Here is a 449,360-nt window from a genome sequence, read left to right on the forward strand (position 1 = left end):
GCCCAGTTGACGGCCTGCTCCCAGTGCAGGCGCAGCGCCGACGCGGCCGCGCCGCCCGAGCCGCCGAGCGGAAAGCTGCCGAAGCCGATGGACGCGGTGACGCGCAGGGGCCCCTCGCCGGTCTCGATGGGCGTGCCGCCAATGCTGACCAGGATGCGCTCGGCCATCAGCGCGAGGTCGTCGCCGGGGGTCTCGGGCGCGAAAACGAGGAACTCCTCACCCCCCCAGCGCACGACGAGGTCGCTGTCGCGCACGGCCGCGCGGATGCGCTGACTGACCTCCACGATGACGGCGTCGCCCGCCGCGTGGCCATGCCAGTCGTTGACGTTCTTGAAGTGATCGATGTCGATCATCATCAGCGCACCGCGGAAGCCCTCCTCCTGCGACTCGCGGGACCGCTGGTCCATGACGGCCAGGAAGTGGCGGCGGTTGGACAGGTCGGTCAGCGGGTCGCGCTCGCTTTGCGCGCGCAGCAGGCGCTGGTTGGCCGTCAGGCGCGTCTGCGCGCGGCGCATGCGCATCAGCGTCACGCCCGCCAGCGCCAGCGACAGCAGCAGCAGCGCGCCGACGGCGATGCCGACCTGCTGCGCGAGCTGCTGGTTGGCGATCTGCTGGTCCTTGAGCTGGCCGTCGCGGGCCAGCAGGTCCAGGTCGCGCTGGCGGGCGGCGCTGTCGTACTTGCGGCCCAGCTGCTCCAGCGCGGCGGCGCGGTTGCGTTCGTTGGCCTGCGCGTTCAGGTCGCGCTCGCCGTGCAGCGCCGCCAGCGCCTCCTTGAACTGGCCCGCCTCGGCCCAGGTCTCGCCCAGCTCGCGCAGCTCGCGCGCACGGGGCACCAGGTCGGTCGGTTCATAGCCGAACTCGTCGGCCTTGGCGAGTTCCTGGCGGGCCTGTTCGAACTGGCGCAGCTTGATGTAGGCGACCGCCAGGTTGTGGTGAAGGATGCGCTCATAGATGCGGTCCCCGAAACGCTGCAGCAGCGGCATCGCGCGCTGGCCCATGGCCAGGGCCTCTTTCAGCAGGCCCAGATGCATGTAGGCATCGACAAGGTTGGCACGCAGCTGCGCAGCCAGGTGCGGCGCGTCGGCCTGCTCGGCGAGCAGCAGCGCGGCATCCAGCGCAGCGCGCGAGGCGGGGATGTCGTGCGCGCGGCGCTCGACGATGGCCTCGAAGTTGCGCACGCGGGCACCGGCCACGGGATCACCCGGCGCCTCGCGCTCGGCCGCCTGCAGTTCGGCGCGTGCGGCGTCCATGCGGTCCTGCGCCTGCAGCACCGCGGCCAGTGCGCCCCGCGTCAGCGCCGCGAGATGCCGGTCACCGCCGGCGCGCACCAAGGCCAACGCGCGCCGTGCGCTGGCCTCGGCGCTGACGAAGGTGCCCTGCGCGGACTGCTCGCGCTGCAGCAGGCGCAGCGCGTCCCAGGCATTGCGGAAATCGCAGCCCAGCTCGCGCACGGCCCGGTCCTCGTCGCCGGCCGGGCAGCGCCTGTCGAAACCGCTCAGCGCCCGGGCGGCCAGCGCGCCAGGGGATTTGCCGGCGCGCTCCAGCGCCAGCGCACGCAGCAGCCAGCTGCGGTCGCTGCCGTCCTCGCGGCCCATCAGCTGCACGGCCACGGCGTCGGCTGCCTCGACCTGGCCTGCGGCCAGCAGCACGCGGCCGCGCGCCATCAGCCAGGCCGCCTCGCGCGGCTGGCCGGGCCCGGCATGCGCCGGCCAGCGCCGGCGCAGCTCGGCCAGCATCGCATCGGGATCGTCGAAGGCGCGGCGCGTGATGTTGGCGAGCACCGTGTCCTCGGCCACCGGGTCGGGCACCGGGTCGGGCGCGGCACGCCCGCCCGCCGCGGCCAGCGCCAGCACGAGAAGGGCGGCCATGCGCTTCATGCCGCGTCCTCCCGGCCGGCGGCGTCCGCGGCCCCTGCGCGCGCCGGGCCGCTCAGCACCTGCAGGCCGACGAGGCCTTCGCCCCACGCGGCCTCCAGCCGCGCCGTCAGCTGGGCCGCGGCCAGGGCATCCGCGGCGTCGATGCGCTCCACGCCGTAGGCCTTGTTGCGGCCATGGGCCTTGGCGAGGTACATGACGGTGTCGACGAGGTCGATGGCCCGCTCCCACGACAGCCGCAGCCCGTGCGGCGGGACGGGCAGGCTGACGAAGCCGATGGACGCCGTGACGGGCACGGTGCGGCCCTCGTGCCCCATGGGCTGGGCGCCGATGAGGTCGAGCAGGCGCTGCGCGAGCTGCGGCGCAAACGCGCCCTCGCGGGTGCGCGCGACGATCAGGAACTCCTCGCCGCCCCAGCGCACGATGAGGTCGTCGTCGCGCACCGCCTCGCGCAGCCTGCGCGCGATCTCGATGAGGACGGCATCCCCGGCCGCGTGGCCAAAACTGTCGTTGATGCGCTTGAAGTGGTCGATGTCGATCAGGAAGACGCTGGCCGCGAGCCCATCGCTGCCCGACAGCGCCTTGATCGCGGCCTGGAAATGGCGGCGGTTGGCCAGGCCCGTGAGCGGGTCGGTCTCGCTCTGGCGCTTCAGCGACGCGTTGCTGTGCGCGAGCTGCTCGTTGGTGCGGCGCACGCGGCGGAAGGCCTGGTACAGCAGCCCCAGCGACACGAGCACGCAGCCGCCCAGTGCCGCCCACAGCATCAGCGCCAGGTTGCGCTGGTGGACCTGCTCGGCCTTCAGCGCGTTGTCGCGGTTCAGCAGCTCGATGTCGCGCGCGCGCTGCTCGGCGTCCTGGCGCTCCTGCGCTTCCAGCAGCACCTTGCGCGTCTCGTCGCGCAGCACGCGGTCGATCATGCGGCGGTGCTCGCGGTAGGCGGCCACGGCGCCGGGCAGGTCACCGAACTTCTCCAGGTAGGCGGCCAGCTCCTGCCACCCGGAGGCGGCATAGGACAGCGCGCCCTGCTGCTCGTCCAGCATGATGCCGGCGCGCACGTCCTCGCGGCCCTCGGCGACGCGGCCCAGCGCGATCTTGGCCAGGCCGATGTTGGTGCGCGCCAGGCTCTCGGCGCTGGTGTTGCGCGTCGCCCGTGCGAGCGGCAGCGCCTGCTCCGCCAGTTCGAGGGCACGCGACGGGTGCCCCTGGCGCAGGTGGTAGTCGGCGAAGTTGCCCAGGCCCAGCGCCCGCACCGAGTCGGCGCCGGCGCGCGTGGCCTGCTCCAGCGCCTCGGAGTTGGCCTGCAGCATGATGCTGCTGTCGCTGTCGTCGGCATGCACGATGCCGCGCATGGTGTGGACGCGGTTCAGCGTCATCGGATCGGGGTCCTTCTGCGCCTCGACCAGGGCCTGCGCGACGAGCTGGCGGGCACGGGCCGGCGTGTCGGCCCGCGCGGACGTGAACGCCAGATCCGTCAGCGCCAGCGCGGCGCGCCAGGGCTGGCCCATCTGCTCGGCCAGGCGCAAGGCCGCGTGGCCATGCGTCAGTGCCGCATCGAGCTCGCCGGCGTCGCTGGTGATGGAGGCGAGCTGGTGGTAGTAGCGCCAGCGGAACACCGGCCCCGCGGCGTTGAGCTGGGCGGCGTCGATGGCCGTCAGCAGCTTGCGCGCCTCGCGCAGGTCGCCATGCGCGCGCAGGTACTCGGCGCTGACGCTGGCGGCCGCGACCGCGGCGGCGGCACGCCCGTCGCCAGCCGGCCAGTCGCGCAGCTGCTGGGTGATGCTGTCGCTGAGGGCGCGGTCCCGCGCGAGTGCCGCGAGCAGCCCGCGCAGCGCGAGCACCTCAAGCTGGCCGGGGCTGTGAGGGGCCAGCGCCGCGCCGCGTGCACGCAGCTCCCTCTCCAGCTGGTCGGGCCTGGCGCGCTGGGCGCGCTCGATGCGGTCGAGGTCGCGCGCCAGCGCTTCATCCAGCGGCGCGGACGCGGACGCCGCGGCCGCAGGCACCCCCTGGCCGCCCCCCTCGCGCGAGCATGCGCCCAGCAGCGCCAGCGCAATGAGCGCGGCGCACAGGGCGGAGCGGGAAGGCAGGGCAGGCGGCATCGGGGCAGCGGGCGCGGGGCGGTGCGTCCCCACGCACCGGATTTCAGCGCGGTTCAGCATGCCTTTCGCGTCAGCCTGCGCCAAGACCGTTCAGATTGCACGGGAGCAGTTCCCGTTTCAACGGCCCTGGTAGCCGCGCGGCACGGCGCCCAACAGGCGACGCGTGTACTCCTGCTGCGGCGCGGCGATGAGCTCGCGCGTGCCGGCCTGCTCGACGACGTCGCCGTTCTGCATGACCAGCACTTCGTCGGAGATGAACTTGACGACGGCCAGGTCGTGGCTGATGAAGATGTAGCTCAGGCCGAACTCGTCCTGCAGGTCACGCAACAGGTTCAGCACCTGCGCCTGCACCGACACGTCCAGCGCCGACACGGCCTCGTCCAGCACCAGCACCTCGGGCTGCAGCGTCAGGCAGCGCGCGATGGCGATGCGCTGGCGCTGGCCGCCGGAGAACTCGTGCGGATACTTGCCCATCGCGGTCTCGTCCAGGCCCACCTTCTGCAGCAGCGCGACGGCACGCGCCTCGCGGTCGGCGGTGCCCGTGCCGATGCCGTGGATCTCCATCGGCTCGCGCAGCGTCTGGCCGATGGTGAAGCGCGGGTTCAGCGACGCGTAGGGGTTCTGGAACACGACCTGGATGCGGCGGCGCATCTTCTGCCAGTCCGGGCCGCTCATCTTCAGCAGGTCCTGGCCCTCGAACAGCACCTGGCCACCGGTCGGTTCGTGCAGGCGCAGCAGCGTCAGGCCCATCGTCGTCTTGCCCGAGCCGGACTCGCCGACCACGCCCAGCGTGTGGCCCTTGCGCAGCTTGAAGCTCACGTCCTTGACCGCTTTGAACTCGCGCTTGCCGAACAGGCCGTCCTTCAGCCAGAAGCTCTTGCGCAGTCCGGTCACTTCCAGCAGCACCGGCGCGCCCGGGTCCTTGGCCGCGGCCTCGTTGGCCGAGGCGCGGCCGGCGATGTGGTCGTCGATGACCATCAGCCGCGCCGGGTTCTCGGTCAGCGACGGCCGGCAGGCCAGCAGCGCCTTGGTGTAGGCATCCTGGGGGTCGTTGAAGATCTGCGCCACCGGCGCGCTCTCGCGCACCTGGCCATGGCGCATGACGACGACATGATCGGAGATTTCGCCCACCACGCCCAGGTCGTGCGAGATGAACAGCAGGCTCATGCGGTGCGACTCCTTGAGCCGCGCCATCAGCTCCATGACCTGGCGCTGGATGGTCACGTCCAGCGCCGTCGTCGGCTCGTCGGCGATCAGCAGCTTCGGGCTGCAGGCCAGCGCCACGGCGATCATCACGCGCTGCTGCTGGCCGCCGGACATCTCGTGCGGGTAGGCCTTCAGCCGCCGCTTCGGCTCGGGGATGCCCACCTCGTTGAGCAGCTCCTCCGCGCGCACCAGCGCCTGGCGGCGGCTCATTCCCATGTGCTTCATCAGCGGCTCGCAGATCTGCGTGGCCACGTCGAAGACCGGGTTCAGCGAACTCATCGGGTCCTGGAACACGCAGGCGATGTCCTTGCCGCGGATGGCCTGCAACTCGCGCAGCGGCGCCTGCAGCAGGTCGCGGCCCTGGAACAGGATGCGGCCTTCGCGCTCGGCGTTGCTGGGCAGCAGGTTGAGCACGGACATCGCCGTGACGCTCTTGCCCGAGCCGGATTCGCCCACGAGGGCGACCGTGCTGTTCTCCGGCACGTCGAAGCTGACGCCCTTGACGGCGAGCTGGCGCTGCATGTGGCCGCCCGCCTTGCCCATGCGGAAGGCGACTTTGAGGTCTTGAATACTGAGAAGCATGGTCACTCCAGCCCGCGCAGCTTGGGGTCCAGCGCGTCGCGCAGCGCATCGGTGAACAGCGCGAACGCGGTGACGAAGATGGCCATCAGCGCCGTCACGGCGGCGAGCTGCCACCAGTAGCCGAGGATCATCTCGTTCTGCGCCTCGGCCAGCATCGTGCCCCAGGAGACCTGGTCCACGCCCACGCCCAGGCCCAGGTAGCTCAGGATGACCTCGCTCTTGATGAAGCTCACCACGTGCAGCGACAGCTGCACCAGCGCCACGTGCGACACGTTGGGCAGGATGTGCTTGAACATGCGCGACCACTGCGACGCGCCGATGGCCTCGGCCGAGCGCACGTACTCGCGGCTGCGGTGCTTCATGAACTCGGCGCGGATCAGGCGGTAGATGCCCGTCCAGCCGGTCAGCGCGAGGATGAGCACCACCGACGTGATGCCGCGGCTGAAGATGGCCGCGAACGCGAAGATCAGCAGGATGCTGGGGATGGCCGTGAAGACGTTGTAGACCCACTCCAGGAAGTCACCCAGCTTGCCGCCGAAGAAGCCCGACAGGGCGCCCAGCACGGTGCCGATCAGCGTCGCCACGACGGCCGCCGCCAGGCCCACGAAGATGGAGACCTCGGCGCCTTTGATGACCTTGGCCAGCACGTCGCGGCCCAGGCGGTCGCCGCCCAGCGGCAGCGTCTCGGCGCGCGGCGCCTCGTCGGTCTTGAAGGCCTTGGCGCGCTCGGCCCACTCGGCATAGCGGGGCGCCAGCGGGTCGATGTCGGACAGGTCCACGTTCGGGCCCTTGGGCACGGCGATGGTGCCGGTGTCCTCGGGCGGCTGCGGGCCCAGCAGCGTCGGCGGCGCGTTGGGCACGCCGACCTCCTGCTGCCAGTTCGCCGCGATGCGGTCGGTGGCGGCCAGCAGCACGAGGACGAGGAACAGGCCGACGATGGCCATGCAGGCCATGCCGACGCGGTCGGTCTTCAGGCGGCGCCACGAGGCCGCCCAGACACCGCCGGAGGAATTCGACACGGCGCTCATTTGAGGACCACCCGGGGATCGACGAGCTTGTAGAGCACATCGACGAGGAGGTTGAAGCTCATCGTCAGCGCCGCGAGGTAGATGGCGAAGGCCTGCAGGACCGGATAGTCGCCGCGGTTCACCGCCAGCAGCAGCTCGCGGCCCAGACCCGGGATGGAGAAGAACACCTCGATCAGGAAGCTGCCCACCAGCACGCCCGGCAGCAGCACCGACACGTTGGTCAGGATGGGGATCATCGCGTTGCGCAGCACGTGGCGCAGCAGCACGGTGCGCTCCGTCATGCCCTTGGCACGCGCGGTGCGCACATAGTCGTGGCCGATCTCGTCGAGGAAGAAGCTGCGGTACAGGCGGATCTGCGGCGCCAGCGACACCGCCACAGCCACCAGCACCGGCAGCGGCGCATAGGTGGTGAGGTTGGTCCAGTGGTTGCCGGTCCAGCCCTGCACCGGGAACCAGCCGAGGCGGAACGCGAAGATGTACTGCGCCAGGATGACGTAGACCAGCAGCGAGATGGACACGGCCACCGTCGAGACCACCATCACCGCGCGGTCCGTCAGGCTGCCGCGCACGGTGGCGACGGCCAGCGCGAACGGGATGGCCAGCGCCACTTCCAGCACCAGGATGGGCAGCGTCACCGTCAGCGTGGCCGGCAGGCGCGTCGCGAACAGGTGGGCGACCGACTCGTTCGTCGCCCAGCTCTTGCCCCAGTCGAAGGTGACGATCTGCTTGACGAAGATCCAGAGCTGCTCCCAGACCGGCTTGTTCAGGCCGAGCTGGTCGCGGATGGACTCGATCTGCTCAGGGCTCGCGTTCAGGCCACCGAGGATGATGGCCGGATCACTGCCGAAGTACTTGAAAAGGAAGAACACCAGCAGCACGACGCCGAGCAATGTCGGAATCATTTGCCACAGGCGCCGTATCAGATAGGCCGCCACAACGACACTCCAGCCAGATGTACAGGCATAGGCCTGTACCGGCCCTCGCCAAAAACCACCAGCCCCGCCGCAAGAGCGGGGCTGGCACGGGTCGGGGCCGGAGTCTATGCGAGCACCGCATCCCAGCGGACTGCCGGTTTCACTAGACTCGGCGACTTTTCAGAACCTGCCGCGTCGTTGCCATGAAGTTCTCCACCCTGCTGACCACCCTGCTGCTGGCCTGCGCCGCGGTGGGCGCCCATGCCGCCGACAAGGTCGTGCGTTACGCCTTCCGCGTCGCCGAGACGGGGTTCGATCCAGTTCAGGTCACCGACAAGTACTCCAAGGACGTGGCCGCCTGCATCTTCGATGCGCCGCTGGAATACGACCTCGGCACGCGGCCCTTCAAGCTGCGGCCGGCCACCGCCGCGGCGATGCCCGAGATCAGCGCCGATTTCAAGAGCATCACCTTCCGCATCAAGCCCGGCATCTACTTCGCCGACGACCCCGCCTTCAAGGGCAAGAAGCGCGAACTGGTCGCGCAGGACTACGTCTACTCCATCAAGCGCCACTACGACCCGCGCTGGAAGAGCGGCAACCTCTACCTGCTGGAGAACGCCAAGGTGCTGGGCCTGTCGGAGCTGCGCAAGGAGCTGATGGCGGCGAAGAAGCCGTTCGACTACGACCGCGAGGTCGAAGGCCTGCGGGCGCTGGACAAGTACACCTTCCAGATCAAGCTGGGCCTGGGCGACCCGCGCTTCGTGCAGAACTTCAGCGACGCCGGCACCTTCGGCGCGGTGGCGCGCGAAGTGGTCGAGTTCTACGGCGACAAGATCATGGAACACCCGGTGGGCACCAACGCCTTCCGGCTGGCCGAATGGCGGCGCAGCTCCAAGATCGTGCTGGCGCGCAACCCCAACTTCCGCGACATGGTCTACGCCGAGGTGGCGCCGCCGGGCGCCGACGAGCGGCTGAAGGCCGAGGTCGCCGCGCTACAGGGCAAGAAGCTGCCGCTGGTGGACCGCGTCGAGATCAGCATCATCGAAGAGAACCAGCCGCGCTGGCTGGCCTTCGTGCGCGGCGAGTTCGACGTCATCGAGGAGGTGCCGCCCGACTTCGCCGGCGAGGCCATGCCGCGCGGCCAGCTCGCGCCCAACCTGGCCAAGCAGGGCATCCACATGCAGCGCTACCCGCGCGTGGACGTGGCGGTCAGCTACTTCAACATGGAAGACCCGGTCGTGGGCGGCTACACGCCGGACAAGATCGCGCTGCGCCGCGCGATCAACCTGGCCGTGGACCTGGACAAGGAGATCCGCCTCGTGCGCCGCGGCCAGGCCGTGAAGAGCCAGGGTCCCATCCCGCCCATTGCCTTCGGCGGCTCGACCGAGTTCAAGACCGAGATGAGCGAGTTCGACCCGGCCAAGGCCAAGGCGCTGCTGGACCTGTACGGCTACGTCGACAAGAACGGCGACGGCTGGCGCGACCTGCCCGACGGCAGCCCGCTCGTGATCGAGTACGCCACGCAGCCCGACGCCCAGAGCCGCCAGCTCGTCGAGCAGTGGCAGAAGAACATGGACGCCATCGGCATCCGCATCAAGTTCAAGATCGCCAAGTGGCCGGAGAACCTGAAGGCCTCCAATGCGGCCAAGCTGCAGATGTGGGGCGTGGGCTGGATCGGCTCGACGCCGGACGGCGACACTTTCCTGGCGATGGGCTCCAACAAGTCCAAGGGCGCCGCCAACAAGCCGCGCTTCGACCTGCCGGCCTTCGAGGCGCTGTACGACAAGCAGAAGGCCCTGCCCGACGGCCCCGAGCGCCATGCCGTCATGCAGGAAGCCCAGCGCATGCTGGTGGCCTACGCGCCCTACAAGTTCCACGTGCACCGCATCTGGACCGACATGGCCCAGCCCTGGGTCAAGGGCTACAGCCGCAACCTGTTCGTGCGCGACGTCTGGAAGTACGTGGACGTCGACACCGCCGAAGTGCCCAAGCCATGACTGCCCGCCCCGTGATGAAACACCTGCTCGCCGCGCTCGCCGTCTGCACAGTCCTGCTGTCGCCCGCAGGCGCCACAGACACGCCGCAGGCAGCGCCCGTGAAGACCTTGCGGTATGCCCTTAAGGTCGCGGAGACGGGGTTCGACCCCGTGCGCATCTCGGACCTGTATTCGCGCTCGCTGACGGCGCACATGTTCGAGAGCCCCTACACCTACGACCCGCTGGCACGACCCACGAAGATCGTGCCGCTGGTGGCTGCGGGCGAGCCCGAAATCAGCGCCGACTTCAAGACGTTCACCGTGCGCATCAAGCCCGGCATCTACTTCGCGGACGACCCGGCGTTCAAGGGCAGGAAGCGCGAGCTCACCGCGCAGGACTTCGTCTACAGCATCAAGCGCTTCGCCGACCCGGCCACCAATGCGCAGAACTGGGCCGGCTATGAGGATGCCGGCCTCGTGGGCCTGGCCGAGTTGCGCGAGCAGGTGCTCAAGAGCAAGCGCCCGTTCCCCTACGACACCGACGTGGCCGGCCTGCTCGCGCTGGACCGCTACACGCTGCAGCTGAAGACGAACGAGCCGCGCCCGCGGCTGGTCGAGAGCATCCTGACCGGCAACGACCTGTACGGCGCCGTCGCCCGCGAGGTGGTCGAGTTCTATGGCGACCGGATCATGGAGCATCCGGTGGGCACCGGGCCTTTCATGTTGAAGGCCTGGCGGCGCAGCTCGCAGATGGTGTTCGAGCGCAACCCCGGCTACCGCGAGCGCCACTACGAGGCCGAGCCTGCGCCCGACGATGCCGAAGGCCAGGCCATCCTGGCCCGGCTCAAGGGGCGCAGCCTGCCGATGGTCGACCGCGTCGTCGTGGACGTCATCGTCGAGAACCAGCCGCGCTGGCTGGCCTTCCTGAACAACGAGCACGACTTCATCGAGCGCATGCCCGAGGAGTTCATCACTCAGGCCGCACCGGGTGGCCACCTGGCCCCCAACCTCGCCAAGCGCGGCATGCAGGCGGTATTCACGCTGGCACCCGACGTGACGCTGACCTGCTTCAACATGGAAGACCCGGTCGTGGGCGGCTACACGCCCGACAAGGTCGCGCTGCGCCGCGCGCTGTCGCTCGCCTATGACGTGAAGAAGGAGATCCAGCTCGCCCGCCGGGGCCAGGCCGTGCCCGCGCAGGCGCCGGCAATGCCCGGCACGTCCAGCTATGACCCCGACTTCAAGAGCGAGATGAGCGAACACGACCCGGCGCGCGCCAAGGCGTTGCTGGACATGTACGGCTATGTCGACAAGGACGGCGACGGCTGGCGCGACCTGCCCGACGGCCGCCCGCTCGTGCTGGTGCGCAACACGCAGTCCGATTCGCTGAGCCGCGCCATCGACGAGCTGTGGGACAAGGCGCTGCGCGCCATCGGCATCAAGCTGCAGCTGAAGGTGCAGCAGTGGCCCGAGAACCTGAAGGCCGCGCAGGCGGGCAACTACCAGATGTGGCCGGTGGGCTCGTCAGCCTCGCAGCCCGATGGCGCCGGCCTGCTGCAGTACTACTTCGGCCCGGCCGCCGGCACCTACAACCTGCCACGCTTCAAGAACGCCCGGCTGGACGACATCTACAGGCACGTGCAGTCCATTCCCGACGGTCCCGAACGCCAGGCGCTCTTCCGTGAAGCCAAGCGCATCGCCGTCGCCTACATGCCCTACAAGGTGCACAACCACCGCATCATCACGGACATCCAGCAGCCGTGGATGTCGGGCTTCCGACGGCCGCTGTTCTCGCAGGACTTCTGGCAGTACGTGGACATCGATCCGGGCAAGCAGCCTGTCCGCTGAAAACCGCGCCGGCGTCCCGCGGAATCGACAGACTGTCGCAAGCGGCTGGCAGGCACGCGCCGTGCCGCTAGGCTTGCCAACATCAACACCGAAAGGAGCCCCAGATGAACGACGCCGAAGAACTCCACAAGCTCGCCGACCTGCATGCCCGCGGCGTGCTCAACGACGAGGAATTCGCCAAGGCCAAGGCCCGCCTGCTGAACGGCGGCACGGCCCCGTTCTCCAGCGCGTCGCCGGGCGCTGCGCCCGGCCCCAACGTCAACGCCGTCAACGGCCTGCGCCGCGCGCGCATGGACCGCTGGATCGGCGGCGTCTGCGGCGGCATCGCCCGCGCCACGGGGCTGGACTCCTGGGTCTGGCGCCTGATCTTCACGGTGCTGTTCCTGGCCTTCGGCAGCGGTATCTTCCTGTACATCCTGCTGTGGATCTTCGTCCCTGAGGAATAGCCCACCCCCTACGGCCTGACGGCCGCCCCCTTCAAGGGGGCACTCCCAGCCGCCCGGCAAAGCCGGATCGGCGGGAGTCGCTGGAGGGGTCGGCCCTGAGGGCCTTCGCCTAATTCACCGGTATGCTGGACTGAAAAGCCAGGAGACACCCGATGAAGCAGCTCGCCGGCCTGGACGCCAGCTTCCTCTATCTCGAAACGCCGCAGATGCCGATGCATGTCGGCGCGCTGCACCTGCTGGAGCTGCCCGCCGGCTACGACGGCGATTACGCCGAGGACCTGCGCGAGCACATGCATGCGCGCATGCCGCTGCTGCCCGCGCTGCGGCGCAAGCTGGTGGCGATGCCGCTGGGGCTGTCCAACCCGGGCTGGGTGGATGCCGAGCCCGACCTGGACGAGCACATCGTCGAGATCGCACTGCCGAACGTGAACGGTCAAGGCAGCGGCATGGCGGAACTGGAGGCGCAGGTCGGCGCGCTGCACCCCGTGCTGCTGGACCGCAGCAGGCCGCTGTGGAAGTTCCACGTCTTCACCGGCCTGGAGCCCGGCCCCGACGGCCAGGTGCGCGTCGCCCTGTACACGCAGCTGCACCATGCCGCGGTGGATGGCCAGGCGGCCGTGGCGCTGGCCCAGGTCATCCTCGACCTGAGCCCGGAGCCGCGCGCCATCGACACGCTCGCCGCGCGCAACCGCAAGCGCGGCCAGATCGGCACCATGGGCATGCTGCGTGCGGCGATGTCGCAGCAATGGAAGCAGACCGTCAAGCTGGCCCGCTCGCTGCCCAGCGCGGCCGGCATCCTGGGCAACATGGCCGTGGGCTACGCGGGCGGCGCGGCGGCCGGCGCGTCCATCGACAAACTGCGCGCGCTGCTGGCCGGCGTCGCCGCGCAGACCACGGCCGTCGTGCGCGGCAAGACGGCCGTGTCCAGCCTCGGCCCCGCGCCACGCACGCGCTTCAACGTCAGCCTGTCCGACACGCGCGCGTTCTCCGGCGTCACGCTGCCGCTGGCCGAGCTGAACCGCACGCGCCGCCGCCACCACGCCAGCCTCAACGACGCGGTGCTGTTCGTCATCGGCGGCGCGCTGCGGCGCTTCCTGACCAAGCACGGCCCGCTGCCGCGCAAGAGCCTGATCGCCGCGGTGCCCGTGTCCACGCGCGCAGCGGGCGACACCACGTCCAACAACCAGGCCACGATGACCTTCATGAGCCTGGGCACGCACCTGGCCGACCCGGCCGAGCGGCTGGCCCACGTGATGGCCTCCAGCAAGGCCATGAAGGCGCAGATGTCCCAGCTCAAGAGCCTGATGCCGACCGACTTTCCCAGCCTGGGCATCCCCTGGCTGATGCAGGCCGGCGCCATGCTCTACGGCCGCGCCAAGGTGGCCGAGAAGCTGCCGGTGGTGGCCAACGTCGTCATCTCCAACGTGCCGGGCCCGAACGTGCCGCTGTACCTGGCCGGCGCGCAGATGCTGACCAACTACCCCACGTCCATCGCCGTGCACGGCCTGGCGCTGAACGTGACCGTGCAGACCTACAACCAGTCGCTGGACATCGGCCTGATGGCCTGCGGCGAAGCCATGCCCGAGACGGCCGAATTCGCCGCCTATGTGGAGGCAGCCTTCATGGAGCTGCAGGCGCTGCCGGTGGCCGAGGCGGCGCCCGAGCCAGCGCCTGCCGTGAAGAAGGCGGCAGCCAGGAAAGCCCCGGCCGGCAAGACGGCCGCAAAGACGACCGCCAAGAAGGCCACCAAGAAGACAGCGGTAAAAAAGGCTGTCGCCCCGGCGACGCCCAAGCCCCGGGCAAGCACGGCCCGCAAGAAGGCGGCGGCTGGCTAACAATGGTCGGGCCCCGCCCGACCCTGCCCTCGCATGCCCGCCACCCGCTCGCCGCGCTTCTCGCGCTGGCAACAGACCTCCTCCACGGCCCACCCCGACGGGTCCGACCTGCGCGCGCCCAATGCCTGGCTGCTGATGCTCGAGGGCCGCGCGCCCTGGGAGTACGCCGCGCTGCTGGCCACGATGCCGTGGCTGAAGCGGCTGCAGAAGCTGCCCCACGGCGACGGCCATCCCGTCCTCGTCTTCCCGGGCCTGGGCGCCCATGACGTGACGACGGCGCCACTGCGCGCGCTGCTCGACTCACTGGGCTACGCCACCCAGCCCTGGGGCCAGGGCTTCAACCTCGGCCCGCGCGCCGGCGTGCTGGAGCAGTGCAAGGCCGACCTGATCGAGCTGCACCGCCGCCACGGCCGCAAGGTCAGCCTGCTGGGCTGGAGCCTGGGCGGCATCTACGCCCGCGAGCTGGCCAAGGAATGCCCGGACCTCGCGCGCTGCGTCGTCACGCTGGGCACGCCCTTCACCGGCCACCCGCGCGCGACCAACGCCTGGCGCTTCTTCGAGATGGTCAGCGGCCACGCGGCCAACGACCCGGCGCTGATGGCGCAAATCCGCCAGGCGCCACCGGTGCCGACGACGTCCATCTATTCCAAGACCGACGGCGTCGTCGCCTGGCGCTGCAGCATCAACGAGCCGGGACCGCTGACCGAGAACATCGAGGTGCAGGCCAGCCACATCGGCCTGGGCGTGAACCCCGTGGCGCTGTATGCGCTGGCGGACCGGCTGGCGCAGCCGGAAGGCGAATGGACGCCGTTCGATGCCAAGGGGGCGAGGCGGTGGTTCTACAAGACGTCGGAACAGGCCTGACCTCGCCTCGCCCACCGTGCCCTGGACCTTCGCCCACCCGGCGGCCATCCTGCCGCTGAGGTCGCTCTGCCCCCGCTGGCTGTCCCTGCCGGCGCTGATCATCGGCTCGCTGGCGCCCGACATGAGCTATTACGTCGGCATGCACGCCCGCTGGTCAGCGTTCTGCCACACGGCGCTGGGCGTCGTCACGGTCTGCCTGCCGGTCAGCCTGCTGCTGTTCGCGTTGCTGCAACGTTTTGCACGGCCCCTGACGGTGCTGCTGCCGGTGCCGCACCGCGAGATCGCGCGCGAACAGCTCCACCCGCTGGCTCGGGCGGCGTGGCAGGGCCTGGTGGTCGTGGTCGCCTCCATCCTGCTGGGCGCCACCAGCCATGTCGTGTGGGACGCCTTCACGCACGCGGGCCGCTGGGGCGCGTCACTTCTGCCGCTGTTGGACAGGCCCCTGTTCGTCGCGCTCGACCGGGAGTTCCAGCTCTTCAACCTGCTGCAGCACCTGAGCACCGCGGTGGGCGTGGCCGCCATCGCGACGGTGTACTGCCGGGCCCTGCGTGCCCGGTGCGGCGCCACCGCGTCACCGCAGGACACGCGCCGCCGCCAGCTGCTGCTGGCCTTGTTCACCAGCGCCGCCGCCGCAGGGGCCACGGCGGCCTGGGTGCTCACGCCGCCCGCGCAGTCAGCCTATGTCTCGCACCTCATCGTGCACACCGTCGTCTGGAGCACCAGTTGCCTGGCGCTGCTGTTCGTCCTCGCCAGCCTGGCCTGGTGGCGGCGCCACGGCGACGCCTGAGACCCCTCGCCACGCCGCCGCCGCATCTCGCGGTAAGGTATCGCCCTCAACCGGATCCCGAACATGAATCACCACACCCTCGCCGCCGACGACAAGGCCGCCAAGAAAGAAGCCCCCGAGAAGCAGGAAGAGCAACTGCTGTTCAAGGGCCGGTACGTCATGATCTTCGGCGAGATCGACGACAAGGTCGCCCAGGCCACCTGCCGCCGCCTGCTGGCGCTGAGCCAGGAGTCCGACGCGCCGATCACGCTGCTGATCTCGTCGCCCGGTGGCCATGTGGAAAGCGGCGACGCCATCCACGACATGATCCGTTTCGTGCGCGCCCCGGTCACGGTGGTGGGCACGGGCTGGGTCGCCAGCGCCGGCACGCACATCTACCTGGCCGTGCCCAAGGAGCGCCGCGTGGCGCTGCCCAACACGCGCTTCATGATCCACCAGCCGGCCGGCGGCGCCGGCGGCCAGGCCAGCGACATCGCCATCCAGGCCAAGGAAATCATCCGCACCCGCGAGCGCATCGCCGCCGTCATCGCCCGCGAGACCGGCCAGCCGCTGGAGCGCGTGCGCATCGACATCGAGCGCGACTTCTGGATGAGCACCGACGAGGCCATCGCCTACGGCCTGGTCTCACGCGTCATCGAGCACCAGGTGGACCTGGGCTGACGCCAATGTCGAGGCCCACACGCTCGCTTCGCTCACTGCCCGCCTCAGGGGCACCAGCGCCCCTGGGGCGGGCCGGCGCGCGCTGATGCAGCTCAGCGCCAACGGCATCCGCATCGAAGTCGAGGTCCACGGCCCGGACAGCGGCGAGCCGCTGCTGATGATCATGGGCCTGGGCATGCAGCTCGTCGCCTGGCCCGACGGGCTGGTCGATGAGCTGGTGGCCCGCGGCTTTCGCGTCATCCGCTTCGACAACCGCGACGTGGGCCTGTCGCAGCCCTTCGACGAGTTGGGCATGCCCAACATCCCGCTGGCGGCGCTGCTGCACACGCTGCGCCTGCCGGTGAAGGCGCCCTACCAGCTCGCCGACCTGGCGCGCGACGCCGTCGGCGTGCTGGACGCGCTGGGCATCGACCAGGCCCATGTCTGCGGCGCCTCCATGGGCGGCATGATCGCCCAGCACCTGGGCTTCTCCCACGGCCAGCGGCTGAAGAGCCTGACGCTGATGATGACCAGCAGCGGCGACCGCGGCCTGCCCAAGGAGAGCCTGAAGGTGCGCCGCGCGATGCTGTCGCGCCCGGCGCGGGCCAGCACGCCCGAGCAGAAGCTGGAGAACGTGCTGGACCATTACGTGAAGCTCTACGGCGTCATCGGCAGCCCCGGCTACCCGCCCGAGCCCGCCAGCCTGCGCGAGCGCATCGCGCGCGGCGTGAAGCGGTCGTTTCGCCCGCAGGCCGTGGCCCGCCAGCTGGTGGCCATCGCGGCGGACAGCCACCGCGCGGACCGGCTGCCGCGCATCACCGCGCCGACGCTGGTCATCCATGGCCAGGACGACCCGCTGATCCCGGTCGCGGCGGCGCACGACCTGGCCCGGCGCATCCCCGGCGCGACGCTGGAGATCATCCCCGGCTGGGGACACGACCTGCCCGAACCGCTGTTTGCGCGGCTGGCGACCGCCATCGCCGCCAACGCCGCGCGCGCCTGAGCCCGGTCGTCAGGCGGCGCCGCCCGCCGTGCCGCCCTGGCCGAGCTGTTCGACCGCCTGGTACTCCTTGACCGCTGCGCCCGCCTCGGCGCTGCTGGCACTGCGCGCGGTCTCGGCCGCCTTCTCGGCAGCCAGCTTGGCGTCGTAAGCCGCCTGTTCCTGCGGTGTCACCGTGCCGTCCTCGTCCGTGTCGGCCGGCTCGTAGGTCTTGGTGGCCCCGCTGAGGCTGCCCGTGGAGCCACCGGCGGTCGAACCGCTGGCGGACGCGCCGCCGCCGGCCTGCCGGGCCTGCTGGGCCCCCTGGGCCGAGATGGTGACGACGGCGGCCTGCGCCTCGGCGGCGGGCTGGCTCTGGGCCTGCGCTGCGGCCGTCGCCGCGGCGTCGGCCCGCTCGGCGGCCCCGCTGTTGTCGGACCCGGAACTGGCCGACGCGGGAATGTTGACGGCATTGATCATGCTCAGCTCCAAAGTGACCCCCTGTATTTCGGCCGAAGCGCCGACAGCTTGAACCGGCTTGAAGCGGCCACCTGTCGCCATGGGCATCAGCGCGTCGCGCCGCCCCCGGCGCCGGCCCGTGCTTCGGCCTTGATCTCGACGGCCGTGCGTTGCCTGTCCTCGCCCTCGACGGTCAGCGTCAGCGGCACGGTATCGCCGGCCTTGATGGGCGCCTTCAACCCCATCAGCATGACGTGGTAGCTGCCGGGCTTGAGCGCCACGGCCTGGCCGGCGGGCAGCGGCAGCGCCTCGACGGCGCGCATCTTCATGACGCCGTCTTCCATCTTCATTTCATGGATTTCCACCATGCTGGCGAGCGGCGAGCTGGCCGCGACGACCTTGACCGGCCTGGCGGCCGTGAGCTGCATGAAGGCGCCCGTGGCCTTCTGCGGCGCGACGGTGGCGCGCACCCAGGCGTCGTCGACCTTCACGGCGGGGGTCTGGGCCTGGGCGGCGACAGCAGCGAACAGGGCGGAGGCGATCAGCAGATGGCGCATGGTGGATGACGACAACGAGAAAGACTGCATTGTGCGCAGTCCCGATACTGCCTGCATGAGCACGCCTCCTGCACCGGTCGGCTTCTGGGCCGCGCTGCGCTTCTGGGCACGGCTGGGCTGCATCAGCTTCGGCGGCCCGGCCGGGCAGATCGCGCTGCTGCACGCCGAACTCGTGGAGCGAAAGCGCTGGATCAGCGAGCGCCGGTTCCTGCACGCGCTGAACTATTGCATGCTGCTGCCCGGCCCCGAGGCCCAGCAGCTCGCCACCTACCTGGGCTGGCTGATGCACCGCACGGCGGGGGGCATCGCCGCCGGCGTGCTGTTCGTGCTGCCGTCGCTGGCGCTGTTGATCGCGCTGAGCTGGCTCTACATGGCCCACGGCCAGCAGCCGCTGATCGCCGGCCTGTTCGACGGGCTCAAGCCCGCCGTGCTGGCGCTGGTCATCCAGGCGGCGCACCGCCTGGGCGGGCGCGTGCTGACCACGCCGCTGCGCTGGGCGCTGGCGGGCGGCGCGCTGGTGGCCGTCGCGGGCGTCGGCCTGCCCTTCCCGCTCGTCGTGCTGGCGGCCGGGCTCATCGGGCACCTGGCGGCCGCGCGACAGGCGCCGGCCCCTGCGCCGCCGGCCGCGCACGGCAGCCCCGCCTGGATCGACGACGACACGCCCTCGCCGCCGCACGCCCGCTTCTCGCGCGCCCGGCTGGCGCGCCTGCTCGGGGTTGGCGCACTGCTGTTTGCGCTGCCCTACGCCGCCCTCTGGGCCTGGGGCGGGCCGGTGCTGACCGCCATGGCCGGCTTCTTCACGCGCGCGGCGCTGGTGACCTTCGGCGGCGCCTACGCGGTGCTGCCCTATGTGTTCCAGGGGGCCGTCGAGCAGCACGGCTGGCTGACGGCCGCGCAGATGATGGACGGCCTGGCGCTGGGCGAGACGACGCCCGGCCCGTTGATCATGGTGGTCGCGTTCGTGGGCTTCGCCGGCGGCTGGTCGCAGGCGGTGCTGGGGCCTGGCCTGCTGCCCGTGGGCGGCGCGCTGGCCGCCGTCGTCGCCACCTGGTTCACCTTCCTGCCGTCCTTCCTGTTCATCCTGATCGGCGGGCCACTGGTGGAGCGCACCCAGCACATGCCCCGCCTGGCCGGCGCGCTGTCGGCCATCACGGCTGCGGCGGTGGGCGTCATCCTCAGCCTGGCGCTGGCCTTCGCCACGCAGTTGCTGTGGGCGCACGGGCGCGTCCAGTGGGCGCCCGCGCTGCTGGCCGCGGCCGCCACCGTCGCGCTGCTGCGCTTCAGGGTGGGGCTTTTGCCGCTGCTGGCGGCCTGCGGTGCGCTGGGCATCGCGGCGCGCCTGATCGGGGCTTGACGGGAGCTGTCCACGTGTACTATCGTACTAGTACACATTGTCAGCCTCCATGGAAGCCGCCCACTTCGTCCACATCAACACCGGTTCGCCCGAGCCGATCTACCGCCAGCTCATCGAGCAGGTGCGTCGGCGCGTCGCGGCCGGACAGCTGAAGGCGGGCGACGAGATCCCGTCGGTGCGCGAACTGGCCCAGGCGCTGGCCGTGCACCCGATGACCATCTCCAAGGCCTATTCCATGCTGGAGATGGAAGGCGTGCTGGAGCGCCGCCGCGGCCTGTCCATGGTCGTCGCGGCGCAGCACCACCGCGCCCAGTCCGCCGCATCGCGCATCGAGCTGCTGCGCCCCACGCTGCGCCAGGCCGCCGACGAAGCGCGCCAGTTGCAACTGCCCAAGGCCGAGGTCCTCGGCCTCTTCGATCAACTGCTGGACGAGAGCGCCCCATGAGCCCGCACTTCCCCCACACCGAGACGCCCAGCGCCGCCCTGTCGGGTGTCAGCCTGGCCTACCCGCACGGCCCCGATGTGCTGCGCCAGCTCGACTGGAAGCTGCTGCCCGGCCAGGTCGTCGGCCTGCTGGGCCGCAACGGCGCCGGCAAGACCACGCTGCTGGAGACGCTGCTGGGCCTGCGCGAGCCGCAGGCGGGCCAGGTGCAGCTCTTCGGCCAGGATGCCGCACGGCTGGATGACGCGACGCGCGCCCGCATCGGCTACGTGCCGCAGGCCAACGACCTGTTCGAGAGCTTCACGCCCGCGCAGCTGCTGGCCTATTTCCGCAGCTTCTACCCACGCTGGAACGAAGCGCGCGTGGAGGGGCTGATGTCGCGCTGGGACATTGCCCGCGACAAGCCCATCCGCAAGCTCTCCGGCGGCCAGAAGCAGCGCCTGTCCATCATCCGCGCACTGGCCCACGAGCCCGACCTGCTGGTGCTGGACGAACCCGTCGCCAGCCTGGACCCGGTCGGCCGGCGCGACTTCCTGCGCGAGCTGGTGGAGCAGGTGCTGGACCGCGGCACGACGGTGGTGTTCTCCACGCACATCCTGTCGGACCTGGAGCGCGTGGCGTTCAACCTCGCCTTCCTCAGCGAAGGCCGCATCGCGCTGCAGGCACCGCTGGACGAACTGCTGGAGCAGGTGCGCGCGTTCACCGGCAGCGTCACCGAGCTGGCCGGGCTGTTCGCGCGGCTGGGCGCGCAGCCGCTCAAGCGCACGCCGCTGGACGCCGGCCGCGAGCGCGTGCTGGCCCGCCTGCCCGCCGGCGTGGCCGCGCCGCAGGACGCGCAGGCTGTGAACCTGGAAGACCTGTTCGCGGAGCTGACCTGATGAACGCCGCCACGTCCGGCCAGATGCTGCTGGCGTTCTGGCGCCAGCGCGACCGCGAGCACCCCTGGGGCCGGCGCTGCCTGATCGCGCTGGCGCTCGCCGGCCTGGGCCTGAGCCTGTACTTCACCCCTGGCGCGCGGCCGGCCTTGCTGGCCGGCGCGGCCGTGCTGGTGCTGGCGTCGCTGTGGACGGCCATCGCCGGCAGCCTGCTGCTGCAGAACCATCCGCATGTCGCGCGCTTCGTGCCCGGCCATGTGCGCCAGATGCGCGAACTCGCGCTGGCCAGCTGGGCCGTGTTGTCCCTGGCCTGCGCGGGCCTGCTGTGGCAGTTCGTCCCGCTGATGCCGTCGCCCCAGGCCCTGCTGCTGCTGAGCGCCGCGTCCCTGGCCTTCATGGCGTGGGCGGCGCGCGCCTGGACGCTGTGGCTGATCGTTTCCTTCGCGCCGGTGATCGTCTTCGGCACCGGCCTGGGCCGTCGCCTGGCGCCGCTGTGGACGGCCGCGCGCGACCTGTGGGCGGCCCAGACGCTGCCCGTCCTCGCGTTGGGCCTGCTGGCGCTGGCCTGGTCCATCGCGCGCCTGTTCGGCAACGGCGACGCCGCGCACCGCGTCGTGTACGAGCGCTGCGCCCGCATGCGCCGCGCGTCCAACGAGGCCATGACCGGCAAGCAGTCCGGCGCGGGCGCCTTCGGCCGGCCGGGCACCTGGCTGGCGCGGCCATTCGAGGCCGCCGCCGCCGCGTGGCTGCGCCATGTGCTGGCGCACGCCGCGCCGGGCACCCGCAGCGTGCTCAGCCGCGCCGAGATCGTGCTGCACGGCCAGCAGCACTGGGTGCGCCAGACGCTGGGCGCGCTGACGGCACTGGCGCTGGCGGCGGCGGGCTTCGTTATCGCCCTGGCGATCGTCGGCCCGGGCCTGCAGGACCACTGGACCCGCGGCGCCTACGGCATGGCCATCGGCCTGGCCAGCATGGGCTTCAATCCCAGCTTCGCGCTGCCCAACATGCTGTGGCACAGCCGCCGCGAGCAGGCGCTGCTGCGGCTGCTGCCCGGCATGCCGCAAGGCCAGGCCCTGAACCGTGCGGTCGCGGGGCTGCAGCTGCGCCATGCCCTCATCGACTGGGCGGTGACGACTGCCGCGCTCGGCCTGCTGGCCTGGGCCGCAGGCGACCTCGCGCTGCTGTGCCTGGCCTTCGGCGCGCTGCCGCTGAGCACCGGCTGGCTGCTGCGCCGCCCGGCGCTGATGAAGGCGCCCACGTCATGGACCGCCGTGGTGCCGGTGTTCGCCTTCCTGCTGATGGCCGGCGGCCTGTACGTGCTGCACCAGAAGCTGGGCACGCCGCTGGTCGTGCTGGCCGGCGCCAGCCTCGCCCTGAGCGCGGCGCTGGGCGTGTGGCGCTGGCGCGTGCTGATGGCCGCACCGGTGGCGCTGCCGACGGGACGCCTGGCCTGACGGGCCCGGCAGCGTCAAGGCCATCGCCGGGCTCGCAACACGGCGCGGTGGCTATTCGGCGCGCCATCGGCGATGCTGGCACCCTTGCCCATGCCTGCACCGCTGCCGATGACCCCACACGCGCCCGACCAGCCCGCCACCCCCACCCGCCATGGCCTGGCCGGGCTGACGCTGGGCGCCATCGGCGTCGTCTACGGCGACATCGGCACCAGCCCGCTGTACACGGTCAAGGAGATCTTCACGCCGGCCACCGGCGTGCCGCTGACGGCCGATGCGCTGATCGGCGCGATCTCGGCCATCGTCTGGGCGCTGATGCTGGTGGTCACGCTGAAGTACGTCGTGCTCATCCTGCGCGCCGACAACCGCGGCGAGGGCGGCGGCCTGGCCCTCACGGCGCTGGCCACGCAGGCCGTGAAGCAACGGCCGGGGCTGCGGCGCTTCCTGCTGCTGATGGGCGTGTTCGGCGCGACGCTGTTCTACGGCGACAGCGTCATCACGCCGGCCGTCTCCGTCATGGGCGCCATCGAGGGGCTGGAGATCGTCAGCCCGCAGCTCGAACGCTATGTGCTGCCGCTGTCCATCGTCGTGATCGTGCTGCTCTTCATCGTGCAGAAGCACGGTACCCACGTCGTGGGCCGCGTGTTCGGGCCGGTCATCCTGTTGTGGTTCCTGGTGCTGGCCGTCACCGGCGTGATGCAGATCGCGCAGCAGCCGGCCATCCTGGCCGCGCTGAACCCGCTGCGCGCCATCGAGTTCCTGTCCGGCCGCGGCTGGCAGGTCTTCGCCGTCGTCGGCGCCATCGTGCTGGCGCTGACCGGCGCCGAGGCGCTGTACGCCGACATGGGGCACTTCGGCGCCCGGCCCATCCGCCTCGCCTGGACGGGCGTCGTCTTCCCGGCGCTGGCGCTGAACTACCTGGGCCAGGGCGCGCTGCTGATCGGCGACCCCGCCGCCATCGACAACCCCTTCTACCGCCTCTTCCCCGCCGCGCTGGTGCTGCCCGCCGTCGTGCTGGCCGCCATGGCCGCGGTCATCGCCTCGCAGGCGGTCATCTCGGGTGCCTACTCGATGACCAAGCAGGCCATCCAGCTGGGCTTCCTGCCGCGCATGCAGGTGCGCAACACGTCGGCGTCCGAGGCCGGGCAGATCTACATCGCCGGCGTGAACTGGGCGCTGCTCGCCGGCGTGCTGGGCGCGGTGCTGCTGTTCCGCAGCTCGTCGGCGCTGGCCGGTGCCTACGGCATCGCCGTCACGCTGACGATGATGATCACGACGGTGCTGACCTTCTTCGTCATCCGCAACGGCTGGCGGCTGCCCGCGCCGCTGGCCTGGGGCGCGACGCTGTTCTTCCTGGCGCTGGATGCGCTGCTGGTGGCCGGCTGCGCGATCAAGATCGTCGATGGCGGCTGGTTCCCGCTGGTGCTGGGCGGCCTGCTGTTCGTGCTGATGAGCACCTGGGCGCGTGGCCGCAAGGCGCTGCAGCAGCACCTGGCCGCGGAAGGCCTGGAGCTGCTGCCGTTCGTCGAGTCGCTGCACGCCTTCGGCGATGCCGAGCGTCCGCGCGTGGCGCGCACGGCCATCTACCCCGTGGCCAACGCCGGTCTCGTGCCGCCCGCGCTGCTGCACAACCTCAAGCACTACCAGGTGCTGCACGAGCGCAACGTCGTGCTGACGGTGAGCTTCTGCGAGCGGCCCTACGTGCCCGAACAGGAGCGCCTGGCGCTGGAAGTGCTGGCACCGGGCTTCTGGCGGCTGACGCTGACCTACGGCTTCATGGACCAGCCCGACGTGCCCGCCGCGCTGGCGCTGTGCGGGCCCCGCGGCCTGCACACCGAGCCGGCCGAGACCAGCTACTTCCTCAGCCGCGAGACGCTGGTGCCGCGCGCCGGCATGACGCACTGGCGCGAGGCGCTGTTCGCGGCGATGAGCCGCAACGCCGGCAGCGTGGCGGACTACTTCCGCCTGCCCGGCAATGCGGTCGTGGAGCTGGGCACCAAGGTCCAGCTGTAGGCGGGCCGGGTCACTGCGGGATCTCGGGTTCGGCCAGCTGCGCCAGCAGCATCAGCGACTCCTGCCAGCCCATGGTGCAGGCCTGCACGGGGATGACGGCCGGGATGCCTTCCTGCGTGATGCGCAGCTCGGTGCCGCAGAACACGGCCTTCAGCTCGACGGTGGTGGTCATCTCGCCCGGCAGTTTGGGGTCGTCGAACGCGGCGGTGTAGCGCAGCTTCTGGCCCGGCACCAGCTCCAGGTAGCGCCCGCCGAAGCTGTGGCCGTTGCCGGTGGTCAGGTTGGTGAACGACATCTTGTAGCCGCCGCCGACCTTGACGTCCGCCTCGTGCACGGTGCCGTAGAAGCCATGCGGCGGCAGCCACTTGGCGAAGGCGGCGGGCGTCGTGAAGGCGCGGTAGATGCGGTCGGGCGGGCAGCGCAGCACGCGATGCAGCGTGACGGTGTGGGTCATGGTGGTGTCCTGGGTGGTGCAGAGGATGACCCTCTGCCATGACGACGAACGGCGTTCGCCCGGATCGACAGCGCCGGCCCGGGCGCTGCCCGGACACGGCCCGGCTTCACAGCGGCAGCTCGGTGAAATACCTGCCGCCGTGGAAGATCAGCGGCTGCGCGCCCGCGCGCGCGGTGCAGCGCTCCACCTCGCCGACGAAGATGACGTGGTCGCCCTCTTCGTACTGGCTGCGGTTGGCGCATTCGAAGCTGGCCACGGCCCCGTCCAGCACCGGCGCACCGCCCGCGCCCTCGCGCCAGGGCACGCCGGCGAAGCGGTCGATGTCGCGCGTGGCGAAACGCTGGGCCAGCAGCACCTGGTCGGCCGCGAGGATGTTGACCGCGTAATGCGTGCCGCGCGCGAACACCGGCATGGAGCCGGCGCGGCGCGCGAGGCTCCACAGCACCAGCGGCGGGTCCAGCGACACCGAGTTGAAGGAATTGGCCGTCAGCCCGACGAGGCTGCCGTCGGCGTCGCGCACGGTGATGATGGTCACGCCGGTGGCGAACATGCCAAGGGCGGCGCGGAATTGCTGGCTGTCCATGGCGAGCGATTGTCACCACTCCCGGCACCGCACAATGACGGCATGGATGCCGACGACTTCATCGTTCACAGCGACCTGCGCTTCACCCACCCGCCCACGCGCCGGTTCGGCGACTGCGCCGATTGCGCCGCCGGCCGCTGCGCCCCGCCGCGCCAGCGCGGCCGGCGCCTGTTCACCGGCCTGCTGGGCGCGGGGGGCGCCGCCGCCTTCCTGCCCGCCTGGGCGCGCGAGGGCGTGGATGTCGGCCCCAAGAGCAAGTTCGCCGGCCTCGTGTCCGCGGAGCAGCTGGAACAGGCCGGCGGCCAGCAGTACGCGCAGATGATGGCCCAGGCCGGCCAGCAGCGCGCGCTCGCGCCGGCCGAGCAGCCGCAGCTGCAGCGGCTGCGCTACATCGCCCAGCGCATCATCCCGTTCAGCTATGAATGGAACGACCGCGCGCGGCAATGGAAGTGGGAGGTCAACCTGCTCGGCAGCCCGGAGCTGAACGCCTTCTGCATGCCGGGCGGCAAGATCGCCTTCTTCTACGGCATCCTCGAAAAGCTCAAGCTCGAGGACGACGAGGTGGCGGCCATCATGGGCCACGAGGTGGCGCACGCGCTGCGCGAGCACGCCCGCGAGCGCGTCGGCAAATCGGCCGTCACGAACGGCATCGTCGAGCTGGGATCGGCGCTGTTCGGCCTGGGCAACCTGGGCCGCGGCCTGGCCAACATGGGCGCGCAACTGGCGAGCCTGCGCTTCAGCCGCGACGACGAAACCGAGGCCGACCTCGTGGGCATTGAGCTCTCAGCCCGCGCCGGCTACGACCCGGCCGCCGCCGTGCGGCTGTGGGAAAAGATGATGACCGCGAACAAGGGCGCGCCGCCGCCGTGGCTGTCCACCCACCCGGCCAGCACGACGCGCATCCGCGACATCCAGGCCAACCTGCCCAAGGTGGCCGGCCTCTACGCCCGCGCGCGCAAGCCAGACCAGCGCTTCCCGACGGCGCCGCCGCTCAAGACCGCGCCCAGGCCGCCGTCCGGCGGCTGACGCGGCACCGCCCCGTCACCAGCGGGCGGGCAGGCTCTTCATGCGCTGGTATTCACCGGCGCCGACGCGTCGCAGGTAGCCGCCCAGCTCCAGGTCCTTGACCAGCTTGGACACCATTTCGCGCGAGCAGCCCAGCCGCCGGGCCATGCCCTGGTGGGTCAGCTCCAGGTGGCGGCCGTCGCCGGTCGATTCCTCCACGAGGTTCTTCAGCCGACCGTAGACGTCGTTCAGCGCCAGCTGCTTGGTGGACAGCGTGGCGGCGCGCGCGCGGCGGATCACCTTGGTCAGCAGCTCGAAGGCGAACTCCGGGTGCGCGCTGATGTGCGTCAGCAGGCTGGCGCGCGTGACCATGACGAGGCGGCTGCCCACCTCGGTGATGACGCTGGCCGAACGCGGGCCACCGTCCAGGCTCATCTCGCCGACGTACTCGCCGGGGCCGTAGACGCCGTAGGTGATCTCGCGCCCCCGCACGTCGCTGCTGTAGGCCCGCAGCGAGCCGGACAGGATCAGGTAGATGTTGTCGCCGATCGAGCCTTCCTCGATCAGCACGACGCCACGGCGGTAGCTGCGCACCATGCCGCGCGCGGCCAGCAGCCGCAGCGACGGCGGCAGCGCCATGAATTCGTTGTCGAGGGTATCGTCAGCCATCCGGACCGCGCCACGGGCATGAGGCCCGGAGCGCGCCGAATGTTAGTTCACCAGCTTGGCCGGCCGCAGCGACGACACGAGCGGCGGCAACAGCGCGAGCTGGCGCATCAGCTCGCCGATGCTGTCGGCGCCGCTCTTGGCGCGGATGCTCTGGATCTGGCTGCGCACCGTCGAGATGGCCACGCCCTGGCGCTGCGCGACCTCGGCCGGCTTCACGCCGCTGGACAGCGCCTTCAACACCTCGGTCTCGGCCGGCGTGAGCTGGTAGCGCAACGCGAACCACTGCGCCGCCAGGTCGCCGCAGAGCTGGCGCCGCTCCAGGATCAGCAGCACGGCAGCCTGGCTGACGTCGCGGTTCAGCGGCACGACCACGACGTTGGCGCGGCCGCATTCGGAGCGGTCGTCACCCAGCCTCAGCAGGCAGCGCCGGCCACTCGCCTCGGCGCCTTCCAGCGCATCGGCCAGCGGCACCGCGTCGGTCAGCAAGCGGGCACGCAGGTGCTGGCCCACGAGTTCCAGCGGATGGTTGTTGTCCAGCGACACGCGGGCCGCCAGATTGGTGTGCAGCACGCGGCCCGTGCCGTTGAGCATGACGACGCCGTGGTCCAGCTCCTCCAGCACCAGGCCCATCCACTGGCTGGACAACGAGGCGGCCGAGCGCCGCTCTCGGGGACGGCCGCCGGGGACTTGGCCAGGCTGAACGAACTCGGGCATCCACATCGCAGCACTCCTCGGTCCACGGATTGCAGACCATCCTCAAAGCGTAGGAGAGCACGTCCAGGCCGGGGCGTAAATGTTGCGGGATGTGTTTGTGAAGGAATTACAGCGGCGTGTCATTCACGCGCCATCTGCGACATAGGGATTGTGTCGACGCTCATGTCCGAGGGTGCTTTCCGGGCCGTGTCCGGGAATGAACACGGTGTCGTCGCCCATGGGCCACAGCCGCTCGCGGATGGCGGCGATCAGCTGCGCATGGTTGCCGCCCGGGAAATCGGTGCGGCCGATGCCGCCGGCAAACAGCACGTCGCCCACGAAGGCGCGCCGGGCCGTTGCCGAGTGGAAGACGACATGCCCCGGCGTGTGCCCGGGGCAGTGGCGCACCGTGAGCGTCTGCTGGCCGACCTGCACGGTGTCGCCGTCGGCCAGCCAGCGGTCGGGCTTGAAGCCCTCGGACGGCGGGAAACCGAACATGGCACTCTGCTGCGCCATCCCGTCGATCCAGAACTGGTCGCCCGGATGCGGCCCGATGATGGGCAGCCCCTGCTCGCGCGCGAGCTGGCCGGCGCCGCCCGCATGGTCGATGTGGGCATGCGTCAGCCAGATGGCCTGCAGGTTCAGCCCGCGCTCGCGCACGGCGGTGAGCAGCCGCGGCAATTCGCCACCGGGGTCGACGACCACCGCGTCATGCGTGACATCGCACCAGACGAGCGAGCAGTTCTGCTGGAAGGGGGTGACCGGGAGGGTGAGGTACTGCAGGGGCATCGACGACAGGGATCAAAAAACAACGGGACGCCCCGCCAGGAGCGCACTGAAGTATGGACGCTGGCACTGACCTGGAGATCGCGCCCGGAACGAAGTGCGTCTGCCGTTAGAGTTCGCGCCGCTACACGCCAACGCGCTCGCGAGGATCACAACATCGGGAGCGATTCCCCCATCCACTTGCCTTCGCGCTTCATGTCCACTCACCGCCAAGTCATTGCCTGCGTCTTGCCCGGACAGCAAGCCGTGGACCTGGCCGAACGGGCGCTGGCGAAGGCGCAGGCGCTGGACGCGAAATGCACGTTGCTGGTGTTGAGCCGAGGCACCGCAGACGCCCAGGCCCATGCCGAGGTGCTGGCAGCGGCACGCAAGAGCGGCGCAGAAGCGCACTGCATGCCGCTCGCACAGGCCACGCCCACCACCATGCTCGACGCACTGCGGCCCTGGCTGAGCGCGGCGCAACGGCCCGTGCTGATGCTGCAGCGGCAGCCGGACGGCCTCTTCGGCGCCGGCACGCCGTCCGCGCGGCTCGCCGCTCGCTGCGCGGACAGCCTTCCCCATGTGCGCGTCCAGCTCGTGCCCGCGGCCCCCCGCCACCGGCACCTGCGCTGGCCGAATGCGCTGCGCGCCGACTGGCTGGACGCCTGGTGGCCCACGCTGCAGATCCTGCTGGCCTGCACGCTGGCCGGCGAGCTGATGAAGGGCTATTTCGAGCCTGCCAACACCCTCATGATCTACATGGCCGGCACGACCCTGGTGGGCTTTCGCGCCGGCATGCGCCAGGCCGTCGCCTTCGTGCTGGGCAGCGTGGTGCTGTACGACCTGATCTTCCTGCCGCCCTACTGGACCCTCATCAAGCTGGGGCCGCAGTACTACTTCACCTTCGGCGTGATGCTGGCCGTGGGCTGCCTGATCAGCCGGCTGGCCTCCAACGTCCGCATGCAGACGCTGGAGCTGGAGGCCCGCGCGCGGCGCGCGCAGGCGCGCAACGACCTGTCCTACGACCTGGTGCGCGCCTCGACCGTGGAGCACGTGCAGGCCGCGCTGCGGTCTGCCGTCGATGGCAGCCTGGAGGGGGCGGCCGAGCTGCTGCTGCCCGGGCCCGATGGCCGGCTGCAGGCGGTCGACGCGCCACAGCCGCAGTTCGCCGACCGAGACACCGCCGCGCGCGTGCTGGCCACGGGGCAGCACATCACGGTCGGCTCCTGCCCCGTGCTGCTGCACCTGGCGTTGCCGGGCAGCGGCCCGCCGCTGGGCGTGCTGGTGGTCAAGCTGGACGCGCCGCTGTGCGAGGAGGCGCGGGACGCCGAGCTGCTGCGCGCGTTCGCCGACAAGGTGGCCGTCGTGCTGCAGCGCCTGCGGCTGGAAGCGCTGAGTGCCCGCTCCGCGCTGGAAGCCGAGAGCGAGCGCGTGCGCAACACGCTGCTGGCCGCGATCTCGCATGACTTCCGCAGCCCGATGACGACCATCGTCGGCTCCGTCAGCAGCCTGCTGGAGCAGCACGATGCGCTCCCGCCGACGCTGCGCGAGCGGCTGTTGCGCGGCGTGCTCAGCGAGGCGCGCCGCGTGCATTCGCTGATGAGCAACCTGCTGGACCTGACGCGCATCGAGGGCGGCGCCGTGCGGCTGAACCCGGAATGGTGCCCGGTGGACGAGCTTTTCGCCGCTTCGCTGGCCGCCCAGGGGGCTACGCTCGGCGAGCACCGGGTGAGCACCACATGCGACCCGGACGCGCTGCTGTGGTGCGACCCGCGACTGATGGAACAACTGCTCAACAACGTGCTGGAGAACGCCGCCCGACATGCGCCCGCGGGATCGCAGATCCGCGTCCGCTTCGAAGCCGGGGAGGCCGCGGCCCGGGTGGTCGTGCAGGACGACGGACCGGGTTTCCCGCCCGGCCGGGAGCAGGACATGATGAAGAAGTTCATGCGCGGCTCGCGGCAGGCCGGCCACGGCACCGGGCTGGGCCTGGCCATCTGCGCGGCCATTGCCAGGCTGCACGCCGGCGAGCTGGAGCTGAGCAACCAGGGCGGCGCCCAGGTCGCGCTGTGGCTGCCCCAGCCGGCCTGCGCACCCGTCACCGACGACAGCACGCTTTGAGCCGCGAGCCCTGCACGGCCCTGGTGGTCGAGGACGACCCGCAGATCCGGCACATGCTGGTCAGCGCACTGACTGCGGGCGGCTACCAGGTCCACGAGGCGGACTGCGCGGCCCAGGGCGAGACGCTGGCGGGCAATCGCCGCATCGACGTGTTCCTCATCGACCTCGGCCTGCCCGATGGCGACGGGCTGGAGCTGATCCGGCGCCTGCGCGGCTGGACCCAGCGGCCCATCCTCGTGCTGTCCGGACGCACGCAGGAAAGCGAGAAGGTCGACGCGCTGGATGGCGGCGCCGACGACTACCTGATCAAGCCCTTCGGCGTGGCCGAGCTGCACGCCCGGCTGCGGGTGGCGCTGCGGCATGCCGCGCAGACCTCGCATGCCGGCCGGACCTCGCTGCGCCTGGGCCCCGTCGCCATCGACCTGGACGGCAAGACCGTGACTCGCAGCGGCGAGCTCGTGCGCCTGACCGGCACGCAGTGGCGGCTGCTTGCCCTGCTGGCCAAGCACGCCAACCGTGTCGTGACGACACGCCAGCTGCTGCACGAGGTCTGGGGGCCCAACCAGTCGGACCATGCCCATTACTTGCGCGTGTATGTCCACCAGCTGCGGCGCAAGCTGGAACCTGACGCCAACCCGCCGACACGGCTGTTAACTGAAACTGGCGTCGGATACCGTCTAGTTGTAGACGACTAGAGTTTTTACGCTCACTTTACGCAACTGGCGCTATGGTGTGATATTGCCGTTCGCCGGGCCCCTGAGAGGGTTCGCGTACCGCGGGCGACCTGCCGGGCAGGCGGCATGAGCCGCCATGTCCGTGCTGATTGACGAGGAACAAGCAAGACCGGGACCCGGTCTGGCAGCCTCTCGAGCGGCGGTTGGGTGCCCGGTATGGGACGGCCCCCTCCGGCGCGGCGTGTGCGCCGGCTTCGTTCGCTTGTCATCTCCGCCGTCGGCGGACATGGCATGTCGCTTCGGCTTTCAGCATTGCGCAAATTCACAGAAAACGGGACGTCATGGCGGGAGACAAGCCTCAGACGCCGGCCCTGCGCCGGCTGGCACGCCCACGTCATCTGGCCGGCCACGCCATGCCCGCCTTGAGGGCGTGGCCATGACGTCTGGCTATCGGCATACCGTGCTGGTCATCGAGGACGAGCAGCGCATCCGTGAGCTGCTCGTCACGACGCTGGCCGCCGAGGGCTTCGCGGTGCACGAGGCCGGCTCCGCGGGCGAAGGCCTGGCCATCGCCATGACACGGCGCATCGACCTCTACCTGGTCGACCTCGGCCTGCCCGACCTGGACGGCCAGCAACTGATCCGCCGCCTGCGCGCGGCCACGCAGCGCCCCATCCTCGTGCTGTCCGCACGCGCCAGCGAGAACGACAAGGTCTCGGCGCTGGACATGGGCGCCGACGACTACCTCGTCAAGCCCTTCAGCGTGCCGGAGCTGCACGCGCGGCTGCGGGTCGCCCTGCGCCGCGCGGCACGCACCGACACCGGGCGGCAGCACCTGCAGATCGGCGAGGTGCGGGTGGACCTGGAAAGCATGACGGTGATGCGAGGCGACGTGCCGGTCCGGCTGACCGCGACGCAATGGCGGCTGCTGACGGTGCTGGCCAGGTCGGCCAACCGCGTCGTCACCTCGCAAGCGCTGCTGCGCGAGGTCTGGGGCCCCGGCCAGCTCGAGCACGGCCACTACCTGCGCATCTACATGCGCCAGCTGCGCCAGAAGCTGGAGGCCGATGCGACCCAGCCGCGCTACCTGCTGACCGAGCCCGGCCTGGGCTACCGGCTCGTCGTCGACCCCTGACGCGCCTGCCGCGGGCGCCACGGCGCACCGCACCGCCCGGCCGCGGCTGTCAGCGGAACCACACAGTTTGCGTTCATCCGGCGCGCTGCACGCTGCAGAACGTGAACCACGTCGCGCACGGGGCGCCTCGTGCAGGCGGTGGCCTGCAATTTTGATACGGCGTTAACGCCCCCCTGGATAGCCTGATTGGCATGTGCTCATCCATGGCAAGCCCGTACTTTCCCGCCCGCCAAAGCGACGCCGCGCGATGCGCGGCCCGCGTGAGGCCTGCGCGGTCCGTGCCGGCCCCCTGGCACGCATGACCCCCTGCTCCTCGCGCACCGGCACGGCACCCGTGCCGGCGCCGCGAGCTGCCCGATGAACCGCCTGACTGCCCACCGGTCCCGATGACGACACCGACCTCTCTCAGCGCCGCCCTGCGGCGCGCGGCACCCGCCGAGCGGCACGCGGCGCTCGGCCTGCTGGCCGGCACCGCGCTGGCCACCGCGGCGGTCTGCGCCGTGCCGGCGCTGCCCCGGCCCGCCACCTTCGCGCTGGCCGCCGTGCTGCTGGCCGGCGGCCTGTGGCTGCTGCGGGCCTGGCTGGTCGCCCTGCGCGAGCGGCAGGCCGAGATCAAGCGCTACGTCGACAGCCACCGCGAGTTCAGCGCGACGCTCGCACCCGTCTGGTCGCGCCAGATCGCGATGTCGCGCAGCCAGATGGAGGCGGCCATCACCGAGCTCAGCCTGCGCTTCGGCGGCATCGTCGACAAGCTCGGGCAGACGCTGTCGATCAGCGAGTCCAGCCTGCGGCCCGCGGCCGGCGGCGGCAGTGGCGGCACCCTCCCGGCCGTGTTCGCGCAATGCGAGCAGCGGCTCGTCCGCCTCGTCGAGGCCATCGAGGACGCCATGCAGGGCAAGGCGGCGCTCGCGGCGCAGATCGGTGAGCTGACCACGCTGGCCGCCGAGCTGCAGGGCATGGCCGCCCAGGTCGCGCAGATCGCCGCGCAGACCAACCTGCTGGCCATCAACGCCGCCATCGAGGCAGCGCACGCCGGCGACTCGGGCCGCGGCTTCGCCGTGCTGGCGCAGGAGGTGCGCAAGCTGTCGGCGCTGTCGGGCGACACCGGCGCGCGCATCGCGGCGACCGTGTCCCGCGTCACCGAAGGCATCGCCGCGACGCAATCCGCCTCCGAGGCGTCGCGTCACGACGACCAGGCGGCGACCCAGCAGTCGCGCACCGCCATCGCCGCCGTGCTCGACGAGCTGCGCGGCCTGACCGACGCCATGGCGGCATCCACCCGCCAGCTGCAGCAGGAGAGCACGGGCATCCATGGCGAGGTGTCCGAGGCGCTGGTGCAGCTGCAGTTCCAGGACCGCGTCAACCAGATCCTGACGCACGTGCAGCAGAGCATCGAGCAGCTGCCCGGGCAGATGGCCGCCACGAGCGACGACTACGAGACGCATGGCCAGCTGGCACCGGTCAGCGCCACCGCGATGGTCGACGAACTCGAGCGCAGCTACGCGATGGCCGAAGAGCGCCACCCCTCCCCGGCGCCCGCGGGCGCCGTCGGCGGCAAGGCGCAGGCGGACCGTCCGTCCGAGAGCGAAATCACCTTCTTCTGAGGAACGACATGGCCAAGACCATCCTTGTCGTCGATGACTCCGCATCCCTGCGGCAGGTCGTCGGCATTGCCCTGCGGGGCGCCGGGTACGACGTCATCGAGGCCTGCGACGGGCAGGACGCGCTGAACAAGCTCACGGGCCAGAAGGTCCACCTGATGATCAGCGACGTGAACATGCCGAACATGGACGGCATCAGCTTCGTCAAGGCCGTCAAGCAGCGCCCCGCCTACCGCTTCACGCCCGTCGTCATGCTGACGACGGAGTCGCAGGAGTCCAAGAAGGCCGAAGGCCAGGCGGCCGGTGCCAAGGCCTGGGTCGTCAAGCCCTTCCGGCCCGAGCAGATGCTGGTCGTCGTGCAGAAGCTGGTGCTGCCATGAGCGGCACGCCGCCGCTGAGCATCGTCGGCGAGCTGACGATCTACCGGGCCCTGGAACTCAAGCCGCTGATCGTGGACGAGGTCCGGCAGCGCGCCGCGCCCTGCATCGACCTGTCCGCGGTCGAAGAGATCGACACCGCCGGCCTGCAGCTGCTGCTGCTGGCGCAGCGCGAGGCGCAGGCCCGCGGCGTGGCGCTGCGGCTGCTGAGCCCGAGCGCGGCCGTGCGCGATGCGCTCGAACTGCTGTGGCTCAGCCCGCGCCTGGAGGCCGAGCCTCAACCCGGAGCCCCGTCATGAACATCGAGCAGGCATTGCAGACCTTCATCGCCGAGAGCCATGAGCTGCTCGACGACATGGAAGCCGCCCTGCTGTCCGTCGGCCACGCCAGCCCGGACGAACGCAGCGAGTCGGTCAACGCGATCTTCCGCGCCGCCCACACCATCAAGGGCTCGGCCGGCCTGTTCGGCCTGGACCACGTGGTGGCCTTCACCCACGTCGCGGAGAGCGCTCTCGATGAAATCCGCGCCGACCGGCTCGCCCTGGACGAGGCGCTGATCGCGCTGCTGCTGAGCTGCGCCGACCACATGCGGGCGCTGGTGGACGCGATCGCGTCCGGCCGCACCGACCCGCAGCCCGGGCTGCAGGACGAGGGCGAGCCGCTGCTGCAGGCGCTGCGCACGCGGCTGGGCCTGGAGGCCGCACAGGCCGGCGCCGTGGCACTGCCGGGCGCCGCGGTGCCGGCCGGGCCGGGCTGCTGGCACCTGTCCGTGCGCTTCGGGCCCAGCGTGCTGCGCAACGGCATGGACCCGATGTCCTTCATCCGCTACCTCGGCACGCTGGGCCGCATCGTGCGCCTCATCACGCTGCCGGACCGGCTGCCCGCCGCCGCGGAGATGGACCCCGAGTGCTGCTACCTGGGCTTCGAGATCGCGCTGGAAACGTCGGTCGACAAGGCGGCCATCGAGAACGTCTTCGAGTTCGTGCTGGACGACTGCGAGCTGCGCATCCTGCCGCCCGCGTCGCGCATCGACGAGTACGTGAACCTGATCCGCGCGCTGCCGGAGGAGCCGTTCCGGCTCGGCGAGATCCTGGCGGGCTGCGGCAGCGTGACCCATCACGAGATCCGCCAGGCGCTGCAGGCCCAGGACCGCAGCCGCGCCACTGATGTGGCGCCGCGCCGGCTGGGCGACCTGCTGGTGGAGCAGGGCGGCATCCAGCCGGCGGTCGTCGAGGCCGCGCTGAACCAGCAGCGCAAGGCGCGCGACGTGCCGGCGCGCGACCGGCAGTCCGTCCGCGTCGACGCCGACAAGCTCGACGGCCTCATCGACCTCATCGGCGAACTCATCATCGCCCAGGCCAGTGCCAGCCTGGCATCGCGGCGCACGGCCGATGCCGAGCTGCACGAGGCCCATTCCACGCTGGGTGCGCTCGTGCAGGCCGTGCGCGACAGCGCGCTGCAGCTGCGCATGGTCAAGATCGGCGCCACCTTCGCGCGCTTCCAGCGCGTCGTGCACGACGTGTCGCGCGAGATCGGCAAGCAGATCGACCTCGTCATCAGCGGCGAGGACACCGAGCTGGACAAGACCGTCGTGGAGCGCATCGGCGACCCGCTCACGCACCTGGTGCGCAACGCGATGGACCATGGCATCGAGGTGGCCGAGGTGCGCGCCGCGCGCGGCAAGCCGGCACTCGGCAGCATCCGCCTGAACGCGTACCACGATGCCGGCAGCGTGGTCATCGAGGTGGCAGACGACGGCGGCGGCCTGGACCGCGAGCGCATCCTCGCCAAGGCCGTCGAACGCGGCCTGGTCGAGCCCGGGCGCACGCTGTCGGACAGCGAGGTCTTCGGCCTGATCTTCGAGCCCGGCTTCTCCACCGCCGAGCAGATCACCAACCTGTCGGGCCGCGGCGTCGGCATGGATGTCGTCAAGCGCAACATCGCCGAGCTGCGCGGCGACGTGTCCGTGGCGAGCCGGCCCGGCGCGGGCACCACCGTCACCGTGCGCCTGCCGCTGACGCTGGCCATCATCGACGGCTTCCAGGTCGAGGTCGGCCGCACCGTCTTCGTCGTGCCGCTGGAGGCCGTCGAGGAGTGCATCGAGTACCGCGGCGCCGGTGCCGACTGGATCGAACTGCGCGGCCAGGTGCTGCCGCTGATCCAGCTGCGCCAGCTGTTCGAGATCGACGGCCCCGCCGCGGCGCGGCAGAACATCGTCGTGCTGCGCCAGGGCCGCGACCGGCTGGGCCTGGTCGTCGACACGCTGCTCGGCGAGGCCCAGACCGTCATCAAGCCGCTGTCCCGCGTCTTCTCCCAGGCCAAGGGCATCAGCGGTTCCAGCATCCGCGGCAACGGGGACGTCGTCCTCATCCTCGACGTCCCGGCCCTGGTCCAGCAGGCCTGCCGGCGTCCCATCCCCACCGATTCCGTCGTCGCCTGAGGCGGCACCCACATCTCCCAGGAGCTACACATGTTCTCTAACCTCAAGATCGGCGTGCGTCTGATCGCAGGCTTCCTGCTGGTGGCCTCCATCAGCATCGTCGTCGGCATGATCGGGCTGCGCAACGCGGGCCAGATCAACGACCTCGCGACCAACATGTACGAACGCGAGCTGATCGGGCTGTCGACGATCAAGGAAGCCAACATCGAGCTGATCTACATCGGCCGTGCCCGCGCCAACTACCTGCTGTCGACGTCGCAGGACGAACGCGCCCGCCACCTGGCCGCGATCCAGAAGTCCAGCGCCGCGGTCAAGGACTACATGGCCAAGGCCCGGCCGCTGTTCGTCAGCGACCGCGCCAAGGAGATCTTCGCGAGCTTCGACCGCCAGTGGGAAAACTACCTGGCCGAGATGCAGCGCGTGCTGACGCTGGCGGCGGCGCAGAAGCTGCAGGAGCGCGACGAGGCCCTCAGCCAGGGCCTGGCCAGCGTGCGCGAGAAGGCCAATGCGATGGACGACATGCTGTCGGAGCTGACCAAACAGAAGGAAGAGCGCGCCAGCAAGGCCAACGACGAGAGCGACCGGCTCTACGCCGAGAGCCGCCAGCTGCTGATCCTCATCCTCATCGGCGGCGTGGTGCTGGGCGCCGCGCTGGGCTGGTTCATCAGCCGCAGCGTCAGCCGGCCCATCGGCCGGGCCGTCGAAGTGGCCAACCGGCTCGCCGAGGGCGACATGACGGTCGTCATCGAGAGCACCTCGCGCGACGAGGTCGGCCAGCTGCTGAACGCGATGCAGCACATGACGCAGCGCCTGACCCAGGTGGTGGCCGAAGTGAACGCCGGCGCCGAAGCGCTGGCCGGCGCCTCCGAGGAGGTCAGCGCCACGGCGCAGTCGCTGGCCCAGGCGGCCAGCGAGCAGGCCGCAGGCGTGGAGGAGACCAGCGCGTCGCTGGAGCAGATGACCGCGTCGATCGCGCAGAACACCGAGAACGCCAAGGTCACCGACGGCATGGCGTCGCAGGCGTCCAGCCAGGCCAACGAAGGGGGCGAGGCGGTCAAGTCGACCGTCGCCGCGATGAAGCAGATCGCCAGCAAGATCAACATCATCGACGACATCGCCTACCAGACCAACCTGCTGGCGCTGAACGCGGCCATCGAGGCCGCCCGTGCCGGCGAGCATGGCAAGGGCTTCGCGGTCGTGGCGGCCGAGGTGCGCAAGCTCGCGGAGCGCAGCCAGGTCGCGGCGCAGGAGATCGGCGAGGTGGCCTCCAGCAGCGTGGAGCTGGCCGAGCGCGCCGGCCGCCTGCTCGACGAGATGGTGCCCAGCATCCGCAAGACCTCGGACCTGGTGCAGGAGATCACGGCCGCCAGCGAGGAGCAGTCCTCGGGCGTCGGCCAGATCAACGCGGCCGTGAGCCAGTTGAGCCAGACCACGCAGCAGAACGCCAGCAGCTCCGAGGAGCTGGCCGCGACGGCCGAGGAGATGAGTTCTCAGGCCGAGCAGCTGCAGCAGGCCATGAGCTTCTTCAAGCTGGGCATGTCGCAGGGCGGCAAGGCCCCGGCACGTGCCAGCCATGGCGCGGCCCGCGCCGCCGGCAGGCCCGCCGCGCCGCGCCGCGCCAAGCTCACCCGCAATGCGGCCTTGGCCACGACGGCCGACGACGACGACCTGGGCATCGACGAGTCCCAGTTCGCGCGCTTCTGAGGAGGTGCCATGAGCCTGTCCCTCAGCGCGCCCGCCGGGCTGCCGTCCCAGTACCTGACGTTCAACCTGGCCGGCGAGACGTTCGCGATCGGCATCCTGTCGATCAAGGAGATCATCCAGTTCCGCGGCCTGACGGAGGTGCCGATGATGCCGCGCAGCGTGCGCGGCGTGATCAACCTGCGCGGCGCGGTGGTGCCCGTCGTCGACCTGGCGATGCGCTTCGGCAAGCCGGCCAGCCTGGCCGGGCGGCGCAGCTGCATCGTCATCGTCGAAGTGGCGGACGGCTCGGACAGCCCGGTGCTGGGCGTCATGGTGGACGCCGTCAGCGAGGTCGTCGACATCCCGCCCGAAGACATCGAGGACGCCCCCAGCTTCGGGGCCTCGATCCGGCGCGAGTTCATCGCCGGCATCGGCAAGCTGCGCGGCAAGTTCGTCGTGCTGCTGGAGGTGTCGCGTGCGCTGTCGCTGGATGAACTGTCAGCGCTGGCCCACCCCGCCCAGGAAGCGCTGCAGGATGCCGCCTGAGCACGGCCCGCCATGATGGTGACGATTTCCGACGCCGAGTTCACGCGATTCCGCGACTTCATCTACGAGACCGCCGGCATCACGCTGTCGGCCTCCAAGAAGGCCCTCGTCAGCGGGCGCCTGTCCAAGCGCCTGGCTGCCCACGGCTGCGAGAGCTTCGCGGCCTACCTGGACCTGATCCTGGGCGGCAAGGTGCCCGGCGAGATGCAGGTCGCCGTGGACCTGCTGACCACCAACGAAACCTACTTCTTCCGCGAGCCCAAGCACTTCGAGCTGCTGCGCAAGTTCGCCGCGCAGGCCGCCGAGGCGCGCCGGCCGCTGCGCGTGTGGAGCGCGGCCTGCTCCAGCGGCGAAGAGGTCTACAGCATCGCCATGGTGCTGGACGACGTCATCGGCGCGCAGGGCTGGGAGGTCATGGGGTCGGACATCAGCACCCGCGTGCTCAAGCGCGCGCGCACCGGCCACTACCCGCTGGAGCGCACCCGGCATGTGCCGGCGGACTACCTGCGCCGCTACTGCCTGCGCGGCTTCGGCGACCACGACGGCTCGCTGCTGATCCAGCGGCCGTTGCGCGACCGCGTGCAGTTCTGCCACCTGAACCTGATGGAGTCGCTGCCCAAGGCCGGCAGCTACGACCTGATCTTCCTGCGCAACGTGATGATCTATTTCAACGGCGACACCAAGCGCCAGGTGGTGTCGCGGGTGCTCAGCGTGCTCAAGCCCGGCGGGCACCTGCTGATCGGCCATTCGGAGAACCTCAACGGCATCAACGACGAGGTCGTGGCCGTGGCGCCCTCGGTCTACCGCAAGCCCGGGGGCCGGCCGTGAAACGCCGCCTCGTCCACCTGGCGCCGGGCGAGCATTTCGTCGGCGACGCGCGCCACCGTGTGCGCACGCTGCTCGGGTCCTGCGTCTCGATCACGCTGTGGCATCCGGCTTCGCGGGTGGGCGCGATGTCGCATTTCCTGCTGGCCGACCGGCCCGACCCCGCGCCGGGCCGCCGCCGGCCGTCGCTGGATGCGCGCTACGGCACCGAGGCGCTGATGCTGATGCTGCAGGACCTGGAGCGCCTGGGCATCACGCCGCGCGACTGCGAGGCCAAGGTCTTCGGCGGCGCGCACATGTTCCCGGACTGGGCGCGCCAGATGCCGCACCAGGTCGGCCAGCGCAACGGCCACGCGGCGCTGATGCTGCTGGGCGAACTCGGCATCGAGCTGGTGTCCAGCTGCCTGTACGGCTACGGGCACCGGGTCATCGTCTTCGACATCGCATCCGGCGACGTCTGGGCCCGCCAGACCGAACTCGATGCCACGCGGGCAAGCCGGGGGACGACAACCCGGCCCGCACCACTGGAGGAAGCATGAAAGGGAGTCTGCGAGGCCGCGTCAACGCGGTGCTGATCGTCGAGGACAGCGGGGTGCAGCGCGCCCACCTGGCCGCCCTGCTGGACGTGCTGGGCGTGGCCTGCGTGCACCAGGCATCCAACGGTGCCGAGGCGCTGGCGCTGCTGGACACGCTGCATGAGATGCCCGACGCCATGGTCATCGACCTGCACATGCCGGTCATGGACGGCGTGGAGCTGATCCAGCACTTGCAGGCGCGCGCGCTGAAGATCCCGGTCGTCGTCGCATCCACACGCGAGTCCACCCTGGTCACCGCGGTGCTGGAGATGGCGCGCGCGCACGGCCTGCCGGTGTCGCGCGCGGCGCGCAAGCCGCTGACGCTGGAGGTGCTCAGCACCGCGCTGGCCGGCTGCCTGCAGGCGCCCGCCCCCCGCGGCGCGCCGGGCCGGCACCCGCTCGCCAGCGTGGCGCCGTCGCGGCTGGCGCTGGCCATCGAGCGCGGCGCCATCCAGCCCCACTTCCAGCCCAAGATCGACGTGCGCAGCGGCCTGATCCGCGGCGTCGAGGCGCTGGCCCGCTGGACCGACGACATCGACGGCCCGGTGGCACCGGACCGCTTCATCCCGGTGGCGGAGGCCGAGGGCCTGATCCACGCGCTGACGCTGTCCATCCTCAGGCAGGCCACGGCCCGCGTGGCGCAGTGGCAGGCCCGCGGGCTGACGCTGTCGGTCGCGGTCAACCTGTCGCCCAAGCTGCTCGACTCCAGCAGCCTCGTCGGCGAGATCGGCGCCCTCATGCGCGAGGCCGGGCTGCGCCCCGAGCAGCTGGTGCTGGAGGTCACCGAGAGCGCGCTGATCAGCTGCGAAGGCCTGTCCCTGGGCACGCTCGCGCGGCTGCGCATGGCGGGCTACGGCCTGTCCATCGACGACTACGGCACCGGCTTCTCGTCCATGCAGCAGCTCGCGCGCGCGCCCTTCAGCGAGCTGAAGATCGACCGCAGCTTCGTGAACGGCGCGCATGCCAACCCGCAACTGCGCGTCATGCTGCAGTCGTCCATCGAGATGGCCTCCCGGCTGGGGCTGACCACCGTGGCCGAAGGCGTCGAGACGCTGGAGGACTGGGCCTGGCTGCACCGCTACGGCTGCGACATCTGCCAGGGCTGGCTGATCGGCCGCGCGCTCCCCGGCGATGACCTGCCGGCCTGGCTGCGCGACCACCAGACCCGCCTGCCCGTGCTGCGCGCCGCGCAAGCTCCCCGCCCTCCCGAAGGGCCACAACCGACTCCCTCATGAAAACCATTCGAACCCTCGTCGTCGACGACTCGGCCGTCGTGCGCCAGGTCGTGAGCGGCCTGCTCGAGCGCGCGCCGGGCATCGAGGTCATTGCCGCCTGCGCCGACCCGCTGCTCGCGCGCGAGCGCATGCGGCTGAGCTGGCCCGACGTCATCGTGCTGGACGTGGAGATGCCGCGCATGGACGGCATCACCTTCCTGCGCCAGATCATGGAGGAGCGGCCGACGCCCGTCGTCATCTGCTCCACGCTCACCGAGCAAGGCGCGCGCACCACCATCGAGGCGATGGCGGCAGGCGCCGTGGCCATCGTCACCAAGCCCAAGATCGGCCTGAAGGACTTCCTGCTCGAGTCGGGCGATGAACTGGTGGCCGCCGTGCGGGCCGCGGCGCGTGCCAACGTGCGCCACCTGGCCGCCCGCGCGGCCGGGCCGCAGCAGGTGGCGCAGAAGCTCAACGCCGACGCCATCCTGCCCGCCGGCTCGCCGACGGCGATGGTCAAGACCACCGAGCGCATCGTCGCGATCGGCACGTCCACCGGCGGCACGCAGGCGCTCGAACAGGTGCTGACCGGGCTGCCCCGGGTGTGCCCGGGCATCGTCATCGTCCAGCACATGCCGGAGAAGTTCACCGCGGCCTTCGCGGCGCGGCTGGACAGCCTGTCCGAGATCACCGTCAAGGAGGCGGCCAGCGGCGACCGCGTCATGCCCGGCCGTGCGCTGATCGCGCCGGGCGGGCGGCACCTGCTGCTCAAGCGCAGCGGTGCGCAGTACCACGTCGATGTCGTGGACGGGCCCCTCGTCAACCGCCACCGGCCGTCCGTGGACGTGCTCTTCCGCTCGGTGGCCCGCAGCGCCGGCGCGAACGCGCTGGGCATCATCATGACCGGCATGGGCGACGACGGCGCGGCGGGGCTGCTGGAGATGCGCCAGGCCGGCGCGCACACGCTGGCGCAGGACGAGGCCTCCTGCGTCGTCTTCGGCATGCCCAAGGAGGCCGTCAAGCGTGGCGCGGTGATGCGCCAGGTGCCGCTGGGGCAGATCGGCGCCGAGATTTCGGCGCTGCGCCGCTAGCGGCGGACTTCAGCGAACGGCGCCGCCCGCCACGGCACTCGCCACCGGCGCCTGGGCCGATGGCAGGTTGACAGCGGCGCCCTCGTTGACGGCCACCACCTGCCCGGCCTGCGGCAGCGCCAGGCGGTTGTCCACGGCGCGCACGCCCTGGGGCGCGCTGGCCAGCACGCTGGCGCGCTCCTTGGCCGCGGCGTCCGGGGCCGGGCCTTCCAGGCGCACGACGCCATTGGACGTTTCCACGGTGATGCGCGAGGCGCGCAGCGCCGGGTCGACGGCGAGTGCGGCCTTGACCTTCACGCTGATGCCGGCATCGCTGAGGGCCGTGTTGACGCCAGCGACGGCGCCCTGCGAGGCATCGGCCACCACGGTGCCCGACTCGGCCAGCGTCTGGCCGGCCTCGCTGCCCACGGCACGCACGTTCGCCACGGTGTCGTCGAGCTGCGTGCCCACGCTGCGCGGGTCCTGCAGGCTCATGACGGCCACCACGGCGATCACCGCACCCAGGCCGAGCGCCAGCAGCCACGCGCCGACGCTGGAGCGCCTGCGCTCGACGACCACCGTGGTCGTTTCCTCGGCGCGCGGCGGCGCGCCGTAGGCCGGCAGGTATTTGTGCCAGCGGCTGGTGCCGGGGTTGCCTGCAGATCTCATGGCGGTCTCCTGGTCGGCGCAGCAGGTGCTGCGGTGCCGTCAGTCTGGCCGGCCGGCGGGCCGCCGCTCGTCAGCGGCGGCAGGTGCGCGCTGTAGGACAGGTGCCGGCGCGCCTCAGAGCAGCGGCTCCACCAGGCGCGCGAAGCCTTCGAGCATGCGCTGGCCCAGGCCGCGCCTGTCCCACTGCGCGGGGTCGATGCGCTGCGAGGCGGCCACGTCGCGGGCGAACAGCGCCTGCATCTCCTGGCCGAAGTCGTCGCCCAGCACGATGACGTCCATCTCCTGGTTGCCGACGATGCTGCGCCAGTCGAGGTTGCTCGAACCGACGCTGGAGAACACCCCGTCGATCACCGCGGTCTTGGCATGCATGACCGTCTGCGGCATCTCGTGGATCTGCACGCCGGCCTTCAGCATCTGCGCATAGCGCGAGCGCGCGGCATGCAGCACCAGCGCCACGTCGCTCTGCCCCGGCAGCACCAGCGCGACCTGCACGCCGCGCTGCGCCGCGTCGCACAGCGCCTGCACCAGGTCGGGCCCCGGGGCGAAGTAGGCCATCGTCAGCTGCACGCTGCGCTGCGCGGCGTCGATGGCACGCAGCAGCGCGGTGTAGGTCGGGTTGACGCCGTTGTCCGGCTTGCCGGCGACCAGCTTCACGACACGTTGGCCGGGCTCTTTCACACGCGGCGCCGGGTCAGGCGCCAGCTGGCCACTGCAACCCTGCTCCGCCCAGGACTCGCGGAACTGCGTCACCAACGCGGCGACGACCGGGCCGCGCAGCTCCACCTGCGTGTCGCGCCAGCCCTTGTCGGCGGCGGCGTCGCTGGGGGCGGCGCGCTTGCTGCGCCCGCTGCCGAACGACCCCTTGGCGTAGACGTTGCTGAGGTTGATGCCACCGGTGAAGGCCACGTCGCTGTCGGCGGCCAGCATCTTGCGATGGCTGCGTTCCAGCACGCCCCAGTGGCCGGGGCGCTCCAGCGGGTTCAGCGGGTTGAAGGCGCACACGGACACGCCGCCGTCGCGCAGGCGGTCGAAGAACGCGGCGTCGGTGCCGAACGAGCCGATGCTGTCGTACATCAGCGCCACCTGCACGCCCTGTGCCGCCTTGCTCAGCAGCAACTCGCCGACCTCGGCGGCCACGCCTTCGCCCTCGACGATGTAGAACTGCACCAGCAGGCGCTGCTTCGCCGCGCTGATGGCGGCCTTCATCGCCGCGAACGTGGCCGGGCCGTCCACCAGCAGCCGCGCCTGGTTGCCGCGCCACAGCTGCGCCTCGCCATCGGCCGCCAGCACGCCCAGGTGGCGCTGGAACAGCGCGCCGTTGCCCTCGTCGCTCACGCGCGCCAGCGCCTGGGCCTGCGCGGCCGCGCTCACGGGACCATCGCGGCCCTGCATCGTCACCTGTGCCGCCGTCTGGCGCGGCGGCAGCGGCCGCACCTGCGCATCGCGCTCGGGCAGCGAGCTGCACGCCACGCTCGCCAGCATCAGCAGCGCCACCCCTGTCCGCGACAGCCCGGCACGCAGCCGGCCGCGAGATTGATCCATGAAGTCCCCCCGTCGATGCGGCACCCCGGCAAACGACGTGCCCGCATCGCCTCAGCGGCGCTGGATGCCGAGCAGCAGCGCCAGGCCCGGCACGCGCCGCAGGCCGACGTAGGCGATGCCGCAGCTCGCGAAGGTCAGCGCGACCAGCAGCACGGCTTCCAGCCCCCAGGGCAGGGCCAGCGGCTTGAGCGCCTGGGTCAGCAGCACGATGACGCTCTGGTGCAGGATGTAGAAGCAGAACACCGCCGCGCTGGCCTGGCGCAGCCGCGGCGACTCGCGCGGGAAGGCGCGCTGCGCCCAGCCGCAGGCCGCGACGATGGCCCACCCGCTCATGCCGGCCCACAGCACGCGCTGCGCCACCAGTACCGACGTGGGCGGCGGCGTGTCGGCGTAATGCGTGAAGTAGGCGATCAGCAGCGCCCAGCCGGCCAGCGCCGCCGCGAGCGCGGCCCAGCGCAGCTTCAGCGCCGCGGGCCACAGCGCCTCGGCCAGCGGCGTGCGGCTCAGCCAGCCCAGCGCGAACAGCCAGCCGTACTGCAGGTGGTTGTAGAGGTCATGCACGAAGTTGTGCGTGCTCGGGTGATGCGGGAACACGAGGATTCGCGCCAGCACCAGCGGCACCGCCGGCAACAGCAGCCACGCCCACACCGGCAGGTGCACGGCGCGCGGCTTGAAGCGCAGCGCGGCCGACAGCAGCACGCCCAGCGCCGCGTACAGCCACAGGTAGGGCAGGAACCACAGGTGGTTCCATGTGGGTACCGTCATGCAGTCGTTGCCGCGGCAGTACTTGCCGCCGTGCAGGTAGGCCTGCCAGAAGTCCAGGTAGCCGCCGTCGCCCGGCAACTGCGCCGGCACCTTGGTCAGCACCTCGAAGTAGGCCTGCGGCGTGACGATGACCGCCATGCCGAACAGCAGCGGCAGCAGCAGGCGCAGCGAGCGGTCCTTCAGCGCGCCGAGCGCGCCGCGCTTGGCGGCCAGCCCCTGGCAGGCCGCGCCGGCGATGAGGAACAGCAGCCCCAGCCGCCACGGCGCGGTGAGCAGCATGAAGGGCTCCAGCGCGCTGCTGGCCGCCGGGCTCTTCACGTGCCAGTCCCAGGTCACGTAGTACATGCCCACGTGGTACGGGATCAGCAGCGCGAAGGCGGCGACGCGCAGGCCGTCGAGGAAAGGCAGGCGTTGTGCGGTCATGGCCACCAGCGTCGCGGGCCGCGGCCCGGCGCGCGAGCACGGCGGGGCGAACCGCGTGGCTCAGGGGGCCAGTTGATCGAGCGTGCCGCGGTAGCCGCGCGACACGCGCAGCTTCTCGCCGCCGGTCAGCGTCAGCAGCGCCTCGCCACTGCCCAGGCGCTCGATGCGCACGACGTGCGCCGGGTTGACCGCATGGCTGCGGTGCACGCGCAGGAAGCGCGCCGCCCAGCCGGGGCGCGCGAGCGCGTCGGCCAGCGTGGCGCGCTCCAGCAGGCTGCGCGCCGGCAGGTGGAGCTCAACGTAGTTGTCCGCGGCGCCGATCCATTGCACGTCGGCCAGCGCCACGCGCTCGCCCTCCACCCAGTGCAGGCCCACCGGCGCGGCCGGCCGCGCGAGCTGCTCGCGCACGCGCCCGAGCGCGGCGGCCAGGCGCTCGGCCGTGTAGGGCTTGAGGAGGTAGTCCAGCGCGGCCAGTTCGAAGGCCTGCAGCGCATGCTCGGCATGGGCGGTGGAGAACACCACGCAGCGCACGCCCACCTCGCGCAGCGCGGCGGCCAGCTGCACGCCGCTGCCGCCGGGCATCTCGATGTCCAGCAGCGCCAGGTCCGGCGGCGCCGCCAGCGTGGCCACCAGCGCCAGCGCCGCGGGCGCGTCGGGCGCTTCCAGCAGTTCGGCCACGTCGGCCTCGGCGGCCAGCAGGCGGCGCAGCTTGGCGCGCGCGGCGGGTTCGTCGTCGACGATCAGCACGCGCATGGCAGCTCCACGCGCAGCGTCATGCCGCCCCCGTCCGGCCCGAAGGCCAGCGTCGCTGCGTCGCCGTAGCGGCCTTGCAGCCGCTCGCGCAGGTTGCGCAGGCCCAGGCCACCGTCGGGATCGGGCGCGGCCTCGGGCACGGCCGTGTCACCGTGGTTGCTGACGACGAGCCGCAGCCGATCACCGACCCGCTCGGCACGCACGCTCACCGTCACACGGCCGCGGTGCCGCGCGACATCGTGCTTGACGGCGTTCTCCACCGGGGCCAGCAGCAGCAGCGCCGGCAGCCGGCATTCACGCGCCGCGGCGTCGGCGTCGATCTGCACGACCAGGCGCTCGGGCCCGAAGCGGGCCTGCATCAGTTCGAGGAAGGGCTGCACCAGCGCCAGCTCCTCGTGCACCGTGTGCTCAACGCGCTGCTGGGCGGCCAGCGTCTGGCGCAGCAGGTCGGCCAGCCGGCACAGCAGCCGGTCGGCGCGCGCCACGTCCTCGTACATGACCGAGCTGATCAGGTTCAGCGTGTTGAACAGGAAGTGCGGCTGCACCTGGTCGGCCAGCCGCGCCAGGCGGGCCTCGGCCAGTTCGCGGCGGGCGCGGTCCAGCTCCTGTGCGCCCTGCGCGGCGGCGCGCGCCATCCAGATGCCGCGCGAGATCAGGCAGAAGCTGATGTAGGTCACCGCGTCCTTGCCGCCCTCGAACACCAGCAGCGTGGGCAGGTCGTCGGGCCGGTAGCCGACACCGACGAGGCCGTACACGAGCAGGCGCAGGCCGAACATGCCGCCGATGTGGGCGAGGCTGAAGGCCGGCAGGGCCAGCGCGTGCGCGGCGAGCTGGCGCGGCCAGGGCCGGCCACGCAGCGCACCGACGAGGGCGTGCAGGCCCAGCGCCAGCACGCCGATGACGGCCACGGAGCTGAACTCCCACAGGAACGGCTCCCACGGCCGCGTGCCGCCGCCCAGGCGGTAGGCCTCCAGGGACGACGCGCTCAGCAGCAGGGCGACGACGGCCAGCAGCGCCAGGTAGGGCAGGCGCCAGCGGCGCAGCAGGATGGACATGCCGCGAGGTTAGCCCGCCCGCCGCGCGCGGCGGACGCGGCTCGCCCCGCGCGCCGTGCCGTTGGCCCCGTCAGCGGCCGGCGCGCGGCTTGGCGTCGCCGGCGCCGTGCTCGCCGCCCTTCACCAGGGCGCCGCGGCGGTCCGCGTCCAGGCCCGGGGTGGCCCGCAGGTCGGTGTCGACCTGGCCTTGCTGCAAGTCCTTCGCGGCGCGGCGCACCTGCGCATCCGGCTTGGGGTTGGTGTCGGCGGTCTGCGGGTCGCGTTCGTGCGGCAACGCCGGCCCCTGGGGCACGGCGGCACCGCGTGGCGTGGTGTGCTGGGTCATGGCGGTCGTCCTGGGGTGGCTAGACCCCGACTGTGCGCAACGGCCCGAGCGCGCGGCATCGTCCGGGCCGCCTTCGGGGTGTCGGCGGGCACCGACAGCGAACGGCGCGGCGTGCTGTCCTACAACGCGCACCGCCCGCGTCCGGGCTGCGAAGTCGCCGTTGCCGCAGAGCATCTGTCCATCCTGACGTTTTGCTGCCCTGCCCGTGTCCCAGGCCCTGCCCGCTGCACTGACTCCCCCTGCCGACGGCGACCACGCCGGCACGGGGTCGAGCGCGCGCTGGGAGGGCGAAGGCGCCCAGTGGCGCCTCGTGCTGGCCGGGGACTGGCACGAAGCCGGCGCGCAGATGCCGCCCCCGCCCGCCGGGCTGACGGTGGCGCAGGGCACGCGCGTGACCTTCGACAGCGCGGCCGTGTCGCACTGGCAGCCGTCGTTCGCGGCGGCGCTGTGGCAGGCGCTCGCGCCGCTGGCGCGCGGCGGCGTGGCCCTGGATCTGGCCGGCCTGCCGCGCGGCCTGCGTCCGCTGCTGGAACTGAGCCTGCCGCCCGCGGACGGCGCGCCGCAGAAGCGGCCGGCCGCCGACGCGGACGACGCGCGGCCGGACCCGGAGTGGCGCAAGACGCTGGTGTTCGTCGGCGACCTGCTGGGCGCGCTGGGCCGGCTGGTGCGCGGGCGCAGCGCCATGCGCCTGTCCGACCTGATGTGGCAGATCGAGCAGACCGGCCCGCGCAGCCTGCCCATCGTGCTGCTGGTCAGCTCGCTGGTGGCGCTCATCGTCGCGTACATGGGCGCGGAGCAACTCAAGCGCTTCGGCGCGCAGAGCTTCATCGCCTACCTGGTGACCATCGGCGTGGTGCGCGAGATCTCGGCGCTGGTGGTGGGCATCGTGCTGGCCGGCCGCGTGGGGGCGGCGTTCGCAGCGCAGATCGGCAGCATGCGCGCGGGCGAGGAGATCGACGCGCTGACGACGCTGGGCGTGGACCCGGTCGAGCACCTGGTGCTGCCGCGCATGCTGGCGCTGCTCATCACCGGGCCGCTGCTGACCCTGTGCGCCGGCGTGGCCGGCCTGGGCGTGGGATGGGGCGTGGCCGTGATGCTGTACGACGTGCCGGCGACGGCCTACCTGTCGACCACGCGCGAGGCGCTGGAGATGGGCGACCTGGCCATCGGCCTGTTCAAGGGCAGCGTGTACGCGATGCTCGTGGCGATGGCCGGCTGCCGGCAAGGCCTGAACGCCGGGCGCAGCGCGCAGGCCGTGGGCGAGGCGACGACGGCGGCTGTCGTGCAGGCCATCGTCTGGATGGTGGTCGCCGCGTCGACGCTGACCGTCATCTTCCAGCGCCTGGGCTGGTGATGGCTGCAGCACCGGGCACCGACAAGCACGTGCTGATGCGCGTCGAGAACCTGAGCCTGCATGCCGGCGGCCGCGAACTGCAGCATGGCCTGACGTTCGACGTGCTGGCCGGCGAGGTGCTGGCGATCGTGGGCGCCAGCGGCTGCGGCAAGAGCACGCTGCTGCGCCACATGATCGGCCTGCAGAAGCCGCAGACGGGCCACGTGACGTGGACGGCCGGCGGCGCGAACCGCGACGTGCACGGCGACGACCCGCCGCACCGCGAGATCGGCGTGGCCTTCCAGGCCGGCGCGCTGTGGAGCAGCATGACCGTGGGCGAGAACGTGATGCTGCCGCTGGAGCTGTACACCGCGCTGGACGCGCCCCGGCGCGAGCAGCTGGCACGCTTCAAGCTGGCCCTGGCCGGGCTGAACGATCCGGCCACCTTCGACGCCGAGCCCGCCGCGCTGTCGGGCGGCATGCGCAAGCGCGCGGCCATCGCCCGCGCGCTGGTGCTGGACCCGCCGCTGCTGTGCCTGGACGAGCCGTCCGCCGGCCTGGACCCGCTGACGTCGGCGCGGCTGGACGACCTGATCGTGCGCCTGAAGCGCGACCTGGGCACCGGCATCGTGCTGGTCACGCACGAGCTGGACAGCCTGTTCGCCGTGGCCGACCGCGTGCTGTTCCTGGACGTCCAGGCCCACACCGCCACGGCGCTCGGCCCGCCCGACGAACTGCGCGACAGCGGCCCGGCGCCGGTGCGCGAGTTCCTGACCCGCGGCAAGTACCAGAGCCACGACACCGAACATCCACAGCCAAAGGAACCCGCATGAAGCGCCGCCGCGCCAGCCCTTTCCTGATCGGCGCCTTCGTCGTCGGCGCCGCCGCGGTGCTGGCCATCGCGCTCATCGCGCTGCCGGGCAACCACTGGTTCAAGAAGCCCCAGCGCGTCGTCATGTTCTTCACCGGCTCGGTCTACGGGCTGCAGAAGGGCGCGCCGGTGGTGTTCCGCGGCGTGCACGTGGGCGACGTGACGGAGATCCGCGTGTACTACGACCGCAAGACCGACGGCTATGCCATCCCGGTCGTCGCCGACCTGGACACCGACGCCATCCGCGACCTGGACGGTCGCCGCAACCATGGCGACATCGGCCACGCGCTGCCCACGCTGATCGAGCGCGGGCTGACCGCGCAGCTCGGCACGCAGAGCCTGGTGACCGGCCAGCTCTACGTGGACCTGGACCTGCGCCCCAAGCAGAGCGGCGCATTGCACGGCGGCTACAAGGAAGACGCCACCGAGATCCCGACCACGTCCACCGTCTTCCAGGCGCTGAAGAACCAGCTCGACGGCATCGACCTGCGCAAGATCCTCGACGACCTGAGCCAGATCGCCGGCGCCGCGCATGCGTTCGCCACCGGGCCGGAACTCAAGCAGGGGCTGAAGGACTTTGCCGCGACCGCCGCCCATGCCCGCAAGCTGGCCGAGCAGCTGGACCGCCGCGCCGCGCCGCTGAGTGACAGCGCGATGCGCGCGCTGGCCAGCGTGGACCGCGCCGGCAGCCGCGTGTCGGAGGCGGCGTCCAGCGTGGGCCGCGGCGCCGACCGCGCCAGCGAGCTGCTGGACCCGAACGGCGCCGTCGTGAAGGACTTGCAGCGCGCGCTGGACGAGTTGCGCCGCGCCAGCGCCTCGCTGCGCGAGACGGCCGACAGCGACGGCCCGCTGCTGCAGCAGACCGAACGCACGATGCGCGACCTGTCGTCGGCCGCGCGTGCGCTGCGGCAGCTGTCCAATTCGCTGGACGCCCAGCCCGACGCGCTGCTGCGCGGCCGCAAGCCCGATCCCAACCCCACCGGGGAGCCTGCACGATGACGACGATCCCAGCCCTGGCCACGCCTGCCCGCCTGCGCCGCCGCGACGGCCTGCACCTGCTGCTGGCGGCGCTGGCCTTGCCCCTCGTGGGCTGCGCGACGCGCGACACGCCGCCGCGCCGCCTGTACGGCCTCACCGGCGCGCCCACGCTGCCGCCCGACGCCAGGCCCGGCCAGGACGGCCGCGCGTGGGTGCTGAGCCCGCAGGTGGCGATGCCCGAGCTGCTGGACCGTGACGAGATCCTCGTCGCCGAGCGCAGCGCCGGCCTGCGGCCGTGGCCCGAGGCGCGCTGGGCCGAGCCGCTGCGCGACGCGCTGCCGCGCGTGCTGACGGAAGACCTGGCGCGGCTGCGCCAGCCCTACCCGGTCACGCTCGGCACGGCACCGGCCAACGGCATCGAGTCGCTGCGGCTGACGGTGCAGGTGGACGAATGGCTGGCGCGCAGCGCTGGCGCGGGCCTGCAGCTGACGCTGCGCGCGCGCTGGCGCTGGGCGCCGCTGCACGCACCGGCGAACACCGCCCTGCCGGCGGCGGGCAGCACGGCGCTGACGGTGGACTGCGCCGCGCAGGCGGATGCGCTGGCCGATGCGCACCGGCGCAGCCTGACACTGCTGGCCGCGCGCATCGTTGCAGCTTCCTGACCCGCGCTTGGCGGCTTGTCCGACGCGGGCCGCCGGTCACCGCCGACCGCGCCACCGCCGTGGCGGCGCGACCATGACTCCCTCGATCAAACTTCAGTGAGGCCTGTCATGTTCAAGTACATCGTTGCCTGGTTGCTCGGCGTTCCGGCCCTGGTGCTGGTCGTCATCTACTTCTTCTTCCACTGACCGAGCCAGCCCGCCCCGCCCTCGCTCAGGGCGCCGTCAACCGGGCCGCGAAGGCCTTGTGGACGGCCAGCAGGGCGGTGGCGCGGTTGGTCTGCACCTGGATCAGCGCATCCTGCGCCGCGAGCCGGTCCTGCTCTGCGGTGAGCAGTGAATAGAAGTCGGCCACGCCGGCTTCATAGCGCCTCAAGGCCAGTTCGCGGGCGCGGGCGGTGGCTTCGGCCGCGGCGGCCTGCGACACGGCCTGCAGCTCGGTTTCGCGCAAGGTCGACAGGCTGCCCTGGGCATCCTGCAAGGCCACGAGTTGCGCCTGCTCGGCACTGGCAACCGCGGCATCGAACCCCGCTCGCGCGGCGGTTTCTTCGGCCTTGCGCGCGCCGAAGTCCAGGAAGTTCCAGTTCAACGCTGCGCCCAGGCTGTGGACCTGCGTGGCGCTCTTGAACAGGTCGCCGGCACGCGCAGCGCTCCAGCCGATCTGGCCGGTCAGGCCCAGCGTGGGCCAGCGCGCGGCCCACGCCACCTGCGCGCGGGCGGCGGCGGCCTGGGCGCGCACGGCGGCGGCCTTCACGTCCGGCCGCTGGGCGAGCAGGCCGGCCGGGTCGGGCAGCGTGCCGAGGCTGACGAGGCGCGGCTCGGGCATGGCGGGCAGCGGGTCGGTGTCGGCCTTGTCGCAGTCGGCCGGCGGCTGGCCGCGCAGCGTGTCCAGCTGCAGCCGCGTCAGGCAGGCGGCGTTGCGCAGCGCGGGCACGCTGGCCGAGGTCTGCGCGACGAGGGCTTCGGCGCGCGCCTGGTCGAGCGCAGTGCCACGGCCGACGCCGACGCGGGCCTTCACGAGGTCCAGCAGCTGGTTCTGCACCACCAGCGTGTCCTTGGCCAGCGCCAGGCGGTGGCCCAGGCCGATGAGCTGGGCCTGCAGGTTCAGCGCGGCGCCGGCCAGGCTGAGCTGGGCGGCGTCGCGGTCGAGCGCGGCGCCCTGGGCGTCATAGCCGGCGGCCTGCGCGTTGGCCGACAGCCGGCCCCACAGGTCCAGCTCCCACTGCGCCGTGGCGTTGACGCCGTAGGCATTGAAGTTGTTGAACTGGCCCAGGTCGTTGGCGGCGCGCTGGCGGCTGGCGCTGGCGCCCACGCCCACGCTGGGCAGGCGCTGCGCACCGGCGGCGTCGGCCAGCGCCTCGGCCTGGCGCAGCCGTGCGGCGGCGGCGCGCAGGTCGCGGTTGCTGGCCAGCACGTCGTCGACGACACGCTGCAGCTGCGCGCTGTCGGCGAATGCACGCGTCATCGTCGCGGCGGTGCCGCTGGCCTCGGCGGGAACGGCGGGCTGCTGCGCGAACTGGGCCGGTGCCAGGTTGGCCGGGCTGGACGACAGGCCCGGCGCGGCACAGCCGACGAGCAGGGCCGCGGCCGCGAGAGGTGTGAGGCGGCTCAGCATGTCAATGGCCCTCCTTCTTGGTCGGTGGAGCATCGTCATCGATGCCCGGGTGGAAGGCGTGGGCGGAGGCCTCGATCTCGGCCTTCAGCGCGGCGGCACGCGCGCGGCGCCGCTCGGTGCCCTTGCGCAGCAGCGCGTAGAACACCGGCGTCAGGAAGATGCCGAAGAGCGTCACGCCCAGCATGCCGGCGAACACGGCGATGCCCATCGCGCGGCGCATCTCGCTGCCGGCACCGCTGCCGGCGATCAGCGGGATGACGCCGGCGCAGAAGGCGATGGACGTCATCAGGATGGGACGCAGCCGCAGGCGGCAGGCCTCGATGACGGCGTCCGTCACGGACTTGCCGTGCTCCTCCAGCTCCTTGGCGAACTCGACGATCAGGATGGCGTTCTTGCACGCCAGCCCGACGAGCACGACGAGCGCCACCTGCGTGAAGACGTTCAAGTCCCCGGCCTGCCCGAACGGCGGGAAGTGCGACAGCCACACGCCGAAGAGCGCGGACAGGATGCACATCGGCACGATCAGGATGATGGCCAGCGGCAGGCTCCAGCTCTCGTACTGCGCGGCCAGCACCAGCACCACCAGCAGCACCGAGAAGCCCAGCACCGCAGCCAGCGTCGGGATCTCCACGCCCACCACCGGCAGCGTGACGTTGCGCGTCAGGCGGTCCTGGTAGCTGAGGTCGGTCCACTCGTAGCTCATGCCGCGCGGCAGGCTCTTGAGCAGCCGCTCGATCTCGCCCTCGGCCTGGCCGCTGGAGAACCCGGGCTTGGGCGCGCCGTTGATGTCGGCCGACGGGAAGCCGTTGTAGCGCGTGACGCGCGTGGGGCCGAAGGTGGGCTCCACGGTCATCAGCGCGCCCAGCGGCACCATCTCGCCGGCACCGTTGCGGGTCTTGAACTGGACCACGTCGTCCGCCTTGGCGCGGAAGGGCGCGTCGGCCTGGACGATGACCTGGTAGGTCTTGCCGAACTTGGTGAAGTCGTTGACGTACAGCGAGCCGAGGTTGATCTGCAGCGTGTCGTAGATGTCCGCCAGGCCCACGCCCATCTGCTTGGCCTTGGTGCGGTCCACGTTGGCGAACAGCTGCGGCACGTTGATGTCGTAATTGGAGTACGGCGTGCCGATGCTCGTGTTGGGGTTGCCGTAGACCTGGCCCAGCGTGCCCCAGACGGCCGCGTACAGCGCCTGCTCGCCCTGGCTGCCGCGGTCCTGCACCTGCACCTTGAAACCGCCGGACACGCCCAGGCCGTCCACCGGCGGCGGCGGCACGACGAACATGCGCGCGCCCTGGATCTGCTGGATGGCGCCGTTGACGCTGCCGAGGATGGCTTCCTTGGACTTGTCGTGCGAGGTGCGCTTGTCGAAGCCCTCCAGGCCGAAGAACACGATGCCTTCGTTGGGCGACGCGGAGAAGCCGGCGACCGACAGGCCCGGGAACGCGACCGCGTCGACGATGCCCGGCGTCTTCAGCGCGATCTCGCTCATCTTGCGGATGACTTCTTCCGTGCGGTCCAGGCTGGAGCCGGCGGGCAGCTGCGCGATGCCGATCAGGTACTGCTTGTCCGGTGCGGGCACGAAGCCGCTGGGGATGCGCGAGAACAGCAGCACCGTGGCGCCCAGCAGCAGCGCGTAAACGACGAGTGCCGCGCCCTTGCGGCGCAGGATGCCGGTGACGCCGCGGCCATAGGCCTCGGAGCGGCGGTGGAAGAACCGGTTGAACCAGTGGAAGAAGCGGCCGAACACGCGCTCCATGCCGCGCATCAGCGCGTCCTTGGGTGCGTCATGCGGGCGCAGCAGGATGGCGGCGAGCGCCGGCGAGAGCGTCAGCGAGTTGAACGCGGAGATGACCGTGCTGATGGCGATGGTCGCGGCGAACTGCTTGTAGAACTGGCCGGTCAGGCCCGGCACCAGCGTCAGCGGGATGAACACCGCGCACAGCACCAGCGCGATGGCGATGATGGGCCCGGAGACCTCCTGCATCGCCTTGATCGTGGCGGCCCGCGGCGTCAGGCCGTCCTGGATGTTGCGCTCGACGTTCTCGACCACCACGATGGCGTCGTCCACGACGATGCCGATGGCCAGCACCAGGCCGAACAGCGTCAGCGTGTTGATGGAGAAGCCCAGCAGCAGCAGCATCGCGAAGGTGCCGACGATGGACACCGGCACGGCGACCAGCGGGATGATGGACGCGCGCCAGGTCTGCAGGAAGATGATGACCACCAGCACCACCAGCGCGACGGCCTCGAACAGCGTGTGCACGACCTTCTCGATGGAGGTCTGCACGAAGCGCGTGGGGTCATAGACGATCTCGTAGTCCACGCCCTTGGGGAAGTTGGGCTTGAGCCGCTCCATCGTCTTGCGCACGTTGTCCGAGATGGCCAGCGCGTTGGAGCCGGGCGCCTGGAAGATGGCGATGGCCGCGGCTTCCTTGTTGTTCAGCAGGCTGCGCAGCGCGTAGGTGTTGGCGCTGATCTCGACGCGGCCCACGTCCTTGACGCGCACCATCGCGCCGGTCTTGGGCTCGGCGCGGATGATGATGTTGCCGAACTCCTCCTCGGTGGCCAGGCGCCCCTGCGCATTGACGGAGAGCTGGAATTCCGTGCCCTTGGGCGACGGCGAGGCGCCGACCACGCCGGCCGCGACCTGCGTGTTCTGCTCGCGGATGGCGCCGATGACGTCGGACGACGTCATGTTGCGGCTGCTGAGCTTCTGCGGGTCCAGCCAGATGCGCATGGCGTAGTCGCCCGCACCGAAGGCCAGCACCGAGCCCATGCCGGGCACGCGCAGCAGGTCGTCACGCACGTTGAGCGTGCCGTAGTTGCGCAGGTACAGCGCGTCGCGCGAGTTGTCCGGGCTGACCAGGTGGACCACCATGGTCAGGTTGGGCGCGGACTTCTCGGTCGTCACGCCGATGGTGCGCACGATGTCAGGCAGGCGCGGCAGCGCGCGGTTGACGCGGTTCTGCACCGCGGTCTCGGCGGCCTCGGGGTGGGTGCCGACCTTGAACGTGACGGTCAGCGTCATGCCGCCGTCGCCGGTGGCCTGGCTCTCGAAGTACAGGACGTTTTCGAGGCCGTTGATCTGCTCTTCCAGCGGCGCGGCGACCGTCTCGGAGATCACGCGCGGGTTGGCACCGGGGTACTGGGCGCGCACGACGACCTGCGGCGGCGCGACCTCGGGGTATTCCGAAATCGGCAGCAGCGGGATGGCCAGCGCGCCGATCAGGAAGATGAACAGCGACAACACGGTCGCGAAGCGCGGCCGGTCGATGAAGAAGCGTGAGATGTCCATGGGCTACCGCCTTGGGATTACTTCGAGGCGGCGGAAGCCGGGGCAGCGGCCGGGGCAGGCGCGGCACCCGGCGGGCCTTGCGGCGGCGCGGGGATGGGCATGCCCTTGTCGTCGACCTTGAGCACCTGCGGCGTGACCGGCGCGCCGGGGAAGGCACGCAGCAGGCCGTCGACGATGACCATCTCGCCGGCCTTGACGCCGTCCACCACCCGCATGCCGTCGATCAGCGCGCCCGGCGTCACCGGGCGGGGCTGCACGATGTTGTTGGGGCCGACGATGAGGACGATCTTGCGCGTCTGGTCCGTCGTGATCGCCCGGTCGGGCACGACGACGCCCGGGTAGCTGCTGCCGCCGCCCAGCTTCACGCGGGCGTACAGGCCCGGCGTGAACTGGCCGTTCTTGTTGTCGAACACGGCGCGCGCGCGGATGGACGCGGTGGCGGGGTTCAGCCGGTTGTCGACGAAGTCCAGCTTGCCGGTGTGCGGGTAGCCCTGCTCGTTGGACAGGCCCATCTGCACGACGGTGGAGACCGGCTTGGCCGAGCGCATGTACTTCAGGAAGGTGGCTTCGCTGGCGTCGAAGTAGGCGTAGACCTTGTCGCTGGAGACCACGGTGGTCAGCACGGCGTCGCCCACGCCGACGAGGTTGCCCGGCGTCACGTTGGCGCGCGACGTGCGGCCGCTGACCGGCGACGTCACGTTGGCATAGTCGATGTTGAGCCTGGACTGCGCCGCCGCCGCCTCGGCCGCCTTCAGGTTGGCCTCGGCCGCGCGCTGAGCGGCGCGCAACTGGTCGATCTCCTGGCCGCTGATGGCGTTGATGGACACCAGCTTCTCGGCCCGGGCCAGCTCGGCCCGGGTCAGGTCGACCTGCGTCTTCGCCGCGGCACTCTGGGCCTCGGCGCGGGCCACGTCGGCCTTGAACCCGCGCGCGTCGATGGTGAACAGCGGGTCGCCCTTGCGCACGAGCTGGCCTTCCTTGAAGCGCACGGCCTCCACGGTGCCGGCCACGCGGGAACGCACGTCGACGGTGTCGGGCGCCTCCAGGCGCGCGGTGAATTCGTCGAACTCCTGCACTTCGCACTGCGTGGCCGGGGCCACCGACACCGGCGGCGGGCCGCCGTGCCCGGCGGCGCCATCTGGCTTCTGGCCGCAGGCGGCCAACAGCATCGCAACGAGGGGGATCAGGGGCAGCGCCAGGCTCTTCTTTGTCATATGGGGCTCCGAATGCAAGCCGGCGACTGTAATCAGATCACCGCGACGCTGACTACCGCGCATCTGAAAGCCCTGCGTGATGCTGACATCTCTTGTCAACAGCGTCGGCTTGTGAACAAAAAAGCCGCCCGAAGGCGGCTTTTGGCGTGAAACCGAGTTTCAGTTCGGCTCAGTGCACGCCATGCATCTTCTTCTTCATCCAGGGCGTCAGCAGCATCAGCACGACGCCGGCACCGATGGGGATGGCGGTGAAGATCAGGAAGAAGACCGACATCGAGTAGTGCGTGGAGATGTCGTCGATGTAGGCACCGGTCGAGCCGGCCAGCTTGTTGGCGATGGCCGTGTTCAGGAACCAGACGCCGAACATCAGGCCCAGCAGGCGCGCAGGCGCCAGCTTGGAGATGTAGCTCAGGCCCACCGGCGACAGGCACAGCTCGCCCATGGTGTGCAGCAGGTAGGCCACGCACAGGAAGACCATGCTGACCTGCGCCGTCTTGGCACCCTGCGGGATGCCGGACGAGCCGTACGACAGCGCCGCGAAGCCCAGGCCCAGCAGGATGAGGCCGACCGCGAACTTCACGGGGCCGGCCGGATTCCAGTGCCGCTCCCACATCTTGGAGAACATCGGCGCCAGGATGACGAGGAAGAACGAGTTCAGCACGCCGAACCAGCTCGCGGGCACCTCGGACTGGTCGAGCGCGAATTCGCGCGCCAGCATCCAGATCACCAGCCCCCAGATGATCGCGAACGCCAGCGCCAGCAGGCCGTTGGCCAGCGCGAAGCGGCTGCCGGTGCTGCGGTTGAGCTTCCACAGCAGCCAGGTCAGGATCAGCGCGGGCAGCACCGTCATCAGCGAGTTGGCAATCTTGAAGATGAAGCCGCTGGTGCCGACCAGCGAGCGGTCGGTGTAGTCGGCCGCGAAGATGGTCATGGAGCCGCCAGCCTGCTCGAACGCGAACCAGAAAAAGATCGTGAAGAACGAGAACACGAAGATGGCCTTCAGCCGGTCCGCCACGACATGCGCCGGCGTCTCGTCGGCCGCGGCGGCTGCGGCCACCTTGGCGCGGTCCTCGGCCTTGGGCGGGCGGCCGATGTCGCCGAAGATGGCCTGGCTGAAATAGAACTGCAGCGCGCCCAGGATCATGAACAGGCCGGCCAAGCCGAAGCCCAGGTGCCAGGACACCTTCTCGCCGATGTAGCCGCACAGCAGGATGCCGAAGAAGGCCCCCGCGTTCACGCCCATGTAGAACAGCGTGTAGCCGCCGTCACGGGCGTTGTCTTCCTTGGGGCCGTAGAGCTGGCCGACGATGGCCGACACGTTGGGCTTGAACAGACCCGTGCCCAGCACGACGAGGCCCAGGCCGATGAAGAAGCTCGGCACCGTGTTCAGGAACATCGAGATGTGGCCCGCCGCGATGACGAAGCCGCCGATGACGACGGCGCGGCGCGTGCCCAGGTAGCGGTCGGCCAGGTAGCCGCCCAGCACCGGCAGCAGGTAGGCCAGGCCGGTATACCAGCCGTACAGCGACGTGGCGTCGGCCCGGCTCCAGCCCCAGCCGCCCTTGGCGACCTCGGTGATGAGGAACAGCACCAGCAGGCCGCGCATGCCGTAGTAGGAGAAGCGCTCCCACATCTCGGTGAAGAAGAGCACGAAGAGCTGGTTGGGCTGGCCGAGGATGGCGGCGCGGCCTGTCGCAGCCGGGTGGGCCGCGGGTGTGGGGGTAGTCACGTCTATCGTTCCAGGTGAAACCGGGGGTCCGGGGAGGCGGGCGGTGGCCCGCCGCGGAAGGGCGGGATTGTCCGGCCCGGCACGCGGTTTCCACGGCGGCCCGACCCCGGGATTGCCCTGATGCAACTGCCCGCTCACGGGCGCGCGGCGGCCTCGCGCGCGCGGTCAGGGCCTGCTGGCGCGGGCGTGGCCGGTGGCCGACGCGAGCACGGTTTCGCGCTCGGGCAGGATGTAGACCAGGCTCTTGCTGCCACCCAGCGTGGGCAGCACGACCTGGTCGAAGAAGGCCGGGTCCACGACGACGCAGCCCAGCGTGATACGGCGATCCGGCAGATGGGTTGACGCCAGCCGCTCGGGCCGCTGCTGGCTGGCCGGCGCCGGGCGCAGGCGGTGGATAGCCAGGTTGGCTTCGTAATCGATCCAGACGATGCGCTCGCCGGTCAGGTTGCGCCCGGGCTGGGCCTCGAAGCGGCCGGCCGGCGTCACGCGCTCGTCGCGGCTCAGCGCGTCGGGCGCCTTGCCCTTGGCGCTTGCCGGCTCCTGGTCGCCGGGGGTCAGGCCCAGCAGCGCGGGCGCACGGCCCACGAGGCGCCCTTCGGCGTCATAGATCGCCAGCGTGGCCTGGCGCTTGTCCACGACGGCGAACGGGCGGCCATCGCGGCTGTCGTTCGCATCGGGCCGCGTCGCCACTTCCGGGCTGCCGCCCTGTGCTGTCGCGATGGCGCTCCATGCGGCCAACGCGCCCCACAAGCCCCGCACCCCGGGCCTGGCCCGGCTCGCCCAACTTCTGCCCACTCGCTGCCCCGTTCAACCGCGGCGGCGCACCCGCGCGCCGACCCTGGGGGCAGTCTAGGAAAGGGGCGCTGTAACAGACAGCCGAAAACTTCACGGTCCGGCGTTGTTACGCGGGGCCGTCGAGGCCTGGGCCAGCCGGGTGGATGCGGCGGCGGGGAAGAACGCCGCCAGCGGGCTGCTCTCGGGCAGCACATACACCACGGCGCGGCCACCGCGGAACTGCGGCCAGACGGTCTGCTCGAAGAACGCCACCGGCACGTTGATGCAGCCCCAGCTGATGCGGTTGTCGGCGGCCGTCGGCGTGGCCAGGCGTTCGAGCCGGCGTTCCTTGGGGTTGGTCGCGCGCACGCGGTGCATGGACACCGCGGCGTCGTAGTCGACCCAGACGACGTCTTCGTTCAGCGCATTGCGGCCCACCTGGGAGACGAAGCGGCCGGCGGGCGTGGTGCGCTCCTGGGGCTTGATGTCGGCGATGGCCTTCTGGCCGATGCCGGCCACCGTGTGGTCGCCGGCGGCGTAGCCCAGAAGCACGGGGCTGGTGCCCAGCATCCGGCCGGTGGGCGCGAATACATAGACCTGGGCGCGGCGCTTGTCGACGATGGCGAAGGGCAGCACGCCGTTGTCCGCCTCGCGCACGGCCCAGGCGGCGACTTTGCTCACATCCTCGGGCGCGCGGACATCGCCGAAGTCCAGGCGCCGCTCCAGCGGCAGGGGCGCCGTGACCACGGCTGCCGGCACCATGGCGGCGACCGGCCGGGGCGGCGCAGCCGGCGGGGTCGGGCTGCGCCAGAACCTGGTGCCCAGCACAGGCATGAGGACGACCAACGCCACGGCACCAATGACGGCGCCCTGGCGCAGGCCGGCGAGGATGTCGCGCCACCGGCGGGTGGCGTCGACATCACGAGGCACTCCGGGGTCCACGCTCATGGATGACGGAGAGGGGTTGCCGCGATCAGTTGCGGTCGGCGCGGGGAGCCGGCTCGCTCGCTGCGTCATAGGACGGCGCGGACGACGGCATCGTCGAGCTGTCCTGCGCAGGCGGGGTGGCCTGCATCTGGGCCGGGTCCTGCGCAGGCAGCGGTGCCGTCGGGTCGGCCGGCGGCTGGCTGCGCGTCGGGTCCGCGGGCTGCTGCTGGGCGGTGGTGTCGTTCAGCGGCATCGCCGTCGGATCGGCCGGGGCCTGATCGGTGGCCTGCGTCATCGTCGACGGCTGCTGCACGGGCGGCGTGTCTTCGGATTGGGCAACGGCCAGGCCGATGCCGCTCACGAGGAAGACGGCAGTCACGGCACTGGTCACGGTCTTGAGATGGGACATGGTGGATTCCTTTCAATGCGTTGGCCGGCTGGCCGGGGGGCGGAAGCAGTGTTTTGAACCGCTGGAATCCACTCTAGGACCGCGGCCGCGCATCACGCGTCGGCACCCGGCCCAACCCGCTGTAGGAACGCCCCCACGCCATGAACGACTGGTTACGCCACGCCGTGTTCGGCGACACCGGTCACCTCAGTAGTACAGGAAACCCAGCGCTTCCTTCAGCCGGTCCACCGTGCTGCTGCTGCGATCCCAGCGCTCCATGGCCACGTCGCCCTGGCGGAACTCGCGGAACAGCTCGTTGGGCTGCAGCTGGTTCATGATCGCGTCGACGTTGGGCGGCACGTTGGCGCCGAAGCCGAAGCGCTCGCGCAGCGCCGCCATGCGCCCGGGCATGGTCTCGCTGGCCGCGCCCGGGTCTTGCGACACCTGCACAGGCGAGCGCGGCGTGACCAGCACCAGCACCGAGCGGCGCACGTCGTTGGTCTTCTTGTTCGAGAACAGGTACTGCACGACCGGCACCTCCTGCAGCCCGGGCACGCCGTCGCGCGTCGTGTTGGAGGACTTCTCGCTCAGGCCGCTGAGGATCAGCGTGTCGCCCAGGTTCATGACGACGTTGGCGTTGGCCGTCGTCTCGCCGATCTCGATCTGGTAGGCCGCCTTGGGGTTGTTCACCGTCGCGTCCAGCGACGTGCGCTGCGCCTCGACCTTGAGCTGCACGCGGCCGCGCGACAGGAAGACGGGCGTGACGGCGAGCTTGATGCCGAACTTCTTGTCCAGCGGCACGACGGTGGTGCCGCCCTGCGTGCTCGTGGACACCAGGCCGGCGCTCAGGTTGGTGCCCGAGAAGAACTCGGACGGCTGGCCCTCGATGGCCGCCAGCGTGGGCCGCGCCAGCACTTCGTTGACCGCGCTGTTGGCGTTGGCGATGTTCAGCGAATAGGACAGCGCGGGAATGGTCACGGCGCGGGTGATGGCGGTCGTGGCGGTCGGGTCGGCGGCAGCACCCGCCAGGTTCCAGGTGTTGACGCGCGAATAGGCGGCCAGGTTGCCGGCCACCGAGCCCAGCTGCAGCGACAGCGCGCTGAGCAGGTTCACGCCCTTGGACGTGGATGCCAGTTCCTGCGTGGACAGCAGCACGACGTCCACCAGCAGCATGCGCGGACCGTCGCCGCCGGGCTCGGCTTGGACCGTGGCCGTGGCCGCGGGCGCAGCCGCTGCCGGCACAGCACCTGCCGCCGCCGCAGGCGCGGCCTGGGACGCCGCAGGGGTGGGCCGGGGCATCGGCGGCAGCGTGAACGCCTGTGCCAGCACCTGCGGCCGCCCGTCGGGCGAGACGCTGGAGAAGGTCGCCGGCTGCGCGGTCGCCGCGGCGGTGGCCTGGCGGCTGTAGAACGCCTTCCACTGGTCCAGCCGGCGCTCGGCACGCTTGACGTCAGGTCCGTCGCCATCGAGCCTGGCCAGCGTCAGCCGCATGCGGTCGGCCTGCGCAAAGTTGGCGCAAGAGGCGTAGACCGCGATGCTGGAGCGCACGAAGCTGCGCGGCAGGGTCTCGGGCGATTTCTGGAACTGGTCGGCCATCATGCAGGCCGTGCGCGCGTCGCCGGTGAGGTAGGACGTCACCATCAGGCCGAACATCGACGTGCGGCTGTCGGGCGTCAGCAGCAGCACGTTGGTGAACTCGGCCTTGGCGCGGTCGAACTGCTGCAGGTCCACATGGGCCAGGCCCAGGAATTCCTGCGCGATCCAGTTGCCCGGGTCCAGCCGCAGCGCCTGCTGGTAGCCCTCGATGGCCATCTCGGTCTTCTGCGTGTCGCCCTGGCGGGCCTGCAGGTGGTAGACGAAGCCGTTGAGCAGGTGCAGGTAGGAATTGCGCGCGTCCAGTTGCAGCGCCTCGTTGACGGCCTGCTGCGCCCTGGGCAGCGCCATGCGCTTGATGTGGCCGACGGCCTCGGTCACCTTGGCGAGCATGTCGGAGTCGCGCACGTCGCCGGGCACCAGCGCGACCTTGTCGACCAGTTCGGCAAAGGACGGCTCCAGCGCCGCCGAGGCGGGCAGCGCAAGGCTGAGCGCGGCAGCCAGCGCCAGCGAGGTTCGGGCAAAACGGTTCATGGAGGCAGTCTCATGTCGGCTGCTCAGCGCAGCCCGGTGGACGGGAAGTAGAGCCGGTCGATGCTGCTGCCGGCACGGCCGTAGACGCAGCCCAGCTTCTCGCCGGGCGGCAGCGTGAACGACGTCGCGTTGGCGTCGTTGCCGCCATAGGGGCCGAAGACGCGCCCCTGGCTGGTGGTGAACGTCACCTGGTTGACCCGGTCGCCGGCACGGAAATCCACCCGCGTGATGGCTTCGCCGGGGTTCAGCGCGATATCGGCCCACTTGTCCGTCTTGGACGCGCCCTGGCGCGTGGCCCAGCGCCCGGCATAGCGGAACTGCACGGCGTTGACCTCCTTGCCGTAGCCCACGCGGAAGCCATCGACATACTGGCCCGGGCTGCAGACGTCGCCATCGCTCCACAGGCCACCGCCGTCACCACCGCCGCTGGCCACGGTGCCGGCGAGCGTGCCGTTGAACGGCGTGTCCGGAGCGCCGTTGCGGCCCTCGTCCTCGCCGTAGTTGCTCCAGTGCTCCATCGCGTCGGGGAAGTTGTCCCGGCCGAACGCGGCCACCAGGTCGGGGTAGCGGTTCAGGTAGTCGCGCACGCTGAAGTCCTCGCTGCCCTGGCGGCCCTGGTCGAGGCCAGTGTCCAGCCAGTGCTGCAGCGCACATGGCAGGTTGCGCCCGGGGCACAGCGCCTGGACGTCGGCGTAGCGGTTCCAGTAGTACGCCGCCGAGAACATCAGGCTGCCCTGGCGGCCTTCGTTGAAGCCGTACTCGCGCCAGTGCGTGGCCAGATCCACCTTGGCCGCCACGACGTCGGGGGCGTTGTCGTAGTAGTCATCCCAGTCGAACACGGAGGCGGCGAACTTCGGGTCCGGCCCCTTGTGGTGCTTTTTCTTCTTGCCGATGCGCTTGAACGCGTTGCCGGCGTCGTTGAAGGCGGACATGGCCGCGTTGGACGTCTTGCTGGCCGCGTCGCGGGCGCCGTTCTTGGCGGTGGTGTAGGCCTGGTTGGTGCCGTTGCGAATCTTGTTGAGCTGCTGCGTCGCGGCGTGCGCCGTGTAGCCGCCGAGGTTCTTGTACTCGCCGGCGATCTTGTTGAGCGCCTTCTCCAGGTCTGCGCCGACGCAGCCGGCGATGGACGACGGGTCGACGTTGACGCCGCCCTGCGCGTCGAACACCTTGGCCAGGTCGGTGCTGGGTTCGAGCTTGAGCGTGGCCTTGATCTCGAACGGGTTCACGCAATTGGCCGGCACGTCGATGTGCAGCTTCTCGCCGTCCAGGATCACCTCGACGGTCTGGCCGCCGAAGTTGCCCTTCAGGCGGATGCGCTGCGTGTCCTTGTCGATGTCCGCCGAGGCGACGACCTTCTCGATCGTCACCCTGCCCAGGGGGCCAAGCTTGACGTAGAGCTGTTCCATGGCCTTGGCGTGCATGCCGGAGGCGCCGGCGCTGGCGTCCAGCGAGCCCATCTTGGCGCCGACGACGGTCACGTCGCCACCCAGGTGGACGAAGGGACCGCCATCCGCGAGCGGGCCGTACAGCGTGACGTTGAAGGCCTTCGCGTCTGTGGGGAACGGCTTGGTCGCGTCGCCGAACTTGTACTCGGGCGCCGGATGCGGGTTGCGCAGCTGGATCATGGTCAGCGGGTACTCGACCGTCTTCAGCATGGACTTGAACTGGTCGATGTTCTTCACGAAGCCGCCGCCGTACCGGGCCAGGCGCGGGTCGGGCACGGACATGGCGATCATCATGTTGGTCGCGTCGGCCAGCGTGTAAGACGCGGGCGTGGCCATGACGAAGCTGAAATCCAGCAGGTCCATCGCGCCCTCGGGCGAGAGCGGCGTCTGGAACTGCAGCAGCGTCTTCTTGGTGGTGCCGGCGAAGACGGCGTTGCCCTTGTAGCCGAACACCAGTTCGTTGTCGATGAAGAGGGTCGTGTCGGTCAGCGTGGCGCGCGGCATCGGCAGGTTGATGGCCGAACCGGGGCCGAACTGGAACTCGACGTAGGCACCGGGCTTGAGCGCGTCGGCGGAGGCCTTCTTGAACGTGTCGCCGTGGTGCAGCGCCGTCCCCAGGCCGGCACCGGTGCCGGCGGCGCTGGTCAGGTCCAGCGGGATGGGCACGGACACGCCGGTGCGCATCGTCAGGTTGTCGACGTCGACATTCATCGACTGCAACTGCATGCGCAGCAGCCCGGCCAGGCTGGCCCGGGCCGCGAGCTGCACGCCGGCAGCGAACTCCAGGTTGGGCACGCCGAAGTAGCTCTTCTTGACGACGGCCTGCAGGTCCGCCGGCATCTTGGTCGTGTCGAGCACGTAGTCGGACGTGGAGATGGAGATGATGGGCTGCTGCAGCGACGTGCCGCCCAGCACCTTCTGCACCTTGGCCTTCAGCAGCGTGGGCATCGCCATCTTCTGGTCGAGGACGAGCATGAAGGTCTCTTGCAGCTTGCCGTCGGTGAAGTAGTAGAGCTGCAGCTCACCGGACTTGGTCATGTAGCAGCCGCTGAGGGCGCCACCGCATGAGGTCTTCTTCAGCGCCGGCACCAGCGCATGGACCTGGTCCTTGACGCCGTCGATGGGCAGCGCGCCGAGCATCTTCTTCAGCGGGTCGCTGATCTGGGGGATGTCGCTGGCATGGGCAGGCACCTGCAGCGCCACGGCGCCCAGTGCCCACAGCGTCAGGTTCAGCAGCGTCTTCGTGAAAGTCATCGGCATCCGTTCCGGTCGGGGTGCGCGGCCACGGAAGTGGCGCGTCACCGCTGGCGAGTCGGGGCGAATGTAGGCGCGTGTAACGGCCTGTTAACGCAGAAAAGCGGGGCCTGTCGCCGGCATCCGGCAGGATTCAACGAATGCGCGGGCAGGCATGGGGTCAGGTCTGATGCGCCCCTGCAACAGGGCCGCGCTCAGAGCTTGAAGTCGTAGTCGATGGTCAGCGGCGCGTGGTCGCTGAACAGCTCGCCGGTGTAGATGGACTCGGCCCTGGCCAGCGCGGCGATGCCGGGTGTGGCCAGGTGGTAGTCGAGCCGCCAGCCGACGTTGTTGGCGCGCGCGTTGCCGCGGTTGCTCCACCAGGTGTACTGCTCGGCCCGCTGGTTCAGCGTGCGGAACACGTCCACCAGGCCGCCGCCTTCAGCGCCGGCGTCGAAGAGTTGCGTCAACCACGCGCGCTCCTCGGGCAGGAAGCCGCTGTTCTTCTGGTTGCTGCGCCAGTTCTTCAGGTCGATGGGCTGGTGGGCGATGTTGACGTCGGCCACGAGGATGAACTCGCGCTCGGCCTTGAGCGCCCGCAGGTGCGGCTGCAGCGCAGCCAGGAAACGGTACTTCACCGCCTGGCGCTCCTCGCCGCTGGTGCCGCTGGGGAAGTACACGCTGATGAGGCTCAACTTGCGGCCGGGCTTGTCGAAGCGCTTCTCGATCCAGCGCCCCTCCAGGTCGAACTCGCCGATGCCCAGCCCCGTGACGAGGTCGCTGGGCTCTTCCTTCGTGTACAGGCCCACGCCGGAGTAGCCCTTCTTCTGGGCGTAATGGAAGTGGCCGTTGAGCTTGTCGCAACTGCGGAACTTGTCCTCGACGACATCGGCCTGGGCCTTGAGCTCCTGCACGCCGACCGCGTCGGCCTGCTGCTGGTCGAGCCAGTTGAAGAAACCCTTGCTGGCGGCGGAACGCACGCCGTTGAGATTGGCGGTGATGAAGCGCATCGGAGTCGAGAGGAGGGAGGGCAATACCCAGTATCGCAGTGCAGCAAAAGCACAACACCCGGCCGCGCTTTCATCATGAAACCGTCATGTGATCCTTAGTATTTCAGCGGCTTCACAGAGGCGCCATGAACGCCCAGCCCGTCTCCCGTCGCCCCCTCCGATGTCCCGCAACCCGAGGTTCCCCATGCCCAAGCACCGTATTTCTCCCACGCTGCTGGCCGGCGCGCTGGCCGCGGCCTTTCCGCTGCACGCCGCGTTGGCGCAGGCTGCCCCCGCGCCCGAGGCCAAGAAGGATGTCAGCCAGCTGGAGGCCGTCATCGTCACCGGCAGCCGCCGCGCGGAGAACCTCAAGGAGGTGCCGCTGTCGATCTCGGCCATCAAGCCCGAGGACCTGGACACCTACAACGCCAGCGGCCAGGACATCCGCGCGCTGTCCGGCAAGGTGCCCAGCCTGAACATCGAATCCGACTACGGGCGCACCTTCCCGCGCTTTTACGTGCGCGGCCTGGGCAACACCGACTTCGACATGAACGCGTCGCAGCCGGTCGGGCTGGTGTACGACGACGTGGTGCAGGAAAGCATCGCGCTCAAGGGCTTCCCGGTGTTCGACATGGAGCAGGTCGAACTGCTGCGCGGCCCGCAGGGGACGCTGTTCGGCCGCAACTCACCGGCCGGCGTCATGAAGTTCGACTCGGTCAAGCCGGGCAAGCGCCTGGAGGGCTATGCCAACTTCGGCTATGGCCGCTGGAACGCCGCCAACCTGGAGGCGGCCGTCAACGTGCCGCTCAGCGACGACTGGCAGATGCGCGTCGCCGGCCTCGTGCAGCGCCAGGACAACCGGGTGCACAACCCCATCGCGGCGACGGCCGGCGCCACGTCCGACCTCGAAGGCTTCAACGACAAGGCGCTGCGCCTGCAGGCTGCCTACAAGAACGGCAACTTCTCGGGCCTCTTCAAGGTCCAGGCGCGCGACTACAAGGGCACGGCCACGACCTTCCGCGCCAACATCATCAAGCGCGGCACGAACGACCTCGTCGACGGCTATGACGACAGCTACTACCCCACGGACGGCTACAACTCGCAGACGCTGAAGTCCAGCGAGGTCAGCGCGCGCCTGCGCTGGGACTTCGACGGCGTGTCGCTGTACTCCATCACCGCGCACGACCGCGCCAAGTTCTACAGCCGCGGCGACGTGGACGGCGGCTTCGGCAGCCGTTTCGGCGGCATCCCCGACGGCCCGAGCTATCCCGGGCAGCCGGCGCTGATCCCGTTCGATTCGCAGACCGCCGACGGCATCCCCTACCTGCGCCAGACGACGCAGGAGTTCCGCCTGCAGTCCAACACCGGCGACCCGCTGCAGTGGATCGCGGGCCTGTACTACTTCAACGAGAAGCTGCAGGTGGACAGCTTCAACTTCGACAGCTTCGCGGCCGGCGACCCGCAGAACGGCTACGCCGTGCAGCACCAGGAGGCCACCTCCTGGGCCGCGTTCGGCAACGTGAAGTACGCCGTCACGCCGGACCTCAAGCTGACCGCGGGGCTGCGCTACACCGACGACAAGAAGGACTTCGACGCCCAGCGCACGCAGCATCCCACGCTGCCCAACATCGCGCTGGTGACGGCCCACCCCAAGTCCACCAACTGGAGTTGGGACCTGGGCGCCAACTACAGCCTGGACAAGGCCACCAGCGTCTACACGCGCGTCGCCACCGGCTATCGCGCGCCCAGCATCCAGGGCCGCATCCTGTTCTTCGACGCGTCCGCCGTGCCGGCCGGCACGTCGCCGATCTCCATCGCCAACTCCGAAAAGGTGCTGTCGGCCGAAGTCGGCTTCAAGTCCGACCTGCTGGACAACACCGCCCGCATCAGCGGCTCGCTGTTCAAGTACCGCGTGAAGGGCATGCAGCTGACGGCCGGCTCGGGCTCCATCAACCAGAACCGCCTCGTCAACGCCGCCAAGGCGGAGGGCCAGGGCTTCGAGCTGGACGCGCAGGCCATCATCGCCCGCGACTGGCGCACGACGCTGGGCGTGTCGTACAACGACACCAAGATCAAGGACCCCAACCTGTTCGTCGCGCCCTGCGGCAACGCCAACTTCCAGTTCCTGCAGGCCAACACCGGCTGCACGGTGACCGACCCGGCCGGTCCGAACGGCACCGTCAGCATCAACGGCAACCCGCTGCCCCGCGCGCCGAAATGGGTGTGGAACTGGACGCTGAAGTACAGCACCGAGCTGGCGGGCGGCGAGCTGACCGTGCTGACCGACTGGGCCTACAAGGACAAATACAACATGTTCCTGTACGAGGCCAAGGAGTACACGGCCAAGTCGGCGCTGGAAGGCGGCCTGCGCGTCGGCTACGGCTGGGCCAATGGCAAGTACGAGGTGGCCGCCTATTCGCGCAACATCACCAACCACCGCCAGGTCGTCGCGGCCATCGACTTCGACAACCTGACCGGCATCGTCAACGAGCCGCGCACCTACGGCGTGCAGTTCAAGGCGGCGTTCTGATGCCTCGTTAGGCTCCCCGCCCGCAGGCCCACACCTGCGCATCGGTGAAAACCACCTGCGGCCCGCCCCCTTTTGGGAGCCGGGCCGCTTTTCATGCCCCCTAGAATCTTCGTCATATGTCCGCCACGCCCGCCGATCCACTCGCCCAGTCCTTCGTCGCGTTCGCCGTTGAGGTGGGCGTGCTGCGATTCGGCGAGTTCAAGACCAAGGCCGGCCGGCTCAGCCCCTACTTCTTCAATGCCGGCCTGTTCGACGACGGCGACAAGCTGGTGCGTCTGGCCGGCTTCTACGCGGATCGGCTGCTCGCGTCGGGCCTCCCGTTCGACATGATCTTCGGCCCCGCCTACAAGGGCATCACGCTGGCCGCGGCCGTCTCGATGGAGCTGGCGCGTCGTGGCCGCAATCTGCCGTTCGCCTACAACCGCAAGGAAGCCAAGGACCACGGCGAAGGCGGCACGCTGGTGGGCGCGCCGGTGAAGGGTCGCGTGCTCATCATCGACGACGTCATCTCCGCCGGCACCTCGGTGCGCGAATCCATCCAGATGATCGAGGCCGCGGGCGCCACGCCCTGTGGCGTCGCCATCGCGCTGGACCGCCAGGAGAAGGCGGCCGAGGGCGGCGTGGACAGCCCGCTGTCCGCCGTGCAGCAGGTGCAGCAGCGCTATCACCTGCCGGTCGTCGCCATCGCCGGCCTTGCCGACCTGCTGGCCTTCCTGGACGGCGCGCCCGAGCTCGCCGCGCACCGCCCGGCCGTGCTGGCCTACCGCGAACGCTACGGGGTCTGATGCGCCAGCTGCTCTTCTGCGCCGGCCTGATGCTGGCTTCCACCGCCTGGGCCCAGGACAGTGCGCCCGGCAAAGGCATCTACACCTGCACGACGCCGGACGGCCGCCGGCTCACCAGCGACCGGCCGATTGCGGAATGCACGTCGCGCGAGCAGCGTGTGCTCAACCCCGATGGCTCGCATCGCACGACGCTGCCGCCGTTCCTCAGCCCCGAGGAACGCGCCGCCAAGGAGCTGGCGGACCGCCGCGCCGCGGCCGACCGCCTCGCCCAGCAGGACGCCATCCGCCGCGACCGCACGCTGGTTCAGCGCTACCCCAACGAGGCCGCGCACCAGCGCGCGCGCAACGCCGCGCTGGACGACTCCAGCAAGGCCACGCGGTTGTCCGAGCACCGCATCAAGGACCTGACCGCCGAACGCAAGCCGCTGGCCGACGAGGCGGAGTTCTACAAGGGCCGGCCGCTGCCGGGCAAGCTCAAGCAGGCGCTGGACGCCAACGACGCCAGCATCGAGGCGCAGCAGCAGCTCATCGAGAACCAGAAGTCGGAAAGCGTGCGCATCAACGCGCGCTTCGACGCCGAACTGGCGCGGCTGAAGAAACTGTGGGCCGGCGCCACGCCGGGCTCGCTGCCGCCGCTGGGCGAGCTGCCCGTGACAGCACCGGCCACCACGCCCAAGCGCTGAACGCAGCGCAAGCCCCCGGGCCCGCCAGCCCTGCTCAGCCGAGCTTCTTCTTCAGCAGTTCGTTCACCAGCGCCGGGTTGGCCTTGCCCTTGGTCGCCTTCATCGCCTGGCCGACCAGCGCGTTGAACGCCTTGTCCTTGCCGGCCCGGTATTCCTCGACCGACTTCGGGTTGGCGGCCAGCACCTCGTCGAGGATGGCCTCGATGGCGCCGGTGTCGCTGACCTGCTTCAGGCCCTTGGACTCGATGACGGAATCCACGTCGGTCGCCTCGCCGGTCCAAAGTAGCGAAAACACCTCGCGCATGCCATTGGCGCTAATCACACCAGCGATTTGGCGGCTCATGAGCGTCGCCAGAATGCCCGTTTCAACGGGCACATCTTCAGCGCTCTTACCGTCTCGGTTCAGATTGGCTGCCACCAATTGGTTGACCATGACAGAAGCAGCTCGGCCGTAGTACCCAGCACCGTCAAAGGCATAGGCATCTGCCCACTTGGCCGGGTTGATCGACTGCAAGCCGGCCACGAGTCGCTCGAAGTAGCTTGCCTTTGCGAGTGAGCCGGTCAAGAGCAAGGCATCAGCTGTCGAAAGGCCGTACGCCGTCTCAAAGCGCTTGGCCATCACGGCCGGCAGCTCGGGCATCTCGCCCTTCACGCGCTCCACCCATTCCGGCGCGATGACCAGCGGCGGCAGGTCGGGGTCGGGGAAGTAGCGGTAGTCGGCCGAGTCCTCCTTGCTGCGCATCGCGCGGGTCTCGCCGGTGTCCGGGTTGTAGAGGACCGTCGCCTGTTGGATCTTGCGGCCGTCCTCGATCTCGTCGATCTGCCAGTTCACCTCGTAGTTCACCGCATCAACGAGGAAGCGGAAGCTGTTGAGGTTCTTGATCTCGCGGCGCGTGCCGAAGGGCTCGCCGGGCTTGCGCACGGACACGTTGACGTCGCAGCGGAACGAGCCCTCCTGCATGTTGCCGTCGCAGATGCCCAGCCACATGACCAGCGCGTGCAGCGTCTTGGCGTACTCGGCGGCTTCAGCGCCCGAGCGCATGTCCGGCTCGGAGACGATCTCCAGCAGCGGCGTGCCGGCGCGGTTCAGGTCGATGCCCGACTGGCCCTGATAGTCCTCGTGCAGGCTCTTGCCCGCATCCTCTTCCAGGTGGGCACGGGTCAGGTTGACTTTGTGCTTCACGTCGCCGACGAAGAATTCGACCGCCCCCCCCTGCACCACCGGGATCTCGAACTGGCTGATCTGGTAGCCCTTGGGCAGGTCCGGATAGAAGTAGTTCTTGCGGGCGAAGATGGACAGCGGCGCGACCTTGGCGCCGACCGCCAGGCCGAAGCGGATCGCGCGCTCCACAGCCGCGCGGTTCAGGACCGGCAGCGTGCCGGGCAGGGCCAGGTCCACCGGCGAGGCCTGCGTGTTGGGCGCGGCGCCGAAGGCGGTGGAGCTGCCGCTGAAGATCTTGCTCTGCGTGGAGAGCTGGACGTGGTTTTCGAGGCCGATGACGACCTCATAACCGCGGATGAGCTTGGATGTAGACATGTTCAGAGACTCCGCAGAGCCGCCTCAAGGAGGCTCGCAGCCCCTCGGGGGGCAGCGAACAAAGTGAGCGTGAGGGCCATCAATATCCCGAGGGCGCGGCGAGGTGCCAGTCGGTGGCTTGCTGGAGGGCGTGCGCGGCGTGCAGCAACTGGCCTTCCTTGAAGTAGTTGCCGATCAGCTGCAGGCCCACCGGCATGCCGCCTTCGCCACTGCCCACCGGCACGCTCATGCCGGGCAGGCCGGCGAGCGACCCGGGCAGCGTGAAGATGTCGGCAAGATAGGCCTGCGTCGGGTCGTCGGCGCCGGTGCCGGCCTTCCAGGCCACCGTCGGCGCCACGGGGCCGGCGATGAGGTCGCATTGGGCGAAGCACTGTTGGAAGTCGTCCGCGATCATGCGGCGCAGCTTCTGCGCCTGCAGGTAGTAGGCGTCGTAGTAGCCGTGCGACAGCACGTAAGTGCCGATCATGATGCGGCGCTTGACCTCGGCGCCGAAGCCTTCGGCGCGCGTCTTCTTGTACATATCCAGAAGATCGTCGTACTTGGCTGCGCGATGGCCGAACTTGACGCCGTCGAAGCGACTCAGGTTGGAGCTCGCCTCGGCCGGCGCAATGATGTAGTACACGGGAATCGCCAGCTCGGTGCGCGGCAGGCTGACGTCCACCAGCGTGGCGCCCAGCTTCTCCAGTTCGGCCAGGCCCGCACGGACCGCCGCGTTCACGTCGGCGGACAGGCCGGCCGGGAAGAACTCCTTCGGCAGGCCGATGCGCAGCCCCGCCAGCGGCTTGGCCGCGGTGGCGCCGTCGCGCCCGGCCAGCATCTGCGCGTGGAAGTCCTGCGGCGGCTGCTCGACGCTGGTGGCGTCGCGCGTGTCGAAGCCGCTCATGGCGGACAGCAGCAGCGCGCAGTCCTCGGCGGAGCGGGCCATCGGGCCGGCCTGGTCCAGGCTGGAGGCGAAGGCGATCATCCCGTAGCGCGAGCACACGCCGTAGGTCGGCTTGATGCCGGTGATGCCGGTGAAGCTGGCCGGCTGGCGGATGGAGCCGCCGGTGTCGGTGCCGGTGACGCCGGGCACCAGGCGCGCCGCCACCGCGACGGCCGAGCCGCCCGACGAGCCACCGGGCACGCGGCTCACGTCCCAGGGGTTGTGAGCGGGAAAGTAGGCGCTGTTCTCGTTGGCCGAGCCCATCGCGAACTCGTCGCAGTTGAGCTTGCCCAGCGACACCGTGCCGGCTGCGTTCAGCTTGGCGACCACGGTCGCGTCGAACGGGCTGCGGTAGCCGGCCAGGATCTTGGAGCCGGCCGTGGTGGGCATGTCGGCCGTGACGTAGATGTCCTTGTGCGCCATCGGTACGCCGGTCAGCGGGCCGGCACTGCCGGCAGCGAGCAGCGCATCGGCCGCGTCGGCACGCGCGAGCGCGCCGTCGGTGTCGACGTGCAGGAAGGCACCCAGGCTGGCGTGGGCGTTGATGCGGCTCAGCAGGCCTTGCGTCGCTTCGCGGCTGGAGACGGCGCGACTCTTCAGGGCGGCGGCCAGCTCGGCCACGCCCATGTCGTGAACGGGCTTCATTCGATGACCTTGGGAACGAGGAAGAGGCCGTCCTCGACGGCCGGGGCGCTGCGCTGGTTCAGCTCGCGCTGGTTGCTCTCGGTGACGACGTCGTCGCGCAGGCGCAGGCGCACCTGCTGGATGGCCGACAGCGGCGTGTACAGCGGCTCGACGCCAGCGGTGTCCACGGCGCTCATCTGGTCCACGATCTTGAAGAAGCCGTTGAGCTGGCCGAGCAGTGCGGCGGACTCGGCCGGCTGCAACTCCAGCCGCGCGAGGTTGGCGATGCGGCTCACGTCTTCGGGGGCGAGGCTCATGGGTGCGTTTTCAGGTGTAAGGATTGAGCCGAAAACCTAGTCTTCAAGGGCTCAAAACGGGGGTGTTCGGTTATTATCGCCGCCCATCTTCATGGCCTTCGGGGCTGCCCCTTCGGCGACGCGATTCGTCGCCGATCCGGGCGGCCTCGCTGCTTCATAGCCCCCCGATTTTCGAGCCGCGCCCCGCCGGCGAGGCTCCTTTTGCGCCCACCATGTTCGCCTCCCTGCGCCGCTATTTCTCGACCGACCTCGCCATCGACCTCGGCACCGCCAACACCCTGATCTACGTGCGCGGCAAGGGCATCGTCCTCGACGAGCCCTCGGTGGTCTCCATCCGCCACGAGGGCGGCCCCAACGGCAAGAAGACCATCCAGGCCGTCGGCCGCGAGGCCAAGGCCATGCTGGGCAAGGTGCCCGGCAACATCGAGGCCATCCGCCCGATGAAAGACGGCGTCATCGCCGACTTCACGGTCACCGAGCAGATGCTCAAGCAGTTCATCAAGATGGTCCACGACTCGAAGACGTTCAAGCCGTCGCCGAGGATCATCATCTGCGTGCCCTGCGGCTCCACCCAGGTCGAGCGCCGCGCCATCCGCGAGAGCGCGCTGGGCGCGGGGGCTTCCGAGGTCTACCTGATCGAGGAACCCATGGCCGCCGCGATCGGCGCCGGCCTGCCGGTGGCCGAGGCCTCGGGCTCCATGGTGGTCGACATCGGCGGCGGCACGACGGAAGTCGGCGTCATCTCGCTGGGCGGCATGGTCTACAAGGGCTCGGTGCGCGTCGGCGGCGACAAGTTCGACGAAGCCATCATCAACTACATCCGCCGCAACTACGGCATGCTGATCGGCGAGCCGACGGCCGAGTCGATCAAGAAGAACATCGGCAGCGCCTTCCCGGGCTCCGAGGTCAAGGAGATGGAGGTCAAGGGCCGCAACCTCTCCGAAGGCGTGCCGCGCAGCTTCACGATCTCGTCCAACGAGATCCTGGAAGCGCTGACCGACCCGCTGAACCAGATCGTCTCGGCCGTGAAGAACGCGCTGGAGCAGACGCCGCCCGAACTGGGCGCCGACATCGCCGAGCGCGGCATGATGCTGACCGGCGGCGGCGCGCTGCTGCGCGACCTGGACCGCCTGCTGAGCGAGGAGACCGGCCTGCCGGTGCTGGTGGCCGAAGACCCGCTGACCTGCGTGGTGCGCGGCTGCGGCATGGCGCTGGAGCGCATGGAGCGCCTGGGCTCCATCTTCACTTCGGAATGAAGTGAACACCCGGCCTCGGCGTACCGAGCCCACCCTCCGGGCGGGTCGTCATCCGGCACGGCTGCGCAGCAGCCCCCGTGAGGGCGAAAGCGGCCCGTCGCTCGGCTGACGCCACGCGCGCCATCCTCGTCTTTCCGCGATGCCCCTCGGCACCCTCGACCGCTCCCCCCCGCCGTTCTTCCGGCAAGGCCCGTCGGCGCTGACCAAGCTCGCGCTGTGCTCGGCACTCGCGCTGCTGCTGATGGTGGCCGATGCCCGCTTCAAGCTCATGCAGCCGGCCCGCGCCGCACTGGCGCTGGTGCTGCACCCGGTGCAGCGCCTGCTGCTGGCGCCGGTGGACGCCTGGGAGAACGCCGGCGACTACCTGCGCGGCACCAAGCGCGCGATGGCGGCGGAAGACCTCGCCCGGCGCCAGCTCGCCCAGCAGGCCGAGCGGCTGTCGCGCGCCGAGGCGCTGCAGGTCGAGAACGACCGGCTGCGCAAGCTGCTGGCGTTGCAGCCGTCCCTGACCGTGCCCTCCATCGCCGCCGAGATCCTGTTCGAGGCGCCCGACCCCTTCTCGCGCCGCGTCGTCATCGACCGCGGCGCGGCGCAAGGCATCGCGCCCGGCTCGCCGGTCATCAACGAGGCCGGCGTGCTGGGCCAGGTGACGCGGGTGTACCCGCTGTCCAGCGAGGTGACGCTGCTGACCGACAAAGAGGCCGCGATCCCGCTGCTGAACGCCCGCACGCAGATGCGCAACGCCGCCGGGGGCCGCGCGGACGGTGCGGGCATGGAGCTGCGCTTCCTGGCCGCGAACGCGGACGTCAAGGTCGGCGACCTGATGTCCACGTCGGGCCTGGACGGCGTCTACCCACCCGGCCTGCCGGTCGCGAAGGTCACGGTCGTCGAGCGGCGCGGCGACTCCAGCTTCGCCCAGGTGCAGCTCGCGCCCATCTCGCAGCCCGACAGCGCACGCCATGTGCTGGTGCTGCAGCCCATGGACCGCCATGTGGCGGCCAAGCAGGAGGCCGAAGTGGCCAACGCTGCGCAAGCGGCCTCGGCCGCCGAGGCCAAGGCCACCGCACGCGCCGCGAAGAAGGAAGAACGCGCGGCCAAGGCCGCCGAGAAAGCTGCCGCGAAGGCATCGGGAGCGACGCCATGATCATGCTGGGATGCCAGCCCCCCGCCTCGCTGGCGCTCGGACGGCCCCCCGAGGGGGCCAATTCGCCCTTGGGACGGCCCGGTGGACGAATTGAAGGGAGCGCGCCATGATCATGCCGCGCGCTGCGGGCCAGTTGCTGCTGCCCGCCAATCCCTGGTTCATCGGCTTCACGCTGGTCGTCGCGCTGATGGTGGACATGGTGCCCGTGGGGCGGGTGGCCGCGATGCCGGACCTGCTGGCCGTGGTGCTGGTGTTCTGGGGCGTGCACCAGCCACGGCGCATCGGCGTGCTGTGGGCCTTCGTGTTCGGGTTGCTGATCGACGTGCACGACGGCGCGCTGCTGGGCCAGCATGCGCTGGCCTACAGCGGCCTGAGCTTCGGCGCGATCTCGCTGCACCGCCGCTTGCCATGGTTCAGCCTCTTCGAGCAGGCCGTGCAGGTGCTGCCGCTGTTCTTCGCCGCCCACGTGCTGGCGCTGATCGTGCGGATGGTGGTGGGCGGCATGTGGCCGGGTTGGGGCGTGCTGCTGGCCCCGGTCTTCGAGGCCGCGTTGTGGCCCCTCGCCAGCGTGCTGCTGCTGGCCCCGCAGCGCCGCGCGCCGAATCCCGACGCGCACCGCCCCCTGTGAACGTGATGCCCCCACGCGTGCTTCGCCCGCTGCCCCCCGAGGGGGCACCCCTCGCCCTTCGGGCGGCCGTGCGGGCTCGGGGGTAGCCCGTGGTCGTCATCAGGAACCTCCACCAGGAGCTGTCGCGCTTTCGCATGCGCGTGCTGGCGGCGGTGGCGTTCGTGCTGTTCTGCTTCGGGCTGCTCGTCGCGCGGCTGGTGTGGCTGCAGATCGTGCAGTACGACAGCTTCGCGGAGCGCGCGGAGTCCAACCGCATCGCCGTCGTGCCCATCGTGCCCAACCGCGGCCTCATCAAGGACCGCAACGGCGTCGTGCTGGCGAGCAACTACTCGGCCTACACGCTGGAGATCAACCCCGAGAAGGTCATCGACCTGGACGCCACCATCGAGGCGCTGGGCCAGGTGCTGGACATCCAGCCGCGCGACAAGCGCCGCTTCAAGCGCCTGGCCGAAGAGGCCAAGCACACCGACTCGCTGCCCATCCGCACCAAGCTGACGGACGAGGAGGTGGCGCGCTTCACGGCCCAGCGCTTCCGCTTTCCGGGCGTGGAGATCAAGGCGCGCCTGTTCCGCTCCTACCCGCTGGGCGAGGTCGGCGCCCACCTGATCGGCTACATCGGCCGCATCAACCAGGCCGAGAAGAAGGCCATGGACGACTGGGACGAGGACGACCTCGCCAACTACCGCGGCACCGAGTACATCGGCAAGCTCGGGCTGGAGCAGGCCTACGAGAAGGAGCTGCACGGCATCACCGGCTTCGAGCAGGTCGAGACGAGCGCCGGTGGCCGCGCCGTGCGCCGGCTGGACCACAAGCCGCCCACGCCGGGCAACACGCTGAACCTGTCCATCGACATCAAGCTGCAGGCGCTGGTGGAGAAGCTCTTCGGCGACCGCCGCGGCGCGCTGGTGGCCATCGACCCGCGCAACGGCGAGGTGCTGGCCTTCGTCTCCAAGCCCAGCTTCGACCCCAACTTGTTCGTCGACGGCATCGACGCCGAGGCCTGGCGCGACCTCAATGAGGATCTGGACAAGCCGCTGCTGAACCGCGCGCTGCGCGGCACCTACCCGCCCGGCTCCACCTTCAAGCCGCTGATGGCCATGGCCGCGCTGAACAGCGGCAAGCGCGCGCCCGGCACGGTCATCATGGACACGCTGACCTACAGCTTCGGCGGCCGCAACTTCGGCAGCCCGGAGACCGACCGCGCCGGCCCGAAGGACATGCGGCTGGCCATCGTCACGTCGTCCAACGTCTACTTCTACAGCCTGGCCAACGAGATGGGCGTGGACCTGATCCACGACCAGCTGGAGCCCTTCGGCCTGGGCCGCAAGACGGAGATCGACGTGCAGGGCGAGGTCACCGGCGTGCTGCCCTCCCAGGCCTGGAAGCGCAACTACTTCCGCAAGAGCCCGGCGAACCAGAAGTGGTTCCCCGGCGAGACCATCTCGCTGGGCATCGGCCAGGGCTACAACAACTTCACCATGCTGCAGATGGCCACGGCCTACTCGACCATCGCCTCCGGCGGCCAGCGCTTCAAGCCGCGGCTGGTGCGCGAGATCGAGGACGTGGTGAAGCACGAGCAGCGGCGCGTCGCCAGCGACGCGTTGACGCCGCTGCCGCTGAAACCCCAGGACGTCGATGTGATCCGCAACGCGATGAACGGCGTGACGCTGGAGGGCACGTCGCGCCAGGTGTTCGCGGGCGCCGCCTACCAGAGCGGCGGCAAGACCGGCACGGCCCAGGCCATCGGCCTGCGGGCGGGCGAAAAGTACCGCGACATCAAGGCCGACGAGCGCAAGCGCGACCACTCGCTGTACGTCGGCTTCGCGCCGGTGGACCAGCCGACCGTGGCGCTGGCGCTGATCGTCGAGAACGCCGGCTGGGGTTCGGCCTCGGCCGCACCCATCGCGCGCCGCGTGTTCGACTACCTGCTGACCGGCACCTACCCCAGCGAGGAGGACATCGCCAAGACGCAGCTGGGCCAGACCTTCGCGCCCATCGGCACGCCGCGCCGCGTGGCGGACGTGCCGCTGCTGCCCGGACAGGCCGCCGCCTCGGCACCGGCCGCGGCGTCCACCCCCGCATCGGGAGCCTCGCGATGACCGTCCTTGAACGCCCACCCCTGTGGCAGCGCCTGAAGCCCTGGCTCAGCGGCTTCGACATCCCGCTGCTGCTGGCCGTGCTGTGGCTGTGCGGCTGGGGCCTGCTGTGCATGTACTCGGCCGGCTACGACCACGGCACGCGCTTCATGGACCATGGCCGCAACATGCTGCTGGCCCTGGGCCTGATGTTCCTCGTCGCCCAGGTCTCGCCGCAGCGGCTGATGGCGCTGGCCATCCCGCTGTACGTGTTCGGCGTGACGCTGCTGATCGCCACCGCGGTGTTCGGCGTCACGAAGAAGGGCGCGACGCGCTGGCTCAACATCGGCATCACGCAGATCCAGCCGTCCGAGCTGCTCAAGATCGCCACGCCGCTGATGCTGGCCTGGTGGTTCCAGAAACGCGAGGGGCTGCTGCGCTGGCCGGACTTCATCGCCGCGTTCGCGCTGCTGCTGCTGCCGTTCCTGCTGATCGCCAAGCAGCCGGACCTGGGCACCGGCATCCTCGTGCTGGCCGCGGGGCTGTACGTGATCTTCTTCGCCGGCCTGCCGTGGAAGCTCATCCTGCCGGCCGTCGTGCTGGCCGCCAGCGGCGCGACGGCGCTGGTGCTCAGCGAGGACACCATCTGCGAGCCGGACGTGACCTGGCCCGTGCTGAAGGAATACCAGAAGCACCGCGTCTGCACGCTGCTGGACCCGAGCAAGGACCCGCTCGGCAAGGGCTTTCACATCATCCAGGGCGAGATCGCCATCGGCTCCGGCGGCATGACCGGCAAGGGCTTCATGCAGGGCACGCAGACGCACCTGGAGTTCATCCCCGAGCGCACCACCGACTTCATCTTCGCCGCCTTCGGCGAGGAGTTCGGTTTCATGGGCGCGCTGGGCCTGCTGTTGGGCTTCACCGCGCTGATCCTGCGCGGCCTGGTGATCGCGTCCGAGGCGCCCACGCTGTTCACGCGGCTGATGGCCGGCGCCATCACGCTGTCGTTCTTCACCTACGTGTTCGTCAACATGGGCATGGTCAGCGGCATCCTGCCGGTCGTGGGCGTGCCGCTGCCCTTCATCAGCTACGGCGGCACGGCGATGGTGACGCTGGGGCTGTCGCTGGGGCTGCTGCTGTCCATCGCCCGCGTCAGGAAACTGGTGAAGACCTGACCCGCACGCGGGCATCCAGCGTCACTCGGCGGCGGGCATGCCGGCGGCGAAGCGGATCGTGAACCGGGCTCCCGGCCCCTGGCCGTCGGGCGATTCGCCGCCCGCCGCACGGCGCACGCGGGTGTCGTCCAGCGTCAGCTCGGCATCGTGCTGCTGCACGATCTCGCGCACGATGGCCAGCCCCAGGCCCGAGCCCTCCACGCCGCTGCCCAGCGACCGGTAGAACGGCTGGAACACCTTTTCGCGCTCGCCCGGCGCGATGCCCGGTCCGGTGTCCTCCACCTGCAGCACGACGACCTGGCCGAACGGGTCCTCCACCACGCGCACCGTGACGACGCCACCCGCCGGCGTGTACAGCAGCGCGTTGTCGACGAGGTTGCGGATCAGCTCGCCGAGCAGCACCGGCTGGCCCTGCACGCGCAGCCGGCTGCCGTCGGGCAGCACGCCGTCGTAACCCAGGTCGATGCGCCGCTCCAGCGCGCGCGGCACGAAGTCGCGCACCGTGTCGATGGCGATCTCCGCCAGGTTGAGCGGCTCGCGCTGCATGCCCTGCTCGGCATCCTCGGCGCGCGCCATCGACAGCAGCTGGTTGACCATGTGTGCCGCCCGCTCGCTGGCACGGGCGATCTGGGCCAGCGACCGCTTCATCTCCTCGGGCGACGCTCGGCCGGCATCAATCTCGCGCTGGATCAGCTCGGCCTGCGTGCGCAGCCCGGCCAGGGGTGTCTTCAGCTGATGCGCCGCGTCGGCGAGGAAGTGCTTCTGCCGGCTCATGGACGAATCCAGCCGCGCGAGCAGGTCGTTGATGGCCTGCACCAGCGGCGCGACCTCGTCGGGCACGCGCTGCTCGTCGATGGGGGACAGGTCGGAGCTGTCGCGCGAACGGATGCGCCGCTGCAACTCGTTCAGCGGCGCGATGCCGCGCGCCAGCGCCAGCCACACCAGCAGCACCGCCAGCGGCAGGATGACGAACTGCGGCAGGATGACGCCCTTGATGATCTCGTTCGTCAGCCGCGCCCGTTTGCCCAGCGTCTCGGCGACCTGCACGAGCATGGTTTTCGTGGCGACGGCCTGCCCCGGCACCGAAGTCTCTGGCGCGACCCACAGGTAGGCCACGCGCACGGCGTCCGCGCCCACCTCGTCGTCCCTGAAGTGCAGCTCCCACGGCACGGGCGGCACGTCCTCCGCGGGGATGGGCAGCGTCGCGTCGCCGCTGAGCAGCTCGCCGCGCAGGCCCAGCACTTGATAGAACACGGTGTCGGACGCATCCGCCCGCAGCAGCGCCGCGGCCTCGGGCGCCAGCGCATAACGGTCGCGTCCGCGAGTGGGCGCCTCGGCCGCGGCGACCTGCAGGCCCAGGCTGCGCGCCATCTCGCCCAGTTCACGGTCATACGGCCGGCTGGCGATGCCCTGCGCCACCAGCCACGTCAACGCCACGCTGATCGGCCAGATCAACAGCAGCGGCGCGAGCATCCAGTCGAGGATCTCGCCGAACAGCGAGCCCTGCGGCGCCGGGGCCCCCGCTCGAACCAGCGAGCCGGGTTCGGGGCTGGCGCCGTCCTGAGTGGACATTTAAGAAGCGATTTTCTCTAGGCAGTAGCCGAGGCCGCGCACCGTCGCGATGCGGATCGGCCCCTGCTCGATCTTCTTGCGCAGCCGGTGGATGTAGACCTCGATGGCGTTGTTCGACACCTCTTCGCCCCACTCGCACAGCCGCTCGACGAGCTGGTCCTTGCTGACCAGGCGCCCCGCGCGCTGCAGCAGCACCTCCAGCAGCGACAGCTCACGCGCCGACAGCTCCAGCATCTGCTCGTGGATGTAGGCCACGCGGCCGGTCGCGTCGAAGGTCAGCGGCCCATGCTTGATGACGCTGCTGGCCGTGCCCAGGCCGCGCCGGGTCAGCGCCCGCACGCGTGCCTCCAGCTCCTGCAGCGAGAACGGCTTGGCCATGTAGTCGTCGGCCCCCAGATCCAGCCCCTTGACGCGCTGCTCCACGCTGTCGGCCGCCGTCAGGATCAGCACCGGCATCGTCGAGCCGCGCGCGCGCAGCTTGCGCAGCACCTCCAGCCCGTGCAGGCGCGGCAGGCCCAGGTCCAGGATCACCAGATCGAACTCATGCGTGGCCAGCGCCGTGTCGGCCTCGCTGCCGGTCGCGACGCGGTCCACCGCGTAACCGGACGCGCGCAAGGCACGCAGCAACCCATCGGCCAGCACTTGGTCGTCTTCGGCAATCAGGATGCGCATGATGTTCGGGTCTCCGCCGCCGATGTTATGTGCGATTGAGTTGCAAGCCGCTGCGGGGTGGCTCATCTCTTGAGCCACCATCTGGCTAGCATTCACCTCAACCGCCGGACATCCTCAAAACGGCGGACAAACCACTGTACAAAACTACAGATTGCCGCATAATTCCGCCATTCCCACGGAGATTCGCATGGACGCCCCGGTCAAAGCCCTCAACACCGAAAAAGCCAAGGCCCTGCAGGCCGCCCTCGCCCAGATCGAAAAGCAGTTCGGCAAGGGCTCCATCATGCGTCTCGGCGAAGGCGAGGTCATCGAGGACATCCAGGTCGTGTCCACCGGCTCGCTGGGCCTGGACATCGCACTGGGCGTCGGCGGCCTGCCGCGCGGCCGCGTCGTCGAGATCTACGGCCCTGAATCGTCCGGCAAGACGACGCTGACGCTGCAGGTCATCGCCGAGATGCAGAAACTGCAAGGCACCTGCGCCTTCATCGACGCCGAGCACGCGCTGGACATCCAGTACGCCCAGAAGCTCGGCGTCAACCTGCAAGACCTGCTGATCAGCCAGCCCGACACCGGCGAACAGGCACTCGAGATCGTCGACTCGCTGGTGCGCTCCGGCTCCGTGGACCTGATCGTCATCGACTCGGTCGCCGCACTCACGCCCAAGGCCGAGCTCGAAGGCGAAATGGGCGACAGCCTGCCCGGCCTGCAGGCCCGCCTGATGAGCCAGGCGCTGCGCAAGCTGACCGCCACGATCAAGAAGGCCAACTGCATGGTCATCTTCATCAACCAGATCCGCATGAAGATCGGCGTCATGTTCGGCTCGCCCGAAACGACCACCGGCGGCAACGCGCTGAAGTTCTACGCTTCCGTGCGCCTGGACATCCGCCGCATCGGCTCGATCAAGAAGGGCGAGGAAGTCATCGGCTCCGAGACCAAGGTCAAGGTCGTCAAGAACAAGGTGTCGCCTCCGTTCAAGACGGCGGAGTTCGACATCCTCTACGGCGAAGGCATCAGCCGCGAGGGCGAGATCGTCGACATGGGCGTCATCGCCAAGGTCGTCGAAAAGTCGGGCTCCTGGTATGCCTACCAAGGTGAAAAGATCGGCCAGGGCAAGGACAACGCCCGCGAGTTCCTGCGCGAGAACCCCGATGTCGCCCGCGAGATCGAGAACAAGATCCGCGAATCGCTGGGCGTGGCGCCTTTGACCGAGGCCGCAGGCGAGTAAGCAGGCACCGTGGCGCGTGCGCCGCTGTCCCTGAAGGCTCGCGCCATCGGCCTGCTGGCCCAGCGCGAGCACAGCCGCACCGAACTGCGACGCAAGCTGCTGCGCATCGAGCAGCAGCGCATCCGGCTGGCCGCTCTGGCGGCGGCGGATCGTATCGGCGAGGGTGTCAAGCCCGTCGCAGATGACGACGCCCTGGCGTCGCCTATCGAAACGGATGTCGACGCCTTGCTCGACACGCTGGCGGCCGATGGCTACCTGAGCGAGAGCCGCTTCGTCGAGTCCCGCGTGCATGCGCGCGCCGGCCGCTTCGGCACCCAACGCATCCAGCAGGAACTGGCCCAGCACGGACTGCGGCTGGACGCCGAGCAGCAGGACGCGCTGCGCTCGACCGAGCTGGAACGCGCGCGTGAGGTCTGGCTGCGGCGCTTCGGCCCCGAGCCCGCGATGGAACCCACCGAGCAGGCTCGCCAGACACGCTTCCTGATGGCCCGCGGCTTCGCGGCCGACATCGTCAGACGTGTGCTGCGCCGCAGCAAAAATTGAGCTGCCCCTGGCACGGGGATGGCGCCTCGGGGACCTCCGCCAGGCGCGCCAACCCCTAGGATTTACCCTCCGTGCTACATTGCCGGCTGCTCAAAAACGGCAGTTCGTCCGATTGCCAGCCTGCTTCCCGCCCGGTTGCGCAGCTGCCGGCATCGAGGCAACCGCCGTCCCGGTCCGCGCCGGGTTGACCCGCCCCACCCCGCCTCATGACCGCCGCCCCACCGTCCGTCAAGCGTCGCCCGCTGCACCGCCGCGCCCTCGATGTGCAGGTGTTCGCGCGCGATGACGGCCTGTTCGATGTCGAAGCGAGCCTGAGCGACACGAAGTCGCACGACGTGCCGCTGGCCGGCACGACCCGCAAGGCGGGCGACCCGATCCACGAGATGCGCCTGTATCTGACGGTGGACGCGACGCTGACGATCAGCGCCGCCACCTCCGAGACGCTGTCGATGCCCTATGCCGGCACCTGCGACGAGCATGGCGACGCCTATGCCCGCCTGGTCGGCTTGAACCTGATGAAGGGCTTCAGGCAGGCCGTGGGCGAGCGCCTGGGCGGCACGCTCGGCTGCACCCACCTGACCGAACTCTGCAACGTGCTGCCCACGGCCATCATCCAGGCGATGGCCGGCTCCGTCATCGACACGCGTGAGGGTGACACCGACGGCAACCCGCCGTTTCAGCTCGACCGCTGCCACGCACTGCGCCGCGACGGCGCGGCCGTGGCCCAGTTCTATCCGCGTTGGCACCGGTCCCAAACGCCAACATCGACCGCTTCCTGACTTCCCGACCCGAAAGACCCAGCCATGAAAATCCACGAATACCAGGGCAAAGAAATCCTGCGCCAGTTCGGCGTGCCGGTGCCGCGCGGCATCCCGGCCTTCACCGTGCAGGAAGCTGTCGAAGCTGCGCAGAAGCTGGGCGGCCCGGTCTGGGTGGTCAAGGCCCAGATCCACGCCGGTGGCCGCGGCAAGGGCGGCGGCGTCAAGGTGGCCAAGAGCATCGATGACGTCAAGGCCAAGGCCGAAGGCATCCTGGGCATGCAGCTCGTGACCCACCAGACCGGTCCCGAGGGCCAGAAGGTCCGTCGCCTGTACATCGAGGACGGCGCCGACATCAACAAGGAACTCTACGTCTCGCTGGTCACCGACCGCGGCACGCAGAAGGTCGCCTTCATCGCATCGAGCGAAGGCGGCATGGACATCGAGGAAGTGGCGCACGCCACGCCCGAGAAGATCATCACCGAGCTGATCGACCCGCTGGCGGGCCTGACCGAAGCGCAGTCGCGCAAGATCGCTGCCGCCATCGGCCTGACCGGCGCGTCCATCGACCAAGCCGTCGACATCTTCGCCAAGCTCTACAAGTGCTACATGGACACGGACGCGTCGCTGGTTGAAATCAACCCGCTGAACTGCGATTCCAAGGGCAACCTGATGGCGCTGGACGCGAAGTTCAACTTCGACGCCAACGCGCTGTTCCGCCATCCCGAGATCGTGGCCTACCGCGACCTGGACGAGGAAGACCCGGCGGAAGTCGAAGCCAGCAAGTTCGACCTGGCCTACATCAGCCTGGACGGCAACATCGGCTGCCTCGTCAACGGCGCCGGCCTGGCCATGGCCACGATGGACACCATCAAGCTGTTCGGCGGCGAGCCGGCCAACTTCCTGGACGTCGGTGGCGGTGCCACGGCCGAGAAGGTCACCGAGGCCTTCAAGATCATGCTGAAGAACAAGGCCGTCAAGGGCATCCTGGTCAACATCTTCGGCGGCATCATGAAGTGCGACACCATCGCCGAGGGCGTCATCACCGCCTGCAAGGCCGTGAACCTGCAAGTGCCGCTGGTCGTGCGCATGAAGGGCACCAACGAAGAGCTGGGCAAGAAGATGCTGGCCGAATCCGGCCTGCCCATCATCGCGGCCGACACGATGGCCGAAGCGGCCACGAAGATCGTCGCCGCCGTCGCTTAATGACCTTGCGGGACAGACGGCCCGAGCGTACTCGCGAGTAGCTCTGTCCCCAACTGACTAGGAACAGATCCATGTCCATCTACATCAACAAAGACACCAAGGTCATCACCCAGGGCATCACCGGCAAGACCGGCCAGTTCCACACGCTGGGCTGCCAGGCCTATGCCAACGGCAAGAACGCGTTTGTGGCCGGCGTGAACCCCAAGAAGGCCGGTGAGAAGTTCTCCGAGATCCCCATCTACGCGACCGTCAGGGAAGCCGCCTCGCAGACGGGCGCGACCGTCTCGGTCATCTACGTGCCGCCCGCAGGCGCCGCCGCCGCGATCTGGGAAGCCGTCGAGGCCGACCTGGACCTGGCGATCTGCATCACCGAAGGCATCCCGGTGCGAGACATGCTGGAAGTGCGCAACAAGATGAAGGCCAAGGAAGCGGCCGGCGGCAAGAAGACGCTGCTGCTGGGCCCCAACTGCCCCGGCCTGATCACGCCGGAAGAAATCAAGATCGGCATCATGCCGGGCCACATCCACCGCAAGGGCCGCATCGGCGTGGTCTCGCGTTCCGGCACGCTGACCTATGAAGCCGTGGCGCAGTTGACCGAGATCGGCCTGGGCCAATCGACGGCGGTCGGCATCGGCGGCGACCCGATCAACGGCCTCAAGCACATCGACGTGATGAAGGCCTTCAACGACGACCCTGACACCGACGCCGTCATCATGATCGGCGAGATCGGCGGCCCCGACGAGGCGGAAGCCGCGCGCTGGTGCAAGCTGAACATGAAGAAGCCCATCGTCGGCTTCATTGCCGGTGTCACCGCCCCTCCCGGCAAGCGCATGGGCCACGCCGGCGCGCTGATCTCCGGTGGCGCGGACACCGCCGACGCCAAGCTGGCCGTCATGGAAGAGTGCGGCTTCACCGTCACGCGCAACCCCAGCGAGATGGCCAAGCTGCTCAAGGCCCTGCTGTAATCGGGTCTCGCACCCCCACCAGCCGCCGGGTCGACCGGCGGCTTTTTTTCGCCTGCCGCCCCGCCAAGACATGGACTTGCCAATCGACGTGTTCAGTGCCGCCTTCCTCATTGCGCTGCTGAAGATCATCTGGGTCAACATCCTGCTGTCCGGCGACAACGCGGTCGTCATCGCGTTGGCCGCGCGCAACCTGGCGCCTGACCAGCAAAAGCGCGCCATCATCTTCGGCAGCGGCGCGGCCATCGTGCTGCGCGTCGTGCTGACGCTGTTCGCCGTGCAGCTGCTGCAGCTGCCCTGGCTGAAACTGCTGGGTGCCGCTGCGCTGCTGTGGATCGGCATCCAGCTGCTGGCGGACAACGACGACGATGCCGACGTCAAGGCCAGCAGCAGCGTCTGGGTCGCCATCCGCACCATCCTGATCGCGGACCTGGTCATGAGCCTGGACAACGTCATCGCCGTCGCGGCCGCCGCCAACAGCGCGCCGGAGAACGTGCGCGTCCTGCTGCTCGTCATCGGCCTGGGCCTGTCCATCCCGCTCATCATCTTCGGCAGCACGCTGCTGCTCAAGCTGATGGAACGCTTCCCGGCCATCATCACCGTGGGCGCGGCGCTGCTGGGCTTCGTGGCTGGCGAGATGGCGACGACCGACGCGGCGGTGCACGACTGGTTCGAGACGCACATGCACGGCCTGGACTACGCCGTCAGCATCACCGGCGCGGTCTTCGTCGTCGCCATCGGCCTGCTGCTGGCCCGCCGCGGCAAGTCCGGGCCGGCCTAAGATCGACCGCATGGCGAGTGGCGGCAAACCCGACAAGGCCGACAAACCCGCAAAAGCGGGTGGCTTCTGGCAACGGCTGATGGGCCGGAGCGCCGACGCGCCACCCGGCGAACCGTCGCCCGTGGCCGACACCCGGCAGACGCCGGCGCCGGGTGCGGCACCAGCGTCATCCACGGCGCCGCCGGACCTGCACGACCTCGAACTGGGTGCGGAGATCGGCCGCGGTGCGATGGCCATCGTCTACAAGGCCACCCAGCGATCCACGGGTCGCCAGGTCGCCGTCAAGCGCCTGGCGCTGAGCCGCGAGTTCTCCGCCGAGGACCTGGCCGACGTGCGCGAGCGCTTCATGCGCGAAGCCCACGCGGCCCGTGCGCTGGAGCACCCCGACATCCTGCAGGTGGTCGATGCCGGGCAGGACGGCAACGACACCTGGATCGCCCTCGAATACGTGCTGGGCCGCGACCTCAGCCTCTTTGCCAAGGCCGGCCAGTTGCTGCCGGTGCGCGAGGTCGTGCAGATCGGCGTGCGCCTGGCCCGCGCACTGGCCTATGCGCACAGCCAGGGCGTCGTGCACCGCGACATCAAGCCGGCCAACGTGATGCTGGACCGCATCAACGGCAGCCTGAAGCTGATGGACTTCGGCATCGCCCGCGTCGGCGACGGCAGCCGCACGCGCACCGGGCTCGTGCTCGGCACCCCGTCCTTCATGTCACCCGAGCAGCTCGCCGGGCTGAAGGTGGACGGCCGCAGCGACCTCTACTCGCTCGGCGTGCTGCTGTACCAGTTGCTCTGCGGCATGCTGCCGCACCAGAGCGACTCGATGGCGCGGCTGATGCAGCAGATCGCCACCGAGCCGGCCGCCGACATCCGCACCCACCGCCCCGGCCTGCCGGAATCGCTGGCGCTGGTGCTGGCCCTGTCGCTGGAAAAACGCCCGGAGCTGCGCTACAGCAGCGGTGAGCAGATGGCGCGCGACCTGGAAGCCGTGCTCGTCATGGACCTGCAGGCCGAGCCCGCCGAGCCTGGCGCGACCGCAAGCCACGGCACAGCCTTCGCGCAAACACTGCGCCTGACGCCCGGGGAAGCAGGGCAGAATCCGCGCTCTTGCGCCGAACCCGGCGTGCCCCACGAGCCTCCGCAAGCCTCATGATCCTGGAGTTCTTCAGCGCCACCGACGTGGGCCGTGCGCGCGACAACAACGAGGACTCGGTCGCCCTCGACGAAGCCGCCGGCCTGGCCGTGCTGGCCGACGGCATGGGCGGCTACAACGCGGGCGAAGTGGCCAGCCAGATGCTGACCAGCTTCATCAACACCGAACTGGGCCGCTGGCTGAAGGATGCCGGCCGCGAGGCCCGGGCCGGCGAGGTCAAGCGCGCGATGGACATCTGCGTGGACAACGCCAACCGCGCCATCTTCAACGCCGCCAACACCAACCCGCACTACGCCGGCATGGGCACGACGCTGGTGCTGGGCGTGTTTCGCGCCGAAGGCCTGCTGCTGGGCCACGTCGGCGACTCGCGCGGCTACCGGCTGCGCGCCGGCCGTCTGATGCAGATCACGCGTGACCATTCGCTGCTGCAGGAGCAGATCGACGCCGGCCTGCTCACCGTCGAGGAAGCCGCCTTCTCCAGCAACAAGAACCTCGTCACGCGCGCCATCGGCGTCGAGGACACGGTGCTGATGGAGCTGCACCTGCACGAGATCCAGGCAGGCGACACCTACCTGTTCTGCTCCGACGGCCTGTCCGACATGCTGGACGACGACACACTGGCCAACCTGCTCAGCGGCAATCCGGCGCTGCCCGAGGCGGCGCGCGCGCTGATCAATGCGGCCAACGACGCGGGCGGCCGGGATAACATCGCGCTCATCCTGGCCCGCGCCGAGGGCCGTCAACGCACCGAAGGGCGGGGCTGGTGGCCCTTCGGTCGACGTGGCAGCAATTGACCGGCCCCGGCTGAAGCGTCGCGGCACGTACAACAGAACTTGAGGTCATTCATGGGCAAACTGGTGGTTTCGCTCGACGGCGTCGTGATCAAGGAGGTGCAGATCACGAAGGACAAGACCACGCTCGGTCGCCGCCCCTACAACGACATCGTCATCGACAACCTGGCCGTTTCGGGCGAGCACGCCGTGCTGCAGATGGTAGGCGCCGATGTCTTCATCGAAGACCTGAACTCCACCAACGGCACCTACATCAACGGCAAGGCGATCAAGAAGCAGCTGCTGGCCGACAACGACACGGTCGAGATCGGCAAGTACAAGATCAAGTTCCTGCTCAACGATGGCGGCGACTACGAGAAGACGATGATCCTCAAGCCCGGTTCCGGCGCGCCGCCGAACCTGGGCCTCAGTTCCTCGTTCGGCTCCCTGGGTGCCGCAGCCGTCGGGCCGGCCTCCATCAAGGTGCTGACGGGCGCCGCCGCCGGCCGCGAGGTCGCGCTGACCAAGGTCGTCACGACGTTGGGCAAGCCCGGCGTGCAGGTTGCCTCCATCACCAAGCGGCCCACCGGCTACGTCTTCGCGCATGTCGAGGGCAACCAGCGCCCCAGCGTCAACGGCATCCCGCTGACGGGCGAATCGATCGCGCTGCGCAGCGGCGACCTGATCGAACTCGCCGGCACGCAAATGCAGTTCGTGCAGGGTTAGACCACGCCGACGACTTCTTGCAAAAGCCGGTTACTCGGCAGTCGCTGCAACGGCTGGCCGGCTTCGCGGGCGGGTGTGACTTCCTCACGGTGGAGACTCCCCCAACTCGGTAATCCGACCGGGTGCGGTGCCTGCAGGCTGCGTACATTCCTGGCCATGCCCGGCGCGATGCGGGGCCCCTGAATCCCGAGCCAACGTACCGCATGAACATCCGCGTCCTGGGCTGCTCCGGCGCCATTGCCGCAGGCTACAAGACCACCGCATTCCTGCTCGACGACGATGTCCTCATCGACGCCGGGACCGGCGTGGGTGACCTGCCGCTGGACGCGCTGGCCGCCGTCGACCACATCCTGCTCACGCACTCCCACCTGGACCACGTGCTGGGCATCCCGCTGCTGGCCGACGCCGTGCTGCGCCTGCGCACCGCCGCTGGCCGCCCGCCCATCCAGGTCCACGCCCTGCCCGAGACGCTGGCGGCCCTGCGCCAGCATGTCTTCAACGGCGTCATCTGGCCCGACTTCACCGCCCTGCCCACCCGCGACGCGCCCGTGCTGTCGCTGCACCCCTTCCAGATCGGCGACCGGCTCGACATCGGCGGACGCGCCATCGAAGTGCTGCCGGCCGTGCACACCGTGCCGGCCGTCGGCTTCGCCGTGGATGGCGGCGCGGCGAGCGGCCACGCCCACTGGGTGTTCACGGGCGACACCGGCCCCAACCCGGCGCTCTGGCGCCGCCTGGCCGGCCTGCGCCTGTCCCACCTCGTCATCGAGACTGCGTTCAGCGACGACGAGGCCGAGGTGGCCCACGTCAGCCGGCACCTGTGCCCGGCCGAACTGGGTCACGAACTGGCCGAGCTGGCCGGCAGCGTCGACGTGCGCATCACCCACATCAAGCCGGGCGAGATGGCAGCCGTCATGCAAGGCATTGCCGCGCTGAACAGCCCGCACACCATTTCTGCGCTGGCGGCAGGGCAGGACATGCAGTTCTGAAGCGCGTTGCTGACGCATTCCTCACGGCGCCCCAGGGCGCCGTTTTCGTTTCTGACGTTTCCTGCCCGCGCCACGCCGACTGACGCAACTTGTCAGCCCGAAGTGACGTTTTTTGTCAGGCCAGCGCCTGATCGGCAGCCGTCCGTGTGGTTTCTCACGCGCCACCCACCGCCAGAAGCTGGCACGCCCCCTGCATTCAAGGGAAGTGTCCTCACCCCCACCCACCTCTTTCTCCCGGAGTACCGACATGAACCTGAAAGCACGCGCCCAACAAGGCTTCACCCTGATCGAACTGATGATCGTCGTGGCCATCATCGGCATCCTGGCTGCTGTGGCGATTCCGCAATACCGCGACTACACCATCAAGGCCAAGGTCGGCAACGCGCTCAGCTCGGTGGATGCGTTGAAAACGGCTGTAGCCCTGTGCATTCAACAAGCTGGTGTCGCCTCCGGTGGTACGGCGACAGCTTGCGGCACTTCGGACACCGGTGCCGGCATCCCGACATTCGGCGCAACAAACGAAGTTGCGTCGGCCTCCGTCAGCAGCGCCGGCGTGATTTCGGCAGTCCTCGCATCAGGCATCGGCACAGGTGTTGACGGGAAAACTGTCAAGTGGACCCCCGTTATCAAAGACACTTCTGTGGTCTGGACCATCGACGCGTCCGCCGTCACGCAGGCGGCTGCACTGGCAGCCTTCACCAAGAACAGCGCGACCTGATCGGCTCGCACATCACCAGAAAGGGGCTCAGGCCCCTTTTTTGTTTTCGGCCACCGCCAGCAAGCCGGAACTCACCCAGCCTGTTGGCGGCTGGCACGGCCAAAACGCCGCCGCCGGGTGGCGTCCACCCGCTACGTATGCGCGCTCTCCGCACCTTGGGGTCGCAATCGCAGCTCGCCTTGCTCGCCTTGGCGCTGCTGACCACACCCTGGATCTCGACGGCCTGGGCGGCGCATGACATTGCCCGGGCCGTACAACTTTCGCTGATGCTGGCCGCCAGTGTCTTGCTGCTCTCCCAAGCGCCTCCGCGGTTGCCACCGCAGCTGGCAGCAGCCACGGTGGCGCTGCTGGCCCTTGCATTGGCTGCGTGTGCACTGGCACCCGCGCCGCTGGCCGCCTTGCAAGACCTGTGTCTGCACCTCGGCTGCGTGGCACTCATGCTGGGCCTGAGCCAAGCTTATGCCGGGCCAGGTTCAGCGGTGCTGGAGCGGCTGATGGCGTCGGGACCCTTGGTTTACGCCGCAGTGGCGCTTGTCATCTTCATCGCCGCACTCGCAACGGGTCAGATGCTGGACGCGCGCGCCCTGCACATCGGCTTCAACAACCCTCGATTCTTGAACCACGCCCAGACGGTGTTCGTACCGTGGCTGGTCATCATGTTCAGCATGGACAAGCGCCAACAGCGATGGCGATGGCTGGCTTTGGCAGCAGCGCTGTTTCACATCGGCCTGGCTTACCTGGGCGTGGCGCGAGGCACCGGCATGGCATGGATGGCTGCTGTGCTGGTGTTGGCCCTGGCGGGCGCCCGGGTTCAGGCGCTGCGGCTCGCCGCCACCCTGGCCTGCGGCTTGCTGCTGAGCGTATTGCTGTTCGAAGCTCTACCCCGCGTGACGCACCTCGAATGGAACACGCCATTCGCCAGAGCTGCCGAGGCCGGGCAAGATCACTCCCGGCTGAAGTTGTGGTCGTACGCTACCGATCGAATCCTATCGTCGCCATGGCTGGGCGCCGGGCCCATGCAGCTGGCCACCATTTCGCAGGCGCCAGCAACCCATCCTCACAACATCTACCTGCAATGGGCCAGCGAGTACGGCGTGCCGGCCGCTGTGCTGGCCAGCTTGCTGATGCTGACACCGGCGGCGCTGCTGCTGAAGCAGGCGAAGGTCAGCCTAGAGGCTAGCGACCGTGCTCGATGCCAAGCCCTCGCCGCCATCAGCATTGCGGTGATGGTGGACGCTACGGTTTCCGGAAATCTGGTACTGCCAGTCTCGCAGCTCTGGGTCGCCTGGTTGTACGCGCAAATGCTGGCGGCGCTACGCACTCGCCCCCCAGTGCAAACAGTCCCTCTGGCGCGAGGTGCAAAGTGGTGCTTTCGAGTTGGGCAGGGCCTGCCGTGGCTGCTGGTGACCAGCCAACTCGTGCTGGCACTCCTGGCTTTGGCGCAGGCACGCTCGTCTGTGGAGCCTCACGTCGGTGAACATGCAGCCACCTATGGCCCCCGCGGCATCCCACGACCCCGGTTCTGGCTGGATGGTCAGCTATGAGGCTGCGCAACACCGCCCGGCGCCCATGCCATCATGCGCGCCCATGTCCACCAAGACCCTCGCTCCAGCTGAGGCCGCAACGCTCGGCTTGGTCGCTGCCGCCGCGCTCCCCCCCCTGCTGGCCTACAACCAGACCCCGGCCGCCACGCTGTACAACCAACTGCTGGCCCTCGCAGGCTGGGGCGTTGCGCTCATGCTGGCGGCCCGCGTCACGCCGGGCTGGCGGGATGGCCTGAAGAGCCCCGCATCGCTCGCACTGCTGCTGCTGCTCATCGCGCCGCTCAGCTCCGTGCTGTGGCGCTCGCTGCCGGCCTCGCTGGGCCTGGGTGCCACCGCCGTCATCGGCGCCGGCCTGGCCGTGTTGCTCGTTGCGCAGGGGCTGTCGCGCGAGGCGCGCCTGCGCGCTGCGCAGGCGCTGTGCTGGGGCTTGCTCGCGGCCGGTCTGGCCAGCGTCGCCATCGGCCTCATCCAGGTCTTCGCGCCCGCGCTGGCGGACGGCGATGTCATCGCCCGCTCCGGCATCGCCGGCCGCGCGGTCGGCAACCTGCGCCAGCCCAATCACCTCGCCAGCCTGATGATGTGGGCCGCCGTCGCGGCGGTGTTCCTGACCGAACGGCGCGGCTGGCGCGCGGCGCTGCCGGCGCTGCTGTTCGCGTTCGTCTTCACCGTCGTGCTGAGCGCGTCGCGCACCGGCTTCATCGGCATCGCGATGCTGGCCGTGTGGGGCCTGGTGGACCGCCGCCTGTCGCGCAGCGCGCGGCTGAGCCTGCTGGCCACGCCGCTGATGCTGGGCGTGAGCTGGTGGCTGATGGCGCAGTGGTCGGCCGAGAGCGGCCATGCCTTCGGCGCGGCTTCGCGCCTGTCGGAAGGTGCGGGCTCGCCGTCGCGGCTGGCCATCCTGCGCGACGCCTGGGCGCTGACCGTCGCCAACCCGTGGCTGGGCGTCGGCTGGGGCGAGTTCAACTTCGCGTGGAGTCTCACGCCGTTCCCGACGCGCCCCATCGCGTTCTTCGACCACACGCACAACCTGCCCGCGCAGCTGGCCGTGGAGCTGGGCCTGCCCTGGGCGGGCGCCGTGCTCGCACTGCTGGGCTGGGCGCTGTGGAAGGCCTGGCGCGGTGCCGCGCGAGCCGGCGAGGACGCGCCGCTGCGCCGCGCCGCGTTGATGCTGGTGCTGACCATCGCGCTGCACAGCCTGCTGGAATACCCGCTCTGGTATGCGTACTTCCTGCTGCCGGCCTGCTTTGCGCTGGGTCTCGCGTTGCCGGCCGACGAAGGCGTGGCACCGGCCCCTGCGTGGCCCTGGCACCTGATCGGCGGCCTGCTGATCGCCGGCAGCGCCTTCGCCGTGTGGGACTTCCAGCGCATCACCGTCATCTATGCGCCCAGTGCCGATGCCGGGCCGCTGGAAGAGCGCGTCGCCGCCGGCCAGCGCTCGCTGTTCTTCAGCCACCAGGCGGATTACGCCGCCGCCACCAGCTTCCCGCCGGGCGCCCTGGCGCTGGATGCCGCCCGGCGCACGGCCTTCAGCCTCGTCGATGCAAGGTTGCTGATGCACTGGTCCCGTTCGCTGGAGGCCACGCGCGACCTCAACGGCGCCCGCTACCTGGCCGACCGGCTGCGCGAGTTCCGCAACCCGACGGGCGACACCTGGCTCGCGGTGTGCGCAGAGCCCGCTTCGGCGCCGCTGCTGCCGCAGTGCCAGCCGGCCTCGGGTGTCATCGACTGGCGGACGCTGCGCTGAGCGGTCGTCGGCGCAGCCGCCGCAGTTGCTTCGACAACGCGGCATGGCCGCTGACGCAGGCGATGCTGAGCAGCACCAGCGCGCTGGCCGCGATGAAGCGCGTCTCCAGCGGCTCGCCCAGCAGCCACGCGCCCAACACCAGGCCGAACAGCGGCGTGAGGAAGGCGAACACGCCCAGTTGCGTGGCCCGATAACGGCGCAGCAACCAGCACCAGGTCAGGAAGCTCGCGAACGACACCACCAGACTCTGGAAGCCAAGGTGTAGCCACACGGCGGGCGTGAATTCGACATGCCACTGCCCCGTCAACCACGCCCCGGGCAGCAGCAGCGCCACGGCACCGAGCAGTTGGTAGAGCAGCGTCTCGGTGGCCGGCGCACGCGCCAGCGCCGAGCAGCGCAGGGTCACCGTGGTCGCGCCCCAGGCGACGCCAGCCAGCAGCGCCAGGGCATCGCCCAGCAGCACCCGTCGGTCGGCGCCCGCAGAGAAGGCGTCGCCGCCGAGGAAGGCCAGCGCCGTGCCGCAGAAGGCGAGTGCGATGCCCAGCCACTGCCACGCGCCCAGCCGCTCGGCCGGCAGGCGCCACTGCAGGCCCAGCGCTGCGAAGATGGGCGCCGTGTACAGGAAGACGACGACGTGGGAGGCGTGCGTGAGGCGCAGCGCCTCGGCCACCAACAGGTATTCCACACCGAACAACGCACCGGCCAGCAGGCCCGGCTTCCAGCGGTCGCGATTCGCCGCCTCGCCACGGTGGCGCATCAACGCCACCAACAGCAGCACGGCCACCACGGATCGCAACGCCACCATCAGCATGGGGGTGGCCTGCGGGGCGATGGCTTTCAGCGAGACCTGCTGCAGGCTCCAGACAAGGCACAGCAGCGTCATGACGCCTGCTGCACGGGCGTCCAGCGCGGCAGGCCGGGGCGATGTGGGCGGGTGGTGCAAGGACATGGCGCCGCCAATGTGCCCGGCCTTCAATATCGTGAAAAGCGGATAATTCAAGACCATTCCATTCGTTGATCGAAACTTGCCTGACCTGCAGACCGACTGGCTGAAGTGCTTCGTCGCCACCGTGGATGCCGGCTCGCTGTCGGCCGCCGCGCCCGAGATCCATCGCTCGCAATCCGCCGTGAGCATGCAGATCAAGAAGCTGGAGGCCGCGCTCGGCTGCCAGCTGTTGCTGCGCGGCCCGCGCCAGCTCCAGCTCACGCACGAGGGCCAGGTGCTGCTGGGCTACGCGCGGCGCATGCTGGACCTGCAGGCCGAGGCGCAGGCGGCGCTGCAGGGCGAGGCGGTCACCGGTGTCGTGCGCCTGGGCGTGCCGGACGACTACGCCAGCAAGTACCTCACGCCGGTGCTCAAGCGCTTCGCGCCGCGGCATGCGGGCGTGGAGATCCAGCTCGACTGCGAACAATCCACCGCGCTGATCCCACGCGTGGCGCGGGGCGAGCTGGACCTGGCGCTGGTGTCGCGCGACCACGCCCGCCGCGGCACGCTGCTGTTCCACGAGCCCATGGTGTGGGTGGGCTCGCCGCAGTTCGACGTGTGGACGCGCAACCCGCTGCCCATCGCCGTCTATGAGGAAGCAAGCCTGGGCCGGCGCAGCGCCGTCCAGTCGCTGGCGCAGCAGGGACGGCCCTACCGCATGGTCTACAACAGCTCCAACCTGGCGGGGCAGATCGCCGCCGTCGAGAGCGGTCTGGCCATCGCGGCGCTGACGCAGTGCAGCGCGCCGGCACACCTGCAGATCCTGGGCGCAGCGCACGGCCTGGGGCCGCTGGAGCCCATGCAGGTGGCCGTCTACCGCAGCCGCGCGTCGCGCAGTTCGGCGGCCGTCGACAGCCTGCACCGCATGCTGGTGCAGACGCTCAGACAGGCCGGCCTCTCGTGACGCCTCAGACCTGCGCCGTCCAGTCGCCCGACTTGCCGCCGTGCTTCTCCAGCACGCGCACCTGGCCGATGACCATGCCGCGGTCTGCCGCCTTGCACATGTCGTAGACGGTCAGCAGGCCCACCTGCACGGCGCACAGCGCCTCCATCTCGACGCCGGTGCGCCCCAACGTCTCGACCTGGGCGCGGCACAGCACGCGGCTGCCGGGCTCGTCGAGCTCGAAGTCCACCGCCACGCGCGTGATCGGCAGCGGATGGCACAGCGGCACGAGGTCAGCGCAGCGCTTGGCGCCCTGGATGGCCGCGATGCGGGCCACGCCCAGCACGTCGCCCTTCTTCGCCGTGCCGCTGGCGATCAGCGCGAAGGTCTCGGGCTTCATGCGGATCTCGCCGGCCGCGACGGCGATGCGGTGCGTCTCGGCCTTGGCCGACACGTCCACCATGTGGGCCTGGCCTTGCGCGTCGAAATGGGTGAGAGGACTGCTCATGTCGAAATTCCGTCTGTCGGGCCGAGCGCCGGGCCGCTCCCAAGCCGGCCCGTGGGGCGATGTGCTTGCGGCTCGATGCCGCGAGCATCGCCGTCCCCTCGGGGGACCGACCAGTCGCGCTCGCGTTCAGCGGTGCGCGTCTGGGCGAGGGGCCTGGTCGTGCCTGGAAACAAAGGGGCAAGCGGTTGCAGGCATCATAGGAGGCTCGCTCATGGCTCACGCCGTTGCCCGATGACGATGAAGAAGTTCGCCTCCCGTCCCCTGCTCAGCCTGCTCGCTGCCGCCAGCCTGCTGCTGCCCGGCGCGCCGCTGAATGCGCAGGTCAACCTGCCGGCGCTGGGCGACTCGGTGTCGCAGGATCTCGACGTGGGCGCCGAGCGCCGGCTGGGCGACCAGGTGATGCGCCAGATCCGCATCGACCCGGACTATGTGCTGGACCCGCTGCTGCAGGAGTACCTGGACGGCATCTGGGACCCGCTCGTCAAGGCGGCGCGCAAGCTGGGGCAGATCGGCGACGAGACCCAGGCCCGCTTCGCATGGGAGCCTTTCCTGGTGCGCGACAAGAGCATCAACGCGTTCGCGCTGCCGGGCGGTTTCGTCGGCACGCACCTGGGCCTGATCGCGATGACGTCGTCGCGGGACGAACTCGCCTCGGTGCTGGGGCACGAGCTGTCCCACATCACGCAGCGCCACATCGCACGGCGCATCGCCGGCGAGTCGCGCAACAGCATGATCGCCATCGCCGGCATGCTGCTGGGCGTGCTGGCGGCGTCGCGCGGCAACATCGAGATGGCCAACGCGGGCATCGTCGGCGGCCAGGCGGCGGCCACGCAGCTGTCCCTGAACTTTTCGCGCGACATGGAACGCGAGGCCGACCGCGTGGGCTTCAACGTGCTGGTCGAGGCCGGCTTCGCGGGCAGCGGCATGGTCAGCATGTTCGAGCGCATGGACCAGGCCTACCACCTGATGGACTCGGGCGCGTATCCGTACCTGCGCTCGCACCCGCTGACCAGCGAGCGCATCGGCGACGCCCGCACGCGGCTGGCGCTCGAACCCTTCGCGCGCCCGCGCGGACTGGCCGAGCACGCGCTGATGGCGGCGCGCTCGCGCGTGCTGATGGACCCGCGCGTCGAAGCCTGGAAGGTGCTGGAGAACTACGACGCCGGTGCCCGCAACCTGAAGGACGGCGGCAACGGCTATGAGCAGCTCGGCGCACGCTACGCCGCCGCACTGGCATCCATCAAGCTGCGCAACTTCGACCGCGCGGAGGCGTCGCTGCGCAGCGCCGAACTGACGCTGCAACTCATCAGCCCCAGCCCCGCCGAGACGGCCGCGGCCCTGCGGCAGTTGATCTACCTGCGTGCCGAATTGGCCCAGGCGCGCGGGCGGCCTGCCGAGGGCCTGGCCGCGCTGGACACGCTGAAGGGCGAGAAGTCGCGGCCCATGCTGATGCAGCGCGTTGACCTGGCGCTGGCCAGCGGCACTGCGGACACGGCCGGCCCGGCCTTGCGCGAGGCTGCTGATGAACTGCAGACACACGTCAGCCTGGAGCCCCACGATGCGCTCGCCTGGTCCAAGCTGGCCCTGCTGTGGACCCGGCTCGGCCAGCCGCTGCGGGCCGTGCGCGCCCAGGCCGAGATGCATGCGGCGGCGGGCGACCTGAACGGCGCCATCGACCGGCTGCGCTCCGGCCTGCGCCAGTCACGCGGGCCGGACGCAGACCAGGTGGAGGCCTCCGTCATCGACGCGCGGCTGCGCACGCTGGTCTACGAACGCCAGGGCATCCTGGCCGAGATGTACAAGGGCCGCTACATCCCACCCGACGTCGAGCTCCCGGACTGACGTCAACCGCGGGCTGAGCGACCGGCCGCCTGGCCTTGCCCGCGTTCAGCGGAGCCGCACCCGGCGAGGGGCGCCGTCAGTCGGGGAACACGCGCTCGATGACCACGTCGATGACCATGCCGCACAGGCTGTAGATCAGCGAGCCGATCAGCGCGGCGCCGAAACCCGTGACGGCCAGGCCGTCCAGCACCGACGCGGCCGTCCAGAACATCACCGCGTTGATGACGAACAGGAACAGGCCCAGCGTCAGCACCGTCACCGGCAGCGTCAGCAGCACCAGCACGGGCCGCAGCAGCGTGTTGAGCAGGCCCAGCACCAGCGCCGCGATCAGCGCCGACGTGAAGCTTCTGACGACGACACCAGGGTAGAGGTGCGCCACCAGCAACAGCGCACCTGCCAACAACAACCAACGGACGAGGATCTTCATGGGCGCCGAGCATATCGGGCGGGCGCCCGCCCCGGTGTGGCGCCATGGCCGCATCGGTCCCTCATCAAATAGGAATCGTTCGCATTCGTGTTAGTATTTTCCTCTGAACTGCTGCAGCACCGCCTTGCCCGTGAAGCCCGCCCTCGCCTTTGTCGCCCCTGCACCGACCGCCGCGCCTGCCCGGCCTGCCGCGGCACGCGCGCAGCCGCGGCCGAGCTTTGTCGAGACGTCGGCCGGTGCGAGCCGCCAGCGCCTGCTGGCGGCCGGCGTCGTCGCGCTGCATGTGCTGGTGCTGTGGGGCCTGAGCCAGATGCATGACGTGCGCCGCACAGTGGCGCGCATCGCGCCCGTGGTGGTGCGCCTGATCGCCCCGGCCGAGCCGCCGCGGCCGCTGCCGCCGACGCCCGTGGCGATGCCGCAGTTGCAGGCACCGGCACCGACCTTCATCGAGCCCCCGATCATCGCGGTCGTGGCCACACCCGCGCCGGCGGCCGTCGTCGCAGCGCTGCCGCCGCCCCCGCCGACACCCGCGCCCGCCACCGTGCAGGCGGCGCCGGTGGTGGCCCCGGCGGTCGTGCCGCCGCCGGTGCCCGCCCTCAAGCAGGTGCCCGCCAGCGCGGTGCGCTACCTGAAGGAGCCGCGCATGACGGTGCCGCTGATGTCCAAGCGGCTGCGCGAGTCCGGCATCGTCCACCTGCGCGTCGTCGTGGACGTGCGCGGCATGCCGCGCGAGATCACGCTGGCGAAGTCGTCCGGCTTCGCACGCCTGGACGAGCAGGCGCTGCAGGACATGCGCAGTGCCCGCTTCGTGCCGCAAACCGACAACGGCCAGCCCGTCGAGTGGGAGGTCATCACGCCGATGTCCTACGAAGTCGACCGCTGACCGCCCTTCCCGTTCCATAACCAGCCATGCCGTGGGTGGCGCGTGACGCCGCCGTGGGCAAAGCCATGCCCATTCACGATCCATCGGAGAGCTCCATGTCCCGCAACAAGAACACATCGACCGCCGCACGGCTGCCCATCCTGCCTCTTGGCGCGCTGGCGGCCGGCTTCGGCCTGGCCTCGGCCGCGCTGGCCCAGACCGCACCGGCGCCAACGCCTCCCGCACAAGGCGACAACGTGCTGCCCGTCGTGCGCGCCCGGGCCAGCGCCGAGAAGCAGGGCAAGGACGACTACCAGGCGACCGAGACGCGCATCGGCAAGGGCAAGCAGGACATCCGCGACATCCCGCAATCGCTGACGGTCATCACCGAGAAGGTCATGGACGACCGCAACTTCAGCAACGTCAAGGAAGTGCTGAAGAACACCTCGGGCATCACCTTCCAGGCCGCCGAGGGCGGCGAGGAAGACATCAAGATCCACGGCATCTCGCTGCAGAGCACCGGTGACATCTTCATCGACGGCATGCGCGACCCGGCGTTCTACGACCGCGACACCTTCTTCCTCGACAAGATCGAGCTGCTGCGCGGCTCGGCCTCGCTGCTGTTCGGCCGCGGCTCCACGGGCGGCGCGGTCAACCAGGTGACCAAGCAGGCGCAACTGGCCGACCAGAACCAGATCGACGTGTCCATGGGCAGCCACGGCGCGCTGCGCGCCATCGTCGACCTGAACAAGCGCACGGGCGAAAACGCCGCATTCCGCGTCAGCGCCATGACCAACACCGCCGACAGCAACGGCGCCGGCTCCAAGATCGACAAGCGCGGCATCGGCGCCAGCTACCGCTTCGGCATCGACGAGACCGATGAGTTCGGCATCACGGTCTACGGCCTGCAGAACGACAACGGCATGAACTACGGCGTGCGCTGGATCAGGCAGAACGCTGCCGACCCCGTGGCCGGTTCGCTGAACACCAAGATGGACCCGGACGCCTACTACGGCCTGGCCAGCGACTTCAACAAGGGCACGGCCTATTACGGCATGCTCACGCACACCCACCGCTTCTCCAAGGACACGGAGCTGGTGACCCGGGTGCGCGCCGCCAACTACTCGCGCGACCAGCGCGCCACGCTGTGGAACTTCGCCGCCGCGGCGCAGCAGCCGGGCGGCCAGGCCGTCACGCTGGACAACCTCAGCCCTGCCACCGTCATCACGCGCGGCTTCCAGCCCAAGAAGCAGGACATGCAGACGGTGACGGCCCAGAGCGACCTGAGCACGCGCTTCAAGGCGCTGGGCTTGGAGCACACCCTGCAGACCGGCGTCGACTTCGCCAACGAGAAGAAGCAGGTCTTTGCCCAGGTCACGGCCGCGCAGGGCGGCGTCGTGCCGGCGCGCCCCAACACCACGGTCGGCACGCCGTACGACGGCGCCAGCATCGACGAGAGCCTGCGCAGCTACCGTGACAACAACGCCTACACCTCCAAGGCCTACGGCGGCTACCTGCAGGACATGATCCAGGTCGCGCCGATGTGGAAGCTGCTGGCCGGGCTGCGCTATGACAGCCTCAAGGGCGACTACGAGCAGTACACCGTGCCGACCGGCGCGCTGACGCCGGTGACGACGACCCGCTACAAGATGAAGGTGTCGGAATGGAGCCAGCGCGCCGCCGTGCTGTTCCAGCCCAACGAGCAATGGTCCTTCCACCTGATGGGCGCCACGTCCTTCAACACCTCGGGCGACGCCTACTCGCTGAGCGCGGCCAACCAGGACATCCCGCCCGAGAAGTCCGTCAACGTCGAGCTGGGCGCCAAGTGGGACAGCGCCGACGGCAAGCTCAGCCTGCGGGCCGGCGCCTTCCGCAACACCAAGCTGCACGAGCGCAACACCGACCCGCTGATCACCAACCTGGTGACGCTGTCGGGCAAGCGCCACGCCGCCGGCCTGGACTTCGACATCGTCGGCCGCATCACGCCCGAGTGGGAGGTGTTCGGCAACTTCACCTGGATGCCGGTGGCCAAGATCGACATCTCCAGCGCCAACACCGGCGAGGTGCAGGGCTCGCGCCCCTCGCTGTCGCCGCGCTACTCCGGCAGCCTGTGGACGGCCTACCAGGTGCTGCCGCAGCTGCGCCTGGGCGCCGGCCTGAACGCCCGCAGCAGCCAGACGCCCATCCGCAACCCGGTCGGTGTCATCGCGCCCAAGTTCGTCACGGCCGACGTGATGGCCGAGTACGCCGTGGTGCCCGATCAGCTGAGCTTCAAGCTCTACGTCAGCAACGTCGCCAACAAGCTCTATGCTGACCAGCTCTACACGTCCTTCTACGTGCCGGGCACGGGCCGCGTGACCACGCTCACCGGCACCTACAAGTTCTGACGGAATCCCCTCGCCCACCATGCTGCTGAAGATCGAAGACGTTCTGGATGCGGCTGGCCTGGCGAGGGCCCGCGAGCTGCTGGCCACGGCCCCGTGGGCCGACGGCCGCACGACCGCCGGCCGCCAGGCCGCGCAGGTCAAGAACAACGAGCAGTTGCAGCCCGGCAGCGAGCAGCACCGCGAGCTGCAGGCGCTGGTGCTGCAGGCGCTGGAGAAGCATCCGCTGTTCTTCTCCGCCACACTGCCCAAGCGCGTGCTGCCGCCGCTGTTCAACCGCTACGCCGGCGCGAGCAATGCCTACGGCAGCCATGTCGACCAGGCGGTGCGCTACCTCCCCGGGGGCACTCAACGCGTGCGCACCGACATCTCCTGCACGCTGTTCCTGAACGACCCCGGCGACTACGACGGCGGCGAACTGGTCATCGCCACCACGTTCGGCGAACAGCGCGTCAAGCTCGCCGCGGGCGCCCTGGTCGTCTACCCCGGCACCAGCGTGCACCGCGTCGAGCCGGTCACGCGCGGCGAACGGCTGGCCAGCTTCTTCTGGATCGAGAGCATGGTGCGCGCCGACGAGCAGCGCCGGCTGCTCTACGAGATGGACATGAGCCTGATGCAACTGCGCGGCGAACTGGGCGAGACGGCCGAGCTGGTGCAGCTGACCGGGACGTATCACAACCTCCTGCGCATGTGGGCAGACACGTGAGCCAACCGCTCATCGAGAAGCTGCCCGACGGCCTCGTCAACCTGGCCGACTTCGAAGCGCCGGCCAAGGCCCGCGTCAGCGACGCCGCCTGGGCCTATCTCAACGGCGGCGCGGCCGACGAACACACGCTGCGCGCCAACCGCGCCGCCTGGGACGCCCTCCGCCTGCAGCCGCGCGTGCTGCGCGACCTGGCCGGCGGCCACACGCGTGTGACGCTGCTGGGCCGCGAGCTGCTGCACCCCATCCTGCTGGCGCCCATCGCCTACCAGCGGCTGTTCCATGCCGATGGCGAGACGGCAATAGCGCACGCCGCGGCCGCGCAGGGCGCTGGCGTGCTGCTCAGCGCGCAGGCCAGCGTGCCGATGGAAGAAGTGGCCGCGCCGATGCGGGCCGACCCGACCGCCGGCCCGCTGTGGTTCCAGCTCTACTGGCGCGACGACCGCGACTTCATGCGGGCGCTGCTGCGCCGCATCGAAGCCGCCGGCTTCCAGGCGCTGGTGCTGACCGTGGACGCGCCCGTGCACGGCGCGCGCGACCGCGAGCGCCGCATCGGCTTCAAGCTGCCCGACGACATCCGCGCCGTGAACCTCGGCGGCCTGAAGAAGCCGCTGAACCTGCAGCCCGGCCAGAGCGCCCTCTTCGACGGCCTGATGCCGCGCGCCGCCACCTGGCGCGAGATCGACTGGCTGCGCGCGCAAAGCCCGCTGCCGCTGCTGCTCAAGGGCCTCACGCACGCGGACGACGCCCGCGAAGCGCTGGCCCGCGGCGTCACCGGCTTCGTCGTCTCCAACCACGGCGGCCGCGCGCTCGACACGCTGCCGCCCACCACCGAACTGCTGCCGCCACTGCGCGCCGCGCTGGGCCCCGACGTGCCGCTGCTGGTCGACGGCGGCATCCGCCGCGGCACCGACGTGCTCAAGGCCATCGCGCTGGGCGCCGACGCCGTGCTGCTGGGCCGCCCCTACGTGCACGCGCTGGCGGCCAGCGGCGCTTTGGGCGTGGCCCATGCGCTGCGGCTGCTGCGCGACGAGCTGGAGATCGCCATGGCGCTGTCCGGCTGCAAGACTCTCGCCGACGCCGGCCCGGCGCTGCTCTGGCCCGGCACCCCCTCCGCCGAAAGGACCTCCCGATGAAACGCCTCCTCCTCACCGCCGCCCTCGCTGTTGTCGCCTCCAGCGCCTTCGCGCACGGCAACGTGTCCTGCCCCGCCGTTGCCAAGGAAGAGAAGAAGCCACAGATGGAACTGCAGAAGAAGCTCGAAGGCGAAGGCTGGAAGGTCCGCAAGGTCCAGAACTACAACGGCTGCTACGAGGTCTACGGCTTCGACGGCACCGGCAAGAAGGCCGAGGCCTTCTTCAACCCCAAGACCTTCGAACGCATCTACCCCGAGGGCGAACAGCCCGAAACCGCCGCGAAGTAAGCGGTGCGCATACGCGTCTGGGACGCGCTGGTGCGCGTCCTGCACTGGACGCTGGCCGCAGCGATCGCCACCTGCTGGATCAGCGGCCACTGGCCGCCCCGCGACTTCGACGCCGTGCACCACACCGCCGGCTACGTGGCCGCCGCGGCGGTGGTGCTGCGGCTGCTCTGGGGCTTCACCCGCGGCACAGCCGCTCGTTATGCCCGCCTCGCGCAGTTCGTGCGCAGCCCGCGTGCGGTGCTGGCCTATGCCCGCGCGATGCGCGCCGGCCGCGAGCCGCGCTACCTCGGCCACAACCCGCTGGGCGGCTGGATGGTGCTGGCGCTGTGGGCCACGGCCGCTGCGCTGTCCCTCAGCGGCTGGCTCTACACGACCGACTGGCTGTGGGGCTACGAGTGGTTGTCGGACCTGCACGCCTGGCTGGCCTGGGGCATCGCGACCCTCGTCGTGGGCCATCTCGGCGGCGTCGTCGTCACGAGCTGGCGCCACCGCGAGAACCTCGTGGCCGCGATGTTCAGCGGCGCCAAGCGCGCGCCCGAAGGCGACGACGTGGCGTAGGACAAGCAGCGCAAAACCCAGGAATGATGCGGCCTTGCGACATGCGAGGCCTGCGCGGCCCGATTTCATGGGCCTTTGCGGGTGATTCCCTCTATGAAAGCCTTCTCTTCCCCTGGGGAGCGCAGTACCATCGCCGCCGCAGGGTGCTAGAGAGAAATGAAGGCTTACGCGGCCTTCACCCGGGCCCGGCACATCAACAACCTTTGATGGAGAGAATCGACATGGCAACTGCGAAGAAGGCCGCGCCCGCGAAGAAAGCGGCGGCACCGGCAAAGAAGGCCGCCGCACCGGCGAAGAAGGCGGCAGCGCCTGCGAAGAAGGCAGCGACGCCGGCCAAGAAGGCCGCGCCCGCGAAGAAGGCGGCGCCTGCGAAGAAGGCGGCAGCACCCGCCAAGAAGCGCACGCCAAACGCCGCCTTCATGAAGGCCCTGACCCCCAGCGCCGCACTCGCGGCCATCGTCGGCGCAGCCCCGCTGCCGCGCACCGACGTGACCAAGAAGGTCTGGGAGTACATCAAGAAGAACAAGCTGCAGGACGAGCTGCAAAAGCGCGTCATCGTTGCCGACGCCAAGCTGAAGGAAATCTTCGGCAAGGCCAAGGCCGACATGTTCGAGATGACCAAGCTGATCAACAGCCACCTGAAGTGATGCGGTGCCGCGCAAGCGGCCTGCATGCGATCGAAGCCCGGCCATGCCGGGCTTTTTCTTTGGCGCGTTGCGCGTGCCGTCGGCGCGGCGGCGTCAACCGAGCAGGCGCTGCAGCGCGGTCTGCAGGCGCGGGACGTCGATGGGCTTGAGCCAGTAGTCGTCGAAGCCGGCCGCCCTCGCGGCGCGCACGACGGCGCCCGGGTCGTCGGCCGACAGCGCCACCCAGCGCGTGCCCTGAAGCGAGGCCGCCAGGCCGGCATCCGCGACGACGCGCTCGCGCAGCGCCAGGCCGGTCATGTCGGGCAGGTTCATGTCCACCAGCACCAGCGCCGGCTGGCACTCGGCCAGCGCCGCCAGCGCTTCGGTGCCGGTCTCGGCGCAGCGCAGCGCCCAGCCCGGCAACAGGCGGAACACCTCTTCCATGAGGATCAGGTGGATGCGGTCGTCTTCGACGTAAAGCACCAGCGGCGCGGCACGGTCGGGCATGGGAAGCAAGGCAGGCGGGGGAGCGGCCGGCACGATAGCAGCATTGCCGACACCGCCGGGCAAATGATGGCGACGCGCCGTTCCTCGCCGCTTCCCCGCCGCTTCCGTGATTTATCTCACCCCCGGGGCACCCCCTCATTGCGGGGTTTCAACGCGGAGTAACCCCTATGCATCCCTAACATTCAGGTCATGCGTCCTGCGTCGGGCGCGTCCGCTTGCAGGTCCCATGTCCTTGATCGCCACGTTCGCCCTCGCCGCCTCGGCCGGCGCCACGCTGCCCCAGTGCAACTGGGACCGGCCCGGCGTCGACCCGTTCATGGGCGACCTGGTGGCGGCCGTGGATCGCTACCAGGACATCCCCGCGGCCACCCGCGCGAAGCTCAAGGCCCGCATGCAGACGCGCAGCTACGACGACATCGCCGTCATCGAGCGCGACAGCATCCACGGCAAGGCCAGCTACGCGCCGGAGATCCGCGACATGCATTTCGGCGCCGGCTCGGTCTGCCGCACGGTCACGCGGGCGAAGTGGACGGCGCAGATGCAGGAGCGCGGCCTCGTCTACTGCGAGGACGGCCAGTGCATCCTGGTGCCCACCGTCTGCCGCAACGTCAGCCGCATCCGCCGGCTGGCGCCCGCCGCCACCGCCCCGGCCCAGGCGGCCAACGTCGCGTCGTCGACCCGCGAGGGCGACGACGCCACGCCGCTGGAATTCGAAGCCCCTGCCGCCGGCCCGATGGCCGCCGCGGCGCCGGACAGCTTTGCCGGCAAGTCCGGCCTGCCGACGCTGGACAGCGCGCCCGCCGACGGTGGCGGCTTCAGCCTGGCCGGCGGCAACGCGCCGGGCACCGGGTTCCAAGGCGGCGCAGGCGGCGCAGGCGGCGCAGGCGGCGCGGGCAGCCCGGGCGTGGGCGGCATCGGCATCCCGGCCCTGCCGCCCGGCACGACGCGCCCCACCGACAGCATCGATCCACCGCTGGACAGCACCACGCCCGCCGTGCCGGAGCCCGGCACCTGGGCGATGCTGGCCGCCGGCCTGCTGGCCGTGATCTACCGCGCGCGGCGCAGCAGGGGCGCCAGGTAACGCCCCGTGTGGCTGGCCTCGCAGGCCGCCACATCCTCCGGCGTGCCGGCCACCAGCAGCCGGCCGCCGCCGGCGCCGCCTTCCGGGCCCATGTCGACGAGCCAGTCGGCCGTCTTGATGACGTCCAGGTTGTGCTCGATGACGACGATGGTGTTGCCGGCGTCGCGCAGTTGGTGCAGCACCTTGAGCAGCAGCGCGATGTCGGCGAAGTGCAGGCCGGTGGTCGGCTCGTCCAGGATGTAGAGCGTGCGGCCCGTGTCGCGCTTGGACAGCTCCAGCGCCAGCTTGACGCGCTGCGCCTCGCCGCCCGACAGCGTGGTCGCGCTCTGGCCCAGCTTCACATAACCCAGGCCCACGTCCAGCAGCGTCTGCAGCTTGCGCGCCAGCGCCGGCACGGCGTTGAACAGCGTGAAGGCGTCCTCCACCGTCATGTTCAGCACGTCGGTGATGTTCTTGCCCTTGTAGAGCACCTCCAGCGTCTCGCGGTTGTAGCGCTTGCCGAAGCAGACGTCGCAGGGCACGTAGACGTCCGGCAGGAAGTGCATCTCCACCTTCAGCACGCCGTCGCCCTGGCAGGCTTCGCAGCGGCCGCCGGCGACGTTGAAGCTGAAGCGACCGGCGCCGTAGCCCCGCTCGCGGGCGGTGTTCATCTCGGCGAACAGCTCGCGGATGGGCGTGAACAGGCCGGTGTACGTCGCCGGGTTGGAGCGCGGCGTACGGCCGATGGGCGACTGGTCGACGTTGATGACCTTGTCGAACGCGTCCAGGCCCTCGATCTCGTCATACGGCGCCGGGTCGGCATGGCTGCTGTAGAGCTTCTTGGCGACGGCCGCATAGAGCGTGTCGTTGACCAGCGTGCTCTTGCCCGAGCCAGACACGCCGGTCACGCAGGTCAGCACGCCGACCGGGATCTCCACCGTCACACCCTTGAGGTTGTTGCCGCGGGCGTTGACGATGCGCAGCACGCCGCCGTTCGGCGCCTGGTGGCGCGACTTGGGCACCTCGATGCGCGCCGCGCCGCTGAGGTAGCGGCCGGTCAGCGAGTTCGGGTCGGCCGCCACCTGCGCCGGCGTGCCCTGCGACATGATGCGGCCGCCGTGCACGCCGGCGCCGGGACCCAGGTCCAACACCCAGTCGGCCGCGCGGATGGCGTCCTCGTCATGCTCCACCACCAGCACCGAGTTGCCCAGGTCGCGCAGGCGGCGCAGCGTGGCGATGAGGCGGTCGTTGTCGCGCTGGTGCAGGCCGATGCTGGGCTCGTCCAGCACGTACATCACGCCGGTCAGGCCCGAGCCGATCTGCGATGCGAGGCGAATGCGCTGCGCCTCGCCGCCGGACAGCGTGTCGGCGCTGCGGTCCAGGCTCAGGTAGTTCAGGCCCACGTCGTTCAGGAAGCGCAACCGTGACGAGATCTCGCGGATGACCTTGTCGCCGATGTCGGCCTTGTTGCCCTTGAGCTTCAGGCCCTCGAAGTAGTCCAGGCATTCGCGCAGCGTCGAGTGCTCCACCTCGTAGATCGGCCGCCCCTTGAAGCCCTCGGGCGCGTCGGCCGGCTGCAGCACCACATGCCGGGCCTCGCGGCGCAGGCGGGAGCCCTCGCAGGCCGTGCAGGGCTTGGCGGCCATGTAGCGCGCCAGGTCCTCGCGCACGGCGGCCGAGTCGGTCTCCTTGAAGCGCCGCTGCAGGTTGGGCAGGATGCCTTCGAAGGGGTGCTGTCGCTTGACCGAGCGTTTCTTGCCGGCCGCCGTCTCGGCCTGGTAGACGAAGGCGATGTCCTCCTCGCCCGAGCCGTTCAGCAGCACCTGCCGGGCCGCGGCCGGCAGGCTCTCCCAGGGCGCCTCGACGTCGAACTTGTAGTGCGCCGCCACCGCTTCCAGCAGCGAGAAGGTGTAGGGGTTGCGGCGGTCCCAGCCCTTGACGGCGCCGCTGGCCAGCGACAACGTCGGGAAGGCGACGACGCGGTCGGCGTCGAACACCGTCACCTGGCCCAGGCCCTCGCAGCTCGGGCAGGCGCCCACCGGCGAGTTGAACGAGAACAGGCGCGGCTCCAGCTCCGGCAGCGAGTAGGAGCAGACCGGGCAGGCGAACTTGCTGGAGAACAGCGTCGTCGCACCGGATGCCATGTCCAGCACCAGCGCGCGGCCTTCGGCCTGGCGCAGCGCCGCCTCGAAGCTCTCCGCGAGCCGCTGGCGCAGGCTGTCCGCGGCGTCGTGGCGCAGCTTGATGCGGTCGATGACGACGTCGATGTCGTGCTTCTCGGTCTTCTTCAGCGCCGGGATGTCCGGGGCCTCGACGGTCGCCCCGTCCACCCGGAAGCGCACATAGCCCTGCGCCTGCAGCTCCTGGAACAGCTCGACGAACTCGCCCTTGCGGTCACGCACGACCGGCGCCAGCAGCATCAGCTTGCTCTCGTCCGGCATGGCCAGCACGGCGTCCACCATCTGGCTGACGGACTGCGCCTCCAGTGGCAGGTGGTGGTCCGGGCAGAACGGCGTGCCGGCGCGGGCGTACAGCAGGCGCAGGTAGTCGTGGATCTCGGTGACCGTGCCGACCGTGGAGCGCGGGTTGTGGCTGGTGGCCTTCTGCTCGATGGAGATGGCGGGCGACAGGCCCTCGATGACGTCCACGTCCGGCTTGTCCATCAGCTGGAGGAACTGGCGCGCATAGCTGGACAGGCTCTCGACGTAGCGCCGCTGCCCTTCGGCATAGAGCGTGTCGAAGGCGAGCGACGACTTGCCGGAGCCGGACAAGCCCGTGATGACCACCAGCGCATGCCGCGGCAGGTCGACGTCGATGTTCTTCAGGTTGTGCGTGCGCGCGCCGCGCACGCGGATGAATCTGGATTCGGGGATGACGGGCAGATCCGGGAGAGCCATGGCAGTTTTCACAGTCGAACCGGCCATGATAGGCCGCCGTCATGCCGAACGCACCGGAGCGCCCGTGGGGACATGCTCGGACGCCCAGGGACTGACGGTTCATCGTGGCCGCATGCAGCTCGCGGCCTGCGTCTGGCGGTTCATCGCAGTGCGCTGGCGGCGCGCCGGGCCGGTGACGAAACTGCTTGCATCGACACAGCAATTCCGCTGATCGAACACCCCAGAGGACGCATCATGAACACCACCACCCTGATCCAAGCCGCCGCCGTCGCCGCCTTCGCGTTCACCACCTTCGCCGCCAATGCCGCTGCGCACGATGTCGTCAAGCTGCCCCGCGTCGTCGTGACCGGCAAGGCCGCAACCCAAGTCAACCAGCTGCCGCGCGTCGTGGTCACCGGTTACGCCATCCGCGACGTGGCCCAGCTGCCGCGCGTCGTCGTCAACGGCCTCAGCGAAGCGACGCTGCTGCGCCAGCAGAACCTCGCCACCGCCGCTACCGCTGCCCGCCGCGTCTGAGCCCCGCATGCCGATGCCGCAAATGACCCATCCCGACCGAGCCGACCCGCCGGCGCAGCAGGCCACCGGCCCGCGCTGCGCCGACGAGTCGGCTTGGCACCAGCCAAGAACGCCGGACTGAAAGACAATCCGGGCTTCTGATAGGGAGCCCGCCTGTGAAAGAAGAGCTGCGCAAACGCCGGTCCTGGCTGGATGGCTTCATGGCCTACCCCGCGCCGGCAGGCATGAGCGAAACCCAGCTTCGCGACAACATCATCGTGCTCGACCAGGCGCTCTACGCGCTGTGGAACCTGGGCGACAACCTCGTCTTCGCCTGGACGCCCGAGCCGCGCGGCCTGCGCGTGATCGTCGCGCCGCACCAGATGCTGTCGGAGTTTTCACTCGGCGACGGCACCCTCGCGCCCGCCGAGTTGACGCGCCGCGCGCGCCTGCTGGACAAGATGTTGTCCAACCAGGAACACCTGGATGCGCAGGCCTTCGATGCCGTCAGTGCGGCGCTGGACATCGCGCCCAAGTTCATCCAGCTGCCCTTCCTGCCCGAGCACGGCCTGGGCCTGCCGCTGATCGCCGCCATCACGGCGCGCTACGGCATCCGCCTGGTGGAAGACCGCGCCGTCATCCTGTTCGACGCGGTCGGCTTCTCGCTGCTGTCGCCGCTGCAGCAGGTCGTGCAGCTCAACAGCCTGTCCTGCTCCGTCAATGCGGCCTACGCCAAGCTGCTGGACCGCGAGATCAACATCAACTTCGCGCGCACCACCACCGGCGACGGCTTCTACATCTGGAACCGCATGCGCGGCGTGGAGGCCAACGTCGAGCTGTACCAGCTCTTGCAGTTCATCCTGGCCGACAACGCGCTGGCGCGCGAACGCGCCACGCGCCCGGAGTCCGTGCCGCGCCTGCGCGCCTGCTTCCACGTCGGCTCGCATTACGAGTTCTACCAGTCCGAGGGGCTGAACCCGACGTCGTTCAGCTATTTGGTCGGGCAGGTCACCATCGAACTGGCGCGCATGATCGACCATGCCCAGCCAGGCCAGATCCTGGTGGGCAAGTTCAACACGCTGATGCACGACGAAACCACCGGCGAGGACGTGCGCATCGACAGCCTGGACTTCGTCGAGCGCACGCGCGCGCCGCTGCGCAGCCTCAACGGCCTGAAGCTGGCCGGCTCCGAGGTCGACGAGATCGCCTGCTACCTGACCGGGCGGCAGGACGCGGCCGGCCGGTGGGGCATCAGCGAGTACCACATGGCCGACAAGCACGGCCTGATCCACCGCGTCTACAACGCCAAGATCAACATCCACCGCCGCAACGGCGAGCCCATCTACCTGGGCCTGCGCGAGGAAGACCTGCCGCCGCACGCCCAGCGCACCGTGGCAGAGACAGATTTCACGCCAGTGCAAGGCTGACGGCGGACAGCCCCCCAATTTTGTCTAGGACCCGGCCGCGAAAAGGCAGCCGCCCGACAGCCCGGCGCCGCCTGCAACGGCTAGCATCCGCGGCGTTGTGACCGAGTCCTCCGCCACCTTTGCCGCCAGCACCACCGCCGTCGGCCAGCGACGGCTGCTGACACTGCTGTTCGTCGACCTCAGCGGCTCGACGGCGATGGCCGAGTGGATGGAGGCGGAGCACTACGCCGCGATGCTGGCCAGCCTGCGGGCGCTGTACGAGCGCATCGTGCCCCACCACGGCGGCGTCATCGCGCGCATCCAGGGCGACGGCATGCTCGCCCTGTTCGGCCATCCCGACGTGCGCGAGGACGACGGCCGCCGCGCGACCGAAGCCGCGCTGGAGCTGCACGACGCCGTGCGCGGATTGCTGCCGCCGGGCCCCCGGCCTGCCGACTTCAAGGGCCTGACGCTGCACAGCGGCATCCATGCCGGCATCGTGCTGGTCAACGAAGGCGACCAGATGCGCGGCCGCTTCGAGCTGCTGGGCAATGCGCCCAACATCGCCGCACGGCTGTCCGAGGCGGCCAAGGCCGACGAGATCTTCGCCAGCGAGGAGAGCCTGGGCCTGCAGAGCCAGTTCTTCGAGACCGGCCCGCGCTTCTCGCTGCAACTGCGTGGCCGCGCGACGCCATTGGCCGTCTACCGCGTGCTGGGCCGCTCGGCCATCGGCCGGCGTTTCGATGCCAGCGTGCGCCGCGGCCTCGCCCCCTTCGTCGGCCGCGACACCGAACTCGCCGCGCTGGACGCGGCGCTGGCCCGCGCGCTGGCCGGCCGCACGCTGTGGCTGGGCGTGCGCGCCGGTGCGGGCGTGGGCAAGACCCGGCTGACGGAGGAGTTCCTGCGCCACGCGGAAGACCGGTCCGGCCAGCCCTGCCGCATCCACCGGGGCTACTGCGAGAGCTACCTGAGCGCCGAGCCGCTGCAGCCCTTCCTGCAGATGCTGCGTGCGATGGATGGCCTGGCCGACACGCCGCAGGGCATGCCGCCCGAGCTCTTCACCGCGCTGCAGAGCCCGCCGGCCCAGCGCGCCGACGCGCTGCTGGCACTGCTGCTGGCGCTGGCGCGACGCACGCCGCAGCTGGTCTTCATCGACGACCTGCAATGGGCCGACGACGCCTCGCTGCGGCTGCTGCACCGCCTGCGCGCCAGCGCCGAGCGCGACAGCCTGCCGCTGCTGCTGCTCACGGCCAGCCGGCCGCAGCCCACGCAACCCGCCGAGGCCCTGCCCGGCGCCAACGACGACCACGCCGAGATCATCGAGCTGCCGCCGCTGACCGAGACCGAGGCCGCGCGCGCCGTGCAGCAACTGCTGCCGCAGATGGACCCCTTCATCGCTGCGGAGGTGCAGCGCCATGCCGGCGGCAACCCGCTGTTCATCGAGGAGCTCTGCCACGCCGCGGCAGACGCCGGTGAAGGCCGAGGCGGTGTCGCGGCGGCGCAGAGCAGTGCGGCCTGGCTGGCCGCGCTCGTGGAGTCGCGCGTGGGCCGCCTGCCGCCGGAACAGGCGCAACTCGTGCGGTTGGCGGCCGTCATCGGCAATGTCATTCCGGTGTGGCTGATGCAGGCCATGTCCGGCTGCGGCGAGCAGCACCCGGCGGTGCGGGCGCTGGCGGCACAGGATTTCATCTTCCCCGACCAGCAGCCCGGCCAGCTGCGCTTCAAGCACGGCATCACGCGCGACGTGGTCTACGAAGCCACCGGCCTGCACGAGCGGCAGGCGCTGCACCGGCGCATCAGCGCCGAGCTGAGTGCGCGCGGCGGCACGGAGGCCGCGCTGCACGAACAGCTCGCCTATCACGACGCCGCCGCCAACGACTGGCCCGCCGCCGCCCACCACGCCGAAGCCGCAGGCGACCAGGCGCTGGCCGCCTCGGCGCTGGACCGTGCGAAGAAGCAGTTCCGCGCCGCGCTGGCCGCGCTGGAGTTCCTGCCCGACGGCGACGACGAGGGCCGGGCCCGCCGGCGCCGCTGGATTGCCATCGCGCAGCGCCTGGGCATGGCCTGCGTGTTCGACGCGTCGCAGGACGACCTGCGCGTGCTGCGGCATGCCGCGGCACTCGCGCAGGCCGAGGGCGACGCCGGCCTCATCGCGCGCACCGAGTACTGGCTGTCCTACGTCGGCTACGCGCTGGGCGAGACGCGCGACAGCCTCGCCCACGCGCGCAACGCCGTCAGCATCGCCCAGGCCTGCGGCGACCATGCCTTGCTGGCCCAGTTGCCCGGCACCGTCGGCCAGCTGCAGGCCGCCGCCGCCGACTACGCCAACGCGCTGCCGATGCTGGACCTGGCCATCGCGCGCCAGCGCACCCGCGCCAGCAAGAGCGCGCTGAACCAGATCGGCCTGTCGTTCTCGTTGTGCTGCCGTGCCTACGTGCTGGGCGACCAGGGCCATTTCGCGCAGGCCCACGAAGTCTTCGCCGAAGCCCTGGCGCCATTCGACGGCAGCGGCCATGCCGTGGAAGCCAGCATCCAGGGCTGGCGCGCCGCCGTGCTGCTGTGGCAGGGCCGCTGGGCCGAGGCCCGCGAGGCCGCGCTGCGGGCGCACCGCGTCGGCGCCCAGGTGCGCAGCATGTTCACCTGCGCCATGGGCCAGGCGGCCGGCGGCTACGGCGCCTGGATGCAGGAGGGCGATCCGGCCGCGCGCCAGCGCATCGTCGATGCGACCGCCTGGCTCGCGCCCCGCGGGGGCGGCCTGTACAGCAGCTTCAACCACGGCTGGCTGGCCGACATCCTGTCCACCCAGGGCGACGCTGGCGCGGCACGCCACCACATTGCGCTGGCCCTCAAGCGCGGCCGCCAGCACGACTGGATCGGCGGCGCCATGGCCTACCGCGCAGCGGCCCGGCTGGCCGCACGCATGGGCGACGCGCCGCGCGCTCGCCGCTATCTGGCCCTGGCGCGGGGCGCTGGCGAGCAGCGCAACTCCGACCACGAGGCGGCCGTCACGGCGCTGCTCGAAGCCGAGCTGCGCCTGGACGACGGCTGGCGCGACGCGCTGGACCTGGCGTGCGCCGCGTTCGAGCGCCTGGCGATGCCGGGATTCCTGGCGCGGGCGCAGCAGCTGAGCGAGCCCGGCCGTTAGGCGACCTCCTACATCGCAACCTCATCCCGCCCGGCAGGCCGCAAGAGGCAGTCTGCGTAGATTTGCGGTCATGGCGGCGCGCATGGTGTGTGCTGCTTCCGATGGAAGGAACAAGTCATGAAGATTTCGCAAATCGCCTCGCTGATCGTCGTTGGCGCCCTGGTTGCGCCGTTGGCTGCACACGCCGAAGACAAGCCCGCCGGCACCACCAAGATGTGGGTGAAGGACTCGGCCATCACGACCAAGATCAAGGCCCAGCTGGCCACCAGCAAGCCGTCGTCGCTGGCCACGGTCCACGTGGAAACCGATGCCAACGGCTGGGTGCAGCTGACCGGCAAGGTCGCGACGCAGGCCGACAAGGACCGCGCCGAAACCACGGCCAAGGGCATCGAGGGCGTGAAGTCCGTCGACAACCAGCTGGTCGTGACCGGCAAGTAAGCCTCAACGGCTTTCGCTGCCGCGCCACCCGCTGTCTGCACGGCGGGTGGCGCTGTCGCGTTGAGGTTCGTGAAGCTTTGCAAACTTGTGCGGTGGCATCGTCACAGCCTGCAACCAACGCGGGTTTTCCCAGGCATGCCGCCGGTAGAATCTCACGAACCCAAGCCACGGGCCTGCACGACAGCAGGCCCGTTTCTTTTGCCCATGTCCAAACCCCTGCGACTGCCGCACATCGACGCCCTGAAGGCCATCGCCGCCCAGGTCATCGTGTTGCACCACCTGGTGAGCTACGGCCCCATCGCCCGCGCCGCGCATGCCGCGCTGCCGATGCTGGCCGGCGCGATGCACCAGTACGGCCGCATGGCGGTGCAGATCTTCCTCGTCGTGGGCGGCTACCTGAGCGCGCGCGGCCTGTCGCCTCGCGGCCAGACGCTGCAGGCGGGCGTGCCGGAGCTGCTGCTGCGGCGCTACCTGCGCCTGGTGCTGCCGTTCCTGGCCGCGCTGGCGCTGACGCTGGGCGCCTGCGGCCTCATCGCCTCGTCCTGGCCCGAGCTGGTGCCTCCCGACATCAGCCTCGGCCAGTTGTTCGCGCATGCGCTGCTGCTGCACGATGTGCTGGGCTATGAGGCGCTGACGGTGGGCGCCTGGTATGTGGCCATCGACCTGCAGCTGTTCGCGCTGCTGGTGGGCTTGCTGTGGCTGGCGCACCGCGGCTGGCGGCACCCGAGCCGGCTGGTCGTCGGGCCGCTGCTGGTGGCCGGCGCGGCACTGGCCTCGGCCTTCGTCTTCAACCGCCAGCCGGAGCTGGACGCCTTCGCGCCGTACTTCTTCGCGTCCTATGGGCTGGGCGCCCTGGTGCACTGGCTGGGCATGTCGCGGTTTCGCCGTGCCGGCCTGCTGCTGCTGGCCGCGGCCTTCGCCGCCGCGCTTTGGCTGGACTGGCGTGACCGCCTCGCGCTGGCCCTGCTCACCGCGCTGTGGCTGGCCTGGGCGCACCAGCGCCAGGTGGAGGGCCGCCCGCTGCTGCCCGACGCGTGGGCGCCCCGCCTGGCCACCTGGGCCACGCCGTCCTACGCGCTGTTCCTGCTGCACTTCCCCGTGCTGCTGATGACCAACGCGCTGCTGGCGCGCTGGACCGATGCATCCCCGACCGTGGGCTTGGCGATGCTGGTCGCCACCTGGGGACTGGCCAATTGCCTGGCGCTGCCCTTCCACCGCTGGGTGGAGGCCCCGGCCGCGCGCTTCAACCCGCTGGCCTGGCTGCCGCGGCTGCGCACCGCATAGATACGCTGAAGCGTTGGGCGCTGGCTGCGTGCTAATGTCGTGCGCAGTCAGCCCGAGGACGCGCGCCCATGACGACCCCCACCCAGGCCGTGGCGCCCAGCCGCGAGCAGTTGCTGCACAGCCTCTACGAAGCCGCCGAGCTGGAGCACACGCTGATGTGCACCTACCTCTATGCGGCCTTCAGCCTGAAGCAGGGCGAGGCGGAAGGCCTGGGCGCCACGGAGGCCGAGGCGACCGAGCGCTGGCGGCGCGAGATCGTGGCCGTCGCCGTGGAGGAAATGGGCCACCTCGTCGCCGTATGGAACATCACGGCGGCGCTGGGCGGCGCGCCGCGCATCGGCCGCGGCAACTTTCCTCTGGACCCGGGCAACCTGCCGGCCAGCGTGGTCGTGAAGCTGGCGCCGTTCAACACGGCGACGCTGCAGCACTTCATCTACCTGGAGCGCCCCGAGGGCAGCACCGAGCCCGACGGCGAGGGCTTCGCCGCGCAGCGCCGCTTCATACGCGGCTCCGACGTGCCCCGCATCACGCCGATGGCCTGCGACTACGAGACCGTGGGTCACTTCTACAAGACGCTGAGCGAGGCGCTGCAGGCCTTCGTCGACCGGCACGGCGAGGCGGCGGCGTTCTGCGGCGACCGCTGGCTGCAGCTGGGCCCCGACGAGCTGACGCTGGGCGGCGCGCGCCACGTGCTGTGCGCCAAGACGGCGGTGGCGGCGTTCGACGCCATCGTGCGCCAGGGCGAGGGCGCACCCAGCGACACCGAGCGCTCGCACTACCGGCGCTTCGCCGACATCCGCGTCGAGCTGCGCGCGCTGCAAGAGGCCAACCCGGCCTTCGAACCGGCCTGGCCGGCTGCCACCAACCCGGTGCTGCGCCGCCCGCCGCGTCCGGAGGGGCGCGTCTGGCTGGAGAACCCGGACGCCAGTGCCACGGTGGACGTGGCCAACGCGAGCTACGGCCTGATGCTGCGCCTGCTGGCGCAGAGCTACCTGATGCCCGGGCCATCGGCCGAGAAGGCGCTGATCGTGGACCTGAGCCTGGGCCTGATGCGTGCCTTCACGCCGCTGGCCGAGCACGCGGCGCGGCTGCCTGCCGGGCCCAGCCACCCGGGCTGCCATGCCGGCGCCAGCTTCACCGCGTTGCGCGACGCCGCCGGCATGCCGCCCGGCCCGGCCGCACGGCGCTACGTCATCGAACGGCTGGGCGAACTGGCCGACGCCGCCGCCCGCCTGCATGACACGCTGGGCGCAGACCGCACCGGCCGCGCCGCGCGCCAGCTGCAGGCCCTGCGCGAGCGCGCCGAGCGCGGGCTGGACGTGAACGCGACCGCCCCCGCGCCGGCCACGGCACCTGCCACCGCCGCGCCACCACCGCCACCACCGCCACCACCGCCACCACCGCCCACGGCGGTCGAGGATGGCATCGAGGTCGTGCAGGGCGAGAAGCTGGAACTGCGCTTCGAGGCCGGCCGCTGTATCCACGCGCGCTTTTGCGTGACGGGAGCACCCCAGGTCTTCCTCGCCAACGTGCAGGGGCCCTGGATCCACCCCGACGCGATGCCCGTGGAGCGGCTGGTGGACATCGCCCACGCCTGCCCGTCCGGCGCCATCCAGTACCGCCGCAAGGACGGCGAAGCCGACGAGGTGCCGCCCCCCGTCAACCTGGTGTCGGTGCGCGAAGCGGGACCCTATGCCATCCGCGGCGCGCTGACGCTGCGCGGCGAGCGCATCGGCATGCGCGCGACGCTGTGCCGCTGCGGCGCAAGCAAAAACAAGCCGTTCTGTGACGGCAGCCACCACGACATCCACTTCGACGCGACCGGCGAACCGCCGACCGGCCTGCTGGGCCTGTCCACCGAGCTGCCCACGGTGCGCGACGGCCCCGTCGCCATCGAACCCGAACCCAACGGCCCGCTGCAGGTGCGCGGCCCGCTGGAGGTGCTGAGCGGCACCGGTCGCATGGTGTGCCGCGTGACACAGGCACGCCTGTGCCGCTGCGGTGGCAGCCAGACCAAGCCCTTCTGCGACGGCAGCCACGCGCGCCATGGCTTCACCGCAGACTGAGACCGCCAACACCCGCGAAGCGCTGCACGACCTGGCGGCCCGGACGCTGATCTGGATCGTCACCATCGTCGGCGCGGTAGCGGCCGTCATTGGCGCCAGCGAAGGCGCACTCGGCACGCGCGGCCTGTGGGCCAGCCAGCGGCTGGCGGTCGGCCTGTCGCTGCTCGCCGTGGGTGGCGTCGCGGCGCTACTGCGCCGGCGCGGCCACGTGCGGTTGTCGACCACGCTGGTGCTCGGCGGCACGCTGGTGGCGCTGACGGCCCACGCCGCCCACATCGGCCTGGGCGTGCATACGCTGGTGCTCGCGGCAGGCGCCCTGCTGATCGCGCTGGCCGGCGGCGTGGCCGGCAACGCGGCGGCCCTCGTGCTGGCCGCGCTGTACCTGGGCTCCATCGGCGTGCTGGGGGGCATGGAGGCCGCGGGGCTGATCCCCGGCCGGCTGGCGGCCGTGCAACCCAACCTGCTGGACCGCGTCTTCGCCCATGTGCTGATCGCCGTGGGTGGCCTGGCCTCGGCACTGCTGCTGAACCGCATCCTGGGCACCGCGCTCAGGCGTGCGATCAGCGAGGAGGCGCGGCTCACCCACCTCGTGCATGCGGCCCACAACTGGGCCTGGGAGGCCGACGAGAAGTTCCGTGTGACCTATCTGTCCGACGAGTTCGAGTCGCTCAGCGGCCATTCGCGCGCCGAGTTCATGCGCATCGGCGCGCCGGATGGCCCGACGCTGGTGCGCGATGCCGACTACCAGACCCTGCTCGACGACATCCGCGCCAGACAGCCCTACCGCGACCGCATCAACGGCTTTCGCACATCGGACGGTCGTCTGCTGTGGACGCTGACCTCGGGTGAGCCGTTGTTCGATGCGGCCGGCCGGCACACCGGCTGGCGCGGCGTCAGCCACAACATCACCGGCGAGCGCCTGGCGCTGCAGCAGCACCAGCGCACCGCCGACATGCTGGACCGCCTGCTGCGCGCCAGCCCCGATGCGATCTGCGTGGCCCGCCTGGACGACGCGCGCATCACCTTCGCCAACACGGGCTTCTGCACGCTGGTCGCGCGCGCCCGTGAGGATGTGCTGGGCCGCTCGGCGCAAGAGCTGGGCCTGTGGCCGGATGGCGCCGAGGCGCGGCGCCTCGGTGAAGCGCTGGGGGCCGGCGGCATCGTGCGCGACTTCCGCTCGGCGCTGCGCGTGGACGGCCAATGGCGCGAGGTGCTGATCTCGGCCGCCACGCTGGACTGGGAGGGCCACCCGGCCACGATGATGATCGCGCGCGACATCACCGAGCGGGAGCGCGCGCGCATCGAGGCCGACGCCATCCTGGACCACGCCAGCGTCGGCATCGCGTTGACCCGTGGCGAGCGCTTCGAGCGCGTGAACCGCCACTGGCGCGAGATCTTCGGCGGCACCGAGCCGCAACTGGCCGGCGACAGCTCCGGCCTGCCTGCCGCCCGGCAGATCGCCGACGCCGCGCTGGCCTTCGAGCGCGACTTCATGCGGCCCGACGGCCGCCGCATCACGGTGCAGTTCAACGCGCGCGGCCTGCCCGCCACGCTGCCTGCACCCGGTGACGCCGAGCCGGCCACGCTGTGGGTGGCCGAGGACGTGACGACGCGCCGCCAGCAGGAGCGCGAGCTGCACGCCGCCAAGCAGCAGGCCGAAGCCGCCAGCGGCGCCAAGAGCGCCTTCCTCGCGACGATGAGCCACGAGATCCGCACGCCGCTGAATGGGGTGCTGGGCCTGGCGCGCCTGCTGCTGCAGGCCGCGCCGGACGACGCGAGGCGCCAGCAGTACCTGACCCACCTCGTCGGCGCCGCCGAGTCGCTCAACGAAATCGTCTCCAACGTGCTCGACCTGTCCAAGATCGAGGCCGGCCACCTGGAGCTGGAGAAGATCGAGTTCGACCTGCATGCGCTGGCGCAGGCCAGCTTCGAGGGCTGCGCCGCGTTGGGCCGCGAGCGCGGGCTGGACATGCAAGTGGAACTCGCGCCGGGCCTGCCACGCATGGTTTTCGGCGACCCGCTGCGGGTGCGGCAGATCATGGCCAACTTCCTGGTCAACGCACTGAAGTTCACGGAACGCGGGCAGATCCGCCTGACCCTGGCGCCAATTAGCCCTGGCCGCGTGCGGCTGTCCGTGCAGGACAGCGGCATCGGCGTGCCACCGGCGCTGCAGGAGAGGCTGTTCCTGCCTTTTGCGCAGGCGGACACCACGACGACGCGCCGCTTTGGGGGCACGGGGCTGGGGCTGTCCATCTGCCGCGAGCTGGCCGAGCGCATGGAGGGCCGCGTGGGGCTGCACAGCGACGGCCGCCACGGCGCCACCTTCTGGGCCGACCTGAGCCTGCCCGCGACGCTCACCGCCGATGACACCGCCTCGCGCAAGCGCCCGCCTACGCCGCCGCGTTACCCCCTGGCCGGCCAGCGCCTGCTCGTCGCCGAGGACAACCCGGTCAACCGCCTCATCATCACGGCCCTGCTGCAGCGCCTGGGCGCGGAGGTGGTGGAGGCCGAGGACGGCGAGCAGGCCGTGCAGCTCGCCCGCGCCCAGGCCCAGCGCCTGGACGCCGTGCTGATGGACCTGCACATGCCCAAGGTGGACGGCCTGCGCGCCACGCAGCTGCTGCGCGCCGACCCCGCCACTGCCGCCCTGCCCATCCACGCCTTCAGCGCGGCGGTGCTGGATCAGGAACGCCAGGCGGCACTGGCGGCCGGCATGAACGGCTTCATCGGCAAGCCGGTGGCGGAGTCGGAGGTCATTCGGGTGCTGGGCAGGCGGTGAGCAAAACTGGTCGAGCCTGAAGCGCTGCAACTTCCCAGTCTTTAGGCCAACGTCACCAGCCAACAAGACTGCGACTCCGAAGGTACGCCTGCATCGTCAGACCACAGCGCGCGAACTTACGCAGACGCCGGTGGCGGCGCGGTAACGCGCCATCTCATTCAGCTCGACAACGAAAAAGGCGGCCCGAAGGCCGCCTTTGCTGTTCAAGATGCTGTTGATCAGAACTGCTTGTTGTACTGCACCGAGAACTGCAGACGGCGCGGTGCGCCACCCCGGTCGCACGGCAGCCGACTGGGTGCGCGCGGGCATCATGGTCTACGGCGGCGTGCCGGACTTCCCCGAGCACGACGCCGCCCACTGGGACCTTCGCCCGGCCATGACGCTGCGCTCCAAGGTGATCGGCGTGCAGCAGGTGCAGCCCGGCGACACCATCGGCTATGGCAGCACCTACACGGCCGAGCGCGCACAGCGCGTGGGCATCGTCGCCTGCGGCTATGCCGACGGCTACCCGCGCCACGCGCCCACCGGCACGCCCATCCTGGTGGACGGCCAGCGCACGCGCACGCTGGGCCGCGTGTCCATGGACATGCTGGCCGTGGACCTGGATGCCTTGCCCGGCAGCGGTTTCGGCAGCGAGGTCACGCTGTGGGGCGAGGGGCCGCACGGCAGCCGGCTGCCCATCGACGAGGTGGCCCGGGCCGCCGGCACCATCGGCTACGAGCTGATGTGCGCTGTGGCACCGCGCGTGCCCGTGCGCAGTGCCTGAACAACCTCTTGGGAAACGACACCTAACGGGCAAAGAGCCAAAAAAATGCCAGTCAGGCTTAGCTGACTGGCATTGCGCCCGAAGGCGTCATGTCACCCGCATCTTGAGATACGGGGCTCTGCCGGTGTGTTAAGTCCTGGTGTCCTCGTCATCCACCGCGAAGGATAAAAGCGGTGGATGCCAAGTTCATCAGAAGTCGTAACGACCGGTCAGACGAACGGAACGGGGATCCGTGTAATACAGCGTGCGGCCGAACTGCTGGTTGGCAGTGCCGCGACCACCGGCTGCGGTAAGGCTGGCAGATGCGCTGTAGTAAGCCGTCGGCGTTTGCGTGTTGAACAGGTTCAGCACGTCGGCTTGGAGCGTCAGACCCTTCACATAGTCCGGCGAGTAACCCACGCTCACGTTGAACGTCTTGGTCCAGGGCGTTGTGCCGTATGTACCGCGCGGCGAGAACGCATAGCCCGCGTTCGGAGCCACCGGCGTGGAGGAAGCAGTCTGGCTGCCAGGAACACCGCAGTAGTGGTAGTAGATCGGCGAGGAGTACAGACCTGGTGCTGCGTACGGGTACCAGCTGGTGCAGCTGCGCGGCGAGCCACTCTGGAAGATGGCCGAACCGCCCACGCGCCATTCGTCCGTCAACCGGTATGAGCCGAACAGCTTGACGGAATGGGTGTGGTTGTTCGGCAGCGCGCCGTACGAACCCTCCATGATCTGCGGCAGATCCCAGTCGGATGACGTGCTTACGTCAGGCTGGCCGCCAGCGCCGGTATCGAGCGACGAGTTGAGCTGGCCTTCAGCATTGCCATAGTTGCGCGACCACGTGTACTGCACCTTGCCATACATGCGCGCATCCTGATAGGCCGCAAATAGGTCAACGGAGTAGTACTTACGCTTGAGCTTCGGCAAGCCCATCTGCTCGGCAGTGAGCGTAGTGTAGGTGTAGCCGCCGTTGCCGTCAGGTGACTTGAAGGTTGCGCCGAGACCTGGGTTGAAGATACGGCACAGAGCGCCCGCGCAGGTGTCGTCGATCGCGTTCTTCAGATCGCGATAGGTACCCTTCGCACCCCAAGACCATTGCTTGTTCAGCGCCTGTTCCATACCGAAGATGTACTCGTCCTGGTAGTGCGGCTTCAGGCCCACGACGGCAACGGTGGCCGGATCCGGCACCTGGCCACATTCCTGGTTGGCAGACACCGCACCAGCGGCCGGAGTACCCGCAGCGCAGAGGCTGTCTGTGGCAGTCGGAACGATCTGGGTCAGGCCTTGCGGTGTGCCGTCAGCAGCGATGCTGGTGTATGTGTAGTACTTGTCGGCGTTCAGCGTGGCGCTGGCACCGCGGATGGCCACGTTGTTCGGAATCGCCAAGAAATAGCGTCCAGCGTTACCGAACACCTTCAGCGAAGCGTTGCCGTTCACGTCCCAGGAGAAACCCAGGCGAGGCGCTTTGTTGTTCTTCTGCTCGACGTAGGGCTTCTTGTCGCCGTTGTAGTTGATAAAGCTGTCAGAGCGGAAGCCCAGGGACAGCAGCAGGCGGTCGGTGACCTGGAAGCGGTCTTCGATGTAGAAAGCCTTCTGAGTTGTGCTGACGGCGCTCCCGCTGGCCGAGAACAGCTGGTCGACGTAGTAGCCCTGCGCGCCAAGCCCGCCAGCGCTAGCCGGCGAACCAATGCCTGAACTCGCGTCAATAGCCGAGTTCGGATCGGTCACGCCGTAAATCCAGCGGACATTGTTCGGACCAGAGTTGCGGCTGGCAAGGTATGACTCCGCCTTGAAGCGGTCGTAGCCGACGCGCACTTCATGCTTGCCCAGGATGTAGGTCAGGTCGAATCGAGCGCCCTGGGTCTTGTCCGTACCCGGGTCGGCGATCGTCACCAGACCCTGTGGGTTAGAAATACTGGCGAACTGGGAAGGCACCGAGGTCGGTGAGATCGTGACCCAGTTTTTGCCGTCAACGTAGCCCGCCAAATCCGGCGCGTGGTCAATCTTCTGCTGGCCAAGAGTCACTGACCCCGACAGGTTGTCAGTGAAGTTACCCGTGTATTTGGCGACGTAGACCTTGGACTTGTCGGACAGGACATGGTCAGCGTTCAGGTACTTGGTACCGTTTTTCGTCGCCGCCGTGTAGTCGTAGCCGTAGTAGGCGTACGCTTCCTTGGCGTTGTCCTGGATGGCCGTCAGTTCAAGCAGATGGTTGTCGGTGATGTTCCAGTCGACCTTCACCGTGCCGCGGGGGTACGTGTTCTTGCTTTCGCTCCAGGCCTGAGCTGCATTCGACGCGGTCAGAGCACCCGTGCGGGTGACGCGGACGCCATCGACCTCATTGCGAGTTTGCTCGACGTTGGCATAGATGAACAGTCGATCCTTGATGATCGGGCCGCCGGCATAGGCGCCGAAGGTCATGCCGTCAAACGTGTTCTGGGAACGGCGCTGGTACAGCGTACCGTCGGTCCAGTTATTGGGGTTGTTGCCGACCGTGCTGTTGTAGTGGTTGGCTTGGCTCCACTTGCCAGTGTCCGGATAGTAGATGTCCTTCGGATCGCTGCGCAGCGACTTCGGGCTCCAAATGGCGTAGACGCCGCTCTTCCACTCGTTAGTGCCGCGCTTGGTAATCAGGCTGACCACACCACCGGTCGAGCGGCCGTATTCAGCGCCATAACCGCCGGTGAACACCTGCACCTGGCTGATGGAGTCGAACGCCAGCGTAGTTGCGCCGATGTTCAACAACGGGTTGGTGACGGGATAACCGTTGATGTAATAAGCGTTCTCGGAAGCGGCGGAGCCGCCGAAGCTGCCAATGTTCTGAGCGCCTGCGCGGCCCAGCGGATTGTTCAGATTGGAGGTCGTGCTCGGGACGTTGTAGCTGACGCTGTTCGTCACGCCCGGGGCCAGCAGGGCCACTTGATTGACGCTGCGACCAACGGCGATCTTAGACAGGACGTCGGCCGTAAATACTGTCCGAGTGTCCGTCTGGCTGACGTCGATCGCCGCGATTCGGGTGCTGGAACCCGTGACAGTCACAGTTTCCAAGTTGTTGACAAAGGAAACGTCGGTACCGCCACCAACCGTCACGGTGACGGTGCGCGCCGCAAAGCCCTTGGCCTCAACCTTGTACTCACCAGCCGGCAGGCTGGCCATGTTGTATTTACCGTCGGCGCCGGCAGTCACGGTACGAGAGATGCCGGTGGTACCACTGAGGGTCACAACGGTGCCAGCGGGTACGGTACCGAAAATGTTACCGGTTGTGCTCTGGGCCATCACGACGCCAGCGAGGCACATGCCCGCCGCAATCGCGACTAGGGACTTCGTCCTTTTCATAGCCTTCATAAACGCTGCTCCAAAAAAAGAAACCTTAAAGAATTGTGCTGTCCTGACGCAAGCTGCCAGACAGGCAGCAACATCAAAAGGATGGCAACGCGCTTCATTGTCCTTTTGGCTAGCAACAAGCACACAAGGGATAGCCTTGACTTGCCGCGCGGCGACACCCGGGGCGCATCGTTTTTTTTTAAAAAAATTAATTAAATCAACAAGATAGGACGCTTACGTTTCTTTTTGCGTCTGTCGATAAAAGAACAATTGATAAGCAATGCCGTGCCGAGTGTTGCATTTACGTAACGATCCGGCTCTTGGCATAGGGGGCTACGCTGCCAGCATGTCTTTCACCTTCAGCCGCCACGCATGCAGCAGCGGCTCCGTGTACCCACTGGGCTGCGCTTCACCCTTGAACACCAGATCCAGCGCGGCCTGCGTCGCTGCGCCGTCGGGGTTGGCAACGAGTGACTTGTAGGCCGGATCGCCGGCGTTCTGGCCGTCCACCACCTGGGCCATGCGGGTGAAGGTCTCGCGCACCTGCTGGGCGCTGACCACGCCGTGGCGCAGCCAGTTGGCGATGTGCTGGCTGGAGATGCGCAGCGTGGCGCGGTCTTCCATCAGCCCGACGCCATTGATGTCCGGCACCTTGGAGCAGCCCACGCCCTGGTCCACCCAGCGCACCACGTAGCCCAGGATGCCTTGCACGTTGTTGTCCAGTTCCTGCTGGCGCTGCGCCGGTGTCCAGTCGGCCTGCGGCGCAACGGGGATGGTCAGCAGCGCGTTCAGCAGGCCGTCCTGCTCGGCGGCGAGGTCCACCTGCTCCAGTTCCTGCTGCACGGCCGCCACATTGACCTGGTGGTAGTGCAGCGCGTGCAGCGTCGCGGCGGTGGGCGACGGCACCCAGGCGGTGTTGGCGCCGGCCTTGGGGTGGACTATCTTCTGCTCCAGCATGGCCGCCATCAGGTCGGGCATGGCCCACATGCCCTTGCCGATCTGGGCTCGGCCACGCAGGCCGCAGGCCAGGCCGGTCAGCACGTTGCTGCGTTCATAGGCCTGGATCCAGGGCGTGGTCTTCATGTCGCCCTTGCGCAGCATGGGGCCGGCACGCATCGCGGTGTGCATCTCGTCACCGGTGCGGTCCAGGAAGCCGGTGTTGATGAAGGCCACGCGGCTGGCGGCCGCGGCGATGCAGGCCTTCAGGTTGACCGACGTGCGGCGCTCCTCGTCCATGATGCCCAGCTTGACGGTGCTGTCCGGCAGGCCGAGCAGCTGTTCCACACGGGTGAACAGCTCGGCGGCAAAGGCCACCTCGGCGGGCCCGTGCATCTTGGGCTTGACGATGTAGACACTGCCCGTGCGCGAGTTGCCACGGCGCTTTAGGTCATGCATCGCGATGGTCGTCGTGACAACCGCATCCATGATGCCCTCGGGGATCTCGCTGCCGTCGTCCAGCAGGATGGCCGGGTTGGTCATCAAGTGACCCACATTGCGCACGAACATCAGCGAACGGCCATGCAACGTCAGCGAACCACCGTCAGGCGCCGTGTAGACGCGGTCCGCGTTGAGGCGGCGCGTGAAAGTCTTGCCCGCCTTGGCGACTTCCTCCGTCAGCGTGCCCTGCTGAATGCCCAGCCAGTTGCGGTAGGCCAGCAGCTTGTCTTCGGCATCCACCGCAGCGACGGAGTCCTCCAGGTCCAGGATGGTGGAGAGGGCCGACTCCAGCACCACGTCGGCCACGCCGGCGGCGTCCGTCTTGCCGATGGCGGTCGTGCGGTCGATCAGGAGGTCCAGATGCAGGCCGTTGTGGACGAGCAGCACATGGGTCGGCGCGGCGGCATCACCCTGGTAGCCGGCGAAGGCGGCCGGGTCCTGCAGCCCGGTCGTGGCGCCGGAGGCCAGCGTCACGACCAGTTGGCCGGCATCGACGCGGTAGCCCGTCGCGTCGACGTGCGAGCCCTGCGCCAGCGGTGCGGCCTGGTCCAGCACCTGGCGCGCAAAGGCAATGACCTTGGCGCCGCGCACGGGGTTGTAGGCGCGTCCATCGGCACTTTGGCGCGTCGCGCCTTCGGTCTCGGGGATGGCGTCGGTGCCGTAGAGCGCGTCGTACAGCGATCCCCAGCGGGCGTTGGCCGCGTTGAGGGCATAGCGGGCGTTCAGGATGGGCACGACGAGCTGCGGGCCGGCCTGCACGGCCAGTTCGGCGTCGACTTTGGCCGTGGTGGCCTGCACCCGGGCAGGCGGCTCGACGAGATAGCCGATGCGGCTCAGGAACTCCCGGTAGGCCGGCATGTCGGCAATCGGGCCGGGGTGGGCCTCGTGCCAGGTGTCCAGCTCGCCCTGCAGCCGGTCGCGCTCGGCCAGCAGCGCGCGGTTCCTGGGCGCCAGGTCGTGCACGAGCTGGCTGAAGCCCGACCAGAACGCGTACGGCGTGACGCCGGTGCCGGGCAGCACCTCGTGGTCGATGAAACGGGCCAGGTCGGTGTCGACCTGCAGGCGGTGAAGAGAAGTGCGGGACATGCGAACTCCAGGCTGGAACGAATGACAGCAATCTAGCCGCTGCAGGCGCCGGATTCGCTGCGTCGCATGCAATCAATCCATGACTTGAACGCAAAGATCGCTGGCAAAACCACCTCGTTTGCATTGGTGTACCAGCACAATCCAGACATGGACAAGCTCAAGCAGATGGAGTCCTTCGTGCTGGTCGCGGCCAAGGGCAGCCTCACGGCAGCGGCGCTGGCCGAAGGCGTCGCGCCGGCCGTCATGGGCCGACGGCTGGACGCGCTGGAGGCCCGGCTGGGCGTCAAGCTGATGCTGCGCACCACGCGGCGGCTCACGCTGACGCCCGAGGGCCAGGCCTTCCTGGAAGACTGCCAGCGCCTGATCGCGTCGCTGACCGACGCCGAAGCCGCCGTCAGCGCCGGCGGCCTGAAGGCCAGCGGCCACCTGCGCGTGACGGCGCCGGCCGGCTTCGGTCGCCGCCATGTCGCGCCGCTGGTGCCGGCGTTCCTCGCCGAGCATGCCGACCTGAGCCTGTCGCTGAACCTCAGCGACCGCGTCGTCGACATCGTCCACGAAGGCTTCGACTGCGCGGTGCGCGTGGGCGACCTGCCGGACTCCCGCCTCGTCAGCACGCGGCTGGCCGACAACCGGCGGCTGTGCGTCGCGGCGCCCAGCTACCTGAAGCGCGCCGGCACGCCCCGGCACCCCGACGAGCTGGGCCGCCACGCCTGCCTGACGCTCAGCTCCGAGGCCAGCCAGACGCGCGGCTGGGCCTTCCAGGTCGATGGGGCCGTGCACCATCTGCGCCCCGAGACGCGCACGCAAGGCCGGCTGGACTGCAGCGACGGCCAGGTGCTGCACGACTGGTGCGTGGAGGGCCTGGGGCTGGCGTGGCGCAGCACCTGGGAGGTGGAGGCCGACCTCGCAGCCGGGCGGCTGGTCAGCGTGCTGGACGAGTTCGCCGCGCCGCCCAACGGCATCTACGCCGTGTTCCCGCAATCCCGCCACCTGCCGTTGCGCGTGCGCCTGTGGGTGGCGCACCTGCGCGCCCACTACGGCCGGGCGGACTACTGGCGCAGCTGAGCTGCGGCGGCGTGTGCCAGCGGGGCCTGCGCTGGCCGCGCTGACGCCTCGGTCGGTGGTCGCTTTGCGGCTAAGCTGCCGGGCGCCATGTCCAACGCGAACTCCCTCTCCCTGCTCAGCCCGGCCGCCCTCGCGCGCTGCGTGCCCTTCTTCGTCTTCATGGCGCTGCTGGCGCTGCGCGGCTACCTGCCGGCCGACCTCGGCCTGGATGCGCGCTGGATCTACGGCGGCCAGGCCGTCATCGTCGCGGCGTTGCTGGCCTGCTTCTGGCGCAGCTACGGCGAGCTGGCGCGGCAGAACCTGCCCGATGCGCGCGAGGCCGGGTGGTCTGTCGTCGTCGGCATCGTTGTCTTCGCGCTGTGGGTGAACCTGGACGCGCCGTGGATGCAGCTCGGCGAGGCCACCGCGAGCTTCGTGCCGCTCGACGCCGAAGGCCAGCCTGTCTGGACGCTGATCGCGCTGCGCCTGACCGGCGCGGCGCTCGTCGTGCCGGTCATGGAGGAACTGTTCTGGCGTAGTTTCCTGATGCGCTGGGTCGAGCACCCCGGCTTCGAGCGCGTGGACCCGCAGCACGTGGGCATCAAGGCCATCGCGCTGTCCACCTTCGTCTTCACGCTGGCCCACACGCTGTGGCTCGCCGCCATCGTGGCGGGCCTGGCCTACGCGCTGCTCTACCGCTGGAGCGGCAAGCTGTGGACGGCCGTCATCGCGCACGCGGTGACCAACGCCATGCTGGGCGTGTGGGTCATCTGGACGGGGCGCTGGGAGTTCTGGTGACGCGCGCATGGCCGGCGCCGAACTCGCCCTCGCCGTCGAGCCCGTCAGCGAAGAAGTCGGCCATGACGCGCTCGCGGAAGAACGTCATCACCGGCCCCTGCGGCCGCCAGCGCAGCGTCTTGGCGCCCCTGAACTTGTAGCGGTTGTGCGGGCGCAGTTCGATGACGCCTAGGCCGTCCAGGCTGAGGCAGCAGATCGCCACCAGCAGCAGCTGACACGCTCACGCAGAGCCGGCATCGCTTTCGACGATCATGCCGGGGCTTGGCAGCCGCGCACCGGTCCCAACTCACCACCGCCCCCGTCCCACCATGAGCCACGACCCGCATCCGAACCAGTTCGCGCTGCTGAAGCAACGCCGCTTCGCGCCCTTCTTCTGGACGCAGTTCCTCGGCGCCGCCAACGACAACGTCTTCAAGTTCGCGTTCACGCTGATGATCACCTACCAGCTGCAGCTGGACTGGCTGCCGCCCAGCCACGCGGGCCTGGTCATCGGCGCGCTGTTCATCCTGCCCTATGTGCTGTTCTCGGCCACCAGCGGCCAGCTCGCCGACAAGCACGACAAGGCGCGGCTGATGCAGCTCGTGAAGAGCCTGGAGATCGCCATCATGGCCGTCGCCGGCTGGGGCTTCTATGCCGCCAACGTGCAGTCGCTGCTCGCCTGCGTGTTCCTGATGGGCCTGCACTCCACGCTGTTTGGCCCGGTCAAGTACGCCTACCTGCCGCAGCAGCTCAGCGAGCGCGAGCTGACCGGCGGCAACGGCATGGTGGAGATGGGCACGTTCGTCGCCATCCTGCTGGGCCAGCTGGCCGGCGGCGTGCTGGTGGACACGCCCGCGGTCGGCCCGCAGCACGTGGCGTGGGCCTGCCTGGCGCTGGCGGTGCTGGGCCGCGTGACGGCGCAGGCGATACCGCCCAGCCCGTCGACCGACCCGAACCTGGTCATCAACTGGAACCCCTTTACCGAGACCTGGCGCAACCTCAAGCTCGCGCACGAAGGCCTGGCGGTGTTCCGCTCGCTGCTGGGCATCTCTTGGATGTGGTTCTTCGGCGCCGTGTTCCTGAGCAACTTCCCCGCGTTCGCCAAGGAAGTGCTGCACGGCAGCCCGCAGGTCGCGTCGCTGTTGCTGGCCGTGTTCTCCATCGGCATCGGCATCGGCTCGCTGCTGTGCGAAATGCTGTCCAAGCGCCAGGTCGAGATCGGCCTGGTGCCGCTGGGCGCCATCGGCATGAGCGTGTTCGCCATCGACCTGTACTTCGCGGCGACCGGCCTGCCGGCCAGCGAGCCCTACAGCGTCGGCGCCTTCCTGGCTGTGCATGCCCATTGGCGCGTGCTGGCGGACTTGGGCGCGCTGGCGCTGTTCGCCGGCCTGTACAGCGTGCCGATGTACGCGCTGATCCAGCTGCGCGCGCAGCCCACACACCGCGCCCGCATCATCGCGGCCAACAACATCCTGAATGCGGTGTTCATGATCGCCAGTTCCGTCATCGCCGGCGCGCTGCTGAGCGCGGGCCTGACTATCCCGCAGATCTTCCTGGTCGTGGGCATCGCCAACGCCGTGGTGGCGCTCTACATCTTCCTCATCGTGCCGGAGTATCTGCTGCGCTTCGTCGCCTTCGTGCTGACGCGCCTGGTCTATCGCTTTCGCATCGCCCATGACGAGCGCATCCCGACGTCCGGCGCCGCCGTGCTGGTCTGCAACCACGTCAGCTTCGTCGACGCCGTGCTGCTGATGGCCGCCAGCCCGCGGCCGATCCGCTTCCTGATGGACGCGCAGATCTTTCGCATCCCCGTGCTGGGCTGGATGTTCAGGCTCGCCAAGGCCATCCCCGTCGCACCGCAGAAGACCGACCCGGCCACGTATGAGGCCGCCTTCACCGCCGCCCGCGCGGTGCTGGCCGATAGCGAGCTGGTCTGCCTCTTTCCGGAAGGCGGCATCACGCGCGACGGCACGCTGCAGCCGTTCAAGGGCGGCGTCATGAAGCTCATCGAGGGCATGCCCGAGGTGCCGGTCATCCCGATGGCCCTGGGCAATCTGTGGGGCAGCTACTTCTCGCGCGTGGAGGGCGGGCAGGCGATGGTGAAGCCGCTGCGGCGCGGCTTCTGGAGCCGGGTGAGCCTGGCGGTGGATGCACCGATCCGGGCTGCCGAAGTCAGTCCCGACCTGCTTCGTTCTCGCGTGGCCGCCCTGCTCGAAACAGCCGCTTCAACCGCAGCTTGATCGCCCGCGCCGTGCGCCACACGCTGCTGGCGCGGACCCAGGCCAACAGCTCGGCCTTCCACGCCGTCCAGCGCAGGTACAGGCGCGCGAACCAGGGCAGCTGCATCAGCGCCGGCTGGATCAGCTGGAACAGCCAGGCCAGCAGCGCCGTGCCCAGCAGCTTGGCCGCGACGATGACGCCCACGCCGAACACGACATGGCCCTTGGCGACGAACCAGACGGCCGCCAGCTTGACCGGCAGGATCAGCAGGCTGGGCAGCACCAGCACGACGAAGGCCCAACGCGGCGGCAGGCGCTTCAGAGCCGCCTCGAACTGCCGGATGACCGGCAGCCGCGCGAACAGCGCGAAGGCGCGCCGCAGCGGCTCCCAGCCCCATTCCTCGAACAGGATGAGGACGGCCAACAGGACCCGGAAGGTCCAGCGCAGCGCCGAGAACAAGGCTTTCAGCATGCCGCTATCTTGAGGCCGCTCAGTCGTTCACCAAGAGGTCAGACCCCGCGCGCCCGGTCCGTGTGGAACTGTGCGCGCCAGGCCTCGAAGCGCCCGGCGTCCAGCGCGTCGCGCATCTCCTGCATCAGGTTGAGGTAGTAGTGCAGGTTGTGCACGCTGGTCAGCATGGGGCCCAGCATCTCGCCGCAGCGGTCCAGGTGGTGCAGGTAGGCGCGGCTGAAGCCAGTGCAGCATTCGCAGGTGCAGGTCGCGTCCACCGGCGTTTCGTCGGACTTGTAGCGCGCATTGCGCACCCGCAGGTCGCCGAAGCGCGTGAACAGGTGGCCGTTGCGCGCATTGCGGGTGGGCATGACGCAGTCGAACATGTCGATGCCCTGGCTCACGCCTTCCACCAGGTCTTCCGGCGTGCCCACGCCCATCAGGTAGCGCGGCTTGTGGGCCGGCAGCTGGTGGCCGATATGGTCCAGGATGCGCTGCATCTCGGCCTTGGGCTCGCCCACCGACAGGCCGCCGATGGCGTAGCCCGGCAGGTCCAGCTCGGCCAGGCCCGCCAGCGACGCGTCGCGCAGGTGGGTGAACATGCCGCCTTGCACGATGCCGAACAGCGCGTTGGGGTTCTCCAGCCGGTCGAACTCGGTGATGCAGCGCTTGGCCCAGCGCAGGCTCAGCGCCATCGACGACTTGGCCTCGCGCTCGGTCGTCAGCACGCCCTTGCTTTCGTAGGGTGTGCACTCGTCGAACTGCATGACGATGTCGCTGTTGAGCGTCGTCTGGATCTGCATGCTGACCTCGGGGGTCAGGAAGAGCTTGTCGCCATTGACGGGCGACGCGAACTTGACGCCTTCCTCGCTGATCTTGCGCATGGCCCCCAGGCTCCAGACCTGGAAGCCGCCCGAGTCGGTCAGGATGGGCTTGCTCCAGCTCTCGAAGCGGTGCAGCCCGCCGAACTGCGTCACCACGTCCAGGCCCGGGCGCATCCACAGGTGGAAGGTGTTGCCCAGGATGATCTGCGCGCCCATCTCGTTCAGCGACCGCGGCGTGACGCCCTTGACGGTGCCGTAGGTGCCCACGGGCATGAAGATGGGCGTCTGCACGACGCCATGGTTGAGCGTGAGCGTGCCGCGGCGGGCGCGGCCTTCGGTGGTGAGGAGGTCGAACTTCAGCATGGGGCGCGGATTGTCGCAGCCGGGCTCAGAAGCGCGGCAGCCACATGCCCATCGTCGCGCCGAGAACCCCGCCCGCCGTTGCCAGGCTGGCGATGCCCAGCAAGGCCGCCACCGCCCAGCCGCGCGAGCGCAGATAGATCTCCAGCACGGCCAGCGGCAGCAGGAACTGCGCGAAGGCCAGCGTCGTCAGGAACGGCCCCGTGAAGCTCTTGGGGTCGAAACCCACCGGCTGACGCAAGACCATCAGCCACAGCATCAGGCCCACCCGGAAGAACCAGACGCCGTTGGCCGCGAGGAACAGGCGCAGTGCCCAGCGCCGATGCGTCGCGAAGTCGCGCGCCCGCGCAGCCCGCCAGGCCAACAGCGCGAAGGTGACGATGAGGATGGCATTCAGCGTCATGCCGAGGTGCTGGCCCAGATCGCCGACGGTGCCACGCACCCACAGCAGATACAGGCCGCTGAGGCTGCCCAGCAGCGCCCCCGTCATGAAGACGCGACCCACGCCGCGATGCAGGGCCGGCAGGCGCCGACGCAACGCCGGGACCAACTGGAGCACGCCACCGGCCGTCATCAGCAGCGCGAGCAGCAGATGCACGCTCAGCATCGCGTTGCCCAGCCCGTCGCCGGCCACCCATTGGGACTGGCCGGGCCGCCCGCCCAGCGCCGCGACGCCGTAGGACACCGCGATGTAGCTCGCAAAGATGGCCAGCCCGGTGGCGGCCACGAGGAACCACAGGCCTGCGGCGGCCAGGGCGGGTGGGCGTGCGATGACGTTGGACAAGGCGACCTCTCGACGGCGTTGCGATGCGGCGCGGATCTTCCGGCCCGCCCGGCGCGCCGTCGCGGCCCCACCGACGGACTGCGCGGCCGGCGGGATCAGCTGCCGCAACGCCTGATGGCCGTCGCCGCGCGGGGCCGCCGGACAATCCCGCCATGCCGCTGACCCTGGCTGCGACCGTGCAGCATGAATTGATCGTCAAGAAGAGCCGTTTCCTCGGCTGCGTGGAGCCCTGCGCCGACCGCGCGGCCGCGCTGGCCCGCGTGGCGGCGCTGCGCGCCGAACACCCCGGCGCCGCGCATGTCTGCTGGGCGCTGCTGGCAGGCGGTCACTCGGCGGCCAACGACGATGGCGAACCGGGCGGCACCGCCGGCCGCCCCATGCTGGAGGTGCTGCGCCACCAGGGGCTGGACGGCGTGCTGGCGACGGCCGTGCGCTACTGGGGTGGCGTCAAGCTCGGCGCCGGTGGCCTGGTGCGGGCCTACACCGACTGCATCGCCCAGGCCTTGCTGACGGCCGAGAAGGTCGAACGCGTGGCGCTGGTGGCGCTGGGCTGCGAGCTGCCCTACGAGCTGGAAGGCCGCCTGCGCCGGCTGGCCGAGCAGCAGGGCGCGCAGCTGGTCGATGTCACGCACCAGGCGCGCGTCAGCATGCGCTTCTCATTGCCCGTCACGGCGCGGGCCGCCTTCATCGCCGCCATCGACGAAGCCGCTCAGGGCCGGGTGGCATGGAGCCGCGAAAGCAGCATCGCGTCGCCATAGCTGAAGAAGCGGTAGCGGTGCGCGATCGCGTGGGCGTAGAGCTCACGGATGCGCTCGTAGCCCGCGAAGGCACTGACCAGCATCATCAGCGTGCTGCGCGGCAGGTGGAAGTTGGTCAGCAACCGGTCCACGACCTGGAACTGGAAGCCCGGCGTGATGAAGATGTCCGTCTCTCTAGACCCCGTCTGAAGCAGCTCCGCCAGGCCCGCCTGGCGGGCCGCGACGGCCGCGGATTCCAGCGTGCGCAGCGTCGTCGTACCCACGGCCAGCACGCGGCCACCGGCGGCCTTGGTCTCGGCGATGCGCGCCGCCGTCTCGGGCGACACCTGGCACCACTCGCTGTGCATCTTGTGGTCGGCGATGCGGTCCACGCGCACCGGCTGGAAGGTGCCGGCGCCCACGTGCAGCGTCACCTCGGCCGTGCCCACGCCGCGCTCGGCCAGCGCGGCGAGCACGGCCTCGTCGAAGTGCAGCGCCGCGGTCGGCGCGGCCACGGCGCCGGGCTCGGCGGCGAACACGGTCTGGTAGCGGCGCACGTCGTCCGCATCGTCGGCGTGCGCGATGTAGGGCGGCAGCGGCACATGGCCGTGCGCCTCCAGCAGCGCGAACGGGTCGCCGGCGAAGCGCAGGTGGAACAGGCCGTTGTCCGGCCCGCAGCGGCCCAGCACCTCGGCGTCGAAGCTGTCCGCAAAGCGAACGCGGCTGCCCGGCTTGGGGCTCTTGCTGGCGCGCAGGTGCATCCACACCTCCTGCGTGCCGGGCAGCACGCGCTCGACCAGCGCTTCCACCGAGCCGCCGGTGGCCTTGACGCCGTACAGCCGTGCCTTGATGACGCGGGTGTTGTTGAACACCAGCAGGTCGCCGGCATCCAGCAGGTTTGGCAGTTCGCGGAATACGCGATCCGTCATGCCGGTGGCGCTGGCATCAAGCAGGCGCGAGCCACTGCGCTCGGCGGCCGGGTGCTGGGCGACCAACTCGGGCGGGAGGTCGAAATCGAAGTCGGCGACGGTGTGGGCCGAAGGGAGGGAGGGGCTCATGGATGCGCTTGAGGGCCGGACAGACCCGTGCCAAAGGGAGCGCACGATTCTCCCATCGCCCCCAAGCTGGGTGCCGGGCTGCGCGGTGCCCTCTGCCGGGCAGGCGTCGGACGCGGGTTTTCGCACACCCGCGGCCCCCTGTTGCAAAGGTTTGTCATCTGGGCCCCCTAGACTCGCCCGGACCCAGACCTTGCCACCTTGAAGCGCCGTTCCTGCCTTGCCCTGCCCGTCCTCCTCGGTGCGCGACTTCCGGTCGCCGCGGCCGAGGACATGGTGCTGCTGGGCATCACCGAAAACCTGCCGCCGCTGAACTACCAGGAGCATGGCGGCCCCCAGGGCTTCAGCGTCGAGCTGCTGCGGCAGATGGCTGCCGGCGCCGGCCTGAGGCTGGAGCTGCAGGTCCTGCCCTGGCAGCGGGCCATGCAGGTGGCCGAGGCCACGCCCCGCAGCGTGCTGTTCTCGCTGACGCGCACGCCCGAGCGCGAGGCACAGTACCAGTGGGTGGGGCCGATCGCGCAGCGGCGCATCCTGCTCTACAAGCTGGCCGGCCGCACGGACCTCACGCTGACGCAGCTGACGGACCTGGGCGCGGCCCGCATCGGCGTCGTGCGTGATTCCGCGGCCGACCGCCAGCTGCAGGCCTCGGGCCTGCGGCCGGGCAAGGAGCTGGAGCACGGCCTGGACGACGCCACCAACGTGCGCAAGCTGCTCGCCGGACGCATGGAATACATCGCCCTGCTGGACTGGGCAGCCGCCTGGAACCTGCGCCAGCTGCAGCTGCCCTACAGCACGCTGCAGCCGGTCATGGAGCAGGACGTGGCACGCAGCTATTTCTACGGCCTGCGCCCCGACGCCGACCCGGCCCTGGTGCGCCGGCTGCAGGCGGCGCTGGATGCACTGCGGCGCGACGGGCGCTACGACCGTCTGAAGCAGCGCTATTTCCGCTGAAGCTCAACCGGTGAGCTGGCTGTGCACCCGCTGCGCCAGCGGCTGCAGCTCGGTGTGCGGTTGGGCGCTGAGGGCGTAGCCGAAGTCGCCGTCCGCCCAGTAGAGCGTCGTGCGGCCGTCCTGCTGCAACACGCGGAACGCCGCCCCCGCGGGCGTCGCCCCGGGCGCAAACACGGCGACGAACAGCGTCAGCCGGTCGCCTTCGGCGTTCTCGTACATGAACTGGGCACGCGGGCTGCCAGACTGGCTGGCGTCGCCGGTGTCCCCAGGAAGGAGCCGGCCGCCGAGCAGGGCGTAGCCGCGGTCGGTCAGCACCGGCACCTTGAGCGGCCGTCCAAGGCGCTTGCTCAGCCATTGCACGAGATGCGCCTGCTCGGCGGCCGTCACCTCCACCGGATGGCGCTTCTCGGCGCTGTAGACGGCGAAGGCCACGCCGGCCTCGCGGGCGAACTCGGGCACGCCGGCGGCGCGGCCGGCCAGTGAAGCGGCCGGCCAGGCGAACGCCCCGGCATCGTGGCGCCCCCATTGGTAGCCGCCGGCCAGGCCCAGCGTGAGCAGCAGGCCGGCCGCCAGCGCCTGGGGCAGGTACGAGCGCCAGCGGCGGGCGGCGGCGGCCCGCAGCACGATGCCGCCGAGGTCGGGCGGCGTCTCGTCCAGCGGCCAGTCACGGGCCAGGGTGCGCAGCGCCTGGCGCTGCGCCTGCCAGTCGGCCACGCGTGCGGCGGCGGCGGGGTCGCTGCGCAGCCGCTCGAACACCGCCACGCGCTCGTCGGGCGGCAACTGGCCGTCGACGAAGGCGTGCAGCCGCGCCTCGTCCGCGGGCAGCGAGGCCTCGGCGGCGGGGGATGGGTGGGGTGGGGGGGTGGGAGAACTCATCGCTTCATCCGCGCCAGGTTCAGGATGCGGGCTCCGGCCGGCGGGGGCCACCGGCGCCAGGTGCCGGCGCAGCTGCTCGCGCCCGCGGTGCAGCCGCGACATGACGGTGCCGATGGGCACGTCCAGGATCTCGGCAGCCTCGGCATAGGTGTACTCCTCGACGACGACCAGCAGCATCACCGCGCGCTGGCCCGGCCCCAGCGCGGCCAGCGCGCGTTCCAGGTCCAGCCGCTCGCCGGCCGGCGCGGCCGGGTCGGCCTGTTCGGGCAGGTCATCCAGCACCGCATGGCCGTCGTCCAGGCGCCAGTCGCGCAGCTGGTTGAGGTGCAGGTTGTGCATGATGGACAGCAGCCAGGGCCGCAGCGCGGTGCCGGACCGCCACAGGCTCCATTTGCGGCAGGCCCGTTCCAGCGTGTCCTGCACGAGGTCGTCCGCCCGCGTGGCGTCGCCGGTCAGCAGCCGGGCATACCGGCGCAAGGCCGGGATGTGGGCGAGCAGCTGTTCGACGGCCATGGCGTAAGGTCGTCCTCAGGGACGCGCCAGTTGCCAGACCTTGTTGAAACCGTCGCCGGTGCGGTCGCCGGGTTTCTGGTCCTTGGCCCAGAAGTACAGCGGCTTGCCCTTGAAGGCCCATTGGCGGGTGCCGTCATCCCGGGCGATGACGCTCCAGTCACCGCTCGCGGCAGCGCCCGCGGCCGCCGCCAGCGGCGGCCAGTTGGTGGCGCAGCCGCCGTTGCAGCTGCTCTTGCCGCTGCCCGCGGCGTCCTTGTCGAAGGTGTAGAGCGTCATGCCGTTGGCGCCCACGAGCACGCCGTCGGCCGCGTTGGCCGGCGCCGGCGGGGTCGATGCACAGGCGGTGACGAGCAGCAGCGCGGCGGTGGCGGCGAAGGAGCGGTGATTCATGTCGGGTCTCACGAGAAAGAGGAAGGGACATGACGGTGAACACGCGGGGGCCGCGAACTATTCCATGCCGCCAGAATGCCGGCCATGACCGCGCCGTCGTCAACCCAGGACAAGCCGAAATCCGCGCCGCAGAAGGCGATGGAAAAGCTCGGCCTGGTGCGCGACATCGACCTGGCCCTGCACCTGCCGATGCGCTACGAGGACGAGACGCGCATCACGCCCATCGCCGCGCTGCGCGACAACGAGCCGGCGCAGGTGGAGGGCGTCGTCGTGGACTGCCAGGTGGAGCTGCGCAGCCGCCGCCAACTCCTGGTGCGGGTGAAGGACGACTCGGGCAGCTTGCTCCTGCGCTTCCTGCACTTCTACCCGTCGCAGCAGAAGCAGATGGCGGCCGGCACGCGGCTGCGCATCCGCGGCGAGGCGCGCATCGGCTTCTTCGGCCGCGAGATGGTGCACCCGGTCGTCAAGGTGGTGGACGAGGACACGCCGCTGGCCAAAGAGCTCACGCCCGTCTACCCGGCCTCGGCGCAGCTGCCGCAGGCCTATCTGCGCAAGGCGGTGGCCTCGGGGCTGGCGCGGGCGGACCTGCGCGAGCTGCTGCCGGCCGGCGTCGTGCCGCCCGGGTTGCCCAGCCTGAAGGAAGCGCTGCAGTACCTGCACCACCCGCCGCCGGATGCGTCGCAGGACGCCCTGCACGAGTACCACCATCCGGCCTGGCACCGGCTCAAGTTCGAGGAGCTGCTGGCTCAGCAACTGTCGCAGCTCCAGGCCCAGCGGGAGCGTGCGCTGCTGGTGGCGCCGGCGCTGCGCGCCCGGCCGGGCGGCCTGCACGAGCAGTTGCTGGCGGCGCTGCCCTTCCAGCTGACGGCCGCCCAGCAGCGTGTGGCCGAGGAGATCGCGCAAGACCTGGCCCGGCCACAGCCCATGCACCGCCTGCTGCAGGGCGACGTGGGCTCGGGCAAGACGGTGGTGGCCGCGCTCGCGGCGGCGGTGGCCATCGACGCCGGCTGGCAGTGCGCGCTGATGGCGCCCACCGAGATCCTGGCCGAGCAGCATTTCCGCAAGCTCATCGACTGGCTGGCGCCGCTGGGCCTGAAGGTCGCGTGGATCACGGGCAGCGTGAAGGGCAAGGCGCGGCAGAAGATGCTGGACGCGGCCGCGTCGGGCGAGGCGCAGCTCGTCATCGGCACGCATGCGGTCATCGAGGACAAGGTGAAGTTCGCCAAGCTGGGCCTGGCGATCATCGACGAGCAGCACCGCTTCGGCGTGGCGCAGCGGCTGGCGCTCAGGAACAAGCTCAAGGGGATGGATTTGGAACCCCATCTGCTGATGATGAGCGCGACGCCCATCCCGCGGACCTTGGCGATGAGCTACTTCGCCGACCTGGACGTCTCCACCATCGACGAGCTGCCGCCCGGCCGCAGCCCCATCGTCACCAAGGTGTTCACCGACGCCAAGCGGCACGACGTGGTCGACAAGATCCGCATGGCGGTGGCGGACGGCGCGCAGGTCTACTGGGTGTGCCCGCTGGTGGAAGAGTCGGAAGCCGTGGACCTGCGCAACGCCACCGAGACGCACGCGGAGCTGAGCGCCGTGCTGGCCGGCACGTCCGTCGGCCTGCTGCACGGCCGCATGTCGCCGGGCGACAAGGCGGCCGTGATGGCGCAGTTCTCCGGCGGGCAGACGAGCGTGCTGGTGGCCACCACGGTCATCGAGGTGGGCGTGGACGTGCCCAACGCCAGCCTGATGGTCATCGAACACGCCGAGCGCTTCGGCCTGGCGCAGCTGCACCAGTTGCGCGGGCGTGTGGGGCGCGGCGCGAAGGCGAGTGTGTGCGTGCTGATCTACAGCCCGCCGCTGTCCGACACCGGCAAGGCACGGCTCAAGGCGATGGCCGAGACGACGGACGGCTTCGAGATCGCGCGCCGCGACCTGGACATCCGCGGGCCCGGCGAGTTCATGGGCTCGCGCCAGAGCGGTGCGGAGCTGCTGCGGTTTGCGGACCTGCAGGAAGACGCGCCGCTGCTGGTCGCCGCACGCAAGCTGGCCCCCGAACTGTTGGACCGCCACCCGGCCGCCGCGGCGGCGCAGGTGCGGCGGTGGCTGGGCACGAAGGCCGAGTACCTGAAGGCCTGAAGCGCCAGACCAGCGGGTGCGCAGCGTTGATCACCGAAGTGGTGAACGTGGCGCCGCCAGCAGGTGCTGATGCACCCAGACTTCGCTGAGGGCTGAGTAGCAGGCGGTCAACTGCCGGGTCTGGGGTTCACTTGCAGGTGAAGCTCTTCGCGTTGACTTCCTTGACGTTGCCGGCGCCGCAGGTCGCGATGGCTTGCTCACCCATCTTGGCCACGTCGGCCGCGTCGGTGCGGTAGTTGGACGGCGGCGCGAACACGCAGGCGCTGAGCAGGGATGCGGCGGCGAGGGCGGCGGTGAAGGTGACGAAACGGTTCATTCGAGTTCTCGGGGAAGGTGTTGAGACCCGCGCATGGTCGCTGCTGCCGCGGCGCCAGTCGCTTGCGGGGCGACGATCTGCAGATTGCCTGGGACAGGCTGCACCGACCCGCGATCAGAGCTCCAGCTTCTCGCGCAGCAGCTTGGCCTGGCGGCGCGACACCTCGACCTGGTGGCCGTCGCGCAGCGTCACACGGTAGCCGTCGTTACTCCAGGGCTGGATGCCCTGGATCCAGCGCAGGTTGATGAGGTGGCTGCGGCTGGCGCGGAAGAAGAGCTGCGGATCCAGCTTCTCCTCCAGGCTGGTGAGCGTGCGGTTGATGAGCGGGCGCTGGCCGTCGAACCAGGCCTGCGCGTAGTTGCCGCAGCTCTCGAAGCCCGACACGTCGCCCAGGCGCACGAACCAGCAGCGCTCGCCATCGCGCAGGAACACCATGTCGTCGGCGCCCTTGAGCGCGCCGGCCATTGCCCCGGCCTGCGGCGCCGGGCGCAGCCGCTCGCGCGCCTTGGCCAGCGCCGCCTCCAGCCGCGCCGGGTCGATGGGCTTGAGCAGGTAGTCCAGCGCGTTGCGCTCGAACGCGGCCAGCGCGTGCTGGTCGTAGGCGGTCGTGAACACGACCAGCGGCACATGCTCCAGCTGGTCCAGCAGCTCGAAGCCCGTGGCGCCGGGCAGCTCCACGTCCAGCAGCAGCAAGGCCGGCTGCAGGCTGTCGATGGCTTCGCGCGCGGGCAGCAGCTCGGCGGCCTCGCCGACGATGTCGGCATCGGGAATGGCAGCCAGCAGCGTGCGCAGCTCCTGGCGGGCGAGGCGCGAGTCCTCGACGATGAAGATCCTCATGCCACCATCTCCACAGTCACCTTCACGCGGCCGTTCGCCGCATCCACCACGCACTGCGCGCCATCGCCGCCGGCGCGGGCCAGGCGCTCGCGCAGGTTGGCCAGGCCCAGGCCGGTGCTGTCGGATGCGCCCGGCGCCCACTGCCCGGGGTTGCCGACCTCGATGCGCAGCCGCTCGCCAGCGCGCGTGATCGCGATGTCCACCACGCCGCCGCCCGCGGTGCGCGCGACACCGTGCTTGATCGCGTTCTCCACCAGCAGCTGCAGCAGCATGGGCGGTACGCTGGCGTCGGCGGTGGCGGGGTCCACCTGCCAGTCCACGCGCAGCCGTTCCTCGTGATGCAGCTGCTCCAGCGCGATGTAGTCGCGCACGACGGCCAACTCGTCGGCCAGCGGCACGCGCTCTTTCGCGCTGTGCTGCAGCGTGTGGCGCAGCGTGTTGGACAGGCGGCTGAGCATCTCGCGGGCGCGCGCCGGGTCTTCGTTGATCAGCGCGCGCAGGTTGTTCAGCGCGTTGAACAGGAAATGCGGATTGATCTGCGCGCGCAGCACCTGCAGCTCCAGTGCGCGGGCCGCCGCCTCGGCCTGCCACTTGGCGATCTCGCCGCGGCGCCAGCGCTGCAGCATCTGCAGGCCCACCCACACGGCCATCCACAGCCACAGCAGGATGCTGCAGTTCAGCGTGTAGCCCAGCAGCACCGCCCAGCCGCGCGGCACGCCGGAAGGGAACGACAGCAGCCCCAGCGACAGCCCCGCCCAGTTGATGAAGAACAGCAGGCACTGCACGGCGAACGCGGCCAGCGGCGGCAGCACGACCAGGCGCAGCAGCAGCGCACGCGGGGAGCCGTCCAGCCAGCCGCGGCGCAGCACCAGCGCGCGCAGGCCCTCACTGGCGGCGAACAGGCCGGCGCCGACGCAGGCCATCACGAAGACCAGCGAGCCGCTGACCCGCTGGAAGCTAGCCACCATGGCCAGCGAGATGGCCACGTAAGCGGCCCACAGCAGGGTCTGGATGGCGAGTCGTTTGCCAGTGGTCATGCGCCTTGTTTCAGCCGGGTCTCAACGGACATCGATGAAAGCCTTGACTTCGCCGACCAGCCATTCGGGATCGTCCCACATGAGGAAGTGGTAGCCGCGCTGGCTCATCGAGACTTTCACGCCGCTCAGGCCCGCGTACTGCGCCTCGAAAATGCGCCGGGTGCTCTCCAGCGTCGAGCCCATGGGCTCGTAGGCAGCCCAGGCGCCCAGCACCAGCGTGGGCGTGGTGATCCTGGGCAGCAGCGGGCGCAGGTCGTCGCCCCACAGCTCGGACATGGCCTGCGCGCTGGTCGTGCGGTCGCTGGCCAGGCTCCAGGCGGCCACGCGCTCGGCGTTGGCCGGCGTGCGGCTCATGCCCATCGCACCCTGCCTGGCACCGGCCTCCCATTGGGCCGGCGTGGCGGACTGCATCTGCTGGCGCATCGCTGCCGCGGCCCCCTTCGCGGTCTCTGGCGTCATGCCGCGAAGGCCGGCGAGGAAGGGCAGCGCATCGACGATGACCAGCTGGCCGATGCGGCCCGGCTTCTCCGCCGCCATCTGCAGCGCCAGCGCGCCGCCCAGGCTGTGGCCCATGACGACGGGCTTGTCGAGCTTGCGGTCGTCCAGGTAGGCCAGCAGGCGGTCGCGCATGCCGTCCAGGAAACGGTCGGTGGTGATGGCCGGCGCACCGGCGAAGCCCGGCAGCTGCACGATGTGGCATTGCACGCCGGGCTGCAGGGCGGCGCAGGTGTCCGTCCAGGTACTGCCAGCGCTGTTCAGCCCCGGGATCATCAGCACCGGCCGGCCCTGGCCGACCACCTCGACGCGCAGGTCACGGAATTCGACGGTGGCCGCGTCGCCATGGCCACTGAACAGGGCGACGGCGATGCCGACGGCGGCGGCGAACAGGCCGGTCCAGCGGCGTTGGCAGAGCTTGGCGAAGGGCATGGTCATCTCCTTGATGTCAGGTGGCGCCATGGTGCCGGCGGCGACGCACCGCTGCAGCACCGGGATGACGAATGGCGGGCCGGGCGGACCAGCGGCGAGCGCCGTCGGCGAACGGCGATCAGCGCCGGCAGTCCTCGCCCGGCGGCGTGCCGGCCACATGCCCGTCGCTCAGCGTGCGCAGGAAGCAGCCGATGTCGGCCAGGTCCTGCGCGCTCATCGGCGGTGCGCTGCCCGCCGGCCGGCCATCCAGCGGCGCCTGCTTGGTGACATTGGCGCGGTAGGCCAGCGGCAGGTCGTCGAACACCTGCACCACGCCGCCGCGCACCGGGTACCAGCGCTCGGGCGCCGTGTCGCGCGTGTTGTAGAAGTCCAGCACCTGCGCCAGCGAGTGCATGACGCCGTTGTGGAAGAACGCCCGCTTGACCGCGACATTGCGCAGCCCCGGCGTGCGGAACAGCCCGCACAGCGCCGGCCGCGCGGCCTGGTCGGTGCGCTGCGGGCCGCACAGGCCGAGGTCGAAGTAGGCCGGGTCGGCGTTGGCCGGGATGGCCGCGTTGCGCGGCACGCCGGTGGCGGCGTAGCCGAAATCGGTGAACAGCGGCGGGCGGCCATCGGTGCTCGTGTCGGTATGGCAGGCCGCGCAGTTGCCACGCGCCGGGTCGCGGTAGGCGATCAGGCCGCGCTGCTCGGCGGCGCTGAACTGCTCGCGGCCGGCCCGCACCTGGTCGAACTTGCTGTCATACGGATGAAAGCGCGCGTCCTCGACCTGGAAGGCCTGCAGCGCCTGCGTGGCCTGCTGCACCGTCGTCGCCGCGTCGGCGGGGCCGAACAGCGCGGCGAACTGCGCCGCATAGGCCGCCGCGCGGATGCGCCGGGCCAGCACCTCGTCGCTGCCGTTGTCCAGCTCCAGCGGGTTCAGCAGCGGCAGGTGGGCCTGGGCCGCGAGGCTGTCGGCGCGGCCATCGGCCATCAGGCCGCCGCGCACGGCGTCGGGTGCGCCGCTGCCGAGGGCGAAAGCCGGCTGGCGCTCCAGGTAGCGGATGGACGGCGCGGCGCGCAGGCCGAACTGCGTCTCGAACTGGCCGCCCACCTGCACGGCCAGCGCGTTGGGCGGGCCATGCGCGAAGGCGGCGTCGTGGCAGCTCGCGCAGGACATGCGGCCCGAGCCGGACAGCGTGTGGTCGTTGTAGAGGCGCTCGCCGAGCTGGGCCAGCGCACTCAGGGCCACAGGCGGGTCGGCGGCAGGCGGCGCGCTGCCACCGCCGCAACCGGCCAGCACAACCAGTAACAGGATTAGGGGGCGCAGGGCAGGCGGCAGCATGGGCCGGCGATGCTACGCTGACCCGATGGCCCCACGCTCCCCAGATCGCGCCGCGCTGACGGCGCCCCCGTCCCCCACGCGCCGCACTGTGCTGGCGCTGGGCTTGCCGGCCTTGTTGAGCGCATGCGGTGGTGGTGGTGGTGGCGCCTCACCGGCGCCGACACCTGCGCCTACACCGACACCACCGCCCCCTCCACCGCCACCCGCGCCCGGCCCCGCTGCCGTGCCCACCTGGGCGGGGTATGCCGGCAACGCCCAGCACCAGGCGCAGAGCGCCATCGCCAGCCAGCCGCTGCAACGCGTGCTGTGGACGACGCCGGTGGACCTGGTGCCGCCCTACCGCGCCGGCGGCTTCCTGCTGATCCACTACGGCTCGCCGGCCATCAGTGCGGCCAACACGGTGCTGGTGCCGGTGAAGACGACGGCGACGGGCGGCTTTCGCGTCGAGGCCCGCGCGGGCGCGGATGGCCGGCTGCTGTGGCAGCAGGCGACGGGCTATGTGCTGCCCGCCAGCAGCTGGACGCCCAGCTTCAACGTCGCGCTGGACCGCAACAGCCGGCTCTACATGCCGGAGTCCGGCGGCCGGCTGCTGGCCCGCGACACGGTGGACCAGGCCAACGGCGCGGTGAAGCGCATCGCGTTCTACGGCGACGCGCTCTACGCCGCCAACGCGGCGGCGCTGGACGCGGCCATCCTCATCAACACGCCGCTGACGGTGGACGACGCCGGCAACGTGTTCTTCGGCTACATCGCCACGGCGGGCAATGCGGCGAACGTCGTCAGCGGGTTCGCGCGCGTCGCTGCCGACGGTTCGGGCCTGTGGGTGGGCGCCGCGCAGTTGGCACGCGACGCCGCCATCGCGCAGCCGGCCATGAACGCGGCACCCGCGCTGTCGCTGGACCAGCGCACGCTGTACGTGGCCGTCAACACCGCGCCGACGAACGCGCTGCAGACGGGCTACCTGCTGGCGCTGGACGCCACGACGCTCGCGCTCAAGGCCAGGCAGGCGCTGGTGGACCCGCGCACCGGCCAGCCGGCGCGACTCAGCGACAGCTCAACCGCGTCGCCTGCCATCGGCCCGGACGGCGACGTGTACTACGGCGTGCTGGACGGCACGCGCGAAGACCACAACGGCCGCGGCTGGCTGCTGCACTTCGACGCGGCGCTGTCGCAGGCCAAGCTGCCCGGCTCCTTCGGCTGGGACGACACGCCGGCCATCGTGCCGGCGGCCCTGGTGGGCGGCTACACGGGCGCGTCGAGCTATCTGCTGCTCGTCAAGTACAACAACTATTACGGCTCCGGCACGGGCGACGGCCAGAACCAGATGGCCATCCTCGACCCGCAGGCCAGCCAGATCGACCGCTTCGCGCCGGGCGGCGCACAGGTGCAGGTCATGAAGGAGGCGCTGACCATCACCGGCCCGACGCCGGACCCGGCCACGCCGGGCGGCGTGCGCGAGTGGTGCGTGAACACGGCGGTGGTGGATGTGCCCGGCCGGTCGGTGCTGGTCAACAACGAGGACGGTGTGCTGTACCGCTGGGACCTGGGCAGCAACCGCTTCAGCGAAAGCGTGCGGCTGAACGCCGGCATCGGGCAGGCCTACACGCCGACGCTGATCGGCACGGACGGCATCGTCTACTCGATCAACAACGCGACGCTGAACGCGGTGGGCCGCTGAGCGCCTCGCTCACTTCAGGCGTTGCACCCAGTACACCAGCACCTCCGTGCGCGGCTCGATGTCCGTCGCGCTGTAGGTGTAGGTCGGCACGACGTTGATCGCGTCCAGCGTGGCCAGGCCCGAGATGATGCGGCCGAAGACGGCATAGCCGGGGTTGGCCGCGTTCTGGTAGTCCAGGCTGGTGTTGTCCTTCACATTGAAGAAGAACTGGCTGGTGGCCGAGTCGGCATCGCTGCGGCGGGCCATCGCGAGCGTGCCGCGCAGGTTGGACAGGCCGTTGTTGCTCTCCAGCTTGATCGCCGGGTACAGCGGTGCCTTGGCCACCATGCCGCTGGTGTAGCCGCCGCCCTGGATGACGAAGTCGCGGTCGACGCGGTGGATCAGCGTCTTCGTGTAGAAGCCCGCGGCCACGTACTTGTAGAAGTTGGCCACCGTCTGCGGTGAATAGGTGTCGTACAGCTCCACGACGATCTCGCCGCTGCTGGTCAGCATGCAGGCCGTGGGCCAGGCGCTGGCGGCGGACGCAGCCAGACCCGCCTGGCTGCACGACAGCGTGGGCGGGTTGGGGTTCGGGTTGGGCTGGGGGTATGGCGTACCGCCGCCACCGCCGCCGCCTCCCCCACCGCCGATCTCGATGCTCGCGCCGCCCCCACAGGCGCTGAGCAACGCGGCCGTGCTGAGGCTGAGGACGAGACTGGCGAGGCGGCAGGTCAGGCGAGAAGTCAGGCGCATGAAGGCACTCCGTGGCAATGGGGGCTCAACGCGCGCGCGGCGGGCCTGTTGACCGGTCTTACAAGCAATTACCAGCAGCGGCTGGCTATAGTGCGCGGCAGTCTGCGCCACCGCCCGTGCGGTCCCATCTTGCTCTGCTGTCCGACCTCCATGCCCGCCTTCCGCACCCGCCGCCTCGCCCTCCTGCTCGCCCTGAGCGCCAGCCTCGGCCTCGCCGCCTGCGGTGGCGGCGGTGGGGATGCCGGCACGCCCATCAACAGCGATCCCACCGGCTCCAATGCCGTGACGGCGCTCAAGGTCACCGACACCACGGTCGGCACGGGGCTGCAGGCCGACACCGGCAAGACCGTGTCGGTGCACTACACCGGCTACCTGTACGACGTGCGCGTGGCCAACACCAAGGGCACGCAGTTCGATACGTCCGTCGGCAAGACGCCGCTGGTGTTCAAGCTCGGCGCAGGCACGGTCATCCCCGGCTTCGATCAGGGCGTCACTGGCATGAAGGTGGGCGGCAAGCGCACCATCACCATCCCGGCCAGCCTGGCCTACGGCAGCACTGGCAACGGCCCCATCCCCGCGAACGCCGCGCTGGTGTTCGACCTGGAGCTGGTCGGCGTCAACTGACCTCGAGGTTGTCGATCAGCCGCGTGCTGCCCAGCCGGGCGGCGCCCAGCGCCACCAGCGGCTGGCCGTCCACGGCCGCGCCAAGATCGTGCTGGCGGCGCAGCGTCAGGTAGTCCGGCGCCCAGCCGGCCTCGCGCAGCGACTGCATGGCGTCGTTTTCCAGCGCCGCTAGGTCGCGCTCGCCCGCCTGCCAGCGGGCGATCAGCGCCTGGAGCGTGCGCGACAGGCGCAGCGCCTCCACCTTCTCGGCGTCGCTCAGATAGCCGTTGCGCGACGACAGCGCCAGGCCCAGGTCATTGCGGCGCGTCTCGCCGCCGAAGATCTCGATGGGCAGCGCCATCTGCGCCACCATGCGGCGCAGCACCATCAGCTGCTGGTAGTCCTTCTTGCCGAACACCGCCAGCGTGGGCTGCACGATGTTGAAGAGCTTGTGCACGACGGTGCACACGCCGGTGAAGAAGCCCGGGCGGAAATGGCCTTCCAGGATGTCCGCCAGCTCAGGCGGTGGGTGCACCTTGTAGCCCTGCGGCTCGGGGTAGAGCTCTTTTTCAGACGGCGCGAAGACGAGGTCGCAGCCGGCGCCTTCCAGCAGCTCGCAGTCACGCGCCAGCGTGCGCGGGTAGGTGTCGAAGTCCTCGTGCGGCGCGAACTGCAGCCGGTTGACGAAGATGCTGGCGACCACCACGCCCGCCGGGCCGACCAGCTCGCGCGCCTGGCGCACCAGCTGCAGGTGGCCGTCGTGCAGGTTGCCCATGGTCGGCACGAAGCCGCGCTGGCGGTGGATGGCCAGCGCATCGCGCAGCTCGGCGATGGTGTGGATCACTTGCATGGTCAGAACCCGTGCACGTCGTCGACCGGGAACGTCCCCGCCTTCACCTCGTCGACATAGCCCTTCACGGCCGCCAGGATGGAGTCCTTGCCGGCCATGAAGTCCTTGACGAAGCGCGGCCTGCGGCCCGGCGTGATGTTCAGCATGTCGTGCAGCACCAGCACCTGGCCCGAGGTCCCGACACCGGCGCCGATGCCGATGACCGGCACGGGCGATGCGGCCGTGATCTCGGCGGCCAGTGTGGACGGCACCATCTCGTACAGCAGCATGGCCGCACCGGCGTCGACCAGTTCCTGCGTCTCGCGCTTCATGCGCGCCGCGCCGGCCTCGTCGCGGCCCTGCACCTTGAAGCCGCCCAGCGACGTGACCGTCTGCGGCGTGAAGCCCAGGTGCACGCAGACCGGGATGCCGCGCTCGCTGATGAAGCGAACCGTCTCGGCCGTCCAGCCGCCGCCTTCGAGCTTGACCATGTGGGCGCCGGCCTTGACCAGCGCGGCCGAACTCTTCCAGGCCTCTTCCTTGCTGACGTGATAGCTGTCGAACGGCAGGTCGGCCACCACGAAGGCGTGCTTCACGCCGCGGCGCACGCAGGTGGTGTGGTACAGCATGTCGTCCAGGCTGACCGGCGCCGTGGAGCCGCGGCCCTGCAGCACGTTGCCCAGCGAATCGCCGATCAGCAGCATGTCCACGCCGGCCTCGTCCAGCAGGCTGGCGAAGGCTGCGTCATAGCAGGTCAGCATCGCGATCTTCTCGCCGCTGGCGTGCATCTGCGCCAGGCGCGGCAGGGTCATCGGCTTGCGATCTGTCATGGCGGTTTTCCTGGTGAAAACCCCGGGTCTACCCCGAGAGCGGCGGCAGTGTAGCGTTCGGGCCTTGATCCGGTAGTTGAGCGCGGCCGAGGGGCTGGCGAGTCGGGTCGCTGGGTAGGCGCCGACGACGAAGTGGGCTGATGCCCACGAGGAGGAGCAACACCCCCAGCGGCTCGAAGCGCCAGACCAGCGGCCGTGCAGCGGTGCGGATCGAAGTGGTGATCGCCAACAAATACGTGAGGTTTTGACGTGACAAGCATTTCGAACAAGAGCGAGCGGTCAGCTGCCGGGTCAAGGCCTTCATGACCCTCACCGAGTTGCGCTACATCGTCGCCGTCGCCCGCGAGCGGCATTTCGGCCGTGCGGCCGAGGCCTGCTTCGTGTCGCAGCCGACGCTGTCGGTGGCCATCAAGAAGCTGGAGGAAGAGCTGGACCTGAAGATCTTCGAGCGCGGCGGCAGCGAGGTGAGCGTCACGCCGCTGGGCGACGAGATCGTGCGCCAGGCGCAGTCGGTGCTGGACCAGGCCGGCGCCATCAAGGAGATCGCCAAGCGCGGCAAGGACCCGCTGGCCGGCGCGCTGCGCCTGGGCATCATCTACACCATCGGCCCCTACCTGCTGCCCGATCTGGTCAAGCACACCATCGAGCTGTACCCGCAGATGCCGCTGATGCTGCAGGAGAACTTCACGGTGAAGCTGCTGGAGATGCTGCGCACCGGCGAGCTGGACTGCGCCATCATGGCCGAGCCCTTCCCCGACACCGGCCTGGCCACGGCGCAGCTCTACGACGAGCCCTTCGTCGTCGCCCTGCCCACCGCCCACCCCCTGGCCACGCGCGAGACCATCTCCACCGAGGAACTCAAGCGCGAGACCATGCTGCTGCTGGGCACGGGCCACTGCTTCCGAGACCACGTGCTGGAGGTCTGCCCCGAGTTCGCGCGCTTCTCCAGCGACGCGGAGGGCATACGCCGCAGCTTCGAGGGTTCGTCGCTGGAGACCATCAAGCACATGGTCGCGTCCGGCATGGGCGTGACGGTGGTGCCCCAGCTCTCCATGCCGAACGAGCCGTCCGCGCACCTGCGCTTCGTGCCGTTCAGCGCGCCGGTGCCCACGCGCCGCGTCGTGCTCGCCTGGCGGCGCAGCTTCACGCGCTACGAGGCCATCGCGGCGCTGCGCAACGCGATCTATGCCTGCGAGCTGGGCGGCGTCACGCGCTTGAGCTGACCCGGGCCGCGCCCATAAGATTTTCACTATCGGTAGTTTTAGACTATTTAAAACACGAAACGGATAGCTGCCGATAAGCTTGCACCCCTGACCACCGAGGAGCCCCGTCATGACCCAGTCCGAAGACCAGAGCGCAGGCAAGTGCCCGTTCCACGCCGGCGCGTCGCGCCCCGCGCCGGGCAACCACCGCTGGTGGCCCAACCAGCTCAACCTGGCCGTGCTGCACCAGCACTCGCCGCGCGCCAACCCGATGGGCGAGAGCTTCGACTACGCGGCGGCCTTCAAGCGCCTGGACCTGGACGCCGTCGTCAAGGACCTGCACGCGCTGATGACCGACTCGCAGGACTGGTGGCCGGCGGACTACGGCCACTACGGCCCCTTCTTCATCCGCATGGCCTGGCACGCGGCCGGCACCTACCGCGTGCAGGACGGCCGCGGCGGCGGCGGCCACGGCAACCAGCGCTTCGCGCCGCTGAACAGCTGGCCCGACAACGGCAACCTCGACAAGGCCCGCCGCCTGCTGTGGCCCATCAAGCAGAAGTACGGCCGCAACCTGTCCTGGGCCGACCTGTTCATCCTGACCGGCAACGTCGCGCTCGAATCGATGGGCTTCAAGACCTTCGGCTTCGCCGGCGGCCGCGAGGACATCTACGAGCCCGAGCTCGACATCGACTGGGGCCCCGAGGCCGAATGGCTGGCCACCAGCGACAAGCCGGGCGGCCGCTACAGCGGTGACCGCGCGCTGGCCAACCCGCTGGCCGCCGTGCAGATGGGCCTGATCTACGTGAACCCGGAAGGCCCGGACGGCAACCCGGACCCGCTGGCGTCGGCACGCGACATCCGCGACACCTTCGCCCGCATGGCGATGAACGACGAGGAGACCGTGGCACTCGTCGCCGGCGGCCACACCTTCGGCAAGGCGCACGGCGCGGGCGAAGCCCACCACGTGGGCAAGGAGCCCGAGGGCGCCGACATCCTCGACCAGGGCCTGGGCTGGAAGAGCAGCTACGCCTCCGGCATGGCCGGCCACACCATCACCAGCGGCATCGAAGGCGCCTGGAAGCCCAACCCAACGACCTGGGACATGGGTTACTTCGACACGCTGTTCCAGTACGACTGGGAGCTGACCAAGAGCCCGGCCGGCGCGCACCAGTGGCGGCCCAAGGGCGGCGCGGGCAGCGACACCGTCGTCGACGCGCACGACCCGACCCGGTTCCACGCGCCCATGATGACCACCGCCGACCTGGCGCTGCGCATGGACCCGGCCTACGAGGCCATCTCGCGGCGCTTCCACGCCAACCCGGCCGAGTTCGCCGACGCCTTCGCCCGCGCCTGGTTCAAGCTGACGCACCGCGACATGGGGCCCACCACGCGCTACCTCGGCCCGCTGGTGCCGAAGGAAGAGCTGCTGTGGCAGGACCCCATCCCGGCCGTCGACCACCCGCTGGTCGATGCGGCCGACGTCGCGGCGCTCAAGGCCCGGGTGCTGGCGTCCGGCCTGACCACCGCGCAGCTCGTGGCCACTGCCTGGGCGGCGGCCTCGACCTTCCGCGGCAGCGACAAGCGCGGCGGCGCCAATGGTGCGCGCATCCGCCTGGCGCCGCAGAAGGACTGGACGGCCAACCAGCCGGCCGAACTGGCCCGGGTGCTGGCGCAACTGGAAGCCGTCCAGAAGGACTTCAACGCGTCGGCCACGGGCGGCAAGAAGGTCTCGCTGGCCGACCTGATCGTGCTGGCCGGCAACGCGGCCGTCGAAGCCGCCGCGAAGAACGCCGGTTTCGACGTGGCGGTGCCCTTCCACGCCGGCCGCATGGATGCCAGCCAGGACCAGACTGACATCGACTCCTTCGCCGCGCTGCAACCGCAGGCCGATGGCTTCCGCAACTACCTGCGCCCTGGCCTGCCCGAGGCCTCGGCCGCGGAGCTGCTGGTCGACAAGGCGCAACTGCTGACGCTGTCGGCGCCGGAGATGACCGTGCTGGTCGGCGGCCTGCGCGTGCTGGGCGCCAACACGGGCGGCAGCGCGCACGGGGTGCTGACAACGCGGCCCGGCACGCTGTCCAACGACTTCTTCGTCAACCTGCTGGACATGCGCACCCGCTGGCAGAAGGCCGGCGATGTGCTGGAAGGCGTGGACCGCAGCAGCGGCCAGCGCAAGTGGACGGCCACGGTCGCCGACCTGGTGTTCGGCTCCAACGCGCAGCTGCGCGCGCTGGCCGAGGTGTATGCCGGCAGCGACGCGAAGCAGAAGTTCGTGCAGGACTTCGTCGCCGCCTGGACCAAGGTCATGGAACTGGACCGCTTCGACCTGCACGCCTGAAAGGACCGACGATGACGCATGTTGCACGCAAGGCCCGCCGCGGCCTCGGCTGGGCCATCTTCGCGGGCGGCAATGCCGCCGCCCTGTCCATGCTCGGCCACTGGCTGGCGCATTGACGCGATGGCCGCGACGGCGGCGAACCGCATCGCCGCCGTCACGCGCATCCGTTAGGCTCACGAGAACATCACCCCCCGGAGTTGCCCATGGCCAAGAAACCCGCCGCCCCTTCCATCAGCATCGGCATCAGCGACAAGGACCGCGCGGCGATCGCCGCCGGGCTGTCCAAGCTGCTGGCCGAGACCTACACGCTGTACCTGACGACGCACAACTTCCACTGGAACGTCACGGGCCCGATGTTCAACAGCCTGCACGCGATGTTCATGGCGCAGTACACCGAGCTGTGGAACGCGGTGGACCCCATCGCCGAGCGCATCCGCTCGCTGGGCCACCCGGCACCCGGCAGCTACGCGCAGTTCACCAAGCTCAGCGGCCTGCCCGACGCGCCGAGCGAACCGCCCAAGGCGCTGAAGATGGTCGAGCTGCTGATGCAGGGCCACGAGGCCGTCGCGCGCACGGCGCGTTCCATCTTCCCGCTGGTCGACAAGGCCGGCGACGAACCGACGGCCGACCTGCTGACGCAGCGGCTGACGGTGCACGAGCAAACGGCATGGATGCTGCGCAGCCTGCTGGCGGAGTGATCCAAGCGAGGCCCGCATGAAGGTTGCGATCCTGACGTTCGACGGATTCAACGAACTCGACACCTTCATCGCGCTGGGCCTGCTCAACCGGCTGCACCACCTGGGCTGGGCGGCGGCCGTCACCAGCCCGACCGCGCAGGTCACGTCGATGAACGGCGTGACCGTCACCGCGCAGCAACCTTTGGCATTCGCCAACGAGGCCGACGTCGTGCTGTTCGGCAGCGGCCTCCACACCCGCGCCATCGCCGCCGACGGCGCGCTGCTGGACCGCCTGGCGCTCGACCCGGTGCGCCAGCTCATCGGCGGCCAGTGCTCGGGCACGCTGCTGATGGCCCGCCTGGGCCTGCTGGCCGACATGCCTGCCTGCACCGACTCGACGACCAAGCCCTGGGTGGTGGAAGCCGGCGTGCGCGTGCTGGAGGAACCCTTCCACGCTCGCGGCCCCATCGCCACGGCCGGCGGCTGCCTGGCGTCGCAATACCTCGCGGCCTGGGTGATGGCCTCGCGCGCCGGGCTGGACGCGGCGCGCAGCGCGCTGCGCTACGCGGCGCCGGTGGGCGAGAAGGAGGCCTACGTGGAGCGGCTGCTGGCCGTCGTCACGCCGTTTCTGCCGGCGGACTGACGGCGCGCGTGGCCTCGCGCAGCCGCGCGATGCCCTCGCCCAGGGACTTCACCGTCACCTGGTGGTATTCCGAACCGGCCGGCAGCTGCGCCATCAGGCGGCGGTGCGCCGTGGGCATGGCGTGATACGGCAGGTAGGGCGCCACATGGTGCAGCGCGTGAAAGCGCAGGCCCACCGGGCACAGCAGCACGGCCACGAGGCCGTTGGAATCGACATTCAGCGAGTCCAGCAACTGGCCACGCGCGTCGCGGCCCTCGGCGGCTTCGACGTACAGGTGCGTGCCACCCAGCGCGCGGATGGTGTTCAGCGTCGCAATCGCAATGACCAGCAGTGCCCACGCGCCCACCCAGGCCCAGCCCGCGAAGACGCCGACAGCCACCAGCGCCCAGGCCCAGGCGCAGCACCACCACTCGATGCGCATCGCCTCGGCGCGGGCGCTCTCCTTGATGGCCGGCGCACGGAACGGCATGCGCAACGCCATGTGCACGAACTCCGGGATCATCTTTTCGCGGATCGGCGGCAGTACGGCGGCCAGCGGCGTCAGGAGGGCGAAGCGCACCCACAGCGCCAGCGGCAGGAACACGTTCAGCACGAACAGCTTGGCGATGGCGGCGCCCGCCCGGCCATGGAACTGGTCGTACTCGCCATCGCCGGCCGTGCCGTAGACCTGCTTGTTGTGATGGCCCTGGTGGATGGGCAGGTACAGCAGGAACGGGATCAGCAGCGGCACGCCGGACAGCGCGTGCCAGGTGCGCCGAAAGCCGTTCATGCCCTGCTGATGGAAGATTTCGTGGATGAAGGCCAGGCTGCGGTACAGCAGCAGCACCGCCGCGACGAAGGCCAGCCCGCGTACCCAGGCAGGCCCCGGCTGCATGGCCCCGGCGAAGCAGGCCCAGCCCAGCCCGGCACTCAGCAGCAGGTCCGTGTAGAAGATGCCCGGCCGCGGGTCGCGCAGGTCCGCCACCAGCTCCTGCACCCGCCTCATGTCCACCTGCTTGTCCATGGCCTTCTCGTCTTGCTCAACTTGCTCACCATAATCCAGCGGCTTTCGATGCTCCAGAGGTTTCCAGAACGCCCGCTGGCATTGGTGTCGACTTTTGCGCCCTTTCTGCGCTTCCTGCAACCGTTCGCCGCGTCGCCTCGCGCTCTAGGGCTGTGGACCGTAGCGTGTCAGCGGACCCATCCAGGTTCGCAACGGGAGATTGATTGATGAAAGCATCCGCCATCGTGGCCGCCATCGGGGTTGGCGTGCTGGCCACCGCCCTCGCCAAACCAACGAGCCTGCCTTCGGGCTGGCTGCAGACCGGCAATGCCAAGACCTGCGAAGGCTCCGTGGTGACGACCGGCAGCGGCCCCAGCCCCAAGGTCTTCAACATCGAGTGCAAACCGGATACCCAAGGTTTTTCGACACTGATGCAGCAGATCGACAGCGCCGACTACGCCGGCAAGCGCGTGCGCCTGAGCGCCCAGGTCCATGGCGAGCGCGTCGCCGAATGGAGCGGCCTGTGGATGCGCGCGGACAGCGGTCAGCGGCCGGGCACCGCCTTCGACAACATGAGTGACCGGCCGCTGCGCGGCAGCTTCGGGTGGCAGCAGTCCCAGATCGTTTTGGACGTCCCGGCCGACGCGACGACGCTGAGCTTCGGCTTCCTGCTGGAAGGCCCAGGCCGGCTTCAGGCCACGAAGTTCCAGCTGGAGGTGGTGTCCGACGCCACGGCCACTACCGGCCACGGGCCGCTCAAGGCCCTGCCACGCCAGGCCGGCAACCTGACGCCATGAGATACGCGGATCGACCGCTGGGCAACGAGCTGGCGCTGGCGCTGGCGGAGGAGGCGCTGGGCTGGCACAGCGCCCGGCCGCTGCTGGCCGGCGTCGCGCTGTTTGCGCTGTCGGCCATCTGGCTGCGCGGACATGCGGCCTGGGCGTTGTCCCTCGGCCTGTGGCTGGGACATGCGGCGACAGACGGCCTGTGCGGCCTGCTCGGCCGACGCTTGAACGCAGACCAGCAGCCCGCGCTGCCCGGCCTGCTGCTGCTGGCCCTGCTGCTGGGTGCGTTGCTGGGCTGGGCCACTGAACAGGCCCTGGCGCAGGAGCCGCGCAGCGGCGACGACCGCGTCACCCGCGCCTGGCTGCATTTCAGCTTCTGCGCGCTGCTGTTGGGACTGCCGTTGCTGCAAGGCCTGCGCCGGCTGCGCGCCGTGCGTCGCGTCGAGCAGGAGCGGGCGCGGCTGCGGGCCGAGCTGCAGATGCTGCAGGCGCAGATCGAGCCGCACTTCCTGTTCAACACGCTGGCAACGCTGCGCAGCTTCGTACGCCAGGGTTCAGACCGCGCGCTGCCGCTGCTGGACGCGGTCAGCGGTTTCCTGGACACCGTGCTGGCCCGCATCCGCCAGACCGAGTCCACGCTGGGCGAGGAGTGCCAGCTCGTCGAGCACTACCTGACCATCATGAGGCTGCGCCTGGGCGAGCGACTGAGCTGGCGCATCGACGTCGACGACGCGTTGCGCCAGCTGCCGCTGCCCCCGCTGATGCTGCAGCCGCTGGTGGAAAACGCCATCCAGCACGGCATCGAGCCGAGCGAAAGCGGCGGGCACGTGCGCTTGCAGGCCACGCGGCTGGGTGGGCGGCTGCAGCTGCGCGTCAGCAACAGCGGCAAGGCGCTGGCCGACACTGCGCCCACTGGCCACGGCCTGGCCCTGGCGAATCTGCGGCAGCGCTTGCTGGCGCTGCATGGCGGTCATGCCGAGCTTCAGCTCACCACCACGGCCGACGGGCTCACTGAAGCCACGCTCTCATTGCCCCTGCCATGACCACAGCCCTGATCGCCGATGACGAGCCGCCGCTGCTGCAAGAGCTGCGCGAACTGCTGGCCCAGGCCTGGCCCGAACTGGACATCGTCGGCCAAGCGCGCAATGGCACGGAGGCGCGCCGGCTGCTGGACGAGCTGCGCCCCGACATCGCCTTCCTGGACATCCGCATGCCAGGCATCGACGGCCTGGCGCTGGCGGAGCTGGCCCCGCCGCAGACGCGGCTGGTGTTCGTGACCGCGCATGCCGAGCATGCGCTGCAGGCCTTTGAGCACGCGGCGGTGGACTACTTGCACAAGCCGGTCACGCCAGCGCGGCTGGCGGCCACCGTGCAGCGCCTGCAAACGGCCACGCCCGGCCGCAGCCGCCCTCCGCTGCGCTTCCTGCAGGCCTGGACCGGCAACACGATGCGGGTGCTGGACGTGGACCAGCTGGCCGCGCTGCGCTCGGAGCTGCGCCACACGCGGGCGCTGAGCCAGGCCGGAGAAAACCTGCTGCTTCGCACCTCGCTGGGTGAGCTGCTGCAGGAACTTGACCCGCAACTGTTCTGGCAGATCCACCGCGGCTCGGCCGTCAACGCGCGCGCCATCGAGCGCGTCGAGCGCCGCGACGACGGCGAGCTGTGGGTGCACCTGACAGGCCTGGCCCAGCCGCTGCCCGTCAGCCGGGCACACCGCGGGCGCTTTCGCGGCATGTAGGCAGGCAGGGTCCTATTCGCCCAGCTTGCGCAGCGCGGCCTGCGCCGACGGCATGTTGGGCTGCAGCGCCAGCGCCTTGCGATAGGCGATGCGGGCCTGCGCGTTGTCCGCCAGCATCATGTGCGCCTCACCCAGGCCGTCCCACGCGTTGGCCGATTCGGGATAGAGCTCGGTGTTGAGCTGCATCAGCGCCAGCGCCGCAGTCTTGTCGCCGCGGCGCAGCAGGCCGTACGCCTGCTGGTTCAGGTAGCCCTCGCTGCCCGCCTCGTCGCGGCTGTCGCGCAGCGTGCGGTAGGCCGCCAGCGCGGCCGCCTTGTCGCCGGCCAGCAGCAGCTCGCGCGGCAGGCGCTGCGTGTCGGCCAGCCGCGGCAGCAGCTGCGCCGTCCCTCGCGCCTGCTCCATGCGCAGGCGCCAGCGGCCGTCGGTGTCGGGCTCGAAGCTGCGTGCCGCTTCCTGGTCGCGCTGCAGGTAGCGGCCGCCGGCCACCGGCACCAGTTCGCGGGCTTCTTCACCGGCCGTGCCGATGAAGAGGCGGTCGCCCTGGCGCGTCACCTGCATCACCTGCTCGGCGTTGAGGCGGTAGCGGCCGGGCGCCTTGTCCAGCGCCTCGGCGCTGGCCGGCAGCGGCGCCAGCGTCTTGAAGCCGGGCCAGCGGTACTCGTGCGCCACGGCCCGCTGCAGCTCGTACATCAGCGCGGGCTGGTTGGCGTTGATCATGATGGCGACGCCCTGGCCGCTGCGCTGGTGCCCCATCATCGTGGCGCAGAAGCCCTCGTCCCAGCCGCCATGGGCGAAATAGGCTTCACCTTCAACCTTCGGCACGGCGAAACCCAGGCCATAGCCGCCGGCTCGCTCGGTGAGCATGTCGCGGGCCAGCGCCGCGGATACCAGCTTGCTGTGCCCGCCGAGCGCCTGCTGCACGCCCAGCGCGAAGCGACCCAGGTCCTGTGAGGTGGTCCACAGGCCGGCCGCGGCCATCTCGGGGTAGCGGTGGCGCTTGCCGGCCACGGCGCTGCCGTCGGGCAGCACGCCGGCCGCGGTACGGGCCAGCAACGCGGGCGGCAGTTGCTGCTCGTAGGTGCTGTCCGCCATGCCCAGCGGGCCCAGCACGCGCTGCTGCATCAGCCGCGGGAAGGGCTGGCCGACGGCATCGCCCATCAGCAGCTGCGCCACCGTATAGCCGCCACCGGAGTAGCGGAAGCCCTGGCCCGGCAGCTGGTCCACCCGCACCGCGGCGGAGTTGGCCGGCGGTTTGCCGTCGAGCACCGCGAGGACGTCGGGCACCTCGGCGTCCGCGGCGTAGCCGGCAAAGCCGGACACGGTCAGCCCGCCCGTGTGGCTGAGCAGGTGCGCCAGCGTGACGGGCACCTGCCGGGTCCAGTCGTTCTCGGGAATGCGCCAGGACTTCAGCTGCGCGTTGACCGGCGTCTGCAACGACAGCTTGCCGTCCTGCACCAGCGCCAGCGCCCCGAAGGCCGCCACCGGTTTGCTGACGGAGCCCGCCTGGAACAAGGTGTCGGGCTTGACCGGCAGGCCCAGCTCGCGGTCGGCGAGGCCGTAGACGCGCGTCCAGGCCAGGCCGTTCTGGTCGATGACGGTGATGGTGAGGCCCGGCACGCCGTAGTGCTTCATGCGCTCCTGCAAGGTCCAGGTCTTGTCGCCGACGAAGCTGACCGGTGGCCGCAGCCCGGCCAGCACACGGGCGATGCGGGCCTCGGTGTCGTCCGGCGCGGCGGCGGCGCCCGCGGCGCAGGCGGAGAACAGGGCCAGGGCCAGGCAGCGCCTGGTGAAGGGGGCGAGCGGGGCGAACGGGGCGACGTAGCGGGTCGACAGACTGCTCATGGGGTGCGGGGCCGGGCGGTGAATGAAGGCCGCAGCCTAGCCACCCGGTCCGTGGACAGTCCACGCCGGCGTGACGGAATGCAGCGGCGCCTGCCTCAGATGCCGCCAGGGCCGACAATCGCCGGTTCGCTCAGAGACCATCACCATGTCCGCCGACCTGCCCACCCGTATCCAGACGGAAGTCCGCCGCCGCCGCACCTTCGCCATCATTTCCCACCCCGACGCGGGCAAGACCACGCTGACGGAGAAGCTGCTGCTGTTCTCGGGCGCGATTCAGATCGCCGGCTCGGTGAAGGCGCGCAAGGCCAGCCGGCATGCCACGTCGGACTGGATGGAGATCGAGAAGCAGCGCGGCATCTCGGTGGCGTCGAGCGTGATGCAGATGGAATACCGCGACTGCGTCATCAACCTGCTGGACACGCCGGGCCACCAGGACTTCTCCGAGGACACCTACCGCGTGCTGACCGCGGTGGACGCGGCGCTGATGGTCATCGACGCGGCCAACGGCGTGGAGCCGCAGACCCGCCGCCTGCTGCAGGTCTGCCGCGCGCGCAACACGCCCATCCTCACCTTCGTCAACAAGATGGACCGTGAGGTGAAAGACCCGCTGGTGCTGATGGACGAGATCGAGCAGGAGCTGGGCATGACCGTGGTGCCCTTCACCTGGCCGGTGGGCATGGGCAAGCAGTTCCACGGCGTGATGGACCTGCGCCAGCAGCGCATGCGCGTGTTCGCCCCCGGCGAGGACCGCGCCGCCGGCACGGAAGAAGTGCTGGAAGGCCTGGACAACCCCGCCTACGCGGAGCGCTTCGGCATGCAGTACGAGCAGGCCGAGGGCGAGATCGAGCTGGTGCGCGAGGCCGCGCCCGCGTTCGACCGCGATGCGTTCCTGACCGGCCGCCAGACGCCCATGTTCTTCGGCTCGGCCGTCAACAACTTCGGCGTGCAGGAGGTGCTGGACGCCCTCGTCGAGCTGGCGCCCGCGCCGGACGCACGCGTGGCCATGCAGCGCACCGTGCAGCCCGAGGAGCCCAAGTTCACCGGCGTGGTGTTCAAGATCCAGGCCAACATGGACCCGGCCCACCGCGACCGCATCGCCTTCCTGCGCGTGGCCTCGGGCCGCTTCGAGCGTGGCATGAACCTGAAGGTGGTGCGCTCGGGCAAGACGCTGCGCCCCAACAGCGTGGTGACCTTCATGAGCCAGAAGCGCGAGCTGCTGGACGAGGCCTTTGCCGGCGACATCATCGGCATCCCCAACCACGGCGTGCTGCAGCTGGGCGACACCATCACCGAGGGCGAGGCGCTGCAGTACACCGGCCTGCCGTTCTTTGCGCCGGAAATGTTCCGCGCGGTCGAGGTCGCCGACCCGCTGAAGACCAAGCAGCTGCGTGCCGGCCTGACCCAGCTCGGCGAGGAAGGCGCGATCCAGGTGTTCCGCCCGATGGCCGGCAGCGTGCTGCTGCTGGGCGCCGTGGGCCAGCTGCAGTTCGAGGTGGTGGCGCACCGGCTGGAGCACGAGTACGGCTGCAAGGCCCGCATCATGCCCAGCCGCTTCCAGGTGGCGCGCTGGGTCACTTGCGAGGACCCGCACGAGCTCAAGCGCTTCATCGACGCCAACGACCACCGCATGGCCCTGGACGCGGTGGACGCGCCGACCGTGCTGGTCGAGTACGCGCCCGAGCTGCGCGCCATCGAGAGCAACTGGCCCAAGATCAAGTTCCACGCGCTGCGCGAGCACGCGGGGCTGGTGTTCCAGCAGCGGCTGGACGGCTGAGGTGGCTGGCGGGACATCTAACATCTGGCGATGCCCGTTTCAGTTTCAAACACCCGGCCCTGCCCCTCCTGCAGCGACGCGATGCAGCTGCAACGCCTGCCGGCCGTGTATGGCGGCGAGGTGGAGATCGACTTCTGCTTCGCCTGCCAGGGCATCTGGTTCGACCGGCTGGAGAACCTGAAGCTCGCGCCCGAGGCCATCGCCACGGTGTTCAAGGCCATGCACCGGCACAACGGCGAGGCCCACCGGCCGTTGGCCGAGGTGCTGCGCTGCCCGGCGTGCCGCGGCCGGCTGTCGCAGGGCTTCGACATCGTGCGCAGCGGCCGCTACATCACGCACCGCTGCGAGATGCAGCACGGGCGCTTCAGCAGCTTCGCGTCGTTCATGATCGAGAAGGGCTTCGTGCGCCAGCTCACGCGGCCCGAGATCGCGGACATCGCCCGCAAGGTCGGCGTGATCCATTGCAGCAGCTGCGGCGCGCCGGTGGACCTGCGCAAGGAGGACGCCTGCTCGCACTGCCGCTCGGCGCTGTCGCTGCTGGACCCCGAGGCGGTCGAGAAGGCGCTGCAGACCTATGCCAAGACGCCCGCCCGGCCCACGGCCCCCGACACCGCCGTGGCCGACGCCCTCGTCGCGATGGCGCGGGAACGCTCGCGCAGCGAGCGCGAGGCCGCGCGGCTGCCGGCCGCCGGCCTCGTCGGCGCGGTGCTCACGGTGGACCTGCTCAGCGTGGGCCTGAACCTGGTCAGCAGCCTGTGGGAGGACTGAACGCCATGACGCCACCCGCCAGCCGCGATTTCGAGCAGGGCCTGGCCCTGCACCAGCAAGGCCGCCTGGACGAGGCCGAGGCCTGCTACCGCCGCATGCTGCGCACGGCGCCCACGCATTTCGACGCGCTGCACCTGCTGGGCGTGCTGGCGGGCCAGACCAACCGCTTCGACGAGGCCCTCGGCCTGCTGACCCGCGCCCTCGCGCAACGCCCGGACAGCGCACCCGCGCTGAACAACCTGGGCAACACGCTGGGTAGCCTGGGCCGGCACCAGGACGCGGTGCAGGCCTTCGAGCGCGCGCTGGCCGTGCGCCCCGAGGACGCCAAGGCCTTGCGCAACCGCGGCACCAGCCTGCGCGCGCTGGACAAGCCCGTGGAGGCGCTGGCCAGCTTCGACGCGGCGCTGGCGCTGCAGCCCGACTACGCCGAGGCATTGATCGGTCGCGCGGAGTGCCTGCTGACGCTGCATGCCAAGGCGCAGGCCATCGAGACCTTCCGCAAGGCCTTGGCGCTGGGCAAGGACGTGGACCAGATCCGCTACGTGCTGGCCTCGCTGGGCGCCGGGCCCGCGCCGTCCACCGCGCCGCCGGGCTATGTCGAAGCGCTGTTCGACATGTACTCGCACCACTTCGACAAGCACCTCGTCGAGAACCTGGCCTACCGCACCCCCGGGCTGCTGGTGGCCGAGCTGAGGCTGGCGCAGCCGCCCACGGGTGTCGACGTCATCGACCTGGGCTGCGGCACCGGCCTGTGCGGCCCGCTGCTGCGGCCGCTGGCGCGCGAGCTCGTGGGCGTGGACCTGTCGGGCCTGATGCTGGCCAAGGCGCGAGAGCTGGGGCTGTACGACGAACTCGTGCAGGGTGAGATTGCCGCCGTGCTGCAGGGCCGGCCGCAGCGCTACGACGTGGCGGTCGCCGCCGACGTGTTCGTCTACATCGGCGAACTGGACGCCGTCTTCGCCGCCACGGTGGCCGCGCTGCGCCCGGGCGGGCTGTTCGCGTTCTCGGTGGAGGCCTGCGAAGGCGCCGACTTCACGCTCGGCGCCACCCGCCGCTATGCGCATTCCATGGCCTACCTGCAGCGCCTGGCCACCACCCACGGGCTGCAGGTGGCGTCGTCGCGGCAGTGCGTCATCCGCAAGGAAAGCGACCAGGGCGTGGACGGGCTGCTGGTGGTGATGCGCCGGCCCTGAGCCGCATGCCGCGCGCGGGTGCGGCGGCGGCAACTGCGATGATGCGGGCCCCTTGTCCAGCCCCTTCCCCACCGCGATGAGCAAGCGCCTTCTTCCCCTCCTCCTGGCCCTGGGCGGCACGCTGGCCATGGCCCAGGCGCCCCGGCTCGACACCGTCGTCGAAGGCCTGAAGACGCCGTGGGCGCTGGCCTTCCTGCCCGGCGGCCAGTTCCTCATCACCGAGCGCGACGGCGCACTGCGCACCGCCACGCCCGGCGGCAAGCCCAGCGCGCCCATCCAGGGCGTGCCGGCGGTCGATGCCGTGGGCCAGGGCGGCCTGCTGGACGTGCAGGTGGACAGCGACTTCGCCCGCAACCGCACGATCTACTTCTGCTACGCCGAGGCCGGTGAGAACAAGACCAATGGCACCGCGCTGGCCCGCGCCAGGCTCAGCGACGACCTGAAGCGGCTGACCGACGTGAAGGTCATCTTCCGCCAGCAGCCCAAGATGGCGAGCCGCAACCATTTCGGCTGCCGCATCGCCGAGGTGCCCGACGGCAAGCTGGTGCTGAGCCTGGGTGAGCGCTTCTCCGGCATGCAGAGCGCGCAGACGCTGGACAACCACCTCGGCAAGCTGGTGCGCATCGGCAAGGACGGCAGCGTGCCGGCCGACAACCCGTTCGTGAACACGGCCGGCGCGCTGCCCGAGATCTGGAGCTACGGCCACCGCAACTCGCAAGGCCTGACCCTCGACGACAAGGGCCAGCTGTGGGAGCACGAGCACGGCCCGCAAGGCGGCGACGAGCTGAACCTGATCGCCCCGAAGCTGAACTACGGCTGGCCCGTCATCACCTACGGCGAGAACTACGGCGGCGGCAAGATCGGCGACGGCCTCTTCGCCAAGGCCGGCATGGAGCAGCCCGTCGTCAAGTGGGTGCCCTCCATCGCGCCCTCGGGACTGGTGCGCCTGAAGAGCGCCAAGTACGGCCCCGCCTGGCAGGGCAGCTTCTTCATCGGCTCGCTGAAGTTCGGCTACCTCGAGCGGGTGCGGCTGGATGCGGACAACCGGCCCGTCGAGCAGGAGAAGCTGTTCGCGGACACCGGGCGGATGAGGGATGTGCGCGAAGGGCCGGACGGGCTGCTGTACCTGGTGCTGGAAGGGCATGGCCGCATCGTGAAGGTGGTGCCGGCGGGGTCTTGAGTTGTCGAGCTTTCTGGCTGTCGGTTGATGGCCAGTACCGTGCCGGGATTTGCCTCGGCAGCCACCCACCCGGGCTCAGAACTGCCCGCCCGCTCCTAAGCAATCAGCCACGCTGAGCCCAAAAGGTCTGCGACGATCCGCCCCCAACGGAGACGCCCATGCAGACGACGATCAAGATCCGCCGCCTGGCCGCTGGCCTGTTGATGAGCGCGCTGGCCGCCCAGGCCGCGCCGCTGACCCCGGCCGAGCTGCCGCCCGCCGTGCGCGACTGGCTGCCCTGGGCGCAGCAGGGCCAGCCGCCGCTGGGCTGCCCCACGGGTGCAGCAGAGAACGAGGCGCCCGTCTGCGTCTGGCCCGGCCGCCTGCAGCTCGCCGCAGGCACGCGCGACGCGACGTTCCGGCTCGACGTCCAGGTGTTCGGCGCCCCGGCGCGCGTGGCCCTGCCCGGCGAGGCCGGGGCCTGGCCGCAGGACGTGAAGGCCGGCGGCAAGCCGCTGCCCGTGACCGAAGCGGACGGCCACCCGGGCGTGTGGCTCGCGCCCGGCACGCACGTCGTCGAAGGCCGCATCACCTGGGCGCAGATGCCGCAGAACCTGGCCGTGCCCGCGGGCCTGGGCGCCATCGTCGTGAGCAGCGACGGCGCCACGCAAAGCCGCGCGCCGGACGGCGAAGGGCGCCTGTGGCTGCGCGCCGTCGCGAGCCCCACGGAGGCCACCGACAGCCTCGGCGTGCAGACCGTGCGCCTGGTCGACGACGAGCTGCCGCTGACCGTGACCACCGCCTTCGAACTGCGCGTGGCCGGCCGCGCCCGCGCCGTGGCGCTGCCGCTGGCGCTGCTGCCGGGCCTGCGTGCGATGCAGCTGGACAGCCCGCTGCCCGCGCGGCTGACCGAGGATGGCCAGCTCGTCGTGCAGGCCCGCCCCGGCGCGTGGCACATCGAGCTGCGGTCGCGGCTGAACACGCCGGTGCAGGCGCTGACGCTGCCCAAGGAGGCTGCGGACGAGGAAGTCTGGGTCGTCAAGGCCGCGCCGGCGCTGCGGCAGATCCGCCCCGAAGGCCCGGCGAGCGTGGACCCGCGCCAGGTCGAGATGCCCGAGGCCTGGCGCGCGCTGCCGGCCTTCCGCCTGAAGCCCGGCGAGACGCTGAAGCTGACCGAGCTGCAGCGTGGCAACGCCAGGCCGGCGCCGGACACGCTGCGCCTGCAGCGCCGGCTGTGGCTGGACTTCGACGGCCGCGGGCTGACGGCGAACGACCAGTTCGAAGGCCAGCTCTCGGCCAGTTCGCGGCTCGCCATGCCCGCACCCGGCCAGCTCGGCCGCGCGGCGCTGGGCGCGCAGGACCAGCCCATCACGCGGCTGGCCGCGGACGGCCCCGCCGGCTTCGAGGTGCGCGAGCGCAGCGCCAGCATCGAGGCCGACAGCCGCTGGCCGGCCGGCGAGGCGCTGCCCGCGAGCGGCTGGCGCGTGAACGTGGACCACCTGCAGGCGGTGCTGCAACTGCCGCCCGGCTGGCGGCTGCTGCATGCGCAAGGCCCCAGCAGCGCCGACGGCGCGTGGGTGGGCATGTGGACGCTGTGGGACTTCTTCTTCGTGCTGCTGGCCGCGCTCGCCGCGCAGCGGCTGCTGGGCTGGCGCGTGGGCCTGCTGCTGGCCGCGGCGCTGGTGCTGACCTGGCACACACCGGGCAGCCCGGCCGCGGTGCTGTGGTTCGGCCTGCTGGCGCTGACGGCGCTGGCGCGCGTGCTGCCGGCGGGCCGCGCGCAGACGGCCTTCGCGCGCGGCCGCCTCGCGGTGGCGGCCGTGCTGGCGCTGGTGCTGCTGCCGTTCGCGGTGCAGCAGGTGCGGGAGGCGATCTATCCCAGTCTTGAAAGCGACCGCTCGATGGCAGGATTTTCCATGCGCGAGCAAGCGCTTCCGGCCGCAGCGCCGGCCATGCAAATGGCCCCCTCTGAACGCTCCCGCGCGCCGGCCAAAGACAGCGGCTACGAGTCGAAGAACGTCATGGAACGCGTCGACCCCAACGCCCGCGTGCAGACCGGCCCCGGCCTGCCCACGTGGTCCTGGCGCGGCCACACGCTGACCTGGAGCGGCCCGGTCACGCCGGAGCAGACGCTGCGCCTGTGGCTGCTGCCGCCGTGGGCCACGGCGCTGCTCAAGCTCTCGGGCCTGGCGCTGCTGGCGCTGGCACTCGTCGTCGTCACCGGCATGAGGCCGCCGCGACTGCCCAGGCATAGGGTCAGCGGGGCCAGCGCGGCCGGCGTGGCCGCCGCGGCGCTGCTGATGACGTTGGGCCTGGCGCCCACGCCCAGCGACGCGGCGCCGCCCACCGTCGCCAAGCCCGAGGCCGGCAGCGCCGGCAGCGCCAGCACTGCCAGCTGGCCCAGCGACGAGCAGCTCCAGGCCGTGCGCGACAAGCTCGCCGCGCCGCCGGACTGCCTGCCGCGCTGCGCGGAGCTGGCGCGGCTGTTCGTCAGCGCGTCGGGCGCGACCGTGCAGCTGCGTGCCGAGATCCATGCGCAGGCGCTGGTGGCCGTGCCGCTGCCGGGCCAGGGCACGGGCTGGCAGCCGGGCAGCGTGACGCTGGACGGCCAGCCGGCCGCGACGCGGCGCAATGGCGAAGGCCGGCTGCTGATCGCCGTGCCGGCCGGCGTGCACCAGGTCGTGCTCACGGCCGACGTGGGCAACGCCAGCGGCCTGGACATCGCGCTGCCGCTGCCGCCGCGCGCGCTGCAGAGCGAGCTGAAGGGCTGGGCGCTGGCCGGGCTGGACCCGCGCGGCGAGAGCACCGGCGCGATCACGCTGAGCCGCGAAGTGGCGGCCGGCAGCACCCGCGCGGAAGACGCCGGCACGCAGCGCGACGCGCTGCCGCCGCTGGTGCGCGTGGACCGGCACCTGTCGCTGGGCCTGCGCTGGCAGGCAGCGACGCAGATCCAGCGCCTGGCCCCCAGCCGCGCGCCGCTGCGCGTGCGCTGGGCGCTGCTGCCGGGCGAGGCCGTCAGCGATGCGCGCGTGACGGTGGACGGTGGTGTCGCCAGCCTGCAGCTCGGCGGCGACGACGACACGGTCGTGGAGAGCACGCTGACCCCCACCGAAACGCTGACGCTGGTGGCCGGCCGCGAGCCCAACCAGGTGGAGCGCTGGACGCTGGACGCGTCGGCGCAATGGCATGTGGACGCCAGCGGCCTGGCCGCCACGGCGCTGCAGCAGGGCGGCCAGTGGCAGCCCGAGTGGCGGCCCTGGCCCGGCGAGACGCTGAAGCTGGCGGTGCGCAAGCCCGCCGGCGTGGCCGGCCAGACGCTGACGCTGGACAGCGTGCGCACCACCATCGACCCCGGCGAGCGCAGCACCGACCTGCAGCTGGACCTGAAGCTGCGCGCCAGCCTGGGCGGCCCGCATGCGATCCAGCTGCCGGCCGGCGCGGAGCTGCTGGGCGTGACGCTGCGCGGCGACGTGCTGCCGCTGCAGCTGCGCGACGGCGCCGTGTCGCTGCCGCTGACGCCCGGCGCGCAGGATGTGCAGATCCGCTGGCGCGAGCCCGCGGGCATGGGCACGCTGTGGCGCCACGAGGGCCTGGCACTGGGGCTGCCGGGCGTCAACGACGCGCTGACGCTGAACGTGCCGCAGAACCGCATCGTGCTCGCGCTGGGCGGGCCGCTGATGGGGCCGGCCGTGCTGATCTGGGGCGTGCTGGCGGTCGTGCTCGTGCTGGCCTGGTTCGCGCCGCGCGGGCTGCCGGGCGTCATGGCGCGGCCGGCGTGGCTGATCCTGGCGCTGGGCGTGGCGCCGGTGTCGCTGGCGGCGCTGGCGCTGCTGGCGGGCTGGTTCGCGCTGCTGGAGGCGCGGCGGCGCTGGGCGCTGGCGGTGCCCGACGCGGCGCGTTGGGCGCGCATCCTCGTGCAGTGGCTGCTGGTGCTGTGGACGCTGTTCGCCATCGGCGCGCTGCTGGACGTGCTGCGCACCGGGCTGCTGGGCTACCCGGACCTGATGATCGCCGGGCCCGGGTCCGGCAGCCACCTGCTGAGCTGGACATCCGACCGCTTCACCGAGCACACGGCCGGCGCCTGGGTGCTGAGCGCGCCGGTGTGGCTGTACCGCGTGGCGATGCTGGCCTGGGCGCTGTGGCTGGCCGTGTCGCTGCTGAAGTGGGTGGGCTGGGCCTGGGCGGCCTTCAGCGCGGGTGGGGCGTGGCCGGCACAGGGGGCGAAGGCTGCGGCGAGCGAGGAGAACGACGCGAAGGGGAACGAGTGACATCCACACCGTCGGAAGGTGGTGGAGCGGGTGACGTCCGGAGCACCGATGTTGTGCTAGTCCCAATTTGGGACTAGCATGTGAAGCATGCGGGTCGTCGCCATCTCCACGCTCAAGGACTTCTGGACCCAGCCGGGCCGGGATGACGCCAAGGAGCCGCTGCAAAGCTGGTATGCCGTGGCCACGAGAGCCACTTGGGCGTCACCCGCCGAAGTCAAGGCGCAATACGGCAATGCCAGCATCATTGGAAACAACCGGGTCGTGTTCAACGTCGCTGGCAACAAGTACCGCCTGATCGTGGCGTTTGCCTACCGCGTCCAGGTGGCCTACGTGAAGTTCATTGGCACGCACACGGATTACGACAAGATCGATGCCGCCACCGTGGACATGACCGGCTGAAGCTTCAGGAGATGACGATGGAAATCACACCGATCCGCACTGAAGGCGACTACCGTGCTGCGCTGCGCGAGGTCTCGATGCTGGTGGACCTTGATCCCAACGTCGGGACACCCGATGGCGACCGCCTTGAGGTTCTTTCCACCCTGGTGGAGGCCTACGAGCGCAAACACTTCCCCATGTCTGCACCTGACCCGATCGAGGCCATCAAATTCAGCATGGAACAGCATGGCCTCACCGTGCACGACTTGGAGCCGATGATCGGCCGCACGAACCGTGTGTACGAGGTGCTGGCACGCAAGAGGCCGCTGACGCTGGCCATGGTGCGGCGGCTGCATGCCCAGCTTGGGATCCCGGCCGAAAGCCTGATCGGGACCTGAGTTCAGCGGGCGCCATGCGGCGGGTGGGAAACACCTTTGGAGGTCTTCCCCTTGCGCACGGACGGACCTCCTGCGGGGACCGCTGAGCTTCATCGTCGGCCCGGGCGGGCAGGGTCAACCGACACGCGCTAGGCTGGCGCCATGAGCACCGCCACCTTGCCGCCCTCCCTCCTCGCCGTCACGCCCCTGGGCATGCCCTGGGAAACGCTGGACCCCTTCCTGTTCTGCGTCCACCACGACGACGCCTACCCGCCCGGCAACGGCCGCTACGGGCCGGACGCGGCGCTGCTGCGCGGCCGGCAGATCGGCTCGGACTTTGCCGGCCAGGACGGCTGGCGCATGTACCACGGCGAGCAGGTGCCGGGCTTCCCGGCCCACCCGCACCGCGGCTTCGAGACGGTGACCATCGTGCGCCGGGGCCGCATCGACCATTCGGACTCGCTCGGCGCGGGCGCGCGCTTCGGCGGCGGCGACGTGCAGTGGCTGACCGCCGGGCGCGGCATCGTGCATGCCGAGATGTTCCCACTGCTGCGCACCGATGCGCCCAACCCGCTGGAGCTGTTCCAGATCTGGCTCAACCTGCCGGCGGCCAGCAAGATGGTGGCGCCGCACTTCACGATGTTCTGGTCGCACGACATCCCGGGCCACCGCTTCATGGACGAGGCCGGGCGGGCGACGGAGGTCGTGTGCATCGCCGGCGCCCTGCCGCTGCCGGCCGGCACCGCCACGCCCCTGCCGCCGCCGCCCGACTCCTGGGCCTCGCGGGCGGACGCCGACGTCGCCATCTGGACGCTGCGCCTGGCCCCGGGCGCGCGCTGGGTGCTGCCGCCGGCCGCCGGCACGGGCACGCGCCGCAAGCTCTACTTCTTTGCCGGCTCGCGGCTGGCGGTGGACGGCCAGCCCGTGGCCGTGAAGCACGCCGTCGAGGTGCGGGCCGGCGCCGCCATCACGCTCGTGAACGAAGGCGCCGAGCCCGCCGAACTGCTGATGCTGCAGGGCCGCCCCATCGGCGAGCCGGTCGCCCAGTACGGCCCCTTCGTCATGAACACCGAGCAGGAGCTGCGCCAGGCCTTCGAGGACTACCGCCGCACCCAGTTCGGCGGCTGGCCCTGGCCCGACGCGGCGCCGGTGCACGGCGAGGAGGACGGGCGCTTTGCGCGCCATGCGGACGGCCGCGTGGAGCGCTGGCCCTCGCAGACGCCGTGAGCCGGCCGGGCACCGCCCTTGCCTCTGACACTGCTGACACCGCTGACGCCCTGCCACCGGAGATGCCCATGACCACGCTTGCACCCTACGCCGCCGAGACGCTGTCACGCGCCGAGGTGGACGCCTTGCCCGGCCCGACGGTGCTGGAGTTCGGCACCAACTGGTGCGGCATCTGCCAGGCCGCCACCCCGGCCATCGCCCAGGCCCTGGCCGCGCATGCTGCGCATGCCGCGGGCGCACCGCTGCGCCACCTGCGCGTGGAAGACGGCCCAGGCCGGCCGCTGGGCCGGTCCTTCGGCATCAAGCTGTGGCCGACGCTGGTGCTGCTGCAGGACGGCCGGGAGGTCGCCCGCGTCGTGCGGCCGCAGCAGGCGGCAGCGATTGGGGATGCGCTGGCGTCGTTGGCGCCGTAGACGTTGGCGGCGCGGCGGTTGTGGGCCAGGCGCCCGCGAAAGGCCGACGTCGGGCGCCGCCGCATCGAACCGCTCATGCGTCCTCCAGGGGCGTGAATACCCCCCGTTGCCCACACAGAAGGCGGCTGGCAGAGTCGCTGCCATGCCTGCTGCTTTTTGCACCTGTTGAATGACCGCGATGTGCCACGCGTCGGACGAAATGTCATTCCCTGACAAGGCATTGCCAGGGCTTTCGGGGACTTGGTTAAGCGGCAATTCGCGGAGTTATGCGGCACGGCGTGCTGGATAAACCAATAGTTAGGCGTCAGGACTGCCATGCCAATCGCGATCGATCTGAATCATCGAAAGGTGCGATCCGCATCCCAGCTCATCGAATGGGCGGTACGCGAGTTCCAACTTAGCGACGCACCTACTCTTCCAGGCGACCCGGAAAAGTTCGTTGGTGCAATCTATGAACACCTACTAAAGCGTCGCTTGGCGTTCAAGGTCCAAGAGCAGAATTCCTCCGAAGCGGCTGCTGACGTCCGCTCGCTATTGGAAGGGCCGAATGGTTGGAGGCAGGTTCTTGGCTTTCATCTCTATCGCGATTCCGACAACAGTTCTGCCTATGTATTCTTCAGCCAAGCAAACTAGTGGCACCGGGTCTGCTGCTAGCCAGCACCCGACGCCTAACCTGTCGCTCGAGCCGACTCGCGTCGGCAAGCCGCCGCTCGCGGCTCAGCTTCAACGTCTAGCCAACATAAGGCCCCAATGCCAACACCCCCTCCCCCGTTCTACCTCGACTGGACGTTCTGGGCAGCAGTTTGGGCGCTGATCGCGGTCGTGCTATCTCAGCTGCCACCTATTCATTTGCTGCTGCGACCAAAACGCCTCGAAGTTGAGGTACACAGCCGAATAGGCATCACGCACAAGGTCGGAAATCCGAACGCAAGCGTCGTAGTCAGCGTTCGGAACACCGGGGGTCGGGAACTTCGCATCCGAGGTCTACGACTGGACATCGTCCGCGATGGAAAGTCACTGGTGACCTTACCCGCACAGAACTACTTTGAACTGCCTTCGTCGCAGTCTTCCGTACTCTTCGTCCCGTTCTCACTCAAGCCCGGCGAGACATGGGCACACAGCGTTGCCTTTCTGAATTTCTTTGACCGCCTAACGGAAAAGCAATTTCGTGAGAATATTTCGGCACTGGACTCAGACATCCGTCGAAAGATCAGAGCGCGACCGGAAGACGAAAAGGCTGCAGTTGTTGCAGATCCGGCGCTCATCCAGCCATTCAACACACTCTTTGAAAAACTGTTCGTCTGGCTGCCAGGCGAGTACGTCGCGAATCTTCAGGTCGCTGCACAGCCTGGATCCGCGTCCTACAGCAAGAAGTACAGATTCACACTCTACGAATCCGACACAGCCGAACTGCGCGAACACATCGACGACTATCCGTTCGGCGGAGGTCTCACGTACAACGTCGAACGTCACGCGGGCGTCAACGTTCCACTGTCCGAGCATGTCGGCTAACCTTCTACAGGGACTTCCCGGTAAATCAACCGATTCGGTATTGGCTGCTTTCGATACGTGCCTTTGCTGTTTTCCCTTCAAGACCTGAATTCGAGTTCGATGCAGCGCCACAGAAAACAGACTGCACATCTACAGGCGGCCTTGTTGCTCGGGTTTCGGTGCGGGCCCAGATACCAACCGCTCAGCAGGGCTGAGCCCTGACACAAGGCGCCCTGAGGGCAGCTTATGCCTGGCGAAGGGCCAAGCCTCTGGCTTGGCGCGGCCTGCAAGCTGCCATTCACTCATCGCCGTCGCCACCATGGGCGCGGCACAGGGTTAGTCGAGCTTGCCTGCTGCCGGTCCGACCCGTGAAATGCATCTTCGAACGCACGCCTACGGGGGAGAAGTCCCCTTCATTCGCTAGGCGGTACAACCAACGTCCATGGGCAGGCAGCCGCCATCAGATTCAGGGAACAGAACATGCCTCAACAAGGCCTCGTTGTTTTCGCCAAGAACAAGAAGCGCGTCTCCGCCTTCTACCAGCAGACACTGGGCCTGGACGTCATCGAGTCGGAGTCGTCTCACGATCTGCTGCGAGACAAGGTCTATGAGGTGGTGATTCACACCATCCCGCGAAAGTACGCTGCGGGACTAGCGATTTCGAAACCGCCCGAACCCAGGGAAGCAACGCCCTTCAAGCCGACGTTCGTCGTCAACAGCCTGGCACAGGTTCGCAGCGCAGCGGAGGCCACAGGGGGCTACCTCAAAACGGAGGCCGGGGCTTGGCACTTTCGCGGCCATGTCGTCCTCGGCGGTTGGGACCCGGAGGGCAACATTGTTCAATTCAAGCAGGCCGAGTAGCTGCTCGGCCCGGTCGGTTGGGGTGAGTCCACGAACCCCAAACATCACCGGGGCCGAGAGTCGCCACCCTCGCCTCGCCCGCGCGAACGACAGGTTGACGGCGACCAGGGCCGGGCGGCGAAGGGCGGCAACGGATAGAACGCTGCCTGACTGCCCGTCACCCCTGACGCCGACCGAACCTCACCCCCCCTGCTGCTGCAGCCGATAGTCCCGCAGCGCGCGCTGCAGCGACTGCTGGCGCACGCCCGGCTGCAGTTCGCGGGCCACCTGTTCGAAGCGGGCCAGGTTGCCGGCGTTCAGGAACGGGCCGATGTTCTCGGCCACCGATTGCGCGGCCTGCCAGCCGCCGGTGTGCACGAGGCCGAGGAACATGTCGTCGTAGCCGGCCGACAGGCCCAGCTGCTGCCACTGCTTGAGCACCGGATAGGCCTGGGACAGCAGCACGGCGTCGTAGGTCTTGCCCAGCGCCGAGACGGCGGCGGACACGGTCTCGGCGGAAGGGGGCAGCCGGGCCGCCAGCGCCAGGGCCGCCGCCTGCACGTGGCCGTCGGGGAAGGCGAGCAGCTCGCGCGCCCAGGCGGCCTGCTCGGCCGGGCTGCCCTGCGCCACCAGCCGGTCGAGTTGCTGGCGGACCGCCGCGACGATCTCGAAGTGCCCGTCCAGGCCCTCCTGGCTGGTGACGCGGCAGGTGTTGGCCGCATGGCATTGCACCAGTGACCGCAGCGCCTGAGCCGGCGGCGCGGCGGCGAGCGCGGCGGGGATGACGGGCTCTGCCCCTTCGCCCGCCGGGGCTGCGGAGGCGGGCGGCACCGGCAGCACGGCGCTGGCCGGCAGGCCGGGCGCCGCCGCCACGCGGGCCGGCGCGGCGGCCACGGCCTCGTCCTCGTGCGCGAACCACCACGCCCCGGCCGCCAGGGCCACCAGGGCCGCGATGGCGGCCACTGCGAAGGCGGTCTTCATGCCGGGTCAGGGCTGCACGGCCAGGAAGGTCGCGGCCGGCCAGCGATTGGTGCGGCAGTAGGCCGCATTGCCGGACCGCGCCAGGCAGGCATTGGCCAGCGTCGTGCCGAAGGGGCCGTACACGTCGGTCTCCGCCACGCCATTGCGCACGACGGTTTCGGTGCAGTGAAAGCGGTGCGTCGCGGAGCGCGCGGCGCCGCGCGGGCAGTCGCCGTTGCCGGTGGCCGCGGCCGCCTGCGCCTTGCTCCAGATGGGCAGGGTCACGGCCACGCCCTCGACCACCGTGGGCCGGCTGGCCGTGCAGACGGCGCCGCCGCCCGCGTCCACGCAGGCCTGCGTCGTGCTCGCGGTGAACGGGCCGTAGGTCTGGCTCGCGCTCATGCACTGGCGCAGGTGGTGGTCGTAGCGGGTGCCGTTCGGGCAGATCGCATGCCTGGCAGCCGAGGGCGCCGCCGTGGGCACGGCCCAGTTCGCCAGCGTGGACGCCGGGTAGAGGTTGCCGGCAAAGATCCAGCCCTCGCGCAGCACACCGTCGCTGTGCAGGTAGTCGACGCGGTAGTACAGGTTGTTGGCCGACGCGGTGCCGAAGACCTCCTTGACCTGCACGACGGTGCCGGCGGGGATGGTGATGAGCAGCGTGCCGCCGGGCGTGGCGCGGGTGTTCAGGTTGGGCACGACCTTGACCCAGTCGCCGGGGTAGGCGATGGCGCCGGCCCCGGTGGGCGCCGCACCGATGGCGCGCGTGGCGTGGTTGCTGCCGTCGCCGCCGTCGATCCAGCCGTCCGTCAGCGTGCCATTGAGCGTGGCGCGGATGCGGTACAGGCGCTTTTGCTGCTGCGCGCTGCTGACCATGAAATCCAGCACCTGGTAGGTGCCCGCCGGCGCCTGGCCCAGCACCATGCCGTCCGGCGCGGAGCGCAGGTCCAGCGGCTGCTGCGTGGCGATGGCGCTGGCCAGCGACTGCAGGCCCACGACCCCGGCACGGCAGAGCTGGTGCCGGTTGTGGTCGATGCGGGCATAACCCGTGGTCTGCGCGACATAGGTCGGCACGATGCTGCCCTCCTCGAACGGCGCACGGATGGCCAGGCACGCGGCGTCGCGCACGTCGTCCACGCATTCCAGCGTGCTGCCGTTGAGCACGCAGGCGGCGGCGCCGACCTGCAGCAGCTTGCCGGGCTCGACGGCACCGCCCGTGGGCACGGGGCACTGCGGGCCGTTGTCCATCAGGCAGGCCACGTCGATGCCGGCGGCCGTGGCGGTGTCGGCCACGTCGGTCAGCCACAGGCGGGCGTCGTAGTTGTCGCGGTAGCCGTTGTCCTTGGCCACGTTAGCGTCGGCGGGGTTCTGCCAGCGGCAGACCTTGGTGGGGCCGCCGTTGTAGGCCGACCAGGCCGAGCGGGCGCGGCTGCGCCAGTACTCGTCGACCTCGGCCGCGGTGCCGGTCGGCGTGGTGACGCCGGCCAGGCATGCCGCCGGTGCGGCCTGCCACGCGTCGTAGTAGATGTCGATCGCGTAGGTGAAGTTCTGCATCATGTTCCAGCCCGTGCCTTGCTGGAGCTGGGTGAAGTGATAGCGGTCGTCGACCTGCATCATCCCGTGGCCGTGGCCGCTGTCCCCGCGCATCATCTTCAGCATCCAGGGCTGGCCGGTGGCGGTCTGCGCGTCGCGGTAGTGCGACCAGAACGTCTCCTGGCGCAGCGTCGCGAAGGTGCCGCGCTGGAAGGCCTCCAGCTCACGCGTGGACACGTCGGGCTTGCGCGAGCGCAGGTAGCGTTCGCTCGCGTCGCGGATGACCGGGTACATGGCCTGCATGTAGCGCTGGCGCTCGGTGGTGGCGCTGGCCGCGGCGTCGTTGAAGATGACGCCGCCGTAGTTGCCGCGCACGAAGCTGTCGGGGCCGAAGGCCGAGGCGTCGCAGGGCGACGGTGCGCGGCCGTGCGTCCAGGTGCCGCCGACCTTGTTGGTGCAGGCCCAGTCGGCGGGCGTGGCGGTGTACTGGGCCTGGGCGGCACCGGCGGCGGCGAGGCACAGCGCGACGACGCCGCGCAGCAGGTTGAGTCGTGTCATGTCGGGCTCCTCACTGAACGCGGCGACGGGCCGCGATGGCCACCAGGCCGGCCAGCAGCAGGGCGACGCTGCCGGGCTCGGGCACCAGGCCCACGTCCCCCACGCGCACGGCCCAGGCCTGGCCGAGCGTGTCGGTGGCGAGCTGGTCCTGCGCGCCCATGCCCATGAAGAAGGCCAGCGCCCAGCCGGCATCGGTGCCGGTGCCCGTCCAGAACACCGGGCCGATGGGGTTGCCCGGGTCGACGAGGCCGCTGAAGCTGCCCGTCTGCGTGAGGCCGGCGGCGGTGTTGCCCAGGCTTGCGTAGAAGAGGTGGCCGAGCTCGCTGTTCAGGCCGGCGTTGTTCAGCCCGACATCGGTGGAGCCGTCCTCGGCGTAATCGAGCTGCAGGGCGACACCGTTGACCGGCGCGACCGTGGGCAGCCGCCAGTCGTCGAAGCCGCCGAAGCTCAGGTCGGCCGCCCACTGCGCCGCATCGGCCTGCGTGCGCAAGCCGCCCAGGCCGGCATTGGCGATCCAGGTCAGGTTGGTCTGCGTGTCGTAGACCATGGTGCCGTTGGCGCGAACCTGGAGTTCGGCCCGGGCCGGCAGGGCGCCCATCAACAGGCCCGCCAGGGCCAGGGCGGTGGACAGCTTCTTCGTGATCGGGAGCATGGCAATGGCGACGTCGTCGCAGAGCTGAGGCGGGCCGCATGATCGGCAAGGCCTTGTGCCGTCACACGTCGGGTTACTCCGTGAAGTGCGCTGCCAATTCGAGCGCACGGCATAACTCACCGGCATGTGCATTCGTACCGCGCATCGGGGGCCTGCCCGGGCGTCGGCGGGACAATCCGGCGCTTCTTTTCAGTACCCCCTAGTCTTTGGGGGCCGACGACGACGCGCCTGTGCCGCATGCCCGCCACCGACTGGTTTTCAACTGCCCAACTGCTGGGCTACGTCGCTTTCGTGCTCGGCGTCGGCTGCTTCCTGCAGACCGACGACCGGCGCTTCAAGTGGTTCATGACGGGCGAGTGCATCGCCTACGTCGCGCACTTCGCGCTGCTGGGCAACCCGACGGCGGTGGCCAGCGCGTCGCTCTCGACGCTGCGCTCGGTGCTGTCGCTGCACACGCGTTCGAAGTGGGTGGCCGCGGGCGTGGTGGCCGCCAACATCGGCTTCGGCCTGGCCATCGCCACGCGGCCCAGCGACTGGCTGCCGCTGGCAGCCTCGTGCCTGGGCACCGTCGCACTGTTCACGCTGCAGGGCGTGGCGATGCGGGGGGTGATGCTGTGCGGCACGGCGCTGTGGATCGCCAACAACGTCATCGCCGGCTCCATCGGCGGCACGGCGCTGGAGGTGGTGGTCGCGGCGGTCAACGTGGCGACCATCGTGCGCCTGCTCAGGGCGAACGCCGGTCGCACGACCTGAGGACGCGCCCCCGCCCGCCCCCACGGCTCACGCCGCCTAGGCTTCAGCGCGCCCCGTGGCGTCACGGTCGCGGTCGTAGCACCGGGCGGGCGCAAACGCCGGCAACCACGACTCGCGCCGCACGGTCCAGAGCTCGTAGGTCGGCTTGAACTGGTCGGGCGCGTCCAGGCTGCCCAGGTGCACCTCGACTTCGCCGGGGCTGCGCGAGAACACGGACGAGCCGCAGCGGGGGCAGAAGAACCGGCCCGCGTAGTCGCGCGTCTCGCCGTCGATCGTCACCGCGTCCTGCGGGAACACCGCGGACGCATGGAACAGCGCGCCGTGGTGCTTGCGGCAGTCCAGGCAGTGGCAGAGGCCGACGCGGTCGGGGCGCCCGGTCGCCACCAGCCGCACGCCGCCGCACAGGCAGCCCCCCGTGAACCGGTCCATGGCGCGTGGCCCGCGGCTCAGCGGTTGGCCGAGTAGTTCACCGGCAGCCAGTCGTAGCCCTTGCCGTCGGCGCGCAGCTTGCCGATGCCGGGGAAGCTGACATGCGCGACGGCCACGTAGTAGCCGCCTTGGGCTGCCGCGGCATAGGCCTTCTCGCGGGCGGGGGCTGCGGCCTTGGGGTCGCTGTCGAACTGGATGGTGACGGCCGGCTCGGGGAACTGCACGGCGGCGACGTGCATCAGGTCGCCCCAGAACATGATCTTCTGGTCCTTGCTCTGCGCGATGTAGTTGCTGTGGCCGGGCGTGTGGCCGTAGGCGGGGAACGCCTTCACGCCGGGCACGATGTCGACGCCCGCGGCCGTGCCCTCGAAGGGCTTGAAGCGGCCCGCGTCGGCAAAGCCCTTGACCAGCGCGGCGATGGCCTTGCCGCCGTCACCCCCCTTGGCCACCTGTTCGGCGCTGAGCCAGAAGTCGCTGTCGCGCTTGTCCAGCCGCAGCGTCGCGTTCGGGAACACGGTGGCGGACGCGCCGCCGATGTGGTCGCCGTGCATGTGCGTGATGACGATCTCGTCCACCTGCTCCGGCGTGTAGCCCGAGGCCTTGAGGTTGGCCAGCACGCGCCCGGCTGTCGGGCCGAACAGGCCGGCAGTGCCGGTGTCGACGAGCACGACCTTGCTGCCGGTGTTGACGAGGAAGGCGTTGACGGACGTTTCCAGCGGCACGTCCAGGTGGGCGTCGTGCAGCGTCTTCAGCGTCTTGGCGGCGGGCTGCTGCAGCAGCTTGTCGACGGGCAGGTCCAGGCTGCCGTCGGACAGCGCGGTGATCTCGAAATCGCCGAGCTGCAGGCGGTACCAGCCCGGCGCCTGGCCCTTGAGCTGCGGGCCGGCGGCGAACGCGGTGGCGCTGACGGCGAGGGCCAGGGCGGCGGGAAGCAGGCGTTTGAGCATCATTCGTCTCCAGGGAAGTTGGGGGGCGTGGCAGCGGCGCAGGATAGCGGCGGCCCTTCAGCCTTGCAGTCCCCAGGGTCGCTGTCTGCATGGTGGACAGCGATGCGACGCGCGAATGACTGGATTCCGGACAGCGCCGCCCTGCCGGACAGGCAAATGCGGGGTTTGCGCGCAAGGGTTTGCCCGGCATTTACGGCCGAATGGTGCGGGCATGGCTCTTGCGCTGTGGCGTCTGGCTCAAACACAACACCAGACCGGAGACAAGCCATGCCTCGAAGCCACCCGGCGCAGCCACGCCTGCAGCGCCTGCCCCTCGCCCTTTTCGCCGCCCTGGGCGCGGCCAGCGTGCTGCCAGCGGGCGCGCAGTCCGCCAACCCCGCGACGCCACCGGTGGCCGTGACGACGCTGGAGGTCGTCAAGATCACGGCCCGCAAGCGCGAGGAATCACTGCAGGACGTGCCCGTGGCCGTCACGGCGCTGACGGCCGAGCAGCTGGACCGGCTGGCCATCAAGGACCTCGGTGACCTGCAGGGCCAGGTGCCCAACCTGACCATCTACGCCGCGCGCGGCAGCAACACGACGCTCACGACCTTCATCCGCGGTGTCGGCCAGGCCGACCCGCTGTGGGGCGTGGACCCGGGCGTGGGCATCTACTTCGACGACGTCTACATCGCCCGCCCGCAGGGCGCGCTGCTGGACGTCTACGACGTACAGCGCGTGGAGGTGCTGCGCGGCCCGCAGGGCACGCTGTACGGCAAGAACACGGTGGGCGGCGCGGTGAAGTACGTCTCCAAGCCGCTGCCGCAGCAGACCGAGGGCGCGGTGACGCTGGCCGTGGGCAGCTACGGCCAGGTCACCGCCAAGGGCGCGGTGGGCACGGCCGTCAACGATGGCCAGTTCCGATTCCGCCTGGCGGGCGCCAGCCTCAACCGTGACGGCTACGGCACCAACACGACCGACGGCAGCCCCGTCAGCGACCAGGCCACCATGGCCGGGCGCGTGTCGTTCGGCTACTTCCCGACCGGCTCGACCTTCAACGTGCAGGTGTCGGCCGACCGCACCAAGGACGACTCGCACATGCGCGGCTTCCAGCGGCTCAACGTCAACCCGTCGGACCCGCTCAAGACGCCGCCCAGCACCGGCCGCTACGACATCGCCAGCGGCATGCCCAACGCCAACTACACGAAGAGCGAGGGCGAGTCGATGACGGCGAACTGGGGCGTCAACGACGCCTGGAGCCTGAAGTACATCCTGGCGCACCGCCAGTCCGACACCGACACGTCCATCGACTTCGACGGCCTGGCCGCCAAGATCGCCGACGTGCGCGCCGAGTACCACGACAGCTCGCAGAGCCACGAGCTGCAGGCCATCTACGAAGGCCAGAACAGCTCGGGCGTCGTCGGCCTGTACTACTTCGACGGCCGCGCCGGCGGCACGGTGCGCAACAACTTCTTCAACCTGAGCTTCGGCACCACCAACGGCACGGTGTTCACGAAGGGCAAGGCCATCTTCGGCGACTGGAGCTGGCGCCTGACGCCGCAGTTCTCGGTCAGCACGGGCTTGCGCTACACGGACGAGAGCAAGCGCGCCGTGGTGCTGAACCAGGCGTTCGCGAACGCCAACTTCAGCGGCACGCCCATCGCCGTGCCGGCCAACTTCGACAACACGCGCTCCGTGACCAACACGTCGCCGCGGCTGTCGCTGGAATACAAGGCCAGCAACGAGGTCAAGCTCTACACGACCGCCTCGCGCGGCTTCAAGAGCGGCGGCTACAACATCCGCGCCAACACGCTTTCGTTCCCGTCGTCGAGCAAGCCCTTCGACGACGAGAAGCTGGACTCGCTGGAGCTGGGCGCCAAGATGGTGCTGGACGGCGGCCGGCTGGAGCTGAACAGCGCGCTGTTCTACAACAAGTACAAGAACGTGCAGCTGTCGGTGTTCACCAGCTACACGACGCCCGCCGGCCAGCCCGGCTTCTTCGGCGACTTCACGAACGCCGGCAAGGCCACCGTCAAGGGGGCCGAGGTCGAGTTCCTGTGGCTGCCGTCCACCGCCTGGCGCATCAGCGGCAACCTCGCGGCCATCGACGCCAAGTACGACGAGTACATCGACCGCGGCGTCAACGTGGCGGCGGACAAGAAGTTCTCCAACACGCCCAAGTTCGCCGCCGGCCTGAACGTGGAGCACGCGCTGCCGCTGAGCGTCGGCACGCTGCGCTCGCGCCTGAGTCTCAGCCACCGCAGCAAGGTCTACCCGACCACCGACCTGGCCGAGACCCTGGCGCAGGACGCCTACACGCTGGTCAACGCCGGGCTGATCTGGGAGAAGGACCGGCAGCTGAGCTTCTTCCTGCAAGGCAGCAACCTGACGAACAAGGCCTACAAGACCGACGGCTACAACATCGCCGCGCTGGGCGTGCTGGACGCGTTCTACGGCCCGCCGCGCACGTTCACCATCGGCGGCACTTACAAGTTTTGAAGCCCCTCGTCCGGTCTCACCCCGCTGAACGCGGGCGTGCCCAGCCGGTCCCCCGAGGGGACGGCGATGCTTGCGGCATCGAGCCGCAAGCCGATCACCCCCGCGTGCCGGCTTGGGAGCGGCCCGGCGCTCGGCCCGAACACCTCGGTCCGGCGGGCAGCCTGGCGCGGTACATTGCGCCGGCCATGCCCCTGTCCGGAAAACAGACACAACCCAACGACATCCCGCAGGATGTCGACGGCCTGCTGCGTCTGGCCGCGCGCTCGATGTTCGACGTGCTGGCCCGGTCCACGGAAGGGATGATGGTCATCGACCGCCACCACCGGGTGGTCTGGATCAGCGACGGCTACAAGCGCTTCCTGCCGGCGCTGGGCTTTGCCGACGAGCACGAGTTCGTCGGCCGACCGGTCGAGGACGTCGTGCCCAACACGCAGATGCTGCAGGTGCTGGACACCGGCAAGCCGGTCCTCGTGGACCTGCTGACCAACAAGGCCGGCACCTTCCTCGTCAGCCGCCTGCCGCTGCGCAACGACGCGGGCGAGGTCATCGGCGCGCTGGGCCTGGTGCTGCTGGACCACCCGGAGACGACGATGCAGCCGCTGATCCAGAAGTTCGGCCGGCTGCAGCAGGAGCTGGAGGACACGCGGCGCCAGCTCGCCGCGCAGCGGCGGCCCAAGTACACGATCGCCAGCTTCATCGGCACCAGCCCCGCGGCGCTGGAGGTCAAGCGCCAGGCGCGGCGCGTCGCGCAGACCGATTCCACCGTGCTGCTGCTGGGCGAGACCGGCACCGGCAAGGAGCTGATGGCGCACGCCATCCACTCGGCATCGCGCCGCGCGCACCGGCCGCTGGTGGGCGTCAACATCGCCGCCGTGCCCGAGACGCTGCTCGAAGCCGAGTTCTTCGGCGTCGCGCCAGGGGCCTACACCGGCGCCGACCGCAAGGGCCGCGACGGCAAATTCAAGCTGGCCGATGGCGGCACGCTGTTCCTGGACGAGATCGGCGACATGCCGCTTGCCCTGCAGAGCAAATTGCTGCGCGTGCTGCAGGAGCAGGAGGTGGAGCCGCTGGGCAGCAACACCGTGCTGCGCATCGACGTGCGCGTCATCGCCGCGACCAGCCGCGACCTGGCCGCCATGGTGGCCGCCGGGAGCTTTCGCGCCGACCTGTACTACCGCCTGAACGTGCTGCCCATTCGCGTGCCGGCGCTGCGCGAGCGGCTGGACGACATCGAGGCGCTGGCCGAGGCGCTGGGCGAAGACATCGCCCGCCGAAGCGGCATGCCGCAGAAGCTCTTGAGCCCCGACGCCATCGAATGGCTGATGCAGCAGGCCTGGCCGGGGAACATCCGCGAGTTGCGCAACACGCTGGAGCAGGTCAGCCTGATGAGCGACGACATGCAGCTGACGGCGGCGAGTTTTCAAGGCGGCAGCGCAGCACCTGCGAACGCCGCGCCGGCGCCGGTCGCCCAGCCTGTGAAGCCCGCCGTGACGACCTCGCAGGCGGTCGCGCCGCTGCCCGAACTCATCGAGGCACTGGAACGCGACGCCATCGCCCGCGCGCTGCAGGCCACCGGCGGCAACCGCATGGCCGCCGCCCGGCTGCTGCAGATTTCGCGGGCGTCGCTGTACGAGCGGCTGGCGCGTTGGCCGGACCTGGAAGTCCAGGTTTCAGGCAGCGCCTGAATTCCGGACACTCGCATCCTGTCGATGGATTCAAAACCGCGGGACAACCCGAACAAAAACCACCCCGGCGACCCCTTCCCCGCCGGGCACGGGCCTTGCAAAAAGGGAAGGCACCGTCTGCCGACAGAGCAGACCTGACGAACTTCTGGAGACAAAGCCCATGCGCCACACCACGCGCCGCTTCGCCATCGCTGCCGCCATGCTTGCGGTCGCCCTGCCTGGCCTCACGCCGGCCGCCGGCAACGACATCCGCATCGCCCACGTCTACAGCAAGACCGGCCCGCTGGAGGCCTACGGCAAGCAGACGCAGATCGGCTTCATGATGGGCCTGGACTACGCCACGGGCGGCACGATGACCGTCGCGGGCAGGAAGCTCGTCGTCATCGAGAAGGACGACCAGGGCAAGCCCGACGTGGGCAAGAGCCTGCTGGCCGCGGCCTACGGCGACGACAAGGCGGACATCGCCGTGGGCCCATCGTCCTCGGGCGTGGCGCTGGCCATGCTGCCGGTGGCCGAGGAGTACAAGAAGATCCTGCTCGTGGAGCCCGCCGTGGCCGACTCCATCACGGGCGACAAGTGGAACAAGTACATCTTCCGCACCGGCCGCAGCTCCAGCCAGGACGCGCTGGCCAACGCGGTCGCGTCGGACGTGGCGGGCCTGAACATCGGTGTGCTGGCGCAGGACTACGCCTTCGGCCGCGACGGCGTGAAAGCCTTCAAGGAGTCGCTGAAGAAGGCCAAGATCGTCCACGAGGAATACCTGCCCACGCAGACCACCGACTTCACGGCCGGCATCCAGCGCCTGGTGGACGCGCTCAAGGACAAGCCCGGCCCCAAGGTCATCGCCGTGGTGTGGGCGGGTGCCACGACGCCGTTCCCGGCGCTGGCGGCGCTGGACCTGCAGAAGCGCTACGGCATCGGCGTGGGCTCGGGCGGCAACATCCTGCCGGCCATGGCCGCCTACAAGCAGTTCCCGGGCATGGAGGGCGCGACCTACTACTACTTCGGCATCCCGAAGAACCCGGTCAACGAGTGGCTGGTGGCCAACCACTACAAGCAATACAAGCAGCCGCCCGACTTCTTCACCGCCGGTGGCATGAGCGCGGCGATTGCGCTCGTGGAGGCGCTGAAGAAGACCGGTGGCGACACGGCCACCAACAAGCTCATCAAGACCATGGAGGGCATGAGCTTCGAGACGCCCAAGGGCAAGATGACCTTCCGCGCCGAAGACCACCAGGCCATGCAGTCCATGTACCACTTCCGCATCAAGGTGGACCCGGCCTTCCCGTGGGGCGTGCCGGAGCTGGTGCGGGAGATCAAGCCCGAAGAGATGAACGTCCCGATCAAGAACAAGCGTTGACCGCGGACGGCCCGTGCTCGAAACCAGGAACCTGACGATCCGCTTCGGCGGCCATGTGGCCGTCGACGGCGTGAGCTGCGCCTTCCAGCCCGGCACGCTGACGGCCATCGTCGGCCCCAACGGCGCGGGCAAGACGACTTACTTCAACCTGATCTCAGGCCAGCTGCCGGCGAGCAGCGGCGAGGTCTGGCTGGACGGCGAGAACCTGACGAGGCTGCCGGCCCCGGCCCGCGCGCGGCGCGGCCTGGGGCGGGCTTTCCAGCTGACGCAGCTGTTCGCCCATCTGACCGTGCTGGAGAACGTGCGGCTGGCGGTGCAGGCACGGCGCGGCAAGGGGCTGAAGCTGTTGTCCGTGTGGCTGTCGCACCGCGAGCTGATCGATGAAGCGCAGGCCATCCTCGACCGTGTGCGCCTGGCCTCGCGCGCCGACGACCTCGCCGCCAGCCTGCCGCATGGCGACCAGCGCAAGCTGGAGGTGGCGATGCTGATCGCGCTGGACCCGAAGGTCTACCTGTTCGACGAGCCGACGGCCGGCATGAGCGTGGACGAGGTGCCGGTGGTGCTGGACCTGATCCGCGCGCTGAAGGCCGAGAAGCGCCACACGCTGCTGCTGGTGGAGCACAAGATGGACGTGGTGCGCGAGCTGGCGGACCGCATCATCGTGCTGCACCAGGGCAAGCTGGTGGCCGACGGCGACCCGGCGACGGTGATCGCCTCGCCCATCGTGCAAGAGGCTTACCTGGGCGTCGCGGCATGAACTTGCTGGAGCTCAAAGGCGTCCACACGCATGTCGGGGCGTATCACATCCTGCATGGCGTGGACCTCGCCGTGCCGGCCGGGCAGGTGACGATGCTGCTGGGCCGCAACGGCGCGGGCAAGACCAGCACGCTGCGCACGCTGATGGGCCTGTGGATGGCGAGTGCCGGCACGGTGCACTTCAAGGGCCAGGACATCACCCGGCTGGCCACGCCCGACATCGCGTCGCGCGGCATCGCCTACGTGCCGGAGACCATGGGCATCTTCGGCGAGCTGACGGTGGCGGAGAACCTGCTGCTGGCGGCGCGCTCGGCCAAGCGCATGGGCGACCTGGATGCGAAGCGGCTGGACTGGCTGTTCGGGCTGTTTCCCGCGCTGAAGACGTTCTGGCAGCACCCGGCGGGCAAGCTGTCGGGCGGGCAGAAGCAGATGCTGGCGATTGCGCGGGCCATGATCGAGCCGCGCGAGCTGCTGGTCATCGACGAACCCAGCAAGGGGCTGGCGCCGGCCATCGTGCAGAACCTGATCACGGCGTTGCGGGAGCTGAAGGGCACGGCCACGACGGTGCTGCTGGTGGAGCAGAACTTTCGCGTCGCGGCCGAGTTGGGCGATTCGGTGGCCGTCATGGATGACGGGCGGGTGGTGCATGCGGGCTCGATGGCGGAGCTGATCGAGGATGCGTCGTTGCAGCAGCGGTTGCTTGGGTTGTCGTTGGGGGCGCATCAATGACGGCTGTGGTCTTTGGTCGTGCCTCGTTGCGCCTGGTTGGTGGCGAGTGTGGTGCCGGGAGTCCGCCCCGGCGGGCGGGTAACTTTCTTCTGCGGGGCCAGAAGAAAGTCACCAAAGAAGAGGCGCTGAACCGCACGCCAGCACCACGTGCACGAGCTACGCCGTGCAACAGCCGCTCGTTGTCCGGGACGACGCGACCCGCTGCGCTCTCGCGGCTGTCCTTGTCACCAGAGCCGTTCACCGCAGCACCGGGCCGCCTAACGCGCGGCTGCACGCCGTGCTCACGAGACATGCCGAAGACAGCGGCGCTCGGGCGCCGCGACGGTTCGTTGCTCTGCGTAGGTTGGGGTGAGCACAGCGAACCCCAACGCCGCCTGCATCAACCCCGGTGGCGTCGCCCCAGCGACGCGGTATTTGCATGTCCTGGTGAGCACGGCGTGCAGCCGCGCGTTAGGCGGCTTGAAGCGGGCGCCATCGTGCTCGTCACAAGGACAGCAGCGAGAGCGCAGCGGGTCGCGTCTTCCCTGAACGCAAGTGCTCGTTTTCGCGCGCCGCTCTTCGCGGCGCCCCGCTCGCTTGCGGTTCAGCGCCTCTTCTTTGGTGACTTTCTTCTGGCGCCGCAGAAGAAAGTTACCGCGCCGCCGGGCGCGCATCCCGGCACGTCACTCGCCAGCCTCAAGAAGTAGCGAGCCCATGAAACTCGACCCCAGACCCCTCGCTCTCCTGGCCACCATCATGCTGCTCGCACTGCCACTCACCGGCAGCCCCAGCACCTGGCTGAACCTGACGCTGGCCGGCATCGCCATGGGCCTGATCATCTTCGTCATCGCGTCCGGCCTCACGCTGGTGTTCGGCCTGATGGACGTGCTGAACTTCGGCCACGGCGTGTTCATCGCGCTGGGTGCCTTCATGGCGACCACCGTGCTCGCGGCCCTCGCGCCGTGGGTTGCCGCCCCAGACGTCGCCGCCAACCTCGCCGCACTCGCCGCCGCCTGCCTCGCCGGCATGGCCATCGCGGCCGCCGTCGGGGTCGTCTTCGAACGCGTGCTGGTCAGGCCCGTCTACGGCCAGCACCTGAAGCAGATCCTCATCACGATGGGCGGCATGATCATCGGCGAGGAACTCATCAAGGCCAGCTGGGGCGCGCAGCTGATCCCGCTGCCCATGCCCGAGACGCTGCGCGGCATCTTCCTGTGGGACGCGTTCGGGGCCGACGTGGCAGTGGAGAAGTTCCGCATGCTGTCCATGGTCATCGGCATCGCCGTGCTCGTCACGCTGCTGCTCGTGCTCAACCGCACCAAGCTCGGCCTGCTGATCCGCGCCGGCGTGCAGGACCGCGAGATGGTCGAGGCGCTGGGCTACCGCATCCGGCGGCTGTTCGTCGGCGTGTTCGTCGCCGGCGCCGCGCTGGCAGGCCTGGGTGGCGTGCTGTGGGGCCTGGTGCAGCAGGGCGTCACGGCGCAGATCGGCTCGCACGTGAACCTGCTGCTCTTCATCGTCATCATCATCGGCGGCCTGGGCTCCACGGTGGGCTGCCTGGTGGGCGCGCTGCTGGTGGGGCTGGTGGCCAACTACGCGGGCTTCCTGGCCCCGAAGGCAGCCCTCTTCTCCAACATCGGGCTGATGGTCGCCGTCCTGCTCTGGCGGCCCCAGGGCCTCTACCCGGTGGGCGCCAAATGATCCGCACGCTGCTCTCCCACGACCTGCCGCGCAGCCGCATCCTCGGCGGTCTGCTCATCGCCTGCTTCGTCGGCTTGGCGGGCGCCCCCTTCGTCTTCCCCGGCACGCAGGCACTCAACGTCGCGGCCAAGATCCTGGTGTTCATCCTGTTGGTCGCCAGCTACGACCTGCTGCTGGGCTACACCGGCATCGTCAGCTTCGCGCACACGATGTTCGTCGGCATCGGCGCCTACGGCATCGCCATCGCGTCGACGCGACTCGGCGCGGACTGGGGCTCGCTCGCCCTCGGCTTCGTCGCCGCGCTCGCGCTCAGCGCCGTGCTGGCGCTGGCCATGGGCCTGGCCAGCCTGCGCGTGAAGGCCATCTTCTTCGCGATGATCACGCTGGCCGTGGCGTCGGCCTTCATGACGCTGTGCTCGCAGCTCAGCGACTTCACCGGTGGCGAGGACGGCCTGAACTTCCAGCTGCCTTCAGTGCTGCGGCCGTCGACGGAGTTCCTGGAGGAGCCGGTGCTGGGCGTCATGCTCGACGGCCGGCTGCTGACCTACTACGGGCTGTTCGTCGCCGTCACCGCGTTGATCCTGCTGCTGCTGCGCATCGTCAACTCGCCCTTCGGCCGCGTGCTGCAGGCCATCCGCGAGAACGAGTTCCGCGCCGAGGCCATCGGCTACCGGCCCGTCGTCTACCGCACCGGCGCCAACGTCATCGCGGCGCTGCTGGCCTGCTGCGGCGGCGCGCTGCTGGCGCTGTGGCTGCGTTACACGGGCCCGGAGACGGCCATGAGCATGGAGATCATGCTGGACCTGCTGCTCATCGTCGTCATCGGCGGCATGGGCACGGTCTACGGCGCCGTCATCGGCAGCGTGCTGTTCATCGTCGCGCAGAACTACCTGCAGGCGCTGCTCAAGGCTGCGGGTTCGCTGGTGGAGGGCGTGCCCGTGCTGGGCACGCTGGTCGCGCCGGACCGCTGGCTGCTGTGGCTGGGCCTGCTGTTCGTGCTGGCGGTCTACCACTTCCCCGGCGGCGTCGTCGGGCGACTGCGGCTGGCCGCGTGGGCGCGCGCAAGGAAGAGGGCATGACGATGCGCTCGCGCTACCTGACCTGCCTGGGCCGCGAACTGCACGTCACCGAGTGGGGCGACGAGCGTGCGCCGGCCGTCATCGCATGGCATGGCCTGGCGCGCAGCGGCCGTGATTTCGACGACTTCGCCGCCGCCCTCAGCCCTCGCTGGCGCGTCATCTGCCCGGACACGCTGGGCCGCGGCCTGTCGCAATGGGCCGTGGAACCGGCGCTGGAGTACTGCCTGGACTTCTACGTCCAGCAAGCCGAGTCACTGCTGGACCAGCTCGGCCTGCACAAGGTGCACTGGGTGGGCACGTCCATGGGCGGCGCCATCGGCACGCTGGGCGCCGCCACGCGGCTGCGCGGCCGCATCCGCCGGCTGGTGCTGAACGACAACGGGCCCGAGCTGGCGGCACCGGCGCTGGCTCGCATCAAGACCTATGCCGGCCAGCCGCCCAGCTTTGCGACGGTCAGCGAGCTTGAAACCTATTTCCGCGACATCTACGCCAGCTTTGGTCACCTGAGTGACAGCCAGTGGCGCCACCTCACCGAAACCTCGCTGCGCCGCCTGCCCGATGGCCGCGTGACCCCGCACTACGACCCGGCGATGGCGGACCAGTTCGACCACCATCCCGACGACTATGTGCTGTGGGATGCCTGGGACGCGCTCGACCTGCCGGTGCTGTGCCTGCGCGGCGAGGACTCCACGCTGCTGACGGCCGAGACCGCCCAGGCCATGCGCGAGCGCGGCCCGCGCGCGGCGGTTGCGCTCATCCCCGGCTGCGGCCACGCCCCGGCGTTGAACACGCCGGAGCAGATCGGGCTCATCGAGCGGTTCATCGCCGCCGATCGAACCCCGTGAATGCCCGTAAGCCACCGTCAGGTTTCAAGGCCTAGAGTCGCCCACCTAACCCGGACCTCCATGAGCGAATTCATCCTCGAGACCCAGGATCTGACCAAGGAGTTCAAAGGCTTCACCGCCGTGGACTCGGTCCACCTGCAGGTGCGGCGCAGCCACATCCACGCGCTGCTGGGCCCCAACGGTGCGGGCAAGACGACCTGCTTCAACCTGCTGACCAAGTTCCTGACGCCGACGCGCGGCCGCATCGTCTTCGCGGGCGCCGACATCACCGGTGAATCGTCCGCGCAGATCGCCCGCCGCGGTGTCATCCGCAGCTTCCAGATCTCGGCCGTGTTCCCGCACCTCACCGTGCTGGAGAACGTGCGCATCGGCCTGCAGCGCTTCACCGGCACGAGCTTTCATTTCTGGAAGGGGCTGACGGGGCTGAAGACGCTGGACGCGAAGGTGCTGTCGCTGCTGGAGCTGGTGGACCTGCGCGACATGGCCCACCTGAAGGCCGCCGACCTGCCCTATGGCCGCAAGCGCGCACTGGAGATCGCCACGACCATGGCCATGGAGCCGCAGCTGATGCTGCTGGACGAGCCCACGCAGGGCATGGGGCACGAGGACGTGGACCGCGTGACGGCGCTCATCAAGCGCGTGGCCGAGGGGCGCACGGTGTTGATGGTGGAGCACAACATGAAGGTGGTGGCCAGCATCGCGGACCGCATCACGGTGCTGGCGCGTGGTGCGGTTTTGGCGGAAGGGGATTACGCGACGGTGTCCAGGCATCCGGCGGTGTTGGAGGCTTACATGGGCACTGAGGCGACTGAGTTGGTGGGGGCGCATTGAACATGTCTGTGCGCTCGGTACTGCTGGTTGGTGGCGAATGTGGTGCCGGGAGTCCCGCCCGGCGGCGGGGTAACTTTCTTCTGCGGGGCCAGAAGAAAGTCACCAAAGAAGAGGCCCTGAACCGCACACCAGCACCACATGCACGAGCTGCGCCGTGCAACAGCCACTCGGTAGGTGGGCAGACGCGAACCGCTGCGCTCTCGCTGCTGTCCTTGTCACCAACATCACCCATCGCTGCTTTAGCCCGCCTAACGCGCGGCTGCACGCCGGGCTCACGAGAAAGACCGAAGACAGCGTCGCTCGGGCGACGCGACGTCTCGTTGCTCCTCGTAGGTTGGGGTGAGTACAGCGAACCCCAACACCCAGCCAAGCCCCTGTGGCGTCGCCCCAGCGACGCGGTATTCCCTGATGAGTTCGGCGTGCAGCCGACGTTAGGCGGCGTGAAGAGGCGCGTCATGGCGCTCGTCACAAGGACAGCAGCGAGAGCGCAGCGGCTCGCGTCTGCCCTCAATACCACCGCAAGTTTTCGCGCGCCGTTGGTGGCGGCGTTGCCATCGAGTGCGGTTCAGGGCCTCTTCTTTGGTGACTTTCTTCTGGCCCCGCAGAAGAAAGTTACCGCGCCGCCGGGCGCGCATCCCGGCACGACACTCACCCAAAACCAGAAGTACCGAGCCATCTGATCAACCCCATGGCCACCCCCGCGCTCGAAATTCAAAACCTCCACGCCTGGTACGGCGAAAGCCACATCCTGCATGGCATCAACCTGAGCGTGCAGCCCGGCCAGGTCGTCACGCTGCTGGGCCGCAACGGCGCCGGCCGCACCACCACGCTGCGCGCCATCATGGGCCTGACCGGCGCGCGCAAGGGCTCCATCAAGGTCCACGGCGACGAGACCATCGGCCTGTCCACGCACCGCATCGCCAACCTCGGCATCGGCTACTGCCCCGAAGAGCGCGGCATCTTCGCGAGCCTGACCACCGAAGAGAACCTGCGCCTGCCGCCGCTGCTCAAGGCCAGGCGCGGCAAGGCGATGTCCGAGACCGAGATCTACGCGATGTTCCCCAACCTCGCGGAGCGGCGCAGCAGCCCCGGCACGCGGCTGTCGGGGGGCGAGCAGCAGATGCTGGCCGTCGCGCGCATCCTGCGCACCGGCGCCGACATCCTGTTGCTGGACGAGATTTCAGAAGGCCTCGCGCCCGTCATCGTCCAGGCCCTGGCGCGCATGATCCGCACGCTCAAGGGCCAGGGCTTCACCATCGTCATGGTGGAGCAGAACTTCCGCTTCGCCGCCCCCTTGGCCGACCACTTCATCGTCATCGAGCACGGCGAAGTGGTGCTGTCCTTCCCCGCCGCCGAGCTGGCCAGCCACCAGGCCCAGATGGACGAACTGCTCAGCGTTTGAACCGACGACCCCCACCCAGGAGACAACACCCATGAAAACCGCAGGTTTCACCCAAGCCACTCGCACCACCCTCGCCACCGCGGCGCTCGCCGCCTGCAGCCTCGGCGCCCAGGCCCAGATCTCGGGCGACGTCATCAAGATCGGCCTGCTGACCGACATGTCCAGCGTGTATGCGGACATCGACGGCGCCGGCGGCGTCGAGGCCATCCGCATGGCCATCGCCGACATGAAGGGCTCCATCGCCGGCAAGAAGATCGAGTTCATCTTCGCCGACCACCAGAACAAGGCCGACGTCGCCTCCGCCAAGGCGCGCGAGTGGATCGACACGCAAGGGCTGGACCTGCTCGTCGGCGGCACCAACTCCGGCGCCAACCTGGCCATGGCCACGGTCGCCGCCGAGAAGAAGAAGCCCTTCATCTCCATCGGCGCCGGCAGCTCCGCGCTGACCGGGGCGAACTGCACGCCCTACACCATCCACTACGCCTACGACACGGTGGCCCTGGCCAACGGCACGGGCGGCGCGGTGACTAAGGCGGGCGGCAAGAGCTGGTACTTCCTGACCGCCGACTACGCCTTCGGCCAGGCCCTGCAGGCCGACACCACGGCGGTCGTGCAGAAGAACGGCGGCACGGTCAAGGGCAGCGTCAAGCACCCGCTGAACGCGAACGACTTCTCCAGCTTCCTGCTGCAGGCGCAAAGCTCGGGCGCGCAGATCCTGGGCCTGGCCAATGCCGGCGGCGACACCATCAACTCCATCAAGGCCGCCAACGAGTTCGGCATCACCAAGGGCATGAAGCTCGCCGGCCTGCTGATGTTCATCAACGACATCCACTCGCTGGGCCTGAAGACCACCGAGGGCATGTACCTGACCGACTCCTGGTACTGGAACCAGAGCCCCGAGGCGCGCGCCTGGAGCCGCCGCTTCTTCGAGAAGATGAAGCGCATGCCGTCGTCGCTGCAGGCGGCCGACTACTCCGCGGTCACGCACTACCTGAAGGCCGTCGAGGCGATCAAGAGCGACGACGCCGACAAGGTCATGGCCAAGATGAAGGACACGCCCATCAACGACTTCTACACCAAGGGCACCATCCGCAAGGAAGACGGCCGCGGCATCCACGACATGTTCCTGCTGCAGGTCAAGTCGCCCAAGGAGTCCACCGAACCCTGGGACTACTTCAAGGTCGTGACCCGCATCCCGGGCGAGGAGGCGTACACCAAGCTGGCCGACAGCAAGTGCCCGCTCGTCAAGAAGTAAACATGAGCCCCTCGCTCAGTCCCCCGAGGGGACGCCGATCAATGCCGGTATGGGCCGGCATCGACATCGGCCCTGGCCGCCCTTGGCAGCGGCCCGGCGGGCGTCCAGGGTCTGAACTTCACTGCCATGACTGAAATCTTCGGTATTCCCCTGCCGGCCCTGCTGGGCCAGCTGCTGCTGGGCCTGGTCAACGGCTCGTTCTACGCGATGCTGTCGCTGGGCCTGGCGGTCATCTTCGGCATGCTCAACATCATCAACTTCGCCCACGGGGCGCTGTACATGATGGGGGCCTTCTTCGCCTGGATGGGGCTGGAATACCTGGGCCTGAACTACTGGGTCATGCTCGGTCTCGCGCCACTCGCCGTGGGCCTCATCGGCATCGTCATCGAGCGCACGATGCTGCAGTGGCTCTACAAGCTGGACCACCTCTACGGCCTGCTGCTGACCTTCGGCATCACGCTGGTCATCGAGGGCGTGTTCCGCAGCTTCTACGGCGTGTCGGGCCAGCCCTACCAGGTGCCCGACCAGCTCGCCGGCGCCACCAACCTGGGCTTCATGATCCTGCCCAACTACCGCGCCTGGGTGGTGGTCGCGTCGCTGGTGGTGTGCTTCGCCGTGTGGGCGCTGATCGAGAAGACGTCGCTGGGCGCCAAGCTGCGCGCCGGCACCGAGAACCCCAAGCTCGTGCAGGCCTTCGGCATCAACGTCCCCGCCATGGTGACGCTGACCTATGCCGGCGGCGTGGCGCTGGCCGCCTTCGCCGGCGTGCTGGCCGCCCCCATCCTGCAGGTGTCGGCGCTGATGGGCAGCAACCTCATCATCGTGGTGTTCGCGGTGGTCGTCATCGGCGGCATGGGCTCCATCCTCGGCTCCATCCTGACCGGCCTGGGCCTGGGCCTCATCGAGGGGCTGACCAAGGTGGTCTATCCCGAGGCGTCCAACACGGTCGTCTTTGTCGTCATGGCCATCGTGCTCCTGGTTCGCCCGGCCGGCTTGTTCGGAAAAGAGAAGTGATGAACAAGAAGCTCATCGCGAACAAGTCTCTGGCGTACGCCGCGCTGTTCTTCGGCATCGCGCTGCTGCCCACGCTGGGTGCCTACCCCGTGTTCGTCATGAAGGTGCTGTGCTACGCGATGTTCGCCTGCGCCTTCAACCTGCTGATCGGCTTCACCGGCCTGCTGTCGTTCGGCCACGCCGCCTTCCTGGGCACGGCCGGCTACGTCTGCGGCCACGCGCTGAAGGTGTGGGGCGTGCCCACGCCGGTGGGCCTGCTGCTGGGCATGGGCGGCGCGGCCGTCGTGGGGCTGCTGTTCGGGCTGCTGGCCATCCGCCGGTCGGGCATCTACTTCTCGATGATCACGCTGGCGCTGGCGCAGATGCTGTACTTCTACTTCCTGCAGGCGCCGTTCACCGGCGGGGAGGACGGCCTGCAGTCCGTGCCGCGCGGCCACTTCCTCGGCCTGGATCTGGCCAGCGACACGACGCTGTTCTACGTCGTGCTGGGCATCTTCATCGCCGCGTTCTGGCTGATCTACCGCATCGTGCACTCGCCCTTCGGCCAGGTGCTGACGTCCATCCGCGAGAACGAGGCCCGCGCCACGTCGCTGGGCTACGACACGGCGCGCTTCAAGCTGCTGGCCTTCGTGCTGTCGGCCGCGCTCGCCGGCCTGGCCGGCGCCACCAAGACGCTGGTGCTGGGCTTCGCCACGCTGACCGACGCGATCTGGACCACCTCCGGCCTGGTCATCCTCATGACGCTGGTGGGCGGCATGGGCACGCTGGTGGGGCCGATGGTGGGCGCGCTGGTCATCATCGCGTTGGAGAACAAGATCGGCGACCTGGGCAACCTGCTGGCCGACCTGACCGGCATCGCCTGGTTTGGCGGCCTGGGCGAATCGGTCAGCCTCGTCACCGGGCTGATCTTCATCGTCTGCGTGCTGGCGTTCAGGCGCGGCCTGGTCGGCGAGACGGTGGCGTTGTGGGAGCGCTGGACGTCGAAGCGCCCCGCCTGAGCCGCAAAACAGCGGCGTCACCCGGCCCGCTCACAATCGGCAACACACTGGGGCCGAGCGGGCAGCATTCACCACCGGGTTAGGGAGCGCGCAACGGCGTCTTCTGGCCGAACATGCGGCCATGTTCAGGTCGGCCCGTTCCCGCTTCGCGATCACCCTCGGGGTGTCGGTGCTGGCCTTCGTGCTGTCGCTGGTGGACCCGGCCGACGCCGACCTCGACACCGGCGTCACGCCCACCACCCCGCTGCTGCGGCGCTGAAAACACGCGGCAGCAGCCAAGTCCTGCGCAGCCCGCACGGCCCAGCGCATGCCACCGGGCTCGGGGGGCGCGACTTTTAGGTACGCTGGCGGTTGTTGCAGACCCCGCGCGGCATGCGCCGTGAGCCCCTTGAAGCCCGACTCCCTCCTGCTCTCGCTGCTGGCCGCCGTGCTGGTTCTCGTGGCCGTCGGCCTCGTGTGGCTGGGCCGGCGGCGCCAGCAGCGCGCCCGCGACGAGGCCGCCCGCCGCGAGGCGCAGAACCTGGCCGTCGCCAAGGCGCACTACGCCGCGCGCGCCCAGCAGGTGGCCGCCGACACCGCGGCCCAGGCCGCCCAGGAGGCCGAGGCCCGCCGCCAGGCCACGCTGGCCGCCCGCGAACAGGCCGAGCGCGACGCACAGGCGCGGCAACAGAGCGACCGCCTGGCCCGCGAGGCCGCCGAGGCCGAGCGCCGTGCCGCCGAGGCCCGTGAGGCGGCGCGCGAACAGGCCCAGCGCGAGGAGCTGATTCGCCAGGAAAGCGAACGCCTGGCACGCCAGGCGAGGGAGGCGCAGGAGGCCGAGGCGCGGCGGGCCGCTGAGGCCGCCGAAACCGCCCAGGCCGAGCGCGACGAGAGGGCCCGCCGGGCCGCCGAACAGCAGGCGCAAGAACCGGCGCATGAAGCCCCCACCCGCGAGCTGCGTGCCGACGAGACGCTGGTGCTCGTCGCCGACGATTCCAAGATCGTGCGCGTGAAGATCAGCCGGCTGCTGGCCAGCCAAGGCTATCGCGTTGCGCTGGCCGACAGCGGCGAGCACGCGCTGGCGCAGATGGCCGCCGAACGACCGCACCTGCTCATCACCGACGTCGAGATGCCCGGCATCGACGGCTTCGAGCTGACGCGCCGGGTGCGCGCCGCGGCGGACACCGCCGCGCTGCCCGTCGTCATGATCACGTCCTCCGACGACAAGCAGGACGAGGCGGCCGCCGCCGGCGTCACGCAGCTGCTCGGCAAACCCTATCCGGAAGAAGCACTGATCGCGGCCATCGAACGCGCCCGCGTCGCGGTCCGCGTGCCGGCCTGAGTCACGCCGCGGGCGGCGGCAGCACCGGCAACGCCCTGACCGGCATCGGCACTCGCCCCATGGGCAGCGGCCGCGGTGCGCCGCACACTGCCGCCATGACGCCGACCGACTGGGAACAGATCCGCCAGCTCTTCGACGCCGCGCTTTCACTGCCGCCCGCGCAGCGCGAGCCGCACGTGCGAGCCAGCGGCGCGCCGTCGCAGGTGCAGCGCGAGGTGCTGTCGCTGCTGGCACACGCCACCGAGCACAGCGGCGGTGCGCCGGCATTCCTGCAGTCGCCCGCGCCGCTGGACGACGGGGCCGCCCCGGTACGCCGCGCGCGTCCCGGCCTGCGCCTGAACGGCTGGACGCTGGAGTCGCTGCTGGGCGCCGGTGGCATGGGCGAGGTCTGGCTGGCGCGGCGCAGCGACGGCGCCTACGACGGCGAGGCCGCCATCAAGCTGCTCAAGCCCGGCATGGACTCCGCCGCCGTGCTGCGGCGCTTCGCCCAGGAGCGACAGGCGCTGGCGCGGCTGGACCACCCCCACATCGCGCGGCTGTTCGACGCGGGCCTGGACGCCGAGGGCTGCCCCTTCGTCGTCATGGAGCGCGTGCAGGGCCGCAGCCTGGACGCCGCCTGCGCGGGGCTGCCGCTGGAGGCCCGGCTGGCGCTGTTCCTGCAGCTGGCCGACGCCGTTGCCCATGCGCACCGGCACCTGCTGGTGCACCGCGACCTCAAGCCCGGCAATGTGATGGTGACCGAGCAAGGCCAGGTCAAGCTGCTGGACTTCGGCATCGCCAAGGCGCTGGACCCGCTGGAATCCACCGATCTGGACCGCAGCCAGGTCGGCGAGCGGCCGCTGACACCCGGCTACGCCAGCCCCGAGCAACTGCGCGGCGAGCCCGTCTCCACGGCCACCGACGTGTACTCGCTGGGTGTGCTGCTGTACCTGCTGCTCACCGGGCGCCGGCCCTACGGCCGCGACGCCACCGACGCCGCGGCCATGGCCCGCGCCGCGCTCAACGAGGCGCCGTCGCTGCCGTCCAGCCTGCCCAGCCCCGGGCCGCAGGACCCCGCCTGGCCGGCGCTGCGCGAGCGGCTCAAGGGCGACCTGGACAACATGCTGCTGAAGGCGCTGGAGAAGGACCCCGCGCGCCGCTACGCCACGGTGGACCAGTTCGCCGCGGACCTGCGCGCCTTCCTGCAGGGCCGGCCGGTCAGCGCCCGGCCGCAGACGATGGCCTACCTGATGGCGCGCTTCGTCAGCCGCAACCGCCTCGCCGTGGCGCTGGCGTGCGTGGCGCTGCTGAGCCTGGTGGGCGGCCTGGCGGGCACGCTGTGGCAGATGCGCGTCGCGCAGCAGGCGCAGGCGCGAGCCGAGCACCGGTTCGCGCAGCTGCGCGAGCTGTCGCGGCAGATGGTGTTCCGCTACCACGACGACATCGCCGAGCTGCCCGGCAGCCTGGCCACGCGCGAGGCCTTGCTGAAGGACGCGCTGGGCTACCTCGACGGCCTCGCCGACGAGCTGGGCCCCGAGCTGCACCGCAACCCGCGGCTGGCGCAGGAGCTGGCCGAGAGCTATTCGCGCATCGCCTCGCTGCAGGGCGACGGCTTCTCGCCGAGCCAGGAACAGCTGGACGCCTCGCAGCGCAACGTCGACAAGGCGATCGCCCTGCAGGCCCACTACATCGACGCGCTGGCGCAGGACGGCGACGCGCTGCGCATCGCGGCCGAGATGTACCAGGGCCGCGCCATGCTCGCCAGCCGCGGCGGGCGGCTGGCGGACAGCGTGCAGGCGCTGCAGCAGGCGCGCCGGCTCAACGAGCGCGCGCTCGCGCTGCAGCCCGACGACGCCAAGACCATGGCCGCCGTCGCGACCATCGTGGGACGCATCGGCCTGCAGCAGGGCGGCAGCCCGTCGCAGCCCCAGCTCGGTGACCTGGCCGCGGCGGGCCAGACGATCGCGCAGGCCGTGGCGCTGTTCGACACGCTGCGCGCGCGCCTGCCCGACCAGGCCGAGCTGATCCACGAGGCCGCCTGGGCCCACCAGTTGCTGGCCAACTGGGCGCTGCTGAGCGGCGACGCGGACGTCGCGCGCCGCGAGGCCGACCTGATGCTGGCGCTGCGCGACGCCGCGCTGCGGCTGCAGCCCGAGAACGGCAACCTGCGTTACCAGCGTGCGCTCGCGCTGGCGGCGGCCGGCCGCATCCACGGCGAGCTGGGCGATGCGGCGCGCGGCCTGCAGCTGTTCGACGACAGCTTCGCCGCGCTGGGCGAGGAGCTGAAGCGCGACGGCCGCAACCAGGCCGCGCGCCGCGATCTCGTGCTGCTGCGCTTCACCCGCGCCCGGCTGGCCTGGCAGCACAGCCGGTCCACGCCGGATGCCAAGGCCTTGCGCGACGCGCTGGCGGCCATGCCGGCGGCCGCGGCGCTGGCCGGCGACTTCTACCTCAGCCGCTGGCGCGCCGACGCCGCCTGGTGGGTGGGCGAGTCCAGCGGCAGCGCGGACGAGAAGCTCGCCCGTGCGCAGGAAGCCGAGGCGCTGATGCGCGCCACGCCCGACCAGCCGGAGAACGCCAGCCGCCGCTGGATGCTGGCGCAGGCGCTCGGGCTGCAGGCCGACGCCCACGCGCAGCGGGGCGACACCGCCCGGGCGCGCACGCTGGCCCGCCAGGCGCTGGCGCTGTGGCAGCCCGGGGCACCGGCGCTGTACCGCAAGGAAGCCGCGCGCACGCAGGCGCTGGCCACGGAGTGAAGTCCGCGACGGGCGACGGCTGGCGCGCTATCGTTGCGCGTCTCCTTCATCCATGAAGTCCACGATGCGCCGTCTTCTCCTCCTCGCCAGCCTGACGCTGGCCGCCGCTGCCGCGCAGGCCGATTCCTTCGTGTCCTCCGCTGCCGGCGCGGGCTCGGCGTCGATTGGCAGCGTGTCCGACTCCTTCAAGGCCTCGTCCGGCAGCAGCAGCCACGGCGGCGACCGCCGCGCCGAAGGCCGCTACCGCGTGACGGACGTGGCGCAAGCTGAAGCCGGCAAGCTGCGCCTGACGCTGGCACGCGAAGGCACCGAGCCCGTCGAGCTGACGCTGCCCCAGGCCGCGCTGACCGCGCGCGCCGTGCGCGTCGGCGACGAGGTGCAGGCCACGCCGCAGCCCTACGGCGTTGCGTTCGCCCACGCCGACACCGGCCAAGCCTTCTTCCTCGTGCTCGAAGACGCCTGGGCGCGCGAGATGGCCGCGCGCGTCGTCACGCCTTGATCCGAACGCTGCTGGCCGTCTCGATGGCCGTCGCCGCCAGCGCGGCGCAGGCCGGCTCGCCCCCGTCCTCGCCACCCCGCGGCTGCGACCGCGCGCAGGACATCACCGCCACGCAGCAGGACCGGCTGCTGCGCTTCGCCGCCGTCGTGCGCGAGGCGTTGGCCGCGTCGGGCGCCACCGCCGCGCTGATCTCGCGCTCGGGCACCGACCTGTCGCGCTTCGGCCTGCGCTACTCGCACGCCGGCATCGCGCTGGCCACCGGGCTGGCCGACGGCCGAGACATGCCCTGGGCCGTGCGCCAGCTGTACTACGCCTGCGCCGAAGGCGCGCCACGGCTGTTCGACCAGGGCCTGGCCGGCTTCATCTCCGGCAGCGACGACGCCCGCGTCGGCTACGTGAGCCTGCTGCTGCTGCCGCCCGAAGCCGCGACGCCGCTGGCCGCCGCGGCGCTGGACAAGCCCTTGGCGCTGGGCCTGCTGAACGCGCGCTACAGCGCCAACGCCTACCCGTTCAGCACCGCGTACCAGAACTGCAACCAGTGGGTGGCCGAGCTGATCGCCGCCGCCGCCGCCGGCACGCGCACCCGTGCCGACGCCCAGGCCTGGCTGCAGGCCCAGGGCTATGCACCCGAGCCAGTGCAGGCGTCGGCATGGCTGATGCTGGCGGGCCGCTTCGTGCCCTGGCTGCATTTCAACGACCACCCGCCCGCGCTGCTCGACGCCGGCCGCGTGCAGACCAGCCTGCCCGACAGCCTGGAAGCCTTCACGCAGCAGCGCTGGCCGGCCGCGCGCCGCATCGAGCTTTGCCACGGCCCGCAAGGCATCGTCATGCGCGAGGGCGGTGGGCCGCTGGCGGCCGGCTGCGTGCCGCAGGACGGCGACCGCGTCACCGCATGGCAATGAGGCCGCTGATGCCCGACACCACCGCCCGCCAGGTCGCCGACTTCATCGCCCGCTACACGCCGGCGATGGCCGACGCGATCACCGCCTGCCGGCGCAAGCTGTGCGCGCGCGTGCCGCGCGGCTTCGAGCTGGTCTACGACAACTACAACGCGCTGGCCGTCGGCTACGCCTATGCCGACCACGCCGCGGCCAGCCTGGTGTCCATCGCCGGCTACCCGCGCTGGGTGACGCTGTTCTTCCTGTACGGCAAGGACCTGCCCGACCCCGACGGCCTGTTGCAGGGCCAGGGCGCGCGCGTGCGCAGCATCCGGCTCGCCTCGCCCGACGACCTGGACAAGCCCGCCGTGCGCCGGCTGCTGGAGCTGGCGCTCGCGCCGCACGAGGCGGACTTCGCCGCCGCGCCGCCACTGGCCACCGTCGTCAAGGCCGTGTCGGCCAAGCGGCGCGAGCGGCGCCCGGCCTAGCCGCGCGACGGGATCTGCAGGCCGCGCTGCACGGCCGGCCGGGCGACGAAGGCCTTCAGCACGCGGGCGACTTCCTTGAAGTCGCCAAAGCCGACGAGGTCGCCCGCGCCGTAGAAGCCCACGAGGTTGTTGATCCACGGGAAGGTCGCGATGTCGGCGATGCCGTAGGCGTCGTTGACCAGCCACTCGCGACCCTTCAGGTGCGCATCCAGCACGCCCAGCAGCCGCCTGGACTCGGCCACGTAGCGGTCGCGCGGGCGCTTGTCCTCGTAGTCCTTGCCGGCGAACTTGTGGAAGAAGCCGAGCTGGCCAAACATCGGCCCGACGCCGCCCATCTGGAACATCAGCCACTGCAGCGCCTCGTAGCGCAGCGCCACGTCCGTGGGCAGCAACTGGCCGGTCTTGCCGGCGATGTAGACCAGGATCGCACCGCTCTCGAACAACGCCAGCGGCTTGCCGCCCGGCCCGTCGGGGTCGATGACGGCCGGGATCTTGTTGTTCGGGTTCAGCGACAGGAACTCGGGGCTGAGCTGGTCGTTGGTGGTGAAGCTGACCAGATGCGGCTCGTAGGGCAGGCCGGTCTCCTCCAGCGCGATGGACACCTTGACGCCATTGGGCGTGGGCAGCGAGTAGAGCTGCAGCCTGTCCGGATGCCGGGCGGGCCACTTGGTCGTGATGGGGAACTGGCTGAGGTCGGTCATGGCTTTCGCGTCTCCTGGGCTGGGCTGCGGCACTGTAGGCGCGCCTGCCAAGGGCCTGCTGCGGGCCGGGGATTCCAGCTCGGGCCCGGCACCGGCGCCGCGGCGTGAAAATGCCGGCCATGCCGACCGCCTCTCCCGTCGCCCCCAGCCCCATGCAGCCTTCGCGGCTGGCGCTGTACCTGCAGCTCATCCGCTGGGACCGCCCGGCCGGCTGGCTGCTGCTGTTGTGGCCCACGCTGGCGGCGCTGTGGATCGCCGCGGACGGTTGGCCGGGCTGGCACCTGCTGGCGGTCTTCACGGCGGGCACGGTGCTGATGCGCTCGGCCGGCTGCTGCATCAACGACGTGGCCGACCGCGACTTCGACCGCCACGTCAAGCGCACCGCGCAGCGCCCGGTGACGACGGGCGCGGTGTCGGTGAAGGCCGCGCTGACGCTCGGCGCCGCGCTGGCCCTCGCCGCCTTCGGCCTGGTGCTGACGACCAACCCGCCGACCATCCTGCTGAGCTTCGCGGCGCTCGCCGTCGCCATTGCCTACCCGTTCGCCAAGCGCGTGCTGGCGATGCCGCAGGCGGTGCTGGGCGTGGCGTTCTCCTTCGGCATCCCCATGGCCTTCGCCGCGGCGCTGGGCGGCGCGGAGTGGCACCTGCGCTCGGTGCCGCTGTCGGCCTGGGCGCTGCTGGTGGCCAACCTGTTCTGGGTGCTGGCCTACGACACCGAGTACGCGATGGTGGACCGGGACGATGACCTGGCGATCGGCGTGCGCTCGTCGGCCATCGCGCTGGGCCGCTTCGACGTGGCCGGCATCATGGCCTTCTACGCGATCTACCTGGGTCTGTGGACGGCGCTGGGCCTGCGGCTGGGCCTGGGGCGGTGGTTCCTGCTGGGCATCGCCGCGGCGGCGGCGCAGGCCGCCTGGCATTTCACGCTGATCCGCGGGCGCGAACGCGGGGCGTGCTTTCGCGCGTTCCGCGCCAACCACTGGGTGGGCTTCGCCGTGTTCGCCGGCACGGTGCTGGACCTGGCGTTGCGCTGAGCGACGGCGCGGCGCAACTTCAGGGCACGGGAAACCGCGCCCGGATCGCGTCCATCCAGCCCAGCAGCGCCAGGCTCTCGGCGTGGGGCATGCGCGGGCTCTCGACGAGGCCGGCGCGGATGCAGGCCTGCGCCTCGGCGATCTCCCCCTCGAAGCCATTGAGCGCATAAGGCGCCTCGGTGCGTTCGGGCGCCTGGCCGCGCCGGATCAGCTCCACGGACTGCGCTTGCGAGAAGCTGTTCGGGAAGCGCAGGCAGGCCTCGCTGCCCAGCGCCTCGAAGGCGTTGCCCGAGGCCGCATCGAAGCCGCAGCGGAACTGCGACGTGATGCCGCCGGGAAAGTGCAGCATCGCGTCGACCGAGGCGTCCACGCCGGTGGGCGCCAGCACCGCGTGCACGTCCATCGCGACGGGCTCGGGGCATTCGCCGCCGTTCACCTGTTGCAGCGCCCAGCGCGTCGCGGCGAGGTTGTAGATGCCGATGTCCCACAGCGAGCCCCCCGCCAGCGCCGGGTTCCACGTGCGGTGCTGCGGGTCGTAGCGGGCCGGGAAGCAGAACGTCGAGCGGATGGCGCGCAGCTGGCCGATGGCACCCTCGCGCAGCCAGCGGCCGGCCAGCTCGTAGGCCGGCAGGAAGCGCGTCCACAGCGCCTCCATCAGGAACGCGCCGCGCTCGCGCGACAGGTCCACCAGCTGCTGGCCTTGCGCGCGCGTCGTCACCAGCGGCTTCTCGCACAGCACCGGCGTGCCCGCCAGCAGCGCGGCGCGCACGTACTCGGCATGGTGGGAATGGGGCGTGGCGATATAGACCGCGTCCACGGCGGCCAGCAGCTCGTCGAGCTGCGTCGTCACGCGCAGCGCCTCGCCGGGCCGGGCCCACCGGTCGGCAAAGGCCTGACCCTTGGCCACGTCGCGCGCGAACACGCCCGCCAGGCGTGCGCCCGGCACCGCGGCGAGTGCGGCGGCAAAGCGCTTGGCGATGTTGCCGGGGCCGATCACGCCCCAGCGGAAATGGTCCTGGTTGTCCTGCGGCATCGCTCGGCACTTTCACGAAGTGGGAGGGCTCCATGCTGCCGGCAGCATGTACTGCCGGCGCCCACGCAGCCGCGCGGGTGCCTGGAGCGGGCGCCGATGGTACGACCGCACGCGGTACGCGCGGTTTCAGAGGCCGGCCGGTCGACCCGACCCGCCCCCCCAGACACCAGCCGGCTTCAGCCCTTGCCGAGCAGGCTGCTCATCTGCACCTTGAGCAGCTGCGCCTGGGCGCGCCGCTCCTTGGTCGCGGCACGCTGGTAAGCGACCTCGGCCTTTTCGCGCAGCGCCATGGCCCGCTCCAGCGCCTGCTGGTAGCGCTCCACGGTGTAGGTGTTCTCGGTGCCGATGTAGACGCTGCGTGCCAGCGGCGTTTCGCCGAAGCGCGGCAGCGTCACGGCAAAGCTGCAGTCACGCACGCGGCTGCCGGCCCGCTGGCGCACGATCGGGCCGGAAATGCCCGACGGCAGATCGCTTTGCTTCTTGCGGCTGGGCGTGCGGCGCAGCCGCGACGGCGCCGGCAGCGTCGCGATGCGCTTGAGCAACTCCTTGGTGGCCAGGGCCAGCGCGCGCCGTGCGCCGCTGCCGTCCTGGCTGTGATCGGAAAACAGCTTGGTGCCACCGTAGCGCAGTTGCCAACCATGGGTCGACAGATGGTCGATCCGCTGTATGCATTGCGGCACGACATAGCGCTCGCCGCTGAAGATCACCACTTCCCGCGTATTCAATTCAATGCCCCAGTCATACAGCCCTCCTGCGTCTGTGCGCGGCGGGTCTACTAACGCCCCTCTGGCATGGAGAGTTTAGGAGAGTTTTATGGGTTCACCCACGCATTTATGACTACGCCAGCGCCACTTTCGAAGGCTTCGTCAGCTCGATGACAGCCAACGGCCGGAGCGACCCGCGGTGTGTCGGGCGTCGCGTCTAGCGCCTGCGGGCACCCGGCCGATGCCGCGCCAGATCGGGCACGAACAGTTCCATGACGCGCAGCTGGGCGCCGCTGCGGCTGAACACCGAGTTGCGCGACCACAACATCTGCGGCGACACCGCCTCACCGGTCGCGGCCTGCCACTGGCGCGCGGCGTGGCGCCGGGTGTGGCCGTGGCGGTTGAGGCGCCGGGGCTCCAGCTCGCTGCGGGTGATGCGCGGGTCGTCGTACAGCAGATGGCCCAGCGGCCGCGCGCCCAGGCCCTTGAGCGCCCGCCACGGCCCGAGCGTGGCCCGCTGGTGCAGGGCCGAGCGGGCCCAGACCAGCGGTTCGCCGTCCACGCGCAGGATGACCTCGCGCACCAGGGTCAGGCCGCGCGCCGGCAGGCCCAGCGCCGAGCGCTCGCGCGCCCGGAACGGCGCCACGCCCTGGCGCAGTACCTGCACCTCGAAGCGCTCGCCCAGCCGGGCCAGCCGGCGGCTCAGGGAGCCGGGCGCCCGCAGCCAGTCGCGCAGGCTGTCTCGCGTGGCAATGCCCATTCAGCCGAAGGCCTTGCCGAGTTCGGCAGCGCGTTGCTGCGCGGCCCGCACCGCACGGCGGATGGCGGCGTCCACCGCATCCGCCTGCAGCGACATGATGGCCGCATGCGTCGTGCCGCCCTGGCTCGTGACACGCTCGCGCAGCACGGCGGGCGACTCGTCGGAGGCCAGTGCCAGCGCCGCCGCGCCGCCGCAGGTGGCCAGCGCCAGGCGCCGGCCTTGCTCGGGGCTCAGGCCCATGTCCACGGCCGCGGCCATCATGGCCTCGACGAAGAAGAAAAAGTACGCCGGCCCGGACCCGGACAGGGCCGTCACCGCGTCCAGGTCGTCCTCGCGCGCCACCCACAGCGTCTGCCCCGTGGGCGCGAGCAGGCGCTCCACGCGCTCGCGCTCCTCGCCCGACACGGCCGGCCGCGCGAACAGCCCGGCAATGCCCTGGCCGATCAGCGCCGGCGTGTTCGGCATCGCGCGCACGACGCGCTCGCTGCCGGTGGCGGCCACCAGCGCATCGGTGCGGATGCCGGCCATCACCGACAGCTGCAGCGCGCCCGACAGCCAGGGCTTGAGCGGCGCCACCGCCTCGGCGAACAACTGCGGCTTGACGGCCCAGACGACGGTGCCGGCGCCGCCGAGGCGCTCGTCGCCCGCGGCCTGCGCCGCCACGCCGAATTCGGCGGCGAGCTTGCGGCGCTGCGGCTCGTGCGGCTCCACCACCCGCATCTGCCCGGGGGCCGTGCCGGCGCGCAGCAACCCGCCGATGATGGCGCTGGCCATGTTGCCGCCGCCGACGAATGCGATCACGCCTGATGTCATGGCGGCGAAGTCTACGGCCGCGCACAGGCGGCAGACACACACCAGCGACGTGACACGGCTATGGTGGCGGCGAACCTCCTGGCGCCTGCCCATGACCCCTGCACGACTGATCGCCACGCTGCTGCCCGCCGCCCTGCTGCTGAACGGCTGCGCCGGCGACCCGCCCCGCCACGCGCGCCACGATGCGCCACCCCACCGCGCCGACCACGCGCAGCCGGCCGTGCCGCTGCAGGTGCAGGCCTTCGAGCGGCTGGGCCGGCGCGTCGTGCTGACGCGGACCGCGGCGACCGCATCGGCGGGGCAGCCGGTGGTCGTCTACCTGCCGGGCCTGGGGCAGCCCAGCGAGGCGGGCCAGCGCTGGCATGCGGCCTGGGCGGCAGCGGGCTACGCGGTGCTGTCGGTGCAGCCGCTGGAGGCCGACGCTGCGGCGTGGCGCTCGGAGCTGTCACGCACCGGCGAGTTCCGCGAGCTGGGGCAGCTGCACCACGGCGAAGTCGCGCAGCGCGACCGCCTGGGCATGCTGGCACGCCTGCTCGACGCGCTGCGCACGAGCGCGCCCACCGCGCAACTCGACTGGCACCACGCCGTGCTGGCCGGTTACGACACCGGCGCGCAGACGGTGCTGGACTGGCCGGCCGGCGGCTGGCAGCCGCAGGGCGTCATCGCCATCAGCCCGCCGCCCATGCAACCGGCGACGCGCGTGCCGGTGCTGGTCATCACCAGCGACGTGGACGGCGACCCGCTGGGCCTCATCAAGGACCCCGCCGAGCGCCGCCGCGGCTTCGACGCGCTGGCACCGGGCAACGCCTGGCTGCTGAGCCTGCCGGGCGTGTCGCACGCGGGCCTGTCGGGCACCCAGGTCAGCGAGGACTGGGCCGCGCAGGACCAGCACAAGGCGCTGGCGATGGGCGGCATGGCGCGCGGCCGGGGCGGGGACGGCGGCAGAGGGCCGGGCGGCGGTGCCGGCGTTGCCCGCGGCCCGCGCAGCGGCAGCGCGACCGAGGCGGCGCAGGCCAACCTGGAAGCGGGGCTGACCCTCAGCAGCGCCTTCCTCGACGCGCAGCTGCGCGGCACGGCCCTGCCGGCGAACGCGATGCTGACGGCACGCTGAAGCGGCGTGGCGGCTAGTCGTCCAGGCCCAGGAACCCGCCGCTCTGGTGCGCCCACAGCCGCGCATAGATGCCGCCCTGCGCCAGCAGCTCGGCATGCGAGCCCTGCTCGACGATGCGGCCGGCGTCCATGACGACGAGGCGGTCCAGCGCGGCTATTGTTGACAGCCGGTGCGCGATGGCGATGACGGTCTTGCCTTCCATCAGGCTGAACAGCGACTGCTGGATGGCCGCCTCCACCTCGCTGTCCAGCGCGCTGGTGGCTTCGTCCAGCAGCAGGATGGGCGCGTCCTTGAGCATGACGCGGGCGATGGCGATGCGCTGGCGCTGGCCGCCGGAGAGCTTCACGCCGCGCTCGCCCACGTAGGCCTCAAGGCCTGTACGGCCCTTGGGGTCGGACAGCGTGGCGATGAACTCGTCGGCATGCGCGCGCTCGGTGGCGCGCTGCACCTCTTCGGGCGTGGCGTCGGGGCGACCGTAGAGGATGTTGTCGGCCACCGAGCGGTGCAGCAGCGAGGTGTCCTGCGTGACCATGCCGATGTGGCGGCGCAGCGAGTCCTGCGTGACGTGACGGATGTCCTGGCCGTCGATGAGGATGCGGCCGCCGTCCTGCCCGTTCACATCCTGCAGGTCGTGCAGGCGCAGCAGCAGGTTCACCAGCGTGCTTTTTCCCGCGCCGCTGCGACCGACCAGGCCGATCTTCTCGCCGGGCTTGATCGTCAGGTCCAGCCCGTCGACGACGACCTTGCCGTTCGGGTAGGCGAAGCGCAGCTGCTCGAAGCGCACCTCGCCGCGCGGCACCGACAGCGCCTTGGCATCGAGCGCGTCCACGACCGTCTGCGGCCGGGTCAGCGTGGCCAGGCCGTCCTGCACCGTGCCGATGTGCTCGAAGAGGGACGCCATCTCCCACATCACCCAGTGCGAGATGCCGTTCAGCCGCATCGCCATCGCGGTGGCCGCGGCGACGGCGCCCACGCCGATGGCGCTCACACCCCACAGCCACAGCGCCAGCAGCGCGGTGGAGCCGACGAGGAAGGCCGACAGCAGCGTGTTGACGATCTCGAAGCCCGTCACCAGCCGCATCTGGGCGTAGGCGGTGGTCATGAAATCCTGCATCGCCGCCTTGGCATAGCCGGTCTCGCGCTGGCCGTGGGCGAACAGCTTGACGGTGGCGATGTTGGTGTAGGCGTCGGTGATGCGGCCCGTCATCAGGCTGCGCGCGTCGGCCTGCGCCTGCGCGACCTTCCCCAGGCGCGGCACGAAGTAGCGCAGCGCGACGAGGTACAGCGCCAGCCACGCCGCGAACGGCGCCATCAGCCAGGCATCGAAGCTCGCGACGATGGCCACCAGCGTGCCGAAGTACACGGCCACGTAGACGAGGATGTCCACGACGATGAGCCAGGTGTCGCGCACGGCCAGCGCCGTCTGCATGACCTTGGTGGCGATGCGGCCGGCGAACTCGTCGCCGAAGAACGAGATGCTCTGCGACAGCATGCGGCGGTGGAAGAGCCAGCGCAGCCGCATCGGGAAGTTGCCGAACACGCCCTGGTACTTGGTCAGCGCCTGCACGGTGGCCAGCACCACGCTGACGCCCAGCACGGCCAGCAAGACGAACACGACGGGCTGCGGCCGGTGCCACAGCTCGGCCGGCTTCATGCCGGACAGCCAGTCCACCAGCGACGCCATCAGGCTGAACAGCAACGCCTCGGCCGCCGCGATGCCGGCCGTGAACAGCGTGACCGCCAGCAGCTGCGGGCGCACCCCGTCGGCACAGCGCCACAGGAAGGCGAAGAAGCGCGTCGGCAGCGCGCCCGGGCGCGCGGCGGGGGACTCGGGATAAGGGTCGACGAGGCGCTCGAAACGAGCGATCAGGGGCTGGAACAGTGACATGCGGCTAGTGTCGCCGCGGGCTGTTGGCAACGCGTGGCATCAGCCGTCGTGAGCCCTCGTCGACCCGCGCGGCTCAGGTGCGCCGGGCCGGCCGGGCGCCGCGGCGTCCCCAGTACTGGAAGGCGTCCTCGTGCACCTCCACGTCCACCTCGGCGACGCGCTGGGACAGGCGCTCCTGCACCTGCGCGACGGCCTGGTTGTAGACCAGCGGTGCGATCTCCTCCAGGAAGAAGCCCAGCAGCGCGCCGGCCGCGACGTTGCCGACGCGCTCGTCCAACTCGGTCTCCAGGTAGCGCTGCAGCGAGGCGACGGCCTGCTCGCGCTCGGGGCGATCCAGTTCGATGGTCATGGCGTGAAAGGAGCTGAAGGCGCGGACGCGGGCAACGCCTGCGGCGTCGGCACGACGACGCCGGGCGACAGCGAGATCTCGTCGACCTGCGTGACGCCGGTGACGAAGTGGCGCGTCTCGCCGAAGCAGGCGCCCGGCAGGCCGACCTTCTGCTCGTAGTGCAGGTTCACGCGCTTGCCCATGACCTTGTTGATGGCCTGCGCCGCGGCCTCGTCATGCACCGTGAACTGGAACTTCTCCACCGTGCTGGTGCCCGGCAGCGACACCAGGGCCAGCTCGCCCTCCCAGGTCTTGCAGACCCAGCCCTTGCGCGAGAACTTCTGCACCCAGCCGGCGCGCTCGCCCTCGGCGTAGCTCCAGCGCCAGGCGAACGCGAACCAGGCCGCGACGAGCAGCAGCAGGGCGAGGAAGGACAGGGCGAGCTTCAGGCGCATGGCGAAGTCGGGTAGCCGGGGGCGCGGCGATTGTGCGTCAGCGCGGCGACCTCAGCGATGACCGAAGCGTTCGGCCGAGCGCTCCCGCGCCTTGGCCGCCTCGACCTCGCGGTTCCTGGGTTCGGCCGCGGTCACGAGCGACGCGATCAGCGTGCGCGCCTCGTCGGCGATGGCCGCCACCGCATGGTCGAACGCCGCCGCGTTGGCCTGCGACGGCAGGTTGAAGCCGCTGAGCTTGCGCACGAACTGCAGCGCCGCATCGCGGATCTCGACCTCGGTGGCCGGCGGCTCGAAGTTGAAGAGGGTGCGGATGTTGCGGCACATGGCGGTGGGTCCTTCAGGGTACGTCGGGATGCCGCGCCCGCCATGCCCGCAGCGCCTGCCGGTACGCGTCCATCGCGAGGTCGTGCAGGTCGAAGATGCAGGGATCGCAACCGTTGCCGCAGCAGGCGCCGAGATCGGGCTCGGACGGCGGCTGGGGCATGGGGTCGTGGGCCGGGGCGGGAGGCGGTGTCATCGACGCTGATTCTCCCGCCGTCCCGACGCCGCCAGATCGCGCGTCTGGGCGTCTAGGATGGCGCCACCGCCACGTCAGGGAGCGCAGTGTGCTGATCGTCACCACGGAAAACATCGCCGGCCATCGCGTCGTGGAGGTCAGGGGCCAGGTCTTCGGCGTCGTCGTGCGCAGCCGCGGGCTGGCGGGCAACTTGATGGCAGGCCTGCGCTCGCTCATCGGTGGCGAGATCACCGAGTACACGCAATTGCTGGAGGAGGCGCGGCGCCACGCCATCGACCGCATGGTGAAGAACGCGCACCAGATGGGCGGCAATGCGGTGGTCATGATGCGTTTCGACTCGTCGGAGATGGGCCAGACCATGAGCGAGATCGTGGCCTACGGCACGGCCGTGGTGGTCGAGCGCGTGCCGCCCGCCGCATGATGCTGCGCACCGGGCTGTTGGTGGTGGGCGTGGCGGTCTTCGTGATCGGCGGGGTCGCGTGGCTGGCCGGCGAAAAGGACGGTGCGCCGTTCGCGCTCTGGGGCGGCGTCGTGGCCGTCGCGGTGCTGGCCGAGCGCTGGCGCTATCGCACGCGCGGCACGCCAGCCGATGACGGCTGGGAGGCCACCGAGGAGCGCTTCATCGACCCGGAATCCGGGCGGGCCCTGCGGGTGTTCTACCACCCGCGGACCGGCGAACGCCGCTACGGTGCCGACGAGAAGCACTGACCGCGCCGCGCTTACATCTGGCGACGCCGCCCGCCGCGGCTGCGCTAGCCTGCGGACCATGAATCGATTCCACGCACTGGCGCCCCTGGCCCTTGCCGCCCTGATGGCGGGTTGCGCCACCCCCACCGCCAACCCGCCGGCCACGCCCGCACCGGTCTCCGTGCTGAAGGACAAGGACGCCGCCCGCCGCGCCGAGTTCGACACGGCGCTGAGCCGCTGGCACGGCGCCTCACTCGCCGAGCTGACCGCCAAGCTCGGCAAGCCGACCACCGTGACGCGCCGTGGCGATGGCAGCACCGTCTACGCCTTCACGCGTGCCGCGCCCACCGACCCGGGCACCGGCCAGAGCCGCTTCGCCTGCACCGTCAGCTACGTCGTGGACGACAAGACGCAGCGCGTGCAGTCGCACGGCATGGCGGGCTGCTGAAGCTGGGGGGCTAGCATGGGCAGCCATGAGCAGCCCCACGCCCCACCGCCTCACCGCCGACCTCATCCACACCGAGGGCCAGCTGCGCGCGCTCATCGGCGAGCCTGCCGCGCTGACCTGCGCCAAGATCACCGACCGGCTCAACGCCGCCACACGGCTGTACGTGGAGCGCTCGCCGTTCGTCTGCCTGGCCACCAGCGACGCCGCGGGCCGCTGCGACGTCAGCCCGCGCGGTGACCCCGCCGGGTTCGTGCGCATCCTGGATGACCGCACGCTGCTCATGCCCGAGCGCCCCGGCAACCGCATCGCCGACTCGCTGCGCAACGTGCTGGCCAACCCGCGTGTGGGGCTGCTGTTCATCGTGCCCGGCGCCACGGAGACCTTCCGCGTCAACGGCCGCGCGGTCATCACGACCGACGCCGCGCTGCTCGCGCCCAGCGCGCTCGAGGGCAAGACACCGCGCCTGGGGCTGCTGCTGGACATCGAGGAGGCCTACACGCAGTGCTCGAAGGCCTTCCTGCGCTCGCACTTCTGGGACCCGGCACGGTTCATCGACCCGTCGGTGCTGCCCACCGGCGGCGAGGTGCACCGCGCCATCCAGGGTGAGGCGTTCGACGCGGCGCACTATGACCGCGAGCGCGCTGAGCGCTACAACCGCCGCGAAGGCTTCTACTGACCGCGGCTGCGGCCGTCAGTGCATGCCGGCCAGCAGCGCTGCATTGCCACCGGCCGCCGCCGTGTTGACCGTCAGCGTCTGCTCCGCCGTGAAGCGGTAGAGCTGGCGCACATGGCCAGCCGCCGTGACCAGCGGCAGGATGGCACCGCGGCGGGCGGCCAGTGCCTGGGCCAGGCGATGCGCGGCCTGGGCATCCGACGAGGCCAGCGCGACGCCCGCGAGCTGCGGCGCGGCCAGCAGGCCGGACAGCGCCGCGTCGGGCAGCAGCGTCAGCGCGTTGGCCGGCAGGCCGGCCTGCAGCAGTGCCTGGCGGGACTGCTCCGCGCCGCCCAGCCAGACGACGCTGTTGCCGGCCAGCAGCGCGCTGACGGCCGCGGCCAGCCCCGTCTCGGCGCGGCCCAGCACGAGGAAGACGCCGCGCGCGTGGTGGCGCAGCGTGTTGCTCTCGCCGGTCGGGCCGGGCAGCACCTGGTCGGCGAACTGGGCCTGCGCCGCCGTGAACAGGCTGCGCAGCGCGATGGCCGTGGGCGCGTCCAGCGTGTCTGCCGCGCGGCGCAGCGTGGCGATGCGCTCGGCCAGCGGCGTGTCGCGCCAGGCGGCGTCGGCCGCGACCGGCAATGCGGCGGCGGCGCCCTCCAGCAGCAGCGCCGGGGCCGGCGCGTCCAGGCGCGGCTCGGCGACGAAGCGGCGCAGGTAGGCCGGGCCGCCGGCCTTGGGGCCGGTGCCGGACAGGCCTTCGCCGCCGAACGGCTGCACGCCCACCACGGCGCCGATGATGTTGCGGTTCACGTAGACGTTGCCGATGCGGGCCTCGTCCGCCAGGCGCTGGGCCCGGCTGTCGATGCGGGTCTGGATGCCCAGCGTCAGGCCGTAGCCCAGCGCGTTGATGTCGGCGATGACTTGGTCCACGGATTCATCGAAGCGCACGACGTGCAGCACGGGGCCGAAGATCTCGTCGCCGAGCTGGTCCACGCGGTCCAGCTCGAAGGCGATGGGGCGGATCTGGCGCGGCATGGGCTCGGCCACCGGCGCCTCGCCGATGAGGCGGGCCTCGCGCTTCAGGCGCTCGACGTGCTTCGTGATGTGGGCATGGGCTTCGTCGTCGATGACGGGGCCCACGTCGGTCGCCAGGTTGGCGGGCAGGCCCACGTGCAGTTGCGCCAGCGCGCCCTTGAGCATCTCGACGACGCCGTCGGCGATGCTGGACTGCACGCACAGCAGGCGCAGCGCCGAGCAGCGCTGGCCGGCGGAGCGGAAGGCGCTCTGCACGACGGCGTCGATGACCTGCTCGGGCAGCGCGGTGGAGTCCACCACCATCGCGTTCAGGCCGCCGGTCTCGGCGATCAACGGGATGGGCGAATTCGGCTTCGCGGCCAGCGCCTTGTGGATGATCTGCGCGACGGCCGTGGAGCCGGTGAAGCAGACGCCGGCCGTGTGCGCATGGGCCACCAGGCCCGCGCCCACCGTCTCGCCCGGGCCGTGCAGCAGCGCGAGCGCGTCGGCGGGCACACCGGCCTCGTGCAGCAGCTCGACCAGCTTCAGCGCCACGTAGGGCGTCTGCTCGGCGGGCTTGGCGGCCACGGTGTTGCCGGCCACCAGCGCGGCGACGACCTGGCCCGCGAAGATCGCGAGCGGGAAGTTCCACGGGCTGATGCAGACGAACACGCCGCGGCCCTGCATGAGGGCCGGTTCGGCTTGCGCCTGGTCGGCGTAGTAGCGCAGGAAGTCCACGGCCTCGCGCACCTCGGCCACGCAGTCGGCCTGGGTCTTGAACGCCTCCTTGACGAGCAGCGCGCAGAACTCGGGCAGGCGGGCATCCAACGCGTCGCCGGCGCGGCGCAGGATGGCGGCGCGCTGCGCGACGGGCGTGCCGTTCCACGCGGCAAAGCCGGCCTGCAGGCGAGCCATCGTGGCGTCCACCTCGGCGGCGGTGGCCTCGGGCACGGCATGCACCGGCGTCGTGTCCAACGCGGCCTGCAGCGGCGCGCGTGCGCTGAGCGCGGTCAGGTCGGCGCCGGTGGAGTTGGCACGGCCGCGGCCTTGGTCGTCCAGGTAGAGGTCCGGCGGCAGCGGCAGCGCGCTGGCGGCACGGAGGTCGGCCAGCGGCGAGCCCAGCAGCTCGGGCACCTGCACGGTCGGGTCGGCCAACTGGTGCACGAACGACGAGTTCGCGCCGTTCTCCAGCAGCCGGCGCACGAGGTAGGCCAGCAGGTCGCGGTGCTCGCCCACGGGCGCGTAGACGCGGCAGGGGATGCTGCCGTCCTTCAGCACCTCGCGGTAGACGCCCTCGCCCATGCCGTGCAGCCGCTGCATCTCGAAGGCGGCGCCGGTGGCGCGGGCCATCTGCACGATGGCGGCGATGGTGCCGGCGTTGTGCGTCGCGAACTGCGGGTAGATGACGTCGGCATGCTGGATCAGCGCGCGGGCGCAGGCCAGGTAGGAGACGTCGGTGTGCTGCTTGTGCGTGAACACCGGGTACGCGGCCAGGCCCAGCTCCTGCGCGCGCTTGATCTCGCCGTCCCAGTAGGCGCCCTTCACCAGCCGCACCATGAAGCGCAGACCATGCTTGCGGGCTATTGATGCCACTTCGTCGATGACGGCGAGCGCGCGGGTCTGGTAGGCCTGCACGGCCAGACCGAAACCGCGCCATTGCGGGTGGGCCTTGGCGATGTGGCCGGCCAGTGTGTCCAGCACGTCCAGCGACAGCTCCAGGCGGTCCACCTCCTCGGCGTCGATGGTCAGGTTGATGTTGGCCGCGGCGGCCAGCTCGATGAGCTGCCACACGCGCGGCAGCAGCACGGCGAACACGCGGTCGCGCTGCAGCACCTCGTAGCGGCTGAACAGCGCGCTGAGCTTGATGGAGATGCCGTCGGAGGCTTCCGGGCCGTCGGCGCGCTGGCCGGCGGCGATGGCCTGGATGGCGCCCACGTAGGCGGCCTGGTAGCGGCGCGCGTCATCTTCCGTGCGCGCGCCTTCGCCCAGCATGTCGTAGCTGAAGCGCAGTTGCTTCTGCGCCTTGCGGGCGTCATCGGCCTCGCTCATGGCCTCGTTGATGTTGCGGCCCAGCACGAACTGGCGGCCCAGCAGCTGGATGGCGCGCACGGTGGCCGCCACCACGGTCTGCGCGCCCAGGCGCTTGAGGACGCCGCCTTCGTTGTCCGCGCCGGGCAGGAAGCGCTTGGACATCGAAATGGCCGAGGCCGACAGCGCGGCCAGCATCTTGTGCGGGCTGCCAGCGCTGGCACCATCGAAGTCCGCGCGCCCGAGCTGGTCGGCCGTCAGCGCGATGGCGGTGGGCGCGTCGGGCACGCGCAGCAGCGCCTCGGCCAGCCGCATCAGCGCCAAGCCCTCTGCGCTGGTGATGGGGTACTCGCGCAGCAGCGACTCCATGGCCCAGAACGGCGCCGGGTTCTTGCGCACCTGCGCCACCCAGGGGCCGGCCATGGCGATGACGCCGGGCCAGTCCAGCGCGGCCCCCACGCGTTCGGCAAGGCCTTGCACGACGCCGCTCTCGGCCCGGTAAGGGTCGGGCAGGCGGGGCGATTCGGGCGGGGCGGCGAAGGGCGTGGACATGGCGAACTCCTGGTGACGTCTGCGGGTGACGCCTCTTGGTGAGATAGGGCACTTTATCGATGACGCTCTTGGATTAAATTCCAACAATCGATGGTTGCACCAACAAAAATCCAATGAGCGATGCCCTGGACAAGATCGACGAACGCATCCTGCGCGTGCTGCAGGCCGATGGGCGCATTTCCAACCTCAAGCTGGCCGAGACCGTCCACCTGTCGCCCACGGCCGTGCTGGAGCGCGTGAAGCGGCTGACGCGCGACGGGTTCATCCTGGGCTACGAGGCGCGGCTGAACCCCGACAAGCTGGGCGTGGCCATGCTGGTCTTCATCGAGGTGCACCTGGACCGCACGGTGCAGGACGTGATGGACACCTTCAAGGGCGCCGTCCAGGCCCGGCCCGAGATCCTGGAGTGCCACCTGGTGGCCGGCGGCTTCGACTACCTGCTGAAGACCCGCGTGCGCGACATGGGCGCCTACCGCGAGTTCATCGGCAGCGTCATCTGGACGCTGCCGGGCGTGCGGGAGACGCGCACGTATGCGGTGATGGAGGAAGTGAAGTCGACGACGGCGCTGCCGTTTTGACCCCTTCCCGGCGGCGCCCTGGTTTGTGACAAAAGAGTTCTTGTCTGAGCCAAATAGTTCTTGTCCAGATCGAATTCCGCCAAATCTGACAAATAGTTCTTATCCAAAAATCGGAAAAGCGCTCGCCCCCAGGGCCAAAAAGTCCTTCTCTCCTATGAAAACTAGGACTGCTCATTTATGAGGGGATGCCAGAAGCATTCGCTCTGCGAGCCGCGTGCATTGGCCCCGAAGCACCTTGCCGAAACAGCTTCGGGCGGCGTCACTGACGCAGCCTCAATAAAATCAATAACCTATGCGCGAATTGAGTCGCTTCGTTCTAACGGCGGCTCCGCCATTTTTTGCCTTCGGCCAATATGTTCTTAACTGCTTGAACCAACGAAGTGGCGTTTCACCTTAGTTAGTACGAGGACTACGAAAACGAGACTATGGCAAGCTCTTTTGGTCACCGCTCAACTTCTGCCAATGGCCAAGAACTCAGAAAAAAAGCCTCCTGGGCACATTGACCTGCCGCGATTGTTTGAGGCAGAAGCACTGTCGCTACTGGAGGCCGTGGCGCGTGGAAAGCTCTTACACGCCACGAAAAACATTCGTGACTCTGGCGGACCGCTTGAAGAGCGACTTCGCGAACTTCTCGGGTCGCGAATGCCGTCTGGCATCGAAGTTCAGACCGGCTACCTGTACGACGTTGACTCGAACTGCACACCCCAAATCGACGCAATGCTCCTGAGCAGCCAGGACAACCACACGATGATGACCGTCGACAACGGCTGCATCTATGGGCCGTTCACTAGCTGTTTGGCTGCAATTGAAGTCAAGTCTGCTGTGGGAAATCTCTCGGCCCAGTTGGATCAAGTGCACGCAATCGAGAAGAGCGTTCGCGAGATGAAGAAGCAGCTTGTTTCCCGTCGAGCTTCAAGCGGTGCACGACTGCCGGAGCTGGTCACAGTCTTGTTTTTCGCAACCTCAGAGACGCTTAAGCTCGCAGAGCTTCGCAAGTGGTATGACGCAAATCTGAGCAAGGCGCCAACCTACGTGGTTCTTCTGGACCGAGCTTGCATCGTCACTCGTGAGGCGCAGATGAAGCAGTTCATGGAAATGTCTGACGCGCCGGCCGTAGGGTTCGATGAACATAGAAATCCCGGTCTAGCTTGCCTATGTGGACCAGAGAATGGCGATTCCCTCGGTCGGGGACGAGTCTTAATGTGGCTCTACTTCACCTTGTTGAATGCCGCAACCATGTTCGGCGGCAACCTACGTCCTGCTTCCGAGTTCGTTAGCGACGCAGCAAGACGCTTCGCACTTCACAGAGTCGTACTGCTAAAGGATGCACAAGCATGGCCAGCCCGATTCGCTCTCGCCGCTAAACCACGGACAAAGGTTTCATAACGACCTTCCATACGCCGCCGTGTCCAGGACATGCAGCCCGAGTACCTCGACCGCCTCAACGCACCCGTCCGGAACTTCGTCCTTGAGGTCGAGCAACGCGCTGGCATCACCATCCAGGTCATCCCAGACCAAGGGCTCAACCGGGGCGGTCCACTCGGTCAAGGCAACCTGGCAGTCGTCATCGAGGACCGCCGCAACATCATCTTCGCGCCGACCAACGGGTACTTCCCCGACGGCGCCGTACGGCATGAGTTGCTCCATCTGAAGCGCTTCCACGTCGACGGCGTTCCGAAGCTCGCAGCCGCGGCAACACCATGGGGCATCCCAGCCATCTCGCCGGACGCCATTGGCGCCCTTGACAACGCCATCGAGCACATCGTCATCGTGCCCTGGGAGTTGCAACACCATCCCGAACGCCGCGAGCACTGGGAAGCCGTCCTGCAGGATGTCTGCGACGGGCTTTCCGACATTCCGCTGGCGGAACTGCGCTTGGCCATCTCCATGCACTGCACCTTCCTGCGGCATGTCCTGCCTGGCTCCCGCCAAGCTGAAAACGTACGTGCCTTTGCCGTCGAACATGGCATCTTCGAAGCTGCAGACCAGTTCGCGGGCCAGTTCCTTCAAGCGGCGGCGAGCAAAGAGAACCTCGTGCGTCTCCTGTTCCACACCTTCCCGGAGATACCGAAGGAGCACGCCGCCATGGAGTACGTCAGCAGCAGGACGGGCGTCATCCAGAAACCCATTTCCTAGGAGCGGCAGAGCAGAGCGCTTTGCTTAGTAAGCGCCCGGCCAACTCACCTTGAACGGCGAGCCCGTGCCGGCCAGGATGGTGCCGTTTCGTTTTGACAGGCCAGCGCCCCAGACGGCGGCTGAGAAGGCGTCCACGGGATACCAGGCGCTGCTGCCGGTGGTCGAGCGCTACGCAGAGAAGTGCGTCGATGAACTCCCAGCCGACGTCGCGAAGTTCATCTCCGAACGCCTCTCCCCGTTGCCGTGGGATTCGCTCAGCGCCAGCCAGCGCCGTGAAGCTGCCCACCAGCATGACGCGCAACATGATCCGGCCTTAGAGGCATACAACACCTATTGCTTCGAGCTTTACGCGAAGCGCGACGAGCTGGAGGACGAGCAACGGAAGATCGAACTGATGCCGGGAGCCACCCCGTCTGACTACGACCTCCGACGCAAGTTGCTGGCTGACGTGAAGAAGGGCATGGACGAGGTCGACGAGCAACTGCGCGCACTCGACGGCGTGACCATGGACCAGGCGCGGAACTTCAAGCCTGAGGCCATGGGTCAGACGACCGTAGCGGACGCGCCAAAGGAGGTCACCTACTCCCTTGGCTTGTTTGAACGCCTGCAGCCATCTACCGAGTGGACTGCGAGCAGGCTCAGCGACACCGACTACGTTGGCTTGGCAGAGGCGTCCGAGTTGGCGAGCTTGCACGCCGGGTCCAGGGTTTCTATCAACGACTTCCTCAGGGCTGGCGGCCGCGGGGAGATTCGGGTCTTCGCACGGTGCGCCCGGGCAGCCACGATGAAGCCAACGCGGCCCCAAGATGAGCCGATAGACATCCCGGTCGGAAGTTTTCCAACGCTTCCGATGCAAGCCTGCAAGACGCTAGCCCTCTTTCGCAGAGCCGAATGGCGCCATTTTGAGGACTGGGAGCCGAACGAAGCCTTCGGCGGCCAGATGTGCAGCTTCGAGCGATGGCGCCTCCCGACTGAAGCGCCCAGCATGGTGACCGTCACTGACGATTGCCTGGTCTTCGGCCGGGACGTGCACGCGCTTGCCGACGCTTCGCGCGCCGGTCCGGAAGTCCCCGCGCCGACGCTAGGTCCGGCTACGCCTGTGCAGCGGTATCCCGCCCAGGAGGCTGCAATCCTGGCCAAGCTTGTCGGGCTCGGCTTCACGCCGACGGCACTGCCACGCCCTAAACCGGGGAAGGAGGCAGCATGACCACCCGCAAGCCTGTGAAGGACAACGCGCATAGCCCTTACGTCGCGTTCACGGACGACCGCGAGCGCCGGCTGGCCCTGATGTCCCGAGACGTGAGGACGGTTGTGATCGCCCTGATCCTCGTCGCCGGAGGAGCAACGACTGCCCCGCTCTGGAAGATGTTGTGGGGGCTCATCGGCGGGCCGTGAAAGACGGCCCTGGGCGTTGATGGGGACGACTCTCGGGCCGCCTGCGGTGGCAGGCTGAAGGTTTAGCGCACGCCCGATTTCAGGTCCGCGCTTTCTAGCAGGGGCGGCCCGAAGCAGGCCAGACAACGACTTATTGGCAGATCATTTATGAGCCGGTTAACAACTATTTGGCCAACGCTCTATTCGAGCATTCATGAAAGTCTTTTTAAATCAACAAGTTGTGTCGCCTCTCTGGACAACAACATGTTTGTCTCGAACCAGCCCTGCCGTCAGATACACAATGTTGCGCATGGACATGGGGCATCAACCAGCCGTGGATTGGCGACAGGCTGTGGCAACCGGCGAACTCGGGCTCTGGGATCTCCGCCCCGAGCTGGAGACCGTTCAACACTCGCCGACATGGAAGCAGCGCCTGGGATTTCCCGAGCCCCAGCTGTCCGACAGCACGCACTTCTGGCGCTGCCGCGTCCATCCCCAGGACCTGGAAGCCATGCTGGGCGCCATGGATGAGCATGCACAGGGCGCACAGCCGACTTACGAAGCCCGGTTCCGCCTGCGCAGCAATGGATCGGGCTATCGCCTCGTCCATTCCCGCGGCCGGATCATCGAGCGCAACGACGAAGGGCGGACGCTGCGCATGGTCGGCACGATGATCGACCTGACCGAGCGCCCATTCACGCCGCAGGCCGGCTTGGCCGGCGGGCCGCGGGGCGCAATGGCAGGGGTGCCGCTGGCCTTCCCGTTTCACGTGCTGCTGGCAGGCGCCGCCGGTGCGGACGCCGCGCGATTCACGTTGGAGCAGGCCTGGGTGCTCGACTTGGTGGAAGACCTGCTGCAGGCCTCGGCGGCTCAGCTGGAAGGACAGCGCGCCGCGCGCACGTAACCCGCCGCGGTCAGCCCAGCGCCTGCCCGAGGAACCGCATCGTCCGGTCCCACGCCTGCTGCGCCCAGGCCGCGTCGTACTGCGTCTGCGGGATGCGGCCCGGCCCCTGCGCCGTCTCGTTGGCGAAGGCGTGGTGGGCCAGGTAGCGGTGGCCTTCGTAGCGCACGCCGACCTCGGCAAACTTGGCTTCCAGGGCGTCCACGCCGCTGATCGGGAAGAACTCGTCCTGCGTGGCCCAGTGGGCCTGCAACGGGATGTTGATCTTGCTGGCGTCCACGTATTCCAGCGGCGGCATGCCGTACCAGACGACCGCCGCGTCGGCCTCGGGCACCAGCGTGGACGCCAGCACCGTCAGCGCGCCGCCCATGCAATAGCCGGTGACGCCCACCTTGCCGCTGCCCAGCTTCAGGCCCTTGAGGTGGTTCACCGCGCCGCGCACGTCCTGCGAGGCGGCGTCGGCGAAGTTCAGGTCCGTCATCAGGTGGTGGGCCTCCTCGGCCTCGACGGTGCTCTTGCCCCGGTACAGGTCGGGCACCAGCGCCGTGAAACCGGCGTCGGCGAAGCGCTGGGCGACGCCGCGGATCTGGTCGTTCAGGCCCCACCACTCCTGGATGACGACGACCGCACCGAGCGGCCGAGCGGCTTCGGCGAGGTGGCCGGACACGGCGGCGCCATCGGGGCGCTGGAACTGGACGTTACGGGACATGGAAAAGCTCCGGATGACGAGACCAACAGCCTATCCTGCCGCATCCGCCCGGGTTTTCCCGTGCGGGGGGACAATGGCCCTGCCCATGAACATCGAACGCATCGTTTCCACCCGCCTGCCCACGCCTTACGGCGAGTTCGCCATCCACGGCTTTCGCGAGAGGGACAGCGGCCAGGAGCACGTGGTGCTGAGCATGGGCGACCTGCCCGGCCAGCCCGGCGATGAGCCGCCGCTGGTGCGCGTGCACTCCGAATGCATGACGGGTGAGGTGTTCGGTTCGCTGCGCTGCGACTGCCGCCCTCAGCTCGAAAGCGCGATGAAGCGCATCGCCGCCCAGGGCCGCGGCGCCATTGTCTACATGCGCGGGCATGAGGGCCGCGGCATCGGCCTGGTGCAGAAGCTGCGCGCCTATGCCGAGCAGGACGCCGGCGCCGACACCATCGAGGCCAATGCGCAGCTGGGCCTGCCCATCGACGCGCGCCGCTACGACGCCGCCGCCTGCATGCTGCGGGCACTCGGCGTCACGCGCATCCGGCTGCTGACCAACAACCCGCTGAAGATGGCGGCGCTGGCAGAGTTCGGCATCGAGGTGGCCGAGCGCGAGGCCTCGCTGACGCGACCCGGCCCCGAGAACGAGAAATACCTGCGCACCAAGGCCGAATCGATGGGCCACCACGACCTGGGACACCTGTTCGAATGACGACAGGCTGCCGGCAGACTTTTGAGTTCTGCGCCCAGACAACTAGTTCTGCGCCGGACATCTTCGGACAAATAGTTCTGCGCTGAGACTGGATGCTCTCGTGAGCGTCAGACAAATAGTTCTGCGCCGACCTCCGCAAGTCCTTGATTTCACGATAGATTGCCGAGCCTCCGCAGCCGCGCACGCTGCCACCCTGAACGCTGCCTTCGCCCGCTCATCGCCTCGCCTGCCGAGACATCGGGCGCGAAAGGTTGACCAGACTTGTAACGGCCGAGCCCCTAGCGCATATAAATCAATGGCTTAACGAATGTCGCGAACAAAGAGTTCTGCGAGCAGCCGTTCCGCCAGACATTGAGTCCTGCGCTAGAACGCATGGGGCTGGCGGCTGTCACAAGCTTCCGAACCCAAGCATGCGCATCACGCCCCTCAAGCTCGAGAGCCCAGAGTCGATTCCCGCTCCGCTACGTGACGCCCTCCAGGCCTACGGCGGCCTGATGCGCGGAACTCGAGACACCGAAAGCCTGATACGTGGCGGCCCACTTGGCTCCATCGCAGACGCGCTGGCTGGCCACCTGCGCGGGCAGCGCATCCACGCCTACCACTGCACCAGAGAGCCAGAGCCAGGCTACTTCAAGCGCCATGGGCTACGTGCAACAAATCTGACAGCACATCAGGACGAGTTCCTGCGGACGATGGGACACCACTTCACGCCCGAGGAGCGGTCATACATGCAGACGCGATGGGCAGAGTACTTTCGCGCCGGCCAGGTTCAGTCACGGGAGGGAAAGGTCTGGTCATGCCTCACACGCAAGCTCACCACCTCGCGCGGAACTGAATGGTTCTTCAAGGCCTACGGCGGCGAGGCCATACACATGCCACTGGAAGAAGACTCCTCCGCGTTGGCGAAGCTGAAGACGCTGGGGAAGCCCGTCGTCGTGGAAGTAGCACTGCGAGGCACCCAAATTCGCACCTACTGCGACATGGCTTGGTGTGCTCTCAACTATCTCCACCGTCGCATCAATCCGGACGCGTTCGAGATGGAGTCAGAGGCCTGCTTAGACGCAAGCGTCCCGCCGAGCGACGTCCTCGACGTTGTGCCCCTTCAACATTTCAAGGTCTGACCGCGCACGCGTTTGCAGCGCCAAGAGCCGCCTGGCGGCCATGGCTGGCTCCAGCGCCTGTGGACAACTGCCTGTTGCGGGCAGAGGCCTACGCGAGAATCGAGTCCACAAAGACTTGAAGGTAGGAAATGGCCAGCGTTTTCTTCTCGTACAGCCACAAAGACGAAGGTCTGCGGGACCAGCTTGAGACCCACCTGGCCATGCTGAAGAACCAGGGCCTGATTGACGCCTGGTATGACCGCAGAATCGTTGCCGGCAGCGACGTTGACGACAGCATCTTCGAGAAGCTCGAAACCGCGGACATCATCCTGCTGCTTGTCAGCTCGGACTTCCTCAGCTCCACGTACTGCTACTCGCGGGAGATGCAGCGGGCGATGGAGCGACACGACGCCAAAGAGGCGCGCGTCATCCCGGTCATCCTGCGCCACTGTGACTGGCACGTTGCACCGTTCGGCAAGCTCATGGCCGCGCCACGTGACGGCAAGCCAGTGACCTCGTGGCCCGACCGCGACGAAGCGCTGGCAGACGTCGCCAAGCAAATTCGCAAGGCGGTCGAAGCCGCTGGCGCCAGCGGGCCGGCCTCCGGAGCCGCCGCCGCTCCGGTCGCCCAACGCACAGCGGCGCCCAGTCCCGCCGCCTCCCTGCCCCGGTCGAGCAACCTGCGCCTGAAGAAGGAGTTCACCGAGCAGGACCGCGACGAGTTTCTCCGCTCGACCTTCGAGTACGTCTGCAAGTTCTTCGACGGGTCAGTTCAAGCTGTGGGTGAACGCAACCCTGACATCAAGGGTCACTTCGAACGCGTCGACTCAAGGCGCATGTCGGCGGTGCTGTACCGGGGCGGCAAGAAGATTGCCGAGTGCTCCGTGCGTGTGGACGGCTTCAGCCGCGACAACGGCATCGCGTTCTCGCACGGTGCCTCGGCCCAGCACGGCTCATTCAACGAACTGCTGAACGTGCATACGGACGAGCAGTCGCTCTTCTTGACGACTATGGGGATGTCATTTGGCGGTGGCCGCGAGAAGCGGTTGTCGCCTGAGGGTGCGGCCGAGTTCCTTTGGGAGCTCTTCATCAAGAACGCCCAGTAGCCCGTCGCCACCAAGGTCCATGCCCAAGTCCGCACCGCCACGCGACGACTTCAAGCGAGACGTCATCGAGACCCTCTACCGGCAGGTGTCGGGTGTCTGCTCGAACCCTGACTGCATGGTCGTGACAACGGGACCGGTGCTCACGCTCGCGCCGGAGAAGAGTTCGAACATCGGCGTTGCAGCGCACATCACAGCGGCTGCCAAAGGCGGACCGCGCTACGACCCGGCGATGAGCAGCGCCGAGCGAAAGAGCGCATCCAACGGCATCTGGGTGTGCCACAACCCTGCGCTCAAAGCGAAGAACGAAGTACGACGAAAGGGACGTGCTTGATGGCATCCTTGCCAAGCTCTGTACGGGCATCCCGTGGCGCGACGTAGCCTATAAGGTCGGCACCTTCTCCACCGCCCTCCGCCAGCTCGCGTCCTGGCGCCGGAGCGGAAAGTGGGACACCGTCGTGCGCGTCATATTGGCCCGGAACACGGATATCAGCGACCTGGGACCCCGTGCAGTTTTTTCCCACGACGACGCGATTTCGAGCTACCAGCCTCTGTCCGATGAGGAGTGGGACGGCCTTCGCGAGCTTGGACTCAGCCATCACAAAAATAGAAAGTACGACCTGCGCGAGTCAGTCGACGTCATCCTGCAGCGAGAGCTCGCCGGGCAGCCCTGGAACCACCGCTGGTACGGGACACCACTAGAGAAGGCCGCGTACCAGCTCGCATACAGCTGGCGAAGCACCGGTAGGCTAGTTCAAATCGTTGAAGCCGTACGAAGGATGCGCGAGGCTTAGAAGGCGCGCTGACGGCGGCCGGCAAGGCACGTGGCGCAGAACTATTTGTCGCTCGCGTAAGCTGCAGCGCAGAACTATTTGTCTGGCCGTCAGGCACGGTTAACTTCACGCAGCGCAGAACCCTTTGTCGGCGCAGTTTTCTAAGTTACAAGGTTCTCTAGGGAAATCAATAACTTAGCGAACCCATCAGCTCAGCACTTAAATGTCTCCCGGCAAGGCGGGCGCAAGCCCGCGGACAGCGCCCGTCACGGTCCTGAGACATCGGCCCCCTAGGCTGCGCGGTTGCTTGCGAATCGCCATGTCAGACCGCCGTTTCTTCACCCGCTCCACCGTCGAGGCCGGCGTCAATCGCTGGGACTGGGCCTTGCTGCCGCTCGTGCTGGCCGTGCTGGTGCTGCTCGCGATGGCCGCGACGCAGATGGCCCGGCCCTTCCACGTCGGCGAGGCGCTGCCGCTGACGCTGGACCCGGCCTGGCTGCCCTACTACCTGCTGCGCACCACGCTGCGCATGTTCATCGCGCTGGCCGCGTCGGTGGTGTTCGCCTGCGTGTTCGCCGTGCTGGCGGCCAAGGTGCGGGCGGCCGAGAAGGTGCTGGTGCCGCTGCTGGACATCCTGCAGTCCATCCCCATCCTCGGCTTCCAGGCCATCGCCGTGGCGCCCTTCATCGCGCTGTTCCAGGGCAACCTGCTGGGCGTGGAGATGGCGGCGCTGTTCGCGATCTTCACGTCGCAGGCCTGGAACATGGCCTTCAGCCTGTACCAGTCGCTGCGCACGGTGCCGGGCGAGCTGCAGGAGGCGGCGCGCATCTTCCAGCTGTCGGGCTGGCAGAAGTTCTGGCGGCTGGAGCTGCCGTTCGCGATGCCCAACCTGCTGTGGAACATGATGATGAGCATGTCCGGCGGCTGGTTCTTCGTCGTCGCGTCGGAAGCCATCTCGGTGGCCGGCCAGGACATCAAGCTGCCGGGCGTGGGCTCCTACATCGCCGTGGCCATCGAGGCGCGCGACCTGGGCGCCATCGGCTGGGCCATCCTGGGCATGCTGATCGGCATCCTGCTGTACGACCAGCTGTTCTTCCGCCCGCTGCTGGCCTGGGCCGACAAGTTCCGCTTCGAGGGCGCCAGCAGCGAGCAGGCGCCGCAGTCGTGGCTGCTGACCTGGCTGCGCCGCACCGAGCTGCTGCAAAAGCTCGGCGCCTGGCCCGCCCGCTGGATCACGGCCAGCTTCGCGCCGTTGAAGAAGACCTACGACGGCCGCTCCATCCGCGCCAAGCCGCAGCCGCCCAACCCGCTGTGGGCGCGTGCGTGGGACGCGCTGATCGCCGCGCTGGTGCTGTTCGCCGTCTGGCGGCTGGTGAGCTTCATCCACACCGAAGTCGGCTGGGGCGAGGCGGCGCACGTATTCAAGCTGGGCTTTTACACGCTGGCGCGCGTGCTGGTGCTGATCGCCGTGGCGTCGCTGATCTGGGTGCCCATCGGCGTGTGGATAGGCCTGAACCCGCGCATCGCCGGGCGCACGCAGGCGGTGGCGCAGTTCCTCGCGGCCTTCCCGTCCAACCTGGTGTTCCCGGTGGCCGTGGTGGGCATCGTCAAGGGCGGGCTGAACCCGGACGTGTGGCTGTCGCCGCTCATCATCCTGGGCACGCAGTGGTACATCCTCTTCAACGTGGTGGCCGGTGCGTCCACCATCCCGACCGAGCTGCGCCTGGCCGCGCGCAACCTGGGCCTGAAGGGCTGGCTGGCCTGGCGGCGCTACCTGCTGCCGGCCATCTTCCCGAGCTTCGTCACCGGCGCCATCACCGCCAGCGGCGGCTCCTGGAACGCCAGCATCGTGGCCGAATACGTGACCTGGGGCGACACCAAGGTGCAGGCCGCGGGCCTGGGCAGCTACATCCAGCAGATGACCACGGCCGGCGACTTTCCGCGCATCGCCCTGGGCATCGGCGTCATGTGCGTGTTCGTCATGGCGATGAACCACTGGGTGTGGCGGCGCCTGTACCGCATCGCCGAAGAGAGGATGCATTTCTAGACCACCCCTACCGGCTTCGCCGGCCCCTCAAGGGGCACTGCAAGCGGCCCGGCAAGCCGGTTCCGCTGCAGTCGCTGGGTCTTGACTCGATTTGCGCCACGACTGGATTGACTGGGAACTGACATGGAATCACTCATCGAACTGAAGCATGTGGCGAAGGGCTTCAAGTCGGCCGACGGCAGCCTGCGCTCGGTGCTGGAGGGTGTGGACTTCCACCTGGCCAAGGGCGAGATCGTCGCGCTGCTGGGCCAGAGCGGCTCGGGCAAGAGCACGCTGCTGCGCATCATGGCCGGGCTCATCACCGCGGACACGGGCGACGTGCGCTACCGCGGCCAGCCGCTGTTCGGGCCGGCGCACGGCATCGCGATGGTGTTCCAGAGCTTTGCGCTGTTCCCGTGGCTGACCGTGCAGCAGAACGTCGAGCTGGGCCTGGAGGCCGCCGGCCTGCCCGCGGCCGAACGCGCGCAGCGGGCCGAGGCCGCCATCGAGCTGATCGGCCTGGCGGGCTTCGAGGGTGCGCTGCCGCGCGAGCTGTCGGGTGGCATGCGCCAGCGCGTGGGCATCGCCCGGGCGCTGGTCATGCAGCCGGCCGTGCTGCTGATGGACGAGGCCTTCTCGGCGCTGGACGTGCTGACCGGCGAGCGGCTGCGCAACGAGATCCTGACGCTGTGGGACGGCGGCCAGATGCCCACGCAGGCCATGCTGGTCGTCTCGCACAACATCGAGGAGGCCGTCATGATGGCCGACCGCGTGCTGATCTTCGCCAGCAACCCGGGCCGCGTGCGCGCCGAACTGCCCATCACGCTGGCGCGCCCGCGCCGTGCCGACAGCCCCGAGGTGCGGCTGCTCATCGACGAGGTCTACCGGCTGATGACCAGCGCGGCCCCGGTGGCCGGCGCCGCCGAGGAGGCCGCCAAGCCGCACCTGTCCGACCGCCTGCCCGAGGCCGACGTGGGCCGCATGGAAAGCCTGCTGGAGCTGCTGACGGACGAGCAGTTCGCGGGCCGCGCCGACCTGCCGCAGCTCGCCGAGGAGAGCGAACTCACCGACGAGGAGCTGCTGCCGCTGGCCGGCGCGCTGCACCGCCTGGGCCTGGCCCAGCTCAGCGGCGGCGACCTGTTCGTCACGCCGCTGGGCGAGCGCTACGTGACCGGCAGCCACGAGTTCCGCCGCGAGATCTTCGGCCAGCAGCTGCTGGCGCACGTGCCGCTGGCCGCGTTCATCCGCCACAGCCTGGAGCAGGAGGCCGACGGCGAGTTGAAGGAAGAGCCCTTCCTGAAGCTGCTGATGGACAGCATGGACGCCGCGGAGGCCGAACGCGTGCTGCGCGTGGCCATCGAGTGGGCGCGCTATGGCGAGGTGTTCGAGTACGACTACCACACGGGCCTGATCCACCTGCCCGAATCGGACGGCGGCTGAGCGGCCCCGCCATTGCCGCACCCCCCGCATTCGCGGAGGGTCAGCCGGCGTTTTGCGGGTTCCCCGCGATGCCGCTGGCCAGGGCACTGGCAGACTCGGCCGTCGTTGTTGCTGTCGCCTCGAAAGGAATTCCATGCGTGCCCTGTTGTCCGGCCTCACCTGCGCTGCGCTGATGGGCGCCTGCGCCGCCGCGTCCGCCGCCGTCGTCTACACCCCGCTCGCCACCCCGTTGACGACCGCGCCCAACCCCGGCGGCGGCAACAGCGACGGCACCGGCGTGTGGTTCAACCTGCTGACCGGCTACGCCGAGACGCGCGACTACTACTTCCCGAGCACGCTGTTCGCGGACGGCCAGTTCTTCCTGCTGCTGGACGCCTCGCAGCCCACACCCGAGGCGCTGATCTTCACGCAGGGCTTCTTCTCGCGCGGCAACGGCGTCATCTACGCCTCGGCCGGCAACCTGAACCCGGCCGCCTTCGGCGTGGGCGCCAGCATCGGCCCGGGCACCGGCTACCAGAGCCCCGGCGCCGGCTACGCCGACATCGGGCCGGCGTTCGGCAACTTCGCGCCGGGCCGCGGCTTCCTGGGCCTGACCATCCGCGACGCCAGCGGCGCCTCGGCCAGCGACGTGTTCTACGGCTTCGCCGACATCACGGTCGGCGCGGACTACGCCATCACGCTGAACGGCTTCGCCTACGAGAACGTGCGCGGCGCGGCCATCACCACCAGCTTCCTGTCGCCGGTGCCCGAGCCGGCCACCTTCGGCCTGATGGCGCTGGGCCTGGCGGGCCTGGGTGCGGCGGCGCGGCGCCGCCGCTGATCGCCACGCTCGTCAACGAAAGAAGGGGCCTCGCGGCCCCTTCTGCTGTTGCGGTGTCGAACCCGGCGGGGTCAGTCGTTCAGCGCTACACGGCGGCGGCGGGCGAACGCGGCGAGGCCGGCAACGCCCAGGCCCATCAGGCCGAAGGTGGCGGGTTCCGGCACGGCGGCGATGGCGCCCGGGCCGCTGATGGTCGTGCTGAAGGCACCGAACTGGTCGTTGTCGTAGCCGGTCACGACGTAGGTGTAGCTGTTGCCCGCCACCAGGCTGAAGACCAGGCCGGAGGTGTTGGGGAACACGGCGTCATCGCTGGCCGCGACGGCGTTGGTCAGCGCATCGGCGGGGTTGAACGTGCCGCTGTAGAGGATGACGAAGGTGTCGTAGTTGACGTCGTCGGACTGCGTCAGGAAGGTGTAGATGCCGCTCACGCCCACCGTGAATGTGAACGCGTGGTACGCCACGTCGGTGGCGTCGCCGCTCAGGCCGGACGGCACCTCCTGGAACGGGTAGTCGGCGTAGTCGATGTCCGGACGGTTGAAGGTCGGGCCGCCCGTGGTGTCGCCGGTGTAGGTGTAGAAGCCGGCGTGCGCGGACATGGCCAGCGTGGACAGCGCGATGGCGGCCAGCGACGAAGACAGGGTGGAGAGCTGCACGGGATTTCCTCCGATGGTTGGACCCCGGCCAGCGATCAGCTTCTGGACAGGTGGGTTGCGGCGAATGTAGGCGGTGACGTGTGACAAGCGCATTAGGGGGATGCCCGGACCCTGGCGGCCCCGCACCCCTCATCCGCGGGGTGTCACCGCAGTTGGCGCGGCAGCCTGGCGCGCTACCGGCACACGCGCTGGGACAGCAGCACGAAGCGCTGCGGCCGGCGTCATCCCCTAACCGGACGGTTGAACGCTGCCGCGCTCAGTCTTCGGCGCCGGAGGTCTGCGCCTCGGTGACCTTCGACGTCTTGCTGCCGCTGAGGATGGCGCAGTCGTGGTCCTGCACGTCGTGCTCGGCCGAGCCGCTGCTGCGGTCGTCGGGGTTCCAGCGGGTGGCCATCAGCACGAAGCCGGGCTGGCCGCCCTTGAACGTCATGGCCACGACGCTGACGCCGATGCCTCCCATGTCCTCGGCCGCGCCCGGCAGGTGGGCGGCCACGTCGGCGATGGGGTTGACGCCGTCCAGCGTCTCGCCATCCACGCGCTTCACGAACCAGGCATGGTTCAGCCAGCCGCCACGCAGCGGCGTCCAGGACGTCGGCGAGAGGTCGGCTTCGTCCGCCGACAGCTTGGCCAGCAGCTCCGGCCGCACGCAGGAGATGTGGATGTGCAGCTGGTCCTGGCTGCGGCGGCGGACGGGATTCAGCGCCAGCGACACGGCCTCGCGCGGCAGCGGCTGACCGCGCAGGCGGTCCAGCAGGTCGCGCGAGCGCCAGGACTGGGCGAAGTAGTTGGGCGTGCCGGCCTCCAGCAAGGCGGGGCTCTCGATGCCGCTGATCCTGGCCGTGGGCAGCAGCAGGTACTGCAGCACGCCGCGGCGGTCCTTCATCGTCGCCCAGCCCTCGGCGCGATCCACGCGAGCGCAGGGCGGCGGCAGCTCGGCAGCGGCCGTCGCCGCGGGCACGCAGCGGGCGTCGATGATGTGCCAGAGCGCGTCGCGGTCGGCCAGCGCCGGGCCGGACAGCGTGGCAAGGTGGAGCAGCGCTGCTGCGAAAAAGGTCGGGCGCATGGGGTCGAATGTAGCGAGTGTTCCGGGCGCGCCGCGCGCCGCACAGGCAGCGTCTTCTCCTACCTGCCCAGTTGACGGGCTCCTGCGCCGACGCCGGCAGCGGGCGGCCACCATGGCTGCACCGGGCGGACAGGTGGTTCGCCCCCCAGCCAAGGAGTTTTTATGACCACGCAGACCGAAGCCTCCATCGACGCCCTGAACGACCTCATCGAGAACGCCAGGGACGGCGAATATGGTTTCACGCAGTGCGCCGAGCGCGTGCAGGCCGCAAACCTGAAGACGACGCTGCAGCGCCGCGCCGCTGACTGCCGCACGGCCGTGGCAGAGCTGAACGCGCTGGTGCTGCGGCTGGGCGGCAAGCCCGCCGAGCACGGCACGGCGTTGGGTGCGCTGCACCGCGGCTGGATCAGCGTGAAGGATGCGCTGACGCCGGATTCCGACCGCCGCATCCTCGACGAAGCCGAGCGCGGCGAGGACGCCGCCCTGGGCCGCTACCGCAAGGCGCTGAAGGCCGACCTGACGCCCGAAGCCCGCACGCTGATCGAACGCCAGATGCAGGGTGCCCAGGCCAACCACGACCAGGTCAAGGCCTTGCGCGACGCGCTGCCGGCCTGACGCCGGGCCACGCACCGCGCAGGGCGCGGTGCGACCGGGTGAGAAGAACCGGCAGCTTGGGTGGACGAGCCGTTGTGGCGCGGGCGCGGCATGCGCCACACTGCAGCGGTTCCCCGAAAACCCCGCCCCATGATCCGACTCGCTGCGCTGCTTCTCGCCATCCTCGTCCCGCTGTATGCAGCGGGCCAGACGCCCCCCGAACACGCCGTCACGGCCCAGGCCATCGCGTTGCAGACCGACCGCGCCCACGGGCCGCTGGTGGCGCTGCGGCGCGACCTGCATGCCCACCCAGAACTCGCCGGCCAGGAGGCACGCACCGCGGCCACGGTGGCCGCGCGGCTGCGCACGCTGGGGCTGGAGGTGCAGATCGGCCTGTACGGACACAGCGTGGTGGGCGTCCTGCGTGGCGCCCATGCGGGCCGCACCATCGCCTGGCGGGCCGAGCTCGACGCACTGCAGACCTACCTCGTCGACGCCACGCCGTTCCGCTCGCAGACGCCCGGCGTCCATCACGGCTGCGGGCACGACACCCACATCGCCATCGCACTGGGCATCGCCGAGGTCCTCGCCCAGCACCGCGACCAGCTGCATGGCAACGCCGTCTTCATCTTCCAGCCCGAGGAAGAGACCTTCCGCGGCGCCAAGGCCATGCTGGACCGCGGCCTGCTCACCGCGCTGCCCATCGACGAGATCTACGGCGTGCATGTGACGGCACTGCCGGTCGGCCAGATCGTCGTGCGGCACGGCGAGATGTTCGCCTACCAACGGCGCATCCGCATCGCGCTGAAGGACGGCCTGACGGCCGCCGAGATCGAGCAGCTCGCCGGGCAGGTGCAAGGCGCGCTGGCGCGCAGCCGGCCACAGGCCAGGCCGTGGGAGATCCAGCGCATCGCCGAGCCGGGCGTCGGCCTGACATCGGCGACCACGGCCTTCCAGGACTACCTGATCGTCGACCGGCTGCAGCCGACGCGCACGGGCGCGGGCACGGTGAACCTGGAGGCCGACCTGTACGAGACGGACGCGGCCCGGCTCGCCAGCATCATCCCGCGCGTGACCCAGGTCGTCGAAGCGAGCGGCCATGGCGGCCAGCTGCTGTCCGTGGACTTCATCCAGCAGAACCCGACGGTGCTCAACGACCCGGCCCTGACGCGCTCGGCCATGCAGACGATCCGCCAGGCCTTCGGCGCCGACGCGGTGCAGCTCGCCCACGGTCAGGGGCCGTTCTTCAACGACGACTTCGCCTACTTCCAGCAGCGCGTGCCGGGCGTGTACTTCTTCCTCGGCGGCAGCAATGCCGACAAGGGCATCACCGCGATGAACCACACGCCCAACTTCGCCGTCGACGAGGAGAGCATGCGGACCGGCGTGAAGACCTTCGCGACCTTGATCGCAAGCCGCCTCGGCCCCTGAGCCGTCAGGCCGGCTCCACGCAGACGCGCGGCCAGCGTTCGGCGTAGCGCTTGCTGGCGCAGCGTTCGCGGTAGGTGGCGACGCTAACGCGCCGCGGGTTGCGCCGCACGCGCAGGCCCAGCAGGTCGTCCAGGCCCAGCGGCGCGATGACATGCAGGTCGTCGTGCGCGTCCAGCCACACGCCAACCGCCGTGGCCGGCTCGGGCCACGTCGCGACGGCATCCTGCAGCGATCGCAACGGTTCGACGGCATGGCCGAAATGCGCCTCGAACCACAGGTGCACGTCGGCCTGGTTGGTCACCTCCCAGGGCAGGCCGGGGCAGAGTTCGCCGAGCCGGCGCTGCAGCGCGGCATCGCGGTCCGCACCGACGTCGGCGGCGCAGAAGAACGCGAAGTCCACGTCGGGCAGCGCCGATGGCGGCTGGTCGTGCAGCGCGTCCCAGACGAGGTTGCGCAGCGCGCCCGCGCCGATGCACCACTGCGCCAGCCTCAGTTCGCGACCGGCCCGCAGTGCCGCCATGAACCAGGGCGTGGCGCGCACGAGCGCCGTCAACCGTGCGGCGTCTTCGGCCGGGGCCTGCGCCGCGGCCATCACTTCGCCTTCTCGCGCTCCTGCAGCGCGCGCCACATGACCTTGCCGGCGCCGCTCTTGGGCAGCGTGTCGACGAACTCGACGACGGCCGGCACCTTGTAGGCGGCCATGTTGGCGCGGCACCAGTCGCGCAGTTGCTCGGCCGTCAGCGACTCGTGGCCGATGCGCCGCACGACCACGGCCTTGACCGTCTCGCCGCGGTAGGCGTCGGGCGCCGAGATGATGCAGGCCTCGGCGATGCCGGGGTGGGCGTGCATGAGGTTCTCGACCTCGGCCGGCCAGACCTTGAAGCCGCTGGCATTGATCATGCGCTTGAGGCGGTCGGTCATGAAGAAGTAGCCGTCGGCGTCGACGTAGCCGATGTCGCCGGTGCGGAAGAAGCGCCGGCCCTCGAACTCGATGAAGGCGGACCGCGTCGCATCGGGGCGGCGCCAGTAGCCGTCGAACACCATGGGGCCGTGCACGATGATCTCGCCGCTCTCGCCGACCGGCAGCTCACGCAGCGTGTCGGGGTCGATCACGCGGGCGTCGCAGCTCATGTAGGGCACGCCCAGGCACTGCTGCTTGGGGGCGTCGTAGGGGTTGCTGTGGCTGGGCGCGGCGGTCTCGGTGAGGCCGTAGCCTTCCATGTAGCGCAGGCCGTAGCGCTGCCACAGCCGCTCGGCGATGGCCTGCGGCATGGCCGCGCCGCCGCCGCCGATGGAGATCATGCTGCTGAGGTCGAACGTGTCCACGTGCGGGCTGGCCAGCAGGTCGATGACCATGGTGGGGATGTTGGTCCAGCGCGTGACGCGGTGGTCCTGGATGAGCCGCGCGGCGTACTCGCGCTGCCAGCGCGGCATCAGCACCAGCGCCGCGCCCACGGCCAGCGTGCCGTGCATGACGACCACCATGCCGGTGATGTGGAACATGGGCACCACGCCGAGGATGACGTCCTCGTGGTTGGCGTTGGCCCACAGGCCGCCGGCGAAGACGTTGTGCTGCAGGCTGCGGTGCAGGTGCATGCAGCCCTTGGGATTGCCGGTGGTGCCGCTGGTGTAGGGCAGCAGCGCGAGGTCGTCGGCACCCACGGTGGTCTCGGGCGGCTCGGCGGTGCAGGCCATGGCATCCGCCCAGGCGGTGGCACCGGCCGGCAGCGCGACGTCGGTGTTGAGCCAGTCCGCCCAGCCGGATGGCAGGCCCGCGTCGGCACCGACCTGGCCGCCGGGCAGCACCTCGGCCAGCCGCGTGACCAGCATGTCCTTGGCAGCCATGCCGGCAGACAGCCATTCGGCGCTGAGGTCCGCGCTGGTGATGGCCAGCACGGCGCCGCTGTCCTCGATGAGGTGCCGGATCTCGGCCGCGCGGTTCATCGGGTTGACCGGCACGACGACGGCATTGGCACTCAGGATGGCGTAGTGGGCGATGACCAGTTGCGGGCAGTTCTGCAGGTCCACCAGCACGCGGTCGCCGCGGGCGATGCCGCGCTGCGCGAGCCAGGCTGCCATGCGCTGCACCTGCGCGGCCAGCTGGGCGTAGGTGGTGGTCTGGCCCAGGAAGACCAGCGCCGGCCGGTGCGGGAAGCGGCGCGCGTTGACCAGCAGGTTGTCGGGCAGCGCCGTGGCCGGCGGCTCGATGGCGTGCGGCACGCGCGCGGGCCAGAACTTGTGATGCGCTCGGGTCATGCAGAGGTCTCCGTTTTCTTCGCGACGACGAGGTAGACGCCCAGCAGCGTCACCCCCATGCCGGCGATGGCTTGTGCGCCCAGTGTCTCGCCGAACAGCAGCCACGCCATCACCGCGGTGACAGACGGCACCAGGTACATCGTGCTCGACACCGCCGTCACGCGGCCGTGGCGCAGCATGTAGAACATCAGGCTGATGCCGCCGGCCGTCAGCACGAGCACGCTCCAGGCCATCGCCGCGATGACCGGTGCGTTCCATTCGATGCGCATGGGCTCCAGCGCCCACGCCAGCGGCAGCGTGACGGCCAGCGCGGCGGCGAATTGCACGACCTGGCCGGTGCGCAGGTCGAAGTGCGGCACGAAGCGCTTCTGGTACAGCGTGCCGGCGGTGATCGCGAGCAGTGCCATCAGGCACAGCCCCAGCGGCGGGCCGAAGCTGGCGCCCAGGTTGAGCTTGTGCCAGATGACCAGCAGCACGCCGCCCAGGCCCAGCGCCACGCCCAGCCACTGCCGCGGCGCCACGCGTTCGCCGATCAGCGGCGCCAGCGCGGCGACCAGCACCGGCTGCAGGTTGACGATGAGCGCCGCCGTGCCCGCCGGCAGGCTCTGGCGGATGGCGACCCAGACGCCGCCCAGGTACAGCGCCTGGATGCCGATGCCGGCCACGGCCAGGTGCAGCATCTCGCGGCGCGTGGGCCAGGCCGCGCGGGCGGCCAGGGCCAGCACCAGCATCAGCACCACGACGCCGGCATAGCGCCAGGCCAGGAAGGTCAGCGGGTCGGCATAGGGCGCTGCCAGCTTGGCGGCGATGTAGCCGGTGGCCCAGATGAAGATGAAGAGCGGCGGCGCAACGCGGTCGATGGCGGACGTGACAGGCATCAGGCGGGCATCATGCCTGCCAAACGATGCCGCGATGTGTCTCGCCCAGGACCCTCGCGCGAATCAGCCGGGCCCTGCGGCCGGGTCGGCCCGGTCGGCATCGATCAGCTCGCGCAGGCAGGCCAGGCACAGGCAGCCGCTGTACCGCGCGGCCAGCTCGGTGCGCAGCGTGTCGGTCAGCCGGATGCCGAAGCAGGCGCAGTGGCCCGCGTTCACGCCGCACTCGAAGCCGCCGCCGCAGCGCGGGCAGCGGACGTCGAGCGGGGCGGTGTCGTGCGGGGCGGTTCGGTCCATGGAGGGCTCATGAGGCGGGGCTGCCCGCGGATTCTGCAGCGTCCGGCGGCGCGGTGGCCGCGCGGCGTCGGCAGACAAAGGTGCGGCGCACACGGTCCGAGCGCAGGAAGTAGCTGATCCAGATGACGCCGAACACGCAGGTGCGGCCCAGCTCGACACTGTTCTTGTCGGTCCAGTCGCCGGCCAGCGCAGGGATGAGCTGGTGCATCGCGGCGTCGCCCAGCAGCGTCACGACGACGAGCACCCACCAGGCGATGTAGAGCCGCGGCAGGCTGCTGCGCCGGTTCAGCATCAGCCACAGCAGCAGCACCGCACCCATGGCGATGGCCAGGTTCAACAGCGACTCCACGATCAAGGTGGGCGCCCACAGCGGGTGGTAGGCCGGCGAGCCAGGCCGGGTCAGCGCCGTCCAGGCCTGCACGGTCAGCGCCGGCGCCGACTCGACCAACGCGTTGCCCACCCGCACCAGCGACGCGAACAGGCCGATCACCGGCAGATACAGCCAGCCGCCGATGGCGGTCTCGACCGGCGCGCCGTGGGGCCGCGGCTGCGGGTCCCAGCGGGCCAGGCGGCGCACCAGCCAGATCAGCGCACCCAGCCCGATCAGGCCCGCCATCACCGGCACCCAGTGCGGCGAATCGCCGCCGGCGACGGTGGCCGTGTCCGCGCCATCCTGGTGGTAGAGGTTGTAGTTGATGCCGGTGCGGGCCTTGTCGAGCTGGGCCACGTAGCGGGCCATGTCGGCGGCGCCGACGTGGTCGCTGCGGCTCTGGTAGCGGTCGGTCAGCACCAGCGTGCGGGCGTCCGGCCAGGCCTCCTCGCGGCGCAGCACGAAGGCGGCGTCCTCGACGAGCAGCGGGTCGGGCTTGAGCTGCCAGCGCTGCGGCAGGCGGAACTCGCTGACCAGCCTGAAGTCCACCGGGTGGCGCAGCGCGAGCGGGCCCTGCCGGTTCAGGCCCTTGGGCCGGCGCAGCCATTCCTGCAGGTCGGGCACCTCCAGGTCGCCGACCCAGCGCTCGCGCTTGTCGTCGCGCACCCAGTAGGCGGGCATGCGGTAGTGCTCGACCAGCTCCACCTGGTTGGCATCGGTGTCGTCGCGCACCGTGAACGGCTGGTCCACGGCCAGGCCGGTGTAGCTGGCGGCGTAGAAGTCGAGGTACTGCTTCTGCAGGTCTTCGCGCGAGGTGGTGGCCAGCGCGTTGCGCAGCTGCTCGGCGGACTCGCCGTAGGCCTGCGTCGTGACGGTGAAGGTCGTGGGCTTGTCGAAGCCCGCGCTGGCATCCAGCACGGTGCGCATGTCGCGCCGCAGCAGGCGCGCCTCGGGGCCGGCCATGGGCACGAACTCGCGCGTGCCGGCGTCCACCAGCAACGCGCGGCCGAAGTCGGCCTGCACCCATTGCGCGACGCCCTTGCCCGCCTGCGGCGTGCGCGTGGGGTCCAGCCACACACGGCGCTCGCCGAGGTCGGCCTGCACCAGCACATGGTTGAACGCCCAGGGCGTGGGCAGGCGGTCGGCCGCGGCCTGGCGCAGGCCGGTGTGCACCAGCGCCGCGCGCGCCGGGATGCCCAGGCCGCGCAGCAGGGCCAGACTGAGCAGCGTCTTGTCCTTGCAGTCGCCGAAGCGGCGCTGCAACACCAGCTCGGGCGTGTGCGGCGCGTGCGAGTTGGCGCCCATCTCGATGCCGAGGTAGCGCACCTCGCGCTGCACGAAACGCAGCGCCGCGAGCAGGCGCTGCTCGGGGTCCTGCGTCGCGGCGGCGATGCGTGCCACCTCGCGGTCCACGGCGGGCAGCGGGCCGGCCGGCAGCTGGTACAGCGGCAGCGCCCAGCGGGCCACGGCGGCCCAGTCCGCGAACTCGCCCCATTCGGCCCAGGCATAGGGGTCGTACCAGCCGGGACTGTCGCTGTCGGTCAGCCGCGCCGGCACGTTGCGCAGGCGCCAGCGGTGGTCCAGTTCGCCGCGGGTCTCGGCGACGGTGGCGGCCTGCGCGCCGTTGTGCAGCTTCCAGTGCAGCGGCCGCCCCTGCGGCCACAGCAGCCGCGCATGGCGGTAGGCGACGGGCATGCCCCATTCGAGGTCGAAGCTGCCGAAGCGGTGCGCGCCGAAGACGGGGTTGTGGCCTTGCACGCTGTAGACGGTCTCGACCACGTCGCCCACACGCACGTCGTGCAGCGCGACGTGCGCGGTGAGGCGGCCGTCGAAGATCAGCGATTCCAGGCTGGCCTCGCGCTGCAGCAGCTTGACCGCGTCGGGCGACACGCGGGATACGGCCTTGCCCGCGCGCAGCACCTCGATGCGGTGGATGGTGAGGGTCTGGTAGCTCGGGTCGAAGCGGATCTGCACATTGGCGACGTCCTCGACACCGCGCTCGTTGACGGCGCGCGTGGCCAGGTGCTGGTAGTCCGTCAACGTGTTGCCGGCCACGCGGACCTGCTCGTCGGCGAGCAGGTAATGCCGGCCCTGGCTCAGGCCCTCGGCAGGCGCCGTCGCGTCCAGCGGGGCGGCCTGCGGGTCCACCCATGCCGGCGGCGGCGCAAAGCTCACGCCCCGGGGCGCCTGAAGCGGCGCGGCGCCGGCCAGCAGCGTCCACAGCAGGCCAATGCCGGCCAGCATCCTCTTGCATGCGCTCGCCATCGCGCCTCCCTCGGTCTTTTTTGTGCCGCGGCGATTATGGGCAGCTTGTCAGCCGAGCTCGGACTGCGCGTCGTCGGGCGGCAGCAACGGCGTGGCCCGGGCCAGCACCATCCAGGTGGCGAAGTCGGGCTTGCAGGCGCGCCTGGGCGCGGGGCGGGCGAGTTCGAGGTGGCTGTCGTGGCCGATCAGCACACCGTACTCGGGCGGGATCTCGTCGGTCTCGGCGATGCCGGCCTTGATGACGAACCAGCACTGCCCGCACAGCGCCCGGTAGGCGGCGGACTTGGCCGGGCGGCGCAGCTCGCCCAGCAGGTCGGCGCGGCTGACCTTGATCTCGTGGATGGCGGGCTCCAGGTAGTCCTCGACGGTGCTGTGGCGGATGGAGTAGACGTCGGGCATGGCGTTGACCCACACCGTGCGGCCGTCCTCGCCGGGCAGCCCGGCGCGCAGGGCCAGGCCGCGCCAGGCGATGCGGCCGGCGCGCTGCATCTCGGTGGCGACGCGCTCGACCAGCGTCTCGTGGGCATCGCGGGCGGCGCGGTTGCGCGTCAGCGAGGCCGCCAGCGCTGCGACACCGGCGTCCGTCACGCGCAGGCGCTCGCGGCCGTCGGCCTCCTGCAGCCGCTCGATCCAGCCGGCCGCCAGCAGCTCGACCTCGACGAAGTCGTGGCTGGGCCAGCCGGCACTGCGCCACAGCAGGCGCAGGCGCTGCAGGTGGACGCGGGTGGGCGTGGCGGGCATGGGGGCGATCTTCGCGCGACGGGCAGCAAAAAGCCCCTCGGCCGGGAGGCGCGAGGGGCTGGCGTTGGATGCCTGGCTGGACGCCGATCAGCGGTCCTTGCTGAGACTGCCCTTGGGGTTGTTCGGGTCGCCCATGATGAAGATGGTGTAGACGCCGTTGGCCGTCAGCGGGGTCAGGCCCGAAGTCGTGCCCGACGACGGGTTGTACAGCGCGTCGACCTTCAGCGGCGAGTTCACGGTGACGACCGCGCCGGTGGAAGAGCTGATGCTGGCCGGTGCAGAGCTGGTGCCGGGCAGCACGTTGCTGGCCTGGGTCTGGAAGTCGACGTTCAGCGATGCCAGCGAGCCGGCAACGGACAGGCCGTTGACCAGCCGCATCTTCACGTTGCCCGTGACGGTGGGCAGGCGGTTGTCGTCGCTGAGCACGGCCAGTTGCGGCGCGGAAGCGTCGCCCCAGATCAGCAGCGTGTAGTCGCCGCCCGCCGCGAAGTTGGGCGAGCCGACCGTCAGCGGGATGCTGTTGACCGTGATGGATGTCGTGCTGGCGCCAGCGGTGAAGCTGAAGTAGTCGGTCTTGTTGGGCGGCAGGGACGCGGGCAGGATGTTGTTGCCGTTGACCGTGGCAGCCACGACGGGCGAACCGGCCAGCGCATTGACGGCGCGCACGCGCGTCAGCGTGTTGGCGTAGCCCGTGACCGCGCCCTTCTGGATCAGCTGCATGCCGTTGACCAGCACGCCGCCGGAGGTGGACGTCAGGACCAGCGTGTTGACGCTGGCCGACGCGAGCGTGACGGCCGGGATGTCCAGGCGCAGGTCGTTGCCCTTCTTGGTGTAGCCGGTGATGCGGATGCGGAAGGTGCCGGAGTTGATCTGGTTGTAGCCGCTGCCCGCGCCGCCCTGCAGGTTGGACGTGACCGGCGTGGCCGTGTCCAGCGAATCCGTGCTGGCCGTCACGTAGACGTCCAGTGCGCCGGCGTCGGGCGCCAGGTTCAGGATCAACAGCTTGGCCTTGTTGGCATCGGGTGCCGTTTCGGCTTCCTGCAGCAGCGTGGTGCGCACGGCGCCCGCGAAACCGTAGGAAATGTAGGTGTAGGCCGTGCCGCCTGCCAGCGTGGGCGTCGTGGCCGAGACGCTGGTGCCGACGTCGCTGGTCAGCACCTTGCTGGCGGTGTTGGCGGTGTCGACGTCGCCGTAGCTGCCCACGGTGGCGTACGCGATCTTGCTGTTGATGGTCTTGTCATTGACCGTCAGGTCCAGCTGCGGGTAGGACTGGGTGGCATTGAGCAGGCGGACCTGCGCGGTGCTGCTGCTACCGCCGCCGCCGCAGGCGGTCAGAAGGGCAGCGGACGACAGGCTCAGCGTGAGGACCAGCCGGGTGGCCCAAGGGGTGAATCGCATCGAGAACTCTCCGAAAAAACCAAACCGCCGGGCCTATCCCCAAATACGCGGACTTGCGATTAGAACTCATGCGGAGGACGTCACGGTGTCCGCCATCCAGCAGCCGGTGAAGAACTGTTGCTGCGCGGGTATCTCCCAGGTGAGGAGACCCCTCCAATTTCGGCGCGACCGCGTCGCTAGCATCGCCGGCATGAACTATCCCCATCTCCTCGCCCCCCTGGACCTCGGCTTCACGACGCTGAAGAACCGCGTGCTGATGGGCAGCATGCACACCGGCCTGGAGGACGGCGCCAAGCACTTCGAGCGCATGGCGGTGTTTTTCGCCGAGCGGGCCAAGGGCGACGTGGGACTGATCGTGACGGGGGGCTTTGCGCCCAACATCGAGGGTTGGGCCAAGCCGTTCGCCGGCACGCTGGCCACCAGCGGCGCGGCGCGGCGCCACAAGATCATCACGGACGCGGTGCACGCGGAGGGCGGCAAGATCGCGCTGCAGATCCTGCACACGGGCCGCTACGGCTACTCGCCGCTGTGCGTGGCGCCGTCGCGCATCCAGTCGCCCATCAGCCCGTTCACACCGCGCGAGCTGTCTGCCCGCGGGATCGAGCGGCAGATCCGCGCCTTCATCCGCTGCGCGAAGCTGGCCCGCGAGGCCGGCTACGACGGCGTCGAGGTGATGGGCTCCGAGGGTTACTTCATCAACCAGTTCCTCGTCACGCACACCAACCAGCGCAGCGACGACTGGGGTGGCTCGTACGAGAACCGCATGCGGCTGCCGCTGGAGATCCTGGCGCGCATGCGCGAGGCGGTGGGGCCGGATTTCATCATCATCTACCGCCTGTCCATGCTGGACCTGGTGCCGGACGGCAGCTCGTGGGACGAGGTGCTGGAGCTGGCGCGGCGCGTGTCGCGTGGCGGCGCGACGCTCATCAACACCGGCATCGGCTGGCACGAGGCGCGCATCCCGACCATCGCCACCAGCGTGCCGCGCGCCGGGTTTGCGTGGGTCACGGCGAAGCTGCGTGCGCAACTGCGGGCCGAGGGCATCACGACGCCGCTGATCACCAGCAACCGCATCAACACGCCGGCGGTGGCCGAAGGGGTGCTGGCGGACGGCTCGGCCGACATGGTGTCGATGGCGCGGCCGTTCCTGGCCGATTCGCACTTCGTGCAGAAGGCCAGGCAGGGCCGCGCGGACGAGATCAACACCTGCATCGCCTGCAACCAGGCCTGCCTGGACCACACCTTCGCGCAGAAGATTTCCACGTGCCTCGTGAACCCGCGCGCGGCCTATGAGCGGGAGATCGTGCTGCGGCCGGTGACGGGTGCCAGGAAACGCATCGCCGTCGTGGGCGCCGGCCCGGCGGGGCTGGCCGCGGCGACGACGCTGGCCGAGCGCGGGCACGCGGTGACGCTGTTCGACGCGGCCCACGAGATCGGCGGCCAGTTCAACATGGCCCGGCGCATCCCGGGCAAGGAAGAGTTCAGCGAGACGCTGCGCTACTTCCGTCGCCGCCTCGACGTCACCGGCGTCGACCTCAAGTTGAACTGCCGGGTGCGGGCGGACGAGCTGACCGGCTTCGACGACGTGCTGCTGGCCACCGGCGTGAGCCCGCGCGACCCGAAGATCAAGGGCCAGGATGAGGGCATCGCCCGCGGCCAGGTGCTGAGCTACATCGACGTGCTGCGGCACGACCGGCCGGTGGGCGCGCGGGTGGCCATCGTGGGCGCGGGTGGCATCGGCTTCGACGTGGCGGAGTACCTGCTGGAGGCCGGCCACTCGCTGACGCTGGACGACGCCGCCTGGCGCAAGCACTGGGGCGTGGGCGACCCGGCGCAGGTGCGGGCGGGCCTGCTGCGACCGGCCCCGGAAGCGCCCACACGCCAGATCACGCTGCTGCAACGCAAGGCCGGCAAGCTGGGCGCGGGCCTGGGCAAGACGACCGGCTGGATCCACCGCGCGGCGCTGAAGATGAAGCAGGTGGACATGCTGGCCAGCGTCAACTACGAGGGCATCACGCCGGAGGGCTTGTGGGTCAGCCATGGCGAGAAGCGGGCGGACGCGCAGCTGATCGAGGCCGACACCATCGTGCTGTGCGCGGGCCAGGAGCCGCTGCGCGAGCTGGAGGCGCCGTTGAAGGCGGCGGGCGTCAGCGTGCACCTGGTCGGCGGTGCGCTGGAGGCTGGCGAGCTGGACGCGAAGCGGGCCATCCTGCAGGGCACCCAGCTCGCGTGCCGGCTCTGACTCAGCGCCGGGAGAGTTCCCAGAGCTGGTACATCGTGTTGTTGTCCTCCTCGGTGACCTCCAGGCCCTTGGCGAGGTCGAGGCTGGAGTCGAACCAGCCGCAGATCTCCGCCGGCTTGCGGACATCGGCCGGGCTGCGACCGGGCATTTGGCCCATCATGGACAGCAGCGCGTTGGACCGCAGGTCTGGCAAGGCGTTCAGGGTTTGCATGGCAGGCTCCAGGTGGGGCGGGTGGATCGGTTCGACGTGAAAAACGTCACACCGTCAGCATCGGCGCCGACCCCGCTGCCCACCATCGCCCTTTGGGTGGATCGAGGGGGGAAGCGCGGCGCAGGCCCTCCCCCGACATCCCCCGCAAGGGGGAGATAAATATGGGGTCAGAGTCATTTTCTGACGCTCGCCGAACGGCTTCGCGTCCCAGTTCACGCGCGCCGACGCAGCTCCCGCCGGGCATCGCTGCCGATCCAACGGGCCGATGGCTCGCTGCGCGCACACAGGCGCTCCGCCAAAGTAAGCGCAGGCTCACGCAACGCCTCACTGCGTTTGCCGATCTGGCGCAGCGCCCAGTTCACGGCTTTCTTGACGAAGTTGCGGTCGTCGTCGGCCGCGGCCTCGATGAGCGGCAGCCGGGCAATGAAGTCGGCGTCCGGCCGCTGCTTCTGGTGCACTGCGGCGACGGCCAGCAGTGCGAAGCCGGCGCGCTTCTCGAACGCCGCCTCACGCGCTGCCCAGCGCGGGATCTGCGCCCAGGCCAACGGGCTCCAGACGAACGCATTGGTGCAGGCCTGGTCGCAGACGTCCCAGGCGCGCATGCCGGCCACCCAGTGGTCCATCTGCGCCACGGTCAGCTTCGCAGGCTCCGCCACCATGCCGGCCAACAGCTGGGCATCGGGGATGCCGGTGTCCCACAGCGCCAGCGCGAGGTCGTGATCGCGCTTGAACGCCCGGGCCAATGCGCGCAGCGTGGGCACCGCCAGGCCCAGCCGGGCGTCGCCGGTCAGGCCGAAGCGGGCCATGGCGCCGAGCTGCTCGGGCCGGGCGCGCTCCCGCAGCGCGGCCAGCGCTTCATCCAGTTTGGGATTGAGCTTATTCGCCATGTGCAGATTCTGCGGGCCGGCCGGGGCGCAAAATCCTCGCTCCGATCCAATTCATCTCACCATCCGATGAAGCTCGCTCCTCTGTTCGCCGCGCTCTCCACCGCCCTGCTGCTGGCCACCACGCCGGCCGCCCATGCCAGCACCGGCCCCGGCGTGAGCTGGCAGGCCGCCGCAGCCGACGCCGACATCGACCGCTACTTCACCCAGGCCAAGGCCGAGAAGAAACCGGTGCTGCTGTACTGGGGTGCCAAGTGGTGCCCGCCGTGCAACCAGCTCAAGGCGACGCTGTTCAACCGCGCGGACTTCATCGAGCAGAGCAAGGCCTTCGTCGCCGTGGGCATCGACGGCGACGCGCCCGGCGCGCAGAAGCTGGGCACGCGCTTCAAGGTGCGCGGCTACCCGACGCTGATCCTGTTCAACCCCAACGGGAGCGAGATCACCCGCCTGCCCGGCGAGGCGGACGCGGCCCAGGTCATGAAGGTGCTGCAGCTGGGGCTGTCCAGCGGCCGCCCGGTCAAGGCCGTGCTGGCGGATGCCCTGAATCCCAAATCCAACGGCAAGAAGCTGTCCGCCAACGAATGGCGTCTGCTGGGCTTTTACGGCTGGGAGACCGACGAGCAGCAACTGCTGCCTGTTGAACAGCGCGCCGCGACGCTGGCGCAGCTCGCCCGCGCCAGCGAGGGCGCCGACGCCGAGACGGCGACGCGGCTGTGGCTGAAGTCCATCGGCGCGCTGGCCGATGGCAAGACAGCCGACGCGGCCCAGTTGCCGCGCCTGCGCGCCGTGCTGGCCGACCAGGCACAGTCGCGTTCGCAGATGGACGTGCTGACCAACGAAGCGCCCGACCTCGTCAAGGCGCTGACGCCGCAACCGGGTGACGCGCGCAGCGCGCTGGTCGCCGAGTTCGACGCCGCGCTGAAGCGGCTGAACGAGGACGCCACGCTGTCCCGCGCCGACCGGCTGAACGCGCTGCAGGGCCGCATCGACCTGGCCCGCATCGACTCGCCCAAGGACGACCCCAACCCGAAGAACATCCCCGCCGCGCTGCTGAACGAGGCACGCGACCAGGCCGCCCGCGCCAACCGCGAAATCACCGATGGCTATGAGCGCCAGGCCGTCGTCACCGGCGCCGCCTACCTGCTCGGCCGTGCCGGCCTGTGGAAGGAAAGCGACGACCTGCTGAAGTCGGCGCTGGCGCGCAGCCACTCGCCCTACTACCTGATGAGCCAGCTCGCCGGCAACGCGAAGAAGCAGGGCAAGAAGCTGGAGGCGCTGCGCTGGTACGAAGAGGCCTTCAACAAGAGCGAAGGCCCGGCCACGCGGCTGCAATGGGGCTCGGGCTATTTCGCCGCGCTGATCGAACTGAGCCCGGAAGACACGCCGCGCATCGAGAAGGCCGCGGCCCAACTGTTCACCGAGGCCGAGAAGGACCCCGGCGCGTTCTACGAGCGCAGCGAACGCTCGCTCAAGCGCGTCGGCACGCTGCTGAACAGCTGGAACCAGTCACCCGCGCAGGCCGCCGCGGTGGGCCGGCTCAAGACCCAGCTCGACGGCGTCTGCGGCAAGCTGGACGGCAGCGATGCGAAGGCCAAGTCGGCCTGCGAGGGGCTGATGAAGCCGGCCCCGCGCAAGGCCTGACCCTCAATCAGGCAAGGCCTTCAGCCTTCAGCGTCGCCTGCACGGCCGGGCGGTTGCGCATGCGCGCCTGGTGGGCGGCGACGTTCTCCAGGCCCGCCAGGTCCACGCCCACGCGCGGCGCCCAGTTCGTGACGACGAAGAAGTAGGCGTCGGCGACCGAGAACGTCTCGCCCATCAGGTAAGACTTGCCGGCCAGCTGCTGGTCCACCCAGCGGTAGCGGTCGGCCAGCTTGGCCTTGAAGATGGCCTTCACGTCGTCCGCCAGCGCCGGGTTGAACAGCGGCGAGTAGCCCTTGTGCAGCTCACTGCCGATGAAGGCCAGCCATTCCTGCACGCGCGTGCGCGCCAGCGAACCGGCCGGTGGCAGCAGGCCCTTGGCAGGCGCCAGGTCGGCCAGGTACTGCACCAGCGCGGCGTTCTCGGTCAGGCGCTGGCCGTCGTCCAATTCCAGCAGCGGCACATAACCGCGCGGGTTGATGGCGTAGTAGTCGCTGCCGTCGGGCAGCTGGTGCGTCTTCAGGTTGACCTGCACGGCCTCGTGGGCGAGGCCCGCCTCGTGCAGCACGATGTGCGGGGTCTGCGAGCAGGCGCCGGGGGCGAAATAGAGCTTCATGGCAAACGTCTCCAAATGAATGGCTGGGAAAGCGGCAAATGCTAAGCCTGCGCCGACCTGCTGCGGCACACTCCCGCCCGGCGCCACAAAGGACGCCGGACATTGCGGAGGGACGGAACATGGATGACGCAGGCTTGAGCGGCCTGGCGGGCGGCACCGCCGCCGTGGTGGCCTCGGCCGACCTGGCCAGTCTGGCGGCCGGCGGCGGCCGGGCCGGCCACGGCCACGGCGCCACGGGCGATTGCCTGAACTGCGGCACTGCGCTGACGCTGAACGCGCGCTTCTGCAGCCAGTGCGGCCAGGACACGGCCAACCATCCGCCGTCGCTGTTCGAGTTCGTGCACGAGTTCGTCAGCCACTACATCGCCGTCGAGGGCACGCTGTGGAAGAGCCTGTGGGGCCTGATGGCCAGGCCCGGCTTCCTGACGCGCGAATACCTCGCCGGCCGCAAGCAGCGCTATGTGCTGCCGCTGCGCCTGCTGCTGACGCTGGGCCTGCTGTTCTTCCTGGCGTTGAAGCTCATGCCGGGCAGCACGCACACGCTAGGCCGGGACGGCGAGGAGGGCGATGAGGTGGCACAGGTGGTGCCCGATGCAGCGTCTGCGGCGTCCGCGGACTCGATCGCCGCGGCCAAGTTCGCCAAGGCGAGGAAGAAGATTTCCGAGCGCTCCGGGGACACGACCATCCTCAGCCCCGACCTCGCCTCACAGCTGCCCCAGGGCATGCAGGACCGCGTCCACCGCGCCGAAACGCATTGGCGCGCCGATCCCAAGGCCTCCATGCATGCGATGGGCGCGACGATGATGGGACTGGCGCCCTACGCGGTGCTGTGCTCGCTGCCGTTCTTCGCCGGCCTGCTGAAGCTGCTGTTCTGGCGTCAGGCCTACGGCGCGCACTTCGTCTTCGCGATGCATCTGCACGCGGCCTGGTACGGCATGCTGCTGGTGGCTGTGCTGCTGCCCTGGGGCCTGGTCGTCTTCGTCGTCTGGGCCTGGTCCAACATCTACCCGGTCATCGCATTGAAGCGGGTCCATGCGGCCAGTTGGTGGACGACCCTGCTGCGCGCCGCGCTGCTGGCGGTGCTGCACTGGTTCATCATCGGCCTGGGCCTGCTGGCCCTGGTCATGGCCGGCGCGCTGGCGGCAGCCTAGAACCCCGACAGCGGCGGCTCGCCCCGCAGGTCGGCGTCCACGTCCATCAGCACGCTGGCCAGCTCCAGCGTGCGCCACAGCGCATCAGGCATGGCCAGGATGGCTTCGGGGGTGCGCGCCTGGCTGACCCAGGCACCGATCTCGGCATGCTGCTCGTGGGTCAGCAGGCAGCGGTCACGCATCTCGTCGAGTGTCTGCACGCTCAGCCTTTCATGGCGGCGCGGTTGCCGCAGCAGGGGTTGGGGTCGAGGACGCCGGCCGTCACTTCTTGCGCGGCCTGGCGGCGGTGGCTGGCGGCGCCTTGGGCACGTCGCCGATGACGGTCTTCAACGGGCAGACCTTGTAGGCCGGGCACTTGGCGCAGCTGGCAACGAGGGCGATGGGGCAAAGCGTCATGGCAGGCTCTCGTGGACGATGGCGGGCTGAAGGGCAGGCTGGATGGCGGCGCCAGCATACGCCGCCATTCATCGCGCGTCAGGCACCATTCAACGCACCAAACTGCCAGCCGCCATCGGCGCCATGGTGGCGCACCGGGCGGCCCGGATACTCGCGGCTATCCGATCCCTGGAGCCCTGCCATGCCCTTCCCCGCCCGGCGCGCCTGTGCGCTCGCCGCCGCCCTGGCGCTCAGCGCGCCGCTGGCTCACGCGGCCTCGCCGCTGAAGCCCTGCCGCATCGACGGCATCCCCAACGAGCTGCAATGCGGCAGCGTGCAGCGCCCGCTGGACCCGGCGCGGCCGGACGGCGTGAAGATCGACATCCACTACCTCGTGGTCCCGGCGATGGCGCGCAACAAGCAGCCCGACGCCGTGCTGATGCTGGCCGGCGGCCCCGGCCAGAGCGCGATCAAGATCGCGGCGCGCGTGCTGCCGCGCCTGTCCAGGCTGAACAACCGGCGCGACCTGGTGTTCGTGGACCAGCGCGGCACCGGCCGCTCCGCGCCGCTGGACTGCCCGGACGACAGCAAGCTGCCCATCACCGAGCAGCTCGACACGGCCGCGCAGATGCGCCGCCTGGACGCCTGCCGCGCGGCACTCGAAAAGCTGCCCTACGGCCAGGACGGCGGCCTGCGTTTCTTCACGACGCCCATCGCCATGCAGGACATGGAGGCGGTGCGCGAGGCCCTGGGGGTGCCGCAATGGAACCTCATCGGCGGCAGCTACGGCACGCGCGCCGCGCTGGAGTACCTGCGCCAGTTCCCGACCCAGGTCCGGCGCACCATCATCGACGGCGTGGCGCCGCCGGACATGGTGCTGCCCGCCAGCTTCTCCACCGACGGGCAGGCCGCGCTGGACAAGCTGCTCGACGCCCATGCCAAGACCCATCCCGGGCTGCGTGACGACTGGCGCAAGCTGCTCGCGTCGCTGCCGCGCGAGGTGACCGTGGCGCAGCCGTTGACCGGCGTGCCGGAGCGCTTCACAGTGGACCGCGAGCTGCTGCTGCGCGCGGTGCGCATGCCGCTGTACCAGCCCGCGCTGGCCGCCGCGCTGCCCGCCGCCATTCACGCAGCGGCGGCGGACGGCAACTTCGCCGGCCTGTTCGGCGTGACCACCGCCTTCGGCAGCAACCCGTCGATGCGCCTGGCGATGGGCATGCACTTCTCGGTGATCTGCGCCGAAGACGTGCCGCGCATCGCCCAGGCCAAGGACGCACCGGGTGCCGACTTCCGCGCCCAGGACGCCGAGATGTACAGCCGCGTCTGCAAGACCTGGCCCCGTGGCGACGTGCCAGCGGCGTTCTACGCCATCCCGCCCGCGCCCAGCCCCGTGCTGGTCATGAGCGGCGGCGCCGACCCGGCCACGCCGCCGCGCCACGGCGAACGCGTCGCGAAGGCGCTGGGCGCCGGCCATGCGGCGCGTGTGCAGCACCTCGTCGTGCCCGAAGCCGGCCACGGCGTCATGGCCATCGGCTGCGTGCGCGACCTGATGTTCCGCTTCATCGACGCCAAGACCGACGCCGCCGCGCTGCCCCAGGAGGCCGCCTGCGCCACCCACATTCCACGCCCGCCGGCGTTCCAGCCCGTCCAGGGAGGGGCGGCGAAATGATCCACATCCAGGACGTTCACAAGCAGTTCGTCGCGCAGTCGGGCGGCAGCCTGTTCAAGCGTGCGCCCAAGCGCGTCGTGCGCGCCGTGCAGGGCGTGAGCCTGCGCGCGGACAACGGCCGCATCACCGGCCTGCTGGGCGCCAACGGCGCCGGCAAGACGACCACGCTGCGCATGCTGGCGGGGCTGTTCCCGCCGGACGCCGGCCAGATGGCCGTGGACGGCATCGTCGTGAAGGACGCACCGCTGAAGGCGCTCGCCCGCATGGGCATCCTGGGCGACGCGCACGGCCTGTACCCGCGCCTGTCCGCCCGCGAGAACATCGTCTACTACGGCCGGCTGCAGGGCATGGACGCCGGCGCCGCCGACGCGCGGGCCGCCGAGCTGGCCCGGCTGCTGGACATGGGCGGCATCCTCGACCGCCGCGCCGAGGGCTTCAGCCAGGGCGAGCGCATGAAGACGGCGCTGGCCCGCGCGCTGGTGCACGACCCCGCCAACATCGTGCTGGACGAGCCCACCAACGGCCTGGACGTGCTGGCCACCCGCGCACTGCGCGAGGCCCTGCGCTGGCTGCGCAGCCCCGAGGGCGGCAGCAAGTGCATCGTCTTCTCCACGCACATCATGCAGGAGGTGGAGCACCTGTGCGACGAGGTCGTCGTCGTGTCCAAGGGCCGCAGCGTGGCGAACGGCAGCGTGCCGGAGCTGCTCGAACAAGCCGGCGAATCCCGCTTCGAGGACGCCTTCGTCAAACTTGCCTTCCCGGAAGAGGTGGCCGCATGAAGCTGGCTTTCCTAGTTTTTGCCAAGGAACTGACCGACGCGCTGCGCGACCGGCGCACGCTGCTGCGCCTGCTGATCCCCGCCGTGCTGATGGGGCCGGCGCTGCTGATGGCGCTGTCGGGCCTGATCGCGTCGATGGAGGAGCGCGCGGACCGCCGCGAGGTGCTGGTCGTGAACATGGAGGCCGCGCCCACGCTGAAGAACTTCATCGAGCGCCAGACCTTCACCATCAAGCCCGCGCCCGCGGACTACGAGGCCAAGCTGCGCGCCACCCGGCTGCTGGAGCCGGTGCTCGTCGTGCCCAAGGACTTCGAGGCCCGGCTGCTGGCCGGCGAGGCGCCGACGGTGGAGATCGTCAGCGACAGCGCCAACCAGCATGCGTCCGCCGGCGTCGGGCCCATCCAGCGCCTGCTGATGGGTTTCAATCGCGAGCGCGCCATGATCAACCTGGCGCTGCGTGGCGTGTCCACCGAGCTGCTGGAGCCCGTCGACATTGAGGAGCGCGACCTCGCCAGCGTGCAGGCGCGCATCGCGCGGCTGACCACCATCGTGCCGATGTTCATCATCATGGCCGTGCTGTACGGCGCGCTGACCGCCGCGCTGGACAGCACGGCCGGCGAACGCGAGCGCGGCTCGCTGGAGCCGCTGCTGATGAACCCGGTGCCGCACGGCGCCATCGTGGCAGGCAAGTGGGGTGCCGTCGCGCTGCTGGGCATGGCGGTGGCGCTGCTGTCCAGCCTGAGCTTCGTGCCCGCGCAATGGCTGCTCAGGAGCGACAGCCTGCAGGCGATGTTCCAGTTCGGCACGCAGGAGGTGCTGTCCTTCTGGCTGCTGCAGATCCCGCTGGCGGCCGGCCTGTCGGCGCTGCTGATGGCGCTGGCCATCCGCTCCAAGACCTTCAAGGAGGCGCAGGCCGGCAGCACGCTGGTGGTCACGGCCGTCAGCCTGATGCCCATGGTCAGCATGCTGAACCCGGGCGGCGACGCGGCCTGGTACCCCTGGGTGCCAGGTCTTGCGCAGAACCAGCTGATGCTGGCCGTGCTCAAGGGCGAGGCGCTGCGCTGGAGCCAGGTGGTGCCCAGCATCGTCGTCGGCGCCGCGCTGACGGCGGTGGCACTGCTGTACGTGGCGCGCTCGATGCGCACGGCGGTGGCGCGATGAAGCGGCTGGCAGGCCCCCTGCTCGCGGCAGCGCTGTCCGGCTGCGCCGGCCTCGGCAGCTTCGAGCCCGCCACGCCGCCGGACTACACCGGCCCGACCGTCAACGTGGCCGACCAGGCGCAGCAGGCGAGCGGCCAGCTGCTGCACGTGTTCGAGATGACGCAGGTGGACGGCCGCCGGCTGTCCAGCACCAGCATGGCCACGGTGCGGGCCAACCAGGGCCGCGGGTTTGCCGTGGCGCCGGTGGCGCTGACCAACGAGCTGCCCGTGCGCCCCGCGCGCGTGCGGTTGCAGGCCGCCACGCAGTACGCCGCGCCCATCCTGGCCATGACCAACCCGACCTGCCGCGTGCAGGGCGAGGTGGTGTTCACGCCGGAGGCCGGCAAGGCCTATCGCGTGGCCGGGCGCATCGCCCCCGAGGCCTGCGAGGCGTGGATCGAGGATCTGGCCACGCACCAGCCGGTGACCGAGACGGTCGCGGGCAAAGGCACCAAGCCCTAACCCAACCGCCGGGCGGCGGCCCCGAGCAGCGCCCGCGAATACGCGCGGTGAAAGCCCAGCAGCGCGTGGAAGAGCCAGCCGAAGCGCGGCTGGCCGCCCTCCTCGCGGCGGCGAGGCATGAACGCGGAGCCGAACCACAGCGTCGTGCCGCCCTCGCCCGCTTCTGCCTTGAACCAGGACCGCGTGACGCCGCTGTCCTCGTGCATCAGCATCTCGTCGCCCTCGCGGGCCTCGACGGTCCAGGCGGCCATGCGCCGGTCCTCACCCTGCGCCAGCGCGCGGATGTCGGCATCCGTGGACGGGCGGCCTGTGCGGGCGATCAGCCAGCGTTCGAGCTTGAACAGGCGCGTCGTGTAGAACGCCTCGACGAATTCGGCGAGGCTCACGGAGCGCGGCAGCATCAACCTGTAGGCATCGGCAAACGAATTGCGCTCGGCGGCCAGGCGGCCCAGCAGGCTGGTGGGCGGGACGGCGGCGTCGGTGATGATGGGCATGGGTGCGGTCGATTGTGGGGCCGGCTCGCAAGCGCATCAGCCCGGGGCGGTCGTCTCTTCCATCCAGCCCAGCCAGCGCATCGCCTGCGCCCGGCTTTCGCCACACATGTCTTCGCTCGGCTGCAAGGAGCTGCAGACCGCTGGCCGATCCGGCCGCCCAAAAATCCTGCAGCGCTCGTCCTCGCCGAGCTGGACACAGCGCACCCCGGCAGGTTTGCCGCCTGGCATTCCGGGGATGGCGCTGGAGATTGACGGCGCAATGCAGCAGGCGGCGCAACGGGGGCGGCAGTCCATGGTGAAAAGGGTGAGACGACGGGTGAGAGACAGGGATTGTCGATGCGCGCCCCGCTACATTCAGGGAACACCAGGGTTATCACTATGCTGCTCCGCACCGGCCTCGTCCTCGCGCTTTGCCTGACAACAGCAGGGCATGTCGCCCAGGCCCAGGGCCAGACACCGCCGCGCCTACCGCCGGTCGACCAGGCCACCTCGGTGCCCGACTTCTTCAGCTTTCGCGCCCGGCTGCAAGCCGCCGTCGCCCGACACGACGGCGCCGCCGTGCTGGCGGCGCTCGGCAAGGACGTGGAGCTGTCCTTCGGCGGCGAGCACGGCATCGAGGACTTCAAGGCGATGTGGAAGCCTGACACCGCCGACAGCCTGTTGTGGGACACGCTGGCAACCGTGCTGTCGCTGGGCGGCAGCTTCGACGGGCACGGGCGCTTCTTGGCGCCTTACGTCACGTCCACCTGGCCGCGCGGCTCGGACATCTACACCGCGGTCGCGGCGGTGGGCAGCAGCGTGAATGTGCGTGCGGCGGCCAGCGATACCGCGCCGGTCGTCGCTAACCTGGACTTCTCCATCGTCGACACCGCTGATCAGTCCGGCGAGCCCACGAGCTGGGTCGGCGTGAAGCTGCCGTCCGGCCAGGTCGGCCACGTCCGCTCAACGCAGGTGCGCAGCCCCATCGACTACCGCATCGGCTTTTCCCAGGTGCAAGGCCGCTGGCAGATCGACTATTTCCTGGCAGGCGACTGATCTCACGCGCCGCCCCAGGGCAAGCGGCCCATGGGGTGACTTATCCACAGCCGCTTCGTAAAATTCGGGGTTTGCCCGAGCGCTCGCGCGGGCCACGTTCTTTCCAGGACCGAGATGCTCTACCCCAAGGAATTCGATGTCATCGTCGTCGGCGGCGGCCATGCCGGCGCCGAGGCGGCGCTGGCCGCCGCCCGCATGGGCGCCCAGACGCTGCTGCTGACCCACAACATCGAGACCCTGGGCCAGATGAGCTGCAACCCCAGCATCGGCGGCATCGGCAAGGGCCACCTCGTGAAGGAGGTCGATGCGCTGGGCGGCGCGATGGCTCTGGCCACCGACGAGAGCGGCATCCAGTTCCGCATCCTCAATGGCTCCAAGGGCCCGGCCGTGCGCGCCACCCGCGCGCAGGCCGACCGCATCCTCTACAAGGCCGCCATCCGCCGCATGCTGGAGAACCAGCCCAAGCTGCAGCTCTTCCAGCAGGCGGTGGACGACCTGATGGTGGAAGGCGACCGCGTCGTCGGTGCCGTCACGCAGGCCGGCATCCAGTTCCGCGCCCGCGCCGTCGTGCTGACGGCCGGCACCTTCCTGGACGGCCGCATCCATGTGGGCTTGCAGAACTACAGCGCCGGCCGCGCAGGCGATCCGCCGGCGGTGAGCCTGTCGGCGCGGCTGAAGGAGCTGAAGCTGCCGCAGGGGCGCTTGAAGACCGGTACGCCGCCACGCCTGGATGGCCGCACGATCGATTTCAGCAAATGCGAGGCCCAACCCGGCGACTTGCACCCCTCGCCGGTGTTCAGCTTCATGGGCCACGCCGCCCTGCACCCCCAGCAGGTGCCCTGCTGGATCACGCACACCAACGCACGCACGCACGAGATCATCCGCAGCGGCTTCGACCGCAGCCCCATGTTCACCGGCGTCATCGAGGGCGTGGGCCCGCGCTACTGCCCCAGCATCGAGGACAAGGTCAACCGCTTCGCCGACAAGGACTCGCACCAGATCTTCCTGGAGCCGGAAGGCCTGACGACGCACGAGTTCTACCCCAACGGCATCTCCACCTCCCTGCCCTTCGACATCCAGCTCGCCGCCGTGCGCAGCATCCCGGGCCTGGAGAACGCCGACATCCTGCGCCCCGGCTACGCCATCGAGTACGACTACTTCGACCCGCGCGCGCTGAAGGCCTCGTTCGAGACCAAGAGCATCCAGGGGCTGTTCTTCGCCGGCCAGATCAACGGCACAACCGGCTACGAGGAGGCGGCGGCCCAGGGCCTGTTTGCGGGCCTGAACGCCGCGCTGCAGGTGCGCGGGGAAAACGCCTGGACGCCCGCACGCGACCAGGCCTACCTGGGCGTGCTGGTGGACGACCTCATCACCAAGGGCGTGACCGAGCCCTACCGCATGTTCACTAGCCGCGCCGAGTTCCGGCTGCAACTGCGCGAGGACAACGCCGACGCGCGCCTGACCGAGACTGGCCGCCAACTGGGTTTGGTGGACGACGCCCGCTGGGACGCGTTCAACCGCAAGCGCGATGCTGTTTCACGTGAAACAGAGAAGCTGAAGAGCACTTGGGTCCACGCTGGTATTCTGCCGGCGGCGGACGCGGAACGTCTCGTTGGCAAAGCACTAGAGCGTGAGTACACCCTCGTCGACCTGCTGCGCCGACCCGGCGTTGTCTTCGACACGGTCGCCGAGGTGGCTGCGATTGCGCGGCCTGAAGCTGGTGTTTCACGTGAAACATTGAAAACTGAGCTGGGCGCCGAACTGGCGGCCCTCGTCACCGAGCAGGTCGAGATCAGCGTCAAGTACGCCGGCTACATCAACAAGCAGGTTGACGATGTCGCCCGCGCCGCCCACTTCGAGCACCTGAAGTTGCCCGACGAATTGGACTACAGCCTCGTCCATGCCCTCTCCTTCGAGGCGCGTCAGAAGCTCAACACCCACCGCCCCGAAACGCTGGGCCAAGCCTCACGCATCTCCGGCATCACGCCGGCTGCGGTTTCGCTGCTGCTGGTCCACCTGAAGAAGGGCAAGTTCAAGGGCTTCGCCGCCGAGGCCGAAACGGCATGAAGGACACGCTCGAACGCGCCGCCCGCGAACTGGGCCTGGATCTCAGCGACGCCCAGCTCGACCAGTTGCTGGACTATCTGGCCCTGCTGCAGAAGTGGAACAAGGTCTACAACCTGACGGCCGTGCGTGACCCGGCGCAGATGCTCAGCCACCACTTGGTGGACAGCTTGTCGGTCATCGCGACGCTGCAGCGCCACGGCGCACCTGCACGGCTGATGGACGTGGGCGCCGGTGGCGGGCTGCCCGGCGTGGTCATCGCCATCTGCTGCCCCGGCACGGACGTGACCTGCGTGGATGCGGTGGCGAAGAAGGCCACCTTCATCCAGCAGGTGGCGGCGGAGCTGAAGCTGCCCCACCTGCATGGCGTGCACAGCCGGGTGGAGCAGCTGAAGATCGACTCCTTCGGCGTCATCACCTCCCGCGCCTTCGCCTCGCTGCTGGACTTCACCACCCTCACCCGCCAGCACCTGGCACCGGACGCGGTCTGGCTCGCGATGAAGGGCCAGCACCCGGCCGACGAAATCGCCGCGCTGCCTGCCGACGTGGACGTGTTTCACGTGGAACAGTTGGCCGTGCCAGGCCTGGATGCGCAGCGCTGCATCGTTTGGATGCGGCCCCGCTGAAGCAGCACCGGGCTGTGGGCCGCTCGCTTAAACTGGCCGCCCCACCCCGTCGCCCACCCACATGTTCGGCATCGCAGACTACGGCGCCTTCGTCGCCGCCATCGTGATCTTTCTTGCGATCCCGGGCCCCGGCAACCTGGCCCTCATCACGTCCACCGGCAAAGGCGGCGTGCGCGGCGGGCTGGCCGCCACGCTGGGCATCATCGCCGGCGACCAGGTGCTGCTGTGGCTGGCCGTGGCCGGCGTGGCGGCGCTGCTGGCCGCCTACCCGGCCGCCTTCCACGCCGTGCAGTGGCTGGGCGCCGGCTACCTGGCCTGGATGGGCTGGCGCATGCTGGCCGCCAAACCGGGCGACGCACCCGTGCTCAACATCCGGCCGCGCCACTACTTCCGGCAGGCGGCGCTCATCACGCTGCTCAATCCCAAGGCCATCGTGTTCTACATGGCCTTCTTCCCGCTGTTCGTCGACCCGGCGCGGCACCAGGGCGCCCTGACCTTCGCGGCGATGGCGGCCACCATCGCGGCGCTGACCTTCCTGTACGGCCTGGCGGCCGTGCTGCTCACTCACTTCCTCGCCGCGCGGCTGCGCGCCAGGCCCTGGATCACGCGTGCGCTGAACCGGGTGGCCGGCGTCTGTCTGATCGGCTTTGGCGTCCGGCTGGCCCTGTCCAAGTAGAAGATGGCATCCAAGATTTTCTGCATCGCCAACCAGAAGGGCGGCGTCGGCAAGACCACCACCACCGTCAACCTCGCCGCCGGCCTGGCGCAGATCGGCCAGCGGGTTCTGGTCGTCGACCTGGACCCACAGGGCAACGCCACCATGGGCTCCGGCATCGACAAGCGCAAGCTCGAGTTGACCGTCTACGACGTGCTGCTGGAGTCCGCTTCCATCGCGGAGGCCCGCGTGCGCGCCGACAAGGCCGGCTACGACGTGCTGGGCGCCAACCGCGAGCTGGCCGGTGCCGAGGTGGACCTGGTCGCGCTGGAGCGCCGCGAGAAGCGCATCAAGACGGCCCTCGCGGAAGTCGCCGAGGACTACGACTTCGTGCTGATCGACTGCCCGCCGTCGCTGTCCATGCTGACGCTCAACGGCCTGTGCAGCGCCCACGGCGTCATCGTGCCCATGCAGTGCGAGTATTTCGCGCTGGAGGGCCTGACCGACCTGGTCAACACGATCAAGCAGATCCACGCCAACCTGAACCCCGACCTGCAGATCATCGGCCTGCTGCGCGTCATGTTCGACCCGCGCATCACGCTGCAGCAGCAGGTCAGCGACCAGCTCAAGACGCACTTCGGCAACAAGGTGTTCGACACCGTCATCCCGCGCAACGTGCGGCTGGCCGAGGCACCCAGCTACGGGCTGCCGGGTGTCGTGTTCGACCCCGCCTCCAAGGGTGCGCAGGCCTTCGTCGAGTTCGCCAAGGAAATGGTGCGGCGCATCGAGACGATGCGGTGAGCCCCCTCGCCCTGCGCGCCGAACTGGCCGGCCTCGACGCCAGCGCCCCGCCCCAGCAGGCCGACATCGACGGCTGGCTGATCCGCCTGTCGCCCGGCAAGGCCAAGCGCTCGCGCTGCATCAACGCCCTGCGCGAAGGCACGCTGCCGCTGGACGAGCTGCTGGCCCGCTGCCAGCAGGCCTATGACGCCGCCGGCCTGCCAATGGCCATCCGCGTGACACCCTGGAGCCAGCCGGCCGACCTGGACGACCGGCTGGCCGCCAAGAGCTGGGGCGCGTTCGATGCGGCCGACGTGATGCTGCTGGACGCGCTGGTGCCGGACACCTCGCCAGTCCCGCTCCAGGCCCTGTCCGCACCGGCGTATGCAGCCACGGTCGGCGCACTGCGCGGCTCCACGGCCACGGCCATCGACGCCCACGCGCAGCGCATTGCTAACGCCCCGGTCACCTACCAGGGCTTCGCGCTGAACGACGGTGCCGGCCAGCTGCTGGCCTGCGGACAGATGGTGGTGGACGGCGATCTTGTGGGCCTGTATGACATTGCCTCGGCCGTCCCGCGCCAGGGCCATGCGGACCGGCTGTGCCGCGCGCTGCTGACCCTTGCCCACGCCCAGGGTGCGCGGCAGGCCTACCTGCAGGTGGGCAGCGACAACGCCATCGCGCAGCGCCTGTACACGCGCATGGGCTTCGTGTTCGCCTACCGCTACCACTACCGCAGCCCGGAGGCGGTGCTGGCATGAGCGCGCCAGCCGGCGTGGTGCTGCGCCGCCTCGCGGCCACCGACTTGGCCGCCTTCCAGCACTACCGCCACGACCCCGAGGTGGGCCGCTGGCAGGGCTGGACGCCGCGGTCCGACGCCGACGCGCTGGCCTTCCTGAACGAGATGGCGGCGATCCCGCTGTTCGCGCCGGGGCAGTGGACGCAGCTGGGCATCGCCGACGCCTCGACTGGCGCGCTGCTCGGCGACATCGGCATCCACATCAGCGCCGATGGCCGCGGGGCCGAGTTCGGCTTCAGCCTGGCGCGCGCTGCGCAGGGGCGGGGCATCGCCGCGGCCGCCGTGGGCGCCGCCATCGCGATGGTCTTCGAGCAGACCGGGGCCGAACACATCAGCGCGCAGACCGATGCACGCAACACCGCCTGCGTGCGCCTGCTGCAGCGCCTGGGCGCCACCCGCGTCGCGCGCATCGACACCGAGTTCCGCGGCGAACCTTGCGAGGAATGGCGCTACCGGCTGGCCACCCGGCCGACCACCCCGGGCGACCACGGCTGAGGCGGGGCGCGGGCATCAGCCCGGCCGAGCCACCCGCACGAACCGGTGCACGGCGGCGGCGCGTGCCGCGAAGGCGCCGCTGAACAGCCCGAGCACGGCGCTCAGCGCCGCGACGAACCAGGCCTCATGCAGCACCGGCGCATCGACGCCCGTGGCGAAGCCCAGCGCGAACTTGGCCGCGAAGATGCCGACCATCAGGGCCATCGGCAGCCAGCTGCCGGGCACCCGCACCGCGGCCCCCTCGCGTGCCAGCCCGCGCGGCGCCAGGACCGGCGCACCGAGCACCAGCGCGGCCGCGAAACCCGCGCCCCAGGCCAGCACCGGCAGCGCGCCGAGACCAAACGCGGACGTCACCCCGTAGAGCGACAAGGCCAGCATCGCCAACGCCACCTTGGCGAGCGTGCCGGGCTGGACCACGCGGTCGCGTGACTGGCGAAAGCCCAGGACGACGAGGCCGGCAAGGATGGCCAGCGGCCAGACGGGGAGGGAGGCGGTCATGGGAACTCCGTGCGTTGGGTTGCGATGGCCGCACTGTGCGGTCCCGCAGCCCGCCGCGCGAGCGGCAGGCGACGAATCGACAGCGCGAGGCACGGATCGCCGCTCGACCGCCGTGAGTGGGCCGCGTCCCTCGGGCTGTGGGCTGCAGGCCGGCTCAGCGCAGCCGCGCATCCAGCCAGTTCAACACCCGCACATCCTGGAAGTAGTTGGTGTGGTGCGTCTCGGCGCTGGTGCCGAGGTCCTCCCAGTGCGGCGCGGCCAGCACCTGGTCGCCCAGCCGGTTCATCGAATCGCTGTCGACGACCAGGTCGTTGGCCTGGCCGAACACCAGGTCGGCGCCGTAGTACATCGCCTGGCCCTTCAGGTGGGTCACGCGCTTCCAGAACTTCCACAGCGGCTCGTTGACCTCCGACGGCATGTAGCTGCCGCCGATGGCGCGCACCTCGGCCCCCGCCGGCAGCGGGTAGAGCTGCGCCAGCTCCAGGTTGTTGCCCACGCGGCCCTGCGCCAGCAGCCCGGGCACCAGGCCCACGGCGGCGTCCGCCAGCGGCGTGCGCGCGCCCAGCTCCAGCACCTTGCCCAGCACGCAGGCCAGGCCGCTGACGCCCAGCGCCAGCGGCTGCAGGCCCGGCGGCGCGACCTTGCCCGCCTTGGACGCGGCTTCGGACACCGCATCGGCAAAGCTCGCCAGCGTGTCCAGCGCCTGGCGCAGCTTGTCCGGCGCGGCCAGCGACGTGCCGGCCAGCGGCGAGCCGACGAACAGCGCCTGGCGCGCGCGCAGGTCGGGCGCCAGGCGCAGCAGCCACGAGATGACCAGGCCGCCGCGGCTGTGGCCGACGAAGTCGAACTCCGCCGTGCCGCCCGCCAGCGCGTCGCGCAGCGCCAGCGCGTTCAGCCAGGGCGCGACGCTGAGCGTGGGGTGGTCGAAGGCCAGCACCGCGGCATAGGCGCCGCCCGGGGCGCCCAGGCGCTCGAACAGCGTCTCGCCCTCCAGCGTGGCGGCGAACTCCTTGGCATACATGGCGCTCGCGCTGAAGGTGCCGTGCACCAGCACCAGCACGCGGCCCTGCAGCGCGGCCATGAAACCGGCCGGCAGCGGCGCCCAGCGCTGCCCGTCCCAGCGGCGCAGGCCCTGGGCCGGCGCGGTCAGCTCGCCGAGCACGGGGTTGAGGTGCTTGTCCAGCCGCTGCAGGCCGGCGGTGACGGCGTTCTCGCCCAGTTCCGGGAAGGGGATGCGCTCCACCGTCTCGCGCGGGTCCAGCCCCACGGCGCGCCAGCTGCGCCGCGCACCGCTGGCGCCACGCGGCCGGGCGGGCGGCTCGTAGACCCAGCGCAGCATGCCGTCGTCGCGCACCAGGCGCACGGCGGCGCGGCCGTCGTCGCGCGCGCTGTCGAAGCCGCGGCGGCGGCGCTGCTGGATGGACGCCCGCGCGTCGTCGGTGCGCGCCGTGGCGGGCTCGGCGAGCTGCTCACGTGCATCGGCCCAGAGCTGTTGCGGCGTCATCACATGCCCTCCTTCAGCAGCGGCAGCGGCGTCACCTGCGCTTGGCGGGCGGTGACGATGTCCAGCATGGAGTCGTAGTCGGCGCGCTCGGACAAGGCCTCCACGCCGGCCTCGATGGCCTCGACGAAGCCGCAGTGCTCCGTCAGCCGCACCGTCTCGATGGGCACCAGCTTGCGCTCGCGGATCCAGCGCCGCACCTCGGCCCAGCTCGCCTTGCCGGCATGCCAGCTGACGACCTGCGCGTTGGCCGCGGTGCTGCCACCGGCGTCCGCCTCCACGACCTCGCTGTAGTTGGTGGCGCTCATCTTCTGGTACTCCTCCTGGAAGCTGCGGTGCCGCCACCAGCCGGGCAGCGCATGCCCTTCGAGCAGGAAGACGACCGGGTAGATGTCCACCAGCTCCAGGCAGGCGGCGAACAGCAGCGCCAGGTCGATGCAGGTGCCCGCGCGCCCTTCGCGCACCATGGACGGCACGCGCAGCCGCTGCGAGTCCAGCTCGCCGCTGTAGCTGGGCGGCGGGTTGATGTAGCCCAGCCCCCAGTCGTGCAGCAGCGTGGCCCACAGTGCCTCGACCTGCCGGTCCACGCCGCGCAGACCCTCTTCGTCGATGGCATCCTCGCGCACGCACTGGTAGCCGTCGAAGCCCGCCGTCGGGTCGTCGCGCAGCACGCGGTTGTAGCGCTGCGCGTTGGACACGGCGTCCAGCACGGCCGGGTCGCGCGGCAGCACGAACGACGGCAGCCAGCGGCCGTCGCGGCGGTTGTCGCGCCACTGGTCCACCGGCAGCAGGCGCAGGCGGTGGCTGTCGTGGTACAGCACCTCGTCGCCCTGGCGCACGCAGACGGACAGGCTGGTGTTGATGGCCTCGTGCACACTGCGTGCGACCTCGGCCGTCAGCGGCACGTGGATCTTGTCGGTCAGCTTCTCGCGCAGCTGGCGCATGCGCACGCGGCGCTGGAAGCGCGCCACCTCCGCACCCATGTGCACGGCCACGTCGACGTCCAGCGGCGCCGCGGCCTTGGGGTTGTCGCAGCTCAGCACGAAGCGCTTGAACAGCGGCTGCGCGTTGTGCAGCACGGCGTAGTTCAGCTCGGGGAAGGGCTCGATCTCGCAGCGCACCGCATTGGATGCGGCCGGTGCCTCCCGCTTCTCGCGCTTCTCCTGCGCCCGGCGCAGATGCTCCTCGCGCGTCGCGCGGTCGACGAACACCGGCGCGCCCACCCACAGCGTCACGCCGGTCGCGTCCACCGACTCGGGCAGCTCGCGCACCGTCTGCCAGGCCCGCTCGAACGCGGCGGGCAGGTCGAAGCCGTTGGCGAACAGGCGGCCCAGCACCTGCGTCACGGTGAACTCGGCCAGCGAATCGTCGAACGCATCCTGGAAGCCCATCGCCGCCAGCGACGCCCCCTCGGCCACCACCATGGGCGCCAGCCGCGCGGCGCTGTTCCAGACGTTGAAGGTCGTCAGGTAGGCCGGCGCGCCGGCCTCGGCCATCAGGCGGGCCAGCGCCTGCGCGCCGACCAGCAGCGGGTAGCGGTCGTCGCCGCGCAGCAGCAGGCCGTCCAGCATGCGGCGCGAATCGGCCTGGATCGCGTCCACGAGCTGGCGGGTCTCGTCCAGCCAGGTACCGCTGGCGTCGTCCCAGGAACGCACGCCGGTCAGCGCCGTGGGGCCGATGTGCGTGCGCAGCTCGCGCAGCGCCTGGTGGCTGTCCATGCCGGCAAAGTGCAGCAGGTGCGGCCGGTGCTCGCGCAGCGCGGCCTGCAGCTCGTCGATGCTGGGGTAGTCCAGCTCGCGCACCGTCGTCACGTCGCGCGGCAGCGCCTGGCGCAGCTTCTCCAGCTCGTCGGTCACGGTCCACAGCTCGCGCAGCTCGGAGGGCAGCGCGTTGACGAACAGCACGCGCAGCCCGCCGGCCGGCAGGTCCACGGCCTCGCGCGCCAGCAGCTGCCAGCCGCCGCGCGCCTTGGCGGGCCGCTGCACCTGCAGCTCGCGGATGACCGTCAGCGGCCGCGTGCCGCCGTTGCCGCTGCCGCTGCCGCTGCCGCTGCGGCGCTGCTCGCGCGTGGCCGCGGCGAGCACGTACTCCCACGGGAAGATGCGGCCTTCCCAGCAGTCCTGCTCGCGCTGGTAGGGCACGCGCACGACCAGCATGGGCTCGCGGCCCAGGGCCTCGGCGTCCAGGCCCAGCAGGCTCAGCGTCGCGCGGGCGTCGGCCTGGTGCTGTTCGCGCGCCTGGGTGTCGTGGATCCAGCGCTGGCGGGAGCGCAGCAGGTAGGTCCAGCGCAGCGCCTGCTGGGCCAGGCTCTGGCGCGGGCGGCCGTCGGCGTCGAGGGTCTGCGCCTGCACGGCTGCGCCGCGCAGGTCGCTCGCGCTGGCGACGTGAACGCCGGCGAGCAGCGCGTTCTGCGGTGAATCCTTGACACCCATGCTGGCCCGCTCCCGGCCGCGCTGCGGCAATGAGTCGACGAAGCCGGCAGTATCGCGAGCCTGCGGCGGGGCGCAATGGCTGCTTGTATGACGCGGCCACCGGCCGCGCCACGGTCAGACCAGGCCGAGCGCCTCGTCCAGGCCCAGGTGCACGTTCATCGACTGCACCGCCGCGCCGCTGGCGCCCTTGCCGAGGTTGTCCAGTCGGCTGATGAGTAGCACCTGCCCGTCCTTGTCATCCGGCGAGGCGAACACGAACAGGTCGACGCGGTTGGTGTCGTTGCACGCCTGCACGTCAAAGAAGCCGTTCTCCAGCGTGGCCGCGTCGCGCAGCGGCATCACGCGGATGAAGCGCTCGCCGGCGTAATGCGCCGCCAGCGCCGCATGCACGGCCTCGGGCGTCGTGCCGGGCTTGAGCTGGCTCAGCTGCAAGGGCACGCTGACCGCCAGGCCCTTGTAGAAGCTGCTGACGATGGGCATGAAGACCGGCGGCGCCGCCAGGCCGGTGTGGGCCATCATCTCCGGCAGGTGCTTGTGCTTCAGGCCCAGGCCGTAGGGCCGCGGCGCCTTGAGGTGCTCGGGCAGCGGCTGCTGCTCGTATTCGGCGATCATGGACTTGCCGCCGCCCGAATAACCGGTGATGGAGGTGGCACTGACCGCCGCCTCGCGCGGCAGCAGGCCGGCGTCCACCAGCGGGCGCACGGCCAGGATGAAGGCGCTGGCATGGCAGCCCGGGTTGGCGATGCGCTTGCTGGCCTGGATGGCGCCGCGCTGGCCCTTGGCCAGCTCGGGCAGGCCGAAGGCCCAGCCCGGCGCCGTGCGGTGCGCCGTGCTGGCGTCGATGAGGCAGGTGCGGTCGTTGTTGACCATGAACGCCGCCTCGCGCGAGGCCACGTCGGGCAGGCACAGGAAGGCCACGTCCGCCGCGTTCAGCAGCCGCGAGCGCTCGGCCGGGTCCTTGCGCTTGTCCGCGTCGATCTTCAGCACCTCGATGTCGCTGCGCGCCGCGAGGTACTCGTGAATCCGCAAGCCGGTGGTGCCCTCCTGGCCATCCACAAACACCTTGAACGTCATTGCCGCTGCTCCGCTGAAAATCCAGCCATGCAGGATAAGGGCAAACCATGAATTCGACACGCGTGCTGCTGCTGCCGGGCTGGCAGAACTCCGGCCCCGGCCATTGGCAAAGCCGCTGGGAGACGCTGTACGGCGACCTGCGCGTGCAGCAGCACGACTGGGACTGGCCCAGGCGCGGCGACTGGATGGCGCGCCTGGACGAGGTCCTCCTGCAGGACGACGCACCGGCCGTGCTGGTGGCGCATTCACTGGGCTGCCAGCTCGTCGCGAGCTGGGCGGCACACTCGCAGCACACGGGCCGCGTGAAGGGCGCGCTGCTCGTCGCACCGCCCGACACCGAGCGCGAGGACATGCCGCCGCAGCTGCACAACTGGCGCCCCATCCGCCGCCAGCGCCTGCCCTTCGCCAGCGTCGCCGTCATCAGCAGCGACGACCCCTTCGGCGCGCTCGAACGCAGCACGCAGATGGCGGCGGACTGGGGCGCCAGCGTCGTCATCGCCGGCCCGCGCGGGCACCTGAACGCCGACTCCGGCCTGGGCGACTGGCCCGAGGGCCGCGCGTTGCTCGACGACCTCGCCGGACGCTGAAAGACAATCCGCCCATGGCTACGAAAAAACCCAAGGGCCTCGGCCTCGGCCTTGAAGCGCTGCTCGGCCCCAAAGTCAGCGACACGCCCACGCCGGAGCGCGACGGCCTGCCGTCCACGCTCAAGCTGGAGCAGCTGCAGGCCGGCAAGTACCAGCCGCGCACGCGCATGGACGAGGGTTCGCTGTACGAGCTGGCCGAAAGCATCAAGGCGCAGGGGATCATGCAGCCTATCCTGGTGCGCCCCATCACGCCGCTGGGCGGCGTGGCCTACGAGATCATTGCCGGCGAGCGGCGCTTTCGCGCAGCGAAGCTCGCGGGCCTGCGCGAAGTGCCGGTGCTCGTGAAGGCGGTGCCCGACGAATCGGCCGCCGCGATGGCGCTGATCGAGAACATCCAGCGCGAGGACCTGAACCCGCTGGAAGAGGCACAAGGCCTCAAGCGCCTGACGGACGAATTCGGCCTCACGCACGAGCAGGCTGCGCAGGCCGTGGGCCGCTCGCGCAGCGCGGCGAGCAACCTGCTGCGACTGCTGAACCTGGCCGCACCGGTGCAGAACATGCTGATGGCCGGTGACCTGGACATGGGCCATGCGCGTGCGCTGCTGCCCCTGGACGGTGCCACGCAGATCACGACGGCCAGCGAGATCGCGGCGAAGAAGCTCAGCGTGCGCGAGGCTGAGAAGCTGGTGGCCAGGCACCAGGGTGCCGCCCGCCAGACGCCGCTGCTGCGCGTGAAGAGCGACAAGACGCGCGACGTGCTGCGGCTGGAAGAGGAGCTGGCCGATGCGCTCGGCGCGACCGTCGAGGTGCGTGTCAAGAAGCGCAGCAAGCGCGGCGGCCAGAGCGGCGAGCTGGCCATCCATTTCGACTCGCTGGATGCGCTGTCGAGCCTGCTCGACAAGCTGCGCGCGCGCTGAGCCGGCACGGCCCACGGCCAGGCCGCGCGCAATGCGGCGGCGTCTGACAACGAGCGCACGGCAAGCATCCAACACTGGCATGGCAGTACAGCGGCGATGGCCACGGGCACGGGCCGCCATGGCCGTTGCACTGCATGCGCTGCCCGCACATTTCCTTATGCAAAGCCCGTTCGATGACGGCCACAAGGCCCCCTCGTTCGTGTGGTTTGACCAACAGGTGCCAGGTCTTGCCCTACAGGGCGTCGTATGCTGGGCTGCACCCTGTCAACGAAACGGGAGCTTCGTGGGTTGATAGGCAGAGGCAGCCTGTTTCCTGAGATAGACGCCTAGCCCGCCACGCCGCCCACGCGCGCGTCGGCAACCGAGCGGAGAGTTCTGATGACGCCTTGCAGTTGAGGCGCGATCAGAACCCCCCAGCCCCCTCGGGCACGTATCGTGCTCGCGGCCCTGTGGAGTTCACACCGCAGGAGATCGGCATGGACGTCATCAGCCATTTCGCAGCGCGCTACGAGCGCAGCAAGGTCGAGGAGCTCTCGCTGGAGGACTACCTCGCGGAGTGCAAGAAGAGCCCCCTGGCCTATGCGAGCGCCGCCGAGCGCATGCTGCAAGCCATCGGCGAGCCGCAGATGCTGGACACGCGCAACGACCCGCGCCTGTCGCGCCTGTTCGCCAACAAGACCATCAAGATCTACCCGGCCTTCGCCGAGTTCTACGGACTGGAAGAAGCCATCGAGCAGGTGGTCAGCTACTTCCGCCACGCCGCGCAAGGGCTGGAAGAAAAGAAGCAGATCCTCTACCTGCTGGGCCCCGTGGGCGGCGGCAAGAGTTCCATCGCCGAGCGGCTCAAGCAGTTGATGGAACAGGTACCGTTCTACTCGATCGCCGGCTCGCCGGTGAACGAGTCGCCGCTGGGCCTGTTCGACCCCATCGAGGACGGCCCGCTGATGGAGCGCGACTACGGCATCCCGCGCCGCTACCTGAACCGCATCCTGTCGCCGTGGGCGGTCAAGCGCCTGGACGAATTCGGCGGCGACATCCGCAAGTTCAAGGTCGTCAAGCGCTACCCCAGCGTGCTCAAGCAGTTGGGCGTCGCCAAGACCGAGCCGGGTGACGAGAACAACCAGGATATCAGCTCGCTGGTCGGCAAGGTCGACATCCGCAAGCTGGAGACCTATGCGCAGGACGACCCCGATGCCTACAGCTACTCCGGCGGCCTGTGCCTTGCGAACCAGGGCCTGCTGGAGTTCGTGGAAATGTTCAAGGCGCCCATCAAGGTGCTGCACCCGCTACTGACCGCCACGCAGGAGGGCAACTACAAGGGCACCGAAGGCTTCGGCGCGATCCCGTTCGACGGCATCGTGCTGGCGCACAGCAACGAGAGCGAGTGGAAGACCTTCCGCAACAACAAGAACAACGAGGCCTTCCTCGACCGCGTCTACATCGTCAAGGTGCCCTACTGCCTGCGCGTGAGCGAGGAGATCAAGATCTACGAGAAGCTCATCCGCAGCTCCTCGCTGGCCGAGGCCAAGTGCGCGCCCGGCACGCTGAAGATGATGAGCCAGTTCGCCGTGCTCACGCGGCTGAAGGAGCCGGAGAACTCGTCGCTGTTCAGCAAGATGCAGATCTACGACGGCGAGAACCTGAAGGACACCGACCCGCGCGCCAAGAGCTACCAGGAGTACCGCGACTACGCCGGCGTGGATGAAGGCATGAGCGGCATCAGCACGCGCTTCGCGTACAAGATCCTCTCCAAGGTCTTCAACTTCGACCCGGCCGAGGTGGCGGCCAACCCGGTGCACCTGATGTACGTGCTGGAGCAGCAGATCGAGCGCGAGCAGTTCCCCAAGGAGCTGGAAGAGAAGTACGTCGGCTTCATCAAGGAGCAGCTGTCGCCGCGCTACGCCGAGTTCATCGGCAAGGAGATCCAGACCGCCTACCTGGAAAGCTATTCCGAGTACGGGCAGAACATCTTCGACCGCTACGTGACCTACGCCGACTACTGGATCCAGGATCAGGAGTACCGCGACACCGACACCGGCGAGGTGTTCGACCGCGTCGCGCTGAACGCCGAGCTGGAGAAGATCGAGAAGCCCGCGGGCATCTCCAACCCCAAGGACTTCCGCAACGAGATCGTCAACTTCGTGCTGCGCGCGCGCGCCAACAACGCCGGCAAGAATCCGAACTGGACCAGCTACGAGAAGCTGCGCACCGTCATCGAGAAGAAGATGTTCTCCAACACCGAGGAGCTGCTGCCCGTCATCAGCTTCAACGCCAAGGCCAGCGCCGAGGACGCCAAGAAGCACGAGAACTTCGTGCAGCGCATGGTGGACAAGGGCTACACGGCCAAGCAGGTGCGGCTGTTGTGCGAGTGGTATTTGAGGGTACGCAAGTCCAGCTGAGGCGGTGAGGCATGTCCCTCCAACAGATCATTGATCGACGCCTTTCGGGCAAGAACAAGTCCATCGGCAACCGCGAGCGCTTCCTGCGCCGCCACAAGGACCAGATCCGCGAGGCGGTCAAGCGTGCGGTGGACGGCCGCGGCATCCGCGACATGGAGCGCGGCGAGGACGTGCACATCCCGAAGAAGGACTTGAACGAGCCCGTCTTTGGCCATGGCGACGGCGGCGTGCGCGAGGTCGTGCGGCCGGGCAACACCGAATACGTGAAGGGTGATCGCGTCGCCAAACCGAAGGGCGGGCAGGGCGGCGGCGCGGGCGGAGGCCAGGCCAGCGACTCCGGCGAGGGGGACGACGACTTCGTCTTCCAGCTCAGCAAGGAAGAGTTCATGCAGGTCTTCTTCGATGACCTGGCCTTGCCCAACCTGGCCCGCACGACGCTGGCGGACACGCCCGAATGGAAGAGCCACCGCGCCGGTTACTCGTCCGACGGCACGCCCACCAACCTGCACGTGGTGCGCTCCATGCGCGGCGCCCTGGGCCGGCGCATTGCCCTCGGCATGGACAAGCGCCGCGAACTGCACGAGCTGGAAGCCCGCGAGCAGGAGCTGCTGAAGGAAGACCGCCCCGAGACGCCACGGCTGCTGCTCGAGACCCGCTCGCGCATGCAGCACCTGCGCGAACGGCTGAAGGCCATCCCCTTCCTGGACCCCATCGACCTGCGGTTTCGTTCTCGCGTGCGCATCCCGGTGCCAACGACCCGTGCCGTCATGTTCTGCCTGATGGACGTGTCCGGCTCCATGGACGAGAGCCGCAAGGACCTCGCCAAGCGCTTCTTCATCCTGCTCTACCTGTTCCTGACACGGCACTACGACAAGATCGACGTCGTCTTCATCCGCCACCACACGCAGGCGCAGGAGGTGGACGAGCAGAACTTCTTCCACGCGACGGAGACCGGCGGCACCGTCGTGTCCAGCGCACTGGTGCTGATGGAGCAGATCATCCGCGAGCGCTACTCGCCGACCGAGTGGAACATCTACGGCGCGCAGGCCAGCGACGGCGACAACTGGCACCACGACAGCGGCCGTTGCCGCGAGCTGCTCAGCGCCAAGATTCTGCCGCTGTGCCGCTACTTCGCCTACGTGCAAGTGGCCGAGCCCGAGCAGAACCTGTGGGAGGAGTACGTGAAGCTCGCCGACGACGTGCCGCACTTCGCGATGCGCAAGGCCGTGGAGGCCTCGCAGATCTACCCGGTCTTCCGCGAGCTGTTCAAGAAGGAAGGGGCGCCGGCATGAGGTCCGAGCGCCGGGCCGCTCCCAAGCAGGACCGCCGCCCCTCGGGGAAGGGCCGGACGTACCCGTTGGACGAGGGGCAACCATGAGCACCCAGGAAGACCGTCGGCATCATGACCATCCGGCCTCGCCGCCCGCCGGCCTGCCCGACCGCCGCCAGCACCTGCCGCTGCAGCGCATGCAGCCCCTGCTGCAACGGCCGAGCCAGCCGCTGCCCTCGCCCAACGACTGGACCTTCGATCTCATCGAGGACTACCACGCCGTCATCCGGCAGACGGCCGAGCGCTTCGGCCTGGACACCTATGCCAACCAGCTGGAGGTCATCACCGCCGAGCAGATGATGGACGCCTACGCGTCGGTGGGCATGCCGGTGAACTACCGGCACTGGAGCTACGGCAAGGAGTTCATCAGCACCGAGCGCAACTACAAGCGCGGCCAGATGGGCCTGGCCTACGAGATCGTCATCAACTCCGACCCCTGCATTGCCTACCTGATGGAGGAGAACACGCTGGCCATGCAGGCGCTCGTCATCGCGCATGCCTGCTACGGGCACAACAGCTTCTTCAAGGGCAACTACCTGTTCCGCATGTGGACGGACGCCTCGTCCATCATCGACTACCTCGTCTACGCGAAAAACTACGTCGCCGACTGCGAGGAGCGCCATGGCGTGGACGCCGTCGAAACGCTGCTGGACTCCTGCCACGCGCTGATGAACCACGGCGTGGACCGCTACCGCCGCCCGGCCAAGCTGTCCCTCGCCGAAGAGCGCGCGCGGTTGAAGGACCGCGAGCAGCACGCGCAGTCGCAGATCAACGACCTGTGGCGCACGCTGCCCCGGCGGGCCGACCGCCCCGACGAGGCCGCCGAGAGCCGCCGCTTCCCTGACGAGCCGCAGGAGAACCTGCTGTACTTCATCGAGAAGAACGCGCCGCTGCTGGAGCCCTGGCAGCGCGAGATCGTGCGCATCGTGCGCAAGGTCGCGCAGTACTTCTACCCGCAGCGCCAGACCCAGGTCATGAACGAAGGCTGGGCCACGTTCTGGCACCACCGGCTGCTCAACCAGATGTACGACGACGGCTACCTGTCCGACGGCATGATGATCGAGTGGCTCAAGTCCCACACCAACGTCATCTACCAGCAGCCGGGCGCCAACCTGAACCCGTACGCGCTGGGCTTCGCGATGTACACCGACATCAAGCGCATCTGCGAGCAGCCGACCGACGAGGACCGCGACTGGTTCCCCGACATCGCCGGCAGCGAATGGCTGCCCACGCTCGACCACGCGATGCGCAACTTCAAGGACGAGAGCTTCATCGGGCAATACCTGTCCCCGAAGCTGATGCGCGACTTCCGCCTGTTCGCCATCCTCGACGACGAGACCAAGAGCGAATACGAGATTTCCGCCATCCACGACGAGGGCGGCTACCGCCACGTGCGCCAGGCGCTGTCGCGCCAGTACGACCTCTCCACGCGCGAGCCCAACATCCAGGTCTGGAACGTCAACCTGCGCGGCGACCGGTCGCTGACGCTGCGCCACGTGCAGCACCTCAACCGGCCGCTGCACGACAACGCGCAGGAAGTGCTCAGGCACGTGGGCCGGCTGTGGGGCTTCGGCGTGCAGCTCGAAAGCATCAACGGCCGCGGCGACGTGACGCGGCGATGGAGCGTGCCGGCTCAGGTGGGGTGATTCAGGAGGTCGCGCGCCGCCAGGGTTCGCGTCTGACGAGCAGCACGGCCGACACCAGCAGCAGCGTCAGCCCCGTCGCTGCTTCGGCCCAGATCGTCAGATTGGCCAGCAACGTGTGCTGCGAGCACAGGCCCAGCTGGTAGTGCAGCAGGCCATCCAGGCCCAGCGCACCCTAGACACCCAATGCCAGCAGGCCGAGCGCCGGCAATCCCAACCTCACCAGCGCGAGCGCCATGAGCCCCACGCCAGTGACGGCGAACCAGAACAGCCAGACCTTGCCCGGCGTCAGCCAAGCCGGCATGCCGGGGTAGAAGGCGATGTACTGCGCGTTGTGGCCGAAGTGGGCCAGGCTGGCCAGGAAGTAGGCCGCCACCAGTGCCGCCGGCGCGCGGCGTGACGTCCCGGTCATGGCGTCGCCGGCGCAGTGCCATAGCGCGCCTGCATCGGCTCGATCACCAGTTGCAGGCAGATCAACGCCGCGAGCTGGTCGTGCACTTCACCGCCCTGCCCCTGGCGCACCGCCTCGGGCATCGCCTGCAGGCGGGCCCGCGCGGCGACGATCTGCGGGTCGTCCTGCAAATCCCTGCGGCCGAACCGCGCGGCCAGCATTAGCGTGGAGGCCTGGACACCCTGTATGTATTCCGGCCGGCTCTTGAACTGCATCAGGAAGTCGACGGCGGCCGCCGTGTCCATGCCGAACGCACGCCCCAGCACGCCGGTCATCGCAGCCTCCGTCACCGCCAGGTCGCCCGGCCCGCCGGCCAGCAGCGTGGACAGGATGGCCGCATGGCTGGCCAGCACGCCGACGAGGAAGGGGTCGCCGGACAGGTCCGCGGCGCCGTCTCCCAGCGCCCGCTGCACGCCCACGAACACCTGCCATGCGTCCTCCGCGGCCGTCGCCGCGATGTCGACCGGCCGGTCGTCCTGCTTGTGCCTCTTCCACCAACCCGACATCAATCCACTCCCGCTCGGGCGCCAGTTCGTCCAGCGCCAGACGCCCCACCGGCGTCAACCTCAGCTCCCGTGACGCCGGCATCCGGCTCACCCAGCCACGCACGATCATCGCCTCCAACCACGTCCGTCACGCGCAGCAGCGCCTCCAGCGCATGCGCCACGTCGCCGTCGGCCAGCCCGAAGTAGCGGTGCCGCCCCTGCGGCCGCACGCGCGCCAGGCCTTCGTCGACCAGCAGCTTCAGGTGCCCCGACATGGTCGCCGCCGTCACGCCGGCGTGCCGGGCCAGTTCGCCCGCGGTATACAGCCGGCCGTCGAGCAGCCGCGCGAGCGTGCTCGCCCACGTCGCGTCGGCGATGGCCGCGGCGACGCGGGCGAGGCGGGGTTCTGCGGCGCTCATCGTGGGACTTGATCGCGGTCGTTCAGGCCGTAGTCCCACACAACGGCGGCGACGCGCAGCCGGTAGTCGGCGAACAGCCCGCCGCGCCCTGCCGCCTGCGCCGCGCGGTGGCGCTCCATCTCGCGCCCGCCGCGCACGGCATCCTTATCGCGTCAGAAGGACAGCGACAGCAGCTTGTCGGGCTTTGTCAGGCTCTGGAAGCGCTCCACCGAGATGAAGCCGTCCATGCGTTCCAGCAGCGGCTTCAAGGCGGCGGCGTGGTCGAGGTAGGCCTGCCGGCCGTCGGCGGTGCGTTGAACTTCGAAGATCACCGCAATCATGGCTGCACATCCTCACAGAAAGTGCGCCACTCGCGCAGAATGAAGCGCTGCCTTTGCGCGAACTCGAAGTGGGCCCGCGCCTTCGGGTCGGCCTTCAACCGCGCGCGGTAAGCCTCATAGTCGGCCAGCGTGTCGAAGCCGACCAGGCACCAGGCCTCGTGGTTCGTCCCTTCCCACGGCAGCCAGTAGCCCAGCAACCGGCCGGAGGCCAATTGGCACGCGAAGCCCACGGCCAGGCCCATGCCCGGCTCGTACCACCCGACCAGCGGGATAAACATGCCTCGTGACAGCGATTCGATGGGCGTCGCTATCTGACACAGGGGGAACTGAAGCTCCAGCAAGACATGGTAGCTACCGGCTTCGCGATCATCATGGCAACCCCGAGACGCTCAACCCGCGGATCTTGCCAGGATGCATGGGCGTGTCCAGCAGCTCGCAGCGCGCGATGGATACACAGAGATGGATGATCTGCATGGCAGTCTGCACGGGGCCACCAACACCGCTTCGGGCAGCGGGTGCACCTTGGCGGTCAGTTCGGTAATGACGGCGAGCATTCCTTCGCGGCGAAATCGGCCTCCTCGCGTTGAGGGTGATGCCCTGGAAAGCAAGCGGCGCCGCGACCGGGCCGGCGGCGAACGCGAGAAGGGGGCGGCGTTGCATGCGGCGCATCCGGTTCCGCTAAGCTGCGCCCCCATGCGCTCACGCCCTCTGCACGCCCTGGCTGTCATCGCGCTGGCGACGATCCTGACCGGCTGCGCCGTAACGTCGATGGAGGTCCTGCCACCCGACGCGCTCACGGCGGTGACCGCCTGGCCCGTCAGCGGCCGCCAAGGCTGGATGCCCGGGCGCAAGCTGCGCTTCGGCGACTACGTGACGCGCGACCTGACAAAGCGCCAGGAAACGAAGCAGGTCGCCTGCCCCAACGGCTGCTCGGGCGTTGACCTGGGCATCTACAGGCGCCACTTCGACGAAGCGTTCAGGACGGCCACGCAGCGCATGCACTACACGCTCGCGGGGCCGGCGGGCGCGGAGGTCGACGTGCAGCTGATCACGCAGATCGACCAGCAGCGCCGGGACTGGATCACCCGCTGGCTCGGCATGCCAACGGAGGCCGGCGGCGATGTCAGCCGCCAGATCGCCGTCATCGGCACGCTGCGGACCGCGGACGACCGCCAGCCGCCGTGGCGCTTCGCGTTGCGGGACGGTGCATCCAACGGCGCCGCGCTGCAAGGCTGGGCGGAGGACGAGCATGGCCGCCGCTTGGTGCTGACCCCCCTGCGGAAGGTCGCCGGCCGCCAGGCCGGCCTCCCCCTGCAGGCACCGGCCACCATGACGCTGGGCTATGCCTTCGAGCTGGACGGCCGCACCGTGGGTGCCGTCTCGACGGTGGGGCCGGGCCAGGTGTGGATCGACCCCGATGCCGCGCCGGACCTGCGCCTGTCCGTTGCCGGCCTGGCCTCGGCGCTGCTGCTGCAGAGCCCACTCATGCGCTGAAGATCTTCCCCGGATTCATGATTCCCAGCGGGTCCATCGCCGCCTTCACCGCGCGCATCATCGCCACGGCTTGCTCGCCGGTCTCGTCGACGAGGAATCTCTGCTTGTGCAACCCGATGCCATGCTCGCCCGTGCACGTGCCTTCCAGTGCGATGGCACGCGCCACCATCTGCGCGCTGAGCTGCTCGGCGGTCGCCAGCTCCCCGGGCAGCGCTGGGTCCAGCAGGTAGGCCATGTGGAAGTTGCCGTCGCCCACGTGGCCGACGATGAAGTAGGGCAGGCCGGCCGCCTCGACGTCGGCGATGCTCGCGTTGATGATCTCGGCCAGGCGAGAGATGGGCACGCAGGTGTCGGTCGTCACCGCGCGGCAGCCCGGGCGCATCTGCAGGCCCGAGAAATACGCGTGGTGTCGCGCCGTCCACAGCCGCGTGCGGGCCTCGGGCGTGGTGGCCCACTCGAAGGCCTCGCCGCCGTGGTCGGCCGCCACGTCCTGAACGACGGCCGCCTGTTCGGCCACGCCCGCCTCGCTGCCGTGGAACTCCATCAGCAGCATGGGCGCCTCCTTCAGGCCCAGCCTGTCGTGCGCGTTGACGGCCTTGATCGCGTTGGCGTCCAGCAGCTCGCAGCGCGCGATGGGCACGCCGAGCTGGATGACCTGCATGGCCGTCTGCACGGCCGCGTCGATGCTGGGGAAAGAGCACACCGCAGCCGACACGGCCTCGGGCAGCGGATGCACCTTGACGGTCAGCTCGGTGATGACGCCCAGCGTGCCCTCGCTGCCGACGAGCAGGCGCGTCAGGTCGTAGCCCGCGCTGCTCTTGCGCGCCCGCGAGCCGCTGCGCACGATGTCGCCGTTCGCATTGACGAAGCGCAGCGCCAGCACGTTCTCGCGCATCGTGCCGTAGCGCACCGCGTTCGTGCCGCTGGCGCGCGTGGCCGCCATGCCGCCCAGGCTCGCGTCGGCGCCGGGGTCGATGGGGAAAAACAGGCCCTCGTGCCTCAGCGCCTCGTTGAGCTGCCTGCGCGTGACCCCCGGCTGCACGGTCACCGTCAGGTCTTCGGCGTCGATGCGCAGGATGGCATTCATGCGCGACACGTCCAGGCTGATGCCGCCCTGCACGGCCAGCAGGTGGCCCTCCAGCGACGAGCCCGCGCCGTAGGGAATGACCGGCACGCGGTGCTGCGCGCACAAGGCCACCACGCGCGCCACGTCGGCCTCGCAGGTGGCGAACACCACGGCCTGCGGCGGCGGCACGTCGAAGACCGATTCGTCGCGGCCATGCTGCTCGCGCACGGCCAGCGCGGTGGAGCAGCGGTCGGCGAAGTCGGCGCGCAGCGCGTCCAGCAGCGCCACGGGCAGCGGCGGGGTGGCGAATGGGGCGTGCGGCGCGTTCATGAAACTCTCCCTGTCTGACACGCCATTGTGTTGCGCCTGCGCGGCCAAGCTGCCAGTATGGGCGCCACACCACTGCGGGAGACCCCTGCATGAGTCCCACCCTCACTTGGCTGTTGCTGATTGCCGCCGCGATCCTCATCGTGCTCGGCGCCGTGCGCTTCGACATGATTGCCGCACGCTGGCGCGAGCTGTTCATCGGCACGCCGCGACCCGAAACGCCGCCACCGCCCAAGATGGTGGCGCACGATCCGACCAACGAGCAATGACGGGCTGGCACTGAGCACAATGCGGGGCTTCACACCCTCGCATGGACGCTCATGGGCAACCGCCTCTCACAGATCGCAACCCGCACCGGCGACGACGGCACCACCGGTCTCTCCGACGGCAGCCGCGTGCCCAAGGACCACCTGCGCGTGCAGGCCATGGGCGACGTCGACGAACTCAACTCGCACCTCGGCGTGTTGCTGGCCGAGCCGTTGCCCGACGACATCCGCGAACTCATCGTCGTCATCCAGCACGAGTTGTTCAACCTGGGTGGCGAGTTGTCCTGGCCGGGTGGCGAACTCATCAAGGATGCCGCGGTGCTGCGCCTGGACGAGGCGCTGGCGCACTACAACGGCAGTCTGCCGCGGCTCAAGGAATTCATCCTGCCGGCCGGCACGCGCAGCGCGGCCATCGCGCACGTGTGCCGCACCGTCGCGCGCCGCGCCGAGCGCGCGGTCGTCACGCTGGCCGGGGTCGAGGCGATCAAGACGGCGCCACGCCAGTACCTGAACCGCCTGTCCGACCTGCTGTTCGTGCTGGCCCGCGTGCTCAACCGCGCCAACCTCGATGGCCTGGGCGGTGACGACGTCTACTGGCACAGCGAACGGCTCAAGCGCCTGGAAGACTGAGCGCGGACACATGCACCGGGCGGCGGCTGACCACCGCCGGCCGGCTCAGCGCCGCTGGTACATCTTCCAGGCCAACCAGACCCAGCGCGCCGCCCGCCACACCTGGCTGCGCCGGCGCTTGCCGGACACGGCGAAGAAGGCCGCACCACCGCCGGCCACGGCCAGCACGATGGGATCGGACATCCAGCCCTTGAGCCACAGCCAGCGCCGGCCCCAGACATCGGCGCGCGCGCCCAGATCCTCGGCATTCAGCATGACCTGATTGCGCACCAGCGCCGACGCCATCAGCAGGTCGGCCTTGCGCTGCGCGCGCTGCTGCGGGTCCGTCGGCAGGCGCGGGATCATGGTTGCGGCGCGTCACGGCGCAGCGCGTCGGCGTCCTCGCGCAGCTCGGACAGGCTGGACTGGAACAGCGACGGCGGCAGGCCGACGAGCGCCTTCACCTTCAGCACCGCGAACGCGGCCGCAGCCGCCAGCACGGCGGTAGCGCCCGCAAGAGCCAGCAGCGGATGGCTGTCCCAGAGAGCGACGACTGCCAGCATCAGCGCCATCAGCACGCCGAAGCCGGCCAGCAGCGCAGCCAGCACGGCCCACAGCAGCAGGTGGGCGATGCGCTCTTTCTCCTCCTGCGCCTCGATGGCCAGCAACTCGAGCCGGATGCGGCCCTGCGTCAGCAGCGCGGCGCCGAGCCGCCGCAGCGGCGCGGAGACGGGTTCTTGCGGATCGGTCAACGCGCGCTCAACGACGGCCGATCAGCACGCCCAGCGCCAGGCCGATGGCGGCTGCGACGCCGATGGCCTGCCAGGGGTTGTCGTGCACGTAGTCGTCGGTCGCCGTGGCCGCCGCCTTGGCGCGCTGCACGGCCTCGTGCTGGGCGTCCAGCAGCTTTTCCTTGGCACTGTCCAGCCGGTCGCTGATGCGGTCGCGCAAGGCCTTGGCCTCGCCTTCGGCCTGGCTGCCCGTGGCCTTCATCAGCGCGTCGATGTCGCTCATGACGGCATGGAAGTCGGCCGCCAGTTTTTCCTTTGCACGGGAGGTTTCGCTCATCACCAGCTCCTAGATCGGATATCACACACGTTTCTAGCCTAACGCGATTGGTCTGGGACCGGCACCCTTTGGCGCCCTGCGGCGGGCATGACGCGGGCTTGTCCTACAACGCGGCCACGGCCTGCCGCAATCGCGTGGCATAGGCCTCGCGCAAGTCCTGAGGCGCCACGACCTCCACCTGCCCCGCATGGCGCAGCAAGTCCATCAGCAGCTCGGTGTCGTCCACGTAGGGCAGCCGCAGCCGCCAGCGGCCGTCGGGCAGGAAGTCGCTGCGCTGCGCCGGGTGCCACTCCTCGCGCGACACCCAGGCCGCCGTGCCGGCGCTGAACACCAGCTCCGCCTCGCGCGGCGTCCCGCCGGCGAAGATGCCATAGCCCTGGTCCAGCTCCGCCTCCAATTCGGCCAGCGGCACGGGCCGGGCGGCGGTGTCCAGCAGCGTCGCGGCCTCGATGCCGTCCAGCGCGAAGCGGCGGTAGGCGTCGCTCGCGTGGCACCAAGCGTCCAGGTACCAGGCATGGCGGTGGTGCACCAGGCGCTGCGGCGACACCTCGCGCTCGCTGGCCTGCACGTCGGCGCGGTCGCGCTTCTTGCGGTAGCGGATGGACAACCGCCGGCGCTTCACGACCGCGCTGCCCACGGTCTCGAAACTGTCGCTGGCCATGCGCCGCCGCGCCGTGCCGATGAGCTTCACGCGCCGCCGCAGTTCGTCTGCCTCGGCGGCATCCACGCCCAGCATGCCGGTGATCTTGTCGAACATCGGCTGCAGGTGGCGGCCGACGATGCCCTGCTCGTCCAGGCCGGCCAGCATCTGCTGCATGGTCAGCAGCGCATGCAGCTCGGCCTCGTTGAACCACACGCCCGGCAGCTCGTGCCTGCCGCCGCGCCACTGCTCGCCGAAACGGTAGCCGTTGTCGGCGGTGTCGTACTCGATGGGCGCGTCCAGACGCTCGCGCAGGTAGGCCAGGTCGCGTTTCAGCGTCGCGGGTGACACCTCCAGCTCGGCCAGCAGTTCGGCAAACGACACGCAGCCGCGGGAGCGGATCAGGTGCTCGATCTTGTAGAAGCGCTCGGTGCGGTCCATGCTGAAAATATTTACAGTGGTTTCTCAGGTGGATCATCTCATGAGCCAGTGAGCCTCAACACTGCTGTCCAAGGCCCGCGAAACCCTCGGCGAGCCCCTCAGCCCCAGGAGCCCACCATGCAAGCCGCGATCAACCGCCCGTCCACGACCCTCCAACCCGTCGGTCACACGGCCCTCGTCCAGTTCGACCTGGACATGCACGAGGTGCCCGCCTCCGTCAGCGCCCACGAGCGCACCGGCCTGGCGCTGGGCCGCGCCCACGCGCTGCACGGCGTCACGCCGCCCATCGCCCACCTCTACCCGCAGTCGCCGCTGCAGCGCGGCTGGCTGGCGGCCCGCGGTCGCCCGGTGCGCACGCCGGCCAGCCCGCAGGTCGAGCAGTGGCTGGCACTGCGCACCCATGCGTGGGCACGTGGCCGCAGCTTCGAGGACATCCAGCTCACGCCGCACCACCTGGCGCAGCTCGACACCACCCACTGCCCCATCACCCGCGAGCTGCTCGGCGACGACAGCCGCAGCATCGACCGCGTGCGCGATGACGCCGGCTACGCGGCCGGCAACCTCGCCGTCATGAGCCGGCGCGCCAACCAGGCCAAGGGCAGCCGCGGCCAACGGGCGCTGGCCGACTTGGCCGCCAGCTGCGCGGCGGGCCCCATCACACGCATCGGCGGCCTGGCCGAAGCCGAATGGCGGCGCCTGGCCGTGCTGGCCAGCTTCGTCACACCGCTGCCGCACGACGAGGCCGCGCTGATCCCGCTGCACGTGCTGCCGCCCAACCGGCTGCGCCTGTTCAACCCCATCCAGGCGCTGCAGGCGCTGGTCACGCGCCAGCTCGCCACGCCGGGCTGGAGCGCCCGGCTGAGCCGCCTCGAAGCCCTGCTGCCGACCGATGCGCTGCGCACCGACTTCAACCGCTTCCTGCTGGCCCTGGCGCCTCGCGTGCTGGCGGCCAACGAGCTGCAGGAACCGCACGAGATCCGCTGGGCGCTGGAAGACGCCTGGGCCCAGCCGCTGGTGCAAAAGCGCTGGGCGCGCCTGGCGCTGCAGCTGACGCCGGAGCAGGCGGAAAACCTCGTCGAACGCGCCGCGGCCAAGAAGCTGTGCCCCGTGCACATCCAGCGCCATGACGACGCCACCGATGGCTGGGCGCTGGCCACGGGCGGCTACAGCAGCTGAAGCCGGTCAGCCCAAAATCAAAGCGCCCCGCAGGGCGCTTTTTGCTGCCGGCCGCGACGGCTCAGACCAGCGAACGGTGCAGGCGCACTTCCTCGACACGCGCGCCGCCGACCTCGGTCGTGCGGGCGCTGCCCAGCTCGCGCTTGAAGCCGGCCAGCTCGAAGAAGCGCAGCGCGCGCTCGTTGCGCAGGTAGCACCACAGCGTGGCCTTGGTGCAGCCTTCTTCCTGCAGGCCGTCGCGCGCGGCGTCCCACAGGGCCAGGCCCACGCCCTTGTCCCAATGCACGGGGTCGGCGAACAGCGCCCAGACCTCGCCCGTGGTGGCCGGCGTGCCCTTGTCGCGCGAACGGTCGAAGCCGACGAAGCCCATCACCTTGTTGTCGAGGTGGGCGACGATGACCTGCGGCTCGCACAGGTCGATGGCTTCACGCCAGAAGGCCTGGCGCTTCTGCACCGACATCGCATCCAGCGCGGCCGCAGGCAGCAAGGCCTTGTAGGCGTCCTGGCTGGAAGCGACGTGAATCTCGGCGATGGCTTTTGCATCACGCAGGGTGGCGGGGCGAACCTGGATCACGGACATGGAACTCTTGAACAAACACGCAGGGCGAAAGGGCGAGATTGTGAGTGCCATCCCGCGTAAGGCCCGCACTTGACAGAGTTTTTTTCTGTGCTCAAGCCGCCGCGCCGACGGCCCGGCGCGCCCTGACGTGGTCCACCAGTCCACGCCGCAACCCGCGCAGCGGCGTGCGTTGCAGGTGCGCGAGCAACGCGTGGTCCACGGCGACATCGCCCAGGTCCATCGCAAAGCGGCTCGCCACCTCGGCCCGCACCTTCAGCAGCAACTCGGCCGTGACGAGCGCATCGGCCTTGGCGCGGTGAGCGCGGCCGGCAAGGTTCAGCCCGTGAAACCGCACCAGAGCGCCCAGTGAATGGCTGCCGGCCTCGGGCCACAGCCGCCGCGACAGCAGCACGGTGCAGGCGAAGTCGTGCGACGGGTCTGCATCGACCGCCGCGCGCTGCATCTCGGCCTGCCAGAAACCCCGGTCGAACGCCGCGTTGTGCGCCACCAGCGGGCAGCCGCGCGTGAACCGCGCCAGCTCGCGCATGACGCTGGTCGAGTCGGGCGCGTCCGCCAGCATCTCGTTCGTGATGCCGGTCAGCGCCTGGATGTAGGGCGGCACCCAGGCGCCGCTGTTCATCAGGCTGGCATAGGTGTCGACCACCTCGCCACCGCGCACCAGCACGGCAGCGATCTCGGTGGCGCGGCCACCACTGGTGGGGCCCAGCCCCGTGGTCTCGAAGTCGATGACGGCGATGGTTTCCATCGTGCTCAGGGCTTCGCCGAGGCGTGCTTCGGCGGGTGTTTCAGGGCGTTCATTGCCAGCTTGCGCTCGACAGCGGCGTCCAGGTCCACGCCGGCGTGGTCGGCGATCTGCACCAGGTAGAGCAGCACGTCGGACAGCTCTTCGCCGAGGTGGCGACGCTGGTCCTCACCCAGCGCCTGCGACTGTTCCGGCGTCAGCCACTGGAAGATTTCCAGCAGCTCGGCGGCCTCGACCGTCATGGCCATCGCCAGGTTCTTGGGGGTCTGGTAGGGCTGCCAGTCGCGTTCGGCGGCGAAGTGGCGCAGGCGGCGCTGCAGGGCAGGAATATCCATGCCGGCAGTGTCCGATGTATTCAATAACGTATTCAAGTTTGAAAGGTAGTCACAGTAGTAGAGGGCGGCCTGTGCTGTGGACAAGGCCAAAAAGTCCAGTCGCGGCAAGCCTTTGGCTGGCGCACAAGCCTGTGCGCCAGCCCCTGTACGGCGGTGTTCGCGTTTGGGCACAACTTCGCCGGACGGCCTCGGCCTGTGGATATCTGCCCGGTTGTGCCAGCGTCATCCACAGGCTTGTGCGCAGGCCGCAAACCGTCGACGCGGTGTCGTGAAGGTTTCTTTACGCGCGGCGGCAGAAAAAACGCAACGGCAGGTCCGGGCGCTGCGGCTAGAGTGGCGCTCCCCGATTCGAATGCACCGCTGCGCGGTGTCGCCCAGGAGACAACAATGAAACCCTTCCCCACCCGGATCGCCGTGGCCTCGGCCGCGTTGTTGGGCGCCCTGATCGTGGCCGGATGCGGCGGCGGCGGCTCGGCGGACACGACGCCCAAGGTCGCCATCACCTCGGTCAAGGTCTTCGGCGACAGCCTGCAGGACAGCGGCACCTTCGGCTACAAGTTCACCGTCCAGGCGGCCAGCAACCCCATCTACGTCGAGCGCATCGCGGCCAACTACGGCCAGACGCTGTGCAACTTCTTCACCTTCACGGGCACGACCTTCGCGCCCAACACGGCCAAGACGGGTTGCACCAACTTCGCCATCGGCGGCGGCCGCATCACCTACACCGGTGCGGGTGCCAGCGCGGCCAACCCGCTCAACGTGGGCGTGCAGATGGCCACCTACGCCTCCGTCGGCACCTATGCGGCCGGTGACCTCGTCATCGTCGACGGCGGCGGCAACGACGCGGCCGACCTGGTGGGCGCCTACCTGAACATCCCCAAGGACGGGGCCGCGGCCTATCGTGGCCTGCTCGGTACGCTGCTCACGTCCACGCAGATCGGCACGGCGCTGGCCGGTGGCGCGACGACGACAGCGGGTATCGGCGGCGATTACATGAAGGCGTTGGCCGACAAGTTCTACGCGTCCATCAAGGCCAGCGTGCTGGACAAGGGCGCGACGCATGTCGTGATCATGAACATGCCCGACATCAGCTTCACGCCGCGCTTCCAGATGGTGCTGGACGGCATCGCCGCGGCCAGCGGCGGCGGCACGGCCGGTGCCACCGCCCGCGCGCAGTCGCAGGCCTTGTTCCAGGGCTGGATGACGGCCTTCAACGCCGAACTCGCCGCCAAGGTGGCCGGCGACGACCGGGTCGTGCTGGTGGACTTCTACAAGGCCTTCCAGGACCAGGTCGCCACGCCCGCCCAATACGGCCTGACCAATGTGAGCACGCCCGCCTGCCCCATCACGGGTGTGGGCAGCGACGGCCTGCCCACCTACACCTTCCAGACCTGCACGGACGCGGCCCTGTCCGCCAAGGCCGGCACGACCGGCCCCGACTGGTGGAAGACGTATGCGTTCTCCGACAGCTTCCACCCGACGCCCTACGGCCATCAGCTCACGCAGCAGTTGATCGCCAAGTCCCTGGCCACCAAGGGCTGGCTGTAAACCCGGCGCCCCATTCGGAGACAACCCATGAAAACCAAGTTCCTCCTCGGTGCACTGGCTGCCGTTCTCAGCGCCGGCAGCGCCTTCGCGCAGTCGGCCGGCAGCATCGTCGTCTACGGCGGCGGCGTGCAGATCCGCCCGCAGGTCGACAGCGGCGACCTGACGGCACCCAGCCTGCCGGGCACCAAGATCGGCGTGAAGAACGCCAGCCAGTTCGTCGGTGGCGTCACGTACTACTGGACCGACAACATCAGCATCGACCTGCCCATCTCGCTCGGGCCGTTCAAGCATGACGTCGTCGGCGCGGGCGCCATCGACGGGGTCGGCAAGCTCGGCACCGTCAAGGCGCTGCCGATCACGCTGCTGGGCCAGTACCGCTTCGGCGAGGCGAACAGCGTGTTCCGCCCCTTCATCGGCGCCGGCCTGACCTATGGCTACTTCTACAAGCCCAAGGCCACGGCCACGCTGTCCGGCATCACCGGCGGCACGCCCGCCAACCCGACGCTGCTGTCCATGAAGAGCCGCTTCGGCCCGACCGTGGAGCTGGGCGCGGCCTACAACGTGACGCGTGACTGGTCCGCCAGCCTGTCGGTCACCAAAACCTTCCTGAAGACCACCGGCAGCCTGTCCACCGGCCAGACCATCGAGACGACGCTGGACCCGGTGTCCATCAAGTTGGGCATCGGCTACCGGTTCTGACCTGGGGGTGTTCGCTTCGACACCAAGGGCTGGGCGACCAGCCCTTTTTCGTGGCCGGCCCGTGGCATGCTGTGCCGACAGACCTTGGAGGTGATCCCCATGTCCACCCTGGGCTTCAAGCCGACGGCCCTCATGCTCCCGATCGCGCTGGCGCTGGCCGCCTGCGGCAAGCCGCCGGATGCGCCGTTGCCGGCCCCGACGCCTTCAGCCGCTTCGGCGGCGGCCACCACCGAAGGCCCTGACCGCTGGATCGGTCGCTGGCAGGGGCCGGAGGGCATGTTTCTCGAGGTCGCCAGCGAATCGGGCGCCTACCGCGTCACCGTGCAGAACCTCGATGGCCCGCGCCGTTTCGAAGCCCGCGCTGCATCTGGCGGCGGCCTGAGCTTCGTGCGTGACGGCGTGACCGAAACCATCCGTGCCGGCCATGGTGCCGAGACCGGCATGAAGTGGCTGGCGGACAAGCAGGACTGCCTGGTCGTCAAGGCCGGCGAAGGCTATTGCTGCGGCTGACGAGTTGCCGCGCTGTCAGGATCTTGCGCGCTGCGCGACAGAGCCGCATGAAGACACCTCTCCTCGTCCTGCTGCTCGCGCTGGTCGCGCCTGCCGCCGCGCTCGCCCAGCCCAGCTGCCCCGGCACCACCGTGCAGAGCGGCGCCTCGGTGCCACGCGTGGTGGAGCTGTACACCTCCGAAGGCTGTTCGTCCTGTCCGCCGGCCGACCGCTGGCTGAGCAGCCTCAAGGGCCAGCCCGGCGTCATCGCGGCCGCCTTCCATGTGGACTACTGGAACGGCCTGGGCTGGCCCGACCGCTTCTCCAGCCCCGCCTTCACCGAACGCCAGCGGCAAGGCGTCGGCGTCAACGGGTCGCGCTATCCGTACACGCCGCAGGTTGTCGTCAACGGGCGCGACTGGCGTGGCGCCACGCTGCCTGCCGCCGCTGCCGAACCGGCGCGCGTGCGGCTGAGCTGGGCGCGCACCGCCCACGGTGAACTGACGCTGAGTGCCGAGCCGCTGGCCGGGGCACCGCCGCGCATCCAGGTGTGGTGGGCCCGTGTCGAAGACGGCCACCAGAGCCGCGTGCGAGCGGGCGAGAACCGCGGCGAGATGCTGACCCACGACAGCGTCGTGCGCGACTACGCACGGCTGCCGGCCTGGAGCGGCAGCACAGCCATGTCGTGGACCGTGCCGGTCACGCCGTCGGAGCCGGGTCATGCCAGCCGCTGGATCGCGGTGGCGGCCGATGCGCGCGACGGCAAGGTGCTGCAGGCGGTGGACATCGGCTGCTGAGCGGATGGCGCCGCTGGCCCGAATTTCAGCCCCGTTCGCCGCTCGATGGCCGCGCACCGTCGAGCGTCGCCCACACCCGCTAGGCGATGCCCACCACCTTGTGCATCTGCACCGACAGCCGCCACTGCGGATGCTGCATGCAGTAGGCCACCGCCGCCTTCGTGTGCTCGCGCTGCAGCACCGAGTCCATGGGCTGCAGGAAGAAGTGCTGGAAGTCCAGCCCGGCGAATCGTTCCGGCCGCGCCAGCGGCTGCGGGTAGACCAGCTTCAGCTCGTGGCCTGACGTCAGCACCAGCGGCGCGTCGGCCTTGGGGCTGACGCAGATCCAGTCCAGCCCCGGCGGCGCCGGCTGCGTGCCGTTGGTCTCCACGGCGACCTCGAAGCCGCGGGCGTGCAGCGCGTCGATCAGCGGCGTGTCCAGCTGCAGCAGCGGCTCGCCGCCGGTGCAGACGACGTAGCGCTTGCCGCCGGCCACGTCCGGCCAGGCCGCGGCGATGGTGTCCGCCAGCGCATCGGCCGTCGCGAACTTGCCGCCGCCTTCGCCGTCCGTGCCGACGAAGTCGGTGTCGCAGAACGTGCAGACGGCGGTGGCGCGGTCCTGCTCGCGGCCGCTCCACAGGTTGCAGCCGGCAAAGCGGCAGAACACCGCCGCGCGGCCGGCCTGGGCGCCCTCGCCCTGCAGCGTGAAAAACAGTTCCTTCACCGCGTAGGTCATACCGGAATCAGCTCCTCGGAATCCGCCCGGCTGACGATGGCGCCCGAGCCGCGCGTCTCGTACAGGTCCACGCGGTCGATCTGCGGCAGCACGGAGCCACCCTCGCGCAGCACCCAGGCGGCGATGCTGGCCGCATCACCGTCCGGCAGGTTCGCAATCTCGTACAGCGGGTGGTGGTCCAGCCGCTTGAAGATGGGGTTGAACAGCGCCTTCACGTCGCCGAAGTCCACCGTCCAGCCCATCACCTGGTCCAAGGGCGCTGCCAGGTGCAGGCGCAGCGTGAAGGTGTGGCCGTGGATGCCCGCCAGCGGATGACCGCCCGGCGCGTGCTTCAGGCGCACGGCGCTGTCCAGCGTCATCTCCTTCCAGATGCGGTAGCTCTGGCCGTTGAAGTTGGCACCGCTGGACCCGGTCTCGTAGACGGTCACCCAGCTCAGCTCGGGCAACTGGGGCTTGAGCCGCGCCCACAGCCAGGCCGAGAGGTTCTCGCTGGTCGGGTTGGACAAGCCCTCGATGTCGTTCAGGCAGCGGTAGTTCAGCGCGAAATGCAGCGGTGCCCAGACGGCGTCGAGGTGGTCGTAGTCGATGGCCAGGTCGCGCTCGCCGAGGTCGGCGTTGGCATGCAGGATCACCTCGAAGCCATGCCCATGCATGCGGCCGCACTGGTGGCCCAGAGGCACGTGGGGCAACTGGTGCGCGGCCTGGAAGCGGTAGCGGCGCCACACATGCGCATGGCCCGCGCCGTCCAGGTCCACGCCGCTGTGCGTGGTGCTCTGCACGCCCACCTGCACGATGCCTGGCACGTCCAGCCGCGAACGCAGCCAGCGCGCCAGGTTCTCGTCGGTGGGCTCGGCCAGGTGGTCGTTCAGCAGCGCATGGTCCAGCGGCGCGACGCTGTGGGCCATGCGGCTGCGCAAGGCCTCCACTTCGCCCCCCGGGAACGGCGCCCAGCCGGGTGGCAGCGCCGTGCGCACGGTGGCGAAATAGCTGTGGCCATGCAGCCGGTGGCTGCGGTGCGAGGCGGGCAGGGCGGGGATGCGGCAGGCCGACTCGAAGCCGGCCGAGGCGCAGTGCAGAACTGAAACAGACATGCGCCGATTGTCGCGGCCCGCGCCGAAGCCTTGTCGTCCAGGGGTCAGGCGAGGTGCGACGATGGCGGCCTCGGGCCGCACTTGACTTGAAGTGGGCTTGAACTTCTAGCCTCCCGTTCCATGACTGTTGCCGATCCCCTTTCCGCGTCCGCCGCGCCCACCGCAGCTCCGCAAAGCCTCTTCGCCCCCGGCCGCCGCGCCGCCTGCATCGGCGCCATCGCGCTGATCTCCATGCTGGCCTTCGAGTCCATCGCCGTCGCCACCGCCATGCCGGCCGTGGCCGAGGCGCTGGACGGGCTGCCGCTGTACGCGCTGGCCTTCGGCGCGACGCTGGCCACGTCCGTGCTGGGCATGACGGCCGCCGGCCAGCTCTGCGACAAGCGCGGCCCCTACCGCGCGGCGCTGTACGGGCTGTCCTTCTTCCTCGCCGGCCTGCTGCTGGCCGGCTTCGCGGCGAGCATGCCGCAGCTGGTGGCGGGCCGCGCGCTGCAAGGCCTGGGCAGCGGCGTGCTGGGCGTGACGCTGTACGTGGGTGTGGGCCAGGTCGTGCCTCAGGCCTTGCACCCCAAGCTGTTCGCGATGTTCGCGGGCGCCTGGGTGGTACCCGGCCTGGTGGGGCCGGCGCTGGCGTCGTTCTTCGTGCAGTGGATGGGCTGGCGCTCGGTGTTCCTGGCCGTGGCCGCCGCGGTGCCGGTGGCGGCGGCGCTGATGCTGCCGTCGCTCAAGCGCGTGGGCGCCGGCACCGGCGAGGTGCTGCGCTGGGGCGCGATGCGCTGGGCGCTGCTGGCCAGTGCCGGCGCGCTGACGCTGCACGCGGCCAGCCAGCAAAGCGGCGCGCAGTCCACGGCGCTGTTCGTCGGCGGCCTGGTCGCGGCCGGCTTCGCGGCGCGGCTGCTGCTGCCGCGCGGCACGCTGGTCGCCGCGCGTGGCCTGCCCACGGTGATCCTGCTGCGCGGCCTGATCGCCGCCACGTTCGCCAGCGCCGAGGCCTTTCTGCCGCTGCTGCTGACGCAGCATTTCGGCTGGAGCCTCACGCAGGCCGGCATCGCGCTCAGCGCCGGCGCGGTCACGTGGAGCATCGGCAGTGCCGTGCAGGCGCGTGTGCAGCGGCCTGACACACGGCGCCGGCTGCTGACGGGCGGCTTCAGCCTGGCCGCCGCGGGCCTGGCCGTCATCATGGCGCCGCTGCTGTTCACGCTGCCGTCGCTGCTGGTCTTCGTCGGCTGGTCGCTGGTGGGGCTGGGCATCGGGCTGTCGTTCCCGATGCTGTCGGTGATGCTGCTGAAGCTGTCGTCGCCCGCCAGCCAAGGCAGCAACACATCCGCGCTGCAGCTCGGCGATGCGCTCACCAGCAGCGCCGCGCTGGCGCTGGCCGGCCTGCTGTTCGACCCCGCCACGCGCCAGGTGCTCCCCGTGCTGGTGCTGGCGTTCACGCTGGCCGCGGCGGCTGCCGCCGTCAGCCCGCGCGCCCAGCCCGTGACGTCCTGAAAACGGTTTCGCGCGGTGGCACACTGCGCCCCACTTCTGCAGGAGTGGTCGCATGGGTTTTGTGACGCCGCGCACGATGGCGCGGGACTACGACGTGATCGTCGTCGGGTCGGGCGCGGGTGGGGGCCAGACGGCCTACACGCTGGCGCTGGAGGGCGTGAAGGTGCTGATGCTGGAGGCGGGTCGGCACTACGACTTTCGCACCGAGACGCCGATGTTCCAGACTAACGCGGACGCACCGCTGCGCGGCGCCAGCACGCCGGACAAGCCGTTCGGCTTCCATGACGCCACGGTGGATGGCGGCTGGCAGGTGCCGGGCGAACCCTACACGCAGGCCTCGGCGGACCCCGGGCAGCGCTTCGACTGGTGGCGCTCGCGCATGCTGGGCGGCCGCACCAACCACTGGGGCCGCATCTCGCTGCGCAACGGCCCCTACGACTTCAAGCCGCATTCGCGCGACGGCCTGGGCTTCGACTGGCCCATCGGCTATGACGACCTGGCCGGCTACTACGACAAGGTCGAGATGCTGGTGGGCATCTACGGCAGCAACGAAGGCCTGGAGAACACGCCCGACTCGCCCGAAGGCTGCCTGCTGCCGGCGCCGGCCATGCGCGTCGGCGAGCGCCTCATCAAGAAGCATGCGGCCACGCTGGGCGTACCCGTGGTGCCCATCCACCGCGCCGTGTTGACGAAGAAGCTGGACGACACCCGCATCCCGGCGCTGCTGCACCCCGGCAACCCGCGCGCGCAGGCGCTGGTGGCGCAGTCCATGCGCGAGCGCGCTGCCTGCTTTTGGGCCACGCCCTGCGGCCGCGGCTGTTCCATTGGCGCCACCTACCAGAGCCCGGCCGTGCACCTGCCGCCGGCACTGGCCAGCGGCCACCTGGACGTGTTGTGCGACGCGATGGTCTACGAGGTCACGATGGCCGGCGGCAAGGCCCGCGGCGTGCGCTTCGTCGACCGCAAGAGCGGCAAGCACATCGAGGCGAAAGCGCGCTGCGTCGTGCTGTCCGCCAGCGCCTGCGAGTCGGTGCGCATCCTGCTGAACTCCAAGTCGGCGGCCCACCCGCAAGGCCTGGCCAACTCCAGCGGCAAGCTGGGCAAATACATCATGGACACCGTGGGCAGCGATCTCAGCGGCCAGGTGCCGGCGCTGGAAGGCCTGCCGCCGCACAACGAGGACGGTGCCGGCGGCGCCCACGTCTACTCGCCGTGGTGGCTGTACCAGAAGCAGGGCAAGGACTGGGCGACCCAGGGCCTGGGCTTCCCCCGCGGTTATCACATCGAGATCAGCACCGGCAGGCGCATGCCCGGCGCCGGCACCGGCGCGGGCCTGGAGTGGCTGACGCAGGGCAGCTACGGCGCCGGCTTCAAGAAGGACGTGCGGCGCCTGTACGGCTCCTTCGTCTACTTCTCGGGCCGCGGCGAGATGATCCCGAACGAGCAGTCGTTCTGCGAGATCGACACGGCGACGAAGGACCGTTTCGGCATCCCGGTGCTGAAGTTCCACTGGCAGTGGGCCGAGCACGAGACCCGCCAGGCCGCGCACATGCAGAAGACGTTTTCCGACATCGTCTCGGCCATGGGCGGCCGAGTCAACGGCGGCCCCGAGCTGGACGGCAAGAAGGCCATCGCCCCGGGCGGCTCCATCATCCACGAGGTGGGCGGCGCCATCATGGGCAGCAGTGCCAGCAACTCCGTGGTTAATGAGTGGTGCCAGACCTGGGACGTGCCCAACCTGTTCCTGACCGACGGCGCGCCCTTCGTGTCCAACGCCGACAAGAACCCGACGCTGACCATCATGGCGCTGGCCTGGCGCACGGCCGACCACATCGTCGAGCGCTTCAAGAAGAAGGAGCTATAGCCGAGCCCCGGCCGTTGGCCGCTTGCCACCCGCTAGCCTGTTTGGATTGACGCCATGACCCTCGCCCACGCACCCAATCTCGAAGACTTGAACCACCGCTTCACGCCCGCTCGTGCCGTCTTCGGGCGCCCATGCGGCGTTGCAAATGCTCGCGATGGCTGGAGCCATCGCTGCGCTTTGCGCCTTGCCTGGACACCCGCTGCCGGCCCGCTCGGGCGCAACCAACGACCGGAGCTCGTCTGATGGACCGCCGCGAAACACTGCAATGGATGCTGGCCGCCAGCGCCGTCCTCGGCGCGGACGTGTCGGCCGGCGCGACGCCGGCGCGCAAGTCGGGTGCCAAGGGATCGGCCGGTTATGGCACCGACCCTAAGCTCAACAAGACCTACCGCAGCGGCGAGCTGTGGCCGTTGACCTTCACGGCCGCGCAGTCGCGCACGGCGCAGGCCCTGTGCGCGCTCATCATCCCGGCCGACGAGCATTCGCCCAGCGCCGCGCAGCTCAAGGTGCACCTCTTCATCGACGAATGGGTCAGCGCGCCCTACCCCGCCCAGGGCAAGGACCGCGACCTCGTCCTGAACGGCCTGGCCTGGCTGGATGCCGAGGCGGCGAAGCGCTTCCAAAAGCGCTTCGACCAGCTCGACGCCACGCAGCAAGCGCAGATCGCCGACGACATCTGCTGGGCCGACAAGGCGGCGCCCGAGTTCGCCGACGCCGCGCGCTTCTTCAAGCGCTTCCGCGACCTGACGGCCGGCGGTTTCTACACGACGCCCGAGGGCAGCAAGGACCTCGGCTACGTCGGCAACGTGCCGTCCGTCACCTTCGACGGACCGCCCCTCAAAGTCCTGCAAATCGTTGGAGTCAGCTGACCATGAAGCCCATCCTCGTTGCCGCTGCCCTTGCCGCTGCACTGACCACCGCCCACGCCGCCGACATGACCTTCAACACCCTCACCGCCGAAGAAAAGGCCGCCGGCTGGCAACTGCTGTTCGACGGCAAGACGCTGGACGGCTGGCGTGCCAGCGACAAGCCCGGCACGTTCAGCGTGAAGGACGGCGTCATCGTCACGCACGGCCCGCGCTCGCACCTGTTCTACGTGGGCCCCGTGCAGCAGGCCGACTTCAGGAACTTCGAGCTGAAGGTCGACGTGATGACCTTCCCCAAGGCCAACTCTGGCGTCTACTTCCACACCAAGTGGCAGGAGGTGGGCTGGCCCGAGCAGGGCTACGAGGTGCAGGTCAACAACTCGCACAGCGATCCCAGCCGCACCGGCGGCCTGTGGGGCGTGCAGGACTTCCCGCGCGTCATCGCGCCGGACGGCGGCTGGTTCACGCTGACCACGCGGGTCGAGGGCAAGCGCGTGACGACGCGCATCAACGGCGAGCTGGTGGCCGACTACACCGAGGAGTCGCCCCTCGTGCGCAAGCAGGGCCTGGAGAAGCGCTACCTGGCCAGCGGCACCTTCGCGCTGCAGGGGCACGACCCCGAGAGCGAGACGCACTTCCGCAACATCAAGGTGCGCGTGCTGCCCTGAGCGCAGCGCGGTGGACGTTCAGCCCGGTGCCGGCGCCGCGGCGCCCGGGGCTCAGGCGCCGGGCTGCCTCGCGTCGCCCACGCGGCGGGCGCGCCGTGCGGCGGCGGCGCGCAAATGGGTCAGCGACTCCACGCGCTTGAGCAGCTCGCGGTCGTTCCAGGGCTTCTTGAAGATGCCGTAGACGCCTTCGATCTGGCCCACGCGGCCGTGCAGCTCGTCGTGGCCGGTGATGGCGATGACGGGCAGGTCTTCGGTGGCGAGGCTGCCGTGCACGTCGGCGATCAGCTCGAAGCCGTCCTTGTTGGGCATCTCCAGGTCCGTGATCAGCACGGCGACCTCGGGGTGCGTGTCCAGCGCGGCGACGGCCTCGTTGCCGTCGTTGACCTGCAGCACCGTGTAGCCGGCACCTTCGAACAGCCGCTTGAGCTTGGTGCGCACGACGGCGGAGTCATCGGCGACGAGGACGGTGGGCGGGCCCTCCGGCACGGCGGGTGCGGTGGCCGGCGGCGGCGCCATCGGCGTGGGCGCGGTGACGAAGGCGCTGGCCATGGACGGGCCGGCATGGGGCGAGACCGGCAGCGGCGGCAGCACGACGGGCGGCGGGGCGGCCTGGCGTGACGGCGGCTGGGGCGGGCGAGGCTGCGGGTCGTCGCGCGGCACCCGGTAGTCGTCACGCTTGAGGGCGGCGATGAGCACGATGATGGCCAGCGGCACGGCGATCAGCACCGGCATCAGGTACGCGCCCAACAACTCCTGCAACTCGTGAAACATCTCCATCCCCGGGGTGTAACGGCGGTCAGCCTAACACCCGCCACGGGCGTGCACCACCGAGGAAAGCCGGCAAATCCGCGCGTAATCCACGCGCAACGACGGCACGCGCTCAGAAGGTGACGACGAAGCAGGCGCCGCCGCCCGCACGCCGGGCGTGGCGCACCGTGCCGCCCAGGCCGTGCACGAGCTGGCGCACCACCGCCAGGCCCACGCCGCTGCCGCCCTCGCGCGTCGTGAAGAAGGGCGTGAAGATGCGCCCTTCCAGGCCCGGCGCGACACCGGGGCCGTTGTCGCTGACGCGCAGGCGCAGCCGTGCGCCGCGGCTCAGGGCCGCCTCGATGCGCAGCGCCGGCGCCGGCCGCCCCGCGCAGGCCTGCAGCGCGCAGGCCTGCAGCGCGTTCTGCGCCAGGTTGATGAGCACCTGCTCCAGGTGCGCGGCGTCGGTGCGCAGCGCTAGGCTCTCGGGCTCGACGGCGATCTCCACCGTGCCGCCCGCCGCAGCCCAGGCCGGTGCCACGAGCCGCTGCACGGCCTGCAGCAGCGGCGCCAGTGGCACGTCCGCCAGCGTCGGCGCCGGCGGCTGGCTGACGCTGCGGTAGCGCTCCACGAACGCCTGCAGGTGCGCCGCGCGGCGCGCGAGCGTGGCGAGTGCCGCCGTCAGTTCGTCGCGCTCGCCCGCCGCCAGCAGCGCGGGTGCACTGGCCGCCAGCGACGCGATGGGCGTCAGAGAATTCATGATCTCGTGCGTCAGCACCTGCACGAGTTGCCGCCAGGCCGCCAGCGTCTCGGTCTCCAGCTCCGACTCGATGGGCGCCAGCGCCGCCAGCCGCCAGGCTTGGCCCTGCACGGTCAGCGCCGACACGGCCAGCACGGCGCGCTCCTGGCCGTGCTCGGTGGGCAGCGTGACGACGCGCCGGCCCGGCGCGTCGTCCAGCAGCGCGAGCAGCGCGGCGGGCTCCGTCGCGCGGCCGGGGGCGATCAGCCGGCGCGCGGCTGCGTTCAGTGCCAGCGGCGGCGCATCGGCCACCAGGCGCCACAAGGCCAGCGGCGCGTGCTCCAGCGCCGCGTCCAGGTCGGGGCGCGGTGCGGGTGGTGGGTCGGGGGGCGGCGGCGCGGGCTTGCGGGCGAGGCGGCTCAGCGCCGTCCAGCCCCAGGCCGCGGCGATCAGGCCCAGCAACACGCAGGCCACCAGCAGGCGCGGCGCGTCCAGCGCGGCCACCGCGCCGGCGGCGCTCGTGGCCAGCACCAGCGCGGCAACGGCAATGCGGGTGCGGTCAGAGCCCATGCTTGTCCAGCTTGCGGTACAGCGCCGCCCGGCTCACGCCCAGCAGCCTGGCGGCCTGGCTGATGTTGCCGCCGGCCTGCGCCAGCGCCGCCTGCACGGCCTCGCGCTCGCGCTGGGTCAGGTCCAGGCCGGCATCGGGTGACGGCACCGCAGCGACATCGGCCAGGCCGAAGTCCGCCCAGGTGAACACCGACCCGCGCGCCAGCAGCGAGGCGCGCTCGCAGGCCTGGCGCAGCTCGCGCACGTTGCCCGGCCAGCGGTAGGCACACAGCCGCGCGAGCGCATCGGCCTCGATGTCGCGCGCCGGCCGGCCCTGGGCGAAGTGGGCGAGGTGGTGGCGCAGCAGCAGGGCCACGTCGACCGCGCCGCGCTCGCGCAGCGGCGGCACGCGCAGCACCACGGTGTTGAGCCGGTACAGCAGGTCGGGCCGGAAGCGCTGCGCGTCCAGCAGCGCGGCCTCCGGCACGTTGGTGGCGGCCAGCACGCGCACGTCCACCGGCACCGGCTTGTCGCTGCCCAGCGGCGTCACCTCGCGGCGCTCTAGTGCGGCCAGCAGCTTGGCCTGTTGGGCCAGCGGCAGGTTGCCGATCTCGTCGAGGAACAGCGTGCCGCCCGCCGCCGCGACGAAGCGGCCGGGCCGCGCTTCGCGGGCATCCGTGAAGCTGCCGCGCCTGTGGCCGAACAGCTCGCTCTCCACCAGCGCCTCGGGCAGCGCGCCCATGTCCACGGCCAGCAGCGGCCCGGCCGCGCGCGGTGAGGCGCGGTGCAGCGCGCGCGCCACCAGCTCCTTGCCCACGCCGTTCTCGCCGAGGATGAGCACGCTGGCCTCGCTGGCGCCCACCTGGGCGATCTGCGCGCGCAGCGACTGCATCGCGGCCGAGTCGCCCAGCAGCTCGCCCACGGGCGGCGCCGGTGCGCGCCGGGCCAGCGCCGCCTGCACGCAGGCCAGCAGCCGCTCGTTGGCCCAGGGCTTGGTGATGAAGTCCACCGCGCCGGCCTTCAGCGCCTGCACGGCCAGCTCCACCTCGGCATAGGCCGTCATGACGATCACCGCTGGCGCATCGCGGCGTGCGACGACCTCGCGCAGCAGCGCCAGGCCGGCCGCGCCGTCGCTGGCACCGGGCGTGAAGTTCATGTCCAGCAGCAGCACGTCGGGCCGGGTCTCGTCCAGCGCCGCCATCAGCTCGGTGGGCGCGTGGCGCACGGCGACCGGCGCCAGCTTGCGCAATGCCAGCCGCGCGGCCAGGGCCACGTCGGGGTCGTCGTCAAGGATCAGGATGGTCATGGGCGGGCGCGACTCTAAGCGCGGCTTGTGGAGCGGGGCAAGGCGGTGTCCGGAAGCGGACAGTGGGGGTGTCCGGAAGTGGACGGTTTGTGCGCTCGTCGAGACGTTGGTGGGTGGCAAGTCGCCCGCGGGGGCGAAACCCCGGCACCTCACTGGCCAACAACGCCCATCGACCCCTGGCCTGGCTCTTGCAACCACCTCCACCCATGAACCTGCTGCTCTCCCCCACCGCCTGGCGCGGCGCCTGGCGCCAGTTGCGTGGTGAACCGGTCCCGGCCGTGCTGGTCGTCTGCGGCCTGGCGCTGGGTCTGGCGCTCAGCCTGCTGGCCGCCGCGATGATCCGCGACAAGCTGTGGGCCGATGCCGGCCTGCCCGAGTCCGACCGGCTCGTCACCTTCGAATGGCGTGCGCGCGGGCCTGGCGGCGCCACCACCGAGTGGTTCCCCGACGTGCCGGCGAGCGCGCTGCAGGCGGCCCTGCGCGAGGCCAACGCACCGCTGGGCCCGATGACCCGCGCGCTGAACGCGCCGCTGCCGGCCCGGGCCGACGACGGGCGCGGCGGCCAGCGCCATGCGCGGCTGTGGACCCTGCTGGCCGACCCCGACATCCGCGAGCTGTTCGCGCTGAAGGCGGTCTCTGGCGACCTGGCCGCCGCCATGGCCAGCCCCGAGGGCGTTGCGCTGACCGAGGCGGGCGCGCTCAAACTGTTCGGCACGACGCAGGCCATCGGCCGCCAGCTCACGGCCACCGTGGCGCTGTACGGGGAAAGCCAGCCGCGCCGGCTGGAGGCGGCGCTGACGGTCATGGCCATCATCGCCACGCCCGACCCTCACGGGTCGCTGGGCAGCTACGACGCGCTGGCCGGCTTCAATGCACCGGCGGCCAAGGTCTTCGTCGACCAGGAGACCAGCTGGTCCTTCCCGGCCGGCCACCTGTATGCCCGCCTGCAACCCGGCGCCACGCCGGACGCGATGACCGCGCTGGCGCAGCACCTGCTGGACCGGCAGCCCATCCCGCCGGGCCTGCCGGCCGACTTCCTCAAAGGCGGTGGCAAGTTCGCCTACCTGCGCGCCATGCCCATGAACGACCGTGCGCTGGAAGGCGCCGAGAGCCCGCTGCGGCTGATGCAGATGGGCGCCCTCGCCGCCGCCGCCGTGGCCGTGCTGGCCATGGCCGCCATCAACTTCATCAACTTGTGGAGCGTGCGCACGCTCAGGCGCCAGCGCGAGATCGGGCTGCGCAAGTCGCTGGGCGCCGGGGTGGCGGCGCTGGTGGGCCAGTTCTTCGTCGAGGCCTGGGTCGTCACGCTGCTGGCCGGCGCTTCAGGCCTGCTGCTGGCCTGGTGGGCCACGCCCGCCGTGGCGGCGCTGATGGCACACGAGTTCGTCACGCCGGTGCTGTCGCTGCAGGGTCTCGCGCTGACGCTGGCCTTGAGCGTGGCCATCGCTGCCTGCAGTGCGCTGCCGCTGGCGCTGATCGCGCAGCGTGTGCAGCCGGCGGCGTCGCTCGCCGGCCGCAGCCACAGCGAGGGCCGCGCCGGCCGCTGGCTGCGCCGCGGCCTCACGCTGCTGCAGTTCAGCGCCGCGGCACTGTTCACCGCGATGACCGCCGTCGTGCTGTGGCAGAACCACCATGCCGGCGCGGTCGAGCGTGGCTTTCACGTGCGCGACCGCCTCGCGTTCGACCTGCCGTGGGAGACCCAGCTGCCGCAGACCCGCACGCTGCTGGCCCGCATCAAGGCCTGGCCCGAAGTCGTGGCCGTGGCCGCCGCGACCGATGTGCCGGGGCGCAACTTCTCACGCGTCCATTCCGAATTCACCGGCGCCAGCGGCAATCCGGTCAACCTCGCCACCAGCGTGCAGTTCACGCCGGACTGGCTGAACGTCTACGGCATGCGCGTGCTGGCCGGGCGGCTGTCGGCCGACCACGCCGCCGAGGCCGATGCCGTCGTGCTGGACCGCGCGGCCGCGCAGGCGCTGGGCTTCAACCCGCCCGAGAGCGCCGTGGGCCGCACACTGGGCGTGAACTCGCAGTACTTCGGCGGCAAGCCGGTCACGGTGGCGGCCGTCATCGCCGACGTGCGCATGGAAGACACGCGCAGCCCGCCCGCGCCCAACGTGCTGCGTCCGCGCGTCGAGGTGCGCGGCGGCGCCATCAGCCTGCACAGCCGCGACCCCGCCGCCACCCGCGTGAAGCTGGCTGCGCTGCTGCGCGAGGTGATGCCCGACGAGTCGCCGCAGGTCATGACCGCGGCCGAGCAGCAGGCGCGCAAGATCGAGGAGGACGTGCGCCTGGGCCGGCTCATCGCCATCGTCGGCGCGCTGGCGCTGTTCATGTCGGCGCTGGGCGTCTACGCGCTGGCGGCGCATTCGCTGCGCCGTCGCGAGCGCGAGATCGTGCTGCGCAAGCTGCATGGTGCGGGCCATGGCGCGGTGGCGCGCCTGCTGGCGCGCGAGTTCGGCGTGCTGGTGGGGCTGGCCTGTGTCATGGCACTGCCGCTGGCGGCCTGGCTGGCGCAGGCCTACCTGGGCCAGTTCGTCGAGCGCGCCGACATGGGGCCGCTGGGCCTGGGGCCGCTGGTGATCGCGGCGGCGGCGCTGGTGGCCGTCACGTCGCTGGCCGTGCTGCGCCATCTGCGCGCGGCGTTCGCGCTGCGGCCGGCGCAGGCGTTGCGGGGCTGAGCGCCATGGCCGCGCTTTCGGCCCTCACCTGGCGCAGCGCCTGGCACCAACTGCGCGCGGAGCCCGGCACGGCCGCGCTCGTCATCGCGGGGCTGGCGCTGGGCCTGGCGCTCACGCTGCTGAGCGCGAGCTTCCTGCAGGACGTGTTGCGGCCTGACGGCGACCTGCCGGCGCGCGACCGGCTCGTCACCTTCGAGTTCCAGGGGCGCGGGCCAGGCGGGATCAAGACGGAATGGCACGGCGAGGTGCCCGCCGTGCCGCTGTCTGCGGGGCTGCGCGCCAACGGGGCACCGGTCGAGGCGATGAGCCGCGTGCTGTTCACGCAACTGCAGGCACACGCCACCGATGCCCGGGGTGTGCGGCGCGGCGGCCGCCTGGACATCGCGATGGCCGATCCCGACCTCCAGGCGCTGTTCGCGCTGCGGCCGCTGGCCGGTGACCTCGCCGCAGCGCTGGCGACGCCCGAAGGCATCGCGCTGAGCGCGGCGGCTGCCGAGAAGCTGTTCGGCACGACGGAGGCGGTGGGCCGCAGCTTCGCCGTGGAACTTCCGCCCGACCCGCAGGGCCGCGCGCCGGCCCACCCGTACACGCTGACCGTCAAGGCCGTGCTGCCCACGCCCAACCGGAACGGCACGCTGGTCTTCGACGGGCTGGCCGGCTTCAGCGCGCCCGCCGCCAAGGCCTACCTGGCGATGTCAGACAGCTGGTACCAGGCCAGCGGCCTGCTGTTCGCCCGCCTGCAGCCCGGCGCGCAGCCGGTGCAGCTGGAAGTTCTCGCGCAACGCCTGATCGACCAGCAGCCGCTGCCGCCAGGCTTCCCGATGGATTTCCTGAAGGGCGGCGGCAAGTCTGGCTACCTGCGCGCCATGCCGGTGGCCGACGTGGGCCTGCGTGGCGCCGGCAGCCCGCAGCGGCGGCTGCAGCTCGGCAGCCTGGCGGCCGCCGCGGCCGGCGTGCTGATCCTGGCCGTCATCAACTTCATCAACCTGTGGAGCGTGCGCACCTTGCGCCGGCAGCGCGAGATCGGCCTGCGCAAGTCGCTGGGCGCGCACGTGCTTCAGCTGGCCGTGCAGTTTTTTTTCGAGGCCGCCGTCGTGGCGGGCCTGGCTGGCGCGCTGGGCCTGCTGCTGGCGTGGTGGGCGACGCCGGCCGCCGAGGCGCTGCTGCAGCGTCAGTTTCATGCGCCGGTGCTGAGCCTGGGCATGGCCGTGCTGACCGGCCTGCTGTGCGCGGCCATCGCGGCCGTCAGCGCGCTGCCGCTCACCGCCATCGCACTGCGCGTGCGGCCGGCCGAGTCGCTGGCCGGGCGCAGCCACAGCGAAGGCGCGGCCAGCCGCTGGCTGCGCCGCGTCATGACGACGCTGCAGTTCGGTGCCGCCGCGCTGTTCGCGTCGCTCGCGCTCACGGTGCTGTGGCAGGCCGAGCACGCGGCCGACATCCCGCGTGGCTTCGAGATGCAGGACCGCGTGGCCATCGAGCTGCCCTGGGAGGCCCAGCCGGCGCAGACGAACGCGCTGCTCGAGCGCATCCGCAGTTGGCCCGAGGTCGTCGCCGCGGCGGCGGCCGACGACGTGCCGGGGCGCGACTTCTCCAACTGGTACGGCGAGTTTCGTGGTCCCGGCGGCAGGGCGGTGAGCCTGCGCACGGGCGTGGGCTTCACGCCCGGGTATTTCCAGCTCTACGGCATGCGCGTCATCGCCGGTCGCCTGTCTGCTGACCATGTGGCCGAGCAGGCCCTGCCGGCCATCGTGCTGGACCGCAGCGCCGTGCGCATCCTCGGCTTCGCCAGCCCCGAAGCAGCCGTGGGCCGAACGCTGGGCACGGCGCCCAACCTCGACGGGGGCCGGCCGGTCACGGTGGTCGCCGTCATCGACGACATCCGCCTCGAAGGCCCGCGCAGCCCGCAACAGCCGCATGCCATCACGCCGGTGGCGGAGCGCGGCCATGCCGTCATCGGCGTGCACAGCCGCGACCCTCAGGCCACGCGTGCCAAGCTCTCCGCGCTGGTCAACGAACGATTTCCCGACACGCAGGCCGAGGCGCTCTCGATGCGCGACATGCTGCTGCAGAAGGTCGCCGACGACACGCGGCTGGGCCGGCTGGTGGGCATCGCTGGCCTGATGGCTCTGGGATTGGCGGCCGTGGGCATCTATGCGCTGGCGGCCTACACGCTGCGATTGCGCGAGCGCGAGATCGTGCTGCGCAAGCTGCACGGCGCCGGGCCGGCCGCGGTGGCCGCGCTGCTGGCACGCGAGTTCGTCGGCGTGCTGGCCGTCGCCTGCGCGGTCGCGCTGCCGCTGGCCGCATGGCTGTCGCAGCGCTACCTGGCTGACTTCGTCGAGCGCGCGCCGGTGGGGCCGTTCTCGCTCTGGGTGCTGCTCGCCGCGGTGGCACTGCTGGCCGCCGTCACGGCGCTGGCCGTGGCGCGCCACCTGCATGCCGCGCTGGCGCTGCGCCCGCTGCATGCGTTGAGGGGATGAGCGCGGTGCTGACGTCCGGAGCCGGCATGGATCGCCGCGTCGCAGCGCCATCGCGGCGCTGGGCTGTCGTGCTCGGCGCCGTCGTGCTCCTGGCGATGGCCGGGCTGATGGCGCGCTACTGGCCGCGCGGCGTGCCGGTGTCGCGGGCCGACGTGGAGATCGCCACTGTCAAGGCCGGCGCCTTCCGCGATGTCGTCGTGGGCCGTGCGACGGCGCAGCCGCTGCAGTCCGTGCTGCTGGACGCGACCGAGGACGGCCGCGTGGAGCAGCTGCTGGTCAAGGACGGCGCGCGTGTCGAGGCCGGCCAGCTGCTCGTCGTGCTGAGCAGCACCCAGCGCGCGCAGGAGCTGATGGCGCGCTCCAGCGAGGCGGCGCAGCAGCTCGCCAACCTGGCCACCTTCCGCGCCGGCCTGGCGCAGGTGCGGGCCGCGCAGCGCCGCGAGCTGACGCAGGCCCAGTTCGAGCTGGCGCGCGTCAGCCGCCTGCACCAGCGCCAGCGCGAGCTGGCCGCGCAGGGCTTCCTGTCGCCCGCAGCGTTGGAGGACTCGGCCGATCAACTGGCGATGGCCGAGCGGCTGTTCACGCAGTTGCAGGCCGATGGCCGCGAGGAGTTGCGCACGCGCGAGCAGTCGGTGCAGGCCATGCAACGCGCCGTCGCCGACCTGGACCAGCGCCTGAGCGCCATGCGCACCGCCAGCGAAGGCCTGGCCGTGCGCGCGCCGGTGGCGGGCCGCGTCACCGGCCTGGCGCTGCAGGTCGGCGAGAGCGTGCGCGCCAGCACGCGCATCGCGCGGCTGGACAGCCTGGGCCGCTTCAAGCTGGCGCTGCGGCTGGACGAATTCCACCTGGCCCGCGTGCGCGAAGGCCTGGCCGCCGAGCTGACGCACGACGGCCGTGCCCACGCGCTGCGCGTCGCCCGCATCGACCCGCAGGTCACGGACGGCCGCTTCTCCGTCGAGCTCAGCTTCGACGCCGAGCCGCCGCCGCTGCAGGTCGGTCAGGGCCTGGACGTGCGCCTGACGCTGGGCCAGGCCGGCCAGGCGCTGCTGCTGCCTGACGGCGGCTTCTACGCCGACACCGGCGGCGCCTGGGCCTTCGTGCTCGACGCCGACGGCCGCCACGCCGAGCGGCGCCCGCTGCAGCTGGGCCGCCGTGCCGACGGCGTCATCGAAGTGCTGGGCGGCGTTCAAGCCGGCGAGCAGGTCGTCGTCTCCCCTTACCGCGCCTTCAGCGGCGCGTCCTCACTCCAACTGCACTGAGCCATGTTCAAGCTGCGACAACTGACCAAAACCTTCCGCGCCGGCGACATCGAGACCACCGCGCTGGACCGCATCGACCTCGACATCGAGGCCGGCGAATACCTCGCCATCACCGGCCCGTCGGGCTGCGGCAAGTCCACGCTGCTGGGCATCCTCGGCCTGCTGGACGCACCCAGCGGCGGCGAGTACTGGTTCGACGGCCAGGACGTGGCCGGCTGGCGCGAGCGCCAGCTCAACACGCTGCGCCGCGGCCGCATCGGCTTCGTGTTCCAGAGCTTCAACCTCATCGACGACCTCACCGTGGCCGACAACATCGCGCTGGCGCTGGAGTACGGCGACCTGCACGCCAAGGCCCGTCGCGAGCGCGTGGCCGAGGTGATGGAGCGTCTGGGCATCGCCCATCGCGCCGGCCACCGCCCCAGCCAGCTCAGCGGCGGCCAGCAGCAGCGCGTGGCCATCGCCCGCGCCATCGCCGCGCGGCCGGCCCTGCTGCTGGCCGACGAGCCGACCGGCAACCTGGACAGCGCGCACGGCGCCGAGGTCATGCGCATCCTGCGCGAGCTGAACGCGGAAGGCACGACGCTGGTCATGGTGACGCACTCGCTGGCGCATGCGGCGCAGGCGTCGCGGACATTGCGGCTGCTGGATGGGCGGGTGGTGGTGGATGCGATGAGTACGGTGGGTTGATTTGGGGGTTTGGGGTGGCTTGGCGGCACTTGCCGCCAAGCCACCCCCGGTTCAAGACAGCCAGACCCCGGCCGTCGCGGACCAGGACAGCGCGCACCGCGACCCAGCAAAAAGTTCGCGCCTTCCGAACATCATCCGCTGGCACCGTGATGTCCGCCCCTTAGGATGGCGGCCCATGCACCCCCTAGTTCGTGGCCTGGCCCAGGGTCTGGCCGGCTTCCTGTTTCTGCTGTCAGGTTTAGGCCCCGCGCGCGCCGATGCCGGCGCCGGCCCGCTGGAGGTGCAGTTCCGCAGCGTTGCCGTGCCGCAGAACTCGGTGCCGGCCATCTCGCAGGACCGCGCCGGCTTCATCTGGATCGCGACCGCCCGGGGGCTGGCCCGCTACGACGGCTACCGCCTGCGCGTCATCGAGCAGGCCGGCGACACGGCCGCGCAGCGCAGCCTGGGCTGGGTGCGCGCGCTGGCGCCGGCGGCCGACGGGCGCATGTGGGTGGGCACGGAGTTCCTGGGCCTGGTGGCCTACGACCCGGCGCAGGACCGCGTCGAGCAGCACGGCAGCGCCCAGGGCGGCGCGGGGCCGCATGCGGCCATCCGCGCGCTGGCCGAAGGCCGGGACGGTGCCGTCTGGGTGGGCACGCTGGGCCAGGGCCTGTACCGCTACGTGCCGGCCACCCAGCGCTTCGAGGCGCATGAGCTGCGCTGGCACGGCCAGGCCGAGAAACGCATCCTGGCGTTGCGCGTGGGCGGCGACGGCACCGTCTGGGCGGGGCATTGGCGCGGCTTGGCGCGCCTGGTCAACGGCGCGTGGGAGAACCTGGCGCTGCCCGACCTGCCGGAAGGTGCGAACGTGCAGGCGCTGGCCGAGGACCGCAGCGGCCGCATCTGGCTGGGCACGCAGGACGGCCACATCGGCGTCGTCGAGCAGGGCCGCGTGCGCTGGGTGCAGAGGCTGGACATGCCCGTCAACGCGCTGGCCGAGGCCAGCGACGGGCTGCTGTGGGCCGGCTGCAAGGTCGGCCTGTTCTGGATCAACCCGGCCAGTGGCGTCATCCAGGCGCGGCTGCGCCACGACCCGCGCCGCATCACCGGCCTGGCCGGCAACGACGTCAGCGGCCTGCTGCGCGAGCGCAGCGGCGCGATGTGGGTCAGCGGCTACGGGGTGGGCGTGCAGCGCCACCTCGTGCACCCGGCGCTGGCCGTGCGCGGCCCCGACAACGAGGCCGACAGCCCGCTGGCCGCCGCCGACGTGCGCGCCGTGCTGGCGCTGAAGAACGGCGAGGTGCTGGCACCGACGCAGGCCGGCCGCATCGCACGCCTGGATGGCCGCCCGGGCCGCGACCTGGCCACGTTGGGCGAGTGGCCGCGCGAGCGGCGCAGCGTCGTCGAGGCGCTGGCCGAAGCGGCGGACGGCAGCCTGTGGATGGCCGCGGCCGGCCGGCTGGAGCACCGCACGGCGGCCGGCCGGCTGCTGCGCGACTGGCCGCTGGACGGTGGCCGTGCACAGCAGCTGTTCGTGCGTGATGACGGCAGCATCTGGCTGGGCATGCAGGAGGGCCTGTACCGGCTGGCCGACCCCGCGGCGGCGGCGCTGGCGCGCGTGCACCCGGGCGGCGGTGCGCTGCTGCAGGGCGGCGTCTACGCACTGCGCCTGGCGCCCGACGGGCGGCTGTGGGTGGGCGGGCAGCAGGGTGCGTACCGAGAGCGCGAGCCGGGCGGCGAGCTGCTCGCGCTGCCGCAGGCGCCGGGCGAGGCCCTGGCCAGCCCCAGCGTCATGGCGCTGCTGTGGAGCCGCGACGGCACGCTGTGGGTGGACACGCCCGTCAGCGGCCTGCACCGCCTGCGCGGCTGGGACGCCCAGGGCCGCGCGCGCTTCGACCGCGTCAGCGAGCGCCACGGCGTGGAGGGCCTGTACGGCGGCAACCTGCACGAGGACGGCCAGGGCCGCATCTGGAGCCAGCTCTACGTGTACGACCCGGCCGCCGACCGGCTCGACAGCTTCGGCAATGCCGAGGGCGCCAGCTTCGGCAGCTTCTGGTTCTTCGCCAGCACCGAACTGCCCGGCGGCGGCCTGCTGTTCGGCGGCAGCCGCGGCCTGCTGCGCGTGCTGCCCGAGGCCTGGCGCGCGGTGCCGTCCAGCCCGCCGCTGGTGGTCAGCGGCCTGCGCGTGAACGGCCAGCCCCACCACCCCACGCGCGCGCTGCGCGAGGGCCTGACGCTGCCGCCGGCCAAGCGCACGCTGTCCATCGAGTTCGCCGCGCTGGACTACGCCGACCCGACGCGGCTGCGCTATGAGTACCGCCTGCAGGGCCTGGACACCGACTGGACGCGCGTGGACGCCAACGGCCGCAACCCCGGCTTCGGCCCGCTCAAGCCCGGCCGCTACACGCTGCAGGTGCGCGCCACGTCGCACGCCGAGCTGTGGGGTGCCGAGATGCTGCAGCTGCCCATCGAGCTGGAGCCGGCCTGGTGGGAGACGGTCTGGGCGCGTGCCGGTGGCGTGCTGCTGGGTTTGGTGCTGATCTGGGCCTGGATGCGCTGGCGCACCCGCTCGCTGCGCCGCCGCGAGACGGAGCTGCGTGGCCTCGTGGACGAGCGCACCGCCGAGCTGCGCGAGCTCAGCCTGACCGACACGCTGACCGGCCTGCGCAACCGCCGCTACCTGGAGCTGCGCCTGGACGAGGACCTGCGCCTGTGCCTGCGCCGCTTCGAGACGCCGGGCCATGACGGCAAGGCCGACGGCCCGGGGCCAGACGCCGACCTCGTGCCCATGCTGCTGGACCTGGACCACTTCAAGCGCGTCAACGACGTGCATGGCCACGCGGCGGGCGACGCGGTGCTGGTGCAGCTGGCCGACCGGCTGCGGCACGTCTTCCGCGAGACCGACTCGCTGGTGCGCTGGGGTGGCGAGGAGATCCTGGTGCTGGTGCGCGAGACCGACCGCCGCGACGCCGCCGAGCTGGCCGCGCGCGTGTGCGCCGCGGTGCGCGACACGCCGTTCGAGATCGGCCCCGGCGAGACGGTGCACGTCAGCGTGTCCATCGGCTTCTGCGCCTTCCCGCTGGACCCGCGCCACCCGCGGCTGTGGGACTGGCGCGCCTGCCTGGCGCTGGCGGACTCGGCGCTGTACGCGGCCAAGGCACAAGGCCGGGACGGCTACGTGGGCGCCGTGCGCGCCAACGGCCTGTCGCCGCGCGAGGCGCCGGACGACCTGCGCGGCTGGCGCACCGAGAAGCGGCTGGAGACGGTGCGCAGCGTCGCCGACGGCGGCGAGCGCTCGGCCTGGATGGAACAGCTGTCGTAGCACCTGTTCACGCGACGGCCGCCGTTGGCGTGGCCGCGCGGATGGCGCAAACTTGGCGCATGACCCAGGCCCAGCCCACCCGCCGTACCGCCCGCTCGTTGTCCCTGCCTGCGCTGCTCGCGGCGCTTGCCGTTGCCGCGGGCGCGGCGCGCGCCGACGGGCTCGACGCGCAGGAGCAGCAGATCGTTGCCCACGTGAAGCGTCTGACGCCCGACGCGCTGACCCTGCTGGAACGCAGCGTGCTCGTCAACAGCGGCACGCTCAACCCGGCCGGCGTGCGCGAGGTGGGCCGACTGTTCGGTGCCGAGTTCGAGGCCATCGGCTTCAAGACCCGCTGGGTCGACATGCCGCCGGCCATGCAGCGTGGCGGGCACCTGGTGGCCGAGCGCGTGGGCGACCAGGGCCGGCGCGTGCTGCTGATCGGGCATCTGGACACCGTGTTCGAGAAGGACAGCCCCGTGGCGCCGTGGCTGAGCGATGGCAGGAAGGTCCGCGGCCAGGGCGTGTCCGACATGAAGGGCGGCGACGTCATCGTTCTGCTCGCGCTGAAGGCACTGAACGAAGCCGGCGCATTGCAGGGCCGCACCGTGCGTGCCGTGTTCACCGGCGACGAGGAGCGCGTGGGCTCGCCCGCCGAGGTGGCACGTGCCGCGCTGATCGACGCCGCCAGGCACAGCGACGTGGCACTGGCCTTCGAGGGCGCCACCAAGGACGACCAGGGCCGCGACGCCGCCACCATCGGCCGGCGCGCCTCGGGCGGCTGGCAGCTGCAGGTGACGGCGCGCACGGGCCATTCGGCCGGCGTGTTCGGCCGCGACGGCTTCGGCGCCGTGTACGAGGCGGCCCGCGTCGTCAACGCGTTCCGCGAGCAGCTCATCGAGCCCGACCTGACCTTCAACGCCGCCACGCTGGTGGCCGGCACCAGCGCGAGCTGGGACGGCGCGCAGAGCCAGGGCCAGGCCTTCGGCAAGACCAACGTCATCCCGCGCGACGCGGTGGTGCACGGCGACCTGCGCTACCTCACGGCCGAGCAGGGCGCCAAGGCGCGCGAGCGCATGCAGGCCATCGTCGAGCAGGCGCTGCCGGGCACGCGCTCGAAGATCAGCTTCCACGAGAGCTACCCGCCGATGGCGCCCACGCCGGGCAACCTGAAGGTGCTGGAGGCGTATTCGAAAGCCAGCGCGGACGCGGGCCTGGGCGCCGTGGTGCCCTTCCCGCCAGGGCAGCGCGGCGCGGGCGACGTGCAGTTCGTCGCGCCCTTTGTGGACAGCCTGGACGGCCTGGGCGCCGCGGGCGGCGGCGCGCACACGCCGGACGAGTGGCTGGAGATCGCGTCCATCGAGCGCGGCGCGATCCGGGCGGCGCTGCTGATCTATCGCCTGACCCGTTAGCCGACGGTCTCCTAGCGCAGTCGCGCCGCCGCGCAACCCGGCAGATCTCCCGGGTCTGTTCGGCCCACCGCGGGCGTGCGGCGGTGACACACTCGCCCGCATCGAACGGCAGGGAGACAGGTGTGTCGCAGAACACAAACGGGCCATTCCAACTGACGCGGCGCCGCGTCATCGGCACCGGTGCGGCGGCGGTGACGCTGCTGGTGCATGAGCTGGCGCTGGCCTTCAAGCCGCCCGCGCTGAAGAACCCGGGTGCCCGGCCGCAGCCGCCAGGCACGCCCGTGCAGCCGCAGACACCGCCCGGCGCGCCCGACTGGTCCGGCGGCCCCGGCCAGGCGCGCTTTCGCATCGACGGCCTGGCCAAGGTGACGGGCCAGAAGATCTACGCCCGCGACTTCCGCGCCATGGACATGCCCGGCTGGCCGCAGGCCGAGCGCCCGGCCATGATCCTGCGTGCCACCCAGCCCGGCCTGGTCTTCGCGGGCCTGGACCTGCAGCGCCTGGCTGGTGTGGACGCCGTGCCGCTGCTGACCATCACGCAGACGGCGCTCACCGGCTATCCCTGGCCGCAGCGCGACCTGGCCTCGCTGAACCTGCAGCTGCCCTTCTCCAGCGCCGGCGCCGATGGCGTCTACCAGCTGCTGGTGCCGGTGGGCACGGCGCCGCAGTTCTATGGCCAGCCGGTGGCCATCCTCGTCTTTGCCGACGGCAACGCCTGGCGCCGCGCCAAGCGGGCGCTGCAGTTCCAGCCCGGCGTCGTGCAGACCGGCGGCCTGCCGCCGCCACCGAAGCAGCCCTGGGTGATGGCCTACAGCCCGGTCAACTACCTGACGCGTTATGAGGCGCCCGGCGTCGAGCCCTTCTCGCAGGTGCAGGTGGGCTACGCGTCCGACCCCTACCAGCCCGACTCCAGCAGCCAGCCCTACAACAGCACCGCGCGCCGCCTGCGTGGGCGCATCGACACCGCGCTGCAGGCGCCCAGCGCCGATGTGCTGCAGCTCGGCGGCAGCTATTCGACGCAGGTGCTGGACCCGATGTTCATGGAGCCCGAGGCCGGCCTGGCCTGGCTGGACCGTTCGGCGCAGGGCACGCTGAACCTCGTGCTGGGCACCCAGGCCACCAACGGCGACTCGGGCGACAGCCTGGCGCTGTTCGGCAAGGACTGCCCCATCCAGGTCACGACCGTGGTGCTGAACTCCTGCTACCCCGGCGGCGGCTTCGGCGGGCGCGACGTGTCCACCTTCCCCACGCTGCTGGCCGTCACGGCCGCGCTGGCCGACGGCCCGGTGCGCATCGCCCAGGACCGCTACGAGCAGTTCCAGGGCGGGCTCAAGCAGCTGGCCAGCCGCATCACGCAGCGCATCGCGGTGGATGCGAAGACGGGCCGGTTCATCGCCTTCGGCAGCCAGCAGGTGCTGCCGGCCGGCGGGCAGAACAACTACAGCCAGTTCGTCGCCATGCTGGCGGCCTATTGCGGCCTGAGCGGCTACGACATCAAGCAGGCCTATGTGGACGCCATCGCCCAGCCCAGCACGGGGGTCGTGGCCGGCTCCATGCGCGGCTTCGGCGGGCCGCAGGCCAGCTTCGCCGTCGAGACGCTGGTGGACGAGGTGGCCGTGGCGCTCAAGCGCGACCCCATCGCGCTGCGCGAGCTCAATGCGCTGCGCGAGGGCGACCGCACCATCACCGGCGCGCCGCTGACCCAGGCGATGGCGCTGCGCGAGATCTGCCGCCGCTCGCGCGAGCACGCGCTGTGGCGCGACCGCGAGGCCGTCCAACGCCGCAAGGCGCGCGAGGGGGTGCGCTACGGCGTCGGCTTCGCGCTGGCCAACCAGGCCTATGGCACGGGCAAGGACGGCGTCATGGCCGAGGTCGCCATGGACGCCGCCGGCCGCTTCGCGGTCCGCACCAACTGCGTCGACATGGGCAACGGCTCGGCCACGACGCTGGCCATCTCCACCGCCGCCTGGCTGGGCCACAACGCGCACGACATCGTCATGGGCGATGTCGGCAGCTTCAACGCGCTGGACGTCAGCACCTATGCGGGCGGCGACTGGAGCAAGCCCAACTGGACGGCGGGCTTCGCCATGTCCAGCAGCGCCTGCCTGACGGCTTTCCACCAGGTGCACGTCACCGAGCAGGCCAGCCGCGTGCTGTTCCAGGCCGGGCTGCTGCCCGCGGCGGCGGCGCTCTGGGGCGTGCCGCTGGCGCAGGTGCAGGGCAGGACGCGGTGGGACGCCGGGCGTCTCGTCGCCCCCGGCCTGGCGCCGCTGCCGCTGCAGGCGCTGGCCGCCCAGGTCCACCAGGCCGGGCTGACCTCGGCCGCCATGGTGCATGGCCTGTACGAAGGCTCGTGGGTGGCCGGCACCTATGCCGTGCCGGCCGGGCCGCCGCTGCAACTGCCCATCGACGGGCTGTCGCTGCGCGCCGCCGGCCAGTCGACCTGGACGCCGGTGCTGCGCCAGCATGTGATCCCGCCCAAGCCCGAGGCGGCGCTGTACGGCCGCAGCCTGTATGCGCCGTCGGGCGTGCTGGTGGCCGTCGAGATCGGGCCGCGCAACTTCGCGCCGCGCGTCGTCGACGTGCAGCTGCTGGTGGACGCCGGCAAGGTGTTGCAACCCGACCTGCTGCTGGGCCAGGCCCAGGGCGGCATCGCCATGGGCATCGGCTATGCGCTGCTGGAGGACCTGCCGCTGGAGGCGGGGGGCGCGGGTGACGGGCGCTGGAACCTGGACCGTTATCACGTCGCGCTGAGTGCGGACCTGCCCTTGGCGCGCATGGGCATCACGCCCCTGCCCACCGGCGAGACCACTGCCAAGGGCATCGCCGAGGCGGTGCTGTGCCCCATCGCGCCGGCCATCGGCAATGCGATTGCGCATGCGACGGGGAAGCGGTTTCGGGCGTTGCCGATCACGGCGGCGGACATTGCGAGGGCTTTGGCATGAGCGGGTTGTTGGCCAGGCCCAGCGGGGATTTCGCCCCCGCGGGCGACCTACTTTTTGCGCCGCCAAAAAGTAGGCAAAAAGCTCTCCCCTGCGAAACCGCCCCTGTCGGGGTCCCCTGCGATGCTCGAAGCCCGGGGCCGCGCCCAACTCGCTTCGCTACGCTGCGCTCAAACAAAGGGGCGCGAAGTCAGTGGTTGATGCTCGCTGCGCTCGCGCCCCGGGCTTCTGCGCTTCTCGGCGGTTTAGAAGGGGAGGCCCCAGAACAGCCGAACAGCCAACAGCCAAACCCGAAGTCCGGGCGATGGATGTATTTCTGCTTGCCCCCTTTTAGCCCCGCCGAGGAACGGAAGACCCGAAGCCCGTTCGCGCAGCGAACTTCAAGTTCTGACTCGCGACGCCTGTCTGAGCAGAGCGTAGCGGCGCGAGTTCGGCGCGGGGCTTCGGGGCTGAGTACCGCAGGGAACCCGAAGCGCAGCGAAGGGCGGGGCGGTCAGGGGGGAGCTTTTTGCTTACTTTTTGGCGGCCCAAAAAGTGAGTCGCCCGCCGGGGCGAACTCCCGGCACCACGCTTGGAAAGGAGCAACTGCGGCGAGCAGCCAGCACCACAAGGGGTCGAACCATGACTGACCAAGTCACAGTCCAATTCAACGTCAACGGCCACCCCGTCAACACGACGGTCCCCACCGACCTCCCTCTCGTCGACTTCCTGCGCGAAGAGCTGGGCCTCAGCGGCACCCGCCTGTGCTGTGGCATCGGCGTCTGCAAGGCCTGCACCGTGGCCGCGCGCCGCGTGCCCGGCAGCCAGGCGCAACCCCTGCTCGCCTGCTCCACGCCGGTGGCGCTGCTGCAAGGCCAGTCGATCACCACCGTTGAAGGCACCGGCAGCATGGTGCAGCCGAGCAAGGTCCAGCAGGCCTTCCTCGACCACTTCGCCTTCCAGTGCGGCTACTGCACGCCCGGCTTCGTCATGGCCACAGAGATGCTGCTCGGCCGCCTGCGCGCGCAGCCCGTCCGGCGCGAGCAGCTCGACGCCGCCATCGAGGACGCGGTGGGCCAGCACATCTGCCGCTGCACGGGCTACGCCCGCTACCACCAGGCCATCCGCGCCGTGGTGCTGGCGGAGAAAGGCCTGGTGACGGCATGAGAGCCTTGTTGTTGCTGTTGCCACTGCTCGCGGGCACCGCCCGGGCCGAGACGCTGTTCGAGTACGGCCGCCAGTGCGCCGCGCAGATCAGCGAGATCCCGGCGTTCAGCTGCATGGCGGGCGAAGAGATTCCCATCACCGTCGATGGCAAACCCGTGCCCGCGCAACCGGCGCCGGCCACCTGCGACCGCCCCTCCCTGCTGCCGCAGAACGACGCCGGCAGCCAGGGCCAATGCGTGCCCGGCAGCCGCGCCCTGGTGCTGCGCGACGACAAGGCCGCGCAGATCAGCGCCGTCTGCCGCAAGCAGGTCGCGCGGCCCGCGGGCAGCCCGCTGTTCGATGAGATCAACGTCATCTCGCACAGCCTGAAGAACGGCAAGACCTGCTGGTTCACCGCCAAGGCCCGGGCGCCGTTGAGCGAAGGCGCCGGCATCGACGGCCGCTGGGTGCCGTCGCCCAGCACGCTGACGCTCAGGCCCGCGCCGCCCGGCCCGGACGGCGTGAAGGCGCCGCCGGCCGACAAGCTCTGGCTCTCGCCCGCCAAGGTCGCCGGGAGCCAGCCCGCGTGCATCAGCTGCCACGACAGCGGCCCGTTCATGTACAGCCCCTACATTGCGCAGACCACGCAACTGCCCGGCGACCCGTTCGGCTTCTACGAGCCCAAGGCCATCGGCGCGGACTTCAAGAAGGCGTGGGCCAGGCTCGACGCCTTCGGCATCACCACGCGCGGCAACACCTGCACGGCCTGCCACCGCATGGGCAACATGAACTCCTGCCAGGTGGCGATGAAGCAGTCGACGGGCCGCGCGCCGCAACCCGGCGGCGACGACTGGTCCAAGCAGTTCCCCCAGTCGCACTGGATGAGCCCGGGCAACCTGCACAGCCCCGCGCAGTGGAACGAGCAGTTCGCGGACAGCCTGAAGAAGCTGGCGGCGTGTTGCGAGAACCCGCAGGGGGCGGGGTGCCAGGTGGTGGAGTACAGGTCTAAATTGCAGAAGCGATAGACCATCAACAGGGAGCCTTGGTGGATTGCCTTACTTTTATAAGCAAGATCATTGAAGCACTGGCATGGCCCGCCACAGTGATTACGCTGCTTTGGATGATCCGCAAAGAGTTGCCTCAGATCGCCAGCTCTCTGCGGAGGTTGAAATACAAAGACGTGGAACTTGAGTTTGGAGAAGCAGCGAAGCAGTTAGCGGCCGAGGTCAAAGAGGCGGTTCCTCAGGATGATCCGAAGCCAAATCTGACGATAGGTCTAGCTACGCGGTCAGATGCACAAGAGAGGCTACAGACGCTAGCCGGGCTGGCACCTAGGTCCGCAATCCTGGAAGCTTGGTTGCTGGTGGAATCCGCTGCCGCAGATGCCATCAGACGGACAGGGCTGGATACCATGCCCGGACCGCAGAACCTGATGCAGAGACTCCAAAAAGGGGGGCTGCTCCGACCGCGGCAAATGGGAGTCTTCGAAAATCTTCGGCGATTGAGAAATGAAGCGGTGCATTCGGCAGACGCCATTTTTTCCCAAGAGGCAGTGCTGAGCTATGTGGAATCGGCCGTGACGATGGCCGCATATTTGGAAGAGCTGGGCGATTGAAACGCCCTCAAGTTGCATGGCTCGCCGCTCAATTCAGCCCCTCGCGAATTTCATCAACCGCCCTCGGTAATTCGCCCTCCCCGCCTCCGCACCCAGCAGCGTCTCGCTGAACTCGAACCCCAGCGCCGCCATCCGCTTGCCGAACGCCGCGCGGTTGCCGCGGTTGGGGTCGACGATGAGCAGCTCGCAGCGCGGCAGCGCATGCTTGTCGATGAAGGCCGCCAGCGCGCCGCCGTCGTCGCGTTCATAGAGCACGTCGCTGCCGACGATGAGGTCGAAGCGGCCTTGCACACGCGGTGCACCGTGCTCGGCGGCCACGGCGTCCTCGCTCCAGTCGCCGTGGCAGTAGCGCATCGGCGCGAGGTCGTTCAGGCGCAGGTTCTCCAGCAGGAAGGCGCCCGCCAGCGGGTGGATGTCGCTGGCCGTCATTTCGGCGCCGCGGCGGTGGCAGACGAGGCTGGCCAGCGCCAGGCCGCAGCCGATCTCCAGGATGCGCTCGCCCTCGGGCAGCGGCTTTACCGCCATCGCCGCGGCCAGGTGCAGTCCCGAGGGCCAGACCTGGCCGAACAGCGGCCACTGCGCCGATGAGATGCCCAGGGCCTCGGCCGCACCGGCCGGGTCGACGAACTGTTGGGTGTCCAGCAGCGAGCGGATGTGCAGAGCCGACGCTCCGTCGATGGCGAGCGTCTGGACTTTGACTTCATAGCCGGGCATTCGCCCTCCGGTTGACCTGCCGTGATGGATCGGGATTGCAATGCGACACGGGGAGGTCAGCGCCGCTGGTTCACAGCGGCCGGGCGACAGGCCGGCGGGGCAAGACGGGGGTGGCTGCGCGATGGCAACCGCGGCCAGTGTAGGCGTGTGGCTCAGCTCATCAGGCTGTAAGGCCCGCCGCGCTGCAGTGCCTTCTGGTACGCCGGGCGCGCGTGGATGCGGGCCAGGAAGTCGGCCAGCTTGGGGTAGCTGCTCAGGTTTCCGCCGCGCGCGGCAGCGGCCTCGACGGGGAAGCTCATCTGCACGTCCGCCGCCGTGAACTCGGCACCGGCGAACCACGGCCGCGCGGCCAGCTCGCCGTCGAGGAACTTCAGCTGCGCGTCGATGTTGGGCTGCACGAAGCCGGCCAGCACCTTGTCGGCGATGCCCTTGGCGATGGGCTTGACGAAGAAGGGCATGGGCGTGCGCTTGATCTTGTTGAACACCAGCTTCATCACCAGCGGCGGCATGGCCGAGCCCTCGGCGAAGTGCATGAAGTAGCGGTAGTGCAGCAGGTCCTGCTCGCCCGTGGGCTTCAGCCGCCCCTGGCCGTAGCGGTCCACCAGGTACTCCAGGATGGCGCCGCTCTCCGCCACGGTCAGCGCGCCGTCGGTGATGACGGGGCTCTTGCCCAGCGGATGGACCTGCCGCAGCTCGGGCGGCGCGAGCGAGGTCTTGGCATCGCGCTCGTAGCGCTTGACCTCGTAGGGCAGGCCCAGTTCTTCAAGCAGCCACAGCACGCGCTGCGAACGGGAGTTGTTCAGGTGGTGGACGGTGATCATGCGGGCGAGTCTAGGCTGGCTTCGCGCCGTCCGCGTCCGGCGCCAGCAGGGTGCCGAACACCAGCTTCACCACCAGCAGCCCCGCGCCGGCACAGGCCACCAGCACCGCGTGCAGCGCCCAGAAGTGGGAGCCTTGCATCACCTCCAGCAGGCCGGCCAGCCAGCCGACGAAGATGTTGCCCAGGAACAGGTGCAGGTAGTAGATGCCCAGCATCACGCCCTGGAAGCCGCGCGGCGCGACGCGCGAGTACAGCGCCAGGCCCACCGGCAGGATGTTGGCGAAGCCGATGTTGTTGACGAAGGCGTAGGCGAACGACCACAGGATGCTGATGCGCGCGCCATTGGCCTCGATGGCCAGCGCCGGGATCATCAGCAGCGCCGGCGCACCGGCGGCGATGAAGCAGCCCAGCGCCATCTTGGTGATCTCGTCCGGCTCGCGCCTGCGCGTGGCCCACCAGCGCCAGAAGGCCAGCGCGGCCAGCATGGTGCTGGTGCTCAGCAGCGCATCCACGGCCTGCAGCCAGGTCACCGGCACGGTGAAGCTGCCCACGTTCATGTCCATGTGCTGCTGCGACCACAGCGGGAAGCCGTTGTTGTATTGCTGGTTGCCGACGATGGACAGCATCAGCACCGGCAGGATGGCCACCAGCAGCGCGACCTGCAGCAGGCCGCGGCGGCCAATTCGGGATTCAGGCGGGAGTGGCGCCGCCGCGGCCTTGGCGGCGCCGCGGGGTGCCTCCGGCGGCAGCCAGCGCCGGCCGGCCAGGTAGACGAACAGGCCGATCAGCATGCCCACGCCGGCCGAGCCGAAGCCCCAGTGCCAGCCCACCCGCTCGCCCAGCGTGCCGCAGACGATGGGCGCCGCGATGACGGCGATCTGCACCGCCAGCATGAAGATCTGGAAGGCGCTCGCCCGGCGCTTGTCGCCCGGCGCGTACAGGTCGCCCACCTGCGCGGCGATGTTGCCCTTGAACGCGCCCACGCCCAGCAGCAGGCAGCCCAGCGCGGGCAGCAGCAGCACCTCGAACGCCATCAGGAAGTGGCCGGCGGCCATCAGCAGCGCGCCGATGACGACGGTCCGGGTGCGGCCCAGCCAGCGGTCGGCGATCAGCCCGCCGAAGATGGGCGTCAGGTAGACGAGGCCCACGTACAGGCCGAACACCGCCGACGCCAGCTGCTGCGGCGAGCGCGAGCCGGTGACGTTCTCGATGGCGCGGCGCAGCGCATCCATGCCGGCCACCTGGCCGATGTTCTCGGGCATGAACAGGTAGTTGCCCAGGTACAGCACCAGCAGCGCCTGCATGCCGTAGTAGCTGAAGCGCTCCCACAGCTCGCAGAAGGACAGCCAGCCCAGGCCGGCGGGGTGGCCCAGGAAGGCGCGGTCATGGCGGGCGCGGGCGGCGGCGGCATCGTCGCCTGCGGAGAGGGTGGCGGAGGTCAAGAGGAGTCCCGGAAATCTGCAAAGCCGCGACTGTCCACTGCCGCGGTGCGGGTGGCAATTCGCAGTCGCCCGCGGGTGCCGGCAGTCATGGGGGCTTTACCCACGGACACAATGCGCCACATGACATCCAGCCCGCGCATCCTCGTCACCGGCGGCAGCGGCTACATCGCCGGCGTGCTGATCCGCCAGCTGCTGGCCGCCGGCTGGCAGGTGCACACCACCGTGCGCGACCTGAAGCGCGAGCCGGGGCTGCGCCAGCGGCTGGGTGTGGCGCCGGGCGACGAGCAGCTGCGCTGCTTTGCCGCCGACCTGCTGGCCGACGCCGGCTGGGCCGAGGCCGCGGCCGGCTGCAGCCATGTCGCCCACCTCGCCTCGCCGCTGCCGGCGGGCGTGGCGCGCGACGCCAACGAGCTGATCGTGCCGGCGCGCGACGGTGCGCTGCGGGCGCTGCGCGCCGCGCGCGATGCCGGCGTGCAGCGCTTCGTGATGACGTCCTCCGTCGCGGCCATCGCCTATGGCCATGGCCCGGGCGAGCACCATTTCGACGAGAGCGACTGGACGCGGCTGGAGACGCCCGGCGTCCCCGCCTACATCCAGTCCAAGACCCTCGCGGAGCGTGCCGCGCGCGACTGGGTGGCGCGCGAAGGCGGCAGGCTTGAGTTCTGCACGGTCAACCCGTCCGTCGTGCTCGGGCCCGTGGCCAGTGCGGACTATTCGGCCAGCGTGGTCATCGTGCGCAGCCTGCTGGAGGGCCGCATCCCGGCGCTGCCCCACATCGGCTTCGGCATCGTCGACGTGCGCGACGTGGCCGAGCTGCACTGGCGCGCGCTGACCGCGCCCGGCATGGCCGGCGAGCGCTTCATCGCCTGCGGCGGCTTCCTGTGGCTGCGCGAGGTCGCGGCCATCCTGCGCGCGGAGCTGGGCGAGCAGGCGCGCAAGGTGCCCACGCTGCAGATGCCCGACTGGGCCGTGCGGCTGCTGGCCAGGGTCAGCCCGACGCTGCGCACGGTGGCCAGCGAACTGGGGACGTTGCGGCACCAGGATGCGACGCATGCGCGTGACGTGCTGGGCTGGGTGCCGAGGCCGCCGCGGGAAGCCATCGTGGCGACGGCGAGGGATTTGATCGCGCTGGGCGTGCTGAAGCGCTGAGCCGCTGATTCACCGCTCGTCTGGCCGATCAGGCCCTGCGCCGATTTCCGCCTGCAACGCGTCGCCGACGTCGCAGTACGCCTTCGCCGCCCTGCGCTCCTGCGCGAACTCGAAGTAGTACACCGGCCGACCCGGCATGCCCTCGCTGTTCTTTTTGAGTTCGAAGAAGCGGAACGTGACCGGCGCCGGGCTGGCGAAACTGTCCCCCAGCTCACGGTCCGCGAGGATCAGCGTGGCATCGGCGTTCGCCGTGGGTGCCAGCAGCCGGACATCATGCAGCAGGCAATCCGCGCCGCCCGACACGTTCAGCGTGAGGTGTTCGCCGCGTGGCAGGCCTTGGCGCTTTTCGTCGCGGGCATCGAAAACCGGCACGAGCTGCCATTGCGGTTTGGAGCCCGGCCCGGTGGGCGCCTCGATGTAGATCGTGAGCACGTCGAAGCCATGGGCGTTGGCGTTGTCCCGGTGCGCCAGAAAGGCTTGTGCCGGCATCGGCGCCGCAGTCAGCGACAGAACGTTCAGGCCGTTCGACAGCGGGATCACCCGCCCGGCTGCGTCGACACCCCCGGCCTTGACCGCGGCCGGACACAGCGCCTGCAGCACAAGGATGAGGCTGATCGCCAGGCGCAGGCCGGGCCTCGTGGCGTGATGTTGCGAGCGGTTGAAAGCGGGCATGGTGCGTGACACCGGCGTTGCGTTGTCAGGCATTCTTGCCAGGCGCTGCGGAAGTAAACAGCAGGGTCGCGGAACGTTGCTTCCGCGGACCCGGCGCCTTCGCGGAAGGCTTCAGTCGCAGCTTTGCTTGCGGTAAGCCGCGCGCAGTTCAAACAGCCGTTTCTGGGCCGCCTTCAGTTCGGGATCGGCCTTGGCTGCCGCCTCGGCCGCTTCGGCCATGGGAATTTGCTGGTCCAAACCTCGACATTGCCGCTGGGCCTCAGGGCTCAACCGCTGTCGGCGCCCGAACTGATCGACCTGCTGGGCGTTCATGCCCGTCAAGGGCTTGATGGCCTCGGCCATGCCTTCGCGGAAACGCTCGTTACGAACGTCCGATCCTTGCAGCTCCCGACCGCTCGACTTGTTCAGTCCGCGGGTCGGTTCGACTGCCACTTTTTTCGCCCCCAGGCAGGGCGAGTCGGAGTAGTTGACCTTGCCACCCTCCTCACACTTGTAGACCGTACGGCTGGCCTGGGGCAAGGTCTGCGCAATGGCGACGGTGGTGCAAAGCAGCAGAGCAAGCAGCGACAGCAGCTTCATGAACGATCTCCGGCCGAAGACCGCACATGCTACCGAGGGCTAACGCCCCCTTCTCTGCCACAACGGCTTCTTCCCCTTCAGGTGCCTTTCGATCCCGTCGTTCAACCGCGAGCGCAGGTCGATGACCGCCTCGACATGCCCGAACACCTCGGGGAAGCGCAGGTCCAGCCACAGCCACAGCGTGCATTGGCGCAGCGCCTGCTCCATGCGGTCCAGGCGGCTGTGTTCGTCGACATCGTCCAGGAACCACGGCGTGCCGGCCTTGCCGGTGCGGGCGTGGCTGGCGGCCCAGGACTGGAACTGCTCGACGACCTGCGGCAGGCGGTCGTCCACCGGCGCCTGCGCGTAGCGGAATCGCTCCTGCAGCGGCAGCGAGCCGGCGTTGCGGTCCAGCATCTCGGCCAGGCCCAGCATCTGCTCCAGCTCGGCCACTTCGAAGTGCGCGTCGTCCAGGCGCAGCTGCTGCATGAAGACGGTCAGCACCTGGTGCAGGCTGTTGACGCCCAGCCGGGCCGAGATGGTCTGCACATGCCGCCAGTTGGGCGCCACCGGGCACTTGAAGTCGCGCGGCGCGCGCGGCTCCTTGGGCAGCAGCTCGCGCAGCGTCTTCATCGCGTCGGCCTCGGCCTCCTTCAGCACGCTCACAAACCCCTCGTCGTGCATGCCGTAGCGGCCCGCGCGGCCGGCGATCTGGTGCACCTCGCTGACCGACAGCTCGCGGTCGCCGACGCCGTCGAACTTGGTCAGCGTCGAGAACAGCACGCGGCGGATGGGCAGGTTCAGGCCCATGCCGATGGCGTCCGTCGCCACCAGCACGTCGCTGGCGCCGACGGCGAAGCGCTCGGCCTCGCGGCGGCGCACCTCGGGCGGCAGCGCACCGTAGATGACGCTCACCGCGTGGCCGGTCTGCGCGATCTGGTCGCGCAGCATCAGCACGTCGCGGCGGCTGAAGGCCACCACGGCGTCGCCCGCCAGCAGGTGCGTCATGGGCACGGGCGCGGGCATCAGTTGCACATGCTGCTTGCGCTCGAACACGCGCCGCTCGGGCTTCTCGCCGCACAGTTGCAGCAGCCGCTCGATGGCGGGCGCCGCGTAGGCCGAGGCGATGATGATGAGTTCGCGCGCCGGCACGCCGACGATGGCCTGCGTCCATGCCCAGCCGCGCGAGTCGTCGAAGATCATCTGCGCTTCGTCGATGACGGCCACGTCCACCACGTCGCGCGTGTTGACCATCTCGATGGTGCTGCTCACCACGCGCGCGCCGTTGGCCGGCACGCTTTCCTCGCCGGTCAGCAGCGAGCACGGCACGCCGCGGCCGACGAGGCGGTCGCGGCCTTCGAGGGCCAGCAGCCGCAGCGGCGCCAGGTAGGCGCCGTCCAGCGCCTGCGCCAGCCGCTCGAAGGCGGCGTACGTCTTGCCGCTGTTGGGCGGGCCCAGGTACAGCGTGACCTTGCGGCCCAGCTTGCGCGCGGTGTCGAAGCTGTCCGGGTAGCCCTGGAAGGCCAGTTCGCGGCCCAGGCTGGCCAGCGTGCTCAGCTCCTCGACCTGCTGCTCCCAGCGGTCCTGGGCGCGCGTCAGCGCCGCCTTCAGGTCATGGAACGGCATGGGCACGCCGCACTCGGCCTGCAGCCGCGGCAGCAGCGATGCGAGCTGGGTGGCGTCCCCCATGGCCTCGCTGCGTGCGACGAGGTGGTTCAGGTGCAGCGCCAGCTCGGCCGTGTACGAGTACTCGGGCGCCTGGCCCAGCGCCTGGCGCAGCGCGGCCGCGTCGCCGTCGCGGAAGAACGCCCAGACGGGTTCCTCGGGCACCGGCACGCGGTGCGACAGCTCGATGCGCCAGCCGGCGTGCGCCAGCGCCACGGGCTGCACGCACAGCCGCGTGAACACCAGGCCCTCGCGGCGCAGGCCCAGGCTTTCGAGCTGCTGCAGGCGCTGCTGCATCTGCGCGCGCAGCGAGCTGGTGGACGGGCCACCCTGCGGCGCGTCGCCCCGCCCCTGCAGCGGCGTCGCGTCGAGCTGCGCCAGCGCGAACGGGATGTGCCGCGGCAGCAGCCAGCGGCTGGGCCGGCCGCCGCCGGCGGCCTTGGAGACCTGGATGCAGCCCAGGCGGTCCAGCGACTCGTCGCTGCCGTGGTCGAAATCGGCCGGCACCAGCACCTGCGGCAGCGCATAGGCCGCGTGGCGGATGCGCGCCCAGTCTTCGGGGGCGAGGCTGGCAGGCAGCCGGGCGGCGTGGCGGGGCTGCGGGAGCGGGAAGGCCGGCGCGGGCGGCCTGGAATCGGGAGAGGGGGACTTCACGACGGAAGTGGAACACAGCCGCGCGATGGCCCCGCCGGCGCCGTCGTCGGGCGGGTCGCCGGTGCGCACGCCGGGTTCAATCCACCGTGGCGGCGCGGGGTGCGTCTTCCGCTGCGGCCTCGGTGGGCGGCGCCGGCTCGGTCAGCGTCAGCACGATGTCCGGATACCACGCGGCATTCAGGCCCAGCGACTCGTCGGTCTTCAGGTCGCGGTGGCCCACGTCGAAGCGCGAGGAGTGCACGCCCAGCAGCATCCACGGCATCGGCTTGCGGCCGGGCGCGCGCACCACCACCGGCGCGCCGCTGATGCCGCGGTGCGTGCGCGCATCGGTCAGGAACCAGCCCATGCCCTGGAAGCGCCAGCCGTAGGGCGACGCGACGATGCCCTGGCGCACGACCGGGAAGTGGTGCAGCCCGTCGTGGAAGCCCAGCGGGAAGCCCGGGATCAGCAGCGGCTGGCCGATCAGCACCTCGTCGCCCGCGCCGGGCAGGCTGTCCGGCGTGAACGCGGCCAGCGCGACGGCTGCCGGCAGGGCGTCGGCCTCGATCTCCAGCACCGCCACGTCGATGTCGCCGCCGTCGTCCTGGCCCTGGCGCCAGTTGGCCAGGCCGTCGCGGTAGAGCAGCACCGACAGGCCGATGGAGTCGGTGAGGTTCTGCGCATCGGCGTGCAGCTCGATCTCCAGGCGGTCCGGGTGGTGGCCGCTCGCCTCGTCGATGAAGACGTGGCGGCTGCTGACCAGGTACAGCCGCTCGTCGCGGCGGAAGAAGAAGCCGCTGGCGCTGGTCAGCCCCCGTTTGCCCGCGAAGGTGCCCAGGCGCACGGTGGCCAGCAGCAGCGGGTCGACCGCGGTCATGGCGGCTGCGCGCTCAAAAGGCAGGGCGCATGCTGCTGCGGCCCAGCAGCGACGCCAGGTGCTTGCACATGTTCTCGCCGGTGGTCGTGAGCTGCAGCGAGCCGCCTTGCCATTCCATCCAGTGCAGGGCGACGTAGTCGTCGATGTAGCCGGCGTCGATCTCGCTCGCGCGGCGGCGCTTGAGCAGGTCGACGGTGGCCAGCAGCTCGTCGCGAAGGACGTCGCGTCGTGTCGGGGTGGACGGCGTGGCAGGTGGGGTCATGGAACTCTCCAGTTCGGCAATGCACACGGCGCGGGGCGCGCGTGCGTGGGTCGTGCGAGATCGTGCAAGGGCGTGCAAGATGTGTGCCCCGGCCGGGGCACCGGCCGTTCGACCCCGGCGAGGACAGCCTCGCAGGAGCGACGGCAGCAAGCGACGAGCCGTGGCACCGCGGGTGTGGGCCGGCTCGACAGCCGAGCAGGTCCGGGTTGGGGCTCGCCGCTTGAAGGAGGATGACGACCTGGGCAGGCCGGCGGGAGCCGACAGGCCTGGAGGCGCGAGGAAGGTGTGCGCCGGTGTCCAGCCCCCGATGTCGCGCCGTTGAGCAGATACGCGACGGGAGAAGAGCCATTGTAGGGCGGGGGTCCCGCCCCCTGGTGCGTCGGTGTGCCGGGTGCGCCCGCGCTACTGCGGCAGGCAGGCCAGCATGCGCTGGATGTCCTGCGCGGCATAGCCGGACGCGGCATCCTGCAAGGCCCGCGGCGAGACTTCGGACGGGATAACGGACGTGACCGGCTTGAGCAGCGCGGCCCGGCCCAGCACGACGAAGTCCAGCGGTGTGTCGATGCCGACGTAGGCGCGCACGTCGGCGCGCGACGTGGCCGTGTGGCCGGCGCGGCAGCGGTCGCCGGTGGCGTCGGGGAAGGTGCGGAACGGCTCGCGCAGGGCCAGCTCGTCGGCACCGCAGCGCTGGTCCAGCGGGATGGGGCCGGGCTTTTGCGGCGCCACCGCGCCCCAGCGCAGCAGCTGGTGCAGCGCGATGGACCCCTCGCCGAACGCCGGACCGGTATCGCCGATGAGCGCCAGCGTCGGCTGCATGCCCCGGCCGCCGACCCACGCCACCTTGCCCAGCAGGTCGCGCTGCGGCGTGACGGCAATCGGCAGCGCCGCGGAGTCCAGGTAACGCGGCTTGCCGTCGACGACGTGCCGCAGGGACGTGGTGGACACATAGGTCTTCACCGGCTGGCCCGACATGCCGTCGACCTCCGGCCCGAGCCGCGGCCGCCCCAGCCCGTTGCCGACGACGGCCTTGCCCGGCCCGCAGGACGTGATGCTGCCGCCCGCCGCGAGGGGCTCGACCTCCAGCGCGTAGACGCAGAACGCCGGCGAGCCCGGGCCGAAGCCCTGGCGTTCGGTCTGCAGGAAATCGGCCCGGCAGCCGCCCGACTGGCAACTGCGGGTGGCGCCGCCCTGCCAGCGGTCCAGCCCGTTGGCGATGTAGGTGAAGCCGCCGTCGCCGACCGTGTACGAGGCCGTCGCGCCGTCCGGGTTGACGGCCAGTCGCGCCCGCACGGCGATGGAGCCATCGGCGAACACGCGCGTGGCCGCCTGCATGGTCGACTGGCCGTCGGGCGTCTTGATCTTCATCGTGCCCGGCACGCCGCAATCGGCCGCTGCGAGTGCGGTGGCCGGCATGGCGATGGCAAGCAGCAGCGCGCTCGAACGGCTCAGGCGGCTCAAGCGGATCAAACGATGGGGTGCCATGGCGTCATCCTCTCGGCGGCCCGGGCCGCCATGTCGATCCCGCAGGCTAACGCCGGCACCGCGGCCAGCGCGTCCACCCGATTGACGAGGCAGGCGGCGGCTGACGCCGGGGGCTGTTTGTGCAGAATGCCGCCGTATGACCGGCATCACGACCTTCCACACGCCCGGTCGCGGCGGCACGTTGCGCGCCGTGCCGGCGCCGTTCACGACATCCGACGGCGGGCCTCGGCGCCCGAGGGCCTGAGCGATGCGCCGGCTTCGCTACAACGTGGCGTGCAGCCTGGACGGCTTCATTGCCGACCCCGATGGCGGCTACGACTGGATCGTGGACGACAAGGGCATCGACTTCGACGCGCTGTACGCGCAGTTCGACACCTTCGTCATGGGGCGCAGGACCTGGGAGGTGATGCAGGCGCAGGGCGATGCGAACCCGCTGCGCGGCAGGCGCATCGACATCCCGACCGAAGCCGGCCTGCCCCTCCTTGAGGCGGGTCAAGGCAAATAGCGCAGCGCGCTCCCCGAATGACGACACGTCGCGCCATGCAGGTCATCCGCGAAGCCGACACGCAGGTCGACGAGGCGCCGCCGCACGGTGCGATCGGCATGTCCACCGCCTGCCGGATCAGCGACGCCGTGCCGCAGCCGCGGGCGATGGAGTTCCGCAAGCGGGTGCTGCACCCCGGCGCGGCCATCGGCCCGCATCCGGCAGGTCGGCGGCGTGCCGCTGGCGCTGATCGTCAGCTACCCCAACCCGGCCGCGGCGTTGCCGCCCAACCGTTCCATCCCCGAGGCGGTTCTGCTGCCCGAGCTGGCCTACCCGGACGTCGACACGGCGGCCGACTGGCTGTGCCGCGCATTCGGCTTCGAAGTGCGGCTGCGCATCGGCGGACACCGCGTGCAGTTGACCGTGCCGGGCGGCGGCGCGCTGGTCGCCAGGCAGGGCGAGGTACCGCCCGGCTGCTTCGCCGCACATTCGGTCATGGTGCGCGTGGCGGACATCGACGCCCACCATGCGCGTGCCGTTGCCGCCGGCGCCGTGGTCGCCGGTGCGCCGACGACCCACCCGTATGGCGAGCGCCAATACGGCGCGCGCGACCTTGCGGGCCATGCGTGGGTGTTCACGCAGACGGTGGCGGATGTGGACCCGGCGGACTGGGGTGGGGTCACTGAGCCGGGCTGACCCCGCTCAATCCAGCGGCCAGGGCACACCTTTGGGCAGCTGCGCCGTCTCCGCCGGCTCTTCCGGCTCTTCCGGCTGTTGACGCGCCGGCCCAGGCGCATCCGCCGCTCGCCACCACGGCGTCACCGGCTCGCCATGGGCAGGCTCCACCGCCTCGCCCAGCCGCGGCATCAGCAGTTGGGCGCCCTGCTTCGGCCCCAACGCCAGCAGCGTCTCGGCCGGCTCGTCCCAGTCGTGCAGCGCCAAGGAGAACGTCCCCCAGTGCACCGGCAAAAAGGCGCCGCCGCCGAGCAGCTGGCAGGCCTTCAGCGCGTTCTCGGGCCCGAGGTGGATGTCGCCCCACGACGGGTGGAAGGCGCCCACCTCCAGCATGACGAGGTCGAACGGGCCGAGCCGTTCGCGGATGGACGTGTACTCGCTCGTCAGGCCGGTGTCGCCGCTGAAGAACACGCGGTGCTGCGGCGTCTCGATGACCATGGACGACCACAGCGTCGCGTTGCGGTCCTTCAGCGACCGGCCCGAGAAATGCTGCGATGGCGCGGCATGGATGCGCAGTTCGGCGCCCGGCGCCTGCCAGTGCTCCCACCAGTCCAGCTCGACGATGCGCTCAGGGGGGACACCCCAGGCCTGCAGGTGGGCGCCCACGCCCAGCGACGTGATGAAGGGCACGGCCTGCAGCTTCACCAGCTCCTGGATGGTGCCGATGTCCAGGTGGTCGTAGTGGTCGTGCGAGATGACGACGGCATCCAGCCTGGGCAGGCCTTTGAGCGCCAGCGGCACGGGCTGGAAGCGCTTCGGGCCGGCCAATTGCGAGGGCGACGCGCGCTGGCCCCAGACCGGATCGGTCAGCACGCGCAGGCCGTCGATCTCGATCATCACCGTGGAGTGGCCAAGCCAGGTCGCGCGCAGGCCGGTGCCCGCGGGCTTGAGCCAGGCGTCCAGCGGGTTCACCGACGGCAGCGGGCCGGCCGGCTTGCGGCGGTCGTCCGGGCACAGGAAGTCGCCCAGCGACGGCCGCTCCGTGCGGTCGCGCAGGCCGGGCTGGATGGGGTGGACGTTGTGGAAGCCCTCGCCGGTGTCGGTCACCCGGTAGCGCGGCGAGGCCCGCATGCGTTCGAGACGGAGGCCGGTGGCGCGTTTGCCGAGAGATTTCATCGAAGGGGGACGCAGGGGCGGGCTCCCGCAGGTGGTAGCGCCGCGCCGGCTTTCAAGCCCGTTTTGATCCGGCCTCAGGCCGGCCGATGTTCCGTGCCGGCGCCCAGCGTCAGGAAGAACATGCGGCTGGGCCGGAACACCTTGGCCGTGTGCCACACGCCGCGCGGCACGACGACGGCGCCGCGGCCCTCGATGCGTTGCGTCACCAGGCCTTCGGCTTGTTCCAGGTGGAACTCGATGTCGCCGTCCAGCAGGTAGACGAACTCGTCGCCGTTGGGATGCATCTCCCAGCTGCCCCAGTCGGCGTCGCAGACGAATTCCGACACCAGCCAGCCGCGGCCCAGCGCGTCGAGTGCGTCCTGGGGCTGCGCCCAGAAGGCGGGCCCGCCGGGCTGCGGGCGGATGCCGCCGCTGGCGTCCAGCAAAGCGTAGGTCTCGTCGGGCAAGAACTTCATGAGGCGGCCTCGGCGTGAAGTCATGGGGTCCGTGCAGTGTGCACGGCGCGGGCAGCTGTCACCGCGGCAGGCACCGCGGGGGGCTTGAAATGCCGCCCGTAGCCAGCACGTGTGGCAGCGTAGTTCCTCTGGAGTCCGCAAGTGCAACCCGTCGTCAAGATCACCGTCCCGTCCGAGCTGATGCCCCTGGTTCGCTTTGCGCAATTGCTGCAGGCGCTCGACGGGCAGGGCGGCGCGGCCGACCCCCATCAGTACCAGGTGCTGGTCGGCAAGATCACCGCCGAACTGCGCACCCACCAGGGCCACCCGGCGCTCGATGGGCTGCTGGACCACCTGCCCGCCAGCGCCGAGATCTACGAGAACCTGCAGTACGGCCACGCCGGCCTGTGCCGCATGCCGCTGGGCCGGGCGGTGGAGTCCGAGTTGGCCATGCGCGAGCTGCTGGACCGCGTGCGCGGGGCGTGATCGTCAGGCACTGCGCAGCCCGATCTCGAACACGACGCCGCCGGCCACGTTGCGTGCCGTGATGCGGCCACCCATCTTGGCGAGGTAAGTCTTCGCAACGAACAGGCCCTGGCCGCGGCGCTGGCCGTCCCCGGGCGCGGCGTCGCTGACGCCGTAGTCGAAGATGCGCGCAAGCTGGTCTTCAGCGATCTGCAGGCCCTGGTTGTGGATGTCCACCGCGGCCAGATCGCCGTCCCGGCGCAAGGCCAGCGTGATCGGCGTGCCGGGGGCGCGGTAGCGGCCGGCGTTGGTCAGCACATGCGTGATCGCGTCCTCCAGCGGGTATTCGTCGGCCTGCACCCAGACGGGCTCGGCGGCCGGCGTGTAGTGCACGCCGGCGATGCCCGCATAGGCGGCGTTCCCGGCGACCTGGCGCAGGAAGGCGTCCAGGTCCAGCCGCCCGGCGGCCAGCGTCGCGGCGGCCAGCGCCTCGCTCGGCGAGGCCTGGCCGTACAACACCTTCACGGCCTGCTGCATGCGCTGCACGTAGCGCCGGCTCGGGTCGGCGTCGCCCGCGTGCAGCAGCATCAGCGACTGCAGCGGCGACATGATCTCGTGGCCCACGGCGTGCCACTGGTCGTGCTCGCGCTCGGCGCGCAGCTGCTCGCGGCGCAGGCTGTCGCGGGCGTGCTGCAGCAGGTCGGCCAGCACGCCGGCCAGGATGCCCAGCTCGTCGCGCCCGCGCAGGTCGGCCACGTCCAGCGTGCCCAGCTCGAAGCGCTGCGGCGCCTGCATCCGGTGCGACAGCGCGGCGGCGCGCTTCGTCAGCTTCGCGACGCGGCGGATCAGCCCCACCTCGATGATGAGCCAGGCCAGCGCGATGGATGCCAGCATCGCGCCCACCGGCCAGGCCAACCGCGCGGCGCTGGCGCTCAGGGAGCGGTCCAGCCCCTGCAGGTCGCCGGTCAGCGTCACGTCGAAGCGGCCTGCGGGCGTCGTCACGCTGTCATGTTCGGACAGCGTGCGCGGCGCGTCGGGCGCGGGCAGGTGCTGGATCAGCGCCGTCAGCCACGGCGACGGCGGCGCGCCGGCCTGCTCGGCGCCCTGCAGCAGCGCGACGACGTGGCTGCCGCGCGTGATCGTCAGCGTCTCGCCCGGCGACAGCGCGGCGGCCAGGCGCGCCAGCGTCAACGGCGGCTGCGCCCCCGGCGCGGCGCTGTCGAACAGCGTCGCGCCGCCCGGCCCCAGCAGCGCCAGGCGCAGCCCCGTGCGCGACAGGTCGGACGGTGGCCACTGCGGCCCGCCGGGGCGGAACAGCGCCTCGCGGAACGCCTGCACCGGCAGCCGCACGGAGACCGTCGTGCGGCGCGCGCAGGGCTCGGCCGCTTTTTCTTCAGCCAAGCAAGGCCCCTCGCGCCAGACCCAGCCGCGGAAGTCGCGCTGCGGCCGCGCCCGGCGCGGCAGCGTGGTGGCGTCGGCCGCGTCCACCGTGAAGCCGGCGAGCTGGCCACGCTGGCCGTCCAGCATTTCGACGGGGGCCAGCCAATGCTGTTCGGTGTCGCCCTGCCGCAGGCTGATGCGCACGCGGTGCACCTCGGCCAGGTCCAGCGCGCCGCGCTCGCGGCTGACGAGCGGCGGGGCGTCCAGGCCGGCAACGAGGTAGACGAAGCCGCCCGCATAGGCATTGCTGCCCACCGCCGCGCACAGGCTGGCGCCGCCCGGGTATTGCCGCGCGCAGCCGGCCATGTCGACGGCACGCTGCGCCTTGGTCGCGTCGTCGAAGTCGATGGCCGCGAACGGCAGCACCAGCGGCGCGACCCAGCCGGCGTCCACCTGCGCCGGCTCGGGGTTCATCAGCGCGAGCTGCCCCGACGGGTGGCGCAGTTGCGCAACCACCTCGGCCAGCGACTTGGCGAAGGTCTGCTCGTAGCGCTGCGCGTTGCGCTGGCGCTCCTCGTTCAGCAGCGCGACGGCCAGCGCCAGCGTGGCCAGCGCCAGCGCGACGAAGACGAGGTGGAAGACGATGCGGTTGCGGAAGGCCGCGACGCCCAGGCGCGGCATGTCCGCGAACTCGGGCAGTGGCAGCTCGACCCGCCCGAGCTTCATCCGCCCGACCAGCGAAAGCCGCGCATGGGGATGTTCTCGATGCCGTCGAACGCCGGGTCCACGTCGCGCAAGGCGTCGCGGATGGTCGCCACGTGCTTCCTCACGTTGTCGCGGTTGCGGCCGCTCTTGACGACGTCGAACAGGTCTTCGTAGCTGACCACCTCACCCGTGCGCGCATGCAGCGTCGCGAGGATGCGCTGCGCCGTCAGCGGCAGGTTGATGCGCTGGCCGCGCCACATGGGCGTGCGCTGCCACAGCGGGTCGAGCTGCAGGCTGTCGTCGGCGGCCTTCGTGGCCTGCCTCGTGGACGGCTCACGCAGCCGCGCCGTGCGCAGGATGTCCAGGAAGGTCTCGACGAACTCGGCCTCGTCGAAGGTCGTCTTCTGCAGGTAGTCCCAGGCGTCCAGCGCCTTCATGATGCTGCGGTAGATGGCCGCCGGCATGGCCGACACCACCAGCACCGGCGTGCCCAGGCCCTGCTTGTTGATCTCGTTGATCAGCGCCACGCCGGCGTTGCGCTCGCGGCCCAGCTCGATGTCCAGCACGACGAGGTCGTAGCGCTCGCGCAGCAGCGCGGCCTCGGCGGCGTCGCGGTCGACATGCTGGTCCACGACCAGCTCCGGGCGGGCGGCACGTATCCAGCCGGCCAGCTGCGCGCTGGTGGTGGGGTCGTCCTCGATGACGGCGATGCGGGGCATGGCGGGGATTATGGGGAGCCCCGCCGGGGCAGATGCGGAAGGAATCTTCCGCGAGCCGGGGCATCACCTCGGCGCTCAGCCGCCGATCACGCCGCACGCCACCCGCGCCCCACCGCCGCCCAGCGGTGCCGGGTGGTCCGAATGGTTGTCGCCGCCGGCATGCACCATCAGCGCATGGTTCTTCACGTCGGCCAGCTTCAGGCGCGGGCCCAGCACGGGCGACGTGGCCGAACCATCGGCCGCCACGTACAGCGGCGGCAGGTCGCCCAGGTGGCCGTCGCCCCAGGGCTCGCCGTGCTTCTTGGTGCCGGCCGGGTCCAGGTGGCCGCCGGCGGCCTGGGCCGGCGTCATCACGCCGTTGTTGTCGGCCGGCGCGCAGGACGGCTTCTCGTGCACATGGAAGCCGTGCTGCCCCGGCGGCAGACCCTTCAGGTCGGGATAGAAGGCCAGGCCGTAAGGCGTCTCGACGATGCGGACCGTGCCCACCGCAGCGCCGTCGCCCTGCTTCTCGGCCATCTTCAGCGTCACGCCGATCTCGGCGCCCAGCGCCACGGAACTTGCCACCAGGCAGGCGGCGGCGATCAGCGTGCTTCTCATGGGGTTCCCCTTGAAGTGAGGCTGTTGAGGATAGCAACGCGAGGGGGTGTTGTTGAGGGATGTTGCGGAACTAGGGGTGGCGGGCGAATTTCGGTTTGGTTATCGCGGTTTCTGGTTGCTGGCGAGTGCGTTGCCGGGATTTCGCCCCGGCGGACTTTCTGGTCCGCCAGAAAGTAGCCAAAGGGCTCCCCCCGAACGCCCCGCCCTAAGCTGCGCTGTGGGTTCCCTGCGTTACTCAAGGGGGCAAGAGAAATACATCCACCGGCCGGCCGTTGGGCTTGGCTGTTGGCTGTTCTGGGGCCTCCCCTTCTAAACCGCCGAGAAGCGCAGAACGGCGAGGCGCGCTCGAAGAGCGCCTCGACCACTGACTCTGCGCAGTTGTTTGAGCAGAGCGTAGCGGCGCGAGTTCTGCGCAGGCCTTGCCGTTCGAGCATCGCAGGGGACCCCGCAGGGGCGGTTTTGCAGGGGCGATTTCTTTGCTTACTTTCTTGTTCGCACAAGAAAGTGAGTCGCCCGCCGGGGCGAAATCCCGGCACGGTCCGCTGCATCAACCCACTGCATCGAGAAGCCACCCCGGAAGACTCCTTCCGCCCCGCCGGAAGACACGCGCCCCGCGCGCCACTCGCGCCTTCCCGCCCGACCGGGAACCATGGCTGCCATGCATCGCACCACGACCCCGCGATGCGCAACGCCCTGGAGCCCGCCATGCTGCACCGCCTCAAGACCCTCGCCGCTTCCCTCCGCCACGCCTTGCGCCGCAGCGCCAGTCGCGGCCTGGAGGCGGCGCCCACCGCTGCGCGGTCCGTGCGCCGTGCGCTGCCGCCGCTGCTGGCCGTCACGGCGGTCACGGCGTTGGGCTATGCCGTCGTCACGCACCCGCCGGTGCAGGCCGTGCCGCATGGCCTGGCCGCGCTGCGAACCAACCAGTTCAGCGGCGGCACGAGTGAGTTCCGGTCGGGCAGCTTCGTGCGCATCCCCGGCCTGCACGAGGTGCGCTTCTTTCCGCTGCGCGACCAGAGCTACCACCCCGCGTCGCTGGCCAAGGCCGAAGGCGCGACACCGCTGCAGTCGGTGGAGGGCCTGTCGCTGGGCCTGGACATGACGGTGCGCTGGACGGTCGATGCGACCCGCCTGCCCGAGCTGGCGCGCAAGCTGCCCGACGACATCGAGGGCGACGTCATCGCGCCGGCCGTGCAGGCCGTCGTCTACAAGCAGATCGCCCGCCACACGGTGCGCGAGATCTTCTCCAGCCAGCGCGCCGAGATCGCCACGGCGCTGGAGGCCGAGCTGCGCGTGAAGCTGGCCGGCGACGGCGTCGTGCTCAGGAGCATCCAGATCGGCTCGGTGGACCTGCCGGCCGACTACCGCCGCGGCATGGACCGCCTGCTGGCCGACAGCCTGGCCAGCGAGCGCATGCGCTACACGCTGGAGATATCGGAGAAGCAGGTCAAGCAGAGCGAGTTCACCGCCCAGGCCGACAAGGTGCGCCGCGAGACAGCCGCCGAGGCGGCGGGCCGCGAACAGATCATCGCGGCGCGCGCGCAGGAAGAGGCGATGAAGCATGTGCTGCCCTTCAAGCAGAAGCAGATCGAGCAGCGCGCGCTGGAAGCGCAGGCCGACAGCGCCGCTCGCATCCAGCAGGCCGAAGGCGCGGCCAAGGCGCGTCGCATCGAGGTGGACGCCGAGGCCGCCGCGCGCCAGAAGCTGGCCGAGGCCGAGGCCTACCGCGTCGCCCAGGTCGGCCGGGCCAACGCCGCGCAGATGGCCGCCGAAGGCGAGCTGCTGACCCGCCACCCGCTGCTGGTGCAGAAGGCGATGGCCGACAAGCTCTCGGACAAGGTGCAGGTCATCATCGCGCCGCCCGGCTCGGGCGGCTTCATCGGCAACGCGCTGCTGGCGGGCACCACGCCGGCTGCGAAGGCCACGCCGGCCGCCGCGCTCGAAGGCGGTGCATCGGAGAAGGAGTGAGCCATGCGTCGCTTCATGCTGATCGTGGTCGCGGCTGCGACAGCGGCCGTCGTGATGACCCAGGCGGACGCCGCGCCCGCCGTGTCCACCGAACTGCCGGCCTTCCCGCGCGCCGGCCTCGTCGTGCAGGACGCGCCGCTGCGCGGGGCGCCGCGCGACACGGCCTCGCTGCAGGCGCAGATGGCGCGCGGCGAGGCGCTGGAGATCCGCGGCGAGCGCGGCGACCACTGGCAGGTGTGGGACTACCGCCGCGAGCGTGGCGGCTGGCTGCGCAAGGGCCAGGTCTTGCTGATGCCGCGCGCGGACGGCATCGGCGGCGCCACGGCCGAACTGTTGTCGCAGCTGCGCCTGGTGCGCCAGCAGTGGGGCACCGAGGGCCTGGGGCTGGGCCTGGCCGCCGCCTGGGTGCAGGCGGCGACGCCCGCCGAGATGGCCGGCCCCGGCGGCGCCGAGGCGCTGGACGCGATGGGCACGTTCGCCGAGCGCATCGCCGACCGCGCGTCGCTGCGCGATGCCAGGCCGGCCGAGGGCCAGCTCGCCGCGCAGATGGACGTGGCGGCGCGCTACGGGCTGAAGTTCGCGCAGATCGAGACCGGCGAGGAGGGCCGCGTGCAGGTCTGCTACGACGGCGAAGCCTTCCGCCGTGTGCTGGCCGTGGCGGCCACGCCGGAGCAGCGCGTGCGCGCCGCGCTGGCGCTGACGCGGCCCGACTGCCTGGACCCGCGCGCCCCGGTGCACGAGCAGGCCGCGCGCGACCAGTGGCGCCAGCAGGTGCTGGCCCAGGTCGACGTGGCCACGCTGCCGGTGCACTGGAAGAACCGGCTGCAGATGCGCCGCGCATCGGTGGCGGCCAGCCTCGCGTTCGCGCAGGCCCGCCGGGGCGCGGGTGGCGAAGGCGCCGCCGCGCTGGCCGAGTTCGCGGCCATCGCCCCCACCGAGCTGACCGAGGACGACCAGGCCGCGTACGCCGACGCCGCGATGCGCGTGAACGCCGCGCGCTGGCTGGGCACCAGCGCGGCGCCACGTGACTTCGGTGCCGTGCAACTGGCGCTGCTGCCGGGCGCCGAGGGCGAGCGCTGCGTCGAGCTCAAGGACGGCGGCAAGCTGGCCGCGCGCCGCTGCAGCTACGGGCAGGTCGCGCTGGCGTCCGCGTCGCTGAACCGCGAAGGCCGCGCGCTGGCGCTGGCCGTGCAGCCGCTGGACGGCTGGCGCGAGCTGTGGGTGTTCGTCAAGGACCGCGAGGGCTGGCGCGTCGAGGTCATGCCGCCCGCGCCGGCCCAGCCGGGCCTGGGCGTGGCCGAGTTCGCCGGCTGGGTGCCGGGCGGCGCGCAGATGCTGCTGGCGCGCGAGTTCCGCGCCGAGGGCCGGTACCGCCGCAGCTTCGAGGTCGTGGCGCTGCCGTCGCTGGCGACCGAGCGCCAGTCGGGCGAGCCCGCGCTGATGGGCGCGTTCCAGCGCTGGAGCGACCCGGCGTGGCGGTCCGGCTCGCCGGCGCGCCGCTAGGCCGCGAGCGCGAGCGCTGCGTCGATGCGCAGCGGCAGCTCCAGCCGCGCGACGCTGCCCTGGCCGGGCTGGCTGTCCAGCTGCAGGCTGCCGCCCAGCAGGCCCGAGGTCAGGCTGTGCGCGACGAACAGGCCCAGGCCGCTGCCGCCCTGGCCGAACGACGTCGTGAAGAAGGGCTCGAAGGCACGTGCCAAGTCGGCCGCAGGTATGCCGATGCCGTTGTCGCGCACCTCCAGCACCATGCGCGCGTCGCTGCCGCGGTGGGCCGTCACGCGGATGAGGCGTTCCGCGGTGTCGGGCATGCCGCGGAAGGCGTGCAGGCAGGCGTTTTCCAGCAGTTGCTCCAGCACCTGCTGCAGGATCTCCGCATAGCCGTCGAGCCGGAAACCTTCGGGCAGCTCGCAGGCCAGGTGCACGCGGCCCGCGTCCAGCCGGCTCTGCACGCGCGCCCAGGCCTGCAGCACCGCTTCGCGCAGGTCGAAGCGGGTGCGCACGGCACGGCCGCTGCCTTCGGTGAGCTGCTTGAAGCGGTTGATCAGGCGCAGCGCGCGGTCCACGTTCTGCTCCACCAGCTCGGCGCCCGCGAGCGTCTGCGCGACCCAGTCGGCCAGCTCCTGGCGCTTGAGCGGCGTGCCGCTGCCCAGGCGCGCGGCAAAGCTGCCGCTGCCGGCGCGCAAGGCGCTGGCGCTGAGCAGCGCGTTGCCCAGCGCGTGTTCATCTCGTGCGCGATGCCGGCGAGCAGCTGGCCCAGCGCGGCGAGCTTGCGGCTGTTGACGAGCTCGTCCTGCGCAGCCAGCAACTCGGCGGTGCGCTTGTGCACCTGCTCCTCCAGCCATTGCGCGGTGCGGCGCCGCTCCTCGTCGCGGCGCGCCTGGTCGATGGCGATGCCGGCCAGGTGGCTGGCGGCGTGCAGCGCGGCGAGTTCCGCGGCGCTGGGGCGGCGTACCTCGCGGTAGTACATCGCGAAGCTGCCGATGACGCCGTGGTTGGCCGCATGGATGGGCGCCGACCAGCACGCCTTGAGGCCGTGCGGCAGCGCCAGGTCCTTGTAGGGCACCCACAGCGGGTGGGTGGCGATGTCGTCGACGATGACGAGGCGGTCGTCGAACATGGCGGTGCCGCAGGAGCCGGCGGTGGGACCGATCTCGGCGCCGTCCAGCGCCTGCATGTACGCGGCCGGCATGCGCGGCCCGGCGCCCAGGCGCACATGGCGGCCGTCCAGGTCCAGCAGCAGCACGGTGCAGTACAGGCCCTCGAACTGCGACTCGATGAGGGCCGTCAACCGGTCCAGCACGGGCTGCAGCGGCTGGCCGGTGGCGACCATCTCCAGCAGCTCGTTCTTGGCCTGGTTCAGCACCTCGGCGAACTGCATGCGGCTCATGTCCACCATGCAGACGGCCACCTGCGGCTCGCCGTCGCGCTCGGTCAGCGTCAGGTGCAGCTCGTGCGCACGCGTCTCGCCGTCACGGGTCTGCAGCCGCCACGGCAGGCTCAGCGAGCCGCTGTGCTGCAACTGCGCGAACACGTCGGCCAGCGTGTCGCCGGACAGCCGGCCATCGGGCTGGCGCAGCGGGCACAACAGCGCCAGCGGCATGCCGCACAGCGCCTGCGGGTCGTAGCCCAGCACCTTGGCGCGGCCCGAGGCCGTGCCCACGATGGGCAGCTCGGGCGTGGCCTTCACCAGCAAGATCGCGACATGGGTCATGTCGTCCATCGTCAGGGCTCCGGGGCAGAACTGCTAAGTCCCCAACTGTGCCGCATCCGGGCGCCGGGCCCAACCGTCATTTCCGCGACGGGTCTGGGGCCAGAATGCCGGACATCGCCACGCACCGCAGACCCGACCATGCCCCAGATGCTGCTCATCGTCGAACCCATCGGCCAGCGCGCCGAACGCGGCCGCGTCGCCGGCGAAGCGGTCTACCAGCAGATGCTGGACTTCGCCGCGGCGATGAAGGACGCCGGCCTGCTGCTGGCCTGCAACTCGCTGGGCACCGCGGCCAGGCGCCTGACCCGGCGCGGCGGCAGCACGGAGGTCTGGGACGGCCCGTTCGCCGAGGCCAAGGAGATGGTGGGCGGCTTCTTCCTGCTCGACACCGAAGACCCGGCGGTTGCCATGGCGTGGGCCGAACGCTGCCCGGCCGCCGGTTGGTCCACCGTGGAGATCCGCGGCGTGGGCCCCTGTTACCTGTGAGCCCCTCGTCCGGCCTCGCCGCGCTGGACGCGGGCGGGTCCGACCGGGACCGCGCCGTGGCCAGGGCCGCAGCGCTTCGCCAGGCACGTCGCGCCCACCGGGCGCAACGTGTCCGGGCTCAGCCCCCGAGGGGACGGCGATGCTCGCGGGGCGTGCCCCTCGCACATCGCCGGACGGGCCGGCTTGGGAGCGGCCCGGCGCTCGGCCCCCTAACTTGATTTTTCAGTAGTTTCCCGGGGACTGTCGAATCCGGCCCGGCAGGATCGTCGTGGGCATGAAGGCGGCAAAGGACACCGCGCCGCCCCCCACCCAGGAGACCTGTCATGCGATTCATGATCCAAGTCCGCGCCACCGACGTCAGCGAGCGCGGCGAGCGGCCCGGCCCGGAGTACGCCCAGCTGTTCGAGGCCATGGGCGCCTTCCATGAGGAGATGGCGCGCGCCGGCGTGCTGCTGGACGGCGCCGGCCTGCGTCCCAGCCGCGATGGCTGGCGCCAGCGCTACGGCGCCGACGGCCGCCACCAGGTCGTCGATGGCCCCTTCGCCGAGACCAAGGAGCTGATCGCCGGCTACTCCCTCATCCAGGTGCGTTCCGTCGAGGAGGCCCGCGCCTGGGCCAGCCGCTTTCCGGCGCCCTTCGTGGGCATGGCCTGCGAGGTCGAGGTGCGACGCCTGTACGAGGACGCCGACTTCGCGCCCGGCGGCGACATGGATATCCGCACCGCATGAGGCCCCGAGTCATGAGCATCCTGTCCTATGTCCTCGCCGCGCTGGCCGTCGCCGTCCTGGCCGTGCTGGCCTATGCGTCCACGCGCCCCGACGAGTTCCGCGTCGAGCGCCGGCTGCGCATCGCGGCCACCCCCGACCAGCTCTGGCCTCTGGTGGGCGAGCTGCGCGGCTTCAACCGCTGGAACCCCTACGAGCGCAAGGATCCGCTGGTCAAGGGCCAGTACACGGGTGCCGCCGGCGGCATCGGTTCGCGCTATGCCTGGGAGGGCGACAAGATCGGCGCTGGCAGCCTGGAGATCACCGGCCAGCAGCCCGGCCGCGCCGTGCAGATGAAACTGGACTTCCTGAAGCCCTTCGAGGCGCACAACCAGGCCGAGTTCGCGCTGCAGCCGCTGGCCGACGGCGCGACCGAGGTGCGCTGGACGATGGCCGGCCCGGCCAACTTCGTCAGCAAATTGATGGGCGTGTTCATCAACATGGACCAGATGGTGGGCCGCGACTTCGAGGACGGCCTGCAGAACCTGCGCCAGATCGCGGAGGCCAAGGGATGAAGGATCTTCAGTTCAACATCGACATCGCCGCACCGGTGGCGCGCGTGTGGGACTGCATGTTCGACCCCCTCGCCTACCGCGACTGGACCCGCGCCTTCTGCGAGGGCTCCTACTTCGAAGGCGCCTGGGAGACCGGCCGCCGGCTGCGCTTGCTGGACCCGCAGGGCTTCGGCATGGAGGCCGTGGTGGACGAATGTCGTCCGCACGCGCTGATGTCGCTGCGACTGGTGGGCGAGATCCAGGACGGCCGCCCGCTGGCCGACAGCCGGCTGCACGCCGAACCGGCGCACGAGCGCTACGTCTTCAACGCCACGCCGGAGGGCGGCACCCACCTGGTCGTCCACCTGCAGGGCTGGGACGGCTTTCTCGAGTTCCTGCAGGACACCTGGCCCAAGGCACTGCAACGCCTGAAGGCCCTGTCCGAATCCACGCACTGAAAGGACCCGTCATGCACAAGCAGATCTACGTCAACCTGCCCGTCAAGGACCTGCCCGCCAGCAAGGCCTTCTTCGAGGCCGTCGGCTACCGCTTCAACCCGCAGTTCACCAACGACAAGGGCGCCAGCCTCGAACTGGGCGAGAACCTCTACGCCATGCTGCTGGCCGAGGACTTCGCCCGCACCTTCACCCCCAAGGCCTTCATCGACCACAAGACGTCCACCGGCGGCTGGGTGTGCCTGAGCTGCGACAGCCGCGAGGAGGTCGATGCCCTCGTCGCCAAGGCGAAGGCCGCCGGCGGCAACATCCCGGGCGAGGCGCAGGACCACGGCTTCATGTACGGCCACGGCTTTGAAGACCTCGACGGCCACCACTGGGAACTGGTCCACATGACAGGCATGCCCTCGCAGGCCTGACGCCACCATCAAGGAGACCGCCATGAAGATTCAACAAAAACTGACCCCGTTCATCTGGTACGAGAAGGGTGCCGAAGACGCCGTCGCGCACTACCTGAAGGTGTTCGGCGCCGGCGAGGTGCGGCACACGCAGCGCTGGGGCGAGAACTCGCCGGGCGCGGCCGGCTCGGTCATGGTGGTGCAGTTCGAGCTGCTGGGCCAGCAGATGACGGCCTTCAACGGCGGGCCGCACTTCAAGCTCACCGAGGCGTTCTCGCTGATGGTCGCCTGTGACGACCAGGCCGAGATCGACCACCTGTGGGAACAGCTGCAGGCACACGGTGGCAAGCCCAAGGCCTGCGGCTGGGTCGAGGACGCCTGGGGCCTGTCCTGGCAGATCATCCCGGCGGCGTGGTTCGACATGATCCGCGACCCCGACCCGGCCCGCGTGCAGCGCGTGTTCGAGGCGATCTGGGCGATGGAGAAGATCGACTTGGCCGCGCTGCAACGCGCCTACGCAGGGACCTGACCGGGTGACGCATGCCGACCTCGCCGCCGGCGTCTGGCGCATCGAGCGCAGCCGCCTCGTCGGCGCGGCGGCCAAGCTGCTGCGCGACCTGGACGAGGCCGAGGACTGCGCGCAGGACGCGCTCATCGCGGCGCTGGAGGTGTGGCCGCGCGATGGCGCGCCCGACAACCCGGCCGCCTGGCTGATGACCACCACCCGCCACAAGGCCCTCGACCGCCTGCGCCGCCGCGCGATGCTGCAGCGAGAGCACGAGGCGCTGGCGGCCGACGACGTGGCCGCGCAGGTGCACGTGGTGCCCGACTTCGTCGACCAGCTCGACGCCGCGCGCGACCAGGCCGAGATCGGCGACGAGCTGCTGCGCCTCATCTTCATCGCCTGCCACCCGGTGCTGTCACGCGAGGCCCAGGTCGCGCTGACGCTGCGCCTGCTGGGCGGCCTGGAGACGGCCGAGATCGCCCGCGCCTTCCTCGTGCCCGAGGCCACCGTGGCGCAGCGCATCGTGCGCGCGAAGAAGGCGCTGCATGGCCAGGCCTTCGAGCTGCCCGGGGCCGACGAGCGCGGCGAGCGCCTGGGCGGGGTGCTGGCCGTCGTCTACCTGATCTTCAACGAGGGCCACAGCGCCGGCAGCGGCGCCAGCCTGCTGCGCCCCGCGCTGTGCGATGAAGCGCTGCGCCTGGCGCGGCAGCTGCAGCACCTGCTGCCGGGCGATGCGGACGTGCACGGCCTGGCCGCGCTGCTGGAGATCCAGGCCTCGCGCCTGCCCGCCCGGCTGGACGCGCAAGGTCGCCCCGTGCTGCTGCCCGACCAGGATCGCCGCCGCTGGGACCGTCTGCTGATCCAGCGCGGCCTGGCCGCGCTGGCCCGCGCGCAGCAGCTCGATGCGGGCAGCCCGTACACGCTGCAGGCCACCATCGCCGCCTGCCATGCCCGCGCGGCGCGCGCGCAGGACACCGACTGGCGCGCCATCGTTGCCGGCTACGACCGACTGTTGGCGCTCAACGCCTCGCCCGTCATCGCGCTGAACCGCGCGGTCGCCGTCAGCTTCGCGGACGGCCCGGCCGCGGCGCTGCCGTTGCTGGACGCGCTGGCCGCCGAGCCGCAGCTTGAGCGCTACCCCTTCCTGGCCGGCGCGCAGGCGGACGTGCTGGAGCGCCTGGGCCGCCCCGCCGAGGCGCGCGAGGCCTACCTGCGCGCGGCGGCGCTGACAGACAACGATGTACAGCGCCAGTTGCTGCAGGAGCGCGCGGCGCGGCTGGCGAACTGAGGTCCGGCGGGGCCGGTTGCTTCCGTAAGTAAAGCGCTGCGACCGCCGCCGGCAGTCGCTACGCTCCGAGGCATGACCACCGACTCTCTGGAATACGCGGGCTTCTGGGTGCGCGTCGGCGCCTCGCTCATCGACACGGTGCTGGTGCTGTGCGTCACCCTGCCCGCGCTGATCGCCGTCTACGGCTGGGCCTACTTCAGCATGCCGCAGACCGGCACGGTGGTGGGCACCGCCGACTTCCTCATTTCATGGGTGGCGCCCGCCGTCGCGGTGGTGGCGTTCTGGCTCTACAAGCAGGCCACGCCCGGCAAGATGGCCCTGCACCTGCGCATCGTGGACGCCCGGACCGGGCACGCGATCACCGCCGGGCAGTCCATCGGCCGCTACCTGGGCTACTTCGTGTCCACGATCCCGCTGGGGCTGGGCCTGATCTGGGTGGCCTTCGACCCGAAGAAGCAGGGCTGGCACGACAAGCTGGCCGGCACCGTGGTCGTCCGGTCCAAGGCGCGCGGCCCGCAGCCCGTCACGTTCGAGCAGCCCTGACGGGCGGCGCCCCCGCAGCGGGGCGCATGGGAAGATGCGCGCCCCGCCCGGGTTGCCGCCGCCGATGACCGACTCCCGCTCCGACCCTGATGCGTCACCGGCGCCGCCCGCGCCCTGGCCTGGCCACACCGCCGACTCCCGCGAGTTCCGCCAGGTGCTGGTGGCGCTGACCGCGGCCGGTGTCGCCACCTTCGCCCAGCTGTACGCGCCGCAAGGCGTGCTGCCGCGCATCGCCGAAGGGCTGCAGGTGCGGCCCGACCAGGCCGCGCTGCTGATCTCGGTGGCCACCATCGGCCTGGCCGCGGGCGTGCTGCCGTGGTCGTGGCTGTCGGACCGCTTCGGCCGCGTCTGGGCGATGAAGGTCTCGCTCATCCTCGCCACGCTGCTGGGCCTGGCCAGCACGGCCTGCACCGGCCTGGAGCCCATCCTGCTGCTGCGGGCGCTGGAGGGCTTCGCACTCGGCGGCCTGCCCGCGGCCGCCATCACCTACCTGAACGAGGAGGTGCACCCCGCCAGCGCGCCGATGGCGGCAGCCATCTACGTGTCGGGCACGACGCTGGGCGGGCTGCTGGGGCGGGTGGTCGCCGTGCCGGTGGCCGATGCGCTGGGCTGGCGCGGCGCGCTGCTGTGCGTGACGCTGATCGCGGCGGTCGGCACGGCCGTGTTCCTGTGCAGCGTGCCGGCCGCGCGCGGTTTTCGCTCGGGCGCGGCCCACCGGCTGCCGGTGCTGCGTGCCGTCGCCGCGAGCCTGCGCCGGCCCGACCTGCTGGTGCTGTTCCTGCAGGGCTTTTTGCTGATGGGCGGGCTGGTCAGCATCTACAACTACATGACCTTCCACCTGGAAGGCCCGCCCTTCCTGCTGGCGCCCGCCACCGTCGCGCTGCTGCTGTTCTCGTACCTGGCCGGCACCGGCTCGGCGAGCCTGGCGGGCTGGCTGGCGCGGCGGCGCGGGCGGCTGGCGGTGCTGTGCGGCGCCATCGCCACGCAGATGCTCGGCGGCGCGCTGATGCTGGGCACCGCCACGGCCGTGTTCGTCGTCGGGCTGGTGCTGTTCACGGCCGGCTTCTTCGCCGCGCACGCCATCGCCGCGGGCTGGGTGGGCCACCGCGCCACCGTGGGCCGCTCGCAGGCGGCGTCGCTGTACAACCTGTTCTATTACGCCGGCTCCAGCTTCTTCGGCTGGTTCTGCGGCCTCATCTACGTGTTCGCCGGCTGGCCCGCGACGGTGGGCATGGTGCTGGGACTGGCGGCGCTGTCCGGCGGGCTGGCGGTGTGGCAGCTCAGGGGCGAGCGTCAACCCTGAACACCGGGTACAGGTTCAACCGCTCGTCCCAGCTCGGCGTGCGGCGGTAGAAGAAGTCCAGCCGCTGCTTCGCGCTGGCCGCGAACGCGGCATCGTCCTTCAGGCGGGCCTGGAACTCGGCGGCCAGCGCGGGGCTGGCGGCGAGCTGCTCGCGGGCGACCTGTTCGGCGACGTAGGCCTCCATGTATTCCTTGGGCTCGAAGGCGTTCGCGAAGCGGCCCCAGGCGGCCAGCGAATCCGGCGCGTCGGGCTCCAGCAGGTGCATGGCCAGCGCCGACAACGGCTGCGCGATGGGCACGAACAGGCTGCCGGCCGGCAGTTCGCGCGCGTCGGCCGCCCACTGGCCGTTGAGTGTCATGCGCTGGCGGCCTTCGGTCGTGGTGGCGTCGCGCTTCACGTCTGTGGCGCGAAAGCTCTGTACCGGCAGCGCTGCGCGCGCCTGCGCCAGCCGCTCGAAACGCACGCCATGCTGCGCCAGCTTGTCGCCCACCCAGGCCGCGTGCTCGGCCGGCACGACGTAGCCGGCACCGGGCGCGGCGCGGACGAGATCGGGCACGAGGTGGTCGCGCAGCGGCACGCGCCAGACCTGCGGCGTGCGCTCGTCGTAGCGCGTCATCAGCGCGCCGGAGATCTCGCTCGTCGTGCGCGTGTAGGCGTAGCCGTGGAACTCGATCTCGCGGGCCTCGTCGGTGGCCTTCCAGGTCAGCGCCAGCTCGGCGGGTGTGCGGGCGTCGGCGGCCTGCGCGGTGCGCAGCCAGTCGCGGCCGTGCGCGGCGACCTGCGCCAGCACCGCGTCCACGGTCTGGCGCATCAGCCGCACGCGGGTGGGGTAGTCGCGCCAGGAGTGCGTCTCCACCAGCATGCCCAGCCGGTTGCGCAGCACGAAGTAGCCGGTGGAAAAGCGCGGCGTCGACACGCTGTCGCGGAAGCCGCTGGCCGGGTCGTCTTCCTTCACGAACGACGGGTAGAACGGCAGCGGCTGCGCGCCCTGTTCGGCCAGCGTGGCGATGACGGCGTCGCGCCAGGCGCGGCCGGCAGCGCGCAGCGGCACGTCGCCGGACTGCACCGGCTCGACCATGATGGCGATGTCGTGCTGGAACTGCGCGCCGTCGGTGGTGTGCAGGTCCACGGCCACCAGCGGGTCCCAGGCGCGCACCAGGCCCAGCATGGCCTGCATCTCGGGCGCGTCGGCCTTGGCGTAGTCGCGGTTCAGGTTGAGGTTCTGCGCCGTCACGCGCCAGCCCATCTGCTCGGGGCCGCGCTGGTTGGGGCGGTTCCAGGCGCCGAAGCGCTCGTGGCCGTCGACGTTGAAGACCGGCACGAAGACCAGCACCTGGTGTCGCAGCGCGCCGGGCCTGGCGAGCTGCTCGCGCAGCGCCAGGAAGCCGCCGTCCTTGCCCTCGATCTCGCCGGCATGGATGCCGCCCTGGACCAGCGTGACGGGCAGGCCGCGCCGGCGCGCGGCATCGGGCGTCAGCGCGCCGGACTGGCTGGCGACGACGGCCCACATCGGCCGGCCCTGCGGCGTGCGGCCGAACACGGTGCAGCGCACGTCGCGCGGGTGGGCGCGGGCGAAGGCGTGGCACAGCTCGCCTACCTCGGCATAGCGCCCGGTCTGCAGGAAGCCGCTGCGTTCGGCGTGGGTGGTGAGTGGGGCGGCTGGGGCGGCTGGGGCGGCTGGAGCGGCTGGGGTGGGGCCGCTGGCGGCGAGCGCCAGCAGCAGGGTCAGGCAGTGGCGCATCAGTGGTCGGGCGTGCTCTCGCGCAGCATGCGCTGCATCAGCGTGAAGAAGCGGTCGTAGAACGGCCCGGCGGCAATGGTCTCGGAGGCGACCTTGACCATGGAGTCCTGCGACGACGACAGCGGCACCGAGATGGAGCCGATGGCGCTCACGCCCAGGCTCGCCGCGTTGGGGCTCTTCTTGAGCGCATAGCGGTCCTGCTGGGCGCTGACGTAGGCGGTGGCCACCTGCTGCTTGGGGCCGTCGCCCACGCAGACCACGTTGAACGCGATCTCGACGTGGACTTCGCCATCGGGCTGGAAGCGCTTGGCGCCCTGCACGACGCCGCTGCCGGTCTTGCTGATGACGTAGCCCTGGCTCAGCAGCGCACGGCGGGCGGCCTCGCAGGTGTCGTCGACACTGGCATCGAAGAGGCGCGAGAAGGTTTCGTCGGCATTGAAGCGTTCGCCGAGGTAGACCGACTTGATCGGCTTGTCCGGCAGAACGCCGCAGCCGGCCAGCAACACGCCGAGCGCGGCGGTCATGGCAAGGGAGCGTAGGCGATGCATGGCGGGATTATTCCGCGTGAGATGGATGACCTTGTTGCTGTAGCGTGTCCGGCCTGGCGGGACACGACGGCCTGCGTTGACGGACCTCAGGGCCGGTGCACCCGGTCCCGCGCGACCGTCAGCCAGCCCACCAGCGTCTCGGCGTCCACGGGCTTGGAGGCGTGGTCGTCGAAGCCCGCGGACAGCGCCATGTCGCGATCCTGCAGCGACGACAGGCCCGACAGCGCGATGGCGTAGCTGCGCGGCCGGCCGTCGCGCATCTCCCGGGCGCGCACCATGCGCATCAGCTCGAAGCCGTCCTGGCCCGGCATCGCCAGGTCGCTGACGATGGCGTCGAAGTCGCGGAGTTCCAGCGCCGCCATGGCTGCGCTCACGGAGGCGGCCGTGTCCACCCGCGCGCCGACCAGCCGCAGCAGCTCGCCCAGCGCCTCGCGCGACTCGGCGTCGTCGTCGACCAGCAGCACCGCGAGGCGCAGGTCGCCGGCCACCACCTCGGGTGCGACGGGTGGCTTGAGCACGCCGGCCGGTGCCTCCAGCGCCGGGAAACGCATGATCACGCGCAGGCCCTTGCCCAGCCCGTCGCTGAGGGCCACAACGGTGCCGCCGTGGGCCTGCATCAGCGACTTGACGATGGACAGCCCCAGGCCCAGCCCGCCGTGCTCGCGCGTGCGGGCCATGTTGGCCTGCGTGAAGCGCTCGAACATGCGCGACAGCAGGTCTTCCGACACGCCGATGCCGGAGTCGGAGACCGACAGCTCCAGCAGCCCGCCGAAGCGGGTCAGCGCGACCTCGATGCGGCCGCCGGCCGGCGTGAACTTCAGCGAGTTGCTGACGATGTTGCTGACGATCTGCTGCAGGCGCCGGTTGTCGCCGCTGACCATGTGGCCCATGCGCAGGCCGCTGCTGGTCAGGCTGATGTCGCGCCCGCGCGCGGCGGGCTGCATGCTCTCGATGACCGCGGCCACGCAGTCGCCCAGGTCGACGGGATGCTTGTCGATGGCGAAGCGGCCGGCGGTGATGCGCGACGCGTCGAGCAGGTCGTCGATGAGTTGCGCCTGCGCGCGGCACTGGCGCAGGATGGTCGAGATGGCCCGTCGTTCCGTGCTCCGCTCGGCATCGTCGCTGCCTTGCGGCCGGTTCGGCAGCGTGCGGTCCAGCACGGAGGCCCAGCCGGAGATGACGTTCAGCGGCGCACGCAGCTCGTGCGACACCAGCGCCAGGAAATCATCCTTGGCCGTGTTGGCCTGCTCGGCTTCGCCGCGCGCCGCCTCGGCGTGCGACACCGCCAGCTTCAGGTTGTCGATGTCCTCGAACACGATGACGGCGCCGTCGATGCGGTCGTCCGAGGTGCGGTAGGCGCGCACGTTCACCAGCCACCAGTGGCCGCTGGCGTCGCGGTACTCGGCCTTGGTGGCGGCCAGGCCCTTCACGGCCACATCCACCATCTTCTCGATGTCGGCGATGGCGAAGCGGTCGTTCAGCGTCGGCAGGGTGATGCCCACGCTGTCGGGCTGCAGCCCGAACAGCTCGGCCGCCTGCGGCGTGAAATGGCGCAGGCGCAGGTGCCGGTCCAGCAGCACGACGGCCAGCGGGATGCCGCCCACGAGGTTGCTCAGGTCGTCGTTGGCCACGGCCAGCTGGTCATTGCGGACCTTCATCTCCTCGTTCAGCGAGTTCAGCTCCTGGTTGGTCGACTCGAGCTCCTGCTTGGCGCTCTGCAGCTCCTCGTTCGCGCTCTGCATCTCCTCGTTGGCGCTGAGCATCTCTTCGTTGGACGTGCGCAGCTCCTCGTTGGCCGACTCGAACTCCAGCACCATGGTGCGCAGCTGCGCATGGGCCGAATCCAGCTCGGCCGACAGCGTCACCACCGTGCGCTCCAGGTCGCTCTCGCGGCTGCCGCGGCTGGCGTCGCCGTCCGCGCGGCTGCCTTCCACGTGGGGCGCTTCGTCACGCTGCATCTGCAGCGTGACCAGGAAATGCCGGCACTCGGCGCCCACCATGAACGGCAGCGCCTCCAGCGCGTAGACGGCGCCGTCCACCGGCACGCGGTCGCGCCGCACGGCGGCCTCGGACCGCTTGGCCTCCAGCAGCGCCGTGCGCACCGGCACGTTGAGCTCCGGCCGCAGCAGCCGCGACAGCGACAGCGTGGCCTCGCCGGTGGCCGGCGCGATGAAGTCGGCGACGTCGCCGCGGAACTGCACGACGTCGCCGGCTTCGTTGACGACAAAGCCCGGCGGCACGTAGCGCTCCATCGCGCAGCGGCTCACGGCCAGCTCGACCTGGTCGGTCTGGATCTTGGTGCGCGGCCCCGCCTCGTCGCGCGGCGCGGCCCAGGGCAGCATCGCCTCGGCCGGCCAGCTGCGCCGCGGCCGCTGGCCGTCGGCCAGCTTGCGATACAGGTGCGGGTGGCCGGCATGCTCGAAGCCCTGCGCCGAGGACGCGGCTTCCGCGCGGCCCAGCAGCACGTAGCCGTCCGGCCGCACGGCGTAGTGCAGCACGCCCATCACATGCTCCTGCGCCTCCTTGCGCAGGTAGATCAGCATGTTGCGGCAGCTGATGAGGTCCATGCCCAGGAAAGGTGCGTGCGTCATCAGGTTGTGCCGCGCGAACACGCACATCGCCCGGATGTCCTTGCGGATGGCGAAGCCGCCGGCGTTCTGCACGAACGCCTTGGCCACGTAGGCCTCGGGCACGTTCTCGACCGACGCGGCCGAATACTGCCCCGCCCGCGCCGTCTCGATGGAAGCCTCGTTGATGTCGGTGCCGAAGATCTGGACCTTGCTGTCCAGCCCGTTGGCATCCAGCGCCTCGCGCAGCAGCATGGCGATGGTGTAGGCCTCCTCGCCCGTGGAGCAGGCCGGCACCCAGACGCGGATGGGGTCGCGCCGCAGCTCGATCAGCTTGGGGATGACGCTCAGGCGCAGCACGTTGACGAACTCGGCGTCGCGGAAGAACGCGGTGACGCCGATGAGGATGTCGTCACGCAGCGCCGCCGCCTCCAGAGGGGCGGTGCGCAGATGCTGCAGGTAGCCGGCCACGTCGCGGTCCTTCTGCAGCAGCACCCGCCTCAGGAAGCGGCGGCGGAGGTTGACGTCCTTGACGTAACCCAGGTTGGTGCCGGTGCGCTCCTGAACGAGCGCCAGTGCCGTGGCCAGTGCATCGCTGTAGGAGTCCTCTGCATTCGAAGGGGTGGCATTGCCGAAACGCGCCACGAGCTGGGCAGCGATGTCCTCGACGGGCAGGACGGCATCGACCAGGCCCGTGTTGATCGCGGCAATCGGCATGCCATCGTGATTTGCCGATGACGGCGCCTGCGCCAGCACCAGCCCGCCACTGGCCTTCAGGTCGACGATGCCGGCCGCGCCGTCGCTGCCCGTGCCCGACAGGATGACCGCCGCGGCGGCCACGTCCGGGTCCTGCGCGACGGATGCCAGGTAGATGTCGATGGGCAGGTGCAGCCCCGGGGCCCGCTTGGTGACGCGAAAGTGGCCGTCCAGCGCCGTGGCGGTGCAGTCCTCGGACAGCACGTAGACCGTGTCGTGCTCGATCTTGCGCATGCGCGCCAGCCGCTCGACCGGCATCCTGGTGTGCCGCTTGAGGATGCCGTCGAGCTGGGTCTGCCGGGTCGGGTCCAGGTGGCTGATCACCAGCACCGCGAAACCCGGCTGCTCGGGCAGCCCGGCCAGCACGCTGGCAAAGGCGTCGATGCTGCCCGCCGATCCACCCAGGACGGCCACTTTTGCTGGAAGCTGTTCTTGCTGCATGCGCACGGCAACCCGAAATAGGGTGATGGAGTCTAGTGGACGGGCGCGTCAGGGCGGCCGCTGCGCCGGCAGGCAAACTCCGCAGTGACACCCAGCCGAGGAAGCTTCATGGACCACCCCAGCGTCACCCTGATCCAGCGTCAGGGCTACCAGTTCGAACACCACTATGCGCCGGAATTGCCGGTGCTGCTTGCCGACGAGCCGCCGCCGCTGGGCACGGGCCTGGGGCCAGACCCGGTCGAGCTGCTGGCCTCGGCGGTGGGCAACTGCCTGAGCGCATCGCTGCTGTTCGCCTGCCAGAAATACAAGGACGACCCGGCGCCGCTGCGCACCGAGGTGAAAGCCACCGTCGGCCGCAACGAGCGCAACCGCAACCGTGTGCAAGGCCTGGCGGTCGACCTGCACCTGGGCAAGCCTGCCGCCGAGCTGGCGCACCTGCAGCGCGTGCTGGACACCTTCGAGGATTTCTGCACCGTCACGCAAAGCGTCGCGCCGGCCATTCCCGTCACGCTGCGTGTGCTGGACAGCACGGGCGCGGTGCTGAAGGGCTGAGCCCGGACAGCGCTGACGACAAAGGCCCGCACGCGGCGGGCCTTCGGGCGCGGTCAGACGCGGCGCGTCACGGATACAGGCCGCGCTCCTCGCGCGCCTGCAGCACCCGCGTGCAGGCCACCGTGAAGGCGGCGGTGCGCAGCGTGATCTTGTGCAGCTCGCTGGTTTCCCAGATGTGCTTAAAGGCGCCGATCATGATCTTGTCCAGGCGCACGTTGATCTCGTCCTCGGTCCAGAAGAACGACGAGAAGTCCTGCACCCACTCGAAGTAGGACACCGTCACACCGCCGGCGTTGGCGATCACGTCGGGCACGACGACGATGCCGCGGTCGGCCAGCACGGCTTCGCCGTCCGGCGTGGTCGGGCCGTTGGCACCTTCGAGCACGAGGCGGGTCTTGATGCGCTGGGCGCGTTCGGCGGTGATCTGGCCTTCCAGCGCCGCCGGGATCAGCACGTCGCTGGGCACGTCCCAGAAGTTCTCGTCGTCGATCTTGTCGGCGCCCGTGAAGCCGGCCACGCCCTTGTAGGTGGCCACGTGGTCGAGCAGGCTCGCCATGTCGAAGCCGTTCTCGTTCAGGATGGTGCCCGTGTGGTCCTGCACGCAGACGATCTTGGCGCCGTTGGCGGCGAACAGCTTGGCGGCGATGGAGCCGACGTTGCCGAAGCCCTGCACCGCGACGCGCGCGCCTTCCAGCGGCTGGCCCAGGCGGCGCATCGCCTCGCGGCCCACGACGAACACGCCGCGGCCGGTGGCGGCCACGCGGCCGAGCGAGCCGCCCAGCTCGATGGGCTTGCCCGTGACGACGCCGGTCGCCGTGGCGCCGGTGTTCATCGAGTAGGTGTCCATCATCCAGGCCATGATCTTGCCGTTGGTGTTCACGTCCGGCGCCGGGATGTCCTGCTGCGGGCCGATGATGATGCCGATCTCGCTGGTGTAGCGGCGGGTCATCTTCTCCAGCTCCTTCAGGCTGAGCAGCTTGGGGTCGACACGGATGCCACCCTTGGCGCCGCCGTAGGGCAGGTTCACCGCGGCGTTCTTGATCGTCATCCAGGCCGACAGGGCCATCACCTCTTCCAGCGTCACGTCCGGGTGGTAGCGCACGCCGCCCTTGCCCGGGCCGCGCGTCAGGCTGTGCTGCACGCGGTAGCCCTCGAAGTGGGCGATGGTGCCGTTGTCCAGCTCGATGGGGATGTCCACGATCAACGCGCGCTTGGGGCGGCGCAGGGTTTCGACCCAGCGGGCCAGGTGGCCGAGGTAGGGCTCGACGGCGTCGATCTGCGACAGGTAGGTGCCCCAGGGGCTGTTGCGCGTGGGCGAAACGAAGGACAGGTTGGGCATGAAATGCTCCGTAACTTTTCGTGGGGCGAACGGTAGCGCGAAGCCGGACCGTGCCACCGGCACTTGTCTAGCCAAGTGCTCATGCGCCTATGCGCGCAATGCATAGCCCGTCAGCTTCGGCGCCTGAGGCGTGCCAATCCGCACAGGCCGAGCCCCATCAGCAGCGCCGTGGCGGGCTCGGGCACGGCCGTCGTCACCCAGTTCAGCACCTGCGTGTCGGCCGTGTCGGCGGCCATCGTCGCGTCCAGCCAGGAGCGGTAGCTGGCGAGCTGCACGTAGCCCGAACGCGGGTTGATGTCGTTGCCGTTGGCGTCCAGGTCGCTGATGAAGGCCGAGGCGATGCCCCACAGCGGCGCGCCGCCCGCCAGGCTGGTCACGTGACCCAGGAACAGGCCGCCGCCACTGTCGCCGCCCTGCACGTAGGGGGTGGTGAAGCCGTCGGTGTAGGTGATCAGCCAGTTGGCCGACACCGGCCCCAGCGGGCCGCTGTCGTCGGGGTCCACCGTGGACCAGAACTCGCGGACCTGGCTGAAACCGTAGCCGCGGGGCGACTGGTTGGCGCCGGTGGTCAGCGTGGCGTCGATGGCGTAGCTGCCGCCGGCGGTCAGCGTGTCGGCCACCAGGCTCAGCGACGGCGCGTCGATGGCGGTCGCCAGGCGCACCAGCGTGATGTCGTCCTGCGGGAAGCCGCTGGTGCTGAACGAGTAGACGGCGGCGATGAGGGCGCTGCCATAGCCGTTGCTGTAGGTGTCGCCCACGCCCAGGTTCAGGTGCGAGGCGGTGACCACCCAGTTGGGCAGCACCTGCACGCCGAACGACACCTGGCCGAACTCGGTCGTCGACGTGCCGCCGACGATGGCGCAGGCGGGCGGCGCGGCCAGCAGCCCCGCGCAGGCCAGCACGGATGCGGCCATCCAGGAGGTCAGGAATGCGGTCGGTCGGCGTACGGCTCGGATCATGGAAGCTCTCCCTTTCGGACAGGGCTGGAGTGTGACGCCCCGCCGTGGGTGCCGTCTACCCGTCGTCTACGATCCCGCGATGACCTCGCTGGACCTCGCCCTGCTCTATCTGGTGGCTGCCGTTCTGGGCGTCGTCGTCTGCCGCAGCCTGAAGCTGCCGCCCATGCTGGGCTACCTGGCGGTGGGGGTGCTGATCGGCCCGAATGCGCTCGCGCTCGCGCACGATTCGGCCGGCATCGAGTACCTGGCCGAGTTCGGCGTCGTGTTCCTGATGTTCGCCATCGGGCTGGAGTTCAACCTGCCCAAGCTGCGCGCGCTGCGCACCGCGGTGTTCGGCCTGGGGCTGATGCAGGTGCTGCTGACGCTGCTGGGCGCCATGGCCGGCAACGTGCTGCTGATCGCGGTGTTCGCGATGCTGGGCCGCGCCTGGGACCTGCACTGGCAGGGCGCGCTCGTGCTGGGTGCCGCCATGGCGATGAGCTCCACCGCCATCATCATCAAGCTGATGGCCGAGCGGCTGGAGCTGGAGAGCCCGCACGGCAAGCTCGTCATGGGCGTGCTGCTGTTCCAGGACCTGGCCGTGGTGCCGCTGCTGGTGCTGATCCCGGCGCTGAACAGCAGCGGCAGCGAGATGGCCACCGCGCTGGCCTGGGCCGGCGTGAAGGCGCTGGCGCTGCTGGGCCTGCTGCTGTACGGCGGCCAGAAGGTGATGCGTTGGTGGCTGACGCTGGTGGCGCGGCGCAAGAGCGACGAGCTGTTCATGCTGAACCTGCTGCTGGTCACGCTGGGCCTGGCCTGGATGACCGAGCACGCGGGCCTGAGCCTGGCGCTGGGCGCGTTCGTCGCCGGCATGCTGATCGCCGAGACCGAATACAAGCACCAGGTGGAGACCGACATCCGGCCCTTCCACGACGTGCTGCTGGGCCTGTTCTTCATCACCATCGGCATGAAGCTGGACTGGCATCCGCTGATCGACCACTGGTGGCTGGTGATCCTGCTGACGGGGCTGCCGGTGCTGGTCAAGTTCGCGCTGATCGCCGGCCTGGCGCGGTTGTTCAAGTCGCCGCCGGGCGTCGCGCTGCGCACGGGCCTGTACCTGGCGCAGGCGGGTGAATTCGGCTTCGTGCTGCTGACGCTGGGCGCCGAACACCGGCTGGTGGCGCCGCAGTGGGTCAGCCCGGTGCTGGCCAGCATGGTGCTGTCCATGCTGGCCACGCCCATCCTCGTGATGTACAGCAACCGCATCGTCATGAAGCTGTCCAGCAGCGACTGGCTGATGCAGTCCGTGCAGCTGACCAGCATTGCCAAGAAGTCCATCAAGACCGAGGCCCACATCATCATCTGCGGCTATGGCCGCAGCGGCCAGAACCTGGCGCGTCTGCTGGAGGGCGAACACATTCCCTACATCGCGCTGGACCTGGACCCCGACCGTGTGCGCCAGGCCGCCGCGGCCGGCCAGAGCGTGGTGTTCGGCGACGCGGCCAAGGTGCAGAGCCTGATGGCCGCGGGCCTGGCGCGCGCCAGCGCCGTCGTCGTCAGCTACCACGACACGCCGTCGGCGCTGAAGATCCTGCACCTGGTGCGCGAACATGCGCCGCGCGTGCCGGTGGTCGTGCGCACCATCGACGACGCCGACCTGGAAAAGCTCAAGGCCGCCGGCGCCACCGAGGTGGTGCCCGAGGCCATCGAGGGCTCGCTGATGCTGGCCTCGCACGCGCTGGCGCTGGTGGGCGTGCCGATGCGCCGCGTCATCCGCATCACGCGCGATGCGCGCGACAAGCGCTACGGCCTGCTGCGCGGCTACTTCCATGGCGCCGACGACGACACCGTCGACGAGATCGACCAGGCGCGCCTGGCCTCCGTCACGCTGCCCACCGCCAGCCCGCATGCCGGCAAGCTGCTGGACGACCTCGCATTGCATGCGATGCGTGTGGCCGTGGTGTCGCTGCGCCGCGCCAACGGCAAGGGCCTGCTGGTCGACGGCGCGACGCTGGCCGGCGGCGACACGCTCGTCATCAGCGGCACGCCCGCGGCGCTGGCGCTGGCCGAAGAAAAGCTGCTGGCCGGCTGAGCGCCGCGGGCCGCGGGCCCACTGCCGCCTGCGTGACAAGCGCGCGGCCAGGGCTGCGCCACACTGGCGGCCAGCCCACCAGGAGCCGGCCATGAACTTCGACTACAGCCCCAAGGTCACGCAGATGCGCGAGCGCCTGCTCGCCTTCTTCGACGAGCACATCTACCCGAACGAGAAGCGCTATCTCGACGAGGTGGCCGCCAACCGCCGCGCCGGCAACCCCTGGCAGGCGACGAAGGTCATCGAGGAACTCAAGCCCAAGGCGCGCGCCGCCGGTCTGTGGAACCTGTTCCTGCCCAAGTCCAGCCGCGCGCCCGAGGGCCTGTCCAACCTCGAATACGCGCCGCTGTGCGAGGTCATGGGCCGCGTGTTCTGGGCGCCCGAGGTCTTCAACTGTTCGGCCCCCGACACCGGCAACATGGAGACGCTGGAGCGCTACGCGTCCGAGTCGCTGAAGGACCGCTGGCTGGAGCCGCTGCTGCGCGGCGAGATCCGCTCGGCCTTCCTGATGACCGAGCCGGCCGTCGCGTCCAGCGACGCCACCAACATCGAGTGCCGCATCGAACGGGATACGAGCAATGGCGGCGACGAGGTCGTCATCAACGGCCGCAAGTGGTGGAGCAGTGGCGCCGGCGACCCGCGCTGCGCCGTCTACATCGTCATGGGCAAGACCAGCCCCGACGCCGGCCGCCACGAGCAGCAGTCCATGATCGTCGTGCCGGCCGACACGCCCGGCATCACCGTGCTGCGCCCGCTGTCCGTGTTCGGCTACGACGACGCGCCGCACGGCCACATGGAAGTCGAGCTGAAGAACGTGCGCGTGCCGGCCGCCAACATCCTGCTGGGCGAAGGCCGCGGCTTCGAGATCGCGCAAGGGCGCCTGGGCCCCGGCCGCATCCACCACTGCATGCGCTCCATCGGCGCCGCCGAGCGCGCGCTGCAGCTGCTGTGCGAGCGCGCCATCGCCCGCACGGCGTTCGGCAAGACCATCGCGCAGCAGACCGTCACGCAGGAGCGCATCGCCGAGTCGCGCTGCATGATCGAGCAGGCGCGCCTGCTGACGCTGAAGGCCGCCTACATGATGGACACCGTGGGCAACAAGGTCGCCAAGGCCGAGATCGCGATGATCAAGATCGTCGCGCCCAACATGGCGCTGCAGGTCATCGACTGGGCCATCCAGGTGTTCGGCGGCATGGGCGTCAGCGACGACACGCCGCTGGCCATGATGTGGGCGCACCAGCGCACCTTGCGGCTGGCCGACGGCCCGGACGAGGTGCACCGCAACTCGCTGGCCAAGCTGGAACTGGCCCGCCACATGAAGCTGCCGGCCGACAGCGTGCGCATGCCGGTCACGCGCGGCGGCTGAGCGCCGACGCGGCGCCGTCCGGCACGCCGGGCGCGGCCGATGCGGCACCATGGCGGGTCGAGCGTCAACAGGCGCCAGGAGCCTGCCATGGTCTACGACATCGAGCACATCACCGAATACCGCTTCCACCGCCCGGTGGAGCTGGGTCTGCACCGGCTCACCTTCCGCCCGCGCGACGGGCACGACATGCGCGTGCTGGCGACCGAGCTGGTCATCACGCCCACCGAGCAGCGCGTGGACCTGGTGCACGACGTCTACGGCAACTCCGTCGCGCTGGTGCTGCCGGCCGCGCAGGCCGAGCGGCTGCAGGTCGTCTGCCGATTCACGGTGGAGCACCTCGGTGCCGAGGGCTTCAACCAGCCGGCCGCCAGCGAGTCGGCCTGGATGCCGCCGCCCTACTCGATGTCAGAGCGGCTGTCGCTGACGCCCTTTTTGCTGCCGTCGTTCGACGATCCCAACCTCGTGCTGCGCACCTGGGCGCAGCCCTTCGCCGAGGCGGCCGAGAACGGGGGCGGCCCGCGTGCCGTGGTGGCGCAGATGTGCCAGGCCATCCGCAGCGGCTTCACCTACGCCGCGCGCGAGGCCGAAGGCGTGCAGACGCCGCGCGAGACGCTGGCGCTGGGCAGCGGCTCGTGCCGCGACTTTGCGACGCTGATGATCGACGCACTGCGCCACCTGGGCATCGCGGCGCGCTTCGTGTCGGGCTACCTGTATTCGCCGCCGGTGGTGTCGGTGGTGCCGATGGCGCCACCCGCCGCGGCACCGGCCGACCCCACCGCCATGCCGCTGGGCGAAGGTGCTGCCACCATCGCGCCGCTGACGACGGCGGACGTTGTCGCAACGGCCACGCCGCCCGACACCGCGGCGCCTACAGCACCCGCCGCAGCGGCCGAGATGACGCTGCCGGTCGCCGAGCCGGGGGACGCCGCGCCCGCGCTGCCGGTGCCTGACGTCACCCACGTCGGCGGCGGCGCGACGCACGCCTGGGTGCAGGTCTACCTGCCCGACTGCGGCTGGTTCCCGGTGGACCCCACCAACAACCTCATCGGCGGCACCGACCTGATCCGGCTGGCCGTGGCGCGGGAGGCGGCCGAGGTGTCGCCGCTGAGCGGCACCTGGTGGGGGGCGCCTGAGGACTTCGAGGGCATGAGCGTCACCGTCAGCGTCACCGCGCGCGGCTGAGGCCGCTGGCGCGGGTCAGCCGCGCGCCTTGGCGAGCACGAAGTCCGGGTGGATGTCGCGCACGCCGTGCCGCGCGAAGGCGATGCGCACCACCTCGGCGCTGCACAGTTGCACCTCGCCCCAGCCAAAGCGGCGCACGCGCACGCGCTGGCCCGCGGTGAAAGCGGCATGGGCGGCGCGTGGCGCGGGCGACGGGTCCGGCACGGCCGCCGGTGCCGCGCGCTCGTCGGCCAGCAGCCGCTCGAAGCGCGCGCAGCTGTCGCAGTGCCCGCAGCGGCTGGCGCCGTCGTCCAGCGTCTCGCCGAAATGCGCCAGCACGCCTGCCCAGCGGCAGTTGCCGGCCTTGGCGTACAGCACCATCGCATCCAGGCCGTCGCGGCCGCTCTGCTGGCGCTGCTGCGCCGCGGCCTCGGCCGCGTCGACGATGGCGCCGGCCTCGCGGCGCCGGGTGGGCTGCAGGCCGGTGGCCTCGCTGCCGCGCAGTGCACGCACCGAGCGCAACGCCGCCAGTGCCTGGCCCAGGCGGCGTTGCGGCATGCGCACCATGTCGGCCAGCGCGGTGGGCAGCCAGCCGCGCTGCGGCGTCTGGCTCACCAGGGCCTGCCAGACCGCGGCCAGCTCCTCGCGGCTGGGCGCCTGGCCGCCGGCGAAGAACTGCTGCAGCGCGCGGTCGCCCTCGCGGAACAGCAGCACGCAGTCCGCGCGCTCGCCGTCGCGGCCCGCCCGGCCGCATTCCTGCACATAGGCCTCGATGGACGCCGGCATCTGCGCGTGCAGCACCAGGCGGATGTCGGGCTTGTCGATGCCCATGCCGAAGGCGTTGGTCGCGATCATCAGGCGCGTCTCGTCGCGCATGAAGGCCTCCTGCGCGGCCACGCGCTCCCGGGCCGGCAGCTTGCCGTGGTACAGGCCCACGGCCAGGTCGGCCTCGCGCAGCTGGCCGTGCAGCGTGGTGGCCTCGCGCACGGTGGCGCAGTAGACGATGGCGCTGCCGGCCCCGCTTTCGTGCAGTGCCTGCAGCCGGCGCTGGATGAACGCGCGGCGCTGGCTTTCTGTCTGCGGCAGCTCCACGGCCAGCCACAGGTTGGGGCGGTAGACGCCATGGCACAGGATGCCGTCGCGCGGGATGTCCAGCGCCGCGGCGATCTCGCGCTGCACGGGCGCCGAGGCCGTCGCCGTCAGTGCCAGCACAGGGGGGCGGCCGAGCGCGCGCCGGGCGTCGCGCAGCGCGCTGAAGGCGGGGCGGAAGTCGTGGCCCCACTGCGAGATGCAATGCGCCTCGTCCACCACCAGCAGGCCCACGCGCTGCTCCTGCAGCAGCCCCAGCGTGCGTGCGTCGGCCAGCCGCTCGGGCGTCGTGAACAGCACACGCACGGCGCCGCGCGTCAGCAGCGCCTCGGTCTGCAGCCGCGTGTTGGCGTCCAGCGCCGAGTGCAGCTGCCGCGCGGCCACGCCGCGCTCGACCAGCCCGTCGCACTGGTCCTTCATCAGCGCGATCAGCGGCGAGATGACCACCGTCAGCGTGTCGCCCAGCACGGCGGGCAGCTGGTAGCACAGCGACTTGCCGGCGCCGGTGGGCATGACGGCCAGCGTGTTCTGCCCCGCCAGCACGCGGGCGATGACCTCCGACTGGCCGGGGCGCAGCGCCGCCAGCCCGAACACGCGCTTGAGCGTGCGGCGCAGCTTGGCCGGCGCCACCGGTTCGCGCGGCGGCAACTGGGCGGGCGGCGGCGCGGGGCGGGGCGAGTCCTCGCGCGGGCCCGCGGCGCGGATCACGCGGCCCGCGGCGGTCATGACGGCGGCGCTCATGCCTTGGCTCCGGCGCGGATGGCCAGCAGCGCGGTCACGCGCGTCAGCACCTCGGGGCTCCAGCCCATGCCGAGGTGGCTGGCCTGCACCTCGATGTCGCGCGCCAGCGGCCAGCGCGCGGTGTGCATGCAGGCCTGCCACGACACGACGCCGTCGCGGCGGCTGTACAGCGAGATGGTGGGCACCGGCGGCGGCTCGGCCAAGCGGTCGCGCAGCGCGTGATGCTCCTGCGCGTGGCGGCCGTTGAGCAGGCGGAACAGCCAGCCGACGTGGGTGTCGTCCGGCCCGCCACTGAACGGCGTGCCGATGGTGATGACGTGGGGCACGCGCTCCGGCAGGCGCTTGGCCAGCTCGCGTGCGTAGAAGCCACCCAGGCTCCAGCCGACGAGGCTGGCCTGATCGGCCGGTGCGATGCGCTGGTGCACGGCCTCGGCCAGCTGGTCCAGCCATGCATCCACGTCGCCCTGCGGGCCGCGGTTCACGCCCTGGCCCCAGTCCAGCGCGCGAAAACCCGCGCGCTCCAGGTGGCGGCGCAGCGGCCACAGCGACACGCTGTCGGTGCCCAGCCCCGGGAACAGCATCACCGTGCGGCCCTGGCCCACCTGGGCGGGCTTCTTGCGCCACAGGTTCAGCGCTTGCAGCGCCTCCAGCGTGGCGCGCACGGGCTCGGATGCCAGCAGCGACAGCGGCGGCCGCCGATGGGGGGTGATGGCGGCGGCACCGGGCACCAGGGCGGCCTTGGCGTTCAGGGGCAGCGAAGAGGATGTCATGGCAGTCACGGCAGCGCCGCATTGCTTGTCGGTGCCGCCATGCTCCGGTGCGGTCCCGCGGCCCGATGCCAGCAAGCAGCGACAGCGGCTGTAGGACGATTGCCGGGGCCGCAGAATCGCCCGGCTGTAGCGCGGCGCTTTCCTACACGCAGGGCGGCGCACACCTCGCAACATCGCCTCCCATCATGAATGCCGCCCTCAAGCCCTATCTCGCCGCGCTGATCGTCATGGGCGTCCTCGACGCGCTCTGGCTCGGCGTGCTGGCCAAGGACTTCTACCGCCAGGAGATGGGCGAGCAGATGGTGGCGCAGATCCGCTGGCTGCCGGCGCTGCTGTTCTACCTGGCCTACCCGGCCGCGCTGGTGGCGCTGGCGCTGTACCCGGCCGGCCAGCCGCTGGGCACACAGATCGCGCGCGCGGCGCTGGTCGGCCTGGTGGCCTATGGCGTGTACGACCTCACCAACCTCTCCACGCTGCGCCACTGGCCGGTGCGCCTGGCGCTGGTGGACACCGCCTGGGGCACGTTCGCCAGCGCGGTCACCGGCGCGGCGGCGGCCTGGGTGGCGCAGCGCTTCGCCTGACGGTGCCGGCAGCATCCCGGTGTGCGGGATGGATTCGCGGCGCCGGGGCGTGACAATCCACGCATGGCCAAAGCAGCACCCCGACTCAGCCCCGAAGAAATCAAGCGCGTCATCGCCACGGCGTGGGACGACAAACCGCCCTACCGCCGCGTGCTCATCGAGCATGGCATCGGTCATGGCGAGCTGGTGGCCTTGCTCAAGCGCGAGCTGACGCCGCCGGCCTACAAGCTGTGGGCCGCGCGCAGCAAGACGGCCAAGGGCCCGGTCTCCAAGGCGACGTGGCCACACGGGCGCTGACGCGCCGCGGCGCGCTGGCGCTGCTCGGCGCGGCCGGCGCCACGCTGGGCGCGGGTTGCAGCGAGTCCAACGGCCGCGGCGCCAGCCGCATCGACACCGCCTGGCACCGCGCCGACCTCGTCGACAACCTGCTGCCGCGCTGGCTGGCGCACGCGCCGCTGTCGGCAGGTGGCTTCCAGCTGTCGTTCGACCGCCGCTGGCAGCCGCAACCCCAGCCCGAGCTGGAACTGACGGGCCAGTCACGCCTCGTGTTCGCCTTTGCGGCGGGGCACGAGATCACGCAGGACGCGCGCCACCTCGACCTCGCGCGCCGCGGGGCGGACTTCCTGCTGGCGCACTTCCGCGACCCGGTGCATGGCGGCTTCTTCCACACGGTGGCGCCGGATGGCAGCCTGCGGGCCGGCATCAAGCGCGCCTACGGCCACGCGTTCGCGCTGCTGGCGCTGGCCGAGCTCTACCGCGTGGGGCGCGATGCCCGGCACCGCGAGGCCGCGCTGCACGCCTGGCGCGACATCCAGGCCGGCTTCTTCGACGCCGCGGGCGGCCTCGTCAACGAGTGCAACCGCGACTTCCGCCCCTTGCCGGGCGGGCGCACGCAGAACCCCGTCATGCACATGTTCGAGGCGCTGCTGCTGCTGCACGAAGCCACCGGCGACAAGGCCGCGCTGGCCGGCGCGCGGCAACTGGGCGACTTCGCCGCGTACAAGCTGCTGCAGGGCCAGGCCGAGGCGCAGGGCGGTGGCGCGCGCATCCCCGAGTGGTACGACGGCGCCTGGCAGCCGCTGCCCACGCGCGAGGCCGGCGGCTACATCGACCTGGGGCATCAGTTCGAATGGAGCCACCTGATGACCAGCGGCGTCGCCGTCTCGCCCGTCTACCCGCAGGTTGCCGAGCGCGTGCTGACCTATGCGCTGGCCACCGGCTACGACGAGATCGACGGCGGCTGTGGCCAGCGCGCCTTCCCCGACGGCGCCAAGGCCGACCCGAGCAAGGGCTGGTGGCAACAGGCCGAGTGCCTGCATGCGATGCTCGTCGCTGCGCAGGCCACGGGCCGCAACGACTTGTGGCGGCGCTACGAACAGACGCTGGGCCTCGTCAAGGCCGAGCTCGTGGACGCCGAGCAGGGCGGCTGGCGCGCCGCCGTGGCCCTGCCCTGCAAGAGCGGCCACTGCCGCGACGAACAGCCCGACCCGTATCACATGACCCGCCTGCACCAGACCGCGCTGCGCCTGGCGGGCGCACTGCCCGCGGCCCGGCCGGCTGCCGCCTGATGCCCGCCGCGGCCCGCCGATCGGCGACGATGTCGCCTCCCGCTCCAACGAGGCCGCCATGGACCCGCCCGCCCACCAACTGACGATGACCGTGCTGATGACGCCGGACACGGCCAACTTCTCCGGCAACGTGCACGGCGGCAACATCCTCAAGCTGCTGGACCAGGTGGCCTATGCCTGCGCGAGCCGCTACGCGGGGCGCTACGTCGTCACGCTGTCGGTGGACCGCGTCATCTTCCGCCAGCCCATCCACGTCGGTGAGCTGGTGACCTTCCTGGCCTGCGTGAACCACACCGGCACCTCGTCCATGGAAGTGGGCATCAAGGTCGTGGCCGAGAACATCCGCACGCAGGTGACGCGGCATGTCAACAGCTGCTATTTCACGATGGTGGCCGTGGGTGACGACCACAAGCCCGTGGCCGTGCCGCCGCTGCGGCCGTTCACGCCCGACGAGCAGCGCCGCCATGCCGCCGCAGTCGCCCGCAAGCGGTCCCGCGACAGCCTGGAGACCCCGCCCGATGCCCCCTGAACTCCATCTCGCCCTGCCGCAGACCGCCACGCTCGGCGAAGGGCTGCAATGGCATGCCGCCACCGGCCGCTGGTGGTGGACCGACATCGAGGCCAGCACGGTGTACGCCTGGACGCCCGGCACGCCGGACACGCTGCGCCTGCGCCTGCCCGAGCGCGTGGGCAGCTTCGTGCACTGCCGCTCGGGCGCGCTGCTGCTGGGCATGGCCAAGCGCCTGGTGCGGCTGAGGCTGGCCGACCCGCAGGCCTGCGGCGACGTCGCGGTGCTGCCTGACCTGGAGGTCATCCTGCCGGTCGAAGCCCTGCTGCCCACCACGCGCATCAACGACGGCCGCTGCGACCGCGCCGGCCATTACGTCTTCGGCACGCTGGACGAAGCCCGCCCGCGCCAGGCCATCGGCCGCTTCTACCAGTACTCGGCCACGCACGGCCTGCGGCCGCTGGCACTGGGCGGCGTGGCCATCGCCAACAGCATCTGCTTCAGCCCCGACGGGCGGCTGATGTACCACTGCGACACGCTGACGCGCCGCATCATGGTCTGCGACTACGACGCTGAAACGGCCGGGGTGTCGGCACCCCGCGTGTTCGCGCAGAAGGACGTGCCCGACTGCTGGCCCGACGGCGCCACCATCGACGCGCAAGGCTGCCTGTGGAATGCCGAGTGGGGCCATGCCAGCGTGGCCCGCTACGCGCCGGACGGCGTGCTGCTGTCCCGCCACGCGGTGGCGGCGCCGCACGTCACCTGCCCGGCGCTGGGCGGCCCGGGGGGCGACCAGTTGTTCGTGACGACAGCCCGCGAGGAGATGAGCCACGCGCAGATCGCCGCGCGGCCGCTGTCGGGCAGCCTGTTCGGCATGACCGTCGACGCGGGGCTGCACCTGCCCGAGGTGCTGTTCAACGATTGATCGGCTTGCGCACCCAGGCGGCCATCCAGTCGGAGCCTGACAGCACGCGGCGCGAGCGCCACATGTCGTCCGGCGGCAGCGCGTCCGGCAGCGGCTTGCGCGGTGTGGCCACGCGGCGGACCGGCTCGGTCACCTCGGGCGAGAGGTTGAAGTGGTGAAGGCGTCGCATGCGACCTCCTCGTGCATCGGGACAGGGCCACTCTAGGCAGCGGCCTATCAAGCCGGCGTCCAGCTTCGGGCCGCGTGCGTCAAGAACGCATCAAGGCCGCGCCCGGACTACTTGCCGATGCAGAAACTGCTGAAGATCACGCCCAGCAGCTCGTCCGCCGAGAACGCGCCGGTGATCTCGCCCAGCGCGTCGTGCGCCAGGCGCAGCTCTTCGGCCAGCAGGTCCAGCGCCGCATCGCGCTGTTCGGCGATGGCGCGGGCCTGCGCGAGGTGCCCGGCCGTGCGGGCCAGCGCCTGCACATGGCGCTCGCGGGCAATGAACAAGCCCTCGGGCACGGCCTGCCAGCCGGCGGTCTGCAGCAGGCGCTGGCGCAAGGCCGCCAGGCCGTCGCCGGTCTTCAGGCTCAGCGCGATCTCTGCGGCCGGCGCATCGGCCAGGTCGGCCTTGTTGAACACCTGCACGATGCGCGTCGCGTCCACCGCCGTCAGCCGCGCGCGGATGCGCGCGTCCTCGGCCTCGTAGTCCGCCTGGCCCATGCGGCCCAGGTCGTGCAGGAACAGCACGACATCGGCGTCGCGGATCGCGTCCCACGAGCGCGACACGCCGATGCGTTCCACCTCGTCGGCCGTCGTGTCGCGCAGGCCGGCCGTGTCGGTGATGTGCAGCGGCACGCCTTCGATCTGGATGGTCTGGCTGACCTTGTCGCGCGTGGTGCCCGGGATGGGCGTGACGATGGCGAGCTCCGCGCCCGCCAGCGCGTTCAGCAGCGAGCTCTTCCCCACGTTGGGCTGCCCGGCCAGCACCACCTTCAGGCCGTCGCGCAGCAGCGCGCCCTGGCGCGTGCGCGCCTGCACGGCGGCGAGCTGCGCCGTCAGGCGATCCAGCCGGCCGAAGGCGTCGGCCTTTTCGAGGAAGTCGATCTCTTCCTCGGGGAAGTCCAGCGTCGCCTCCACCAGCATGCGCAGCTGGATGAGCTGGTCCCGCAGCACGCCCACCTCGTGGCTCAATGCGCCGCCCAGCGCACGACTGGCGCTGCGCGCGGCGGCCTCGGTGCTGGCGTCGATGAGGTCGGCCACGGCCTCGGCCTGTGCGAGGTCCAGCTTGCCGTTCAGGAAGGCGCGCTGCGTGAACTCGCCGGGCTCGGCCAGACGAACCCGCGCGCCGGCGTGCCCGGTGCGCTCGCCGAGGGCTTCGCCTGCTTCGATGACGCGCGCGAGCAGCAGCTGCATGACCACGGCGCCGCCGTGGGCCTGCAGCTCCAGCACATGCTCGCCGGTGTAGGAGTGCGGCGCCGGGAAGTGCAGCGCCAGGCCCTGGTCGATGGTCCCGCCGGCGGCATCGCGAAACGGCAGGTAGGTCGCCTCGCGCGGCTTGAGCGTGCGGCCACAGACGGCGTCGATGAGCGGTGCCAGGTCTTGCGGTGACGACACGCGCACGATGCCCACCGCGCCGCGGCCCGGGGCGGTGGCGATGGCGGCGATGGGGTCGGCGTGGCGGGACAGCATGGGCGCAATTGTCCGGCCCAAATGCAAACAGCCGCTCGTCGGAGCGGCTGTTCACAGGCATTGGCGCGGGGGAGGCCGGGTTCGAAAGCTCTCGTGAGTTCCGTCCGGCCGGTTGTTCTCTGCCCCGCGAAGCGATTGAACTGCGAAGCGCGGTCGTAAAAAAGCCCCCGGCTGCGGGGGCTCTTGCAGGGCGCGTGAATCAGTTCACGCCGAGCCGTTTGTTGATCATCCACTGCTGGGCGATGGACAGGATGTTGTTCGTCAGCCAGTACAGCACCAGGCCAGCGGGGAAGACGAAGAACATGACGCCGAAGGCCACCGGCATGATCCACATCATCTTCTGCTGCATCGGGTCCGCGGCCGGCGGGTTGAGCCAGACCTGGAACAGGCTGGACGCCATCATCAGCAGTGGCAGGATGAAGTAGGGGTCGCGCACCGACAGGTCGGTGATCCACAGCATCCACGGCGCCTGGCGCATCTCGACGGTGGACAGCAGCACCCAGTACAGCGCCATGAAGATGGGCATCTGCAGGAAGATGGGCAGGCAGCCGCCGATGGGGTTGATCTTCTCCTCGCGGTAGATCTTCATCATCTCCTGCTGCATTTCCTGCGGCTTGTCCTTCAGGCGCTCCTTCATGTCGTTGATGCGGGGCGCCACGGCCTTCATCTTGGCCATGGACTTGTAGGCGCTGGCGTTCAGGCTGTACAGCGCGATCTTCAGCAGCAGCACGAGGGCGACGATGGTCCAGCCCCAGTTGCCGATGAAGCCGTGCAGCTTGTCCAGCAGCCAGAACAACGGCTCGGCCAGGATGGTCAGCACGCCGTAGTCCTTGACCCGCTCCAGGCCCGGGGCCAGCTTGGAGAGGTTGTTCTCCTCCTGCGGGCCGGCGAACAGCGTGGCGTTCTGCGTGGTGCTGGCGCCCGGCGCGAGCACGGGCAGCGTGAACACCATGCCGGTGGCGTAGGTGTCGGCGCGCACGCCGAGCTGGCCGGGCAGCTTGCGCACGAAGAACTCGCGGTTGCCGGGTTCGTTGACGAGCCAGGCGCTGGCGAAGTAATGCTGCACCATCGAGACCCAGCCGTCGTTGGCCTGCTTCTCGATGTCGACCTTGCCCTTGTCGATGTCCTCGAACTTGAGCGTGTGGAACTTGCTCTTGTCGTTGTAGACGGCCGGGCCGGTGAAGCTGGGCGTGAAGGCCGCGCCGCCGGTGACGTGGCTGCCGTCGCGCACCAGCTGCAGGTAGACCTGCGGCGTGACCGGCACGGTGCCGGCGTTGACGATCTCGTGCGTGACGCCCACCGTGTAGGCGCCGCGCTTGAACGTGTAGGTCTTGATCAGCTTGACGCCACCGACCTCGGCCGACTCCAGGCGCAGCTGCACCTGGTCCTGGCCGGCCTTCAGCTCGCGCTCGCCGGCCACCGCCGTCATCGGCGTGTTGTGGTTGGGCAGCGCGCCTGAGCCGCCGACCAGGCCGGTCTGCGCCCGGTAGTGCTGGGCTGCGTTGAACAGCACGACGGGTTCGGGTGTGAACTCGGGCTTCTTCTGCAGATGCACCATCTGCAGCAGCTGGTCCGTCACCGTCGGGTCCGGCGAGGTCAGGTACTTGGGCAGCTCGGCGCGGACGATGTCGCCACCCAGCGTGTCCACGGTGACGGTCAGCACGTCGGTGCGGATGGTGATCTTCTCCGACGGGGCGGCTGCGGCGGCCGCCGTGGCCAGCGCCTGGCCTGTGGCGGCGCCGGCCACCGTGGCTGCGGGCACGCCGCCGCCGGATGCCGGCGTGGCGGGCGGTGCCGACGCCTGCGTCGCCGGCGCGGGGCCGAACAGCGGTGCGCGGCCGTTGTGACGTTGCCAGCCGTCCCAGAGCAGGACGAGCGACATGGTGAACACCACCCACAGCACGGTGCGGCGAATATCAGTCATGGGAGATCTCGGACGGGGAAGACGCCGCGCAGCGCGCGACGGACGGGGACAAGAGGCGGGAAAACAGGCGCGGCGGATTGTCAGGCACGGCGTCGTGCCCGCCGTCGCAGAACGGGTGGCAGCGCAGGAGGCGGTGCACCGTCAGGTAGCTGCCGGCCAGCGCGCCATGCTTTTCCAGCGCGGCCAGCGAGTAGCGCGAACAGGTCGGCTCGAACCGGCAGGCATTGCCCAGCCACGGGCTGAGCATGAGCCGGTAGCCGCGCACGACGGCCATCAGCACACGGGCAGCCAGGCCCGGCGTCATGCGCTCGTCCCTGGTTTGGGCGACTTGGGCGGCGCCAGCGCGCGGTCCAGCAACTGCGCCAGTTCGGTGCGCGCGACCTGGCGCAGCGCGTCGGAGGCGGCGCTGGGGAACTTCTGGCGGTCAAAAGGCGAGCGCAAGCGGACGACCCACAAACCCGGCGGCATGCCGGACGCTGCCGCAAATGCGGCGCGGATCTGCCGCTTCAAGAGCGTGCGCGTCACCGAGCGGCGCGCGTGGCGTTTGGGCACGACCATGCCCAGCCAGCAGCCGCCCGGCGTGGCGGCGGGCAGGACGAGTTCCACAGGGCTGTGGGCAGCTTGTGCGTCGCCTGTTGATAACTCGGCCTGGGCTGTGCGTAACTTAGCCGCTGCCCAGGCGCTGGGCGCCAGATCGGCCGAGAGATGGTGCAACGCGAAATGCGCGCTGCGAGCACGGCTCGGGCGGGCGAGCACGCGCTCGAAATCCACCGGGCGTTGGATTCGACCGATCATCGGGAGCCCGGCAGGCGCGGCGCCGGGGGCGCCGCCTTGTGCGACAAGACCTTAGACGGCCAGGCGCTTGCGGCCCTTGGCGCGGCGCGCGGCGATGACGGCGCGGCCACCGCGCGTCTTCATGCGCACGAGGAAGCCGTGGGTGCGGGCGCGGCGGGTCTTGGAGGCTTGGTAGGTACGCTTCATGGGGAAACCTCTTTAGAGGGTTTGTGCAGGCTGGGCACAGCGGTTGGCACCCGGCAAGAAAACCGGTGCCATCAGATGACCCCGGCGAAAAAAGCGCACGCGTTTCCTGGCCGCAGCCAGTCGCTTGTGCGCGAAAACCCGGCATTACAGCAGATGAGGCCTGGCCGGTCAATAAGTCGCCCGTCTCAAGCCGGGTTTGCCAGGGATTGACCCGCTTTCAAATTCTGTGGATAACCCGTCTTTGCGGAGCTTCCGTTCCGTACAATCCGGCTGCTCAAGAACAAGTTTTCCACAATGAGCGAAGAAGAACACGGGGTGGATGGGGTGCAGGCTTTGAAGACGGGCGCAGAGGACATGGATTCGGCCGGCTGGGCGTCGGATCTCTGGCGGCGCGGCTGTGAACGCCTGGCCACCGAACTGCCGGAACAGCAGTTCAACACCTGGATCCGCCCGCTGCCACCGGCCAGCGTGGTGGGCGACGCCGCTGGCGTGCTGGTGGCCACGCTGAAGGTGCCCAACCATTTCAAGCGCGACTGGATCCGCCGCCAGTACGCTGCGCGCATCGAGGCCATCCTGACCGAGCTGGCCGGCCGCCCCACGCGGCTGGAGCTGTCGCTGGCCGCGCGCGAGTCCTCGTCGTCCGCGTCGGTCGCCATGCCGGCCCCGGTCGGCGCCGGTGTCGTTTCCGCGGCCGAACCCAGCGCCGCGCTGCGACCGGTCACGGCGGCACCCAGCGCGTCGGTGGTCATGCTGCCGTCGCAGGGGCCGGCCGCCAGCAAGCACCGCATCAACCCCCAGCTGACGTTCGACACGCTGGTGCCCGGCCGCGCCAACCAGATGGCCCGCACCGCCGCGCTGCACGTGGCCGGCGCGCCGGGCGTGACCTACAACCCGCTGTTCATCTACGGCGGCGTGGGCCTGGGCAAGACCCACCTGATCCACGCCGTCGGCAACGCGCTCTTGAAGGACCGGCCGGATGCCCGCGTGCTGTACCTGCACGCCGAGCAGTTCATCTCCGACGTCGTCAAGAACTACCAGCGCAAGACCTTCGACGAGTTGAAGGCCAAGTACCACTCGCTGGACCTGCTGCTCATCGACGATGTGCAGTTCTTCGCCGGCAAGGACCGCACGCAGGAGGAGTTCTTCAACGCCTTCGAGGCGCTGCTGGCCAAGAAGGCGCACATCATCATGACGTCGGACACCTACCCCAAGGGGCTGGTGGACATCGACGAGCGGCTCACCTCGCGCTTCGACGCCGGCCTGACGGTCGCCATCGAGCCGCCGGAGCTGGAGATGCGCGTGGCCATCCTGATCAAGAAAGCCATCGCCGAAGGCGCGCCCATGCCCGAGGACGTGGCGTTCTTCGTCGCCAAGAACGTGCGCGCCAACGTGCGCGAGCTGGAAGGCGCGCTGCGCAAGGTGCTGGCCTATGCCAAGTTCTCGCACAAGGAGATCAGCATCACGCTGGCCCGCGAGGCGCTGAAGGACCTGCTGTCCATCCAGAACCGCCAGATCGGCGTGGAGAACATCCAGAAGACGGTGGCCGACTTCTACAAGATCAAGGTCGCCGACATGTACTCCAAGAAGCGCCCGGCCAGCATCGCCCGGCCGCGGCAGATCGCGATGTACCTGGCCAAGGAGCTGACGCAAAAGAGCCTGCCCGAGATCGGCGAGCTGTTCGGCGGGCGCGACCACACCACTGTGCTGCACGCTGTGCGAAAGATCGGCGGCGAGCGCCAGAAGAACACCGAGCTGAACCAGCAGCTGCACGTGCTGGAGCAGACCCTGAAGGGTTGACCGGCCCGGCGTTCGGCCCGAAAAACTCGGGTTGACCCGCAGGCCCTGGTAACCCTGCCAGACCAGCCGGGCACCCATTCCGGGCGACAATCGCAGCTTCACGCGCGCGCGCGTTTTTCGGCGTGCTCCAAGCCGGATTTCCCCCCAAGATCCCTCCAAAGAGGCCCTCATGATCGTTTTGAAAGCTCCCCAGGATCAGGTGCTCGCCGCGCTGCAGGCGGTGTCGGGCATCGTCGAGCGGCGTCACACGCTGCCGATCCTGGCCAATGTGTTGATCCGCAAGACCGGCAACCAGGTGGAGCTCACGACCAGCGACCTCGAGATCCAGGTGCGCACCACGGTGCAGTTCGACGGCGACGCCGGCAACCTGTCCACCACCGTCGGCGCGCGCAAGCTCATCGACATCCTGCGCTCCATGCCGGCCGATCAGGTCGTCAGCCTGACGAGCAACGCCAACAAGATGACGCTGCAGGGCGGCAAGAGCCGCTTCACGCTGCAGACGCTGCCCGCCGACGACTTCCCGCTGGTGCAGGAAGCGGCGGACTTCGGCCCCGCGTTCAGCGTGCCGCAGAAGGCGCTGAAAGGCCTGATCAACCAGGTGCACTTCGCCATGGCGGTGCACGACATCCGCTACTACCTCAACGGCATCCTGTTCGTCGCCGAAGGCAGGAACCTGACGCTGGTGGCCACCGACGGCCACCGCCTGGCGCTGGCCCAGGCCGAGCTGGACACCGACATCCCCAAGCAGGAAGTCATCCTGCCGCGCAAGACCGTGCTGGAGCTGCAGCGCCTGCTGAAGGATGGCAAGGGCCAGGACGACGAGGGCGTCATCGAGATGCGCTTTGCCGGCAACCAGGCCAAGTTCAGCTTCAGCGGCATGGAGTTCGTGACCAAGCTGGTCGAGGGCAAGTTCCCCGACTACAACCGCGTCATCCCCAAGAACCACAAGTTCCGCCTGACGCTGGGCCGCGCACCGCTGCTGGCCAGCCTGCAGCGCGCCGCCATCCTGACCAGCGAGAAGTTCAAGGCCGTGCGCCTGACCTTCGAGCCGGGCCTGCTGTCCATCGCGTCCAGCAACGCCGAGCAGGAAGAGGCCAAGGAAGAGATCGAGATCGACTACGCCGGCGACAAGATCGAGACCGGTTTCAACGTCACCTATTTGATGGACGCCCTGGCCAACATGAGCCAGGACATGGTCTGCGTCGACCTCAACGACAGCGCCTCCAGCGCGCTGCTGACCATCCCCGACACGACCGGCTTCAAGTACGTCGTGATGCCGATGCGGATCTAGCGCTCCGCACCGGCATTGCATGCCTGAACGTTCTGCACCCCCCAGCCCCCCGCCGAGCGGGGGGCTCTAGTTTGAGTTTGAGGGCCGCTCCGCGGCCTTGAGAGTGCCCCATGAGTGATGTTTCCAGCAGCCCCGACCATCCTGATGGCCTGAACGCCAACCAGCAGGCGGCCGCAGCGGCCGAGGCCAGGTCGGGTGCGGTGTACGACGCCAACTCCATCCAGATCCTGGAAGGCCTGGAGGCCGTGCGCAAGCGCCCCGGCATGTACATCGGCGACACGTCCGACGGCACCGGCCTGCACCACCTCGTCTTCGAAGTGGTGGACAACTCCATCGACGAGGCGCTGGCCGGCCACTGCGACGACATCGTCGTCACCATCCACACCGACAACTCCATCTCCGTCATCGACAACGGCCGCGGCATCCCCACCGGCGTCAAGATGGACGACAAGCACGAGCCCAAGCGCTCGGCGGCCGAGATCGCGCTGACCGAGCTGCACGCCGGCGGCAAGTTCAACCAGAACTCGTACAAAGTGTCCGGCGGCCTGCACGGCGTGGGTGTGAGCTGCGTGAACGGCCTGTCCAAGTTCCTGCGCCTGACCGTGCGCCAGAACGGCAAGGTGCACTTCCTGGAGTTCGCCAAGGGCGTGCCGCAGGACGGCGAAAGCGTCGTGGTCAACGGCTTCGAGACCCGGCCGATGAAGATCATCGGCGACACCGACAAGCGCGGCACCGAAGTCCACTTCCTGCCCGACACGGAAATCTTCCAGCAGAACAACGACTTCCACTACGACATCCTCGCCAAGCGCCTGCGCGAACTCTCGTTCCTGAACAACGGCGTCAAGATCCGCCTCGTCGACGAGCGCAACAACAAGGAAGACAACTTCGCCTACGCCGGCGGCGTGAAGGGCTTCGTCGAGTTCATCAACAAGGGCAAGACCACGCTGCACCCGAACATCTTCCACGCCATCGGCGACAAGATGAGCGACCAGCAGACCAACATCGGCGTCGAGGTGGCGATGCAGTGGAACGACGGCTTCAACGAGAACGTCCTCTGCTTCACCAACAACATCCCGCAGCGCGACGGCGGCACCCACCTCACCGGCCTGCGCGCCGCGATGACCCGCGTCATCAACAAGTACATCGACGACAACGAGCTGGCCAAGAAGGCCAAGGTCGAGGTCGCCGGCGACGACATGCGCGAAGGCCTGGCCTGCGTCGTCTCGGTCAAGGTGCCCGAGCCCAAGTTCAGCTCGCAGACCAAGGACAAGCTCGTGTCCTCGGAAGTGCGCGGCCCGGTGGAAGACATCGTCTCCCGCCTGCTGACCGACTACCTGCTCGAGAACCCCATCGACGCCAAGATCATCTGCGGCAAGATCCTGGACGCCGCCCGCGCCCGCGAGGCGGCCCGCAAGGCCCGCGAGATGACGCGCCGCAAGGGCGTGCTCGACGGCCTGGGCCTGCCGGGGAAGCTGGCCGACTGCCAGGAAAAAGACCCCGCCCAGTGCGAGATCTACATCGTCGAGGGCGACTCCGCCGGCGGCTCCGCCAAGCAAGGCCGCGACCGCAAGTTCCAGGCCATCCTGCCGCTGCGCGGCAAGATCCTGAACGTCGAGAAGGCGCGTTATGAAAAGCTGCTGACCAGCAACGAAATCATCACGCTGATCACGGCCCTGGGCACCGGCATCGGCCGCGGCGCCGGCAGCGACGACTTCAACCCCGACAAGCTCCGCTACCACCGCATCATCATCATGACCGACGCGGACGTGGACGGTGCCCACATCCGCACGCTGCTGCTGACCTTCTTCTACCGCCAGATGCCCGAGCTCTGCGAGCGCGGCCACATCTACATCGCGCAGCCGCCGCTCTACAAGGTCAAGGTCGGCAAGCACGAGCAATACCTGAAGGACGCGCCCGAACTGGACGCCTTCCTGCTCAAGGTCGCGCTGCAGGACGCGAGCCTGGACACCGGCACCGGCAACACGCTCAAGGGCGACACGCTGGACGTGCTGGCCCGCAAGTACGTGGCCGCGCAGTCCGTCATCGCCCGCCTGTCCAACTGGATGGACATCGAGGCCCTGCACATCCTGGCCAACGGCCTGGCCCTCAAGCTCGACACCCAGGAAGAGGCCGAGGCCAGCGCCGCGAGCCTCAAGGGCCTGCTGCACGACGCGCTGGTGACCGTCGAGACCGACCCGCGCACCGACAAGTTCTTCCTGAAGATCGCCCGCACCCACCACGGAAACGTGCGCGCCAGCGTCATCCACGCCGACTTCGTGCACGGCGCGGACTACGCCGTGCTGGCCGACGCGGGCCTCAGCTTCCAGGGCCTCATCCAGGCCGGCGCCATCGTGCGCAAGGGCGAGGGCGAGAAGGCCAAGGAAAGCAAGGTCGACGACTTCCGCGCCGCCATGGCCTGGCTCATGCAGCAAGCCGAAAGCGCCGTCGGCCGCCAGCGCTACAAGGGCCTGGGCGAGATGAACCCCGAGCAGCTCTGGGAAACGACCATGGACCCCACCGTGCGCCGCCTGCTGCGCGTGCAGATCGACGACGCCATCGAGGCGGACAAGGTCTTCACGATGCTGATGGGCGACGAGGTGGAGCCGCGGCGCGAGTTCATCGAAAGCAACGCGCTGCGGGCTGGGAACATCGACGTTTGACGGGGCGCGGCAGCGGCGGTTCCAATGCGAGCATGGCTTACGCGCTGCCCCGCCTCATCACAGACCGCAGTGCCGCGCTCGCAGCGCTCTGCAAGCGCACGCATGCGAAGCGGCTGGACCTCTTCGGCTCTGCCGTTCGTGACGACTTCGACGCCCTGTCCAGCGACCTCGACTTTCTCGTCGTGTTTGAAGAGCTGCCGCCCGTGCGCTACGCCGAAGCGTTCTTCGAGTTGAAGGACGGTTTGCAGCAACTGTTCGCCCGGCCGGTCGATCTGGTCGTGGAACGCGCGATCCGCAACCCGTACTTCAAGCAGCGGGTGAGCGCTGAGCGGCAGCCGGTCTATGGCGCCTGACCTGCGCAAGTACATCTGGGACGCCAAGGAAGCCGCCTCGCGGGCGCTGCGCTTCACCGCCGGCAAATCCCTTGACGACTACCTGAACGACGAGTTGCTGCGCTCGGCTGTCGAACGCCAATTCCTGATCCTTGGCGAAGCCCTCGGGCGGCTGCGCCAGTTGGACGCCAACCTGGCCTCCCGTGTCGCCGATCTGAACCAGGCCGTCGCGCTGCGCAACCAGTTGGCGCACGGCTACGCCGACATCGATGACGCCATCGTCTGGGGCGTTGTTGCGGGGCCGCTTCAACAACTGCTCGCGGAACTCGAAGCGCTCTGACCCGCGAGGGCGCGCTGCCGCGCCTCAGTGTCTTTCCCATGGTGGAAGCGAGCAATCCGCTCGTTATGCTCCCGCCAGCAAAAGCACAGATCAGCCCGAAAGAGGCTGGCGACTTGAAGCGGGGCGGCAAGGGAGGGACGACATGGCGAGACGACGCAATCGCAGCAGCGTGGCCGAGGACATCATGGACCTCGTGTCGAAGCTGCCGTGGTGGGCTGGCGTGCTTTTGGCCGCGGGCTTCTATCTCGCACTGCATGCCTACGTGTCGCGCCCGGTTCCGCAGGCGACACAGCCAGGCCAGATGGGCGCCATGCTCACTCAGATGATGTGGCGGACGCTCGCCTTCTATGGGCAATACCTGCTGCCCTTGCTGTGCCTGATCGGCGCCATCGTTTCAGCGATCAAGAGGCGCAGCCGCACTCAGCTGCTCGAACGCACCACGGCCAACCCGTCCGCCGATGCGCTCAACGGCATGAGCTGGCAGCAGTTCGAGCAACTGGTGGGCGAAGGCTTTCGCCGGCAGGGCTATCAGGTCAGCGAAACCGGCCAGGCCGGGCCGGATGGCGGCGTGGACCTGGAGCTGCGCCGCGACACCGAGCTGCACCTCGTGCAATGCAAGCAATGGCGCGCGCAGCGAGTTGGCGTTGCGGTCGTGCGGGAATTGTACGGCGCCATGGCCGCCCGGGGCGCGGCGGCTGGCTTCGTCGTCACGTCCGGCCGGTTCACTGACGAGGCCATTCGGTTTGCACAAGGGCGAAATGTCCAGCTGATCGCCGGCGAGCGATTGAAGGGTTTGCTCGCGGCGGGAAGCGTGTCATCCCCGGCTTCAGCGCCCCCTCGCGCCGAGCCGTCGTGCCCGCTGTGCGGGAAAGGGATGACGCTGCGCTCTGCAAAACGTGGTGCGCAGGTGGGCAACCGTTTCTGGGGCTGCTCAGCGTTTCCCAGTTGCCGTGGCACGCGCGACGTATAGGGCGCATCAGGGACGGATCGTTGCTCATTGGGCGGCGATTGTTGCCATCAGAGCGACGTTTTGCAGCTGCGTGGCGTGCTGCAAAACGCAGCGAAGTTCAGGCAGCCTTAGCTTGCGCGGTGCTGAGGAAACCCATGTTCGCCGGGTGACCTTCCAGCGCCACAATCCTGGCCGTTGTGCGGATCGGCGTCAGACGCATGCTTGAGCAACCGTGGCCAGGGGATGCGACTGCAGCGCGGCCACCCGGCCTGACTACCGGCAACCAGGTCCCCCGTCAGAATCGCAACAGTTCTCGCCAGTCGACTAGCTTGAGCAGCTGCCTCCTTCGTCGATTGCGTTCAACCGCTGACCCATGTCCTCACCCAAGCAAACCTACGACCCGCTTTCCGCCCGGCCAAGCCTTCGCGCCAAGGAGGAGCAGATCGAGTACGGCTTCATCGGCAAGCTCCAGAGCCTCAAGTACGAGTACCGCGACGACATTCGCGATCTCGCCGCGCTGGAGCGCAACTTTCGTGAAAAGTTCGAAGCCCTGAACCGGGTGCACCTGTCCGATGCCGAATTCAAGCGGCTCAAAGAAGAAATCGTCACCCCCGATGTGTTCGCCGCCGCTCGCACCCTGCGCGAGCGCAACGCCTTCACCCGTGACGACGGCACGCCGCTGAACTACACGCTGGTCAACATCAAGGACTGGTGCAAGAACAGCTTTGAGGTCGTCAACCAACTGCGCATCAACACCGATTACAGCCACCACCGGTACGACGTTCTCATCCTCATCAACGGTGTGCCCTGTGTGCAGGTCGAGCTGAAGACGCTGGGCATCAGCCCGCGCCGGGCGATGGAGCAGATCGTTGACTACAAGAACGACCCGGGCAACGGCTACAGCAGGACGCTGCTGTGCTTCGTGCAACTGTTCATCGTCAGCAACCGCACCGATACCTGGTACTTCGCCAACAACAACCCACGGCACTTCGCCTTCAACGCCGACGAACGCTTCCTGCCCATCTACCAGTTCGCCGACGAGAAGAACAAAAAGATCACCCACCTCGACAGCTTTGCCGAGACCTTCCTGGCCAAGTGCACGCTCGGTGAAGCCATCAGCCGCTACATGGTGCTGGTGGCCAGCGAGCAGAAGCTGCTGATGATGCGGCCGTACCAGGTGTATGCCGTCAAAGCCATCGTGGACTGCATCCACGACAACTGCGGCAACGGCTACATCTGGCACACCACCGGCAGCGGCAAGACCCTCACGTCCTTCAAGGCCTCCACGCTGCTCAAGGACAACGCCGACATCGAAAAATGCCTATTTGTCGTGGACCGCAAAGACCTCGACCGCCAGACCCGCGAGGAGTTCAACCGCTTCCAGGAAGGCTGCGTCGAGGAGAACACCAACACCGGGGCGCTGGTGCGCCGGCTGCTGTCAGACGACTACGCCGACAAGGTCATCGTCACCACCATCCAGAAGCTGGGCCTGGCACTGGACGAAAACAGCAAGCGGAACCAGCAACGCAAGAAGAACGACCTCAAGACCTACAAGGAGCAGTTGGAGCCGCTGAGCAACAAGCGCATCGTCTTCATCTTCGACGAATGCCACCGCTCGCAGTTCGGCGACAACCACGAGGCCATCAAAGCCTTCTTCCCCAAGGCCCAGCTGTTCGGCTTCACCGGCACGCCCATCTTTGAGAAGAACGCCACCGCCAAGCAGTTCGAAGGCGACGAAGGGCAGTTCAAGACCACGGAAGACCTGTTCCAGAAGCAGCTGCACGCCTACACCATCACCCACGCGATTGAAGACACCAATGTGCTGCGCTTCCACGTGGACTACTACAAGCCCGAAGGCCAAAACGCCAAGGCTCCCCCGCCCAAGCCCGGCGAAGCCCTGGCCAAGCGGGCCGTGATCGAAGCCATCCTGGCCAAGCACGACACGGCCACGGCCGGGCGCCGCTTCAACGCCGTGCTGGCCACCGCCAGCATCAACGACGCCATCGAGTACTACGGCCTTTTCGAAGAACTGCAAAAGGCCAGGAAGGCCGCCGACCCCGGCTTCCAGCCACTGAACATCGCCTGCGTGTTCTCACCCCCGGCCGAAGGCAATGCCGATGTGAGGCAGATCCAGGAAGACCTGCCGCAGGAAAAAGCCGACAACGAAGTCGAGCCCGACCGGAAGAAGGATGCCCTCAAAGCCATCCTGGCCGACTACAACGCCCGCTACGGCAGCAATCACAGCATTGGCGAGTTCGACCTCTACTACCAGGACGTTCAAAAGCGCATCAAAGACCAGCAGTGGCCCAACGCCGACTTCCCCCACGCCAAGAAGATCGACATCACCATCGTGGTGGACACCCGCAGGCCCGACAGTCCGCGAGGTCGTCGAGTTCAAGCGGATCATTCAGCCCTACAACCACAGCGCCGAGGCGCTGCGGCAACAGGTGTCGCCGGACGGCACGCGGGCTTTCATCGTCACACGCAAGGCCGACGTGGCCAGCGACAGGAACCGGTACGAAATCCAGCTGCTGCATGTGGCGCCGGACCGGTTGTCGGAGCACCGCGTGGCGGCGCCTGAGACGGTGCTGGCCGCCGATGTCGGTGACGACGGCAACGCGGCGTTTCCGGCCGTGCAGGATGTGCGGTGGTGGGACGACCGCAGCCTGGTTTTCCTGGCGCGGTTGAAGGGCGCCGCGTTCCAGGTCTACCGGCTGGACCTGCCGACGCGAGCGCTGGTGCAGCTGACGCGCGAGACCCTTCTCATCGTGTCGTTCGCGGCGTCGAAGGACATGCGCCGGCTCGTCTATGCGGTGCAGGTGCCCAACCCGCCCCTGAAGGACGGTGCGCGCAGCCTGGTGGTGGGTAATCAGTCGTTCTGGAGCGTGAAGTTCGGGCAGCAACTGCTGGGCGCGCAGATCCGGAAGTACCGCTTCTTCGTCGCAGACATCGGTGCGGCGCAGCCGCCGCGCGCATTGGGCGAGCCGTTCGTGGAAGGCAACGGCGCGCGCCCGCAGGTCAGCATCTCGCCCGATGGCCGCTGGGCGCTGCTGCCGCGCTACGAGCCCGAGCGCACGCAGGCGTGGGCGCGGCAGTACCCGATGCTGGACGAGGTCGTGAAGGAGCATGGGCCTGGGATGCGAGTCGATCCGCTGCGCTACTTCTCGGGGCCGATGGCCTTCAAGGCGCGGCGCATGGTGGCGTGGCGCCTGGATGACGCGAAGGAGCAGACCGTGGTGGACGCGCCGGACGACGCGCTGCCGATGGCCGGCCAGGAAAGGACGGACAGGCTCTGGCAGGGCACCACCGCGATGTGTTCGTCGATGCTGCCTTTCGACCGTCGGTTGGCAATCTCGGGAGGGATGTCGTTTGAGAAGGCTTGGCGGGCCAGTGCCCGACCCCTGCCGCCGCGTGTCAGTGCGTAGGTGGGCATGGCCAGACAAAGCTCGACCAAAGGCTGTGATCGCAGTGGCGTCACCACTTCGGGCGACGCCTCGCGCAGGTAGGGGTCGAAGTACTCGGAAGGGCTGACCAGTTCTGCCAAATGGTGGTACTTGCCAATCGGCAGATCGGTGGCGCTGATCAGTTCCGGATGCACGAACCGCAGGCCTTGTTGTCTGGCACGGTGGACCGTGTCCTGGTTGGCAAGCGTCACATAGCGGCCGGCACCGGCCATCGGGTCGCCACGGAATGATCGGTCACCCATCGCGCGCCACGCCGCCTTCCAGAACGAGACGCGGCCCAGGCGCGCGGCATCGAGCGTTGCCGCCCAGAAGCCCATGCCGAAGCCGTGCAGCGTCAGATAGTCCGCGGCCGGCCAGGTGCAGCGCAGCTCATAGAACACCTGGTCACCGCCGGAGCCGGTGAACATCGCGCTCGCGCCGCAGGCGGTCGCAGCTTCGCAGTCCAGGCGGCCGGTGCCCATGCGGCCGACGTAGCTGCCCGGCGCCGGGGTACGAGCGACATCGAGCACCGCGTCAAGACGGAACATGCCGTCCCGCTCCTGCTCCAGGAGCTTCGTACCCGCACGTTGCGCAGCGAGGCGGGCATAAGGGCGCTCGTCGCTGTCCGAGCCGGACGAGTGGTAGTTGATGCAGGTGACGCGGCTCGGCGGGAGGGTCGGGCACAGGCTGCTCAACAGGATGGCGGAATCCACCCCGCCCGACAGCCGGAGCAGGATGTTCCCGTAGCAGGACGCCCAGCTTTGCGCGCATGTCGTGACGGCACGGCGCAGGAGGCCGACTGCGCTTTGCGTGTCGCACTCGATGGGGCGGCGAGCCACGTCGGCCGCGCTCCAAAGGATTGAAGGACTGCCGGCAAGCGGGCCAAGGGGGGCGAGTTCGCCGGGCAGTACTTCGGTCACTCGGTGCAGCGCTGTGTCTCTGCCGCCGAGCTGTCCCAGCAGCAATTTCGCAGCGATGGCATCCCAGCTCACATCGAGGCCGGGAGGCTCGTCGGCGAATTCGAGTACATCGTCCAGCCAGGAGAAGACGACGCTGAAGCCCTGCAGTTCCATCCGGTAGCAGGGCAGCGTGCCCATCGGGTCGCGCAGGACTCGGCTCTCTCCGAGGCAGGAAGGGAGAACCGCGATGTAGCGGCCCCAGAAAAGCTCTACGAGTGTCTGCCCGGACGTGCGGACGATGGCGTCGCCCTCGGCTGTGGTGAGTGTGATGTCACCGGCCACGTCTGGATCGGCCTGGTCCCGGCGAAAGAGACGCCCGAGGATGACAACCTGGCTCGATGGCAACCGATAGACGTCGTTGACGCCGGGCTGATGTCCTGTCGTGAAGACGTGCAGTCCAGGAAGCCTCAGCACCGGCCGCCAGCCGCTCGCTGCGCAGAGCCGTTGGCTCATCCGTTCGGCAGCGCGCGCCTGGTCCAGGGCGGCGGGAACCCAACTGATGCCGATGTAGCGGAACATGGTCTTCGCTGCTCGCTCACACGACCAGGAGGGGCTGATAGCGCCGCACGTTCTCGTGCGTGTCGTTCAGAACGACGCTGCCGCACTGGACCCATGAATGGGCACTGAACGGATGGGTGCGGACACCGATCGCCCATTGCGGGAACAAGCGCCTCGCGGCAAGGAAGCGGATCAAGGTCAACGAGTCGTGCAGGCACCTGTCGTGGGCAGTCAGGCCAAACGGGCGCGCGCGCACATAGGCTGCGACGGCCTCGCGCAGGGGCTCTGTGACTTCATCGCCGCTCGTGGGTGTCCCGCGCCTTGAGCAGGCAACGCGATCGGCGATGTCGGCCAGGCTTCGATGTCGCAGCCAGCCAGCAGCAATGGCGGCGCTGACCCACACGCTGAAAACGTGACGCCATTCAAGACCCGCGCGTCCAGGCTCATCCTCGGCATTCAGGCTGTAGAGCGGCTCGCCGAGGGCGGCGCGCGCGTGGATGGTTTCGGGCGCATTGACCAGCAGCCCTTGGCTGACCAGGCGTGCCACCTGCTCGGACGACTCGCTGGCCAGGAGCGAGGAGGGATTCCCGATCTTCATGGATCCTGCGTCGATCCCAGGGAACCAGGCCGACAACATTCGTCCGCCGAGCCCGATGTATCGGCTGTTCTTCAGATCCAGCATCACGATCTGATCGCCGACTCGGCACGCCCTGACATGGTCCGCAAGCCGATACGTCGGGTTGGAGGCGGTCGTTGCGCGCATGGGCGGCCTTTGTGCGGAAGGCGTGCAACCTGTCGGCTGCACGCCGCGCTGATGGCTCAGTCAATCAGGCGCCGGGGCAGGAACACATCGTCCTCGGCCCGGGGACCTTCCTTCAGGCCCTTGGTCTCTTCCTTCGCGTCGCCCAGGTCGACGATTTCCAGTTGCGGTGCTTCGTTCATGACGTTCTCCTTCAGGTTGAGTTGAGGTCGGGATCGCCCTTGGCCGTCTGGCTTCAGGCGCGCCAAAGGTAGAAGTTGAGGCTGAACGCGGGCAATGGATATCTCGATCGACCGTACTGCGTTCGGTCTCGCTGTCGAACCCGAAGTCCGCGCCGTTGCTGCGCGAGAAGCCTCTGCGCCCTGAAACTTTTTTGCTTGGAGACGTGTTGTGTCTGTTCGGTCGCCTGCATTGAAGCGTGTGAACCGAACGCGCAGTCAGTTGTGTGATTTGTGGGGTGTGCTTCCATGCGCGAGAAACGTCATAGAGATCATGGATCTCTCGGCGCTCCACCCGACGGCCTCGACGACCTGGCACATTTGCTGGCAGGCGGCGATGGGGCGCGACTTGCTGGCCGATCCTCCGACCGTTGCCCGCATGCGGGCACGCCTGCTGCAAGCTCACCGCCAGCGAGGCCGCGAGCTTTTCTTCTACCTGCTGACACCCTCTGAAATTCACTTGCTGTCGGCACTGCCGGAGGGTGAGTCGCCCCGCGACATTGCCTGGGAGGTCGCCAACGTCATCGCCCGGTGGGTTCGCCGCGCTCACGGCGAACGCGGTCCGGTGTTTGCCGGTCGATACCTGGCGCATCGCGTTGATGGCATCGAAGCACTTCGGGACGATGTGCGTTTCCTGACTTGGCGTCCGGTCGCGTTGGGTCTGTGCCGAACCGCCTCGCATTACAGCCATTCCGCCTTCCGGGCGACGGTGGGGCTGAGTGCGAAGGACGGCTTCGACGTTCTTCCGTTGTGGGGGCTTTTTGGCGCCTCGAAGCACGAGGCGCGAGTGCAGATCCGGATGCGCCTGTCGCGGCGGCCCTCGGCCATCGAGGTTCGAGAGTGGGAACTGAACCACTCGCTCACGCGCGCCGCAGGCGCCTGCGGGCCATGGGGTAACACGTCGTGTGACGTGAAGGGCGCCGCAGCAGCGCTTGTGGCCGCGAGTGGGTCAGCGGGAATCGATGGCGCGCTTAGGCTGTTGGAACACTGGGTCGCCGTCAGGTTGGGGCTGCATGACGGAAAGCCTGTCTCGACCCGACGTGGTGCCATGGGTGCACGGGCCAGAGCGCTCGTTGCAAGCTTGGCGGTGGCGTGCGACCTGTGCTCCGCCGTGTTTGTCGCCCGCCACTTCGGGCGGGCGAAAGCCACGCTCAGTGAACAGATGTCGGCCTGCGGGGCGCGGCCAGCCGACCGAACGATCCTCTCGCTGCCGATGGATCAGATCGTCCAAGAAGCCGTCGCGCTTGCCGGGCCGATCCAGTGATCAAGCCGCGGCCCGGCGCCGCCTCGCCATGAACCCCACCACACCCAGCCCCAGCGCCATCAACCCGTAGGTGGCCGGCTCCGGCACCGCCGCGAGCGCCGCGGCGCCCATGAACTGGTGCGACAGCGCCGACGGGTGCAGCGCGTCGGAGAACTGGGAGACGCTGCACGAGATGCCCACGGAGCCGCTGAACGCGCCGCAGGGCGTGGTGACGTTGGTGATGCCGTAGGTGGCGCCGCCGTTGTTGAGCGCGTCGTTGTGCACGGCGGCGCTCAGGCCGGCGAGGTCGAAGAAGCTCATCGTCAGGCCGAGGCCCTGGCCGTAGCTGACGACGCCGCCCATCAGTTCATTGAAGGCGTTGCTGGCCTGGGTGGACACGCCCGTGAGGCCCAGCGCCACGGCTTCCGGCGTCCAGCCGAGGTCGGGCAGGTTGGCCACGAGCACGTTCTTGGCGCCTTCGGCGGCCAGCAGGCCCAGCGCGGTCTTGAGGTTGTTGGTGGCCGTGACGGCGGCCGCGCCGATGTTGGCGGGGTTGCCGCTGCGCGCGGCGCGCATGTCGTTGCCGCCAGCGACGACGACGTACAGCGCGTTGGGGTCGGCGGCGCCGGGGCGGTTGACGAAGCTGGTCACCTGGCTGAGCACGCTGGGGATGCTGCCGCCGCCGGTGAGCGCGCCGCCGTAGGCGAAGTTGTTGCCGCCCTGCAGCACGGCCTTGGAGGCTTCGGCGTGGCCGATGCCTGCGGCCAGGTACTCGGTCCAGACGGGGCCGTTGGAGTAGCGCCCGGGGTAGTAGGGCGCCACCGGCTGCGTGCCGCCGGTGAGCGTGAAGATGTTGCCGGTGTCCGACAGGCTGTCGCCGAAGAAGTAGGCGGTGCTGAAGCCGTCGGCGGCGGCCGGGCCGGCGAACAGGGCGGTGAGCGCGGCCAGTGCGGCGCCAGCCACGGTGCGGCGGATGGGGTGGGTCATGTCGTCTCCATTGGGTTTTTTTGCGGAGCTGACACTAGCACCGGCCCCTGCGCTGACAAGAGGGGAAGCCAGGGGCCCGGCGCGACGCCGGCTCGGTCTGCCGCGCGCGCTCAGGGGCTCACTGCTTGGGCGTGAGCGTGTCCACGCCCGCGCCGGGGTCTTCCTCGCCGGCCGCGGAGTCGTCGAAGCCGCCCTCCTGCACTTGTCGCGCGGGGTTCTGCCGGTCCTTGCCCGGGTCGGCGGCCGGTGGCGTCGTCGTGGCCGGCGGCGTGGGCGAATGGATGCGTGTGGGGTCGGGCATGGCAGCCTCCTGCGTCAGAAACGAACGCGGCGCCAGCGGTGAAGCGGGCGCCGCGCAGGCCCCCTCGGCGGTGCGAGGGGTGGTCGGGTGCGTTCAGCAGCCGGGCTTACATCCACCAGGTGGAGCCGTAGTAGTCGTAGACCTTGCGGCCGTACTCGTCGTTGTAGGCGGGCGCTTCGTCGGCCGCGTAGCGCGGCGCGCGCTCCAGCTGCGCCTTGTCGACGTTGACGACGTAGCCGTCCTTGGTGGTGTCGTAGTGCAGCTGGTCCCAGGGCAGCGGGTAGCGGTCGGTGCCCATGCCGAGGAAGCCGCCGAACTCCAGCGCGGCGTAGCGGACCTGGCCGCTGCGCTTGTCGATGACGAGGTCGTCGATGGAACCGAGCTTGTCGCCGCTGGGGCTGAACACCTTAGTGCCTTCGACCTTGGACGAGGAAATGGTGGGGCTGACGCTGGCCATGATGGAACTCCTGAAAGGGGGTGGAACACGAGTGACGGCTGCCGGGGCGGACCGCGTGTACTCAATGTGCGCGCGCCGGGGTGCCGGCGTCGTCGGGCTGGGTAGGTAACCGCTGTAGGAGCGGACCGACGCCCTCCGGGCACGGCCCGCGGCGTGTCCCGGTTTCAGGCCTCGTCCAGGCTGATGAGGCCTTCTCGCAGCGCCCATTTCACGAGGGCCGGGATGTCGCCCAGCCCCAGCTTCTTCATGAGGCGGCTGCGGTAGGTGTCCACGGACTTGGGGCTCAGGTGCAGCGCCTGGCCGATGGCCTGGCTGGTGGCGCCCTGGGCCACCATCAGCAGGATCTGCCGCTCGCGCGGCGAGAGCGCCTCGCCGTCGGGCGGCGCGCTGCCCTCGGTCAGCAGGGTGGCGGCGAACTCGGCGGCCTGCGGGCTCAGGAAGCGTCCGCCAGCGGCCACGGTGGCCACGGCCTGCAGCACCTCGGAGCTGGCCGAGCCCTTCAGCAGGTAGCCGCACGCGCCCAGGCGCAGCGCCTCGGCGACGTGGCGGGGCTGGTCGGACATGGTCAGCACGATGACGCGCAGGTCCAGGCCGCGTCGGCGCAGCTCGTCCAGCAGCTCGAAGCCCGAGCGCTGGCCCAGCCGCAGGTCCAGCAGCACCACGTCGGGCATCAGCCGGCCCAGGTCGGCCAGCGCGGGCGTGGGGCCGGCGGCCTCGCCGACGACCTCGTGGCCGGCGGTTTCGAGCACGACGCGCAGGCCATCACGCATGATGGCGTGGTCGTCAACCAAATAGATGCGGCTCATCGTCGAGCGCCTCGGCGGATTCCCAGGTCAGGACGACCATGGTGCCACGCCCGGGGCCACCGTCAATCTGCAGCTCCGCGCCCACGGCCAGCGCCCGTTCGCGCATGCCCACCAGGCCCAGTTGCGCGGGCTGGCCGGGCGCGGTCTCGGCCAGCGGCGTGAAGCCGTCGCCGTCGTCCTCCACGCGCATCTCCAGCAGCCCCTCGTCGCCTTCCAGCCGCACGGTGATCTGCCGGGCGTTGGCATGGTGCAGCGCGTTGTGCAGTGCCTCGCGCGCCACCATGAAGACGGCGTATTCGATGTCGGCCGGCCAGCGCTGCAGCTGCGCCTCCTCGCTGGCCAGCAGCGTCACCTGCACGCCGCTGGCGGCAGCGTCGTGCTGGCGGATCTCGTTGTCGATGGCGGCGGCCAGGCCCAGCTCGTCCAGCAGCGGCGGGCGCAGCTCGGCCAACACGCTGCGCACCTGGCGGTTGGCCTGCGCGACAAGGTCGGCGATGCGCTCGCTGAGCCGGTCGCGCTGCTCGCCCGCGGCGCTGCGGTAGGCCTCCCAGTGCAGGCGCAGCGCGGCCAGCGTCTGGCCCAGCTCGTCGTGCAGCGACCGCGCGAGCTTGCGGCTGGTCTGCTTCTCCTGCTCCAGCAGGCGGTGGTTGAGCTGCGCGATCTCGTCGCGCGCCGACGCCATCAGCCGGGCCTGCGCGGCGCGCGCGCTGACGTCGCGCAGCATGAGGCCGAAGCGCGCCGCGCCGGGCGCCGGGCCGAGGGCGTAGATCGCGCCCTCGAAGCGGCGCTCAGGGCCTTGCAGCGCGATCTCGCAGCGGCCCTCCACCTGGGCCTGGCGCAGCCATGCGGCGGCGTGCTGGGCGCCGGGCAGCAGCTCGTCGAGCCGGCGGCCCACGGCGTCGGCGGGCGGGTGGCCGCTGAGGGCCTGCGCGCCGCCGCTCCACGCCAGCACGCGGCCGTCGGCGTCCAGCGTGGCCAGCAGGGTGTCCAGTGCCGCGTCGGCCAGCGTGCCCAGGCCGCTGGCCGTCGCGGCGGGCGCGGCCCGCTCGGTCACTCGCACCTGCGCGGGCGCGCTGCCGCGGGTCAGGTCGGCATCGAAGCGTGGGGCCCGGGGCGTCAGCAGCCGGCGCGCGGCCCAGTAGCCGGCGGCGGCCAGCACCAGCGCCGTGGCGACGCCCGCCCACAGCATGGTGCGCGTCAGCGCACGCAGCGGCGCCAGCGCGGCATCCTCGCTCTGCAGCACGATGGCGCGCCACGGCAGGATGGGCGCCTCGCCGCCACTGATGCCGCGCAAGGCCGACTGCGCCACCAGCCAGCGCTGCGCGCCGGATTGCTGGTCGGACGCCCAGGCCTGCGCGGGCGCGCCGGCGGCCGGCAGGTCGGCGGGCAGCGTGGTGCCGGGCACGACGCTGCGGGTGCCGGGCTCGGTCACGACAAGGCCGCGCAGCCCTTGCGCGGCGGCCGCGTCCGGCTCGCCCAGGCCCAGCGCGAGCTGCTCGCGCACCCAGCCCAGGCCCAGGTGCGCGGTGACGACGGCGACCACCTCGCCCGCGTCGTTCAGCACCGGCTCGCCGATGTCGATGAGTTCGCTGGCGCCGCCCGGGAGCCTGGCCATCAGCGGCGCCAGCAGCACGGCCTCGTGCAGGTCGCCCACCATGCCGTCGATGCCGCGCCTGAACACCGGCCGCTCGGCAAGCGACCCGCCCTCCAGCCAGCCGCGGCTGCCGGCCAGCACCTGGCCGTCCGGCGTGACCAGCCCCACCCAGACGAAGCGCGGCGAACGCGCCACGAGATGGTCCAGCTCCGCACGCGCGCGCGACAGCGGCGCGCCCGGCCGCAGCAGCGGCGAGCGGGCCAGGATGCGCACCTGGCTGACCGCGTCGCGCAGCGCCAGCTGCAGCTGCAGGCCCAGCACGTCGGCGCGCTGCTGGTTGCGCACCAGGCTGCGCTCGACCAGCTCCTGGCCCAGCAAGCGGTGCTGCAAGGCCAGCAGCACGCAGGTCAGCACCGCCACCGCGAGCGCCGGCAGCAGCGCGAAGCGCCACGCGGGGCGCGCGGCCAGGCGACGGGGCGGTGACGGGGCGGCCATGCCGCAACTGTCGCCGACGCCGGGCGCGTCCGGCACGCGAGTTGTGTAGGGGATTCTGGACAGCTGCTGTGGGGCTTGGCGGATACCCCCGCCGACCCCCTCGCCAGCGGCGGCTGCGGTGCGCAAGATCGCGCCATGCCCGCCCACGATCCCGCCCAAGCCCAAGCCCACGTGGACGCCGAGGCGCCGCTGATCCTGATCGCAGGCACCGTGCCCGATGCCACCGAGGCCCTGCTTCGCGAGTCAGGCTGCCGCGTGCGCAAGACCGGCAGCGCCGCGGCCGCGCTGCGCCTGGCAGCGGAGGTGCCCGGGCCGCGCCTGGTGCTGGTGGGCGACACGGTGGGCGAGCACAGCGGCCTGGAGGTGGTGAGCCGGCTGCGAGAACAGCCCGCCACGCGCAGGCTGCCGCTGCTCTATCTGGGCGGCGGCGACGAAGAACTGGCGCTGGCGCTGGGCGCGAACGACTGCCTGAGCCTGCCGCTGCGCCCGCTGGTGCTGCTGGCGCGCGTGCAGGCGCAGCTGCGCCTGCAGCGACTGGCCGAGCTGACGGCGCCCGGGGTGCTGGGCGCCGCGCGCTGACCCGCTCGCGTCAGCACCGTCGCTGCTTCAGCGGGTGCCTTGGGCTCCGGTGAGGGCGTGTGCCGGCGCTTCGCGTTGCGACGCCAGGTTCAGGGCGAGGTGACCGGCGGCGGTTTTCTCGACGGCCACAGGCACCGGATGAGGGGTCCCTGCGGCATCGAGGTGGACCGACTGCAGGTGCCAGTCCTTGACGCCCGTCGCGGTGACCGTCATCCACAGGATGGAGCCGGTGTTGTTGTCCGCGTCGCTGAAGCCGTCGAAGACGAAGTTGCCCAGGCTGTAGATCACCGGCTTGCCGTCGATGATCTCGGTGTCCTGGCGCACATGCGGATGCGTGCCGACCACGGCGTCTGCGCCGGCGCGGATCATCAGGCGGGCGAGGGCGCGCTGGCGCGCATGCGAGGTGTCGCTGTGCTCCTGCCCCCAGTGCATATAAGGGATGACGATGTCGGCCTGCGCCCGGGCCGCGCGGATGTCGGCGACGATCTGCTCCTCGTCTGCCCAGGCGATGCCCGGGCTGCCCGGGCCGGCTTCGAAGCGGCGCGGGAACATCTCGTTGTAGCCGAGCAGCGCGATGCGCAGCCCCTGGCGCTCGATGATGGCGGGCTGGTGGGCCGAGCGCAGGTCGGTGCCGCCGCCGAAGTAAGGCAGGCCGGCCTGCTGCAGCCGGCCGAGCATCTGCGCGAAGGCGTCCGGGCCGAAGTCTCCGGAATGGTTGTTGGCCAGTGAGACGACGTCCACGTGGCGGCGCAGCGCGTCCAGCACGCGCGGGCGAGCGCGGAACGTCCAGGGCTTGACGGCCCGCGTGCCGCCGGTGGCGATGACGCATTCGAGGTTGGCGATGCGCAGGTCCGCCGCCTTCAAGTCCTGCGTGACGCTGCTGAACGGGTCCCGTCCGCGGGCAATGGTGCGCCCCGGGCCGTCGGCCAGCATGACGTCGCCCATCCACGCCAGCCGGACCGTGGCCGTGCTTGCATTCACGCGGGCAAAACCGGGTACGCGCGCCGCCGCGTGCGCGCTGTCCCCGGTCGCGTCCACGCGCGCCCAGCCCGCGTGCGTCGAGCCCTTGCCCGCCAACGCGCAGCCCCAGGCCAACTCGCGGCCCAGCTTCGGCGAGTAGACCCGCTGCCAGCCCGACAAGGTCGGCCGCCATGCCGCGCCCTCTTCTAGGACTTCGCCGCCCGCGGCAGGCCAGCGGCTTTGCGAGAGCACCACCGGACCCCCACCGCCCTCCAGGTCCAGCACGGTGATGACGACCTGGGCGACCCGGTCCGTGCCCGCCGCATCGCCCAAGGCCACGGCGCGCACTTCGTAGCTGTCGCCCACCTTGACGCTCGCCGGCGCCAGCGGGTCGGTCCCGGCTGCCACGCGCAGCGTCGACGTGGACTCGCCCGTGCGCATGCCGCAGAGCAGCTCCGTGGGCGCCGCCTGCCCTGCGCACGCGGCTGCCGACGCCAGGCCCAGCAGCGTGCACAGGAGGGCGCGCGTGCTGGACGCAGCCGAGGCGCCATCGCGACGACGCGCCGCGAGCCAAGCAAGACCGACCATGGCAATTCCGCCGTGAAGAGAGGGGAGTGCTGCGCCTGCGCAGCACCTGCTATGCCATTGAACGAAGTGCCAGGCCTGCGATGGACATGGCTGCGAACTTCTTTTCGGGATTGGCCCGTCCGCCGCGCCCGTCTTCCATCCGCGTGTCCGTTCCGCGCCGCCCATCTCGTTCAACCGGTAGGACGGCCTGCTGTGTCGCGCTGTCACCAAGGGGGTCCGATGGATGGGTTGTTCAAGGCACTGCTGACGGCAGGCGCCGTGTTGCTTGTGATGGTGGCGGCGCGACACGGCGGGCGCCGGTTCGCAGGGGTGGTCGCCGCGCTGCCGACCATCACGGCGCCGACGCTGGCGTGGCTGGCGGACGAAGAGGGCACGGCGTTCGCCATCAGCGCGGCGGTGGGCAGCGTTGCCGCCTGCGCCATGCTGGCGGCCTTCGCGCTGGGCTATGCGCGCGCCGCGCGGCACGGCGGCAGTGCGGTCGCGCTCGTCTGCGGCCTGGGCGCTGCACTGGGCATGGCTGTCCCGGCCGGCGTGGCCAGTGCCGACCTGACTTGCGCGCTGGCGCTGGCGGTTGGGTGCTGTGCGCTGGCCTTCGCCGCGATGCCCAAGCCGCGCGCGGACGTCGTGGCGACGGCGCGCTCATCCCGGTCGATGTGGCTCGTCGCAGCGGCTGCGGGAGTGCTCACGGCGATCGCGGCGTCCGTCGGCCCGGCAATGGGCGGCTTCGCGACCGGCCTGCTGTCGTCGATCCCGCTGGTCACCGGGTCGGTGGCCATGGTCGAACATGCCAGCAGCGGGCACCGCGCCGCCGCGAATTTCCTGCGCGGCTATGTCGGTGGGCTCTTTGGCAAGGCGGCGTTTGGCACGGTCTTCGCCCTGCTGGCCCCCCGCATCGGCGCTGTCGCGGCGTTGTCGCTGGCTTGCGCCTGTGCCTGCCTGGTGTCGGCCACCCGCTGGCGCGCGCTGCCTGTGGGCGCCAGCGCCTTGACAGCTCGCCCGTCGCGCGTGCCGGAGTGACCCGATGGCGCCATCACCACTGCTTCTAGGGAGGCGCGACAGCCTGGAGCAGGCTGCACGCCCGCTACGATCACCGCTCCGAAGATCCTTTGGGACGGTACGACGAGATGGGGGAAGTGACGCTGTTGATCGGACGTGCCCGCGACGGCGACCGCGAGGCCTTCGACCGGATCTTCGAGCTGCTCTATCCCGAGCTTCGGCGGGTCGCCCACCGGCGCCTGGCGCGCAGCTCCCGCGACGGTGTGATGGAGACCACCGCGCTGGTCAACGAGTGCTATCTCAAGTTCCTCAAGCGCGAGGCGCTGACCCCGGCGGACCGCGCCCACTTCCTGGCCTACTCGGCGACGGTGATGCGCTCGATCATCGTCGACGCCGCACGCCTGGCGAAGACGGACCGCCGCGGCGGCGACGCGGAGCAGGTCACGCTCGATTCCGAGCTCATCGGCGCACTGCCGGCTGCGTCCGACGAAATCCTGGACATCCACGCCGCGCTGCAGGATCTCAGCCGCATCGATGCGCGGCTCGGGCAGGTGGTGGAGATGCGCTACTTCGGCGGCCTGGACGATGCCGAGATCGCCGAGGCCCTGGGCCTGTCGACACGTACCGTGCGACGCGACTGGGACAAGGCGCGGCTGCTGCTGGCCCACGCGCTTCGCAGTTGACGCCCCGTTCTCGATTCGAAGGCGCAGCGTGACGCGGCTCGCCGAAATCTCCGGGCAGTGGCCTGCGCTCAGCGTGCTGCTCGATGAAGCGCTCAGCCTGCCGGCGTCCGAGCACCAGACCTGGCTGGACAGCCTTGGCGGCGAGCACGCCGTGCACCGCGAGGCGCTGCGTGCGCTGCTGACGCACCGCCACGGCGTCGAGACCGACGACTTTCTAGGCCGGCTGCCCAAGCTGGACATCGATGCGGCGCAGCCGCCAGCCGATGGCTTGGTGCCGGGCAGCCTCGTCGGCGCGTACCGGCTGATCGCGGAGATCGGGCGCGGCGGCATGGGCACCGTGTGGCTGGCCGAGCGCTCGGACGGCTTGATGAAGCGCCGCGTGGCGCTGAAGCTGCCGCGCGTGGCCTGGGGCGACGCCTTTGCCGAGCGCCTCGGCCGCGAGCGGGACATCCTGGCGACCCTCGAACACCAGCACATCGCGCGGCTGTACGACGCCGGGGTCGATGCCCAGGGGCGCCCGTTCCTGGCCATGGAGCATGTCGAGGGCCAGTCCATCGACGCCTGGTGCCGCGCGCATGCGCCCAGCGTGCGCGAACGCATCGCCCTCCTGCTGCAAGTGATGGCCGCGGTGGCGCATGCGCACGCGCGGCTGGTCGTGCACCGCGACCTGAAGCCCGGCAACATCCTTGTCACGCCGGCGGGCGAGGTGCGGCTGCTGGACTTCGGCATCGCCAAGCTGATGGAGTCGGGCCGCACGCGCGACACGGCGCTGACCGAGCTGGCGGGCCGCGCGCTCACGCTCGACTACGCCAGCCCCGAGCAGATCCGCGGCGAGCCGCTGGGCACGGCCAGCGACATCTACAGCATGGCCGTGGTGGCCTACGAGGTGCTGGCCGGTGTGCGGCCGTACCGGTTGAAGCGGGCCAGCGCCGCCGATCTGGAGGAGGCCATCGCCACCGTCGAGCCGCCGCTGGCGAGCCGCAGCGCGGCGGACCCGCGCGTGGCGCGGCAGTTGCGGGGCGACCTCGACGCCATCCTGAACCAGGCCCTGAAGAAGACGCCGGCCGAACGCTATCCGACGATGGACGCGTTCGCGCAGGATCTGCAGCGTCATCTGCAGGGCGAGCCGGTCCAGGCACGGCCCGACGGCTGGCGCTACCGCGCCGCCAAGTTCGTGCGCCGATACCGCCTGCAGGTGGCGGCGGGTGCGGCGGTCACGGTCGCGCTCGTCGCGGGCACGTCGGTCGCGTTGTGGCAGGCGCGCGAGGCCGGGCTGTCGGCGCAGCGGGCGCAGGCCGAAGCCGCCAGGGCGCGGGTCGAGGCCGCAACGGCCAAGGCGGTGCAGGGGTTCATCGAGTCGGTCTTCACCGCCAACAGCAAGTACCAGCCGGACCCGAAGAAGGCGGGCGAGACGACCGCGCGGACGCTGCTCGACCGCGGCGTCGAGCGCATCGCCACGGACCTGGCGTCCGAGCCGGAGGCGCAGCTGCGCCTGTACGACCTGCTGGCCGAGATGTATGGCGGCATGTGGCAGTTCGAGCAGTCCCTGGCGCTGTTTCGCCGTGCGCTCGACCTGGCCACGCGGCTCCACGGCCCGGGCAGCGACGCCGCGTTGCGCGCGTCGGCCGCCGTCGGCCACACGCTCGACGACCTGGGACAGCGGGACGAGGCCCTGGCTGTCCTGCTCAAGGCTGACGCCGCAGCCAGCCGCCGTGCCGTCGACCGCGACCTGGTGCGCATGCAGATCGACGCGGAACTCGCGCGCCTGTACATCCGCACCGACCTGCCCAAGGCCCTGGTTCGCGCGCGCAGCGCGGCCACCATCTCGCGGGCGCTGGGGCCGTCGCCGGAGGGCATCGACGCGCTGCAAATCCTCGGCGAGGTGAGCAGCACCGCAGAGCAGCCCGAGGAAGCGCGCGATGCACTCGTCGAGGCGCTCGCCTGGTCGGACCGGTTCGATGCCAAGGGCGTGCAAGGCATTCTCCTGACCGAGCTGGGCAAGGCGCAGGAACGGCTCGGCCAGCTCGAAGCGGCCGCAGCCACGCTGGCGCGCGCCGTGGCGCTGTCCGAGCAACTCGGCGATACGGCCGTGCTGCACGACGCGCGCTTCGTGCTCGCGAGGTTCCAGCTCCGCAACGGCCTGCTGCGCGACTTCCTGCGCACGGCTGGCCCGGAAATGGACTGGGCGCGCGCGCAACGGCACTATGCCCAAGCGCGCCACCTGCCCGCCCTGGTGATGGCCAACTACGGCCGGGCGCTGGTGGCCTATGGTGATGCGACTCGCGGACTGAGCGCGATCGATCAGGCACGCGCGCTGCTGCCCCCGGAAACGACGCCGAGCCTGCACGGGCAATTCATCATGGCCCGCGCGAGCGCGCTGGTCGCGCTGAACCGTCTCCCCGAGGCCGGCGCCGACATCGAGCGCGCCGCCGTCATGTTGGCCGGCCGGGGCGAGCGCGTCGCCGAGGAAGGTCGGGTGATACGGCGTCGCTACCTGGTGGCGGCGGGCAAGGCGGGCGAGGCCTTGCAGGACTTCCAGGCCCACCCGCCGCCCGCCGCCGCGCCCGGCACCAAGCCCAATCCCTTGCTGTTGCTGCCGCGCAGGATCGAGGAGGCAACGCTGCTGCTCGCCGCCGGCCAGGCCGGCGCGGCGCACGCGGCAGCCGCTGGCGCGCTGGCCTTGATCGACGACCTGCCCGAACGCCGGTTCGCGGGCGACGCCGAGGCCCGCCTGACCGCCGTGCTGGGCGAGTCGCTGCTGCGCGACGGCCGCGCTGCTGAAGCGCTGCCCGTGCTGCAGAAGTCGCTCGCGCTCCACCTGGAGCAATACGACCCCCACAGCCCGGCGGTCGCTGACACGCGGCGCGCGCTGGCCAAGGCAAGGCGCAGCGTCGACCGGTGAGGGCCCCGCAGGCCTGCCGCTGCCGGCAGGCGCTTGAAGCCAGCCACAGGCTGCCCCGCTAGCGTCAGCCCTGGCGCGGCTGGGGCCGCGGCCCGTGGCGCAGCGTCAGCAGCGTGCCCAGCGTCACCGTCGCCAGCGCGAACGCCGGGCCGCCCAGGGCGCCCATGCGGTCCACCAGCAGGCCGCCGCCGATGGCGATGGCGATCTGGAAGCCCGCCACCATCAGCCCGCCCGCGCCTTCGGCCTGGTCCGGCGCGGCGCGCACGATCCAGGTCTGGAAGCCCACCGGGAACGCGCCGAACGCGAAGCCCCACAGCGTGACCGCCACCGCCGTGACGACGGGCGAGCTGCCCGCCACCAGCAGGCAGCCCGCCAGCGCGGCGATCAGCACGCCGCCGCAGACGATGGCCTGCCGCTCGCTGCGCCCCGCGACCCAGCCACCGGCCAGGTTGCCGAAGAAGCCGCCGATGCCGTAGGCCAGCAGCACGCCCGACACCGCGCCCACGGACAGGTGCGCCACCTGCTCCATCAGCGGCCGGATGTAGGTGAAGCCGGCGAAGTGCCCGGAGATGACCAGCAGCACCGCCAGCAGCGCCACGCGAACGGGCGGGCGGCGCAGCAGCTCGCCCAGCACACGCAGGCTGGGGTTGTCGCGCGGCGGCAGCGCCGGCAGCGTCACCGCCTGCACGGCCAGCGTGACGAGGCTGACCACGCCCGCGGCGATGAACGCGCTGCGCCAGCCCCAGGCCGCGCCCATCCACGCGCCCACCGGCGCCGCGCAGACGGTGGCCACCGACACGCCGGTCAGGATCAGTGACATGGCCCGCGCGAACAGCCGCTCGGGCACCAGCCGCATCGCCAGCGCGGCCGACATCGACCAGAACCCGCCCAGCGCGATGCCCAGCATCACGCGCGCCACCAGCAGCACCGGCAGGCTGCTGGCCGTTGCCGCCAGCGCGTTGGACGCCACCAGCAGCAGGCTCAGCGCCAGCATCACCACGCGGCGGTCCAGCCGGCGCGTCAGCAGCGGCAGCGACGGCGCCGCAACCGCGCCCACCAGCGCCGTCGCCGTGACGGCCTGGCCGGCCGCGCCGTTGCTGACGCCCAGGTCGGCGCCCATCGCGGTCAGCAGGCTGGCCGGCAGGAACTCGGCCATCACCAGGCCGAACACGCCCAGCGTCAGCGAGGCGACGGCGGGCCAGTTGGCGTGGTCAGTCGTGGCAGGGGCCGCGACGGCGGCGGGGGCGCTGGGCGCGGCGGCTGCGCCCACGGCAGTGGGGCAGGTGGAACAGGACGAGGAGGACAACAGCAAACCCCTTGGAGGAACGGAAGCGGATGCTAGGCATAGCATCCCGGCGTTTCCATGCCGGAAGAACCGAAATGATTGACGATTTGTCCAGAGGCCCGCGGCCGCCATCGCCGCTGCGTCCCGAATCGGGCGACGCCCTGACCGAGATCCTGCTCGGGCTGCGTCTGGACGGTGTCGAGTACGGCCGCTGCGTGATGCGCCGGCCCTGGGCCGTGGCCTTCCCGGCACAGCGCTCGGCGCGCTTTCACTTCGTCGGCAGCGGCGGCTGCTGGCTGCGCACCGCCTCGCGCGACTGGGTGCGCCTGACGACCGGCGACGCCGTGCTGCTGCCGCACGGCAGCTTCCACGTGCTGGCCAGCGACCCCGGCGTGCCCGCGGTGGACGCCGGCACGCTGGCGCGCGTGCCCGTGTCCGACAACATCTACCTCGTCGGCGGCGGCGCCTGTGCGGCCGGCCCCGCCGAGCGGGACGTGGGCGATGGCGCCGAGCCCGCCGACGTGATGTTCAGCGGCGCGCTGCGCTTCAACCTGGACCCGCTGCACCCGCTGATCGCGATGATGCCGCCGCTGATGCTGGCCGGCGACCTGGCCCGCCGCGACGCCACCGTGCCGGCGCTGGTGGACGCGATGGAGCGCGAGGTGGCGCTGGACCGCATCGGCGCCTGCGGCATCCTCGCCCGGCTGGCCGACGCGCTGGCCGCCAGCATCATCCGCGCCTGGGTGGAGTGCGGCTGCGGCAGCGCCACCGGCTGGGTGGCCGCCGTGCGCTGCCCGCGCATCGGCAAGGTCATCGCCGCCATCCACGCCCAGCCCGAAGGCGACTGGAGCGTGCTCCGCCTGGCCGGCCTGATGGGTGCGTCGCGCTCCAGCTTCTCGGACGCCTTCACCCGCACCATGGGCGAGAGCCCGGCCCGCTACGTCGCCAAGGTCAAGATGTTCCAGGCCCGCCGCTGGATCGCCCAGGACGGCATGCGCGTCGCCGTGGCGGCCGACCGGCTGGGCTACGAGTCGGAGGCGTCGTTCAGCCGGGCGTTCAAGCGGGTGATCGGGCATGCGCCCAGTGCGGCGCGGGGTGGGTGAGGCTTCGCGGCCATCGCCGGACATTCGACGGGCATCGTCATTCGGCAGCCGCGGACTCGTTCTCTGCGTGCCGGTCAGGCTCCGTGGAGCGGAGGATTTCGTTCAGCACGGACGTGGCGTACGTGCCGGCGGGCAACGAGAACGTGAGCACCAGCTGATCGGCTTGCGGCCATGCCCATGCCATGTCCACCGGCTGGGCCACCAGGGCGCGGCGCTCCTGGTCCAGGCCGGCGTGTTCCATGCCGTCGCACAAGGTGGCGTGCCGTCCAGCCACGCCGTTCTCCAGGGCCTGCGCCTGGTCGGTGGTGCTCACGCGGCCCCGTCCCCACAGCGGCCCGGTGGGCCGGCCCGCCGCGTCCATCACGTCGCCAGGCAGGGTCTGGCCCCAGAGTCCCTGCTGGATGCGCAGTGCCAGCACCTCATTGAAGACGAAGGAGCGCACGGCCGACAGGTAGATGCCCTTCTTCTTTGGGTTGCGCACGCGGATTTCGCGCGCCAGCATGGCCCGGCCCTGTTCGACGTTGCCGCCCTCAAAGCCGAAACGCTGGGCGCCGAAGTAGTTGGGCACGCCCTGCGACGCCACGGCCTTGAGATTGGCCTCGATGGCCTTCATCGCTTCAGGGTCGCCGGTCACATCACGCAGCACGATGCGGAACCGGTTGCCCTGCAGATCACCGGGGCGCAGCTTCTTCACGTGGCGGCTCTGGCTCAGCACCTTGAATTCCGGGTGTTGGAGCCCGGTCAGGTCGGGCGTCTCACCTTTCCCCTTCCCGATCGGCAGATAGATGCTGAACCACTGCCGGGTGATGGCGTAGCGGTCCTTGAGGCCGGCATAGCCCACGTCCCATTCGTTCACGCCAGCGGCATCGGCCAGCTGCTGGGCGACGAAGGCGGTGTTGGCGCCGTTCTTCTCGATGTCCAGCCAGAGGTGTTCGCCCTCGCCGCAGGGCAGCTGCAGCGGCAGTTCGGTCACGATGAAATCCTCGTTGAGGCCTTTCAGCGTGGCGCTGGCGCCGCTGGCCGGATAAGCGTTGGGCCAGGGCGGCAGGGTTGTGTATCGAGCGTCGGTCATGAGCAGTCTGGCGGCACCGGCCGTGGGCAGGGACAGGCTGTCCAGCCGACCAGGCGCGGTGCAAACCGCGATTCTCGCCCTGCCGGCATGCCTGGACGAGCGTCAACCGAGGCGACGTCAATCGCAACCGTCGCGCGCTGCGACAGCCGGTTACTGCGGGCGTTGAAGCGCACCATTCACTCACCATGCCTGTTACCTCACCCGCCGCATTCAGTTGCCAAAGCAATTGTTCGCTTTGGCTTTGGAGATGCCATCGATCCGAGCGGCGAATTCCAAATTCGGCGTTGGGTGGGATTGGCCGGTATGCGCTTCAACCCATTGCTGCAGCGGACGGCGACGCCGCCCGCTGAGCGCGAACGTGAGAGCGGCGCGTCAGACAATGTTGAGGACTGAAATTGAGCTCTCGCTATTGGCGGTTATGGCCGCTCCCACCGCCGTCGAACAAGCGCAACCGCGAGAACGCCTCGGCAATCGGCTATCTTGAGAACCCTCTCCACATTTCCCTTCAAGCGCCGACGCATGCAAGCGACTTCGATGATGGTTCGAAACAGGCGGTGGTTTAACCACTTCTTATGGCCCGCCGCGCTTTTGGTCGCGGGCTGCACGGGCGAGTATGTCCCGGCGAAAGATCTGGAGGCGGAGATCGATGAGGTTGCTGCAACGTTGATCAAGCAGCCGTTGCTCCACTCGACCTCAATCGGAGTAGTCTATCGGGGCAAGGAATTCATCCGTCATCGCGGCGACATGGAAGCCGGAAAGCCAAGCCCTCCGACCGATGTGACCCTCTACGAAATCGGCTCGTTGAGCAAAACCCTGGCGGGAACCCTGATGGCGAATGCCGTCCTGGAGCGCAAGCTGGGTCTGGACGACGATATCCGGATATATCTGCACGAGGCCTATCCGAACCTGCAGTACCAGGGCGATCCCATTCGCATCCGTCACCTGCTGTCGCATACGAGCGGTCTGCCGAACATGTTGCCGGAACGCGCGAACACGGTGCTCGCGGACTTCACCGATCAGCGTACGCCCCGCGAACTCAATGCCATTTACACGCGCTACGGCAAGGCTGATTTCTTCAGGGACCTGCACGCTGTCGAGATTCGCCGGGCGCCCGGAAAGGATTACGCCTACGCCAGTTCCGGAACGGAACTGGCGGCGCATATTCTTGAAACGGTTTATAAGAGCGACTACGAGTCGCTGTTACGCGGATTCTTTCGCGATGCTGCGGCGATGACTGGCATCAGAATCAGGCTGAGTGACGCCGAGGCGGCCCGGCTTGCGGTCGGCTATCACAGCGACAACGCGGTACCGACCACGCCGATGCCGCAGTTGCCCTGGGGCGCTTCCGGGAACGTGAAGGCGACAGCCCCGGAAATGGTGAAGTACCTTAAATTCCAGTTGGCCGGCGGACCCGTCGTGACGGAATCGCGTCGCACCCTCGTCGAATTCGATCCCGAGTTCAGCATCGGCTACTTCTGGAACATCGTCGACGGCGACCGCTTGAAGGGCATTTACTATGCTCATCATGGTGGCGTGCCCCGCTCGCAGTGCTATATCTATATCATGCCGAAGTACGACCTTGGCATATTCGTCATCACCAACCAGAGTGGCGATCAAACTGCGCGCGCCATGGAGGCGGCGATCAGTACGCTGGTCGAGAGAATTGCCGCGCGAGAAAATGGCGCTGGCCAGGGCCTGTCCCGATAGCGTTAACGGGCCCTGCTCTCTTTCCTGTTTGGCGGGTGCATTCTGGCGGCCGTCATATTCGGCGCGGCTTAACTCCGGCATTGAACGACAGCTCCCGGGCGTCGAGTTCGATGGAGCGCAAGACCGCAACCGCTGCAAAGCAGACACTCAACGCGATCATTGAAACGCATCGCCCAAACAAAAAGGCCCACCGCTTTTGCCGTGGGCCTTTCGCTGATCAGGAACCTGATTCTCAGAACGGGATATCGTCATCCATGTCGTCGAACCCCGTCGCCGCCTTCGGCGCCGGAGCGGGTGCACGCGGCGCCGGGGGGCGGGCCGCGGCCGGACGCGCGGCCGGGCGGGCGCCGCCCTCGTCGTCGCCACGGCTGTAGCCGCCACCGCCACCACCACCGCCGGCAGCACCCGAGCCACGGCTGTAGCCACCGCCGCCCTCGTCACCACCGCCGCCGTCACGGCCGCCCAGCAGCTGCATTTCCTGGGCAATGATTTCGGTGGTGTAGGTGTCGCGGCCTTCCTTGTCCTGCCATTTGCGGGTCTTCAGGCGGCCTTCGACGTACAGCGGGCGGCCCTTCTTGACGTACTCGCCGACGATCTCGGCCAGGCGGTCGTTGAAGACGACGCGGTGCCATTCGGTCTCTTCCTGGCGCTCGCCGGTCTCGCGGTTCTTCCAGTTGCGGGTGGTGGCCAGGCTGAGCGTGACCCAGGCGCCGCCGCTGGGGTTGTAGCGGAGCTCGGGGTCTTTGCCGACGTTGCCGATGATGATGACTTTGTTGACGCTGGCCATGACGCTCGTCCGGATTCGATGGGGAAGGGAGCGAATTATGCCGATGCCCCCGCGGGCGCTCGTCAGCAACACCCCGGAGACCGCATCCCGCACCCCGGTGCCCGCACTTCGTCTCCCCGCCCCGGCACCGGCCTGGCCGCCTCCCTAAGATGAAGCCATGACCACCCCCGGCCCACGCTCCGGCAAACGCCACCCGCAACTGCGGATGTGGCTGGCCTATGCCGGCTGCTGCGCGCTGGCCTGGTGCCTGTTCGTGCTGGCGGGCAGCGAGTTCGACCGGGGCCTGGACCCGTTCTGGCTGGCCGTCTATCAGGCCACCACCATGCTGTGGGCGCCGATGCTGCTGGGCGTCGCCGTGTGGCCGATGGCGCGCCGGCTGCACGGCTCCGACGCCGGCCCGGCGGCCACGGCGCTGGCCCATGTGCTGGCGGCGCTGGGCTTCGCGGCGCTGTGGCAGGCGGGGGAGTTCGCCGTGAACGCCGCGTTGTTCGGCACCGACCACGCCGGCGCCGTGCTGCTGGCCGGGCTGCTGTGGCGCTCGGTGTGGGGCGTGGTGGTCTACATCACCATCGCCACCGCCTTCATGGCTGTGCTGCAGGCGCGTGCGGCGCGCGCCGCGGCCGTGCATGCGGCGCAGGCCGAGAGCGCGCTGGCCAAGGCCGAGCTGTCGGCCATCAGCGGCAAACTGAACCCGCATTTCCTGTTCAACACGCTCAATTCGCTGATCGCGCTGACCCGCAAGGACCCCGCCGCCGCGGAGGATGCGCTGCTGAAGTTCGCATCCATGCTGCGCTACGTGCTGGACACCAAGCGCGGCGCCGAAGACCGCGTGATGCTGTCCGACGAGGTCGATTTCCTGCGCGACTACCTGGCACTGGAATCGCTGCGGCTGGGCACGCGGCTGCGCGTGGACTGGGACCTGGAGGAACGCGTCATGGCCGACGAGCTGCCGCCGCTGACACTGCAGCCGCTGGTGGAGAACTCCATCCTGCACGCCGTGGCACCGCGCAAGGGCGGCGGCCGCGTGACCATCACCGCGCGCCGCAACGCGCTGAACCACGGGCTGGACCTGGCCGTGGCCGACGACGGCCCGGGGTGTGAGCCCGAGGCGCTGGAGCCGCAACCTGGCCAGCGCCGCGGCGTGGGCCTGGCGGCGCTGCGCAAGCGCTTCGCGCTGGACTACGACGGACAGGCGCGCCTGCGCATCCACACGGCTCCTGGCGCGGGGTTTCGCGTCGACCTCTTCATACCGCAGACATGAACACCATCACCACCACGTGGCAGCGGGCCGAGCGCCGGGCCGCCCCAAGCCGGCCCGCCATCCCCTCGGGGGATCGGGCGGCGTACTCGACGACCGAGGGACTGACATGACCACCGTTCTCATCGCCGAAGACGAACCCCTGGCCGCCGAGGCGCTGGCCGACTGGGTCAAGGCCACGCCGGGCCTGCAGCTCGTGGCCGTCTGCGAAGACGGCGAGGACGCGCTGGCGCAGATCCGCACGCTCAAGCCGGCGCTGGTGCTGACCGACATCCAGATGCCTGGGCTGACCGGGCTGCAGGTGGTGCAGGCGCTGCAGGGCGACGCTCATCAGCCGCGCATCATCTTCACGACGGCCTACGACCAGCACGCGCTGACGGCTTTCGAGCTGCACGCGGTGGACTACCTGCTCAAGCCGTTCTCGCGCGAGCGCTTCGACGAGGCGGTGGCCCATGTGATGCGCGACGCGGCGCCCAGCCCGGCGGACGTGGCCCAGATGACGGCCTCGCTGAGCGCGCCGGCCGACGCGCCGCTGACGCGCCTGCTGGTGCGCGACCAGGGCAAGATCTTTCCGCTGCAGGTGGACGCCATCGAGTGCCTGCGCTCGGACAACAAGTACACCGCCATTGCCAGCCGCGGCCGCAGCTTCCTCGTGCGCCTGCCCATCGCCGATTTCGAGTCGCGGCTGGACCCGGCGCGCTTCCTGCGCGTGCAGCGCGGCTGCATCGTCAACCTGGACTTCGTCGAGAGCATGACGCCGGACGAGAACTCGCAGCTCGTCGTGCAGTTGCGCGACGGCACGCGCATCACGGCCAACCGCGAGGTGTCCAAGATGCTGAGGGAGCAGTCGCTGTGACCGCCATCCAACGCCTGCTGCCCCTGGCGCTGCTGCTGGCCGCCGGCCTGGGCCAGGCGCAGCCCCACCCCTACCCGCAGCCCAGCCCGCCGCCCGCCGCCGTGGCGCCTGTCGCACCTGTCGCGCCGACCGCCCCGACCGCCGTCCCTGCTGCGCCGGCCGCGCCCGCGGCGCCAGCGGCTCCGGCCGAGCCTGGCCGGCTGTACACGCCGGGCACGTTCGACCGGCTGGAGCTGGCCGGCGCGGCCCGCGTGCTGCTGGTGCAGGGCGAGCGCGACCAGGTCTTCGTGGCCGGTGACGCCGACGTGCAGAAGGGCGTGGAGGTGGAGCTGTCCGGCCGCCAGCTCGTCATCCGCCCGGCCGGCGGCTGGAAGTTCTGGCACACCAACAAGGTCTTCGTGCAGGTGGAGATGCGCCAGCTGAAGGCCTTGTCGCTGACCGGCGCCAGCGACGTGCATGCGCCGGGCCCGCTGAAGGTGGACCAGTTGCGCCTGAACATCAGCGGTGCCGGCCTTGCGCGGTTGGACCAGCTGGACGCCCGCCAACTCAACTTCGTCATCTCCGGTGCGGGCGACGGCCAGCTCGGCGGCCGGGTGGACGAGATGGCGCTGCAGATCTCCGGCAAGGGCAAGGTCATCGCCGACCGGCTGCAGGCGCAGCGCGCACGCGTCAGCGTCAGCGGCATCGGCAACGTGGTGCTGTGGGTGACGGACGACCTGACGGCCAACATCTCCGGCGTCGGCTCGGTGGACTATTTCGGCAGCCCCAACGTGCAGCGCTCGGTGTCGGGCATGGGCTCGATCAGCGCCAAGGGCGACAGGAAGCCGTAACGCGCCTGTCCCCCAAAACATGGCCTGAGCCCCCGTCGGCCATGCCTAAACTCCCCGGCACATTGCGGGGAGGAATTCCATGGTCGCGTGGCAGAAGGCCGTCTTGGGCCTGGTCGGGGCGGGTGTGTTGGCGGGCGGCGCCTGGTGGGCCTGGCAGAAGGCCGGACCGGGCCTGCCCAGCAGTGCCGAGATCGGCGGCGAGCAGGCCGCGTTCGCGCTGATGGACTGCAAGCCGCGGCTGCTCGACGGCTCGCCGGCCATCGCCGTGAGCTTCACGCAGCCGCTGGATTCGCGCCAGGATTTCGGCGCCCTCGTCACCGCGCTGGAAGGCGCCGCGCCGGCCAAGTCGGAGCACGACGGCAAGCCGACGCCGCCGCCGGACGCCAGCTTCAAGCCGCTGGCCGCCCGCTGGGTGCTGGGCGACAACCCGCGCGTGCTCTACCTGCCGTTCGCCACGCCGGACCGGAGCTTTCGCATCGTGCTCAAGCCCGACCTGGCCGCGCGCTCCGGCGCCAAGCTGGCCACCGCGCAGACCTGCGAAGCCGTCAGCGAGGCCATGCCCGACAGTTACTACTTCGCCAGCCGCGGCCTGGTGCTGCCGGCCGGCCAGAACGGCGGCCTGCCCATCGTCACGGTCAACACGCCCGAGGTGGATGTGCAGTTCCTGCGCATCAAGCCGGCGTCGCTGCCGGCCTTCCTGGAGCAGGTGGGCGGCCGGCGCGAGCGCGGCAATGCCGGCGCCGGCGATGAGGACGGCGAGGGCTACTCCTACGACGGCTACAGCGACAACCAGCGCCGCCTGAAAGGCACCGTGGGTGGCTGGCTGCTGGACGAGCTGCGTGCGATGAGCGACAGCGTCTACATCGGCCGCTTCACGACCGACACGCGGCCCAACCGGCGCAACGTCAGCTTCCTGCCGGTGGAGACCATCAAGGAGCTGCAGGAGCCCGGCATCTACGTGGCCGTCATGAACCAGCCCGGCCGTTTCGGCTGGGACTACCAGGTCACCCACTACTACGTGACCGACATCGGCCTGCATCTGCGCAGGCATGCGGCGCAGATCGACGTGTTCGCCACGTCGCTGAAGAGCGGCGGTGCGCTGTCGGGCATCGAGCTGAGCCTGGTCGACGAGGCCGGCAAGGCCATCGCGCAGGCGCAGACCGATGGCGACGGGCATGCCGTGTTCACCGGCAGCAGTGAGAAGGCCCGCGCCGTGCTGGCGCGCCGCGGCGGCAAGGAGATGTCCGTGCTGTCGCTGCGCGACGCGGCGCTGGACCTGAGCGAGTTCGACGCCACCGGCCACCCGTCGCGCAGCAACAAGCTGTTCGTCTACGCCGGCCGCGACCTGTACCGGCCGGGCGAGACCTTCCAGGTCTCGGTGCTGGCGCGCGACGCCGACGGCAAGCCACTGCCCAAACCGCTGCCCATCACGCTGACCGTCAAGAAGCCCGACGGCAGCAAGCTCGTCGAGCAGCTCATCCAGCCTGGCAAGCTGGGCACGGGCTACTACCAGCAGACCCTCACGCTGCCGGCCGACGCCCCCACGGGCGGCTGGACCGTGCAGGCCCGCATCGACCCCGGCGCGAAGACGCCCGACACGCAGTGGGCGTTCAAGGTCGAGGAGTTCCTGCCCGAGCGCATGAAGCTCGCGCTGACCGCGCCCGAGGCCACGCTGACCGGCGATGCCGGCGTGACGGTGCAGGCCCAGGGCGACTACCTCTACGGCGCACCCGCCGCCGGCAACCGGCTGCAGGCCAGCGCCTATTCCGAACGGCTCCTGATGCCGCTGCCGGCCAAGCTGCCCGGCTTCATCTTCGGCGACCTGGCCGACGACAAGGCCAGGAACCGGCAAGACCTGCCCGAGCAGGAGCTGGACGCCGACGGCAAGGCCAGCGTGGCCATCGCCACCGCCTTCGGCGAGCGCAAGTCGCCGATGAAGCTGCGCGCGGCCTTCAGCCTGCTGGAGTCCGGCGGGCGGCCGGTGGTGCGCACGCTGGAGCGCACCTGGTGGCCCGCGCCGGTGCTCATCGGCGTGCGGCCGCTGTTCGACCGCAACGTGTCGCCCGAAGGCGGCCTGGCTGAATTCGAGCTGGCGCGCGTGGACGCGGCGGGCAACTTCAAGCCGGCCAAGGAGGTGCAGCTCAAGCTCATCTACGAGGAGCGCCAGTGGTACTGGCGCTATGACGACGGCCGCGGCTGGAACTCAGGCTTCAACGTCAACGAGGAATTGGTGGAGGCCCGCACGCTGGCGCTGACGGCGCGCACCAAGGTCGCGCTGCCGGTGCGCTGGGGCCGCTACCGCCTGGAGGTCACCGACCCGGAGACGGGTCTCGCGCTGCGCTACGGCTTCTACGCCGGCTACGGCGCGCAGGACGCCGACGACATCGGCAACCGGCCCGACCGCGTGCAGCTCAAGCTGCAGGGCGCCCCGTTCAAGCCGGGCGACGTGGCCAAGCTGTCCATCAAGCCGCCGCACGACGGCGAAGCCATCGTCACCGTCGAAGGCGACCGCGTGCTGTGGACCCAGCGCATCGCCGTGAAGGCCAGCGGCACGGAGCTGTCCATTCCCATTTCAGCCGACGCCAGCTGGGCGCGCCACGACCTCTACATCACCGTCGCCGCGTTCCGCCCCGGCAGCCAGGGCGACCGCGTGACGCCGGCCCGCGCGCTGGGCCTGGTGCACCTGCCGCTGAATCGCGAGGACCGCAAGGCCAAGGTGGCGCTGACCGTGCCGGCCAAGACGCAGCCGTCCGTGCCGCTGCCCGTCAGCGTCAAGGTGCCCGCGCTCGCCGGCAAGGCGGCCATCGTGACCGTCAGCGCGGTGGACGTGGGCATCCTGAACATCACCAATTTCAAGACGCCCGACCCGCAGGACTTCTTCTTCGGCAAGCACCGCTACGGCGCCGACATGCTGGACCTGTACGGTCGCCTCATCGAGAAGATGGAGGGCAACCAGGCCAGGCAGCGCTTCGGCGGCGACGCCGGCAAACGCGACACGCAGAGCCTGCCGCGCAAGGTGCTGCTGGTGGACCTGTTCAGCGGCCCCGTGCAGCTGGATGCCAAGGGCGAGGCGACGCTGAACCTCAAGCTGCCGGACTTCAACGGCACGCTGCGCGTCATGGCCGTGGTGAGCAGCGCGGACAGCTATGGCTCGGCGCAGGCCGACACGGTCGTCGCCGCGCCGTTGGTGGCCGAGCTGAACATGCCGCGCTTCGTGTCGCCCGGCGACAAGGCCACCCTCGCGCTGGACGTGACCAACCTCAGCGGCGCGCCGCAGGACGTGAAGGTGTCCGCCACGGCGACCGGGCCGGTGAGGATCACCGGCAGCGCCGAGCCCATTCGCCTGGCCGACAAGCAGCGGCAGATCCTGCGCTTCCAGGCCGAGGCGCTCGATGCCTACGGGCTGGCGCCCATCACCGTGAAGGTCAGTGCCGGCAGTCTCAACCTCACGCGCGAGGCGGCGCTGCAGGTGCAGCCCATCACGCCGCTGACGCGCGAGAGCCGGCGCATCCGCCTGGAGCCGGGCGCCACGCAGGCGCTGGACAAGGCGCTGCTGGACGCCTACTGGGCCGGCTCGGCCAGCGTCAGCTTGAGCGTGTCCAACACGCCGCCCATCGACATCAAGGACCAGGTGACGGGCCTGCTGATGTACCCCTACGGCTGCCTGGAGCAGACGACGTCCAGCGCCTACCCGCTGCTGTTCATCGACGACGACGCGGCCAAGCGTTGGGGCCTGAAGCCCGTGCCTCGCGAGGAACGCGCCAGGCGGCTGGACGCCGCCTTCGCCCGCCTGGCCGGCATGCAGCAGCCCAAGGGCGGCTACGGCCTGTGGGCCGCCAGCGGCTCGTACGAGGGCTGGCTGTCGGCCTACGTGACCGGCTTCCTGCAGGACGCGCGCGACGCCGGTTTCGCCGTGCCGGAGGCCATGCTCAAGCGTTCGCTGGACAACCTGCTGGAGCAGTTCCAGCGCGCCCCGGCGCAGCAGACCACGCCGGCCAAGGAGCCCCGGCGTGACGACAAGGGCCGCATCGCCGACTGGCGTGATGCCGAGACGCTGCGCCTGTCGCACCAGCGCTTCGCCGAGGCCGCGCACGCCGGCTACATCCTGGCCCGCGAGCAGAAGGCGCCGCTGGCCACGCTGCGCACGCTGCACGACCAATACCGCAGCCACGCGCTGTCGCCGCTGCCGCTGGTGCAGCTCAGCCTGGCACTCAAGTTGATGGGCGACGAGAACCGCGCCAAGGCGGCGCTGGACGACGCGATGACGCGCGGCTACGGCTACCAGCCCGACGACCCGAACAACGCCTGGGGCCAGTGGCTGGGCGACTACGGCTCACGCGTGCGCGACCGGGCGCTGGCCTACGCGCTGCTGCTGCGCCACAAGGTGACGCACGACAAGCGCGAGAACCTGCTGTTCGACCTCGCCGACGACTTCGGTCGCCGCAACTACTACTCCACGCAGGAGCGCCTGGCCCTGTTCCTCGCCGTGCAGGCCGCCACCCACGGTGCCGGCAAGGACGACGCGTGGAAGACCGCACTGGCGGTCGGCGCCAAGGCCGATGCCTGGACCGGCAGCGGCGTGGGCCAGCAGGGCTTCGAGCTGGCGCAGCTCAGGAGCGGCATCGCGCTGAAGAACGACGGCAGCACGCCGCTGTACCTCGACGTGACAGCGCAGGGCTACCCGACCAAGCCGCTGGCGCCCACCAGCGACCGCATCTCGGTGGAGCGCGCGATGTTCACGACGGATGGCAAGCCGCTCAACTTGTCGGGCGGGGCGCGCCAGTTCGCCACCGGCGAGATGTTCGTCGTGCGCCTGCGCGTGAAGGCCGCCCAGACCATCAAGGACGGCCTGGTCGTGGACCGCATCCCGGCCGGCTTCGAGATCGAGAACCTCAACCTCAGCCAGGGCCCGCAGGCCGGCGAGTTCACGGTGGAGGGCGTCAACGTCGCGCAGGCCAACGCCAACGAACGCATCGTCCACACCGAATACCGCGACGACCGCTTCGTCGCCGCCGCGCGGCTAGGGCAGACGCTGGATATGTTCTATCTGGTGCGTGCGGTGACACCGGGCCGGTACGTGGTGCCGGCGACGTTTGCGGAGGACATGTACCGGCCGGAGATCCGCGGCATCGGCAAGGCGGAGGGGGAGATCACGGTGGTGGACAAGAAGTGAACGCGCTGACTTGACGCAACCACGCCGACGCCCTAGATTAGCCAAGGTTAGCTAACCTACCTGGATTGCCATGAATGCCATCAATATGCTCGAAGCCAAGTCCAGCCTCTCGCGGCTGGTGGAGGCCGTGGAAAGCGGTGCCGAGCAGGAGATCGTCATTGCGCGCAACGGCCGGCCGGCGGCTCGTCTGGTGGCCTTGTCGACCCGACCGGCGACCGCCCGCATTGGCGTGGCCAAGGGCTTGATCGAGGTGCCGGACGATATCGACGCGCACAACACCGACGTGGCCGCACTGTTCGGCGGGCCCGGCGGCGCATGAACCTGCTGTTGGACACCCACATCGCCCTGTGGGCCATCGCGGACAGCCCGCGCTTGCCGGCGCGCGCGCGCGCGCTGATCCTGGCGCCAGGCAACACGGTGTGGGTCAGCGCCGCCTCGGTGTGGGAGATCGCCATCAAGCACTCGCTCGGGCGGGGCGACATGCCGGTTTCCGGCCTGCAGGCGCTGGCCTACTTCGAGGAATCCGGTTTCCTGATGCTGGCAGTCTCGGCCGAACACGCGGCGGCGGTGGGCGAACTGCCCGCCCACCATGCCGATCCCTTCGACCGCATGCTGGCCGCCCAGGCGCTCGCCGAGCCGCTTCGGCTGGTCACGCATGACCCCTTGCTGGCGCGCTACAGCGACACCGTCATCCTTGTGTGAGTCGCACGCCATGAGAGCTGTCGTTCTCGCCTTGTCCCTGCTCGTCGCCGGAGCCGCCCATGCCGCCCCGCTGCCTCTGGCCGCGCGCGCCGAGGTCGACGCGCTGCTGACGCGCCTGCAGGCCTCGGGCTGCGAGTTCAACCGCAACGGCAGCTGGTATGCCGGCGCCGACGCCCGAGCCCATCTGCTGAAGAAGCTCGACTACCTCGAAGGCAAGGGCATGGTGGACACGGCCGAGCAGTTCATCGCCCGCGGCGCGTCGTCCAGCAGCATGAGCGGCAAGCCCTACCTCGTCCGTTGCGCGGGCAAGGCGCCGGTGGAAAGTGCGCAGTGGCTGACAACGGAGCTGCAGCAGGTGCGGGCGGCGAAGGCAGCGTCGAGTCCCCATTGATATGCGACCAAGGAGAGGGAATACATGGGAGCCAAGACTTGCATGCTGGCGTTCAGCAACGGCGATCTGCCGCGAGAACTCGCTGCGTTGCCGGCACCGGACAGGGCAGGCAGCGTGGCGTTCGCGGCCGCGCTGTTTCCGAAGGACAAGCTGGAGCTGCTGGCCGACAGCACGTTGAGCAACACCTACATCGCGGAAGACGAAGTGCTGGTGTCCCGCTTCGGCACCGCAGGCATCGCAATCGCGCACGATTTCGCGTTGGACCGGCCGTCGCAGTTGCCGCCTTCTTTCCTGCGTGCAACCGTTGATGCGCAGACGGTCTGCGTCCATGCCATGCACAGCGTCGTCGACTGGTTTGCCTTCGCCGTGTGGAAGAACGGTGTTCTCGTGCGCTCGCTGAGCGTGGCGCCGGACAGCGGCATTCTGGAAGACATCGGCGACCGCCTACCCTTCGAGATGCCGTTCTGGGCAGGCGAACACAGTGCGGATGATCCGGAAGATCTGGAAGCAGGCGAAGAACCCTACCCCATTCCCTTTCATCCGCTGGAGTTGGGCGAGGTGGCATTGCGAGAGTTCTTCGGCTTCACGATCGAAGGCGTCATGGATGCCGACCAGCTGAACCCGGAGGCCATCGCGTTGCTGCGGTTCAAGCGCAAGAAGCGCTCCCTGCTCAGCTTCTGGAAGTGACCGCGGGCGCGTGGCTGGCATGGATTCCAGGCGCCTGCGCCGCATCGAGCTGGCCATCGCCGCCCTGCTGCTGCTCATCCTCGCCCTCGACTTCTTCTTCCCCCTCCCCACCCCCACCGCCGACTCCCCCACGCTGACCGTCCTCGCCGCCGACGGCAGCCCGCTGCGCGCCTGGCCGGGCGACGACGGCGCGCAGCGCCACCCGACCACGCCCGAGGCCGTGTCGCCGAACTACCTGCAGGCCCTGCTGCACTACGAGGACCGCTGGTTCCGCTGGCACCCGGGCGTGAACCCCGTGGCCCTCGCGCGCGCAGCCTGGCAGTGGGCGTGGCACGGGCGCATCGTCTCGGGTGGGTCGACGTTGACGATGCAGGTCGCGCGGCTGGTGGACGACAAGGCCGCGCGCCGCAGCGTGCCGGCCAAGCTGCGCCAGATCGCGCGTGCGTTGCAGCTCGAATTGCACCTGAGCAAGCACGAGATCCTGTCGCTGTACCTCAACCTCGCGCCCATGGGCGGGCCGCTGGAGGGCGTGGAGACGGCCAGCCGTGCCTACCTGGGCAAGGGTGCGGCGGACCTGTCCAAGGCCGAGGCCGCGCTGCTGGTGGCGCTGCCGCAGTCGCCCACGCGGCTGCGCCCGGATCGCGCGGTGCAGGCCGCCCAGGCGGCACGCGACAAGGTGCTGACGCGCATGCAGACGCTGGGCGTGTGGAGCGCGGCCGACGTGGCCGACGCCAAGCTGGAGCGCGTCTTCGCGCCGCCGCTGCGCGCACGCTGGCTGGCGCCGCTGGCGGCCGAGCGCGTGCGGCAGGCCGCGCGCCGCGAGGGCCGCACGGACGCCGTCATCCAGACGACGCTGGACGCCGGCCTGCAGGCCCGTCTGGAGCAGTTGTTGACCGACCGCCTGAACAGCCTGCCCGACGCCGTGTCGCTGGCCGCGCTGGTGGTGGACAACCGCACGCTGGCCGTGCGCGGCTATGTCGGCTCGGCCGACTTCACCGACGCGCGCCGCGGCGCCCACGTGGACATGGTGCGCGCGCGGCGCTCGCCGGGCTCCACGCTCAAGCCGTTTCTCTACGGCATGGCGCTGGACGAAGGCCTCATCCACTCCGAGAGCCTGCTCATCGACGCGCCGCAGAACTTCGGCGGCTACGCGCCGGGCAACTTCCAGGCGGACTTCTCCGGCCCGGTCAGCGTCAGCGAAGCGCTGCAGCGCTCGCTGAACGTGCCGGCCGTGGACCTGCTGGACCGCCTGGGCCCCGAGCGCTTCGCCGGCCGGCTGCGCAACGCGGGCGTGAAGCTGCGCATGCCTGCCAACGCGGCGCCCAACCTCAGCCTCATCCTCGGCGGCGGCAGCACGACGCTGGAGGAGCTGGTGGGCGCCTACACGGCGCTGGCCCGCGGCGGCGTGGCCGCCCGGCCGCGGCTGACGGCCGACGAGCCGCTGAAGGAGTCGCGGCTGATGAGCGAGGGCGCGGCCTTCATCGTGCGCGAGATCCTGGAGAACGGCGGCCGGCCCGGCAGCCCGTTCCGCGAGAGCGGCCAGCGCGTGGCGTGGAAGACGGGCACCAGCTTTGGCTTTCGCGACGCCTGGGCGCTGGGCGTGACGGACCGCTACACCTTCGGCGTGTGGATAGGCCGGCCCGACGGCACGCCCAACCCCGGCCACTTCGGCGCCAACTCGGCAGCGCCCTTGCTGCGCGACCTGGCGGCGGCGCTGGGGCCGGCCGAGTCCCGCCAGCAGCTCGCGCCGCGGCGCCGGCCCGACAGCGTCGCCGCCGTGCCCATCTGCTGGCCGCAGGGCGTGGCCGAATCGGCCACCGCGCCCGGGCTGTGCCTGCAGCACCGCATCGCCTGGACGCTGGACGGCGCCGTGCCGCCCACGCTGCCCGACCGGCTGCGGCCCGGGCCGCTGGCCGAGCCCGTCTGGGTGGCGGCGGGCGAGCGCGTGCAGCCGGGCTGCGCGGCGGACGCCGAGCGCTTCGACGCGGTGCGCTGGCCGGCGCTGCTGGGGCCGTTCCTGGACGCCGCGCAGCGCCACCCGCTGGAGCGCCTGCCGTGGCGCGCCGGCTGCGGCAGCCGCGAGCCGGTCGCGAACCGGCTGCGCGTCGTGGGCCTGGAGCCCGGCACCGTGCTGCGCCCCGCGCCGGGCCAGCACGACGTGGTGCTGAAGCTGCAGGCCATCGGCGCGCAGCAGGGCGCGACCTGGCTGCTGGACGGGCAGTGGATGGCCGCCAGCGCCACGGCCGGCGCCGCGCAGACGCTGCGGGTGGCGCGCGCCGGTCCGCACCGGCTCACGGTGATGGACGGGCTGGGACACTGGTCGCGGGTGGAGTTCCAGCTTGCGGCACCATAGCGGCCATGGACACCCTGCAAGCCCTTGAACAACGCATCACCGAGCTGGAGATCAAGGCCAGCTTCACCGAAGACACGGTGGAGTCGCTGAACCAGGTCGTCGTGCGCCAGCAGGCGCAGATCGACCGGCTCATCCGCGAGCTGGTGGACCTGCGCGCCCAGGCCGTGGCGGCCGAGCCAGCCGGTTTTCGCAGCCTGCGCGACGAGCTGCCGCCGCATTACTGAGCCCCTTGGGGCGCGCGATTCATCTGCATTGATGATGGCCGGCCCGCTCGGCGTCGGTTCCACTGGGCAGCCTTCACGGCCGGCGCGCAGCGCAAGGCCTTCAGGATGCGAACCACCGGAGCAACGCGATGGCCGAACCCGTGCAGTTGATCAGCCCCTACCAGCTGACCCAGAGCGACGACCCCTTCCCGCTGGACCTGTACGGCCTGCGGTTCCTGGCGCAGGGCGATTCGTGGTTCTCCATCGGCGCGATCCCGCCCACGCGCACGACCAACGTGCTGCAGGAGCTGCGCCTGCAGCGCTCCGCGGTGGTGGTCAACTGCGCCGCGCCCGGCGCGGTGCTGCGTCACATGGTGGACACCATGCGCGCGCCGCAGTTCACGCAGCTGCTCAGCGGCAACGTCGCCCGCACCTGGAGCGCCATCCTGGTGTCGGGCGGCGGCAACGACCTCATCGACGCGCTCCAGGTGGGGCCCCAGAAGGCCATCGACCTGCGGCTGCTGCTCACGCAGGCGGAGGTGGTGTCGCCTGGCGATCCGGCGTCGTACCTGAGCGGGCCGGGCTGGCAGACGTTCTGCACCTACCTGGGCAACGTCTTCAACGAACTGCTGGACCTGCGCGACGCCAAGGCCGCCAACCGGCAGACGCCGCTGTTGCTGCACAACTATGCACTGCTGCAGCCGCGGCCGGCACCGGCCGGCCCGTCGTTCGGGCCGTGGATCCAGAAGGCGCTCGTCACCTACGCGGTGCCCGGCGAGCACTGGCTGCCCATCGGCAAGCTGCTGATGACGCGGTTGTCCGCGCTGCTGGCCCAGCTGATCGCCGACCGCGTGAGCCGCCATGCCGGCGTCGGGCCCATCCGGCTCATCGACTCGCAGGCCGCCGGCCTGGTGCTCGGCCAACCCGGCAGCGCGGGTGATTCGGGCGACTTCGCCAACGAGATCCACCCCAACCGCAGCGGCTACGCCAAGGTCGCGGCGAGCTGGGCGGCCGTGCTGGACACGCTGCCCTGAGCGTTCACGGCTCGCCGTCCCAGTAGTCCAGCGTGTTCTCCAGCCGCTGGCGCAGCCGCCAGCCGCCGGGGCCCGGGATGGCGCTGACCTTGCCCGAGTCCGGGTACTCGCAGACGTCGGGCCATTCCTTGGTGCTGATGCTGAGGTAGTGCAGCGGCGCGTCGGACGTGTTGAGGATGTGGTGCGGGTACGCCGGCCCGGCGGGGATGAAGACCACGTCGCCCTCCCTGATGGGCAGCAGCTCGCCCGCCACGCGCAGCGTGCCCTCGCCTTTCAGCACGACGAACATTTCCTCCTGCCCATGGTGCAGGTGGTAGGGGCAGCTCTGCTTGCCGGGCGCGACGATGTCGAAGCCGGCGCCGAGCTTGCGCGCGGCGGTGCCGTCGGACAACGGCAGCATCTGGGTGTCATAGCGCGGCGGGCGCTCGAAGCGGTCGAGCGGGCCGTCGTTGACGTTGCGGATCAGCAGGGCACGCAGTTCATCGGCGGTGGGCATGGCGGGCTGGTGGCTGGCTTCGGTGAGCGCATCTTGCCGCGCCGCCCGGCAACCTGTGTCAGTAGGGCGTGGCTGGCGCGTTGGCGGCACGCAGCAGGGCGGCATCGCGTGCCGGTGGCTGGCCGAACAACCGCGCGTACTCGCGGCTGAACTGCGAGGGGCTGCCATAGCCCACCGAGAAGCCCACGCTCGCGGCATCGCCGCCTCCCGCCAGCAGCCGGCGGCGCGCCTCCTGCAGCCGGATGGCTTTCTGGTACTGCAGCGGGCTCATGCCCGTCACGGCCTTGAAGCTGCGGTGGAAGGCGCTCTCGCTGAGCGCCGCCTGCGCGGCCAGCTCGGCGATGCGCAGCGGCTGGTCGTGGTGCCGGCGTATCCAGGCCACCGCGCGCGCCACCAGCGCGCTGCGGCCGCGCCCCTGCACCAGGCCACGCAGCGCGGGGGCATGCGGCCCGTTGAGCAGCCGGTACAGCAGCTCGCGCGCCACCAGCGGGCCCAGCACGGGCTGGTCGGCCGGGCGGTCCAGCAGCCGCAGCACGCGCACCGCGGCGTCCAGCAGGTCGCCTTCGACGGGCAGCACCTCCAGCGCGACGTCCGTGGTGGCGGCCTGCGGCGGCAGCGCGAGCAGCAGCTCGGCCAGCGCCGCTGGGTCGAGCCGGAAGCCCACCGCCAGGTAGGGCCGGTCGGCGCTGGCCTGCACCACCGCGCCGGTCACCGGCATCGCCAGCGTGACGATCATGGACGTCGCCTCGCCATAGACCAGCACGCGGTTGCCCAGGGTCACGCGCTTGGCGCCCTGGGCCATGACGCAGAGCATGGGCTCGTAGACCACCGGCGTGGCGGCGGTCGGCGCGTCCGCGCGCAGCAGCAGCACGCCGGGCAGGGCCTCGGTGATGGACTCGGTGGCGTGGCGACGCACCAGGTCGCGCAGTTCGTGCAAGGCCGCGTCGCGGCTGCGGTCATCAGGCAAGACGGGCTGGACAGTCATCGCCAGGATTGTGCAAGAGCAGGGCGGCTTCGGTCTACCACTGCCGGCCTGCGAAAACGCACAGTGGCGGCATCCCTTTCAGGAGTTTCGCCATGCCCTCGTCTACCTCGACCACCCCGACCACGCCGTCCACCTGGTTCATCACCGGCGCCAGCCGCGGCCTGGGTGCTGCCATTGCCCGCGCTGCACTGCGGGCGGGCCACCACGTCGTCGCCACCGGCCGCGACGCCGCCGCCGTGCGGGCCGCGCTGGCGGCCGACGCCAGCGACCGACTGCTGGCGCTCGCGCTGGACGTCACCCGGCCCGACCAGGCCCTGCTGGCCGTGGGCGCAGCGCTGGACCGCTTCGGCCGCATCGACGTGCTCGTCAACAACGCGGGCTACGGCCAGCTCGGCATGTTCGAGGACGTGGACGCCGCGGACGTGGAGGCGCAGTTCGCCACCAACGTGTTCGGCCTCATGCACGTCACGCGCGCCGTGCTGCCCACGCTGCGCGCGCAGCGCAGCGGTCATGTGTTCAACCTGTCGTCGGTGGGCGGCTGGGCGGGCTTTGCCGGCGCGTCGCTGTACTGCGCCAGCAAGTTCGCCGTGGAGGGCTTCTCGGCGTCGCTGGCGCCCGAGGTCGCGCCCTTCGGCATCCGCGTGACCAGCGTCGCGCCGGGCTTCTTCCGCACGGACTTCCTCGATGCGCGTTCCATCCGCTACGGCAGCGGCGCGACGGCGGCGCAGGCCGACTACGCGGATGCGTCCGCCACGCTGCGCGCAACCTACGACGGCCACAGCCACCAGCAGGCCGGCGATCCGGCCAAGCTCGCCAGCGCGCTGCTCGCGCTCGCCGCCCACCCGCAGCCGCCGCTGAACTTCGTCGTCGGCGCCGATGCGGTGGGCATGGCGCTGGCCGAGATCGAGCGGCTGCGCGGCGACGTGCAGGCCTGGCGCGTGCTGTCTGAGGCCACCGAGCACGGCTGATCGGTGCATCCGGGACAATGGCGGGTCTCCCGCCGTTGCCCGCATGCCACCTTCCGCTCCCCCTCACGCCGACGATGCCCAGCGCATCCTGTCCGAAGTCTTCGGCTACACGGCCTTCCGCGGCCAGCAGGGCGACATCGTCGGGCACGTGGCCACCGGCGGCGACGCGCTGGTGCTGATGCCCACGGGCGGCGGAAAAAGCCTGTGCTACCAGGTGCCCGCCATCCTGCGCCACCAGCGCGGGCAGGGCGTGGCGGTGGTCGTGAGCCCGCTGATCGCGCTGATGCACGACCAGGTCGGCGCGCTGGAAGAGGCGGGCGTGCATGCGTCCTTCCTGAACTCCAGCCAGACCGGCGAGGAGGCCAGCCGCATCGAGCGCGAGATGATGAGCGGGCGCCTGACGCTGCTGTACGCGGCGCCCGAGCGGCTGACGACGCCGCGCTTCCTGGCGCAGCTCGCGTCGCTGGACGAGCGGGGCCTGCTGTCGATGTTCGCCATCGACGAGGCGCACTGCGTCAGCCAGTGGGGCCACGACTTCCGCTCGGAGTACCTGCAGCTCAGCCTGCTGCACGAGCGTTTCCCCGACGTGCCGCGCATCGCGCTGACGGCCACCGCCGACGACCTGACGCGCGCCGACATCATCGAGCGGCTGCGGCTGCAGGACGCGCGCGTCTTCATCAGCAGCTTCGACCGGCCCAACATCCGCTACCTCATCGTCGAGAAGAACAGCTCGCCGCGCGACCAGCTGATGCGCTTCGTGCGCGACGAGCACGAGGGCGAGGCCGGCATCGTCTACTGCCAGAGCCGCAAGAAGGTGGATGAGACGGCGCAGTGGCTGAGCGCCGAGGGCCTGACCGCGCTGCCGTACCACGCCGGCCTGGACGCCGACGTGCGCCGCCGCCACCAGGACCGCTTCCTGCGCGAGGACGGCATCGTCATGGTGGCCACCATCGCCTTCGGCATGGGCATCGACAAGCCCGACGTGCGCTTCGTCGCCCACCTGGACCTGCCCAAGAACATCGAGGCCTACTACCAGGAGACCGGCCGCGCGGGCCGCGACGGCGCACCGGCCGAGGCCTGGATGACCTACGGCCTGGCCGACGTCGTCAACCAGCGCCGCATGATCGACGAGAGCCCCGCCGACGAGACCTTCAAGCAGGGCCAGCGCGGCAAGCTGGACGCGCTGCTGGCGCTGGCCGAGGCGACGGACTGCCGGCGGGTCCGCTTGCTGAACTATTTCGGCGAGGCAGCCCAGCCCTGCGGCAATTGCGACAACTGCCTGAATCCGCCACAGACTTGGGACGCGACCGAGTCCGCGCGCAAGCTGCTGAGCTGCATCTACCGCTTCCACCAGCGCGGCGAGCGCTTCGGCGCCGGCCACCTGATCGACGTGCTGCGCGGCAAGGCCACCGACAAGACGCGCCAGTACGGCCACGACCAGCTGTCCACCTGGGCCTGCGGCACGGACCTGTCCGAGCAGCAGTGGCGCGCGGTGCTGCGCCAGCTCGTCTCGCTGGGCCATGTGGCGGCCGAGGGCGAGTTCAACACGCTGGCGCTGCAGGACAGCGCGCGTGCGGTGCTCAAGGGCGAGGTGCAGCTGCGCCTGCGCGAGGCCGAGGAGAAGAAGCCGCGGTCCAAGTCGTCCCGCGCTGGCGGCAAGCCCAAGGCCGACCCGGCACTGGGCCTGGACGCCGAGGCCGCCGAGCGCTTCGAGGCGCTCAAGGCCTGGCGCTCCGAGGTGGCCAAGGAGCACGGGCTGCCGGCCTACGTGATCTTCCAGAACACGACGCTGGCCGAGATGGCGCGGCAACGGCCGGGCGACCTGGCGGAGTTGGGCGAGATCAGCGGCGTGGGCGCGAAGAAGCTGGACGCCTACGGCCGAGAAATCCTGCGGGTTCTGGGACGCTGAAGCCGGTGCTGCAACCCATCACGGGTTTTCATCTCGATGACGAGGGCCACTGGGTGGCGGAGCTGGCCTGCGGCCACCACCAGCACACGCGGCACGATCCGCCCTGGCAGAACCGGCCCTGGACGCAGACGCCCGAGGGTAGGGCCAGCGCGCTGGGCCAGCGGCTGGCCTGCCGCAAGTGCGAGCAGGGCGCGCCGCCGGACCGGTCTTAGCAGGCGGCCGGGGCCACGCAGGCGCTGGCGACCTGGGCGCCGTCGGCCGCGGGGTCGCGGCGGCCCACGACGACGACGCGCGGCAGCTGGGCGATGGTCTCGGTCGCGTCCGCCGTGTTCTTGCCGCTGATGACGACACGTTCGAACTGCAGCACCTCCGACGTCTCGGCCGGCGTCACCAGCGTCATCCAGGAGGCACCGGTCAGCGCGATCAGGCCGACGAGCAGCGCGGCGCTGAGGGCTTGCAGGCGGGTGCGGGTGCGGGTGGTGCTGATGCGGTTCATGGCTGTTCTCCCGTGTTGATGGACTGAAGTCTGGTCGGGAGGCGCCACCAAGTCCTAGGGTTTGCGATAGGTTGCTTGTTTTCTGGGCCCAATTGCGGTTGGCGTGGACAAGCCGCGGCCGCCGCGGCGCCGTTTGCGTCGCGCCGCCTCGTCAAAATGAGGGAGCGCCCGGTCCCGCGGGTCACGGCAGGCCGAGATACTCGCCATCCTTTCAAGGGCGACGGGAGAACCACATGGCGCGCGGCAACGACGTTCAACTCGGCGGCATCACCGACCTGGTGCTGCTGGCGGACATCAAGCCCGGTTTCGTGGACGCGCTGGAGGTCGTCACCCACGTCGACCGCCTGCGCAAGGTGCTGCGCACGCTCAACGGCCTGCGGCTGGGCTCGCGCGAGTCCACGTCGCCGGCCTCGCCCTACACCGACGTCGTCGCCCGCTGGCGCATCGTGCACTCCTTCCGCTGGACCATCGTGGAGGGCAAGGATGGCGCGCCGGACAGGCTGCTGCTGAACGTCAACTTCGACGGCGGCTGGGAGCCCTACATGCGCGTCATCTGGGACCAGCTCGGCTCCACGCTGGACCTGATGCTGTGCCACACCGAGGGCTACCAGCTCTCGTGCAACTGCAGCTTCGAGACCTATGCGCGCTGGGTGCGCGAGCACGAGATCTCGGCGGATTTCCTGTTCATCGAATCCGGCCGCACGGTGGGCGACGCCGAGTACCTCGCCCGGCTGGAGGCCGCGCAGCGCGGCAGGCCCGACGAGCTCAAGGCCAGCCGGCTGCGCGCGCCGTCCTCGGGCCAGGTGACGCCGCTGCCGACCGACCCCGCCGAGCGCTTCGCGATGGCCGCGCGCGGCCTCGTGCCGCTGGCGGGCCTGTTCACGCTGCAGCGCTACTTCCGCGCGGGCGCGCCGGACGGCGCCTGCCTGCTGCGCGCCGCGCACGACGTGCTCTTCGAGCTGCGCGAGCTGGACACCCGCCAGCAGTTCCCGGTCGGCCCCGGCGGCTCGCCGGGCGAGCTGCTGCGCCGCCGCCATCACGAAATGCTGAGCTGGTTCGAGACGCCGCTGCCGCAGCCGGCACCCCAGGTGCGCCAGCTCGAATGGAAACCCGCCGAGGTGCAGGCCGGCATGCTCAGCCGGCTGCCCACCAACCGCGGTGCGCTGCTGCTGCTTCGCATCGAGCAGCCCGCGCGTGCGCTGGCCTGGCTGTCGACCGTGCCGGTGCAGGCCGAAGGCCAGCCGGCCGGTGCCGACGGCCTCTGGCGCCAGGTGGCGCTGAGCCTGGCCGGGCTGAAGGCGCTGGGCATCCCCGAGTCGCGCCTGTCCCGCTTCCCGCAGGCCTTCAAGGAAGGCATGGCCGCCCGCGCCGGCCTGCTGGGCGACGTGCGGCACAACCACCCGGCGCACTGGGCGCTCAGCGCCCACGTGAACGGCCGCGACCGCTTCGACCCCGCGGGCGCCCACCTGCTGGTGCAGGTCCGCTTCCACAACCCCGCGCCCGGCGAGGCGCTGACCGCCGAAGACCAGGCCCGCATCGCCGCCGCCGGCCGCGCGCTGACCGAGGGCACGGGCCTGTCGCTGATGGCCGTCGAGCCCATGCGCAGCAACTCGGGCGACAAGGAGAACTTCGGCTTCGCCGACGGCATCAGCCAGCCGCGGCCGGACGCGGCGCCCTACACCAAGTGGGACGACCAGGTGCCCCACGGCGAGATCCTGCAGGGCTTCCAGACGCTGCGCGACAAGGGCTGGCCGGTGCCCGAACAGCCCGACGCGCTGCTGGACCGCGGCAGCTTCCTGGCCGTGCGCAAGCTGCGCCAGTACGGCGGCCGCCTGCACGACCGCATCGGCCGCGAGGCCCGCCGCCTGCAGCTGCCGCCCGAGCTGCTGATGGCCAAGCTGATGGGCCGCCGGCTCGACGGCAAGCCGCTGGCGGACGAGACCGCCGTCAACGACTTCGACTACGAGCACGACAAGCGCGGCTCGCTGTGCCCGTTCCACGCCCACATCCGCCGCGCCAACCCGCGCGACAAGGCGCCCGACTCGGCGCTCACCGCGCGCATGCCGCGCATCCTGCGCCGCGGCATGAGCTACGGCCCGCCGCCCGACCGCCTGCACCCCAGCGACAAGGACGACCGCGGCCTGATCTTCATGGCCTACAACGCCCACCTGGCCGAGCAGTTCGAGGTGGTGCAGCGCTGGATGGCCGGCGCCAACGCCAGCGGCGGCTACTCCGCGCAGAGCGACCCCTTCCTCGGTGTCGTGGGCGTGGCCGATGCCAGCCCGGGCCCGCGCATCTACCCGTTCGAGCACGCCGGCAAGGCCCACGAGATCGACCTGGGCACCGAGCCCTTCGTCACGCTGCAGTGGGGCGCCTACTTCTTCGTGCCGGCCGTCTCCGCGCTGCGGGCCTTGCCGGCGCTGGCCGAGCTGCCCCTGCCGCTGCCGGCCCCCACGCCCGTGCCGGCGCGCGCGCCGGACCCGCAGGACTTCGCCGCCTGGCAGCAGTGGCTGGAAGACACCAACACCCGCGACGCCGCCTGGGCCTGGGTGCGCGCCCAGCCCGGCGGCGTGGTGGAGACGGCCTACGGCGTGCTCGTCGGCGCGGCCGAACGCGTCTGCGACGTGCTGCGCAACCGGCCGGCGCGCTACTCGGTGCGCGGCTACGGCGAGCGCATGCACGACTCCATCGGCGTGGGCTTCCTGGGCCTGGACGACGACAACGGCCACGCCGAGCAGGCGCCCGCCGTCAACGCCGCGCTGGAAAGCGTCACCGAAGCCCAGGCCTTCACCGCGGCCTACATGGTGGCCGCGGGCGGCCTGGCCCAGCTCAAGGCCGAGGCGCAGGGGCTGCTCGCCGCCTTCCCGCCCGGCCAGCGCCCGCAGGGCATCCCGGCCGACACGCCGCTGGATCTGGAGCGCCTGAGCGAAGGCGTGATGGCCCGGCTGTGCCAGCTCTGGTTCGGCCAGCCCGACGGCGTGGCCGTCTGGGGCACGGAGCTGCACCCGGCCAGCGTGCCGGAGGCGCCGCGCTGCCCGCGCGACCTGTTCCGCGTGTCGCGCCACGTGTTCGGCCCGCATCCCAGCGCCGCGGCCAGCCAGGCCGGCCGCGAAGCCGGCGTGCGCTTCCTCGACGGCATCGCCCGCTGGCTGGCGCAGGCGCCCGCCGCGCAGCTGCCGCCGCTGACGCGCGCCATCCTGGCCGCGGCGGCGGCCGTGCCTGGCGCGCCGGCCGACCTGCCCGCGCGCACGCTGGCCGGCGTCATGCTGGGCTTCCCGCCGACGACGCACGGCAACCTGCTGACCGTGCTGGCCGGCTGGGTGCAGACGCGCAAGCTCTGGGAGCTGCAGCCCGGCTGGCACGAGGTGCCGGCCGCGGCCACCGACGCGCAGCGCTACGCCGAGGCCGTCGCGCGGCTGCGTCCCACGCTGGTCGCGACGATGAACCTGCGGCCCACGCCGTTCCAGATCTGGCGCCGCGCGACCGAGGCGCACCGCCTCGGCCACGTGGACGTGGCGGCGGGCCAGACCCTTGTCGTGGGCCTGGGCTCTGCCACGCAGCAGGACCCGCTGCGCCACCACACCGCCTTCGGCGGCGACCGCGCCGACCCGGCCGGCGCACCGCCGCACGCCTGCTCGGGCTACGGCATGGGCATGGGCGTCATGCTGGGCGTCATCGCGGCGGTGCTGGACGCCGGCGTCATGCGCACGACGGGCTCGCCGACGGTGGTGGCGCTGGCCACATAACTGACAACGCAGGCCGCAGCGCGGTCTGCAAGGCCGGCCAAGGTACACCTTGGGCGATGGGCTTCAAACTTTGGCGCGGTTGGCGGCCAGGGAGCGGTCCTGGTCCGCCTTGCGGTCGGCCACGACCCGCACGGCATGCGGGCGCTCGCCGACCAGCTTGGCGTAGGGCTTCCAGTCCACGCCGCCCGCGGCGAGCAGGTCTTCGCCGTAGATGGCCTTGGTGGCCATCGCCACCAGCGGCAGGCTGACCCAGCCGGCGCAGTCGGCCATCGTGAACGTGTCGCCGGCCAGGTAGGGGCCGAACTTCGCCAGCCGCTTGAAGGCGGCGATGTTCTCGGGCAGCAGGCGCGCCACGCGCTTCTTGGTGCCGTCGCTGACCTGGCCGCCGAAGAAGGCCTCGGGATAGAGCTCGCGCGCCACCAGCTCCAGGTGCAGGTCGACGTAGGCGATGAGCTCGCGCACCTTGGCGGCTTGATAAGGGTCGGCCGGGATCAGGCGCGGCGTGTCCGGGTAGGCGGCTTCGAGGTAGTCGACGATGACCTGGCTCTCGCACAGCGCGCCCTGCGGCGTCCTGATGAACGGCACCTTGCCCAGCGGCGTGCAGCTCAGCACGGCTTCGTCGTGGCTGTGCGTCTCGACGCGCTCCTCGGTGAAGGGGATGCCCTTCTCCAGCAGCGCCAGCTTGGCCTTGTTGTAGTAGTTGGACAGCGGGATGCCGCACAGCGTGATCATGTTTGTCTCCTCGAAGAAGCGCGCAGTCTATGCAGCGGTGCGGCGCCCTTCTGGCGCGGGCGCGACATCAGCGGTTCACCAGCACGATGCCTGCGGCCAGCCCGGCCAGCGCGATGACCAGGCGCGGCGTGATGGTCTCGCCCAGCAGCAGCGCGCCGGCCAGCAGCGTGAACAGCGGCGTGCTCAGCGTGAACACCGACAGCTTGGTGGCCGCGTAGTGGCGGATCAGCCAGAACCACGCCAGGTAGCTGGCGAACGACACGATGACGGCCTGGAAGCCGAACAGCGCCAGCAGCCGCGGCGACCAGTGCAGCGGCAGCGGGTCGTGCATCGCCAGGGCGACGGCGCACAGCGCCACGGCCGACACGGCGAGCTGGTACAGCAGCGTCTTTTCCACCGGGGCGGCAGCAAGGCGCGTCGCGCGGATCGCCAGCGTGGTGCCGCCCCACAGCACGGCCGCCGCCACGGCCAGCGTGTCGCCCCACAGCTGCTGCGGCCCGCCCGGCGCCGAGAAGCCTTCCGCGAACGCGAACACCAGCGCCGCGAACGCCAGCACCAGGCCGCCCCACTGGCGCGCCGACAGCCGCTCGGTGTGGGAGATCCACGGCATGCCCAGCGCGACGATGAAGGGCGCGAGATACATGAAGACCACCATGCGCGATGCGCTGGTGTACTGCAGCCCGACGAAGATGCAGCCGAACTCGCCCGCGAACAGCAGCCCGGCCAGCAGGCCGCCCCACAGGCTGCCGTCGCGCTCGAACAGCGGCACGCGGCGCCACACCGACCACGCCCACACCAGCAGCCCGCCCACCAGCGAGCGCAGGCCCGCCTGCCACATCGGCGAGATTTCGGTCAGTGCCGCCTTCGCCGCCACCTGCGTCAGCCCCCACAGGAAGCAGCAGGTCAGCAGCACGGCGATGGCGCGGGAGTCGAGGTGGGCGTGGCGGGTCTGGGCGGTCATGCTGCGTATGCTGCCAGCATGTTTGAAGTCACCGTGATCGGCGGCGGCGTGATGGGCGCCGCCACCGCCTTCTTCCTGGCCCGCGACTTCGGTGCGGCCGTGACCATCGTCGAGCGCGATCCGTCGTACGCGCGGGCGTCCAGTTCGCTGTCGCTGAGCTCCATCCGCCAGCAGTTCTCGCAGCCGGTGAACATGGCGCTGTCGCGCTGGAGCCTCGGCTTCCTGCGCCGCGCGGCGGATGAGCTGGCGGTGGCGGACGACCGGCCGTCCCTCGGCCTGGTCGAGCCCGGCTACCTCTACCTCGCCACGGCGGCCGGCGAGCCGGCGCTGCGCGACGCGCACGCGGTGCAGGTCGCCGAGGGCGTGGACGTGGCGCTGCTGTCGCCGGCCGCGCTGGCGGCCCGCTTCCCGTGGCTGGCGGTGGACGACCTCGCGCTGGGGTCGCTGGGGCTGAGCGGCGAAGGCTGGTTCGACGGCCCGGCGCTGCACCGCGCCTTCCGGCGCAAGGCCATCGCCTGCGGCGCACGCTTCATCGCGGCCGAGGCGGTGGGTTTCGACACGGCGGGTGACCACATCGCCGCGGTGCGCTGCACGGACGGCTCGCGCATCGGCGGCGAGGCCTTCGTCATCGCGACCGGTGCCTGGAGCGCGCCGCTGGGCGATGCGCTGGGCGTCGCGCTGCCCGTGCGCGCCAGGAAGCGCGACGTGTTCGTGCTGGCAACGCCCGCCGCGCTGCCCGACTGCCCGCTGGTCATCGACCCCGGCGGCGCCTGGTTCCGCACCGAGGGGTCCTTGATCCTGGCCGGCGGCCCGCCGCGCGGCGACGACGCCGACGACCTGCCGCTGGATGACATCGACCACGGCCTGTTCGACGCCTGGCTATGGCCCACACTGGCCGCCCGCGTGCCGGCACTGGAGGCGCTGCGCGTGCGCTCGGCCTGGGCCGGCTATTACGAGATGAACACCTTCGACCACAACGGCCTCGCCGGCCGCCTGCCCGGCTGGGCCAATGCCTTCACGGCCTGCGGCTTCTCGGGCCATGGCATGCAGCAGTCGCCCGCGGTGGGCTGGTCGATGGCGCGGCTGATCGCCGGGCGGGATGCACCGCTGATCGAGGCGCTGACGCCGCAGCGGCTGCGGGATGGCCGGCCGCTGCGGGAAGCGAATGTGATCTGAGCCGCGCCGTCAGCGGTTGCGCACGCGCTTCTTGGCCGGCGGTGCGGTGAGCACGTAGCGCGTGGCCGTCAGCGTCTCCGACACCGCGCTGGTCTTGTTGTCGACATAGCCCCAGCCGCGCATCGCGGTGCGCACTTCGGCGTCCGAGGGCGACGCGTCCGGGCCCTTGGGATGCACGACCCAGACGGTCTTGCAGATCATGTCGGCGTGGAACTCCGCCATGCGCGGCAGTTCGGACGGGTTGCTCAGCACGGCCACCAGCATGCGGGCCTCGCGCATGTTGGTCGTGATGCCGCCCGTGAGCGCCTCGGCCAGCGCGGGGTCCAGCGCGCCCTGCGTGGGGCCGATCAGCAGCGCCGGGTTCTCGGCGCTGACGCCCAGCTTGGCCGCCAGCGTGGGCGGCGGCGTCTGCAGCTTCTTCAGCCAGCGGCCGGCTTCCTTCTCGCCCAGCACCAGCGCGACGGCTTCGTCGCCTGCGTCGAACAGCAGTTCCTCGCCGGCCAGGCGCAGGTTCTGCAGCGCGGCGATGTCCCAGCGTCGCTTGAGGTCGCCGCGCAGCACGACGGTGGTCGATTCGAGCAGGGCGGTGACCTCGGCGGTCTCGGTGCCCACGCGGGCGGTGCAACTGGCTTCACGTCCCATGCGAGGGCCTCTTCGGTGTGTTCTTGGAATGGCGCATTGTCAGTCCCCAGGCGATGGCGCCGGCCAGCGCGCCGCTGAAGTGGGCGAAAGGCGCCACGGGGAAGTCGAAGCCGGGCGTGGTGCGCAGTGCGGGGCCCAGCGGCGCCTCCAGCGCCAGCTTGGCGACCAGGCCCAGCGCGATGCCCGCGCCGACCAGGCGCTCGCGCCCGCCCCGCGCCAGCAGCGTGAGCGCGGCAATGGCCACCAGCGCATGCAGCGCCCCGGACAGGCCGGCGTAGTGCCGCAGGTCGGGGCGCAGCAGCAGGCCGGCCTGCGTCAGCGGCAGGGCGATGAGGCCGGCGAGGGTTTCACGCTTGCCGAGGGCGGCACGCCAGCCCAGCAGGGCGAGGACGGCGCAGCCGGCGAGGTTGGCGGCGAGGTGGGTGGGTGTCCAGTGGACGAAGGCGGCGGTGACGGCGCGCCAGGGTTGTGTCGCGGCGAGGGCGGGCTGCCAGTCGAGCGCTTCTCTGTGGAATGGCCAGGCAGCCAGGGATAGCACAGCGAATGCGGCGCAGAGTGCGACCCAGTTCCAGCGATGCGTCATTGGCGGGTCCCGTGCCGGGATTTCGCCGAAGGCAAATTCCGGCCGGGCCTGGCCACTAACCAAACACAGCGCGCCACAACGCCATCACCGCATCACGATGCGGCTGCAACGACAAGGCCGCTTCAGCATCCAACGCCGTCGACTGCTCATCCAGCCTCGCCCTGTGCTGCACCCGGCGCAACTCGCGGTAGGCATTCGCCGCGCCCACGCCCACGCCGGCCGGCAGCAACCCGGCGGCCTCGGCGCGTTGCAGCAGCGCGATGTTGCCGAGGTTGTCCTGCAGCCCGGGGTGCGCGGCCGAATGGGCCAGCACCAGGTATTGCAGCGCGAACTCCGCGTCCATCATGCCGCCCGGGCTGTGCTTCACGTCGAACAGGCCGGCCTTCACCGGCCGCGCCGCGCGCACCTTGTCGCGCATGGCCTGCACCTCGCGCTTCAGCGCTTCGGCATCGCGCGGCGCCGTCATCACCTGGCGGCGCACGCCTTCGCAGCGCTCGGCCAGGTCGGCGTCGCCCGCGCAGAAGCGCGCCCGCGTGATGGCCTGGTGCTCCCAGGTCCAGGCGGTGTTGCTGCCGCGGCCGGTCTGGTAGGCCTCGAAGTGCGCCAGCGACGTGACCAACAGCCCCGAGTTGCCGTTGGGCCGCAGCGCCGTGTCGATGTCGAACAGTTCGCCGGCCGCCGTGCGCAGCGTCAGCCAGGTGATGAGGCGGCGCACGAAGGCGCCGTAAATCTCGGTTGCGTTCTCGTCGTCGTCGTCGAAGACGAACACCACGTCCAGGTCGCCGCCGTAGCCCAGTTCCTTGCCGCCCAGCTTGCCGTAGGCGATGACGGCCAGTCGCGGCGTCTCGCGGTGGGCGGGCTTGAAGCGCGCCCAGGCCCACTGCAGCGTGATCTGCAGCACCGCGTCGGCCAGCAGCGACAGGTCGTCGGCCACCTGCTCGACGCTGATGGAGCCCTCCACGTCGCGCACCAGCGTGCGGAACACCTCGGCGTGGTGAGCACGGCGCAGCGTGTCCAGCAGCGCTTCCTCGTCGGCCTCACCGCTGCGCGCCCAGCCCTGCTCGCGTTCGACGAGGTCGGCCAGGAAGGCGTCGCGGTCGAAGCGGGCCGTCAGCAGCAGCGGGTCGGCCAGCTCGTCGATGACGCCGGGATGCTGCATCAGGTAGCGCATGGGCCAGCGCGCCAGGCCCAGCAGGCGCAGCAGCCGCTGCTGCACGGCCGGGCGCTCCACCAGCAGCGCCAGGTAGCTTTCGCGGCGCAACAGCGGGCCGACCCAGTCGACGAAGCGCAGCGCGGCGTCCAGCGAGCACTCCTCGGCCGCGACGGCCTGCGCCGCGCGCTGGAACAGCTTGGCCAGGCGCTGGCGCGACTCCTCGCGCAGGCCTTGCACGCGCGGGCTCTCGGCCAGCGCGCGCACGGCCGTCGCCAGCGGCGCGGGCAGCGCGGCCAGGAAATCCTCGCCGTCCACGGCCGGCTTGGGCCCGCCGCACTGCCCGCCCTTGCAGGCGCCGGGCGGTTTGCCGCCTTCGTGCAGCAGCGCGTCGAACTCGGTGGCCACCAGCTCCCGCACCTCGCCGAGCTGGTGGAACAGCGCACAGGCCATCTCGCCCTGCGTGCCGGAATAAGGGCAGTCGGGGTCGGCCGCCGGGCCGCTGGCGGCGTCGGCGCGGCAGCGCATGCCCAGCGACGCGGCGATCCACACCAGGTCGGCGTCGGCCTGCGGCAGGCAGTGGGTCTGCTGGTCGTCCAGGAACTGGATGCGGTGCTCCACGCGGCGCAGGAAGACGTAGGCCTCGGTCAGCGCCTGCGCCGTCTCGGCCTTCATCAGCCCGCCGGCCGCGAGCTGGGCCAGCGCCTTGACGGTGGAGCGCGTGCGGATCTCGGGAAACTGGCCGCCGCGCACCACCTGCAGCAGCTGCACGATGAACTCGATCTCGCGGATGCCGCCGCGCGACAGCTTCACGTCGTTGGCCCGTTCGGGCCGGCCGGCGGCGCGGGCCTTGGCCTCGCTGCGGATCTTGCCGTGCAGCTGGCGCAGGCCCTCGAAGACACCGTAGTCCAGATAGCGGCGGTACACAAAAGGCGTGACGAGGTGGCGCAGCTGCAGCGTGCGCGCGTCGCCGGGTGCGCCCATGCCGGCCAGCGGCGCGACGACGCGGCTCTTCAGCCATGCGAAGCGTTCCCACTCGCGGCCCTGCACGAGGAAGTACTCCTCCAGCATCGCCAGGCTGACGACCGGCGGGCCGCTCTTGCCGTTGGGGCGCAGCGCCAGGTCGACACGGAACACCTGGCCATCGTCGGTCACGTCGCCGATCAGCGCGTACAACCGCTTGGCGACCGACGAGAAGTACTCGTGCGCCGTGACCGGCCTGGCGCCCTGCGTGGCGCCGTCGTCCTCGTAGACGTAGATGAGGTCGATGTCGGAGGACACGTTCAGCTCGCGCGCGCCGAGCTTGCCCATGCCCAGCACCCAGAACGCGATGTCGCCGCCATCCGCGTTGCGCGGCTCGCCGTGGATGGCATCCAGCTCGGCGCGGGCGGCGGTGAGGGCACGGTCCAGCGTGACCTCGGCCAGGTGCGTCATCGCCCGCGTGATGTCTTCGACCGGCGCGCCCTGCTCGATGTCCAGCACCGCCAGCCGCTCCAGCACCAGGTGGCGGGCCACGCGCAAGGCGCTGGCCAGCGTGCGCGACGGCGAAAGGCGGTCGATCAGCGCGCCGATGACGGCGCCGTCCGGCAGCCCGGGCGGCAGCAGCGGCAGCTCGGCCGCATAGCGGCGGCGCACGCGCTGCACATAGCGGCTGTGCTCAGCAAAGACGGGAAACAGTGCGCTCATGACCCTGTGCTAGATTGCCTGCCGGCCGGTTCCCCATGTGCCCCAAGACAACGTGTCTGACTTCTTCTCGGCCGCCCTCCACAATTGCTCCCGCGCCGCCGGCTGGCCCTTGCGCCTGTGCTGGCGCGCTTTGCGCTGGGCGCTGCTGCTGCTCGCGCTGCTGTGGGGCCTCGCGGCGGTGGCTTGGGTCGTGTTGCACTGGGCCATTCTCCCGCACGCCAATGAATGGCGGCCCTGGCTTGAAAAGGAAGCCTCAAAGGCTTTGGGGGTAGAGCTGCGCATCGGCAGCCTGACGGTGGAATCGGGCGGCTGGATGCCGCGCATGGCGCTGGGCGACGTGCGCGTGCTGGACGCCGCCGGCCAGCCCGCGCTGCGCCTGCCGCGCGTGACGGCCGTGCTGTCGGCGCAGTCGCTGCTCGTGCTGGAGCCGCGCTTTTCGCAATTGCTGGTCGACACGCCGGAGCTCATCATCCGCCGCGACGCGCAGGGCCGCATCTTCATCGCCGGGCTGGGGCTGGACGCGGCCGGCCAGGCCGACACCGGCACCACCGAGGCCGGGCTGGACTGGCTGTTCAGCCAGCCCGAGCTGGCCATCGTGCACGGCCGCGTGCGCTGGATCGACGAGAAGCGCCCCGACGCGCGGCCGCTGGAGCTGTCGGACCTGAACTTCGTCATGCGCAACGGCCTGCGCCGCCACAACCTGCGCCTGGACGCCACGCCGCCGGCCGACTGGGGCCAGCGCTTCACGCTGCGCGGGCGCTTCGTGCAGAGCCTGCTGAAACGCCCCGGCGAGCTGCAGCACTGGAGCGGCCAGCTCTTCGCCGAGCTGCCGCAGGCCGACCTGAGCCAGCTGCGCCGCCATGTCGACCTGCCCTTCCAGCTCAGCGAGGGCGACGGCGCGGTGCGCGCCTGGGCCGACATCAAGGACGGCCAGCCCACCGCCGCCACGCTGGACCTGGCGCTGCGCGCCGTGCGGCTGAAGCTGCTGGACGACGCGCCCGAGCTGGACCTGGACCACATCCAGGGCCGGCTGGAGCTGGCCCGCGACAAGGGCGCCCTGAGCCTGCAGGCCCGGCAGCTGGGCTTCGCCAGCGGCGACGGCGTGGTGTGGCCGCGTTCGGACTGGGGCGTGACGCTGCAGTTCGGCCGGAGTGCCGCCGGTGAAGAAACGGTGCTGGGCGGCGAGGTCAACGCGCAGCGGCTGGACTTCGCGCTGATGGCGCAGATCGCGCAGCGCCTGCCGCTGGGCGAGCGCGCCCACGCGCTGCTGGGCGAGCTGGCGCCGCGCGGCGTGCTGACCGCGCTGACCGGCCAGTGGCAGGGCACGCTGGATGCGCCGAAGAGCTACCGCATCAAGGCCGAGCTGGACGGCCTGGCGCTGGCCCCGCAGCCTGGCGTGCCGGACGGCCACCTGGGCCGCCCCGGCGTGCGCGGCGCCAGCCTGCAGATCGACGCCAACGAACACGGCGGCGAGGCGAAGCTGGCGGTGCACGACGGCGAGGTCGAGCTGCCGGGGCTGTTCGAAGACCCGGTGCTGCCCATCACGCGGCTGGCCACGCAGCTGAGCTGGAAGCTGCCGCAGCCCCATGGCAAGACGCCGGGCGAGGTGGAGCTGCGGCTGCGCGACCTGCAGTTGCAGACGCCCGACCTGAGCGGCGAATTCGACGTGCTGTGGAAACGCGCCGCCGGCGCCACCACGCCGGGCTTCCTGGACCTGACCGGCAAGGTGCCGCGCGTGGATGCCACGCGCGTGGCCCGCTACATCCCGCTGAGCCTGCCGGCCACGCGCAGCTACCTGGCGGGCGCGCTGCTGGCCGGCGAGGCGCGCAGCACCAGCGTGCGCATCAAGGGCGAGCTGCACGACTTCCCGTTCGACCAGCCGCGCGCCACCGGCGTGTTCCGCGTCGCCACGCAGGCGCAGGGCGTGCTGCTGGCCTACGTGCCGCCCAGCGCCACGGGCACCAACTGGCCGGCGATGGAGGGCGTGCAGGCCGAGCTGGTGTTCGAGCGCGCCGGCATGCAGATCAAGGACGCGCATGCCAAGGTGCTGGGCTACGAGCTGAGCGGCGTGAACGGCGGCATCAAGGACTTCCAGCACGGCCGCACGCTGGTGCTGGACGGCAACGGCCGCGGCGCCGGCACGGACCTGCTGCGCTTCGTGCGCAGCTCGCCGCTGGACGACTGGCTGGGGCATGCGCTGAGCACCGCCACGGCGCAAGGCCCGGTGGGGCTGAAGCTGGGCCTCAGCCTGCCGCTGGAGGACACCACGCAGACGACGCTGAAGGGCCAGCTGCAGCTCGGCGGCGTGGACCTGAAGCTGCGCCCCGAGCTGCCGCCGCTGGCCGCCGCGCGCGGCCGTATCGACTTCGACCACAAGGGCCTGCAGCTCGCCGGCATGACCGCGCGGCTGCTGGGCGGCGAAGCGGCCCTGGAGGGCGGCAGCCTGCCGGCCGGCGGCATGCGCTTCGCCGTGCAGGGGCAGGCCACCGCCGACGGCCTGCGCCACGCGACCGAGCTGGGCGCCGTCGCGCGGCTGGCGCAGGCGGCCAGCGGCCAGGCGGCCTACCGCTTCCAGCTCGCCGTCACGAAGGACGGCCAGAGCGAACTCAGCGTGTCCAGCAGCCTGCAAGGCCTGGCCATCGACCTGCCGGCGCCCGCGCGCAAGGAGGCCGACGCGACGCTGCCGCTGCGCCTGCTGATGACGCCCACCGCCGCCGGCCGCGACGAGATGCGGCTGGAGGTGGGCACGCCGGGCTCGCCGCTGCTGCAGGCGCAGTTGCAGCGCGACGTGTCCGGCGCGGGCGGCTCGCAGGTGCTGCGCGGCGTGCTGGCCGTGCAGGACAAGCTGCCCGCGCTGCCGGCCAGCGGCGTGCTGCTGCAGGTCAATGTCGCGTCGCTGGACCTGGACGCCTGGCAGCAGCGCCTGGGTGCGCTGACCGGCTCGGCTGGCGCTGCGGGTGGCGGCGGGGCGGCCGACGACGGCGACGCGGCCGGCATGCTGCCCAGCCAGATCGTGCTGCGCAGCCAGGCGCTGAAGGTGGCCGGCCGCCCCCTCGGCCGCATCAACGCGCAGGTCTCGCGCGAGGGCACGACGTGGCGGCTCAACCTCGATGCCGAGCAACTGGCCGGCCGCATCGAGCTGCGCGGCGTGCGCGCAGGCCAGGTCGGCGCGGTGCACGCGCGGCTCACGCGGCTGTCGCTGCCGCGCTCGGAGGCCGATTCGTTCAGCGACCTGATGGACCCCGCCAAGCCCGCAGCCAACGGCAGCCCGCTGCCGTCCCTGGACATCGAGGTGGACGACTTCGAGCTGCGCGGCAGGCGCTTCGGCCGGCTGGAGGTGCAGGCCCAGGCGCCGGCCGGCTCGCGCGACTGGAAGCTGGAGAAGCTGCAGATCAAGGCGCCCGAAGCGACGCTGATCGCGACCGGCCAGTGGGGCGCCGTGAAGGGCGACCTGTCGGGCCGGCGCCGCACGCAGCTCGACTGGACGCTGGACATCGCCGATGGCGGCAAGCTGCTGGAGCGCCTCGGTCAGGGCCAGAAGGACGCGCCCATCCTGCGCGGCGGCAAGGGCCAGCTCGCCGGCCAGATCGGCTGGGACGGCTCGCCGCTGGCGCCGCACTACCCGACCATGGCCGGCGCGCTGAACGTGCAGCTGGACACCGGCACCTTCCTGAAGGCCGAGCCCGGCGTGGGCCGGCTGCTGGGCATCCTGAGCCTGCAGTCGCTGCCGCGCCGGCTGCTGCTGGACTTTCGCGACGTGTTCGCCGAGGGCTTCACCTTCGACGGCGTGACCGGCGACGTGAAGATCGCCGCCGGCGTGGCGCGCAGCGACAACATCCGCATCCGCGGCCTGCAGGCCACCGTGCTGGTGGACGGCAGCACCGACCTCGCGGCCGAGACGCAGGCGCTGCGCGTGGTCGTCGTGCCCGAGGTGTCGGCCGGCGGCGCGTCGCTGGCCTACGCGGCCATCAACCCGGCCGTGGCGCTGGGCGCCTTCCTCGCGCAGATGATCCTGAGCCGGCCCATGGCCGCCGCCAGCACGCGCGAGTTCCAGATCAGCGGCACCTGGAACGACCCCAAGGTGGAGAAGGTGGAGAACCCGGCGCCGGCCAAGGCGGCCAGCGCGCCGCTAGCATCGCCCCCATGAAGATCGCTGCCTGCCAGATGGTGTCCGAGCCCGACCTCGGCGCCAACCTCCTCGTCGCCCGCCGGCTGCTCGAATCGGCCGCGGCCCAGGGCGCGCAGCTCGCCGCGCTGCCCGAGTACTTCTGCCTGATGGGCCACCACGACACCGACAAGCTCGCGTTCGCCGAGACCCCCGGCGACGGCCCCATCCAGGCCATGCTGTCGCGCGCGGCGCGGGAGCTCAAGCTGTGGGTCATCGGCGGCACGCTGCCGATCAAGGCGGACACGGCCGACCGCGTGCGCAACACGACGCTGGTGTTCTCGCCCATGGGCGAGGTCGTGGCGCGCTACGACAAGATCCACCTGTTCGCCTTCGACAACGGCCGCGAGGCCTACGACGAGGCGCGTGTGCTGGAGGCCGGCAGCGCGCCCACGGTGTTCGATGCGGGCGGGGTGCCCGGACGTTTGCGAGTGGGCCTGTCGGTCTGCTACGACCTGCGCTTCCCGGAGCTGTACCGGTCGTACAACCCCTGCGAGCTGATCGCCGTGCCGGCTGCATTCACGTACACGACGGGCCAGGCGCACTGGGAGCTGCTGCTGCGCGCCCGCGCGGTGGAGAACCAGTGCTACGTCATCGCGCCGGCCCAGGGCGGCAAGCACGAGAACGGCCGCCGCACCTGGGGCCACAGCATGCTCGTCGACCCCTGGGGCGAGGTGCTGGGCGTGCTGCCCGAGGGCGAGGGTGTCGTGATGGCCGAGGTGGACCCGGCGCGGCTCGCGCAGGTGCGCCAGCAGTTGCCGGCGCTGGCGCACCGCCGGTTTTGAGCCCGACGTTGCTGGGGCGTTAAGCCGCCGCGATGACTTTCCGCGCCGCCGGGTGCGGCTCGTAGACTCGCCGGCTTTCCTACACCCCCTGCACGTCATGAACTTCAAGCTTGCAGGCGCCGCGCTGGCGCTGTCGTTGGCCTTTTCCCCGGTCCAGGCGCAGCCCGCCGACCCGCTCGGCCCGGTGACCCAGCCGCTGTGGCTGCGCCAGTCCGCCATCTCGCCCGACGGCGCGCAGATCGCGTTCACCTTCCAGGGCAACCTGTACCTGATGCCCGCCGCGGGCGGCGCGGCGCGGCTGCTGGTGTCCAACGGCCACCATGTGTCGGCGCCTGTGTGGTCGCCCGACGGCCGGCTGCTGGCCTACGCGGCGGACGTGTACGGCAACAACGACGTGTTCCTGATCTCGGCCGCGGGCGGTGCCTCGCGCCGGCTGACGACGCACTCGGCCCCCGAGACGCCCATCGGCTTCACGCCGGACGGCAAATCGGTGCTGTTCTCGGCGCAGCGCCAGGACGTGCGCACCAGCATGGCCTTCCCGTCGCCCGCGTTGAGCGAGCTGTACCAGGTGGGCATCGCCGGCGGCCGCCGCCCCGAGCAGGTCTTCAGCCAGCCGGCGCTGGCCGGCCGCTACAACAAGGCCGGCACGCAGCTCGTCTACGAAGACTGGAAGGGCTACGAGAGCGCCCAGCGCAAGCACCACATCTCGCCGGTGGCGCGCGACATCTGGCTGTGGGACGCCAGGACCGGCCAGCACACCAAGCTGACCCGCACCGGCGGCGAGAACCGCAACCCGGTGTGGTCGGCCGACGAGCAGTCCATCTACTACCTCAGCGAGAAGAGCGGTTCGTTCAACGTCTGGAAGATGCCGGTGGGCCAGCCCGAGGCGACGCGCCAGATCACCAATTTCACGAAGAACCCGGTGCGCTTCCTGTCGGTGGCGGCCAACGGCGTCATCAGCTTCGGCTACGACGGCGAGCTGTACACGATGGCCGGCGACACCGCCACGCCGCAGAAGCTGGCCGTCAGCGTGTCCACCGATGCACTGGTGCCGCGCGTGGAGAACCTGAAGCTGACCGAAGGCGCCACCGACATGGCCAACAGCCCGGACGGCAGCGAAGTGGCCGTCATCGTGCGCGGCCAGGTGTTCGTCACCTCCACCGAGTTCGGCAACACGCGCCGCATCACCGACGGCCCGGGGCAGAAGCGCTCCGTCAGCTTCAGCCCCGACGGCCGCAAGCTGCTGTACGCCTGCGAGCTGAACGGCCAGTGGAGCCTGTGCGAGGCGGCCATCGCCGGCGACAAGAAGGCCGTGCCCAGCTTCTTCAACGCGCCGCGCGTGACGACGAAGGTGCTGCTGAAGGACGCGCACCAGAACTTCCAGCCGCGCTACTCGCCGGACGGCAAGGAGGTCGCCTACCTGCAGGACCGCGCGGCCCTGCACGTGCTGAACATCGCCTCGGGCAAGACGCGCCAGGTGCTGTCGGCCGACTGGAGCTACTCGTACGAGGACGGCGACCAGTGGTTCGATTGGGCGCCCGACGGCAAGAGCCTGGCCGTGCAGTTCATCGACCGCAACCGCTGGAGCAACGAGGTCGGCACCGTGCCGGCCGATGGCAGCGGCAAGCTGGTCAACCTGACCCACAGCGGCTACGAGGACATGCGGCCCATGTTCGCGCGCGGCGGCCAGATGCTGATCTGGACGACCGACCGCCAGGCGCTGCACGGCAACGGCGGCGGCGCGCGCGGCGACTACGACGTCTACGCGATGTTCCTGACCCGCGCCGCGTTCGACCGCCACCAGCTCGACAAGGCGGAGTACGCCCAGCTGAAGAAGCGCGAGGACGACGAGAAGAAGGACAAGAAGGGCGACGACGACAAGACGGACGATGCGAAGAAGCCGGCCGACAAGGCCAGGGACGCCGACGCCAAGACGGACGCCAAGAAGGACGAGAAAAGGGACGACAAGAAGGCCGAGAAGCCGGCCAAGCCCGTCGTGGTCGAGCTGGACGGCATCGAGGACCGTACCGCGCGCGTGACGACGGTGTCGGGCGACATCAAGGACTACGCGATGACGCCGGACGGCGAGCAGCTGTTCTATGTCGTCAAGGGCGCCGATGGCTACGAGCTGTGGCAGGCCCGCCTGCGCGACAAGGAGAGCCGCCGCGTGGCCAGCCTGCCGGCCGGCCGCGGCGACGCGGTCGGCCTGACGCTGGACAGCAAGGGCACGACCGGCTTCGTGATGACCGGCGGCCGCGTGCAGAAGTTCAAGGTGCCCGGCGACGACGGCAAGGGCGACGTGAAGACCGAGGGCGTGCGCTTCACGGCCGAGCTGCGCATCGACCACGCCGCCGAGCGCGCGCAGATGTTCGACCATGTCTGGCGCCAGACGCAGGAGAAGCTCTACGTCAGCGACATGGGCGGGGTGGACTGGGCCGGCTACCGCAAGGTCTACGAGCGCCAGCTCCCGTTCGTCGCCGATGGTGCGGACTTCGCCGAGCTGCTCAGCGAGATGCTCGGCGAGCTGAACGTGTCCCACACTGGCGGCAGCTACCGCCCCGCACCGCGCGGCGACAGCACCGCGTCGCTGGGCCTGTTCTACGACCAGGCCTACCAGGGCGCGGGCGCCAAGGTGGCCGAGGTCATCGCCGGCGGTCCGCTCGACCTGGCGACCAGCCGCGTGAAGGCCGGCATGGTCATCGAGTCCATCGACGGCGAGGCCATCGCGGCCGGCGCCGAGTTCGACTCGCTGCTCAACCTGAAGGCCGGCAAGCCGGTGACGCTGGGCGTGCTGGACCCGACCAGCGGCCAGCGCTTCGACCAGACGCTGCGCGCCATCGGCATCGGCGCCGAGCGCGAGCTGCTCTACAAGCGCTGGGTGCGCCAGGAGCGCGCGTTGGTGGACAAGCTCTCCGGCGGGCGCCTGGGTTACGTCCACGTGCGCGGCATGAGCGACCCGAGCTACCGCCAGACCTTCTCCGACGCGTTGGGCCGCGCCAGCGGCAAGGAGGCGCTGATCGTGGACACCCGCTTCAACGGCGGCGGCAACCTGCACGACGAGCTGGCCACGCTGCTGTCCGGCAAGCAGTACCTGGAGTTCATGCCGCGCGGCCAGAGCCTGGGCTGGGAGCCCGTCGGCAAGTGGATCAAGCCGTCGGCCGTGCTGGTCAGCGAGAGCAACTACTCCGACGCGCACCTGTTCCCGTGGACCTACAAGCACCTGGGCATCGGCAAGCTGATCGGCATGCCGGTGGCCGGCACCGGCACGGCCGTCTGGTGGGAGACGATGCAGGACGGCGCGACGACCTTCGGCATCCCGCAGGTGGGCTTTCGCGCGCAGAACGGCGACTACATGGAGCGCGCGCTGGTCACGCCGGACGTGGTCGTGGCCAACGACAAGAAGAAGCTCGATGCAGGTGAAGACCAACAACTCGAAGCGGCGGTGAAGTCGTTGCTCGGCAAATGAGCACGGCCGCTCTGCCTGCGCAGCAACCCGGCCGCGCGGTGGCCTGGATCGTCGGCGTGCTGGTGGCCATCGCGCTGTTCGGCAACTACTACGTCTACGACTCCATCGGCCCGGTGGCCGACCTGCTGCAGCAGCAGCGCGGCTTCTCGGACTCGCAGATCGCACTGCTGAACGCCATCTACAGCCTGCCCAACGTCGTGCTCATCCTCGTGGGTGGCGTGCTGGTGGACCGCTTCGGCGCGGCGCGCATGACGCTGGTGACGGCGGGCATCTGCGCGTTGGGCGCGGCGCTGACGGCCTTCAGCCCGGACTTCGCCGGCATGGCCGCCGGCCGGCTGCTGTTCGGCATCGGCGCCGAGACCTTCAACATCGCCACACTCGCCGCCGTGGCCGACTACTTCGGCGGCCGAGGCCTGGCGCTGGCGATGGGCGCGGAGCTGGCCATCGGCCGCCTGGGCTCCTACGGCGCGGACATGTCGCCGACCTGGTTCTCCAAGGCCTACGCCGCAGGCTGGCAGCCGCCGCTGACCATTGCCGCCGTCATCGCCGCGACGGCCTTCGCGGCGTCGCTCGCCTACTGGTGGGTGGACCGCGGCCCGCGCCGCGCCGGGCTGCTGCCCACCGGCCACAAGCAGGCGGAAAAGTTCGTCTGGCGCGACCTGCTGCACTTCGGCACCGCCTACTGGTACCTGCTGGCGCTGTGCGTGCTGTGGTACTCGGTGATCCTGGCGTTCCGCAGCACCTTCTCCATCAAGTACTTCCAGCACGTGCACGGGCTGGACCTGGCCATGGCCGGCGAGATGAACAGCTACGTGTTCCTCGCCGCCGTGTTCGCCACACCGGCCTTCGGCTGGATGTGCGACCGCGTGGGCCGCTACGCGCCCTTCCTGGCCTTCGGCGCGCTGCTGCTGCCGGTGGCGCTGGGCGTGCTGGCGCTCACGTCCGCGAGCCTGTGGGTGGCCACCGCGCTGATCGGCATCAGCTACTCGCTGGTGCCGGCCGTCATGTGGCCGCTGACCAGCCGCCTCGTCGCGCCGAACCGCTTCGGCACGGCCATCGGCCTGATGTGGGTGGTGCAGAACGCCGGCATCAGCGGCGCCAACCTCGTGGCCGGCTGGCTCAACGACCGCGCCGGCGCCAGCGCCGCCAACCCGGGCGGCTACGCGCCGATGATGGAGTTCTTCGGCCTCACCAGCCTGGCGGGCTGCGTGTTCGCGCTGCTGCTGTGGTGGGTAGCCGGCCGGGCGCGGCACGAGAAGGCGGTCAGGGCCTGACGGGTGGCGCGACGGGGCGCGGCCCGTGGGCGGTGCGGCCGGCGTTCAGTGGTCGGCGGGCGCCGCGGCGCCCGCTCCCGTGTTGCGCACACCCCGGCTGCCGGGCCCGTACAGGTCGGCGTTGACGTCTGCAAAGGCGAGCATCGCCACCAGTGGCCGATCACGGCCGTCCTCGAAGCCGCACTGCCCCATGAACTTCTCCGGGTTGCGGAAGGTGCCGAAGACGATGTCCCACAAGGGCAGGTCGGCAAAGTTGTAGGTGTGCACGCCTGCGCGGTGGTGGACGCAGTGCGACTCGGGGCGCTGGATGAAGTAGCCCAGCCATCGGGGCGTGCGGATGTTCCAGTGCTGGAAGAGGGCATAGAAGGTGAAGAGGCAACCGGCTAGCGCCGCCGCCATGGGATCCAGCCCCAGCACGATCACCGTCACAAAGAGCGGAATCAGCGTGTAGGCCGCCGTCTCAAGCGGATGGAACAGCAAGGCGCTGGGGATGTCGACGCGCTGCGGGCTGTGGTGGATCTGATGGAAGGTCCGCCACATCGGGCCGAAGGTGTGGGCGGCGCGGTGCCAGGCATAGACGGCCGCTTCGAGCACGATGAAGCCGACGACCGTGCCGGCCGCCACGCCCAGGCGCGTGCCGTCGAGCCAGCGGTGCTCGGCCATCCATTCGAGCGGCAGAAACAGCGGCAGCGCGTTGCCGATGCCCATGGACAGCAGCAGGAAGGCGATGCCTACCCATTGCCAGCCGGCACGCGGCGGAAAGCGTCGCCCGGGTGCCAGGGACTCGACGGCCAGCATGGCCAGGTAGAGCACCGGCGTGAACAGCAGAAAGGCGAGTTCGACAGCGTCCATCGTGAGGTTTCCTTTGCCGGCAAGGCCGGGTCGCTGTGAACCTTATCCGGGCGTGGCACCGCTGCGAAGAGCCGATTGGCACAAGACCGGGTCAAATGTGACACTCGTGCGAGAGGGCCTCACGACCATGTCCACCCCGCCGAAGATTGCTCTGCTCGCCGCGCCGGAAACGACGCCCTCCGTGCTGTTCGGCCTGTACGACGTGCTCGTTTCCGTCGGCACGGTGTATCCCGACATGACGGGCCGCGAGATCGGCGAACCGCTGCTCGACGTGCAGATCGTGGCGGCCGGCCGGCAGCCCTTTCGCTGCTTCGGTGGCATCCTGATCGAGCCTCATGCCGCGATCGGCGACATCGTGGACGTGGACGCGGTCATCGTGTGCGACATGTACACGCCGATCGACACGGCGCCGCGCGGGCGGTACGGGCCGGAGATCGCCTGGTTGCGGCACGTGCACGCACAGGGCGGGCTGATCGCGTCGGTCTGCTCGGGGTCGCTGGTGCTGGCCGAGGCGGGTTTGCTCGATGGGCGCCAATGCGCCGGGCACTGGGCCTACCGCGACCTGTTCCGCCGCGAGTACCCGAAGGTGAACTACTGCGCCGACTCGATCCTGCGTCTGGACAGCGAGGCCGACGGCGTGGTCACGGCGGGCGGCGTCACCGCCTGGCAGGAGCTGGCGCTGCGCTTGATCAGCCGCTACTGCGGGCCGGCGCACGCGCTGCAGACGGCCAAGGTCTACCTGCTGTCCGGCCACGAAGACGGCCAGTTGCCCTTTGCCGACATGGGGCTGCGGCTGCAGGGGGACGACCAGGCGGTCCAGCGCGCCCAGGCCTGGATCGCCGAGCGCGTGGCCCAGGTCAATCCGGTGGAGGCCATGGCTCGGCATGCCGGCCTCAATCGGCGCACGTTCACGCGCAGGTTCCGCGCCGCGACCGGCTACCTGCCGATGGACTATGTGCACGCGCTCCGGATCGAGAAGGCCAAGCGGATCATCGAGCGGGAGGGCGGCGGTCTCGACGAGGTGGCCTGCCAGGTCGGCTACGAGGACCCGACCTTCTTCCGCCGCCTGTTCAAGCGCGAGGTCGGCCTGACCCCGGCGGCCTACCGCCGCAAGTTCTCCAGCGTCCTCGGCCAGCCGGCCGGCGCCGAGGCAGGGCCTTGAGGCAAGCCCGCGTTCAAGATCTACAAGCGAACGACCAGGAGGCTGCAGGCCAGCCCCTCACGGCCTGAGCGTCACCAGGTCGCGCAGCAGCAGGTCGATGTTGGCGCGCAACGCACGCTCGTTGGCGATGCGCAGCCGCTCCGACGGCGACAGCACGGCCTCGGTGAGGCCGGCCGCCTCGTTGTTGGCGATGCGGCGCTGGTAGACGATGCGGCCGCCGTCGAGTTGGTCGACCAGCGTGTAGCGCACCGCCACGCCCACGGCCACGCCGATGGCGGGGATCAGCGGCTGGTCGAGCTGCACCAGCTCGGCCTGCAGCTCGAAGCGCGGCGCCGGCTGCGGCGCGGGTGGCCGCATGCCGACGGCGTAGAGCGATTCCTCCAGCGCCTGCTGCAGCGCGACGGCGCTGACCTTGGAGCCCCACCAGCGGTTGGTCTGCTGGCCGCCCTTCACGGCCGCCACGCCCGTCTGCGCCTTGAACGCATCGGGCACCCAGCCGCGGATCTGCAGCGCGCTCGCCGGCGTGACGGCCATGGGCAGCGGCTGGCTGGGCGAGCCGCAGCCGGCCAGCGCCAGCGCGAACAAGGCCAGCATGGCAGCGGTCGGGAGCGGGGCAAGGCGCAACATGGGACACCGATGCTAGGCCGAGCGGCCCGCGCCGATCGCGCGAAACGGCACGCTTTTGCCCGCCAACCGCAGCCCTGTGGCCTTTCGGTGCGCAAACTTCCTATGCTTCACCCCTGCACCCACACCACCGCCCGCCATGAGCCTGACCCTGCACTACCACCCGCTGTCCTCCTGCTGCTGGAAGACGCTGATCGCGCTGTACGAAAGCGGCCGGCCGTTCGAGGCCCGGCTGGTGAACCTGGGCGATGCGGCCGAGCGCGCCGCCTTCGTCGCGTTGTGGCCCACGGCCAAGATCCCGCTGCTGCAGGACGGCGAGCGCGTGCTGCCGGAAACGTCCATCCAGATCGAGTACCTGGACCGGCCGCACCACCGCCTGCTGCCGGCCGATGCCGAAGAACAACTCGGCGTGCGGCTGTGGGACCGCGTGTTCGACCAGTACGTGATGACGCCGATGCAGGGCTTCATCGCCCAGCAGCGCCGGCCCGCGGAGCAGCGCGACGCCGCGGCGCAAGCCGCCTCGCGCGCCACGCTGGCGATGGCCTACGGCCTGATCGACGGCCGGCTGGGCAAGCGCACCTGGGCGGCGGGCGAGCACTTCACGATGGCCGACTGCGCGGCCGCGCCGTCGCTGTTCTACGCGAGCACCATCGAGCCCATCCCGGCCGGCCACGAGCGACTGGCCGCCTACTTCGAGCGGCTGATGGCGCGGCCCTCGGTGCAGCGCGTCATCCGCGAGGCGCGTCCGTTCTTCGCCTACTACCCGCTGCGCGACGCACTGCCGGCGCGCTTCCTGGCGGACTGACTGGCGGACCGACTCAGGCCGACGGCAGCGGCGCGGGCGCGCCCAGCGCGGAGATGACCTCCAGCATGCCGCGCACCTTGAAGGGCTTGAGCAGCAGCCGGCAGACGTCGAGCTGCTTGAGCTTCATGGCCAGCTCCACGTCGCAGGCCATGGCCGTCGCCGCCACCGGCAGGTCGGCCGGCTGCGAGGCGTCGCCCGCGCGCAGCCGCTCCAGCAGGCGCAGGGACTCGCCCTCGTCGTCCAGCGCGATCAGCAGCGCGTCGAAGCGGCGCTCGGCCAGCAGCTTGCCGGCCATGGCGGCGCTGGTGGCCTCCTGCACGTCCGCCAGGCCCATGTCGCGCGCCATCGTCGACACCGTGCGCCGCATGACGAAGTGCGGCTCCAGCAGCAGCAGGCGGCCGGCGGGCTTGGCCACCGGCATCAGGCGCCCTCTCTTTCGCGCTGGCCTTCGCCCTGGCCGACCAGCTCCGCCACCACCAGGTCGCGCAGCGTGCCCAGGACGGCCCGGTCCATCGCGTCGAACTGGCGCGACCGGGTGTCGATGAGGCACAGCGTGCCCACCGTCGCGCCGCCCGGCAGCGCCAGCGGCGCACCGATGTAGAAGCGCACGAAGGGCGCGCCGACGACCAGCGGGTTGTCGGCGAAGCGCGGGTCCAGTGCCGCATCCAGCACCTCGAACAGGTCGCGCTGCAGGATGGCATGGCCGCAGAAGGAAATCTCCCGCGAGGTCTCGCAGGCGGCGAACCCGACGCGGGCCTTGAACCACTGGCGCTGCGCATCCACCAGGCTGATCAACGCGATGGGCATGTCGAACTCGCTGGCCGCGAACTCGACGAGGCGGTCGAAGCGCTCCTCGGGCGGCGTGTCCAGGATGAGGAGTTCGCGCAGCGCGCTCAGCCGTGCGGCGTCATCGGCGGGGATGGGGGCGGGCGTCATACAAAGGGCCAGACGGTGCGCCGCAGTTTAGGGCGGGCCGGCCGGCTGCCCTGGGCGCCTCAGTCGTGCAGCGACGACAGGAACTGCTTCAGCTCCGCCGTCTGCGGCGCACCGAACAGCTCGGCCGGCGAGCCGATCTCGTGCACGCGGCCCTGGTGCATGAAGATGACCCGGTCCGCCACCTTGCGGGCGAAGCTCATCTCGTGCGTGACCATCATCAGCGTCATGCCTTCGTCCGCCAGGCTCTCGACGACGCGCAGCACCTCGCCCACCAGCTCCGGGTCCAGCGCCGACGTGATCTCGTCGCACAGCAGCACGGCCGGCTCCATCGCCAGCGCGCGGGCGATGGCCACGCGCTGCTGCTGGCCGCCGGAGAGCTGGTCGGGCATCGCGTCGAACTTCTCGGCCAGGCCCACGCGCTCCAGCAACTGGCGCGCCTGCGCCTCGGTCTCTGGCGCGCCGCGCTGCTTCACCAGCGTGGGCGCCAGCATCACGTTGCGGCCCACGCTGAGGTGCGGGAACAGGTTGAAGCCCTGGAAGATCATGCCCACCTGCTGGCGCAGCGTGCGCATGGCCATCGCGCTCTCGTACAGCAGCGGCTTGCCGTTGACGGTCAGCGAGCCGTCCTGGAACTGCTCCAGCCCGTTGATGCAGCGCAGCAGCGTGCTCTTGCCCGAACCGCTCTTGCCGATGATGGCGATGACCTCGCCGCGCCCCACGTCCAGGTCGATGCCCTTGAGCACCTCGTTCGTGCCGTAGGACTTGCGCAGGGCCGTGATGCGCACGATGGGCGGCGCCTTGAAGGGCACGGGGTCTTCAGCGGCCATGGGACCTGCCTTCCAGATGCTGGGCGAAGAGGCTGATGGGGAAGCACAGCGCGAAATAGAACAGCGCCACGCAACCGAAGACGAGGAAGGGCTTGAAGCTCGCGTTGGCGATCATGCTGCCGGCCTTGGTCAGCTCGATGAAGCCGATGACCGACGCCAGCGCCGTGCCCTTGATGACCTGCACGAGAAAGCCCACCGTGGGCGCAATGGCCAGCCGCCCGGCCTGCGGCAGCACCACGTGGCGCAGCTGCTCGCCGAAGCTCAGCGCCAGGCTGCGCGCCGCCTCCCACTGGCCGCGCGGCACCGCGTCCACGCAGCCGCGCCAGATCTCGACGAGGTAGGCGCTGGTGTACAGCGTCAGCGCCAGCGCCGCCGCCGTCCAGGCCGACACCTCCAGCCCGAGCAGCGCGAGGCCGAAGTAGGCGAGGAACAGCTGCATCAGCAGCGGCGTGCCCTGGAACAGCTGCACGTACAGGCCGACGGCGAGCCGGGTGCGCCGGCCCAGGCCCAGCCGCAGCGTCAGCAGCAGCCCGCCGACGCAGCCGCCGCCGATGAAGGCGATCAGCGACAGCGCCACGGTCCAGCGCAGCGCCAGCGCCAGGTTGCGCACGATGTCCCAGAGCGTGAACTCAACCATGGCGGGGGCTGCCAAAGAAGAAGCGCGGGCCGGCCCACATCAGCAGCCGGCGCGCGGCGATGGACAGCGCCAGGTAGATCGCCAGCGCGATGAACACCGCCTCGAAAGCGCGGAAGTTGCGGCTGTGGATGAGGTTGGCCGCGTAGCTCAGCTCCTCGGTGGAGATCTGGCTGCAGACCGCCGAGCCCAGCATGACGATGATGATCTGGCTGGTCAGCGCCGGCCACACGCGCTGCAGCGACGGCGGCAGCACGACGCGCAGGAAGGTCTGCGCCGGGCCCAGCGCCAGGCTCTGCGCCGCCTCCCACTGGCCGCGCGGCGTGGCCTGGATGCCGGCGCGCAGGATCTCGCAGCCATAGGCGCCCAGGTTCAACGTCATGGCGATGACCGACGCCAGCTCGGGCGACAGCTTCACACCCAGCGCCGGCAGCCCGAAGAAGATGAAGAACAGCTGCACGATGAACGGCGTGTTGCGCAGCAGCTCCACGTAGGCGCCCAGCAGCCGGCGCAGCCAGGCCGGACCGCAGGCGCGCGCCCACGCACCCAGCGTGGCCAGCACCAGGCCCAGCGGCGTGGCGACGAGCGTGAGCCCCAGCGTCCACGCCACGCCCCTGAGCAGCAGCGGCCATTCGGCCAGCACCGCGAGGAAGTCGAAGCTGATCATGGCCGGGGGCGCTCAGCTCACAACGGCAGTTCGCCGGTACCGCGGCCCAGCCATTTCTTGGACAGCGCCTCCAGCTCGCCCGAGGCCTTGGCCGCCGCGATGATCTCGTTGACCTTGGCCAGCAGCGCGTCCTCGCCCTTGGCCACGCCGACGAAGCAGGGGCTGTCCTTGAGCAGCAGCTTGTATTCGAGCTGCAGGCCCGGGTTGCGCACCATCAGGTTGCCGGCCACGGCCGCGCTGGTGGCGATGAGCTGCGTCTGCCCGGCGGCGTAGGCGGCCAGCGTCGCGTTGTTGTCCTCGAAGCGCCGGTATTCCAGCGTCGGCGGCGCGACCTTGGCCAGCTCCTGGTCTTCCATCGCGCCGCGCGTCACGGCCACGGTCTTGCCGGCCAGGTCCGCAAAGCTCTTGATGGGCAGGCTCTTGGCCGCGAACACGGCCTGGTAGAACGGCGCGTAGGCGGCGCTGAAGTTGATGACCTTCTCGCGGTCCGGGTTCTTGCCCAGCGTGGAGATGACGAGGTCGGCCTTCTTGGTCTGCAGGTAGGGGATGCGGTTGGCGCTGGTCACCGGCAGCAGCTCGACCTTGACGCCCAGCTTGGCGGCGATCAGCTCGGCCACGGCCACGTCCAGGCCCTGGGGCTTCATGTCGGTGCTGACGAAACCGTAGGGCGGGTAGTCGGTCGGGATCGCGATCCGGATGGTCTTGCTCTTGGCGATGGCGTCCAGCGCGGTCTGCGCGTGGACGCCCGGCGACAGCAGGACCATGCAGAGGCCGGCGGCGGCGAGCACGAGACGGCGGGAAAGCGGCGGGGTCATGGCGGGGCTCCTGGGCGGTGACGAGGCGGGTGCGATGCCGTCCCGGCGCAGCTTCCGTGCCAGCGCGCGGACCGCCCGGCGGCGGCGGCGTGCACAGCCTTGGTTCGATTGGCACCGGTACGGTGCCTGGTGCGCCCGCTTGTGTTCGCGGCCGGGCTCAGCGCCCCGTCATGGCCGGTAGAAGTAGGGAATCGCGCACAGCACCGCGCCCATGGCCAGCAGCGCCCAGACGTTGCTGACGAAGTAGGGGAACACCATCAGCGCCAGGCCGCAGAGCAGCGGCACCAGCGCCCGCTGCTTCTTGCCGTAGATGAAGAAGCCGGCGCCGATGGCGCCGAACAGCACGCTCCACAGCAGGGTCGAGGTGTCCATGGCGTTCAAGGAGGCGGCCGGGGCCGGGTAGTGCATGTTCTCAGAAGCCTCATGGGGATAGCATCGCCCGCTCCACTGCAGGAGCCGCCATGGCCGACGACACGATCCGCTTCGACGACGGGGCCAGCTACGAAATCCTGATGGGCCGCTGGAGCCGGCTCGCGGGCGAGCAGTTCCTGCAGGACCTCGCTGCGCCGCCGGGCGCGCGCTGGCTGGACGTGGGCTGCGGCAACGGCGCGTTCACCGAGCTGATCGTGCAGCGCTGCAGCCCGTCGGCGGTCCTCGCCTTCGACCCGTCGCCCGGCCAGCTGGCCTATGCCCGCAGCCGCCTCGCGGCGGACGCGCCGGTCACCTGGGCCGAGGGCGACGCGATGCGCCTGCCGGTGGCCGACGGCGGCTGCGACGTGGCCGTGATGGCGCTGGTGCTGTTCTTCGTGCCCGAGCCCGCGGTGGGCGTGGCCGAGATGTGCCGCGCCGTGCAGCCCGGCGGCACGGTGGCGTCTTACCACTGGGACATGCTGGGCGGCGGCTTCCCGCTGGCCGCCATCGGCGCGGAGATGCTGAAGCTGGGCCACACGCCGCGCATGCCGCCCAGCGTGGGCGCGTCCACGCTGGAGGCCTCGCGCGCGCTGTGGGAGGGTGCCGGCCTGCAGCAGGTGCGCACCGGCCAGGTCAGCGTCGAGCGCCACTTCGCAGGCTTTGACGACTACTGGAACAGCGCGGCGCTGAGCAGCACCTTCCGCCCCATGCTGGAGGCGTTGCCGGCCGACCACCGGGTGCAGCTGAAGGCGGCCGTGCGCGAGCGGCTGCAGGCCGGCGACGGCCCGCTGACCGTCGGCGCGCGGGCCAACACGATCAGCGGCGTCAAGCGCTGACGCGCCCTCAGCCGCCGGACATCAGCCGCCAAACATCATCCGCCGCGCGACCGCGCGCTTCAGCGGCGTCGCCAGTTCCAGGCCGGCCAGCGCCAGCCCGCGCAGCGCGGGCAGGCCCGGCAGCCGCCAGGCGAAGCTGCGCGCGAGGAAGTCGGTCGCGGCGATCATGGGCCAGCGGTCCGGCGCTCGCTGCCAGTCCACGCGGGCCAGCGCCGCATCCAGGCCGGCACCGGTCTCGGCGGCGTCGCGCAGCGCATCCACCAGTGCCTGCGCGTCGCGCAGCCCGAGGTTGAGGCCCTGGCCCGCCACCGGGTGCAGCGTCTGCGCCGCGTTGCCGATGCGCAGCGTGCGGCCCTGCAGCAGGCGCGTCTCGGCGTTCAGCCCCAGCGGGAAACACTTCAGCGGCGAGATGCCGGTCAGCGTGCCGGCTGCGGCGGGCAGCTGCTGCTGGATGACGGCCAGGCGCTGCGCGTCGTTCAGCGTCGCGATGTCGTCCTCG

At 70.3% G+C, this 449,360-nt stretch carries 412 protein-coding genes and 3 pseudogenes (2 of these 415 only partly in view); 243 read left to right on the forward strand and 172 right to left on the reverse strand.

Annotated features, from left to right (window positions below; translation table 11 throughout):
• From ACO07H_RS01850 to ACO07H_RS01870, 5 genes are all read right to left on the reverse strand, one after another.
• Positions 1–1,877, reverse strand: partial view of a diguanylate cyclase gene (locus ACO07H_RS01850; RefSeq protein WP_422010523.1) — the 5' portion only. Its footprint begins 166 nt before the window's first position; only the first 1,877 of its 2,043 coding nucleotides appear in the window; its start codon is at positions 1,875–1,877; the stop codon falls past the left edge of the window.
• Complete coding sequence (locus tag ACO07H_RS01855) at positions 1,874–3,970, reverse strand: diguanylate cyclase (protein WP_422010525.1); 2,097 nt, start codon at positions 3,968–3,970, stop codon at positions 1,874–1,876. The genes ACO07H_RS01850 and ACO07H_RS01855 overlap by 4 nt, the downstream gene beginning before the upstream one ends.
• Positions 3,971–4,087: 117 nt before the next feature.
• Complete coding sequence (locus ACO07H_RS01860) at positions 4,088–5,758, reverse strand: ABC transporter ATP-binding protein (RefSeq protein ID WP_422010527.1); 1,671 nt, start codon at positions 5,756–5,758, stop codon at positions 4,088–4,090.
• Between the two features lie 2 nt (positions 5,759–5,760).
• Positions 5,761–6,786, reverse strand: a complete 1,026-nt coding sequence (locus tag ACO07H_RS01865) for an ABC transporter permease (RefSeq protein ID WP_422010529.1) — start codon at positions 6,784–6,786, stop codon at positions 5,761–5,763.
• Positions 6,783–7,721: an ABC transporter permease gene (locus ACO07H_RS01870; RefSeq protein WP_422010531.1), complete on the reverse strand. Its 939-nt coding sequence runs from the start codon at positions 7,719–7,721 to the stop codon at positions 6,783–6,785. The genes ACO07H_RS01865 and ACO07H_RS01870 overlap by 4 nt, the downstream gene beginning before the upstream one ends.
• 182 nt (positions 7,722–7,903) lie before the next feature.
• Here ACO07H_RS01870 and ACO07H_RS01875 point away from each other — a divergent pair, with 182 nt between their 5' ends.
• From ACO07H_RS01875 to ACO07H_RS01910, 8 genes are all read left to right on the forward strand, one after another.
• On the forward strand, positions 7,904–9,697 hold the full coding sequence (locus tag ACO07H_RS01875; protein ID WP_422010533.1) for an ABC transporter substrate-binding protein: 1,794 nt from the start codon (positions 7,904–7,906) through the stop codon (positions 9,695–9,697).
• Complete coding sequence (locus ACO07H_RS01880) at positions 9,694–11,523, forward strand: ABC transporter substrate-binding protein (protein ID WP_422010535.1); 1,830 nt, start codon at positions 9,694–9,696, stop codon at positions 11,521–11,523. Before ACO07H_RS01875 ends, ACO07H_RS01880 begins: the two co-directional genes overlap by 4 nt.
• 104 nt (positions 11,524–11,627) lie before the next feature.
• Positions 11,628–11,969, forward strand: a complete 342-nt coding sequence (locus tag ACO07H_RS01885) for a PspC domain-containing protein (RefSeq protein ID WP_422010537.1) — start codon at positions 11,628–11,630, stop codon at positions 11,967–11,969.
• A 152-nt stretch (positions 11,970–12,121) separates the two neighbouring features.
• Positions 12,122–13,804, forward strand: coding sequence for a wax ester/triacylglycerol synthase family O-acyltransferase (locus tag ACO07H_RS01890; RefSeq protein WP_422010539.1), 1,683 nt, complete (start codon positions 12,122–12,124; stop codon positions 13,802–13,804).
• Between the two features lie 33 nt (positions 13,805–13,837).
• Entirely contained in the window at positions 13,838–14,668 is an 831-nt protein-coding gene (locus ACO07H_RS01895) for an esterase/lipase family protein (RefSeq protein ID WP_422010541.1), read from the forward strand.
• 16 nt (positions 14,669–14,684) lie between these two features.
• Entirely contained in the window at positions 14,685–15,455 is a 771-nt protein-coding gene (locus ACO07H_RS01900) for a DUF4184 family protein (protein WP_422010543.1), read from the forward strand.
• Positions 15,456–15,518: 63 nt separating this feature from the next.
• Positions 15,519–16,115: an ATP-dependent Clp protease proteolytic subunit gene (locus ACO07H_RS01905; protein WP_422010545.1), complete on the forward strand. Its 597-nt coding sequence runs from the start codon at positions 15,519–15,521 to the stop codon at positions 16,113–16,115.
• An 85-nt stretch (positions 16,116–16,200) separates the two neighbouring features.
• The gene (locus tag ACO07H_RS01910; protein WP_422010547.1) at positions 16,201–17,097 is read left to right on the forward strand and encodes an alpha/beta fold hydrolase; all 897 of its coding nucleotides are present in this window, start codon (positions 16,201–16,203) and stop codon (positions 17,095–17,097) included.
• A 9-nt stretch (positions 17,098–17,106) separates the two neighbouring features.
• Here the strand turns inward: ACO07H_RS01910 and ACO07H_RS01915 are convergent, their stop codons facing one another.
• Both ACO07H_RS01915 and ACO07H_RS01920 read right to left on the reverse strand, forming a co-directional pair.
• Positions 17,107–17,553: a hypothetical protein gene (locus tag ACO07H_RS01915; protein WP_422010549.1), complete on the reverse strand. Its 447-nt coding sequence runs from the start codon at positions 17,551–17,553 to the stop codon at positions 17,107–17,109.
• A gap of 86 nt (positions 17,554–17,639) precedes the next feature.
• Positions 17,640–18,089 carry a copper chaperone PCu(A)C gene (locus ACO07H_RS01920; protein ID WP_422011641.1) on the reverse strand — a complete coding sequence of 150 codons (450 nt, stop codon included), beginning with the start codon at positions 18,087–18,089 and terminating at the stop codon, positions 17,640–17,642.
• Positions 18,090–18,144: 55 nt separating this feature from the next.
• Here ACO07H_RS01920 and chrA point away from each other — a divergent pair, with 55 nt between their 5' ends.
• The 5 genes from chrA to ACO07H_RS01945 all read left to right on the forward strand — a co-directional run bounded on the left by chrA (position 18,145) and on the right by ACO07H_RS01945 (position 24,224).
• Positions 18,145–19,443, forward strand: coding sequence for a chromate efflux transporter (chrA, locus tag ACO07H_RS01925; protein ID WP_422010551.1), 1,299 nt, complete (start codon positions 18,145–18,147; stop codon positions 19,441–19,443).
• Positions 19,444–19,492: 49 nt separating this feature from the next.
• Positions 19,493–19,888 carry a GntR family transcriptional regulator gene (locus ACO07H_RS01930; protein ID WP_422010553.1) on the forward strand — a complete coding sequence of 132 codons (396 nt, stop codon included), beginning with the start codon at positions 19,493–19,495 and terminating at the stop codon, positions 19,886–19,888.
• A complete protein-coding gene (locus ACO07H_RS01935) occupies positions 19,885–20,763 on the forward strand; it encodes an ABC transporter ATP-binding protein (protein WP_422010555.1) in 879 nt (292 codons plus the stop codon). Before ACO07H_RS01930 ends, ACO07H_RS01935 begins: the two co-directional genes overlap by 4 nt.
• A complete protein-coding gene (locus tag ACO07H_RS01940) occupies positions 20,763–22,214 on the forward strand; it encodes a hypothetical protein (RefSeq protein ID WP_422010557.1) in 1,452 nt (483 codons plus the stop codon). Before ACO07H_RS01935 ends, ACO07H_RS01940 begins: the two co-directional genes overlap by 1 nt.
• 90 nt (positions 22,215–22,304) lie before the next feature.
• A complete protein-coding gene (locus tag ACO07H_RS01945; protein ID WP_422010559.1) occupies positions 22,305–24,224 on the forward strand; it encodes a potassium transporter Kup in 1,920 nt (639 codons plus the stop codon).
• Positions 24,225–24,234: 10 nt separating this feature from the next.
• Here the strand turns inward: ACO07H_RS01945 and ACO07H_RS01950 are convergent, their stop codons facing one another.
• Both ACO07H_RS01950 and ACO07H_RS01955 read right to left on the reverse strand, forming a co-directional pair.
• Complete coding sequence (locus ACO07H_RS01950; protein WP_422010561.1) at positions 24,235–24,678, reverse strand: SRPBCC family protein; 444 nt, start codon at positions 24,676–24,678, stop codon at positions 24,235–24,237.
• A 106-nt stretch (positions 24,679–24,784) separates the two neighbouring features.
• The gene (locus ACO07H_RS01955; RefSeq protein WP_422010563.1) at positions 24,785–25,261 is read right to left on the reverse strand and encodes a flavin reductase family protein; all 477 of its coding nucleotides are present in this window, start codon (positions 25,259–25,261) and stop codon (positions 24,785–24,787) included.
• A 42-nt stretch (positions 25,262–25,303) separates the two neighbouring features.
• Between ACO07H_RS01955 and ACO07H_RS01960 the strand changes: the two genes are divergently transcribed.
• The gene (locus ACO07H_RS01960) at positions 25,304–26,287 is read left to right on the forward strand and encodes a M48 family metallopeptidase (RefSeq protein WP_422010565.1); all 984 of its coding nucleotides are present in this window, start codon (positions 25,304–25,306) and stop codon (positions 26,285–26,287) included.
• 15 nt (positions 26,288–26,302) lie between these two features.
• On the opposite strand, the gene ACO07H_RS01965 is transcribed toward ACO07H_RS01960, so the two are convergent.
• The 3 genes from ACO07H_RS01965 to ACO07H_RS01975 form a co-directional block, all read right to left on the reverse strand.
• Positions 26,303–26,935 carry a Crp/Fnr family transcriptional regulator gene (locus ACO07H_RS01965; protein ID WP_422010567.1) on the reverse strand — a complete coding sequence of 211 codons (633 nt, stop codon included), beginning with the start codon at positions 26,933–26,935 and terminating at the stop codon, positions 26,303–26,305.
• Between the two features lie 42 nt (positions 26,936–26,977).
• On the reverse strand, positions 26,978–27,649 hold the full coding sequence (locus ACO07H_RS01970; protein ID WP_422010569.1) for a helix-turn-helix transcriptional regulator: 672 nt from the start codon (positions 27,647–27,649) through the stop codon (positions 26,978–26,980).
• A gap of 123 nt (positions 27,650–27,772) precedes the next feature.
• Positions 27,773–28,417, reverse strand: coding sequence for an MBL fold metallo-hydrolase (locus tag ACO07H_RS01975; protein WP_422010570.1), 645 nt, complete (start codon positions 28,415–28,417; stop codon positions 27,773–27,775).
• 225 nt (positions 28,418–28,642) lie between these two features.
• On the opposite strand from ACO07H_RS01975, the gene ACO07H_RS01980 reads away from it, so the two are divergent.
• The 13 genes from ACO07H_RS01980 to ACO07H_RS02040 all read left to right on the forward strand — a co-directional run bounded on the left by ACO07H_RS01980 (position 28,643) and on the right by ACO07H_RS02040 (position 42,675).
• A complete protein-coding gene (locus tag ACO07H_RS01980) occupies positions 28,643–30,514 on the forward strand; it encodes an ATP-binding protein (RefSeq protein WP_422010572.1) in 1,872 nt (623 codons plus the stop codon).
• Positions 30,511–31,209: a response regulator gene (locus ACO07H_RS01985; protein WP_422010574.1), complete on the forward strand. Its 699-nt coding sequence runs from the start codon at positions 30,511–30,513 to the stop codon at positions 31,207–31,209. The genes ACO07H_RS01980 and ACO07H_RS01985 overlap by 4 nt, the downstream gene beginning before the upstream one ends.
• A 415-nt stretch (positions 31,210–31,624) precedes the next feature.
• Complete coding sequence (locus tag ACO07H_RS01990) at positions 31,625–32,323, forward strand: response regulator (RefSeq protein ID WP_422010576.1); 699 nt, start codon at positions 31,625–31,627, stop codon at positions 32,321–32,323.
• A gap of 386 nt (positions 32,324–32,709) precedes the next feature.
• Entirely contained in the window at positions 32,710–33,927 is a 1,218-nt protein-coding gene (locus ACO07H_RS01995; RefSeq protein ID WP_422010578.1) for a methyl-accepting chemotaxis protein, read from the forward strand.
• Positions 33,928–33,935: 8 nt separating this feature from the next.
• Positions 33,936–34,304, forward strand: coding sequence for a response regulator (locus ACO07H_RS02000; protein ID WP_422010580.1), 369 nt, complete (start codon positions 33,936–33,938; stop codon positions 34,302–34,304).
• The gene (locus ACO07H_RS02005; protein WP_422010582.1) at positions 34,301–34,600 is read left to right on the forward strand and encodes an STAS domain-containing protein; all 300 of its coding nucleotides are present in this window, start codon (positions 34,301–34,303) and stop codon (positions 34,598–34,600) included. The genes ACO07H_RS02000 and ACO07H_RS02005 overlap by 4 nt, the downstream gene beginning before the upstream one ends.
• Positions 34,597–36,741, forward strand: a complete 2,145-nt coding sequence (locus tag ACO07H_RS02010) for a chemotaxis protein CheW (protein WP_422010584.1) — start codon at positions 34,597–34,599, stop codon at positions 36,739–36,741. The genes ACO07H_RS02005 and ACO07H_RS02010 overlap by 4 nt, the downstream gene beginning before the upstream one ends.
• A 30-nt stretch (positions 36,742–36,771) precedes the next feature.
• On the forward strand, positions 36,772–38,445 hold the full coding sequence (locus ACO07H_RS02015) for a methyl-accepting chemotaxis protein (RefSeq protein ID WP_422010586.1): 1,674 nt from the start codon (positions 36,772–36,774) through the stop codon (positions 38,443–38,445).
• Positions 38,446–38,454: 9 nt separating this feature from the next.
• Entirely contained in the window at positions 38,455–38,970 is a 516-nt protein-coding gene (locus tag ACO07H_RS02020) for a chemotaxis protein CheW (RefSeq protein ID WP_422010588.1), read from the forward strand.
• Positions 38,971–38,985: 15 nt separating this feature from the next.
• Positions 38,986–39,798 (forward strand): CheR family methyltransferase, encoded by an 813-nt coding sequence (locus ACO07H_RS02025; RefSeq protein ID WP_422011643.1) that lies wholly within the window; start codon positions 38,986–38,988, stop codon positions 39,796–39,798.
• Complete coding sequence (locus ACO07H_RS02030; protein WP_422010590.1) at positions 39,795–40,334, forward strand: chemotaxis protein CheD; 540 nt, start codon at positions 39,795–39,797, stop codon at positions 40,332–40,334. Before ACO07H_RS02025 ends, ACO07H_RS02030 begins: the two co-directional genes overlap by 4 nt.
• Positions 40,331–41,605 (forward strand): EAL domain-containing response regulator, encoded by a 1,275-nt coding sequence (locus tag ACO07H_RS02035; protein WP_422010592.1) that lies wholly within the window; start codon positions 40,331–40,333, stop codon positions 41,603–41,605. Before ACO07H_RS02030 ends, ACO07H_RS02035 begins: the two co-directional genes overlap by 4 nt.
• Positions 41,602–42,675 carry a protein-glutamate methylesterase/protein-glutamine glutaminase gene (locus tag ACO07H_RS02040; protein WP_422010594.1) on the forward strand — a complete coding sequence of 358 codons (1,074 nt, stop codon included), beginning with the start codon at positions 41,602–41,604 and terminating at the stop codon, positions 42,673–42,675. Before ACO07H_RS02035 ends, ACO07H_RS02040 begins: the two co-directional genes overlap by 4 nt.
• Positions 42,676–42,684: 9 nt before the next feature.
• Here ACO07H_RS02040 and ACO07H_RS02045 read toward each other — a convergent pair whose 3' ends face one another.
• The 6 genes from ACO07H_RS02045 to ACO07H_RS02070 form a co-directional block, all read right to left on the reverse strand.
• Complete coding sequence (locus tag ACO07H_RS02045) at positions 42,685–43,323, reverse strand: BON domain-containing protein (RefSeq protein WP_422010596.1); 639 nt, start codon at positions 43,321–43,323, stop codon at positions 42,685–42,687.
• Positions 43,324–43,437: 114 nt separating this feature from the next.
• The gene (locus tag ACO07H_RS02050) at positions 43,438–44,865 is read right to left on the reverse strand and encodes a phospholipase D-like domain-containing protein (protein WP_422010598.1); all 1,428 of its coding nucleotides are present in this window, start codon (positions 44,863–44,865) and stop codon (positions 43,438–43,440) included.
• A gap of 51 nt (positions 44,866–44,916) precedes the next feature.
• Entirely contained in the window at positions 44,917–46,053 is a 1,137-nt protein-coding gene (locus ACO07H_RS02055) for an acyltransferase family protein (RefSeq protein WP_422010600.1), read from the reverse strand.
• A 60-nt stretch (positions 46,054–46,113) separates the two neighbouring features.
• Positions 46,114–46,806 carry a LytR/AlgR family response regulator transcription factor gene (locus tag ACO07H_RS02060; protein WP_422010602.1) on the reverse strand — a complete coding sequence of 231 codons (693 nt, stop codon included), beginning with the start codon at positions 46,804–46,806 and terminating at the stop codon, positions 46,114–46,116.
• On the reverse strand, positions 46,794–47,861 hold the full coding sequence (locus ACO07H_RS02065) for a sensor histidine kinase (RefSeq protein WP_422010604.1): 1,068 nt from the start codon (positions 47,859–47,861) through the stop codon (positions 46,794–46,796). The genes ACO07H_RS02060 and ACO07H_RS02065 overlap by 13 nt, the downstream gene beginning before the upstream one ends.
• Before the next feature lie 70 nt (positions 47,862–47,931).
• Complete coding sequence (locus ACO07H_RS02070; RefSeq protein WP_422010606.1) at positions 47,932–48,186, reverse strand: hypothetical protein; 255 nt, start codon at positions 48,184–48,186, stop codon at positions 47,932–47,934.
• 205 nt (positions 48,187–48,391) lie between these two features.
• On the opposite strand from ACO07H_RS02070, the gene ACO07H_RS02075 reads away from it, so the two are divergent.
• The 4 genes from ACO07H_RS02075 to ACO07H_RS02090 are packed head-to-tail and all read left to right on the forward strand — an operon-like array spanning position 48,392 to position 52,030.
• Complete coding sequence (locus tag ACO07H_RS02075) at positions 48,392–49,540, forward strand: MlaE family ABC transporter permease (protein ID WP_422010608.1); 1,149 nt, start codon at positions 48,392–48,394, stop codon at positions 49,538–49,540.
• Complete coding sequence (locus ACO07H_RS02080) at positions 49,540–50,352, forward strand: ABC transporter ATP-binding protein (protein WP_422010610.1); 813 nt, start codon at positions 49,540–49,542, stop codon at positions 50,350–50,352. Before ACO07H_RS02075 ends, ACO07H_RS02080 begins: the two co-directional genes overlap by 1 nt.
• Positions 50,349–51,389: an MlaD family protein gene (locus ACO07H_RS02085; RefSeq protein WP_422010612.1), complete on the forward strand. Its 1,041-nt coding sequence runs from the start codon at positions 50,349–50,351 to the stop codon at positions 51,387–51,389. The genes ACO07H_RS02080 and ACO07H_RS02085 overlap by 4 nt, the downstream gene beginning before the upstream one ends.
• Positions 51,386–52,030: a PqiC family protein gene (locus ACO07H_RS02090; RefSeq protein ID WP_422010614.1), complete on the forward strand. Its 645-nt coding sequence runs from the start codon at positions 51,386–51,388 to the stop codon at positions 52,028–52,030. Before ACO07H_RS02085 ends, ACO07H_RS02090 begins: the two co-directional genes overlap by 4 nt.
• A gap of 211 nt (positions 52,031–52,241) precedes the next feature.
• Here the strand turns inward: ACO07H_RS02090 and ACO07H_RS02095 are convergent, their stop codons facing one another.
• The 10 genes from ACO07H_RS02095 to ACO07H_RS02140 form a co-directional block, all read right to left on the reverse strand.
• A complete protein-coding gene (locus ACO07H_RS02095; protein ID WP_422010616.1) occupies positions 52,242–53,642 on the reverse strand; it encodes a TolC family protein in 1,401 nt (466 codons plus the stop codon).
• Position 53,643: 1 nt separating this feature from the next.
• Complete coding sequence (locus ACO07H_RS02100; protein ID WP_422010618.1) at positions 53,644–56,937, reverse strand: efflux RND transporter permease subunit; 3,294 nt, start codon at positions 56,935–56,937, stop codon at positions 53,644–53,646.
• A gap of 17 nt (positions 56,938–56,954) precedes the next feature.
• Positions 56,955–58,151, reverse strand: coding sequence for an efflux RND transporter periplasmic adaptor subunit (locus ACO07H_RS02105; RefSeq protein ID WP_422010620.1), 1,197 nt, complete (start codon positions 58,149–58,151; stop codon positions 56,955–56,957).
• A 169-nt stretch (positions 58,152–58,320) separates the two neighbouring features.
• Positions 58,321–59,880: a peptide MFS transporter gene (locus ACO07H_RS02110; RefSeq protein WP_422010622.1), complete on the reverse strand. Its 1,560-nt coding sequence runs from the start codon at positions 59,878–59,880 to the stop codon at positions 58,321–58,323.
• Positions 59,881–60,045: 165 nt separating this feature from the next.
• A complete protein-coding gene (locus ACO07H_RS02115) occupies positions 60,046–60,618 on the reverse strand; it encodes a L,D-transpeptidase (RefSeq protein WP_422010624.1) in 573 nt (190 codons plus the stop codon).
• A gap of 147 nt (positions 60,619–60,765) precedes the next feature.
• Positions 60,766–61,584: a hypothetical protein gene (locus ACO07H_RS02120; RefSeq protein ID WP_422010626.1), complete on the reverse strand. Its 819-nt coding sequence runs from the start codon at positions 61,582–61,584 to the stop codon at positions 60,766–60,768.
• A gap of 43 nt (positions 61,585–61,627) precedes the next feature.
• Complete coding sequence (locus ACO07H_RS02125; RefSeq protein ID WP_422010628.1) at positions 61,628–61,990, reverse strand: hypothetical protein; 363 nt, start codon at positions 61,988–61,990, stop codon at positions 61,628–61,630.
• A 186-nt stretch (positions 61,991–62,176) separates the two neighbouring features.
• The gene (locus tag ACO07H_RS02130) at positions 62,177–64,096 is read right to left on the reverse strand and encodes a secretion protein (protein WP_422010630.1); all 1,920 of its coding nucleotides are present in this window, start codon (positions 64,094–64,096) and stop codon (positions 62,177–62,179) included.
• Positions 64,097–64,119: 23 nt separating this feature from the next.
• Complete coding sequence (locus tag ACO07H_RS02135) at positions 64,120–66,795, reverse strand: jacalin-like lectin (protein WP_422010632.1); 2,676 nt, start codon at positions 66,793–66,795, stop codon at positions 64,120–64,122.
• A gap of 194 nt (positions 66,796–66,989) precedes the next feature.
• The gene (locus tag ACO07H_RS02140; RefSeq protein WP_422010634.1) at positions 66,990–67,784 is read right to left on the reverse strand and encodes an exodeoxyribonuclease III; all 795 of its coding nucleotides are present in this window, start codon (positions 67,782–67,784) and stop codon (positions 66,990–66,992) included.
• A 184-nt stretch (positions 67,785–67,968) separates the two neighbouring features.
• Between ACO07H_RS02140 and ACO07H_RS02145 the strand changes: the two genes are divergently transcribed.
• The 3 genes from ACO07H_RS02145 to ACO07H_RS02155 all read left to right on the forward strand — a co-directional run bounded on the left by ACO07H_RS02145 (position 67,969) and on the right by ACO07H_RS02155 (position 71,761).
• Positions 67,969–70,293: a TonB-dependent receptor gene (locus ACO07H_RS02145; RefSeq protein ID WP_422010636.1), complete on the forward strand. Its 2,325-nt coding sequence runs from the start codon at positions 67,969–67,971 to the stop codon at positions 70,291–70,293.
• Between the two features lie 116 nt (positions 70,294–70,409).
• Positions 70,410–71,078 carry an orotate phosphoribosyltransferase gene (gene pyrE / locus ACO07H_RS02150; protein WP_422010638.1) on the forward strand — a complete coding sequence of 223 codons (669 nt, stop codon included), beginning with the start codon at positions 70,410–70,412 and terminating at the stop codon, positions 71,076–71,078.
• On the forward strand, positions 71,078–71,761 hold the full coding sequence (locus ACO07H_RS02155; RefSeq protein ID WP_422010640.1) for a hypothetical protein: 684 nt from the start codon (positions 71,078–71,080) through the stop codon (positions 71,759–71,761). Before pyrE ends, ACO07H_RS02155 begins: the two co-directional genes overlap by 1 nt.
• Before the next feature lie 34 nt (positions 71,762–71,795).
• Here ACO07H_RS02155 and gatB read toward each other — a convergent pair whose 3' ends face one another.
• The 3 genes from gatB to gatC form a co-directional block, all read right to left on the reverse strand.
• Positions 71,796–73,298 carry an Asp-tRNA(Asn)/Glu-tRNA(Gln) amidotransferase subunit GatB gene (gatB, locus tag ACO07H_RS02160; protein WP_422010642.1) on the reverse strand — a complete coding sequence of 501 codons (1,503 nt, stop codon included), beginning with the start codon at positions 73,296–73,298 and terminating at the stop codon, positions 71,796–71,798.
• 79 nt (positions 73,299–73,377) lie between these two features.
• Positions 73,378–74,865, reverse strand: coding sequence for an Asp-tRNA(Asn)/Glu-tRNA(Gln) amidotransferase subunit GatA (gene gatA / locus ACO07H_RS02165; protein WP_422010644.1), 1,488 nt, complete (start codon positions 74,863–74,865; stop codon positions 73,378–73,380).
• Positions 74,862–75,161, reverse strand: coding sequence for an Asp-tRNA(Asn)/Glu-tRNA(Gln) amidotransferase subunit GatC (gene gatC, locus ACO07H_RS02170; protein ID WP_422010646.1), 300 nt, complete (start codon positions 75,159–75,161; stop codon positions 74,862–74,864). The genes gatA and gatC overlap by 4 nt, the downstream gene beginning before the upstream one ends.
• Positions 75,162–75,373: 212 nt before the next feature.
• Between gatC and ACO07H_RS02175 the strand changes: the two genes are divergently transcribed.
• The 5 genes from ACO07H_RS02175 to rodA all read left to right on the forward strand — a co-directional run bounded on the left by ACO07H_RS02175 (position 75,374) and on the right by rodA (position 81,439).
• Entirely contained in the window at positions 75,374–76,417 is a 1,044-nt protein-coding gene (locus tag ACO07H_RS02175; protein WP_422010648.1) for a rod shape-determining protein, read from the forward strand.
• Between the two features lie 139 nt (positions 76,418–76,556).
• Positions 76,557–77,561 carry a rod shape-determining protein MreC gene (gene mreC / locus ACO07H_RS02180; RefSeq protein ID WP_422010650.1) on the forward strand — a complete coding sequence of 335 codons (1,005 nt, stop codon included), beginning with the start codon at positions 76,557–76,559 and terminating at the stop codon, positions 77,559–77,561.
• 106 nt (positions 77,562–77,667) lie between these two features.
• The gene (mreD, locus tag ACO07H_RS02185; RefSeq protein ID WP_422010652.1) at positions 77,668–78,189 is read left to right on the forward strand and encodes a rod shape-determining protein MreD; all 522 of its coding nucleotides are present in this window, start codon (positions 77,668–77,670) and stop codon (positions 78,187–78,189) included.
• Positions 78,190–78,278: 89 nt separating this feature from the next.
• Positions 78,279–80,288, forward strand: coding sequence for a penicillin-binding protein 2 (mrdA, locus tag ACO07H_RS02190; RefSeq protein WP_422010654.1), 2,010 nt, complete (start codon positions 78,279–78,281; stop codon positions 80,286–80,288).
• Positions 80,285–81,439 (forward strand): rod shape-determining protein RodA, encoded by a 1,155-nt coding sequence (rodA, locus tag ACO07H_RS02195; RefSeq protein ID WP_422010656.1) that lies wholly within the window; start codon positions 80,285–80,287, stop codon positions 81,437–81,439. Before mrdA ends, rodA begins: the two co-directional genes overlap by 4 nt.
• A 21-nt stretch (positions 81,440–81,460) precedes the next feature.
• On the opposite strand, the gene ACO07H_RS02200 is transcribed toward rodA, so the two are convergent.
• Together ACO07H_RS02200 and ACO07H_RS02205 are read right to left on the reverse strand one after the other, a co-directional pair.
• Complete coding sequence (locus ACO07H_RS02200) at positions 81,461–82,912, reverse strand: sensor histidine kinase (protein ID WP_422011645.1); 1,452 nt, start codon at positions 82,910–82,912, stop codon at positions 81,461–81,463.
• Between the two features lie 99 nt (positions 82,913–83,011).
• Entirely contained in the window at positions 83,012–83,683 is a 672-nt protein-coding gene (locus ACO07H_RS02205; protein WP_422010658.1) for a response regulator, read from the reverse strand.
• Positions 83,684–83,870: 187 nt separating this feature from the next.
• Between ACO07H_RS02205 and recA the strand changes: the two genes are divergently transcribed.
• From recA to ACO07H_RS02270, 13 genes are all read left to right on the forward strand, one after another.
• Positions 83,871–84,908, forward strand: a complete 1,038-nt coding sequence (gene recA, locus ACO07H_RS02210) for a recombinase RecA (protein ID WP_422010660.1) — start codon at positions 83,871–83,873, stop codon at positions 84,906–84,908.
• A 9-nt stretch (positions 84,909–84,917) separates the two neighbouring features.
• Positions 84,918–85,451 carry a regulatory protein RecX gene (locus ACO07H_RS02215; protein WP_422010662.1) on the forward strand — a complete coding sequence of 178 codons (534 nt, stop codon included), beginning with the start codon at positions 84,918–84,920 and terminating at the stop codon, positions 85,449–85,451.
• Positions 85,452–85,657: 206 nt separating this feature from the next.
• Entirely contained in the window at positions 85,658–86,230 is a 573-nt protein-coding gene (locus ACO07H_RS02220) for a DUF2889 domain-containing protein (RefSeq protein ID WP_422010664.1), read from the forward strand.
• Positions 86,231–86,254: 24 nt separating this feature from the next.
• Positions 86,255–87,415, forward strand: a complete 1,161-nt coding sequence (sucC, locus tag ACO07H_RS02225) for an ADP-forming succinate--CoA ligase subunit beta (protein WP_422010666.1) — start codon at positions 86,255–86,257, stop codon at positions 87,413–87,415.
• A gap of 71 nt (positions 87,416–87,486) precedes the next feature.
• Positions 87,487–88,380: a succinate--CoA ligase subunit alpha gene (gene sucD, locus ACO07H_RS02230; RefSeq protein ID WP_422010668.1), complete on the forward strand. Its 894-nt coding sequence runs from the start codon at positions 87,487–87,489 to the stop codon at positions 88,378–88,380.
• 70 nt (positions 88,381–88,450) lie between these two features.
• Complete coding sequence (locus tag ACO07H_RS02235; protein WP_422010670.1) at positions 88,451–89,158, forward strand: YjbE family putative metal transport protein; 708 nt, start codon at positions 88,451–88,453, stop codon at positions 89,156–89,158.
• 79 nt (positions 89,159–89,237) lie between these two features.
• Complete coding sequence (locus tag ACO07H_RS02240) at positions 89,238–90,308, forward strand: serine/threonine-protein kinase (RefSeq protein WP_422010672.1); 1,071 nt, start codon at positions 89,238–89,240, stop codon at positions 90,306–90,308.
• Positions 90,305–91,102: a Stp1/IreP family PP2C-type Ser/Thr phosphatase gene (locus ACO07H_RS02245; protein WP_422010674.1), complete on the forward strand. Its 798-nt coding sequence runs from the start codon at positions 90,305–90,307 to the stop codon at positions 91,100–91,102. The genes ACO07H_RS02240 and ACO07H_RS02245 overlap by 4 nt, the downstream gene beginning before the upstream one ends.
• Positions 91,103–91,153: 51 nt before the next feature.
• Positions 91,154–91,804, forward strand: a complete 651-nt coding sequence (locus ACO07H_RS02250; RefSeq protein WP_422010676.1) for an FHA domain-containing protein — start codon at positions 91,154–91,156, stop codon at positions 91,802–91,804.
• Between the two features lie 203 nt (positions 91,805–92,007).
• The gene (locus ACO07H_RS02255; RefSeq protein WP_422010678.1) at positions 92,008–92,793 is read left to right on the forward strand and encodes an MBL fold metallo-hydrolase; all 786 of its coding nucleotides are present in this window, start codon (positions 92,008–92,010) and stop codon (positions 92,791–92,793) included.
• 247 nt (positions 92,794–93,040) lie between these two features.
• The gene (locus ACO07H_RS02260) at positions 93,041–93,511 is read left to right on the forward strand and encodes a pilin (protein ID WP_422010680.1); all 471 of its coding nucleotides are present in this window, start codon (positions 93,041–93,043) and stop codon (positions 93,509–93,511) included.
• A gap of 188 nt (positions 93,512–93,699) precedes the next feature.
• The gene (locus ACO07H_RS02265; RefSeq protein ID WP_422010682.1) at positions 93,700–95,055 is read left to right on the forward strand and encodes an O-antigen ligase family protein; all 1,356 of its coding nucleotides are present in this window, start codon (positions 93,700–93,702) and stop codon (positions 95,053–95,055) included.
• Positions 95,056–95,098: 43 nt separating this feature from the next.
• Positions 95,099–96,799, forward strand: a complete 1,701-nt coding sequence (locus ACO07H_RS02270; protein ID WP_422010684.1) for a Wzy polymerase domain-containing protein — start codon at positions 95,099–95,101, stop codon at positions 96,797–96,799.
• Here ACO07H_RS02270 and ACO07H_RS02275 read toward each other — a convergent pair.
• Positions 96,774–97,748, reverse strand: coding sequence for a DMT family transporter (locus ACO07H_RS02275; protein ID WP_422010686.1), 975 nt, complete (start codon positions 97,746–97,748; stop codon positions 96,774–96,776). The genes ACO07H_RS02270 and ACO07H_RS02275 overlap by 26 nt on opposite strands.
• A gap of 76 nt (positions 97,749–97,824) precedes the next feature.
• On the opposite strand from ACO07H_RS02275, the gene ACO07H_RS02280 reads away from it, so the two are divergent.
• The gene (locus ACO07H_RS02280) at positions 97,825–98,688 is read left to right on the forward strand and encodes a LysR family transcriptional regulator (RefSeq protein ID WP_422010688.1); all 864 of its coding nucleotides are present in this window, start codon (positions 97,825–97,827) and stop codon (positions 98,686–98,688) included.
• Between the two features lie 4 nt (positions 98,689–98,692).
• Here the strand turns inward: ACO07H_RS02280 and moaC are convergent, their stop codons facing one another.
• Positions 98,693–99,175 carry a cyclic pyranopterin monophosphate synthase MoaC gene (moaC, locus tag ACO07H_RS02285; protein ID WP_422010690.1) on the reverse strand — a complete coding sequence of 161 codons (483 nt, stop codon included), beginning with the start codon at positions 99,173–99,175 and terminating at the stop codon, positions 98,693–98,695.
• 237 nt (positions 99,176–99,412) lie between these two features.
• On the opposite strand from moaC, the gene ACO07H_RS02290 reads away from it, so the two are divergent.
• Positions 99,413–101,017, forward strand: coding sequence for a M48 family metalloprotease (locus ACO07H_RS02290; protein ID WP_422010692.1), 1,605 nt, complete (start codon positions 99,413–99,415; stop codon positions 101,015–101,017).
• A gap of 76 nt (positions 101,018–101,093) precedes the next feature.
• Here the strand turns inward: ACO07H_RS02290 and ACO07H_RS02295 are convergent, their stop codons facing one another.
• Positions 101,094–101,444, reverse strand: coding sequence for a phage holin family protein (locus tag ACO07H_RS02295; RefSeq protein ID WP_422010694.1), 351 nt, complete (start codon positions 101,442–101,444; stop codon positions 101,094–101,096).
• Between the two features lie 130 nt (positions 101,445–101,574).
• Here ACO07H_RS02295 and ACO07H_RS02300 point away from each other — a divergent pair, with 130 nt between their 5' ends.
• From ACO07H_RS02300 to ACO07H_RS02330, 7 genes are all read left to right on the forward strand, one after another.
• Positions 101,575–102,327, forward strand: coding sequence for an energy transducer TonB (locus ACO07H_RS02300; protein ID WP_422010696.1), 753 nt, complete (start codon positions 101,575–101,577; stop codon positions 102,325–102,327).
• Between the two features lie 95 nt (positions 102,328–102,422).
• Positions 102,423–104,693, forward strand: coding sequence for a TonB-dependent receptor (locus ACO07H_RS02305; protein WP_422010698.1), 2,271 nt, complete (start codon positions 102,423–102,425; stop codon positions 104,691–104,693).
• Between the two features lie 19 nt (positions 104,694–104,712).
• A complete protein-coding gene (locus tag ACO07H_RS02310; RefSeq protein ID WP_422010700.1) occupies positions 104,713–105,396 on the forward strand; it encodes a Fe2+-dependent dioxygenase in 684 nt (227 codons plus the stop codon).
• Entirely contained in the window at positions 105,393–106,529 is a 1,137-nt protein-coding gene (locus ACO07H_RS02315; protein WP_422010702.1) for an alpha-hydroxy acid oxidase, read from the forward strand. The genes ACO07H_RS02310 and ACO07H_RS02315 overlap by 4 nt, the downstream gene beginning before the upstream one ends.
• Positions 106,526–106,816: a PepSY domain-containing protein gene (locus ACO07H_RS02320; protein ID WP_422010704.1), complete on the forward strand. Its 291-nt coding sequence runs from the start codon at positions 106,526–106,528 to the stop codon at positions 106,814–106,816. Before ACO07H_RS02315 ends, ACO07H_RS02320 begins: the two co-directional genes overlap by 4 nt.
• Positions 106,817–106,819: 3 nt before the next feature.
• The gene (locus tag ACO07H_RS02325; RefSeq protein ID WP_422010706.1) at positions 106,820–107,374 is read left to right on the forward strand and encodes a cytochrome b/b6 domain-containing protein; all 555 of its coding nucleotides are present in this window, start codon (positions 106,820–106,822) and stop codon (positions 107,372–107,374) included.
• A 221-nt stretch (positions 107,375–107,595) separates the two neighbouring features.
• Complete coding sequence (locus ACO07H_RS02330; RefSeq protein ID WP_422010708.1) at positions 107,596–108,021, forward strand: SWIB/MDM2 domain-containing protein; 426 nt, start codon at positions 107,596–107,598, stop codon at positions 108,019–108,021.
• A gap of 93 nt (positions 108,022–108,114) precedes the next feature.
• Here the strand turns inward: ACO07H_RS02330 and ACO07H_RS02335 are convergent, their stop codons facing one another.
• Positions 108,115–108,507, reverse strand: coding sequence for a response regulator (locus ACO07H_RS02335; protein ID WP_422010710.1), 393 nt, complete (start codon positions 108,505–108,507; stop codon positions 108,115–108,117).
• Positions 108,508–108,733: 226 nt separating this feature from the next.
• On the opposite strand from ACO07H_RS02335, the gene ACO07H_RS02340 reads away from it, so the two are divergent.
• The gene (locus ACO07H_RS02340) at positions 108,734–109,588 is read left to right on the forward strand and encodes an MHFG family PEP-CTERM protein (protein ID WP_422010712.1); all 855 of its coding nucleotides are present in this window, start codon (positions 108,734–108,736) and stop codon (positions 109,586–109,588) included.
• Here ACO07H_RS02340 and uvrA read toward each other — a convergent pair.
• Positions 109,555–112,464, reverse strand: a complete 2,910-nt coding sequence (uvrA, locus tag ACO07H_RS02345) for an excinuclease ABC subunit UvrA (RefSeq protein ID WP_422010714.1) — start codon at positions 112,462–112,464, stop codon at positions 109,555–109,557. The two genes, ACO07H_RS02340 and uvrA, sit on opposite strands and share 34 nt — an antisense overlap.
• Before the next feature lie 234 nt (positions 112,465–112,698).
• On the opposite strand from uvrA, the gene ACO07H_RS02350 reads away from it, so the two are divergent.
• The 8 genes and pseudogenes from ACO07H_RS02350 to alr all read left to right on the forward strand — a co-directional run.
• Positions 112,699–112,980: a hypothetical protein gene (locus ACO07H_RS02350; protein WP_422010716.1), complete on the forward strand. Its 282-nt coding sequence runs from the start codon at positions 112,699–112,701 to the stop codon at positions 112,978–112,980.
• Positions 112,981–113,135: 155 nt separating this feature from the next.
• Positions 113,136–114,386 carry a hypothetical protein gene (locus tag ACO07H_RS02355; protein WP_422010718.1) on the forward strand — a complete coding sequence of 417 codons (1,251 nt, stop codon included), beginning with the start codon at positions 113,136–113,138 and terminating at the stop codon, positions 114,384–114,386.
• Between the two features lie 97 nt (positions 114,387–114,483).
• Entirely contained in the window at positions 114,484–117,510 is a 3,027-nt protein-coding gene (locus ACO07H_RS02360) for an ATP-binding protein (protein ID WP_422010720.1), read from the forward strand.
• A gap of 117 nt (positions 117,511–117,627) precedes the next feature.
• The gene (locus ACO07H_RS02365) at positions 117,628–117,948 is read left to right on the forward strand and encodes a BON domain-containing protein (RefSeq protein WP_422010722.1); all 321 of its coding nucleotides are present in this window, start codon (positions 117,628–117,630) and stop codon (positions 117,946–117,948) included.
• A gap of 204 nt (positions 117,949–118,152) precedes the next feature.
• Positions 118,153–119,232, forward strand: coding sequence for an acyltransferase family protein (locus ACO07H_RS02370; protein WP_422010724.1), 1,080 nt, complete (start codon positions 118,153–118,155; stop codon positions 119,230–119,232).
• 68 nt (positions 119,233–119,300) lie between these two features.
• Positions 119,301–121,298, forward strand: coding sequence for a ferritin-like domain-containing protein (locus ACO07H_RS02375; RefSeq protein WP_422010726.1), 1,998 nt, complete (start codon positions 119,301–119,303; stop codon positions 121,296–121,298).
• Entirely contained in the window at positions 121,279–124,077 is a 2,799-nt protein-coding gene (locus tag ACO07H_RS02380) for a PAS domain S-box protein (RefSeq protein WP_422010728.1), read from the forward strand. The genes ACO07H_RS02375 and ACO07H_RS02380 overlap by 20 nt, the downstream gene beginning before the upstream one ends.
• A 262-nt stretch (positions 124,078–124,339) precedes the next feature.
• Positions 124,340–124,843: pseudogene (gene alr, locus ACO07H_RS02385) on the forward strand (alanine racemase); the annotation flags it as partial.
• A 189-nt stretch (positions 124,844–125,032) separates the two neighbouring features.
• Here the strand turns inward: alr and ACO07H_RS02390 are convergent.
• Positions 125,033–128,170 (reverse strand): TonB-dependent receptor, encoded by a 3,138-nt coding sequence (locus ACO07H_RS02390; protein ID WP_422010730.1) that lies wholly within the window; start codon positions 128,168–128,170, stop codon positions 125,033–125,035.
• Between the two features lie 312 nt (positions 128,171–128,482).
• Entirely contained in the window at positions 128,483–130,672 is a 2,190-nt protein-coding gene (locus ACO07H_RS02395; protein ID WP_422010732.1) for a malate synthase G, read from the reverse strand.
• Between the two features lie 147 nt (positions 130,673–130,819).
• Here ACO07H_RS02395 and ACO07H_RS02400 point away from each other — a divergent pair, with 147 nt between their 5' ends.
• Complete coding sequence (locus tag ACO07H_RS02400; protein WP_422010734.1) at positions 130,820–131,737, forward strand: LysR family transcriptional regulator; 918 nt, start codon at positions 130,820–130,822, stop codon at positions 131,735–131,737.
• A gap of 87 nt (positions 131,738–131,824) precedes the next feature.
• Positions 131,825–132,514, forward strand: a complete 690-nt coding sequence (locus ACO07H_RS02405; protein WP_422010736.1) for a CAAX prenyl protease-related protein — start codon at positions 131,825–131,827, stop codon at positions 132,512–132,514.
• Here ACO07H_RS02405 and ACO07H_RS02410 read toward each other — a convergent pair.
• Positions 132,483–132,716, reverse strand: a complete 234-nt coding sequence (locus ACO07H_RS02410) for a hypothetical protein (protein WP_422010738.1) — start codon at positions 132,714–132,716, stop codon at positions 132,483–132,485. The two genes, ACO07H_RS02405 and ACO07H_RS02410, sit on opposite strands and share 32 nt — an antisense overlap.
• A 106-nt stretch (positions 132,717–132,822) precedes the next feature.
• On the opposite strand from ACO07H_RS02410, the gene ACO07H_RS02415 reads away from it, so the two are divergent.
• The gene (locus ACO07H_RS02415; RefSeq protein ID WP_422010740.1) at positions 132,823–134,733 is read left to right on the forward strand and encodes an MFS transporter; all 1,911 of its coding nucleotides are present in this window, start codon (positions 132,823–132,825) and stop codon (positions 134,731–134,733) included.
• Here ACO07H_RS02415 and ACO07H_RS02420 read toward each other — a convergent pair.
• The 3 genes from ACO07H_RS02420 to ACO07H_RS02430 are packed head-to-tail and all read right to left on the reverse strand — an operon-like array spanning position 134,666 to position 137,131.
• Positions 134,666–135,184 carry a hypothetical protein gene (locus ACO07H_RS02420; protein WP_422010742.1) on the reverse strand — a complete coding sequence of 173 codons (519 nt, stop codon included), beginning with the start codon at positions 135,182–135,184 and terminating at the stop codon, positions 134,666–134,668. The two genes, ACO07H_RS02415 and ACO07H_RS02420, sit on opposite strands and share 68 nt — an antisense overlap.
• A gap of 38 nt (positions 135,185–135,222) precedes the next feature.
• Positions 135,223–136,350 carry a tRNA guanosine(34) transglycosylase Tgt gene (gene tgt / locus ACO07H_RS02425; RefSeq protein ID WP_422010744.1) on the reverse strand — a complete coding sequence of 376 codons (1,128 nt, stop codon included), beginning with the start codon at positions 136,348–136,350 and terminating at the stop codon, positions 135,223–135,225.
• Between the two features lie 25 nt (positions 136,351–136,375).
• Positions 136,376–137,131 carry a DUF2306 domain-containing protein gene (locus ACO07H_RS02430; RefSeq protein ID WP_422010746.1) on the reverse strand — a complete coding sequence of 252 codons (756 nt, stop codon included), beginning with the start codon at positions 137,129–137,131 and terminating at the stop codon, positions 136,376–136,378.
• Positions 137,132–137,283: 152 nt separating this feature from the next.
• Here ACO07H_RS02430 and ACO07H_RS02435 point away from each other — a divergent pair, with 152 nt between their 5' ends.
• Positions 137,284–137,889, forward strand: a complete 606-nt coding sequence (locus ACO07H_RS02435; RefSeq protein WP_422010748.1) for an IMPACT family protein — start codon at positions 137,284–137,286, stop codon at positions 137,887–137,889.
• On the opposite strand, the gene queA is transcribed toward ACO07H_RS02435, so the two are convergent.
• Positions 137,841–138,926, reverse strand: coding sequence for a tRNA preQ1(34) S-adenosylmethionine ribosyltransferase-isomerase QueA (queA, locus tag ACO07H_RS02440; protein ID WP_422010750.1), 1,086 nt, complete (start codon positions 138,924–138,926; stop codon positions 137,841–137,843). The two genes, ACO07H_RS02435 and queA, sit on opposite strands and share 49 nt — an antisense overlap.
• A gap of 198 nt (positions 138,927–139,124) precedes the next feature.
• Between queA and ACO07H_RS02445 the strand changes: the two genes are divergently transcribed.
• Positions 139,125–139,874: a substrate-binding periplasmic protein gene (locus tag ACO07H_RS02445; RefSeq protein WP_422010752.1), complete on the forward strand. Its 750-nt coding sequence runs from the start codon at positions 139,125–139,127 to the stop codon at positions 139,872–139,874.
• Positions 139,875–139,877: 3 nt separating this feature from the next.
• On the opposite strand, the gene ACO07H_RS02450 is transcribed toward ACO07H_RS02445, so the two are convergent.
• Positions 139,878–141,263, reverse strand: a complete 1,386-nt coding sequence (locus tag ACO07H_RS02450; protein ID WP_422010754.1) for a sigma-70 family RNA polymerase sigma factor — start codon at positions 141,261–141,263, stop codon at positions 139,878–139,880.
• Between the two features lie 15 nt (positions 141,264–141,278).
• Positions 141,279–141,653, reverse strand: a complete 375-nt coding sequence (locus ACO07H_RS02455) for a hypothetical protein (protein WP_422010756.1) — start codon at positions 141,651–141,653, stop codon at positions 141,279–141,281.
• 75 nt (positions 141,654–141,728) lie between these two features.
• Between ACO07H_RS02455 and recG the strand changes: the two genes are divergently transcribed.
• Positions 141,729–143,789 carry an ATP-dependent DNA helicase RecG gene (gene recG, locus ACO07H_RS02460; RefSeq protein WP_422010758.1) on the forward strand — a complete coding sequence of 687 codons (2,061 nt, stop codon included), beginning with the start codon at positions 141,729–141,731 and terminating at the stop codon, positions 143,787–143,789.
• 127 nt (positions 143,790–143,916) lie between these two features.
• On the opposite strand, the gene ACO07H_RS02465 is transcribed toward recG, so the two are convergent.
• The 5 genes from ACO07H_RS02465 to ACO07H_RS02485 form a co-directional block, all read right to left on the reverse strand.
• Positions 143,917–144,105 carry a hypothetical protein gene (locus ACO07H_RS02465; RefSeq protein ID WP_422010760.1) on the reverse strand — a complete coding sequence of 63 codons (189 nt, stop codon included), beginning with the start codon at positions 144,103–144,105 and terminating at the stop codon, positions 143,917–143,919.
• A gap of 114 nt (positions 144,106–144,219) precedes the next feature.
• Positions 144,220–144,942, reverse strand: a complete 723-nt coding sequence (locus ACO07H_RS02470; protein WP_422010762.1) for a LytR/AlgR family response regulator transcription factor — start codon at positions 144,940–144,942, stop codon at positions 144,220–144,222.
• Positions 144,939–145,979, reverse strand: coding sequence for a sensor histidine kinase (locus ACO07H_RS02475; protein WP_422010764.1), 1,041 nt, complete (start codon positions 145,977–145,979; stop codon positions 144,939–144,941). Before ACO07H_RS02475 ends, ACO07H_RS02470 begins: the two co-directional genes overlap by 4 nt.
• Positions 145,980–146,000: 21 nt before the next feature.
• Positions 146,001–146,906 carry an alpha/beta fold hydrolase gene (locus ACO07H_RS02480; RefSeq protein ID WP_422010766.1) on the reverse strand — a complete coding sequence of 302 codons (906 nt, stop codon included), beginning with the start codon at positions 146,904–146,906 and terminating at the stop codon, positions 146,001–146,003.
• Between the two features lie 118 nt (positions 146,907–147,024).
• Positions 147,025–148,227, reverse strand: coding sequence for a cytochrome-c peroxidase (locus ACO07H_RS02485; protein ID WP_422010768.1), 1,203 nt, complete (start codon positions 148,225–148,227; stop codon positions 147,025–147,027).
• A gap of 223 nt (positions 148,228–148,450) precedes the next feature.
• Here ACO07H_RS02485 and ACO07H_RS02490 point away from each other — a divergent pair, with 223 nt between their 5' ends.
• Positions 148,451–149,905 (forward strand): hypothetical protein, encoded by a 1,455-nt coding sequence (locus ACO07H_RS02490; RefSeq protein ID WP_422010770.1) that lies wholly within the window; start codon positions 148,451–148,453, stop codon positions 149,903–149,905.
• 9 nt (positions 149,906–149,914) lie between these two features.
• Here the strand turns inward: ACO07H_RS02490 and ACO07H_RS02495 are convergent, their stop codons facing one another.
• On the reverse strand, positions 149,915–150,637 hold the full coding sequence (locus tag ACO07H_RS02495) for a peptidylprolyl isomerase (RefSeq protein ID WP_422010772.1): 723 nt from the start codon (positions 150,635–150,637) through the stop codon (positions 149,915–149,917).
• Between the two features lie 150 nt (positions 150,638–150,787).
• Here ACO07H_RS02495 and ACO07H_RS02500 point away from each other — a divergent pair, with 150 nt between their 5' ends.
• Complete coding sequence (locus ACO07H_RS02500) at positions 150,788–151,261, forward strand: FKBP-type peptidyl-prolyl cis-trans isomerase (RefSeq protein ID WP_422010774.1); 474 nt, start codon at positions 150,788–150,790, stop codon at positions 151,259–151,261.
• Here the strand turns inward: ACO07H_RS02500 and panC are convergent.
• Together panC and panB are read right to left on the reverse strand one after the other, a co-directional pair.
• Positions 151,254–152,090 (reverse strand): pantoate--beta-alanine ligase, encoded by an 837-nt coding sequence (gene panC / locus ACO07H_RS02505; RefSeq protein WP_422010776.1) that lies wholly within the window; start codon positions 152,088–152,090, stop codon positions 151,254–151,256. The genes ACO07H_RS02500 and panC overlap by 8 nt on opposite strands.
• Positions 152,091–152,092: 2 nt before the next feature.
• Positions 152,093–152,899 carry a 3-methyl-2-oxobutanoate hydroxymethyltransferase gene (gene panB / locus ACO07H_RS02510; RefSeq protein ID WP_422010777.1) on the reverse strand — a complete coding sequence of 269 codons (807 nt, stop codon included), beginning with the start codon at positions 152,897–152,899 and terminating at the stop codon, positions 152,093–152,095.
• 302 nt (positions 152,900–153,201) lie between these two features.
• Here panB and ACO07H_RS02515 point away from each other — a divergent pair, with 302 nt between their 5' ends.
• The 4 genes from ACO07H_RS02515 (at position 153,202) to ACO07H_RS02530 (ending at position 157,762) form a co-directional block, all read left to right on the forward strand.
• A complete protein-coding gene (locus tag ACO07H_RS02515) occupies positions 153,202–154,122 on the forward strand; it encodes a hydrogen peroxide-inducible genes activator (protein ID WP_422010779.1) in 921 nt (306 codons plus the stop codon).
• 109 nt (positions 154,123–154,231) lie between these two features.
• Positions 154,232–156,442: a catalase/peroxidase HPI gene (gene katG, locus ACO07H_RS02520; RefSeq protein ID WP_422010781.1), complete on the forward strand. Its 2,211-nt coding sequence runs from the start codon at positions 154,232–154,234 to the stop codon at positions 156,440–156,442.
• Positions 156,443–156,645: 203 nt separating this feature from the next.
• On the forward strand, positions 156,646–157,140 hold the full coding sequence (locus ACO07H_RS02525) for a Dps family protein (protein ID WP_422010783.1): 495 nt from the start codon (positions 156,646–156,648) through the stop codon (positions 157,138–157,140).
• 16 nt (positions 157,141–157,156) lie between these two features.
• Complete coding sequence (locus ACO07H_RS02530) at positions 157,157–157,762, forward strand: AraC family transcriptional regulator (protein ID WP_422010785.1); 606 nt, start codon at positions 157,157–157,159, stop codon at positions 157,760–157,762.
• Here the strand turns inward: ACO07H_RS02530 and ACO07H_RS02535 are convergent.
• Entirely contained in the window at positions 157,737–158,765 is a 1,029-nt protein-coding gene (locus tag ACO07H_RS02535; protein ID WP_422010787.1) for a fatty acid desaturase family protein, read from the reverse strand. The two genes, ACO07H_RS02530 and ACO07H_RS02535, sit on opposite strands and share 26 nt — an antisense overlap.
• A 206-nt stretch (positions 158,766–158,971) precedes the next feature.
• On the opposite strand from ACO07H_RS02535, the gene ACO07H_RS02540 reads away from it, so the two are divergent.
• From ACO07H_RS02540 to ACO07H_RS02550, 3 genes are read left to right on the forward strand one after another with little or no spacing between them, the layout of a single operon-like run.
• On the forward strand, positions 158,972–159,541 hold the full coding sequence (locus ACO07H_RS02540; RefSeq protein ID WP_422010789.1) for a hypothetical protein: 570 nt from the start codon (positions 158,972–158,974) through the stop codon (positions 159,539–159,541).
• On the forward strand, positions 159,538–160,572 hold the full coding sequence (locus ACO07H_RS02545; RefSeq protein ID WP_422010791.1) for a sensor histidine kinase: 1,035 nt from the start codon (positions 159,538–159,540) through the stop codon (positions 160,570–160,572). Before ACO07H_RS02540 ends, ACO07H_RS02545 begins: the two co-directional genes overlap by 4 nt.
• Positions 160,569–161,267 (forward strand): LytR/AlgR family response regulator transcription factor, encoded by a 699-nt coding sequence (locus ACO07H_RS02550; RefSeq protein ID WP_422010793.1) that lies wholly within the window; start codon positions 160,569–160,571, stop codon positions 161,265–161,267. The genes ACO07H_RS02545 and ACO07H_RS02550 overlap by 4 nt, the downstream gene beginning before the upstream one ends.
• Before the next feature lie 12 nt (positions 161,268–161,279).
• Here the strand turns inward: ACO07H_RS02550 and ACO07H_RS02555 are convergent, their stop codons facing one another.
• Complete coding sequence (locus tag ACO07H_RS02555) at positions 161,280–163,109, reverse strand: serine hydrolase (RefSeq protein ID WP_422010795.1); 1,830 nt, start codon at positions 163,107–163,109, stop codon at positions 161,280–161,282.
• A gap of 145 nt (positions 163,110–163,254) precedes the next feature.
• Here ACO07H_RS02555 and ACO07H_RS02560 point away from each other — a divergent pair, with 145 nt between their 5' ends.
• The 12 genes from ACO07H_RS02560 to ACO07H_RS02615 all read left to right on the forward strand — a co-directional run bounded on the left by ACO07H_RS02560 (position 163,255) and on the right by ACO07H_RS02615 (position 177,018).
• The gene (locus ACO07H_RS02560; RefSeq protein WP_422010797.1) at positions 163,255–164,883 is read left to right on the forward strand and encodes a peptide chain release factor 3; all 1,629 of its coding nucleotides are present in this window, start codon (positions 163,255–163,257) and stop codon (positions 164,881–164,883) included.
• Positions 164,884–164,913: 30 nt separating this feature from the next.
• Entirely contained in the window at positions 164,914–165,651 is a 738-nt protein-coding gene (locus ACO07H_RS02565; protein ID WP_422010799.1) for a zf-TFIIB domain-containing protein, read from the forward strand.
• 5 nt (positions 165,652–165,656) lie between these two features.
• The gene (locus ACO07H_RS02570) at positions 165,657–166,844 is read left to right on the forward strand and encodes a tetratricopeptide repeat protein (protein WP_422010801.1); all 1,188 of its coding nucleotides are present in this window, start codon (positions 165,657–165,659) and stop codon (positions 166,842–166,844) included.
• A 76-nt stretch (positions 166,845–166,920) separates the two neighbouring features.
• Positions 166,921–168,024: a PQQ-dependent sugar dehydrogenase gene (locus ACO07H_RS02575; RefSeq protein ID WP_422011647.1), complete on the forward strand. Its 1,104-nt coding sequence runs from the start codon at positions 166,921–166,923 to the stop codon at positions 168,022–168,024.
• Between the two features lie 158 nt (positions 168,025–168,182).
• Positions 168,183–172,271, forward strand: coding sequence for a hypothetical protein (locus ACO07H_RS02580; RefSeq protein ID WP_422010803.1), 4,089 nt, complete (start codon positions 168,183–168,185; stop codon positions 172,269–172,271).
• A gap of 87 nt (positions 172,272–172,358) precedes the next feature.
• Entirely contained in the window at positions 172,359–172,670 is a 312-nt protein-coding gene (locus ACO07H_RS02585; protein ID WP_422010805.1) for a type II toxin-antitoxin system HigB family toxin, read from the forward strand.
• 17 nt (positions 172,671–172,687) lie between these two features.
• On the forward strand, positions 172,688–173,047 hold the full coding sequence (locus ACO07H_RS02590; RefSeq protein WP_422010807.1) for a helix-turn-helix domain-containing protein: 360 nt from the start codon (positions 172,688–172,690) through the stop codon (positions 173,045–173,047).
• A 141-nt stretch (positions 173,048–173,188) separates the two neighbouring features.
• On the forward strand, positions 173,189–174,253 hold the full coding sequence (locus ACO07H_RS02595) for a pirin family protein (RefSeq protein WP_422010809.1): 1,065 nt from the start codon (positions 173,189–173,191) through the stop codon (positions 174,251–174,253).
• 68 nt (positions 174,254–174,321) lie between these two features.
• The gene (locus ACO07H_RS02600) at positions 174,322–174,666 is read left to right on the forward strand and encodes a thioredoxin family protein (RefSeq protein ID WP_422010811.1); all 345 of its coding nucleotides are present in this window, start codon (positions 174,322–174,324) and stop codon (positions 174,664–174,666) included.
• 315 nt (positions 174,667–174,981) lie between these two features.
• Positions 174,982–175,299 (forward strand): hypothetical protein, encoded by a 318-nt coding sequence (locus ACO07H_RS02605; protein WP_422010813.1) that lies wholly within the window; start codon positions 174,982–174,984, stop codon positions 175,297–175,299.
• A gap of 117 nt (positions 175,300–175,416) precedes the next feature.
• Positions 175,417–176,178 (forward strand): hypothetical protein, encoded by a 762-nt coding sequence (locus ACO07H_RS02610; RefSeq protein WP_422010815.1) that lies wholly within the window; start codon positions 175,417–175,419, stop codon positions 176,176–176,178.
• A 459-nt stretch (positions 176,179–176,637) separates the two neighbouring features.
• Positions 176,638–177,018 carry a VOC family protein gene (locus tag ACO07H_RS02615; RefSeq protein WP_422010817.1) on the forward strand — a complete coding sequence of 127 codons (381 nt, stop codon included), beginning with the start codon at positions 176,638–176,640 and terminating at the stop codon, positions 177,016–177,018.
• Between the two features lie 180 nt (positions 177,019–177,198).
• Here the strand turns inward: ACO07H_RS02615 and ACO07H_RS02620 are convergent, their stop codons facing one another.
• Genes ACO07H_RS02620 through ACO07H_RS02630 form a run of 3 tightly spaced genes read right to left on the reverse strand, consistent with a single transcriptional unit; the run spans position 177,199 to position 180,697 of the window.
• A complete protein-coding gene (locus ACO07H_RS02620) occupies positions 177,199–177,978 on the reverse strand; it encodes a hypothetical protein (RefSeq protein ID WP_422010819.1) in 780 nt (259 codons plus the stop codon).
• Between the two features lie 6 nt (positions 177,979–177,984).
• A complete protein-coding gene (locus ACO07H_RS02625; protein WP_422010821.1) occupies positions 177,985–180,045 on the reverse strand; it encodes a hypothetical protein in 2,061 nt (686 codons plus the stop codon).
• A gap of 10 nt (positions 180,046–180,055) precedes the next feature.
• A complete protein-coding gene (locus ACO07H_RS02630) occupies positions 180,056–180,697 on the reverse strand; it encodes a PEP-CTERM sorting domain-containing protein (RefSeq protein ID WP_422010823.1) in 642 nt (213 codons plus the stop codon).
• A gap of 237 nt (positions 180,698–180,934) precedes the next feature.
• On the opposite strand from ACO07H_RS02630, the gene ACO07H_RS02635 reads away from it, so the two are divergent.
• On the forward strand, positions 180,935–181,450 hold the full coding sequence (locus tag ACO07H_RS02635; RefSeq protein ID WP_422010825.1) for a YgjV family protein: 516 nt from the start codon (positions 180,935–180,937) through the stop codon (positions 181,448–181,450).
• Positions 181,451–181,486: 36 nt separating this feature from the next.
• Here ACO07H_RS02635 and ACO07H_RS02640 read toward each other — a convergent pair whose 3' ends face one another.
• Positions 181,487–181,879 carry a GFA family protein gene (locus ACO07H_RS02640; RefSeq protein ID WP_422010827.1) on the reverse strand — a complete coding sequence of 131 codons (393 nt, stop codon included), beginning with the start codon at positions 181,877–181,879 and terminating at the stop codon, positions 181,487–181,489.
• A gap of 17 nt (positions 181,880–181,896) precedes the next feature.
• The gene (locus ACO07H_RS02645) at positions 181,897–182,826 is read right to left on the reverse strand and encodes an MBL fold metallo-hydrolase (RefSeq protein ID WP_422010829.1); all 930 of its coding nucleotides are present in this window, start codon (positions 182,824–182,826) and stop codon (positions 181,897–181,899) included.
• A gap of 267 nt (positions 182,827–183,093) precedes the next feature.
• Here ACO07H_RS02645 and ACO07H_RS02650 point away from each other — a divergent pair, with 267 nt between their 5' ends.
• The 20 genes from ACO07H_RS02650 to ACO07H_RS02745 all read left to right on the forward strand — a co-directional run bounded on the left by ACO07H_RS02650 (position 183,094) and on the right by ACO07H_RS02745 (position 204,859).
• Positions 183,094–185,304 (forward strand): TonB-dependent receptor, encoded by a 2,211-nt coding sequence (locus ACO07H_RS02650; RefSeq protein WP_422010831.1) that lies wholly within the window; start codon positions 183,094–183,096, stop codon positions 185,302–185,304.
• Positions 185,305–185,489: 185 nt separating this feature from the next.
• Complete coding sequence (locus ACO07H_RS02655) at positions 185,490–186,989, forward strand: sigma-54 interaction domain-containing protein (protein ID WP_422010833.1); 1,500 nt, start codon at positions 185,490–185,492, stop codon at positions 186,987–186,989.
• Between the two features lie 160 nt (positions 186,990–187,149).
• Positions 187,150–188,349: a substrate-binding domain-containing protein gene (locus ACO07H_RS02660; RefSeq protein WP_422010835.1), complete on the forward strand. Its 1,200-nt coding sequence runs from the start codon at positions 187,150–187,152 to the stop codon at positions 188,347–188,349.
• A 13-nt stretch (positions 188,350–188,362) separates the two neighbouring features.
• Positions 188,363–189,106, forward strand: a complete 744-nt coding sequence (locus tag ACO07H_RS02665) for an ABC transporter ATP-binding protein (RefSeq protein WP_422010837.1) — start codon at positions 188,363–188,365, stop codon at positions 189,104–189,106.
• A complete protein-coding gene (locus ACO07H_RS02670) occupies positions 189,103–189,834 on the forward strand; it encodes an ABC transporter ATP-binding protein (protein WP_422010839.1) in 732 nt (243 codons plus the stop codon). The genes ACO07H_RS02665 and ACO07H_RS02670 overlap by 4 nt, the downstream gene beginning before the upstream one ends.
• A gap of 693 nt (positions 189,835–190,527) precedes the next feature.
• Positions 190,528–191,514 carry a branched-chain amino acid ABC transporter permease gene (locus ACO07H_RS02675; RefSeq protein WP_422010841.1) on the forward strand — a complete coding sequence of 329 codons (987 nt, stop codon included), beginning with the start codon at positions 190,528–190,530 and terminating at the stop codon, positions 191,512–191,514.
• Positions 191,511–192,593 (forward strand): branched-chain amino acid ABC transporter permease, encoded by a 1,083-nt coding sequence (locus ACO07H_RS02680; RefSeq protein ID WP_422010843.1) that lies wholly within the window; start codon positions 191,511–191,513, stop codon positions 192,591–192,593. The genes ACO07H_RS02675 and ACO07H_RS02680 overlap by 4 nt, the downstream gene beginning before the upstream one ends.
• A complete protein-coding gene (locus ACO07H_RS02685) occupies positions 192,590–193,438 on the forward strand; it encodes an alpha/beta fold hydrolase (protein ID WP_422010845.1) in 849 nt (282 codons plus the stop codon). Before ACO07H_RS02680 ends, ACO07H_RS02685 begins: the two co-directional genes overlap by 4 nt.
• Positions 193,439–193,498: 60 nt before the next feature.
• Entirely contained in the window at positions 193,499–194,269 is a 771-nt protein-coding gene (locus tag ACO07H_RS02690; protein ID WP_422010847.1) for an ABC transporter ATP-binding protein, read from the forward strand.
• A 455-nt stretch (positions 194,270–194,724) separates the two neighbouring features.
• Positions 194,725–194,949 carry a hypothetical protein gene (locus tag ACO07H_RS02695; RefSeq protein ID WP_422010849.1) on the forward strand — a complete coding sequence of 75 codons (225 nt, stop codon included), beginning with the start codon at positions 194,725–194,727 and terminating at the stop codon, positions 194,947–194,949.
• A gap of 8 nt (positions 194,950–194,957) precedes the next feature.
• Complete coding sequence (locus ACO07H_RS02700) at positions 194,958–195,671, forward strand: ABC transporter ATP-binding protein (protein ID WP_422010851.1); 714 nt, start codon at positions 194,958–194,960, stop codon at positions 195,669–195,671.
• A gap of 31 nt (positions 195,672–195,702) precedes the next feature.
• Positions 195,703–196,926, forward strand: coding sequence for an ABC transporter substrate-binding protein (locus ACO07H_RS02705; RefSeq protein WP_422010853.1), 1,224 nt, complete (start codon positions 195,703–195,705; stop codon positions 196,924–196,926).
• A gap of 126 nt (positions 196,927–197,052) precedes the next feature.
• Positions 197,053–197,940: a branched-chain amino acid ABC transporter permease gene (locus ACO07H_RS02710; RefSeq protein WP_422010855.1), complete on the forward strand. Its 888-nt coding sequence runs from the start codon at positions 197,053–197,055 to the stop codon at positions 197,938–197,940.
• On the forward strand, positions 197,940–198,938 hold the full coding sequence (locus tag ACO07H_RS02715) for a branched-chain amino acid ABC transporter permease (protein ID WP_422010857.1): 999 nt from the start codon (positions 197,940–197,942) through the stop codon (positions 198,936–198,938). The genes ACO07H_RS02710 and ACO07H_RS02715 overlap by 1 nt, the downstream gene beginning before the upstream one ends.
• A 121-nt stretch (positions 198,939–199,059) precedes the next feature.
• The gene (locus tag ACO07H_RS02720) at positions 199,060–199,197 is read left to right on the forward strand and encodes a hypothetical protein (RefSeq protein WP_422010859.1); all 138 of its coding nucleotides are present in this window, start codon (positions 199,060–199,062) and stop codon (positions 199,195–199,197) included.
• Between the two features lie 120 nt (positions 199,198–199,317).
• Entirely contained in the window at positions 199,318–200,259 is a 942-nt protein-coding gene (locus ACO07H_RS02725) for a response regulator (RefSeq protein WP_422010861.1), read from the forward strand.
• Between the two features lie 95 nt (positions 200,260–200,354).
• Entirely contained in the window at positions 200,355–202,994 is a 2,640-nt protein-coding gene (locus ACO07H_RS02730; RefSeq protein ID WP_422010863.1) for a protein kinase domain-containing protein, read from the forward strand.
• A 64-nt stretch (positions 202,995–203,058) separates the two neighbouring features.
• The gene (locus tag ACO07H_RS02735; RefSeq protein WP_422010865.1) at positions 203,059–203,493 is read left to right on the forward strand and encodes a hypothetical protein; all 435 of its coding nucleotides are present in this window, start codon (positions 203,059–203,061) and stop codon (positions 203,491–203,493) included.
• A complete protein-coding gene (locus ACO07H_RS02740) occupies positions 203,490–204,395 on the forward strand; it encodes a DUF2145 domain-containing protein (RefSeq protein ID WP_422010867.1) in 906 nt (301 codons plus the stop codon). The genes ACO07H_RS02735 and ACO07H_RS02740 overlap by 4 nt, the downstream gene beginning before the upstream one ends.
• A gap of 8 nt (positions 204,396–204,403) precedes the next feature.
• Positions 204,404–204,859, forward strand: a complete 456-nt coding sequence (locus tag ACO07H_RS02745; protein ID WP_422010868.1) for a hypothetical protein — start codon at positions 204,404–204,406, stop codon at positions 204,857–204,859.
• On the opposite strand, the gene ACO07H_RS02750 is transcribed toward ACO07H_RS02745, so the two are convergent.
• Positions 204,856–205,560 (reverse strand): glutathione S-transferase N-terminal domain-containing protein, encoded by a 705-nt coding sequence (locus tag ACO07H_RS02750; protein WP_422010870.1) that lies wholly within the window; start codon positions 205,558–205,560, stop codon positions 204,856–204,858. The two genes, ACO07H_RS02745 and ACO07H_RS02750, sit on opposite strands and share 4 nt — an antisense overlap.
• Before the next feature lie 119 nt (positions 205,561–205,679).
• Between ACO07H_RS02750 and ubiA the strand changes: the two genes are divergently transcribed.
• Complete coding sequence (gene ubiA, locus ACO07H_RS02755) at positions 205,680–206,594, forward strand: 4-hydroxybenzoate octaprenyltransferase (RefSeq protein ID WP_422010872.1); 915 nt, start codon at positions 205,680–205,682, stop codon at positions 206,592–206,594.
• A gap of 19 nt (positions 206,595–206,613) precedes the next feature.
• Here the strand turns inward: ubiA and ACO07H_RS02760 are convergent, their stop codons facing one another.
• From ACO07H_RS02760 to proC, 4 genes are all read right to left on the reverse strand, one after another.
• Positions 206,614–207,627: a Gfo/Idh/MocA family protein gene (locus tag ACO07H_RS02760; RefSeq protein WP_422010874.1), complete on the reverse strand. Its 1,014-nt coding sequence runs from the start codon at positions 207,625–207,627 to the stop codon at positions 206,614–206,616.
• A 176-nt stretch (positions 207,628–207,803) separates the two neighbouring features.
• A complete protein-coding gene (locus tag ACO07H_RS02765) occupies positions 207,804–208,352 on the reverse strand; it encodes a hypothetical protein (RefSeq protein WP_422010876.1) in 549 nt (182 codons plus the stop codon).
• A 196-nt stretch (positions 208,353–208,548) separates the two neighbouring features.
• Positions 208,549–209,091 carry a chorismate--pyruvate lyase family protein gene (locus ACO07H_RS02770; protein WP_422010878.1) on the reverse strand — a complete coding sequence of 181 codons (543 nt, stop codon included), beginning with the start codon at positions 209,089–209,091 and terminating at the stop codon, positions 208,549–208,551.
• Positions 209,092–209,904 carry a pyrroline-5-carboxylate reductase gene (proC, locus tag ACO07H_RS02775; RefSeq protein ID WP_422010880.1) on the reverse strand — a complete coding sequence of 271 codons (813 nt, stop codon included), beginning with the start codon at positions 209,902–209,904 and terminating at the stop codon, positions 209,092–209,094.
• Positions 209,905–209,995: 91 nt separating this feature from the next.
• Here proC and ACO07H_RS02780 point away from each other — a divergent pair, with 91 nt between their 5' ends.
• Complete coding sequence (locus tag ACO07H_RS02780; RefSeq protein WP_422010882.1) at positions 209,996–211,015, forward strand: hypothetical protein; 1,020 nt, start codon at positions 209,996–209,998, stop codon at positions 211,013–211,015.
• Between the two features lie 13 nt (positions 211,016–211,028).
• Here ACO07H_RS02780 and ACO07H_RS02785 read toward each other — a convergent pair whose 3' ends face one another.
• From ACO07H_RS02785 to ACO07H_RS02805, 5 genes are all read right to left on the reverse strand, one after another.
• Complete coding sequence (locus ACO07H_RS02785; RefSeq protein ID WP_422011649.1) at positions 211,029–212,885, reverse strand: ABC transporter ATP-binding protein; 1,857 nt, start codon at positions 212,883–212,885, stop codon at positions 211,029–211,031.
• Positions 212,886–212,976: 91 nt separating this feature from the next.
• The gene (locus ACO07H_RS02790; RefSeq protein WP_422010884.1) at positions 212,977–213,252 is read right to left on the reverse strand and encodes a DUF2164 domain-containing protein; all 276 of its coding nucleotides are present in this window, start codon (positions 213,250–213,252) and stop codon (positions 212,977–212,979) included.
• Positions 213,249–213,686 (reverse strand): hypothetical protein, encoded by a 438-nt coding sequence (locus ACO07H_RS02795; protein WP_422010886.1) that lies wholly within the window; start codon positions 213,684–213,686, stop codon positions 213,249–213,251. Before ACO07H_RS02795 ends, ACO07H_RS02790 begins: the two co-directional genes overlap by 4 nt.
• Before the next feature lie 51 nt (positions 213,687–213,737).
• Positions 213,738–214,010, reverse strand: a complete 273-nt coding sequence (locus ACO07H_RS02800) for a DUF2277 domain-containing protein (RefSeq protein ID WP_422010888.1) — start codon at positions 214,008–214,010, stop codon at positions 213,738–213,740.
• Positions 214,011–214,023: 13 nt separating this feature from the next.
• Positions 214,024–214,203 (reverse strand): oxidoreductase-like domain-containing protein, encoded by a 180-nt coding sequence (locus ACO07H_RS02805; RefSeq protein ID WP_422010889.1) that lies wholly within the window; start codon positions 214,201–214,203, stop codon positions 214,024–214,026.
• Positions 214,204–214,291: 88 nt separating this feature from the next.
• Between ACO07H_RS02805 and ACO07H_RS02810 the strand changes: the two genes are divergently transcribed.
• The 4 genes from ACO07H_RS02810 to ACO07H_RS02825 are packed head-to-tail and all read left to right on the forward strand — an operon-like array spanning position 214,292 to position 216,014.
• Positions 214,292–214,624: a YbjQ family protein gene (locus tag ACO07H_RS02810; protein ID WP_422010891.1), complete on the forward strand. Its 333-nt coding sequence runs from the start codon at positions 214,292–214,294 to the stop codon at positions 214,622–214,624.
• Positions 214,621–214,911, forward strand: a complete 291-nt coding sequence (locus ACO07H_RS02815; protein WP_422010893.1) for a hypothetical protein — start codon at positions 214,621–214,623, stop codon at positions 214,909–214,911. Before ACO07H_RS02810 ends, ACO07H_RS02815 begins: the two co-directional genes overlap by 4 nt.
• A gap of 58 nt (positions 214,912–214,969) precedes the next feature.
• The gene (locus ACO07H_RS02820; protein ID WP_422010895.1) at positions 214,970–215,338 is read left to right on the forward strand and encodes a hypothetical protein; all 369 of its coding nucleotides are present in this window, start codon (positions 214,970–214,972) and stop codon (positions 215,336–215,338) included.
• Positions 215,339–215,363: 25 nt separating this feature from the next.
• Positions 215,364–216,014: a pyridoxamine 5'-phosphate oxidase family protein gene (locus tag ACO07H_RS02825; protein WP_422010897.1), complete on the forward strand. Its 651-nt coding sequence runs from the start codon at positions 215,364–215,366 to the stop codon at positions 216,012–216,014.
• A gap of 15 nt (positions 216,015–216,029) precedes the next feature.
• Here ACO07H_RS02825 and putA read toward each other — a convergent pair whose 3' ends face one another.
• A complete protein-coding gene (putA, locus tag ACO07H_RS02830; RefSeq protein WP_422010899.1) occupies positions 216,030–219,587 on the reverse strand; it encodes a bifunctional proline dehydrogenase/L-glutamate gamma-semialdehyde dehydrogenase PutA in 3,558 nt (1,185 codons plus the stop codon).
• Between the two features lie 113 nt (positions 219,588–219,700).
• Between putA and ACO07H_RS02835 the strand changes: the two genes are divergently transcribed.
• From ACO07H_RS02835 to ACO07H_RS02860, 6 genes are all read left to right on the forward strand, one after another.
• A complete protein-coding gene (locus tag ACO07H_RS02835) occupies positions 219,701–220,165 on the forward strand; it encodes an Lrp/AsnC ligand binding domain-containing protein (RefSeq protein ID WP_422010901.1) in 465 nt (154 codons plus the stop codon).
• Positions 220,166–220,627: 462 nt separating this feature from the next.
• Positions 220,628–221,551 carry a DUF6602 domain-containing protein gene (locus ACO07H_RS02840; RefSeq protein WP_422010903.1) on the forward strand — a complete coding sequence of 308 codons (924 nt, stop codon included), beginning with the start codon at positions 220,628–220,630 and terminating at the stop codon, positions 221,549–221,551.
• 30 nt (positions 221,552–221,581) lie between these two features.
• Complete coding sequence (locus tag ACO07H_RS02845; RefSeq protein ID WP_422010905.1) at positions 221,582–222,301, forward strand: hypothetical protein; 720 nt, start codon at positions 221,582–221,584, stop codon at positions 222,299–222,301.
• A 49-nt stretch (positions 222,302–222,350) separates the two neighbouring features.
• Positions 222,351–223,508, forward strand: coding sequence for a hypothetical protein (locus tag ACO07H_RS02850; RefSeq protein ID WP_422010907.1), 1,158 nt, complete (start codon positions 222,351–222,353; stop codon positions 223,506–223,508).
• Complete coding sequence (locus tag ACO07H_RS02855; protein WP_422010909.1) at positions 223,505–223,696, forward strand: hypothetical protein; 192 nt, start codon at positions 223,505–223,507, stop codon at positions 223,694–223,696. Before ACO07H_RS02850 ends, ACO07H_RS02855 begins: the two co-directional genes overlap by 4 nt.
• A gap of 289 nt (positions 223,697–223,985) precedes the next feature.
• Complete coding sequence (locus ACO07H_RS02860; protein ID WP_422010911.1) at positions 223,986–224,579, forward strand: PAS domain-containing protein; 594 nt, start codon at positions 223,986–223,988, stop codon at positions 224,577–224,579.
• Positions 224,580–224,589: 10 nt separating this feature from the next.
• Here ACO07H_RS02860 and ACO07H_RS02865 read toward each other — a convergent pair whose 3' ends face one another.
• Positions 224,590–225,285: a dienelactone hydrolase family protein gene (locus ACO07H_RS02865; RefSeq protein WP_422010913.1), complete on the reverse strand. Its 696-nt coding sequence runs from the start codon at positions 225,283–225,285 to the stop codon at positions 224,590–224,592.
• A gap of 85 nt (positions 225,286–225,370) precedes the next feature.
• Here ACO07H_RS02865 and ribA point away from each other — a divergent pair, with 85 nt between their 5' ends.
• The 8 genes from ribA (at position 225,371) to ACO07H_RS02905 (ending at position 233,247) form a co-directional block, all read left to right on the forward strand.
• Positions 225,371–225,985, forward strand: coding sequence for a GTP cyclohydrolase II (gene ribA / locus ACO07H_RS02870; protein WP_422010915.1), 615 nt, complete (start codon positions 225,371–225,373; stop codon positions 225,983–225,985).
• Between the two features lie 410 nt (positions 225,986–226,395).
• A complete protein-coding gene (locus ACO07H_RS02875) occupies positions 226,396–227,106 on the forward strand; it encodes a hypothetical protein (RefSeq protein WP_422010917.1) in 711 nt (236 codons plus the stop codon).
• 128 nt (positions 227,107–227,234) lie between these two features.
• Complete coding sequence (locus ACO07H_RS02880; protein ID WP_422010919.1) at positions 227,235–228,191, forward strand: toll/interleukin-1 receptor domain-containing protein; 957 nt, start codon at positions 227,235–227,237, stop codon at positions 228,189–228,191.
• Between the two features lie 19 nt (positions 228,192–228,210).
• Positions 228,211–228,522 (forward strand): hypothetical protein, encoded by a 312-nt coding sequence (locus tag ACO07H_RS02885; protein WP_422010921.1) that lies wholly within the window; start codon positions 228,211–228,213, stop codon positions 228,520–228,522.
• Entirely contained in the window at positions 228,515–228,982 is a 468-nt protein-coding gene (locus ACO07H_RS02890; protein WP_422010923.1) for a transposase, read from the forward strand. Before ACO07H_RS02885 ends, ACO07H_RS02890 begins: the two co-directional genes overlap by 8 nt.
• Before the next feature lie 298 nt (positions 228,983–229,280).
• Positions 229,281–231,008: an ABC transporter permease gene (locus ACO07H_RS02895; protein WP_422010925.1), complete on the forward strand. Its 1,728-nt coding sequence runs from the start codon at positions 229,281–229,283 to the stop codon at positions 231,006–231,008.
• A 123-nt stretch (positions 231,009–231,131) separates the two neighbouring features.
• Positions 231,132–232,427: a nitrate/sulfonate/bicarbonate ABC transporter ATP-binding protein gene (locus tag ACO07H_RS02900; protein ID WP_422010927.1), complete on the forward strand. Its 1,296-nt coding sequence runs from the start codon at positions 231,132–231,134 to the stop codon at positions 232,425–232,427.
• A 133-nt stretch (positions 232,428–232,560) separates the two neighbouring features.
• Positions 232,561–233,247, forward strand: coding sequence for a PEP-CTERM sorting domain-containing protein (locus tag ACO07H_RS02905; protein ID WP_422010929.1), 687 nt, complete (start codon positions 232,561–232,563; stop codon positions 233,245–233,247).
• Positions 233,248–233,318: 71 nt separating this feature from the next.
• Here ACO07H_RS02905 and ACO07H_RS02910 read toward each other — a convergent pair whose 3' ends face one another.
• Together ACO07H_RS02910 and ACO07H_RS02915 are read right to left on the reverse strand one after the other, a co-directional pair.
• Positions 233,319–233,900: a PEP-CTERM sorting domain-containing protein gene (locus ACO07H_RS02910; protein WP_422010931.1), complete on the reverse strand. Its 582-nt coding sequence runs from the start codon at positions 233,898–233,900 to the stop codon at positions 233,319–233,321.
• 256 nt (positions 233,901–234,156) lie between these two features.
• A complete protein-coding gene (locus tag ACO07H_RS02915) occupies positions 234,157–234,963 on the reverse strand; it encodes a CDP-diacylglycerol diphosphatase (RefSeq protein WP_422010933.1) in 807 nt (268 codons plus the stop codon).
• Between the two features lie 162 nt (positions 234,964–235,125).
• Between ACO07H_RS02915 and ACO07H_RS02920 the strand changes: the two genes are divergently transcribed.
• Positions 235,126–235,578 carry a ferritin-like domain-containing protein gene (locus ACO07H_RS02920; protein ID WP_422010935.1) on the forward strand — a complete coding sequence of 151 codons (453 nt, stop codon included), beginning with the start codon at positions 235,126–235,128 and terminating at the stop codon, positions 235,576–235,578.
• A 129-nt stretch (positions 235,579–235,707) separates the two neighbouring features.
• Entirely contained in the window at positions 235,708–236,988 is a 1,281-nt protein-coding gene (locus tag ACO07H_RS02925; RefSeq protein ID WP_422010937.1) for a M20 metallopeptidase family protein, read from the forward strand.
• Between the two features lie 4 nt (positions 236,989–236,992).
• On the opposite strand, the gene ACO07H_RS02930 is transcribed toward ACO07H_RS02925, so the two are convergent.
• The 7 genes from ACO07H_RS02930 to ACO07H_RS02960 form a co-directional block, all read right to left on the reverse strand.
• Positions 236,993–237,580 carry a nucleotidyltransferase family protein gene (locus ACO07H_RS02930; RefSeq protein ID WP_422010939.1) on the reverse strand — a complete coding sequence of 196 codons (588 nt, stop codon included), beginning with the start codon at positions 237,578–237,580 and terminating at the stop codon, positions 236,993–236,995.
• Positions 237,580–239,244, reverse strand: a complete 1,665-nt coding sequence (locus ACO07H_RS02935) for a long-chain-fatty-acid--CoA ligase (RefSeq protein ID WP_422010941.1) — start codon at positions 239,242–239,244, stop codon at positions 237,580–237,582. Before ACO07H_RS02935 ends, ACO07H_RS02930 begins: the two co-directional genes overlap by 1 nt.
• Entirely contained in the window at positions 239,241–240,122 is an 882-nt protein-coding gene (locus tag ACO07H_RS02940) for a DMT family transporter (RefSeq protein ID WP_422010943.1), read from the reverse strand. Before ACO07H_RS02940 ends, ACO07H_RS02935 begins: the two co-directional genes overlap by 4 nt.
• 63 nt (positions 240,123–240,185) lie before the next feature.
• Complete coding sequence (locus ACO07H_RS02945) at positions 240,186–240,416, reverse strand: cysteine-rich CWC family protein (RefSeq protein WP_422010945.1); 231 nt, start codon at positions 240,414–240,416, stop codon at positions 240,186–240,188.
• Positions 240,417–240,423: 7 nt separating this feature from the next.
• Positions 240,424–243,030 carry a DUF3857 domain-containing protein gene (locus ACO07H_RS02950; protein WP_422010947.1) on the reverse strand — a complete coding sequence of 869 codons (2,607 nt, stop codon included), beginning with the start codon at positions 243,028–243,030 and terminating at the stop codon, positions 240,424–240,426.
• 69 nt (positions 243,031–243,099) lie between these two features.
• A complete protein-coding gene (locus ACO07H_RS02955) occupies positions 243,100–243,792 on the reverse strand; it encodes a hypothetical protein (RefSeq protein WP_422010949.1) in 693 nt (230 codons plus the stop codon).
• 87 nt (positions 243,793–243,879) lie between these two features.
• A complete protein-coding gene (locus ACO07H_RS02960; protein ID WP_422010951.1) occupies positions 243,880–245,190 on the reverse strand; it encodes a DUF4397 domain-containing protein in 1,311 nt (436 codons plus the stop codon).
• A gap of 190 nt (positions 245,191–245,380) precedes the next feature.
• On the opposite strand from ACO07H_RS02960, the gene ACO07H_RS02965 reads away from it, so the two are divergent.
• Entirely contained in the window at positions 245,381–247,432 is a 2,052-nt protein-coding gene (locus ACO07H_RS02965) for an FAD-dependent oxidoreductase (RefSeq protein ID WP_422010953.1), read from the forward strand.
• A gap of 1 nt (position 247,433) precedes the next feature.
• Here the strand turns inward: ACO07H_RS02965 and ACO07H_RS02970 are convergent, their stop codons facing one another.
• On the reverse strand, positions 247,434–247,643 hold the full coding sequence (locus tag ACO07H_RS02970; RefSeq protein ID WP_422010955.1) for a hypothetical protein: 210 nt from the start codon (positions 247,641–247,643) through the stop codon (positions 247,434–247,436).
• Between the two features lie 212 nt (positions 247,644–247,855).
• Entirely contained in the window at positions 247,856–248,530 is a 675-nt protein-coding gene (locus ACO07H_RS02975; RefSeq protein WP_422010957.1) for a DNA alkylation repair protein, read from the reverse strand.
• A 66-nt stretch (positions 248,531–248,596) separates the two neighbouring features.
• On the opposite strand from ACO07H_RS02975, the gene ACO07H_RS02980 reads away from it, so the two are divergent.
• Complete coding sequence (locus ACO07H_RS02980) at positions 248,597–250,168, forward strand: thioredoxin family protein (RefSeq protein WP_422010959.1); 1,572 nt, start codon at positions 248,597–248,599, stop codon at positions 250,166–250,168.
• 7 nt (positions 250,169–250,175) lie between these two features.
• Here the strand turns inward: ACO07H_RS02980 and gstA are convergent, their stop codons facing one another.
• Positions 250,176–250,781, reverse strand: a complete 606-nt coding sequence (gstA, locus tag ACO07H_RS02985; RefSeq protein WP_422010961.1) for a glutathione transferase GstA — start codon at positions 250,779–250,781, stop codon at positions 250,176–250,178.
• A gap of 119 nt (positions 250,782–250,900) precedes the next feature.
• Between gstA and ACO07H_RS02990 the strand changes: the two genes are divergently transcribed.
• The gene (locus ACO07H_RS02990; RefSeq protein ID WP_422010963.1) at positions 250,901–251,932 is read left to right on the forward strand and encodes a DUF3667 domain-containing protein; all 1,032 of its coding nucleotides are present in this window, start codon (positions 250,901–250,903) and stop codon (positions 251,930–251,932) included.
• Here the strand turns inward: ACO07H_RS02990 and ACO07H_RS02995 are convergent.
• Together ACO07H_RS02995 and ACO07H_RS03000 are read right to left on the reverse strand one after the other, a co-directional pair.
• A complete protein-coding gene (locus ACO07H_RS02995) occupies positions 251,929–252,132 on the reverse strand; it encodes a hypothetical protein (protein WP_422010965.1) in 204 nt (67 codons plus the stop codon). The genes ACO07H_RS02990 and ACO07H_RS02995 overlap by 4 nt on opposite strands.
• A 61-nt stretch (positions 252,133–252,193) precedes the next feature.
• Positions 252,194–252,328, reverse strand: coding sequence for a hypothetical protein (locus tag ACO07H_RS03000; RefSeq protein WP_422010967.1), 135 nt, complete (start codon positions 252,326–252,328; stop codon positions 252,194–252,196).
• A gap of 181 nt (positions 252,329–252,509) precedes the next feature.
• On the opposite strand from ACO07H_RS03000, the gene ACO07H_RS03005 reads away from it, so the two are divergent.
• From ACO07H_RS03005 to ACO07H_RS03020, 4 genes are read left to right on the forward strand one after another with little or no spacing between them, the layout of a single operon-like run.
• Positions 252,510–253,976: an alpha/beta hydrolase gene (locus ACO07H_RS03005; RefSeq protein WP_422010969.1), complete on the forward strand. Its 1,467-nt coding sequence runs from the start codon at positions 252,510–252,512 to the stop codon at positions 253,974–253,976.
• Positions 253,973–254,755, forward strand: coding sequence for an ATP-binding cassette domain-containing protein (locus tag ACO07H_RS03010; protein ID WP_422010971.1), 783 nt, complete (start codon positions 253,973–253,975; stop codon positions 254,753–254,755). Before ACO07H_RS03005 ends, ACO07H_RS03010 begins: the two co-directional genes overlap by 4 nt.
• Positions 254,752–255,915, forward strand: a complete 1,164-nt coding sequence (locus tag ACO07H_RS03015; RefSeq protein ID WP_422010973.1) for an ABC transporter permease — start codon at positions 254,752–254,754, stop codon at positions 255,913–255,915. The genes ACO07H_RS03010 and ACO07H_RS03015 overlap by 4 nt, the downstream gene beginning before the upstream one ends.
• Positions 255,912–256,415 (forward strand): hypothetical protein, encoded by a 504-nt coding sequence (locus ACO07H_RS03020; RefSeq protein ID WP_422010975.1) that lies wholly within the window; start codon positions 255,912–255,914, stop codon positions 256,413–256,415. Before ACO07H_RS03015 ends, ACO07H_RS03020 begins: the two co-directional genes overlap by 4 nt.
• Here ACO07H_RS03020 and ACO07H_RS03025 read toward each other — a convergent pair.
• A complete protein-coding gene (locus tag ACO07H_RS03025; protein WP_422010977.1) occupies positions 256,412–256,909 on the reverse strand; it encodes a hypothetical protein in 498 nt (165 codons plus the stop codon). The genes ACO07H_RS03020 and ACO07H_RS03025 overlap by 4 nt on opposite strands.
• A 36-nt stretch (positions 256,910–256,945) precedes the next feature.
• Positions 256,946–257,203: a YkgJ family cysteine cluster protein gene (locus ACO07H_RS03030; protein WP_422010979.1), complete on the reverse strand. Its 258-nt coding sequence runs from the start codon at positions 257,201–257,203 to the stop codon at positions 256,946–256,948.
• A gap of 84 nt (positions 257,204–257,287) precedes the next feature.
• Here ACO07H_RS03030 and ACO07H_RS03035 point away from each other — a divergent pair, with 84 nt between their 5' ends.
• The 7 genes from ACO07H_RS03035 (at position 257,288) to ACO07H_RS03065 (ending at position 263,363) form a co-directional block, all read left to right on the forward strand.
• Complete coding sequence (locus tag ACO07H_RS03035; protein ID WP_422010981.1) at positions 257,288–257,944, forward strand: hypothetical protein; 657 nt, start codon at positions 257,288–257,290, stop codon at positions 257,942–257,944.
• Positions 257,945–258,058: 114 nt separating this feature from the next.
• The gene (gene mnmG, locus ACO07H_RS03040) at positions 258,059–260,011 is read left to right on the forward strand and encodes a tRNA uridine-5-carboxymethylaminomethyl(34) synthesis enzyme MnmG (RefSeq protein ID WP_422010983.1); all 1,953 of its coding nucleotides are present in this window, start codon (positions 258,059–258,061) and stop codon (positions 260,009–260,011) included.
• The gene (gene rsmG, locus ACO07H_RS03045; protein WP_422010985.1) at positions 260,008–260,634 is read left to right on the forward strand and encodes a 16S rRNA (guanine(527)-N(7))-methyltransferase RsmG; all 627 of its coding nucleotides are present in this window, start codon (positions 260,008–260,010) and stop codon (positions 260,632–260,634) included. Before mnmG ends, rsmG begins: the two co-directional genes overlap by 4 nt.
• A gap of 61 nt (positions 260,635–260,695) precedes the next feature.
• Positions 260,696–261,310, forward strand: coding sequence for a LysE family translocator (locus tag ACO07H_RS03050; RefSeq protein ID WP_422010987.1), 615 nt, complete (start codon positions 260,696–260,698; stop codon positions 261,308–261,310).
• 3 nt (positions 261,311–261,313) lie between these two features.
• Positions 261,314–262,090, forward strand: a complete 777-nt coding sequence (locus ACO07H_RS03055; RefSeq protein WP_422010989.1) for a ParA family protein — start codon at positions 261,314–261,316, stop codon at positions 262,088–262,090.
• Entirely contained in the window at positions 262,087–262,830 is a 744-nt protein-coding gene (locus ACO07H_RS03060) for a GNAT family N-acetyltransferase (protein WP_422010991.1), read from the forward strand. The genes ACO07H_RS03055 and ACO07H_RS03060 overlap by 4 nt, the downstream gene beginning before the upstream one ends.
• Positions 262,827–263,363, forward strand: coding sequence for a GNAT family N-acetyltransferase (locus ACO07H_RS03065; protein WP_422010993.1), 537 nt, complete (start codon positions 262,827–262,829; stop codon positions 263,361–263,363). The genes ACO07H_RS03060 and ACO07H_RS03065 overlap by 4 nt, the downstream gene beginning before the upstream one ends.
• A gap of 15 nt (positions 263,364–263,378) precedes the next feature.
• On the opposite strand, the gene ACO07H_RS03070 is transcribed toward ACO07H_RS03065, so the two are convergent.
• The 4 genes from ACO07H_RS03070 to argC form a co-directional block, all read right to left on the reverse strand.
• Complete coding sequence (locus tag ACO07H_RS03070; RefSeq protein WP_422010995.1) at positions 263,379–263,861, reverse strand: DUF6622 family protein; 483 nt, start codon at positions 263,859–263,861, stop codon at positions 263,379–263,381.
• 154 nt (positions 263,862–264,015) lie between these two features.
• Entirely contained in the window at positions 264,016–265,365 is a 1,350-nt protein-coding gene (locus tag ACO07H_RS03075; protein WP_422010997.1) for an esterase/lipase family protein, read from the reverse strand.
• Positions 265,365–267,794, reverse strand: coding sequence for a hypothetical protein (locus tag ACO07H_RS03080; RefSeq protein ID WP_422010999.1), 2,430 nt, complete (start codon positions 267,792–267,794; stop codon positions 265,365–265,367). The genes ACO07H_RS03075 and ACO07H_RS03080 overlap by 1 nt, the downstream gene beginning before the upstream one ends.
• Before the next feature lie 114 nt (positions 267,795–267,908).
• A complete protein-coding gene (argC, locus tag ACO07H_RS03085; protein ID WP_422011001.1) occupies positions 267,909–268,868 on the reverse strand; it encodes an N-acetyl-gamma-glutamyl-phosphate reductase in 960 nt (319 codons plus the stop codon).
• A gap of 47 nt (positions 268,869–268,915) precedes the next feature.
• On the opposite strand from argC, the gene ACO07H_RS03090 reads away from it, so the two are divergent.
• The 5 genes from ACO07H_RS03090 to ACO07H_RS03110 all read left to right on the forward strand — a co-directional run bounded on the left by ACO07H_RS03090 (position 268,916) and on the right by ACO07H_RS03110 (position 275,747).
• Positions 268,916–269,455, forward strand: coding sequence for an RBBP9/YdeN family alpha/beta hydrolase (locus tag ACO07H_RS03090; protein WP_422011003.1), 540 nt, complete (start codon positions 268,916–268,918; stop codon positions 269,453–269,455).
• Between the two features lie 14 nt (positions 269,456–269,469).
• Positions 269,470–270,372, forward strand: a complete 903-nt coding sequence (locus ACO07H_RS03095) for a ParB/RepB/Spo0J family partition protein (RefSeq protein ID WP_422011005.1) — start codon at positions 269,470–269,472, stop codon at positions 270,370–270,372.
• Positions 270,373–270,848: 476 nt separating this feature from the next.
• Complete coding sequence (locus ACO07H_RS03100; RefSeq protein WP_422011007.1) at positions 270,849–272,771, forward strand: PrkA family serine protein kinase; 1,923 nt, start codon at positions 270,849–270,851, stop codon at positions 272,769–272,771.
• Positions 272,772–272,782: 11 nt separating this feature from the next.
• A complete protein-coding gene (locus ACO07H_RS03105) occupies positions 272,783–274,063 on the forward strand; it encodes a YeaH/YhbH family protein (RefSeq protein ID WP_422011009.1) in 1,281 nt (426 codons plus the stop codon).
• Positions 274,064–274,238: 175 nt separating this feature from the next.
• On the forward strand, positions 274,239–275,747 hold the full coding sequence (locus ACO07H_RS03110; protein WP_422011651.1) for a SpoVR family protein: 1,509 nt from the start codon (positions 274,239–274,241) through the stop codon (positions 275,745–275,747).
• Between the two features lie 172 nt (positions 275,748–275,919).
• On the opposite strand, the gene ACO07H_RS03115 is transcribed toward ACO07H_RS03110, so the two are convergent.
• The 6 genes and pseudogenes from ACO07H_RS03115 to ACO07H_RS03140 all read right to left on the reverse strand — a co-directional run bounded on the left by ACO07H_RS03115 (position 275,920) and on the right by ACO07H_RS03140 (position 278,079).
• Complete coding sequence (locus ACO07H_RS03115; RefSeq protein ID WP_422011011.1) at positions 275,920–276,156, reverse strand: hypothetical protein; 237 nt, start codon at positions 276,154–276,156, stop codon at positions 275,920–275,922.
• The gene (locus ACO07H_RS03120; protein ID WP_422011013.1) at positions 276,153–276,701 is read right to left on the reverse strand and encodes a hypothetical protein; all 549 of its coding nucleotides are present in this window, start codon (positions 276,699–276,701) and stop codon (positions 276,153–276,155) included. Before ACO07H_RS03120 ends, ACO07H_RS03115 begins: the two co-directional genes overlap by 4 nt.
• A complete protein-coding gene (locus tag ACO07H_RS03125; protein WP_422011015.1) occupies positions 276,701–277,099 on the reverse strand; it encodes an ArsR/SmtB family transcription factor in 399 nt (132 codons plus the stop codon). Before ACO07H_RS03125 ends, ACO07H_RS03120 begins: the two co-directional genes overlap by 1 nt.
• Positions 277,096–277,419, reverse strand: a pseudogene (locus tag ACO07H_RS03130) (antibiotic biosynthesis monooxygenase family protein). The gene ACO07H_RS03125 and the pseudogene ACO07H_RS03130 overlap by 4 nt, the downstream one beginning before the upstream one ends.
• Positions 277,416–277,661, reverse strand: a complete 246-nt coding sequence (locus ACO07H_RS03135) for an NIPSNAP family protein (RefSeq protein ID WP_422011653.1) — start codon at positions 277,659–277,661, stop codon at positions 277,416–277,418. The pseudogene ACO07H_RS03130 and the gene ACO07H_RS03135 overlap by 4 nt, the downstream one beginning before the upstream one ends.
• A 127-nt stretch (positions 277,662–277,788) precedes the next feature.
• Positions 277,789–278,079: a hypothetical protein gene (locus ACO07H_RS03140; protein WP_422011017.1), complete on the reverse strand. Its 291-nt coding sequence runs from the start codon at positions 278,077–278,079 to the stop codon at positions 277,789–277,791.
• A gap of 33 nt (positions 278,080–278,112) precedes the next feature.
• Between ACO07H_RS03140 and ACO07H_RS03145 the strand changes: the two genes are divergently transcribed.
• Positions 278,113–278,913 carry a hypothetical protein gene (locus ACO07H_RS03145; protein WP_422011019.1) on the forward strand — a complete coding sequence of 267 codons (801 nt, stop codon included), beginning with the start codon at positions 278,113–278,115 and terminating at the stop codon, positions 278,911–278,913.
• On the opposite strand, the gene ACO07H_RS03150 is transcribed toward ACO07H_RS03145, so the two are convergent.
• Complete coding sequence (locus ACO07H_RS03150) at positions 278,903–280,309, reverse strand: FAD-binding oxidoreductase (protein ID WP_422011021.1); 1,407 nt, start codon at positions 280,307–280,309, stop codon at positions 278,903–278,905. The genes ACO07H_RS03145 and ACO07H_RS03150 overlap by 11 nt on opposite strands.
• Before the next feature lie 89 nt (positions 280,310–280,398).
• Between ACO07H_RS03150 and ACO07H_RS03155 the strand changes: the two genes are divergently transcribed.
• Together ACO07H_RS03155 and ACO07H_RS03160 are read left to right on the forward strand one after the other, a co-directional pair.
• Complete coding sequence (locus ACO07H_RS03155; RefSeq protein WP_422011023.1) at positions 280,399–280,575, forward strand: hypothetical protein; 177 nt, start codon at positions 280,399–280,401, stop codon at positions 280,573–280,575.
• A gap of 51 nt (positions 280,576–280,626) precedes the next feature.
• Positions 280,627–281,202, forward strand: a complete 576-nt coding sequence (locus tag ACO07H_RS03160) for a cob(I)yrinic acid a,c-diamide adenosyltransferase (protein WP_422011025.1) — start codon at positions 280,627–280,629, stop codon at positions 281,200–281,202.
• A gap of 45 nt (positions 281,203–281,247) precedes the next feature.
• Here ACO07H_RS03160 and ACO07H_RS03165 read toward each other — a convergent pair whose 3' ends face one another.
• From ACO07H_RS03165 to ACO07H_RS03180, 4 genes are all read right to left on the reverse strand, one after another.
• The gene (locus tag ACO07H_RS03165) at positions 281,248–281,547 is read right to left on the reverse strand and encodes a hypothetical protein (RefSeq protein ID WP_422011027.1); all 300 of its coding nucleotides are present in this window, start codon (positions 281,545–281,547) and stop codon (positions 281,248–281,250) included.
• Positions 281,544–281,933, reverse strand: a complete 390-nt coding sequence (locus tag ACO07H_RS03170) for a phage holin family protein (protein WP_422011029.1) — start codon at positions 281,931–281,933, stop codon at positions 281,544–281,546. Before ACO07H_RS03170 ends, ACO07H_RS03165 begins: the two co-directional genes overlap by 4 nt.
• A 7-nt stretch (positions 281,934–281,940) precedes the next feature.
• The gene (locus ACO07H_RS03175) at positions 281,941–282,249 is read right to left on the reverse strand and encodes a DUF883 family protein (protein ID WP_422011031.1); all 309 of its coding nucleotides are present in this window, start codon (positions 282,247–282,249) and stop codon (positions 281,941–281,943) included.
• 103 nt (positions 282,250–282,352) lie between these two features.
• Positions 282,353–283,330, reverse strand: a complete 978-nt coding sequence (locus ACO07H_RS03180) for a helix-turn-helix transcriptional regulator (protein WP_422011033.1) — start codon at positions 283,328–283,330, stop codon at positions 282,353–282,355.
• Between the two features lie 117 nt (positions 283,331–283,447).
• Between ACO07H_RS03180 and ACO07H_RS03185 the strand changes: the two genes are divergently transcribed.
• On the forward strand, positions 283,448–284,506 hold the full coding sequence (locus tag ACO07H_RS03185; protein ID WP_422011035.1) for a hypothetical protein: 1,059 nt from the start codon (positions 283,448–283,450) through the stop codon (positions 284,504–284,506).
• Positions 284,507–284,567: 61 nt separating this feature from the next.
• Here ACO07H_RS03185 and ACO07H_RS03190 read toward each other — a convergent pair whose 3' ends face one another.
• The 3 genes from ACO07H_RS03190 to ACO07H_RS03200 form a co-directional block, all read right to left on the reverse strand.
• Entirely contained in the window at positions 284,568–285,086 is a 519-nt protein-coding gene (locus ACO07H_RS03190) for a GNAT family N-acetyltransferase (RefSeq protein WP_422011037.1), read from the reverse strand.
• Positions 285,087–285,177: 91 nt separating this feature from the next.
• Positions 285,178–285,831, reverse strand: coding sequence for a PolC-type DNA polymerase III (locus tag ACO07H_RS03195; RefSeq protein ID WP_422011039.1), 654 nt, complete (start codon positions 285,829–285,831; stop codon positions 285,178–285,180).
• Positions 285,832–285,836: 5 nt separating this feature from the next.
• Positions 285,837–286,163, reverse strand: a complete 327-nt coding sequence (locus tag ACO07H_RS03200; RefSeq protein ID WP_422011041.1) for a nucleotide pyrophosphohydrolase — start codon at positions 286,161–286,163, stop codon at positions 285,837–285,839.
• Positions 286,164–286,550: 387 nt separating this feature from the next.
• Here ACO07H_RS03200 and ACO07H_RS03205 point away from each other — a divergent pair, with 387 nt between their 5' ends.
• The 4 genes from ACO07H_RS03205 to ACO07H_RS03220 all read left to right on the forward strand — a co-directional run bounded on the left by ACO07H_RS03205 (position 286,551) and on the right by ACO07H_RS03220 (position 289,696).
• Complete coding sequence (locus ACO07H_RS03205; protein WP_422011043.1) at positions 286,551–287,711, forward strand: SGNH/GDSL hydrolase family protein; 1,161 nt, start codon at positions 286,551–286,553, stop codon at positions 287,709–287,711.
• Positions 287,712–287,738: 27 nt separating this feature from the next.
• Positions 287,739–288,410, forward strand: coding sequence for an OmpW/AlkL family protein (locus ACO07H_RS03210; RefSeq protein ID WP_422011045.1), 672 nt, complete (start codon positions 287,739–287,741; stop codon positions 288,408–288,410).
• Between the two features lie 99 nt (positions 288,411–288,509).
• Entirely contained in the window at positions 288,510–288,920 is a 411-nt protein-coding gene (locus ACO07H_RS03215; protein WP_422011047.1) for a hypothetical protein, read from the forward strand.
• A 47-nt stretch (positions 288,921–288,967) separates the two neighbouring features.
• Complete coding sequence (locus ACO07H_RS03220) at positions 288,968–289,696, forward strand: DUF1223 domain-containing protein (RefSeq protein WP_422011049.1); 729 nt, start codon at positions 288,968–288,970, stop codon at positions 289,694–289,696.
• Between the two features lie 79 nt (positions 289,697–289,775).
• Here the strand turns inward: ACO07H_RS03220 and queE are convergent, their stop codons facing one another.
• A complete protein-coding gene (gene queE, locus ACO07H_RS03225) occupies positions 289,776–290,411 on the reverse strand; it encodes a 7-carboxy-7-deazaguanine synthase (RefSeq protein ID WP_422011051.1) in 636 nt (211 codons plus the stop codon).
• Entirely contained in the window at positions 290,408–291,502 is a 1,095-nt protein-coding gene (locus ACO07H_RS03230) for a 6-carboxytetrahydropterin synthase (RefSeq protein WP_422011053.1), read from the reverse strand. The genes queE and ACO07H_RS03230 overlap by 4 nt, the downstream gene beginning before the upstream one ends.
• 120 nt (positions 291,503–291,622) lie before the next feature.
• On the opposite strand from ACO07H_RS03230, the gene ACO07H_RS03235 reads away from it, so the two are divergent.
• The 4 genes from ACO07H_RS03235 (at position 291,623) to ACO07H_RS03250 (ending at position 296,388) form a co-directional block, all read left to right on the forward strand.
• Positions 291,623–292,990 (forward strand): MFS transporter, encoded by a 1,368-nt coding sequence (locus ACO07H_RS03235; RefSeq protein ID WP_422011055.1) that lies wholly within the window; start codon positions 291,623–291,625, stop codon positions 292,988–292,990.
• Between the two features lie 52 nt (positions 292,991–293,042).
• Positions 293,043–294,854, forward strand: a complete 1,812-nt coding sequence (locus tag ACO07H_RS03240; RefSeq protein WP_422011057.1) for a GMC family oxidoreductase — start codon at positions 293,043–293,045, stop codon at positions 294,852–294,854.
• Positions 294,855–295,096: 242 nt separating this feature from the next.
• Positions 295,097–295,723, forward strand: a complete 627-nt coding sequence (locus tag ACO07H_RS03245; RefSeq protein WP_422011059.1) for a gluconate 2-dehydrogenase subunit 3 family protein — start codon at positions 295,097–295,099, stop codon at positions 295,721–295,723.
• 2 nt (positions 295,724–295,725) lie between these two features.
• Positions 295,726–296,388 carry a 3-keto-disaccharide hydrolase gene (locus ACO07H_RS03250; RefSeq protein WP_422011061.1) on the forward strand — a complete coding sequence of 221 codons (663 nt, stop codon included), beginning with the start codon at positions 295,726–295,728 and terminating at the stop codon, positions 296,386–296,388.
• 51 nt (positions 296,389–296,439) lie between these two features.
• Here the strand turns inward: ACO07H_RS03250 and ACO07H_RS03255 are convergent, their stop codons facing one another.
• The 3 genes from ACO07H_RS03255 to ACO07H_RS03265 form a co-directional block, all read right to left on the reverse strand.
• Positions 296,440–297,165: a response regulator gene (locus ACO07H_RS03255; protein WP_422011063.1), complete on the reverse strand. Its 726-nt coding sequence runs from the start codon at positions 297,163–297,165 to the stop codon at positions 296,440–296,442.
• Positions 297,166–297,268: 103 nt separating this feature from the next.
• A complete protein-coding gene (locus tag ACO07H_RS03260) occupies positions 297,269–298,444 on the reverse strand; it encodes a sensor histidine kinase (protein ID WP_422011065.1) in 1,176 nt (391 codons plus the stop codon).
• A complete protein-coding gene (locus ACO07H_RS03265) occupies positions 298,434–299,729 on the reverse strand; it encodes a sigma-54-dependent transcriptional regulator (RefSeq protein WP_422011067.1) in 1,296 nt (431 codons plus the stop codon). Before ACO07H_RS03265 ends, ACO07H_RS03260 begins: the two co-directional genes overlap by 11 nt.
• A gap of 206 nt (positions 299,730–299,935) precedes the next feature.
• On the opposite strand from ACO07H_RS03265, the gene ACO07H_RS03270 reads away from it, so the two are divergent.
• The 10 genes from ACO07H_RS03270 (at position 299,936) to ACO07H_RS03315 (ending at position 317,210) form a co-directional block, all read left to right on the forward strand.
• A complete protein-coding gene (locus tag ACO07H_RS03270; RefSeq protein WP_422011069.1) occupies positions 299,936–302,410 on the forward strand; it encodes an FtsX-like permease family protein in 2,475 nt (824 codons plus the stop codon).
• Positions 302,411–302,415: 5 nt separating this feature from the next.
• Positions 302,416–304,890 (forward strand): FtsX-like permease family protein, encoded by a 2,475-nt coding sequence (locus ACO07H_RS03275; RefSeq protein WP_422011071.1) that lies wholly within the window; start codon positions 302,416–302,418, stop codon positions 304,888–304,890.
• 26 nt (positions 304,891–304,916) lie between these two features.
• On the forward strand, positions 304,917–306,149 hold the full coding sequence (locus ACO07H_RS03280) for an efflux RND transporter periplasmic adaptor subunit (RefSeq protein ID WP_422011073.1): 1,233 nt from the start codon (positions 304,917–304,919) through the stop codon (positions 306,147–306,149).
• A gap of 3 nt (positions 306,150–306,152) precedes the next feature.
• The gene (locus ACO07H_RS03285) at positions 306,153–306,836 is read left to right on the forward strand and encodes an ABC transporter ATP-binding protein (protein ID WP_422011075.1); all 684 of its coding nucleotides are present in this window, start codon (positions 306,153–306,155) and stop codon (positions 306,834–306,836) included.
• A gap of 175 nt (positions 306,837–307,011) precedes the next feature.
• Positions 307,012–310,137 carry a two-component regulator propeller domain-containing protein gene (locus ACO07H_RS03290; protein ID WP_422011077.1) on the forward strand — a complete coding sequence of 1,042 codons (3,126 nt, stop codon included), beginning with the start codon at positions 307,012–307,014 and terminating at the stop codon, positions 310,135–310,137.
• A 59-nt stretch (positions 310,138–310,196) separates the two neighbouring features.
• Entirely contained in the window at positions 310,197–311,528 is a 1,332-nt protein-coding gene (locus ACO07H_RS03295) for a M20/M25/M40 family metallo-hydrolase (RefSeq protein WP_422011079.1), read from the forward strand.
• 122 nt (positions 311,529–311,650) lie between these two features.
• Complete coding sequence (locus ACO07H_RS03300) at positions 311,651–314,473, forward strand: xanthine dehydrogenase family protein molybdopterin-binding subunit (protein ID WP_422011081.1); 2,823 nt, start codon at positions 311,651–311,653, stop codon at positions 314,471–314,473.
• Positions 314,474–315,091: 618 nt separating this feature from the next.
• Entirely contained in the window at positions 315,092–315,616 is a 525-nt protein-coding gene (locus ACO07H_RS03305; protein WP_422011083.1) for a (2Fe-2S)-binding protein, read from the forward strand.
• The gene (locus ACO07H_RS03310; RefSeq protein ID WP_422011085.1) at positions 315,613–316,620 is read left to right on the forward strand and encodes a hypothetical protein; all 1,008 of its coding nucleotides are present in this window, start codon (positions 315,613–315,615) and stop codon (positions 316,618–316,620) included. The genes ACO07H_RS03305 and ACO07H_RS03310 overlap by 4 nt, the downstream gene beginning before the upstream one ends.
• Before the next feature lie 95 nt (positions 316,621–316,715).
• On the forward strand, positions 316,716–317,210 hold the full coding sequence (locus ACO07H_RS03315; RefSeq protein WP_422011087.1) for a hypothetical protein: 495 nt from the start codon (positions 316,716–316,718) through the stop codon (positions 317,208–317,210).
• Positions 317,211–317,243: 33 nt separating this feature from the next.
• Here the strand turns inward: ACO07H_RS03315 and ACO07H_RS03320 are convergent, their stop codons facing one another.
• The 3 genes from ACO07H_RS03320 to ACO07H_RS03330 form a co-directional block, all read right to left on the reverse strand.
• The gene (locus ACO07H_RS03320) at positions 317,244–317,924 is read right to left on the reverse strand and encodes a class I SAM-dependent methyltransferase (RefSeq protein WP_422011089.1); all 681 of its coding nucleotides are present in this window, start codon (positions 317,922–317,924) and stop codon (positions 317,244–317,246) included.
• A 152-nt stretch (positions 317,925–318,076) separates the two neighbouring features.
• Positions 318,077–318,745, reverse strand: a complete 669-nt coding sequence (locus ACO07H_RS03325; RefSeq protein ID WP_422011091.1) for a glutathione S-transferase family protein — start codon at positions 318,743–318,745, stop codon at positions 318,077–318,079.
• A 10-nt stretch (positions 318,746–318,755) separates the two neighbouring features.
• Positions 318,756–320,186 (reverse strand): peptide MFS transporter, encoded by a 1,431-nt coding sequence (locus ACO07H_RS03330; RefSeq protein WP_422011093.1) that lies wholly within the window; start codon positions 320,184–320,186, stop codon positions 318,756–318,758.
• A gap of 120 nt (positions 320,187–320,306) precedes the next feature.
• On the opposite strand from ACO07H_RS03330, the gene ACO07H_RS03335 reads away from it, so the two are divergent.
• A complete protein-coding gene (locus ACO07H_RS03335; protein WP_422011095.1) occupies positions 320,307–321,335 on the forward strand; it encodes an NAD-dependent epimerase/dehydratase family protein in 1,029 nt (342 codons plus the stop codon).
• Positions 321,336–321,344: 9 nt separating this feature from the next.
• Here the strand turns inward: ACO07H_RS03335 and ACO07H_RS03340 are convergent, their stop codons facing one another.
• From ACO07H_RS03340 to ACO07H_RS03365, 6 genes are all read right to left on the reverse strand, one after another.
• Complete coding sequence (locus tag ACO07H_RS03340) at positions 321,345–322,040, reverse strand: hypothetical protein (RefSeq protein WP_422011097.1); 696 nt, start codon at positions 322,038–322,040, stop codon at positions 321,345–321,347.
• Between the two features lie 78 nt (positions 322,041–322,118).
• Entirely contained in the window at positions 322,119–322,586 is a 468-nt protein-coding gene (locus ACO07H_RS03345; protein WP_422011099.1) for a DUF4124 domain-containing protein, read from the reverse strand.
• 39 nt (positions 322,587–322,625) lie between these two features.
• On the reverse strand, positions 322,626–324,884 hold the full coding sequence (locus ACO07H_RS03350; protein WP_422011101.1) for a helicase-related protein: 2,259 nt from the start codon (positions 324,882–324,884) through the stop codon (positions 322,626–322,628).
• Between the two features lie 76 nt (positions 324,885–324,960).
• Positions 324,961–325,740, reverse strand: coding sequence for a S1 family peptidase (locus tag ACO07H_RS03355; RefSeq protein WP_422011103.1), 780 nt, complete (start codon positions 325,738–325,740; stop codon positions 324,961–324,963).
• A gap of 13 nt (positions 325,741–325,753) precedes the next feature.
• Positions 325,754–326,002: a hypothetical protein gene (locus ACO07H_RS03360; protein ID WP_422011105.1), complete on the reverse strand. Its 249-nt coding sequence runs from the start codon at positions 326,000–326,002 to the stop codon at positions 325,754–325,756.
• Between the two features lie 402 nt (positions 326,003–326,404).
• On the reverse strand, positions 326,405–327,484 hold the full coding sequence (locus ACO07H_RS03365) for a hypothetical protein (RefSeq protein ID WP_422011107.1): 1,080 nt from the start codon (positions 327,482–327,484) through the stop codon (positions 326,405–326,407).
• 247 nt (positions 327,485–327,731) lie between these two features.
• Here ACO07H_RS03365 and ACO07H_RS03370 point away from each other — a divergent pair, with 247 nt between their 5' ends.
• Both ACO07H_RS03370 and ACO07H_RS03375 read left to right on the forward strand, forming a co-directional pair.
• Entirely contained in the window at positions 327,732–327,989 is a 258-nt protein-coding gene (locus ACO07H_RS03370) for a dihydrofolate reductase family protein (RefSeq protein ID WP_422011109.1), read from the forward strand.
• Positions 327,990–328,202: 213 nt separating this feature from the next.
• Entirely contained in the window at positions 328,203–328,664 is a 462-nt protein-coding gene (locus tag ACO07H_RS03375; protein ID WP_422011111.1) for a VOC family protein, read from the forward strand.
• 6 nt (positions 328,665–328,670) lie between these two features.
• On the opposite strand, the gene ACO07H_RS03380 is transcribed toward ACO07H_RS03375, so the two are convergent.
• Both ACO07H_RS03380 and ACO07H_RS03385 read right to left on the reverse strand, forming a co-directional pair.
• A complete protein-coding gene (locus tag ACO07H_RS03380; RefSeq protein ID WP_422011113.1) occupies positions 328,671–329,819 on the reverse strand; it encodes an MBL fold metallo-hydrolase in 1,149 nt (382 codons plus the stop codon).
• A 74-nt stretch (positions 329,820–329,893) separates the two neighbouring features.
• Complete coding sequence (locus ACO07H_RS03385) at positions 329,894–330,274, reverse strand: cupin domain-containing protein (protein WP_422011115.1); 381 nt, start codon at positions 330,272–330,274, stop codon at positions 329,894–329,896.
• A gap of 141 nt (positions 330,275–330,415) precedes the next feature.
• Here ACO07H_RS03385 and ACO07H_RS03390 point away from each other — a divergent pair, with 141 nt between their 5' ends.
• A complete protein-coding gene (locus tag ACO07H_RS03390; protein WP_422011117.1) occupies positions 330,416–330,739 on the forward strand; it encodes a hypothetical protein in 324 nt (107 codons plus the stop codon).
• Positions 330,740–330,742: 3 nt separating this feature from the next.
• Here the strand turns inward: ACO07H_RS03390 and ACO07H_RS03395 are convergent, their stop codons facing one another.
• The 3 genes from ACO07H_RS03395 to sodC form a co-directional block, all read right to left on the reverse strand.
• A complete protein-coding gene (locus ACO07H_RS03395; protein WP_422011119.1) occupies positions 330,743–332,824 on the reverse strand; it encodes a sensor histidine kinase in 2,082 nt (693 codons plus the stop codon).
• Positions 332,821–333,522, reverse strand: a complete 702-nt coding sequence (locus ACO07H_RS03400; RefSeq protein WP_422011121.1) for a response regulator transcription factor — start codon at positions 333,520–333,522, stop codon at positions 332,821–332,823. The genes ACO07H_RS03395 and ACO07H_RS03400 overlap by 4 nt, the downstream gene beginning before the upstream one ends.
• A 75-nt stretch (positions 333,523–333,597) precedes the next feature.
• The gene (gene sodC / locus ACO07H_RS03405) at positions 333,598–334,119 is read right to left on the reverse strand and encodes a superoxide dismutase [Cu-Zn] SodC (RefSeq protein WP_422011123.1); all 522 of its coding nucleotides are present in this window, start codon (positions 334,117–334,119) and stop codon (positions 333,598–333,600) included.
• Positions 334,120–334,824: 705 nt separating this feature from the next.
• Between sodC and ACO07H_RS03410 the strand changes: the two genes are divergently transcribed.
• Together ACO07H_RS03410 and ACO07H_RS03415 are read left to right on the forward strand one after the other, a co-directional pair.
• Positions 334,825–336,087 carry an SPFH domain-containing protein gene (locus tag ACO07H_RS03410; protein ID WP_422011125.1) on the forward strand — a complete coding sequence of 421 codons (1,263 nt, stop codon included), beginning with the start codon at positions 334,825–334,827 and terminating at the stop codon, positions 336,085–336,087.
• 3 nt (positions 336,088–336,090) lie between these two features.
• Entirely contained in the window at positions 336,091–337,590 is a 1,500-nt protein-coding gene (locus ACO07H_RS03415; RefSeq protein WP_422011127.1) for a hypothetical protein, read from the forward strand.
• Here the strand turns inward: ACO07H_RS03415 and ACO07H_RS03420 are convergent.
• Positions 337,587–338,159 (reverse strand): sensor histidine kinase, encoded by a 573-nt coding sequence (locus ACO07H_RS03420; protein WP_422011655.1) that lies wholly within the window; start codon positions 338,157–338,159, stop codon positions 337,587–337,589. The two genes, ACO07H_RS03415 and ACO07H_RS03420, sit on opposite strands and share 4 nt — an antisense overlap.
• Positions 338,126–339,304: a GAF domain-containing protein gene (locus ACO07H_RS03425; RefSeq protein ID WP_422011129.1), complete on the reverse strand. Its 1,179-nt coding sequence runs from the start codon at positions 339,302–339,304 to the stop codon at positions 338,126–338,128. The genes ACO07H_RS03420 and ACO07H_RS03425 overlap by 34 nt, the downstream gene beginning before the upstream one ends.
• A gap of 129 nt (positions 339,305–339,433) precedes the next feature.
• On the opposite strand from ACO07H_RS03425, the gene ACO07H_RS03430 reads away from it, so the two are divergent.
• From ACO07H_RS03430 to ACO07H_RS03470, 9 genes are all read left to right on the forward strand, one after another.
• Positions 339,434–339,781 (forward strand): YciI family protein, encoded by a 348-nt coding sequence (locus ACO07H_RS03430; RefSeq protein WP_422011131.1) that lies wholly within the window; start codon positions 339,434–339,436, stop codon positions 339,779–339,781.
• Positions 339,782–340,104: 323 nt separating this feature from the next.
• Positions 340,105–340,509 carry a YciI family protein gene (locus tag ACO07H_RS03435; protein WP_422011133.1) on the forward strand — a complete coding sequence of 135 codons (405 nt, stop codon included), beginning with the start codon at positions 340,105–340,107 and terminating at the stop codon, positions 340,507–340,509.
• Positions 340,510–340,520: 11 nt separating this feature from the next.
• Entirely contained in the window at positions 340,521–341,060 is a 540-nt protein-coding gene (locus tag ACO07H_RS03440; RefSeq protein ID WP_422011135.1) for an SRPBCC family protein, read from the forward strand.
• Entirely contained in the window at positions 341,057–341,497 is a 441-nt protein-coding gene (locus tag ACO07H_RS03445) for an SRPBCC domain-containing protein (RefSeq protein ID WP_422011137.1), read from the forward strand. Before ACO07H_RS03440 ends, ACO07H_RS03445 begins: the two co-directional genes overlap by 4 nt.
• 11 nt (positions 341,498–341,508) lie before the next feature.
• The gene (locus ACO07H_RS03450) at positions 341,509–341,913 is read left to right on the forward strand and encodes a VOC family protein (RefSeq protein ID WP_422011139.1); all 405 of its coding nucleotides are present in this window, start codon (positions 341,509–341,511) and stop codon (positions 341,911–341,913) included.
• A 22-nt stretch (positions 341,914–341,935) separates the two neighbouring features.
• Positions 341,936–342,421 carry a VOC family protein gene (locus tag ACO07H_RS03455; protein ID WP_422011141.1) on the forward strand — a complete coding sequence of 162 codons (486 nt, stop codon included), beginning with the start codon at positions 341,936–341,938 and terminating at the stop codon, positions 342,419–342,421.
• A gap of 4 nt (positions 342,422–342,425) precedes the next feature.
• The gene (locus ACO07H_RS03460; protein ID WP_422011143.1) at positions 342,426–343,685 is read left to right on the forward strand and encodes an RNA polymerase sigma factor; all 1,260 of its coding nucleotides are present in this window, start codon (positions 342,426–342,428) and stop codon (positions 343,683–343,685) included.
• A 72-nt stretch (positions 343,686–343,757) separates the two neighbouring features.
• Positions 343,758–344,228 (forward strand): RDD family protein, encoded by a 471-nt coding sequence (locus ACO07H_RS03465; RefSeq protein ID WP_422011145.1) that lies wholly within the window; start codon positions 343,758–343,760, stop codon positions 344,226–344,228.
• Positions 344,229–344,292: 64 nt separating this feature from the next.
• On the forward strand, positions 344,293–345,531 hold the full coding sequence (locus ACO07H_RS03470) for an MFS transporter (protein ID WP_422011147.1): 1,239 nt from the start codon (positions 344,293–344,295) through the stop codon (positions 345,529–345,531).
• Here the strand turns inward: ACO07H_RS03470 and ACO07H_RS03475 are convergent.
• The 3 genes from ACO07H_RS03475 to ACO07H_RS03485 form a co-directional block, all read right to left on the reverse strand.
• A complete protein-coding gene (locus ACO07H_RS03475; protein ID WP_422011149.1) occupies positions 345,509–347,272 on the reverse strand; it encodes a M14 family metallopeptidase in 1,764 nt (587 codons plus the stop codon). The two genes, ACO07H_RS03470 and ACO07H_RS03475, sit on opposite strands and share 23 nt — an antisense overlap.
• Positions 347,272–347,796 carry a DUF2242 domain-containing protein gene (locus ACO07H_RS03480; RefSeq protein WP_422011151.1) on the reverse strand — a complete coding sequence of 175 codons (525 nt, stop codon included), beginning with the start codon at positions 347,794–347,796 and terminating at the stop codon, positions 347,272–347,274. Before ACO07H_RS03480 ends, ACO07H_RS03475 begins: the two co-directional genes overlap by 1 nt.
• A gap of 110 nt (positions 347,797–347,906) precedes the next feature.
• A complete protein-coding gene (locus ACO07H_RS03485) occupies positions 347,907–351,557 on the reverse strand; it encodes a CheR family methyltransferase (protein ID WP_422011153.1) in 3,651 nt (1,216 codons plus the stop codon).
• Between the two features lie 135 nt (positions 351,558–351,692).
• Between ACO07H_RS03485 and ACO07H_RS03490 the strand changes: the two genes are divergently transcribed.
• A complete protein-coding gene (locus ACO07H_RS03490) occupies positions 351,693–352,136 on the forward strand; it encodes an OsmC family protein (RefSeq protein WP_422011155.1) in 444 nt (147 codons plus the stop codon).
• Positions 352,137–352,203: 67 nt separating this feature from the next.
• On the opposite strand, the gene ACO07H_RS03495 is transcribed toward ACO07H_RS03490, so the two are convergent.
• Positions 352,204–353,475 carry a Glu/Leu/Phe/Val family dehydrogenase gene (locus ACO07H_RS03495; protein WP_422011157.1) on the reverse strand — a complete coding sequence of 424 codons (1,272 nt, stop codon included), beginning with the start codon at positions 353,473–353,475 and terminating at the stop codon, positions 352,204–352,206.
• Positions 353,476–353,585: 110 nt separating this feature from the next.
• Complete coding sequence (locus ACO07H_RS03500; protein ID WP_422011159.1) at positions 353,586–354,434, reverse strand: PEP-CTERM sorting domain-containing protein; 849 nt, start codon at positions 354,432–354,434, stop codon at positions 353,586–353,588.
• A gap of 79 nt (positions 354,435–354,513) precedes the next feature.
• Between ACO07H_RS03500 and ACO07H_RS03505 the strand changes: the two genes are divergently transcribed.
• The 3 genes from ACO07H_RS03505 to ACO07H_RS03515 all read left to right on the forward strand — a co-directional run bounded on the left by ACO07H_RS03505 (position 354,514) and on the right by ACO07H_RS03515 (position 359,053).
• Entirely contained in the window at positions 354,514–356,505 is a 1,992-nt protein-coding gene (locus tag ACO07H_RS03505; RefSeq protein WP_422011161.1) for a cation:proton antiporter, read from the forward strand.
• A gap of 91 nt (positions 356,506–356,596) precedes the next feature.
• Positions 356,597–357,871, forward strand: a complete 1,275-nt coding sequence (locus ACO07H_RS03510; RefSeq protein WP_422011163.1) for an acyl-CoA dehydrogenase family protein — start codon at positions 356,597–356,599, stop codon at positions 357,869–357,871.
• A gap of 87 nt (positions 357,872–357,958) precedes the next feature.
• On the forward strand, positions 357,959–359,053 hold the full coding sequence (locus ACO07H_RS03515; RefSeq protein ID WP_422011165.1) for a transglutaminase family protein: 1,095 nt from the start codon (positions 357,959–357,961) through the stop codon (positions 359,051–359,053).
• A 15-nt stretch (positions 359,054–359,068) separates the two neighbouring features.
• Here ACO07H_RS03515 and ACO07H_RS03520 read toward each other — a convergent pair whose 3' ends face one another.
• Positions 359,069–360,862 carry a RecQ family ATP-dependent DNA helicase gene (locus tag ACO07H_RS03520; RefSeq protein WP_422011167.1) on the reverse strand — a complete coding sequence of 598 codons (1,794 nt, stop codon included), beginning with the start codon at positions 360,860–360,862 and terminating at the stop codon, positions 359,069–359,071.
• Positions 360,859–361,632, reverse strand: coding sequence for an alpha/beta hydrolase (locus tag ACO07H_RS03525; protein ID WP_422011169.1), 774 nt, complete (start codon positions 361,630–361,632; stop codon positions 360,859–360,861). Before ACO07H_RS03525 ends, ACO07H_RS03520 begins: the two co-directional genes overlap by 4 nt.
• 185 nt (positions 361,633–361,817) lie before the next feature.
• Here ACO07H_RS03525 and ACO07H_RS03530 point away from each other — a divergent pair, with 185 nt between their 5' ends.
• From ACO07H_RS03530 to ACO07H_RS03550, 5 genes are all read left to right on the forward strand, one after another.
• Positions 361,818–362,213, forward strand: a complete 396-nt coding sequence (locus ACO07H_RS03530; protein ID WP_422011171.1) for a DUF2177 family protein — start codon at positions 361,818–361,820, stop codon at positions 362,211–362,213.
• A gap of 63 nt (positions 362,214–362,276) precedes the next feature.
• Positions 362,277–362,510 carry a DUF2805 domain-containing protein gene (locus ACO07H_RS03535; RefSeq protein ID WP_422011173.1) on the forward strand — a complete coding sequence of 78 codons (234 nt, stop codon included), beginning with the start codon at positions 362,277–362,279 and terminating at the stop codon, positions 362,508–362,510.
• Positions 362,492–363,781 carry an AGE family epimerase/isomerase gene (locus ACO07H_RS03540; RefSeq protein ID WP_422011175.1) on the forward strand — a complete coding sequence of 430 codons (1,290 nt, stop codon included), beginning with the start codon at positions 362,492–362,494 and terminating at the stop codon, positions 363,779–363,781. Before ACO07H_RS03535 ends, ACO07H_RS03540 begins: the two co-directional genes overlap by 19 nt.
• A gap of 58 nt (positions 363,782–363,839) precedes the next feature.
• Positions 363,840–364,310 carry an acyl-CoA thioesterase gene (locus tag ACO07H_RS03545; protein WP_422011177.1) on the forward strand — a complete coding sequence of 157 codons (471 nt, stop codon included), beginning with the start codon at positions 363,840–363,842 and terminating at the stop codon, positions 364,308–364,310.
• On the forward strand, positions 364,300–365,214 hold the full coding sequence (locus tag ACO07H_RS03550) for an SMP-30/gluconolactonase/LRE family protein (protein ID WP_422011179.1): 915 nt from the start codon (positions 364,300–364,302) through the stop codon (positions 365,212–365,214). The genes ACO07H_RS03545 and ACO07H_RS03550 overlap by 11 nt, the downstream gene beginning before the upstream one ends.
• Here the strand turns inward: ACO07H_RS03550 and ACO07H_RS03555 are convergent.
• The 6 genes from ACO07H_RS03555 to rpmH form a co-directional block, all read right to left on the reverse strand.
• Positions 365,204–365,383, reverse strand: a complete 180-nt coding sequence (locus tag ACO07H_RS03555; protein ID WP_422011181.1) for a hypothetical protein — start codon at positions 365,381–365,383, stop codon at positions 365,204–365,206. The two genes, ACO07H_RS03550 and ACO07H_RS03555, sit on opposite strands and share 11 nt — an antisense overlap.
• 107 nt (positions 365,384–365,490) lie before the next feature.
• The gene (mnmE, locus tag ACO07H_RS03560; protein WP_422011183.1) at positions 365,491–366,888 is read right to left on the reverse strand and encodes a tRNA uridine-5-carboxymethylaminomethyl(34) synthesis GTPase MnmE; all 1,398 of its coding nucleotides are present in this window, start codon (positions 366,886–366,888) and stop codon (positions 365,491–365,493) included.
• Positions 366,889–367,087: 199 nt separating this feature from the next.
• The gene (gene yidC, locus ACO07H_RS03565; RefSeq protein WP_422011185.1) at positions 367,088–368,812 is read right to left on the reverse strand and encodes a membrane protein insertase YidC; all 1,725 of its coding nucleotides are present in this window, start codon (positions 368,810–368,812) and stop codon (positions 367,088–367,090) included.
• Positions 368,805–369,116 carry a membrane protein insertion efficiency factor YidD gene (yidD, locus tag ACO07H_RS03570; protein ID WP_422011187.1) on the reverse strand — a complete coding sequence of 104 codons (312 nt, stop codon included), beginning with the start codon at positions 369,114–369,116 and terminating at the stop codon, positions 368,805–368,807. Before yidD ends, yidC begins: the two co-directional genes overlap by 8 nt.
• Positions 369,113–369,607, reverse strand: a complete 495-nt coding sequence (locus tag ACO07H_RS03575) for a ribonuclease P protein component (protein WP_422011189.1) — start codon at positions 369,605–369,607, stop codon at positions 369,113–369,115. The genes yidD and ACO07H_RS03575 overlap by 4 nt, the downstream gene beginning before the upstream one ends.
• A gap of 51 nt (positions 369,608–369,658) precedes the next feature.
• Positions 369,659–369,793: a 50S ribosomal protein L34 gene (gene rpmH, locus ACO07H_RS03580; RefSeq protein WP_054021782.1), complete on the reverse strand. Its 135-nt coding sequence runs from the start codon at positions 369,791–369,793 to the stop codon at positions 369,659–369,661.
• Positions 369,794–370,147: 354 nt separating this feature from the next.
• Here rpmH and dnaA point away from each other — a divergent pair, with 354 nt between their 5' ends.
• The 7 genes and pseudogenes from dnaA to ACO07H_RS03615 form a co-directional block, all read left to right on the forward strand.
• Entirely contained in the window at positions 370,148–371,590 is a 1,443-nt protein-coding gene (gene dnaA / locus ACO07H_RS03585; RefSeq protein WP_422011657.1) for a chromosomal replication initiator protein DnaA, read from the forward strand.
• A gap of 169 nt (positions 371,591–371,759) precedes the next feature.
• Positions 371,760–372,881 carry a DNA polymerase III subunit beta gene (gene dnaN, locus ACO07H_RS03590; protein WP_422011192.1) on the forward strand — a complete coding sequence of 374 codons (1,122 nt, stop codon included), beginning with the start codon at positions 371,760–371,762 and terminating at the stop codon, positions 372,879–372,881.
• Positions 372,882–372,991: 110 nt separating this feature from the next.
• Positions 372,992–375,541 (forward strand): DNA topoisomerase (ATP-hydrolyzing) subunit B, encoded by a 2,550-nt coding sequence (gyrB, locus tag ACO07H_RS03595; RefSeq protein WP_422011194.1) that lies wholly within the window; start codon positions 372,992–372,994, stop codon positions 375,539–375,541.
• A gap of 32 nt (positions 375,542–375,573) precedes the next feature.
• Complete coding sequence (locus ACO07H_RS03600) at positions 375,574–375,894, forward strand: nucleotidyltransferase family protein (protein ID WP_422011196.1); 321 nt, start codon at positions 375,574–375,576, stop codon at positions 375,892–375,894.
• Entirely contained in the window at positions 375,884–376,213 is a 330-nt protein-coding gene (locus tag ACO07H_RS03605; protein WP_422011198.1) for a DUF86 domain-containing protein, read from the forward strand. Before ACO07H_RS03600 ends, ACO07H_RS03605 begins: the two co-directional genes overlap by 11 nt.
• Before the next feature lie 142 nt (positions 376,214–376,355).
• Complete coding sequence (locus ACO07H_RS03610; RefSeq protein WP_422011200.1) at positions 376,356–377,183, forward strand: restriction endonuclease; 828 nt, start codon at positions 376,356–376,358, stop codon at positions 377,181–377,183.
• A gap of 352 nt (positions 377,184–377,535) precedes the next feature.
• Positions 377,536–379,521, forward strand: a pseudogene (locus tag ACO07H_RS03615) (type I restriction endonuclease subunit R); the annotation flags it as partial.
• Positions 379,522–380,319: 798 nt separating this feature from the next.
• Here ACO07H_RS03615 and ACO07H_RS03620 read toward each other — a convergent pair.
• From ACO07H_RS03620 to ACO07H_RS03630, 3 genes are read right to left on the reverse strand one after another with little or no spacing between them, the layout of a single operon-like run.
• Positions 380,320–382,083 (reverse strand): asparagine synthase-related protein, encoded by a 1,764-nt coding sequence (locus ACO07H_RS03620; RefSeq protein WP_422011202.1) that lies wholly within the window; start codon positions 382,081–382,083, stop codon positions 380,320–380,322.
• Between the two features lie 16 nt (positions 382,084–382,099).
• Positions 382,100–382,825, reverse strand: coding sequence for a lasso peptide biosynthesis B2 protein (locus ACO07H_RS03625; protein ID WP_422011204.1), 726 nt, complete (start codon positions 382,823–382,825; stop codon positions 382,100–382,102).
• 56 nt (positions 382,826–382,881) lie between these two features.
• Entirely contained in the window at positions 382,882–383,004 is a 123-nt protein-coding gene (locus tag ACO07H_RS03630) for a rubrivinodin family lasso peptide (protein ID WP_422011206.1), read from the reverse strand.
• A 310-nt stretch (positions 383,005–383,314) separates the two neighbouring features.
• Between ACO07H_RS03630 and ACO07H_RS03635 the strand changes: the two genes are divergently transcribed.
• Positions 383,315–384,304, forward strand: coding sequence for a hypothetical protein (locus ACO07H_RS03635; RefSeq protein ID WP_422011208.1), 990 nt, complete (start codon positions 383,315–383,317; stop codon positions 384,302–384,304).
• Here the strand turns inward: ACO07H_RS03635 and ACO07H_RS03640 are convergent, their stop codons facing one another.
• The 5 genes from ACO07H_RS03640 to ACO07H_RS03660 all read right to left on the reverse strand — a co-directional run bounded on the left by ACO07H_RS03640 (position 384,305) and on the right by ACO07H_RS03660 (position 388,923).
• Positions 384,305–385,270, reverse strand: a complete 966-nt coding sequence (locus ACO07H_RS03640) for an SGNH/GDSL hydrolase family protein (protein WP_422011210.1) — start codon at positions 385,268–385,270, stop codon at positions 384,305–384,307.
• Positions 385,271–385,388: 118 nt separating this feature from the next.
• Positions 385,389–385,571: a hypothetical protein gene (locus ACO07H_RS03645; protein WP_422011212.1), complete on the reverse strand. Its 183-nt coding sequence runs from the start codon at positions 385,569–385,571 to the stop codon at positions 385,389–385,391.
• Between the two features lie 106 nt (positions 385,572–385,677).
• Complete coding sequence (locus ACO07H_RS03650; protein WP_422011214.1) at positions 385,678–386,028, reverse strand: PRC-barrel domain-containing protein; 351 nt, start codon at positions 386,026–386,028, stop codon at positions 385,678–385,680.
• A 164-nt stretch (positions 386,029–386,192) separates the two neighbouring features.
• On the reverse strand, positions 386,193–386,834 hold the full coding sequence (locus ACO07H_RS03655) for a response regulator (RefSeq protein ID WP_422011216.1): 642 nt from the start codon (positions 386,832–386,834) through the stop codon (positions 386,193–386,195).
• Positions 386,812–388,923 (reverse strand): ATP-binding protein, encoded by a 2,112-nt coding sequence (locus ACO07H_RS03660; protein ID WP_422011218.1) that lies wholly within the window; start codon positions 388,921–388,923, stop codon positions 386,812–386,814. The genes ACO07H_RS03655 and ACO07H_RS03660 overlap by 23 nt, the downstream gene beginning before the upstream one ends.
• A 135-nt stretch (positions 388,924–389,058) precedes the next feature.
• Between ACO07H_RS03660 and ACO07H_RS03665 the strand changes: the two genes are divergently transcribed.
• A complete protein-coding gene (locus tag ACO07H_RS03665; RefSeq protein ID WP_422011220.1) occupies positions 389,059–389,502 on the forward strand; it encodes a hypothetical protein in 444 nt (147 codons plus the stop codon).
• A gap of 27 nt (positions 389,503–389,529) precedes the next feature.
• Here ACO07H_RS03665 and ACO07H_RS03670 read toward each other — a convergent pair whose 3' ends face one another.
• A complete protein-coding gene (locus tag ACO07H_RS03670; RefSeq protein WP_422011222.1) occupies positions 389,530–391,050 on the reverse strand; it encodes a CapA family protein in 1,521 nt (506 codons plus the stop codon).
• A gap of 228 nt (positions 391,051–391,278) precedes the next feature.
• Here ACO07H_RS03670 and ACO07H_RS03675 point away from each other — a divergent pair, with 228 nt between their 5' ends.
• The 3 genes from ACO07H_RS03675 (at position 391,279) to ACO07H_RS03685 (ending at position 395,631) form a co-directional block, all read left to right on the forward strand.
• Positions 391,279–392,067 carry a hypothetical protein gene (locus ACO07H_RS03675; RefSeq protein WP_422011224.1) on the forward strand — a complete coding sequence of 263 codons (789 nt, stop codon included), beginning with the start codon at positions 391,279–391,281 and terminating at the stop codon, positions 392,065–392,067.
• A 116-nt stretch (positions 392,068–392,183) separates the two neighbouring features.
• Positions 392,184–392,729 (forward strand): ECF-type sigma factor, encoded by a 546-nt coding sequence (locus ACO07H_RS03680; protein WP_422011226.1) that lies wholly within the window; start codon positions 392,184–392,186, stop codon positions 392,727–392,729.
• 28 nt (positions 392,730–392,757) lie between these two features.
• A complete protein-coding gene (locus ACO07H_RS03685) occupies positions 392,758–395,631 on the forward strand; it encodes a serine/threonine-protein kinase (RefSeq protein WP_422011228.1) in 2,874 nt (957 codons plus the stop codon).
• Positions 395,632–395,695: 64 nt separating this feature from the next.
• Here ACO07H_RS03685 and ACO07H_RS03690 read toward each other — a convergent pair whose 3' ends face one another.
• Entirely contained in the window at positions 395,696–396,937 is a 1,242-nt protein-coding gene (locus tag ACO07H_RS03690; RefSeq protein WP_422011230.1) for an MFS transporter, read from the reverse strand.
• Between the two features lie 74 nt (positions 396,938–397,011).
• Between ACO07H_RS03690 and ACO07H_RS03695 the strand changes: the two genes are divergently transcribed.
• Positions 397,012–398,019 carry an AraC family transcriptional regulator gene (locus ACO07H_RS03695; protein ID WP_422011232.1) on the forward strand — a complete coding sequence of 336 codons (1,008 nt, stop codon included), beginning with the start codon at positions 397,012–397,014 and terminating at the stop codon, positions 398,017–398,019.
• 37 nt (positions 398,020–398,056) lie between these two features.
• Here the strand turns inward: ACO07H_RS03695 and truD are convergent, their stop codons facing one another.
• Positions 398,057–399,091: a tRNA pseudouridine(13) synthase TruD gene (gene truD, locus ACO07H_RS03700; RefSeq protein ID WP_422011234.1), complete on the reverse strand. Its 1,035-nt coding sequence runs from the start codon at positions 399,089–399,091 to the stop codon at positions 398,057–398,059.
• Between the two features lie 162 nt (positions 399,092–399,253).
• Here truD and ACO07H_RS03705 point away from each other — a divergent pair, with 162 nt between their 5' ends.
• Both ACO07H_RS03705 and ACO07H_RS03710 read left to right on the forward strand, forming a co-directional pair.
• Complete coding sequence (locus tag ACO07H_RS03705; protein ID WP_422011236.1) at positions 399,254–399,484, forward strand: hypothetical protein; 231 nt, start codon at positions 399,254–399,256, stop codon at positions 399,482–399,484.
• A 126-nt stretch (positions 399,485–399,610) separates the two neighbouring features.
• On the forward strand, positions 399,611–400,798 hold the full coding sequence (locus tag ACO07H_RS03710) for a serine hydrolase domain-containing protein (protein ID WP_422011238.1): 1,188 nt from the start codon (positions 399,611–399,613) through the stop codon (positions 400,796–400,798).
• 232 nt (positions 400,799–401,030) lie between these two features.
• Here ACO07H_RS03710 and ssb read toward each other — a convergent pair whose 3' ends face one another.
• Complete coding sequence (gene ssb, locus ACO07H_RS03715) at positions 401,031–401,585, reverse strand: single-stranded DNA-binding protein (RefSeq protein WP_422011240.1); 555 nt, start codon at positions 401,583–401,585, stop codon at positions 401,031–401,033.
• Positions 401,586–401,742: 157 nt separating this feature from the next.
• Between ssb and ACO07H_RS03720 the strand changes: the two genes are divergently transcribed.
• From ACO07H_RS03720 to ACO07H_RS03770, 11 genes are all read left to right on the forward strand, one after another.
• Positions 401,743–402,846 carry a sensor histidine kinase gene (locus ACO07H_RS03720; RefSeq protein ID WP_422011242.1) on the forward strand — a complete coding sequence of 368 codons (1,104 nt, stop codon included), beginning with the start codon at positions 401,743–401,745 and terminating at the stop codon, positions 402,844–402,846.
• A gap of 106 nt (positions 402,847–402,952) precedes the next feature.
• Complete coding sequence (locus ACO07H_RS03725) at positions 402,953–403,699, forward strand: LytR/AlgR family response regulator transcription factor (protein WP_422011244.1); 747 nt, start codon at positions 402,953–402,955, stop codon at positions 403,697–403,699.
• Positions 403,696–404,529, forward strand: a complete 834-nt coding sequence (locus ACO07H_RS03730; protein ID WP_422011246.1) for a head GIN domain-containing protein — start codon at positions 403,696–403,698, stop codon at positions 404,527–404,529. The genes ACO07H_RS03725 and ACO07H_RS03730 overlap by 4 nt, the downstream gene beginning before the upstream one ends.
• Before the next feature lie 79 nt (positions 404,530–404,608).
• A complete protein-coding gene (locus tag ACO07H_RS03735; protein WP_422011248.1) occupies positions 404,609–409,702 on the forward strand; it encodes an alpha-2-macroglobulin family protein in 5,094 nt (1,697 codons plus the stop codon).
• Between the two features lie 70 nt (positions 409,703–409,772).
• Complete coding sequence (locus ACO07H_RS03740) at positions 409,773–410,021, forward strand: type II toxin-antitoxin system Phd/YefM family antitoxin (RefSeq protein WP_422011250.1); 249 nt, start codon at positions 409,773–409,775, stop codon at positions 410,019–410,021.
• A complete protein-coding gene (locus ACO07H_RS03745) occupies positions 410,018–410,404 on the forward strand; it encodes a type II toxin-antitoxin system VapC family toxin (RefSeq protein WP_422011252.1) in 387 nt (128 codons plus the stop codon). Before ACO07H_RS03740 ends, ACO07H_RS03745 begins: the two co-directional genes overlap by 4 nt.
• A gap of 10 nt (positions 410,405–410,414) precedes the next feature.
• A complete protein-coding gene (locus ACO07H_RS03750; protein WP_422011254.1) occupies positions 410,415–410,795 on the forward strand; it encodes a DUF5329 domain-containing protein in 381 nt (126 codons plus the stop codon).
• Positions 410,796–410,819: 24 nt separating this feature from the next.
• Entirely contained in the window at positions 410,820–411,482 is a 663-nt protein-coding gene (locus tag ACO07H_RS03755) for a DUF6928 family protein (RefSeq protein WP_422011256.1), read from the forward strand.
• Positions 411,483–411,501: 19 nt separating this feature from the next.
• A complete protein-coding gene (gene pbpC, locus ACO07H_RS03760) occupies positions 411,502–413,835 on the forward strand; it encodes a penicillin-binding protein 1C (RefSeq protein ID WP_422011258.1) in 2,334 nt (777 codons plus the stop codon).
• A 5-nt stretch (positions 413,836–413,840) separates the two neighbouring features.
• Positions 413,841–414,059, forward strand: coding sequence for a SlyX family protein (locus tag ACO07H_RS03765; protein ID WP_422011260.1), 219 nt, complete (start codon positions 413,841–413,843; stop codon positions 414,057–414,059).
• 128 nt (positions 414,060–414,187) lie between these two features.
• The gene (locus ACO07H_RS03770; protein ID WP_422011262.1) at positions 414,188–415,072 is read left to right on the forward strand and encodes a hypothetical protein; all 885 of its coding nucleotides are present in this window, start codon (positions 414,188–414,190) and stop codon (positions 415,070–415,072) included.
• Between the two features lie 4 nt (positions 415,073–415,076).
• Here ACO07H_RS03770 and ACO07H_RS03775 read toward each other — a convergent pair whose 3' ends face one another.
• On the reverse strand, positions 415,077–415,568 hold the full coding sequence (locus ACO07H_RS03775; RefSeq protein WP_422011264.1) for a cupin domain-containing protein: 492 nt from the start codon (positions 415,566–415,568) through the stop codon (positions 415,077–415,079).
• 58 nt (positions 415,569–415,626) lie between these two features.
• Positions 415,627–416,553, reverse strand: coding sequence for an AraC family transcriptional regulator N-terminal domain-containing protein (locus ACO07H_RS03780; protein ID WP_422011266.1), 927 nt, complete (start codon positions 416,551–416,553; stop codon positions 415,627–415,629).
• Between the two features lie 92 nt (positions 416,554–416,645).
• Between ACO07H_RS03780 and ACO07H_RS03785 the strand changes: the two genes are divergently transcribed.
• Genes ACO07H_RS03785 through ACO07H_RS03795 form a run of 3 tightly spaced genes read left to right on the forward strand, consistent with a single transcriptional unit; the run spans position 416,646 to position 419,642 of the window.
• On the forward strand, positions 416,646–417,521 hold the full coding sequence (locus ACO07H_RS03785) for an oxidoreductase (RefSeq protein WP_422011268.1): 876 nt from the start codon (positions 416,646–416,648) through the stop codon (positions 417,519–417,521).
• A gap of 43 nt (positions 417,522–417,564) precedes the next feature.
• Positions 417,565–419,430 carry a DNA helicase RecQ gene (recQ, locus tag ACO07H_RS03790; protein WP_422011270.1) on the forward strand — a complete coding sequence of 622 codons (1,866 nt, stop codon included), beginning with the start codon at positions 417,565–417,567 and terminating at the stop codon, positions 419,428–419,430.
• 5 nt (positions 419,431–419,435) lie between these two features.
• The gene (locus ACO07H_RS03795) at positions 419,436–419,642 is read left to right on the forward strand and encodes a DUF3565 domain-containing protein (protein ID WP_422011272.1); all 207 of its coding nucleotides are present in this window, start codon (positions 419,436–419,438) and stop codon (positions 419,640–419,642) included.
• On the opposite strand, the gene ACO07H_RS03800 is transcribed toward ACO07H_RS03795, so the two are convergent.
• The gene (locus ACO07H_RS03800) at positions 419,639–419,926 is read right to left on the reverse strand and encodes a hypothetical protein (RefSeq protein WP_422011274.1); all 288 of its coding nucleotides are present in this window, start codon (positions 419,924–419,926) and stop codon (positions 419,639–419,641) included. The genes ACO07H_RS03795 and ACO07H_RS03800 overlap by 4 nt on opposite strands.
• Positions 419,927–420,159: 233 nt before the next feature.
• On the opposite strand from ACO07H_RS03800, the gene ACO07H_RS03805 reads away from it, so the two are divergent.
• Positions 420,160–423,672, forward strand: a complete 3,513-nt coding sequence (locus ACO07H_RS03805) for a hypothetical protein (RefSeq protein WP_422011276.1) — start codon at positions 420,160–420,162, stop codon at positions 423,670–423,672.
• 63 nt (positions 423,673–423,735) lie between these two features.
• Here the strand turns inward: ACO07H_RS03805 and ACO07H_RS03810 are convergent, their stop codons facing one another.
• Both ACO07H_RS03810 and ACO07H_RS03815 read right to left on the reverse strand, forming a co-directional pair.
• Complete coding sequence (locus ACO07H_RS03810; protein ID WP_422011278.1) at positions 423,736–424,404, reverse strand: glutathione S-transferase; 669 nt, start codon at positions 424,402–424,404, stop codon at positions 423,736–423,738.
• Between the two features lie 67 nt (positions 424,405–424,471).
• Entirely contained in the window at positions 424,472–425,365 is an 894-nt protein-coding gene (locus ACO07H_RS03815; RefSeq protein ID WP_422011280.1) for a DMT family transporter, read from the reverse strand.
• An 18-nt stretch (positions 425,366–425,383) separates the two neighbouring features.
• Between ACO07H_RS03815 and ACO07H_RS03820 the strand changes: the two genes are divergently transcribed.
• Complete coding sequence (locus ACO07H_RS03820; RefSeq protein WP_422011282.1) at positions 425,384–426,541, forward strand: NAD(P)/FAD-dependent oxidoreductase; 1,158 nt, start codon at positions 425,384–425,386, stop codon at positions 426,539–426,541.
• A gap of 9 nt (positions 426,542–426,550) precedes the next feature.
• Here the strand turns inward: ACO07H_RS03820 and ACO07H_RS03825 are convergent, their stop codons facing one another.
• From ACO07H_RS03825 to glnE, 3 genes are read right to left on the reverse strand one after another with little or no spacing between them, the layout of a single operon-like run.
• Positions 426,551–427,183 carry a hypothetical protein gene (locus tag ACO07H_RS03825; RefSeq protein WP_422011284.1) on the reverse strand — a complete coding sequence of 211 codons (633 nt, stop codon included), beginning with the start codon at positions 427,181–427,183 and terminating at the stop codon, positions 426,551–426,553.
• Positions 427,173–427,766: a rhombosortase gene (gene rrtA / locus ACO07H_RS03830; protein WP_422011286.1), complete on the reverse strand. Its 594-nt coding sequence runs from the start codon at positions 427,764–427,766 to the stop codon at positions 427,173–427,175. Before rrtA ends, ACO07H_RS03825 begins: the two co-directional genes overlap by 11 nt.
• Before the next feature lie 55 nt (positions 427,767–427,821).
• Complete coding sequence (gene glnE / locus ACO07H_RS03835) at positions 427,822–430,602, reverse strand: bifunctional [glutamate--ammonia ligase]-adenylyl-L-tyrosine phosphorylase/[glutamate--ammonia-ligase] adenylyltransferase (RefSeq protein ID WP_422011288.1); 2,781 nt, start codon at positions 430,600–430,602, stop codon at positions 427,822–427,824.
• A gap of 52 nt (positions 430,603–430,654) precedes the next feature.
• Here glnE and ACO07H_RS03840 point away from each other — a divergent pair, with 52 nt between their 5' ends.
• From ACO07H_RS03840 to ACO07H_RS03855, 4 genes are all read left to right on the forward strand, one after another.
• Positions 430,655–434,749 carry a YhdP family protein gene (locus tag ACO07H_RS03840; protein ID WP_422011290.1) on the forward strand — a complete coding sequence of 1,365 codons (4,095 nt, stop codon included), beginning with the start codon at positions 430,655–430,657 and terminating at the stop codon, positions 434,747–434,749.
• Positions 434,746–435,552 (forward strand): carbon-nitrogen hydrolase family protein, encoded by an 807-nt coding sequence (locus tag ACO07H_RS03845; protein WP_422011292.1) that lies wholly within the window; start codon positions 434,746–434,748, stop codon positions 435,550–435,552. The genes ACO07H_RS03840 and ACO07H_RS03845 overlap by 4 nt, the downstream gene beginning before the upstream one ends.
• 97 nt (positions 435,553–435,649) lie before the next feature.
• Positions 435,650–439,018, forward strand: coding sequence for a S41 family peptidase (locus ACO07H_RS03850; RefSeq protein WP_422011294.1), 3,369 nt, complete (start codon positions 435,650–435,652; stop codon positions 439,016–439,018).
• Positions 439,015–440,292, forward strand: coding sequence for an MFS transporter (locus tag ACO07H_RS03855; RefSeq protein WP_422011296.1), 1,278 nt, complete (start codon positions 439,015–439,017; stop codon positions 440,290–440,292). Before ACO07H_RS03850 ends, ACO07H_RS03855 begins: the two co-directional genes overlap by 4 nt.
• 45 nt (positions 440,293–440,337) lie before the next feature.
• On the opposite strand, the gene ACO07H_RS03860 is transcribed toward ACO07H_RS03855, so the two are convergent.
• On the reverse strand, positions 440,338–441,144 hold the full coding sequence (locus tag ACO07H_RS03860) for a sterol desaturase family protein (RefSeq protein ID WP_422011298.1): 807 nt from the start codon (positions 441,142–441,144) through the stop codon (positions 440,338–440,340).
• 127 nt (positions 441,145–441,271) lie between these two features.
• On the opposite strand from ACO07H_RS03860, the gene ACO07H_RS03865 reads away from it, so the two are divergent.
• Positions 441,272–442,306, forward strand: coding sequence for a GlxA family transcriptional regulator (locus tag ACO07H_RS03865; protein ID WP_422011300.1), 1,035 nt, complete (start codon positions 441,272–441,274; stop codon positions 442,304–442,306).
• Positions 442,307–442,363: 57 nt separating this feature from the next.
• Here ACO07H_RS03865 and ACO07H_RS03870 read toward each other — a convergent pair whose 3' ends face one another.
• Positions 442,364–442,900 carry a hypothetical protein gene (locus ACO07H_RS03870; protein WP_422011302.1) on the reverse strand — a complete coding sequence of 179 codons (537 nt, stop codon included), beginning with the start codon at positions 442,898–442,900 and terminating at the stop codon, positions 442,364–442,366.
• 169 nt (positions 442,901–443,069) lie between these two features.
• Here ACO07H_RS03870 and ACO07H_RS03875 point away from each other — a divergent pair, with 169 nt between their 5' ends.
• Positions 443,070–443,735: a glutathione S-transferase family protein gene (locus ACO07H_RS03875; RefSeq protein ID WP_422011304.1), complete on the forward strand. Its 666-nt coding sequence runs from the start codon at positions 443,070–443,072 to the stop codon at positions 443,733–443,735.
• 13 nt (positions 443,736–443,748) lie between these two features.
• On the opposite strand, the gene ACO07H_RS03880 is transcribed toward ACO07H_RS03875, so the two are convergent.
• The 7 genes from ACO07H_RS03880 to ACO07H_RS03910 all read right to left on the reverse strand — a co-directional run bounded on the left by ACO07H_RS03880 (position 443,749) and on the right by ACO07H_RS03910 (position 447,986).
• Positions 443,749–444,156 (reverse strand): hypothetical protein, encoded by a 408-nt coding sequence (locus ACO07H_RS03880; protein ID WP_422011306.1) that lies wholly within the window; start codon positions 444,154–444,156, stop codon positions 443,749–443,751.
• Positions 444,156–444,671: a GAF domain-containing protein gene (locus ACO07H_RS03885; RefSeq protein WP_422011308.1), complete on the reverse strand. Its 516-nt coding sequence runs from the start codon at positions 444,669–444,671 to the stop codon at positions 444,156–444,158. The genes ACO07H_RS03880 and ACO07H_RS03885 overlap by 1 nt, the downstream gene beginning before the upstream one ends.
• A 59-nt stretch (positions 444,672–444,730) precedes the next feature.
• Positions 444,731–445,498: an amino acid ABC transporter ATP-binding protein gene (locus ACO07H_RS03890; RefSeq protein WP_422011310.1), complete on the reverse strand. Its 768-nt coding sequence runs from the start codon at positions 445,496–445,498 to the stop codon at positions 444,731–444,733.
• Positions 445,488–446,135, reverse strand: a complete 648-nt coding sequence (locus tag ACO07H_RS03895; RefSeq protein ID WP_422011312.1) for an amino acid ABC transporter permease — start codon at positions 446,133–446,135, stop codon at positions 445,488–445,490. Before ACO07H_RS03895 ends, ACO07H_RS03890 begins: the two co-directional genes overlap by 11 nt.
• Complete coding sequence (locus tag ACO07H_RS03900) at positions 446,128–446,799, reverse strand: amino acid ABC transporter permease (RefSeq protein ID WP_422011314.1); 672 nt, start codon at positions 446,797–446,799, stop codon at positions 446,128–446,130. Before ACO07H_RS03900 ends, ACO07H_RS03895 begins: the two co-directional genes overlap by 8 nt.
• A gap of 17 nt (positions 446,800–446,816) precedes the next feature.
• Positions 446,817–447,614, reverse strand: a complete 798-nt coding sequence (locus tag ACO07H_RS03905; RefSeq protein ID WP_422011316.1) for a transporter substrate-binding domain-containing protein — start codon at positions 447,612–447,614, stop codon at positions 446,817–446,819.
• A 168-nt stretch (positions 447,615–447,782) separates the two neighbouring features.
• The gene (locus tag ACO07H_RS03910) at positions 447,783–447,986 is read right to left on the reverse strand and encodes a hypothetical protein (protein ID WP_422011318.1); all 204 of its coding nucleotides are present in this window, start codon (positions 447,984–447,986) and stop codon (positions 447,783–447,785) included.
• Between the two features lie 89 nt (positions 447,987–448,075).
• On the opposite strand from ACO07H_RS03910, the gene ACO07H_RS03915 reads away from it, so the two are divergent.
• Positions 448,076–448,861: a class I SAM-dependent methyltransferase gene (locus tag ACO07H_RS03915; protein ID WP_422011320.1), complete on the forward strand. Its 786-nt coding sequence runs from the start codon at positions 448,076–448,078 to the stop codon at positions 448,859–448,861.
• 21 nt (positions 448,862–448,882) lie between these two features.
• On the opposite strand, the gene ACO07H_RS03920 is transcribed toward ACO07H_RS03915, so the two are convergent.
• Positions 448,883–449,360, reverse strand: partial view of an FAD-dependent monooxygenase gene (locus ACO07H_RS03920; RefSeq protein ID WP_422011322.1) — the 3' portion only. The gene runs 704 nt beyond the window's last position; the window shows 478 of its 1,182 coding nt (coding positions 705–1,182); its start codon lies off the right edge, out of view — the gene reads right to left on this strand; it ends in the stop codon at positions 448,883–448,885.

The sequence above is a fragment of the Roseateles sp. genome (assembly GCF_965229315.1).
Taxonomy (GTDB): domain Bacteria; phylum Pseudomonadota; class Gammaproteobacteria; order Burkholderiales; family Burkholderiaceae_C; genus Pelomonas.

Coding starts and splice junctions, on each gene's coding strand:
- ACO07H_RS02400 (WP_422010734.1), top strand. CDS start 130,820: ATGGACAAGCTCAAGCAGATGGAGTCCTTCGTGCTGGTCGCGGCCAAG.
- ACO07H_RS02730 (WP_422010863.1), top strand. CDS start 200,355: ATGACGCCGACCGACTGGGAACAGATCCGCCAGCTCTTCGACGCCGCG.
- ACO07H_RS01950 (WP_422010561.1), bottom strand. CDS start 24,678: ATGACCCACACCGTCACGCTGCATCGCGTGCTGCGCTGCCCGCCCGAC.
- ACO07H_RS02365 (WP_422010722.1), top strand. CDS start 117,628: ATGAAGATTTCGCAAATCGCCTCGCTGATCGTCGTTGGCGCCCTGGTT.
- ACO07H_RS03650 (WP_422011214.1), bottom strand. CDS start 386,028: ATGGCCAGCGTCAGCCCCACCATTTCCTCGTCCAAGGTCGAAGGCACT.
- ACO07H_RS03120 (WP_422011013.1), bottom strand. CDS start 276,701: ATGTCGGGTTGGTGGAAGAGGCACAAGCAGGACGACCGGCCGGTCGAC.
- ACO07H_RS02080 (WP_422010610.1), top strand. CDS start 49,540: ATGGCTGCAGCACCGGGCACCGACAAGCACGTGCTGATGCGCGTCGAG.
- ACO07H_RS02855 (WP_422010909.1), top strand. CDS start 223,505: ATGACCACCCGCAAGCCTGTGAAGGACAACGCGCATAGCCCTTACGTC.
- ACO07H_RS02970 (WP_422010955.1), bottom strand. CDS start 247,643: ATGCAAACCCTGAACGCCTTGCCAGACCTGCGGTCCAACGCGCTGCTG.
- ACO07H_RS01945 (WP_422010559.1), top strand. CDS start 22,305: ATGCCTGCACCGCTGCCGATGACCCCACACGCGCCCGACCAGCCCGCC.
- ACO07H_RS02860 (WP_422010911.1), top strand. CDS start 223,986: ATGGACATGGGGCATCAACCAGCCGTGGATTGGCGACAGGCTGTGGCA.
- ACO07H_RS02005 (WP_422010582.1), top strand. CDS start 34,301: ATGAGCGGCACGCCGCCGCTGAGCATCGTCGGCGAGCTGACGATCTAC.
- ACO07H_RS02035 (WP_422010592.1), top strand. CDS start 40,331: ATGAAAGGGAGTCTGCGAGGCCGCGTCAACGCGGTGCTGATCGTCGAG.
- ACO07H_RS01965 (WP_422010567.1), bottom strand. CDS start 26,935: ATGGCTGACGATACCCTCGACAACGAATTCATGGCGCTGCCGCCGTCG.
- ACO07H_RS03410 (WP_422011125.1), top strand. CDS start 334,825: ATGCTGCACCGCCTCAAGACCCTCGCCGCTTCCCTCCGCCACGCCTTG.
- ACO07H_RS02500 (WP_422010774.1), top strand. CDS start 150,788: ATGCCCGCCTTCCGCACCCGCCGCCTCGCCCTCCTGCTCGCCCTGAGC.
- ACO07H_RS03190 (WP_422011037.1), bottom strand. CDS start 285,086: ATGTCCGTGATCCAGGTTCGCCCCGCCACCCTGCGTGATGCAAAAGCC.
- ACO07H_RS03750 (WP_422011254.1), top strand. CDS start 410,415: ATGAGAGCTGTCGTTCTCGCCTTGTCCCTGCTCGTCGCCGGAGCCGCC.
- ACO07H_RS02990 (WP_422010963.1), top strand. CDS start 250,901: ATGGATGACGCAGGCTTGAGCGGCCTGGCGGGCGGCACCGCCGCCGTG.
- ACO07H_RS03880 (WP_422011306.1), bottom strand. CDS start 444,156: ATGCCGGTGGCCAAGCCCGCCGGCCGCCTGCTGCTGCTGGAGCCGCAC.
- ACO07H_RS02900 (WP_422010927.1), top strand. CDS start 231,132: ATGGAATCACTCATCGAACTGAAGCATGTGGCGAAGGGCTTCAAGTCG.
- ACO07H_RS02250 (WP_422010676.1), top strand. CDS start 91,154: ATGGGCAAACTGGTGGTTTCGCTCGACGGCGTCGTGATCAAGGAGGTG.
- recA (WP_422010660.1), top strand. CDS start 83,871: ATGGACGCCCCGGTCAAAGCCCTCAACACCGAAAAAGCCAAGGCCCTG.
- ACO07H_RS03365 (WP_422011107.1), bottom strand. CDS start 327,484: ATGGCACCCCATCGTTTGATCCGCTTGAGCCGCCTGAGCCGTTCGAGC.
- ACO07H_RS02835 (WP_422010901.1), top strand. CDS start 219,701: ATGAGCGATGCCCTGGACAAGATCGACGAACGCATCCTGCGCGTGCTG.
- ACO07H_RS03450 (WP_422011139.1), top strand. CDS start 341,509: ATGCACAAGCAGATCTACGTCAACCTGCCCGTCAAGGACCTGCCCGCC.
- ACO07H_RS01885 (WP_422010537.1), top strand. CDS start 11,628: ATGAACGACGCCGAAGAACTCCACAAGCTCGCCGACCTGCATGCCCGC.
- ACO07H_RS02885 (WP_422010921.1), top strand. CDS start 228,211: ATGCCCAAGTCCGCACCGCCACGCGACGACTTCAAGCGAGACGTCATC.
- ACO07H_RS01920 (WP_422011641.1), bottom strand. CDS start 18,089: ATGCGCCATCTGCTGATCGCCTCCGCCCTGTTCGCTGCTGTCGCCGCC.
- ACO07H_RS02155 (WP_422010640.1), top strand. CDS start 71,078: ATGCGCCAGCTGCTCTTCTGCGCCGGCCTGATGCTGGCTTCCACCGCC.
- ACO07H_RS03105 (WP_422011009.1), top strand. CDS start 272,783: ATGTCCCTCCAACAGATCATTGATCGACGCCTTTCGGGCAAGAACAAG.
- ACO07H_RS02535 (WP_422010787.1), bottom strand. CDS start 158,765: ATGGACAAGCAGGTGGACATGAGGCGGGTGCAGGAGCTGGTGGCGGAC.
- ACO07H_RS02070 (WP_422010606.1), bottom strand. CDS start 48,186: ATGACCCAGCACACCACGCCACGCGGTGCCGCCGTGCCCCAGGGGCCG.
- ACO07H_RS02935 (WP_422010941.1), bottom strand. CDS start 239,244: ATGACCCGAGCGCATCACAAGTTCTGGCCCGCGCGCGTGCCGCACGCC.
- ACO07H_RS02040 (WP_422010594.1), top strand. CDS start 41,602: ATGAAAACCATTCGAACCCTCGTCGTCGACGACTCGGCCGTCGTGCGC.
- ACO07H_RS02625 (WP_422010821.1), bottom strand. CDS start 180,045: ATGACACGACTCAACCTGCTGCGCGGCGTCGTCGCGCTGTGCCTCGCC.
- gyrB (WP_422011194.1), top strand. CDS start 372,992: ATGAGTGATGTTTCCAGCAGCCCCGACCATCCTGATGGCCTGAACGCC.
- ACO07H_RS03115 (WP_422011011.1), bottom strand. CDS start 276,156: ATGACCGGGACGTCACGCCGCGCGCCGGCGGCACTGGTGGCGGCCTAC.
- ACO07H_RS02305 (WP_422010698.1), top strand. CDS start 102,423: ATGTCCCGCAACAAGAACACATCGACCGCCGCACGGCTGCCCATCCTG.
- ribA (WP_422010915.1), top strand. CDS start 225,371: ATGAACATCGAACGCATCGTTTCCACCCGCCTGCCCACGCCTTACGGC.
- ACO07H_RS02610 (WP_422010815.1), top strand. CDS start 175,417: ATGCCAACACCCCCTCCCCCGTTCTACCTCGACTGGACGTTCTGGGCA.
- ACO07H_RS01975 (WP_422010570.1), bottom strand. CDS start 28,417: ATGCCCCTGCAGTACCTCACCCTCCCGGTCACCCCCTTCCAGCAGAAC.
- ACO07H_RS02975 (WP_422010957.1), bottom strand. CDS start 248,530: ATGGCGAATAAGCTCAATCCCAAACTGGATGAAGCGCTGGCCGCGCTG.
- ACO07H_RS02540 (WP_422010789.1), top strand. CDS start 158,972: ATGAAAGCATCCGCCATCGTGGCCGCCATCGGGGTTGGCGTGCTGGCC.
- ACO07H_RS02705 (WP_422010853.1), top strand. CDS start 195,703: ATGAAAACCGCAGGTTTCACCCAAGCCACTCGCACCACCCTCGCCACC.
- gatB (WP_422010642.1), bottom strand. CDS start 73,298: ATGTCTACATCCAAGCTCATCCGCGGTTATGAGGTCGTCATCGGCCTC.
- ACO07H_RS03780 (WP_422011266.1), bottom strand. CDS start 416,553: ATGACTGTCCAGCCCGTCTTGCCTGATGACCGCAGCCGCGACGCGGCC.
- ACO07H_RS03145 (WP_422011019.1), top strand. CDS start 278,113: ATGCGCTCACGCCCTCTGCACGCCCTGGCTGTCATCGCGCTGGCGACG.
- moaC (WP_422010690.1), bottom strand. CDS start 99,175: ATGAGCAGTCCTCTCACCCATTTCGACGCGCAAGGCCAGGCCCACATG.
- ACO07H_RS01960 (WP_422010565.1), top strand. CDS start 25,304: ATGGATGCCGACGACTTCATCGTTCACAGCGACCTGCGCTTCACCCAC.
- ACO07H_RS03185 (WP_422011035.1), top strand. CDS start 283,448: ATGCAAGCCGCGATCAACCGCCCGTCCACGACCCTCCAACCCGTCGGT.
- ACO07H_RS02405 (WP_422010736.1), top strand. CDS start 131,825: ATGTCCAACGCGAACTCCCTCTCCCTGCTCAGCCCGGCCGCCCTCGCG.
- ACO07H_RS02585 (WP_422010805.1), top strand. CDS start 172,359: ATGCGGGTCGTCGCCATCTCCACGCTCAAGGACTTCTGGACCCAGCCG.
- ACO07H_RS03070 (WP_422010995.1), bottom strand. CDS start 263,861: ATGACCGCCTCCCTCCCCGTCTGGCCGCTGGCCATCCTTGCCGGCCTC.
- ACO07H_RS02350 (WP_422010716.1), top strand. CDS start 112,699: ATGAACACCACCACCCTGATCCAAGCCGCCGCCGTCGCCGCCTTCGCG.
- ACO07H_RS03515 (WP_422011165.1), top strand. CDS start 357,959: ATGGTCTACGACATCGAGCACATCACCGAATACCGCTTCCACCGCCCG.
- ACO07H_RS02090 (WP_422010614.1), top strand. CDS start 51,386: ATGACGACGATCCCAGCCCTGGCCACGCCTGCCCGCCTGCGCCGCCGC.
- ACO07H_RS03305 (WP_422011083.1), top strand. CDS start 315,092: ATGACTGACCAAGTCACAGTCCAATTCAACGTCAACGGCCACCCCGTC.
- ACO07H_RS03475 (WP_422011149.1), bottom strand. CDS start 347,272: ATGCGCCACTGCCTGACCCTGCTGCTGGCGCTCGCCGCCAGCGGCCCC.
- ACO07H_RS03100 (WP_422011007.1), top strand. CDS start 270,849: ATGGACGTCATCAGCCATTTCGCAGCGCGCTACGAGCGCAGCAAGGTC.
- ACO07H_RS02455 (WP_422010756.1), bottom strand. CDS start 141,653: ATGAATCACCGCTCCTTCGCCGCCACCGCCGCGCTGCTGCTCGTCACC.
- ACO07H_RS03905 (WP_422011316.1), bottom strand. CDS start 447,614: ATGACCCCGCCGCTTTCCCGCCGTCTCGTGCTCGCCGCCGCCGGCCTC.
- ACO07H_RS03500 (WP_422011159.1), bottom strand. CDS start 354,434: ATGATCCGAGCCGTACGCCGACCGACCGCATTCCTGACCTCCTGGATG.
- ACO07H_RS03845 (WP_422011292.1), top strand. CDS start 434,746: ATGAAGATCGCTGCCTGCCAGATGGTGTCCGAGCCCGACCTCGGCGCC.
- ACO07H_RS03710 (WP_422011238.1), top strand. CDS start 399,611: ATGCAAGCGACTTCGATGATGGTTCGAAACAGGCGGTGGTTTAACCAC.
- ACO07H_RS03240 (WP_422011057.1), top strand. CDS start 293,043: ATGGGTTTTGTGACGCCGCGCACGATGGCGCGGGACTACGACGTGATC.
- ACO07H_RS02945 (WP_422010945.1), bottom strand. CDS start 240,416: ATGGACCGAACCGCCCCGCACGACACCGCCCCGCTCGACGTCCGCTGC.
- ACO07H_RS03310 (WP_422011085.1), top strand. CDS start 315,613: ATGAGAGCCTTGTTGTTGCTGTTGCCACTGCTCGCGGGCACCGCCCGG.
- ACO07H_RS03250 (WP_422011061.1), top strand. CDS start 295,726: ATGAAGCCCATCCTCGTTGCCGCTGCCCTTGCCGCTGCACTGACCACC.
- ACO07H_RS03520 (WP_422011167.1), bottom strand. CDS start 360,862: ATGAGCGCCGCCGTCATGACCGCCGCGGGCCGCGTGATCCGCGCCGCG.
- ACO07H_RS03525 (WP_422011169.1), bottom strand. CDS start 361,632: ATGACATCCTCTTCGCTGCCCCTGAACGCCAAGGCCGCCCTGGTGCCC.
- uvrA (WP_422010714.1), bottom strand. CDS start 112,464: ATGGCTCTCCCGGATCTGCCCGTCATCCCCGAATCCAGATTCATCCGC.
- ACO07H_RS03245 (WP_422011059.1), top strand. CDS start 295,097: ATGGACCGCCGCGAAACACTGCAATGGATGCTGGCCGCCAGCGCCGTC.
- rodA (WP_422010656.1), top strand. CDS start 80,285: ATGACCGTCCTTGAACGCCCACCCCTGTGGCAGCGCCTGAAGCCCTGG.
- ACO07H_RS02045 (WP_422010596.1), bottom strand. CDS start 43,323: ATGAGATCTGCAGGCAACCCCGGCACCAGCCGCTGGCACAAATACCTG.
- ACO07H_RS02140 (WP_422010634.1), bottom strand. CDS start 67,784: ATGCGCTTCATCACCGCCAATCTCAACGGCGTGCGTTCCGCCGCCAGC.
- ACO07H_RS03280 (WP_422011073.1), top strand. CDS start 304,917: ATGGATCGCCGCGTCGCAGCGCCATCGCGGCGCTGGGCTGTCGTGCTC.
- ACO07H_RS02950 (WP_422010947.1), bottom strand. CDS start 243,030: ATGCTGGCCGGCATTGGCCTGCTGTGGACGCTGCTGGCCGGCGCCGCG.
- ACO07H_RS02845 (WP_422010905.1), top strand. CDS start 221,582: ATGCAGCCCGAGTACCTCGACCGCCTCAACGCACCCGTCCGGAACTTC.
- ACO07H_RS03550 (WP_422011179.1), top strand. CDS start 364,300: ATGCCCCCTGAACTCCATCTCGCCCTGCCGCAGACCGCCACGCTCGGC.
- ACO07H_RS03200 (WP_422011041.1), bottom strand. CDS start 286,163: ATGGATATTCCTGCCCTGCAGCGCCGCCTGCGCCACTTCGCCGCCGAA.
- ACO07H_RS03025 (WP_422010977.1), bottom strand. CDS start 256,909: ATGCCCATCATCACCGACGCCGCCGTCCCGCCCACCAGCCTGCTGGGC.
- ACO07H_RS02220 (WP_422010664.1), top strand. CDS start 85,658: ATGACCGCCGCCCCACCGTCCGTCAAGCGTCGCCCGCTGCACCGCCGC.
- ACO07H_RS03775 (WP_422011264.1), bottom strand. CDS start 415,568: ATGCCCACCGCCGATGAACTGCGTGCCCTGCTGATCCGCAACGTCAAC.
- glnE (WP_422011288.1), bottom strand. CDS start 430,602: ATGAGCGCACTGTTTCCCGTCTTTGCTGAGCACAGCCGCTATGTGCAG.
- ACO07H_RS03265 (WP_422011067.1), bottom strand. CDS start 299,729: ATGACCATCCTGATCCTTGACGACGACCCCGACGTGGCCCTGGCCGCG.
- ACO07H_RS02580 (WP_422010803.1), top strand. CDS start 168,183: ATGCAGACGACGATCAAGATCCGCCGCCTGGCCGCTGGCCTGTTGATG.
- ACO07H_RS02020 (WP_422010588.1), top strand. CDS start 38,455: ATGAGCCTGTCCCTCAGCGCGCCCGCCGGGCTGCCGTCCCAGTACCTG.
- ACO07H_RS03505 (WP_422011161.1), top strand. CDS start 354,514: ATGACCTCGCTGGACCTCGCCCTGCTCTATCTGGTGGCTGCCGTTCTG.
- ACO07H_RS03150 (WP_422011021.1), bottom strand. CDS start 280,309: ATGAACGCGCCGCACGCCCCATTCGCCACCCCGCCGCTGCCCGTGGCG.
- ACO07H_RS03630 (WP_422011206.1), bottom strand. CDS start 383,004: ATGAACGAAGCACCGCAACTGGAAATCGTCGACCTGGGCGACGCGAAG.
- ACO07H_RS02245 (WP_422010674.1), top strand. CDS start 90,305: ATGATCCTGGAGTTCTTCAGCGCCACCGACGTGGGCCGTGCGCGCGAC.
- ubiA (WP_422010872.1), top strand. CDS start 205,680: ATGCCGACCGCCTCTCCCGTCGCCCCCAGCCCCATGCAGCCTTCGCGG.
- ACO07H_RS02340 (WP_422010712.1), top strand. CDS start 108,734: ATGTCCTTGATCGCCACGTTCGCCCTCGCCGCCTCGGCCGGCGCCACG.
- queE (WP_422011051.1), bottom strand. CDS start 290,411: ATGACCTACGCGGTGAAGGAACTGTTTTTCACGCTGCAGGGCGAGGGC.
- ACO07H_RS02895 (WP_422010925.1), top strand. CDS start 229,281: ATGTCAGACCGCCGTTTCTTCACCCGCTCCACCGTCGAGGCCGGCGTC.
- ACO07H_RS02685 (WP_422010845.1), top strand. CDS start 192,590: ATGACGATGCGCTCGCGCTACCTGACCTGCCTGGGCCGCGAACTGCAC.
- ACO07H_RS03415 (WP_422011127.1), top strand. CDS start 336,091: ATGCGTCGCTTCATGCTGATCGTGGTCGCGGCTGCGACAGCGGCCGTC.
- ACO07H_RS03860 (WP_422011298.1), bottom strand. CDS start 441,144: ATGGACGCTGTCGAACTCGCCTTTCTGCTGTTCACGCCGGTGCTCTAC.
- ACO07H_RS03325 (WP_422011091.1), bottom strand. CDS start 318,745: ATGATCACCGTCCACCACCTGAACAACTCCCGTTCGCAGCGCGTGCTG.
- ACO07H_RS03355 (WP_422011103.1), bottom strand. CDS start 325,740: ATGACCGCGGTCGACCCGCTGCTGCTGGCCACCGTGCGCCTGGGCACC.
- ACO07H_RS03670 (WP_422011222.1), bottom strand. CDS start 391,050: ATGGTCGGTCTTGCTTGGCTCGCGGCGCGTCGTCGCGATGGCGCCTCG.
- dnaA (WP_422011657.1), top strand. CDS start 370,148: ATGGATTCGGCCGGCTGGGCGTCGGATCTCTGGCGGCGCGGCTGTGAA.
- ACO07H_RS02095 (WP_422010616.1), bottom strand. CDS start 53,642: ATGCTGAGCCGCCTCACACCTCTCGCGGCCGCGGCCCTGCTCGTCGGC.
- ACO07H_RS02955 (WP_422010949.1), bottom strand. CDS start 243,792: ATGCCCGCCACGCCCACCCGCGTCCACCTGCAGCGCCTGCGCCTGCTG.
- ACO07H_RS02915 (WP_422010933.1), bottom strand. CDS start 234,963: ATGCGCCCGACCTTTTTCGCAGCAGCGCTGCTCCACCTTGCCACGCTG.
- ACO07H_RS02530 (WP_422010785.1), top strand. CDS start 157,157: ATGAAGGTTGCGATCCTGACGTTCGACGGATTCAACGAACTCGACACC.
- ACO07H_RS02820 (WP_422010895.1), top strand. CDS start 214,970: ATGAATCGATTCCACGCACTGGCGCCCCTGGCCCTTGCCGCCCTGATG.
- ACO07H_RS03665 (WP_422011220.1), top strand. CDS start 389,059: ATGCCCGCCCACGATCCCGCCCAAGCCCAAGCCCACGTGGACGCCGAG.
- ACO07H_RS03885 (WP_422011308.1), bottom strand. CDS start 444,671: ATGACGCCCGCCCCCATCCCCGCCGATGACGCCGCACGGCTGAGCGCG.
- ACO07H_RS03535 (WP_422011173.1), top strand. CDS start 362,277: ATGGCCAAAGCAGCACCCCGACTCAGCCCCGAAGAAATCAAGCGCGTC.
- panC (WP_422010776.1), bottom strand. CDS start 152,090: ATGCAAGTGATCCACACCATCGCCGAGCTGCGCGATGCGCTGGCCATC.
- ACO07H_RS02395 (WP_422010732.1), bottom strand. CDS start 130,672: ATGTCCCGCACTTCTCTTCACCGCCTGCAGGTCGACACCGACCTGGCC.
- ACO07H_RS03720 (WP_422011242.1), top strand. CDS start 401,743: ATGACCACCCCCGGCCCACGCTCCGGCAAACGCCACCCGCAACTGCGG.
- ACO07H_RS03435 (WP_422011133.1), top strand. CDS start 340,105: ATGCGATTCATGATCCAAGTCCGCGCCACCGACGTCAGCGAGCGCGGC.
- ACO07H_RS03260 (WP_422011065.1), bottom strand. CDS start 298,444: ATGGGCTCTGACCGCACCCGCATTGCCGTTGCCGCGCTGGTGCTGGCC.
- ACO07H_RS03610 (WP_422011200.1), top strand. CDS start 376,356: ATGGCGAGACGACGCAATCGCAGCAGCGTGGCCGAGGACATCATGGAC.
- ACO07H_RS03425 (WP_422011129.1), bottom strand. CDS start 339,304: ATGGACGACATGACCCATGTCGCGATCTTGCTGGTGAAGGCCACGCCC.
- argC (WP_422011001.1), bottom strand. CDS start 268,868: ATGACGTTCAAGGTGTTTGTGGATGGCCAGGAGGGCACCACCGGCTTG.
- ACO07H_RS03035 (WP_422010981.1), top strand. CDS start 257,288: ATGCTGCTCCGCACCGGCCTCGTCCTCGCGCTTTGCCTGACAACAGCA.
- ACO07H_RS02825 (WP_422010897.1), top strand. CDS start 215,364: ATGAGCAGCCCCACGCCCCACCGCCTCACCGCCGACCTCATCCACACC.
- ACO07H_RS03380 (WP_422011113.1), bottom strand. CDS start 329,819: ATGAAATCTCTCGGCAAACGCGCCACCGGCCTCCGTCTCGAACGCATG.
- ACO07H_RS02065 (WP_422010604.1), bottom strand. CDS start 47,861: ATGTCCATCCTGCTGCGCCGCTGGCGCCTGCCCTACCTGGCGCTGCTG.
- ACO07H_RS01915 (WP_422010549.1), bottom strand. CDS start 17,553: ATGATCAATGCCGTCAACATTCCCGCGTCGGCCAGTTCCGGGTCCGAC.
- ACO07H_RS01935 (WP_422010555.1), top strand. CDS start 19,885: ATGAGCCCGCACTTCCCCCACACCGAGACGCCCAGCGCCGCCCTGTCG.
- ACO07H_RS02880 (WP_422010919.1), top strand. CDS start 227,235: ATGGCCAGCGTTTTCTTCTCGTACAGCCACAAAGACGAAGGTCTGCGG.
- ACO07H_RS01905 (WP_422010545.1), top strand. CDS start 15,519: ATGAATCACCACACCCTCGCCGCCGACGACAAGGCCGCCAAGAAAGAA.
- ACO07H_RS03440 (WP_422011135.1), top strand. CDS start 340,521: ATGAGCATCCTGTCCTATGTCCTCGCCGCGCTGGCCGTCGCCGTCCTG.
- dnaN (WP_422011192.1), top strand. CDS start 371,760: ATGATCGTTTTGAAAGCTCCCCAGGATCAGGTGCTCGCCGCGCTGCAG.
- ACO07H_RS02550 (WP_422010793.1), top strand. CDS start 160,569: ATGACCACAGCCCTGATCGCCGATGACGAGCCGCCGCTGCTGCAAGAG.
- ACO07H_RS03495 (WP_422011157.1), bottom strand. CDS start 353,475: ATGCCCAACCTGTCCTTCGTTTCGCCCACGCGCAACAGCCCCTGGGGC.
- ACO07H_RS03770 (WP_422011262.1), top strand. CDS start 414,188: ATGGCCGAACCCGTGCAGTTGATCAGCCCCTACCAGCTGACCCAGAGC.
- ACO07H_RS03645 (WP_422011212.1), bottom strand. CDS start 385,571: ATGCCCGACCCCACACGCATCCATTCGCCCACGCCGCCGGCCACGACG.
- ACO07H_RS03255 (WP_422011063.1), bottom strand. CDS start 297,165: ATGGAGATGTTTCACGAGTTGCAGGAGTTGTTGGGCGCGTACCTGATG.
- ACO07H_RS03735 (WP_422011248.1), top strand. CDS start 404,609: ATGGTCGCGTGGCAGAAGGCCGTCTTGGGCCTGGTCGGGGCGGGTGTG.
- ACO07H_RS02255 (WP_422010678.1), top strand. CDS start 92,008: ATGAACATCCGCGTCCTGGGCTGCTCCGGCGCCATTGCCGCAGGCTAC.
- ACO07H_RS02655 (WP_422010833.1), top strand. CDS start 185,490: ATGCCCCTGTCCGGAAAACAGACACAACCCAACGACATCCCGCAGGAT.
- ACO07H_RS03805 (WP_422011276.1), top strand. CDS start 420,160: ATGGCGCGCGGCAACGACGTTCAACTCGGCGGCATCACCGACCTGGTG.
- ACO07H_RS03285 (WP_422011075.1), top strand. CDS start 306,153: ATGTTCAAGCTGCGACAACTGACCAAAACCTTCCGCGCCGGCGACATC.
- ACO07H_RS02475 (WP_422010764.1), bottom strand. CDS start 145,979: ATGACCACTGGCAAACGACTCGCCATCCAGACCCTGCTGTGGGCCGCT.
- ACO07H_RS03125 (WP_422011015.1), bottom strand. CDS start 277,099: ATGAGCGCCGCAGAACCCCGCCTCGCCCGCGTCGCCGCGGCCATCGCC.
- ACO07H_RS02570 (WP_422010801.1), top strand. CDS start 165,657: ATGACGCCACCCGCCAGCCGCGATTTCGAGCAGGGCCTGGCCCTGCAC.
- ACO07H_RS03900 (WP_422011314.1), bottom strand. CDS start 446,799: ATGATCAGCTTCGACTTCCTCGCGGTGCTGGCCGAATGGCCGCTGCTG.
- mnmG (WP_422010983.1), top strand. CDS start 258,059: ATGCTCTACCCCAAGGAATTCGATGTCATCGTCGTCGGCGGCGGCCAT.
- ACO07H_RS02240 (WP_422010672.1), top strand. CDS start 89,238: ATGGGCCGGAGCGCCGACGCGCCACCCGGCGAACCGTCGCCCGTGGCC.
- ACO07H_RS03110 (WP_422011651.1), top strand. CDS start 274,239: ATGCAGCCCCTGCTGCAACGGCCGAGCCAGCCGCTGCCCTCGCCCAAC.
- ACO07H_RS03875 (WP_422011304.1), top strand. CDS start 443,070: ATGAGCCTGACCCTGCACTACCACCCGCTGTCCTCCTGCTGCTGGAAG.
- ACO07H_RS03055 (WP_422010989.1), top strand. CDS start 261,314: ATGGCATCCAAGATTTTCTGCATCGCCAACCAGAAGGGCGGCGTCGGC.
- ACO07H_RS02965 (WP_422010953.1), top strand. CDS start 245,381: ATGAACTATCCCCATCTCCTCGCCCCCCTGGACCTCGGCTTCACGACG.
- ACO07H_RS02390 (WP_422010730.1), bottom strand. CDS start 128,170: ATGAAGGCTATGAAAAGGACGAAGTCCCTAGTCGCGATTGCGGCGGGC.
- ACO07H_RS02980 (WP_422010959.1), top strand. CDS start 248,597: ATGAAGCTCGCTCCTCTGTTCGCCGCGCTCTCCACCGCCCTGCTGCTG.
- ACO07H_RS02320 (WP_422010704.1), top strand. CDS start 106,526: ATGAAACGCCTCCTCCTCACCGCCGCCCTCGCTGTTGTCGCCTCCAGC.
- ACO07H_RS03165 (WP_422011027.1), bottom strand. CDS start 281,547: ATGATCCCGCGCCTGCCGACGGACCCGCAGCAGCGCGCGCAGCGCAAG.
- rrtA (WP_422011286.1), bottom strand. CDS start 427,766: ATGACGCATCGCTGGAACTGGGTCGCACTCTGCGCCGCATTCGCTGTG.
- ACO07H_RS02175 (WP_422010648.1), top strand. CDS start 75,374: ATGTTCGCCTCCCTGCGCCGCTATTTCTCGACCGACCTCGCCATCGAC.
- ACO07H_RS02015 (WP_422010586.1), top strand. CDS start 36,772: ATGTTCTCTAACCTCAAGATCGGCGTGCGTCTGATCGCAGGCTTCCTG.
- ACO07H_RS03625 (WP_422011204.1), bottom strand. CDS start 382,825: ATGCGCGCAACGACCGCCTCCAACCCGACGTATCGGCTTGCGGACCAT.
- ACO07H_RS03575 (WP_422011189.1), bottom strand. CDS start 369,607: ATGATCGGTCGAATCCAACGCCCGGTGGATTTCGAGCGCGTGCTCGCC.
- ACO07H_RS03385 (WP_422011115.1), bottom strand. CDS start 330,274: ATGAAGTTCTTGCCCGACGAGACCTACGCTTTGCTGGACGCCAGCGGC.
- ACO07H_RS03755 (WP_422011256.1), top strand. CDS start 410,820: ATGGGAGCCAAGACTTGCATGCTGGCGTTCAGCAACGGCGATCTGCCG.
- ACO07H_RS02680 (WP_422010843.1), top strand. CDS start 191,511: ATGATCCGCACGCTGCTCTCCCACGACCTGCCGCGCAGCCGCATCCTC.
- chrA (WP_422010551.1), top strand. CDS start 18,145: ATGAGCACGCCTCCTGCACCGGTCGGCTTCTGGGCCGCGCTGCGCTTC.
- ACO07H_RS02085 (WP_422010612.1), top strand. CDS start 50,349: ATGAAGCGCCGCCGCGCCAGCCCTTTCCTGATCGGCGCCTTCGTCGTC.
- ACO07H_RS03340 (WP_422011097.1), bottom strand. CDS start 322,040: ATGCCTGACAACGCAACGCCGGTGTCACGCACCATGCCCGCTTTCAAC.
- ACO07H_RS02760 (WP_422010874.1), bottom strand. CDS start 207,627: ATGCCGCAGGACAACCAGGACCATTTCCGCTGGGGCGTGATCGGCCCC.
- ACO07H_RS03850 (WP_422011294.1), top strand. CDS start 435,650: ATGAACTTCAAGCTTGCAGGCGCCGCGCTGGCGCTGTCGTTGGCCTTT.
- ACO07H_RS02050 (WP_422010598.1), bottom strand. CDS start 44,865: ATGGATCAATCTCGCGGCCGGCTGCGTGCCGGGCTGTCGCGGACAGGG.
- ACO07H_RS02000 (WP_422010580.1), top strand. CDS start 33,936: ATGGCCAAGACCATCCTTGTCGTCGATGACTCCGCATCCCTGCGGCAG.
- rsmG (WP_422010985.1), top strand. CDS start 260,008: ATGAAGGACACGCTCGAACGCGCCGCCCGCGAACTGGGCCTGGATCTC.
- ACO07H_RS03635 (WP_422011208.1), top strand. CDS start 383,315: ATGGATCTCTCGGCGCTCCACCCGACGGCCTCGACGACCTGGCACATT.
- ACO07H_RS03000 (WP_422010967.1), bottom strand. CDS start 252,328: ATGACGCTTTGCCCCATCGCCCTCGTTGCCAGCTGCGCCAAGTGCCCG.
- truD (WP_422011234.1), bottom strand. CDS start 399,091: ATGACCGACGCTCGATACACAACCCTGCCGCCCTGGCCCAACGCTTAT.
- sucD (WP_422010668.1), top strand. CDS start 87,487: ATGTCCATCTACATCAACAAAGACACCAAGGTCATCACCCAGGGCATC.
- ACO07H_RS01865 (WP_422010529.1), bottom strand. CDS start 6,786: ATGAGCGCCGTGTCGAATTCCTCCGGCGGTGTCTGGGCGGCCTCGTGG.
- ACO07H_RS03230 (WP_422011053.1), bottom strand. CDS start 291,502: ATGTCTGTTTCAGTTCTGCACTGCGCCTCGGCCGGCTTCGAGTCGGCC.
- ACO07H_RS03080 (WP_422010999.1), bottom strand. CDS start 267,794: ATGGGTGTCAAGGATTCACCGCAGAACGCGCTGCTCGCCGGCGTTCAC.
- ACO07H_RS02495 (WP_422010772.1), bottom strand. CDS start 150,637: ATGCGCCTGACTTCTCGCCTGACCTGCCGCCTCGCCAGTCTCGTCCTC.
- ACO07H_RS01990 (WP_422010576.1), top strand. CDS start 31,625: ATGACGTCTGGCTATCGGCATACCGTGCTGGTCATCGAGGACGAGCAG.
- ACO07H_RS02275 (WP_422010686.1), bottom strand. CDS start 97,748: ATGTCCTTGCACCACCCGCCCACATCGCCCCGGCCTGCCGCGCTGGAC.
- ACO07H_RS01875 (WP_422010533.1), top strand. CDS start 7,904: ATGAAGTTCTCCACCCTGCTGACCACCCTGCTGCTGGCCTGCGCCGCG.
- ACO07H_RS02060 (WP_422010602.1), bottom strand. CDS start 46,806: ATGCGCGTGCTGATCGTCGACGACGAACCCGCCGCGCGCGCCAAGCTG.
- ACO07H_RS02695 (WP_422010849.1), top strand. CDS start 194,725: ATGGCGCTCGTCACAAGGACAGCAGCGAGAGCGCAGCGGCTCGCGTCT.
- ACO07H_RS03605 (WP_422011198.1), top strand. CDS start 375,884: ATGGCGCCTGACCTGCGCAAGTACATCTGGGACGCCAAGGAAGCCGCC.
- ACO07H_RS03290 (WP_422011077.1), top strand. CDS start 307,012: ATGCACCCCCTAGTTCGTGGCCTGGCCCAGGGTCTGGCCGGCTTCCTG.
- ACO07H_RS02295 (WP_422010694.1), bottom strand. CDS start 101,444: ATGAAGATCCTCGTCCGTTGGTTGTTGTTGGCAGGTGCGCTGTTGCTG.
- ACO07H_RS03490 (WP_422011155.1), top strand. CDS start 351,693: ATGGACCACCCCAGCGTCACCCTGATCCAGCGTCAGGGCTACCAGTTC.
- ACO07H_RS02620 (WP_422010819.1), bottom strand. CDS start 177,978: ATGAAGACCGCCTTCGCAGTGGCCGCCATCGCGGCCCTGGTGGCCCTG.
- ACO07H_RS02415 (WP_422010740.1), top strand. CDS start 132,823: ATGAGCCACGACCCGCATCCGAACCAGTTCGCGCTGCTGAAGCAACGC.
- ACO07H_RS03470 (WP_422011147.1), top strand. CDS start 344,293: ATGACCGACTCCCGCTCCGACCCTGATGCGTCACCGGCGCCGCCCGCG.
- ACO07H_RS03430 (WP_422011131.1), top strand. CDS start 339,434: ATGCCCCAGATGCTGCTCATCGTCGAACCCATCGGCCAGCGCGCCGAA.
- ACO07H_RS02720 (WP_422010859.1), top strand. CDS start 199,060: ATGTTCAGGTCGGCCCGTTCCCGCTTCGCGATCACCCTCGGGGTGTCG.
- ACO07H_RS03815 (WP_422011280.1), bottom strand. CDS start 425,365: ATGACCGCCCAGACCCGCCACGCCCACCTCGACTCCCGCGCCATCGCC.
- ACO07H_RS03455 (WP_422011141.1), top strand. CDS start 341,936: ATGAAGATTCAACAAAAACTGACCCCGTTCATCTGGTACGAGAAGGGT.
- ACO07H_RS03800 (WP_422011274.1), bottom strand. CDS start 419,926: ATGAACCGCATCAGCACCACCCGCACCCGCACCCGCCTGCAAGCCCTC.
- ACO07H_RS03180 (WP_422011033.1), bottom strand. CDS start 283,330: ATGGACCGCACCGAGCGCTTCTACAAGATCGAGCACCTGATCCGCTCC.
- ACO07H_RS02435 (WP_422010748.1), top strand. CDS start 137,284: ATGCCGCTGACCCTGGCTGCGACCGTGCAGCATGAATTGATCGTCAAG.
- ACO07H_RS03695 (WP_422011232.1), top strand. CDS start 397,012: ATGATTGACGATTTGTCCAGAGGCCCGCGGCCGCCATCGCCGCTGCGT.
- ACO07H_RS02555 (WP_422010795.1), bottom strand. CDS start 163,109: ATGAGCAGTCTGTCGACCCGCTACGTCGCCCCGTTCGCCCCGCTCGCC.
- ACO07H_RS03620 (WP_422011202.1), bottom strand. CDS start 382,083: ATGTTCCGCTACATCGGCATCAGTTGGGTTCCCGCCGCCCTGGACCAG.
- ACO07H_RS02710 (WP_422010855.1), top strand. CDS start 197,053: ATGACTGAAATCTTCGGTATTCCCCTGCCGGCCCTGCTGGGCCAGCTG.
- ACO07H_RS03160 (WP_422011025.1), top strand. CDS start 280,627: ATGGGCAACCGCCTCTCACAGATCGCAACCCGCACCGGCGACGACGGC.
- ACO07H_RS01910 (WP_422010547.1), top strand. CDS start 16,201: ATGCAGCTCAGCGCCAACGGCATCCGCATCGAAGTCGAGGTCCACGGC.
- sucC (WP_422010666.1), top strand. CDS start 86,255: ATGAAAATCCACGAATACCAGGGCAAAGAAATCCTGCGCCAGTTCGGC.
- ACO07H_RS03005 (WP_422010969.1), top strand. CDS start 252,510: ATGCCCTTCCCCGCCCGGCGCGCCTGTGCGCTCGCCGCCGCCCTGGCG.
- ACO07H_RS03890 (WP_422011310.1), bottom strand. CDS start 445,498: ATGGCCGCTGAAGACCCCGTGCCCTTCAAGGCGCCGCCCATCGTGCGC.
- ACO07H_RS01860 (WP_422010527.1), bottom strand. CDS start 5,758: ATGCTTCTCAGTATTCAAGACCTCAAAGTCGCCTTCCGCATGGGCAAG.
- ACO07H_RS02025 (WP_422011643.1), top strand. CDS start 38,986: ATGGTGACGATTTCCGACGCCGAGTTCACGCGATTCCGCGACTTCATC.
- ACO07H_RS02145 (WP_422010636.1), top strand. CDS start 67,969: ATGCCCAAGCACCGTATTTCTCCCACGCTGCTGGCCGGCGCGCTGGCC.
- ACO07H_RS02370 (WP_422010724.1), top strand. CDS start 118,153: ATGTCCAAACCCCTGCGACTGCCGCACATCGACGCCCTGAAGGCCATC.
- ACO07H_RS02575 (WP_422011647.1), top strand. CDS start 166,921: ATGAGCAAGCGCCTTCTTCCCCTCCTCCTGGCCCTGGGCGGCACGCTG.
- ACO07H_RS01955 (WP_422010563.1), bottom strand. CDS start 25,261: ATGGACAGCCAGCAATTCCGCGCCGCCCTTGGCATGTTCGCCACCGGC.
- ACO07H_RS03810 (WP_422011278.1), bottom strand. CDS start 424,404: ATGATCACGCTGTGCGGCATCCCGCTGTCCAACTACTACAACAAGGCC.
- ACO07H_RS03395 (WP_422011119.1), bottom strand. CDS start 332,824: ATGAAGCTCGGGCGGGTCGAGCTGCCACTGCCCGAGTTCGCGGACATG.
- gstA (WP_422010961.1), bottom strand. CDS start 250,781: ATGAAGCTCTATTTCGCCCCCGGCGCCTGCTCGCAGACCCCGCACATC.
- ACO07H_RS02595 (WP_422010809.1), top strand. CDS start 173,189: ATGAGCACCGCCACCTTGCCGCCCTCCCTCCTCGCCGTCACGCCCCTG.
- ACO07H_RS02100 (WP_422010618.1), bottom strand. CDS start 56,937: ATGGACATCTCACGCTTCTTCATCGACCGGCCGCGCTTCGCGACCGTG.
- ACO07H_RS02515 (WP_422010779.1), top strand. CDS start 153,202: ATGACCCTCACCGAGTTGCGCTACATCGTCGCCGTCGCCCGCGAGCGG.
- ACO07H_RS03870 (WP_422011302.1), bottom strand. CDS start 442,900: ATGCTGGCCTTGTTCGCGCTGGCGCTGGCCGGCTGCGGCTCGCCCAGC.
- ACO07H_RS02690 (WP_422010847.1), top strand. CDS start 193,499: ATGAGCGAATTCATCCTCGAGACCCAGGATCTGACCAAGGAGTTCAAA.
- ACO07H_RS02105 (WP_422010620.1), bottom strand. CDS start 58,151: ATGACAAAGAAGAGCCTGGCGCTGCCCCTGATCCCCCTCGTTGCGATG.
- ACO07H_RS03295 (WP_422011079.1), top strand. CDS start 310,197: ATGACCCAGGCCCAGCCCACCCGCCGTACCGCCCGCTCGTTGTCCCTG.
- ACO07H_RS03445 (WP_422011137.1), top strand. CDS start 341,057: ATGAAGGATCTTCAGTTCAACATCGACATCGCCGCACCGGTGGCGCGC.
- ACO07H_RS03175 (WP_422011031.1), bottom strand. CDS start 282,249: ATGAGCGAAACCTCCCGTGCAAAGGAAAAACTGGCGGCCGACTTCCAT.
- ACO07H_RS02600 (WP_422010811.1), top strand. CDS start 174,322: ATGACCACGCTTGCACCCTACGCCGCCGAGACGCTGTCACGCGCCGAG.
- gatC (WP_422010646.1), bottom strand. CDS start 75,161: ATGAGCCTCGCCCCCGAAGACGTGAGCCGCATCGCCAACCTCGCGCGG.
- ACO07H_RS03065 (WP_422010993.1), top strand. CDS start 262,827: ATGAGCGCGCCAGCCGGCGTGGTGCTGCGCCGCCTCGCGGCCACCGAC.
- ACO07H_RS03895 (WP_422011312.1), bottom strand. CDS start 446,135: ATGGTTGAGTTCACGCTCTGGGACATCGTGCGCAACCTGGCGCTGGCG.
- ACO07H_RS02865 (WP_422010913.1), bottom strand. CDS start 225,285: ATGTCCCGTAACGTCCAGTTCCAGCGCCCCGATGGCGCCGCCGTGTCC.
- pyrE (WP_422010638.1), top strand. CDS start 70,410: ATGTCCGCCACGCCCGCCGATCCACTCGCCCAGTCCTTCGTCGCGTTC.
- ACO07H_RS03660 (WP_422011218.1), bottom strand. CDS start 388,923: ATGGCCGCCCCGTCACCGCCCCGTCGCCTGGCCGCGCGCCCCGCGTGG.
- ACO07H_RS03745 (WP_422011252.1), top strand. CDS start 410,018: ATGAACCTGCTGTTGGACACCCACATCGCCCTGTGGGCCATCGCGGAC.
- ACO07H_RS03075 (WP_422010997.1), bottom strand. CDS start 265,365: ATGACGCCGCAACAGCTCTGGGCCGATGCACGTGAGCAGCTCGCCGAG.
- ACO07H_RS02310 (WP_422010700.1), top strand. CDS start 104,713: ATGCTGCTGAAGATCGAAGACGTTCTGGATGCGGCTGGCCTGGCGAGG.
- ACO07H_RS02010 (WP_422010584.1), top strand. CDS start 34,597: ATGAACATCGAGCAGGCATTGCAGACCTTCATCGCCGAGAGCCATGAG.
- ACO07H_RS02235 (WP_422010670.1), top strand. CDS start 88,451: ATGGACTTGCCAATCGACGTGTTCAGTGCCGCCTTCCTCATTGCGCTG.
- ACO07H_RS02700 (WP_422010851.1), top strand. CDS start 194,958: ATGGCCACCCCCGCGCTCGAAATTCAAAACCTCCACGCCTGGTACGGC.
- ACO07H_RS02795 (WP_422010886.1), bottom strand. CDS start 213,686: ATGCGCCTGAAGCTCGCCCTGTCCTTCCTCGCCCTGCTGCTGCTCGTC.
- putA (WP_422010899.1), bottom strand. CDS start 219,587: ATGTCCACGCCCTTCGCCGCCCCGCCCGAATCGCCCCGCCTGCCCGAC.
- mreC (WP_422010650.1), top strand. CDS start 76,557: ATGCCCCTCGGCACCCTCGACCGCTCCCCCCCGCCGTTCTTCCGGCAA.
- ACO07H_RS03050 (WP_422010987.1), top strand. CDS start 260,696: ATGTTCGGCATCGCAGACTACGGCGCCTTCGTCGCCGCCATCGTGATC.
- ACO07H_RS01970 (WP_422010569.1), bottom strand. CDS start 27,649: ATGCCCGAGTTCGTTCAGCCTGGCCAAGTCCCCGGCGGCCGTCCCCGA.
- queA (WP_422010750.1), bottom strand. CDS start 138,926: ATGAGCCCCTCCCTCCCTTCGGCCCACACCGTCGCCGACTTCGATTTC.
- ACO07H_RS02780 (WP_422010882.1), top strand. CDS start 209,996: ATGACCCCTGCACGACTGATCGCCACGCTGCTGCCCGCCGCCCTGCTG.
- katG (WP_422010781.1), top strand. CDS start 154,232: ATGACCCAGTCCGAAGACCAGAGCGCAGGCAAGTGCCCGTTCCACGCC.
- ACO07H_RS03315 (WP_422011087.1), top strand. CDS start 316,716: ATGATCCGCAAAGAGTTGCCTCAGATCGCCAGCTCTCTGCGGAGGTTG.
- ACO07H_RS03545 (WP_422011177.1), top strand. CDS start 363,840: ATGGACCCGCCCGCCCACCAACTGACGATGACCGTGCTGATGACGCCG.
- ACO07H_RS03320 (WP_422011089.1), bottom strand. CDS start 317,924: ATGCCCGGCTATGAAGTCAAAGTCCAGACGCTCGCCATCGACGGAGCG.
- ACO07H_RS03600 (WP_422011196.1), top strand. CDS start 375,574: ATGGCTTACGCGCTGCCCCGCCTCATCACAGACCGCAGTGCCGCGCTC.
- ACO07H_RS03345 (WP_422011099.1), bottom strand. CDS start 322,586: ATGAAGCTGCTGTCGCTGCTTGCTCTGCTGCTTTGCACCACCGTCGCC.
- ACO07H_RS03555 (WP_422011181.1), bottom strand. CDS start 365,383: ATGCGACGCCTTCACCACTTCAACCTCTCGCCCGAGGTGACCGAGCCG.
- ACO07H_RS02840 (WP_422010903.1), top strand. CDS start 220,628: ATGGCCAAGAACTCAGAAAAAAAGCCTCCTGGGCACATTGACCTGCCG.
- ACO07H_RS02545 (WP_422010791.1), top strand. CDS start 159,538: ATGAGATACGCGGATCGACCGCTGGGCAACGAGCTGGCGCTGGCGCTG.
- ACO07H_RS02650 (WP_422010831.1), top strand. CDS start 183,094: ATGCCTCGAAGCCACCCGGCGCAGCCACGCCTGCAGCGCCTGCCCCTC.
- ACO07H_RS03910 (WP_422011318.1), bottom strand. CDS start 447,986: ATGGACACCTCGACCCTGCTGTGGAGCGTGCTGTTCGGCGCCATCGGC.
- ACO07H_RS03530 (WP_422011171.1), top strand. CDS start 361,818: ATGAATGCCGCCCTCAAGCCCTATCTCGCCGCGCTGATCGTCATGGGC.
- ACO07H_RS01995 (WP_422010578.1), top strand. CDS start 32,710: ATGACGACACCGACCTCTCTCAGCGCCGCCCTGCGGCGCGCGGCACCC.
- ACO07H_RS01895 (WP_422010541.1), top strand. CDS start 13,838: ATGCCCGCCACCCGCTCGCCGCGCTTCTCGCGCTGGCAACAGACCTCC.
- ACO07H_RS02790 (WP_422010884.1), bottom strand. CDS start 213,252: ATGACCATCGAACTGGATCGCCCCGAGCGCGAGCAGGCCGTCGCCTCG.
- ACO07H_RS02630 (WP_422010823.1), bottom strand. CDS start 180,697: ATGCTCCCGATCACGAAGAAGCTGTCCACCGCCCTGGCCCTGGCGGGC.
- ACO07H_RS03155 (WP_422011023.1), top strand. CDS start 280,399: ATGAGTCCCACCCTCACTTGGCTGTTGCTGATTGCCGCCGCGATCCTC.
- ACO07H_RS03370 (WP_422011109.1), top strand. CDS start 327,732: ATGCGCCGGCTTCGCTACAACGTGGCGTGCAGCCTGGACGGCTTCATT.
- ACO07H_RS03855 (WP_422011296.1), top strand. CDS start 439,015: ATGAGCACGGCCGCTCTGCCTGCGCAGCAACCCGGCCGCGCGGTGGCC.
- ACO07H_RS02375 (WP_422010726.1), top strand. CDS start 119,301: ATGACGACCCCCACCCAGGCCGTGGCGCCCAGCCGCGAGCAGTTGCTG.
- yidC (WP_422011185.1), bottom strand. CDS start 368,812: ATGACTGATATTCGCCGCACCGTGCTGTGGGTGGTGTTCACCATGTCG.
- ACO07H_RS01940 (WP_422010557.1), top strand. CDS start 20,763: ATGAACGCCGCCACGTCCGGCCAGATGCTGCTGGCGTTCTGGCGCCAG.
- ACO07H_RS03740 (WP_422011250.1), top strand. CDS start 409,773: ATGAATGCCATCAATATGCTCGAAGCCAAGTCCAGCCTCTCGCGGCTG.
- ACO07H_RS03915 (WP_422011320.1), top strand. CDS start 448,076: ATGGCCGACGACACGATCCGCTTCGACGACGGGGCCAGCTACGAAATC.
- ACO07H_RS02135 (WP_422010632.1), bottom strand. CDS start 66,795: ATGACTTTCACGAAGACGCTGCTGAACCTGACGCTGTGGGCACTGGGC.
- ACO07H_RS02875 (WP_422010917.1), top strand. CDS start 226,396: ATGCGCATCACGCCCCTCAAGCTCGAGAGCCCAGAGTCGATTCCCGCT.
- ACO07H_RS03785 (WP_422011268.1), top strand. CDS start 416,646: ATGCCCTCGTCTACCTCGACCACCCCGACCACGCCGTCCACCTGGTTC.
- tgt (WP_422010744.1), bottom strand. CDS start 136,350: ATGCTGAAGTTCGACCTCCTCACCACCGAAGGCCGCGCCCGCCGCGGC.
- ACO07H_RS02800 (WP_422010888.1), bottom strand. CDS start 214,010: ATGTGCCGCAACATCCGCACCCTCTTCAACTTCGAGCCGCCGGCCACC.
- ACO07H_RS01855 (WP_422010525.1), bottom strand. CDS start 3,970: ATGCCGCCTGCCCTGCCTTCCCGCTCCGCCCTGTGCGCCGCGCTCATT.
- ACO07H_RS02640 (WP_422010827.1), bottom strand. CDS start 181,879: ATGGACCGGTTCACGGGGGGCTGCCTGTGCGGCGGCGTGCGGCTGGTG.
- ACO07H_RS02560 (WP_422010797.1), top strand. CDS start 163,255: ATGTCCGCCGACCTGCCCACCCGTATCCAGACGGAAGTCCGCCGCCGC.
- ACO07H_RS02450 (WP_422010754.1), bottom strand. CDS start 141,263: ATGGCCGTCGAACAGCTGCTCGCCCACATCCCGGCCTTGCGCCGGTAT.
- ACO07H_RS02815 (WP_422010893.1), top strand. CDS start 214,621: ATGATGCTGCGCACCGGGCTGTTGGTGGTGGGCGTGGCGGTCTTCGTG.
- ACO07H_RS03140 (WP_422011017.1), bottom strand. CDS start 278,079: ATGCAACGCCGCCCCCTTCTCGCGTTCGCCGCCGGCCCGGTCGCGGCG.
- ACO07H_RS02615 (WP_422010817.1), top strand. CDS start 176,638: ATGCCTCAACAAGGCCTCGTTGTTTTCGCCAAGAACAAGAAGCGCGTC.
- ACO07H_RS02270 (WP_422010684.1), top strand. CDS start 95,099: ATGTCCACCAAGACCCTCGCTCCAGCTGAGGCCGCAACGCTCGGCTTG.
- ACO07H_RS03010 (WP_422010971.1), top strand. CDS start 253,973: ATGATCCACATCCAGGACGTTCACAAGCAGTTCGTCGCGCAGTCGGGC.
- ACO07H_RS03205 (WP_422011043.1), top strand. CDS start 286,551: ATGAAACCCTTCCCCACCCGGATCGCCGTGGCCTCGGCCGCGTTGTTG.
- ACO07H_RS03480 (WP_422011151.1), bottom strand. CDS start 347,796: ATGACCGCCGCGCTCGGCGTGTTGCTGGCCGGCTGCGGCGTTCTGCCG.
- ACO07H_RS02205 (WP_422010658.1), bottom strand. CDS start 83,683: ATGCGCATCCTGATTGCCGAAGACGACCAAGTGCTGGCCGATGGGTTG.
- ACO07H_RS02930 (WP_422010939.1), bottom strand. CDS start 237,580: ATGGCCGCGGCGCAGGCCCCGGCCGAAGACGCCGCACGGTTGACGGCG.
- ACO07H_RS02330 (WP_422010708.1), top strand. CDS start 107,596: ATGGCAACTGCGAAGAAGGCCGCGCCCGCGAAGAAAGCGGCGGCACCG.
- ACO07H_RS02925 (WP_422010937.1), top strand. CDS start 235,708: ATGATCCGACTCGCTGCGCTGCTTCTCGCCATCCTCGTCCCGCTGTAT.
- ACO07H_RS02565 (WP_422010799.1), top strand. CDS start 164,914: ATGCCCGTTTCAGTTTCAAACACCCGGCCCTGCCCCTCCTGCAGCGAC.
- ACO07H_RS02670 (WP_422010839.1), top strand. CDS start 189,103: ATGAACTTGCTGGAGCTCAAAGGCGTCCACACGCATGTCGGGGCGTAT.
- ACO07H_RS02635 (WP_422010825.1), top strand. CDS start 180,935: ATGCCCGCCACCGACTGGTTTTCAACTGCCCAACTGCTGGGCTACGTC.
- ACO07H_RS02940 (WP_422010943.1), bottom strand. CDS start 240,122: ATGCCTGTCACGTCCGCCATCGACCGCGTTGCGCCGCCGCTCTTCATC.
- proC (WP_422010880.1), bottom strand. CDS start 209,904: ATGACATCAGGCGTGATCGCATTCGTCGGCGGCGGCAACATGGCCAGC.
- ACO07H_RS02960 (WP_422010951.1), bottom strand. CDS start 245,190: ATGCGATTCACCCCTTGGGCCACCCGGCTGGTCCTCACGCTGAGCCTG.
- ACO07H_RS03335 (WP_422011095.1), top strand. CDS start 320,307: ATGACATCCAGCCCGCGCATCCTCGTCACCGGCGGCAGCGGCTACATC.
- ACO07H_RS03030 (WP_422010979.1), bottom strand. CDS start 257,203: ATGGACTGCCGCCCCCGTTGCGCCGCCTGCTGCATTGCGCCGTCAATC.
- ACO07H_RS03655 (WP_422011216.1), bottom strand. CDS start 386,834: ATGAGCCGCATCTATTTGGTTGACGACCACGCCATCATGCGTGATGGC.
- ACO07H_RS03400 (WP_422011121.1), bottom strand. CDS start 333,522: ATGCCCCGCATCGCCGTCATCGAGGACGACCCCACCACCAGCGCGCAG.
- ACO07H_RS03465 (WP_422011145.1), top strand. CDS start 343,758: ATGACCACCGACTCTCTGGAATACGCGGGCTTCTGGGTGCGCGTCGGC.
- ACO07H_RS02525 (WP_422010783.1), top strand. CDS start 156,646: ATGGCCAAGAAACCCGCCGCCCCTTCCATCAGCATCGGCATCAGCGAC.
- mreD (WP_422010652.1), top strand. CDS start 77,668: ATGATCATGCCGCGCGCTGCGGGCCAGTTGCTGCTGCCCGCCAATCCC.
- ACO07H_RS03220 (WP_422011049.1), top strand. CDS start 288,968: ATGAAGACACCTCTCCTCGTCCTGCTGCTCGCGCTGGTCGCGCCTGCC.
- ACO07H_RS02745 (WP_422010868.1), top strand. CDS start 204,404: ATGCCCGACACCACCGCCCGCCAGGTCGCCGACTTCATCGCCCGCTAC.
- ACO07H_RS03640 (WP_422011210.1), bottom strand. CDS start 385,270: ATGACCCACCCCATCCGCCGCACCGTGGCTGGCGCCGCACTGGCCGCG.
- ACO07H_RS01880 (WP_422010535.1), top strand. CDS start 9,694: ATGACTGCCCGCCCCGTGATGAAACACCTGCTCGCCGCGCTCGCCGTC.
- ACO07H_RS03820 (WP_422011282.1), top strand. CDS start 425,384: ATGTTTGAAGTCACCGTGATCGGCGGCGGCGTGATGGGCGCCGCCACC.
- ACO07H_RS02715 (WP_422010857.1), top strand. CDS start 197,940: ATGAACAAGAAGCTCATCGCGAACAAGTCTCTGGCGTACGCCGCGCTG.
- mnmE (WP_422011183.1), bottom strand. CDS start 366,888: ATGCTGTCCCGCCACGCCGACCCCATCGCCGCCATCGCCACCGCCCCG.
- ssb (WP_422011240.1), bottom strand. CDS start 401,585: ATGGCCAGCGTCAACAAAGTCATCATCATCGGCAACGTCGGCAAAGAC.
- ACO07H_RS02130 (WP_422010630.1), bottom strand. CDS start 64,096: ATGAACCGTTTTGCCCGAACCTCGCTGGCGCTGGCTGCCGCGCTCAGC.
- ACO07H_RS03765 (WP_422011260.1), top strand. CDS start 413,841: ATGGACACCCTGCAAGCCCTTGAACAACGCATCACCGAGCTGGAGATC.
- ACO07H_RS03865 (WP_422011300.1), top strand. CDS start 441,272: ATGTCCACCCCGCCGAAGATTGCTCTGCTCGCCGCGCCGGAAACGACG.
- ACO07H_RS02660 (WP_422010835.1), top strand. CDS start 187,150: ATGCGCCACACCACGCGCCGCTTCGCCATCGCTGCCGCCATGCTTGCG.
- ACO07H_RS03215 (WP_422011047.1), top strand. CDS start 288,510: ATGTCCACCCTGGGCTTCAAGCCGACGGCCCTCATGCTCCCGATCGCG.
- ACO07H_RS02590 (WP_422010807.1), top strand. CDS start 172,688: ATGGAAATCACACCGATCCGCACTGAAGGCGACTACCGTGCTGCGCTG.
- ACO07H_RS03235 (WP_422011055.1), top strand. CDS start 291,623: ATGACTGTTGCCGATCCCCTTTCCGCGTCCGCCGCGCCCACCGCAGCT.
- ACO07H_RS02290 (WP_422010692.1), top strand. CDS start 99,413: ATGAAGAAGTTCGCCTCCCGTCCCCTGCTCAGCCTGCTCGCTGCCGCC.
- ACO07H_RS03020 (WP_422010975.1), top strand. CDS start 255,912: ATGAAGCGGCTGGCAGGCCCCCTGCTCGCGGCAGCGCTGTCCGGCTGC.
- ACO07H_RS02750 (WP_422010870.1), bottom strand. CDS start 205,560: ATGACCGACCTCAGCCAGTTCCCCATCACGACCAAGTGGCCCGCCCGG.
- ACO07H_RS03090 (WP_422011003.1), top strand. CDS start 268,916: ATGAATTCGACACGCGTGCTGCTGCTGCCGGGCTGGCAGAACTCCGGC.
- recG (WP_422010758.1), top strand. CDS start 141,729: ATGCCGGCCATGACCGCGCCGTCGTCAACCCAGGACAAGCCGAAATCC.
- ACO07H_RS01930 (WP_422010553.1), top strand. CDS start 19,493: ATGGAAGCCGCCCACTTCGTCCACATCAACACCGGTTCGCCCGAGCCG.
- ACO07H_RS03135 (WP_422011653.1), bottom strand. CDS start 277,661: ATGGGCCTGGCCGTGGGCTTCGCGTGCCAATTGGCCTCCGGCCGGTTG.
- ACO07H_RS02200 (WP_422011645.1), bottom strand. CDS start 82,912: ATGCTCGCGCCGCTGCTGTTGATCTGGCCGATCAGCGTGGCGTTGACG.
- ACO07H_RS02470 (WP_422010762.1), bottom strand. CDS start 144,942: ATGAGGATCTTCATCGTCGAGGACTCGCGCCTCGCCCGCCAGGAGCTG.
- ACO07H_RS02260 (WP_422010680.1), top strand. CDS start 93,041: ATGAACCTGAAAGCACGCGCCCAACAAGGCTTCACCCTGATCGAACTG.
- ACO07H_RS02125 (WP_422010628.1), bottom strand. CDS start 61,990: ATGTCCCATCTCAAGACCGTGACCAGTGCCGTGACTGCCGTCTTCCTC.
- ACO07H_RS02805 (WP_422010889.1), bottom strand. CDS start 214,203: ATGACACCGCCTCCCGCCCCGGCCCACGACCCCATGCCCCAGCCGCCG.
- ACO07H_RS03510 (WP_422011163.1), top strand. CDS start 356,597: ATGAACTTCGACTACAGCCCCAAGGTCACGCAGATGCGCGAGCGCCTG.
- ACO07H_RS02770 (WP_422010878.1), bottom strand. CDS start 209,091: ATGGGCATTGCCACGCGAGACAGCCTGCGCGACTGGCTGCGGGCGCCC.
- ACO07H_RS02420 (WP_422010742.1), bottom strand. CDS start 135,184: ATGCTGAAAGCCTTGTTCTCGGCGCTGCGCTGGACCTTCCGGGTCCTG.
- ACO07H_RS02380 (WP_422010728.1), top strand. CDS start 121,279: ATGGCTTCACCGCAGACTGAGACCGCCAACACCCGCGAAGCGCTGCAC.
- ACO07H_RS03015 (WP_422010973.1), top strand. CDS start 254,752: ATGAAGCTGGCTTTCCTAGTTTTTGCCAAGGAACTGACCGACGCGCTG.
- panB (WP_422010777.1), bottom strand. CDS start 152,899: ATGACAGATCGCAAGCCGATGACCCTGCCGCGCCTGGCGCAGATGCAC.
- ACO07H_RS02055 (WP_422010600.1), bottom strand. CDS start 46,053: ATGACCGCACAACGCCTGCCTTTCCTCGACGGCCTGCGCGTCGCCGCC.
- sodC (WP_422011123.1), bottom strand. CDS start 334,119: ATGAGAAGCACGCTGATCGCCGCCGCCTGCCTGGTGGCAAGTTCCGTG.
- ACO07H_RS03825 (WP_422011284.1), bottom strand. CDS start 427,183: ATGGGACGTGAAGCCAGTTGCACCGCCCGCGTGGGCACCGAGACCGCC.
- ACO07H_RS02675 (WP_422010841.1), top strand. CDS start 190,528: ATGAAACTCGACCCCAGACCCCTCGCTCTCCTGGCCACCATCATGCTG.
- ACO07H_RS02485 (WP_422010768.1), bottom strand. CDS start 148,227: ATGCTGCCGCCTGCCCTGCGCCCCCTAATCCTGTTACTGGTTGTGCTG.
- ACO07H_RS02905 (WP_422010929.1), top strand. CDS start 232,561: ATGCGTGCCCTGTTGTCCGGCCTCACCTGCGCTGCGCTGATGGGCGCC.
- ACO07H_RS02335 (WP_422010710.1), bottom strand. CDS start 108,507: ATGCCCGACCGTGCCGCGCCGCTGGTGCTTTACGTCGAAGACGACCGC.
- ACO07H_RS03275 (WP_422011071.1), top strand. CDS start 302,416: ATGGCCGCGCTTTCGGCCCTCACCTGGCGCAGCGCCTGGCACCAACTG.
- ACO07H_RS02605 (WP_422010813.1), top strand. CDS start 174,982: ATGCCAATCGCGATCGATCTGAATCATCGAAAGGTGCGATCCGCATCC.
- ACO07H_RS03095 (WP_422011005.1), top strand. CDS start 269,470: ATGGCTACGAAAAAACCCAAGGGCCTCGGCCTCGGCCTTGAAGCGCTG.
- ACO07H_RS03360 (WP_422011105.1), bottom strand. CDS start 326,002: ATGACCCCACCTGCCACGCCGTCCACCCCGACACGACGCGACGTCCTT.
- ACO07H_RS02465 (WP_422010760.1), bottom strand. CDS start 144,105: ATGAACCGTTTCGTCACCTTCACCGCCGCCCTCGCCGCCGCATCCCTG.
- ACO07H_RS01890 (WP_422010539.1), top strand. CDS start 12,122: ATGAAGCAGCTCGCCGGCCTGGACGCCAGCTTCCTCTATCTCGAAACG.
- ACO07H_RS02645 (WP_422010829.1), bottom strand. CDS start 182,826: ATGCTCAAACGCCTGCTTCCCGCCGCCCTGGCCCTCGCCGTCAGCGCC.
- pbpC (WP_422011258.1), top strand. CDS start 411,502: ATGGATTCCAGGCGCCTGCGCCGCATCGAGCTGGCCATCGCCGCCCTG.
- ACO07H_RS03725 (WP_422011244.1), top strand. CDS start 402,953: ATGACCACCGTTCTCATCGCCGAAGACGAACCCCTGGCCGCCGAGGCG.
- rpmH (WP_054021782.1), bottom strand. CDS start 369,793: ATGAAGCGTACCTACCAAGCCTCCAAGACCCGCCGCGCCCGCACCCAC.
- ACO07H_RS03270 (WP_422011069.1), top strand. CDS start 299,936: ATGAACCTGCTGCTCTCCCCCACCGCCTGGCGCGGCGCCTGGCGCCAG.
- ACO07H_RS03210 (WP_422011045.1), top strand. CDS start 287,739: ATGAAAACCAAGTTCCTCCTCGGTGCACTGGCTGCCGTTCTCAGCGCC.
- ACO07H_RS02480 (WP_422010766.1), bottom strand. CDS start 146,906: ATGCCCTTCGCCAAGCTCTGCCAACGCCGCTGGACCGGCCTGTTCGCC.
- yidD (WP_422011187.1), bottom strand. CDS start 369,116: ATGACGCCGGGCCTGGCTGCCCGTGTGCTGATGGCCGTCGTGCGCGGC.
- ACO07H_RS02735 (WP_422010865.1), top strand. CDS start 203,059: ATGCGCCGTCTTCTCCTCCTCGCCAGCCTGACGCTGGCCGCCGCTGCC.
- ACO07H_RS03195 (WP_422011039.1), bottom strand. CDS start 285,831: ATGGAAACCATCGCCGTCATCGACTTCGAGACCACGGGGCTGGGCCCC.
- recQ (WP_422011270.1), top strand. CDS start 417,565: ATGCCACCTTCCGCTCCCCCTCACGCCGACGATGCCCAGCGCATCCTG.
- gatA (WP_422010644.1), bottom strand. CDS start 74,865: ATGAAGCCCGTTCACGACATGGGCGTGGCCGAGCTGGCCGCCGCCCTG.
- ACO07H_RS02920 (WP_422010935.1), top strand. CDS start 235,126: ATGACCACGCAGACCGAAGCCTCCATCGACGCCCTGAACGACCTCATC.